This is a genomic window from Rhizobium sp. N324, from assembly GCF_001664485.1.
Classification (GTDB): Bacteria; Pseudomonadota; Alphaproteobacteria; order Rhizobiales; family Rhizobiaceae; genus Rhizobium.
Map to the genome: position 1 here is coordinate 3,279,642 of NZ_CP013630.1, position 445,359 is coordinate 3,725,000.

At 61.1% G+C, this 445,359-nt stretch carries 423 protein-coding genes, 2 tRNA genes, 2 rRNA genes and 3 pseudogenes (1 of these 430 cut by a window edge); 218 read left to right on the top strand and 212 right to left on the bottom strand.

Annotation, left to right across the window (positions count from 1 at the left end):
- The 5 genes from AMK05_RS15765 to AMK05_RS15785 all read right to left on the bottom strand — a co-directional run.
- A protein-coding gene (locus tag AMK05_RS15765) for a hypothetical protein (protein WP_064839923.1) crosses the window boundary here: on the bottom strand, positions 1-684 show its 5' portion. The gene continues 177 nt to the left of window position 1, outside the view; only the first 684 of its 861 coding nucleotides appear in the window; its start codon is at positions 682-684; the stop codon falls past the left edge of the window.
- A gap of 35 nt (positions 685-719) precedes the next feature.
- On the bottom strand, positions 720-1,625 hold the full coding sequence (locus AMK05_RS15770; protein ID WP_082935676.1) for a glycosyltransferase family 8 protein: 906 nt from the start codon (positions 1,623-1,625) through the stop codon (positions 720-722).
- A 185-nt stretch (positions 1,626-1,810) separates the two neighbouring features.
- Positions 1,811-2,197, bottom strand: coding sequence for a type II toxin-antitoxin system VapC family toxin (locus AMK05_RS15775; protein ID WP_064839927.1), 387 nt, complete (start codon positions 2,195-2,197; stop codon positions 1,811-1,813).
- A gap of 2 nt (positions 2,198-2,199) precedes the next feature.
- The gene (locus AMK05_RS15780; protein WP_064839929.1) at positions 2,200-2,460 is read right to left on the bottom strand and encodes a type II toxin-antitoxin system Phd/YefM family antitoxin; all 261 of its coding nucleotides are present in this window, start codon (positions 2,458-2,460) and stop codon (positions 2,200-2,202) included.
- A gap of 100 nt (positions 2,461-2,560) precedes the next feature.
- Positions 2,561-3,763: a pyridoxal phosphate-dependent aminotransferase gene (locus tag AMK05_RS15785; protein ID WP_064839931.1), complete on the bottom strand. Its 1,203-nt coding sequence runs from the start codon at positions 3,761-3,763 to the stop codon at positions 2,561-2,563.
- A gap of 239 nt (positions 3,764-4,002) precedes the next feature.
- Here AMK05_RS15785 and AMK05_RS35275 point away from each other — a divergent pair, with 239 nt between their 5' ends.
- The 4 genes from AMK05_RS35275 (at position 4,003) to AMK05_RS15800 (ending at position 8,646) form a co-directional block, all read left to right on the top strand.
- Positions 4,003-4,155, top strand: coding sequence for a hypothetical protein (locus AMK05_RS35275; protein WP_171899794.1), 153 nt, complete (start codon positions 4,003-4,005; stop codon positions 4,153-4,155).
- A 141-nt stretch (positions 4,156-4,296) separates the two neighbouring features.
- On the top strand, positions 4,297-6,681 hold the full coding sequence (locus AMK05_RS15790; RefSeq protein WP_064839933.1) for a marine proteobacterial sortase target protein: 2,385 nt from the start codon (positions 4,297-4,299) through the stop codon (positions 6,679-6,681).
- On the top strand, positions 6,671-7,444 hold the full coding sequence (locus AMK05_RS15795; protein ID WP_064839936.1) for a class GN sortase: 774 nt from the start codon (positions 6,671-6,673) through the stop codon (positions 7,442-7,444). Before AMK05_RS15790 ends, AMK05_RS15795 begins: the two co-directional genes overlap by 11 nt.
- Before the next feature lie 59 nt (positions 7,445-7,503).
- Positions 7,504-8,646 carry a PQQ-dependent sugar dehydrogenase gene (locus AMK05_RS15800; RefSeq protein WP_064839938.1) on the top strand — a complete coding sequence of 381 codons (1,143 nt, stop codon included), beginning with the start codon at positions 7,504-7,506 and terminating at the stop codon, positions 8,644-8,646.
- A gap of 4 nt (positions 8,647-8,650) precedes the next feature.
- Here the strand turns inward: AMK05_RS15800 and AMK05_RS15805 are convergent, their stop codons facing one another.
- Positions 8,651-9,106, bottom strand: a complete 456-nt coding sequence (locus AMK05_RS15805; protein WP_064839941.1) for a hypothetical protein — start codon at positions 9,104-9,106, stop codon at positions 8,651-8,653.
- A gap of 99 nt (positions 9,107-9,205) precedes the next feature.
- On the opposite strand from AMK05_RS15805, the gene AMK05_RS15810 reads away from it, so the two are divergent.
- From AMK05_RS15810 to AMK05_RS15820, 3 genes are all read left to right on the top strand, one after another.
- Positions 9,206-10,096, top strand: a complete 891-nt coding sequence (locus tag AMK05_RS15810) for a DMT family transporter (RefSeq protein ID WP_064839943.1) — start codon at positions 9,206-9,208, stop codon at positions 10,094-10,096.
- A gap of 488 nt (positions 10,097-10,584) precedes the next feature.
- Entirely contained in the window at positions 10,585-10,800 is a 216-nt protein-coding gene (locus tag AMK05_RS15815; RefSeq protein ID WP_003561293.1) for a cold-shock protein, read from the top strand.
- Positions 10,801-10,943: 143 nt separating this feature from the next.
- Positions 10,944-11,411, top strand: coding sequence for a BA14K family protein (locus tag AMK05_RS15820; RefSeq protein WP_171899795.1), 468 nt, complete (start codon positions 10,944-10,946; stop codon positions 11,409-11,411).
- A 64-nt stretch (positions 11,412-11,475) separates the two neighbouring features.
- Here AMK05_RS15820 and AMK05_RS15825 read toward each other — a convergent pair whose 3' ends face one another.
- Positions 11,476-12,348 carry an oxidoreductase gene (locus AMK05_RS15825; protein ID WP_064839946.1) on the bottom strand — a complete coding sequence of 291 codons (873 nt, stop codon included), beginning with the start codon at positions 12,346-12,348 and terminating at the stop codon, positions 11,476-11,478.
- 35 nt (positions 12,349-12,383) lie between these two features.
- On the opposite strand from AMK05_RS15825, the gene AMK05_RS15830 reads away from it, so the two are divergent.
- Positions 12,384-12,845: a winged helix-turn-helix transcriptional regulator gene (locus tag AMK05_RS15830; protein ID WP_064839948.1), complete on the top strand. Its 462-nt coding sequence runs from the start codon at positions 12,384-12,386 to the stop codon at positions 12,843-12,845.
- Here AMK05_RS15830 and AMK05_RS15835 read toward each other — a convergent pair.
- The 5 genes from AMK05_RS15835 to AMK05_RS15855 all read right to left on the bottom strand — a co-directional run bounded on the left by AMK05_RS15835 (position 12,842) and on the right by AMK05_RS15855 (position 17,190).
- The gene (locus tag AMK05_RS15835) at positions 12,842-14,218 is read right to left on the bottom strand and encodes an ATP-binding protein (RefSeq protein ID WP_064839951.1); all 1,377 of its coding nucleotides are present in this window, start codon (positions 14,216-14,218) and stop codon (positions 12,842-12,844) included. The genes AMK05_RS15830 and AMK05_RS15835 overlap by 4 nt on opposite strands.
- A 134-nt stretch (positions 14,219-14,352) precedes the next feature.
- Positions 14,353-15,054 (bottom strand): response regulator, encoded by a 702-nt coding sequence (locus AMK05_RS15840; RefSeq protein WP_010068070.1) that lies wholly within the window; start codon positions 15,052-15,054, stop codon positions 14,353-14,355.
- The gene (locus AMK05_RS15845; RefSeq protein ID WP_064839953.1) at positions 15,055-15,546 is read right to left on the bottom strand and encodes a MarR family winged helix-turn-helix transcriptional regulator; all 492 of its coding nucleotides are present in this window, start codon (positions 15,544-15,546) and stop codon (positions 15,055-15,057) included.
- Between the two features lie 569 nt (positions 15,547-16,115).
- Entirely contained in the window at positions 16,116-16,385 is a 270-nt protein-coding gene (locus AMK05_RS15850) for a hypothetical protein (RefSeq protein ID WP_003593093.1), read from the bottom strand.
- A gap of 187 nt (positions 16,386-16,572) precedes the next feature.
- Positions 16,573-17,190, bottom strand: coding sequence for a DUF1236 domain-containing protein (locus tag AMK05_RS15855; RefSeq protein WP_064839955.1), 618 nt, complete (start codon positions 17,188-17,190; stop codon positions 16,573-16,575).
- A gap of 287 nt (positions 17,191-17,477) precedes the next feature.
- Here AMK05_RS15855 and AMK05_RS15860 point away from each other — a divergent pair, with 287 nt between their 5' ends.
- The gene (locus tag AMK05_RS15860; protein WP_064839957.1) at positions 17,478-18,167 is read left to right on the top strand and encodes an MBL fold metallo-hydrolase; all 690 of its coding nucleotides are present in this window, start codon (positions 17,478-17,480) and stop codon (positions 18,165-18,167) included.
- 17 nt (positions 18,168-18,184) lie between these two features.
- On the opposite strand, the gene AMK05_RS15865 is transcribed toward AMK05_RS15860, so the two are convergent.
- From AMK05_RS15865 to AMK05_RS15880, 4 genes are all read right to left on the bottom strand, one after another.
- Complete coding sequence (locus AMK05_RS15865) at positions 18,185-18,526, bottom strand: tRNA-binding protein (protein WP_064839959.1); 342 nt, start codon at positions 18,524-18,526, stop codon at positions 18,185-18,187.
- 10 nt (positions 18,527-18,536) lie between these two features.
- On the bottom strand, positions 18,537-19,364 hold the full coding sequence (proC, locus tag AMK05_RS15870) for a pyrroline-5-carboxylate reductase (RefSeq protein ID WP_064839961.1): 828 nt from the start codon (positions 19,362-19,364) through the stop codon (positions 18,537-18,539).
- Between the two features lies 1 nt (position 19,365).
- Positions 19,366-19,866, bottom strand: coding sequence for a YbjN domain-containing protein (locus AMK05_RS15875; RefSeq protein WP_064839963.1), 501 nt, complete (start codon positions 19,864-19,866; stop codon positions 19,366-19,368).
- A gap of 476 nt (positions 19,867-20,342) precedes the next feature.
- A complete protein-coding gene (locus AMK05_RS15880; RefSeq protein WP_003581142.1) occupies positions 20,343-20,603 on the bottom strand; it encodes an accessory factor UbiK family protein in 261 nt (86 codons plus the stop codon).
- A gap of 203 nt (positions 20,604-20,806) precedes the next feature.
- On the opposite strand from AMK05_RS15880, the gene lgt reads away from it, so the two are divergent.
- The 6 genes from lgt (at position 20,807) to AMK05_RS15910 (ending at position 26,785) form a co-directional block, all read left to right on the top strand.
- Positions 20,807-21,655: a prolipoprotein diacylglyceryl transferase gene (lgt, locus tag AMK05_RS15885; RefSeq protein WP_064839965.1), complete on the top strand. Its 849-nt coding sequence runs from the start codon at positions 20,807-20,809 to the stop codon at positions 21,653-21,655.
- 19 nt (positions 21,656-21,674) lie between these two features.
- Positions 21,675-22,775, top strand: coding sequence for a class I SAM-dependent methyltransferase (locus AMK05_RS15890; protein ID WP_064839968.1), 1,101 nt, complete (start codon positions 21,675-21,677; stop codon positions 22,773-22,775).
- Between the two features lie 111 nt (positions 22,776-22,886).
- Positions 22,887-23,681: a peptidoglycan editing factor PgeF gene (gene pgeF, locus AMK05_RS15895; protein WP_064839970.1), complete on the top strand. Its 795-nt coding sequence runs from the start codon at positions 22,887-22,889 to the stop codon at positions 23,679-23,681.
- Positions 23,682-23,686: 5 nt separating this feature from the next.
- Entirely contained in the window at positions 23,687-24,838 is a 1,152-nt protein-coding gene (locus AMK05_RS15900) for a M24 family metallopeptidase (RefSeq protein ID WP_064839973.1), read from the top strand.
- 90 nt (positions 24,839-24,928) lie between these two features.
- Complete coding sequence (locus AMK05_RS15905) at positions 24,929-25,747, top strand: hypothetical protein (RefSeq protein ID WP_064839975.1); 819 nt, start codon at positions 24,929-24,931, stop codon at positions 25,745-25,747.
- Positions 25,748-25,852: 105 nt separating this feature from the next.
- Positions 25,853-26,785: a ribose-phosphate pyrophosphokinase gene (locus AMK05_RS15910; RefSeq protein ID WP_049736196.1), complete on the top strand. Its 933-nt coding sequence runs from the start codon at positions 25,853-25,855 to the stop codon at positions 26,783-26,785.
- Between the two features lie 187 nt (positions 26,786-26,972).
- On the opposite strand, the gene AMK05_RS15915 is transcribed toward AMK05_RS15910, so the two are convergent.
- Positions 26,973-28,520: a hypothetical protein gene (locus AMK05_RS15915; protein WP_064839977.1), complete on the bottom strand. Its 1,548-nt coding sequence runs from the start codon at positions 28,518-28,520 to the stop codon at positions 26,973-26,975.
- Between the two features lie 342 nt (positions 28,521-28,862).
- On the opposite strand from AMK05_RS15915, the gene AMK05_RS15920 reads away from it, so the two are divergent.
- The 5 genes from AMK05_RS15920 (at position 28,863) to AMK05_RS15940 (ending at position 34,013) form a co-directional block, all read left to right on the top strand.
- Positions 28,863-29,468, top strand: coding sequence for a 50S ribosomal protein L25/general stress protein Ctc (locus AMK05_RS15920; RefSeq protein WP_064839979.1), 606 nt, complete (start codon positions 28,863-28,865; stop codon positions 29,466-29,468).
- Between the two features lie 187 nt (positions 29,469-29,655).
- Entirely contained in the window at positions 29,656-32,007 is a 2,352-nt protein-coding gene (locus AMK05_RS15925) for an EAL domain-containing protein (RefSeq protein ID WP_064839982.1), read from the top strand.
- A gap of 13 nt (positions 32,008-32,020) precedes the next feature.
- A complete protein-coding gene (locus tag AMK05_RS15930) occupies positions 32,021-32,734 on the top strand; it encodes a substrate-binding periplasmic protein (RefSeq protein ID WP_064841402.1) in 714 nt (237 codons plus the stop codon).
- Between the two features lie 89 nt (positions 32,735-32,823).
- Positions 32,824-33,555 (top strand): aminoacyl-tRNA hydrolase, encoded by a 732-nt coding sequence (gene pth / locus AMK05_RS15935; protein ID WP_064839984.1) that lies wholly within the window; start codon positions 32,824-32,826, stop codon positions 33,553-33,555.
- Positions 33,552-34,013 (top strand): GNAT family N-acetyltransferase, encoded by a 462-nt coding sequence (locus tag AMK05_RS15940; protein WP_064839985.1) that lies wholly within the window; start codon positions 33,552-33,554, stop codon positions 34,011-34,013. Before pth ends, AMK05_RS15940 begins: the two co-directional genes overlap by 4 nt.
- Before the next feature lie 7 nt (positions 34,014-34,020).
- Here AMK05_RS15940 and clpS read toward each other — a convergent pair whose 3' ends face one another.
- Positions 34,021-34,332 carry an ATP-dependent Clp protease adapter ClpS gene (gene clpS, locus AMK05_RS15945; protein WP_064841403.1) on the bottom strand — a complete coding sequence of 104 codons (312 nt, stop codon included), beginning with the start codon at positions 34,330-34,332 and terminating at the stop codon, positions 34,021-34,023.
- A 331-nt stretch (positions 34,333-34,663) separates the two neighbouring features.
- Here clpS and ychF point away from each other — a divergent pair, with 331 nt between their 5' ends.
- Positions 34,664-35,767: a redox-regulated ATPase YchF gene (gene ychF, locus AMK05_RS15950; protein ID WP_064839987.1), complete on the top strand. Its 1,104-nt coding sequence runs from the start codon at positions 34,664-34,666 to the stop codon at positions 35,765-35,767.
- Positions 35,768-35,785: 18 nt separating this feature from the next.
- Here the strand turns inward: ychF and AMK05_RS15955 are convergent, their stop codons facing one another.
- The gene (locus AMK05_RS15955) at positions 35,786-36,865 is read right to left on the bottom strand and encodes a hypothetical protein (RefSeq protein ID WP_064839989.1); all 1,080 of its coding nucleotides are present in this window, start codon (positions 36,863-36,865) and stop codon (positions 35,786-35,788) included.
- A gap of 194 nt (positions 36,866-37,059) precedes the next feature.
- Between AMK05_RS15955 and AMK05_RS15960 the strand changes: the two genes are divergently transcribed.
- Together AMK05_RS15960 and AMK05_RS15965 are read left to right on the top strand one after the other, a co-directional pair.
- Positions 37,060-37,548: a MaoC family dehydratase gene (locus tag AMK05_RS15960; protein ID WP_064839992.1), complete on the top strand. Its 489-nt coding sequence runs from the start codon at positions 37,060-37,062 to the stop codon at positions 37,546-37,548.
- Positions 37,545-38,012 (top strand): MaoC family dehydratase, encoded by a 468-nt coding sequence (locus AMK05_RS15965; protein ID WP_064839994.1) that lies wholly within the window; start codon positions 37,545-37,547, stop codon positions 38,010-38,012. Before AMK05_RS15960 ends, AMK05_RS15965 begins: the two co-directional genes overlap by 4 nt.
- Before the next feature lie 21 nt (positions 38,013-38,033).
- Here AMK05_RS15965 and AMK05_RS15970 read toward each other — a convergent pair whose 3' ends face one another.
- The 4 genes from AMK05_RS15970 to petA all read right to left on the bottom strand — a co-directional run bounded on the left by AMK05_RS15970 (position 38,034) and on the right by petA (position 41,475).
- Complete coding sequence (locus AMK05_RS15970; RefSeq protein WP_049736186.1) at positions 38,034-38,579, bottom strand: adenine phosphoribosyltransferase; 546 nt, start codon at positions 38,577-38,579, stop codon at positions 38,034-38,036.
- A 112-nt stretch (positions 38,580-38,691) separates the two neighbouring features.
- A complete protein-coding gene (locus AMK05_RS15975) occupies positions 38,692-39,576 on the bottom strand; it encodes a cytochrome c1 (protein ID WP_064839996.1) in 885 nt (294 codons plus the stop codon).
- Between the two features lie 25 nt (positions 39,577-39,601).
- Positions 39,602-40,882: a cytochrome b gene (locus AMK05_RS15980; protein ID WP_064839998.1), complete on the bottom strand. Its 1,281-nt coding sequence runs from the start codon at positions 40,880-40,882 to the stop codon at positions 39,602-39,604.
- Positions 40,883-40,896: 14 nt separating this feature from the next.
- Positions 40,897-41,475: a ubiquinol-cytochrome c reductase iron-sulfur subunit gene (petA, locus tag AMK05_RS15985; protein ID WP_082935677.1), complete on the bottom strand. Its 579-nt coding sequence runs from the start codon at positions 41,473-41,475 to the stop codon at positions 40,897-40,899.
- 285 nt (positions 41,476-41,760) lie between these two features.
- On the opposite strand from petA, the gene AMK05_RS15990 reads away from it, so the two are divergent.
- Complete coding sequence (locus AMK05_RS15990; RefSeq protein WP_064840003.1) at positions 41,761-42,693, top strand: endonuclease/exonuclease/phosphatase family protein; 933 nt, start codon at positions 41,761-41,763, stop codon at positions 42,691-42,693.
- On the opposite strand, the gene AMK05_RS15995 is transcribed toward AMK05_RS15990, so the two are convergent.
- On the bottom strand, positions 42,649-44,562 hold the full coding sequence (locus AMK05_RS15995) for an ABC transporter ATP-binding protein (protein WP_064840006.1): 1,914 nt from the start codon (positions 44,560-44,562) through the stop codon (positions 42,649-42,651). The two genes, AMK05_RS15990 and AMK05_RS15995, sit on opposite strands and share 45 nt — an antisense overlap.
- Before the next feature lie 162 nt (positions 44,563-44,724).
- Between AMK05_RS15995 and AMK05_RS16000 the strand changes: the two genes are divergently transcribed.
- Positions 44,725-44,955, top strand: coding sequence for a hypothetical protein (locus tag AMK05_RS16000; RefSeq protein WP_064840008.1), 231 nt, complete (start codon positions 44,725-44,727; stop codon positions 44,953-44,955).
- Between the two features lie 108 nt (positions 44,956-45,063).
- Here the strand turns inward: AMK05_RS16000 and AMK05_RS16005 are convergent, their stop codons facing one another.
- Complete coding sequence (locus AMK05_RS16005; protein WP_064840010.1) at positions 45,064-46,920, bottom strand: ABC transporter ATP-binding protein; 1,857 nt, start codon at positions 46,918-46,920, stop codon at positions 45,064-45,066.
- Positions 46,921-47,303: 383 nt separating this feature from the next.
- Here AMK05_RS16005 and AMK05_RS16010 point away from each other — a divergent pair, with 383 nt between their 5' ends.
- Both AMK05_RS16010 and AMK05_RS16015 read left to right on the top strand, forming a co-directional pair.
- On the top strand, positions 47,304-47,765 hold the full coding sequence (locus AMK05_RS16010) for a tRNA (cytidine(34)-2'-O)-methyltransferase (RefSeq protein ID WP_064840012.1): 462 nt from the start codon (positions 47,304-47,306) through the stop codon (positions 47,763-47,765).
- A 213-nt stretch (positions 47,766-47,978) separates the two neighbouring features.
- Positions 47,979-49,625 carry a Na/Pi cotransporter family protein gene (locus tag AMK05_RS16015; protein ID WP_064840013.1) on the top strand — a complete coding sequence of 549 codons (1,647 nt, stop codon included), beginning with the start codon at positions 47,979-47,981 and terminating at the stop codon, positions 49,623-49,625.
- A gap of 3 nt (positions 49,626-49,628) precedes the next feature.
- On the opposite strand, the gene AMK05_RS16020 is transcribed toward AMK05_RS16015, so the two are convergent.
- Positions 49,629-49,889 carry a hypothetical protein gene (locus tag AMK05_RS16020; protein ID WP_003565536.1) on the bottom strand — a complete coding sequence of 87 codons (261 nt, stop codon included), beginning with the start codon at positions 49,887-49,889 and terminating at the stop codon, positions 49,629-49,631.
- A 180-nt stretch (positions 49,890-50,069) separates the two neighbouring features.
- Here AMK05_RS16020 and hemF point away from each other — a divergent pair, with 180 nt between their 5' ends.
- The 3 genes from hemF (at position 50,070) to AMK05_RS16035 (ending at position 51,655) form a co-directional block, all read left to right on the top strand.
- A complete protein-coding gene (gene hemF, locus AMK05_RS16025; protein WP_064840015.1) occupies positions 50,070-50,981 on the top strand; it encodes an oxygen-dependent coproporphyrinogen oxidase in 912 nt (303 codons plus the stop codon).
- 103 nt (positions 50,982-51,084) lie between these two features.
- A complete protein-coding gene (locus AMK05_RS16030) occupies positions 51,085-51,354 on the top strand; it encodes a hypothetical protein (RefSeq protein ID WP_064840017.1) in 270 nt (89 codons plus the stop codon).
- 115 nt (positions 51,355-51,469) lie between these two features.
- Positions 51,470-51,655: a DUF1059 domain-containing protein gene (locus AMK05_RS16035; protein ID WP_003565542.1), complete on the top strand. Its 186-nt coding sequence runs from the start codon at positions 51,470-51,472 to the stop codon at positions 51,653-51,655.
- Here the strand turns inward: AMK05_RS16035 and AMK05_RS16040 are convergent, their stop codons facing one another.
- Genes AMK05_RS16040 through AMK05_RS16050 form a run of 3 tightly spaced genes read right to left on the bottom strand, consistent with a single transcriptional unit; the run spans position 51,656 to position 54,176 of the window.
- Positions 51,656-52,909: a CCA tRNA nucleotidyltransferase gene (locus AMK05_RS16040; protein WP_064840019.1), complete on the bottom strand. Its 1,254-nt coding sequence runs from the start codon at positions 52,907-52,909 to the stop codon at positions 51,656-51,658. It abuts the gene before it with no gap.
- A complete protein-coding gene (locus AMK05_RS16045; protein ID WP_064840021.1) occupies positions 52,906-53,556 on the bottom strand; it encodes a CoA pyrophosphatase in 651 nt (216 codons plus the stop codon). The genes AMK05_RS16040 and AMK05_RS16045 overlap by 4 nt, the downstream gene beginning before the upstream one ends.
- Positions 53,553-54,176, bottom strand: coding sequence for a DUF1285 domain-containing protein (locus tag AMK05_RS16050; RefSeq protein WP_064840023.1), 624 nt, complete (start codon positions 54,174-54,176; stop codon positions 53,553-53,555). Before AMK05_RS16050 ends, AMK05_RS16045 begins: the two co-directional genes overlap by 4 nt.
- 158 nt (positions 54,177-54,334) lie before the next feature.
- On the opposite strand from AMK05_RS16050, the gene AMK05_RS16055 reads away from it, so the two are divergent.
- The 5 genes from AMK05_RS16055 to AMK05_RS16075 are packed head-to-tail and all read left to right on the top strand — an operon-like array spanning position 54,335 to position 61,581.
- Positions 54,335-55,345: an AAA family ATPase gene (locus tag AMK05_RS16055; protein ID WP_003593035.1), complete on the top strand. Its 1,011-nt coding sequence runs from the start codon at positions 54,335-54,337 to the stop codon at positions 55,343-55,345.
- Positions 55,346-55,358: 13 nt separating this feature from the next.
- Complete coding sequence (locus tag AMK05_RS16060) at positions 55,359-56,279, top strand: DUF58 domain-containing protein (RefSeq protein ID WP_064840025.1); 921 nt, start codon at positions 55,359-55,361, stop codon at positions 56,277-56,279.
- Positions 56,276-59,089: a DUF4159 domain-containing protein gene (locus AMK05_RS16065; protein WP_064840027.1), complete on the top strand. Its 2,814-nt coding sequence runs from the start codon at positions 56,276-56,278 to the stop codon at positions 59,087-59,089. The genes AMK05_RS16060 and AMK05_RS16065 overlap by 4 nt, the downstream gene beginning before the upstream one ends.
- Position 59,090: 1 nt before the next feature.
- Positions 59,091-61,160, top strand: a complete 2,070-nt coding sequence (locus AMK05_RS16070) for a hypothetical protein (RefSeq protein ID WP_064840029.1) — start codon at positions 59,091-59,093, stop codon at positions 61,158-61,160.
- 4 nt (positions 61,161-61,164) lie between these two features.
- Positions 61,165-61,581, top strand: a complete 417-nt coding sequence (locus tag AMK05_RS16075; RefSeq protein ID WP_064840032.1) for a GNAT family N-acetyltransferase — start codon at positions 61,165-61,167, stop codon at positions 61,579-61,581.
- Here AMK05_RS16075 and AMK05_RS16080 read toward each other — a convergent pair whose 3' ends face one another.
- Positions 61,582-62,145, bottom strand: coding sequence for a GNAT family N-acetyltransferase (locus tag AMK05_RS16080; protein ID WP_082935720.1), 564 nt, complete (start codon positions 62,143-62,145; stop codon positions 61,582-61,584). It lies immediately after the preceding gene.
- A 227-nt stretch (positions 62,146-62,372) separates the two neighbouring features.
- On the opposite strand from AMK05_RS16080, the gene AMK05_RS16085 reads away from it, so the two are divergent.
- On the top strand, positions 62,373-63,359 hold the full coding sequence (locus AMK05_RS16085; RefSeq protein ID WP_064841405.1) for a glutathione S-transferase family protein: 987 nt from the start codon (positions 62,373-62,375) through the stop codon (positions 63,357-63,359).
- Positions 63,360-63,476: 117 nt separating this feature from the next.
- On the opposite strand, the gene AMK05_RS16090 is transcribed toward AMK05_RS16085, so the two are convergent.
- Complete coding sequence (locus AMK05_RS16090; RefSeq protein ID WP_064840034.1) at positions 63,477-63,956, bottom strand: NUDIX domain-containing protein; 480 nt, start codon at positions 63,954-63,956, stop codon at positions 63,477-63,479.
- A 70-nt stretch (positions 63,957-64,026) separates the two neighbouring features.
- Here AMK05_RS16090 and AMK05_RS16095 point away from each other — a divergent pair, with 70 nt between their 5' ends.
- The 4 genes from AMK05_RS16095 (at position 64,027) to AMK05_RS16110 (ending at position 67,200) form a co-directional block, all read left to right on the top strand.
- Positions 64,027-64,935 (top strand): metallophosphoesterase family protein, encoded by a 909-nt coding sequence (locus AMK05_RS16095; protein ID WP_064840036.1) that lies wholly within the window; start codon positions 64,027-64,029, stop codon positions 64,933-64,935.
- Between the two features lie 160 nt (positions 64,936-65,095).
- On the top strand, positions 65,096-65,656 hold the full coding sequence (locus tag AMK05_RS16100) for a tetratricopeptide repeat protein (RefSeq protein WP_064840038.1): 561 nt from the start codon (positions 65,096-65,098) through the stop codon (positions 65,654-65,656).
- 190 nt (positions 65,657-65,846) lie between these two features.
- The gene (locus AMK05_RS16105) at positions 65,847-66,356 is read left to right on the top strand and encodes an RNA polymerase sigma factor (RefSeq protein WP_064840040.1); all 510 of its coding nucleotides are present in this window, start codon (positions 65,847-65,849) and stop codon (positions 66,354-66,356) included.
- Position 66,357: 1 nt separating this feature from the next.
- Positions 66,358-67,200: an anti-sigma factor family protein gene (locus AMK05_RS16110; protein WP_064840042.1), complete on the top strand. Its 843-nt coding sequence runs from the start codon at positions 66,358-66,360 to the stop codon at positions 67,198-67,200.
- 453 nt (positions 67,201-67,653) lie between these two features.
- Here AMK05_RS16110 and leuA read toward each other — a convergent pair whose 3' ends face one another.
- From leuA to AMK05_RS16130, 4 genes are all read right to left on the bottom strand, one after another.
- Positions 67,654-69,387, bottom strand: coding sequence for a 2-isopropylmalate synthase (gene leuA, locus AMK05_RS16115; protein WP_064840044.1), 1,734 nt, complete (start codon positions 69,385-69,387; stop codon positions 67,654-67,656).
- A 155-nt stretch (positions 69,388-69,542) separates the two neighbouring features.
- Positions 69,543-69,668, bottom strand: coding sequence for a hypothetical protein (locus AMK05_RS35985; RefSeq protein WP_257784951.1), 126 nt, complete (start codon positions 69,666-69,668; stop codon positions 69,543-69,545).
- A gap of 79 nt (positions 69,669-69,747) precedes the next feature.
- Positions 69,748-70,947, bottom strand: a complete 1,200-nt coding sequence (locus tag AMK05_RS16125; protein ID WP_064840048.1) for a benzoate/H(+) symporter BenE family transporter — start codon at positions 70,945-70,947, stop codon at positions 69,748-69,750.
- Between the two features lie 187 nt (positions 70,948-71,134).
- Entirely contained in the window at positions 71,135-71,719 is a 585-nt protein-coding gene (locus tag AMK05_RS16130; RefSeq protein WP_049736158.1) for an ATP-dependent Clp protease proteolytic subunit, read from the bottom strand.
- A 281-nt stretch (positions 71,720-72,000) separates the two neighbouring features.
- Between AMK05_RS16130 and AMK05_RS16135 the strand changes: the two genes are divergently transcribed.
- On the top strand, positions 72,001-72,768 hold the full coding sequence (locus AMK05_RS16135) for a DUF2076 domain-containing protein (RefSeq protein WP_064840050.1): 768 nt from the start codon (positions 72,001-72,003) through the stop codon (positions 72,766-72,768).
- 135 nt (positions 72,769-72,903) lie between these two features.
- On the opposite strand, the gene queF is transcribed toward AMK05_RS16135, so the two are convergent.
- The 6 genes from queF to AMK05_RS16165 form a co-directional block, all read right to left on the bottom strand.
- Positions 72,904-73,368 carry a preQ(1) synthase gene (gene queF, locus AMK05_RS16140; RefSeq protein WP_064840052.1) on the bottom strand — a complete coding sequence of 155 codons (465 nt, stop codon included), beginning with the start codon at positions 73,366-73,368 and terminating at the stop codon, positions 72,904-72,906.
- Complete coding sequence (emfA, locus tag AMK05_RS16145) at positions 73,368-74,282, bottom strand: CDF family cation efflux transporter EmfA (RefSeq protein ID WP_064840054.1); 915 nt, start codon at positions 74,280-74,282, stop codon at positions 73,368-73,370. The genes queF and emfA overlap by 1 nt, the downstream gene beginning before the upstream one ends.
- Before the next feature lie 174 nt (positions 74,283-74,456).
- The gene (locus AMK05_RS16150; protein WP_064840056.1) at positions 74,457-75,128 is read right to left on the bottom strand and encodes a DUF2161 domain-containing phosphodiesterase; all 672 of its coding nucleotides are present in this window, start codon (positions 75,126-75,128) and stop codon (positions 74,457-74,459) included.
- 14 nt (positions 75,129-75,142) lie between these two features.
- The gene (locus AMK05_RS16155; RefSeq protein ID WP_037078786.1) at positions 75,143-75,379 is read right to left on the bottom strand and encodes a hypothetical protein; all 237 of its coding nucleotides are present in this window, start codon (positions 75,377-75,379) and stop codon (positions 75,143-75,145) included.
- Between the two features lie 118 nt (positions 75,380-75,497).
- Positions 75,498-77,687 (bottom strand): anthranilate synthase, encoded by a 2,190-nt coding sequence (locus AMK05_RS16160; protein WP_064840059.1) that lies wholly within the window; start codon positions 77,685-77,687, stop codon positions 75,498-75,500.
- 269 nt (positions 77,688-77,956) lie between these two features.
- Complete coding sequence (locus AMK05_RS16165) at positions 77,957-80,209, bottom strand: TonB-dependent hemoglobin/transferrin/lactoferrin family receptor (RefSeq protein ID WP_064840061.1); 2,253 nt, start codon at positions 80,207-80,209, stop codon at positions 77,957-77,959.
- Positions 80,210-80,462: 253 nt separating this feature from the next.
- Between AMK05_RS16165 and AMK05_RS16170 the strand changes: the two genes are divergently transcribed.
- Positions 80,463-81,455, top strand: coding sequence for an extensin-like domain-containing protein (locus tag AMK05_RS16170; protein WP_064841406.1), 993 nt, complete (start codon positions 80,463-80,465; stop codon positions 81,453-81,455).
- 85 nt (positions 81,456-81,540) lie between these two features.
- Positions 81,541-81,768: a hypothetical protein gene (locus AMK05_RS16175; protein WP_064840064.1), complete on the top strand. Its 228-nt coding sequence runs from the start codon at positions 81,541-81,543 to the stop codon at positions 81,766-81,768.
- Here AMK05_RS16175 and AMK05_RS16180 read toward each other — a convergent pair.
- A complete protein-coding gene (locus tag AMK05_RS16180; protein WP_064840066.1) occupies positions 81,747-83,426 on the bottom strand; it encodes a formate--tetrahydrofolate ligase in 1,680 nt (559 codons plus the stop codon). The two genes, AMK05_RS16175 and AMK05_RS16180, sit on opposite strands and share 22 nt — an antisense overlap.
- 160 nt (positions 83,427-83,586) lie before the next feature.
- Here AMK05_RS16180 and AMK05_RS16185 point away from each other — a divergent pair, with 160 nt between their 5' ends.
- A complete protein-coding gene (locus AMK05_RS16185) occupies positions 83,587-84,117 on the top strand; it encodes a TIGR00645 family protein (RefSeq protein ID WP_082935678.1) in 531 nt (176 codons plus the stop codon).
- A 62-nt stretch (positions 84,118-84,179) separates the two neighbouring features.
- On the opposite strand, the gene AMK05_RS16190 is transcribed toward AMK05_RS16185, so the two are convergent.
- The gene (locus tag AMK05_RS16190; protein WP_064840068.1) at positions 84,180-85,826 is read right to left on the bottom strand and encodes a hypothetical protein; all 1,647 of its coding nucleotides are present in this window, start codon (positions 85,824-85,826) and stop codon (positions 84,180-84,182) included.
- Between AMK05_RS16190 and AMK05_RS35280 the strand changes: the two genes are divergently transcribed.
- From AMK05_RS35280 to AMK05_RS16200, 3 genes are all read left to right on the top strand, one after another.
- On the top strand, positions 85,801-86,064 hold the full coding sequence (locus tag AMK05_RS35280; RefSeq protein WP_171899726.1) for a hypothetical protein: 264 nt from the start codon (positions 85,801-85,803) through the stop codon (positions 86,062-86,064). The two genes, AMK05_RS16190 and AMK05_RS35280, sit on opposite strands and share 26 nt — an antisense overlap.
- Before the next feature lie 88 nt (positions 86,065-86,152).
- The gene (locus AMK05_RS16195; protein WP_064840070.1) at positions 86,153-86,878 is read left to right on the top strand and encodes a helix-turn-helix transcriptional regulator; all 726 of its coding nucleotides are present in this window, start codon (positions 86,153-86,155) and stop codon (positions 86,876-86,878) included.
- Between the two features lie 61 nt (positions 86,879-86,939).
- Entirely contained in the window at positions 86,940-87,401 is a 462-nt protein-coding gene (locus AMK05_RS16200; protein ID WP_064840072.1) for a hypothetical protein, read from the top strand.
- Positions 87,402-87,513: 112 nt separating this feature from the next.
- On the opposite strand, the gene AMK05_RS16205 is transcribed toward AMK05_RS16200, so the two are convergent.
- The 3 genes from AMK05_RS16205 to AMK05_RS16215 form a co-directional block, all read right to left on the bottom strand.
- Positions 87,514-88,644, bottom strand: a complete 1,131-nt coding sequence (locus tag AMK05_RS16205) for a DUF2333 family protein (protein ID WP_064840075.1) — start codon at positions 88,642-88,644, stop codon at positions 87,514-87,516.
- Positions 88,645-88,880: 236 nt separating this feature from the next.
- Complete coding sequence (locus tag AMK05_RS16210) at positions 88,881-89,954, bottom strand: hypothetical protein (protein WP_064840078.1); 1,074 nt, start codon at positions 89,952-89,954, stop codon at positions 88,881-88,883.
- Between the two features lie 133 nt (positions 89,955-90,087).
- Entirely contained in the window at positions 90,088-90,690 is a 603-nt protein-coding gene (locus AMK05_RS16215; RefSeq protein WP_064840080.1) for a thymidine kinase, read from the bottom strand.
- A gap of 235 nt (positions 90,691-90,925) precedes the next feature.
- Between AMK05_RS16215 and AMK05_RS16220 the strand changes: the two genes are divergently transcribed.
- The 6 genes from AMK05_RS16220 to AMK05_RS16245 all read left to right on the top strand — a co-directional run bounded on the left by AMK05_RS16220 (position 90,926) and on the right by AMK05_RS16245 (position 96,699).
- Positions 90,926-91,882 carry a choline ABC transporter substrate-binding protein gene (locus AMK05_RS16220; RefSeq protein WP_064840083.1) on the top strand — a complete coding sequence of 319 codons (957 nt, stop codon included), beginning with the start codon at positions 90,926-90,928 and terminating at the stop codon, positions 91,880-91,882.
- A 74-nt stretch (positions 91,883-91,956) separates the two neighbouring features.
- On the top strand, positions 91,957-92,802 hold the full coding sequence (gene choW / locus AMK05_RS16225; RefSeq protein WP_064840085.1) for a choline ABC transporter permease subunit: 846 nt from the start codon (positions 91,957-91,959) through the stop codon (positions 92,800-92,802).
- Positions 92,799-93,851: a choline ABC transporter ATP-binding protein gene (choV, locus tag AMK05_RS16230; protein ID WP_064840088.1), complete on the top strand. Its 1,053-nt coding sequence runs from the start codon at positions 92,799-92,801 to the stop codon at positions 93,849-93,851. Before choW ends, choV begins: the two co-directional genes overlap by 4 nt.
- 31 nt (positions 93,852-93,882) lie before the next feature.
- Positions 93,883-94,632 carry a HugZ family pyridoxamine 5'-phosphate oxidase gene (locus AMK05_RS16235; protein WP_064840090.1) on the top strand — a complete coding sequence of 250 codons (750 nt, stop codon included), beginning with the start codon at positions 93,883-93,885 and terminating at the stop codon, positions 94,630-94,632.
- A gap of 116 nt (positions 94,633-94,748) precedes the next feature.
- A complete protein-coding gene (locus tag AMK05_RS16240) occupies positions 94,749-95,066 on the top strand; it encodes an ArsR/SmtB family transcription factor (RefSeq protein WP_049736138.1) in 318 nt (105 codons plus the stop codon).
- A 307-nt stretch (positions 95,067-95,373) separates the two neighbouring features.
- A complete protein-coding gene (locus AMK05_RS16245; protein WP_064840093.1) occupies positions 95,374-96,699 on the top strand; it encodes an aspartate aminotransferase family protein in 1,326 nt (441 codons plus the stop codon).
- A gap of 73 nt (positions 96,700-96,772) precedes the next feature.
- On the opposite strand, the gene AMK05_RS16250 is transcribed toward AMK05_RS16245, so the two are convergent.
- Together AMK05_RS16250 and AMK05_RS34630 are read right to left on the bottom strand one after the other, a co-directional pair.
- A complete protein-coding gene (locus AMK05_RS16250) occupies positions 96,773-97,687 on the bottom strand; it encodes an HD-GYP domain-containing protein (protein WP_064840096.1) in 915 nt (304 codons plus the stop codon).
- A gap of 26 nt (positions 97,688-97,713) precedes the next feature.
- Entirely contained in the window at positions 97,714-98,001 is a 288-nt protein-coding gene (locus AMK05_RS34630) for a hypothetical protein (protein ID WP_143535847.1), read from the bottom strand.
- Positions 98,002-98,151: 150 nt separating this feature from the next.
- Here AMK05_RS34630 and AMK05_RS16255 point away from each other — a divergent pair, with 150 nt between their 5' ends.
- Together AMK05_RS16255 and ade are read left to right on the top strand one after the other, a co-directional pair.
- A complete protein-coding gene (locus AMK05_RS16255) occupies positions 98,152-99,255 on the top strand; it encodes a branched-chain amino acid ABC transporter substrate-binding protein (protein ID WP_064840098.1) in 1,104 nt (367 codons plus the stop codon).
- Between the two features lie 495 nt (positions 99,256-99,750).
- Positions 99,751-101,457: an adenine deaminase gene (ade, locus tag AMK05_RS16260; RefSeq protein ID WP_064840100.1), complete on the top strand. Its 1,707-nt coding sequence runs from the start codon at positions 99,751-99,753 to the stop codon at positions 101,455-101,457.
- Between the two features lie 37 nt (positions 101,458-101,494).
- Here the strand turns inward: ade and AMK05_RS16265 are convergent, their stop codons facing one another.
- From AMK05_RS16265 to bglA, 3 genes are all read right to left on the bottom strand, one after another.
- Positions 101,495-101,749, bottom strand: a complete 255-nt coding sequence (locus AMK05_RS16265; RefSeq protein WP_171899796.1) for an addiction module antidote protein — start codon at positions 101,747-101,749, stop codon at positions 101,495-101,497.
- Positions 101,638-102,084: a type II toxin-antitoxin system RelE/ParE family toxin gene (locus tag AMK05_RS33415; protein WP_190237327.1), complete on the bottom strand. Its 447-nt coding sequence runs from the start codon at positions 102,082-102,084 to the stop codon at positions 101,638-101,640. The genes AMK05_RS16265 and AMK05_RS33415 overlap by 112 nt, the downstream gene beginning before the upstream one ends.
- Positions 102,085-102,148: 64 nt before the next feature.
- The gene (bglA, locus tag AMK05_RS16270) at positions 102,149-103,795 is read right to left on the bottom strand and encodes a beta-galactosidase BglA (protein ID WP_064840105.1); all 1,647 of its coding nucleotides are present in this window, start codon (positions 103,793-103,795) and stop codon (positions 102,149-102,151) included.
- A gap of 284 nt (positions 103,796-104,079) precedes the next feature.
- Here bglA and AMK05_RS16275 point away from each other — a divergent pair, with 284 nt between their 5' ends.
- The 7 genes from AMK05_RS16275 to AMK05_RS16305 all read left to right on the top strand — a co-directional run bounded on the left by AMK05_RS16275 (position 104,080) and on the right by AMK05_RS16305 (position 111,071).
- The gene (locus AMK05_RS16275) at positions 104,080-105,660 is read left to right on the top strand and encodes a peptide ABC transporter substrate-binding protein (RefSeq protein ID WP_064840107.1); all 1,581 of its coding nucleotides are present in this window, start codon (positions 104,080-104,082) and stop codon (positions 105,658-105,660) included.
- Positions 105,661-105,708: 48 nt separating this feature from the next.
- Positions 105,709-106,632: an ABC transporter permease subunit gene (locus AMK05_RS16280; protein WP_064840109.1), complete on the top strand. Its 924-nt coding sequence runs from the start codon at positions 105,709-105,711 to the stop codon at positions 106,630-106,632.
- Positions 106,629-107,546, top strand: coding sequence for an ABC transporter permease (locus tag AMK05_RS16285; protein WP_064840112.1), 918 nt, complete (start codon positions 106,629-106,631; stop codon positions 107,544-107,546). Before AMK05_RS16280 ends, AMK05_RS16285 begins: the two co-directional genes overlap by 4 nt.
- 1 nt (position 107,547) lies before the next feature.
- Positions 107,548-108,555 (top strand): ABC transporter ATP-binding protein, encoded by a 1,008-nt coding sequence (locus tag AMK05_RS16290; protein WP_064840114.1) that lies wholly within the window; start codon positions 107,548-107,550, stop codon positions 108,553-108,555.
- The gene (locus AMK05_RS16295; RefSeq protein WP_064840117.1) at positions 108,548-109,534 is read left to right on the top strand and encodes an ABC transporter ATP-binding protein; all 987 of its coding nucleotides are present in this window, start codon (positions 108,548-108,550) and stop codon (positions 109,532-109,534) included. The genes AMK05_RS16290 and AMK05_RS16295 overlap by 8 nt, the downstream gene beginning before the upstream one ends.
- Positions 109,535-109,668: 134 nt before the next feature.
- Positions 109,669-110,010, top strand: a complete 342-nt coding sequence (locus AMK05_RS16300) for a hypothetical protein (protein ID WP_003592964.1) — start codon at positions 109,669-109,671, stop codon at positions 110,008-110,010.
- 140 nt (positions 110,011-110,150) lie between these two features.
- Positions 110,151-111,071 (top strand): sugar kinase, encoded by a 921-nt coding sequence (locus AMK05_RS16305; RefSeq protein WP_064840119.1) that lies wholly within the window; start codon positions 110,151-110,153, stop codon positions 111,069-111,071.
- A gap of 83 nt (positions 111,072-111,154) precedes the next feature.
- Here the strand turns inward: AMK05_RS16305 and gstI are convergent, their stop codons facing one another.
- Positions 111,155-111,346 carry a glutamine synthetase translation inhibitor GstI gene (gene gstI, locus AMK05_RS16310; RefSeq protein ID WP_064840121.1) on the bottom strand — a complete coding sequence of 64 codons (192 nt, stop codon included), beginning with the start codon at positions 111,344-111,346 and terminating at the stop codon, positions 111,155-111,157.
- 429 nt (positions 111,347-111,775) lie between these two features.
- Between gstI and AMK05_RS16315 the strand changes: the two genes are divergently transcribed.
- A complete protein-coding gene (locus AMK05_RS16315; RefSeq protein ID WP_064840123.1) occupies positions 111,776-112,816 on the top strand; it encodes a glutamine synthetase beta-grasp domain-containing protein in 1,041 nt (346 codons plus the stop codon).
- A 238-nt stretch (positions 112,817-113,054) separates the two neighbouring features.
- A complete protein-coding gene (locus tag AMK05_RS16320; protein WP_064840126.1) occupies positions 113,055-114,236 on the top strand; it encodes a glycosyltransferase family 4 protein in 1,182 nt (393 codons plus the stop codon).
- A 93-nt stretch (positions 114,237-114,329) separates the two neighbouring features.
- Here AMK05_RS16320 and AMK05_RS16325 read toward each other — a convergent pair whose 3' ends face one another.
- The gene (locus tag AMK05_RS16325; RefSeq protein WP_064840129.1) at positions 114,330-115,343 is read right to left on the bottom strand and encodes an alpha/beta hydrolase; all 1,014 of its coding nucleotides are present in this window, start codon (positions 115,341-115,343) and stop codon (positions 114,330-114,332) included.
- Between the two features lie 159 nt (positions 115,344-115,502).
- Between AMK05_RS16325 and AMK05_RS16330 the strand changes: the two genes are divergently transcribed.
- Positions 115,503-115,940 carry a MarR family winged helix-turn-helix transcriptional regulator gene (locus tag AMK05_RS16330; protein ID WP_064840131.1) on the top strand — a complete coding sequence of 146 codons (438 nt, stop codon included), beginning with the start codon at positions 115,503-115,505 and terminating at the stop codon, positions 115,938-115,940.
- 230 nt (positions 115,941-116,170) lie between these two features.
- On the opposite strand, the gene der is transcribed toward AMK05_RS16330, so the two are convergent.
- From der to AMK05_RS16345, 3 genes are all read right to left on the bottom strand, one after another.
- Positions 116,171-117,592: a ribosome biogenesis GTPase Der gene (der, locus tag AMK05_RS16335; protein WP_064840133.1), complete on the bottom strand. Its 1,422-nt coding sequence runs from the start codon at positions 117,590-117,592 to the stop codon at positions 116,171-116,173.
- A gap of 16 nt (positions 117,593-117,608) precedes the next feature.
- Positions 117,609-118,292, bottom strand: coding sequence for a tetratricopeptide repeat protein (locus AMK05_RS16340; protein ID WP_064840135.1), 684 nt, complete (start codon positions 118,290-118,292; stop codon positions 117,609-117,611).
- A gap of 214 nt (positions 118,293-118,506) precedes the next feature.
- Positions 118,507-119,085 carry an NnrU family protein gene (locus tag AMK05_RS16345; RefSeq protein WP_064840138.1) on the bottom strand — a complete coding sequence of 193 codons (579 nt, stop codon included), beginning with the start codon at positions 119,083-119,085 and terminating at the stop codon, positions 118,507-118,509.
- 122 nt (positions 119,086-119,207) lie between these two features.
- Between AMK05_RS16345 and AMK05_RS16350 the strand changes: the two genes are divergently transcribed.
- Positions 119,208-120,197, top strand: a complete 990-nt coding sequence (locus tag AMK05_RS16350) for a hypothetical protein (protein ID WP_064840140.1) — start codon at positions 119,208-119,210, stop codon at positions 120,195-120,197.
- A 64-nt stretch (positions 120,198-120,261) separates the two neighbouring features.
- Here AMK05_RS16350 and sbmA read toward each other — a convergent pair whose 3' ends face one another.
- From sbmA to glpK, 8 genes are all read right to left on the bottom strand, one after another.
- Positions 120,262-121,527, bottom strand: coding sequence for a peptide antibiotic transporter SbmA (gene sbmA, locus AMK05_RS16355; RefSeq protein ID WP_064840142.1), 1,266 nt, complete (start codon positions 121,525-121,527; stop codon positions 120,262-120,264).
- 119 nt (positions 121,528-121,646) lie between these two features.
- Entirely contained in the window at positions 121,647-122,861 is a 1,215-nt protein-coding gene (locus AMK05_RS16360; RefSeq protein ID WP_171899831.1) for a YbfB/YjiJ family MFS transporter, read from the bottom strand.
- A 238-nt stretch (positions 122,862-123,099) separates the two neighbouring features.
- Positions 123,100-123,858 carry a type I methionyl aminopeptidase gene (gene map, locus AMK05_RS16365; protein WP_064840145.1) on the bottom strand — a complete coding sequence of 253 codons (759 nt, stop codon included), beginning with the start codon at positions 123,856-123,858 and terminating at the stop codon, positions 123,100-123,102.
- 43 nt (positions 123,859-123,901) lie between these two features.
- Entirely contained in the window at positions 123,902-124,963 is a 1,062-nt protein-coding gene (locus AMK05_RS16370; RefSeq protein ID WP_064841409.1) for an LLM class flavin-dependent oxidoreductase, read from the bottom strand.
- A 269-nt stretch (positions 124,964-125,232) separates the two neighbouring features.
- Positions 125,233-125,700: an SRPBCC family protein gene (locus AMK05_RS16375; protein ID WP_064840148.1), complete on the bottom strand. Its 468-nt coding sequence runs from the start codon at positions 125,698-125,700 to the stop codon at positions 125,233-125,235.
- 89 nt (positions 125,701-125,789) lie between these two features.
- On the bottom strand, positions 125,790-127,049 hold the full coding sequence (locus AMK05_RS16380) for an RNA polymerase sigma factor (protein ID WP_064840151.1): 1,260 nt from the start codon (positions 127,047-127,049) through the stop codon (positions 125,790-125,792).
- Positions 127,046-127,420, bottom strand: a complete 375-nt coding sequence (locus tag AMK05_RS16385; protein WP_064840153.1) for a YciI family protein — start codon at positions 127,418-127,420, stop codon at positions 127,046-127,048. Before AMK05_RS16385 ends, AMK05_RS16380 begins: the two co-directional genes overlap by 4 nt.
- 109 nt (positions 127,421-127,529) lie before the next feature.
- A complete protein-coding gene (gene glpK / locus AMK05_RS16390; RefSeq protein ID WP_064841410.1) occupies positions 127,530-129,023 on the bottom strand; it encodes a glycerol kinase GlpK in 1,494 nt (497 codons plus the stop codon).
- A 154-nt stretch (positions 129,024-129,177) separates the two neighbouring features.
- Between glpK and AMK05_RS16395 the strand changes: the two genes are divergently transcribed.
- From AMK05_RS16395 to xdhC, 5 genes and pseudogenes are all read left to right on the top strand, one after another.
- Complete coding sequence (locus AMK05_RS16395) at positions 129,178-129,954, top strand: 3-hydroxybutyrate dehydrogenase (RefSeq protein WP_064840156.1); 777 nt, start codon at positions 129,178-129,180, stop codon at positions 129,952-129,954.
- 28 nt (positions 129,955-129,982) lie between these two features.
- Positions 129,983-131,449: a xanthine dehydrogenase small subunit gene (gene xdhA / locus AMK05_RS16400; protein WP_064840159.1), complete on the top strand. Its 1,467-nt coding sequence runs from the start codon at positions 129,983-129,985 to the stop codon at positions 131,447-131,449.
- A 214-nt stretch (positions 131,450-131,663) separates the two neighbouring features.
- Positions 131,664-134,003 (top strand): xanthine dehydrogenase molybdopterin binding subunit, encoded by a 2,340-nt coding sequence (xdhB, locus tag AMK05_RS16405; RefSeq protein WP_064840161.1) that lies wholly within the window; start codon positions 131,664-131,666, stop codon positions 134,001-134,003.
- 24 nt (positions 134,004-134,027) lie between these two features.
- Positions 134,028-134,447: pseudogene (locus tag AMK05_RS16410) on the top strand (endonuclease domain-containing protein); the annotation flags it as partial.
- Between the two features lie 247 nt (positions 134,448-134,694).
- On the top strand, positions 134,695-135,510 hold the full coding sequence (gene xdhC, locus AMK05_RS16420; RefSeq protein ID WP_064840168.1) for a xanthine dehydrogenase accessory protein XdhC: 816 nt from the start codon (positions 134,695-134,697) through the stop codon (positions 135,508-135,510).
- Here the strand turns inward: xdhC and AMK05_RS16425 are convergent.
- On the bottom strand, positions 135,486-135,689 hold the full coding sequence (locus AMK05_RS16425; RefSeq protein WP_064840171.1) for a hypothetical protein: 204 nt from the start codon (positions 135,687-135,689) through the stop codon (positions 135,486-135,488). The genes xdhC and AMK05_RS16425 overlap by 25 nt on opposite strands.
- 101 nt (positions 135,690-135,790) lie before the next feature.
- On the opposite strand from AMK05_RS16425, the gene gcvA reads away from it, so the two are divergent.
- Complete coding sequence (gene gcvA / locus AMK05_RS16430) at positions 135,791-136,687, top strand: transcriptional regulator GcvA (RefSeq protein ID WP_064840173.1); 897 nt, start codon at positions 135,791-135,793, stop codon at positions 136,685-136,687.
- A gap of 48 nt (positions 136,688-136,735) precedes the next feature.
- On the opposite strand, the gene AMK05_RS16435 is transcribed toward gcvA, so the two are convergent.
- Both AMK05_RS16435 and AMK05_RS16440 read right to left on the bottom strand, forming a co-directional pair.
- Entirely contained in the window at positions 136,736-137,068 is a 333-nt protein-coding gene (locus tag AMK05_RS16435; protein ID WP_003565666.1) for a hypothetical protein, read from the bottom strand.
- Between the two features lie 163 nt (positions 137,069-137,231).
- Entirely contained in the window at positions 137,232-137,918 is a 687-nt protein-coding gene (locus tag AMK05_RS16440) for a Type 1 glutamine amidotransferase-like domain-containing protein (RefSeq protein ID WP_064840176.1), read from the bottom strand.
- A gap of 115 nt (positions 137,919-138,033) precedes the next feature.
- Between AMK05_RS16440 and puuD the strand changes: the two genes are divergently transcribed.
- From puuD to AMK05_RS16460, 3 genes are all read left to right on the top strand, one after another.
- On the top strand, positions 138,034-139,272 hold the full coding sequence (gene puuD / locus AMK05_RS16445) for a urate hydroxylase PuuD (RefSeq protein WP_064840178.1): 1,239 nt from the start codon (positions 138,034-138,036) through the stop codon (positions 139,270-139,272).
- Complete coding sequence (gene guaD / locus AMK05_RS16450) at positions 139,269-140,579, top strand: guanine deaminase (RefSeq protein WP_064840181.1); 1,311 nt, start codon at positions 139,269-139,271, stop codon at positions 140,577-140,579. The genes puuD and guaD overlap by 4 nt, the downstream gene beginning before the upstream one ends.
- A 427-nt stretch (positions 140,580-141,006) precedes the next feature.
- Entirely contained in the window at positions 141,007-142,149 is a 1,143-nt protein-coding gene (locus tag AMK05_RS16460; RefSeq protein WP_064840183.1) for an alpha-hydroxy acid oxidase, read from the top strand.
- A 71-nt stretch (positions 142,150-142,220) separates the two neighbouring features.
- On the opposite strand, the gene AMK05_RS16465 is transcribed toward AMK05_RS16460, so the two are convergent.
- From AMK05_RS16465 to AMK05_RS16475, 3 genes are read right to left on the bottom strand one after another with little or no spacing between them, the layout of a single operon-like run.
- Positions 142,221-142,661, bottom strand: a complete 441-nt coding sequence (locus AMK05_RS16465) for a hypothetical protein (RefSeq protein ID WP_064840186.1) — start codon at positions 142,659-142,661, stop codon at positions 142,221-142,223.
- The gene (locus AMK05_RS16470) at positions 142,658-143,986 is read right to left on the bottom strand and encodes a phosphatase PAP2/dual specificity phosphatase family protein (RefSeq protein ID WP_064840189.1); all 1,329 of its coding nucleotides are present in this window, start codon (positions 143,984-143,986) and stop codon (positions 142,658-142,660) included. The genes AMK05_RS16465 and AMK05_RS16470 overlap by 4 nt, the downstream gene beginning before the upstream one ends.
- A 9-nt stretch (positions 143,987-143,995) precedes the next feature.
- The gene (locus AMK05_RS16475) at positions 143,996-145,780 is read right to left on the bottom strand and encodes a bifunctional alpha/beta hydrolase/class I SAM-dependent methyltransferase (RefSeq protein ID WP_064840191.1); all 1,785 of its coding nucleotides are present in this window, start codon (positions 145,778-145,780) and stop codon (positions 143,996-143,998) included.
- A gap of 202 nt (positions 145,781-145,982) precedes the next feature.
- On the opposite strand from AMK05_RS16475, the gene AMK05_RS16480 reads away from it, so the two are divergent.
- The 4 genes from AMK05_RS16480 to AMK05_RS16495 all read left to right on the top strand — a co-directional run bounded on the left by AMK05_RS16480 (position 145,983) and on the right by AMK05_RS16495 (position 150,307).
- Positions 145,983-146,594 carry a CDP-alcohol phosphatidyltransferase family protein gene (locus tag AMK05_RS16480; RefSeq protein ID WP_064840194.1) on the top strand — a complete coding sequence of 204 codons (612 nt, stop codon included), beginning with the start codon at positions 145,983-145,985 and terminating at the stop codon, positions 146,592-146,594.
- A 130-nt stretch (positions 146,595-146,724) separates the two neighbouring features.
- Entirely contained in the window at positions 146,725-147,882 is a 1,158-nt protein-coding gene (locus AMK05_RS16485; protein WP_064840197.1) for a PspA/IM30 family protein, read from the top strand.
- 5 nt (positions 147,883-147,887) lie between these two features.
- The gene (locus tag AMK05_RS16490) at positions 147,888-148,535 is read left to right on the top strand and encodes an OB-fold-containig protein (RefSeq protein WP_064840199.1); all 648 of its coding nucleotides are present in this window, start codon (positions 147,888-147,890) and stop codon (positions 148,533-148,535) included.
- On the top strand, positions 148,532-150,307 hold the full coding sequence (locus tag AMK05_RS16495) for a flotillin family protein (protein ID WP_064840201.1): 1,776 nt from the start codon (positions 148,532-148,534) through the stop codon (positions 150,305-150,307). Before AMK05_RS16490 ends, AMK05_RS16495 begins: the two co-directional genes overlap by 4 nt.
- 22 nt (positions 150,308-150,329) lie before the next feature.
- On the opposite strand, the gene AMK05_RS16500 is transcribed toward AMK05_RS16495, so the two are convergent.
- The 8 genes from AMK05_RS16500 to AMK05_RS16535 all read right to left on the bottom strand — a co-directional run bounded on the left by AMK05_RS16500 (position 150,330) and on the right by AMK05_RS16535 (position 155,827).
- Positions 150,330-151,070: a metallophosphoesterase family protein gene (locus AMK05_RS16500; protein ID WP_064840204.1), complete on the bottom strand. Its 741-nt coding sequence runs from the start codon at positions 151,068-151,070 to the stop codon at positions 150,330-150,332.
- A 2-nt stretch (positions 151,071-151,072) separates the two neighbouring features.
- The gene (gene uraH / locus AMK05_RS16505) at positions 151,073-151,429 is read right to left on the bottom strand and encodes a hydroxyisourate hydrolase (RefSeq protein ID WP_064840206.1); all 357 of its coding nucleotides are present in this window, start codon (positions 151,427-151,429) and stop codon (positions 151,073-151,075) included.
- Positions 151,426-151,926: an ureidoglycolate lyase gene (locus AMK05_RS16510; protein WP_064841411.1), complete on the bottom strand. Its 501-nt coding sequence runs from the start codon at positions 151,924-151,926 to the stop codon at positions 151,426-151,428. Before AMK05_RS16510 ends, uraH begins: the two co-directional genes overlap by 4 nt.
- 4 nt (positions 151,927-151,930) lie before the next feature.
- Positions 151,931-152,293: a HepT-like ribonuclease domain-containing protein gene (locus tag AMK05_RS16515; RefSeq protein ID WP_064840207.1), complete on the bottom strand. Its 363-nt coding sequence runs from the start codon at positions 152,291-152,293 to the stop codon at positions 151,931-151,933.
- Positions 152,290-152,790 carry a 2-oxo-4-hydroxy-4-carboxy-5-ureidoimidazoline decarboxylase gene (gene uraD, locus AMK05_RS16520; RefSeq protein ID WP_064840210.1) on the bottom strand — a complete coding sequence of 167 codons (501 nt, stop codon included), beginning with the start codon at positions 152,788-152,790 and terminating at the stop codon, positions 152,290-152,292. The genes AMK05_RS16515 and uraD overlap by 4 nt, the downstream gene beginning before the upstream one ends.
- A complete protein-coding gene (gene puuE / locus AMK05_RS16525; RefSeq protein WP_064840212.1) occupies positions 152,790-153,713 on the bottom strand; it encodes an allantoinase PuuE in 924 nt (307 codons plus the stop codon). The genes uraD and puuE overlap by 1 nt, the downstream gene beginning before the upstream one ends.
- A gap of 113 nt (positions 153,714-153,826) precedes the next feature.
- Positions 153,827-154,534, bottom strand: coding sequence for a DUF1045 domain-containing protein (locus tag AMK05_RS16530; protein ID WP_064840215.1), 708 nt, complete (start codon positions 154,532-154,534; stop codon positions 153,827-153,829).
- Positions 154,535-154,648: 114 nt separating this feature from the next.
- The gene (locus tag AMK05_RS16535) at positions 154,649-155,827 is read right to left on the bottom strand and encodes an NAD(P)/FAD-dependent oxidoreductase (protein ID WP_064840217.1); all 1,179 of its coding nucleotides are present in this window, start codon (positions 155,825-155,827) and stop codon (positions 154,649-154,651) included.
- Between AMK05_RS16535 and mnmD the strand changes: the two genes are divergently transcribed.
- The 3 genes from mnmD to argS all read left to right on the top strand — a co-directional run bounded on the left by mnmD (position 155,826) and on the right by argS (position 158,749).
- Positions 155,826-156,554 (top strand): tRNA (5-methylaminomethyl-2-thiouridine)(34)-methyltransferase MnmD, encoded by a 729-nt coding sequence (mnmD, locus tag AMK05_RS16540; protein ID WP_064840220.1) that lies wholly within the window; start codon positions 155,826-155,828, stop codon positions 156,552-156,554. The genes AMK05_RS16535 and mnmD overlap by 2 nt on opposite strands.
- 65 nt (positions 156,555-156,619) lie before the next feature.
- Positions 156,620-156,820, top strand: a complete 201-nt coding sequence (locus AMK05_RS16545; RefSeq protein ID WP_442966237.1) for a type II toxin-antitoxin system ParD family antitoxin — start codon at positions 156,620-156,622, stop codon at positions 156,818-156,820.
- Between the two features lie 225 nt (positions 156,821-157,045).
- Entirely contained in the window at positions 157,046-158,749 is a 1,704-nt protein-coding gene (gene argS / locus AMK05_RS16550) for an arginine--tRNA ligase (RefSeq protein WP_064840223.1), read from the top strand.
- Positions 158,750-158,869: 120 nt separating this feature from the next.
- Here argS and AMK05_RS16555 read toward each other — a convergent pair whose 3' ends face one another.
- Positions 158,870-162,265 (bottom strand): response regulator, encoded by a 3,396-nt coding sequence (locus tag AMK05_RS16555; RefSeq protein ID WP_064840225.1) that lies wholly within the window; start codon positions 162,263-162,265, stop codon positions 158,870-158,872.
- A 333-nt stretch (positions 162,266-162,598) separates the two neighbouring features.
- Between AMK05_RS16555 and AMK05_RS16560 the strand changes: the two genes are divergently transcribed.
- The 3 genes from AMK05_RS16560 (at position 162,599) to AMK05_RS16570 (ending at position 166,023) form a co-directional block, all read left to right on the top strand.
- Positions 162,599-162,898 carry a hypothetical protein gene (locus AMK05_RS16560; RefSeq protein ID WP_064840228.1) on the top strand — a complete coding sequence of 100 codons (300 nt, stop codon included), beginning with the start codon at positions 162,599-162,601 and terminating at the stop codon, positions 162,896-162,898.
- A 73-nt stretch (positions 162,899-162,971) separates the two neighbouring features.
- The gene (locus AMK05_RS16565; RefSeq protein ID WP_064840230.1) at positions 162,972-164,087 is read left to right on the top strand and encodes a DNA alkylation repair protein; all 1,116 of its coding nucleotides are present in this window, start codon (positions 162,972-162,974) and stop codon (positions 164,085-164,087) included.
- 244 nt (positions 164,088-164,331) lie between these two features.
- Complete coding sequence (locus AMK05_RS16570) at positions 164,332-166,023, top strand: DEAD/DEAH box helicase (protein WP_064840232.1); 1,692 nt, start codon at positions 164,332-164,334, stop codon at positions 166,021-166,023.
- A 74-nt stretch (positions 166,024-166,097) separates the two neighbouring features.
- Here AMK05_RS16570 and AMK05_RS16575 read toward each other — a convergent pair whose 3' ends face one another.
- Positions 166,098-166,997 (bottom strand): DMT family transporter, encoded by a 900-nt coding sequence (locus tag AMK05_RS16575; protein WP_064840235.1) that lies wholly within the window; start codon positions 166,995-166,997, stop codon positions 166,098-166,100.
- A 531-nt stretch (positions 166,998-167,528) separates the two neighbouring features.
- Between AMK05_RS16575 and AMK05_RS16580 the strand changes: the two genes are divergently transcribed.
- From AMK05_RS16580 to AMK05_RS16590, 3 genes are read left to right on the top strand one after another with little or no spacing between them, the layout of a single operon-like run.
- The gene (locus tag AMK05_RS16580; protein ID WP_049736073.1) at positions 167,529-168,938 is read left to right on the top strand and encodes a circularly permuted type 2 ATP-grasp protein; all 1,410 of its coding nucleotides are present in this window, start codon (positions 167,529-167,531) and stop codon (positions 168,936-168,938) included.
- The gene (locus AMK05_RS16585) at positions 168,938-169,879 is read left to right on the top strand and encodes an alpha-E domain-containing protein (protein WP_064840237.1); all 942 of its coding nucleotides are present in this window, start codon (positions 168,938-168,940) and stop codon (positions 169,877-169,879) included. Before AMK05_RS16580 ends, AMK05_RS16585 begins: the two co-directional genes overlap by 1 nt.
- A gap of 12 nt (positions 169,880-169,891) precedes the next feature.
- Positions 169,892-170,716 carry a transglutaminase family protein gene (locus AMK05_RS16590; protein WP_064840239.1) on the top strand — a complete coding sequence of 275 codons (825 nt, stop codon included), beginning with the start codon at positions 169,892-169,894 and terminating at the stop codon, positions 170,714-170,716.
- Between the two features lie 139 nt (positions 170,717-170,855).
- On the opposite strand, the pseudogene AMK05_RS35590 reads toward AMK05_RS16590, so the two are convergent.
- Positions 170,856-171,078, bottom strand: a pseudogene (locus AMK05_RS35590) (LLM class flavin-dependent oxidoreductase); the annotation flags it as partial.
- Positions 171,012-171,950 (bottom strand): LysR family transcriptional regulator, encoded by a 939-nt coding sequence (locus tag AMK05_RS16595; RefSeq protein ID WP_064840242.1) that lies wholly within the window; start codon positions 171,948-171,950, stop codon positions 171,012-171,014. The pseudogene AMK05_RS35590 and the gene AMK05_RS16595, both read right to left, overlap by 67 nt.
- 180 nt (positions 171,951-172,130) lie before the next feature.
- Here AMK05_RS16595 and AMK05_RS16600 point away from each other — a divergent pair, with 180 nt between their 5' ends.
- Complete coding sequence (locus tag AMK05_RS16600) at positions 172,131-173,033, top strand: MBL fold metallo-hydrolase (RefSeq protein ID WP_064840244.1); 903 nt, start codon at positions 172,131-172,133, stop codon at positions 173,031-173,033.
- Positions 173,034-173,296: 263 nt separating this feature from the next.
- Here AMK05_RS16600 and AMK05_RS16605 read toward each other — a convergent pair whose 3' ends face one another.
- Positions 173,297-174,118: an alpha/beta fold hydrolase gene (locus AMK05_RS16605; protein ID WP_064841413.1), complete on the bottom strand. Its 822-nt coding sequence runs from the start codon at positions 174,116-174,118 to the stop codon at positions 173,297-173,299.
- Between the two features lie 11 nt (positions 174,119-174,129).
- Positions 174,130-175,068, bottom strand: coding sequence for a choline ABC transporter substrate-binding protein (gene choX / locus AMK05_RS16610; RefSeq protein WP_257784952.1), 939 nt, complete (start codon positions 175,066-175,068; stop codon positions 174,130-174,132).
- A 110-nt stretch (positions 175,069-175,178) separates the two neighbouring features.
- On the opposite strand from choX, the gene betI reads away from it, so the two are divergent.
- On the top strand, positions 175,179-175,757 hold the full coding sequence (gene betI, locus AMK05_RS16615; RefSeq protein ID WP_064840246.1) for a choline-binding transcriptional repressor BetI: 579 nt from the start codon (positions 175,179-175,181) through the stop codon (positions 175,755-175,757).
- Between the two features lie 315 nt (positions 175,758-176,072).
- On the opposite strand, the gene AMK05_RS16620 is transcribed toward betI, so the two are convergent.
- On the bottom strand, positions 176,073-176,942 hold the full coding sequence (locus AMK05_RS16620) for a helix-turn-helix transcriptional regulator (protein ID WP_064840248.1): 870 nt from the start codon (positions 176,940-176,942) through the stop codon (positions 176,073-176,075).
- Between the two features lie 167 nt (positions 176,943-177,109).
- Here AMK05_RS16620 and AMK05_RS16625 point away from each other — a divergent pair, with 167 nt between their 5' ends.
- Positions 177,110-178,012: a DMT family transporter gene (locus tag AMK05_RS16625; protein WP_064840250.1), complete on the top strand. Its 903-nt coding sequence runs from the start codon at positions 177,110-177,112 to the stop codon at positions 178,010-178,012.
- A gap of 22 nt (positions 178,013-178,034) precedes the next feature.
- On the opposite strand, the gene AMK05_RS16630 is transcribed toward AMK05_RS16625, so the two are convergent.
- On the bottom strand, positions 178,035-178,259 hold the full coding sequence (locus AMK05_RS16630) for a hypothetical protein (RefSeq protein WP_064840253.1): 225 nt from the start codon (positions 178,257-178,259) through the stop codon (positions 178,035-178,037).
- A gap of 144 nt (positions 178,260-178,403) precedes the next feature.
- On the opposite strand from AMK05_RS16630, the gene AMK05_RS16635 reads away from it, so the two are divergent.
- The 7 genes from AMK05_RS16635 (at position 178,404) to AMK05_RS16660 (ending at position 183,282) form a co-directional block, all read left to right on the top strand.
- Positions 178,404-178,736 carry a hypothetical protein gene (locus tag AMK05_RS16635; RefSeq protein WP_082935679.1) on the top strand — a complete coding sequence of 111 codons (333 nt, stop codon included), beginning with the start codon at positions 178,404-178,406 and terminating at the stop codon, positions 178,734-178,736.
- Complete coding sequence (locus AMK05_RS16640; RefSeq protein WP_064840255.1) at positions 178,726-179,109, top strand: hypothetical protein; 384 nt, start codon at positions 178,726-178,728, stop codon at positions 179,107-179,109. The genes AMK05_RS16635 and AMK05_RS16640 overlap by 11 nt, the downstream gene beginning before the upstream one ends.
- A gap of 8 nt (positions 179,110-179,117) precedes the next feature.
- Positions 179,118-179,285 (top strand): hypothetical protein, encoded by a 168-nt coding sequence (locus AMK05_RS34640; RefSeq protein WP_171899727.1) that lies wholly within the window; start codon positions 179,118-179,120, stop codon positions 179,283-179,285.
- A gap of 12 nt (positions 179,286-179,297) precedes the next feature.
- Positions 179,298-180,695: an APC family permease gene (locus AMK05_RS16645; protein WP_064840258.1), complete on the top strand. Its 1,398-nt coding sequence runs from the start codon at positions 179,298-179,300 to the stop codon at positions 180,693-180,695.
- A 114-nt stretch (positions 180,696-180,809) separates the two neighbouring features.
- Positions 180,810-181,421: a hypothetical protein gene (locus AMK05_RS16650; protein ID WP_143535314.1), complete on the top strand. Its 612-nt coding sequence runs from the start codon at positions 180,810-180,812 to the stop codon at positions 181,419-181,421.
- A gap of 10 nt (positions 181,422-181,431) precedes the next feature.
- Entirely contained in the window at positions 181,432-181,680 is a 249-nt protein-coding gene (locus AMK05_RS16655; protein ID WP_064840260.1) for a hypothetical protein, read from the top strand.
- Positions 181,681-181,944: 264 nt separating this feature from the next.
- Positions 181,945-183,282 (top strand): TadE/TadG family type IV pilus assembly protein, encoded by a 1,338-nt coding sequence (locus AMK05_RS16660; RefSeq protein ID WP_064840262.1) that lies wholly within the window; start codon positions 181,945-181,947, stop codon positions 183,280-183,282.
- A 219-nt stretch (positions 183,283-183,501) separates the two neighbouring features.
- Here the strand turns inward: AMK05_RS16660 and araD are convergent, their stop codons facing one another.
- The 6 genes from araD to chvE form a co-directional block, all read right to left on the bottom strand.
- Entirely contained in the window at positions 183,502-185,241 is a 1,740-nt protein-coding gene (araD, locus tag AMK05_RS16665) for an L-arabinonate dehydratase (RefSeq protein WP_064840265.1), read from the bottom strand.
- A gap of 62 nt (positions 185,242-185,303) precedes the next feature.
- The gene (locus AMK05_RS16670) at positions 185,304-186,737 is read right to left on the bottom strand and encodes an aldehyde dehydrogenase family protein (RefSeq protein WP_064840267.1); all 1,434 of its coding nucleotides are present in this window, start codon (positions 186,735-186,737) and stop codon (positions 185,304-185,306) included.
- A 35-nt stretch (positions 186,738-186,772) separates the two neighbouring features.
- Entirely contained in the window at positions 186,773-187,768 is a 996-nt protein-coding gene (araD1, locus tag AMK05_RS16675; RefSeq protein WP_064840269.1) for an AraD1 family protein, read from the bottom strand.
- A gap of 115 nt (positions 187,769-187,883) precedes the next feature.
- On the bottom strand, positions 187,884-189,095 hold the full coding sequence (mmsB, locus tag AMK05_RS16680) for a multiple monosaccharide ABC transporter permease (RefSeq protein ID WP_064840272.1): 1,212 nt from the start codon (positions 189,093-189,095) through the stop codon (positions 187,884-187,886).
- The gene (mmsA, locus tag AMK05_RS16685; protein ID WP_064840274.1) at positions 189,092-190,630 is read right to left on the bottom strand and encodes a multiple monosaccharide ABC transporter ATP-binding protein; all 1,539 of its coding nucleotides are present in this window, start codon (positions 190,628-190,630) and stop codon (positions 189,092-189,094) included. The genes mmsB and mmsA overlap by 4 nt, the downstream gene beginning before the upstream one ends.
- A 99-nt stretch (positions 190,631-190,729) precedes the next feature.
- A complete protein-coding gene (gene chvE, locus AMK05_RS16690; RefSeq protein WP_064840276.1) occupies positions 190,730-191,794 on the bottom strand; it encodes a multiple monosaccharide ABC transporter substrate-binding protein in 1,065 nt (354 codons plus the stop codon).
- Between the two features lie 272 nt (positions 191,795-192,066).
- On the opposite strand from chvE, the gene AMK05_RS16695 reads away from it, so the two are divergent.
- A complete protein-coding gene (locus AMK05_RS16695; protein ID WP_064841417.1) occupies positions 192,067-193,074 on the top strand; it encodes a LysR family transcriptional regulator in 1,008 nt (335 codons plus the stop codon).
- Positions 193,075-193,228: 154 nt separating this feature from the next.
- Positions 193,229-193,699 (top strand): hypothetical protein, encoded by a 471-nt coding sequence (locus AMK05_RS16700; protein WP_064840278.1) that lies wholly within the window; start codon positions 193,229-193,231, stop codon positions 193,697-193,699.
- Positions 193,700-193,705: 6 nt separating this feature from the next.
- Here the strand turns inward: AMK05_RS16700 and AMK05_RS16705 are convergent, their stop codons facing one another.
- Positions 193,706-193,996: a hypothetical protein gene (locus AMK05_RS16705; protein ID WP_064840280.1), complete on the bottom strand. Its 291-nt coding sequence runs from the start codon at positions 193,994-193,996 to the stop codon at positions 193,706-193,708.
- 197 nt (positions 193,997-194,193) lie between these two features.
- Between AMK05_RS16705 and iolG the strand changes: the two genes are divergently transcribed.
- Positions 194,194-195,186: an inositol 2-dehydrogenase gene (iolG, locus tag AMK05_RS16710; protein WP_064840282.1), complete on the top strand. Its 993-nt coding sequence runs from the start codon at positions 194,194-194,196 to the stop codon at positions 195,184-195,186.
- An 809-nt stretch (positions 195,187-195,995) separates the two neighbouring features.
- Here iolG and AMK05_RS16715 read toward each other — a convergent pair.
- Positions 195,996-197,216, bottom strand: a complete 1,221-nt coding sequence (locus tag AMK05_RS16715; RefSeq protein ID WP_064840285.1) for an ROK family transcriptional regulator — start codon at positions 197,214-197,216, stop codon at positions 195,996-195,998.
- 284 nt (positions 197,217-197,500) lie between these two features.
- On the opposite strand from AMK05_RS16715, the gene xylF reads away from it, so the two are divergent.
- The 11 genes and pseudogenes from xylF to AMK05_RS16770 all read left to right on the top strand — a co-directional run bounded on the left by xylF (position 197,501) and on the right by AMK05_RS16770 (position 208,751).
- Positions 197,501-198,541, top strand: a complete 1,041-nt coding sequence (xylF, locus tag AMK05_RS16720) for a D-xylose ABC transporter substrate-binding protein (RefSeq protein ID WP_064840287.1) — start codon at positions 197,501-197,503, stop codon at positions 198,539-198,541.
- A gap of 258 nt (positions 198,542-198,799) precedes the next feature.
- Positions 198,800-200,113, top strand: coding sequence for a sugar ABC transporter permease (locus AMK05_RS16725; RefSeq protein ID WP_064840289.1), 1,314 nt, complete (start codon positions 198,800-198,802; stop codon positions 200,111-200,113).
- Between the two features lie 14 nt (positions 200,114-200,127).
- Positions 200,128-200,910, top strand: coding sequence for an ATP-binding cassette domain-containing protein (locus AMK05_RS16730; protein WP_007630865.1), 783 nt, complete (start codon positions 200,128-200,130; stop codon positions 200,908-200,910).
- A gap of 206 nt (positions 200,911-201,116) precedes the next feature.
- Positions 201,117-201,193, top strand: a tRNA-Arg gene (locus AMK05_RS16735).
- A gap of 327 nt (positions 201,194-201,520) precedes the next feature.
- Positions 201,521-201,847: pseudogene (locus AMK05_RS16740) on the top strand (cyclic nucleotide-binding domain-containing protein); the annotation flags it as partial.
- A 345-nt stretch (positions 201,848-202,192) separates the two neighbouring features.
- The gene (locus AMK05_RS16745; RefSeq protein ID WP_064840292.1) at positions 202,193-203,101 is read left to right on the top strand and encodes a LysR family transcriptional regulator; all 909 of its coding nucleotides are present in this window, start codon (positions 202,193-202,195) and stop codon (positions 203,099-203,101) included.
- A gap of 167 nt (positions 203,102-203,268) precedes the next feature.
- Positions 203,269-204,072, top strand: a complete 804-nt coding sequence (locus AMK05_RS16750; protein ID WP_064840294.1) for an NADPH-dependent F420 reductase — start codon at positions 203,269-203,271, stop codon at positions 204,070-204,072.
- Positions 204,073-204,138: 66 nt separating this feature from the next.
- Positions 204,139-205,032, top strand: coding sequence for a LysR family transcriptional regulator (locus tag AMK05_RS16755; RefSeq protein ID WP_049733787.1), 894 nt, complete (start codon positions 204,139-204,141; stop codon positions 205,030-205,032).
- A gap of 96 nt (positions 205,033-205,128) precedes the next feature.
- A complete protein-coding gene (locus AMK05_RS16760; protein WP_225881125.1) occupies positions 205,129-205,884 on the top strand; it encodes an NADPH-dependent F420 reductase in 756 nt (251 codons plus the stop codon).
- 40 nt (positions 205,885-205,924) lie between these two features.
- Positions 205,925-206,689 (top strand): SDR family NAD(P)-dependent oxidoreductase, encoded by a 765-nt coding sequence (locus AMK05_RS16765; protein WP_064840297.1) that lies wholly within the window; start codon positions 205,925-205,927, stop codon positions 206,687-206,689.
- A gap of 526 nt (positions 206,690-207,215) precedes the next feature.
- The gene (locus AMK05_RS16770; RefSeq protein ID WP_237352118.1) at positions 207,216-208,751 is read left to right on the top strand and encodes a tetratricopeptide repeat protein; all 1,536 of its coding nucleotides are present in this window, start codon (positions 207,216-207,218) and stop codon (positions 208,749-208,751) included.
- On the opposite strand, the gene AMK05_RS16775 is transcribed toward AMK05_RS16770, so the two are convergent.
- Positions 208,717-209,906, bottom strand: a protein-coding gene (locus AMK05_RS16775) for an IS3 family transposase (RefSeq protein WP_094447701.1) whose coding sequence is annotated in 2 segments (ribosomal slippage) — positions 208,717-209,654 and positions 209,654-209,906 — 1,191 coding nt in all. Because the reading frame shifts where the segments join, the coding sequence is not laid out codon by codon here. The genes AMK05_RS16770 and AMK05_RS16775 overlap by 35 nt on opposite strands.
- Positions 209,907-210,065: 159 nt before the next feature.
- Between AMK05_RS16775 and AMK05_RS16785 the strand changes: the two genes are divergently transcribed.
- Both AMK05_RS16785 and AMK05_RS16790 read left to right on the top strand, forming a co-directional pair.
- Positions 210,066-210,317 carry a hypothetical protein gene (locus AMK05_RS16785; RefSeq protein WP_064840299.1) on the top strand — a complete coding sequence of 84 codons (252 nt, stop codon included), beginning with the start codon at positions 210,066-210,068 and terminating at the stop codon, positions 210,315-210,317.
- Between the two features lie 300 nt (positions 210,318-210,617).
- Positions 210,618-212,018 carry a DUF882 domain-containing protein gene (locus AMK05_RS16790; RefSeq protein WP_064840302.1) on the top strand — a complete coding sequence of 467 codons (1,401 nt, stop codon included), beginning with the start codon at positions 210,618-210,620 and terminating at the stop codon, positions 212,016-212,018.
- A gap of 37 nt (positions 212,019-212,055) precedes the next feature.
- Here AMK05_RS16790 and AMK05_RS16795 read toward each other — a convergent pair whose 3' ends face one another.
- Positions 212,056-212,583, bottom strand: a complete 528-nt coding sequence (locus AMK05_RS16795) for a YegJ family protein (protein WP_064840304.1) — start codon at positions 212,581-212,583, stop codon at positions 212,056-212,058.
- A 121-nt stretch (positions 212,584-212,704) separates the two neighbouring features.
- Between AMK05_RS16795 and AMK05_RS16800 the strand changes: the two genes are divergently transcribed.
- The 3 genes from AMK05_RS16800 to AMK05_RS16810 are packed head-to-tail and all read left to right on the top strand — an operon-like array spanning position 212,705 to position 213,635.
- Positions 212,705-213,013 carry a hypothetical protein gene (locus AMK05_RS16800; protein WP_064840306.1) on the top strand — a complete coding sequence of 103 codons (309 nt, stop codon included), beginning with the start codon at positions 212,705-212,707 and terminating at the stop codon, positions 213,011-213,013.
- A gap of 6 nt (positions 213,014-213,019) precedes the next feature.
- Positions 213,020-213,286, top strand: a complete 267-nt coding sequence (locus tag AMK05_RS16805) for a hypothetical protein (protein WP_064840308.1) — start codon at positions 213,020-213,022, stop codon at positions 213,284-213,286.
- A gap of 25 nt (positions 213,287-213,311) precedes the next feature.
- Positions 213,312-213,635, top strand: coding sequence for a hypothetical protein (locus AMK05_RS16810; protein ID WP_064840309.1), 324 nt, complete (start codon positions 213,312-213,314; stop codon positions 213,633-213,635).
- Between the two features lie 43 nt (positions 213,636-213,678).
- Here AMK05_RS16810 and AMK05_RS16815 read toward each other — a convergent pair whose 3' ends face one another.
- Positions 213,679-214,677, bottom strand: coding sequence for an ABC transporter permease (locus AMK05_RS16815; RefSeq protein WP_049733778.1), 999 nt, complete (start codon positions 214,675-214,677; stop codon positions 213,679-213,681).
- A gap of 80 nt (positions 214,678-214,757) precedes the next feature.
- Positions 214,758-215,678, bottom strand: a complete 921-nt coding sequence (locus AMK05_RS16820; protein ID WP_064840310.1) for an ATP-binding cassette domain-containing protein — start codon at positions 215,676-215,678, stop codon at positions 214,758-214,760.
- Between the two features lie 79 nt (positions 215,679-215,757).
- Between AMK05_RS16820 and AMK05_RS16825 the strand changes: the two genes are divergently transcribed.
- Together AMK05_RS16825 and AMK05_RS16830 are read left to right on the top strand one after the other, a co-directional pair.
- On the top strand, positions 215,758-216,738 hold the full coding sequence (locus AMK05_RS16825) for an NAD-dependent epimerase/dehydratase family protein (RefSeq protein WP_064840311.1): 981 nt from the start codon (positions 215,758-215,760) through the stop codon (positions 216,736-216,738).
- 48 nt (positions 216,739-216,786) lie between these two features.
- A complete protein-coding gene (locus AMK05_RS16830) occupies positions 216,787-217,776 on the top strand; it encodes a substrate-binding domain-containing protein (protein WP_064840312.1) in 990 nt (329 codons plus the stop codon).
- 56 nt (positions 217,777-217,832) lie between these two features.
- Here the strand turns inward: AMK05_RS16830 and AMK05_RS16835 are convergent, their stop codons facing one another.
- A complete protein-coding gene (locus tag AMK05_RS16835) occupies positions 217,833-218,714 on the bottom strand; it encodes a LysR family transcriptional regulator (protein WP_064840313.1) in 882 nt (293 codons plus the stop codon).
- 97 nt (positions 218,715-218,811) lie between these two features.
- Positions 218,812-219,027 (bottom strand): hypothetical protein, encoded by a 216-nt coding sequence (locus tag AMK05_RS35595; protein WP_237352120.1) that lies wholly within the window; start codon positions 219,025-219,027, stop codon positions 218,812-218,814.
- Between AMK05_RS35595 and ampC the strand changes: the two genes are divergently transcribed.
- On the top strand, positions 218,939-220,057 hold the full coding sequence (gene ampC, locus AMK05_RS16840) for a class C beta-lactamase (RefSeq protein WP_281066425.1): 1,119 nt from the start codon (positions 218,939-218,941) through the stop codon (positions 220,055-220,057). The genes AMK05_RS35595 and ampC overlap by 89 nt on opposite strands.
- Positions 220,058-220,322: 265 nt before the next feature.
- Positions 220,323-221,279: an NAD-dependent epimerase/dehydratase family protein gene (locus AMK05_RS16845; RefSeq protein WP_064840315.1), complete on the top strand. Its 957-nt coding sequence runs from the start codon at positions 220,323-220,325 to the stop codon at positions 221,277-221,279.
- Between the two features lie 136 nt (positions 221,280-221,415).
- Here the strand turns inward: AMK05_RS16845 and AMK05_RS16850 are convergent, their stop codons facing one another.
- From AMK05_RS16850 to AMK05_RS16865, 4 genes are read right to left on the bottom strand one after another with little or no spacing between them, the layout of a single operon-like run.
- Positions 221,416-222,777, bottom strand: coding sequence for a glycosyltransferase family 2 protein (locus tag AMK05_RS16850; protein ID WP_064840316.1), 1,362 nt, complete (start codon positions 222,775-222,777; stop codon positions 221,416-221,418).
- A complete protein-coding gene (locus AMK05_RS16855) occupies positions 222,770-223,954 on the bottom strand; it encodes a glycosyltransferase family 2 protein (protein WP_064840317.1) in 1,185 nt (394 codons plus the stop codon). The genes AMK05_RS16850 and AMK05_RS16855 overlap by 8 nt, the downstream gene beginning before the upstream one ends.
- On the bottom strand, positions 223,954-225,255 hold the full coding sequence (locus AMK05_RS16860) for an ABC transporter ATP-binding protein (RefSeq protein ID WP_064840318.1): 1,302 nt from the start codon (positions 225,253-225,255) through the stop codon (positions 223,954-223,956). The genes AMK05_RS16855 and AMK05_RS16860 overlap by 1 nt, the downstream gene beginning before the upstream one ends.
- On the bottom strand, positions 225,252-226,100 hold the full coding sequence (locus AMK05_RS16865) for an ABC transporter permease (protein WP_064840320.1): 849 nt from the start codon (positions 226,098-226,100) through the stop codon (positions 225,252-225,254). Before AMK05_RS16865 ends, AMK05_RS16860 begins: the two co-directional genes overlap by 4 nt.
- A 115-nt stretch (positions 226,101-226,215) precedes the next feature.
- Here AMK05_RS16865 and AMK05_RS16870 point away from each other — a divergent pair, with 115 nt between their 5' ends.
- On the top strand, positions 226,216-229,257 hold the full coding sequence (locus AMK05_RS16870; protein WP_064840322.1) for a trifunctional glycosyltransferase/class I SAM-dependent methyltransferase/polysaccharide deacetylase: 3,042 nt from the start codon (positions 226,216-226,218) through the stop codon (positions 229,255-229,257).
- On the opposite strand, the gene AMK05_RS16875 is transcribed toward AMK05_RS16870, so the two are convergent.
- Positions 229,246-230,295 (bottom strand): glycosyltransferase family 2 protein, encoded by a 1,050-nt coding sequence (locus AMK05_RS16875; protein WP_064841418.1) that lies wholly within the window; start codon positions 230,293-230,295, stop codon positions 229,246-229,248. The two genes, AMK05_RS16870 and AMK05_RS16875, sit on opposite strands and share 12 nt — an antisense overlap.
- A gap of 1,681 nt (positions 230,296-231,976) precedes the next feature.
- On the opposite strand from AMK05_RS16875, the gene AMK05_RS16880 reads away from it, so the two are divergent.
- Positions 231,977-232,183, top strand: coding sequence for a hypothetical protein (locus AMK05_RS16880; RefSeq protein WP_064840324.1), 207 nt, complete (start codon positions 231,977-231,979; stop codon positions 232,181-232,183).
- 591 nt (positions 232,184-232,774) lie between these two features.
- On the opposite strand, the gene AMK05_RS16885 is transcribed toward AMK05_RS16880, so the two are convergent.
- The 5 genes from AMK05_RS16885 to AMK05_RS16905 all read right to left on the bottom strand — a co-directional run bounded on the left by AMK05_RS16885 (position 232,775) and on the right by AMK05_RS16905 (position 236,491).
- Complete coding sequence (locus AMK05_RS16885) at positions 232,775-233,023, bottom strand: hypothetical protein (RefSeq protein WP_064840326.1); 249 nt, start codon at positions 233,021-233,023, stop codon at positions 232,775-232,777.
- Positions 233,024-233,125: 102 nt separating this feature from the next.
- The gene (locus tag AMK05_RS16890) at positions 233,126-233,833 is read right to left on the bottom strand and encodes a TfuA-like protein (protein WP_064840329.1); all 708 of its coding nucleotides are present in this window, start codon (positions 233,831-233,833) and stop codon (positions 233,126-233,128) included.
- Complete coding sequence (locus AMK05_RS16895) at positions 233,830-235,053, bottom strand: YcaO-like family protein (protein ID WP_190237346.1); 1,224 nt, start codon at positions 235,051-235,053, stop codon at positions 233,830-233,832. The genes AMK05_RS16890 and AMK05_RS16895 overlap by 4 nt, the downstream gene beginning before the upstream one ends.
- 152 nt (positions 235,054-235,205) lie before the next feature.
- A complete protein-coding gene (locus tag AMK05_RS16900) occupies positions 235,206-235,631 on the bottom strand; it encodes a helix-turn-helix domain-containing protein (RefSeq protein ID WP_064840332.1) in 426 nt (141 codons plus the stop codon).
- A gap of 227 nt (positions 235,632-235,858) precedes the next feature.
- Positions 235,859-236,491, bottom strand: a complete 633-nt coding sequence (locus tag AMK05_RS16905) for a class I SAM-dependent methyltransferase (RefSeq protein ID WP_064840333.1) — start codon at positions 236,489-236,491, stop codon at positions 235,859-235,861.
- A gap of 504 nt (positions 236,492-236,995) precedes the next feature.
- On the opposite strand from AMK05_RS16905, the gene AMK05_RS16910 reads away from it, so the two are divergent.
- Positions 236,996-237,889 carry a DUF6030 family protein gene (locus tag AMK05_RS16910; RefSeq protein ID WP_064840334.1) on the top strand — a complete coding sequence of 298 codons (894 nt, stop codon included), beginning with the start codon at positions 236,996-236,998 and terminating at the stop codon, positions 237,887-237,889.
- A 90-nt stretch (positions 237,890-237,979) separates the two neighbouring features.
- Here AMK05_RS16910 and AMK05_RS16915 read toward each other — a convergent pair whose 3' ends face one another.
- Positions 237,980-238,291: a hypothetical protein gene (locus AMK05_RS16915; RefSeq protein WP_237352125.1), complete on the bottom strand. Its 312-nt coding sequence runs from the start codon at positions 238,289-238,291 to the stop codon at positions 237,980-237,982.
- A gap of 201 nt (positions 238,292-238,492) precedes the next feature.
- Between AMK05_RS16915 and AMK05_RS16920 the strand changes: the two genes are divergently transcribed.
- The 12 genes from AMK05_RS16920 (at position 238,493) to AMK05_RS16975 (ending at position 249,765) form a co-directional block, all read left to right on the top strand.
- Positions 238,493-239,566: an endo-1,4-beta-xylanase gene (locus tag AMK05_RS16920; RefSeq protein WP_064840335.1), complete on the top strand. Its 1,074-nt coding sequence runs from the start codon at positions 238,493-238,495 to the stop codon at positions 239,564-239,566.
- A gap of 31 nt (positions 239,567-239,597) precedes the next feature.
- On the top strand, positions 239,598-240,749 hold the full coding sequence (locus tag AMK05_RS16925) for a glycosyltransferase (RefSeq protein WP_064840336.1): 1,152 nt from the start codon (positions 239,598-239,600) through the stop codon (positions 240,747-240,749).
- A complete protein-coding gene (locus tag AMK05_RS16930; RefSeq protein WP_064840337.1) occupies positions 240,749-241,255 on the top strand; it encodes an acyltransferase in 507 nt (168 codons plus the stop codon). Before AMK05_RS16925 ends, AMK05_RS16930 begins: the two co-directional genes overlap by 1 nt.
- On the top strand, positions 241,252-242,154 hold the full coding sequence (gene pssM, locus AMK05_RS16935) for an exopolysaccharide glucosyl ketal-pyruvate-transferase (protein ID WP_064840338.1): 903 nt from the start codon (positions 241,252-241,254) through the stop codon (positions 242,152-242,154). Before AMK05_RS16930 ends, pssM begins: the two co-directional genes overlap by 4 nt.
- 151 nt (positions 242,155-242,305) lie before the next feature.
- Positions 242,306-243,808, top strand: coding sequence for a lipopolysaccharide biosynthesis protein (locus tag AMK05_RS16940; RefSeq protein WP_064840339.1), 1,503 nt, complete (start codon positions 242,306-242,308; stop codon positions 243,806-243,808).
- Between the two features lie 31 nt (positions 243,809-243,839).
- The gene (locus AMK05_RS16945; protein WP_064840340.1) at positions 243,840-244,871 is read left to right on the top strand and encodes a polysaccharide pyruvyl transferase family protein; all 1,032 of its coding nucleotides are present in this window, start codon (positions 243,840-243,842) and stop codon (positions 244,869-244,871) included.
- Between the two features lie 11 nt (positions 244,872-244,882).
- Positions 244,883-245,704 (top strand): hypothetical protein, encoded by an 822-nt coding sequence (locus AMK05_RS16950; RefSeq protein WP_064840341.1) that lies wholly within the window; start codon positions 244,883-244,885, stop codon positions 245,702-245,704.
- A gap of 84 nt (positions 245,705-245,788) precedes the next feature.
- Entirely contained in the window at positions 245,789-246,733 is a 945-nt protein-coding gene (locus AMK05_RS16955) for a glycosyltransferase (protein ID WP_064840342.1), read from the top strand.
- 24 nt (positions 246,734-246,757) lie between these two features.
- Positions 246,758-247,642: a glycosyltransferase family 2 protein gene (locus tag AMK05_RS16960; protein ID WP_064840343.1), complete on the top strand. Its 885-nt coding sequence runs from the start codon at positions 246,758-246,760 to the stop codon at positions 247,640-247,642.
- Positions 247,639-248,622 carry a glycosyltransferase family 2 protein gene (locus tag AMK05_RS16965; protein WP_064840344.1) on the top strand — a complete coding sequence of 328 codons (984 nt, stop codon included), beginning with the start codon at positions 247,639-247,641 and terminating at the stop codon, positions 248,620-248,622. The genes AMK05_RS16960 and AMK05_RS16965 overlap by 4 nt, the downstream gene beginning before the upstream one ends.
- 211 nt (positions 248,623-248,833) lie before the next feature.
- Positions 248,834-249,292 (top strand): glucuronosyltransferase, encoded by a 459-nt coding sequence (locus tag AMK05_RS16970; RefSeq protein ID WP_064840345.1) that lies wholly within the window; start codon positions 248,834-248,836, stop codon positions 249,290-249,292.
- Entirely contained in the window at positions 249,289-249,765 is a 477-nt protein-coding gene (locus AMK05_RS16975; protein ID WP_064840346.1) for a glycosyltransferase, read from the top strand. The genes AMK05_RS16970 and AMK05_RS16975 overlap by 4 nt, the downstream gene beginning before the upstream one ends.
- A 37-nt stretch (positions 249,766-249,802) precedes the next feature.
- Here AMK05_RS16975 and AMK05_RS16980 read toward each other — a convergent pair whose 3' ends face one another.
- The 4 genes from AMK05_RS16980 to AMK05_RS16995 all read right to left on the bottom strand — a co-directional run bounded on the left by AMK05_RS16980 (position 249,803) and on the right by AMK05_RS16995 (position 255,862).
- The gene (locus AMK05_RS16980) at positions 249,803-250,498 is read right to left on the bottom strand and encodes an SGNH/GDSL hydrolase family protein (protein ID WP_064840347.1); all 696 of its coding nucleotides are present in this window, start codon (positions 250,496-250,498) and stop codon (positions 249,803-249,805) included.
- Positions 250,499-250,652: 154 nt separating this feature from the next.
- Positions 250,653-251,960 carry an HlyD family type I secretion periplasmic adaptor subunit gene (locus AMK05_RS16985; protein ID WP_064840348.1) on the bottom strand — a complete coding sequence of 436 codons (1,308 nt, stop codon included), beginning with the start codon at positions 251,958-251,960 and terminating at the stop codon, positions 250,653-250,655.
- A gap of 15 nt (positions 251,961-251,975) precedes the next feature.
- On the bottom strand, positions 251,976-253,745 hold the full coding sequence (locus AMK05_RS16990; RefSeq protein WP_064840349.1) for a type I secretion system permease/ATPase: 1,770 nt from the start codon (positions 253,743-253,745) through the stop codon (positions 251,976-251,978).
- A 491-nt stretch (positions 253,746-254,236) separates the two neighbouring features.
- On the bottom strand, positions 254,237-255,862 hold the full coding sequence (locus AMK05_RS16995) for a right-handed parallel beta-helix repeat-containing protein (RefSeq protein ID WP_064840350.1): 1,626 nt from the start codon (positions 255,860-255,862) through the stop codon (positions 254,237-254,239).
- Between the two features lie 687 nt (positions 255,863-256,549).
- Here AMK05_RS16995 and AMK05_RS17000 point away from each other — a divergent pair.
- Positions 256,550-257,260: an Ig-like domain-containing protein gene (locus AMK05_RS17000; RefSeq protein ID WP_064840351.1), complete on the top strand. Its 711-nt coding sequence runs from the start codon at positions 256,550-256,552 to the stop codon at positions 257,258-257,260.
- 117 nt (positions 257,261-257,377) lie between these two features.
- Here AMK05_RS17000 and AMK05_RS17005 read toward each other — a convergent pair whose 3' ends face one another.
- The 5 genes from AMK05_RS17005 to AMK05_RS17025 all read right to left on the bottom strand — a co-directional run bounded on the left by AMK05_RS17005 (position 257,378) and on the right by AMK05_RS17025 (position 264,113).
- Positions 257,378-258,082 carry a hypothetical protein gene (locus AMK05_RS17005; protein ID WP_064840352.1) on the bottom strand — a complete coding sequence of 235 codons (705 nt, stop codon included), beginning with the start codon at positions 258,080-258,082 and terminating at the stop codon, positions 257,378-257,380.
- Positions 258,082-260,358 carry a polysaccharide biosynthesis tyrosine autokinase gene (locus tag AMK05_RS17010; RefSeq protein WP_064840353.1) on the bottom strand — a complete coding sequence of 759 codons (2,277 nt, stop codon included), beginning with the start codon at positions 260,356-260,358 and terminating at the stop codon, positions 258,082-258,084. Before AMK05_RS17010 ends, AMK05_RS17005 begins: the two co-directional genes overlap by 1 nt.
- A gap of 51 nt (positions 260,359-260,409) precedes the next feature.
- Positions 260,410-261,114: a hypothetical protein gene (locus AMK05_RS17015; RefSeq protein ID WP_064841419.1), complete on the bottom strand. Its 705-nt coding sequence runs from the start codon at positions 261,112-261,114 to the stop codon at positions 260,410-260,412.
- 76 nt (positions 261,115-261,190) lie between these two features.
- Positions 261,191-262,402 carry a polysaccharide biosynthesis/export family protein gene (locus AMK05_RS17020; protein ID WP_064840354.1) on the bottom strand — a complete coding sequence of 404 codons (1,212 nt, stop codon included), beginning with the start codon at positions 262,400-262,402 and terminating at the stop codon, positions 261,191-261,193.
- A gap of 286 nt (positions 262,403-262,688) precedes the next feature.
- Positions 262,689-264,113, bottom strand: a complete 1,425-nt coding sequence (locus AMK05_RS17025) for an O-antigen ligase family protein (RefSeq protein ID WP_064840355.1) — start codon at positions 264,111-264,113, stop codon at positions 262,689-262,691.
- A 304-nt stretch (positions 264,114-264,417) separates the two neighbouring features.
- On the opposite strand from AMK05_RS17025, the gene AMK05_RS17030 reads away from it, so the two are divergent.
- Both AMK05_RS17030 and AMK05_RS17035 read left to right on the top strand, forming a co-directional pair.
- The gene (locus AMK05_RS17030; RefSeq protein ID WP_064840356.1) at positions 264,418-265,017 is read left to right on the top strand and encodes a transglutaminase-like cysteine peptidase; all 600 of its coding nucleotides are present in this window, start codon (positions 264,418-264,420) and stop codon (positions 265,015-265,017) included.
- A gap of 267 nt (positions 265,018-265,284) precedes the next feature.
- A complete protein-coding gene (locus tag AMK05_RS17035; RefSeq protein ID WP_064840357.1) occupies positions 265,285-266,613 on the top strand; it encodes a UDP-glucose dehydrogenase family protein in 1,329 nt (442 codons plus the stop codon).
- A gap of 89 nt (positions 266,614-266,702) precedes the next feature.
- Here the strand turns inward: AMK05_RS17035 and AMK05_RS17040 are convergent, their stop codons facing one another.
- Positions 266,703-267,497, bottom strand: a complete 795-nt coding sequence (locus AMK05_RS17040) for a metallophosphoesterase (protein ID WP_064840358.1) — start codon at positions 267,495-267,497, stop codon at positions 266,703-266,705.
- Between the two features lie 598 nt (positions 267,498-268,095).
- On the opposite strand from AMK05_RS17040, the gene AMK05_RS17045 reads away from it, so the two are divergent.
- On the top strand, positions 268,096-268,347 hold the full coding sequence (locus AMK05_RS17045) for a KTSC domain-containing protein (protein ID WP_049733739.1): 252 nt from the start codon (positions 268,096-268,098) through the stop codon (positions 268,345-268,347).
- Positions 268,348-268,427: 80 nt separating this feature from the next.
- On the opposite strand, the gene AMK05_RS17050 is transcribed toward AMK05_RS17045, so the two are convergent.
- From AMK05_RS17050 to ung, 3 genes are all read right to left on the bottom strand, one after another.
- Positions 268,428-269,033, bottom strand: coding sequence for an alpha/beta hydrolase (locus tag AMK05_RS17050; RefSeq protein ID WP_064840359.1), 606 nt, complete (start codon positions 269,031-269,033; stop codon positions 268,428-268,430).
- Positions 269,034-269,044: 11 nt separating this feature from the next.
- The gene (locus AMK05_RS17055) at positions 269,045-269,977 is read right to left on the bottom strand and encodes a VOC family protein (RefSeq protein ID WP_064840360.1); all 933 of its coding nucleotides are present in this window, start codon (positions 269,975-269,977) and stop codon (positions 269,045-269,047) included.
- Positions 269,978-270,107: 130 nt separating this feature from the next.
- The gene (gene ung / locus AMK05_RS17060) at positions 270,108-270,815 is read right to left on the bottom strand and encodes a uracil-DNA glycosylase (protein ID WP_064840361.1); all 708 of its coding nucleotides are present in this window, start codon (positions 270,813-270,815) and stop codon (positions 270,108-270,110) included.
- Between the two features lie 235 nt (positions 270,816-271,050).
- Between ung and AMK05_RS17065 the strand changes: the two genes are divergently transcribed.
- The 3 genes from AMK05_RS17065 to AMK05_RS17075 all read left to right on the top strand — a co-directional run bounded on the left by AMK05_RS17065 (position 271,051) and on the right by AMK05_RS17075 (position 274,375).
- Positions 271,051-272,475, top strand: coding sequence for a phosphomannomutase (locus tag AMK05_RS17065; RefSeq protein ID WP_064840362.1), 1,425 nt, complete (start codon positions 271,051-271,053; stop codon positions 272,473-272,475).
- A 37-nt stretch (positions 272,476-272,512) separates the two neighbouring features.
- The gene (locus AMK05_RS17070) at positions 272,513-273,940 is read left to right on the top strand and encodes a mannose-1-phosphate guanylyltransferase/mannose-6-phosphate isomerase (protein WP_064840363.1); all 1,428 of its coding nucleotides are present in this window, start codon (positions 272,513-272,515) and stop codon (positions 273,938-273,940) included.
- Between the two features lie 129 nt (positions 273,941-274,069).
- A complete protein-coding gene (locus tag AMK05_RS17075; RefSeq protein ID WP_064841420.1) occupies positions 274,070-274,375 on the top strand; it encodes a hypothetical protein in 306 nt (101 codons plus the stop codon).
- Positions 274,376-274,389: 14 nt separating this feature from the next.
- Here AMK05_RS17075 and AMK05_RS17080 read toward each other — a convergent pair whose 3' ends face one another.
- On the bottom strand, positions 274,390-275,346 hold the full coding sequence (locus tag AMK05_RS17080; RefSeq protein WP_064840364.1) for an endonuclease/exonuclease/phosphatase family protein: 957 nt from the start codon (positions 275,344-275,346) through the stop codon (positions 274,390-274,392).
- A 281-nt stretch (positions 275,347-275,627) separates the two neighbouring features.
- Here AMK05_RS17080 and AMK05_RS17085 point away from each other — a divergent pair, with 281 nt between their 5' ends.
- Positions 275,628-276,644: an NAD-dependent epimerase gene (locus AMK05_RS17085; protein ID WP_064840365.1), complete on the top strand. Its 1,017-nt coding sequence runs from the start codon at positions 275,628-275,630 to the stop codon at positions 276,642-276,644.
- A 44-nt stretch (positions 276,645-276,688) separates the two neighbouring features.
- Here AMK05_RS17085 and AMK05_RS17090 read toward each other — a convergent pair whose 3' ends face one another.
- Positions 276,689-277,003 carry a hypothetical protein gene (locus AMK05_RS17090; RefSeq protein WP_064840366.1) on the bottom strand — a complete coding sequence of 105 codons (315 nt, stop codon included), beginning with the start codon at positions 277,001-277,003 and terminating at the stop codon, positions 276,689-276,691.
- Positions 277,004-277,251: 248 nt separating this feature from the next.
- On the bottom strand, positions 277,252-277,521 hold the full coding sequence (locus tag AMK05_RS17095; protein ID WP_064840367.1) for a hypothetical protein: 270 nt from the start codon (positions 277,519-277,521) through the stop codon (positions 277,252-277,254).
- A 71-nt stretch (positions 277,522-277,592) separates the two neighbouring features.
- Between AMK05_RS17095 and AMK05_RS17100 the strand changes: the two genes are divergently transcribed.
- From AMK05_RS17100 to AMK05_RS17125, 6 genes are all read left to right on the top strand, one after another.
- Positions 277,593-278,297 carry a CerR family C-terminal domain-containing protein gene (locus tag AMK05_RS17100; RefSeq protein WP_064840368.1) on the top strand — a complete coding sequence of 235 codons (705 nt, stop codon included), beginning with the start codon at positions 277,593-277,595 and terminating at the stop codon, positions 278,295-278,297.
- A complete protein-coding gene (gene hlyD / locus AMK05_RS17105) occupies positions 278,294-279,304 on the top strand; it encodes a secretion protein HlyD (RefSeq protein ID WP_064840369.1) in 1,011 nt (336 codons plus the stop codon). The genes AMK05_RS17100 and hlyD overlap by 4 nt, the downstream gene beginning before the upstream one ends.
- Entirely contained in the window at positions 279,301-281,058 is a 1,758-nt protein-coding gene (locus AMK05_RS17110; protein WP_064840370.1) for an ATP-binding cassette domain-containing protein, read from the top strand. The genes hlyD and AMK05_RS17110 overlap by 4 nt, the downstream gene beginning before the upstream one ends.
- On the top strand, positions 281,055-282,182 hold the full coding sequence (locus tag AMK05_RS17115; protein WP_064840371.1) for an ABC transporter permease: 1,128 nt from the start codon (positions 281,055-281,057) through the stop codon (positions 282,180-282,182). Before AMK05_RS17110 ends, AMK05_RS17115 begins: the two co-directional genes overlap by 4 nt.
- 1 nt (position 282,183) lies before the next feature.
- Complete coding sequence (locus AMK05_RS17120) at positions 282,184-283,293, top strand: ABC transporter permease (protein ID WP_064840372.1); 1,110 nt, start codon at positions 282,184-282,186, stop codon at positions 283,291-283,293.
- Positions 283,294-283,425: 132 nt separating this feature from the next.
- Positions 283,426-283,821, top strand: a complete 396-nt coding sequence (locus AMK05_RS17125; RefSeq protein ID WP_064840373.1) for a DUF1236 domain-containing protein — start codon at positions 283,426-283,428, stop codon at positions 283,819-283,821.
- 117 nt (positions 283,822-283,938) lie between these two features.
- Here AMK05_RS17125 and AMK05_RS17130 read toward each other — a convergent pair whose 3' ends face one another.
- The 5 genes from AMK05_RS17130 to AMK05_RS17150 form a co-directional block, all read right to left on the bottom strand.
- On the bottom strand, positions 283,939-284,376 hold the full coding sequence (locus AMK05_RS17130) for an EamA family transporter (RefSeq protein WP_064840374.1): 438 nt from the start codon (positions 284,374-284,376) through the stop codon (positions 283,939-283,941).
- A 29-nt stretch (positions 284,377-284,405) separates the two neighbouring features.
- Positions 284,406-285,449 carry a Gfo/Idh/MocA family protein gene (locus AMK05_RS17135; protein ID WP_064840375.1) on the bottom strand — a complete coding sequence of 348 codons (1,044 nt, stop codon included), beginning with the start codon at positions 285,447-285,449 and terminating at the stop codon, positions 284,406-284,408.
- 9 nt (positions 285,450-285,458) lie between these two features.
- Positions 285,459-286,244 carry a ThuA domain-containing protein gene (locus AMK05_RS17140; RefSeq protein ID WP_064840376.1) on the bottom strand — a complete coding sequence of 262 codons (786 nt, stop codon included), beginning with the start codon at positions 286,242-286,244 and terminating at the stop codon, positions 285,459-285,461.
- 192 nt (positions 286,245-286,436) lie between these two features.
- Positions 286,437-286,778 (bottom strand): DMT family transporter, encoded by a 342-nt coding sequence (locus AMK05_RS17145; protein ID WP_049731616.1) that lies wholly within the window; start codon positions 286,776-286,778, stop codon positions 286,437-286,439.
- Positions 286,779-286,795: 17 nt separating this feature from the next.
- Complete coding sequence (locus AMK05_RS17150) at positions 286,796-287,359, bottom strand: TetR/AcrR family transcriptional regulator (RefSeq protein WP_064840377.1); 564 nt, start codon at positions 287,357-287,359, stop codon at positions 286,796-286,798.
- A 161-nt stretch (positions 287,360-287,520) separates the two neighbouring features.
- Here AMK05_RS17150 and AMK05_RS17155 point away from each other — a divergent pair, with 161 nt between their 5' ends.
- On the top strand, positions 287,521-287,925 hold the full coding sequence (locus AMK05_RS17155) for a group II truncated hemoglobin (protein WP_064841421.1): 405 nt from the start codon (positions 287,521-287,523) through the stop codon (positions 287,923-287,925).
- 2 nt (positions 287,926-287,927) lie between these two features.
- Positions 287,928-288,299, top strand: coding sequence for a DUF423 domain-containing protein (locus AMK05_RS17160; protein WP_049731618.1), 372 nt, complete (start codon positions 287,928-287,930; stop codon positions 288,297-288,299).
- Here AMK05_RS17160 and AMK05_RS17165 read toward each other — a convergent pair.
- From AMK05_RS17165 to AMK05_RS17190, 6 genes are all read right to left on the bottom strand, one after another.
- A complete protein-coding gene (locus tag AMK05_RS17165) occupies positions 288,296-288,667 on the bottom strand; it encodes a bleomycin resistance protein (RefSeq protein WP_064840378.1) in 372 nt (123 codons plus the stop codon). The two genes, AMK05_RS17160 and AMK05_RS17165, sit on opposite strands and share 4 nt — an antisense overlap.
- Positions 288,664-288,978, bottom strand: a complete 315-nt coding sequence (locus AMK05_RS17170; RefSeq protein ID WP_064840379.1) for an antibiotic biosynthesis monooxygenase family protein — start codon at positions 288,976-288,978, stop codon at positions 288,664-288,666. Before AMK05_RS17170 ends, AMK05_RS17165 begins: the two co-directional genes overlap by 4 nt.
- Before the next feature lie 9 nt (positions 288,979-288,987).
- Positions 288,988-289,260, bottom strand: coding sequence for a hypothetical protein (locus AMK05_RS17175; protein ID WP_064840380.1), 273 nt, complete (start codon positions 289,258-289,260; stop codon positions 288,988-288,990).
- A complete protein-coding gene (locus tag AMK05_RS17180) occupies positions 289,257-289,664 on the bottom strand; it encodes a DUF2325 domain-containing protein (protein ID WP_049731622.1) in 408 nt (135 codons plus the stop codon). Before AMK05_RS17180 ends, AMK05_RS17175 begins: the two co-directional genes overlap by 4 nt.
- Positions 289,665-289,772: 108 nt before the next feature.
- Complete coding sequence (locus AMK05_RS17185) at positions 289,773-291,077, bottom strand: energy transducer TonB family protein (RefSeq protein ID WP_064840381.1); 1,305 nt, start codon at positions 291,075-291,077, stop codon at positions 289,773-289,775.
- 57 nt (positions 291,078-291,134) lie between these two features.
- A complete protein-coding gene (locus AMK05_RS17190) occupies positions 291,135-291,560 on the bottom strand; it encodes a hypothetical protein (RefSeq protein ID WP_064840382.1) in 426 nt (141 codons plus the stop codon).
- Positions 291,561-291,737: 177 nt separating this feature from the next.
- On the opposite strand from AMK05_RS17190, the gene hemP reads away from it, so the two are divergent.
- From hemP to AMK05_RS17225, 7 genes are all read left to right on the top strand, one after another.
- Positions 291,738-291,920 carry a hemin uptake protein HemP gene (gene hemP / locus AMK05_RS17195; RefSeq protein WP_049731625.1) on the top strand — a complete coding sequence of 61 codons (183 nt, stop codon included), beginning with the start codon at positions 291,738-291,740 and terminating at the stop codon, positions 291,918-291,920.
- 19 nt (positions 291,921-291,939) lie between these two features.
- The gene (locus AMK05_RS17200) at positions 291,940-292,989 is read left to right on the top strand and encodes a hemin-degrading factor (RefSeq protein ID WP_064840383.1); all 1,050 of its coding nucleotides are present in this window, start codon (positions 291,940-291,942) and stop codon (positions 292,987-292,989) included.
- A gap of 11 nt (positions 292,990-293,000) precedes the next feature.
- On the top strand, positions 293,001-293,930 hold the full coding sequence (locus AMK05_RS17205; protein WP_064840384.1) for a heme/hemin ABC transporter substrate-binding protein: 930 nt from the start codon (positions 293,001-293,003) through the stop codon (positions 293,928-293,930).
- Positions 293,931-293,932: 2 nt separating this feature from the next.
- Entirely contained in the window at positions 293,933-295,045 is a 1,113-nt protein-coding gene (locus AMK05_RS17210; RefSeq protein ID WP_064840385.1) for a FecCD family ABC transporter permease, read from the top strand.
- A gap of 20 nt (positions 295,046-295,065) precedes the next feature.
- Entirely contained in the window at positions 295,066-295,860 is a 795-nt protein-coding gene (locus AMK05_RS17215) for a heme ABC transporter ATP-binding protein (RefSeq protein ID WP_064840386.1), read from the top strand.
- 149 nt (positions 295,861-296,009) lie between these two features.
- Positions 296,010-296,354 (top strand): DUF883 family protein, encoded by a 345-nt coding sequence (locus AMK05_RS17220; RefSeq protein WP_049731630.1) that lies wholly within the window; start codon positions 296,010-296,012, stop codon positions 296,352-296,354.
- Positions 296,355-296,363: 9 nt separating this feature from the next.
- Complete coding sequence (locus tag AMK05_RS17225) at positions 296,364-296,762, top strand: hypothetical protein (RefSeq protein WP_064840387.1); 399 nt, start codon at positions 296,364-296,366, stop codon at positions 296,760-296,762.
- A gap of 295 nt (positions 296,763-297,057) precedes the next feature.
- On the opposite strand, the gene AMK05_RS17230 is transcribed toward AMK05_RS17225, so the two are convergent.
- Both AMK05_RS17230 and AMK05_RS17235 read right to left on the bottom strand, forming a co-directional pair.
- A complete protein-coding gene (locus tag AMK05_RS17230; RefSeq protein ID WP_049731632.1) occupies positions 297,058-297,615 on the bottom strand; it encodes an RNA polymerase sigma factor in 558 nt (185 codons plus the stop codon).
- A 10-nt stretch (positions 297,616-297,625) separates the two neighbouring features.
- On the bottom strand, positions 297,626-297,832 hold the full coding sequence (locus AMK05_RS17235; RefSeq protein WP_007630755.1) for a NepR family anti-sigma factor: 207 nt from the start codon (positions 297,830-297,832) through the stop codon (positions 297,626-297,628).
- A 254-nt stretch (positions 297,833-298,086) separates the two neighbouring features.
- Here AMK05_RS17235 and AMK05_RS17240 point away from each other — a divergent pair, with 254 nt between their 5' ends.
- The 5 genes from AMK05_RS17240 to AMK05_RS33435 all read left to right on the top strand — a co-directional run bounded on the left by AMK05_RS17240 (position 298,087) and on the right by AMK05_RS33435 (position 303,505).
- A complete protein-coding gene (locus AMK05_RS17240) occupies positions 298,087-298,881 on the top strand; it encodes a response regulator (protein ID WP_049731633.1) in 795 nt (264 codons plus the stop codon).
- 248 nt (positions 298,882-299,129) lie between these two features.
- Positions 299,130-300,083, top strand: a complete 954-nt coding sequence (locus tag AMK05_RS17245) for a sensor histidine kinase (RefSeq protein ID WP_064841422.1) — start codon at positions 299,130-299,132, stop codon at positions 300,081-300,083.
- Between the two features lie 410 nt (positions 300,084-300,493).
- Positions 300,494-301,855, top strand: a complete 1,362-nt coding sequence (locus tag AMK05_RS17250; RefSeq protein WP_064840388.1) for an NAD(P)-dependent oxidoreductase — start codon at positions 300,494-300,496, stop codon at positions 301,853-301,855.
- A 15-nt stretch (positions 301,856-301,870) separates the two neighbouring features.
- Positions 301,871-303,184, top strand: coding sequence for an NAD-dependent dihydropyrimidine dehydrogenase subunit PreA (gene preA, locus AMK05_RS17255; protein WP_049731635.1), 1,314 nt, complete (start codon positions 301,871-301,873; stop codon positions 303,182-303,184).
- A 54-nt stretch (positions 303,185-303,238) separates the two neighbouring features.
- A complete protein-coding gene (locus AMK05_RS33435) occupies positions 303,239-303,505 on the top strand; it encodes an SEC-C metal-binding domain-containing protein (RefSeq protein ID WP_237352132.1) in 267 nt (88 codons plus the stop codon).
- Positions 303,506-303,607: 102 nt separating this feature from the next.
- Here the strand turns inward: AMK05_RS33435 and prfH are convergent, their stop codons facing one another.
- The 3 genes from prfH to ftrA all read right to left on the bottom strand — a co-directional run bounded on the left by prfH (position 303,608) and on the right by ftrA (position 306,633).
- Positions 303,608-304,222: a peptide chain release factor H gene (prfH, locus tag AMK05_RS17260; protein ID WP_049731636.1), complete on the bottom strand. Its 615-nt coding sequence runs from the start codon at positions 304,220-304,222 to the stop codon at positions 303,608-303,610.
- Complete coding sequence (locus AMK05_RS17265) at positions 304,209-305,432, bottom strand: RNA ligase RtcB family protein (RefSeq protein ID WP_064840389.1); 1,224 nt, start codon at positions 305,430-305,432, stop codon at positions 304,209-304,211. Before AMK05_RS17265 ends, prfH begins: the two co-directional genes overlap by 14 nt.
- 199 nt (positions 305,433-305,631) lie before the next feature.
- Positions 305,632-306,633 (bottom strand): transcriptional regulator FtrA, encoded by a 1,002-nt coding sequence (ftrA, locus tag AMK05_RS17270; protein WP_064840390.1) that lies wholly within the window; start codon positions 306,631-306,633, stop codon positions 305,632-305,634.
- A 70-nt stretch (positions 306,634-306,703) separates the two neighbouring features.
- Here ftrA and AMK05_RS17275 point away from each other — a divergent pair, with 70 nt between their 5' ends.
- Positions 306,704-307,114, top strand: coding sequence for a rhodanese-like domain-containing protein (locus tag AMK05_RS17275; protein ID WP_049731638.1), 411 nt, complete (start codon positions 306,704-306,706; stop codon positions 307,112-307,114).
- A 39-nt stretch (positions 307,115-307,153) separates the two neighbouring features.
- Here the strand turns inward: AMK05_RS17275 and AMK05_RS17280 are convergent, their stop codons facing one another.
- On the bottom strand, positions 307,154-308,176 hold the full coding sequence (locus AMK05_RS17280) for a zinc-dependent alcohol dehydrogenase family protein (RefSeq protein WP_049731639.1): 1,023 nt from the start codon (positions 308,174-308,176) through the stop codon (positions 307,154-307,156).
- A gap of 103 nt (positions 308,177-308,279) precedes the next feature.
- Here AMK05_RS17280 and AMK05_RS17285 point away from each other — a divergent pair, with 103 nt between their 5' ends.
- From AMK05_RS17285 to AMK05_RS17295, 3 genes are all read left to right on the top strand, one after another.
- Positions 308,280-309,179, top strand: coding sequence for a LysR family transcriptional regulator (locus AMK05_RS17285; RefSeq protein ID WP_064840391.1), 900 nt, complete (start codon positions 308,280-308,282; stop codon positions 309,177-309,179).
- 184 nt (positions 309,180-309,363) lie between these two features.
- Entirely contained in the window at positions 309,364-309,900 is a 537-nt protein-coding gene (locus AMK05_RS17290) for a biliverdin-producing heme oxygenase (RefSeq protein WP_064840392.1), read from the top strand.
- A complete protein-coding gene (locus tag AMK05_RS17295) occupies positions 309,897-312,464 on the top strand; it encodes an HWE histidine kinase domain-containing protein (protein WP_064840393.1) in 2,568 nt (855 codons plus the stop codon). The genes AMK05_RS17290 and AMK05_RS17295 overlap by 4 nt, the downstream gene beginning before the upstream one ends.
- A gap of 3 nt (positions 312,465-312,467) precedes the next feature.
- Here the strand turns inward: AMK05_RS17295 and AMK05_RS17300 are convergent, their stop codons facing one another.
- Complete coding sequence (locus AMK05_RS17300) at positions 312,468-313,145, bottom strand: TetR family transcriptional regulator C-terminal domain-containing protein (RefSeq protein ID WP_064840394.1); 678 nt, start codon at positions 313,143-313,145, stop codon at positions 312,468-312,470.
- A 273-nt stretch (positions 313,146-313,418) separates the two neighbouring features.
- On the opposite strand from AMK05_RS17300, the gene AMK05_RS17305 reads away from it, so the two are divergent.
- The 3 genes from AMK05_RS17305 to hydA are packed head-to-tail and all read left to right on the top strand — an operon-like array spanning position 313,419 to position 316,712.
- Positions 313,419-314,672, top strand: coding sequence for a Zn-dependent hydrolase (locus tag AMK05_RS17305; RefSeq protein ID WP_064840395.1), 1,254 nt, complete (start codon positions 313,419-313,421; stop codon positions 314,670-314,672).
- Entirely contained in the window at positions 314,672-315,241 is a 570-nt protein-coding gene (locus AMK05_RS17310; RefSeq protein WP_064840396.1) for an endonuclease domain-containing protein, read from the top strand. Before AMK05_RS17305 ends, AMK05_RS17310 begins: the two co-directional genes overlap by 1 nt.
- Before the next feature lie 16 nt (positions 315,242-315,257).
- The gene (gene hydA / locus AMK05_RS17315; protein ID WP_064822587.1) at positions 315,258-316,712 is read left to right on the top strand and encodes a dihydropyrimidinase; all 1,455 of its coding nucleotides are present in this window, start codon (positions 315,258-315,260) and stop codon (positions 316,710-316,712) included.
- Between the two features lie 57 nt (positions 316,713-316,769).
- Here the strand turns inward: hydA and AMK05_RS17320 are convergent, their stop codons facing one another.
- The gene (locus tag AMK05_RS17320) at positions 316,770-317,183 is read right to left on the bottom strand and encodes a cupin domain-containing protein (protein ID WP_064822588.1); all 414 of its coding nucleotides are present in this window, start codon (positions 317,181-317,183) and stop codon (positions 316,770-316,772) included.
- 94 nt (positions 317,184-317,277) lie between these two features.
- On the opposite strand from AMK05_RS17320, the gene AMK05_RS17325 reads away from it, so the two are divergent.
- The 7 genes from AMK05_RS17325 (at position 317,278) to AMK05_RS17355 (ending at position 326,625) form a co-directional block, all read left to right on the top strand.
- Complete coding sequence (locus tag AMK05_RS17325) at positions 317,278-318,063, top strand: ABC transporter ATP-binding protein (protein WP_064840397.1); 786 nt, start codon at positions 317,278-317,280, stop codon at positions 318,061-318,063.
- A 172-nt stretch (positions 318,064-318,235) separates the two neighbouring features.
- Positions 318,236-318,616, top strand: a complete 381-nt coding sequence (locus tag AMK05_RS17330) for an endonuclease domain-containing protein (RefSeq protein ID WP_064840398.1) — start codon at positions 318,236-318,238, stop codon at positions 318,614-318,616.
- Entirely contained in the window at positions 318,613-319,542 is a 930-nt protein-coding gene (locus AMK05_RS17335) for an ABC transporter permease (protein ID WP_064840399.1), read from the top strand. The genes AMK05_RS17330 and AMK05_RS17335 overlap by 4 nt, the downstream gene beginning before the upstream one ends.
- Complete coding sequence (locus AMK05_RS17340) at positions 319,539-320,666, top strand: ABC transporter permease (protein ID WP_064840400.1); 1,128 nt, start codon at positions 319,539-319,541, stop codon at positions 320,664-320,666. Before AMK05_RS17335 ends, AMK05_RS17340 begins: the two co-directional genes overlap by 4 nt.
- Positions 320,667-320,725: 59 nt before the next feature.
- Complete coding sequence (locus AMK05_RS17345; protein WP_049731650.1) at positions 320,726-321,697, top strand: ABC transporter substrate-binding protein; 972 nt, start codon at positions 320,726-320,728, stop codon at positions 321,695-321,697.
- Positions 321,698-322,098: 401 nt separating this feature from the next.
- A complete protein-coding gene (locus tag AMK05_RS17350) occupies positions 322,099-323,289 on the top strand; it encodes an efflux RND transporter periplasmic adaptor subunit (protein WP_064840401.1) in 1,191 nt (396 codons plus the stop codon).
- A gap of 12 nt (positions 323,290-323,301) precedes the next feature.
- A complete protein-coding gene (locus AMK05_RS17355; protein WP_064840402.1) occupies positions 323,302-326,625 on the top strand; it encodes an efflux RND transporter permease subunit in 3,324 nt (1,107 codons plus the stop codon).
- Between the two features lie 105 nt (positions 326,626-326,730).
- On the opposite strand, the gene ureG is transcribed toward AMK05_RS17355, so the two are convergent.
- From ureG to AMK05_RS17450, 19 genes are all read right to left on the bottom strand, one after another.
- Positions 326,731-327,342 carry an urease accessory protein UreG gene (gene ureG / locus AMK05_RS17360; RefSeq protein WP_003542294.1) on the bottom strand — a complete coding sequence of 204 codons (612 nt, stop codon included), beginning with the start codon at positions 327,340-327,342 and terminating at the stop codon, positions 326,731-326,733.
- A gap of 89 nt (positions 327,343-327,431) precedes the next feature.
- On the bottom strand, positions 327,432-328,103 hold the full coding sequence (locus tag AMK05_RS17365; protein WP_064840403.1) for an urease accessory protein UreF: 672 nt from the start codon (positions 328,101-328,103) through the stop codon (positions 327,432-327,434).
- A 6-nt stretch (positions 328,104-328,109) separates the two neighbouring features.
- Positions 328,110-328,721: an urease accessory protein UreE gene (gene ureE, locus AMK05_RS17370; protein WP_064840404.1), complete on the bottom strand. Its 612-nt coding sequence runs from the start codon at positions 328,719-328,721 to the stop codon at positions 328,110-328,112.
- A gap of 84 nt (positions 328,722-328,805) precedes the next feature.
- Positions 328,806-329,669 (bottom strand): GGDEF domain-containing protein, encoded by an 864-nt coding sequence (locus AMK05_RS17375; RefSeq protein WP_064840405.1) that lies wholly within the window; start codon positions 329,667-329,669, stop codon positions 328,806-328,808.
- A gap of 329 nt (positions 329,670-329,998) precedes the next feature.
- Positions 329,999-330,670: a TIGR02117 family protein gene (locus AMK05_RS17380; protein ID WP_064840406.1), complete on the bottom strand. Its 672-nt coding sequence runs from the start codon at positions 330,668-330,670 to the stop codon at positions 329,999-330,001.
- A 33-nt stretch (positions 330,671-330,703) separates the two neighbouring features.
- Complete coding sequence (gene ureC, locus AMK05_RS17385) at positions 330,704-332,416, bottom strand: urease subunit alpha (protein ID WP_064840407.1); 1,713 nt, start codon at positions 332,414-332,416, stop codon at positions 330,704-330,706.
- A 101-nt stretch (positions 332,417-332,517) separates the two neighbouring features.
- Positions 332,518-333,171, bottom strand: a complete 654-nt coding sequence (locus AMK05_RS17390) for a hypothetical protein (protein WP_064840408.1) — start codon at positions 333,169-333,171, stop codon at positions 332,518-332,520.
- Between the two features lies 1 nt (position 333,172).
- The gene (locus AMK05_RS17395) at positions 333,173-333,580 is read right to left on the bottom strand and encodes a lysozyme inhibitor LprI family protein (protein WP_064840409.1); all 408 of its coding nucleotides are present in this window, start codon (positions 333,578-333,580) and stop codon (positions 333,173-333,175) included.
- A gap of 12 nt (positions 333,581-333,592) precedes the next feature.
- A complete protein-coding gene (locus tag AMK05_RS17400; protein WP_003542314.1) occupies positions 333,593-333,898 on the bottom strand; it encodes an urease subunit beta in 306 nt (101 codons plus the stop codon).
- Positions 333,899-333,907: 9 nt separating this feature from the next.
- Positions 333,908-334,159, bottom strand: a complete 252-nt coding sequence (locus AMK05_RS17405) for a DUF1272 domain-containing protein (RefSeq protein ID WP_064840410.1) — start codon at positions 334,157-334,159, stop codon at positions 333,908-333,910.
- A gap of 10 nt (positions 334,160-334,169) precedes the next feature.
- A complete protein-coding gene (locus AMK05_RS17410) occupies positions 334,170-334,472 on the bottom strand; it encodes an urease subunit gamma (protein ID WP_064695492.1) in 303 nt (100 codons plus the stop codon).
- Positions 334,473-334,492: 20 nt separating this feature from the next.
- Positions 334,493-335,314, bottom strand: a complete 822-nt coding sequence (locus AMK05_RS17415) for an urease accessory protein UreD (RefSeq protein WP_064840411.1) — start codon at positions 335,312-335,314, stop codon at positions 334,493-334,495.
- A gap of 151 nt (positions 335,315-335,465) precedes the next feature.
- Positions 335,466-336,161, bottom strand: a complete 696-nt coding sequence (gene urtE / locus AMK05_RS17420; RefSeq protein ID WP_064841423.1) for an urea ABC transporter ATP-binding subunit UrtE — start codon at positions 336,159-336,161, stop codon at positions 335,466-335,468.
- 18 nt (positions 336,162-336,179) lie between these two features.
- Entirely contained in the window at positions 336,180-336,698 is a 519-nt protein-coding gene (locus AMK05_RS17425; protein WP_064841424.1) for a hypothetical protein, read from the bottom strand.
- A 76-nt stretch (positions 336,699-336,774) separates the two neighbouring features.
- Entirely contained in the window at positions 336,775-337,530 is a 756-nt protein-coding gene (urtD, locus tag AMK05_RS17430; protein ID WP_064841425.1) for an urea ABC transporter ATP-binding protein UrtD, read from the bottom strand.
- A gap of 5 nt (positions 337,531-337,535) precedes the next feature.
- Positions 337,536-338,699, bottom strand: coding sequence for an urea ABC transporter permease subunit UrtC (gene urtC, locus AMK05_RS17435; protein WP_064840412.1), 1,164 nt, complete (start codon positions 338,697-338,699; stop codon positions 337,536-337,538).
- Positions 338,696-340,348 carry an urea ABC transporter permease subunit UrtB gene (gene urtB / locus AMK05_RS17440; RefSeq protein WP_064840413.1) on the bottom strand — a complete coding sequence of 551 codons (1,653 nt, stop codon included), beginning with the start codon at positions 340,346-340,348 and terminating at the stop codon, positions 338,696-338,698. Before urtB ends, urtC begins: the two co-directional genes overlap by 4 nt.
- A 115-nt stretch (positions 340,349-340,463) precedes the next feature.
- The gene (urtA, locus tag AMK05_RS17445; RefSeq protein ID WP_064840414.1) at positions 340,464-341,756 is read right to left on the bottom strand and encodes an urea ABC transporter substrate-binding protein; all 1,293 of its coding nucleotides are present in this window, start codon (positions 341,754-341,756) and stop codon (positions 340,464-340,466) included.
- A gap of 188 nt (positions 341,757-341,944) precedes the next feature.
- The gene (locus AMK05_RS17450; RefSeq protein WP_064840415.1) at positions 341,945-343,849 is read right to left on the bottom strand and encodes an acid phosphatase; all 1,905 of its coding nucleotides are present in this window, start codon (positions 343,847-343,849) and stop codon (positions 341,945-341,947) included.
- A 177-nt stretch (positions 343,850-344,026) separates the two neighbouring features.
- Between AMK05_RS17450 and AMK05_RS17455 the strand changes: the two genes are divergently transcribed.
- Positions 344,027-347,413 (top strand): hybrid sensor histidine kinase/response regulator, encoded by a 3,387-nt coding sequence (locus AMK05_RS17455; protein ID WP_064840416.1) that lies wholly within the window; start codon positions 344,027-344,029, stop codon positions 347,411-347,413.
- The gene (locus AMK05_RS17460; RefSeq protein WP_064840417.1) at positions 347,406-348,323 is read left to right on the top strand and encodes a response regulator transcription factor; all 918 of its coding nucleotides are present in this window, start codon (positions 347,406-347,408) and stop codon (positions 348,321-348,323) included. The genes AMK05_RS17455 and AMK05_RS17460 overlap by 8 nt, the downstream gene beginning before the upstream one ends.
- Positions 348,324-348,454: 131 nt before the next feature.
- On the opposite strand, the gene AMK05_RS17465 is transcribed toward AMK05_RS17460, so the two are convergent.
- The 6 genes from AMK05_RS17465 to AMK05_RS17490 form a co-directional block, all read right to left on the bottom strand.
- Complete coding sequence (locus AMK05_RS17465) at positions 348,455-349,576, bottom strand: branched-chain amino acid ABC transporter substrate-binding protein (protein WP_064840418.1); 1,122 nt, start codon at positions 349,574-349,576, stop codon at positions 348,455-348,457.
- Positions 349,577-349,696: 120 nt separating this feature from the next.
- Positions 349,697-350,050: a DUF6867 family protein gene (locus AMK05_RS17470; protein ID WP_064840419.1), complete on the bottom strand. Its 354-nt coding sequence runs from the start codon at positions 350,048-350,050 to the stop codon at positions 349,697-349,699.
- 19 nt (positions 350,051-350,069) lie between these two features.
- Positions 350,070-350,813, bottom strand: a complete 744-nt coding sequence (locus AMK05_RS17475) for an ABC transporter ATP-binding protein (protein WP_171899801.1) — start codon at positions 350,811-350,813, stop codon at positions 350,070-350,072.
- A complete protein-coding gene (locus AMK05_RS17480; RefSeq protein ID WP_064840420.1) occupies positions 350,813-351,688 on the bottom strand; it encodes an ABC transporter ATP-binding protein in 876 nt (291 codons plus the stop codon). Before AMK05_RS17480 ends, AMK05_RS17475 begins: the two co-directional genes overlap by 1 nt.
- A complete protein-coding gene (livM, locus tag AMK05_RS17485) occupies positions 351,688-353,079 on the bottom strand; it encodes a high-affinity branched-chain amino acid ABC transporter permease LivM (protein ID WP_064840421.1) in 1,392 nt (463 codons plus the stop codon). Before livM ends, AMK05_RS17480 begins: the two co-directional genes overlap by 1 nt.
- A 4-nt stretch (positions 353,080-353,083) precedes the next feature.
- The gene (locus AMK05_RS17490; RefSeq protein ID WP_064840422.1) at positions 353,084-353,986 is read right to left on the bottom strand and encodes a branched-chain amino acid ABC transporter permease; all 903 of its coding nucleotides are present in this window, start codon (positions 353,984-353,986) and stop codon (positions 353,084-353,086) included.
- A gap of 537 nt (positions 353,987-354,523) precedes the next feature.
- On the opposite strand from AMK05_RS17490, the gene cysQ reads away from it, so the two are divergent.
- From cysQ to sciP, 5 genes are all read left to right on the top strand, one after another.
- The gene (cysQ, locus tag AMK05_RS17495) at positions 354,524-355,321 is read left to right on the top strand and encodes a 3'(2'),5'-bisphosphate nucleotidase CysQ (RefSeq protein ID WP_064840423.1); all 798 of its coding nucleotides are present in this window, start codon (positions 354,524-354,526) and stop codon (positions 355,319-355,321) included.
- A gap of 530 nt (positions 355,322-355,851) precedes the next feature.
- Positions 355,852-356,577, top strand: coding sequence for a sugar transferase (locus AMK05_RS17500; protein WP_064840424.1), 726 nt, complete (start codon positions 355,852-355,854; stop codon positions 356,575-356,577).
- Between the two features lie 20 nt (positions 356,578-356,597).
- Positions 356,598-356,999, top strand: a complete 402-nt coding sequence (locus AMK05_RS34650) for a hypothetical protein (RefSeq protein ID WP_145924768.1) — start codon at positions 356,598-356,600, stop codon at positions 356,997-356,999.
- A gap of 43 nt (positions 357,000-357,042) precedes the next feature.
- A complete protein-coding gene (locus tag AMK05_RS17505; RefSeq protein WP_064840425.1) occupies positions 357,043-357,522 on the top strand; it encodes a hypothetical protein in 480 nt (159 codons plus the stop codon).
- 93 nt (positions 357,523-357,615) lie between these two features.
- On the top strand, positions 357,616-357,891 hold the full coding sequence (gene sciP, locus AMK05_RS17510) for a CtrA inhibitor SciP (RefSeq protein WP_007533628.1): 276 nt from the start codon (positions 357,616-357,618) through the stop codon (positions 357,889-357,891).
- Between the two features lie 20 nt (positions 357,892-357,911).
- Here the strand turns inward: sciP and AMK05_RS17515 are convergent, their stop codons facing one another.
- Complete coding sequence (locus tag AMK05_RS17515) at positions 357,912-358,379, bottom strand: paraquat-inducible protein A (RefSeq protein ID WP_064840426.1); 468 nt, start codon at positions 358,377-358,379, stop codon at positions 357,912-357,914.
- A gap of 140 nt (positions 358,380-358,519) precedes the next feature.
- Between AMK05_RS17515 and AMK05_RS17520 the strand changes: the two genes are divergently transcribed.
- Positions 358,520-358,798, top strand: coding sequence for a GNAT family N-acetyltransferase (locus AMK05_RS17520; RefSeq protein WP_064840427.1), 279 nt, complete (start codon positions 358,520-358,522; stop codon positions 358,796-358,798).
- 142 nt (positions 358,799-358,940) lie between these two features.
- Here AMK05_RS17520 and AMK05_RS17525 read toward each other — a convergent pair whose 3' ends face one another.
- Positions 358,941-359,291 (bottom strand): hypothetical protein, encoded by a 351-nt coding sequence (locus AMK05_RS17525; RefSeq protein ID WP_003566024.1) that lies wholly within the window; start codon positions 359,289-359,291, stop codon positions 358,941-358,943.
- Between the two features lie 435 nt (positions 359,292-359,726).
- On the opposite strand from AMK05_RS17525, the gene ctrA reads away from it, so the two are divergent.
- Positions 359,727-360,428 (top strand): response regulator transcription factor CtrA, encoded by a 702-nt coding sequence (ctrA, locus tag AMK05_RS17530; RefSeq protein ID WP_003542362.1) that lies wholly within the window; start codon positions 359,727-359,729, stop codon positions 360,426-360,428.
- A gap of 201 nt (positions 360,429-360,629) precedes the next feature.
- On the opposite strand, the gene AMK05_RS17535 is transcribed toward ctrA, so the two are convergent.
- Complete coding sequence (locus AMK05_RS17535; RefSeq protein WP_003566026.1) at positions 360,630-360,992, bottom strand: response regulator; 363 nt, start codon at positions 360,990-360,992, stop codon at positions 360,630-360,632.
- 120 nt (positions 360,993-361,112) lie between these two features.
- On the bottom strand, positions 361,113-361,760 hold the full coding sequence (chpT, locus tag AMK05_RS17540) for a histidine phosphotransferase ChpT (RefSeq protein WP_064841427.1): 648 nt from the start codon (positions 361,758-361,760) through the stop codon (positions 361,113-361,115).
- 194 nt (positions 361,761-361,954) lie between these two features.
- On the opposite strand from chpT, the gene AMK05_RS17545 reads away from it, so the two are divergent.
- Positions 361,955-362,542, top strand: a complete 588-nt coding sequence (locus AMK05_RS17545; protein ID WP_064840428.1) for a DUF1134 domain-containing protein — start codon at positions 361,955-361,957, stop codon at positions 362,540-362,542.
- A gap of 117 nt (positions 362,543-362,659) precedes the next feature.
- The gene (locus tag AMK05_RS17550; protein ID WP_064840429.1) at positions 362,660-363,820 is read left to right on the top strand and encodes a hypothetical protein; all 1,161 of its coding nucleotides are present in this window, start codon (positions 362,660-362,662) and stop codon (positions 363,818-363,820) included.
- 75 nt (positions 363,821-363,895) lie between these two features.
- Here the strand turns inward: AMK05_RS17550 and AMK05_RS17555 are convergent, their stop codons facing one another.
- Positions 363,896-364,720 (bottom strand): TrmH family RNA methyltransferase, encoded by an 825-nt coding sequence (locus AMK05_RS17555; RefSeq protein ID WP_064840430.1) that lies wholly within the window; start codon positions 364,718-364,720, stop codon positions 363,896-363,898.
- Positions 364,721-364,727: 7 nt separating this feature from the next.
- On the bottom strand, positions 364,728-365,114 hold the full coding sequence (locus AMK05_RS17560) for a hypothetical protein (protein WP_064840431.1): 387 nt from the start codon (positions 365,112-365,114) through the stop codon (positions 364,728-364,730).
- Between the two features lie 43 nt (positions 365,115-365,157).
- Between AMK05_RS17560 and AMK05_RS17565 the strand changes: the two genes are divergently transcribed.
- The gene (locus AMK05_RS17565; RefSeq protein WP_064840432.1) at positions 365,158-366,183 is read left to right on the top strand and encodes an RluA family pseudouridine synthase; all 1,026 of its coding nucleotides are present in this window, start codon (positions 365,158-365,160) and stop codon (positions 366,181-366,183) included.
- A 181-nt stretch (positions 366,184-366,364) separates the two neighbouring features.
- Positions 366,365-367,273, top strand: a complete 909-nt coding sequence (gene rpoH, locus AMK05_RS17570) for an RNA polymerase sigma factor RpoH (protein WP_049731684.1) — start codon at positions 366,365-366,367, stop codon at positions 367,271-367,273.
- A 412-nt stretch (positions 367,274-367,685) separates the two neighbouring features.
- Here the strand turns inward: rpoH and AMK05_RS17575 are convergent, their stop codons facing one another.
- Entirely contained in the window at positions 367,686-370,193 is a 2,508-nt protein-coding gene (locus AMK05_RS17575; RefSeq protein ID WP_064840433.1) for a hypothetical protein, read from the bottom strand.
- Between the two features lie 60 nt (positions 370,194-370,253).
- The gene (locus AMK05_RS17580) at positions 370,254-371,552 is read right to left on the bottom strand and encodes an adenylosuccinate synthase (RefSeq protein ID WP_003566044.1); all 1,299 of its coding nucleotides are present in this window, start codon (positions 371,550-371,552) and stop codon (positions 370,254-370,256) included.
- A 191-nt stretch (positions 371,553-371,743) separates the two neighbouring features.
- On the opposite strand from AMK05_RS17580, the gene AMK05_RS17585 reads away from it, so the two are divergent.
- A complete protein-coding gene (locus tag AMK05_RS17585; RefSeq protein ID WP_064840434.1) occupies positions 371,744-372,661 on the top strand; it encodes a DMT family transporter in 918 nt (305 codons plus the stop codon).
- 9 nt (positions 372,662-372,670) lie between these two features.
- Here AMK05_RS17585 and AMK05_RS17590 read toward each other — a convergent pair whose 3' ends face one another.
- From AMK05_RS17590 to AMK05_RS17620, 7 genes are all read right to left on the bottom strand, one after another.
- Positions 372,671-373,519, bottom strand: coding sequence for a GNAT family N-acetyltransferase (locus tag AMK05_RS17590; protein WP_064840435.1), 849 nt, complete (start codon positions 373,517-373,519; stop codon positions 372,671-372,673).
- Between the two features lie 267 nt (positions 373,520-373,786).
- Positions 373,787-375,613 (bottom strand): putative bifunctional diguanylate cyclase/phosphodiesterase, encoded by a 1,827-nt coding sequence (locus AMK05_RS17595; RefSeq protein ID WP_064840436.1) that lies wholly within the window; start codon positions 375,611-375,613, stop codon positions 373,787-373,789.
- 132 nt (positions 375,614-375,745) lie between these two features.
- Positions 375,746-377,530, bottom strand: coding sequence for an IlvD/Edd family dehydratase (locus AMK05_RS17600; RefSeq protein WP_064840437.1), 1,785 nt, complete (start codon positions 377,528-377,530; stop codon positions 375,746-375,748).
- On the bottom strand, positions 377,527-378,438 hold the full coding sequence (locus AMK05_RS17605; protein ID WP_064840438.1) for an NAD(P)-dependent oxidoreductase: 912 nt from the start codon (positions 378,436-378,438) through the stop codon (positions 377,527-377,529). Before AMK05_RS17605 ends, AMK05_RS17600 begins: the two co-directional genes overlap by 4 nt.
- Before the next feature lie 144 nt (positions 378,439-378,582).
- Positions 378,583-381,783: an efflux RND transporter permease subunit gene (locus AMK05_RS17610; protein WP_049731691.1), complete on the bottom strand. Its 3,201-nt coding sequence runs from the start codon at positions 381,781-381,783 to the stop codon at positions 378,583-378,585.
- Between the two features lie 142 nt (positions 381,784-381,925).
- On the bottom strand, positions 381,926-383,116 hold the full coding sequence (locus tag AMK05_RS17615) for an efflux RND transporter periplasmic adaptor subunit (protein ID WP_049731692.1): 1,191 nt from the start codon (positions 383,114-383,116) through the stop codon (positions 381,926-381,928).
- Positions 383,117-383,162: 46 nt separating this feature from the next.
- Positions 383,163-383,978 carry an alpha/beta hydrolase fold domain-containing protein gene (locus tag AMK05_RS17620; RefSeq protein ID WP_064840439.1) on the bottom strand — a complete coding sequence of 272 codons (816 nt, stop codon included), beginning with the start codon at positions 383,976-383,978 and terminating at the stop codon, positions 383,163-383,165.
- A 163-nt stretch (positions 383,979-384,141) separates the two neighbouring features.
- Here AMK05_RS17620 and AMK05_RS17625 point away from each other — a divergent pair, with 163 nt between their 5' ends.
- Entirely contained in the window at positions 384,142-385,053 is a 912-nt protein-coding gene (locus AMK05_RS17625) for a LysR family transcriptional regulator (RefSeq protein WP_049731694.1), read from the top strand.
- Positions 385,054-385,284: 231 nt separating this feature from the next.
- On the opposite strand, the gene AMK05_RS17630 is transcribed toward AMK05_RS17625, so the two are convergent.
- Complete coding sequence (locus AMK05_RS17630) at positions 385,285-386,028, bottom strand: SDR family oxidoreductase (protein WP_064840440.1); 744 nt, start codon at positions 386,026-386,028, stop codon at positions 385,285-385,287.
- A gap of 106 nt (positions 386,029-386,134) precedes the next feature.
- Between AMK05_RS17630 and AMK05_RS17635 the strand changes: the two genes are divergently transcribed.
- Genes AMK05_RS17635 through AMK05_RS17645 form a run of 3 tightly spaced genes read left to right on the top strand, consistent with a single transcriptional unit; the run spans position 386,135 to position 388,052 of the window.
- Positions 386,135-387,043 (top strand): LysR family transcriptional regulator, encoded by a 909-nt coding sequence (locus AMK05_RS17635; protein ID WP_049731696.1) that lies wholly within the window; start codon positions 386,135-386,137, stop codon positions 387,041-387,043.
- 23 nt (positions 387,044-387,066) lie between these two features.
- Positions 387,067-387,381 carry a hypothetical protein gene (locus AMK05_RS17640; protein WP_049731697.1) on the top strand — a complete coding sequence of 105 codons (315 nt, stop codon included), beginning with the start codon at positions 387,067-387,069 and terminating at the stop codon, positions 387,379-387,381.
- A 53-nt stretch (positions 387,382-387,434) separates the two neighbouring features.
- Entirely contained in the window at positions 387,435-388,052 is a 618-nt protein-coding gene (locus tag AMK05_RS17645) for a DNA-3-methyladenine glycosylase (RefSeq protein WP_049731698.1), read from the top strand.
- Positions 388,053-388,110: 58 nt separating this feature from the next.
- Here AMK05_RS17645 and AMK05_RS17650 read toward each other — a convergent pair whose 3' ends face one another.
- From AMK05_RS17650 to AMK05_RS17660, 3 genes are read right to left on the bottom strand one after another with little or no spacing between them, the layout of a single operon-like run.
- Entirely contained in the window at positions 388,111-389,652 is a 1,542-nt protein-coding gene (locus tag AMK05_RS17650) for a DHA2 family efflux MFS transporter permease subunit (RefSeq protein WP_064840441.1), read from the bottom strand.
- A complete protein-coding gene (locus AMK05_RS17655) occupies positions 389,645-390,868 on the bottom strand; it encodes an HlyD family secretion protein (protein ID WP_064840442.1) in 1,224 nt (407 codons plus the stop codon). The genes AMK05_RS17650 and AMK05_RS17655 overlap by 8 nt, the downstream gene beginning before the upstream one ends.
- Positions 390,861-391,325 (bottom strand): MarR family winged helix-turn-helix transcriptional regulator, encoded by a 465-nt coding sequence (locus AMK05_RS17660; protein WP_049731701.1) that lies wholly within the window; start codon positions 391,323-391,325, stop codon positions 390,861-390,863. The genes AMK05_RS17655 and AMK05_RS17660 overlap by 8 nt, the downstream gene beginning before the upstream one ends.
- A gap of 246 nt (positions 391,326-391,571) precedes the next feature.
- Here AMK05_RS17660 and AMK05_RS17665 point away from each other — a divergent pair, with 246 nt between their 5' ends.
- The 3 genes from AMK05_RS17665 to AMK05_RS17675 all read left to right on the top strand — a co-directional run bounded on the left by AMK05_RS17665 (position 391,572) and on the right by AMK05_RS17675 (position 397,736).
- Positions 391,572-393,116, top strand: coding sequence for a cation:proton antiporter (locus tag AMK05_RS17665; protein WP_064840443.1), 1,545 nt, complete (start codon positions 391,572-391,574; stop codon positions 393,114-393,116).
- Between the two features lie 259 nt (positions 393,117-393,375).
- Complete coding sequence (locus tag AMK05_RS17670; protein ID WP_064840444.1) at positions 393,376-394,554, top strand: efflux RND transporter periplasmic adaptor subunit; 1,179 nt, start codon at positions 393,376-393,378, stop codon at positions 394,552-394,554.
- Positions 394,551-397,736, top strand: coding sequence for an efflux RND transporter permease subunit (locus AMK05_RS17675; RefSeq protein ID WP_064840445.1), 3,186 nt, complete (start codon positions 394,551-394,553; stop codon positions 397,734-397,736). Before AMK05_RS17670 ends, AMK05_RS17675 begins: the two co-directional genes overlap by 4 nt.
- A 30-nt stretch (positions 397,737-397,766) precedes the next feature.
- Here AMK05_RS17675 and AMK05_RS17680 read toward each other — a convergent pair whose 3' ends face one another.
- Positions 397,767-398,543 carry a metallophosphoesterase family protein gene (locus AMK05_RS17680; RefSeq protein WP_171899803.1) on the bottom strand — a complete coding sequence of 259 codons (777 nt, stop codon included), beginning with the start codon at positions 398,541-398,543 and terminating at the stop codon, positions 397,767-397,769.
- Between the two features lie 386 nt (positions 398,544-398,929).
- Here AMK05_RS17680 and AMK05_RS17685 point away from each other — a divergent pair, with 386 nt between their 5' ends.
- On the top strand, positions 398,930-400,081 hold the full coding sequence (locus tag AMK05_RS17685) for a monooxygenase (RefSeq protein WP_064840446.1): 1,152 nt from the start codon (positions 398,930-398,932) through the stop codon (positions 400,079-400,081).
- 1 nt (position 400,082) lies between these two features.
- On the opposite strand, the gene AMK05_RS17690 is transcribed toward AMK05_RS17685, so the two are convergent.
- Positions 400,083-400,547 (bottom strand): RrF2 family transcriptional regulator, encoded by a 465-nt coding sequence (locus tag AMK05_RS17690; RefSeq protein WP_064841429.1) that lies wholly within the window; start codon positions 400,545-400,547, stop codon positions 400,083-400,085.
- A gap of 175 nt (positions 400,548-400,722) precedes the next feature.
- Positions 400,723-401,511, bottom strand: coding sequence for an SDR family NAD(P)-dependent oxidoreductase (locus tag AMK05_RS17695; protein ID WP_064840447.1), 789 nt, complete (start codon positions 401,509-401,511; stop codon positions 400,723-400,725).
- A 143-nt stretch (positions 401,512-401,654) separates the two neighbouring features.
- Between AMK05_RS17695 and AMK05_RS17700 the strand changes: the two genes are divergently transcribed.
- On the top strand, positions 401,655-402,425 hold the full coding sequence (locus AMK05_RS17700) for a TIM barrel protein (RefSeq protein WP_064840448.1): 771 nt from the start codon (positions 401,655-401,657) through the stop codon (positions 402,423-402,425).
- Here the strand turns inward: AMK05_RS17700 and AMK05_RS17705 are convergent.
- The gene (locus AMK05_RS17705; protein ID WP_064840449.1) at positions 402,422-402,958 is read right to left on the bottom strand and encodes a hypothetical protein; all 537 of its coding nucleotides are present in this window, start codon (positions 402,956-402,958) and stop codon (positions 402,422-402,424) included. The genes AMK05_RS17700 and AMK05_RS17705 overlap by 4 nt on opposite strands.
- A 110-nt stretch (positions 402,959-403,068) precedes the next feature.
- On the opposite strand from AMK05_RS17705, the gene AMK05_RS17710 reads away from it, so the two are divergent.
- Positions 403,069-403,542, top strand: coding sequence for a cupin domain-containing protein (locus tag AMK05_RS17710; protein ID WP_064840450.1), 474 nt, complete (start codon positions 403,069-403,071; stop codon positions 403,540-403,542).
- Positions 403,543-403,554: 12 nt separating this feature from the next.
- Here the strand turns inward: AMK05_RS17710 and AMK05_RS17715 are convergent, their stop codons facing one another.
- The 5 genes from AMK05_RS17715 to AMK05_RS17735 form a co-directional block, all read right to left on the bottom strand.
- Positions 403,555-404,664, bottom strand: coding sequence for a sn-glycerol-3-phosphate import ATP-binding protein UgpC (locus AMK05_RS17715; protein ID WP_064840451.1), 1,110 nt, complete (start codon positions 404,662-404,664; stop codon positions 403,555-403,557).
- 12 nt (positions 404,665-404,676) lie between these two features.
- Positions 404,677-405,591 (bottom strand): ABC transporter permease subunit, encoded by a 915-nt coding sequence (locus AMK05_RS17720; protein ID WP_064840452.1) that lies wholly within the window; start codon positions 405,589-405,591, stop codon positions 404,677-404,679.
- Positions 405,592-405,601: 10 nt separating this feature from the next.
- Entirely contained in the window at positions 405,602-406,486 is an 885-nt protein-coding gene (locus AMK05_RS17725) for a carbohydrate ABC transporter permease (protein WP_012485023.1), read from the bottom strand.
- A 128-nt stretch (positions 406,487-406,614) separates the two neighbouring features.
- Complete coding sequence (locus AMK05_RS17730; RefSeq protein ID WP_064840453.1) at positions 406,615-407,970, bottom strand: extracellular solute-binding protein; 1,356 nt, start codon at positions 407,968-407,970, stop codon at positions 406,615-406,617.
- 363 nt (positions 407,971-408,333) lie between these two features.
- On the bottom strand, positions 408,334-409,539 hold the full coding sequence (locus tag AMK05_RS17735) for an ROK family transcriptional regulator (protein ID WP_064840454.1): 1,206 nt from the start codon (positions 409,537-409,539) through the stop codon (positions 408,334-408,336).
- 196 nt (positions 409,540-409,735) lie between these two features.
- On the opposite strand from AMK05_RS17735, the gene AMK05_RS17740 reads away from it, so the two are divergent.
- The 6 genes from AMK05_RS17740 (at position 409,736) to AMK05_RS17765 (ending at position 415,780) form a co-directional block, all read left to right on the top strand.
- Entirely contained in the window at positions 409,736-410,974 is a 1,239-nt protein-coding gene (locus AMK05_RS17740; RefSeq protein WP_064840455.1) for an extracellular solute-binding protein, read from the top strand.
- A gap of 72 nt (positions 410,975-411,046) precedes the next feature.
- Complete coding sequence (locus tag AMK05_RS17745; protein ID WP_064840456.1) at positions 411,047-411,931, top strand: carbohydrate ABC transporter permease; 885 nt, start codon at positions 411,047-411,049, stop codon at positions 411,929-411,931.
- The gene (locus AMK05_RS17750; protein WP_064840457.1) at positions 411,931-412,776 is read left to right on the top strand and encodes a carbohydrate ABC transporter permease; all 846 of its coding nucleotides are present in this window, start codon (positions 411,931-411,933) and stop codon (positions 412,774-412,776) included. The genes AMK05_RS17745 and AMK05_RS17750 overlap by 1 nt, the downstream gene beginning before the upstream one ends.
- On the top strand, positions 412,773-413,795 hold the full coding sequence (locus AMK05_RS17755; protein ID WP_171899832.1) for an SIS domain-containing protein: 1,023 nt from the start codon (positions 412,773-412,775) through the stop codon (positions 413,793-413,795). The genes AMK05_RS17750 and AMK05_RS17755 overlap by 4 nt, the downstream gene beginning before the upstream one ends.
- Positions 413,796-414,704 (top strand): PfkB family carbohydrate kinase, encoded by a 909-nt coding sequence (locus AMK05_RS17760; RefSeq protein WP_064840459.1) that lies wholly within the window; start codon positions 413,796-413,798, stop codon positions 414,702-414,704. It begins immediately after the preceding gene.
- Positions 414,701-415,780: an ABC transporter ATP-binding protein gene (locus tag AMK05_RS17765; protein WP_064840460.1), complete on the top strand. Its 1,080-nt coding sequence runs from the start codon at positions 414,701-414,703 to the stop codon at positions 415,778-415,780. The genes AMK05_RS17760 and AMK05_RS17765 overlap by 4 nt, the downstream gene beginning before the upstream one ends.
- Positions 415,781-415,808: 28 nt before the next feature.
- On the opposite strand, the gene AMK05_RS17770 is transcribed toward AMK05_RS17765, so the two are convergent.
- The 5 genes from AMK05_RS17770 to AMK05_RS17790 form a co-directional block, all read right to left on the bottom strand.
- On the bottom strand, positions 415,809-416,636 hold the full coding sequence (locus tag AMK05_RS17770) for a glycoside hydrolase family 16 protein (RefSeq protein WP_064840461.1): 828 nt from the start codon (positions 416,634-416,636) through the stop codon (positions 415,809-415,811).
- A 50-nt stretch (positions 416,637-416,686) separates the two neighbouring features.
- On the bottom strand, positions 416,687-418,168 hold the full coding sequence (locus AMK05_RS17775) for a lipopolysaccharide biosynthesis protein (RefSeq protein ID WP_064840462.1): 1,482 nt from the start codon (positions 418,166-418,168) through the stop codon (positions 416,687-416,689).
- Positions 418,169-418,251: 83 nt separating this feature from the next.
- Positions 418,252-419,496, bottom strand: a complete 1,245-nt coding sequence (locus tag AMK05_RS17780; RefSeq protein ID WP_064840463.1) for a glycosyltransferase family 4 protein — start codon at positions 419,494-419,496, stop codon at positions 418,252-418,254.
- The gene (locus tag AMK05_RS17785; RefSeq protein ID WP_064840464.1) at positions 419,493-420,842 is read right to left on the bottom strand and encodes a glycosyltransferase family 4 protein; all 1,350 of its coding nucleotides are present in this window, start codon (positions 420,840-420,842) and stop codon (positions 419,493-419,495) included. Before AMK05_RS17785 ends, AMK05_RS17780 begins: the two co-directional genes overlap by 4 nt.
- Complete coding sequence (locus AMK05_RS17790) at positions 420,842-421,579, bottom strand: Crp/Fnr family transcriptional regulator (protein ID WP_064840465.1); 738 nt, start codon at positions 421,577-421,579, stop codon at positions 420,842-420,844. The genes AMK05_RS17785 and AMK05_RS17790 overlap by 1 nt, the downstream gene beginning before the upstream one ends.
- Positions 421,580-422,050: 471 nt before the next feature.
- Here AMK05_RS17790 and AMK05_RS17795 point away from each other — a divergent pair, with 471 nt between their 5' ends.
- The 5 genes from AMK05_RS17795 to AMK05_RS17815 all read left to right on the top strand — a co-directional run bounded on the left by AMK05_RS17795 (position 422,051) and on the right by AMK05_RS17815 (position 428,558).
- Positions 422,051-422,752 (top strand): sugar transferase, encoded by a 702-nt coding sequence (locus AMK05_RS17795; RefSeq protein ID WP_064840466.1) that lies wholly within the window; start codon positions 422,051-422,053, stop codon positions 422,750-422,752.
- Positions 422,753-422,966: 214 nt separating this feature from the next.
- Positions 422,967-424,640, top strand: coding sequence for a GumC family protein (locus AMK05_RS17800; RefSeq protein ID WP_237352220.1), 1,674 nt, complete (start codon positions 422,967-422,969; stop codon positions 424,638-424,640).
- Positions 424,637-425,599 carry a glycosyltransferase family 2 protein gene (locus AMK05_RS17805; RefSeq protein ID WP_064840468.1) on the top strand — a complete coding sequence of 321 codons (963 nt, stop codon included), beginning with the start codon at positions 424,637-424,639 and terminating at the stop codon, positions 425,597-425,599. The genes AMK05_RS17800 and AMK05_RS17805 overlap by 4 nt, the downstream gene beginning before the upstream one ends.
- 4 nt (positions 425,600-425,603) lie before the next feature.
- Positions 425,604-426,983 carry a polysaccharide biosynthesis/export family protein gene (locus AMK05_RS17810; protein ID WP_064840469.1) on the top strand — a complete coding sequence of 460 codons (1,380 nt, stop codon included), beginning with the start codon at positions 425,604-425,606 and terminating at the stop codon, positions 426,981-426,983.
- Positions 426,984-427,091: 108 nt separating this feature from the next.
- Entirely contained in the window at positions 427,092-428,558 is a 1,467-nt protein-coding gene (locus tag AMK05_RS17815) for a hypothetical protein (protein ID WP_064840470.1), read from the top strand.
- Positions 428,559-428,608: 50 nt separating this feature from the next.
- Here AMK05_RS17815 and AMK05_RS17820 read toward each other — a convergent pair whose 3' ends face one another.
- Complete coding sequence (locus tag AMK05_RS17820; RefSeq protein WP_064840471.1) at positions 428,609-428,905, bottom strand: hypothetical protein; 297 nt, start codon at positions 428,903-428,905, stop codon at positions 428,609-428,611.
- Positions 428,906-429,201: 296 nt separating this feature from the next.
- Here AMK05_RS17820 and AMK05_RS17825 point away from each other — a divergent pair, with 296 nt between their 5' ends.
- Both AMK05_RS17825 and AMK05_RS17830 read left to right on the top strand, forming a co-directional pair.
- Complete coding sequence (locus AMK05_RS17825; RefSeq protein WP_064840472.1) at positions 429,202-430,113, top strand: glycosyltransferase family 8 protein; 912 nt, start codon at positions 429,202-429,204, stop codon at positions 430,111-430,113.
- A 100-nt stretch (positions 430,114-430,213) separates the two neighbouring features.
- Positions 430,214-431,236, top strand: a complete 1,023-nt coding sequence (locus AMK05_RS17830; RefSeq protein ID WP_064840473.1) for a glycosyltransferase family 2 protein — start codon at positions 430,214-430,216, stop codon at positions 431,234-431,236.
- 75 nt (positions 431,237-431,311) lie between these two features.
- Here AMK05_RS17830 and AMK05_RS17835 read toward each other — a convergent pair whose 3' ends face one another.
- On the bottom strand, positions 431,312-432,064 hold the full coding sequence (locus AMK05_RS17835; protein WP_064840474.1) for a Crp/Fnr family transcriptional regulator: 753 nt from the start codon (positions 432,062-432,064) through the stop codon (positions 431,312-431,314).
- Positions 432,065-432,516: 452 nt separating this feature from the next.
- On the opposite strand from AMK05_RS17835, the gene AMK05_RS17840 reads away from it, so the two are divergent.
- Positions 432,517-433,167: a sugar transferase gene (locus AMK05_RS17840; protein ID WP_064840475.1), complete on the top strand. Its 651-nt coding sequence runs from the start codon at positions 432,517-432,519 to the stop codon at positions 433,165-433,167.
- 59 nt (positions 433,168-433,226) lie between these two features.
- On the opposite strand, the gene AMK05_RS17845 is transcribed toward AMK05_RS17840, so the two are convergent.
- Both AMK05_RS17845 and AMK05_RS17850 read right to left on the bottom strand, forming a co-directional pair.
- Positions 433,227-433,526, bottom strand: a complete 300-nt coding sequence (locus AMK05_RS17845) for a hypothetical protein (protein WP_064840476.1) — start codon at positions 433,524-433,526, stop codon at positions 433,227-433,229.
- Between the two features lie 503 nt (positions 433,527-434,029).
- The gene (locus AMK05_RS17850; RefSeq protein ID WP_171899833.1) at positions 434,030-435,250 is read right to left on the bottom strand and encodes an acyltransferase family protein; all 1,221 of its coding nucleotides are present in this window, start codon (positions 435,248-435,250) and stop codon (positions 434,030-434,032) included.
- Positions 435,251-435,393: 143 nt separating this feature from the next.
- On the opposite strand from AMK05_RS17850, the gene AMK05_RS17855 reads away from it, so the two are divergent.
- On the top strand, positions 435,394-437,712 hold the full coding sequence (locus tag AMK05_RS17855) for a membrane-bound PQQ-dependent dehydrogenase, glucose/quinate/shikimate family (RefSeq protein WP_064840477.1): 2,319 nt from the start codon (positions 435,394-435,396) through the stop codon (positions 437,710-437,712).
- Between the two features lie 58 nt (positions 437,713-437,770).
- Positions 437,771-439,567: an adenylate/guanylate cyclase domain-containing protein gene (locus AMK05_RS17860; protein ID WP_064840478.1), complete on the top strand. Its 1,797-nt coding sequence runs from the start codon at positions 437,771-437,773 to the stop codon at positions 439,565-439,567.
- 187 nt (positions 439,568-439,754) lie between these two features.
- Here AMK05_RS17860 and AMK05_RS17865 read toward each other — a convergent pair whose 3' ends face one another.
- The 4 genes from AMK05_RS17865 to AMK05_RS17880 form a co-directional block, all read right to left on the bottom strand.
- Positions 439,755-440,777 carry a DUF808 domain-containing protein gene (locus AMK05_RS17865; RefSeq protein ID WP_064840479.1) on the bottom strand — a complete coding sequence of 341 codons (1,023 nt, stop codon included), beginning with the start codon at positions 440,775-440,777 and terminating at the stop codon, positions 439,755-439,757.
- Positions 440,778-441,487: 710 nt separating this feature from the next.
- Positions 441,488-441,564 (bottom strand) — tRNA-Met (locus AMK05_RS17870).
- A 199-nt stretch (positions 441,565-441,763) separates the two neighbouring features.
- Positions 441,764-441,878: ribosomal RNA gene (rrf, locus tag AMK05_RS17875) — 5S ribosomal RNA — on the bottom strand.
- Between the two features lie 109 nt (positions 441,879-441,987).
- Positions 441,988-444,869, bottom strand: a 23S ribosomal RNA gene (locus AMK05_RS17880).
- Positions 444,870-445,359: the final 490 nt, after the last annotated feature.

Here is a 445,359-nt window from a genome sequence, read left to right on the forward strand (position 1 = left end):
CGGCACCTGCGGAAAGCGTTTGGCGAGCGCCGCATAAGGGCTGGCATCGACGCCCCCCATCATCGAGATCGTGCCCATCCTGGCAAAGAGACGCAGGAAAATCTGCTCGAACGTCCAATCGTGCACGTCGAAGACCTTCCACTTCTCACTTCTCTTTGCCGAAAAGCCGGCAAGCAGGATCTTGCCCGGCAGGTGCAGGTCGGCGAGCCAGAGCGCCATCGCAAAGCCACTCGTAGCGATCTTGCCTGTCGGATAGAGATCGGCGAGCATCTGCGTCAGATCGAGGTGGCGGGCGCCGGTGGCGTTGAAGCGGCTCTCCTCGCTGAAGTTCTCCTCGGGGGAAACGCGGATGTTGACGACACCCAGAAAATCATCACCGGCGAAGAACCGCAGGACGTCAGCCACCTCGCGCCGGTGGACGATATTGGCGCCCATCACGCCGCTGCGGGCGACCAGCACTGCATGACCGGCGAAGGGTTCGTCGAGCACCTTGTAGACATTGTTGAAGAAGACGTAGAGCGCCGTCTCCGGCAGCTCGCTTCTGAGCCGCTCGAAATCGACCGCCTCGCTGTTTGCCACCAGCACGATGTGCGAATAGCGCGAGAGCACCGCCGTCCATCCGTCTGGCGTCAGGAAATTGAAGCCGCTATCGGCGGCGGCTAAATCACTGGGGATCGGTTCCATATCGGCTCACATGCACCTTCCAAGGACACGCCTTGCTAGCTGTTGCTGAAATAGGCGCGCATCCGGGCAAGCCGCGCCAGCCCGCCGATCTGCTTTCCCAAATGCGAGAGAAAGCCCGCCACCCGGCCCATCATAGTCGGCTGCCTGCAGAAGGAGGCCCAGGGCGTGTTGTACAGATCCTCGGCATAGTGCCTGGCCATCCGCCGGTGCACCCAGGGCACGGTCGCCTGCCACGGTTTCTTCCGACCGGTAAAGTGAAAGATGGCTGGCCGATCGACAAAAGGCAAAAGCCCCGTTTGCGTATTCCAGCGCGGATCGAGCACCAGCCAGTCGCCGTCGAACGTCACGTTCAGCGCATCCTGGTCGTTGTTCTCGAAAAGATGCGACCGCTCCTCAAAGATTTCCCGGGTTCTGGCGAAAAGCCCCTTCTCCCGGCAGACCGACCAGTCGAATAGCAATACGCCGGCATTGAAATAGCGTCCGCCCTCGCCCATGCCGATCTTCCGCTGCCGTGCTCCGGCTTTCTCTGGAAAGGCCAAGACATAATCGTCGACCGCGGCAAGCGCCTTGCCCTGGAGATCCCTCGTGAAGAGTTCGTCGACGGACGCCACCGCGAGCACGTCGGCATCGAGGTAAAGCAGGCGTTCGACATTCTCGGGGATCTGCAGATCCATATAGAGCCGCGCCAGTGTCGCACCCGACCAGCGGCCCCGCGCCTGCATTGCCGTCTCCGGCGTCACATAAGGCAGCACCTTGATCGTCATGTCGTGCAGACGCGCGAAACTTTCGACCTCGGCGATCTCGTTCGGCTTGAGGTCGATACCGAGAAGCAGGAACTCCAGGCCGACGTCCACCAAATTACGCTTGACGGAAAGCAGAGTGCAGCAGGCAGCCGGCAGCATATTAACGTCAGAACAGACGATGACGGCGCTACTCTGCAAAATCGGCCTCCCGAAGCGGCAACTTGAACTTGATGCCGGATATCTAGTTGGTTTGAAGGCTGCCCGCAACCTGAGATCACCCGCGCCACCGACGCTCCCTGTCACGATTTGAGTCGGAATTCAACGACTTGCGAGTCGAAGCGGAATCAATGCCGCAAGATCTTGAATCGGGACGTAAGCCTGATTCAGAGTCGCAGCGCCAGCGGATGATCGACGAGCAATCTATCGACCGTCGCAAGCTGCAAGCTCTCGACCTTGCACTGCGCCAGCAGCAGGCGGTCAAAGGGATCGCGCGTCTTCGGCTCGGGTTCGGCGGCGGTGATGACGTGCGGGATGTCGATCCGCAACAGTATCAATCCTATTTCTTCGAGCGACCGCGCGATGTCTTCAAGCGGCATACCAGGATCCAGCTTTCCCAGACGAGCCTTGATCGCCGTTTCCCAGAGACTTGCGACGCTGACGAATCCCTCGGTCCTGCTATCACCAAGCAGCGCCGCGATCTCCGGGAACCTCTGTCCCACGTCCTTGCGCAGGATCGCGAGAACGATATGAGTATCGAGGAGAAGCCTCATTGCTACGGCAAAGGCTTCAGGAGAAAATCCTCGGGCAGCGGATCATCAAAATCATCGGCGATGAACGGTACAGGATTGGTGATGCCCCGCGCACGAAGATAAGCCTGACCGGCTTCCAGGTCCAAGCCGCCGCGCTTTTGATGCGGCACGAGATCGAACACAGGCCGGCCGTTGCGCGTCACGACGATGGTCTCGCCTTCCTCGACCTCGCGGGCAAGCTCGGTCAGGCGGTTCTTCGCATCGCGGATCGAAACGGTCTTCATGAACTCAAATGTAGCTACATGCAGCCACATCGTCAACGTCGCCACAAGTAAAAGGCCCGCCGTCGCCGGCAGGCCTTCGATCGAGACTGTCGCAGTCCGCTTACTTGCAGGCGGCGCAGAAGCGCTGGATGCGGCGGCAGGCTTCTTCGAGAAGGTCTTCCGAGGTCGCATAAGAGATGCGGAAGTTCGGGCCGAGGCCGAAAGCCGAGCCATGAACGACGGCAACGCCTTCCGATTCCAGGAGCTCGGAAACGAAATCCTCGTCCGTCTCGATAACCTTGCCTGAGGGTGCGGTTTTGCCAATCAAGCCCTTGCAGGAGGGATAGACGTAAAAGGCGCCTTCCGGCACCGGGCAGACGATGCCCTTGGCCTGGTTCAGCATGGAAACGACGAGATCGCGGCGGCCTTCGAAGATCTTCTTGTTCGCCGGAATGAAGTCCTGCGTGCCGTTCAGCGCCTCAACGGCCGCCCATTGGGCGATCGACGTCGCACCCGAGGTCTGCTGACCCTGTATCATGTCCATCGCTTTGATGAGCTGGATCGGGCCGGCCGCATAACCGATACGCCAGCCGGTCATCGCATAGGCCTTGGAAACGCCATTCATCGTCAATGTACGATCGTAGAGCTTCGGCTCGACTTCGACAGGCGTGACGAACTTGAAGTCGCCATAGGTCAGGTGCTCGTACATGTCGTCGGTCAGCACCCAGACATGCGGATGCTTCATCAGCACGTCCGTCAGCGCCTTGAGCTCGGCATGCGTATAGGCAGCACCCGTCGGGTTGGACGGCGAGTTGAAGATGAACCACTTGGTCTTCGGCGTGATCGCCTTTTCGAGATCGGCGGCCTGCAGCTTGAAATTATGCTCCTGGGTCGCCGAAACGAAAACCGGCGTGCCGCCGCACAGCGCCACCATTTCGGGATAGGACACCCAGTAGGGCGCCGGAACGACGACTTCGTCGCCGGGGTTCAGCGTCGCCATGAAGGCGTTAAACAGGATTTGCTTGCCACCGGTGCCGACGATCGTCTGCTCCCAGGTATATTCCAGGCCGTTTTCACGCTTGAACTTGGCGGCGATCGCCTTGCGCAGTTCGGGAATGCCGGAAACCGGCGTGTACTTCGTCTCGCCGCGGTTGATCGCGTCGATGGCGGCCGTCTTGATATTCTCGGGCGTATCGAAATCCGGTTCACCTGCACCGAGGCCGATGACGTCACGTCCTTTTGCTTTCAGCTCGCGCGCTTTCTGAGAGACGGCGATGGTGGCTGAAGGCTTCACACGGGAAAGAGCATCGGCAAGGAAGGCCATGATATCGGTCCTATTGGTTGAAACGGGCAGAAAGCCGAGACCGGAGTTCTGCGGTTAGCTCTATGTCCAATGTATGACGGCATTTCAAGCGCAAAGGCGTGATGGGGGCAATGATTCTTATTGATCGTTTCGCCGCACCGGCGAGCCGACCCCCTGTGCTCTTCGGCATGGCTTGCGGCGCCCAGCCATAATCAATCTGGATGAATTGTTTTTTAAGGTATTGCTGATGAACGGCAACCATGACAAAGCCGCCTCGCCGCCGACCGCGAGATCCCGTTCAGCCCGATCTTCCTCTCGATCCGATGCCGGCGCGTATCGTGCCGGCCGCCCCGGAAGCATCCGGCATGTTCGCGGCTGCTGCCATCGCGATTTTCGGCGCCTATGTCTTTTAAAATCAGACAGATCGTCGGATTTCGTCATCGCCACGAATAAGCCGCAACAAATGCCGCACGCCGCCGCAATTCGGTCGCGAGCGCGCCGAGATCGAAGCCGCATCATTGCGTTATCCAAAATTGGTTATTGAGGGTACGCCAATGTTTCTGGAAGATGAGTTCGCCATCGGGCGCATGCGCATGCGCCGGATTTCCATTTCATTTCTTGTCGCCGCCACCGCCTTTGTCGCCTGTGTCATGGCAATACTGGGGCTTGCCTCCGCCGCCCGCGCCGAGACACAGCAGGCATCCGGCCAACTCGTGGCCTTCGTCCGGCCGAACGACGTCAACAGCGGCTCGCTGCTCTTCCCGTCGAAGGAGCCGGGCTTTTATGTCGAAGCGCCGCGGCTGAAGACCGACGTCGCAATCGATGTGTCCGGCCCGATCGCACGGGTGAAGGTGACACAGCGTTTCCAGAACCCGAGCCAGGGCTGGGTCGAGGGCACCTATGTGTTCCCGCTGCCGGAGAATTCCGCCGTCGACGCGCTGAAGATGCAGATCGGCGAACGCTTCATCGAAGGCCAGATTAAGCCGCGCCAGGAAGCCCGCGAGATCTACGAGCAGGCCAAGGCCGAGGGCAAGAAGACGGCGCTTCTCGAACAGCAGCGGCCGAACATCTTCACCAACCAGGTCGCCAATATCGGCCCCGGGGAAGAGATCGTCGTTCAGATCGAATATCAGCAGACGGTCCACCAGTCGGGCGGCGCGTTCTCACTGCGCTTCCCGATGGTCGTCGCCCCGCGCTACAATCCGGCCCCGATCGTCCAGACCGTCGAGTTCAACAACGGCGCCGGTTTCGCCACGCCGCGCGATCCGGTGGAAAACCGCGAGAAGATCGAAGCCCCCGCGCTCGATCCGCGCGAAAATGCGAAGATCCATCCAGTTTCGCTGACCGTCGACCTCAAGGCCGGCTTCCCGCTCGGCGACGTCAAATCGTCCTTCCACGAGGTCGATATCCGCCAGGACGGCGATCAGGCGAAAACGATCAGCCTGAAGGGAGACGCCGTTCCCGCCGACAAGGATTTCGAGCTCACCTGGAAAGCTGCCCCCGGCAAGCTGCCAAGTGCCGGCCTCTTCCGCGAGGTGAAGGATGGCAAGACCTATCTGCTCGCCTTCGTCACTCCGCCCACGGCGCCGGATGCGGCAGCCGCGCCGGCAAAACGCGAAGTGGTCTTCGTCATCGACAATTCCGGTTCCATGTCCGGCCCGTCGATCGAGCAGGCAAGGCAGAGCCTGGCGCTTGCCATCTCCAGGCTGAACCCCGACGACCGCTTCAACGTCATTCGTTTCGACGACACGATGACCGACTATTTCAACGGCCTCGTCGCCGCCACCCCGGATAACCGTGAAAAGGCGATCGCCTATGTCAGGGGCCTGACCGCAGACGGCGGCACGGAAATGCTGCCCGCGCTCGAGGATGCGCTGCGCAATCAGGGACCGGTCGCAACCGGAGCACTGCGGCAGGTCGTGTTTCTGACCGACGGTGCGATCGGCAACGAGCAGCAGCTCTTCCAGGAAATCACCGCAAACCGCGGCGACGCCCGCGTCTTCACCGTCGGCATCGGCTCGGCGCCGAACACTTATTTCATGACCAAGGCCGCCGAAATCGGCCGTGGGACCTTCACGCAGATCGGCTCGGCCGATCAGGTGGCAAGCCGAATGGGCGAGCTTTTCGCCAAGCTGCAGAACCCCGCCATGACCGATATATCAGCGCATTTCGAAGGCATCGCCGCCGAGGACATCACGCCGAACCCGATGCCGGACCTTTACAGCGGTGAACCCGTCGTTCTCACCGCGGAGTTGCCTGGGAATAAGCCCGCCGGCAAGCTTGAGATCGTCGGCAAGACCGGCGATCAGCCCTGGCGCGTCGAAATGGATATCGCCAACGCCGCCGGTGGCGGCGGCATCTCCAAGCTGTGGGCGCGACGTAAGATCGACGACTTCGAAGCCCGCGCCTATGAGCGTCAGGATCCGGCTGCGCTCGACAAGGATATCGAGACGGTGGCGCTCACCCATCACCTCGTCTCCCGCCTCACCAGCCTGGTCGCCGTCGACGTCACCCCGTCGCGGCCGGCCGGCGAGCCGCTCGGCTCGGCGAAACTGCCGCTCAACCTGCCAGAAGGTTGGGACTTCGATAAAGTCTTCGGCGAAGACGCTACGCCTCCGGCCGGCGGAGAACGTTATGGCGCGGCTACGCCCGCAGGAAACGCCGGACCGCAGCAGGCCGCGGCCGGAACGCGGGATCTCGCCGCATCGCCCGAGATCGCAAACCTGATGGCCGCAGCCCCGACCGCTAAGGCCGCGACGATGATCGCGCAGAAGAGTTCGACCGTGAACCTGCCGCAGACGGCAACGCGCGCCGACGAGCAGATCATCCGCGGGCTTACCATGCTGCTCCTGGCGCTGACGGCGGCAAGCGGGCTCGCCGTCTGGCGTCGGCGCATCAAACGCATGATCGCACTCGGAGCCAAGCCAAATGGTCTCTAGGCTCCTCGCTAGCCAGAACGAGGAAGCGGCCGAATTCGAGCCGCTTCCGACCTATCTGGAACTCGCCATGGCCGCTGCCACGGCCCACGACAGGCCGAAGGCGCGCCAGAGGAAGGGTTTCTTCTTCTGGCGTCTTTCCTCGATAGAAAAAGCCATAGCGGTCGCCATTGCCGGCCTTGCGCTTTACGGCTTGGCGTTGATCGGCGACGGCTTCCTGCTGAAGGCGAAGGCGGAGCTCTCCCAGATCCTGCTGAAACGCGCCTTCGCCGCGGAACTCAAGGGCCAGGAGACAAAACCCTGGCCTTGGGCTGATTTCACCACGGAGGCCAAGGTGCGTGCGCCGCGCCTCGGCAAGGAGGCGATCGTGCTGTCCGGCGCTTCCGGCGAAGCTCTCGCCTTTGGACCTGCCTGGCTCGCCAACACGCCGCAGCCAGGCGATGAAGGCACCGCTGTTATCGCCGCTCATCGCGACACCCACTTTCGCTGGCTGCAATATATAAAGCCCGGCGATACCATCGAGGTCACCCGTCGTGACGGCAAGGTCCTGACCTTCAAGGCCGGCGAAGGCCGCATCGCCCCCTGGGATGCCAGCGGCATCGATCCCGCCTCCAACGGCCGCCATCTGGTGCTGACCACCTGCTGGCCTTTCGATGCGACCGAACGCGGGCCGTTGCGCTATATCCTCGAAGCCGAACTGGTCGATGGACAAGCGACAGGTTCCGTTCAACCGGCAAACACAAAGCCGTTATATCGGACCGAATGAGGGTTGAAGCTCTCCCCTGCCCGCTCCACGTTCCAGCGTGACAGACGATGGGAAGCAAGATGACCAGAATATCCGCCTTTCAAATCGCCGCAGCGCTGCTTCTGATCGGCGCCCTATCAGCCGAGGCGGCCGACACCGTCAATACGCAGGATCTGGCGGTCCGTGTCGACAAGCTCGCCGACGGTCTCGACCATCCCTGGGCGGTCGAGGTGCTGCCCGACGGCGCCTACCTCGTCACCGAGCGGCCGGGCCGGATGCGCATCATCCGCGAGGGCAAGGTCTCCGACCCGATCGCCGGCGTGCCCAAAGTCAGCGCCCGTGGCCAGGGTGGCTTGATGGACGTGGCACTCTCTCCGGATTTTGCGACATCGAGAAAACTCTATTTCACCGCCGCCATCGCTAATGGACAGGGCTCCGGCACCGAAGCCTTCAGCGCCACGCTTTCCACCGACGAGACGAGACTGGACGCCGTCTCGCCTGTTTTCACCATGCAGCGCTTTACCTCAGGCAATATCCAGTACGGCTCGCGCATTGCCATTGCCCGTGACGGTTCGCTGTTCATCAGCGTCGGCGACCGCGGCGACCGCGACCGCTCGCAGGACTGGCGGGACGATGCCGGCTCGATCATCCACATCAATGCCGACGGCAGCATCCCGGCCGACAATCCCTTCAAGGACGGCGGCAAGGCGCTGCCGGAAATCTGGTCGAAAGGTCATCGCAATCCACAGGGCATCACCTTCGATAGCAAGGACGGCAAACTCTATACCGTCGAACATGGCGCGCGCGGCGGCGACGAGATCAATCAGCCCGAAGCGGGCAAAAATTATGGCTGGCCGATCATCACCTACGGCCGCGATTATTCGGGTGCCGAGATCGGCGAGGGCACCGCGAAGGAAGGGCTGGAACAGCCACTGCATTACTGGGATCCATCGATCGCTCCCGGCGCGCTCACCATCTATCGCGGCGCCATGTTTCCGGAATGGGACGGCAATTTCCTCGTCGCGGCGCTGAAGTTCCAACTGCTCTCGCGCATGCAGCACAACGAGAGCGGCGCCTTCGTCGCCGAAGAGCGCCTGTTCGAGGGCGAATACGGCCGCATTCGCGATGTCATCGTCGCGCCCGACGGGGCGCTGCTGATGGTGACGGACGAAGATAACGGCGCGCTGCTCAGGGTTTCGCGCGCTGAGGCCAATAACGGCTGAAAGATCACAACGCCCCACGCAGCTCCTTGCGGATGACGAATTTCAGCCCGGACCAAATCTCGTCGACGGCGCAGACCTTGACGTCGACAAGACCGGTCGGAAGGAGGGTCTCCCGCAGAACGTCCTCGGTGACATCGGTCGGCACCCGCGAAATCTTTTTCGGCCAGGAGATCCAGAGCATGCCGTCCGGCTTGAGAATACCGAAGAGCTTAACCGCGACAGCCTCCAGCGCCGCTCGTTCGGTCACAAACAGATGCACATAGTCGAACGCCCGTCGAGGCGTCTCCGGAAGCGCAAGCGTGACCGAGGCAAAACTATCGAAGCCATGGATGTCGCCCATCGTTTCGGGAACGCCGAGAAGAGCAGCCGCCTGCCCGCGCCCAAGGCCGAGCTTGCTCGCCAGCGGCCTGCCTGAATATCCTGCCGTATCGCCGGCCAGCTGGCTTTCTTCGTGTCGCATCCTGTCATCTCCGCCGACAGGCATGAAGTCTTCACCCTTGCCTTGAGGAAACGCAACTGCTAACCGCTGAGGCACATCCCCTTCCCCATCGAGGACGACATGACGCGCGCTCAGGCGAACCTCCTGCTATTGCTCGCAGCCGCCATCTGGGGCGGAGGCTTCGTTGCCCAGTCGACGGCGATGAAGGCGGTCGGCCCCTTCTGGTTCATCGCCCTGCGTTTTGCCGTCGCCACGCTGGCTGTGTTGCCTTTCGTCGTGTTTGAAGCGCGCAAAGCCAAGGCGAAGACAAGCGCTCGCCATGCGAAACTCTATATCCTCACCGGCCTTGCCCTGTTCAGCGGCGCAGTCACGCAGCAGGTCGGGCTGCAGACGACGACTGTGACGAATTCCAGCTTCATCACCGGCCTCTATGTCGTCTTCGTGCCGCTGATTGCCGTGTTCTTCCTGCGCCGCGCCCCGCATTGGATCATCTGGCCGGGCGCGCTGATGGCCGTCGCCGGCATCTATCTCCTGTCAGGTGGCCATCTCTCGGCGCTCACGTCAGGCGATCTCCTGACCGTCGCCTGCGCCGTCTTCTGGGCAATCCAGATCACCCTTGCCGGCACGACCGTTTCTGCGACAGGAAGGCCGCTGGCGCTCTCGGCCACGCAATTCGCCGTCACCGCCGTCTGTGCGTTCGCGATTGCCGCAGCCTTTGAACCGATCACCCTGTCGGCGATATGGGCGGCAGGACCCGAGATCCTCTATGTCGGCATCTTCTCCTCCGGCCTCGCCTTCGTGCTGCAGGTGATCGCCCAGCGCTACACGACACCTTCGCAGGCCGCGATCTTCCTTTCCTCCGAAGCGCTTTTCGGCGCCGCGCTCGCAGCCCTGCTGCTCGACGAGACGATGCCGGCGACCGGTTATGCAGGTTGCGCGCTCATGTTTATCGCTATGCTTGTAGTCGAACTCGTACCCGGATTCGCGCGGCGACGTGTGCCAGCCGCCTGAACACGCGTCCAAATATGGGTGAGTGGCGTCTTTTAAAAAAATTTGTCGGAACCGAGAAGACGCGTTTACGTTGCACTTTTGGGAAAATCTGCTCGAAATTTATATTGCAGACGATATAAAACGTTAATCATTCCCTATCGGCGACGGAAATTTTGCGTTTTTGCGCAAATTGGATATCCGGGCGGGTGTGCTGCGGCCAACACGGCAAAAAACTTTTACTTGCCAAAATTCGTTTAACGCAGCACTCTCAGCGCGTTCGGGCATTTTGCGAGCATGGGAAGTCCTTAAGTATTTGCGCGCCGGGAACGCCAATTATCCCGGTCAGCCGGTTCCGATAATGGCGGGCGAAAGTCCTGCCTGGAGCAGGCCGAGGTAGAGGGGACCTTTTTCTCACATTTCAAGAATTGCCTGCCAACACCTCCCGCAAGGGAGGCAATGCTATGATGCTGCCCGTGTGGATGGCGGGCAGAGAGAAAAGGACCTGACGCATGGCAGAGACTGGCACTGTAAAATTCTTCAATACCGACAAAGGCTTCGGCTTCATCAAGCCGGACCGGGGCGGCGCCGATATCTTCGTTCACATTTCTGCCGTTCAAGCCTCCGGGCTGGCCGGCCTGACGGAAAATCAGAAGGTAAGCTTCGACACGGAGCCGGATCGCCGCGGCAAGGGCCCCAAGGCCGTCAATCTGCAGATTGCGGGCTGAACCCTTAACAAGGCTGTCGAATTTCGAGTTGAAGCCCGGCAGCAATGCCGGGTTTTGTCGTTCAGCCTTCGTTCAGCTACCAATCGATAGTACTGTCATCATCGAGAAAGGAACCGGCGTTCGGTTCCCGGGATTAGGACTTTATGCTGATGAACAGGCTCGCCAAGACTCTTCTGCTGACGGCAACGGCTGCCGCACTCACGCTTTCCGCCATCGGCGAGGCATCGGCCCGCGACCGTCATTGGCGCCATCACAACGGCAATGATGCACTCGTGGGCGGCGCCGTCGGTCTCGCGACCGGCCTGATCGTCGGCTCGGCCATCGCTAATGCCAATAATGGTCCCGCCTACGAAGAGCGCCGCTACATCGACCCGGCCTACGAGCCGGATTATTACGAGCCTGCCCCGGTCTATCGCGCCCCGCGCCGAGTCTATGTCGAGCAGCCGCAATATGTCGAGCAGCCGCGATACTATGCGCCGGCCCGCGCCGCCGTGGAGCCCTGGTCGCCGCAATGGGAGCGTTACTGCGCTTACCGCTACCGCTCCTTCGATCCGCGCAGCGGCACCTATATCGGCAATGACGGCCGCAGCCACTTCTGCACCGCCGGCTGATCGCTCAGCAATCCCAGATACCAAGCGCCGCTCCTCAGCGGCGCTTTTTGTTTTTTGGAGACCTTCACCCGGCCTTCTTTTCCCAGGGCATGGGTCCCACCTCGGCATCGGGCTCGAAATCAGTCGAGACGCTGACTGCGCGCCATTCCCGATCCGCTTCGATACGCGCGGCATCGGCTTTCTCGACATTGCTGACCGCATCGCTGCCAAGCAGCAGCCGGAACGGCGGCTGATCGAGACCAGCGATATGGACGATGACCGCGGCCGCCTTGGCGGGATCGCCGGGCTGGCGGCCGTTATACTCACGCTGGAAGCGCACGGTGGCGCCGACCGTCTCCGCATAATCCTGCCGCCCTTCGGTAAGCACCGTCGAGGCGCCGGCGAAATCGGTTCTGAATCCGCCGGGCTCGATCACCGTCACCTTGATGCCGAATGGCGCGACCTCTTTCGACAGCACCTCGGAAAAGCCCTCGACAGCAAACTTCGCCGCCGAATAGGCGCCGCGCCCGGCGGGCCCGATGCGGCCGCCAACGGATGAGAACTGGATGATGTGCCCGCCCCCTTGCCCGCGCATCAGGGTGATGACCGCCTTGGTCATGATGATCATGCCGAACAGGTTGGCCTCGATCTGTGCCCGGAAATCGGCAAGACTCGTATCTTCGATCGAGGAAACATTGCCGTAGCCGGCATTGTTGACGAGCACGTCGATGCGCCCGAACCTCTTCACGCCAGCCTCGACCGCCGCCGCTGCCGCCGTCTCGTCAGTGACATCAAGGGCGACCGTCAGCACCTGGCCGCCATACCGCTCGGAGAGATCGGCAAGGTGGGCGGAATCGCGCGCCGTCGCCACCAGATTGTCGCCGGAGGCCAAAACCGCCTCCGCCAGCGCCCGGCCAAGACCGCGCGAACTTCCTGTAATCAACCAGACCCTGGACATCGGAAACCCTTCCTTCTTTGGTTCCCGGCTGATGTATGGTCTATTGTATCCGATCGAAAGAAGGTACCCAGACGATCTATACACACCTTGAGGTAACTGACTTGACCAGCGACATATTCGATTTCTGCTGCTCCATGACGGACGAACAGGATGCGCGGGCCCGCGAACTGATCGAGCGGGCGGCGGCGAAATGGCCGCTGCGCATCCTGCACGTGCTCTCCGATGCCGGCGCACCCTTGCGCTTCTCGCGTCTCATGGAAAGGGTCGAGGGCATCAGCCAGAAAGTGCTGACGCAGACGCTACGCACCCTCGAAAGAGACGGCCTCATTATTCGCACGCTCTATCCGCAAGTGCCGCCGCGCGTCGAATATGAATTGACCCCGCTCGGACGCGACCTCCTCATGCAGGTTGCCGCCCTCTGGCGTTGGATCGTCGAACGGCTTGGTGATTTCGATGCGCGCAAGGCCGTAAAACTGACGGCAGCCACCGATGTCTAAGCCGGAATGCGGATCGTCGCCCTCAGCCCCCCGAGCGGGCTGTCGCCGAGGGTGACATTGCCGCCGTGGCTGCGGGCGATGTCGCGGGCGATCGCAAGGCCGAGGCCGGTGCCCGAGGCATCGAGGTTACGGGCCGCATCCAGCCGGAAAAACGGCTTGAACACATCCTCGCGATTCTTTTCCGGAATGCCCGGCCCGTCGTCGTCGAAGATGACGGTCAACCATTTGGCACTGTGCTTGGCCTCTATGTCGAGCCTGCCCGCATAACGCCGCGCATTCGAGGCAAGGTTGGTGACGAGACGCATGAAAGCGTTCGGCCTGACGGATATGTCGTCATCGCCTTCGATCGAATAGCTGAATGTCTTGCCGTGCAGAGCGAAATCGGATTCCAGCTTTGCGAAGACCTCGCTGAGTTTCAGCTCGCCGACATCCTCTTCGACCTCGCCGCGTGCGAAGGCCGTATAGGCCTCCAGCATGGCCTGCATATCGTCGACGTCGTCGTTCAGCCCATGCAGATCGGGATTGTCGCCGGCGAGCGCCAGTTGCAGCTTGAAGCGGGTGAGGATGGTGCGCAGATCATGGCTGACACCTGAGAGCATTGCGGTGCGCTGCTCGATCTGCCGCTCGATCCGCTCGCGCATCAGGATGAAGGCAAGGCCGGCGCGCCGGACCTCGTCGGCGCCGCGCGGATAGAAATTATCGGGCTTCTGCCCCTTGCCGAAGCTTTCGGCCGCGCGCGCCAAGGTCAGGATCGGACGGATCTGGCCGCGCAGGAAGAGGATCGAGATACCGATCAGCACCAGCGAGGTGCCGACCATCCAGACGATGAAGATATGCGTGTTCGAGGCATAGGTCTGGCTGCGTTTGGTCAGCACCCTGAGGATCTTGTTGTCGAGCTTGATGCGGATCTCGACGAGATTCGAATTGCCGACCGTGTCGATCCAGAAAGGTCTGTGGATCTCGTCGGTGATCTCGTCGCTGAGGATGCCGTCGAGGATCGAGAAGAACGGCTTGACGCGCGGCGGCGGCAGGTCGCCGTCCGGCTCGATGGAGATCTGCAGGCTGAGCTGGTCGCGGGCGATGCGGACGATCTCGCTATAGTCCGAATTCTGCGGGTAGGTCTCGATGATCTCGATGATCGCGGCGATGTCGCGGGTGACGGCGAGCGACAGCCGCTCCGTCACCATCTGCCAGTGGCGCTCCATGAAGACGGCGGCGACGACCGATTGCAGCAGCACCATCGGAATGATGATGATCAGCAGCGATCGCGCGTAAAGCCCGGTCGGCAGCCGCCGGCGCAGCCAGCGGACGATCCAGCGCCAACCCGGCGCAGAACTGCGGTCTTCCCGCCGCAAGCTGTCGATCGTCACCATCAGCGCCGGTCCTGGCCTCTATCCTTATATCTAAAGCGCGTCGCGATCTTTCAGATTCGCTCCTTGCGCTTTAGGTCTTTGTTTTTCCGCATGCCGTTTCCGCAAAACCACTGCACGCTTTTGCGCGACATGCTTTAGTCGATACTCAGCCTGTATCCGATGCCGCGCACGGTTTGCAGCCAGACAGGATTGGCCGGATCGTCCTCGATCTTGCGCCGCAGCCGGTTGATCTGCACGTCGATCGTCCGCTCGCCCACTTCGGTGTCGTTGCCGATCAGTTCGTGACGGGGAATCGTGTCGCCGGCGCGCCGTGCAAAAAGCAGCATGATCTCCTGCTCGCGGTCCGTGAGCCGGATCACTTCGCTGGCCTTCTTCAGTTCCTTGCGGGTCAGCGAGAAGGTGTAGGGGCCGAACATCACCTGTTCGATCTTCGGTCCCTCGCCACCGGCATTGCGACGCAGGATGTTGTTGATGCGCAGCACCAGTTCGCGTGGGTCGAAGGGCTTGGAAAGATAGTCGTCGGCGCCGGCCTCGAGGCCTTCGATGCGGTTGCCCGATTCCGCCAGCGCCGTCAGCATGATGATCGGCACGTTCTTGATGGCGCGAAGGCCGCGGGTGACCTCGATGCCGGATTCGCCGGGCATCATCACATCCATGATGATCAGGTCGAAATCGAGGCCCGCGAGCTTGCGTTGCGCCTCAGCGCCGTCGGCGGCGACGGTGACGCGGAATCCGTTCTCGGCGAGATAGCGATTGAGCAGCGCGCGGATGCGCGAGTCGTCGTCGACCACCAGCAGATGCGCCGCATCGTCGGAAATACCTGTCTTGACCGCCATTCAAACCGCCTTCTGTCTGTCCCGCATGCCTCTAAGGAAAGCTTTTACGCCCTCCCGCACCTCCGCAGAAGCCCCTTCGAATGCCCGCTCAATGCGGCGCGATTGCGGCTCGGCAAGGGCAAGCGCCAGCTCTCGTCCCGATTTCGTAGGATAAAGCTTGCGCTGCCGCCGGTCCTCTGGCCCTGCAACCTGGCGAATATAGCCTGAATCGATCAACTGTTTCAGCACTCTTGCAAGGCTCTGCTTGGTGATCTTCAGCGTATCGAGAAGATCGGCCACCGTCATGCCGGGGTTGCGGTTGACGAAATGCACGACGCGGTGATGCGCCCGCCCGAAGCCGCTCGTTTCGAGGATGGCGTCAGGATCGGAAACGAAGTCGCGATAGGCGAAGAAGAACAGCTCGATGATCTCGAAATCGATGATGTCGGTATCTTCCATCGGCGTGGCCAGCGGCTCTGGCTTGGCTGTTTTCGGGCCGGTCTGTCGTGACACGCGGCATTTCCTTTCTCTTCCCGCTCCCGCGGGAAATTTTCACCAAGATATGCCAGCTTTATTGACATAAATTTGCGTCACTGTGAGTGTTCCAGCCTCTGCGGGAGCCCCGTTATTTCCTCAGTATTTCCCTGACCAAGGCCTGTCCGGCACTCCGAAGCAATACGCCATTACCCCTTGCATCTGTGGATAAAACGTAATGGGGACAACAATCAACAGGCATGGAGTTTGAAGCGCCGGCTTTAAGGGCGAGCCCGCCTATGGCGGCGGGCTGTTCAAGCTCACCTGATATCACCAAACGGTTTCGCCAAGCGTCGCGGCATCGAGGTCTTACAGCACGCAATCCTGCCGGAAGCACTCCCTGGTTTCAGCGAGTGCTTCCTCACCGGCTCGGTTGCTGAGGTGACGCCGGTTTCCGAAACGCTGATGAACGGCGACACGAAGGAAGTGTATCCAGCCGCAGTCGCTGCCGGATAAAATGTTTCGCGCGGTCGACCCAGTGATTCAAAGCGTTGCGGCGCCGCACGGCTGAAAGGACGCGCGGCGCCAGGCTGAACGCCCGCGGTCATTTACCGATGCGCCCGTGCCATGACCAACCCGGCAAGCGTCGAAAGAATGCCGCCGCCGATCAGGCCGCCGATGCCGTCGGCGATCAGGCCGGTCATTGCCGCCTCCCCACCGACCATGCCGAGCAGCATGCCGCCGGCGACACCGCCGATCGCGCCGGCGATCGTGCGGGCGACGACATTGATTGCATGCTGCTTCAAGGCGGCGCTCGCGGCATTGCCGCCGATGGCACCGGCAATCAATTGTATGACGAGCGGAAGTAGCGCTTCCATGACTTTCCTCCTCTGGCGATCTCCCCGATCGCCGCTATATGCCGAACCGTCGTCATATTAGTATTTTATCATATTCGGAAGGAAAGCGTTAAGAAAAAATCAACCCATGCGGGAGGCATGGGAGGAAGAGGACGGGTTGGAAGTGAGGCGGTCAGCCGACCGCCTCACTGTAACTTTGCCGCTTACATCACTGATAAACGTAGACGATCCGGCGGGTACCGGGATCAACCAGCACCGGCCGGTCGTTGATCCTTGTATAGCGGTATTCGTAATCCGGGATCGACTGGAAGGTAACATCGGCCGGCACCTCCGCGCCCACGACGACATCGCCGCCGAGCTGCACCGTCTGGCCGGGATTGGTGTCGATATAGGTGCGGACCGTCTCCGGCGGGGTGATGGTCTCGACCGCCCCGACCGGGCCGATCAACTCGTCGCCCGGCGCCGGCTGCGGGTCAACCGGGACGACGCTGGCCGTCGATTCGTAGGTCACGACGGGAACGCCGATCTCGGCGCGGTTCTGTTCGACGATGACCGGTGTGCCGCCGCGGTCGACCTGCAGATAATCGGCATAGACCCAACCACGCATGCCGTTGACATCGACGCGGCACCAGCGGCTGCCTTCGATGCAGCCGTCGAGCACCGCGGTCGAGCCGCGGGTGGCAAGACCGACCGCCGGATATTGCGGGCCCGGGCCGGCACGGACGTTGAGATCGTTGACGGTCGTCGCCATCATCTCCGCCTGCGCCAGACCGCCGCTCGCCAGGAGCACGGCTCCGGCCACTAGAATGTTTCTCTTCAAGGTCATCTGAGCGTCTCCTTGGTTTCGATGGCCGGACAACGCACGGCGTTCCACGATGTTCCCATACGTTCCGCAGCGCGAAAGACCGCTTGCGGGATACTATTCACAAGCCATTGGAAAAATTAAATAAAATAAGAATTTTTTGGCCGCTGACGACAATATCGCCAGGCATGAATTCTTGTTGCAGCCCCTCTTTTTGCCGTGAGGCCGGCAGCAGTCACAGAAGATTCCGGCTGTCCTTGACGCGGTTTCGGACTATACCCTGAGCATCCGAGACACCAAGCGAGGCACTTATGGGCATGCTCCAGGCCGGCATCATTCCGGTGACACCGTTCCAGCAGAACTGCACGATCTTTTTCGATCCCGAGACCAAGGAAGGCGTCGTCGTCGATCCCGGCGGCGATGTGCCGCTCATCCTGCAGGCGATCGCGCAAAACGGCTTGCTCATCAAGGAAATCTGGCTGACGCACGGCCATCTCGACCATGCCGGCGGCGCCAGCGAACTGAAGGAAGCCATCGGCATCGACGTGGTCGGCCCGCATCAGGACGACCTGCCGCTGCTGCAGCGGATCGAGACTCAGGCCGAAAAATACGGCATATCGGGATTGCGCAACGTCGTGCCCGACCGCTGGCTGAAGGATGGCGACAAGATCTCTTTCGGCGCCCACGAATTCGAGGTCTATCATGCGCCCGGCCATGCCCCCGGCCACGTCATCTATTTCAACCGTGCGCAGAATTTTGCCCATCTCGGCGACGTGCTGTTCAACGGCTCGATCGGCCGCACCGACCTGCCGGGCGGCAATCATCAGCAGCTTCTCGATTCGATCCGCGACAAGGTGCTGCCGCTCGGAGACGAGGTCGGCTTCATTTGCGGCCACGGCCCCGGCAGCCGCATCGGCGATGAGCGGCGCAGCAATCCATTTTTGCAGGAAATCAGAGCCCCTGGAGCAGCCGGCGCGGGCGCATCAGGCGAAACGCGATAGAATAAAGCAAGCCGCGTTCACATCATCTTGCGGCCGTTCGGCACCCGCTGTCCGACGGCCGCAAGCACGATCGCGCCGTTCTCGTCCTCGAATCCCAGCGTCAGCACTTCCGAGCGGAACGGCCCGATCTGGCGCGGCGGGAAATTGACGACACCAAGCACCTGCCGGCCAACCAGGCTTTCGGGCGTGTAATGCACGGTGATCTGCGCCGAGGATTTTCTGATGCCGATCTCGGGACCGAAATCGATGACCAGCTTGATCGCCGGCTTGCGCGCTTCCGGAAAGAGACTGGCTTCGATGATCGTGCCGACGCGAATGTCGACACGCTCGAAATCAGCGAAGCTAATCTCCTCGGCCATATCGTCTCCGTCAGCCGGCCAGCTCTTCGGCCCGCTTGCGCGCCGCCGCCAGTGCCGCGTCGAACAGAGGCTGCATGCCATCTTCGGCCATCAGCACGGCGAGTGCCGCCGCCGTCGTTCCGCCGGGAGAGGTCACGTTCTGCCGCAACCGCGAAGCGTCGTCGGGGGACTGGTGCAAAAGTTCACCAGCCCCCGCGACTGTTTCCCGCGCAAGACGCATGGCGAGGTCCGCCTGCAGGCCGAGTTTACGGCCTGCCTCCGCCATACATTCGACGAGATAGAACACATAGGCAGGACCGCTGCCCGAAAGCGCCGTCACCGCATCGATATCGGCCTCCGCAGGCACCCATTCCACCGGACCCGAGACGCTGAGAAGGGAATGGACACGTTCGCGCTGCTGTTTGCTGACCGCTGAATTGGCAAAGGCGCCGGTGACGCCGCGCCCGACCATTGCCGGCGTATTCGGCATGGCCCGCACCATGGCGGCTTTGCCCAGATGCTTCTCGAGGAAACCGAGCGTCTTGCCGGCGGCCACCGAGACGATGACGGTTTCCGGCCCGACGGCACTATTCACCGCCGGCAGCACCGCCTCCATCACCTGCGGCTTGACCGCGAGAAACAGCACGCTGGCCTTCAGATCCGCAGGAGCGGCAACCATATGTGTCGCGCCGGCCTCACTGATCGTCGCCAGCATCGCCGGCGACGGGCCGGGATCGACGACAATGACGGCCGAGCCCGGAACACCGCTTTTCAGCCAGCCGGAGAGCATCGCCCCGCCCATATTTCCGGCGCCGATCAGGACGACCGGATTTGTCGAGGAGAACGTGTTTGCAGGCATCTTATGCCTCGCCGACTGTTTCGAACAACACGGCTTCCATCGCCTTCGTCGCTTCCATGCCGGACCAGACGACGAACTGGAATGCCTGGAAATAGGCTTCGCAGGTATCGAGCGCGCTCGAAAGCAGCACCTCCACCTGGCGGTTGGTGGGGTCCGCGCCGCCAGCCAGCAGCAGCGACTGGCGGAAGATGACGACATCTTCCTGGCGCCAGAGGTCGAAATGCCCCATCAGCACCTGCCCGTTGATCGCCGAGAGCAGCTTAACCACCTCGTTGACCCTGATGTCGGGAACTTTGATATCGAAGGCGCAGCCAAGGTGCAGCGCCTCGAATTCCTCCATCCAGGAGAAGGAGACGTGATAGTCCGTCCAGCGGCCCTCGACCGTCATCGCGATCTCGTCCTCGCCGGAGCGTTCGAACGACCAGTCGTTGTTGGAGGCAACGTACTCGATCATATCGACCGGGTTCGACTGACGCTCGACTTCCAATTCCATCAGGTTCATGCAGCACCTTCTTGACCGGAACGAATGCGACCTAACTTGGTGTACGAACACAAGAAAAGACACACGCAAATACCGGAACCACCACTCGGATGATCGTTGAACCGCTGCCAGACTTAACGCAGATAACCTGCCCGGAGCTTACCAAGTCGCTTCGAATCATCATTTAAAATCAGTGTATAATGCCCCTTGCCACCTGCCAGCCCCCTGAGGGGAAATTAGGCCGCGCCACTGTGGAAAGGCTCTTCGAAATTCAATTCAGAAGGGAGAATAAGCGACTCTGCGAATTGGCTTTTTTGGCAGTGTCCACAGGTGGAAAACTCACCTGAATTTTTTGTGACGGATGCGGCGTGTGGCATGAAGGCAACGCCGCATCTGCGTCATATCGGGACGTTAAAGCATGCCGCGCAAAGTGCTCAGCGGTTTGCGGTTGTGGAGACAAACGGCCAGGGAGGGAATCTGAAAGATCGCGACGCGCTTCAGTGCCCCTCGCCGGCAAGCCTCGCCTCAAGCGCCGCGATGCGGGCGGCAAGCGCCTCGTTTTCGTCGCGCGCCTTGATCGCCATCTCGCGCACGGCCTCGAACTCCTCGCGCTTGACGATATCCATGCTGTTCAGCCAACGCTCGGCCTGGGCGTTGAAGGCGGTCTCGATCTCCTTGCGGACGCCCTGGGCAGCACCTGCCGCATCGGTCATCAGCTTGGCGAATTCGTCCATGATGCGGTTCGTTCCGGTCGTCATGGCGTTTTTCTCCCTTCGCATGAGGTGAACTTCAGCCCTTTGGGGCCTCAAGGATTGAGGTAGGGCTTCGCCACCCGCGATGCAAGCGCTTTGCATTGGATCGGCTTGCCGGAACGGGCCGCGAAAGCGCCATCACGAATAATGGACTTGACCGTCCGGGATCGCAGCGGCATGTTCCGCGCAACCAAACAGGTGGGAAAACCTTGCCGACAGCAGCCAATCTCCTTGCCATCATGCCTTTCCCGGACATCGATCCGATCGCCTTTTCGATCGGCCCGCTGGCGATTCATTGGTACGGTCTCGCTTATGTCGCCGGCATCCTGCTCGGCTGGGCCTATGCGCGCCGTCTCGCCGCCAATGACAGTCTCTGGCCAGGCAACGTCTCGCCGATGTCTAAGACGCAGCTCGACGATTTCATCGTCTGGGCCGCCCTCGGCGTCGTCCTCGGCGGCCGTCTCGGCTATATTTTCTTCTATGATCTTCCCGCCGTCATGCGCAGTCCCATCCGTGCGCTCGAGATCTGGAACGGCGGCATGTCCTTCCATGGCGGCCTGACGGGTACGACGATCGCCATGATCGTCTTTGCCCGCCGCAACGGCATCCCGATCTGGAGCCTGTTCGATATCGTCGCCACCGTCGTTCCCTTCGGGCTGTTCTTCGGCCGCATCGCCAATTTCATCAATGGCGAACTCTGGGGCCGGCTGACCGACGTACCCTGGGCCGTGGTTTTCCCGACCGGCGGTCCCTTCGCCCGCCACCCGAGCCAGCTTTACGAAGCCGGCCTCGAAGGCATCGTTCTCCTCCTGGTGCTGGCCGCCCTGGTTTACGGCATGCGGGCGCTGAAGAGCCCCGGCTTCATCACCGGCGTCTTCGTCTGCGGTTATGCGCTGTCGCGCATCTTCGTCGAATTCTTCCGCGAGCCTGACGCCCAGCTCGGTTACCTCCTCGGCACGAACTGGCTGACCATGGGCATGGTGCTCTCCTCCCCGATGATCCTGCTCGGCCTCTGGGCGATGCTCAGGGCCCGCCGCCAGGCTGCGCTGCAGCTCTGAAAACGGCAGGACGCGCGACATGACCACCGCTCTAGGCGAAAAGATCAAGGCGATCATCCAGGCCAACGGCCCGATCAGCGTCACCGATTATTTCTCGCTCTGCCTGGCTGATCCCGAACACGGCTACTACCGCACCCGCGAGCCCTTCGGCCGGTCCGGTGATTTCGTGACCGCGCCCGAAGTCAGCCAGATCTTCGGCGAGATGATCGGCGTCTTCATCGTCCATGCCTGGCAGCGTCACGGCACGCCGGCGGGCGTGCGCCTCGTCGAGATTGGCCCCGGCCGCGGCACGATGATGGCGGACATGCTGCGCGTCATTTCCCGCATCGCCCCGCCCCTCATGGAGGCGATGACCGTGCATCTCGTCGAAACCAGCGAGCGCCTGCGCGACGTCCAGAGCCAGACGCTCGAAGCCTACGGCGAGAAGATCACCTGGCACGGCGGCTTCGATGAAGTCCCGCCAGGCTTCACGCTGATCGCCGCCAACGAATTGTTCGACGCCATTCCGATCCGCCAGTTCGTCCGCATGCCGACGGGTTTCCGCGAGCGCATGATCGGCATTGATGCCGAGGGCGAGCTGACCTTCGCCGCCGGCGTCGCCGGCCTCGATCCGGCGCTTCTGCCCGAACCAGTGCAGAACCTGCCGCTCGGCACGCTCTTCGAAATCTCGCCTGCCCGCCAGGCGGTGATGATGGCGATCTGCGAGCGGCTGCGCGCCTTCGGCGGCACGGCGCTCGCGATCGATTACGGTCATCTCGTCACCGGCTTCGGCGATACGCTGCAGGCCGTGCGCATGCATGAATTCGACCCGCCGCTCGCCCATCCCGGTGAAGCCGATCTGACGAGCCATGTCGACTTCCAGCAGCTCGCCGAAACCGCGCTTGCGGCCGGCGTCCATCTGAACGGCGCTCTGCATCAAGGTGATTTTCTGACCGGGCTCGGCATCCTCGAACGTGCCGCCGCCCTCGGCCAGGATCGCGAGCCGCAAACGCAGCAGGTTATCCAAGCGGCAGTCGAACGGCTCGCCGGCGCCGGTGAGGGCCGGATGGGTGAACTCTTCAAGGCGATGGCCGTCTCTCATCCGGCAGTCGACCTCATGCCCTTTCGCCCGGTGGATTGACAGGGCGCACGCGGCTAGTTCAACATCCGCGCGACCAAGAACTTGAAGCGCGCCGCCAGTGCGATGCGCTTGGGATAATAACAAACCTCTTAAAAAACCCCGGAATCACAGATGCAGGACGCGGCCTCTCCCGCACCGATCGAAAGTGCGCTGCTGAACGAAGCGGCGGGCGGCACTATCCGCCACGGTTATTTCACCCGCGCCGGCGGCGTTTCCGAAGGGCTGTATCATGGCCTCAATGTCGGCCTCAGCTCCAACGACGAACGCGACAAGGTCCTGGAAAACCGCCGCCGCGTCGCCGCCTGGTTCGACCTGCCGGTCGAGCGGCTGGCGACCGTGCATCAGGTGCATTCCCCCGATGTCGTGACGATCGATGCCGATTACGACGGCGCCCGCCCCGACGCGGATGCGATGGTAACGCGCACCCCCGGCATCGTGCTTGGCGTGCTTGGCGCCGATTGCGGCCCCATCCTGTTTGCCGACCCGGACAATCGCGTCGTCGGCGCCGCCCATGCCGGCTGGAAGGGCGCGCTGACGGGCGTGCTTGAAAACACCATCGCCGCCATGGAGAGGCTGGGGGCGGACCGCGCACGCATTATCGCCTGCCTCGGCCCGTCGATCAGCCAGACAAGCTATGAGGTCGGCCCGGAATTCGTCGAGCGCTTCCTCGCCGAGAACCCGGATTACCGACGTTTCTTCGCGCCTTCGGCAAAGCCCGGCCACGCCATGTTCGATCTGCCGGCATTGACCGTCGACCGACTGACGAAAGCCGGCGTGCGGGCGGAAAGCCTTGGCCTCTGCACCTATCCGGACAGCGAGCGCTTCTTTTCCTACCGCAGGACGACACATCGCAAGGAGCCGGATTACGGCCGCCAGATTTCCGCGATCTCAATCAGGGAGACTTGAGCAGAATGGCACTGCACTTCGAAAAGGCCGAATTCGCAAGCCGGCTTGCGCGCCTCACCGAGAAGATGAAGGAAGAAAAGCTCGACGCCCTGCTGCTCTTCGCCCAGGAAAGCATGTACTGGCTGACCGGCTACGACACCTTCGGCTACTGCTTCTTCCAGACGCTGATCGTCAAGAGCGACGGCACCATGGCGCTGATCACCCGCTCGGCCGATCTTCGCCAGGCCAGGCACACCTCGATCCTCGAGGACATCCACATCTGGGTCGACCGGGTCAATGCCGATCCGACGCTCGACCTGAAGAACCTGCTGGTCGAGATGGACCTGCTCGGCGCCCGCATCGGAGTGGAATATGACACGCACGGCATGACCGGCCGTATTTCCCGGCTGCTCGACGCGCAGCTGACCACGTTCGGCCAGATCGTCGACGCATCCTATCTCGTCAGCCGGCTGCGCCTCGTCAAAAGCCCGACTGAGGTCGCCTATGTCGAGCGCGCCGCTGTTCTCGCCGACGACGCGCTCGACGCCGCGATCCGGCTCACGAAGCCCGGCGCCGACGAGGCCGATATCCTCGCCGCCATGCAGGGCGCGATCTTTTCCGGCGGCGGCGATTATCCCGCCAACGAGTTTATCATCGGCTCCGGCGCCGATGCTCTGCTTTGCCGCTACAAGGCCGGCCGCCGCAAACTCGACGCCAGCGACCAGCTGACGCTCGAATGGGCCGGCACTTACGCGCATTACCATGCCGCCATGATGCGCACGATCGTCATCGGCGAGCCGATGCAACGCCACCGCGAGCTCTATAATGCCTGCCGCGAAACCATCGAGGCGATCGAGACCGTGCTGAAGCCGGGCCACAGCTTCGGCGACGTCTTCGACATGCATGCCAGGATCATGGACGAGCGCGGCCTCGCCCGCCACCGGCTGAACGCCTGTGGTTATTCGCTCGGCGCCCGCTTCTCGCCCTCCTGGATGGAGCATCAGATGTTCCATGCCGGCAATCCGCAGCCGATCGAGCCGAACATGTCGCTTTTCGTGCACATGATCATCGCCGATTCAGACACAGGCACGGCGATGACGCTCGGCCAGACCTATCTGACGACGGCGGATGCGCCGCGCGCGTTGTCCCGCCACCCTCTCGATTTCATCGGTCTTTGACCGATGAGAATCCGGAATTGACAGACGCCCGCCCCCGCCCCCATAAATTCGGACGGGGCTGATGCGAATGTGGGAAGGACGGATCAAGGGATGACGCGAGCTGCGATTGTGCCCACGCTCCTGGTCGTCACGGCTCTACTGACCGCCTGCAATACCACCGATGCGCTGACGCCGCAGGTCGATATCGGCGATTCCTCCGCACGCGCGTCGTCGAGCCCGGTGACGCAGAGCGAGGCCGAGCGTCTCGCGGGCACCCGCCAGCCCAGTTTCGCCGGCGACCAGCAGCCGCGCGGATACCATCCAGCCTATGATCAGTCGCAGCAGGCCTATCGGCCCGGCACGGGCGCGCCGCCGACGACAATGCAGGAGCAGGCAGACGCCCTGTCGAGGAGCAGTCCCTCGCCGGCCGCCTCCGCCCCGATCGAAGGGCAATCACTGCCGCCGCCGGCTTCCGGCGGTGGGCTTCCCGCGCAGTCGGCTCAGCCGATCGAGACGCAACAGCCGCAACAGACCGCCGCCCTGCCCGCATCCTCCTCTGCCCGCGGCAACACCGTGCGCTTCCTGCCGATCATCGGCGCGCCGGTTCAGGCGGTGACCCCGCTCTCGCGCCAGCTCGGCGCCGAGGCACGTGCCCACGGCCTTTCCATCCGGAGCTCGACCGATGCGAGCAGCGATTACATTCTCAAAGGTTATCTCTCCGCCTTCAGCGACGACGGCAAGGTCACCGTGGTCTATGTCTGGGACATTCTCGACAGTAGCGGCGGTCGCCTGCACCGCATCCAGGGGCAGGAAAGCGTGCCGACGGCCGCGGCCGATCCCTGGGCTGGCGTTCCCGCCTCGGTGATGCAGCAGATCGGCTCGAAAACCATCGCGGAATTCTCCTCCTGGCGGCAGACGCGGGGCGGTTAGTCACAAACTTTTCGCAAATATGAAAGCCTGTGGCGCCTTTGCCCTTGCATTCACGGGGAAGCTGGCTAAAAAGCGCGGCTATCAGCGCATAACGGGCGGACCAAAATGAAGGTTTTCGCAGGCAATTCGAACCGGCAACTCGCCGAAGCGATCTGCACCTATCTCAACGTTCCCTTGGGGAGAGCCAGTGTTCGAAGGTTTGCCGATCAGGAAATCTTCGTGGAAATCCAGGAAAATGTGCGCGGCGAGGATGTTTTCCTCGTGCAGCCCACCGCCTTCCCTGCCAACGACCACCTGATGGAACTGCTGATCATGATCGACGCGATGCGTCGTTCCTCAGCCCGCCGCATCACCGCGGTGCTTCCCTATTTCGGCTATGCGCGCCAGGACCGGCGCGCCTCAGGCCGCACACCGATCTCCGCCAAGCTGGTCGCGAACCTCATCACCGAAGCCGGCGCCGACCGGGTGATGACGCTCGATCTCCATGCCGGGCAGATCCAGGGCTTCTTCGATATACCCACGGACAATCTCTTCGCCCTGCCTGTGCTGACCCGCGACATCAAGAGCCATTACGACCTCAGCAACGTCGTGGTCGTTTCGCCTGATGTCGGCGGCGTGGTTCGCGCCCGCGCCCTTGCCAAGCGGCTGGACTGTCTTCTGGCCATCGTCGACAAGCGTCGCGATCGGCCGGGTGAATCCGAAGTGATGAACATCATCGGCGATATCGCCGGCAAGGACTGCCTGCTGATCGACGACATCGTCGATTCCGGCGGCACGCTCTGCAACGCGGCCGACGCGATGCTCGCCAAGGGCGCAGCCAGCGTCACCGCCTATATCACCCACGGCGTCCTCTCCGGCGGCGCGGTCACCCGCGTCACCTCCTCGAAGCTGCGCGAACTCGTCATCACGGATTCGATCCAGCCGACGACGGCCGTGCTCTCGGCGCACAATATCCGCATCGTGACGACGGCGCCGCTGATCGGCGAAGCCATCAGCCGAACAGCCCAGGAAGAGTCCGTCTCCAGCCTCTTCGATTGAAAGAGCCGGCATTCGACCGGCTCTTTCAATTTCTGCATGGACCTGGCTATCACCGGGCATGCTCATCGAGCAGTGTGAATTAACCAGAATAAACCGCCGATCCAATCATTCCGCGAAGCTTGTCATGTAAGGCGCAAAAAGCCGGCACAAGGCCGGCTTCTTTTGTTTCTTATCTGATTGATAACGCTCAAGGCTGCTGCGGCGGCGCAGGTGCCGCATCCTGGCCCTGGTCCGGTTCCTGCTCCTGGTCTGTCTCAAGCCCCGGATCTTGATCCGGAGCGTCCGGCCCCTTGACCACCTGTCCGTTAACGGCAACCGCGCCGTCGCGGCTGATGCTGATGTCCCAGCGCGAGCGTCCGTCCGCATCGGTCTTGGCGAAGCCCTTCACCATCATGATGCCGAAGGAGACCTGGTTGAGATCGGGATCGGTCTTGGCAAGCTCCTGAACCGCGGCGATCGTCTTGTCGAGATCGCGGGCAAGGATCGTCGCCTCCATCGAATAGTCCTTCTCGGTGTCGACCCGTCCTTCGATCTTGCCCGTCACGTCGATGTCGTAGACCTCAGACTTGGCACTGATCTTGGGAAACTCGACGGCGAGGCGACCGTCACGGAAGAGCTTTTTCGCCATCTCGTCGCCGCTCTGCTCCGGCTCCTTAGTAGCGTTGAAATCCATCGTCATCAAAGCCTCGCCGAAGGTGGCGAAATCCAGATTCGGCATGGCGAGTTGCATCTCGAAGCTGGTCGGCAGGAACGGCGAATAGTTTGCGGGCATCAGCGGGCTGTCGAAGCTGATGTCCTGCGCATTCATGCCGAAGCCGAAACGCATGGCGTCGCTCGGCCCGTCCACAGCCAGGTTGTAACCAAACGCCTTGACGCCACCATTGCCCATCTGGCTGCTGACGGTCAGATTATTGAGCCCGATCGTCTCGCTGAACGAGGCAAGAAGCGGGAAGGCCTCTTTGAGCATTCCCTTGATCTTGTCGCTGTTTTCGGGGCTCAACTCCTTCTCGTCGAGATGATCGAGGACGAAAAGCACGATCTCGCGGATCTGCTTGGCCGGCAGGCCGTTCACCTTGGCGTCGAAATCGATCGAGTCGGCGCGGATTTCAATGGGCGGCATTTGCAGGCCGGAAACCTGCTCGACGAAGGTCGACATCGAGCCGCTGCCCGCAAAATCGATACGCCCGTTGCCGCCGGCGCTGTCGGTCGAACTCAGCTTCTGGTCCATCCCGGCGATGCTGGCATGGACTTCCTCGGTGTCGGACTTGCTGCTGACTTTGATGTCCTTGGCGGTGAAGGTACCCGAGCGAAGATAGCTGATCGCCGGGTCGAACAGACCAGTGTAACCAAGCGAAGCGATGGAATAAGCGAAATCCGTCGGCTTCTCGTCGGGGCCTTTGAAATGGCCCGAGACGTTGAGCTTGTTGTCACCCTCGATATTCCAGAGCCCGCTGTCGAGGGGCGTGGCGAACGTCGAGAACGGTGTCAGCCCGTTGATCGCGAATTTCGCCGGATCGACCTTGGCAAGCAGCTTCGCCAGATCGTAGATGATCTCGTAGCGCGTACCGGCCGGATTGACGCTGATGAAGCCGCTCTTTGCCATGTCCTCGGGCAGCAGCTTCGTCAGAGTGTCCTTGACCGCATTGGCGCCGTCCTGGTTGATCTCGACGCTTTGGGCCGTGGTGGCAAGGCAAAGTGCCAGCAAGCTCGTTGCCGTGACAAGTTTAAGACGCATAGTCCGATTTCTCCTCAGCCGCTTTTTTGATTGCGGCATCCAAAGAGGGGAAGCGCGCCGATGTCAACCTCACCTACATCGGCACCGCTGATTTTGCCGCTTTACGGGAATGCGGATTTCGCAGCAGGCGCAAACATCGCGTCCGCGGACGAGGCATTCGGCTCGCCGAAACAGCCTGAATCCGCAACTTGCGTTTCCGATCGACTTATAGTATAGGCCACCGGTCCGCGTAGACACCCTTGGAGGCAACGCGGATGAGGTTGGGTTATACCCGCCTCCGGTTCGACGGAACAGGCTTTTGACCGCCGACGAACTCTCCAAATAACCTCGAAAGGAATAGCCATGAGCCAGGAAACTTACGAGCTCAAGGCCGAGGCGCGCGAACGGGTTGGTAAGGGGTCCGCCCGTGAACTTCGCCGCAACGGTTTGATACCCGCTGTCATCTATGGTGACAAGCAGGCCCCCATTTCCATCGCTCTCAACACCAATGAGGTGACGAAGCGCATTCATGCAGGTGGTTTCATGACCACCGTGGCGACGATCGAAGTCGACGGCAAGAAGTACAAGGTTCTGCCGAAGGACTACCAGCTCGATCCGGTCCGCGACTTCACGATGCATGTCGATTTCCTGCGCGTCTCCGGCAACACCCAGGTGACCGTCGAAATCCCGGTTCACTTCATCAACGAAGAGAAGTCCCAGGGCCTCAAGGTGGGCGGCGTTCTGAACATCGTCCGCCATGAAGTCGAAGTTCACTGCCCGGCCGATGCGATCCCGGAATTCTTCAACGTTGACCTCAGCGGCAAGAAGATCGGCGACAGCATCCATATTTCGGAAGTCACACTTCCGAAGGGCGTCACGACGGTCATCGACCGCGACTTCACCATCGCGACCATCATCGCTCCGGCTGCCGGCATCGAGAGTGCTGCGGAAGGCGAAGCCGAAGCCTGATCGCTTCGACCAATTTGTAAAGCATACGGCCCGCTTCCCCCAAGTGGAGGCGGGCTTTTCATTGCCCGGCAAGCCCCTGTTTCAGCAACATTTAACGTATTCGTGAAAGCATGCTTCGTCAGCTGCGAAGAAGCCCGCCTTAGCGCGCGACAGCAGATAGGGTCGGCCTGGGGGAGAAGACGGAACCATGAACAATTCCGTTGAGAACAGATTTTTTGGAATTGTTTGCGGAGCGCTGCTCGTTTTTGTCGCCCCCCTCTTTGTTCTCTTCCTTTTTCTCTCCTCGGAACGGGCCGACAAAGAAATACGCGATCATATTTCCGTTCTTCTTGTCGCCAATGCCCAGGCGCTGGCAAAGCCGCTCTGGGATCTCGATGAGGAGAGCGTCACCCAGATCAGCGCGACGGTCGTTTCCCAGGGCGCCATCGTCAAGGTGGAAGTGCGTGACCAGTCGGGCCAGCTCGACATCAGTCAGTCCACCATCCCGCGCTCCTTTGACGGCAAGCTCGTGCAGGTGTCGCGCGCCATCATCTACAACACCGTCGATGGCCCGAAGAACCTTGGCAGCATCAGCGTCTATTATCCCGCACTCGGTCTGTTTTCCGGTCTCAAGCAGGAAGAGGTCGTCTTCATCTCGATCTTCCTCTTCGCGGTCCTGGCCGTTTTCGGCACGGCGCTGATCGGCAACCGCTTCTTCGTCATCCAGCCGCTGATGCGGCTGACGGCCGCGATCGAGGCCACCCGTCAGCTCGGCTCCCGCCATCATGTCGACTGGCAGTCGAACGATGAGATGGGACGGCTTGCCCGCAGCTTCAACGAGATGCAGACCAAGCTTGAAAGCGAGGAAAAGGAGCTGAAGTTCGCGCACCGCCGCGCCACCGACATCTATAATCTGACGCCCGCCATGCTCTTCTCTCTCGACGAGGAAGACCGCATCACTGCCGTCAGCGATTACTGGCTGCTTGCCACCGGTTATAACCGCGCCGCCGTCATCGGCCGCAACTTCGCCGATCTCGTCACCTCGGCCACCCGCGACAAGTTCGTCAAGCGCCGCCAGGCCGAAAGCGGCATGACCGTTACCGTCAAATTCGTCTGCCTCGACGGCCGCATCATGGACGTTCTCATCATGGAATCGGAAGCGGAAGCCGGCGTTCACGACCGCCTCTCGCTCTCGGTCATGACCGATGTAACCGAACTCAAGGCCTCCGAGGACCGCAACCACCGCCAGGCGATTACCGATCATTTGACCGGGCTGCTCAACCGCCAGGGCTTCGAAGCCGTGCTCGACAGCAAGATCGCCGCTGCCGACGCCGCCGGCCAGGAACTCGCCTGCCTCTTCGTCGATCTCGATCGCTTCAAGTGGATCAATGACAACATGGGTCATGCCGCCGGCGACATGGCGCTGATCGAACTCGTCGAGCGCCTGAAGACCTATCTCGCTCCCTCCGACGATGCGGCCCGTCTCGGCGGTGACGAATTTGCCATCCTGCTGCCGGCCAAGGATGCCGAAAAACGCGCCAGGATAATGTGCGAGCAGATCGCCTCGATCTTCGAAACGCCGTTCGCCCCCGACATGCATCTGAGCGCCTCCGTCGGCATCGCCATCTATCCGCACCATGCCGCAACCGCGGCCGAACTGCTGCAGAAATCCGACCTGGCGATGTACGCCAAGAAACGCGACGGCAAGAATGGCGCCCAGCTCTTCGACAACGCCATGCTCGACCGCGCCCGCAGCCGCGCCGAGATCGAAGCCAATATCGAAGCCGCTCTCGTCGACAACTGGTTCGAGGCCTTCCTGCAGCCGATCGTCAATCTGAACGGTCGCGGGATCGCCGGTTTCGAAGCGCTGATGCGCCTCAACCATCCGCAGAAGGGCTTGATGCCGCCGGCCGAGATCATCAGCGTCGCCGAAGAGACGGCAAAGATCGTCCGCGTCGGCAATGTCATCATGGAAAAGGCGATCGCCAACCTCGCGAAGATTTCCCGCATATCAGGCATGCAGGATACCTATCTCGCCATCAACTTCTCGCCGCTGCAGTTCGAGCCTGCGCTGCCCGCCCGGCTTGCCGCCATCGTCGGCCGCCACGGCATCCGCCCGGAGCGCATCGTCGTCGAGATCACCGAAGCCGTGCTGATGCACGACAACCCGCAGATCCGCATGATCGTCACCGAGCTTCGCCGTTTCGGTTGCCGTATCGCGCTCGACGATTTCGGCACCGGCTATTCGTCGTTGAGCTACCTCAACCGCTTCCCTGTCGACATCATTAAGATCGACCAGTCCTTCACCCGCGCGATCAACGACGGCGACGACGACGTGCGCCAGAAGAGCCGCATGCTGATCGAAGGCATTACCACGCTCTCTCACAAGATGAACTGCACCGTCATTGCCGAGGGCATCGAGACCGAAGATGAATGCCGCACGCTCCACCAGATGGGGCTGGATTACGGCCAGGGCTACCTCTTCCACCGTCCGCAGCACGCCGCCGTGCTGATCGAGGAACTGATGGTCTCGCAATCGGCCGTCGCGCGCGCCTCATAAAGGAGATGAAATGATGAAAAAGCTCCTGCTTCTCGCATGCCTGGCGCTGCCCTGCGCCGCCCATGCGCAAACGGTAACCTTCACCACCGAGGATTATGCCCCCTTCAACTATCGCGACGGCAAAGAGATCAAGGGCGCAACCGTCGAGCAGGTCGAAAAAGTGATGGCGGCGATCGGCGTCGACTACACGATCGAGATCATGCCCTGGGCGCGCGCCTTCGGCCTTGCTCGCACGGTGCCGATGACCTGCGTCTTCGCGACCGCCCACAATGGCGCACGCGACCCGTTGTTCAAATGGGTCGAGCCGCTGCTCATCGATCGCAACATCCTGATCACCCGCAAAGGCTCCGGCGTCACCGCCGGCAACCTCGACGAGGCGAAGAAATATACGATCGGCACGCAGCGCGAGGATTATACCGAGACGATCCTGAAGGAGAAGGGCTTCACCAAGCTCGATATCGCCAGCGACTTCAACGCGACGCTGCGCAAGCTGCTCGGCGGCCGCATCGACATGATGCCGATTTCCGAACTTTATTTCGACAAGCTGAAGGCCGACCAGCCGGTGGAAATGGTGACCGTGCTCTCCGCTCAGCCGATGAGCATCGCCTGCGAGAAGAGCTTTCCCGACGATCTGCTTGCCAGGATGCAGACGGCCCTCGATAAACTGATCGCCGATGGCGTCCAGAAGCAGATCTTCCTGAAATACGGCATGAACCTTTCGGAATGACGCTGCCGGCGGGCTTGCCCTTTCCGCTTGACTTTGCTCTCGTTTCCGGGTGGTGAACGTGGAAAAAGCTTAAGCGAGGACGACAGGCCATGCTGATCATCGCGGGTCTCGGCAATCCCGGCAGCAAATACGCCGGCAACCGCCACAATATCGGCTTCATGGCCGTCGACGCCATTCATCGGCGCCACAGCTTCTCCCCCTGGTCGAAGAAATTCAGGTCCGAGATCGCCGAGGGCGACCTCGGCGGCGAGAAGGTGCTGCTGATCAAGCCGCAGACCTTCATGAACCTCTCCGGCGAGGCTGTCGGCGAGGCGATGCGCTTTTACAAGCTCCAGCCCGCCGATCTTGTCGCGATCTACGACGAGCTCGACCTTCCCCCGGGCAAGGCGCGGCTGAAGACCGGCGGCGGCCATGGCGGCCACAACGGCATCCGGTCGCTGGACGCCCATTGCGGCAAGGAATACCGGCGGCTGCGTCTCGGCATCGGCCATCCCGGCGTCAAGGAAATGGTGCAGAACCATGTACTTGGCGATTTTGCCAAGGCCGACAGGGCCTGGCTTGAGCCGCTTCTCGACACGCTTGCCGATAATACCGACATGCTGGTGCGAAACGAGGATTCGCAACTGATGAACAAGATCGCGCTGGCGCTCGGCGGCAAGGCCGAGGAGGAGAAGCCGCGAAAGGACAGCAAGACTGCCGAAAAGAAGCCGGCCGGCCAGTCCCATATCCATCAGGCCCGCAATCACAATCAGCCGAAGGTGCTGGCGACCGGCCCCATGGCCGAGATGCTGAAGAAGATGTTCGGCAACAAGGGGGAGTGAGGCCGGTGCCGAACCTGGATTTCGCCATCCGTCCCGCTGCCGCCGGCGATCTCCCGGGACTGACCATCCTCTATCGGCATTTGAACCCTAACGATCCGGCTCTCGACAAGGCCGTGGCCGAAGAGCGCTTCTCGGCCATCCTCGCCCAGCCCGGCATGACTGTTTTCATCGGCTTTGCCGACGATCTCGCCGCCGCCACCGTCACGCTGATCGTCGTGCCGAACATGACGCGGAACGGCGCTTCGTATGCGCTCATCGAAAACGTCGTCACCCATTCCGATCACCGTCAGCGCGGTTATGCCGGCGCCGTCATCGGCCATGCGGTCACCGAGGCCTGGAAAGCCGGCTGCTACAAGGTGATGCTGCTGACCGGCTCGACGAACCCGGCGACGCATCGCTTTTACGAGAATTGCGGCTTCGTGCGGGATAAGACCGGCTATCAGATCCGCCGGCCTTGAAGACGCGCTATTCCTCCGGCTCCGTCGTGAACATCAGCGGAAAGCCCATCTCCTTGGCAAGGTCGACGCCCTCCTTGGCTTTGGTCTCGGCGATATCCCTGGCGCAGACCACCACCACGCAGGAGCCGAGCTTATGCGCCGTCATCATCACCCGGTAGCCGGTTTCCTCGCTCATGCGGAAGACGGACTTGAGGATCACGATGACGAATTCGCGCGGGGTATAATCGTCATTGACGAGGATGACCTTATAGAGCTTCGGCTTGTCCAGCTTCGGCTTCACCTTGGTCTTCGGTTTCAGGGCAACGTCATTGTCACTCATCGGAAAATCCACCCGTTGATGACATGGGGTGAGCAATCTTCAAAACAGCCAATCAGTCGATGACGAATTTTCAGTAGTCAGCCGTGGCGGCTCCAAGCGTCAAACGAGCAGAACCGCTCGCCGGCTGCGACATCGATGCGGTCAATTGCATCTGAGCGAGGGCACATTCCGGTGAAATCCGCAATGCGTCGAAATCTCCGTCGCTTTTAACAATAGGTCAGCACGGATTGGTCGGCAAGTGAACGACGCTAAAACCTCTCTAAGACTTGACCATATTGCTCCTTTATCCCATAGGCACCAGCAAGGAATTCAAGAACAGCAGGTTTTAGCCATGGGCTTCAAATGCGGCATCGTCGGTCTGCCGAACGTCGGCAAATCGACCCTCTTCAACGCGCTCACCAAAACGGCGGCCGCACAGGCGGCGAATTATCCCTTCTGCACCATCGAGCCGAACACCGGCGAAGTCGCCGTGCCCGATCCGCGCATGCGCAAGCTTGCCGACATCGCCAAGTCGAAGGAACTGATCCCGACCCGCATCTCCTTCGTCGACATCGCCGGCCTGGTGCGCGGCGCCTCGAAGGGTGAAGGCCTCGGCAACCAGTTCCTCGCCAATATCCGCGAAGTCGACGCCATCGTGCATGTGCTGCGCTGCTTCGAAGACAGCGACATCACCCATGTCGAAGGCCGCATCAACCCGGTCGCCGATGCCGAGACCATCGAAACCGAGCTTATGCTCGCCGACCTCGAAAGCCTGGAGCGCCGCACCGAGCAGACGCGAAAGCGCGCCACCAGCAAGGACAAGGAATCGGTGGCAATGCTGCCGATCATGGAAGCCTCGCTGAAGCTGCTCAACGAAGGCAAGCCGGTGCGCACGCTGCTGTCGACGCTCGATGCCGAGGAAATCGCAATCCTCAAGGGCCTCAACCTTTTGACTTCGCATCCGGTGCTCTACGTCTGCAACGTCGCCGAGGCCGAGGCCTCCACAGGCAATGAATTCACCGAGGCCGTCGCCGCCATGGCTCGGGAACAGGGTGCCGAAACCGTCGTTATCTCGGCGGCGATCGAGGCCGAAGTCGCCCAGCTTCCCGAGGATGAGGCCAAGGAATTCCTCTCCGCCCTCGACCTCGACGAGGCTGGCCTCGACCGGCTGATCCGCGCTGGTTACAAGCTTCTCCACCTCATCACCTATTTCACCGTCGGTCCGAAGGAAACGCGCGCCTGGACGATCGAGCGCGGCACCAAGGCGCCGCAGGCCGCCGGCGTCATCCATTCGGATTTCGAGCGCGGTTTCATCCGCGCCAACACCATCGCCTATGACGATTACATCAAATACAGCGGCGAAGTCGGCGCCAAAGATGCCGGCAAGGCGCGCGACGAAGGCAAGGAATATGTCGTCCAGGACGGCGACGTCATCCACTTCCGTTTCAATACCTGACCGAGCTAGGCTGGCGCCTCAACCCGGCGGCAGCCTGTTTGCGATGACCGGCGGCAGTGCGCGCAGCACCAGCCGCCGAAGCGGCATCCAGCCAGTGCCGATGATCAATACGATCGCGCCGACGACAATCAGCGTCGTGAAGATGTAGGTATCGACCGTGGCGCTTCCCTGTCGGAAGACGCTGAAGATCGCCACACCGAGCGACAGCAGACCCGACGTCACGAAGGCGCGCCGGTCGATGATGAGACCGATCAGCATCAGCGCCGTCACCGTCGCGACGACCGCAGGTGTCTGCGACGACATGTTCGCGACGTCGAGGATACGGACGTCTGCCCCTAGAGACAGCAGGGAAACGGTGCTGTAGAGCAGCGCCGGCGCCGCCCCGAGATGCAGCCAGAAGGCAATATCCGAACGCGTCGTCCGCCGCAGCCGGTCGCCGAGATCGAAATAGAGCGCCATCGCAAACAGTCCGAGCGCGCAGATCAGGGAAACCAGTGCCAGCACGGCGGGATGATCGAGGAAAAACGCCGGATTGCCGCTTGCCCATTGCACCAGCCGCAAAAGCAGGGTGAGGACGAAAGCAAGCGCCGACATGATAGAGAGCGCCAGCGACAGCGGCACGCGGTAGCGGACGTAGTAGACGCCGAGAAGGATCGGGAAGCCGGCGACGAACTGCGTCGCCTCCGCTCCGAAGGATTGGGAGGTCGGCGTCCACGGCGGGAAGAAATGGGACATCAGCAGTCCTGTCCAGCAGAACAGCGCGATCGTCAGGCTGACGGCCGGCAAAGCGAGACGCTGGCGGTACACCAGTATTTCCGAAAGCACGATGATGGCAGGCAGCACAGCATAAAGTGCGGCAAGCCCCCAGAGGCCGCAAAGCGCCACGATGACTCCGATGGTGATCAGCACGTCGTGGAACCCGCGCACGAAGCGCGGCGTCTCCGTGTCCGACCAGGCCCGCCCCTCGGCGCTCGTTGCCGGCTCTTCGACGACAGCGACGCCGCGCTCGCTCAAGAACGGCAAGAGCCGCCCTCCCGCCTCCGGCGAAATCAGCCCTTGGCGCGCCGCCTCGTCGAGTATCGACCTCAGTTCCGTCATGCCGGTTTCTCTTCCCGGAATCATTGAGCCCGCGCGGATGCTATTGTAAGCAATAGAGCATGGTGCCGAAAAGTGTGAGTGGTTTTCGGGCGACATCATGCTCTAACTCTTTAATGTAGAACAGGATTCAGATTTTAGGCTGATCCGGCCTGAGATCATCCTGTTCCAGGCGCTGCATATGGCGGGAGAAGCGAATGGCGGCAGAAAAGCTTTCCTTTGAGGATTTCGAGCCCGGCCGCCGCTTCGCCCTCGGCCCGAAGCTGGTGCTCGCCGAGGAGATCATCGAGTTTGCAGCGGAATTCGACCCGCAGCCCATGCATCTCGACGAGGCCGCCGGCCGCGCCAGCATTCTCGGCGGTCTCGCCGCCTCCGGCTGGCATACCTCTTCGATGTTGATGCGCATGATGGCCGACAGCTACATCCTGAATGCGCTCTGCGAGGGTGCGCCGGGTATCGACCTGATGGAATGGCGAAAACCGGTGCTTTCCGGCGATACATTGCAGGGTCACTCGACCGTGCTTGAAGCTCGGCCGATGCGCTCGCGCCCCGGCATCGGAATCGTCAAATTCCGTCACGAGGTGGAAAACCAGCGCGGTGAGCTCGTCTGCCTGTCGGAAAATTCGGTCATGATCCGCATGCGCCCTGCCCCGGGCATCACCGTGACCCCGGAGATGACAGCATGAGAATGTCTGAACTTTACACCGTCGGCGAAAAGGCCGAGATCGGCAGCTACGCCTTCACCGAGGAAAACATCATCCGCTTCGCCAGACGCTACGATCCGCAGCGTTTTCACGTCGACAAGGACGCCGCCAAGGACACCCTCTTCGGCGGTCTTTGCGCGTCGGGCTGGCACACCACCGCCGCCTGGATGCGGACCTTCCTCGCCTTCTGGAAAAACCAGAACATCACCCTCGCCCAAAGGGGCCTGAAGGCGCCGAATCTTGGCCCTTCGCCGGGCTTCCAGAAACTGCAATGGCTGCGGCCGATCTTCCCGGGCGACGTCGTGACCTATTCCGTCGCCCTGCTTTCCAGCCGGCCGCTCGCGTCGCGGCCGGGCTGGCACCTCAACACCATCCTCTGCGAGGGCGTCAACCAGAACGGCGAACCCGTCATGCGCTTTGAAAGCGGCGTCTTGGAATTCGATTGACGTCGCAAGAGGAATGCATGGTCAGTGGCCGGAGAATTCGACCAGTGTATGCACGACGACGCCGAGCTCTTCCAGCTTCTTGCGGCCGCCAAGGTCCGGCAGATCGATAACGAAGCAGGCGCCGACCACCTCGGCGCCGATCTGGCGCAACAGCTTGGTAGCGCCCACCGCAGTGCCGCCGGTGGCGATCAGGTCGTCGACCAGGATCACCTTCTCGCCAGGCTGCACCGCGTCGCGATGCATCTCCATCTCGTCGACGCCGTATTCCAGGCTGTAGGCGATGCGCACGGTATCATGCGGCAGCTTGCCCTTTTTGCGGATCGGTACGAAGCCGGAGGAAAGCTGGTGCGCTACCGCGCCGCCGAGGATGAAGCCGCGCGCCTCCATGCCGGCGATCTTGTCGATCTTCGTGCCGGCATAGGGCTGCACGAGTTCGTCGACCGCCCGGCGGAAAGCGCGGGGATTGCCCAGCAGCGTGGTGATGTCGCGAAAAATGATGCCCGGCTTGGGATAGTCGGGAATGGAGCGGATGCTGGCGGCGAGCTCCGAAGTCATATTCTTGTCCATGGAAAGTCCATATCTGCGAGCGCTTTAAATCGGCCGCACCCTATCAATTGCCAGGGGCGGAACCAACAAAAAAGGCGGCCGAGGCCGCCTTTTGAATTTTGATCGGGAGCGCTCAATGCTCCTTGTTGGCGTAGACCGAGCGCTTCGTCAGGTAGATCAGCAGCGTGAAGATCGCCAGGAAGACCATCACCATGAAACCGGTGCGCTTGCGCTCCTCGAGATGCGGCTCGGCGGCCCACATCAGGAAGGAGGAAACGTCCTTGGAATACTGGTCGACGGTCTGCGGCGCGCCGTCGTCATAGGTCACCTGGCCGTCGGAGAGCGGCTTCGGCATGGCGAGGACGGCGGCAGCGTGGAAATACGGGTTGTAATGTCCACCCTGCGGCACCTGGAAACCGGCCGGCGGCTCTTCATAGCCGGTCAGCAGCGCATGAATATAGTCGGGGCCGCTTTCCTGATACTGCGTGAAGATGTCGACGACGAACCGCGGAAAGCCGCGCTCGACTTCACGGGCTTTGGCGATCAGCGAAAAGTCAGGCGGAGCCGCGCCGTTGTTGGAAGCGGCAGCCGCCTCCGCATTGGCGAAAGGTGCCGGGAAGTGGTCCGAAGGAACTGCCTTGCGGGTAAACATCTCGCCGGCGGCATTCGGGCCGTCCTGGACCTCGTAGTTCGCGGCGAAAGCCTTCACCTGCGCCTCGGAATAACCGAGTTCGTCGAGCATGCGGAAAGGCACGAGGTTCATCGAATGGCAGGCGGAACAGACTTCGGTGTAGACCTTGAGGCCGCGCTGAAGCTGGGCCTTGTCGTAGTGGCCGAACGGACCGGCAAAACTCCACTCTTCCTCCTTGGGCTCCTTCAGCGGATAGTGCGGCGTCGCACTTTCCTCGTGATGGGCGGGCGCTGCGCCGTTGGCGGGCGTGGCTTCCTCGGCGAAGGCGGCGCTGCCGAGAAGAGCAGCGACTGCGAGCGGAAGAATGCTTGCAACAAGCGTTTTCATATTTCTGTTTCCTTCCGTCGCGCGCTTAGGCATTGGCCGCCGCACTGGCTGCGGCTGTCTTGTTGCGCTTTTCGAGCACCGCCTCGGTGATCGAGTTCGGGATGCGCCGCGGTGTCTCGACTAGGCCGAGAACTGGCATCGCCACCAGGAAGAAAGCGAAATAGAGGAGCGTGCAGATCTGCGAAATCGTGGTGAACAGGCCTTCGGCCGGCTGCGAGCCGAGCCAGCCGAGGATGATCGCATTGACCACGAACAGCCAGAAGGCCAGCTTGTACCAAGGACGGTAGACGGCCGAGCGGACCTTGGAGGTATCGAGCCAGGGCAGGAAGAACAGCACGATGATCGCGCCGAACATCACGAGGACGCCGCCAAGCTTGGAGTCGATCGGGCCAACGTTGAAGGTGATCGAACGCAGCATCGCGTAGAACGGCAGGAAGTACCATTCCGGAACAATGTGGGCCGGCGTCTTCAGCGGGTCTGCCGGAATGTAGTTGTCGGCATGGCCGAGGAAGTTCGGCAGGTAGAATACGAAGTAGGCGTAGACCAGCAGGAAGACGGAGACGCCGAGCGCATCCTTCATCGTTGCATAAGGCGTGAAGCGCACCGTGTCCGTCTTGGTCTTGACCTCGATGCCGGTCGGGTTCGTCTGGCCGGTGACATGCAGCGCCCAGATGTGCAGCACGACGACGCCGGCGATCATGAAGGGCAGCAGGTAGTGCAGCGAGAAGAAGCGGTTCAGCGTCGGCTGATCGACGGCGAAGCCGCCGAGCAGGAACTGCTGGATCCATTCGCCGACCAGCGGGAAGGCCGAGAAGAAGCCGGTGATGACGGTCGCGCCCCAGAAGGACATCTGGCCCCAGGGCAGAACATAGCCCATGAAACCGGTCGCCATCATCAGGAGGTAGATGACGACGCCGAGGATCCAGAGGATTTCGCGCGGCGCCTTGTACGAACCGTAATAGAGGCCGCGGGCAATGTGGAGGTATACGGCGACGAAGAAGAACGAGGCGCCGTTGGCATGCATATAGCGCAGCAGCCAGCCGTGGTTGACGTCGCGCATGATCTTTTCAACGGAGTTGAAGGCCAGCGATGTGTCGGCGGCATAATGCATGGCGAGCGTAACGCCCGTCAGGATCTGTACGATCAGCATGACGGCGAGCATCGCGCCGAACGTGTAGGCATAGTTCAGGTTCCTGGGAACCGGATATGCAATGAAGCTGTCATAGACCATGCGCGGCAAAGGCAGGCGCGCATCGACCCATTTCTCAAGGCCGGTTGACGGCTCGTAGCTGGAATGGCCACTCATTAATCAGTCTCCCCTCAACCGATCTTGATCTTGGTATCGGATATAAATGAAAAGGTCGGGATCGCCAGGTTCTGCGGCGCAGGACCCTTACGGATGCGGCCGGCCGTATCGTAGACCGAGCCATGGCAGGGACAGAACCAACCATTATATTCGCCGGCCTGGCCGAGCGGCACGCAGCCGAGATGGGTGCAGGTGCCGATCATGACGATCCAGTTTTCCTTGTCCTTGCCGCCTGAACGGTCGACACCGGTTGCCTGAGCCTCGGGCGGCAGGTTGGCATTGCGGGCGACCGGATCCTTGAGATCGGCCAGCGGAACATCGGCGGCGGCCTTCACTTCTTCGGGCGTGCGGTTGCGAATGAAGATCGGCTTGCCGCGCCACTTCACCGTCAGCGACATGCCGGGCTCGAGGCTCGCGACATCGACTTCGATGGAGGCCAGTGCCAGCGTCGACGCATCCGGTCGCATCTGGTCGACGAACGGCCAGGCAACCGCGACGGCGCCGACAGCGCCCGCCATACCAGTGGTGAGATAAAGGAAATCACGGCGAGTAGGCTCTGTCGAAGCCTCGCTTGTCGTTACGTGTTCGCTCACGGCCTAACCATCCTCTGCGCAATTATTGCGGAATTCCGCCCTGCCCCCTCTGCCGGCGAATCGATCTGGACACAATTCGGCCATAGATTCCCCGGCAATCCGGCGCGTTCTAAGCTTGATCGCAAATTATGTCCAGCCTTGGCAAGGGGATGAGGGCACAATGTCGCGGGAATTTCCGATGAATTTTTTAGGGCAAACACGAGCTTGCTCTTATGTTGCATTGCAACAAAAATGCCGCCGTGATAGGCGCAGTCGCAGCCATGCCAGCGAGCCGGACCGGAACGGATGAGAGACACGATTTTTTGCGTATTCAGCGTTCTCACGACCCTCGTCCTCGCCATTGTCTCGCTGCGGTATGTCACCGATTTCTATCTGCTTTCCTTCTTTTACAGCTTCCAGGTCCATCTGGCGGCGGCCGCGGCAGCCGCCTCCGTCGCCGCCCTTCTCGTCAAGCGCCACTGGTACGCGGTGGTGACGCTCTGCGTATCCGTGGTTCTTGCCGCCCACGGCGTCGTGATGATGCGCGAATTCGTCGAGCCGGCGGTCGAAGAGAGCCGCCCTGCCCTTTTCAAGCTGATGTCCTTCAATATCGAGAATGACAATTTCGCCAACGGCGCCGATATAGCCGACATGGTGATCGCCTCGGGCGCCGACGTCGTCAGTATCCTGGAGGCCGAGCCGCTGCTGTCGCAACTGCCGCGGCTCTTGAAGACCTACCCCTACTACATCGGCTGCGGCGCCGGCATGCAGGAATGCGATACGCTGGTGCTGTCGAAGCGCCCTCTCATCGAACCCCGCATCCGCAATCTCGGGCTGCTCTGGCGCAACCGCCTGACGATCTCGGCGATCGATTTCGACGGGCAGAAGGTCAATTTCCTCGCCGCGCACCTGACCAAGCCCTATTACGACGAATTCCACGGCCTGGAAATCGAGGATCTCGCCGAGATTATTCCGTCCCTGCCTGGGCCGCTCGTCCTTGCCGGTGATTTCAACACGTCGATTTTGGCGCCCGACGTGCAGTATCTCATGCGCAGCCAAGGCTTGGGCACGGTTTCGCTGGAGCCGGCGACATGGCCGATCGCGGCAGGCGCCTTCGGCATCCCGATCGATCACATCTTCAGCCGGGCGCCCCTGCGGCTGAAATCGGTACGCCGCATCGAGAACAGCTTCGGTTCAAATCATTTTGGCCTCATGGCGGAATTCGCCATCGACCCTTGAGCCCGCATCCTCGTCCGTCGCCAGGAAGCCGCCGGACTGGCGCGCCCAGAGCTCGGCATAGAGCCCGCCGCGGCGAAGCAGCTGCTCATGGCTGCCCTCCTCGATGATGTGGCCGAGATCGACGACGATCAGCCGGTCGAGTGCCGCGATCGTCGACAGCCGATGGGCGATCGCAAGCACCGTCTTGCCTTCCATGATCCGATGGAGATTGGACTGGATCGCTTCCTCTACCTCCGAATCGAGCGCCGACGTCGCTTCGTCGAGAACGAGGATCGGGGCGTCCTTCAGCATCACTCGGGCAATGGCAATGCGCTGCCGCTGGCCGCCCGACAGTTTGACACCGCGTTCGCCGACATGCGCATCGAAGCCTCTGCGCCCCTGCTGATCCTGCAGACGCTCGATGAAGTCGATGGCTTCGGCACGCCGGGCCGCCTCGACCAACCGCTCCTCGCCGGCATCTGGCCGTCCGAACAGGATATTGTCGCGCACCGAACGATGCAGCAGCGAGGTGTCCTGGCTGACAACGCCGATCTGCATTCTGAGCGATTCCTGCGTCACGGCTGCAATATCCTGGCCATCGATGAGAATGCGGCCGTCCTGAATGTCGTAGAGGCGCAGCAGCAGGTTCATCAGCGTCGATTTGCCCGCGCCCGAACGGCCGACGATCCCGACCTTTTCGCCGGGATGGATTGTCAGGGAGAAATTCTCTACGACCGGCAGGTGACCCTTGCCGTAGCGGAAGGAAACATTGTCGAAACGAATGCCGGGCTGCCGGATCACTAGGCTCTTCGCATCCGGCCGATCGACGAGCCCCAGCGGTTGAGAGATCAGCTCGGCGGCGTTCTGGATGGTGCCGAGATTGCGCATGATGCCGTTGAACTGCGTCATCAGCCGCCCGAGCAGAAAATTCAGCCTGAGCACCAGCGCCAGCGAGAAGGCCACGGCTCCGGAGCTCACCATGCCGCGCAGCCAGAGATCGACGCTCAGCCCCGCCATCGTCACGATCATCAGGCCGGAGAGAAGCGCCATCGAAGCCCTGACGCCGGTGATGAACCGCGTGAAGCGCAGCACCGTATCCTGAAAGATATCGAAGCCCTGCCGCATGTAGCGGTCGCTTTCCTCGTCGCGGGCAAACAGCTTCAGCGTCTGCATGTTGCTGTAGGAATCGACCATTCGGCCGTTCAGCATCGATCCGGCCTCCGCCGTTTCGCGGGAATGATGGCGGATCCTCGGAACGAAGTGGCGGGCAAGCAGGCCGAAGGCGCCAAGCCAGAACAGCACGACGGCGGCAAGGGAAAAGTCCAGCCGGGCGACGAGCACGAGCGTCGTCACCGCATAAATGCCGACGAACCAGACGCTTTCCATCAGCGAGGTGACGAGATCCCCGGTGGCCTGCCCGGCCGACCAGACCTTGGTAACGATGCGTCCGGAGAAATCGCTCTGGAAGAACGATAAAGACTGCCGGGAGACATGGAGATAGGATTGCCAACGTGCTAGATTATAGAAACCCGGCGTGATCACCTGCTGATCGACGAGCGCGATCAGGAAGGCGACGACGAAACGCACGAGCCCGATGAGCGCGAGCATGCCGAACAGCTCGCCGCCATGGGCTGCCAGAAGACCGCTCCAACCGGCGCCGGGCGTGATACTGCCTAGGATATCGACCAGTCGACCGACGAACCAGAAAAGCGCCGCCTCGATTGCCGCCGATGTCCCGCCGAGAATAAGCATGGCGATGAACGGCATCCTCGCCTGGCCGATATAGAACCAGACAAACCCGAGCGTCGAGCCCGGCGGCTGAAGATTGGCGCGCGGACGGAACGGATCGATCCAGGTTTCGAACAGGCGAAGGATGGGGCGCAGGAACATGGAAGCGATATAGGCGGATTGGAAGGAGCGGCAAAGGGAATGAAAAGCGGACTCAACCTTATATTTTGGTAATGATCGATAACATCGGCGGCATCGCCATTGATTCCGCCCGAACCCGTGACAATCTGACGATACGATCGCGCTTCACCGGAGAGAAGGTCCATGGAAACGAAAATGCTCGTTGCGCATATTCCGCTTCCGCTCGCGGAAAGGCTCGATGCCCTGGCTCTCGACCTGGAATTGCCGCGCGACGAAGTCGTCACCGAGGCCGTTACCGCCTGGCTCGACCAGGAGGAGCACCGCCGCATCGCCGCGCTGCGCACGCTGGCCGCTGCCAACACCATCATCCTCGTCGAACATGACCGCGTCATCGACTGGGCTGACAGTCTGTGAATAAATAGGCGCGGCCTGCCAGCAGTCCTCAGCACCGCTGGCAGGCACAATGTAAAGCCAGGATAGGAATTAAAGGCCCTCCCCGCCTCCCGCCGGGAGGGCCTTTTATCATTCCGCCGCCTCTTCCGCTTCCTCGGCGTGATCGGAGAGGAAACCGCCGGACTGGCGGTTCCAGAGGTCGGCGTAGATGCCGCCGCTCTCGATCAGTTCGCCGTGCGAGCCGGCCTCGATGATCCGGCCCTTGTCGAGCACGATCAGCCGGTCCATCTCCGTCAGCGTCGACAGCCGGTGGGCGATCGCGATCACCGTCTTGCCCTCCATCAGGGCGAAGAGGTTTTCCTGGATCGCCGCCTCGACTTCCGAATCGAGCGCCGAGGTCGCCTCGTCGAGCACCAGGATCGGCGCGTCCTTCAGGAAGACGCGGGCGATCGCGATGCGCTGCCGCTGGCCGCCGGACAGTTTGACGCCGCGTTCGCCGACCTGCGCGTCGAGCCCCTGGCGGCCCTGCATGTCGACGAGCCCTTCGACGAACTCCCAGGCATTCGCACGCTTGGCAGCCTCGATGATCTCGGCATCCGAGGCGTCGGGACGGCCATAGGCGATGTTGTCGCGGATCGAGCGATGCAGCAGCGAGGTGTCCTGCGTCACCACGCCGATCAGCGAACGCAGGCTTTCCTGCGAGACGCCGGCGATGTCCTGCCCGTCGATGGTGATGCGGCCGCCCTCCAGATCGTAGAAGCGCAGCAGCAGGTTCATCAGCGTCGTCTTGCCGGCGCCGGAGCGCCCGACGAGACCGACCTTCTCGCCGGCCTTGATGTCGAGCGACAGGTTGTCGATCACACCCTTGCTCTTGCCGTAATGGAAGCGGATGCGGTCGTAGTGGATGGCGCCCTTCTTCGCCGTCATCGGAGGGGCGTCCGGCTTGTCGACGATGTCGTGCTGTTTGCTCATCATCTCCATGCCGTCATAGACCGTGCCGATATTCTCGAACAGCGCCGAGACTTCCCACATGATCCATTGCGACATGCCGTTGACGCGCATGGCGAGACCGATGGCGATGGCGATCGCGCCGACCGAGATCGCCCCGTTCAGCCAGAACCAGATCGACATGCCCGAGACGATGAAGAGCGCGATGCAGTTGTTCAGGTAGACGCTGATGTGGAAGAGCGTCACCTTGCGCATCTGCTTGTGCACGGTCTGCAGGAACTCGTCCATGCCTTCCCTGGCATAAACCTCCTCGCGGCCGGCATGCGAAAACAGCTTGACGGTGGCGATATTCGTATAGCTGTCGACCACGCGCCCCGTCATCATCGAGCGCGCATCCGCCTGGGCCGCCGCGATCTTGCGAAGCCGCGGCACGAAATAGCTGACGATGCCGATATAGACGGCGAGCCAGACGAGGATCGGTATCATCAGCCGCCAATCGGCAGCCGCGATGACGATGATCATCGTCAGGAAGTAGGTCACGACGTAGACGAAGACATCGAGGATCTTCATCACCGTCTCGCGCACCGCCAGCGAGGTCTGCATCACCTTGGTCGCTACACGCCCGGCAAACTCGTTGGCGAAGAACGTCATGCTGTGGCGCAGCAGGAAGCGATGCATCTGCCAGCGCGCGCTCATCGGATAATTGCCGAGCAGCATCTGGTGCATGATGAGGGAATCGAGGCCGGCCGTCAGCGGCAGGCCGATCAGCACCAGCGCCGCCATCCAGAACAGCTTGTGGCCTTCCGTCTCAAGGAAGGTGGCACGATCGGCATTGGTCAGCCAGTCGACGATATCGCCGAGGAACTGGAAGAGCGCCACTTCGCCGACGGCGATCAGCGCCGTCAGCACGGCCATCAGGCCGAGCCAGGGCGCGGCCGGTTTGCTGTAGTGCCAGCAAAAGGCAAACAGACCCTTCGGCGGAGCGACGGGCTCCTCGCTCGGAAAGGGATTGAGTCGCTGTTCGAACCAGCCAAACATGAAATTGCTCCGAAACGTCAGCGTTTCGGCTCCCGGCTTCGCGCCATCCCGGCGCTATGCATGCACATATGGGAACCGAACGTTCAAGGGGCGAGGCTGAAGCAGCCGCACAATGGATCAAAAGGAAGTCAGGGAAGAAATGCGCCCTAGCGGCGGCGTGTCGCCCTAATCGGCATCACGGCGGGAAAGCGCATATCGAGCAAAATATTCATGACGGCCCTCCCTGCTGGCGATTGAAGATGTGCATGGATAACGCGAAAATCGCGAAATTTCCAGCCCTATAATGGCGTAATTTGAACGTTTCCGAGCCAAAACGCGCCCTGTTGCAGCGACATGGCCGTTGCTTTAGGTCTCAACCATCCCAACGAAATAAGCGGCGTGTGATGACGGACCTCAGATTGGCACTCTATCAGCCGGATATAGCAGGCAATACCGGTACGATCCTGCGTCTTGCCGCCTGCCTGGGCTTCGCCGTCGATCTGATCGAACCGGCCGGCTTCGACGTTTCAGATCGCAACCTGAAACGCTCAGGCATGGATTATATCGCCGCGGCTGCACTGACCCGCCACGTCAATTGGGACCGCTTCGAGGCGTGGCGCGCCACGACCGGCCGCCGCCTGATCCTCGCCTCGACCAAGGCGGCAGACCGTTACACCGATTTTGCCTTCCGCCCCGACGACATCCTGCTTTTCGGCCGCGAAAGCGCCGGCGTGCCGGATCAGGTGCATGAGAAGGCGGATGCCCGCATCCTGATCCCGATGGTCGAGGGCCAGCGTTCGATCAACGTCGCCGTCTCGGCCGCGATGATCGTCGGCGAAGCGATGCGCCAGACAGCCTGGGCTTGACCGTCTGAGGTTGGCCTGCACCGGCGTCGGCGAAATGGCCGATCAGCTCCGAACCCTGTCGGAAAATGACATTGTCAATCTGACAAATCAGTCTATATTTATTAGCCGAGCAAACAAAAATACTGCGACAGCCTCCACAATTTCAACAGTTTGGAAGGCTATATCAAGACCGGCGCCTCTGCACACAGATGAAAGAAGAATAAAAACAAGAAAATGGATTCCACAATCATCATGATCAACCTGTTCGGCGCCGTGGCCTTGCTGCTGTTCGGCCTCGCGCAGGTGAAGGACGGCGTGTCCAGGGCCTTCGGCGCACGGCTGAGAACAGGGCTGGCCACCGGCACGCGCGGCGGTTTCCGTTCCTTTCTGTCGGGATTGGTGGCGACCATCGCGCTGCAGAGTTCGACGGCAACCGCCCTGATGACCGCATCCTTCGTCGAACGTGACCTGATCAAGCCGCGCATGGCGCAGATCGTCCTGCTCGGCGCCAATGTCGGCACCGCGATCACCGCCTGGATCGTCGCCACCGGCATCGAATGGCTCTCTCCCTTGCTGATCCTGGCCGGCATCGTGCTTTACCGTGGCCGCTCCAGCGCCCGCCAGGGCGGCGGCGCGGCGCTGATCGGCATCGGTCTGATGCTGCTGTCGCTGCATCTGCTCAGCCTCGCGACGGAACCGATGCGCGCCTCGCCGGCGCTCGCCGCCTTTATCGGCCTGCTGGACGGCGCGCTGCCCGTGGCGCTGCTCTTTTCGGCAGCCCTTGCCTTCCTCTCCTCGTCGAGCCTGGCAGTCGTGGTGCTTATCCTGTCGCTCGCCTCGGCGGGCCTGGTCTCGGCTGAACTCGTCATCGTGCTCGTGCTCGGCGCCAATCTCGGCGGCGCCATCCCGCCTGTCATCGCGACGTTGTCCGGCCCGGTTTCGGCGCGGCGCGTCACGCTCGGCAATCTCGCAGTGCGCGCGCTCGGCTGCTTCATTGCCCTGCCGCTGGCGGGCTATGGCGCCGAACTCATCCAGATGCTGCCCTTCGGCCCGGCCAAGCTGCCGGTCGACGCGCATCTCGCCTTCAATCTTCTGCTGGCAGCGCTTGCCTGGCCATTCTCCCGATCGCTAGCCACCCTGATGGCCCGGCTGGTGCCGGATCAGGCCGAGCCTGACAACGCGCCGAAATATCTCGACGCGCAGGAGCTTTCGACACCCGTCATCGCGCTCACCAGCGCCACCCGCGAAGTGCTCGGCGTCGGCGACCTCATCGAGCGCATGCTGGTCCGGGTCTCGGAAGCCTTCGAGCAGAATGATGCCGGCAAACTTGCCGAAATCCCGGCTCTCGAAGAGCGCGTCGACCGGTTGCAGCAGGCGGTGAAGGTCTATCTCTCGAAGCTCGGCCGTGAGGGTCTCAGCGACGAAAATGCCCGCCGCTCGATCGTCGTCATCGATTACGCGATCAATCTCGAACATATGGGCGACATCATCGAGAAAGGCTTGCGGGAAGAGGTGGCGAAGAAGATCTCGCTCGGCCTGAGATTTTCCGACGACGGCCATCAGGAACTGCGCAAGCTGTTCGATCTGACGATCGACAATCTGCGTGTCGCCCAGACGATCTTCGTCACCCGCGATTTCAATCTCGCGCGGCAGATGATGGAGGTAAAGGTCGAGGTGCGCCGGATGGAGAAGCAGTCGGCCGAGCGCCATCTGGAACGCCTGCGCGACGGCCGCGCCGACAGCCTGCAGACGAGTTCGCTGCATCTCGACATGCTGCGCGACCTGAAGCGCATCAACGCCCACATCGTCTCGGTGGCGCATCCGATCATGGATGAGAGCGGCCTGCTGATCGAAAGCCGCGTGCGACCCGCGGCGGAGTGACCGTCAATCGGCCGAAGGCAGGCGCCGCATCGTGAATTCGATCTGATCGCCGTCGAGCTGGCGCCAGCTTTCCACCTCTGTCCAGTAGGCCGCCTTCGGATATTCGTCGAACCATTCGCGCGCTTTGGCGCGTGCGTCGAGGAGGCCGAGGCAATATGTCTCACGCACGAAATGGTCTTTCCGGCGGGAGGACGTTTCCGCCCGATGTCTTGCTATCCTGCGCTTCAGGCCGTCGAAGGACGGAGGTCCTGGAACTTTTTTCATCAAACCTACCTCTTCGGAAAAGGTAGTATCGAAATACTTGATTTGCGAGTCGAATATTGGAAACGCCGGGCAGCCATGCCCTTGGCTTGGCGAGATGCAGCGCCACCTGCTAGACGTGGCCGGCAACGAGGAATGAGCGAGTCGCACCCCTTAACGGATGCCGCCCGCTGGAGGCGTGACATGGAAAGACCGGAACTGCCGATCGGCTTGCCTGAGGATATCGAAGAGAAGAAGGCCACCGCCCGCGCCTGGTTCGAAGGGCTGCGCGATACGATCTGCGCCTCCTTCGAAGCCCTCGAAGACGCGTTGGAAGGCCCGCTGTCCGATCAGGAGCCCGGCCGCTTCACCGCCAAGGACTGGTCGCGCGAAAACGGCGCCGGCGGTGGTGGCCGCATGTCGATGATGGAAGGCCGGGTCTTCGAGAAGGTCGGCGTCCACACCTCCACCGTTTATGGCGAATTCTCCCCGGACTTTCGCGCCCAGATACCCGGCGCCAAGGACGATCCGCGTTTCTGGGCCTCCGGCATTTCGCTGATCGCCCATCCCGTGAACCCCAACGTCCCCGCCGTGCATATGAACACCCGCATGGTGGTTACCACCAGCCGCTGGTTCGGCGGTGGCGCCGACCTGACGCCGGTGCTGTCGCGCCGCCGCACCCAGGAGGACGAGGACAGCCAGCTGTTCCACAAGGCGATGGAGATCGCCTGCCGCAATCATGCCGTCGCCGATTACGATGCCTACAAAGCCTGGTGCGACGAATATTTCTTCCTGAAGCACCGCGACGAGGCCCGCGGCATCGGCGGCATCTTCTATGACTGGCTGCATTCGAGCGAGGAGGCCGGCGGTTGGGACGCCGATTTCGCCTTCACCCGCGATGTCGGCCGGGCCTTTGCCATGATCTATCCGAAGATTGTCCGCTCCAACTTCAATAAGCTGTGGACAGAGGCCGACCGTGACGAACAATTGATCCGCCGGGGCCGCTACGTCGAATTCAATCTGCTGTATGATCGTGGCACGATCTTCGGCCTGAAGACCGGCGGCAATGTTGAATCCATTCTTTCGTCCTTGCCTCCCGTCGTCCGCTGGCCATGAGACTGTGATAACTCGTCGATAAATTCGAGTTGATAGACCTTCACGAAAATTAAGCGCGTCCTAACTTTATATGTATGTGCGTAACAATCGGAGGAGGATTGTCATGACGATACAAAGTGGTTCGCCTGCGTCCACGGATGTCCAGGAAACATCCCGTACGATCGACACATCCGAGTTTCTGACGCGCATCGCCGAGAAACTGCGGGCCAAGAGCGGCTCGGATCTGCCGCTGTCCTGCTTCATCGAGCAGGTTAAGCTGCAGCTGGCCGGCGGAAAGTCGCCGGAACAACTGCAGAACGAAGCAGCGGCCGCCAACAGCAACATGCCCGGCCAACTTTCGGATACCTACAAAGCCTGGGCGATGCCCGACTGACACGGCCTTTACTGGCCGGCATCTCGATGCCGGCCGGAACCTTCCCTTCCCCCCGCACATTCATAAATCGCGTCAAATCGCGATCGTCCTTGTGTTTCGAACAGAGGAGAAGACCATGCGACTTTTCGAATGCGGCACTCTCGTTCCGGGCTGCGCCTGGCATACACGGGCGGATAGCGACGCCGAGGTGGTCCGCCGCGCCGTCGAGCACCTCAAAAACGCTCACGGCGAAACCACGATCCGCGAGAACATGGTGGATAATATCAAGGCTCGCATCCGCGACGAGGTCAACGCAGCCTGATTATTGCACCCGTTCCTGCAGCCGGGCGAGCAGTGCCGCCCGGTCGGAAATGAAGTTTTCCTCCACCCACTGGTTTTCCAGGCCGGCAAGCAACTCGCCGACGCGCGGGCCGGAGGCTATCCCCGCAGACATCACATCGCCGCCGTTTAGCGGAAATTGCGGCTTCTTCCAGTTCGCGGCCTGATCCAGAAGCTTTGTAAGCCGCGCCGACCGCGCCATTTCGTCGAAATCCGCTTCAGCCTTGCCACGCGCCACGCCGAGCGCCAGCTTCAGCCGCGTCGTGATGCCCTCGGCCCCATTGCGGTAAAGCAGCCGTTCGAAGGCGGCTGACGACATGTCGTCATTGACAGGTGCCGCCATCGCCCAGGCCTTGAGAGTGGCCGCTTCTGCATTCGCAAGCTTCAGCCGGGCTGCCAGCGCCTCCAGCCGCGCCGCATCGGGCGGCACGATCGCCGCCAGCCGCAGCAGCGGATCGGGCCTCCAGCCGAGCGCCTTTTCGGTTGAAATCAGCGAAGGGATCGCATCGATCCCCCATTTTTCCGATTCCGGCAGGATTTCCGTCAGCACCGCAACCTGCCGCATCCAGAGCAACGCCCGGCCGGGATCGCCAGCGCTCAAGAGCTTCCGCAGTTCCGACCAGACACGTTCCGCCGACAGCGCCTTCAGCTTCGAGCGCGCCGCCGAACAGGCCTTCAGCCCCTCGGCATCCGGGCGCCCGGAGCCGTAATAGGCAAAGAAGCGGAAGAAGCGCAGGATGCGCAGATGATCTTCGGCGATGCGCTTTGCCGCGTCACCGATGAAGCGGATGTTGCGCTTCTCGATATCGGCAAGCCCGCCGACCAGATCCACCACCTCGCCCTTGGCATCGGCATAAAGCGCGTTGATCGTCAGATCCCGCCGTTCGGCATCGGCCTTCCAATCGGTGCTGAAGGCGACCTTGGCGTGGCGCCCGTCGGTCTCGACGTCGGTGCGAAGCGTCGTCACCTCGAAGGGCTTGCCGTCGATGACGAGCGTCACCGTGCCGTGCTGCAGGCCTGTCGGTACCGTCTTGATGCCGGCGGCGGCCGCCCGTTCCATGACGATCTCCGGCGTCAGCGTCGCGGCGATGTCGATATCGCTGACCGGCAGACCCATCAGGCTGTTGCGCACCGCGCCGCCGACCACCCGCCCTTCCCCGCCATCGGTATTGAGAAGCGCAAGAATCCGGCCGAGTGCCGGGTCGCGGAACCATGCTTGGTCGGCAAGACCGGTCATGCATAAAGCCTTTCGTAAAGCGTGCGGACGATGCCGGCGGTGATGCCCCAGATCATTCTGGTTTCATAGGGCACACGGTAGAAATGCCGGTCGATGCCGTCGATGACACGCCTGTCGCGGGCATGGTTGGCAGGGTTCATCAGGAAGGACAGCGGCACCTCGAACACGTCAGCCACCTCGGCTGGGTTCGGGGTGAGCGCAAAGCCCGGCGAAACGACGCCGAGTACCGGCGTGATCCGGAAGCCGGTCGAGGCAAGATAATTCGGCAGCCGCCCAACGGTCTCGACGAAGGAACCGGCAAGGCCGATCTCTTCTTCCGTCTCGCGGATCGCCGCCATCTCAGGTGAGATATCGGATGGATCGATCGAGCCGCCGGGAAAGGCGATCTGCCCGGAATGCTTGCGCAGCGTCGCCGTGCGCTTGGTGAAGATCACATGCGCCTCCTCGCCGCCGTCGACGACGGGCACGAGCACGGCGGCGTCGCGCAACTTGAAGGTCTCGACCTCGGCGACGATATCGGGATTGAGGATGTGGTCGCCGTGATCGCGCCAGGCATGGTCGACCGGCCCGCCATTCTGGTTGAGCGCGCGGCGGCGGAATTCGGCGGCTGAGAACAGCGGATAACGGTGGGCGATCGCATCATTCATCGGCAAAGAGCATCCAGTTCGTCGGCCGGCATCACCGGGAAGACCTCGCCGGCGGAGCGGATCGCAAACATCCCCCGCCCCTCCACGTCGAGGATCTCGCCGAGCGCGACCAGTTCATACATCACTGCACGCGACACCAGCGCCTCCAGCCGCCCGCGCACATGCAGATAGGGTTTCAGTTCGGCATTGCCGTCCGCAATCGCAAAGCGCAGCCGATGCTCTCGTCCCGCCTCCACGACATCGCCGACATTGGTCCGAAATGTCAGCGTCTGTTTACCCTGCCCCGCCGCCACACTCATCTCCACGGCAATGAACGGCGCGTCGGCGACCCTGATGCCGACCTTTTCCACAGGAGTTACAAGATAGGTTTTCTCGTCGTCGTCCTTGCGCAAAACCGTCGAAAACAGCCGCACCAGCGCCGGCCGGCCGATCGGCGTGCCCATATAGAACCAGGTGCCGTCGGCCTTGATCTCCATATCGATATCGCCGCAGAAAGGCGGATTCCACCGCTCGACCGGCGGTAAACCGCGTTTTTTTCCGCCGCTTTCGTCGGACGCGCGCGAAATCATGGCGGCAAGTCCCGCCGCATCCGCCTGTCCGCTGATTTCCTCGGCTGCCATTCTTCCGTCCCGGTTTGTCCTTAACGAAGTGAAGTCACGAGATAGTCATTCGCAACGAACTTGTCAGCCCGTCGCATCTCCATAACTCTATCGAGTATGAGGCAGATGTATAAGTCCGCCGATTCGCTGCCGAATGATTTCAGCCGTTGGAGATGCCCGTGGGTATGATGAAGACCGAAGCCAGCCTCGATGAAAAGGCGATCGTCGCCGCTGCCGAAAAGGCGCTCTCCGATATCGCCGCCATCCGCGGAGAAGTCTCGAAGGTGATCTTCGGTCAGGAAAGCGTCGTCGAGAACACCATTCTCGCCGTGCTGTCAGGTGGTCATGCTCTGCTCGTCGGCGTCCCCGGCCTTGCCAAGACCAGACTGGTGACGACGCTCGGCGAAGTGCTCGGCCTCGCCGCCAACCGCATCCAGTTCACGCCGGACCTGATGCCCTCGGATATTCTCGGCTCCGAGGTGATGGACCAGGACGACAGTGGACGCCGCTCTTTCCGTTTCGTCAAGGGCCCTGTCTTCGCTCAGCTGCTGATGGCCGACGAGATCAACCGTGCCTCGCCACGGACCCAGTCGGCGCTTCTGCAGGCCATGCAGGAATATCACATCACCATCGCCGGCCAGCGCTATGACCTGCCGGCGCCCTTCCATGTGCTCGCCACCCAGAACCCGCTCGAGCAGGAAGGCACCTATCCCCTGCCCGAAGCTCAGCTCGACCGCTTCCTGCTGCAGGTCGACGTCAACTATCCCGAGCTCGCTGCCGAACGCCAGATTCTGCTCGAAACGACCGGCTTGGGGGAAACCCGGCCGGCAGCCGTCATCGACGCACAGCGGCTGATCGAAATCCAGACCCTGGTGCGTCAGATGCCGGTGAGCGATACGGTAGTCGACGCCATCCTGGCGCTGGTGCGCTCCGCCCGCCCCGGGCAAGGCAATGCCTCGACCGACAAGAACGTCGCCTGGGGCCCCGGTCCCCGCGCCGGCCAGGCGATGATGCTCTGCGCGCGTGCGCGGGCGCTCTACGAAGGCCGTCTGGCGCCGTCGCTCGACGATATCTTCGCGCTTGCCGAACCCATTCTCCAGCACCGCATGGCGCTGACATTCGCCGCCCGCGCCGAAGGCATGTCGGTGCGCGACGTCATCGCCGGACTGGTCAAGCAGGCAAAGGGATAAGGAAGCCGGACGCGTGGCATCTATCGGACAGATCGTCAATCCGACGTCAGGCAGCGATGCCCTTTCCCGCGCCAGGCAGCGGGCCGCCCTGGTGCCCGACTGCCTGGTGGAAGCCAAGCGCATCGCCAACACGGTGATCGCCGGCTGGCATGGCCGCCGCAAACGCGGCATCGGCGAGAATTTCTGGCAGTTCCGTCCCTATGCCGAGGGCGAAAGCCTGTCGCGCATCGATTGGCGCCGCTCCGCCCGCGACGACCATACCTATGTGCGCGAGCGCGAATGGGAGGCGGCCCACACGATCTGGCTCTGGTGCGACATGTCGCCCTCGATGATGTACAAGTCGAGCTATGGCAGCGTCTCCAAGGAAAGCCGCGCGCTGGTCGTCATGCTGGCGCTGGCCGAAATCCTCGCCCGTTCCGGCGAGCGCATCGGCTGCCCGGGCATCATGGAGCCCGCCTCGAGCCGCAATGCCGCCGAGCGCCTTGCGGCCGCGCTCATGCACACGCCGCTGACCGGCGGCCTGCCGGAAACGGGAATGATCCGCGGCTGGAGCGACCTCGTCCTCATCGGCGATTTCCTCGATGACGCGCCGGCGATCATGGAACGCCTCGGCCCGCTCGCCCGCCGCGGCCTGCGCGGCCACGTGGTCGAAATATCGGATCCCGCCGAGGAAATATTCCCCTATAGCGGCCGCACCGAATTCACCGATCCGGAGAGCGGCGCCAGGCTTATCGCCGGCCGCGCCGAACACATCCGCGAGGCCTATCGCAACGCCTACCTCGCCCGCAGGGAAAGCCTCGGCCAATCGCTGCGTCACCTCGGCTGGACCTTTGCGACGCACCGCACCGATCATCTCGCCTCGGAGGCGCTGGTCGCGGTGCACATGTACCTGTCCGGCATGCCGGCCAAGGCAACGCATGGAGGGCAGCTGTGAACGCTCTCCCCTTCGCTTTCGCCTATCCTGCCATCCTCGGCGCCCTTGTCGCCTTGCCGGTCATCTGGTGGCTGCTCAGGCTGACGCCGCCACGCCCGAAGACCGAGGTCTTCCCGCCGCTGAAGATTCTCGCCTCCGTCTTGAAGCGCGAGGAGACCCCGGCTCAGAGCCCGTGGTGGCTGACGCTGCTACGCATGCTGCTCGCCGCCACCGTCATTCTTGCGATCGCCGATCCAGTCTTCAATCCGCGCACCAGTTCGCTCGCCTCAGGCGGCCCGCTCGTCCTCTTCGTCGACAACAGCTGGGCGGCAGCGCCCGACTGGGAGCGCCGCATCCAGACGGCCGACGCGTTGATAGACGACGCCGAATCCGCCGGCACGCCGGTGTCGATCGCCTTCACCGCCGATCCGACCAACGACGCCGTTCCAGGTACCGCCGCTGCCGCCCGCGACAAGCTGCGCGCCGCCGAGCCGCGGCCGCTGGTGCCGGACCGCGAGCGCGCCTTCCAGGCGCTGCGCGCCGCGCTGGACGGCACCAAGCCCGGCACCCTCGCCTTTCTGACCGACGGCGCCGCCGCCAAACCGGACGACGCGACGGTGCAAAGGCTGGCGGAACTCCAGCCCGCCGATCTCCGCCTGATCGAGGGTGATGCCGCCCGCACGGTCGCCATCACCGCGGCCAACAATGCGGCTGACGCCATGACCGTCAAGGTCACTCGGCTCAACAGTTCGCGTGCCGCATCCGTGGCGCTGAACGCCGTCGATACCCAGGGCCGCTCGATCGCCAACGGCAGGGTGGATTTCCGCCCCGGCCAGAGCGTTGCCACGAGTTCGATCACCGCGCCCTTCGAGATGCGCAACGATTTCGCTCGCGTCAGTGTCGATAACGGCGCAACGGCCGGCGCCGTCCATCTTCTCGACGACGCATTCAAGCGCCGCCGAGTCGTCCTGCTGTCGGGTGAAGGCGGGGATGAGTTTCAGCCGCTGCTCTCGCCGCTCTATTATATCCAGCGGGCGCTGCAGCCCTATGCGGATCTGATCCAGCCCAGCGATTCCGATCTTTCGGTCGCCATACCGAAACTTCTCGCCAGCAATCCCTCCATCATCATCATGGCCGATATCGGCCGTCTGCCTGAGGACACCTACGGACCGCTGACACGCTGGATATCGAATGGCGGCATGCTGTTGCGTTTCGCCGGCCCGCGCATGGCCGCAGCCCCTGCGGACGATCCGCTGATCCCGGTTATCCTGCGCCAGGGAGAACGGGCGCTGGGCGGCACATTGTCCTGGAGCGAGCCGCAGTCGCTGGCTGAATTTCCAAGTTTCGGGCCTTTCGCCGGCATAGCGCGTCCCGCTGATGTCGTCATCAAACGGCAGGTGCTGGCCGAACCGACGCCTGATCTGGCCGAACGCACCTGGGCGAGCCTGGCTGACGGCACGCCGCTCGTGACCATGAAGCAGCTCGCATCCGGGCAGATCGTCCTGTTCCACGTCACGGCGGAAGCGACCTGGTCCGACCTGCCGATCTCGGGCACTTTCGTCGACATGCTGCGTCACCTCCTGCAGATATCGCGTTCCGGCGGCGTGACATCGGAGGCGCGCGGCAATGCACGTGTCTCCGAAACCCTGCCGCCATTCCGCATGCTGACGGCCAAAGGCACGCTCGTCTCCGAGACGGGGTCGGCGCGGCCCCTCATTCCACAGGCCGGAGCCGAACCGACGGCGAATTTCGACAACCCACCCGGGCTCTACGGTTCGGAAGACGGTTTCACCTCCCTGAACGTACTGCCTGAGGACGCCGAACTGACGCCGCTTGCCACAGCGGGAACCAATGCCGTGCGCGAAGGCTTGATCGGCGGCGAAAGCTGGTCGGCAAAGCCCGCGCTTTTTCTCGCGGCCTTTCTCCTGCTGCTGGCCGATAGCCTGGTCGTCCTTTTCATGAACGGCGCGTTCTCGCGATTGCGCCCGGCTGCCCGCGATGCGGCGATAGTCGCCATTGCTCTCGGTGCCGGCTTTTTCATGCAACCCGGCACGCTTCACGCCAACGACTCCCAGCCCGGCGACGACCTCATCCTGCAGAGGCTCGACAACACGCACCTCGCCTATGTCGTCACCGGGGAAAGGGAAGTGGACGACATATCCGAGCGCGGCCTCGAGGGCCTCACCCAGTTCCTGACATTTCGCACCACGCTGGAGCCGTCGCCGCCCGTCGGCATCGACCTCACCAAGGACGAACTCGCCTTTTATCCGATCATCTACTGGCCGGTTTCGGCAACGGCGCCGATGCCGTCGACGGCGGCGATCAGCCGGATCGACGCCTATATGCGCAATGGCGGCACCGTGCTTTTCGATACGCGCGATCAGATCAGCGCATTGGACAATGGCGGCAATGTCAGCGCCAACGGCCAGAGGCTGCAGGAAATCCTCGCCAATCTCGACATTCCGCCGCTGGAGCCCGTGCCATCGGACCACGTGCTGACGAAATCCTTCTATCTCCTGTCGAGCTTTCCCGGCCGTTACACCGGCAGCCCGCTTTGGATCGAGGCTCGGCAGGGCGGCCGTGAAGCGACCGAAAAATCGGCTGCGACGGCCGACGGCGTTTCGCCGATCCTGATCACCGGCAATGATTTCGCCGGCGCCTGGGCAGTCGACGACAATGGCGTGCCGATGCTGCCGACCGTGCCGTCCGATGAAGCCCAGCGCGAATATGCCTATCGTGCCGGCGTCAACATCATGATGTACATGCTGACCGGCAACTACAAGACCGACCAGGTCCATGTTCCCGACCTTCTCGAACGGTTAGGACAGTGAGATGACCTTCGACTTTTCGCCTTTCCTACCTTGGCCGGTTCTGGCCGCACTGGCCGCCGTCAGCGTCCTCATCGCCGCCTTCGCGATCTGGCGCGGCATTCGCGGCGCCTGGATCAGAACGCTGGCGGCACTGGCCATGCTGGCCGCCCTTGCCAATCCCGTGCTGCTGCAGGAGGACCGGGATCAATTATCGACGATCGTCCCGGTTCTGGTCGACCGAAGCCAGAGCCAGCAGACGCCCGATCGCGTCAAGATGACCGACGATGCGCTGGCGGCCTTGAAGGGGCAACTCGCCCGCTTCCCCCAGATAGAGCCCCGCTTCGTCGATGTCGAAGGCGACCCCAATTCCGACGTACCGTCCACGCGTCTGTTCGAAGCGCTGTCGGCCAACATCGCCGACGTCCCGCCGGCCCGCATCGGCGGCGCCATCATGCTGACCGATGGTGAAGTCCATGATGTTCCGGCCGCCAATCAGGCACTCGGTTTCGATGCGCCCATCCATGGCCTCATCACCGGCAAGGCCAACGAATTCGATCGCCGCATCGAAGTCATCAAGGGGCCGCGTTTCGGCATCGTCAATGAGGAGCAGCAGGTCGTTCTGCGCGTCTTCGACGACGGCCCGAGCCCCGGCGGCACTGCCAATGTCACGGTGAAGCTGAACGGAGACGAGATCGCCACGCTGCAGGCGACGCCCGGTCAGGACACGCCCTTCTCCTTCAAGGTGCCGGCCGGCGGCAGCAATGTGCTCGAGTTCTCCGTCGCCGCACTTCCGGGCGAGGTCACCACCGCCAACAACCGCGCCGTTCACGTCATCGATGGCATCCGCCAGAATCTCCGCGTCCTGCTCGTGTCCGGCGAGCCGCATGCCGGCGAGCGCGCCTGGCGCAACCTGCTGAAATCCGACGCCTCGGTCGATCTTGTCCATTTCACCATTCTGCGGCCGCCGGAAAAGCAGGATGGCACACCGATCAACGAGCTGTCGCTGATCGCCTTCCCGACGCGCGAACTCTTCGTCGATAAGATCAAGGATTTCGACCTGATCATCTTCGACCGCTACCAGCACCGCGGTGTGCTGCCGCTGCTCTATTACGATTACATCGCCCAATATGTCGACAATGGCGGCGCGCTGCTGATCGCCGCCGGTCCCGAGCATGCCGGCCCCGATTCCATCGCATTGACCCCGCTCTCCTCGGTGCTGCCGGCAACACCCACCGGAGAGATGATCGAGAAGGCTTTCTACCCGCGCCTTTCCGAAGAAGGCCGCAAACATCCCGTCACCCGCGGCCTGGACGGCTCCGGCGAGGATCCGCCGCATTGGGGCCGCTGGTTCCGCAGCGTCGATGTCGACCGGCCGCAGGGCGAGACGATCATGCTCGGCGCCGACAACCACCCGCTGCTGGTGCTGAACCGCGCCGGCCAGGGCCGGGTCGCCATGCTGCTTTCCGATCAGGGCTGGCTCTGGGCGCGCGGCTTCGAAGGCGGCGGCCCGAACGTTTCGCTCTATCGCCGCATCGCCCATTGGCTGATGAAGGAACCGGCGCTCGAGGAAGAAGCGCTGACGGCGCGCGCCTCCGGCCGGACGCTTGAAGTCACGCGCCAGACGATCGGCGACAATCCCGGCAACGCCACCGCGCGTTATCCCTCGGGCAAGACCGAAACCCTGCCGCTCACCCAGACCGAACCCGGACTCTACAAGGCCGAGAAAAGGATGGACGAGATCGGTCTCTTCGAAATTCACAACGGCAAGCTGTCGACGCTCGTCCATATCGGCGCCGTCGACGCGCCGGAGTTCAAGGCGATGATCTCGACGACCGATGTGCTGACGCCGGTCGCCGACAGAAGCAAGGGTCTCGTCACCCGCGTTGCCAACGAAAGCGGCAGGATCACCGTGCCGCCGATCCTGCCGGTGCGCGGCCAGGTCCGCGTCGCCGACAACGATCGCATGATGATCCGCATGACCAGCGAGACCGTTTTGAAGGGCATCAACACGCTGCCGCTCTTTGCCGGTTTCGCCGGCGTCGGCATCCTGTTGCTTGCCTTCGGAACCATGTGGTGGCGCGAGGGGCGGTAATTTAATGGCGGAATTCGAGTTGACCGCCTCACCTTCGCCGGAGGAACTGGCGGCGATCACCGATGCGCTCTCGGCCTTCAACGCCGGTGATGTCGGCCCCGCCGACCGCCGGTCGCTCGCCGTCCTGATCCGCGACACCGACGGCAAGGTCACCGGCGGCCTGTCTGGTTTTACCGCCTGGGGCTGGCTCTTCACGCAAATGCTCTATATTCCCGACACGCTGCGCGGCACCGGTCTCGCCGGCAAGATCCTCGCAAAGGCGGAAGAAGAGGCGAGAGCCCGCGGCTGCCACGGCGCGTGGATCGACACCTTCAGCCCACAGGCTCTCAGCGCCTATCGGCGTCAGGGTTATGAGATCTTTGGGGAACTCGAGCATTTTCCGCAGGGCCGCACACGCAGCTTTCTCCGGAAAATTCTCTGATCATCCGTGCCAGGCGATGATGCCCTTCAGCCGTTCGTGCACGCCCTCGGCGATCGGAACGACGAGCACGCGGCCGGGATCGACCGGTCCGGGGAAGGAAAGCGCGTTGTAGGCGACTCTCTCGAATCCGAGCGGGCCGTAATAGGGCGGATCGCCGACGAGGATCACGGCTTCCGAACCCTGGCGTCTTGCCGCCTCCACGGCGATCCGCACCAGTTCCCGGCCGATGCCCTGGTTCTTGTGGGAGGGCCGGACGGCGAGCGGACCGAGAAGATGGCCTTTCACCGTGCCGGCCAGCACCGGGGTCATGCGCACGGAGGCGATCGTTTCGCCATTGTCGGTGCAGATGAAGGAGAGCGACAGATCGTGCGGTCCCTGCTCGCGGATGCGAGCCGCCGCCCGCGTGAAGCGGCCCGGACCGAAAGCTTCTTCGTTGATATGTTCGATGGCGGCGTCATGAGACGCGTCTTCGGTGAGGTAGACGAGATCGTGCTTGTACATGATGACAGAAACCGGATGGACAGATTGATGGGTCTCGAACACGCCTTGGGCGTTCGGGAGCATCAGCGTCGTCGCGGGTTTCTGGAAATGAACATCAGGCAGGGATCCTAAAATCGTGAAAAGGCCGATAGCAGGAAAAATTTCCGCCGTCCAACGCAAAATGCACACGACGGCACTCGAAACCATGCAGTGCCGGAACGGCGCGACACACTGTTCAACCTTTACCGCCTGCAAAGCCCCGCTATCTCAGCTAAGTTCGATCCCGACACGCAACCAAAGGAATGAAGATCATGGGAATGCTGGTGGACGGCGTCTGGCACGATGTCTGGTACGACACGAAGGAGAGCAAGGGCCAGTTCAAGCGTCAGCCCTCGCAGTTCCGCAACTGGGTGACATCGGACGGTCAGGCCGGCCCTTCCGGCAGCGGCGGCTTCAAGGCCGAGGCCGGGCGTTACCATCTCTATGTCTCGCTTGCCTGCCCATGGGCTCACCGCACGCTGATCTTCCGCAAGCTGAAGAAGCTGGAGGATCTGATCTCGGTCTCCGTTGTCGACCCGCTGATGCTCGACAACGGCTGGGAATTCAAGGTCGGTGATGGCGCCACCGGCGACCAGCTCTTCGGCGTCGCCACCCTCTGGCAGATTTACGCGAAGGCCGATCCGCATTATTCAGGTCGCGTCACCGTTCCCGTCCTTTGGGACAAGAAAACCGGCACGATCGTCAGCAACGAATCCGCCGAGATCATCCGCATGTTCAACAGCGCCTTCGACGAGCTGACCGGCGCGAAGGCCGATTTTTATCCCGACGATCTCCGCGCCGAAATCGATGCGCTGAACGCCACCGTCTACGACACCGTCAACAACGGCGTCTACAAGGCGGGCTTTGCCACCACCCAGGAAGCCTATGAGGAAAATGTCGGGAGGCTGTTCGAAACGCTCGACATGCTCGACGAACGCTTGGGCAAGGGCCGCTATCTCCTCGGCAACCGGCTGACCGAAGCCGATTGGCGCCTGTTTACGACGCTGGTGCGCTTCGACGCCGTCTATGTCGGCCATTTCAAGTGCAACATCCGCCGGATCGCCGACTACCGCAACCTGCCTGGATATTTGCGCGACCTCTACCAGACCGCGGGCGTTTCCGAAACGGTGAACCTGAAGCACATCAAGGAACACTACTATCGCAGCCACAAGACCATCAATCCGACAGGCATCGTTCCCGTCGGTCCGGCGCTCGATCTCGACAGTCCGCATGGACGTGCGAAGCTTGCCGCTGCCTAATGCATGTCGCCCGGAAGTATGCAGCGGTTCCGGGGCAACGACATGCATCAAAACAAAGGATTAAAGCGCGTCGCATGAATGAGATTTGACGCGACGCGCGTTGAAAACTGCGCAGCCTCACCAGCGGTGGTCGGGCTCCTGCTCGCCCCGAAGCTCCGCAAGGCGGCGATACGTCGCCTCGGTCGTGCCCTCGGGCAGGCTGTCGAGGGAGAAGAAGCCGCTGTCGGAGATTTCCCAATCGGGCGGGCGCGGCGCCGTCTGCTCGACACTCGCCCGGTAGAACACGACATGGTCCCGCCGTGTGATCGTGGTGTTGAAATAGACCTGAACCAGCTGTGGGTTACCGATGATCCTGAGGTTGCCCTCCTCGCGCAGTTCCTTGGCCAGTGCCTCTCCGACCGTCTCGTTGCGCTCCAACCCGCCGCCCGGCATATGCCAGCCACCGACATAACTGTGGCGCACCAGGAAAATCCGCCCCTCCGCATCGAAGCAGGCGGCCCTGACGCCCATCGTCATGCCGCGGGCGAAGGAAAAATAGACATGCAGAAGGCGCAGGGCCATCCTGATATGAAGAGGCCGCTTTTCTTTATCCACCATCGCTCCGTTTCAGCCCTTCATCGCGCCGGATGTGTTTGATTTGTCAATAAGCTGGTCTATGTCTCGTAACATGTTCAAGCTCGCGCATATTTCCGACGTCCACCTTGGGCCGTTGCCCCGTCTTTCCATCCAGGAGCTGTTTTCAAAACGCATAACGGGCTTTGTGAACTGGCATCGAAATCGACGCAAGCACCTTTTCGGCGGCACGCTGGATCTGTTGCTCGACGACATCCGCGCCCATCAGGCAGATCATCTCGCGGTCACCGGCGACCTCGTCAATCTGGCGAGCGGGATTGAGATCCGCGCCGCCGCCGCTTGGCTGCGCGCGCTCGGCGATCCCGCCGACACCTCGGTCGTTCCCGGCAATCACGATGCCTATGTGCCCGGCGCCTACGAAAAGTCGATGCGCGCCTGGTACGAATATGTCCGCGGCGATCTCGCCCCGCCGCAATGGCAGGAGGATCGCCATATTTTTCCTTATCTGCGCATCCGCGGCAAAGTCGCGATCGTCGGCTGCTCGACGGCAGTCGCCACCCCTCCCTTTGCCGCCTCCGGCTTTTTCGGCGCGCGCCAGGCGCGCGATACCGTCAACATGCTGCGAGCAGCCGGCGAAGCCGGCCTCTTCCGGGTCGTCATGATCCATCATCCGCCGATCCGCGGCGCCACGACCTTCTACAAGCGGATGATCGGCATTCGCCGCTTCGCCGCGGTGATTTCGACCGGCGGCGCCGAACTTGTGCTGCACGGGCACACGCATCTGAACACGCTGCACTGGCTGCGCGGCCAGGTGCAGCCGGTGCCGGTCGTCGGCATCGCCTCGGCCTCGCAGGGACCGGGCAGCATCAAGCCGCCCGCCGCCTACAACCTCTTCTCCATCGACGGCTCTCCCGGCGCCTGGGAACTCAGCGGCGAGCGCTTCAGCGTTAACCGATCCGGCGATGCGGTGATGGCGGAAAGTGTTGATATTTTCGCGCGTTAGCGCCGGCTCCGGACTCCTTTCTTCCAGCACTTGAAGCGACCTGAGAGAAGGTTGGGCCATCGTTGCAACAATTGCCATGGCGGCGGCTTACCCTCTTGGTATTTTTAGCGGTAAGCGTACAATCCGGCCAACAGCATCGCCTCAGAACGGAGCCCCGCCAATGACGTTTTCTTTCCGTCACCTGTCCAGACTTTCGCTCGCCGCCGGCTTTGCCTTCGGCATTGCCACGGCCGCTTTCGCGGTCGGCGACAGCAACGATAACACCAATCCGCCGCCGAAGACCGAAACGACCAAGACCTGCACCGGCGGCAAGGTCTGGGACAAGGCCAAGAAGGAATGCGTCAATCCGAAGAAGAGCAGCTTCAACGACGACGATCTTTACAAGTTCGCCCGCGAGTTTGCCTATGCCGGCCAGTATGACAATGCCATCACCGTGCTCAATCTCGCCCGCAACCAGAACGACCCGCGCATCCTGAACTACCTCGGCTACGCCAACCGCAAGGCCGGCCGCATGGAGCTCGGCATGTCCTACTACCGCAAGGCGCTGCAGGCGGATGAGAACTACATCCTCGCCCGCTCCTATATGGGCATGGCGCTTGTGGAGCAGGGAGATATCCAGGGCGCCCGCGTCCAGCTCGTGGAAATCCGCGATCGCGGCGGCGAAGGCACATGGGCCTATCGTGCTCTGCTGCAAAGCTTGAATGGCTACAAGACATATTGACGCAAGTTTTGTGGTCTACAATACGAAAATCCCTAGAGAAAAGGGGATGAAGACGGCCGGATGCTTGCGAAGTGCAGGAGACTTGTTTCATAAAGCAAATGCATCATCGTCGGCCTCGATAAAGCCGGTTTCGCGCCCGACGGCGAACCCTTCGTCCGCGAAACCATTGTGAATGCTTCTTGGATAAACAATGCGTCAACCCGCAACGACCATCGATCTCCGGCGTGATCTCGTCGGCCTTCTGCCCCGCCTTCGCCGCTTCGCGATCACGCTCGCGGGTGAGGCTGCTCTGGCCGATGAACTCGTCCAGGCCGTCTGTCAGCGCGCCATCGCCAAGGGTCATCAATGGAGCGGTGAAGGCCGGCTGGAAAGCTGGATTTACACGCTTGCCCGCCAGCAATGGACCGACGACAGCCGCAAGCGCAAGCCCAAGGCCTCCCTCCGCGGCAACGTCACCGATATTCGCGAAGCCGCCCGCGAACGCTCGACGGCAGCCGATCCCGACGCCATCCATCACATGATCGCCGATATGCCGGACGGTCTTTCCAGCGTGTTCCTGCTCGTCGACATCGAAGGCCACAGCTATCAGCAGGCAGCCGACATCATGGGCACGCCGGTGGCAAATGTCGTCTCGCAGCTCGCGACCGCAAGGCTGCATTTTGCCGGGCTCGCCGGCACTCACCCGATCCACAGGTACTGAATTGCTCGATCTTAGGAAATTGCCACTCGAAGCCCAGCTCACCGCCCTTCTCGATGGCGAGGTCTCGCCCGAACAGCGCCACGAACTGGAGCAGCGTCTGGCAACCGACGAGAATGCACGCCGGCTGCACGAGAAACTTCGCCACGGCGCCGATTTCGGCCGCCGCCGCCTCGACGACATCCTGAAGGAGCCGGTGCCGCTCGCCCTCGTCCGCTCAATCAAGAGCACGCAGCCGCCGAAGACGCCGATCGCCCAGCGCGCCACGCGCCCGCAGGTGAAGCTGGCGCCGAGCGGCCCGCAGGCGCTGGCCGCCGCTCTCATCCTCTTCGCCGTCGGCTGCGGTATCGGCTATTTCGTCGGCACCAGCCCGGATGCCGACGAAATCGCCACCACGACTACCGCGACGGCGCCGGCCAATACCAGCGACTGGCTGGGCGACGTCACCGCCTATCAGCGCCTGCTGATCCGCCAACCCCGTCATCTCGTCGAAGTGCCCGCCTCGCAGGCCGAGGAAATCTCCAGCTGGCTCACGACCGCGATCGGCGTGCCCTTCCGCGTGCCCGATCTCAGCGCCGAATCCTGGACCTTCCAGGGCGCGCGCGTCATCCTCGGCGACAGCCGCCCTGTCGGCCAGCTCGTCTATTCCAATGCCGACGGCGACGTCATCTCCATCTGCTTCCGCAAGGACGCGCAGCCGCCGGAGACCGACGACTTCAAGGAAACCATCAAGGACGAGATCGGCCTGGTGACATGGCACAATGCCGGCACCTCCTATGTGCTTGCCGGCCCCTCCGCCGAAGCGGCGCTCGGCCAGCTCGCCATGAAGATCGCCACGGCGATTTGATGCCGGCTGTCGTCTTTGGAGCATGATTACCGCCAGCGCAGTTGAAGCGGCGCCGTTGCAAAATCGACCATCAGCATCAGCCTCGCCCGTCTTTCAGGCTCCTCCGAGGTCGAATTATTGGTGAGACGATAACGCTGCTACCCTCTTCCCCAGCGGGGGTCCGAAGGACGGGTTGAGACCCGTGGCTCAACCCCGGTCGGTTGCTCGAAGGGTCGGATGAGGGGGCCACACGGCACAACATTCATTGTTGCCCTTCGCTTGCGCTCAGCGCATTCGCTCCTGTCGTCGCTCCCCTCATCTGCCTGCCGGCATCTTCTCCCCGCTGGGGAGAAGCGGACTCGTGGCGACGTTTCGCCCCTCTGACATTTCGGTTGTTGGAATGAGCCGACAGGATTGCTAACTACATCCTCAGGCCGCGCCCTACCGTTACGATCGCGGCCTGCCTTTGCCCGGTCAGGCCTTGCCGGCCTTCACGTCGAGCACGCGGTTTGCCGCCGAGACGATCGCTTCCAGCGATGCCGCGACGATGTTGGTATTGATGCCGGCGCCGAAGAGTTTGCCGCCGGGATAGGAGGTTTCGACATAGGAGATCGCCGCCGCGTTCGAGCCGTGCTGCAGCGAATGCTCGGAATAATCCTCGACCGACATCTCGATGCCGAGATAATGCGACAGCGCGTTGATGAAGCCGTCGATCGGGCCGTTGCCGCGCCCTTCGATGCGCTTGATCTCGCCATTGTCGGTGATCTCGGCCGCCACGATCCGCTGGCCCTTGTGCTCGGTATCGGGATAGGTGTGATGGTCGACAAACTTGAGGCGTCCATCGGGCTGCGTCACGTAGCGCTCGATGAAACGGTCGTAAATCCGCTTCGAAGGAAGCTCCTTGCCCTCGACGTCGGTAATGCGCTGGATATCCTCGCGGAATTCCACTTGCAGGTTGCGCGGCAGGTTCAGCCCGTAATCCTGCTGCAGGATATAGGCGATGCCGCCCTTGCCGGACTGCGAGTTGATGCGGATGATCGCCTCGTAGGAACGGCCGACGTCACGCGGATCGATCGGCAGGTACGGCACTTCCCAGACGGGATGGTTGGCGACCTGCGCCGCCTTCATACCTTTGTTGATCGCATCCTGATGCGAACCAGAGAAGGCCGTATAGACCAGCTCGCCGACGTAAGGATGGCGCTCGCCGATCGCCATCTGGTTGGAATATTCGAACACTTCCTTGATGCGCTCGATATTGGAGCAGTCGATCTCGGGATCGACGCCTTGCGTGAACATGTTCAGCGCCATCGTCACCATGTCGACATTGCCGGTGCGCTCGCCATTGCCGAAGAGCGTGCCTTCGACACGGTCGGCGCCTGCCAGCAATGCCAGTTCGGCAGCGGCGATGCCGGTGCCGCGGTCGTTATGTGGATGCAAGGAGATGATCAGGTTCTCGCGATTGTCGAGATTGCGGCACATCCACTCGATCTGGTCGGCATAGACGTTCGGCGTCGCCATCTCGACGGTGGACGGCAGGTTGATGATCAGCTTGTTACCGGGCGTCGGCTTGACCACCTCGATGACGCCATTGCAGATTTCCAGCGCCACTTCGAGTTCGGTACCGGTAAAGCTCTCGGGGGAATATTCGAAACGGTAGCCGCCGCCTGCCTTGTCGGCCATATCGGTGATCATCTTGGCGGCATCGACGGCGATCTGCTTGATGCCCTGCACATCCTTGGCGAAGACGACGCGGCGCTGCAGCTCGCTGGTCGAGTTGTAGAAATGCACGATCGGCCGGTTTGCGCCTTCCAGTGCTTCGAAGGTACGGGTGATCAGTTCCGGGCGGCATTGCACCAGCACCTGCAGGGAGACGTCGGCGGGCACGTTACCCTCCTCCACGCACCAGCGGGCGAAGTCGAAATCGGTCTGCGAAGCGGAGGGGAAACCGATCTCGATTTCCTTGAAGCCCATCTCCAGCAGCAGTTGGAACATGCGCGCCTTGCGGTCGTGGCCCATCGGGTCGACCAGTGCCTGGTTGCCGTCGCGCAGGTCGACCGAGCACCAGACCGGCGCCTTGGTGATGGTTTTCGTCGGCCAGGTGCGGTCGGGAATGTTCACCTGCGGATAGGCCCGGTATTTCACCGTAGCGTCAGGCATGCCTTTGGTGGAGGCCGTTTTTCTCTCGGAGAATTGCGTCGTTGCGTTCATCGTATCGTCTCCTCGTCCCGGCATTTGCTCCGCTCTTAGCCGATCATGTCAGGCTTGGCGATAAACAAATGCGGACCTTGTCGGTCGTTAGGTCAATTTTGAAAGTGAGTCGCGAGGAGCGATGGCCGTGCGGGCTTTCGGCCGCCGGGCGCTCCTCAAAGGACCCGGCAACCGCGCGTAAGGCCGAGGAGAAGAAGCGAGGTCAGGGCGCGCGTATTGTCACGCAGGGCGATGCGGCCGCGTGCAATCGTGTCGGAAATCTTGGCGCCAGTGGTCTTCATGGCCGCGCTTATAGCCTTGGGCGGCGAAACTGGCAAGCCCTTGCCCAGGCTTTTGGCCGCCGACCGCAACGACAGTCCGCTACCGCAGCTGGCGTCGGTCTTTCCAAACGCTCACCAGCCGCGACAGCGCCAACATCAGCCCGCCGGCGATCAGGCCCCAGAAAGCGCCGGAAATGCCGCCGAAGGAAACGCCGGAGGCGGTGACGAGGAAGGTGATCGCGGCCGCCTCACGCGAATCCGGCGCCTGGAAGGCCGACATTGCCGAGGAGGAGAAAGCCCCGACCAGCGCCAGCCCGGCCACCGCCTGGATCAGGATCGGTGGCGCAAGCGCGACGAAAGCCGTCACCGCGCCGGCGAGCAGCCCGAGGATGACATAACCGATGCCGGCGATCAGCGCTGCCCAATAGCGCCTCTTCGGATCGGTGTGGGCATCCTGCCCGGCGCACATCGCCGCGGTGATTGCCGCCAAATTGACCGCATGGCCGCCGAACGGGGCCGACAGCAGCGAGAAAAAGCCGGTGACGGCAAAGAGTGGACCTGGCTTCGGATCGTAATGATTGACCTTCAGCACCGCGATGCCCGGAATGTTCTGCGAAGCCATGGTCACGATGAACAGCGGCAATGCGATCGAGACGAGGCCGGCAAGATTGAATACCGGCCGGACGATTTCCGCGGTCGGCACCAGCGATTGTTCGAGCGAGGCGAAGGCGCCAGCGGGAATATCGACACCGAAGGCGAGCACCAGCACGAAGGCTGCGAGCGCCGCCGGCACCGCCCAGAGGCGCTTGAAGGCGCCGACGACAATCCAGGCGATGACGATCGGCAGGCCGAGGAGCGGATTGAAGCCGATCGCCTTTACCGGCGCGAAGCAGAGGCCGATCAGCACGCCTGACAGCATCGCATTGGCAAGCGGTGCGGGAATGGCAGCGACCGCCCGGCCGAGCGGCTTGAACAGCCCCGCGACGATAATCAGCGCGGCACAGATCAGGAAGGCCCCGACCGCCGCATTGAAGCCGCCTTCGATCGGCCCGGTGCTGGCCAGCAGTGCAGCACCCGGCGTCGACCAGGCGATGCTGATCGGCAATCGCGTGATGGCGCAGAGCACGATCGCGCAGACGCCCATGGAGATCGATAATGCCATCAGCCCAGACGCCGCCTGTGCATCCGTAGCACCGACCGCCTCAAGCCCGTGCAGCACGACGGCAAACGAGCTGGCGGAACCGACGAAGGCGGTCAGCAGCCCCATGAACAGGGCCTGGACGGAAAAATCTTTGAGCATGGCGGGACTCGCGATCTGCGGGAATGGCGCATGGAGCATGACGGTTGCCGCAGGCGCAAGTCCGAATTCAGCCCTTTCCGTTCAGGGCCTGCATCTCAATGCCGGCCTCCCCTTGCCGGCCTAAACAAAACGCCCTCGCCTGATATCCACAGGCAAGGGCGCTCCGACGGTTTTTGGCCGAGAAAACTCAGATATCGGCCTGCGACGTCACGATCCGCGAGACGAGGCCATAGTCCTTCGCCTCTTCCGCCGACAGCCAGTAGTCGCGATCCGTATCCCTGGCGATCTTTTCGAGCGGCTGGCCGGTGGCCGCCGCCATGATCTTGTTCAGGCGCTCGTTCATCTTGATGATCTCGCGTGCCTGGATCTCGATGTCGGATGCCATGCCGCGCGTGCCGCCCGAGGGTTGGTGCAGCAGGAAGCGGGTGTTCGGCAGGCACAGGCGCTGCTCCTTCGGAGCGGCGACATAGATCAGCGCACCGGCGGAGGCGACCCAGCCCGTGCCAATCATCCAGACCTTCGGCTTGATGAACTTGATCATGTCATGGATGGAATCGCCGGATTCGACGTGGCCGCCGGGCGAATTCACATAGATGCGGATGTCCTCGTCGCTGGCCGCGGCAAGCGCCACGAGCTGCGAGCAGACCTTCTGCGCCAATTCCTGATTGATCGGTCCGTAGATGAAGATCGAACGCGACTTGAAAAGATTCGCCTCCGTTTCCTTGCCGAGCGGCAGTTCCTTCGTCTTGTCGTCCTGGTCTTCGTCGTTCATTCGAACCTCTTGGAGATGAATTCGGCTTCCCCGCACATAGTGCGACTCAATGCCTAAAACAATGCGGGAAAAACACAAGGCACCGAAGCGATGGAGATATCCTTAAGAAGCCGCGCGCCGTTCTGCAAGCCTTACTGAAATGTAACGGTGGAAGGCTTTGAAAAGCCTGAATCGGTTCCTACCTCAACCTCACGCAGCGATAGCTGCACCGAAAAATCATGGAGCGGGCTTTACGCGTCCGGTCGGACACGGCAGCGCTCCGGACCAACAGGAGGCAGGACATGTCACCCGAAGAACGCCAATTGCTGACCGCCCTCTTCGACCGCGTGCGCACCGCAGCGGCCCAGCCGCGCGACCGCGACGCCGAGGCCCTTATCGACCAGGCGACGCGCGAGCAACCCTCCGCCACATATTACCTCGCCCAGGCCGTCATCGTTCAGGAAAAGGGGCTGGAAGCCGCCGCCAACCATATCAAGGAACTCGAGGAGCATGTCCGCCAGCTGGAAGCCGGCGCGAGCGAACACCGGCAGGCCGAACAAGGCGGCGGCTTTTTGAGCTCGATCTTCGGCAACACCCAGACGCAGCAGCCCGCACCCGTCCCGTCCAATCCCGGTCCTTGGGGGCAGCAATCCCGCGCCTATGACGATTCCCGCGGTTACGACCGCGATGGCCGCCAGCCGCAGCAGCAGCCGACCGGCCCCTGGAGCCAGCAGGCCTATGCGCCATCGGCCGGCGGCAGCTTCCTGCGCGGCGCGCTCGGCACGGCAGCCGGCGTTGCCGGCGGCATGCTGCTTGCCAACTCGCTGAGCGGCATCTTCGGCAACCACATGTCCTCGCTCGGCTGGGGCTCGCCCTTCGGCGCCAGCCCCTTCGGCAACGCCAGCGCCCCCACCGAGGAAACCGTCATCAACAATTATTACGGCAACGACGACACCCGTCAGGCGTCCGACAACGCTGCCGATGACGACAATGCCAATGTACAGCAGGCCGATTACGACGACGGCGACGATTACAGTGATGACTCGTCCGGCGACGTTACGGATGTGTGAGGTTTGACCGACAAGGATGGGTGGCAATTGGTATTCGATTGCCGCACCGTATCCCGGCCCTTCGCTTGGGCTCAGGGCGTTCACCGCTGCAATCGATTCACTGGATCGATTGCTCGGGCTGCGCCCGACCGCGGCTCACCCACGTCCGCGATAGGTGGCAACGCCCTGTTCCGGCAGCCAGACGCCTTCCGGCGGCTTGCCCGTCTGCCAGAACACGTCGATCGGAATGCCGCCGCGCGGATACCAGTAGGCGCCGATCCTGAGCCACTTGGGATCGAGCAGTTCGACGATGCGCTTGGCGATGTAGATCGAGCAATCCTCATGGAAAGCGCCGTGATTGCGGAAGGAATGCAGGAAGAGCTTCAGCGATTTCGATTCCACCAGCCATTCGCCCGGAATGTAATCGATGACGATATGGGCAAAATCCGGCTGCCCGGTCATGGGGCAGAGCGAGGTGAATTCCGGCGCGGTGAAACGCACGACGTAGTCGGTGCCGGCATGGTTGGACGGCACCTTTTCAAGCACCGCCACCTCCGGCGATTGTGCGGTTTCGGTCTGCTGGCCCAGCATCGACAGGCTGGAGGTATCGGTATTCGGCATCATGCCTCCTTGACGACTTTGACGCGGATGCCATGGGCCTTTTCACCCTCCGGCTCCACGTGAATGGCAATTTTGGCGCCCTCATGCACCGCACTGATGGCATCCTCAAGGCGGTCGCATATATCATGCGCCTGCCGCACGGACATAGTGCCGGGCACCACCATATGAAAATCGATGAAAGTGACGGCGCCGGCCCGCCTGGTCTTCAGGTCGTGCACACCGATCGAACCAGCTGCATGGGTGGCAATCGCCTGCTTGATCGCCTCCTCCTCCAGCGGATAGACGGCCTGGTCCATCAGCCCGCCGATCGATTGCGAGATCACTTTCCAGCCCTGATAAAGGATGTTGACGGCAACGAGAATGGCAAGCACCGGGTCGAAGATCGCATAACCGGTCGCCAGCGCCAGCAGCAGGCCGACGAGCACGCCGGCGGAGGTCACCACATCGGACATGATATGCTGCCCGTCGGCGGCAAGCGCTGCCGAGCGGTGTTTGCGCCCGGTCCGGATCAGCAGCCGCGCCCAGACCGCATTGATGACACCGGCCGCGACATTGATCGCAAGGCCGAGCACGGGCGCATCGAGCATGCGCGGCTCGGCGAGGTAGCCGACGGCCTCGTTGACGATCAGAAGTGCGGCGACGACGATCAGCACGCCCTCGGTGACGGCGGACAGATATTCCGCCTTGTGATGGCCGAAAGGATGGTCGTGATCGGCCGGCTTCTGCGCATAGCGGATGACGAAAAAGGCGATGAAAGCGGCAACGACGTTGACCGTCGATTCGAGCCCGTCCGACAGCAGTGCTACCGACCCGGTGACCCACCAGGCCACCATCTTCAGGCCCATGACGCCGAGCGACAGCGGAATCCCCCATATCGCCAGCGTCCGAACCGTAAGGTCGCCGTTGTCACTCATATCGTACCCCTGCGGTTGCGAATGAATTGCAGCTCTTAAGCCATTGAAACGCAAAACCGCCCACGCGGCTATCGCGAAGGCGGTTCAGTTGAAGGTGATATGGGTGATGAAGGAGGATTTGTCAAAGGGAATGAAACCTCGTTCACAGACGGCGTCTTCTCGATCAAGACCGGTTCAAGGAGCCGGGTCGGAAAGGACAGGCTGCGGCCAGCGCAACAGCGCGGCCTGCCCTGCCGGCGTCAGGGCGTAGATGCCCTTTTCTATACGCTCGAACCATCCATAGACATTGTCGCGCAGGATCGCTCCGGCATTGGCCGCAAGCGCCTTCATGTCCCGCGGCCGCTTCAGGCCCTGCTCGAGTGCCGAGGCGCAGAGCAGCGCCTGCTGACGATAGGCGGTCATGATCGGGGCGCGCGAACCGCCACCGACGGCGGGATCGCCACGGCGGCGCTGGTGCTCGCTGACGAGGCGCGAGCGCCGCTTCGGGTTTGTCCGGGGCATCGGCGAGATCGAACTGACGATGATGCTGACCTCGCCGCCATCGGAGACGCCGAGCATGCCGATACCGAGCCGCCGGCAGAGGTCGCGGTAGCGCCTGTCGGCCTCTCGCCCGCGCCCCTTGGCCGAAACGCGCGCCGCGATCCAGACTTCATCGCTCATCGCCGCACGGTCGACCGCCTGGAGAACGAGTTCGAGGTTGAAGGAGAGCTTCAGTTCGCAGACCACCACGACCGGCGGGTCGCCATCGCTCAAGCCGACGAGATCGCATTTTCCGACCTCACCCTTCACGACATAACCGGCGGCCTCCAGGAAGGCTTTGACGGGCAGGTAAAGCGACGTCTCCATGGCAGACCGATGCCTCAGGCGGCGTTGAGATCGGCAATCTCGCCATATCGCGCCAGCAGTCGCGGCGAGGACATATCGCCGGTTTCCTCGTCGACGATCACGGCATAGGCCGCCACGCCGACGAAACGCTCAGCCATCGCCGAGGCGATCTTTTCCGCGCTGACGGAGTTCGATGCCTGGCGCATTTCGCCGGGCACGAGATTGCCGCGGTTCTTGCGGTAAGGGAGAACGATGAACTTTTCACTGGCCACGGCAACGGGTTCCGGTTGATCGTTCCTGAAATGTTCTGATTTGCTAGGGAAAGTCAACCGAACTTTTCGGCAGACGCCCGCCCTTCCCGCAACCGCAGGAAAGGCGAAGGAATTGCGCTCAGGCAGCCTTCGTCTTCGCCTTGCGCGCCAGATGCGCCACGACATTTTCGATCATCCGCATGCCGGCATCGCCGCCGAGCGTCATGATCGATTCCGGGTGGAACTGCACCGCGGCGATCGGCTCCTTGGCGTGTTCGATGCCCATGATCGTGCCGTCCTCGCTTTCCGCCGTGATGATGAACTCGCGCGGCAGCGTCGAGGGATCGGCGAAGATCGAGTGGTAGCGGCCAACCGTCACTTCCCTGGAAAGGCCGGAGAAGACGATGCCCGGCTCCAGCACCCGGATGCGCGAGGGCTTGCCGTGCATCGGCAGCGCCAGATGGCGCAATTCCCCGCCATAGGCTTCGGCGAGCGCCTGCAGGCCGAGGCAGACTCCGAAGATCGGCAGGTTGCGCGCCCGGGCCTTCTTGATCGTCGCCTTGCAGTCGAAATCCTTCGGCGTTCCGGGTCCTGGCGATAGCACGACCAGATCCGGGTCCAGCCGGTCGAAGATTTCCTCCGGCACCGGCGTGCGTACCGTCGAAACGGTCGCCCCCGTCTGGCGGAAATAATTGGCAAGCGTGTGGACGAAGCTGTCCTCATGGTCGACGAGCAGGATGTTGACGCCCTTGCCGACGCTTGCGACATCGCGCTGGGTCTTGCCGGAATTGCCGGTCTTGGCGTCGCGGATGGCGGAAAGCATGGCAGAGGCCTTCAGTTCTGTTTCGGCTTCTTCTTCTTCAGGGATAGAATCATTGAGCAGCGTCGCACCGGCGCGCACCTCGGCGATACCGTCCTTGATGCGCACGGTGCGCAGCGTCAGGCCGGTGTTCATGTCGCCGTTGAAGCCGACCATGCCGATCGCGCCACCATACCATGCGCGCGGGCTTTTTTCACGGCTCTCGATGAAGCGCATCGCCCAGAGCTTCGGGGCGCCGGTGACGGTGACGGCCCAGGCGTGGCTGAGGAACCCGTCGAAGGCATCCATGTCGTCGCGCAGCCTGCCCTCGATATGGTCGACCGTGTGGATGAGGCGCGAATACATTTCGATCTGCCGGCGGCCGATCACCTTGACCGAGCCGGGCTCGCAGACGCGGCTCTTGTCGTTGCGGTCGACATCGGAGCACATGGTCAGCTCGGATTCGTCCTTCTTCGAATTCAAGAGCTTCAGGATCTGCTCGCTGTCGGCGATCGGGTCGTCACCGCGCTTGATCGTCCCCGAGATCGGGCAGGTCTCGATCCGCCGGCCGGAAACGCGCACGAACATTTCGGGCGAGGCGCCGACCAGATATTCCTGCTGGCCGAGATTGATGAAGAAGGAATAGGGCGACGGATTGATCGCCTTCAGCCGCTTGGAAATGTCGGAAGGCTTGCTCTCGCAGCGCTCCATGAATTTCTGCCCGGGGACGACTTCGAAGAGGTCGCCCTTGCGGAAACTTTCCTTCGCCTTGACGACGAGCTCGGCATATTCGCCCGGCCGATGATCGCTCTTCGGGGGAATGGCATCCGTGTGCTTGAACGGCTCCGGCGCGATGTCTTGCGCCTTGCCTTCCGTCGTCACGCCGCCTTTTGCGAAATCGTAACGGTCGATCCAGGCCTTGGCGGCGTAGTTGTCGACGACGAGGATCTCGTCGGGCAGGTAGAGCACCATGTCGCGCTGGTCGGAGGGCCGGGTCAGCTTCAGCTCGATCGCGTCGAACTGGAAGGCGATGTCGTAGCCGAAGGCGCCGTAAAGCCCGAGGCTCGCATCCGCCTGCGAATAGAACAGATCGGTGACGGCGCGCAGCACGGTAAAGACCGTCGGCATCTTCGAGCGCTCTTCCTCGGTAAACACCCGGTCCGGTGCCTTGACCGAGAGGTCGAGACGGCGGGCGGAGGAAGCGCCAAGCACGAGGTCGGCCACCGTTTTCAGCCGCTCGGTCACGAAGCCGAGCAGCACTTCGCCGCGTTCGTTATAGGCTTCGATCCAGACATCGCGCCCGAAGGAAGAGATGCCGAGCGGCGGATCGACGACGGCGGTGTCCCAGCGTGTGTAACGGCCCGGATATTCGTAGTTCGACGAGAACACCGCACCGCGGCGCTCGTCGAGCTTGTCGATATAGGAAGAGACCGCATCGCTGTAGGGGATCGCCCGCCGCTGCCGCGTGACGGATATGCCGCCCTTGGTCTCGTAGATTTCCGCACCATCATCCCGCAGGATCGTTACCATTGTTCCACTCCGTTATCGGGGCCCGGACGACAGGCGGCGATAAATAAAAAAGCCGCCTCGAAGTTTCGGGCGGCTCACTCGTCGTCGTCTTTGGACACGATTGGTCGAGGCCGCCTTAGCGAGCCCACCACCAAACAGCAATGTTCAAGGACTTGATCATGGGAAAATTGTTAGCCTGAGATCAGCCGCCGCGCAAGAGGCGATTGCGCGAATGAAAGGGGCAGCCCGAAAGCCGCCCCTGCCCCCAACCTTGAACGCGTAATCCGCAATCAGAACGTCTTGGTGAGCGAGACCTTGAAGGTACGGCCCGGCTCGGAATACCACTCCCGAGGCTGCGATGCCGTCGCCGAGCTCAGGTTGACCTCGCGCACGGCGAGCGCGTTGTAGTGCTCCTGATCGAAGATGTTGTAGACACCCCCCTGGATGCGCAGGCCCTTCATCTGCTCCGGCGTCCACCATGCCGTCAGATCGACGACACCGTAGCCTGGCGCATCGAATGTGGTGTCGGCGGTGTTGGTGACGGGCGTATTGAGGTGGTCGGTCAGCATGCCGGCCGAAAGCGTCGAGGAAAGGTCGAAGCCGAAGGTCTCGTTGCTCCAGCCGCCACCGACGATCGCCTTGAACGGCGCCACCGATCGCAGCCGCTGGGTAGTTTCCTCGTTCCTGCCATAGGCATAGGCAAGCGAGGCATGCAGATTGATGCCGTTGTTGAAGGTCTTGACGGCGCTGGCTTCAATACCCGAGATCGTGGCTGCTGCCACGTTCGTGTAATTGAACTCCGTGAATCCGGTCGCGTCGACGCTCGTCACCGTCTGGATGAAGTTCTGGTAGCGGGTGTGGAAAAGCGCGACCCTTCCGGCAACATCACCCGTGTCAAAATTGGCGCCGACTTCGATGCCGCGGCCGATTTCCGGTTCCAGATCGGGATTGCCGAGCTGGGCGTAGCGACCCGTGGGGTTGTAGAAACGGCTGTAGAGCTCGTCCACGGTGGGCGCGCGGAAGCCGACGGACAACTGCATGTAGAGCTCTACATCAGGCGTCAGGTCGTATGTCGCAAGGATCTTCGGCGACAGGGCGGCTTCCGTCCGGTCGCGAAGACCACCGAAACGCGTAAGGCCGGTATTATTGGCAAAACCGCCGCCGGTCGAAGGATCGTAGTTGAACCAGTCGAAGCGGAAGCCGGGTGTCAGCGCGAAGCCGGTGTTGCCGATTTCGATCTTGTCTTCGACAACAAGACCGAGAGTCTGGCTGTCCACATTGGGAACTTCGGCCTGGTTGTTCAGCGACGGGCAAGTGGTCGACGTGGGGCAAAGAGCCCAGCTATATTGGCTCCAGCTGGAGACGCCGACGTCGAGGCCGACGCGAACAGAGTGGTTGAGACCGGAATATTCGAAATCCTTCGTCGCGGCGCCGCTGAAGCCCCAGGTTTCGTTTTCGACCTCGTTGTTACGGCCATAGGCAACATTGGCGGTCGTGCGGCCCCTGCTGCCGGCTTCCTTCTTCAAATCCAGCCAATAAAGCGTGGCGCGCGCACTGCTGAAGAACGTATCTGAAGACTGCGCTTCATAGTCATAATCGAGCGATACACGATCGCGGTCGCGCAGTTCGCGGCCGTCATAATTGTCGATCATGTAGGGGCGTCCGGTTCCCTGCAGCTCTCTCAGGTCGGTGTTGAGATCGCGGCGGAACCGTTCCGCCGTCAGGCCGATGCGATGGCCGCCTTCCAGGTCCTGGCGCAGCTTGAAGAGCAGGTTATTCTGATCGAAGTCAGCCGGATTCGCCTCGGTACGGAAACGACCATAGCTGTCGTTATCGCCCATATTGTCGCGTTCATGGCCTTTGCGGTAGCCGCCCTGGAACAGGATCGACGTGCCGCCGATTTTCTTGGCGGCGGCAGCCGAGCCGGAAAGGCTCCTGTCTTCGCTGTCATAGGTCGACTTGACGATCGCACCCCAGTCCCGGCCTTCAGGAATGAGATCCTCCGGCTCCAGCGTATTGAGAACGATGGCGCCGCCGAGCATGCCCGAACCGCCCTTGCTCGAATCTGCGCCGCGCACGATATCGAGCGAAGACAGCGAATCGAAATCGAATGTGTCGCCACCGCCATTGGCGTTGGCAGGCGCAAAAGCGCCCTGGCGCGAGCTGTTCGAAATATAAGGGATCGGAATTCCGTCGATGGTGGTCAGGATGCGAGCACCGGAAAGGCCGCGCAGGTTGAAGCCTGCGTCGCCGCGCGAATAGTTCACGCCCGCATCGACGCTACGGCCGATATCGTCGTAATTGGTGACCTGCTTCTCTTCCAATTGCTTCTGGGTGATCTCCGTCGCAAGCGGCGTATCGGCGACGCTGCCCGGCGCCACGCGTTTGCCCTTGACGACGATCTTCTGCAGAACGGTGCTGTCATCCGTTGTCGCTTGCGGCGTGGTTGCCGGAGCGCTCTGCGCGAAAGACTGCGAAACTGGAAGAACAACTGCGGCTGCCGTGCAGACCAATAGCACCGAGCGCCAATACCGGACGATCATAACCTACCCTCTCATGATGATTACCGGGCTGGCTGGTCGTGGCGCGTCGAACGCTCGAGGGGCTGGCTGGGCTTTTGCGGATGAAGACGATGCAAAATTCCGCCTTCTTTTCGCCGCATAAAAAACATGAGAAGTTTTGTCAACATAACTTGAAAGGTTATGTTGAATATTATGATCAAGTTTTAACGATCCTCCCTTGCGTTGCGCAATTGCAACGAAAACCGCCATAATGCGTTACCCCTACGCGATCGACATGACGGAAACGGATGCGTTGAGAAAACTTTCGATATTGGCGATCCTTCTGGCCGCAGCCACCTTTCTTGCCGGTGCCCGCCTGCCCCCGCACGGCCCCTTACCCCAACCTCGACCGAATACCAGCGATACGACCAGCCCCACCCCGCTGCCCGATAAGGCCGAACCGCCGGCACCGGATGATGTGCCAGCACCTCAGCCAAAGCCTGATGTGAAGGAGCCGGAGACACCGGCGCCCGACCAGCCGTCGGCGCCCCAAACCGAACCGGCAAAACCCGAACGGCCAAAGCCCGAACCAATAAAGCCCGCACCGGCAGAACCGATGCAGGGCCCGCCGCTGCCGCCGGGCAAAGGCCCACAGCCGCCGGCGGAAGACAACAAGCCGCCTGCCGAACAGACACTCGAAGAGCAGCACCTGACGATCGAACCCGAAAGCGATGCCGAGCACGCCGAATGCACCGCCGCGCTCAAAGCCTTGGGCGTTGTCTTCAAGGACGCGCCGCGCATCGACGACGGCAACGGCTGCGGCATCGACAAGCCGATCGTCGTTTCCGAAGCCCTGCCCGGCATCACGCTGAAGCCGGAGGCGACGATCCGCTGCCCGGCCGCACTCGCCCTTGCCCGCTGGATGAAAGAGAGTGTTATTCCGGCAGCCACCGCCGCCCTGCCGGAGCAGGGCCGCCTCACGACTGTCAACCAGGCAACGTCCTATATGTGCCGCCTGCGCAACGGCGCCGGAACCGGCAAGATCTCTGAACATGCCCGCGGCAATGCCATCGATATTGCAAGTTTCCATTTCGAGAAAGGCGAAGATGTCGCCGTCCGCTCCCGCCGCGAGGACCCGACGCTGACCGGCGCCTTCCAGCGCACCGTCAGCGCCGCCGGCTGCCTCTTTTTCACCACCGTCCTCGACCCGGAAAGTGACACCGCTCACGAAACCCATTTTCACCTCGACGTGATCGAGAGAAAGGGTGGCTATCGCTATTGCCACTGATCATTCAGCGGCTGCGATTCTCGCTTGAATCGTGCAGCGAAATAACCAGATAGAAGCTGCAAATGGGTGGAGGGATCAGCGGCAAATGAAGATCATAGCGAACGTCATCGCGGTTCTCCTGATCGTCGCTGTCGGCTTTATCTTTACCGGTGAATTGCATTGGGGCTTTGCCATCGGAATGCTGTTTCTCGGGGCGCTGCAAAGCCTTTTCATCTGGCTGTTCATCGATCCGGACTTTGAAAAGCGCCGCGAGCGCCGCCTGCTCGAGCGCTTTGGCAAACCGTCGCCGGATCAGAACAAGCCTTCGATGTAACCCTGGTCGTTCAGGAAAATCCGCTCCGCCGACGGCGATTTCGGCAGGCCGGGCATTGTCATGATCTCGCCGGTGATGGCGACGACGAAGCCAGCTCCCGCCGAAAGCCGCACCTCGCGCACGGTGACGATGTGGCCTTCCGGCGCACCGCGCAGGTTCGGATCGGTGGAGAAGGAATATTGCGTCTTCGCCATGCAGACCGGCAGCTTGCCATAGCCCTGCTCCTCCCATGTCTGCAACTGGTCGCGCACCGCCTTGTCGGCCGTCACCTCGCCGGCATGGTAGATCTTCGAGGCAACGATTTCGATCTTCTCGAACAGCGAAATGTCGTCGCCATAAAGCGGCTGGAATTTCGCCTGACCGGATTCGGCCAGTTCCACCACCTTGTGCGCCAGTTCCTCGATGCCGGCCGAACCCAGCGCCCAGTGGCGGCAGAGGATCGCCTCGGCACCGAGCCGGGAGACGAATTCCTTCACCGCCGCGATCTCGGCGTCGGTATCGGAGACGAAATGGTTGATCGCCACCACGACCGGCACCCCGAACCGGCGCACATTGGCGACGTGGCGGCCAAGATTGGCACAGCCCTTCTTCAGCGTCGCGACATCCTCCGTGCCGAGATCTTCCTTCTTCACACCGCCATTCATCTTCAGCGCCCGGACGGTTGCGACGATGACCGCTGCATCCGGCTTCAGCCCGGCCTTGCGGCACTTGATGTCGAAGAATTTCTCGGCGCCGAGATCGGCCCCGAAACCCGCTTCCGTCACCACATAGTCACCAAGCTTCAGCGCCGTCTTCGTCGCCGTCACCGAATTGCAGCCATGGGCGATGTTGGCGAAAGGACCGCCATGCACGAAGGCCGGGTTATTCTCCAGCGTCTGCACGAGATTCGGCTGCATCGCATCTTTCAGGAGCACTGCCATGGCGCCGTCGGCTTTCAGGTCGCGCGCATGCACCGGCGTCCTGTCGAAGCGATAGCCGACGATGATATCGCCGAGCCGCCGCTCCAGATCCTTGAGATCGGTGGCAAGGCAGAGGATCGCCATCACCTCGGAGGCGACGGTGATGTCGAACCCGCCCTGGCGCGGGAAACCGTTGGCAACGCCGCCGAGCGAGGACACCATGCTCCTGAGCGCCCGGTCGTTCATATCCATGACCCGCCGCCAGGTGATGCGGCGAATGTCGATATTCTCTTCGTTGCCCCAGTAGATGTGATTGTCGATCATCGCCGCCAAGAGATTGTGCGCCGAGGTGATCGCATGGAAATCGCCGGTGAAATGCAGGTTGATGTCTTCCATCGGCACGACCTGCGCATAACCGCCACCGGCCGCACCGCCCTTGACGCCGAAGCAGGGGCCGAGAGAAGCCTCGCGGATGCAGACGATGGCTTTCTTGCCGATCCGGTTCAGCCCGTCGCCGAGCCCGACGGTGGTTGTCGTCTTGCCCTCGCCCGCCGGCGTCGGATTGATCGCGGTGACGAGGATCAGCCTGCCGTCCCTCTTGCCCGTTTGCCCGGCAATGAACTCGGCACTGACCTTTGCCTTGTCGTGACCGTAGGGAACGAGATGCTCGACCGAGATGCCGAGCTTCGCCCCGATTTCGAAGATCGGCTTCTTGGCCGCAGCACGCGCGATTTCGATATCGGTTTTGATCGATGGCATGGATGTTCCCCGTCCCGGCCTTCCGCAGGCGCGGAGGCGTTTGCTCTCTCTTCATCGGGATAGCGAAATATCGACGAGGTGTGAATAGCGCTGCGCCTTGCGGTCGCCACGCCCGACGTTTAAGTGGCGATCAACGATCGCGGTTTCTGAAAGTGAAGATATGAAAGCACTGGAACTCATCATCGAGCGCATTATCCTGTCGAGCCGCTGGATCCTCGTCGCCTTCTATATCGGCCTGGTCGCAGCGCTCGCCGTCTATGCGGTTTCCTTCGGCTACAAGCTGCTGAAGATCGCCGCCGGCGTCTTCGCCCTCGACGAGGCGGAGATGATCCTTGCCATGCTCAGCCTGATCGATGCGGCCCTCGTCGCGAGCCTGATCGTCATGGTGATGATCTCGGGTTATGAAAATTTCGTCAGCCGCTTCGATGAAGCCAGTGAAGCCGACAACGAAGTCTCCTTCCTCGGCAAGCTCGATTCAGGCAGCCTGAAAATCAAGGTCGCCTCCTCGATCGTCGCCATCTCCTCCATCCACTTGCTGCAGGTCTTCCTCAACGCCGACAAATATGCGGACGGCAAGATCATGTGGCTGACCTTCATGCACCTCGCCTTCGTCGCCTCCGCCGTCATGCTCGGCTTCCTGGAAAAGCTGATGAGCGCGACGTCGAAGAATGACTTGAAGGATAAGAGTTAGAGAATGGAAGAGCGGCGCCTCGAAAGCGGGACCGCCGAATTGCTCTCCTCCGCATGCTGATATCAATTTAGCGAAGCGGCAGTAGGAGCGATCCCTGCCTTAGCTTTTTTCGGGCACCGGAGACTTTCCTTGGCGTCGGGTCCGCACAGGCGAGAACCGGGTTCGTCACCATAAGGGATGATACCATTGATGATGCCGAGCTCGAGCGCCTGAGAACGAGGTATGGTCTTTTGCTCGATCGATGCCGCACGTACCATCGTCTCGAATGTCCCGGCATTGACTCCCATCTCGTCGACATAGGCGAAGAATTTCGTCTCTTTAGCCGTCGTGGGTCTGACGAGGCCGATATCGGAATATCCGACAAGGCGTGGCGTTCCGCTCATCAAGACGAGAGTACAGGTCGAAAGGCAGTATGCACCGCCAGCGGAGACCTCGCCCTTGGTCGGCCCGCTTTTGGCCATGCTCGCCTTGCAACGCGGATCCAGCGTCGGACAGTTCGGCAACCGCGTTCTGCCAATCGAGGTCTCCAGGCCAGCAGCCCGGATCATACGCCCCATGGCGAAAGCCGCATCCATGTCCCCGCCATTGGACTGAAGGACGACCGGCAGCTTTCTTTCGCGAAGCATTTTCAAGATCGCCTTCAGCCGAGCCGGGGTCTCCGCCGTAATGTCTCCTTCCGCAGAAATCCACTGCGTGCACTCGTCCTGGCAATTGCCGTCATACATCAGCAGAAAATCCATTGGCCGACTTTCCGGCGGAGTCTGGCTGGCGACCGCTGCCGCGTCCTGCGCGGGCGCTTCGGCCGCCGGACGGCGGTGACAAACAGCCTCAGCCGCCGCATCCAACGCGCAAAGCGGCATGCCGGGCCATTCATTATACGCCAGCACGTCGGTTGCGAGACCCATTCGAAGGGCGTCTTCGGGCGGTACGACGTTGATTTTGTCAGGCGTGGCACTCATCATCACACCGATCAGATCGGCGCTGACGCCCATTTCTTTTAGATAGGCTGCGAGCGCAGCGGCTGCCTTCTTTCCCAACTTGGTCGAACTGCTTTGCCCCGCTGATTTGCGTCCAACCTCCTTGCGGGAGATTTCCGTCTTCTTGCCGTTCACGATCTTGTATTCGATGCGGTAGGAAACGCGCACCTTGCTATAGATGGTGGTGATCTGGTGGACGCCGATGAACGCCCATTGCGGCGCCGCACGCACGGTTCCGCCGGCGAACACCAGCGGACAAGCGGAAAAGCAGTATGCACCATAGGAATAGGTGTCACCAAGCGAGGCCCCGTCCTTTGCCACAGCAGCATCGCAACGCATGTCTTCCGCCGGGCAATCCTTCAACCGGGTGCCGCCGACCGCTGTTTCCAGTCCGGCCTTGCGGATCATTCGGCCCATTGCATAGGCCGCATCGACTTCGCCACCCTCCGAAAGCAGGACAATCGGCAATTTCCGGTCGCCGATCTTCTTCAGAATTTTGCGGAGCTGAGCCGGGGTATCGGAGGTTATCCGTCCCTCCGCCGATATCCATTCCGGACAGTCTTCCATGCACAGCAGACTGCGCACGAGGATGAAGCGCATCGGCGGCTGCCCCGCCTGCTTCTTCTGCCCGCCGGCCTGCGAGGTTGCCGCTCCGATCGGCAGGGTCAGGAATAATAAAGAAAGTAATAGGGGAAACAGGGATTTCATGAAAAAAGAAATCGCAGAGCGCACGATTAAATTGCCTCAATTATACATGGCACGACGCTTAGCAATTGCATTGATCGCCAGCAAGCCGGTTTTCGACACTTGTTGCGCCAGCTCTTTCCAAGATGATTCTCTCCCTGCATCACCGCGCGACACCCATGACTATGAGCATGAGGAAAATCGAAGATACCAAAACGCTATATCCGTAAGTCGATACTCAACTAAAGCGCGATCTCCCGTCAATAATTTTACACAATATGAGTAAATCGGCCGAGGTTAAGCCAATTGGGACTAGCATCCGGCCGCCTTTCCGTGTTTGATAGCGTTAACATTGGGACTGCCGGGGCGTATAAATGTCTTACATGACCACCTCTGAAAGACAGTCATTGCTTTCGGCAGAACTTGCCGCTGCCCGAACGCGCAGCCTGTTTGCCCAAGCGCTCGGCAGGGTCTCTGCCGCTTTCGGATTGTCGCATGCGACGCTGATGCACGCCCCATCCCCGGAAGACCTCCTGTTGAAACCCCTGCTGATCGAAAGTTCGCTTCCGGCCGCCTATATCAGGGAGTTCGACCGCGCCCACATGATGCGCGGCTGTCCTTTTGGCTTACGGCTGCGGGAATCCGCCGTCCCACCTGCCTGGCACCTCAACGACGCCGTCAATGGTCAGGCCTTCCCGGCCGAACTGCGTGCACTGATGCTGCGCCATGCCATCCCGGCGGGCGTTGCCATGCCGACCATTACCGCCAATGGCCAGCGCCTGGTCTTCTGGTTCTGCGGCGAGCGCGCCGCGCTCAGCCAGAGCGAGGTCAATGAACTGGCAATGATCATTCTGCATGCGCTCGATGCATACAATGCAGTCAAGCGGAATGAGGAATGCGCGCATAACGTGCTATCGACCAGAGAGCTGGAAGTTGTGCGCTGGACTGCCCAGGGCAAGACCTCGATCGAAATCGGACAGATCCTGGCGCTCTCGGACCATACGGTGAATGCCTATATGACGAATGCGATCAAAAAACTCGATTGCGTCAACCGCACCCAGCTGGTCGCCAAGGCCATTCGATTGAAGCTGATCAACTGAGTATCGGAAGAGAGTCAGGACGTCGTCCCGTGATCTGGGGGACCCGTGATCTGGGGGAAACGTGTCTCTTCGCTTCGAACAGCCCCTCATTGACAAGGTGGAGCAATCCCGAGCCCACATTGGCATCACCGATGCGGAAATCGTCCAGATGCTTGCGGCCTATCGCCTTTTCGGCTTCTGGCGGATCGACATCGAGACGGGACATTTCTTTGCAAGCGAGGATGTGCACACGATCTTCGACCTCCCCTACAGCGTCGGTCCCGTCAATCTGACCGAGTTGATGTCGCGCATCCACGAGGATGACCGCGGCCTGGTCGCCCAGACCTTCGAAGAAGCGAGCCTTCACGGCGTCGGCTTCCATTTCGTATACCGCGTCGACAACCGGCTTGGCGGCCACAAGCTGGTGCGCAGCGTCGGCCGCTTCCGGGACGGTGAAAGCGGCGGCGGCATCGTCGGCGTGACCTATGAGTTCGTCGAGAAACTGCGCATCGTCGGCTTCGAGGACGATACGAGACCCCGCTGACTCCACGGGGTCTAAGACATGTCGCGCACAAGTGTGCAGCGGTTCTGCGGCAACGACATGCGCAAAAAGGAGCTAAAGCGCGAGGAGCGAATCTGGATGATCGCGACGCGCTTTAGCGGTCGAGCACCGAGCGGATCTCCACAATATTCGAGCGCACCCTGAGAATATAGAAGCCCATGGTGGCGAGATGGCTCGGCATGATCCAGCCGTCCTCGCGTCCGTTCGAGATGATCGCCGGCTGGATGCGCAATGCCGCCTGAAACTGCCGCATCGTGCTGCCCCAGACCGCGCCGAGATTGCGCTCCTGCACCACCTGCGAGAAATCCGCCTGCGCGGCGGCAAGGATGGCGTAATAGGCGTAGAGCTGGCCGTAGGCGAACCAGAACCGGTCGTCGGCACGCGTATCGAACCAGCCGCGATTGTGATTTTCCGAGCGCTCGGCGAGCATGTCGGACGTGCCTCCGAGATCGTTGGCAATCCGGTCGATGAACTGCATGAGGTTGTCGGCGCGGCCGTCGAAAATCACATTGCACGCGGAAAGATCGGTGTTGAACTTGCGCAGGCTGCCGATCGCCGCGCGGTAATAAGAGGGCGTCGGCGTCTTCGGCCCGAAGGGATTGAGCCCGAAATACCAGCTATGTTCGTCGAACTGCAGGTTGCCGCGGGCACTTTGCAGATCGTTGTTGATACCAGAGGTGCCGCGCACGCGCCCCAGCGTATCGACTAGCTCCGCCGACGTCCGCCGGACCGCCTGGTTGATGCCGCGCTGGAACGACGCCTTGTTGTCGAGGAAGGGCGTGTGATCCCAGTCGATGCCGAAAAAGCCCATTTTATAGAGCAGCATGGAGGATATCCATGCGTTCTGGTTGACGTTGAAGTCGGTCAGGTCAGCCGTCACGTCGACGATCGCCGAACGCTGGCAGCTCTTGCCCGCCGTAGCGTTGCTTCCCTCGGCGACCGGTACTTCCTGGCCGGCGGCAACCTTGCGCTCGGAAAGCCGGTATTGGTCGACAAAGGCGGTGTTGAAATTCGACCAGACCTGCGTCTGCCAGAAGAAATAGCCGTAGAGCACGACGAAGAGCGCCACGAGCGCGATGACCGGCAGTCGGATCATCCAGCTCCGGCGCTGATACCAGCCATGCGCGGCAAGAAAGGGCCAGAAGGCCCAGGCGGAAAACAGGCGGGCCCAGCGACCGATCGTCCGGCCGATCAGCCTGAAAAAACCGGCTATCCGGTCAAGCATCGTCGTCTCCTGTCAGGCGAGGCGAACACTACAGCGCCGCGCGTCTTTTCAGACGCGCTAAGGGCGCTGTAACACTTTCAATTACTGCAGAATTCCTTAAATCGATTCCGATTTAAGGAATTCTGCAGTGGGACATTGAATACCCACATATGCGCTCGACGAGCAGAGCACAACACGAGCCCTTCGATTTTTCGGATCGAAGGCATCGCCGCGCATCGCGAACCAGGCCCCGCAGGTCAGGAACGCAAGAAAGACAAGCTGATACGGAAGGACCTGCGCGCCGTGTCGATCAGAGGCGCTCCCGATGTCTCCGGCGAAGCTTCGGCATAGGTCGGAAACCTGCTGGTAAAGTCCAGATCGGCGCGGCTCTTGCGCCGCTCCAGATCCTGGGCGACCAGCATGCCCTTGTCGAACAGCCCGATCGGCGCGGCAATATCGGGAAAGAGTTCCGGCTTGATGCGCATCTTCATCCCCGGCCTGTCGGTATCGACCTGCGCCTGGTAGATGATCAGCCGCTCCTCAACGTCGATCATCAATTTGCGCAGCAGCACATTGCAGGCGGCAATCCGCCCGTTCAGCGAATCGACAAAGCTCTGGAACAGACCGATGAAACGCTCGCGCCGCTGGCTGTCGTCGCGCATCTCGTGCTCTCCGGCGGAAATCTGCTCGGCTTCCGCCTTCAGCGCCCGCCGCTCCGCCTCCATCTGCTCCCAATGCGCCCTGTTGCCGTAGACGCCGATACGGCCCTGCGTCGTCAGCGCCTTGGCGTTGAGCTCCTTCATTTTGAGGCGGGCGATATCGATGGAATCGACCAGCCGGCGCCGTTGCTCGACGATGTCGACGAGACCGCGTTCGGCGGCCCTGTGCCGCTCGATGATCGCAGCGCGCTGGCCGCCGATCAGCCTGGCGAGCGCATCCGATTTCGACAGAAGGTCGAGCAGCCGCTCGATGACCGGGGCCTCGCGCACGCGCTCGGTATACATACGCCACATCCGCTGGCGCGACGTCCAGCCGGCCATCTTCTCGCGCAGCGTCAGCCCCCGGAAGCTGTCGAGATCGGCGGAAACCTCGGCCGTCAGCCGGTCGAGGGAAAAGACCAGCTCGGCCTGCAGGGCGTCGAGTGCTGCAGCATCGGCGATATGGGCCTGGAAACGGGCATTCTGCTCGAGGAAAACCTCGTCGGCCGACCGTGCGTCATCGCTGCTGAAGGCGCTGATCGCGGCCACGCAATAGGCTCCGTCTGCCGCAACCCTCTCGGCAAGGCTGCCGGCAGCTTCGTATTGGCTTTGGAATGGCGGAGGTTTGCGCACAGGCTCTCCAGGGAATCTCGTATTGCCCAAGCTAGAGCATGATGCCGAAAAGTGTGAAGCGGTTTTCCGCTCGGAATTGCGTAAAATGGAAAGCACGTCGCTTGCGCCTCTAAAAACAGGCGGCATCGCGGCTTCAGGCCGGCTCGGCGATCCAGGCCCCGTTCATCGCTTCGTCCCAATGCCTGCGGCACAGCGAGACATATTTCTCATTGCCGCCGACATCGATCTGCGCGCCTTCGTGCAGCACTTTGCCTTCCGCGTCGAGCCGCACCACCATCGTCGCCTTGCGCCCGCAATGGCAGATCGTCCGCACCTCACGCATTTCGTCGGCGATCGCCAGCAGTTCCTGCGAGGCCGGAAACAATTTGCCCTGGAAATCGGTTCGGAGGCCGTAGACCATCACCGGAATGCCGAGCCTGTCGACGACGCGGGCAAGCTCCCAGACATGGGCAGGCGTCATGAAATGCGCCTCGTCCACGAAGACACAGGCAATCGGCGCTCCTTCTCCACTCAGCGTCGCAATCAGCCGGAACAGGTCCTCGTGCGGTTCGAAGGGAATGGCGCTCGCCTCCAGCCCGATCCGCGAGCCGATGACCCCCCGGCCGGTGCGCTCGTCGAAGGCAGCGATCAGCTGCACCGTGCGCATGCCGCGCTCCTGGTAATTATAGGAGGCCTGCAGCAGCATCGTCGACTTGCCGGCGTTCATCGTCGAGTAGTTGAAATAGAGTTTTGCCATCCGATCTCTCCTTGATCGGTTATTGAAAGCTCAGAATGGCAAAGAAAAGCCCCCTATGGGCGATAACCACAGGAATTCCAGCCCGAAAACCGCCGAGCCGCCTCAAAATCAGGTGCCGCGCAAAATCCGCCGACGTCGCAATCGCATGGGTCGATACGACGCAAACGCACTGAGGTCGCTTGTCAAACTCGGCTATTGGTGGTTGGCTTGGGAACTTAAAGACTGGGAGTCTAAAATGAAAACAACAAGCACGTTCAAACTCGTTACCGCAACTGCCGTCGCCGCCCTCTCCGTTGCGACCACCGTCTTCGCCGCCGATCCCGACAGCTGCTCTACCGTCCACTTCTCGGATGTCGGCTGGACGGATATTACCGCCACCACCGCCACCGCAGCCGTCGTCCTGAAGAGCATCGGCTACCAGACCGACATCAAAGTTCTCTCGGTGCCGGTCACCTATACCTCGCTGAAGAACAAGGACATCGACATCTTCCTCGGCAACTGGATGCCGACGCAGGAAAAGGACGTCCGCCCCTATCTCGACGACAAGTCGGTCGAATCCTTCGGCCCCAACCTCGTCGGCGCCAAGTATACGCTCGCCACCAACGCAAAGGGCGCGGAACTCGGCATCAAGGACTTCAAGGACATCGCCGCCCACAAGGACGATCTCGACGGCAAGATCTACGGCATCGAGCCCGGCAATGACGGCAACCGCCTGGTCATGGACCTGATCGAAAAGAACACCTTCGGCATGAAGGACATGGAGGTCGTCGAATCCTCCGAACAGGGCATGCTCGCCCAGGTCGCCCGCGCCGAAAAGGCAGGTAAGCCCGTCGTCTTCCTCGGCTGGGAACCCCATCCAATGAACACCAACTTCAAGCTGACCTACCTCACAGGCGGCGACGACGTCTTCGGTCCTGATTTCGGCGGCGCCAAGGTCTATACCAATGTCCGCGCCGGTTATCTCGGCGAATGCCCGAATGTCGGCGCGATGCTGAAGAACCTGACGTTCTCCCTCGAAATGGAGAACCAGATCATGGGCAAGATCCTCGACGACGGCAAGGAGCCGGAAGCGGCGGCGACCGAATGGCTGAAGGCAAACCCTTCTGCGCTCGAGCCCTGGCTCGCAGGCGTCAAGACCCGCGACGGCAAGGGCGACGCGCTGGCGGCCGCCAAGACCGGCCTCGGCCTTTGATGATATGAACGGGGCGGCTCGCCGCCCCGTTTCATTTTTGTCCGATTGTTGATTTTTTTTGGATAGGCGCTCCCTTGAATTGGATCACCGAATTTAAAATTCCCATCGGCTTAGGGGCCAAAGCCTTCGTCGACTGGCTGACCTCGAACGGCGCATGGTTCTTCGACCAGCTCGCCTTCCTCCTGTCCAGCGCCATAGACGGCCTGCTTTTCGTGCTGCAGAAGCCTCACCCGCTGATCGTCATCGCTGCCATCACCGCCATCGCCTTCTGGCTGCGCCGGTCGATTGCGATCGCCCTCTTCACCTGTCTTGGGCTGCTGCTCATCGTGAACCAGGACTATTGGAAGGAGACGACGGAGACGCTCGCCCTCGTGCTGGCCGCCACCTTCGTCTGTATGGTGATCGGCATTCCGCTCGGCATCGCCGCCGCCCGCCGTCCCTGGGTCTATGCCGCAATGCGCCCGGTGCTCGATCTCATGCAGACCATCCCGACATTCGTCTATCTGATCCCGGCGCTCATCCTGTTCGGCCTCGGCATGGTGCCGGGCCTGATTGCCACCGTCATCTTCGCGATCCCCGCCCCCATCCGGCTGACGCGCCTCGGCATCATCTCGACGCCGCCGTCGCTGGTTGAAGCCGCCGTCGCCTTCGGCGCCCGGCCGATGCAGGTGCTGCGCAAGGTCGAACTTCCCTTCGCCGCGCCGCAGATCATGGCGGGCCTGACCCAGACCATCATGCTGTCGCTGTCGATGGTGGTTATTGCCGCCCTCGTCGGCGCTCCCGGGCTCGGCGTGCCGGTCGTGCGCGCGCTGAACACCGTCAATATCGCGAAAGGCTTCGACGCCGGTTTCTGCATCGTCATCCTGGCGATCATTCTCGACCGCATATTCCGCGCAGGGGACGAAGGAGACGGCGCATGACAGCGATAGATTTCAAGAATGTCAGCATCATCTTCGGCGATCGGCCGCAAGCCGCCCTTGCCATGGCCGACCAGGGCAAAACGCGTGACGAAATCGGTGCAGCCACCGGCCTGGTGCTCGGCGTCGCCAATGCCTCGCTGACGATCGAGGAAGGCGAGATCCTGGTGCTGATGGGTCTTTCCGGCTCAGGCAAGTCGACGCTGCTGCGCGCCGTCAACGGGCTCGCTCCCGTGGTGCGCGGCGATGTCGCGGTCTCCACAACGACCGGCTCCGTCAACCCCTATAAATGCAATGCCAAAGCCCTGCGGGAACTGCGCACCCACACCGTCTCCATGGTGTTCCAGCAGTTCGCCCTCCTGCCCTGGCGCACCGTCGCCGAGAATGTCGGCTTTGGCCTCGAGCTCGCCGGCATGCCGGAGGCGGAGCGCAAGGTCCGCATCGGCGAGCAGCTCGAACTCGTCAACCTGTCGAAATGGGCCGACCGCAAGGTCAACGAACTCTCAGGCGGCATGCAGCAGCGCGTCGGGCTTGCCCGCGCCTTTGCCACCGGCGCCCCGATCCTGCTGATGGACGAGCCGTTCTCGGCGCTCGACCCTTTGATCCGCACCCGCCTGCAGGACGAGCTTCTGGAGTTCCAGCGGCGGCTGAAGAAGACCATCCTCTTCGTCAGCCACGATCTCGACGAGGCCTTCCGCATCGGCAACCGCATCGCCATCATGGAGGGCGGCCGCATCATCCAGTGCGGAACGCCGCACGATATCGTCAAGAACCCCGCCGACCAGTATGTCGCCGATTTCGTGCAGCATCTCAACCCGATCACCATGCTGACGGCGGCCGACGTGATGCAGCCCGGACTCGGTCAGACAGCCGCCGGCATGAGCGTCAGCGCCACGGCCCGCGCCGAGACCCCGCTCGTCGATATCCTCGATGCCCTTGCCCGCCAGCCGGGCAGCATCGGCATCGTCGAGAACGGCACGATTGTCGGAACCATCTCGGCCCAGGATATCGTCGCAGGCCTGACCCGACATCGCCGCAAGCAGGACGCTTGATGTTTTCAGTCCGCTTTGCCACAAAGCGGATATGAAGGATCAGCCCTCGCCAATACGCGAAACCGACGACGACGCCCGCAAACTCGCCCGCGTGCTGCTGCGCTCCGCGCGGCATGCGGCGATTGCCGTTCTCGACCCCGAGACCGGCTTCCCCTTCGCCAGCCGCGTGCTCGTCGCGACCGATATTGACGGCACACCCGTCATTCTCGTTTCGAAACTCTCGGCCCATACCAAAGCGCTCGGCCATGACGCGCGCGCCTCGCTGCTGACCGGCGAGCCCGGCAAGGGCGATCCGCTCGCCCACCCTCGCCTGACGACCCAATGCCTGGCGGAGCCCGTCGAGCGCGGCGACGCCTTGCACGCGCGTCTGCGCACGCGTTTTCTCGCTCGCCACAGCAAGGCAAAGCTCTATATCGACTTTCCCGATTTCCTCTTCTTCCGCCTCAAGCCGGAGCGAGCCAACCTCAATGGCGGCTTCGGCCGTGCCTACCAGCTCGATGGGAGCGACCTCATCATCCAGTCGGCCGTGAATGAGGAGATTGCCGCCGGCGCGGCAGAAACAGTGCGAGATTTAGTAGCACGCCACCCCGATGTGGCAGAGACGCTCGCTGCCAGGCTAAAGGCGCCGGAACCGGCTTCCTGGCGCATTTGTGGTATCGATCCCTCAGGTTTTGATATGATTTCCGGCGATTTTCTGCTGCGATATGAATTCGAAACCCTCGCTGAGGAGGCCGATCACATTTGTTCAAACATATCTAAAATAGCATACTCGATACCTTAAATTTAGGTATATACAATCTTCGACCTCAGTTGCTAGTTTTTAGGCGTCGGTCGAAATCCGGCTGGCGGCCTGTGCCAACACGCATGATGTACGTTTCGCATTAGGAAGATAACAATATGGAAACCACTGATTTGGCCGATCACACCAATGTGGCCGCAGCTTTATTATCGGCCATGGCCAATCCCAAGAGATTGCTGATCCTGTGCAGCCTCGTGAAGGGCGAAGTGGCCGTCGGCGTGCTCGCAACGCAGGTCGGCCTCAGCCAGTCGGCACTGTCTCAGCACCTTTCGAAACTGCGCGCACAGAAGCTGGTGAAGACCCGCCGGGATGCACAGACCATTTACTATTCCAGCACCTCCGAGCCGGTGATGAAGATCCTGGCAACGCTCGAAGACATTTACCTCGTGCAGAACCGGAACAGATCCGCCGCTTGATGATAGCGCTGACATGAATGTCGGCCTATGCCGTGCCGCAAGGGGATGTTCCCGGAAGCGCGGTAACGATATTTCAGCACCTGAACCTTATGGCACGACCGGCAAAACCATGTGATTTGCCGGTCGTGCCCTTTTTGCTCTACCTGAATATCCCCGGGTCGAGCCGGTCAAAACTCAAGCCTTCCTGTCACGAACGGCTCCCGGGCTTTTTGCCGTTGACGCTTCAAGAAGCCCTGATAATTTGACCGGGCAGTCAAAATATGGGCGCAAAGCCCGGGAAAGGGCCGGCAGCGGCCAGGAGAACAGCATGTCCAATCGCCTCAACGCACCGAATGATCTTCGCGCCTTCTGGATGCCGTTTACGGCAAATCGCCAGTTCAAGAAGGAGCCGCGCATGTTTGTCGGCGCCAAGGACATGTATTATACGACCCATGACGGCCGCCAGGTGCTGGACGGCACGGCCGGCCTCTGGTGCGTCAATGCCGGCCACTGCCGCCCGAAGATCACCGAGGCGATCCGCGAACAGGCCGGCGAGCTCGATTACGCCCCGGCCTTCCAGCTCGGCCACCCCAAGGCCTTCGAACTGGCGAACCGTCTGGTCGACATTGCGCCGGAAGGCCTGAACCACGTTCTCTACACCAATTCCGGATCCGAATCCGTCGAGACGGCACTCAAAGTGGCGCTCGCCTATCACCGCGTGAAGGGCAATGGTTCACGCCTCCGCCTGATCGGCCGCGAGCGCGGCTATCATGGCGTCAATTTCGGCGGCATCTCCGTCGGCGGCATCGTCACCAACCGCAAGATGTTCGGCACGCTGCTGACTGGCGTCGATCACATGCCGCACACCCACCAGCCCGGCAAGAACAACTTCACCCGCGGCGAGCCCGAGCATGGCGGCGACATCGCCAGCGAACTCGAGCGCATCGTCACCCTGCACGACGCCTCGACGGTCGCCGCCGTCATCGTCGAACCGGTGGCCGGCTCCACCGGCGTGCTCATCCCGCCGAAGGGATACCTGCAGAAGCTGCGCGAGATCTGCACCAAGCACGGCATCCTGCTGATCTTCGACGAGGTCATCACTGGCTTCGGCCGCCTCGGCGCCCCCTTCGCCGCGCAATATTACGACGTCAAGCCCGACATGATCACTGCCGCCAAGGGACTGACCAATGGCGTCATTCCGATGGGCGCCGTCTTCGTCACCTCCGAGATCCATGATGCCTTCATGAACGGCCCCGAGCACATGATCGAATTCTTCCACGGCTACACCTATTCGGGCAATCCGATCGCCTCTGCCGCCGCCCTCGCCACGCTCGATACCTACAAGGAAGAAGGGCTGCTGACGCGCGCCGCCGAGCTTTCCGACTACTGGGCCGACGCGCTGCATTCGCTGAAGGACTGCCCCAATGTCATCGACATCAGGAATACCGGGCTGATCGGCGCGATCGAGCTCGATCCGATCGCCGGCGAACCGACCAAGCGCGCCTTCACCGCCTTCCTGAAAGCCTATGAAAGCGGCCTGCTGATCCGCACCACCGGTGATATCATCGCGCTTTCCCCGCCGCTGATCATCGAGAAGCACCATATCGACGAACTCTTCGGCAAGCTGCGCACCATCCTGCAGAACAACATCTGAGAAAGCTTCCCCATCATGGCCTGCGGCGGGTGCAAGCCCACGCAGGCCTTTTTGTTGCCACGAGAAATTGACCTCAGGTCACGGAAGCGACGGAAAGGCAGAGGGCGAATTTTTTCAGGAGCCGGCGGTCGAAGTGCCCTTCATTCCCGAACATCCATTTCAGTGCGTCGCTCGCGCTCCATGCCGCCTTATATGACCGCACCGAGGTAATCGCGTCATAGACATCGCAGATCGTGGCAATGCGCGCGTGGAGGCTCAACTCTCTGCCGGACAGCCTGCGCGGATAGCCCTTGCCGTCGATACGCTCATGGTGATTGAGGCAGACATCGAGAACGATCTCCGACATGCCCTCCTGCCGCGACAGGAATGCGTGCCCCTTCTCCGGGTGGCCACGGATCAGGCTGATCTCGTCCTTTTCCAGAGGCCCGGCCTTGTTGAGCACCTCAAGCGGAATTTCAAGCTTGCCGACATCGTGCAGCAACCCGGCGGTGCCGAGCATCTGCACCGTCGGCTCGTCGAGTGCGAGATGGCGGCTGAACAGGATCATCAGCGCGCTTACCGAAATGGAATGGAGGAAGGTCACTTCGTCTTTTGATTTCAACCGCGTGACGTTCAGGAAAACCGAGGGATTGTCCTCCATCGACTTGGAGACGGAAGAAATCACCGGCGCTACATGCGCGACGCTGATCGCATCGCCATTCCGCAGCCTCGCGAAAGCCTCTTCCAGCACCTGAACGGATTTCTGCACGGTCTCGCGCGCGGCCTGGATATCGATATCGATGTCACGGCTCGGCAGGCCGCCAGTATCGAGCCCTTTGCTGGTGTTGATCACCACGATGGCGGTGCCGCATGTGCGAATTTTTGCGGCATCGGCCTCGCGCCGCAGGGAGAATCTGCGCTTGGACAAAAGCGGATCCTGCCACAGGCCCTCGACGGCCTCTACAAACATTCCGATACGCACCTGGCTGGCGTCGATACGCTTGAGCATCCAGTCTCTATTCCCGATATGTCTATCTAATTATTTGTATGGGTCTCTTTTTCAATGCTGCGGTATTCTGGGTATCGCGGGATACTACTGCCATTGGCCAAACTAACGGTTAATGCGAAAGACAAAGACAACCATACGGAGGCGGTTTCCCCCGGGGCGGCGGCCTGCCCGTTGCGTCGTTCCTTATGAGAAATCACCGAAAAACGAAGAAAACGATCGCCTTCAAGCGACTTTCCGGCCGGATCGATCCGATTTTGCCTCCGTTTTGTTATGAACTTGCGCAATCCCGTCAAAATTCCTAGAAATCTCGCCATGAGCCTTCCCGAGTCAAATATGGCCGGCAGGCTCACTGATCGCGCCCTTGTCGATCGTCCTTGGCACGGCCCAAAGGGCCGTTGAATGATCGGAAAAACCGGCGCGGCACTTCATCGCGGGTCGAAGGACCCCACCCAAGGAGACAGACAATGACCCTCAAGACATTGACGGCGACACTCGTTGCGTCGCTTGCCTTTGCGCCGTTTGCTCATGCCGATATCACCATCGGCCTTATTGCGCCGCTGACCGGCCCCGTCGCCGCCTATGGCGATCAGGTGAAGAACGGCGCTCAGACCGCCGTCGACGAGATCAACAAGAAGGGCGGCATTCTCGGCGAGAAGGTGGTCCTCGAACTGGCAGACGATGCCGGCGAACCGAAGCAGGGCGTTTCCGCCGCCAACAAGGTCGTCGGCGACGGCATTCGCTTCGTCGTCGGGCCGGTGACCTCTGGTGTTGCCATTCCGGTTTCGGACGTGCTGGCTGAAAACGGCGTGCTGATGGTCACCCCGACCGCGACGGCGCCCGACCTCACCAAGCGCGGTCTCACCAACGTGCTGCGCACCTGCGGCCGCGACGACCAGCAGGCCGAGGTCGCCGCCAAATACGTGCTGAAGAATTTCAAGGACAAGCGCGTCGCCATCGTCAACGACAAGGGCGCCTACGGCAAAGGCCTCGCCGACGCTTTCAAGGCGACGCTGAACGCCGGCGGCATCACCGAAGTCGTCAATGACGCGGTCACTCCAGGCGACAAGGATTTCAGCGCGCTGACCACCCGCATCAAGTCCGAGAAGGTCGACGTGGTCTATTTTGGCGGCTATCACCCGGAAGGCGGCCTGCTCGCCCGCCAGCTGCATGATCTCGCTTCTAACGCAACGATCATCGGCGGCGACGGCCTCTCCAATACCGAATTCTGGGCGATCGGTACGGATGCGGCAGCAGGCACGCTGTTCACCAACGCGTCCGACGCCACCAAGAACCCGGATTCCAAGGCTGCCGCCGATGCGCTCGCGGCCAAGAACATCCCGGCCGAGGCCTTCACGCTCAACGCCTATGCCGCCGTCGAAGTGCTGAAAGCCGGCATCGAGAAGGCCGGCAGCGCCGAGGACGCGGAAGCCGTCGCGGCGGCGCTGAAAGACGGCAAGGAGATCCCGACCGCAATCGGCAAGGTCACCTACGGCGAGACCGGCGACCTGACCTCGCAGAGCTTCTCGCTCTACAAGTGGGAAGCCGGCAAGATCGTTTCCGCTGAGTGACTTGCAGCATTGACGAAAGCAGGATCGGGCGCCTCGCGGCGCCCGGTTGTATTTTGGAGGATGAAGTGCCGCTCAATCAGGCTGCCTCTTATCCTCCCGCAGATAGCTCTCCACTGTAGGATGTTTAGGAAGGACCATCGGCTGACGATAAGTCAACTAGGTATCGGGTTCGAGACACGCGCGTAGAAACGGGAGATCAGGACGCGCTTTAGATCTTCGTCCGAAGCGACACTTCCGGTCGACCTTTCAAGGATGACCTGACTCACTTTCCGGTGCTTGTCAGTCTTGAGTACCGCTGAGTTGTTCACACAGCCGCTCAACAACACCACAGCCGCACAGGCGCCGAAATAATTGCTTTCATATCATGACCTTGAGTTGGAAATTGACATCTGTATTCTCGCTTCACTAGCACTGCTGCCGGAAGGATCAAAGCAGCCGGGTATCTTCCAGCATTCAGTCGGTATCAATGGCAGAAATCAGTCGGAGAGGTAGACCATGACCACCAAGCTCGAACGTCTCATCGACCAGGGTGTGGGCCGTATCCCCGCCGACATCGTGCTGAAGGGCGGCCGTTTCTTCGATCTCGTCACCGGCGAGCTCGTCCAGTCGGACATCGCCATTGGCGGCGATCGCATCGTCGGCACTTCGGGCAATTACCGGGGTGAAACCGAAATCGACATATCGGGAAAAACAGTCGTTCCCGGCTTCATCGATACGCATCTGCACATCGAATCCTCGCTCGTCACGCCGCATGAATTCGACCGCTGCGTTCTGCCCTATGGCGTCACCACCGCGATCTGCGATCCGCACGAAATCGCCAATGTGCTGGGAGCCGCCGGCATCGAATTCTTTCTTCAATCCGCGCTCGAGACAATCATGGACATCCGCGTCCAGCTCTCCTCCTGCGTTCCGGCAACGCATCTCGAAACCTCCGGCGCCGATCTGCCGATCGAGCGCCTCCTGCCCTTCCGCCACCATCCGAAGGTCATCGGCCTTGCCGAGTTCATGAATTTCCCCGGCGTGATCCACAAGGATCCCGTCTGCATGGCCAAGCTCGACGCCTTCCAGGGCGGCCATATCGACGGTCACGCGCCGCTGCTTTCCGGCAACGACCTCAACGGCTACCTCGCAGCCGGCATCCGCACCGAGCACGAATGCACGAGCGCCACCGAGGCGCTGGAAAAGATCCGCAAGGGCATGCATATCCTGGTCCGCGAGGGCTCGGTGTCCAAGGATCTTGCCGCGCTGATGCCCATTATCACCGAGCGGCTATCACCTTATCTCGCACTCTGCACTGACGACCGCAATCCGCTCGATATCGCCGAACAGGGCCATCTCGATCACATGATCCGCACGGCGATCGCTAACGGCGTCGAGCCGCTGGCGATCTATCGCGCCGCCTCGATCTCGGCCGCCCGTGCCTTCGGCCTCCGGGACCGCGGCTTGGTGGCGCCGGGCTGGCGCGCCGATCTCGTGGTTCTCGACAGTCTGGAAAGCTGCCGCGCCGACATGGTCTTCTCCGCTGGCCGCAGCGTCACCGACGCGCTCTTTTCCACGCGCAAGCCGATCGCTCCGATCGGCCTTGACAGCGTCAAGGCCCGACCGGTCAACGCGGCCCATTTCGGCGTGCCGGCCAGGGAGGGCGATACATCGGTGATCGGCGTCATGCCCGGCAAGATCATCACCGAACATCGCCGCTACCGGCTGCCCGTGAAAGGCAACGAGACGGCGGTCGATCTTGCCAACGACATCATCAAGGTCGCCGTCATCGAGCGCCACGGCAAGAACGGCAACCACGCCAACGGATTCGTCCAGGGCTTCGGCCTGAAGAAGGGCGCGATCGCCTCCACCGTCGGCCATGACAGCCACAATATTTGCGTCGTCGGAGTCGACGAGGACGACATGGCGCGCGCCGCAAACCGCCTCGGCGAGATCAAGGGCGGCTTTGTCGTCGTCGAGGACGGCAAGGTCACCGGCGAAATCGCCCTGCCCATCGCTGGCCTGATGAGTCTCGAGCCCTACGAGACGGTCCGCGATACGCTGCACCATCTGCGCAAGGCCGCCTTCGCACTCGGCGCCACGCTGGAAGAACCCTTCCTCCAGTTGGCCTTCCTGCCACTGCCGGTCATCCCACACCTGAAGATATCCGACCGCGGCATGGTCGATGTGGACAAGTTCGCGCTGATTGGGCGATGCAACTGATTGGCCCACGAGATTTGGTGAGAGCGCTTATATGTACTCAAACCGCGTGATGCCTCGTCGTCAGTTCTAGCCCGATCGCCTTCATCACGGCCAGTGTCGTTTCAAGGGTAGGATTTCCGTTCTCGCTCAGCGCCTTATAGAGATGCTCGCGCGCAAGACCGGTTTCCCTGGCGATTTTGCTCATGCCCTTGGCGCGCGCAACGACGCCAAGAGCCGACGCGATGAATTTCGCGTCACCGGTCTGCAGCGCTTCGGTAATAAAAGTTTTGATGGCTTCGTCGGAGTCGAGCAACTCAGCCGGATCGAAGTCGAAGATCTGTTCAGCCATGATCGTCGCTCCATTCCATTGGCAATTCTCTTTGCCGTTCTTATATCCGCTTCCTGCGTGCTCTTGTCGCCTTCGCAGAGAAGGACAATGATGGTCTCTCCCCGCTTGCGGTAATAGATCCGATAGCCCGGCCCGTAGTGAATGCACAGTTCACTCACCCCTTCGCCAACCGGTGCTGCATCACCGGCATGCCCGATCGCAAGACGCTGGAGGCGCAGGGCGATCATTGCCTTCGCCTTTCCATCCTTCAATCTTTTGTGCCACTTCTGGAAAGTGCCCGTCTGCTTCAGAACGAACATATCAATTGTAATTTAAAAAATACATACTGTCAAAATTATTACCTCCGCAGCGATAGCGAGACCGTCAAACCCGTGCACAGAATCCATCCAGCGCCGCAAGTTTCACCGAGCCCGCGCCAGCCACTGCCTTAAACCCCGGCATGGCGAGCGGTTCCGCGAGCACCATGCCCTCCGGCAGGCGGAATTCCGCCGGCTTGCGAGCGAGGTTGAAAACGAAGAGCAGCTTTTCTCCGCCCTTCTCGCGGGTGAAGGCGAGCAGGTCCTCGTTGGTGCCAATGAAGGTCATGTCGCCTTCGATCAACGCCGGGTGGTTTTTTCGGAAGGCGAGCGTCCTGCGATAGTGATTGAGCACAGAGCCGTCGCCTGCCTCCTGCGTATCGACGGAAAGGGCCGCCTGCTCATAAGGCACCGGCAGCCAGCTCTTTTCGGCAGAGGTGAAGCCCGCATGCGCCTTCCCGGCTTCCCAGGGCATCGGCGTGCGGCATCCGTCGCGGCCCTTGAAGGCCGGCCAGAAGCGGATGCCGTAGGGATCGCGCAGATCCTCGAAGGCGAGCTCAGCCTCCGGCAGGCCAAGCTCCTCGCCCTGATAAAGGCAGATCGAGCCGCGCAGCGCAGCAAGCACGGAGATCGCCAGCTTGGCGATGGCGGGCCGCTCCTCCGCCGTCAGCGCGAACCGGCTGACATGGCGCATGACGTCGTGATTGGAAAAAGCCCAGCAGACCCAGCCGTCGGTCACCGACTTCTGAAAAGCCTCGACGCAGCCGCGAATATGCTCGGCGCTGAACTCCGGCCCCAGCAGATCGAATGTGTAGCACATGTGCAGCTTGTCGCCGCCGCTCGTATAGGCCGCCACCGTCTTCAGCGAACGCGCCCCGTCACCGACTTCCCCAACGGTCGTGCGATCCTCATACTGGTCGAGCAGCACCCGGAAGCGCTTGAGGAAATCGACATTCTCAGGCTGCGTCTTGTCATAGAGGTGGTTCTGCATGCCGTAGGGATTGCTGTCGGGCGCATCGAGGCCTGCGTCATCCTCATCGGGCTCGTGCGGCGGATTGCTTCTGAGCTGCTTGTCGCAGAAATAATAGTTGACCGTATCCAGCCGAAAGCCGTCGACGCCGCGATCGAGCCAGAATTTCACCGTCTCCAGCACCGCGTCCTGCACTTGCCTGCTGTGGAAATTGAGATCCGGCTGAGAGGTGAGAAAATTGTGCTGGTAATATTGCCTGCGCACGCCGTCCCACTCCCAGCCCGGCCCGCCGAAGATCGACAGCCAGTTGTTCGGCGCCGTGCCATCCGGCTTCGGGTCGGCCCAGACATACCAGTCAGCCTTGGGATTGGTCCGGCTCGACCGGCTCTCGATAAACCAGGGATGCCGGTCCGATGTATGAGAGATCACCTGGTCGATGACGACCTTGATGCCGAGCCGGTGCGCCTCGGCCATCATCTCGTCGAAATCGGCCAGTGTCCCGAAGATCGGGTCGACATCGCAATAATCGGAAACGTCATAGCCCATGTCGGCCATCGGCGATTTGAAGAAGGGCGAAAGCCAGATTGCGTCGACCCCGAGACTGGCGATATGCGGCAGCCGGCGGGTGATCCCCTTGAGGTCGCCGAGCCCGTCGCTGTTGGTGTCCTGAAACGAGCGCGGATAGACCTGATAGATCACCGCGCCGCGCCACCAGTCCGCATTCCCGCCTGCCTGCAATGCCATCGGCTCCATCTCCTGCCTTGTTAGCGCCCGCCACACTAAAGCGGACGAAACAAAAGACAACATGTGAGGCCGTTATGGATGTGCTGGAAATGTCGCAATGTGTCGTCGCGATCCAACAAGGGGGAGACGTATATAGGCTTGTCCACAACCCGTTTCCAGCCTCCGGATTTGGGGTTGCAACGCGATTCCTTTGCGATAAGGTGCGCACTGACCTGCACGTAAGAGGTCAAATGTCGGGAACAGATGTCTAATAAAGGCGCAAAGCCTAGAAAGGTGGACCCACGATGAACCAGTTCACGAAAAAATTTCTCGCCTCCGCAATGCTTGGCACATTGCTGGCGTTTTCGGCGCATGCGGCCACGCTCAACATTCACAATGGTGGCGACCCGCAATCGCTCGATCCGCAGAAGCTTTCCGGCGACTGGGAGAACCGTATCGCCGGCGACATTTTCGAAGGTCTCGTCACTGAAGACGCCAAGGACAATCCGGTCCCCGGCCAAGCAGAAAGCTGGACGATTTCCCCTGATGGCAAGATCTATACCTTCAAGCTTCGCGACGGCATCAAGTGGTCCGATGGCCAGTCGGTAACGGCAGGAGACTTCGTCTTCGCCTTCCAGCGCCTCGTCGACCCGAAGAACGCCGCCGATTATGCCTATCTGCAGTTCACCATCAAGAATGCCGAAAAGATCAACAAGGGCGAAATCACCGATCTCAACCAGCTCGGCGTCAAGGCGATCGACGACAAGACGCTTGAAATCACCCTTGAGAACCCGACCCCTTATTTCCTAAATGCGCTGATGCATTACACCGCCTATCCGCTGCCCAAGCACGTCGTCGAGGCGAAAGGCCAGGATTGGGTCAAGATCGGCAACATCGTCACCAACGGCCCTTACAAGCCGGTCGAATGGGTTCCGGGCTCGCATGTCACGACAGTTAAGAACGACCAGTGGTACGGCGCCAAAGACCTGAAGATCGACGGCGCCAAGTTCTTCGTGCTTGAGGATCAGGAAGCGGCACTGAAACGTTACCGTGCTGGCGAATTCGACATCCTCACCGATTTCCCCACCGACCAGTACGAGTGGATGAAGAAGAACCTGCCGGGCCAGGCGCATGTGGCCCCCTTCTCCGGCCTCTATTATTACGTCATCAATTCGAGCAAGCCGCCCTTCGCCGACAAGCGCGTGCGCCAGGCCCTTTCCATGGCGATCAACCGCGAAGTCATCGGGCCGCAAATTCTCGGCACCGGCGAACTGCCGGCCTATTCGTGGGTCCCGCCGGGCACGGCAAACTACGGCGAACCGGCCTACGTTTCCTGGAAGGATCTTCCCTATAAGGACAAGGTCGAAGAAGCCAAGAAGCTGCTGAAGGAGGCCGGTTTCGGTCCGGATCATCCGCTGACCGCCGAACTCAAATACAACACCAACGACAACCATAAGCGCATCGCCGTGGCGATCGCCTCGATGTGGAAGCCGCTCGGCGTCAATGTCGAACTCGTCAACGCCGAGACCAAAGTCCATTATGACCAGTTGCAGCGCGGCGAAGTGCAGATCGGCCGCGCCGGCTGGCTCGCCGACTACAACGATCCGGACAATTTCCTGAACCTGCTGGTCACAGGCGTCCAGATGAATTACGGCCGCTGGTCCAATCCTGAGTACGACAAACTGATCAAGGACGGCAACGCCGAGACGGATCTGAAGAAGCGCGCCGAAATCTTCAAGAAGGCCGAGCAGTTGGCGCTTGATGATTCTGCCGCCCTGCCGATCTACTACTATGTCTCGAAAAACGTCGTTTCGCCGAAGATCGAAGGCTTCGTCGACAACATTCAGGACATCCACCGCACCCGCTGGCTGTCGATGAAAGAGTAAGGGAAAACGGTCCTTCCCGCCGCGCGCGGGAAGGACCGGCCCACGATCATGATCAAATATGCCCTCCGTCGCCTGCTATCGACGATCCCCGTTCTGTGGATCGCCGTCACAGCCTGTTTTTTCGTTTTGCGCCTTGCCCCCGGCGGCCCGTTCGATGGCGAAAGGCCATTGCCGCCGGTGATCCTGAAAAACCTCGCGGTTCATTACAATCTCGATAAGCCGCTGATCCAGCAGTACCTGATCTATGTCGGTGACCTGCTTCGGGGCGATCTCGGCCCCTCCTTCGCCAGCGAGGATTTTTCCGTCGCCCAGCAGATCATGATCGGTCTGCCCTATACCTTCACGATTGGTACCGCCGCCTTCCTGATCGCCATCATCGTCGGCATCGCCGTCGGCTGTCTTGGCGCGCTCTACCAGAACAAGACGCCGGACTATATTCTCGGCGCCCTCATCCTGGTGGGGGTGGTGTTGCCGAACTTCCTGATCGCGCCGATCCTGCAATTGATCTTCGGAATTCAGCTCGGCTGGTTTCCGGTCGGCGGCTGGGGTGACGGCTCGATCAAACATCTGATCCTGCCGATCGTCGTTCTGGCCCTGCCGCATGCCGGCCGCATCTCGCGCATCACCCGCGGCTCGATGATCGAGGTGATGAACCAGAACTTCATCCGCACCGCCAAAGCCAAGGGCATCGGTCCGCGGCTGACGGTGATGCGCCATGCGCTGAAGCCCGCGCTCATGCCTGTGGTCTCCTATCTCGGGCCGGCGGCAAGCTACCTTCTCACCGGTTCGCTCGTTGTCGAAAGCATCTTCGGATTGCCCGGCATCGGCCGCTACTTCGTCAACGCAGCGCTGAACCGCGATTACGGCATGGTTCTCGGTACGGTCATCTTCTACATGGTGCTGATCGTGTTCCTGAACCTTCTGGTCGACATCGCCTATGCCTGGCTGGACCCGAAAGTGAGAAACCGATGATCCTCAACCCCGCAAAACGCGAACTGCTCGCCGAGGAGCTTCTGCAGGCGGAGGGCCTGGCCCCCGAAGGCCGTTCGCTCACCAGGGATGCGCTCCGCCGCCTCGGGCGCAACAAGGCGGCCGTTCTGTCGATCGCCGTCCTGGCGCTGTTGATCCTCGCCGCCTTCCTCGGCCCCTGGTTCATTCCCTTCAACTACGAGGATCCGGACTGGGCCGCCTTCCGCATTCCGCCGTCGATCGAGACCGGCCATTATTTCGGCACCGACCCGAACGGACGCGACCTGCTTGCCCGCGTGCTCTACGGCACCCGCGTCTCGCTGGCCGTGGCGCTGACGGCAACCGTCGTCTCGGTCGTCATCGGCGTACTCTACGGCGCCATATCGGGCTATATCGGCGGCAGGCTGGACGCGATCATGATGCGCTTCGTCGATATCATGTACGCGCTTCCCTATATCCTCTTCGTCATCCTGCTGATGGTGATCTTCGGCCGCAACGTCTACCTGCTCTTTGCCGCGATCGGCGCGCTGGAATGGCTGACCATGGCCCGCATCGTGCGGGGCCAGACCCTGTCGATCAAGCATCGCGAATTCATCGAGGCGGCCCGTGCCTCCGGGCAGCGGCCGTTCAAGATCATCGTCAAGCACATCATTCCGAACCTCGTCGGCCCGGTGGTCATCTTCGCGGCGCTGACGGTGCCCGAGATCATCGCCACCGAAAGCTTCCTGTCCTACCTCGGCTTCGGCGTCCAGGAACCGCTGACCTCGCTCGGCACGCTGATCGCCGAGGGAACCGACGCCATGGAAAGCATGCCCTGGCTGCTGATCTTCCCGGCAAGTTTCCTCGTGGCCCTGCTGCTCAGCCTGCTCTTCATCGGCGACGGCCTGCGCGACGCGTTCGACCCGAAGGATCGCTAGAATGGCCCATGAAACGCAAAAAGACATTCTGCTCGAACTCAAGGACTATTCGATTACCTTCAAAACGCCTGACGGCGAGGTGAAGGCGGTCTCGAATATGAACCTCACCGTCCGGCGCGGCGAGCGCGTCGCCATCGTCGGCGAGTCCGGTTCGGGCAAGAGCCAGACCTTCCTCGGCATCATGGGCCTGCTCGCCAAGAACGGCAGGACGGCGGGACAGGCGCTGCTCGAAGGCAGGGATGTGCTGTCGTTGAAACCGCGCGAGCTCGACCAGATCCGTGGCAAGGACATGGCCATGGTCTTCCAGGATCCGATGACCGCCTTGAATCCATCGCTCAGGATTTCGCGGCAGCTGACGGAACAACTCGAGGTTCACCGCGGCCTGACGGCACGCGCCGCATCCGAGGCGGCCCTCGACATGCTGAAACGCGTCGGCATCCCGGACCCGACGCGGCGCTTCCACCTCTATCCGCATGAGCTTTCCGGCGGCATGCGTCAGCGCATCGTCATTGCCATGGCGCTGCTCACCAAGCCGAAGCTGCTGATTGCCGACGAGCCCACCACGGCGCTCGACGTCACCATTCAGGCGCAGATCCTCGATCTCTTCAACGACCTGACGGCGGAGATGAACACGGCGCTGATCATGATCACCCACGATCTCGGCGTCGTCGCCGGCCTCGCCGACCGCGTCGCCGTCATGTATGCCGGCCGCATCGTCGAGGAGGCGCCGGTCGACGAGCTGTTCGACAATCCCGCCCATCCCTATACGGCGGCGCTGCATGCCTCGATCCCGCGCCCGGATCAGGATGTCGACGAGCTGGTCGTTATCCCCGGGCGCCCGCCGAACCTGCAGCACCTGCCGAAGGGCTGCAATTTCTCGCCGCGCTGTTCACAGGTCCAGGACGATTGCATCGACCGTCCGCCGCCGCTCGAAACCCTGGCGCCGCGCCACTGCGCCGCCTGCTACCACCCGTTCCCGCGCCGTGAGGAGTTGCTGAACCATGGCTGACCGATCGCTGCTGAGGGTCGAGAACCTGACGACCCAGTTCGAATTGCCGGCGAAAGGCTTGTTCAAGCCGCCGATTTTCCTCACCGCCGTCAACAATGTCAGCTTCGATCTCGCCGAAGGCCGCACCCTCGGCGTCGTCGGCGAATCCGGCTGCGGCAAGTCCACGCTCGGCCGCTCCATCCTGCGGCTGTTGAAATCGCAGAAGGGCCGCATCCTCTGGCAGGGCCGCAATCTTCTCGACCTCTCGGAGGAGGAAATGCGCGCCGCCCGCCGCGACATGCAGATCATCTTCCAGGATCCGATCGCCTCGCTCGACCCGCGCATGACGGTCGGCGATATCATCGCCGAACCGCTCACCGTTTTCGAGCCAAAGCTTTCAAAGGCCGAACGCACCGAACGCGTCCGCGAAATCATGACTGCCGTCGGCCTGGTGCCGGAGATGATCAACCGCTATCCGCACGAATTTTCCGGTGGCCAGGCGCAACGCATCGGCATCGCCCGCGCTGTCATCACCAAACCGAAGCTGATCATCTGCGACGAGCCGGTTTCGGCCCTCGACGTCTCAATCCAGGGCCAGGTGATCACGCTTCTGCGCAAGCTGCGCAAGGAGTTTGGCCTGACGCTGATTTTCATCAGCCACGACCTCTCCGTCGTGCGGCTGATTTCCGACGATGTGCTGGTGCTCTATCTCGGCCGGGTGGTGGAGGCGGGCAACTGTGCCACCGTCTTCGATCATCCGGCCCATCCCTATACACAGGCACTCTTTTCCGCAGCACCGATCCCGGATCCGAAGCTCGCGCGCCAGCGTACCCGCATCCGCCTGCAGGGCGATCCGCCCTCGCCGCTCAACCCGCCGAAAGGTTGTGTCTTCTCGCCGCGCTGCTGGAAGGCGACCGATATCTGTCGCACCGAAATGCCGCCGACCGAGGGGGTCCGTCCCGGTCAGAAGGCAGCTTGCTATCATATGGACAGGCCATGAGCGACTACGCAATCTCAGGATGAAGCGCTTGGAAAAGCGGACTTATTTTGGGTTCTAAAGTCCCCGATAAGAAAGATTTATCTGAGCGCATGCTAACTCTTTCCCGCCCAATCACGGGTTAGGGGAACGCATATATGAAATCGAGACTATCGGGATTGATCGCAGTTGCATCTGCGATCATCGCTGCCTCCGCCATTTCGGCACAGGCCGAAGATCTGAAGTTCAAGCTCACCAACGGCACCGACTCCGTCCTGACGCGCTTCTACAGCTCGCCGACGGGTGTCGCCAACTGGGAGGAAGACGTCTTCGGCGAAGACGTTCTCGATCCGGGCGAAAGCATCGACATCACTATCGCCGATGGCCGCACCGTCTGCAAATACGATATGCGCTTCGAGTTCGAGGAAGGTTCGAACCTCGCGACCACCGAAGACACGCAGGATCTTTGCCAGATGGGCAGCTACACGATCCACGAATAAGAGCCTTTACCGGCGCCCGTCTTCGCCTCGCGACGAAGGCGGGCTTTTACCTCCTGCGATATCGGCATCCATGATATCAACGCTTGTCACTCCGCCTAGCTCCGCGTATCAGCGATAAAGAGCAACGCCGGGAGGACAAGGTGAGCAGACGGTTTCTATCGATCGGTGAATGCATGGTGGAGCTCTCGCAGGCAGGCGACGGCCTGCTGCGCAAAGGTTTCGCCGGCGATACGTTCAACACCGCCTGGTATGCCCGTGCCTGCCTCGGCCCCGACTGGTCGGTCGATTATTTTACCGCGCTTGGCGACGATGCGATGTCGGATGAGATGGTCGCCTTCATCGACAAGGCAGGCATCGGCACGAGCCTCATCCGCCGCATCAGGGGCAAGACGCCCGGCCTCTATATGATCAATCTGAAGAACGGCGAGCGCTCCTTCAGCTATTGGCGCGACAGTTCGGCTGCCCGCGGACTGGCCGCCGACCCCGACCGCCTGCGTGAGGCGGTTGAGAGTGCTGACCTCGTCTATTTCTCCGGCATCACCCTTGCCATCCTGCCGCAGGAGGATGCCACGACCCTGCTCGCCGAAATCCGCCGCGCCAAGGCCGCCGGCAAGCTGGTGGTGTTCGACCCGAACATCCGCCCCCGCCTCTGGTCGAGTTATGACATCATGCACGCAACGATCAGCGAGGGCGCCCGCTCCTCGGTGATCGTCATGCCGAGCTTCGATGATGAGGCCGCCCATTTCGGCGACGATTCCATCGAGGCGACGATCAACCGCTATCACGCGCTGGGCGCCGTCCATATCGTCGTCAAGAATGGCGCGGACGGAGTCAGGCTGAATTTCGCCGGAGAGGAGAGCTTCGTTCCGGCCGAGAAGGTCGCCCAAGTGGTCGATACCACCAGTGCCGGCGACAGCTTCAACGGCGCCTTCCTTGCAAACTATCTGGAAACAACGGATGCAACCGCCGCCGCCCGCTTCGCCGCAGGCGTCGCAGCCCGCGTCGTCAGTGAACACGGCGCATTGGTGGCAAAGGAAAAACTGGGGTTGAACGGCGGCTGAGCCCGAACATGACAACCCGGGACGAATGCGATACGCAAGCGCTCGCCGCCTTGTCGGCATTCTGACCCGCTAAAGGGGAAAACTCAGGACTTCGTCGGCCGGTCGGTCTCGCGAGCCGCCTCGTCATGGTACCAGCAGCTGTCGAGCGCCGCGTCGCAAATATCGGCTGCCTCGCGCTCCATCGTCCGAAAGCGTTCGAACCGGCTGGCGGCCCGCGTCGGCTTGACGGGAAACTGGTAGACCGTTGCGGATTCACGATGGAAACCGGTGGGCATGAGATCGCCTCCATTCAGTTCGGCGCATCGACATTTAACGCCGCGACCATAGCACGATGCACATAGTTTATGCAAATTGCACAAATTATATGCATCTCAATATTATGATTGATCGATATGCTGTCTGCGCTGAGAGCGTCCGCCTATTTGTTCAACACTTCATCACGCCAGGCTAACGCCGAAATTTTCATCCGGTTCCAAGCGGAAAACTCAATGTCCTGCTGATGATACGGCCCTCCGCCGTCACAACGGGGTGATTTCAGCACAAGAAAAATGCGTGGCGACCGGCTGATTTGCGATTTTTCTTGTCCCGACACCCGAACTGGCACGCTACATGCTTCAAGAGGTGCATCCCCTGGCGGTTGGATGCGCTTGCGCGCCGAGATCGTCTCCGGATTTGCTCACCTTCGTAGCATTGAGAGAGTCACGATGACAAAATATAAGCTCGAGTATATTTGGCTCGATGGGTACACTCCGGTACCGAACCTGCGTGGCAAGACGCAGATCAAGGAATTCGACGTATTCCCGACGCTGGAACAGCTTCCGCTCTGGGGCTTCGACGGTTCGTCGACCATGCAGGCCGAAGGCCGCAGCTCCGATTGCGTGCTGAAGCCCGTCGCCATTTATCCCGACCCGGCCCGCACCAACGGCGCGCTCGTCATGTGCGAAGTCATGATGCCCGATGGCGTCACGCCGCACTCGAGCAACGCTCGCGCGACCATCCTCGACGACGAAGATGCCTGGTTCGGCTTCGAACAGGAATATTTCTTCTATCAGAACGGCCGCCCGCTCGGCTTCCCTGAGCAGGGCTACCCGGCTCCGCAGGGGCCCTACTACACCGGCGTCGGCTATTCGAACGTCGGCGACGTCGCCCGCGAAATCGTCGAAGAACATCTCGACCTCTGCCTCGCTGCCGGCATCAACCACGAAGGCATCAATGCCGAAGTGGCCAAGGGCCAGTGGGAATTCCAGATTTTCGGCAAGGGCTCCAAGAAGGCCGCCGACCAGATCTGGATGGCACGCTACCTGCTGCAGCGCCTGACCGAAAAATACGGCATCGACATCGAGTATCACTGCAAGCCGCTCGGCGACACCGACTGGAACGGTTCGGGCATGCATTGCAACTTCTCGACCAAGTTCATGCGCGAAGTCGGCGGCAAGGCCTATTTCGAAGCGCTGATGGCGCAGTTCGAAAAGAACCTGATGGACCACATCGACGTCTACGGTCCTGACAACGACAAGCGCCTGACCGGCAAGCACGAAACGGCTCCGTGGAACAAGTTCTCCTACGGCGTTGCCGACCGTGGCGCCTCGATCCGCGTCCCGCATTCCTTCGTCAAGAACGACTACAAGGGCTATCTGGAAGATCGCCGCCCGAACTCGCAGGGCTGCCCCTATCAGATCGCTTCCCAGGTTCTGAAGACGATTTCGGAAGTTCCGACTGCAAGCTCGGCTTCTGCTGCCGCTTAACCTCCCAAACGGCGCCGGTCCACGATCGGCGCCGTCCTTCTTACCGCATGAAACCGCGATCGGCCGCTGACATATTCGCGGGGATCGGGCCGCTGAAAGGCCTGCAAACGCGGGCATGCGGCTGTAATATTTCCATCATGGTCATGCCTCAAAATAGGCAGGCGGGAATCGCCGTTCCGGAACCTCGCTTTGGGATTGAGCGTTGGCACACCGATGCAACGCGGATGGAAATCGTGACATGCTGCAACGTCCGGCATACACTCATCACAGCGAGAGCTGGGCCAATGCTACAGCCGCCGGCAACCTGCCGGAACGGCTGGTGATCGTCACCGACGCCTGGCATCCGCAGGTCAACGGCGTCGTTCGCTCGATCGAGAACACCAATCGCGAGCTGGCGAAGATGGGCGTGGCTGTTTCGATGGTGACGCCGGAGCGCTTCAACAGCATCCCCTGCCCGACCTATCCCGAGATCCGCCTGTCGATTGCCAATTACCGCCGCATCGCCCGTGAGATCGAAAAACACAATCCTTCCTATGTGCATATCGCCACCGAAGGGCCGCTGGGGCTGACCGCCCGCCGATGGTGCCTACGCAAGGGCATGCCCTTCTCCACCAGCTATCACACGCGCTTTCCCGAATATGTGTCGGCTCGCCTGCCGATTCCGCAAAGCTGGCTTTATGCCTTCGTACGCTGGTTCCACAATGGGGGCGCCGGCTGCATGGTCGCGACACCGAGCCTTGCGCGCGAGCTTGCGGCCCGCGGCATCAAGAACCTGATGCCTTGGACCCGGGGCATCGACGCCACGCAATTCCATCCGATGCCACTCGAACAGGAGCCATTCGGCCTTCCGCGCCCGATCTTCATGACAGTCGGCCGCGTGGCGTTGGAAAAGAATCTGCCGGCCTTTCTCGATCTCGACCTGCCCGGTTCGAAGGTCGTCGTCGGCGACGGCCCGGCACGCGCCGAGCTGGAGCAGCGCTATCCCGATGCGCACTTTACCGGTGTGAAGTTCGGCGAGGATCTGGCGAAAATCTATGCCCAGGCCGACGCCTTCGTCTTTCCCTCGCTCACCGACACGTTCGGCAACACCATCCTTGAAGCGCTGGCATCGGGTGTCCCGGTCGCCGCCTATCCGGTCACCGGCCCGCTCGATATCATCGGCGAAGACATCGAGGTCGGCGCGCTCGACCAGAACCTGCAAGCCGCCTGCCTTGCCGCCCTCTCCGCCTCGCGCACCAAGGCACGCGAGCTTGCCATGCAGTATTCCTGGGAAGCGGCGACGCTGCAGTTCATCAACAATATCCGCGCCGCCAACGGCGTCATCACGCCGAAATGGAAAAGGGCCTGGCAATTTGCCAAGTCGCTGCCCAGAAGCAGAAAGCCCGGCGAAACCGCCGGGCCCGTTCCCTCCGCAGACTAAAGCAATTCCAGCAAAAGTGTGACGCGGTTTTGCCAGGCAAAGCGCAAAGCGCTTTTGCCCGAAATTGCGTGAACACAAAGAGCTGTATCGCCCTTACTTGTGCAAAGCGTTGCGAAGCGTGTCGTTCGCAACCGCAATCGCGCTGCGCGCAGCAGGCGTTTCGGCGATGGCGTTCAAGAGTACGAAGTCGTGGATCGTGCCGTTGTAACGCATCGACGTGACGCGAACGCCGGCCTGACTGAGCTTGCGGGCATAGGCTTCGCCCTCATCGCGCAGCACGTCGTTCTCGTCGACGATGACGAGCGCCGGCGGCAAGCCGTTCAATTGCTCCAGCGTGGCCTGCAGCGGCGAAGCCGTCGGCTCCTTGCGCTTGGCCTCGTCGGGCAGGTAGGCGTCCCAGAACCACTTCATCGCTTCCTTGGTCAGCCACGGACCATTGGCGAACTGGTTATAGGAACCATTGTCGAAATTGGCGTCGGTGACCGGGTAGAACAGTACCTGCTGGTCGATCGCGGGACCGCCGCGCTCTTTGGCAAGCAGCGTCACCACCGCCGCCATGTTGCCGCCGACGCTATCGCCCGCAACCGCCAGCCTGCTGGCGTCGACGTTGAACTCCTTGGCGTGCTCGGCGACATATTTGGTCGCCGCATAGGCCTGCTCGATGGCCACGGGATAACGGGCTTCCGGCGAACGTTCGTAATCGACGAAGACGACGGCGGCATTGGCGCCGTTGGCGATTTCGCGCACCAGCCGGTCATGCGTATCGGCATCGCCCAGCACCCAGCCGCCGCCATGGAAGTAGAGAATAACCGGCAGCGTGCCCTTGGCATGTTCCGGGCGAACGATGCGCAGCTTGATGCTGCCGGTCGGCCCTGATTTGATGACCTTATCTTCTTCCTTTGCGGCAAACTTCTTGACGTCGCCCTTCTGCGCGCCGGCCAGAACATTCCGGGCATCGGCCGGCGACAACGTGTAGATCGGCTTGCCGCCGGCAAGGCTGTCGATGAATGTCTGCGTTGTCGGCTCGAGTACCGGGTCGGCAAACGCGCCGACGGCGGAGGCTGCCAGGAGTGCTGCGGCGGAAACGGCGGTCTGGATGGTCGACATTGTCTTGTCCTCTCGGTTTGGTGTTCGTCGTGAACACGACAGTTATATCGCGCACGATTATTTATTGCGCAATTTAAATTTCGGCATGCCTGCCATGCAAAAAAAACGCTTGCGATTATTTATCGCACGATATAAATTCACTCAATTCTGGAGATGACCATGCAGGATCAGCTGAAGCTCGATAATTTCATCTGTTTTGCCGTCTATACGGCAAGCCATGCCCTGAACCGGGTTTACAAGCCGCTTCTCGACGCACTCGGTCTTACCTATCCGCAATATCTGGCGATGGTCGCGTTGTGGGAACAGGACGGCCAAACGGTCGGCGGTCTCGGCGAAAAGCTCTTCCTGGAATCGAGCACGCTGACCCCTCTGCTCAAACGCTTGGAAAGCGCCGGCTATATCAGGCGCGAACGCAGCAGCGAGGACGAACGCGTCGTCGTCATTCGGCTCAGCGACGAAGGCAAGCGATTAAAGGAAAAGGCGATCGGCATCCCCGGCTGCGTCGTGGAAGCGAGCGGTCGTGAGGCCGTGGATCTTACTCGGCTCCAAGCCGAGATCGTGGCGCTGCGCGAGGCGCTGGATAGAAGCGTGGCTTAGTTCAAGGCGATCGAGATAGGTCGTGCCTGAGGCACCCCCTTCTGCCCTGCCGGGCATCTCCCCCACAGGTGGGGAGATCGGCTGGGCGGACCCGCTCGCTCCACATCAATTGTTTGGGGAGATTCCATCCACGTGTCGATCTCCCCCTTGTGGGGGAGATGCCCGGCAGGGCAGAGGGGGGTACCCAAGTACGACGCAAACGGACATTCCTCAAGGCACCAACAGGCGCCCTAGGTCCGCCTCTTCTTGCCTTCGAACGGATTCTCAGCCGAACGGAAATGAATCCGGATCGGCACGCTCGGCATGTCGAAATCGGCGCGCAATCCGTTGATCAGATAGCGCGTATAGGATTCCGGCAGCGCGTCGGAACGGGTGCAGGAGATCATGAAGGCCGGCGGGCGGGCCTTGACCTGGGTCATGTATTTCAGCTTGATGCGCCGGCCGGACACGGCCGGTGGCGGATGCTGGACCTGCTGCGTCTCCAGCCAGCGGTTGAGCCTTGCCGTCGAGATGCGCTTGTTCCAGACCCTGTCCGTGTCGATGATCGACTGCATCAGCTTATCGAGCCCCCAGCCGGTCTGGCCCGAGATCGGCACGGCGCGGATGCCGCGTGCCTGCGGCAGCAGCCGGTCGGTCTTTTCGCGGAGATCGGCAAGCACTGCCTGCCGGTCTTCGATCATATCCCACTTGTTGAAGGCAAGCACGGCGGCACGGCCTTCGCGCAGCACCAGATCGACGATCTGCAGGTCCTGCTTCTCGAAGGGAATCGTCGCGTCGAAGACGATCACCACGGTCTCGGCAAAACGGATGGCGCGCAGCGCGTCGGCGACGGAGAGCTTTTCCAGCTTCTCGGTCACCCGCGCCTTGCGCCGCATGCCTGCGGTATCGAACATCTTGATGGTGCGGCCGCGCCAATCCCATTCGACCGAGATGGAATCGCGGGTGATGCCGGCCTCCGGCCCGGTCAAAAGCCGATCCTCTCCGAGGAAGCGGTTGATCAGCGTCGACTTGCCGGCATTCGGACGGCCGACGATCGCCACCCTGAGCGGCTTGGTGTCGTCATAGACGGGCTCTTCGTCCTCGTCCTCGCCTTCGCCTGCGACCTCGGAAATATCGACGTCGGTGACGGCGACATCCTCCTTGGCATAGGCCCGGTCCTTGCCGATCGCCTCGACGATCGCGTCGCGCAGATCGAGCATGCCCTCGCCGTGTTCGGCCGAAATCGGCGTCGGCTCGCCGAGACCCAGCGTATAGGCGTCGTAGAAACCGCTGTCGGAGCCGCGCGCCTCGGATTTATTGGCGACCAGCACCACAGGTTTGCCACGCCGGCGCAGCATTTCGGCAAGCGCAGTGTCGACGGGCGTCAGCCCGTTCTTGGCATCGACGACGAACAACGAAAGATCGGCCTCATCGATCGCCGCTTCCGTCTGCGCGCGCATCCGGCCCTGCAGGCTTTCCTCGTCGGCCTCTTCCAGGCCGGCCGTGTCGATGATCGTAAAGGTCAGGCCCATCAGCCGCGCATCGCCCGGCCGGCGGTCACGGGTCACTCCAGGCGTGTCGTCGACAAGCGCCAGCTTCTTTCCCACCAGGCGGTTGAAAAGTGTCGACTTGCCGACATTCGGACGACCGACGATCGCGACCGTGAAACTCATTCTTTTTCCTTAAAACTCAGCCCTGCGCGGCGGGCGCCTTGCCGGATGCGGTAATGAGATCAAGCATCATGTGGGCGCGATTGGCTACATTGCGCGGGCTGTCGGTATCGTCGGCGATCGACTGGAACCATTGCCGGGCCTGGGCCATGTTGCCGGCCTTGTAGGCGGCAAGGCCGAGCGCTTCGCGTGCCGAATGACGGAAAGCGTTGCCCGGCACGGCCATTTCCTCGATCGCCGCCGAAACCTGTTCGTAAGAGCCGTTTTCGATCAGCAGCCAGCCGGCGCGCATTTTGGCGGCATCGCGCACGGCGGCCGGAACACCATTGTCCTTGCCGATCTCGTTGAAGGCGGCAATCGCCGCGGCGGCATCGCCCTTCTGTGCCTGGACGGTCGCTGCCCGCATGCGCGCCAGCACCGGATAGGCGCCATGGCCTTCCTTCTCGAGTTTGTCCAGCGCGGCCAGCGCCTCGTCGTTCTTGTTTTCGTCGGCAAGCTTCATCGCCGCCAGGAACTGGTCGCCGGTGCCGGAGGAGCGGTTGTCGTCCCAATATTCGTAGAGAACCTTGCCGGCGGTGCCGACGACGATCAGGATGGCGACGACGATGATGTAGCGGCCGAACCGGCGCCAAGCGCCCTTCATCTGGTCGGACCGCAATTCCTCATTGACTTCACGGATGAAGCTGTCGTCGTTGAATGCCATTCTCGTCTCCGGCCGCGGAATACTATACGCACGTGCATGACATGCACATTGTCGGGCCTTCTACCCCATTTTGCCGCGGTTGTAAGGGGGATATGAAAGATTCGTTACATCCAATGCATGTCGCCGGAAAGTGTGCAGCGGTTCCCGGATAACGACATGCATAAAAACAAAGAGCTAAAGCGCGTCGCATGAATCAAGTTAACCGCGACGCGCTTTAGAGCGGCGGAACGCCGATCAGCCATTCGTGCAGCTTCCAGATGATCAGCGCCCAGGCGACGATGCCGATGATAACGGCATAGAGGTCGTATTTGGCCGAGACGAACGGGCGGAGCGTGATCTCGCCTGCTCGCTGGCGTCTTTTCAGCGAGATGCGCAGGATGACGCCCCAGGCGAGAAAGGCGGCAAAAAGCAGCACCGATGACGTCTCGCCATTGGCGAGTAGATGCGCCAGCGCCCAGATCTTCACCGACAATACCATCGGATGTTTCGTCTTGGTGGCGATGTGTCCGGCCGGCAGTAGCGAGGCGACAAGACAGATCATCGCGATCAGCATCAGCGTGATCGCGATATGCGCCGTCCAGACCGGCGGATTGTAGAGCATCCCGGTCACTTCGCGCGCCTGCCCGAAACCGTAGATCAACAGGATCAGCGTTGCCAGGCTGGCGATCGAATAGGCTGCCCGCCAGCCCTTCTCGCCGAGGCTTGCGATCATCGAACGGCGGAAGCCGGGGGCGACCACCCGCACGAGATGCACCCCGAGGAAAAGTATGATGCCGACGATAAGCAAAGTCATGGCGGGTCCCTTCCGTGCCGTTTGTCATGACTTACCGGCTGGCGGGAAAAAATACCAGTTGAGACCGCAGCTTCGCCGCAATTCTATTGGAGGGAAACCGCGAACAAATTGTCGCGGTGCCCATGTCTCGTTTTCTGCTCTCCACCTGCCTGGCTGCCTCGTTCCTCCTCCCCGTCGTGGCAGAGGCCGCCGACCGGCCGAAGCAGCTGGTCATCATCTCGTTCGATGGCGCCCACGACAATGCGCTCTGGCTGAAGAGCCGCGAGATGGCCGCGAAGAACGGCGCCCATTTCACCTATTTCCTCTCCTGCACCTTTCTGATGAACGAGGCGGCGAAGAAGGCCTACCAGGCGCCGCACCAGAAGCGCGGAAAATCCAATGTCGGCTTCGCCCAGAGCGACGACGAGATCCGCGAGCGCCTCGGCAATATCTGGCATGCCCATCTTGAAGGCCACGACATATCGAGCCATGCCTGCGGCCATTTCGACGGCCGCGAATGGAGCGAGGCCGACTGGTCGGCCGAATACGCCGCCTTTCACGCGACCCTGAAAAACGCCTGGAACAGCGTCGGCCTCGAGGAGCCGGCCGGCTGGCAGGACCTTGTCGATCACGGCATCAACGGTTTTCGCGCGCCCTATCTCTCGGCGACGGCAGGCGCCGACATGATCGCAGCCGAAAAGAAGGCAGGCTTCAGCTATGATGCGAGCCTCGTCACCAAAGGCCCGGCCATGCCTGTCGAGGAGGACGGCATCATCCGCTTCGGCCTGCCGCTGATCCCCGAAGGCCCGAGCGAAAAACCGATCATCGGCATGGACTACAATCTCTTCGTACGCCACTCCAAGGGCGAGGAGGATACGGCAGATTCCGCCGAATTCGAGAACCGCGCCTATTCAGCCTTCAAAGAGGCTTTCGACAAGCAATATGCCGGCAGTCGAATTCCCCTCCAGCTCGGCTTCCACTTCGTCGAGATGAACGGCGGCGCCTACTGGCGCGCCCTCGACCGGCTGGTCGGCGACGTCTGCCACCGACAGGACGTCGCCTGTGTCAGCTATTCCGAAGCGATCCCGATGATCGAGGCGCGGGGACGATTGCAGCAGACGTCAGGGCTGTAAGACCCGATACTGTCAAAGGTGCTGACAAAAAGGACCACCGTTCTGGTGGCCCTTTTCATTCCTATCAGCCGTCCGCGTGAATCACGCCAGCATCACGGTCAAGATAGCGCTGGTCGATGTCGGGCAGCGGTTCATCGTCGATCGCAGCTTCGAAAGTCCTGAGACGTTTGTAGATCGACAACAGCTCAATGATCGTTGTCCAAGAGCTGACGAGATACTGGAAAGATCCGCGAACCTGGTCGAAAACATTCGTAATCTGCGTCATCAATCCCAACGTCAACTTACCAGCGACAATCGAGGGGATCAGAACGATAAAGCTGAATATATTATCAGCTTGAGAATAAAATAGGCGCGCGACGTTGAAATACGTGTAGTGGAAATAGATACGAAAATAGTTCCGCCTGACGTTAGCGAAGAGCTCCGCTACAGTCAGCGGCGCCGCGCGATCTGCATAGTCTTCGCCATAGACCAGTTCCTTGCGGTAGCGCGCTTCAACGCGCTGGTTGAGGAATTGCAGCCCCGGCAGCTTGACGCCGACTATCGCCAGAAAAACTGTTCCGAACAGCGACCAAAAGATTGCGGCCCAGACAAGCGCATGCGGCACGGCGCCGACTATCGGCAATTCGGTAATATTGGCACCCAACCGAAAAAGCACCGGCAAAAATGCAATCAGCGTCATAATCGAATCGACAAAGCTGACGCCCAGACTCTCAATCGTTGATGCAAAGCGCATCGTGTCGTCCTGCACGCGCTGAGACGCACCTTCCACATGCCGCAGCTTGGGCCAATGCGCAATATAGTAGTCGTTCATAGCCGTACGCCAACGAAACACCCAATGGCTTACGAAGAACAGGGTAAAAACGCGAACCGCGACCGCGACGAACGCGATACCCGCGAACACCAACAGCTCCGCATAAAATCGGGAGGCTGGAACAGAACCGACCGTCTGTAGCGCCTGCTGAACCAAGTTGTAGAAGGGACCATACCAAGCGTTTACCGCCACACTGACTTGTACGCCAAAGTAAGTGGTGAAAATGATCAGCGAAGCACCGAGAACTGACCAATACTGCCAAGGATGCGGGCTGTACCAGAACCAGAAGGCGGTGAACAAACCAACGACAATCACATAATAGATATAGAACCACAGGAAAGGTGCCGTCCAAAAGACGGATACACCGACCGGTGCCTCTTGCCCTTCGGGCAGAGGCGGCAGCCCAATCACTGCGCCAGCCTGCTCGCCACCAAAGTACCAGAGAAGGACTGCGGCGAGACACCAGACCGCTGTCGATATGAAGAAAGCTTTTGGCTTCGGGAAAAATGATAGGAACACTGAGGCACTTTCCTGAACGGGAATTTCGAGAGCATTTACAGATACTGATTGCCCGGAAACTAAGGCAGTTCGAAGAAAGCAGCAATGGGTTCAGCCGATTGTTACGCAGATGTAATCGGTTAAGCGATTTTCTTGATCACCGGCATCACAAGCCCCGCGCAGGCGATGAGTGCCGCCGCGGCGATCACCGTCGGAACGGTGAAACTGCCCGAGCGCTCGGCGATCCAGCCGGCAACGACAGGCCCGACGATCTGGCCGAGGCCGAAGGCGGCGGTCATCATCGCCAGGATCCGCCGCGGGCTGTCCGGCGAAAGCTTGCGGCCGATCTGCAGCCCGTAAGCTGTGATCGCCAGAAACGTCGCGCCGAACAGCGCCCCGCCGATCAGCGGTGCGGCAGAGTGCGGCAGCATCACGGTCGCGAGCACGCCGGCCGCCTCGACCAGAAGTGCGGCGACATAGACGCCGCCAAGCCCGAGCGGCTTGACCAGCGGCTTCCAGGCAAACAGCGCCACCGCCGCCGTCAGCCCGGCAATGAACCAGCAGAGGAATTCGACCAGCGGGCCTGTTGCAGAAAGACGCGCGATGGTGACGAGGAAGGTCGCGGTGATGACATAGCCGAAGCCGAACAGGCCGTAAGACAGCGTCATCAGCACCATCGGCCGGCTCCAGGTGAGGGCCGGCTCCGTGCCCGCGCGCGCCGATTGCGCCGGGGCCGCCGGCAAGAGCAGGAAGACGATGACGAGGCTTGCCGCGCAATAGAGCGCTCCGCCGATCCAATCGGCCCGCCAGCCCCCCGGCCCGTTGTGAAAACCGAGCCCGATCAGAAACACCATGACCGAGGACAGCGCAATGCCTGCCCCCGGCCCGCCGAAATGCGCCGCCTGTACATGGTCATTGCCGGCGGCAGCCCCGTGGCTGAGTACGATCGACGAGGTGAAGACCATCGCGAAGGCGCTGGCGAGGCCGGCGAGGAACCGGATGACGGCAAAGACCGCGACGGAATCTGTCGCGGCCATGGCGGCGAGCAGGATGGCGGTCGCCAGCAGTGCCGAGAGCGCCACCAGCCGCTCCCGCCCCGCCGCCCAGCCATAGGCCGCAAGCACGGCGCCGACGAGATAACCGACGAAATTCGCCGAAGCGATAAAACCGGCATCCGCCGCCGAAAGCGGCACACCGCTCATCATGCCGGGCAGGATCGGCGTGTAAGAGAAGCGCCCGAAGCCCATGGCCGCCGCCATGGCGACGGCGCCGGCAGCGGCAGTGGATACGAGGTTCGGCGGGGAATGACGGGCGCGCTCGAGCATGCAGCGCTTATCGCGCCGCAGCATCTGCATCACAATCAAGTAATTCTGATCGACCGATCAATTCCGCGAAACTAGGCGCAGGAGGATGGCGCAGCCTCCAAGAGAGCCGCATCCCGAGGTGCCCCGCCGGGGCCTCGAAGGACGGGGCGGGTGCGCTGATGCTGGATGACGCAAGAAGCAACGAGGCTGCGCCCTACGGGCTGCGCGCCTCAGCGTGAGGGGTCTTGGAGAATGCCGCACGGAGAAAGGAAAGCTCCGCAAGTCGCCCTTACGCCCGGCCATCCGGCAATGTCAGGATCACCGGCCCGTTGCGTGTCGCGACCACCGTATGTTCATATTGCACGGTCGGCGCCTTCGGATCGGCATAAAGCGTCCATGCATCGTCGCCGCCTTCGGCCCAGGTCGCGCCGAGCGAGAGGAAAGGCTCGACGGTAAAGACGAGCCCATCCGTCATAACGCGTTTTTCCGAAGGGTCCGGCCAGGTCGAGAGTTCGGCCGGCTCCTCGTGCAGCGAGCGGCCGACGCCGTGGCTCGCCAGATTGGCGACCAGCGTATAGCGGTTCTTCTGCGCGAAGGCGCCGACGGCGGTGCCGATCTTGGCAAGCGGCTCGCCGGATTTCACCTGATTGAGCCCGACCCAGAGCGCCCGCTTGCCGTCACGGCAAAGCCGCTCGATCTTCGGCTTGACCGGCGGCATCGCGAAGGAAGCGCCGGTATCGGCGAAGAAACCGTCTTTCTCGGCCGAGACGTCGATATTGATGAGATCGCCGGCGCGGATGACGCGTGGCCCGGGAATCCCATGGGCGATTTCCTCGTTGACGCTGATGCAGGTCGCACCCGGAAACTGGTAGCAGAACTCCGGCGCCGAGCGCGCGCCGGCCTCCTCCAGCACCTTGCGGCCGATGCCGTCGAGCTCCAGCGTCGTCATGCCCGGCTCCATCGCCGCCGCCATCACCTGGATGGCATTGGCGCAGATCCGGCCGATCTCCTTGAGTTTCGCCAGTTCGTCGTCGTTTGCGATAACCATTCGTCTGTTCCGGCCCCGCGCAGAGCGGCCACGGCCGCCTTGGTTAAGCGGTGGCTTTCGCCCCTCCGTCCGTTTCAGTCAATGCCTTTCTGACGATCGGCGCCACTTTCGTCCCGTAGAGCTCGATGCCGCGCATGATCTGATCATGCGGCATCAGGCCGATCGCCATTTGCAGCAGGAAGCGGTCGTTCCGGAAAAGCGCATGATGGGCGATGATCTTTTCGGCGACCCCCTCGGGATCGCCGAGGAAGAGCGCCCCGTTCGGTCCGCGTGCCATGTCGAACTGCGCCCGGCTCGTCGGCCCCCAGCCACGCTCGCGGCCGATGCGGTTCATCACTTCGGCCTGCGGCCCATAAAACTGCTCGGCGGCGGCCGCCGTCGTATCGGCGATGAAGCCGTGGACGTTGATGCTAGTCTTCAGCTTCGCCTGATCCTGTCCTGCCCGGCGCGCCGCCTCCCGGTAGAGATCGAAGAGCGGCGCGAACCGGCGCGGCTCGCCGCCGATGATCGCCAGCGCCACCGGCAGGCCGAGCGCACCGGCGCGCGCGACCGACTGCGGCGTGCCGCCAACGGCCACCCACAACGGCAGCTGATCCTGCAGCGGCCTGGGATAGACGCCGCGCCCACGGATCGGCGCCCGCAGTTCGCCCTCCCAGTCGACAGTCTCGCTATCACGCAGCGCCAACAGCAGATCGAGCTTCTCTTCGAACAGCTGGTCGTAATCCTCGAGATTGTAGCCGAACAGCGGGAAGGACTCGATGAAGGAGCCACGCCCCGCCATGATTTCGGCCCGGCCGTTCGAAATCAGGTCGAGCGTCGAAAACTGCTGGAAGACACGCACCGGATCATCGGAAGAAAGTACGGTGACGGCGCTGGTCAGCCGGATATTCCTCGTCTTGACCGCGGCCGCCGCCAGCGCCACGGCAGGCGCCGATGCGGCATAATCCGGCCGATGATGTTCGCCGAGCCCGAAGACATCGAGGCCCACCTGATCGGCCAGCTCGATCTCCTCGATCAGATGCTTCAGCCGTTCGGCCCCTTCCGCCCCCTTGCTGCGGTAGGGATTGGGATTGACATCGGCAAACGTATAAAGACCCAGTTCCATCGTCGGCATCCCATTGAATTCAACCTGGAGATAAGGACCGGCGGCAGGGAACGCAAATACAAACTCTGGAACGGAATGTTCGAGAATTTCGATAGGGGCGTGATGTCTTTGCCCTTCCGGCGGCAGGCACAGAGGGGCAGATCCAACCACCAATTCGAATCTGAAATCAAAGACTTCGAAGCGCCGGCGGAATCATTTTCCAAGTCGCCTCAAATCGCACTTGAAGCATCGGGACGGCACAGCCTTGCCACGCCGCCCCGCTCAGCCGCTCACATCGTCGCCAACAACTCCGCCAGCTGGTCTGCGGCCTTGCCCCACCCCTCGTGGAAGCCCATCTTCTCGTGCGCTTCCTTGTCCTCGGCCCGCCAGTGCAGCGCCTTGGCGGTATATTTCGTGCGGCCATTGCCGAGATCTTCGAGCAGGATGACGCCGGTGAAGAACGGTTTTTCGGCAGGCACCCAGGCGCTCGTATAGGCATCGGTGAAGACGATCTTCTCGTTCTCGACGATCTCGAGATAGACGCCGCGGTTCGGATACTGGTTGCCCTCGGGATCCTGCATGACGATGAGGCTGGAGCCGCCGGGGCGCACGTCGAGCGTCGCTTCCGCAACACCCCAGGGGCGCGGCACGAACCACTGCTTCAACAGATCGGGATCGGTCCATGCCTTGTAGATCATCTCGCGCGGCGCGTCGAATTCGCGAACGAGGGTGAGTTCATGTTGCGTGCTGGCGGTCATTTCGAGATGTCTCCATTGAGGTGAAACCTGTTTCTCATCAGGTTGTTGCAAGGACGTGTCGAACTTCGCCGTTCCGACAGCGCGCCGAATTATTTAGCGACCGGCTGCGTCGCCTCTTCCTGCATCTTGTCGATCTCCCGGCGGATATGGGCAGCTTCCGCCGCCGAATGGGCAAGCGCGATGGCACGGTCGAAGGCTTCGCGCGCCTGGCCGGTCAAGCCGAGCTGCTTCAGCAGCCCGCCCCGCAGGCCGTGATAGTAGAAATAGCCGCCGAGCTTTTCGCCGAGCGGATCGATCAGATCGAGCGCCTGCTGCGGCCCGTGCAGTTTGGAAACAACGACCGCGCGATTGAGTGTCACCACAGGCGAAGGCTGCACACGTTCCAGCGCGCGATAGAGCAGATCGATTTCCACCCAGTCGGTGTCTTCGGCGCGTTTTGCCCGGGAATGGATGGCGGCGATCGCCGCTTGCAGCTGATAGGGGCCTGGCTGGCGATGTCGCAGCGCTTTGTCGAGCAGCGCCAAAGCCTCGTTGATGAAGGGCTGGTTCCAGAGCGAGCGGTCCTGATCTTCGAGCAGCACGATCTCGTCTTCAGCGCTGAACCGCGCCGGCCGGCGCGAGATCTGCAGAAGCATCAGCGCAAGCAGCCCCATCAGCTCCGGTTCGGACGGAAAGAGATGCAGCATCAGCCGTGCCAGCCGGACTGCCTCGTCGCTAAAGGCAGCCGCCTCATGCTTCGGGTCGGCCTGGCTGTAGCCCTCGTTGAAGACCAGATAGATCATCGTGCTGACGATCGTAAGACGCTCGGCCCTCTCCTCGGGGCTCGGCGTTTCGAACGGCACGCCCGCCTTGGCGACGCGCGCCTTGGCACGGGTGATACGCTGTTCCATGGCGCTTTCCGACACCAGGAAGGCGCGGGCGATCTGCGGCACCGAAAGGCCGGAAACGATGCGCAGCGCCAATGCGATCTGCTGGGTCGCCGGCAGATCGGGATGACAGCAGATGAAGAGAAGCCGCAGGATATCGTCGCGATAGTGGGAATCGTCCAGCCGCTCGGCAATATCGCCTTCGGCATCCTCGGTATCGGAGATGACGTCCTCGTCCGGCAGGGCCTGAAGCTTGGACCGCTTGCGCACCGCGTCGATCCCGCTGTTTCGGCCGACGAAGATCAGCCAGGCCGTCGGATCGCGCGGCGGCCCCTTCTCCGGCCATGTGCGGATCGCCCTCAGGCATGCCTCCTGAAACGCCTCTTCCGCAGTATCGAGATTGCGGAAATAGCGCAGCAGCGCACCGAGCGCCTTCGGGCGGGCCGAGGCAAGGGCAAGGTCGATCCAGGCAATGTCTGTCATGATGAAGCATCTCCCGGCCTGAAGACGTAGAACGGCCGAATTTCGTAAGAGGTGGAACCCGGATTGACGGAGGAAAGCTGTTTCGAGAAGGCGACCGCCTCGTCGAGCGTTTCGAAGTCGACCACGTAGAAGCCGAGAAGCGCCTCTTTCGTTTCCGCAAAAGGCCCGTCGATGACCAAAGGCTCGTCCTTGCCCTTGCGCACGGTGGTCGCAGCCGTCGTCGGCATCAGCCGGCCGACGGGGCCGAGCTTGCCGGATGCGGCAAGCGGCTCCTGTACGGCATAGAGCTTCTCCATGACGGCAGCTTCTTCTTCCTTGGTCCAGGCGAACACGGTTTCCTCATGGGCGTAACAAAGGATTGCATAAAGCATCGGGTCACTCCTCTTCCGAATGACGAAGGAGTAGCCGCTAACCCGACAGGCCGCATCAAATAATTATCGTGGTCCGCTGCGTGCGAAGGAGCGACCGGTTGGTTGAAGGCTAGCCCTCGCTCAGCGTCCGCCTGACCGCGCTCTTCCAGCCCTTGAGCTTTGCCGCCCTGACCTTCTCGTCCATATCCGGCTCGAAACGCCGGTCCCGTTTCCACGTCGCCGAGAAACCCTCCCTGTCCGGCCAGACCCCTGCCCGGCTGCCGGCAAGCCAGGCAGCGCCCAGCGCCGTCGTCTCGAGAATCACCGGCCGGTCGACCGGAGCGTCGAGCAGGTCGGCCAGGCGCTGCATCGTCCAGTCGGAAGCGACCATGCCGCCGTCGACGCGCAGCACCGTGTCGTCACCGCCGTTCTTCCAGTCCTTCTGCATGGCGTCGAGCAGGTCGCGGGTCTGGTAGCAGACGGCTTCGAGCGCCGCCCTCGAAAGCTCCGCCGGGCCGCTGTTGCGTGTCAGCCCGAAGATCGCGCCGCGCGCCTTGGCATCCCAATACGGTGCGCCGAGCCCGGTAAAGGCGGGCACGAGATAGACCTCCTGCGTCGGATCGGCCTTTTCGGCAAGTGCATTGGTCTCGGCGGCGCTGCCGATGATCCCGAGCCCGTCCCGCAGCCATTGCACTGCCGCACCGGCGATGAAGATCGAACCCTCCAACGCATAGGTCGTCTCGCCGTTCAGGCGATAGGCAATGGTGGTCAGCAGCCGGTTTTTCGAACGCACCATATCGGCGCCGGTGTTGAGCAGCGCGAAACAGCCGGTGCCGTAGGTCGATTTCAGCATGCCCGGCGCAAAACAGGCCTGGCCGATGGTCGCCGCCTGCTGGTCGCCGGCAACCCCGAGGATCGGAATCGCGGCCCCGAAGATGCTGGCGTCGACCGTGCCGAAATCGGCGGCACAATCCTTGACTTCAGGCAGCATGGCGGCAGGCACGCGCAGAATATCGAGCAGATCCTCGTCCCAGGCGTTCTCGGCGATGTTGTACATCAACGTGCGCGAGGCGTTGGTGGCATCGGTGACGAAGCTGTTGCCGCCGGTCAGCCGCCAGATCAGGAAGGTATCGATCGTGCCGAAGCAGAGATCGCCCCTGGCAGCGCGCGCCCTGGCGCCCTTGACGTTGGCGAGCATCCAGGAAAGCTTCGTCCCGGAAAAATACGGGTCGAGGATCAGGCCGGTCTTCTTGGTGAACAGCCGCTCCAGATCCTGCCGTTTCAGATTGTCGCAATAGCTTGCCGTGCGTCGGTCCTGCCAGACGATGGCATTCTGGATCGGCCGGCCGGTCTCGCGCTCCCAGACGACCACCGTCTCGCGCTGGTTGGTAATGCCGAGCGCTGCCACATCCTTGGCCGTGATCCCGGCATCGCGCAGCGCCATGTTGACAGTGGAGACGACCGAGTCCCAGATTTCCTCGGGATCGTGCTCGACCCAGCCGGAGCGCGGATAGATCTGGGTGAATTCCTTCTGGCCCTTGCCGGCGACATGCATATCGACGTCGAAGACGATCGCCCGCGTCGACGTCGTCCCCTGATCAATCGCCAGAACATATCCACCCATGAAATCCTCCTCAAGCATATGATTATCGTGACAAATCAATAGGACACGGATGCGGGTGAGAAAAGCGAATAAAGCGGAATTGCCAGCCTGCCGGCTTTGGGCATAACCTCGCCACCAACGTTGCAACGCAGCATCGGCCTGTCAGGAGAAAAATATGAGCAGATCAGTCGTCGTCACCGGCTCCACCAGCGGCATCGGCCTTGCGATCGCCACCGCCTTTGCCGAAACCGGCGACAACGTCGTCATCAACGGTTTCGGAAATGCCGATGAAATCAAGGCGATCGTCGAACGGCTTGAATCAGTATCCAAGGCACGGGCGATCTATCATCCGGCCGACATGACCAAGCCCGCCGAGATCGCCGACCTGATCGAAACGGCGGCAAACACCTTCGGCACCGTCGATGTCCTGGTCAACAATGCCGGCATCCAGCATGTCGAAAAGATCGAGGATTTCCCGATCGAGAAATGGGATCAGATCATCGCCATCAATCTGTCGAGTTCCTTTCACACCATGCGCGCCGCCATCCCGCTGATGAAGGCGAAGAAGCATGGCCGCATCATCAACATCGCCTCGGCGCACGGGCTGGTCGCCTCCCCCTTCAAATCCGCCTATGTCGCGGCAAAACATGGTATATTAGGCCTGACGAAAACGGCGGCTCTGGAGCTTGCCGAATTCGGCGTAACGGTGAATGCCATCTGCCCCGGCTATGTGCTGACGCCGCTGGTCGAGAAGCAGATACCCGATACCGCCAAGGCCCGCGGCATGACCGAGGAGCAGGTGAAGAGCGAGGTCATCCTCAAGGCGCAGCCAACGCGTGAATTCGTCAAGGCCGAGGAGATCGGCGCGCTGTCGCTTTACCTTGCCAGCGACGCCGCCCGGCAGGTGACGGGAACGCATATCTCGATTGACGGTGGCTGGACGGCGGCTTAACCATTTGGAAAAAACAACCGGGAATATCATGAACGACAGCATCCGCTTCATCCTGAATGGCGAGGACATCGCGCTCGCCGATGTCGGCCCGACCGAGACGTTGCTCGATTTTCTGCGGTTGAAGCGGCGGCTGACGGGCACCAAGGAAGGATGCGCGGAAGGCGATTGCGGCGCCTGCACCGTGCTGGTCGGCAGGCTCGCCGATGGCAAGCTCGCCTACGAATCCGTCAATGCCTGCATCCGTTTCATGGGCTCGCTGCATGCGACCCATGTGGTGACGGTCGAGCACTTGGCCGGCCGGGACGGCGCGCTGCATCCGGTGCAGCAGGCATTGGTCGATTGTCATGGCTCGCAATGCGGCTTCTGCACCCCGGGCTTCGTCATGTCGCTCTATGGCCTGTGGCTGACGAAGGAAAATCCCAGCCGCCGCGAGATCGAAAAGGCGCTGCAAGGCAATCTCTGTCGCTGCACCGGCTATGAGCCGATCGTCAAGGCCGCCGAGCAGGTGAGCCTGATGCGGCCGAGCGCGCTCTTCGACCCGCTGCAGCGGACACGCTCGGAAATCGTCGCTCGGCTCTGGGCAATGCAGACAAGCAGCACGATCAGAATTGCCAAGGACGAGGACCGGCTGATCATTCCGGCTTCACTTCAAGCGCTGACCGAAGTCCTCTCGCAGGAGCCCGACGCGATCATCGTCGCCGGTTCGACCGATGTCGGTCTCTGGGTGACGAAGCAGATGCGGCGGCTGAGCCCCGTCGTCTTCATCAATCACTTGAGTGAACTGCAGTCGGTCACCGAAAGCGAGGACGGCGTCACCATCGGCGCCGGCGTCAGCTATAGCGGCGCCTTCGCGGCGATCTCGAAAAAGATCCCGGCGCTCGGGCGATTGATCGATCGCATCGGCGGCGAGCAGGTGCGCAACATGGGCACGATCGGCGGCAATATCGCCAACGGCTCGCCGATCGGCGACAGCCCGCCGCCGCTGATCGCGCTCGGCGCGACGCTGACGCTACGCTCCCTGGAAGGCCAGCGCAAACTGCCGCTCGAAGATTTCTTCATCGCCTACGGCAAGCAGGATCGGAAGCCCGGCGAATTCGTCGAGAGCGTCTTCGTGCCCTATCCCAAGCCAGCCAGCCGCTTTGCCGCCTACAAGGTCACCAAACGGCGCGACGAAGACATCACCGCCGTGCTCGGCGCCTTCCTGCTGACGCTCGACGACGCCGAGATAGTCACCGACATCCGCATCGCCTTCGGCGGCATGGCGGCAACGCCGAAACGCGCCCGCGCCGTGGAGGCCGAACTGATCGGCAAGCCATGGACGGAAACGACGATCGACGCCGCCCGCCCCGCCTTCGACGCCGACTACCAGCCGCTGACCGACTGGCGCGCCACAGCGGAATACCGGCAGCTGACGGCGAAGAACCTGCTGACGCGTTTCTATCTGGAGACTGTTGGCGCGCCGGCGGAGTTGAAGCGGTTCGAGGAGGTGGCGTGATGGAGAAGTCAACCGTTGTCGCCAGCCGCCCCCCTCATCCGCCTGCCGGCACCTTCTCCCCGCTGGGGAGAAGAGACAAGGGGCGACGTCTCGACTCCCTCTTCTCCCCAGCGGGGAGAAGGTGCCCGATAGGGCGGATGAGGGGGGCGAGCGGCACTGAGCCGCGAGCGCCCGGAGCACCTGCGACGGGCAATTTTCCGGCAGAGAGACGCTAATGGACAAGTCCACCTTCGAAAACCCCAAGGTCGTCATCTCCGGCCCCATGCATGGTTCGCTGCGTCATGATTCAGCGCATAAACATGTCACCGGAAGCGCCGATTATATCGACGATATTCCCGCGCCCGCCGGCCTGCTGCACGGTGCGCTCGGCCTCTCCGACCGGGCACATGCCGAAATCATCAGCATCGATCTATCCGCGGTCGCCGCCTATCCCGGCGTCGTCTGGGTCTTTACCGGCAAGGACGTGCCCGGCGTCAACGACACCAGTTCCAACGGCAGCCATGACGAGCCGCTGCTCGCCGAAACCTTGGTTCAGTTCCACGGCCAGCCGATCTTTGCCGTCGTCGCCGAAACGCGCGACGCGGCGAGGCGGGCCGCCCGACTGGCGAAGATCGACTATCGCGACCTGCCGCACTGGCACGATATCGACGGCGCGCTCGCCAATGGCGGCCCCTTGGTGATCGCCCCGATGACGCTCCAGCGCGGCGAGCCGGAAACGGAAATGCCGAATGCTCCAATGCGGCTGAAGGGGCAGATGCGCATCGGCGGGCAGGAGCATTTCTATCTCGAAGGCCATATCGCTGTCGCCATTCCCGGCGAGGACGACGAGGTCACCGTCTGGTCGTCGACGCAGCATCCGAGCGAGATCCAGCACATTGTCGGCCACGTGCTCGATATTCCGTCGAACGCCGTGACCGTCAACGTGCGCCGCATGGGCGGCGGCTTCGGCGGCAAGGAAACGCAGGGCAACCAGTTCGCAGCCCTTGCGGCGATCGCCGCCACGAAACTCGGCCGTGCGATCAAATTCCGCCCGGACCGCGACGAGGACATGAGCGCCACCGGCAAGCGCCACGATTTCCTTGTCGATTACGAAGTGGGTTTCGATGCCGAAGGCCGCATCCACGCGGTCGACGCCACCTACGCGGCGCGCTGCGGCTTCTCCTCGGATCTGTCGGGACCGGTGACGGATCGCGCCCTCTTCCATGCCGATTCCAGTTATTTCTATCCGCATGTGCATCTCCAGTCGAAGCCGCTGAAAACCCACACCGTCTCCAACACCGCCTTCCGCGGTTTCGGCGGGCCGCAGGGCATGCTCGGCGCCGAGCGCGTCATCGAGGAAATCGCTTACGCCCTCGGCAAGGACCCGCTCGATATCCGCAAGCTGAATTTCTACGGCCAGCCGGGCTCCGGGCGCACGCTGACGCCCTACCATCAGGAGGTCGAGGACAATATCATCGCCCGCATCGTCGATGAGCTGGAGGAAACCGCCGAATATCGGGCGCGGCGCAATGCCGTCATCGCCTTCAATCGCGACAGCCGCTATATCAGAAAAGGCATCGCGCTGACCCCGGTCAAGTTCGGCATCTCCTTCACCATGACTGCCTTCAACCAAGCCGGCGCCCTCGTCCATATCTATCAGGACGGCTCGATCCATCTGAACCATGGCGGCACCGAAATGGGCCAGGGCCTTTATACCAAGGTGGCGCAGGTGCTGGCCGACAGCTTCCAGGTCGATATCTCTAGGGTAAAGATCACCGCTACGACGACCGCCAAAGTGCCGAATACTTCGGCCACCGCCGCCTCCTCCGGCTCGGATCTGAACGGCATGGCCGCTTATGACGCCGCCCGCCAGATCAAGGAACGCCTGGTCGCCTTTGCCGCCGAGAAATGGGATGTCGGGCCCGCCGACGTCGTCTTCCTGCCGAACCGCGTGCGCGTCGGCGAGATCGAAATCCCCTTCGCCGATTTCATCAAGCAGGCCTATTTCGCCCGCGTCCAGCTGTCGGCCGCCGGCTTCTACAAGACGCCGAAGATCCACTGGGACCGCAAGGCCGGCCGTGGTACGCCCTTTTACTATTTCGCCTATGGCGCCGCCTGCACCGAGGTCTCGATCGACACGCTGACCGGCGAATATCTAATCGACCGCACCGATATCCTCCACGATGTCGGCCGCTCGCTGAACCCGGCAATCGACATCGGCCAGGTCGAGGGCGCTTTCGTACAGGGCATGGGCTGGCTGACGACGGAAGAACTCTGGTGGGATGACAAGGGACGGCTGCGCACCCATGCGCCCTCGACCTACAAGATCCCGCTCGCCTCCGACCGCCCGAAGATCTTCAACGTCCGCCTTGCCGAATGGTCGGAGAGCGCAGAGGCCACCATCGGCCGCTCCAAGGCCGTCGGCGAACCGCCCTTCATGCTGGCGATCTCGGTGCTGGAAGCCTTGTCGATGGCCGTCGCCAGCGTGGCGGACTACAAGGTCTGCCCAAGGCTCGACGCGCCGGCGACGCCGGAGCGGGTGCTGATGGCAGTGGAGCGGATGAAGCGGGTTTAGGCGATCCCTCGGATGTCTGATCTCGAAGACATTAGAAAGAGACGGCCCGGCAAGACTGCACAGGCCCGCAAACTGCGACAAACAGAAACCGAGGAAGAATATCGACTTTGGAGTAACCTGCGAAATCGGCATTTGAACGGATACAAATTTGCACGACAGGTTCCCCTGGGGGTCTATATCGTCGATTTTCTATGCCGGGAAGAACGGCTGATTGTCGAGATCGACGGATTTCATCACGCAGACAATCTGTCTGACATGACTCGGACCTTGTGGCTAAACCGGGCTGGATATTCAATCCTCCGATTTTGGAATCATGAAATAACCCAGGAGCGAAGAGCAGTCCTTGAGACGATCCTTGCCGCACTTGAAAGGCAAATATTCCAGCGCGATGATATTCTTCGCTTCTATACTGCGATCGTTCGTACGGAGAATTTGAGAACGTAATGCGCTTGAACCAAGCCCCCTCATCCGACCCTTCGGGCCACCTTCTCCCCGCTGGGGAGAAGAGGGAGCAAGACGTTTGCGCATCGCTCAAGCAAATCGCTGAACCTGTGGGAACCACATGTAAAAACGTAGATGGGATCAACGAGAGCTCGGCATTCTCCCTCTTCTCCACAGCGGGGAGAAGGTGGCCCGAAGGGTCGGATGAGGGGGTCTTCGCGACATACTCCATAGGTCACGGGGCTATCCCATGACCGACCTCCCCACCTTCCTCACCGCCAACCCCGACAGCATCCTCGTCGACATCACCGGCGCGCAAGGCTCCACCCCCCGCGAGGCCGGGGCCTACATGCTCGTCTCGAGGACCGCGCTGTGGGGCACGATCGGCGGCGGGCAATTTGAATTCATGGCAATCGCGAATGCACGGGAGATGCTCGCAGGGACCGGCGGAACCGCCGCCATGGACATCCCGCTCGGCCCCGAAATCGGCCAGTGCTGCGGCGGGCGCACACAGTTGCGGTTTCGCCGGCTGACGCAGGTGGTAAAAGACGAACTCGAAGCCAGGATTGCCGGCGAGATCGAGCGTCTGCCGGAGGTCTATCTTTTCGGTGCCGGCCATGTCGGCCGGGCGCTGGCCGCAGCCCTTGCGCCGCTGCCGCTGTCGGTCACGATCGTCGAAACGCGACAGGAAGAACTCGCCAATCTGCCGGCGGAGACCAAAACCCGGCTCGTGCCGATGCCGGAGGCGCTGGTGAAGGATATTGCGGACGGTGGCGCGGTCGTCATCCTGACGCACGACCACGCGCTGGATTTCCTCATCGCCCGCGAGGCGCTTGATAGGAGCGACCTTGCCTACACCGGCATGATCGGCTCGGCGACCAAGCGCGCCACCTTGGCAAGCTGGCTTTCCCGCGAAGGCGGTGGAGAACGCGGTTGGATGGAGCGGCTGACGCTGCCGATCGGCGGTTCCTCGGTCAAGGACAAGCGCCCCGAAGTGATCGCCGCCATGACCGCCGCCGAGATCCTGACGGCACTTTCAGCCTACCGCATGCGCTCGTCCTCGTAAAAAGGCTCGCGCCCGTCGAGGAAACCGAGATCGCGCTTGACGCGGTCCGGTGCAGCGGAAAGATCGAGCCGAGGCAGACGGCAGAAAAGGTCGGCGCTGCCCGCCAGCCAGCCGGCAAGGCCCCGGAAAGCACCGATTCTATGTTGCGGCCTGTTCTCTTCGATAGTCGAGCAATCCATGACATCACCTCGGTACATTGATGGGATGAGTTGCAGTTTGCCGCCAAAAATGCTGCAATTCCAATCGAACGACCGTCTGCCTGCATCAAGAGAACTTATCCATGAAACTGTCGAAGCAATTCCCGCTGAATGCGCTGCGCGTCTTCGAAGCCGCTGCCCGGCTCGGCAGTTTCACCAAGGCGGGCGACGAACTCGGCATGACGCAGACGGCCGTCAGCTACCAGATCAAGCTGCTGGAGGAGAATGTCGGCGAGCCGCTCTTCCTGCGCCGTCCCCGCCAAATCGCGCTGACGCAAACCGGCGAACGGCTGGCGCCGAAGGTGACCGAAGCCTTTGCCATGCTGCACGATGCAATGGCGACGGCGCGCGACAGTGTCGAAGGCACGCTCGCCATCAGCTCGACTCATACTTTCGCCTCGAAATGGCTAGCGCCGCGCCTCGGCTCTTTCCATTTGAAGCACCCGGCGATCGCGGTGCGCTTTCAGGCGACCTCCGACATTATCGATTTTGCCCGCGAGCAGATCGATGTCGGCATCCGCTGGGGTGACGGCAATTGGCCGGGGCTAAGCCTGCACCGGCTGATGGGCCTGGAATTCACCCCGATGCTGAGCCCGAAGCTGGCGGAATCGGCAGGCGGCATCAAGGAGCCGCGCGATCTCCTGAAGTTCGATCTCTTCGACGCCGGCGATATCTGGTGGAAACAGTGGTTCGAGGCAGCCGGCGTCACCGAGACGGATCTCGACCGCCGCCCGCGCAACCAGCTCGGCTCCCAGGCGGTGGAAGCCGATGCGGCGATCGCGGGACATGGCGTCGCCATTCTCAACCCGGCCTTCTATGCCGCCGAGATCGCACTCGGCCGGCTCTACCAGCCCTTCGAGCTGACCCGCAGCGACGGCAAGGCCTACTGGCTCGTCTATCCCGAAAACCGCCGCAACGTGCCGAAGATCAAGGCCTTCCGCAACTGGATCCTCGCAGAGATGCAGGCAGCCGGGAATTAGATGATCGGGCGTCGGACGGTCTGACCCGGTCCGATCTTTCGTTCGGCCTCAGTATCCCATCTCCGGCGCATAGAAACAGCGCGGCGTATCCTCGTTCGGGAACAGACAGAGATGATAGTCGTTGTCGCCCGATTGCATCGCCTTCGTCATTGGCAGCAGGAAGACATGCGCATGCGTGACCAGCCGATGGTCGCCCGGCAAGAGCGTCACACGATATCCGCCCGGCGTCACCGCCACGCTTTTCGAAGGGATCATCTGGCAGTCGCCATTGTGACTGTCGCCGTTGCAACAATAGGGATCATAACTCCACCCCGAGGGTGCGTCGTGAGCCGTCGCCAACGACGCGTACGCAATCATCACACACGTCAGAATGCTGCGCATGGGCATCTTCTCCGTCGATGAATGCGCCGCCGATGATCTAAAGGTTCTTATTTTATGCCGGCGGCCTGCAAAGTAACTGTAATCCACTTGCCATAGTTCAAGGCGTGCCGAATTAGCACATCATGTATAAGCCAGAGATAATGCACAGTCATCTCGGCAGCTTTTAGGCACGAGACAGCAGATCTGCGATGCGACCGCGCTCGGCGACTTCGGCAAAACCGCCGGAAATCATCAGTGGGGCGCCGAAGATCTCGACAAGTCCATCGCCGAGGATGACACCTTCGCCGTCCCGGCACGCAAGAATAGGATTTGCCGTCGTCTCGCTGTAGCGCAGCAGCGCGGGGAGATAGCCAAGATCGTCGTTCAGATGCGGGAAGAATTCGAAAGGCACCAGATCGAGAGCCGCGCCATCCCGCACCGCATCCGGCGAGCCGCCGGAAAAGAGTGCGTCAACGGCGATCGTCGGCGTCATCAAGATCGCCCCGGCGCTGGTTCCGACGAGAATGCCGTCGTCACGCGCCCATGCGCGCAGCCTCTCCAGCATACCGCTTTGGCGCAGCCGCCTCAGAAAATCGCCGGTGTGGCCGCCTGTGAGATGGATGGCGTTACAGGCAAACAGCCGGCCGATCTCCTCGTCGCTGGAAAGCGCGTCGAGATCGACGAAGAGATCGAGAGAAAGCCCGTATCTGAGATAATACTGTCGTTTCTCATCGAAGAACTCCCGCTGCGGCTCCGGGGCGGAGGCGATATAGCCGATGCTGCTCCCGCGCGACAGAATGAGCGCCGCAAGCCGCCGGTCCATCGGCGCGTTTTCGGCGATGAGCTGATCGCTGTAGAGCGCGGTGATCATGCCATTGCTCCTTTTGCCACACCGGCCGCTATGCGGACGCCATCTTTCAATCTCCTCTTCCCTCCCCGCCAAAATTTCCGCAATGTCACGAGTCGGAGGAAGATAGGGGAACTCGATGTATGAATATGCCATTGCATGGGAATGGCTCGCTTTCGCGGCGCGCTGGTTCCATGTCGTCACCGCGATCGCCTGGATCGGATCGTCCTTCTATTTCATCGCGCTCGATCTCGGACTGGTGAAACGCCCGCATCTGCCGCCCGGCGCCTATGGCGAGGAATGGCAGGTCCATGGCGGCGGTTTCTATCATATCCAGAAATATCTGGTGGCGCCCGCGCAAATGCCGGAGCACCTGACCTGGTTCAAATATGAGAGTTATTTCACCTGGATTTCCGGCTTCCTGATGCTGTGCATCGTCTATTATGGCGGCGCCGACCTCTTCCTCATCGACCGCCACGTGCTCGATATTTCGAAGCCGGTGGCGATCCTGATCTCGCTGGCATCACTCGCCGGCGGCTGGATCATCTACGACCTGCTCTGCAAATCCCCGCTCGGCAAAAATACCTGGGGCCTGATGGCGGTCCTCTATGTCGTGCTGGTCCTCATGGCCTGGGGCTATACGCAGCTTTTCAGCGGCCGCGCCGCTTTCCTGCATCTCGGCGCCTTCACCGCGACGATCATGTCGGCCAACGTTTTCATGATCATCATCCCGAACCAGAAGATCGTCGTCGCCGATCTCATCGCCGGCCGCACGCCCGATCCGAAATACGGGCAGATCGCCAAGCAGCGTTCGCTGCACAACAACTACCTGACCCTGCCCGTCATCTTTTTCATGCTGTCGAACCACTATCCGCTCTCCTTCGGAACGCAGTTCAACTGGGTGATCGCCGCTTTGGTCTTTCTGATGGGCGTCACCATCCGCCACTGGTTCAACACCACCCATGCTCGGAAAGGCCGGCCGACCTGGACCTGGATCGTCACCCTCGTCCTTTTCATCCTGATCATGTGGCTTTCGACGGTGCCGAAACTGCTGACCGGCGATAAGGATACGGCGGCGGCGGCGCCCGCCTTCCAGCAATTTGCCGGCGATCCGCATTTTCCCGCCGTCAAGCAACTGGTCGCGACGCGCTGTTCGATGTGCCACGCCGCCGAGCCCGTCTATGAGGGCATCGTGCGGCCGCCGAAGGGGGTGATGTTCGAAAACGACGCGGAAATTGCCGCCCATGCCCGCGAGATCTATATACAAGCGGGCCGCAGCCATGCCATGCCGCCCGGCAATATCACCGATATCACGCCGGACGAACGCAAGCTGCTCGTCGCCTGGTTCGAAAGCGCAGTCGAAGGCAAGAAACAATGACGACGACACTCCTGCGCGGCCGCCTGCTGTCCTTTCATCGGGCGCCGCTCAGTCTAGCCGACAGCCAGAGCTATCTCTACGAAGAAGATGGCGGCCTGCTGATCGAAGACGGGTTGATCGCAGCAGCCGGCCCCTATGCCGACGTCAAGGCGAAGGCCGCCGAAGGCACGATCGAGATCGATCACCGGCCGCATCTGATCCTGCCCGGGCTCATCGACATGCATCTGCATTTTCCGCAGATGCAGGTGATCGCCTCCTATGCCGCCAATCTGCTCGAATGGCTGAACACCTATACCTTTCCCGAGGAATGCCGTTTCGTCGAAAGCGCGCATGCTGAGAGGATCGCCACGCATTTCTACGACGAGCTGATCCGCCACGGCACGACCACGGCTGTCGCCTATTGCTCCGTGCACAAGACCTCCGCCGACGCCTTCTTCGCTGAGGCGATGAAGCGCAATATGCGCATGGTCGGCGGCAAGGTGATGATGGACCGCAACGCCCCGCAGGGCCTGCTCGACACGCCCGAGATGGGTTATGACGAGACCCGCCAGGTGATCGCGGACTGGCACGGCAAGGGCCGCAATCACGTCGCCATCACCCCGCGCTTCGCCATCACCTCGACCCCGGCGCAGATGGAAGCGACGGCAGCGCTCGCTCGCGAATTTCCCGACCTGCACATCCAGACGCATCTGTCGGAAAATCACGACGAGATCAAATTCACCTGCGAGCTCTATCCCGACGCGATCGACTATACCGACATCTACGCGCGCTACGGCCTGCTCGGGCCGAAAAGCCTGTTCGGCCACGCCATTCACCTGTCCGAGCGTGAAGCCGATGTGATGAGCGAGACGGGCGCCGTCGCCGTCCACTGCCCGACCTCGAACCTCTTCCTCGGCTCCGGCCTGTTCCCGTTGAAGGCGCTGGCGCGGCGCGAAAAGCCGGTGCGCATCGGGGTGGCGACCGATATCGGCGGCGGCTCCAGCTATTCGATGCTGAAGACGATGGACGAGGCCTACAAGATCCAGCAATTGCTCGGCGAACGGCTGAACCCGCTGGAAAGCTATTACCTGATGACGCGCGGCAATGCCGAGGCGCTGTCACTGGCAGATCGGATCGGCACGCTGGACCCCGGCACCGAAGCCGACCTCATCGTCCTCGACGCGGCGGCGACCCCGGCCATGGCGCTGAAACTGGAAGCGGTGAAGACCTTGCCCGAAGAACTCTTCCTCTTGCAGACGATGGGCGACGACCGGGCGGTCGCCGAAACCTATGTGGCGGGCGTCGCTTTGAAAACGGGGCTTCGATGATGCCACTGAAGCCCATCCGCAATGACGATGACTACGAAGACGCGCTCTTGCTGTTGAAGCAGCCCGAAGCCGACAAACTCGACATTCTGGCGACGCTGATCGACGCCTATGAAGCAGGTCGATACCCATCGATCTGCCGGATCCGATCGATGCGATCCTCTTCCGGATGGAACAGCAGGGACTGGCACGGAAGGACCTGGAACCTCTCCTCGGCAGCCGCGGGCAGGTGGCCGAAATTCTCAACAGAAAGCGTGCACTTTCACTCGATATGATCCGGCGATAGCACGAACATCTCGACATTCCGTTGGATATTCTCATTCAACCGATCCGCGGACGAAAAGCCGCCTGACGCGGCCGATTTCCCGTAACACTCCCGCGAAATCCATGTTACGCCGGATCGCCGAATTCAGATGTGAAGGTTTAATTCATGGCCACTCCGCTCACTATCGCCGATCTGAAACAGCGCGCGCAGCGCCGTGTGCCGAAAATGTTTTTCGACTATGCGGATTCGGGCGCCTGGACGGAATCCACATATCAGGCGAACGAGAGCGATTTCAGCCGGATCAAGCTGCGCCAGCGGGTGATGGTGGACATGAGCGACCGCACGCTGGAAACGACGATGATCGGCCAGAAAGTGTCGATGCCGGTGGCCTTGGCGCCGACCGGCCTGACCGGCATGCAGCATGCCGATGGCGAGATGCTGGCGGCGCGCGCGGCGGAAGAATTCGGCGTTCCCTTCACGCTGTCGACGATGAGCATCTGCTCGATCGAGGATGTCGCATCGGTGACGACGCGCCCCTTCTGGTTCCAGCTCTACGTCATGCGGGACAAGGATTTCGTCCTTGGCCTGATCAACCGTGCCAAGGCCGCCAAATGTTCGGCACTGGTGCTGACGGCTGATCTGCAGATCCTTGGCCAGCGCCACAAGGATCTGCGCAACGGCCTGTCGGCGCCGCCGCGATTCACGCCAAAACATGTCTGGCAGATGGCGAGTAGGCCGTTCTGGTGCCTGGATATGCTGAAGACCAAGCGCCGCACCTTCGGCAACATTATCGGCCACGCGAAAAATGTCACCAACATCACATCGCTTGCCGCATGGACGCACGAGCAGTTCGATCCGCGGCTCTCCTGGGCCGACGTCGCCTGGATCAAGGAGCAATGGGGCGGCCCGCTGATCATCAAGGGCGTGCTCGACCCGGAGGATGCGAAGGCTGCCGCCGATACCGGCGCCGATGCGATCGTCGTCTCCAATCATGGCGGCCGCCAGCTGGACGGCGCCCCGTCCTCGATCAGCATGCTGCCCGCGATCGTCGATGCCGTCGGCGACCGCATCGAGGTCCATCTCGACGGCGGCATCCGCTCCGGCCAGGACGTGCTGAAAGCCGTGGCCCTCGGCGCCAAAGGCACCTATATCGGCCGTCCCTTCCTCTACGGCCTCGGTGCCATGGGCAAGGAAGGCGTCACGCTGGCGCTCGGCATCATCCGCAAGGAGATGGACATCACCATGGCGCTCTGCGGCAAACGCGATATCAACGACGTGAACGCGTCGATCATATCGCCGCAAGGCTGAAGCAGAGAGATCGGCGTCAGCTGAACGCGCCGATGGCGGGCAATCCATGCCGGACGGGAACGGCGTGCTATTCAGGCTGGCGGCTGGCCGGCGCTCGCATTGAGCTGAAGGATCGCGAAAATCACGAGACAGACGGCGAGCGCAAAACGCTGGTGCCAGACGATGCGGCGCGATCCGGCAATCCGCCTCTCGAGGCCAGGCGGTGCCCTGTCAGGCTTGCGCAGTTGCATGCGGAACAACAGGTCGTCGACGGCAGCAAGACCGGCCGTCTCGGTCTCGTAGCTCGACGCGAGGCGAAACAACAGCGCATCGAAAAGCAGATGGATCGCCAGCGCAAGAACAACCACGCAGAAAATAAGCATCAAGAGCCAGCCGAGCGGCGAAGCGAAGCCTCGATATCCCGCGGTGATCGGGCCGACGATCAGTGGCAGCAACGCCGTCAGCCCGCAGAAGATTGCATTGCGGCCGAGACTGCGCGCAACCGCCGAGGCTGTGGCATTCCACTGCGTCATTGCAAGCCCTCCATTGCGGCATGGATACTTCTAGCCGGCAGATGAACGCGCCGCCCCACCCGTTCGAGTAACCGCAGTGCCTCGGCTGGATTTTCGCAACGCCGGCTGATGAGCAGCCAACGCAGGATGACGCAGGCGCTCCGCTGGAAACCGAGCGCGCAGCAGACGAGGACCGGTCCCTGCTGGCGCGCAGCCTCAACGTGGTTCGCCGCAGCGAACGTCTGGATCTTGTCGAGGGCTGCAAGATCAAGAGTGGGAAAGCTGCACCAGCGCGCGAGTGTTCCGCCGGGGCGTTGAAGTTCGCCGGTCATGTCGATCACCGTGGCAAAACGGTCGGCCTCGTGGCGACGCGGAAAACGACCGAAATGGACGCCGTCAGCGATCACCACCGATGCCGGCATTGTGCGTGTCCAGAGCCAAACGTTGATGAGAGCGCCGAGCCGGTAGGGCGCCAGTAGCCAGCGGCTGGCAAGCGTGGCCCGGCCATCGGCGCGTTTCTGGAATATCTGCGGGCCGGCGCCGAAATATCCGACTGCGACGATCGCCAGCGCAACAGCCGGCCAGAGCAACAGAAGTGCCGCGGCCGTTAGAGAGGTACCGAGCGCTGAAAGGACGAGACATACGACGGCACCGCACAGATAATAGACGCCGAGACGGCGCGACTTTGGATCGCCGCTCATCGCAAACTTCGCGAGAGGCGAACCGGCATCGCGCGGAAAAAGCCAGGCGGCGAACAGACCGAGCAGCATGCCGGTCGGTATGTCCATGACGTGATGCTGCCACGTCGTCAGCACGGAGGCTCCGATCAGAAAACACCAGAAGTGCCAGAGAAGCCGTGCCCTGCGCGGCAACCGGCCGCGGAGGTGGTCCCAGATCACCACCAGGAGCGCGACATGCAGCGACGGCGCCTGATTGAACGGTTTATCGAAACTACCGAGGACGGCGAACATGAAGCCGGGCAGGCCGCTCGTTGCCGGCCGCACGAAGGTCGCTTCGAGCGGAAACGCGACAAAGCAGGCGACGGCCACTATCTGGATCGTCAGATAACGTCGCGCGAGCCTATCCACATCGCGCGGCGTCGTGTTGATGAACAGGCAGAGTGCATAGAACAGATTGATCGACCAATATGGTATGATCGTCCATCCGAGGAACGGAATGGCGCTTTCCCATGCGAAGGCGACGTTCGGCACATGCGCGCGTTGCGATGCCAGCCAATTGGCGCCGCCATAACTGAGATAGAAGAACGGCGCCAGGAACATGAGCCAGAGCGCCGCCCGCTTGGGAACCGGTGCTGCCCGGGAAAAAGTGGAACGTGCCTTCTCCACGTTTTATCCTCAGACTCTCTCGGCCAGCGAGACGGTGAAAATGCCCCATTGATCGATGCGCTGTTCGATCTTGCGGAAACCGGCTGCGGCGACCAGTTGGTCCATTTCCTCTTGCGTCCGCCGCCGCATCACCCACGCCTCGCCGCCGCGGTGGGAAGTCAGCGCGCGGGCGATCATCTCCAGTTGGGGATGCCATGGCTGGTTGGTGTAGACAAGCAGACCACCCGGCCGCATCGCGCGGGCAATCCCGTCGAGCGAAGCGGCGATCATCGCATTGTCGGAAAACAGCTCGTAAAGGCCGGAGACGATCGCCAGATCCGGAGCCGGCGTGATGGCTGCCAGCCCCTCACCGTCGAAAGCATCCTGCTGGCGGAAATTGACGAAATCACCCAGTCCACGCGCGGCAATGCTGGCACGGCCGGCGTCGACATTGATGGGGGAATAATCCTGCAATCGCGCACTATCGGGACGCACGGCAGCCGTCTCGATCGCATCAAGGACATAACGGCCATGCCCGGCCGCTATGTCGAGCATATGGGTGCTGCGGCCGGCTGCTTTCAGGCGCTGCAGCGCGCGATCGATCAGTTCCTGCAAATGCAGTTTGCGCTGCCGGATGCCGCGCCAGCCGATCGCCTCGAGGAACACCTTGTCGATCGCACGCCCGCCGGGACCGAGCCCGCGGGGCTCGTTTTCGTAGACGTAGTCGAGTGTCGAGCCGGAATCAAAACCGGTCTTGATCCCCGTCCTTATGCCTTCGGAGACGAGGGCGCCAAGCTTGATGTTGAGGCGGCTGAGCGCCCAGTAGATGCCGCGTGGAGATGTGGCGTCCAGTGGGCTCGCGAGCCGGTCGGCCTCGTCCTTGGTATAGCCCTGAATATGGGCGGTGCGAAGATCGGCAGGCGCCCGGGGCTCGGCGAAACGCGCATCGATGAAACGGCGGACCTCGGCGAGCGCCATCGCGCGGTCCTTTTCGCCAAGTGTGTCATGATAGAAGCCGGCAAGCACGTGCCGTTCCTTGATCCGGCTGCCGAGGTTTTCGTAAAACCGGTGCTGCGGCGCGTGTCGCACCACCCAGTCGCTGCCGGAGATCAGCAGCTGGGTCGGGACGGTGATGGCGCGGGCGTCGCCGACGACGCGGGCTGCCGCCTCATAGAGCTGCAACAAAATGTTGGAGGCAATCGGCCGGGTGATCAATGGATCGGTTTCATAAGAGGCGATGCGCTCGGGATCATGCGTCAGAAACTTCGCCTTGACATAGGAATTGACGAAGAATGTCCCCTTGAGCTTTTCCCAAAGCGCAATGCCTTCCCTGGCAAAAGGCACGTAGAGCTTGACGCTGAAGGCCGGCGAGGCCAGCACGAGCGCTCGGATCGGCGGTGCATAGTCGTGCACCCAGGTGCTGGCCAGTACCGCGCCGACGCTCTGTGCAATGACGGCGATGTCTTCGACTGGAGTACCGCTTGTCTCGCTGACATGGCGGACAAAGCAGTCGAGATCGTGCGCCGAGGCCGCAAAGGATGGCGAATAGCCGCGCTCTCCAGGCGAACGCCCGTGGCCGCGTGCGTCCCAGGCGTAGAAAGCAAAATCATCGAGGCCGAGCTCGGTGGCGAGATGGGCGACGCGGCCGCTGTGCTCGTGGCCGCGATGGAGAAGAATGATTGCGCCCTTCGGCGAAGCACCGATCACAGGCCACGTCCGATAAAACAGTCGAGTGCCGTCATGCGATGCGAATTCGGATTCATGCATAGGTCTGGTCGTCGAGGACGGTTGCTCGCTATCGGCAGTCTGCAGCACGGTCGTCTCCAATTCTGATCGGTGGATAGGTTGCATCCATTGGCGGCAACAGTGAGTTGCTTTCATTGCAAAAGTCTAGCTGCAAATGATAAGTCCTTTGGGTGAGCCGATATGAAGTGCGGGCTTTCCCACAGCTAGGACGATCCGCACTGCCCGAGCCGGGATAGACTGTTCAAATGCCGTAAAATTCCACTGAGGTCGCATGTCTATTTATCAATTGAAGTCCCGGTTTCAGAATATTCTTCGCCCTCTGGTGCGCTCGCTTGCGGCACGAGGCGTCACCGCCAATCAGGTGACGTCAGTTGCCGCCGCCGTCTCGGTTGTCTTGGGCCTTTTTTTGAGCGTCGTCCCGCTTCCGCATTGGTTCCTGCTCGTGCCTGTATGGTTTCTGCTGCGCATGGGCCTCAATGCCATTGACGGCATGCTCGCGCGCGAACATGGGCAGAAGAGCATTTTAGGCGCCTATCTGAACGAGATCGGTGATGTCGTGTCGGATGTCGCCCTGTATTTGCCGTTTGCGCTCATCGATCCGAACGGTGTGGCGCCGGCAATATCAGTCATATTCCTCTCGGCACTGACGGAATTTACCGGTGTTCTGGGTCAAACGGTCGGGGCGAGCCGGCGTTACGACGGGCCGATGGGCAAGAGCGACCGTGCGGTGGTTTTCGGGGCGCTCGGCATCTTTGTCGCGGTCGGTGGGACGTTTGCGGCCTGGACGTTGTGGCTCTGGGCGGTGGTGGCTTTCCTTCTGATATGGACCATCATCAACCGTATCAGCGCCGGCATTCGTGAGGCGCAGACGACCGCCCGATAGGAACGGATCGGCCTGCCGTCTGTGCTTCCATCGGCAATGCGATCCACAATCGACGCTGCCCTCTTTGCTCCTAACGGCACATTAAGCTTAGGTTGTATTTTTAGCGCGACCCCTTGAAAGCACAAAAGCGGTGCTTTATGTTTTATCCATGGCAAACCCAGGCAGAACACCGCATCCGTCCCTGCTGCGCTACACGCTGGCACCCGATGCCAATGCCCGGCAAGCGCTGGATGACACCATTGCCGCCTATATCAGGATGATCGAAATCCTGACCGACCTCGTCCCTGATGGAGCAGGCGCCAACCTCGTCGTACTGCATGACATTGCCTATGAAACCGTCCGCGAGCAGACGGGCTTGCCGGCAAGGCTGGTGACACTCGGCCTTCGCGATTTTGCCGCCAATCGCGGCGCCACTGCCGATCCGCCGCATCTGCCGCTCGACGACAAGCTCTTCGCCATAAAGGGCCCCTCGGACCTGACCATCGCCACGGTACACGGCCGCGTTGCCGTGCCCTTCGATGTCGCGGGTTATTCCAAGGGATGGGAGAGTAATTTTCCGGCCTATCTCGTTGCAGGCGCCGACCGCTACGAGATCCACATCGGCGTCACGCCGAATTCCGCTCGGATGGAGGAAAACATGACGAACGAAGGCATTCTCTCACGCATGGGCCGCCTGATCGCCGGCATCGCCAATGCGGCGATCGACAAGGCGGAAGGCGTCAACAAGATCGCCGTCATCGAACAGGCGATCCGCGAAATCGATGCGGCGGCGGATGATGCCCGCACCGATCTTGGCAAGGCGCGCGCGGAGGAGTTCCGCATCCAGAGCCGCAGGGACGAAATCGTCGAAGACATGAACGCGCTCGACGCAAAGATCCGCCTTGCCGTCTCCTCCGGGCGGGATGACCTGGCAAAGGCCGGCGTCGCCCGCCAGATCGACCTCGAATCCCAGATCGCGGCGCTCGACAAGGCGCTGGCCGATGCCAGGGAACAGGTGGATGAAGGCCAAAAAGCCCTGCAGGCCGTGCTCGCCACACGCCGCGAGGCGGATGCGCGTCTTGCCGATTTCAAGCGCAGCATCGCCCAGCATCCCGAACAGGCGGCAACCGGCCATGGCCAGCCCTCGCCCGGCGCAGGTGCGGCTCGCGCGGCCGCAGCGGTCTCGCGGCTGACCGGCGTTCCATCAGCCGAGCATGCCAATAGTTCCGAGTTGGACGAGCTCGACCGGTTGCACCGCGAACGGGCGATCGAGGCACGCCTTGCACGCTTCAAGACGGATAACCGGTAACGCCGATGGCACTTTTCTTCGCGCCCGAATGTGCTCCCTTTGCCATCGCCGCCGCCGTGCTTGCCGGCCTGACGGCGATCGAGATGCTGGCCACCGTCATGGGTTTTTCGATAACGGAGCTTCTCGGAAAACCGGATTTCCATGGCCATGACGGCATTGCCGGCTACCTCTCCTGGCTTAATCTCGGCGGCGTTCCCTTGCTCATTCTGCTGATGATGACGCTCGGCTTCTTCGCCATTTCAGGTTTTGCCATCCAGGCTGTCGCCAACACCTTCTGGGCGCCGCTGCCCTCCGTCATCGCCGCCATTCCGGCCCTGTTGATCACCGTCCCCATGGTCAGGGCATCGAGCAGGACCGTGGCGCGGATCGTGCCGCACGACGAGACCTATGCGGTCGATCTCGACACCTTCGTCGGCCGGACTGCGGAAGTGTCCATCGGCCCGCTCGATCAGGGACTGCCGGGACGCGTGCGCGTCAAGGACCAGCATGGAAACTGGCATGTGCTGAGAGCCCGGGCCGCCAAGGATCAGCAGCCTCTCGGCATCGGCACGCAGGTTCTCTTGGTCGATCGCAACGCAGATGTATTTATCGCCATTCCCGCCCTGGTGGACCCCACCGGATCGGACAATCAATCTTTCAGGGAGCCGTCATGATGTATGACATTATTCTACCGGCCGCTATCGCGATCGTTCTGATCTTCGGCATCGGTTTTGTCCTCGCCTCTCTCTACACGCGCTCCAGCCGCGACGAGGCCTATGTCCGCACCGGTCTTGGCGGCCAGAAGGTCGTGCTCGACGGCGGCTCCGTGGTTCTGCCGATCTTTCACTCGATCGCCCGGGTCAACCTAAAGACGCTGCGCCTCGAAGTCCGCCGCGGCGAAGGCGATGCGCTGATCACCAAGGACCGCATGCGCGTCGATATCGGCGCCGAGTTCTATGTGCGCGTCAAACCCGACGCCTCCTCGATCGCGCTGGCCGCCCAGACGCTCGGCAGCCGCACCAACGATGCCGAGGCGCTTCGTATCCTGATCGAAGCAAAATTCGTCGACGGCCTTCGCTCGGTGGCCGCGACTATGAATCTCGACGCGCTGCAGGAACAGCGCATGGACTTCGTCAAGGCCGTGCAGGAAGCCGTCGGCGCCGATCTTCAGTCGAACGGCCTCGAGCTCGAATCCGTGTCGCTGACGCGCCTCGACCAGACCGATATCAAACACTTCAACGCCAACAACTTCTTCGATGCGCAAGGTCTTGCGGCATTGACCCGCATCACCGAGGGCCGCAAGAAGGAGCGAAACGAGATCGTTCGCGACACCGAAGTCGCTATCGCCCAGAAGGATCTCGAGGCCCGCCAGCAATCGCTGACCATCGAGCGGACCAAGCGGGAGGCCGAACTCAGCCAGGAACGCGACATCGCCAACAAATCCGCGGCGACGCGCGCTGAAACTGCCCAACAGGAGCAGGCGGCAAAACGCGCCGAGGAAGAAGCCCGCATCGCCTCCGAACAGGCGGTCGCCGAACGCGAGGCAGCCGCCAAGCAGGCCCGCGAAAGCGCCAACATCGATTCCGCCCGCGCCGTGCAGCAGCGCGACACCGAAGCCAAGCGCGACCTGCAGATCGTCGCGCAGGAAAGCGCGATCGCCGTTGCCAACAAAAGCCGTGAAGAATCCGAGGCGAAGGCGGCTGCGGAAGCGGCCCGGGCGCTGGCGATTGCGGCAGAGGAAAAAGTCGGCACCGCCAAGGCGATCGAGATTGCCGAACGCGAAAGGCAGATTGCCGTGATCGATGCGCGCAAGAAAGCCGAGACGGAAGCAACCGCCGTCACCGTCGGCGCCGAAGCCGAAAAACAGGCCGCAAGCGACCAGGCCGAAGCCATCAAGACGCTGGCGACCGCCGAAGCGGATGCGGCGATCATCAAGGCCAAGGGTATTCTCGAAACCGGCAAGGCCGCAGCCGAGAGTGAAGCCTTGCTCAACGACGCGCGTAACAAACTGAGCGCTGCCATCATCGAGTTCGAGATCACCCGCGAACGTATCCGCATCATTCCCGAGGCGCTCGCCGAGGCGGTCAAGCCGATCGAAAAGATCTCTGATATCAGGATTTTCGACACCGGCGGCATGCTTGGCCGCGGAAACGGCGCGACCGGCGGAAACGGCATCGGGCTTGGCGAAGGACTGGCCGGCCAGCTTCTGTCCTATCAGGCCAACAAACCGATCCTCGACAGGTTGATGAAGGAAGCCGGCTTCGACGGCGACGATGCTATCTCGTCGCTCCTTGGAAATCTCAATGGCGCAACACCAGCCGCAGCTCCGGCAAAGCCGGCACTACCGCCCACGGCGCCGGTAAGGCCGGCAACATCGGCTGCTCCGGCAACACCGGCCGCAGCCCCGGCAAAGACGATCGCCCCCTCGCCGCCAAAGAAGGACTGATCGCAGCGCAGGCGGGTCTGGGCTATCTCACCCAACCCGCCGCCAATGCACTCGCCCAGTCGGCACGGCCCCTTTCGGCGGCCAGTGCCGACATCGCCATATGGTCGTAGGCGACGGTTCGGAACTGCCATATCCATCCGGCCGCCGTCTTTTCCAGAATAGCGTAACTCGCCAGCGGGTGGCCGGCTTCGACCTTATGGTCATAAGGCAGCACGTCGTCATAGGCGGGGCAGCCGACGCTGCCGGGATTGACGATCAGCCGGCCGTCGGAGAGCCGGACGGCGCGGGGAAGATGGCTGTGGCCGCAGAGGATCAGTGGCAGGTCGATACCCTCAGCCAGCGCCTCGATCGCTTCGATCGGCTTCAGGAAAACGAATCCTTCGGGCGAAACCGATTCCAGCCAATAGAGATTGTCGTTCTTTGGGGTCGCATGGCAGAGATAAGCCTCGCCGCGATAGACGGTGTCGAACGGCAGGCTGCGGATCCAGTCGAGATGGGCCGGCGTCAGCTGCCGATAGGCCGAGGCATCCGAAACATGCATCGCCGCCGGATCCTGCTCGATCAGGTAGCGGTCATGATTGCCGCAAACCGAGGTCAGGCCGAGCGGCATCAGCAGCTCCGCCGTCCGGCCGGCCTCCAGCGGACCACTGAAGAAATCGCCGAGATTGACGATTTCCTCGATACCTTCAGCGCGAATATCCGCAAGCACCGCCTCAAGCGCCAGATGGTTGCCATGAATGTCGGCGATCGCGGCAAAACGCATTTTTAGCTGCCCCTGTAGGTAGAATAACCGTAGGGCGAGATCAGCAGCGGCACATGGTAGTGCGCCGTGACATCGGCAATGCCGAAGCGGATCGGCACGAGATCGAGGAAGGCCGGGTGCGGCAACGGCGTGCCGCAGGCCCTCAGATAATCGCCGGCGTGGAAGACCAATTCATAGGTGCCGGCCCGGAAATTTTCGCCGGATAGAATCGGGCCGCCGTCGACCCGGCCGTCGGCATTGGTCTCGACCGTCTTCACATGCCTGCGGATCTCGCCATCGAGCTGGAAAAGATCGATCCTGAGCCGCTCGGCCGGTTTGCCCAAGGCGGTATCGAGAACATGTGTGGTCAGTCCGGTCATGGGGCTGGCTCTCTGATGACGAAGGGGGTTTCGAAGAAGAATTCCTCCAGATTGTTGCCTGGCCCGTCGCGATCGACGACCAGGAAATCGGAGACTTGGCCAAGCGCCATCAGCGGATGATGCCAGACATTGCGGCGGTAGTTCACGCCTTGGTCCCCGCGCGCCAGAAACACCTGCGGCCGGCCCGGGCGTCCGCTCTCGTCCTCGGCGACGACGACCAGAAAAGGACGGCCGGAAACCGGTGAGAAGCTCTGGCTGCCGAAAGGATGGCGCTCCATCATGTCGATATCATAGGGGAAACTGCGCGGCTGGCCGCGAAACAGATTGATGATGACGCGCGCGCCCTCGCCCGCCGCCTCCGCCGCGGCCAGCGCATGAAAACGTTCCGTCGTGCCGCCATTGATCAGCCGCATCGAGGCCGGATCGGCTTCGATGACCTCACCGAAGGGAGCGAAGGCGGCGCTGGTGAGCGGGCGAATGTCGAGAAATTCGGGCATGGCCTCACTCACCTTGGGCATGCCAGTTACGGACGGCATCGATCTCGCGAAGAAGCTCCGGCAGCGTCCGATACGTCGCCTCCCAGATATCCGAGGGATCGAGATCGAAGACGTCGTCGAGGATGCGATTGCCCGTGCCGCAGATCTTCGTCCACGGCAGGCCGGGATGCTCGGTGGCAAATTCCGGATGCGTCACCAGCAGGCGGGATGCCGCGGCACCGATGGTGAAGTGGCAGAAGGCGACAGCCTTGAAAGTGAGCTGGTCCTCGACGAAAGCTGCCTCATCCATTCCGCCGATGAAGGACAGCGCTTCGGATGCCGCCTTTTGCATGTCGTTGAGATAGTCGATGGCACGCCTCTCCTTCATTCCGCCTCCGGCAGCATCGAGGTCAGACGCAGCAGCGCGATCTTTTCGACCTGCGCAGTCGCGGTCGAAAATTCCTCGTCCCGGCCGTTGCCGATCCGTGTTTCGAAAGCTTCCACAATATCCTCCTTGCCGAGCCCTTTGACGGCGATGATGAAGGGAAAGCCATATTTTTCGACATAGGCCGAATTGAGTTCGGTGAAGCGGGCGTGTTCGGCAGGGCTCAGGCGGTCGAGACCGGCGCCGGACTGCTCCTTGCGGCTGTCCTCGGTAAGTTCGCCGGATATGGCAAGACGCCCGGCAAGATCGGGGTGGGCTCGAAGCACGCCGAGACGTTCCTGCGGGCTTGCCGCGCGGAAGACGGCCGCGAGCGCGGCATGCACGCCTGATGCCGTCAGCGGCTCGGTCAGGCCGCCGGCGTCATAGGCGCGCTCGGCGATGAAAGGCGAATGTTCGAAGACGCCGCCGAAGCGGGAAACGAAATCCTCGCGCGACAGCATCAGATCGCGTCCGGCTGATGGTGCTTGTGCCAATGCTCGGCAATCTCGATGCGGCGCGGAATCCAGACCTTGTCATGCTTCAGCACATATTCGATGAAGCGCTTCAGCGCCGCCGCCCGGCCGGGGCGCCCGACGAGACGGCAATGCAGGCCGACCGACATCATCTTGGGGCTGCCCGCCTTGCCTTCCTCATAGAGCGTATCGAAGGCATCCTTGAGATAGGTGAAGAACTGATCGCCGGTGTTGAAGCCCTGCGGCGTGGCAAAACGCATGTCGTTGGTTTCGAGCGTGTAGGGAATGATCAGGAAAGGTTTCCCGTCGACGCCCTTCACCCAGAAAGGCAGGTCGTCGGCATAGGAATCGGAGGAATAGAGGAAGCCGCCCTCCTCCTGCACCAGCCGCAGCGTATTGTCGGAGGGCTTGCCCTGGTACATGCCGTAAGGCCGCTCGCCGGTCAGTTCGGTGTGCAGGCGCACGGCTTCGAGGATGTGCTTGCGCTCCAAATCTTCCGGAAAATCCTTATATTCCAGCCAGCGGTAACCGTGGCTGGCGATTTCCCAGCCGGCCTCCTTCATCGCCGCGACCGCTTCCGGGTTGCGCGCCATGGCCAGCGTCACGCCGTAGACGGTCGCCTGCACCTTGAGATCGGTGAACATCCGCCAGAGCCGCCAGAAACCGGCGCGCGACCCGTATTCATAGATCGATTCCATGTTGAGATTGCGCTGCCCCGGCCAGGCGGCCGCGCCGACGATCTCGGACAGCAGATTTTCCGACGCCGCATCGCCGTCGAGGATCGAGCTTTCGCCGCCCTCCTCATAATTGATGACGAACTGCACGGCGACATGTGCCTCTTCAGGCCATTTCGGATCGGGCGTCTGACGCCCGTAGCCGACCAGATTGCGCGGATAAGTCTCGGATACCATCAAATCACCTTCTGAAAAGACGGAGAACGGTAGCATCCGCAGCCGGAATGTCGAGACGGAAACTGCGCAGCGGAATTTTATCGTTCCTGCGCAATAGCTTAGCTTATCGCATGTCAGGCGGTCTTGCGGGCGCTGACCTTGCCCATCGGATGCAGCGAATGAACCCGAAAAGGACCGCCGGTGCCCTCCTCGAACATCAGCGCCACGTTCGAAACCAGGACCGGTTCGCCGAGCACAGCCTCGAAAACCGTCCGCAGCGCCGGCTCGATGCGCGGCATGTCGAGCGCGTTGACCGGGCCCGTCACCGGCATATGGAAGCGGAACTCCTCCATCACGTAAGGATTGCCCCAGCGATGCAGATTGGAAAACTGCGCCGCCGACAGTCCGTCCGGATCGCTGCGTTCGATGTCGGCTTCGCTCAGCGGCGCGCGGAAACGATCGAATTCCTGCACGATCGCCGAAGCGAGGTACTGGATCTGCTCGCAGGGAACGCTCGGCAGCAGGCTGTAGAAATTGCCGAGCCGGGCGACTTCGAGACGCGGAATCTGGAAGGGAAGGACAGTGCCGGAAAAGCGCATGAGATCGCGCAGGAGTTGCGATTCGGACAGGTCCGGACACAGATGGAACGGCGCCTTCAAAACGCCGTGAAAACCGTAGCGCCGCGGCACGGCCGTATGGAAGGCGATCTCGTGAATGCCGAGGCCGCGCACGGCCGGAGGCTCCAGCATATCACCGGAGAACACGTTTCGGCCGAGCCAATGGGCGGCCATGAGCGATAGCGGGTCGCTTGCCGGGGGCGTGAAGCAAATGGCATAGCGCACGCGATTTCCTCCATCAGGAAAAGGAGCGCCGACGATCTCAGGCGCTGTCGATGCGCAAGCAGATAGGTGATTTGCATGACAGAATAACGAAACGAGGCGGCGCAGAATTCACGTTTAACGTGAAGCCGCCGCGATATGGCTTGATATCGTGAAGCTTTCCGGCAGCAAAAATCCGCAGTCTGTATCGCCTGCGATACATATTGCCGCCTCCGCCAGCCGGTGGGCCAGGCCGAAGCTGACCTTGAAGCCCCCGGTCAGAGCGATCAGGCGCGGGTGATCGGGATGGCGGCCGATCATCGGATCGCGGTCGATCGCCTTCGGGCGAAGCCCGGCCCAGCGTTCGACGACGGCAGCGTCGCGCAGCGCCGGCACGATCCCCCGCGCCGCGGCGATCAGCGCGTCGAGCTGGCCATCGGTCGAAGCGGGATCGTCGAAACGGTTCTCGCTGGTACTGCCGATCGCCGCATGGCCGCCCTCATGCGCCACGACATAGAGCCCGTCGAGAAAGATCGTCGGCAGCGCCGGGTCGAGATCGGCTTTCAACAGCGCCGCCTGCCCCTTGACCGGCTGGCCGAGCGGCTGTTTCAACCCCGGCGTCAGGCCCTGCAGCAACGGAAAGGATTGATGGCCGGCGGCCAGGATGCAGTGGTCGAAAGCAACGCTGTCGCCGCCTATCTCGGCCGTGCCGCGATCCGGATCAAGGCCGGCAACCGCTGCATGCTCCCGAATGCGTACATGTTTGGCCTGCCGCAGCAAGGTGACAAGTGCCGCGATCAGCGAACGGGGCGCGACGCGGGCGGCGAGCGTGTCATGCACGAAGCCGCTCTCGCCGGCCGACGCCTCGATCCAGCCGCCGACCGGCGGGCCGTCGAGCACATGCCAGTGGAACCGGCGCGCGCCGGCCTGCCAATGGCGTTCGGCGTCCTCGCAGTGGCGGCGCGCGATTTTCTCGAGATGCGGCTTCGGCAACGGAATCAACCGTCCCGAACGACGATAACCGGCCGAAAGCCCGGTTGCCGCTTCGAGCGTGTCGATCTCGTCTTCGAGCGAGACCAGCGCATCGAATTGGAACTGCTTCTTCTCAGACCACCGATCCGGCATATGCGGCATCAGCGCGCCGAGCAGGCCGCCGCTTGCGCCTCCGCCCAATTGGCCGGCGTCGGCAATGATCGTATCGATGCCGCGGCGCTCGGCATGGACAGCTGCCCAGAGACCCATGATTCCGCCGCCGACGATCAGCAATTCGCAGGATGATTGACCTGAGACCGGCCGAGGATTATCGGCTTTTTCCATGACAGACGTGAACCCCGATCAGATTGGCGCGGGCGCGCCGCAGCCGCTCGAATGGCGCGACGGCGATATGCCTTATTCCACCGCCTTTGGCGATCATTTTTATTGCCAGACCGACGGCCGGCTGGAATGCGGCCATGTCTTCCTCGCCGGCAACGGCCTACCGGAGCGCTGGAACGGCCGGCAGGAATTCGTGATCGGCGAGCTCGGCTTCGGAACCGGCCTGAACTTCGCCGAGACCTGGCGGCAATGGAAGCAGCATCGCGCTGCCGGCCAGCATCTGCATTTCATCTCCTTCGAACTCCACCCGATGCGCGTCGACGAGATCGGCCGGGCGCTCTCGCACTGGCCGGAGATCGATGCCGAACGCGAGGCGCTGACGGCGGCCTGGCCGCAAACGCCTGCCAATACCGTCTCCCTCGACCTCGACGATCAGACGAGGCTCAGCGTCGTCTGCGGCGCAGCGCTCGACGGCGTAACAGCGGCAAAGCCCGGCTTCGACGCCTGGTATCTCGATGGCTTCGCTCCGTCGCGCAATGGCAACATGTGGTCTGAAGAACTGATGCGGCGCGTCCACGAAAAAACCACGAGCGGCGGCACCTTCGCCACCTATGCCGCGGCCGGCTTCGTGCGCCGCAACCTCATCGCGGCAGGTTTCGCCGTCGAACGCCGCCAGGGCTTCGCCGGCAAACGCGAAATGCTCTGCGGCATCAAGGCGCCCGGCAAATAAGCATTCCGGATTCGATCGCCAATATTGCCAACAGTTACCGCTTTGCCGATGATCTCCGAAAAGGAATGGATATGGCAAACAACGCGAACTCTGGCCCGCAACTCCAAAACCACATGGACGAACGTGTGAAATCGGAACGGGCAAAACGACTGATGACACTCGATCTGGCAATCGGCCGGGGGATCGCCGACGCGGAAGCGGGCCGCCTCAAGCCTATCGGCGATGTCGCAGCGCGCCTGACGGCCAGATACGACGACCGTTCGTGATCGTCCTGTCCCGCAAAGACCCGCAACTAGGTAGCATTGCTGGTTTCCGCCTATAACTAATCTTATCGCGAAGATTGCATTCGGCGTCGGGACCGTCTATCGACGGGTGGAACTCAAAAGGCCCGACATACCGACATGGAGAATATCGTTCCAAAGACTGTCCGACGACGCTGAAGCTCTCAAGCTTCCGCGAACCTTTAGTCATGCAGTCAAAGGGAATGATCCATGTCCGTGAAATCGGCAGCGCTCGCCGCGCTCGCATCCGCATATAAACTGAACGGCCTTGAAGCCGCTCCTTCCGTCGTCCGGTCAACGAAGCCGGAATTCGGTGACCTCCAGTGCAACGATATGATGCCGCTCGCCAAGGCAGGCGGGAAGAACGCGCGCGAGTTGGCCGCCTCCGTCGCCACAGCGGCGCACCATGACGTCTTCGAAGACGTGTCCGTCGCAGGTCCTGGCTTCCTGAATTTCCGGTTGTCGAACGAGACCATTGCCGCGGAGGCGACAGCTATGCTGGGAGATCCCACGCTAAGCGTCGGGAAAGAGTCCCCCGTCCGCACCGTCATCGACTTCGGCGGCCCCAACGTCGCGAAAGCCCTGCATGTCGGCCACCTCCGGTCATTCGTCATCGGTGAGAGTCTCCGGCGCATCTTGGCCGAGATCGGACACGACGTGATCTCGGACATTCACCTCGGCGACTGGGGTCTGCAGATGGGCAAGCTCTTGCACGGCGCTGCTATCGCCTCCGGCTGGCGGCACGGAGATCCCATGCCTTTCATCAAAGACTTCTCTTTCGACGAAATGTCGGTCGAGGAGCTCGGGATACTCTACAAGTCCGGCAATGCGGCGAGCGAGGACGATACCGCGCTTGCGGTTGCCCGGTCACTTACGAACCTGCTCCAGGACGGCCACCCCATCCTCACGGCCGCATGGAAGCGGATGCGGGAGATCTCCCTCGAGGCAGTGTCAGCCACCGCCGGACAGCTGGGGGCGCATTTCGACTTATTTTTCGGCGAAAGCGACGCCCACTCCGAGGTCGCCCCTATGCTTGACGACCTCGTGTCACGCGGGCTTGCCCGGGAGAGCGACGGAGCGCTGATCATCGACGTCTCCGGCGAGGGACTACCTGACAACGTCCCGCCGCTTTTACTGCGGAAGAGCGATGGTGCCGCGCTATACAGTACCACGGATCTGGCGACGTTGCGGCGGCGGGTGCGGGACATCGGTGCGCAACGGATCATCTACTGCACCGACGATCGCCAAGCGCTCCACATCGGGAGCGTTTTCTCGGCTGCGCGCTCGGCAGGATATGCCCACGGTGTTGAGCTGCGGCATGCAACTTTCGGCACCGTCCGGGGATGGAATGGGAAGCCGTTTAAGACCCGGGACGGCTCCACGGCGTCGCTCAGCGACATGATCGAGCTGGCGCTTGCGAAGGCCGCCGAGAAAGTGAAGGACAAGGATTCGGCGACTGCGGTTGGCCTCGGTGCACTGAAGTTCGCCGACCTCTCCACCCCAAGGAAGACCGGATACGTCTTCGATATCGACAAGATGACCTCTTTCGAGGGACGAACGGGACCGTATCTGCAGTACGCCTACGCGAGAATCTGTTCGATCCTTAACAAGGCAGCCTCGGCAGGCATCGTTCCGGGCGTCACGGTCTCTGTCAGCCATCCGTCAGAACGGGCGGTGCTGGTCGAATGCCTATGGTATCCGCATTCGCTGTCCGAAGCCGCCCGGCAGCTTGAACCGTTCGAGATCGCCGAACGGGCATATCAAGTGGCGGACACCTTCAATCGCTTCTACGCGGACTGCGCAGTGCTGAATGGAGAAGATCCACCCGGACGTCTCGCCACCTGCAAGCTGGTAGCGCAAGTGATCGGCAAGTGTCTTGAGCTTCTCGGAATGGAAACAGTGCGAAGGATGTGACCCTTTCCTTTTGCACCGATGTTTCTTATCAGGTGGAGGCATCCGACGCAGCGGTCGAATGGTTTACATCCACGAGAAATCGGATCTCAAAGCCGGTGGCAGCTTCCAATTGCGCAAAGATCAATAGCTGCTACGCCCCGGCTGCTGCTCGTCCTTGCCGAGCCATTGCCGGATCTTCTCTTCCAGCAGTTCCGGGCTGATCGGCTTCGACATATAGTCGTCCATACCGGCATCGAGGCAGAGCTCGCGATCGCTTTCGAGTGCATGGGCGGTGACGCCGATGATCGGCACGCGGTGGCCCTGCCCCTTTTCCCGTTCGCGGATCGTCTGGGTCGCCTGATGGCCGTTCATGACCGGCATCGACACGTCCATCATGATGATCCGCGGCGTGTGCCGCTCCCAGGCGGCGACCGCTTCCTCGCCATTTTCGACGACGAGGAAGGAAAGGCCGGTTCCCTGCAGGATCTGCGTGAAGACGATCTGGTTGACTTCGTTGTCCTCGGCGACGAGCACATCGACGAATTCGGCAGCCCGCTGCGGCGGCACCGGCGCAGGCGCCGGGACAGGCGCGGCCGCCTCCGCCTGCAGCCGGGCGATCTCGGCCTCTGAAGCCTGCTTGACGCGGCTGGCGCGCACCACTTCGACGACGGTGTTGCGCAGCACGTTGGCGCGCGCCGGCTTCATCAGATGCGCGTGGCCGTTCAGCGCCGCGAATTCCTTTTCCGTGCCCGAAATATCCATCGACGTCAGGAAGATGATCGGCAGATCGGCGAAGCGGCGATCGGCGCGCAGCCGGCGCGCGACATCGGCGCCGTTCATATCGGGCATGTGATAGTCGAGCACGACGGCATCGACGGTGACGCCGAGTTCGGCCGCCGCTTCCAGGATCGCAAGGCCGGTGCCGCCGCCTTCGGCGGCGACGCCGTCGAAGCCCCAGAGCGACAGCTGCTCGGTCAGGATGCGCCGGTTGACGTCATTGTCGTCGACGACGAGGATGCGCGCGCCCTGCACGTTGATCGGCAGCGGCTTCGGCTCGAGACGGGCGGCCGCCACCGCAAACGGCAGGTTGACGGTGAAGACCGAGCCCTTGCCCCATTCGCTCTCGACATTGAGATAGCCGCCGAAGAGGTCGACGAGGCCGGCGGTGATCGCAAGCCCGAGACCCGTACCCTCATGCCGCCGGGTCGAAGAGGCGTCGACCTGCGAGAACTTGTCGAACACCGACTCGAGCTTTTCGGCCGGGATGCCGATCCCGGTATCCTCGATGCGGATGCTCGCCATGATCTCGCCGCCGCCGGCCGCCTGGAAGCCGACATCGACGAAGACATGGCCGCGCTCGGTGAATTTGACGGCGTTGCCGACGAGATTGGTGACGATCTGGCGGAAACGCCCGGCGTCGCCGATCACGGCAGCCGGCAGATCGGGGGCCGCCCGCACCAGCAATTCGATGTTCTTCTCGGCGGCATGCGAGGAGAGGAGCGTGGCCACATCCTCCACCGCTTCGGTGATGTCGAAGGCGGCTCTGCGCAGCTTCATCTGCCCGGCGTCGATCTTCGAGAAGTCGAGGATGTCGTTGATGATCGTCAGCAGCGCATTGCCTGACTTGACGATGATGTCGACGAACGTCTTCTGGCGTGTGTCGAGATTGCTCTTGGCGAGCAGCTCCGCCATCCCCAGCACGCCGTTCATCGGCGTGCGGATCTCGTGGCTCATATTGGCGAGGAATTCGGATTTGGCGCGGTCGGCGGCTTCGGCGCGCGATAGAAGCTGGCGCAACTCCTCCTCGCGGCTCTTCAGATCGGTGACATCGGTGAACAGCGCCACCCAATGCTGCCCCTCGCTGACCGTCGCGTCCATGTTCACCCAGCGCTCGCCGCCGACATGGAAAACGGTGGAGATCGGCTGCCTGGCGGCGATATTGGCGCGCCACTCCTGCAGGATCTCGTCCGCCGCATCGTGAAAATCGCCGCGCGCCGCGCAGAATTCGAACATGCCGAGCCAGCCTTGCCCGGCCGCGATGTAAGAAGCCGGAATCTGCAGGATATCGGCCATCGCCTCGTTGGACATCTTGATGATGCCGTCCTGAACGATGGCAAGCCCCTGTGACATCGCATGCGTGGCATCGCGCATCATTTCACCGACCCGCTCCAGCGCGGCGCGGGTCTCGTGAATTTCCTTCTCCCGCTCGCGCACCGCCGAAATATCGGCGTAGGTCAGCAGAATGCGGTCGTTGGAGATGCGCCGGCTGTCGAAGATGACGGATTTTCCGCCCGCCCAGCCGAGTTCGATCGGCTCCGGCTCGTCGGTTTCGAACAGGTGTTTGCGGAAGGCGTAGATCTCTTCCGGCGTCTGCGTGCCGTCGTAACGGCCGAGTTCCTCATTGCGGCGAATGACGTCGATGAAAGGGCGGCCGTCGAAGCGGTCGTCGAGCGGCAGCTCCCAGATGCTGTAGAATTCGTCGTTGACGGAAAGAATCCGGTGGTCGTTATCGAGGATCAGCACGCCGATCGGCAGCAAGCGCAGGATGCTCTCGATATCCCGATGCAGCACTTCTTCCTGCTTCTTCGCCTCGATCAGTGCCTTCTCGCGCTCCTTGAGCGGCGAAATGTCGGAAAAGGAGCCGACGACATAGGTCCGCCCATCCGCGGTGATCACGCGATTGACGCGCGAAATGACGGGATAGACGTGGTCGCCTGTGCTCGGCATCTCGCTCTCGAGCTCCACCGAAATGCCGTCCCGGAGCGCCAGCAGGTTTTCCTGGTAGATCGGCTCGGCACCTTCCGGCCCGAACATCTCGTGTTCGGTCATTCCCAGATATTCGGAGCGGGCGCGGCCGCTGAAGGTCTCGTAATATTTGTTGGCATAGATCAGGCGATGCTGGTCATCGCGTACGAAGACGGCAACCGGCAGATCTTCGAGCACGGTGCGCAGGGCGTCGAGTTCGTTGACGCTGTCGCCCCAGGCCGAATCCCCGGCGGGCGAAGGATGCCCGCCTTTGCGGTGGGCGGCGTTGACAACCAGCGGGCGGCCGTCCGCGGCGAAGATGCCGATCGGATGATCGAGCTTTTCCAGCGCCTCGCGCACCCAGGCAAGATCGGCGGCAGGCCCGAAATCGTTTACAGTCTGAGAGCTGCCGCCAATTTCCCTCTTGCCGACGGCGCGGCGCTCGCGGGCTTCGAAGATGCCGAGCACGTAGATGCGCTCCGGTGACGGCGAGAAGCTTTCGATCTGAATGCGCTCATGCTGAAGGTTCGCCGCGTCGAAGCAGATGGCGTTCTCCTCGCTGCCGAACACCAGCGCGCGGCGCTCCTTGTCCTCGCGATCCTCCTCCTCGGGGCGGTCGAAGAGTTCGCGGCTGCGCCTGCCGATGAAATCGGAAATCTCGCGGCCCAGGAAGTCCGCATAGGCCTCGTTGACGGCGACATAGCGCAACTCGCTGTTCTTGACATAGGCCGGGGTGTCCAGATCGGCGATCCGGCGGCAAGCCAATTCCAGTATGTCCCCGGCTGATTTCAAGAAATTGTCGCTCCCGCAATGAATGAAATATCAACGACAAAGATTATAACGCCAAGGCTTTTAACAAGGTTTTAACCATAAATTTCAGCAGGCCATTTTTACAGGCCGGCCCGACGAGTTGAACGTGCCTCCCATTGGCGGCACGAGACGGACAGACCGCCGTCGCCAACGTCAGTCCCACGAACTGAATCACTCGTCCTGCCATGCCGCGATCCGTTGAAATCATGACAAAAATTTAATGCTGAGGACGCTTGGACGGCCATCGCGCCGCCGTGATCCGGGCGGAGTCTGAACACGGCTTTATGGAAGCCAGTTTAGATCAAGGAAAATAGCATGTCCGTTTTTCATAAGACCATGGCGACGGGCCTGATTGCGCTGACCTTTGCCGGCGCCTCGCTCGCCACTGCCACCACCGCCGATGCCCGTCCACGCGATGCCTTCTGGGGCGGCCTCGCCGCCGGCGTCGTCGGCGGCGCACTGCTGTCCGAGGCCGCCCGCCCGGCCTATCCCGCCTACCCTTATTATCGCCCTTATCCGGTCTACCGGACCTATTATCGGCCATCTTACTGCCACCTCGAATGGCGGCACGACGATTGGGGCAACCCCTACCGCGTCAAAGTCTGCCCGGAATAGTTGAAAGCGCCATCCGGCGCCGCTTGACCTCCCAGCGGCGCCGGTCCAATCCTCCCATAGAGGGAGGATCAGCATGCCGGAACCGCTCAAGAATCTGCTGCATCAGGCGCTGGTCGCCGACATGGCCGATCGTATCGCCGCCCATGCGCCCGCCTTCGACAGGGATCGTTTCGCAGCGCTGGCAACCCGCGGTCTTGATGCCCTGGAGCTGATGGAACGCGCGGCGCTGATCCGGGACGCGCTGTTTGCCACGCTTCCCGAAGATTTCCCGCAAGCCGCGGCCATCCTGAAGGCGAGCCTGCCTGCCTCAGGCAGGCTTGGTCTATCAGGGTGGATGCTGCTGCCGGTCAACCAGTTCATCGCCGCCCGCGGCCCCGATCATTTCGAGCTCGGCCTCGATCTGCTGAAGGCGCTGACGCCGCATTTCACCGCCGAATACGGCATCCGCCGCTTTATTCATCGTGAGCAGCAACGGGCGCTCGCTATCATTTCCGGCTGGCTCGGTGATCCCGACCGGCATGTGCGCCGGCTGGCGAGCGAGGGAACGCGGCCGCGCCTGCCCTGGGCCATGCGCCTGCCGCAACTTGTGAAAGACCCGGCGCCGATCCTGCCGATCCTGTCAGCACTGATCGATGATCCCGAGGACTATGTCCGCCGATCCGTCGCCAACAGCCTGAATGACATCGCCAAGGATCATCCGGATCTGGTCGCCACCTTTATCTCCGGCCATATCGAAGGTGCTTCTGAAGACCGCCGCCGGCTGTTGAAACATGCCTCGCGGACGCTTCTCAAGAAAGGCCACGCGCAGGCGCTCGCTAATTTCGGTTTTGGCGCGGCCGCATCGCTTGCATGCGAACTGCGGCTTCAGCATGCGGAGGTCATGTTCGGCGAAGGGCTGGATTTCGAAATCCGCGTCACGAATGCCGGCGAGACCGCGCAATCGCTGATGATCGACTACGCCATCCACCATATGAAGAGCGATGGCTCGCTCTCGCCCAAGGTGTTCAAGTGCAGGATGATCATGCTCGCGCCCGGGCAGAGCCAGTCGATCGAGCGCCGTCACCCCATGCGGCCGATCACCACCCGGCGTTACTATCCCGGCCAACACCGCATCGTCATCCTCGTCAACGGCGCGGAAATCGCATCGCAAAGCTTCCTTCTCACCATGCCTTCGGCTGACCTTGGTTGAGGCTTTTTGTGCACTGCACTTGACTTTGTGAGCGAACTGGGCCACATGCAGCTCAGCTTTCACCCTTCCGGCCGCCGCGTGAGCGTGCCCCTGCTCAAAAATACGGACGCAGGAAGAAGGGACAAAAGCGCATTTCGATAGAGGCCGCACTCCCATCCGCGGCCAGAAGCGCTGGAAAGCTTTTTCCAACTCACAAGTTCCCACTTCACGCGGGGTTCTTGACGCCAGAATGAAACCGGATCGCATGGTGCGTTCCGGCCATAGTCGTTGTGGCGCCCCGAAAGGTTATGCCTTGACTAATTTTGAATCGCTTGGTGTCTCCAAGCCGATCGTCGCCACCTTGTTCCAGCTCGGCATCGAAACGCCGACGCCGATCCAGGAACAGGCCATCCCTCTCCTGCTCGAAGGCCGCGACCTGATCGGCCTCGCCCAGACCGGCACCGGCAAGACCGCTGCCTTCGGCCTGCCGCTCATTGAAAAGCTGCTCGCCGACGAGCGTCGCCCCGACAACCGCACGACGCGGACGCTGATCCTGGCGCCGACCCGCGAGCTGGTGAACCAGATCGCCGACAACCTGAAGAAGTTCATCCGCAAGTCGCATCTGCGCGTCAACGTCGTCGTCGGCGGTGTCTCGATCAACAAGCAGCAGTTGCAGCTCGAGAAGGGCACCGATGTGCTGGTCGCCACCCCCGGCCGCCTGCTCGATCTCGTCAATCGCCGCGCCATCACCCTGACCACCGTGCGCTATCTCGTGCTCGATGAGGCCGACCAGATGCTCGATCTCGGCTTCGTGCACGATCTACGCAAGATCGCCAAGTTGGTGCCGAAGAAGCGCCAGACCATGCTGTTTTCGGCGACCATGCCGAAGATGATTGCCGATCTCGCCGGCGAATACCTCGTCGATCCGGTCAAGGTCGAAGTCACGCCGCCCGGCAAGGCTGCCGACAAGGTCGAGCAGTATGTCCATTTCGTCGCCGGCAAGAACGACAAGACCGAACTGCTGCGCAAGTCGCTGACCGAAAACCCCGATGGCCGCGCCATCGTCTTCCTGCGCACCAAGCACGGTGCGGAGAAGCTGATGAAGCATCTCGACAATATCGGCTACTCCGTCGCCTCGATCCACGGCAACAAGAGCCAGGGCCAGCGCGAGCGGGCGCTGAAGGCCTTCCGTGACGGCAGCATCAAGACGCTGATCGCCACCGACGTTGCCGCCCGCGGCATCGACATCCCGGCCGTCAGCCACGTCTATAACTACGACCTGCCCGAAGTGCCCGACGCCTATGTCCATCGCATCGGCCGCACGGCGCGCGCCGGCCGCGACGGCATCGCAATCGCCTTCTGCGCCCCCGACGAGGCCAAGCTGCTGCGCGACATCGAGCGCCTGATGGGCATCGACATCTCAGTCGCAAGCGGCGAAGCGCCGGCCAATATCAGCAATGCCGGCCCCCGCCGCGGCAACGGCAATGGCAACAACCGCAACCGCGGTGGCGGCCAGGGCCAGGGTCGCGAAGCTCAGGGTCGCGGTGAAGGCCGTGGCGATCAGAACCGCTCGGAGCATCGCGGCAGCCGTCAGGAGCGCCGTCCGCGTCCCGAGCGCACAAGCCGCAACGAGGATTTCCGCGGCCAGCGCCGCGGTGAAGCCACCCCCAATCTCGGCCCCGACAACGATCTGGTCTCGACCTCCGACTTCCGCCCCTCGGCAAAGCCGCAGCGTCCTGCCCATGGCGGCCCCAATAGCCATCATGCCAATGGCGAGCCGAGCGGTCATCACCGCGGCAACGGCCGCCACGCCCATGGCCGCCCGGCCCGCAAGCATGGCGAAGACCGCGGCCCGCAGCAGGCCCAGGGCGGCGAACCCCGCCGCGAGGGCAATGGCGGCAACCGCCGCGGTGGCTCCGGCTCCCGCAATGGCGGCCAGCGCCGCGAACGCGCCTGAGCGTTGATTGAACCAAAGGAAAAAGGCCGGATTGAACCGGCCTTTTTTCGTTCAAGCATGTCGCAGCCCTCGGCCTAGGCTCTGGCCGGCACCTGCGGAACGACCCTGCGGTTTGTCAGATAGACACCGACGACCACGATCACTGTGCCCAGAATCAACGGCACGGTCAGCGGTTCTCCAAAAGCGATGAAGGCTTCGAAAGCGACGGCTGGCGGCATCAGATAGATCAGCGAGGCCGCGCGGGAGACCTGACCGCGGCGGATTAGATAAAGCAGCAGCCCGACGCCGCCCATCGAAAGACCGAAGACCGACCAGACGAGCGCGGCAAAGGCCTGCGTTGTGCCATCGAAATGCTGATGCTCGAAGATCAGCGACAGCGGCAGGGTGAGCAGCAGCGCCCCGACATATTGCAGCGTCGCGATCGACCTGAGATCGCCGGATTGCAGGTGTTTCTTCTGATAGAGCGTGCCGTAGGTGACCGAGCCCATGGCGATGAGGTTGATCGCCAGCGGCAGGGCGGCATGCGTGAGATCCGATGTCGCCGGATCGAGCAGTTTCGGCGAAATGGCGATGGCAATGCCGATGAAGCCGAAAAAAAGGCCGAGCTTCTGTGTCTGCTGCAACCGCTCGCCGACCAGAAAGGGAGCGGCCATCGCCGTCAACAACGGCTGCAGCGCCGCGATGATGCCCGATATGCCGGCCGGCACGCCATTGGCGATCGCCCACCACAGGCCGGCGAGATAAAAACCGTGCAGGAAGAACCCGGAATAGACCGCCCGCAGCGTCGTCGCCCGGCTTTTCGGCCATTGCGCCCCGGTCACCAGGCAAAAGCCCAGAAACGCCAGGGCCGATAGCGCATAACGTATCGAAAGAAAGGTGAAGGGCTCGGAATGCACCGCCGCATATTTCGCCACCACCCAGCCCGTGGACCAGAGCAGAACGAAAACGGCGGGGGCAAAGCGGTCGAGGGACATGAGGCTGCTCGGCAGAAAAGGGTTCGCCCGTGCTGATAGCTGCACCGGGCAGTCACAGTCAAAGGCGAAGCGTTGATGCTTATTTGAAATTTCGCTGATGATAACCCCACTCTCCGTCATCCTCGGCCTTGAGCCGAGGATCCATGCCACGACTCCGGAGGATGCCGTATGGATGCTCGGCTCAAGGCCGAGCATGACGGAGAGTGGGAGGGCACAAAGAGCTATTCACGGCACAGAGCCGGCCCTGGAATTACCATCCACCAACTGAACCAAACAGTGCCGGCACCTCGGTCGAACTGACTTGATGAGGGGACAAGCGGGAAGGCTGTGCCCCCACAAACCTGCAGAACGAAAAACCATCACCTGCTCATATTTTACGCAGTCTCTGGCGGACGACCATCCGCCACGCCGCTTCCAACCCCCAATTCCCCCAGTTTCCCGCAACGCAAAATCTTTTCCTCGAACTGCGCATGGTTCTTGCATTGCAATTTGCGTTGTATTCAAATGAACAAAAAAGGGGAGCACGCACCTTTGGCATTTGATGAAATGATTACCGGGGATGAAAGTCCTCGCCCGCCTTATGAAAAATATTTTGAGTGGTACAACAGCCAAGACCGGTCGCATCTGATTGCCAAGTCCCGCGATGCGGAAAACATCTTCCGGAAGACCGGCATCACCTTCGCGGTCTACGGCCATGCCGATAGCTCCGAAAAGCTGATCCCCTTCGACATCATTCCGCGCATCATTTCCGCCCGCGAATGGCGCAAGCTTGCTCAGGGCATCGAGCAGCGGGTGATCGCGCTCAACGCCTTCTTGGACGATATCTACCACAAGCAGGAGATCATCCGCGCCGGCCGTGTCCCGCGCGAGCTGATCGAAAACAATGTCGCCTTTCTGTCCGAGATGATCGGCTTCCGCCCGCCCGGCGGCGTCTACACCCATATCGTCGGCACCGATATCGTGCGCACCGGCGAGGACCAGTTCTACGTGCTGGAGGACAACGCCCGCACGCCGTCCGGCGTCAGCTACATGCTGGAAAACCGGGAAACCATGATGCAGATGTTCCCGGAACTCTTCCATGAGAACAAGGTGCAGCGCGTCGAGGACTATCCCTATCTGCTGCGCCAGAGCCTTGCGTCGCTCGCCCCTCCCGGCTGCACCGGCAAGCCGCGCGTCGCGGTGCTGACCCCCGGCATCTACAATTCGGCCTATTACGAACATTCCTTCCTCGCCGACATGATGGGCGTCGAACTGGTCGAAGGCTCGGATCTGCGCGTCATCGACGGCAAGGTAAAGATGCGGACGACCCGCGGTTACGAGGCGATCGACGTGCTCTACCGCCGCGTCGACGACGACTTCCTCGATCCGCTGACCTTCCGTGCCGATTCGGCGCTCGGCATTCCGGGCATCATGGATGTCTACCGCTCCGGCAACATCACCATCGCCAATGCGCCGGGCACCGGCATTTGCGACGACAAGGCGATCTATTCCTATATGCCGGAAATCGTCGAATTCTACACCGGCAGCAAGGCGCTGCTCGAAAACGTACCGACCTGGCGCTGTTCGGAAGCATCAAGCCTGAAATACGTGCTGGAGCATCTGGAAGAGCTGGTCGTCAAGGAAGTGCACGGCTCCGGCGGCTACGGCATGCTTGTGGGACCGACGGCCTCGAAGAAGGAGCGCGCCGATTTCGCCGAGAAGCTGAAGGCCAAGCCGAACAATTATATCGCCCAGCCGACGCTGTCGCTCTCCACCGTGCCGATCCTCGTCAACAAAGGCATTGCGCCGCGCCATGTCGACCTGCGCCCCTATGTGCTCGTGTCCGACAAGGTTCAGATCATTCCGGGCGGGCTCACCCGCGTGGCGCTGAAGCAGGGCTCGCTGGTGGTCAATTCCAGCCAGGGCGGCGGCACCAAAGACACCTGGGTATTGGAGGACTGATGCTCGGAAGAACTGCAAACGGCCTCTACTGGATGTTCCGTTACATCGAGCGCGCCGAAAATATCGCCCGCCTGGTCGATGCCGGGCTGCGCATGTCGCTGACCCGCAGCAGCGCTGGCGACGACAACTGGGATGGCGTGCTGCAAAGTGCCGGCGTGCGTGAGGCTTATGACGAGGGCCACACGAAGCTGACGAATGCCGATGCGATCGACTATCTGCTGCGCGATCGCGCCAACCCGTCGAGCGTCATGTCCTGCATCGAGTCCGGCCGCAACAATGCCCGCATGGTGCGCACGGCGCTGACGCGGGAGACCTGGGAAGCGACCAACGAATGCTGGATCGAGCTGAAAGCGCTGCTCGAAAAGCGCGTGAAGGCCGCCGACCTGCCTGAGGTGATCGACGTCATCAAGCGCCGCGCCGGCCTCATCCGCGGCGCCTTCCACGGCTCGACGCTGCGCAACGAACTCTATAATTTCGCCCGCATCGGCACCTTCATCGAGCGGGCCGACAATACCAGCCGCATTCTCGACGTGAAATATTACGTGCTGCTGCCCTCGGTCTCGGCGGTCGGCTCCTCGCTCGACAATGTCCAGTGGGAATCGATCCTCCGCTCAGTCTCGGCGCACCGCGCCTATAGCTGGGCCTATGACGGCGAATACCGGGCGATGAACATTGCCGACTTCCTGACGCTGAATGTGCAGATGCCGCGTTCGCTGGCCTATTGCTACGAGAAGATCGTCAGCAATCTCGGCTATCTCGCCCAGGATTACGAGGCGCGCCTACCTGCCCACGATACCGCCGATGCGATCCGCACCACGCTGCAGACCAGAGCGATCCGCGACATCATGGATCAGGGCCTGCACGAATTCCTGGAGGATTTCGTCTCGCGCAACAACCAGCTCGGCGCGGAGATTTCCGACGGCTACCGGTTCTACGTTTAAGCGGATCAGAACATGAGACTGAAAATCAGCCACCTCACCGAATACCGCTACGACGAACCGGCGCAGTTCTCGCTGCAGCGGCTCAGGCTGACGCCGCCGACATCCGCTGCCCAGAAGGTGCTCGGCTGGTCGCTGAATGTCGAGGGCGCCACGCCCGAGGTGGAATATGACGATCAATACGGCAATCACGTCAATCTGGTGTCGCTGGAGGGCGCGCAGCACCTGACGCGCATCCTCGCCGAAGGCGAGGTCGAGACCGCGGATAATAACGGCGTCACCGGCCCGCATACCGGCTTCTGCCCGCTTTGGCTCTTCCTGCGCGAAACACCGCTGACCAAGGGCGGCAAGCTGGTCAAGGAGCTGATCAAAGGTGTGGCTGGCGACAACGATCTTGCCCGCATGCATGCGCTGATGGAAGCAATCCACCAGACGGTCGATTATAAGCCCGGCACCAGCAACACCGCGACGACGGCCGAACAGGCGCTGGAAAAGAAGAGCGGCGTCTGCCAGGACCATGCCCACATCTTCATTGCCGCCGCCCGTGCCTTGCAAGTGCCGGCCCGTTATGTCTCGGGCTATCTGATGATGGCGGAAAAGGTCGAGCAGGCGGCGACCCACGCCTGGGCCGAAGCCCATATTCCCGGCCTCGGCTGGGTCGGCTTCGATCCCGCCAACGAGATCTGCCCCGATGCGCGTTATGTCCGCGTCGCCTCCGGCCTCTGCTACCGCGACGCCGCGCCGATTTCGGGCATGCGCATCGGCACGCCGGGAGAAACGCTGTCGGTGACCGTCAAGGTCGAGGACGGCGGCCAGATGCAAAGCCAGAGCCAGAACTGAACGGCATCAGCCGCTCGAAAAAGAAAATGCTCTGCCCTCCGCGGCATGCGCGCCCCGGAGTTCGATCTTTTCTCACAAAAGCGTCAGTCCTGCTTTTCCGCTCGCCGTATTAGCGGCGCAACGGCCGTGCCGGAAGAACTTTTCGGGCGGCTTCGTCGGTATCGGCAACGAAGCCCATCGCGTGCACACCGACTCGTTCCTTCCCGGGAGGATGGCCGGCGCTCACCCATGCCCGCCGATAGAGGTCGACAAGAGGCCCGAAGCGTTCGAAAATGGCCGCCAATGATGGCCACCATCAGCGGCAGGCCGAGCGTGCCGGCGCGGACGAAGGATTCCGGCGTTCCGCCGACCCCGAGCCAGATGTCATCATCGCGACAAATGCAGAGACCTTCGGAGGCCGGAAGCGGGCAGCAGGATAAACCACATGGATCCCGCCAGCCGGCAGGCTCCAGTCCGGCAAGAGTTTGATCAATCGACCGGCCTCGACATGCTCGCCGGCCAGGAAGTCCGGCAACACCGAAACACCGCCTCCCGCCAACGTCGCCGTCAGAACCGCTGGCGTCGAATTGCTCATGATGCTCTGCTGCATTCGCACTGTCCGGGGTTCGAAATCGTCGCGGGTGAACCGCCAAACCAGTGGCTCCTTGAGGGACAAGTTGGCAATGAACGGGAGAGCTAGGACATCTTCCGGTCTACTCAGCGCAAGAGAGGCGGAGAGGCTGGGAGCCGCGACGAGAAACTGCCGGAACCTGCCGACGCGCCTCGTTTGATGGCTGGAATCGTCAAGCCAGCCGACACGGATGGATAGATCGATCTGGTCCGCCACCAGATCCAGGCGTGCGTCGGATAAAAGCAGTTCGACCTTGCAGGCAGGGTATTTGCGGACGAAGGCTGCGGCAAGTGGCGCGATCGTACTGGCACCATAATCGTTGGATGCTGCAATACGGAGTATACCGGTCGGCATAGCATTGGCTCGCGTGACTTCATCCACGGCATCTTCGGCCTCGCGGAAGATCATGACGCATCGAGCATAAAGCAGCCGTCCCGATTCCGTCGGCTCGACGCGCCGTGTCGTTCGAAAAAGCAGGCTCGTCTTCAGTTCATTCTCTAGCCGGGCCACCTGCTGGCTGACGACCGTCTTAGTAATGCCGAGCCGCTTTGCCGCCTTGGTGAACGAACCGGCATCGACGACAGCTGTGAAATAGGCAAACCGATTGAGATTGACGGGCTCCATATCAATGGCCTCATTGTAAGCTTTAAGCACACATTCTGTAGCATATCACGGTATTTTTCGTCCATTCAAAGCAGGGTATTCCCTGACAACATCAGGCGACTTCATCCACCGGACCACTTCACCAATAGCCGTTACCTAAGCAACCGGTGAAGGCATCCTCGACAGCCATCGGAGACAACAATGTATTCAAGGAGAGATGTCATGAAAACAACGCTTGCAACCGGCCTTGTCGCCGCTTTCGCCCCAGCCGGCCTTGGCAACGCTGCCGGATCGAAATTGACCTGGAACCACTTCCCCGCTGGGCAAGACGGTTTCTTCCGCGCTCCGGTACTGCTTTCCGGTCCGAATGAAGCGCTGCTTCTCGATGGGGGCTTCAGCTATCGCGATGGTCGTGCGCTGGCCGACGCCATTAAGGCAACCGGCAAGAAGTTAATCGCGATCTACGTCAGCCAGTCAGACCCGGATTACTATTTCAGCCTCAAGCCCGTCGTTGAAGCTTTCCCGGGCACGAAGGTGCTGGCGGCCTCCGACACGATTGTCGCCATCAAGGGCAATGTTGAGAAGAAACTCGCCGCCTGGGGACCGCAGCTGAAGGAGAATGGCCCGCAGACGCTTGGCGATATCGTGATGCCGGAGGCTTTCGACGGGCAACGCCTTACGGTCGACGGCGAGACGGTGGAAATCGTAGCGGCAGACGCCGGGCTGCCCAATCGCCGCTACCTGTTCGTTCCCTCGCTCAACGCGGTCTTCGGCGGCGTCATGATCTTCTCAGGCGTGCATGTCTGGACTGCCGATACACAGGCAAAGGAGCAGCGCGCCGCTTGGGTGGCAACCCTCGACAAGATCAGCGCCCGCATGCCCTCGATAGTCGTCGCTGGTCATATGGATCCCGGCGCGGCCACTGATGCTTCCGGCGTCGAGCACACCAAGACCTATTTGCTTGCTTTCGAGGAAGAACTTGCCAAAGCTGCCGATGCTACCGCGCTCAAGGCCGCCATGGAAGCCCGCTTCCCCGGCCTCGGCATGGGTATCGCTCTCGATATCGGTTCCAAGGTCGCCAAAGGCGAGATGAAGTGGGGCTGAGATGAGCATCGCTCCCGAAGTCGGACGGAGGACCTATGAAAGGTCCTCCGAGAAAAATAAGCGCAACATGTTGGCAACCCCCGCGAATTGACGGTGGCCTATGCTGCAGCCGGCAGCCGGTGGGGTGACACACCCGGCGGCTTCCGCGGATGACCATCGTCTAAAGCTTGTCGAAGAGCCGACATGCGCATGCGAGTGGCGCCGCCGGCGGACGGAAGCAATCAGCATACGCCATGCCGAGCGGGATAATCAGTGCTGACGCTTTACAAGCACGAGTGATCGCGAAAGAAATCGCGGAGAATGATCGAGACCTTTTCAGAATCCTCCCAGTGCGGATTATGCCCAAAACCCTCCATGAGGACCGATTGTGCTTTGGGGAGTGCGTCTTCAAGCGCCAGCCGGTGAGTTGCATCGAAGAGCGCATCCTCGCTACCACCGATGCAGAGTGCGGGGGCTGTGACCTGCACCCCGGTCTCCGTCAGGTCAAGTGTGGAAAAGCAGGCAAGAATGCCATGCCAGATCTCTGCGGGGATAGCGGCTGCCTCGCGGCTAACGGCGGCGAGGAAACAAGGATCGACCGTATGCGGACAGCTGTGCCAGAGCTCGAAGAATGGATCGCCGGGATCGATCGGATCACAAAGCTCGAGAATTCCGTTCGTAACCGGGTCGTGCCGCGGAAAGGCCGGGCGCACCGAGCCGGAAATCGTGATGAGCGCGGTGACGACGTCGGGCAGGCGGGCAGTAAGGGCGATACTGATCATGGCCCCCATCGAATGGCCGATAACTGCGAAGCGCTCCATCGAGAGTGCCGTCACCAGCGCAACGATGTCGTCGGTGAAATGCGGGACGGTCAAGCCCCTCCCGACCCCCGATCCTCCATGGCCCGGCAAATCCGGGATGATAAGACGGTAGCCAGCGAGCCACGGCTCCAATGGCGAAAAGCTCCGACTGGAGTCCGAATAGCCGTGTAGCAACAGAAGCGTTGGACCGGGGCCACCGGTATCGATGTATACAAGCGAGCGGCCATCGACCAAGCGTAACGTGCGCTTGCGGGTCGTCCATCCATCCTGATCTAGGATGCTCATCAAAACAGTGGTCACGGCGCAAGCTTCGCCTTCACGGCCTCAAGCCCCGGCTTGCCGTCGAGGGTCGTTACGCCGTTTAGCCATGCATTGAGACGTTGCGGTTCGCTGGCGATGGCTTTCCGGCCAGCCTCTTCCGGAGCCAAACCGTCCGTCATCAGATAACCCATGCCCTTGTTTTCGAAATCGATATCGAAGGTCAGGTTTTTCAGCAGCTTTGCGACGTTAGGGCATTCCTGAAGATAGCCCTTGCGCACCTGTGTCGAAACCGTCGCTGCGCCGAAATCCGGTCCGTAGAATTTGTCGCCGCCGGTCAAATACTTGATATCAAACGCGGTGTTCATCGGGTGTGGCGCCCAGCCCTGGAAGACGATGAATGCTTTGCTCTTTATACGGCGCTGCACTTCGGCCAGCATACCCTGTTCGCTGGATTCCACGACGTTCCAGCCGGCAAGACCGAGTGCTGGATCCTTGACTGCGTCGAGCATCAACTGGTTCGAGCCAGGCTCGATGCCGTAGAGCTTCTTGTCGAACTGATCGGGGAACTTCTGCAGGTCGGCGAAATCCTTGACACCGGCGTCCCAGACGTAGGTCGGGACAACGAAGGTGTATTTCGCCCCCTTCAGGTTGGTCACGACGTTCTCAACGGAACCGTCCTCCTTGTAGGGCTTGTAGTAATTCACCATGGCGGGATCCCAATAGCCAAGAAAGACGTCGAGATCCTTGTTCTTCAAGCTCAGATAGATGACGTCGATGCCGAGCAGCGAGCTTCGCGGCTCGTATCCCAGCGCCTTCAAAAGTGTGACGCCAATGCCGGTGGTGAAGGCAAGATCATTCCAACCGGGCTCGGCCATGCGGATCACCTTGCAGCTTTCCGGATCGCCAGCGAAAGCCGGCACGGTCACGGCACCTAAAAGTATGGAAAGCGCGCCTATTTTCAGATGCTGATTCACAATATTTCCCCTCTGTTTTGTCCATTCGGTTATAAAATTGTCCCGCCGGTCAACAATTGATCTTTGCGGAAGAATTGTCAATAGTGGAGACAAGACAAACGGGTACGAGTATGAAACTGACCAAAATCAGCGCCATCCGGCGCAAGGAGTTACGACAGGCTGCCTTCGCGGTGCTGCAACAGGAAGGCATGGCGGGTGCAACCCTGGAAAAGGTGGCCGCCTATGCCGGCGCTTCCAAAGGTATCGTGCTGCATTATTTCCGCAGCAAGCAGGAGCTGTTCGAGCATGCGATGCGCGAGGCGAACCTTTCGCTTAGTGTAGCGGTGCGCACCCGGCTGAAGCAGGCGACGACGCCTCGCGAGCGACTGGAGGCGATCATAGAGGTCAACTTCGAAGAGCGTTTCTTTCAGCCCTCTATCTGCCACGCGTGGCTTTCGCTTTGCGCCGAAGTGCCACGCGAGCCGCAGCTCGCCCGCATCCAGAAAGTGATCCATGCCCGCATGCGTTCCAACCTGATGTCGGCGCTGGTGCATCTGCTACCACGTGCCGAATGCGAGACCGTGGCGCTGACGATCACAGCGTTGATCGACGGGCTTTGGCTGCGGGCCGGCCTGCAATCGGAAGGCCTGACGCGAGAAGTAGCCATCAACCAGACGCGCGAATACTTAAAATACCGAATCCCGGACTGAGGATCGGCGAAGCAGTACAATTTGATGTAGCGCCTGGGTCTTTTATCAATGTGCGCGGCGAGACATCTCAGCGACAATCTGATGCTTCTCCTCGTCGCTCCAATCAGGACGGCGACCCGCATCAGTGAAAACCTCAGACCGCTGCACCGCCTCGTCGGCCTTGGTGCTATGCGTAAACCCTGTAATCGTCATATGTCGAAGCCCTGTTCGGGCACAACATCAACGATCAACTGCCGATCTGCTCTAGAAAGAGCGGTCGGACCTTTGCGCAGCCATTCTTCAAGGTCTCGCTCATTGCGTCCCCGGAGTTCGGCCTCACTGCAGGCTTCGCCACTCTCCCGGCGGCACACCGGTGGCAGCTTTAAAAGCTTTGGAAAAATGGCTCTGTGAACCGAAGCCGCAGGCGGAGGCAACGGCTGCAAGGCCGTTTTCCCGGTCGCGAAGAAGGCTGGCTGCCTGCTCGATCCGTCGCGCCGCCACATAGCGATGCGGCGGCATTCCGAAGCTGACGCGAAACATCTTTGCAAAATGAAAGGTGCTCAAGCCGGCTTCCCGTGCCAGCCGATCGAGCGTCAGCGCCTGGTCGAGGTTGGCGTCGATGTAATCAGCAGTACGGCGACGCACGGAGGGCGAAAGCCCTCCGCGCACGGTCTCTTGCCGCGCCTGCCGATTGTGCGATTTCAAGATACGATGAATGAGGAGCTTACAAACCGCATCCAGGGCGACACGGTCGCTCTTTTCCTGCCAGTTCAGAGGCAAAACCCCTCCCCGGACGATCATCGCCATTGCCGGGTCATCACAAAACGTCAGATCCATCAGATCGATATGTCTCGGGTCAATGTCAAACGATGTCAGCGCTTCGTAAGCGAGGAGCTCGGGATCAACGTAAAGATGAAACATCCTCAACGGCCCGCCGATATGCCATTGGCTTTTGTGTTCGGCCGGCAATAGGCAAAGCTTGCCTGGCGCTCCGCCCGATAGCCGCTTGTCCTCGCGGATGACCCTTTCGCCGCCATCAAGATAGATGCTCAGCGTGTGATGGTCGGGACGCTCATAGAAGGCCTGTCCTGCGCGGTTGGTCCACTCCGCAAGCGACAGCCCCCGGTCGACCGAACCGGAGCGCTGAAGGCAGGCGCCGGATCTTGAGAGGGCTTCTTTAACTGTCAGACGGTGTTGCTGTTCCATGATCTATCGAGGCCTCGTCTGAAGAGCTTGAATGGGACGGCGCAGCTGATCAATATGGTCAAAGGCAAAAAACCCAAGAATATACAATGCCTCCACGGTTCCCGGCATAGACCTGGCTGTTCGGCCCGGTATCGATCCTCCCATTGTCGTTGACGGAGTGAAAGACCATGACCGGCCTCTGCTATGCTTTAACCGTCCTGATCTGGGGCACCACCTGGATCGCCATCAAGAACCAGCTTGGCGTCGTTCCGATTGAAGCGTCGATCGCCTACCGCTTTGCCCTCGCCGGCGTGATATTATTTGTAGGCCTGAAGATCGCGAAGAGGCTTCAGCCCATCCCCTTGCCTCACCATCCCTACGTTTTCCTCCAGGCGATCTGTCTCTTTTCCTGTAATTTTCTTTGCTTCTATATCGCTGAAACCTTGGTCCCGAGCGGCATTGTTTCGGTGATCTTCTCAGCTGCGACAATCTTCAATCTTGCCAATGGCATGGTCGCATTTGGCCAGAGGCCGGCGGCGCGCATTCTGGTCGGCGCGGCCTTCGGTGTTGCCGGCATTGTCTGCCTTTTTTGGAACGAGGCTGCCGCCGCCGCGTTCGACCGCGACGTTGTGATCGGTGTGATGCTTGCCCTCCTCGGGACATGGTTCTTTTCGGTTGGCAACCTCGTGTCTGTGCGCAACAGGAAGCACGGACTATCTGTGACCTCGGTAAACGCATACGGCATGCTCTACGGTGCCGGAATCGTCTCGGCATTCGCCGCCGTTCGGGGTGTCGAATTTACCTTCGATCCTTCAGCGTCCTATGTCGCCTCTCTCCTTTATCTCGCGATTTTCGGCTCGGTGATTGGTTTTACCACCTACCTCACCGTCGTTAACCGACTGGGAGCAGAGAAAGCCGCTTATATGACGGTCCTTTTTCCCATCGTTGCCCTGACGATTTCGATGTTTTTCGAAGGTTATCAGCTCGGTCCATTGGCAGCGCTCGGGCTCTGCGCCGTGCTGGTTGGAAACGTGCTGGTTTTTTCACCAGTGCCTCGTCTGGCCGTTTTTATCAGGCGCTTTCGACCCTGATGTCAGAGCGAATTCCGGAGGATTAGCCTTTCGGTCGCGCCGTTTCCCTTTGGGGCGTGGCGACGTCGTCGATCAGTTCGACCATCCGGTCGATCTTGCGGAAGCGTTCGACGCTGAGCTCGCCCAGCCGCAGCGCCGAGGGAGAAAGGCCGGCATAGGCGGAATAGATTCTGGATTCCAGTGACCTTGTCGGCTGGGAGTCGCTGCGAGTGTTACGGCAAAAGCGGCATTTGGCAGGGCTCGACATTGGCGACGGCCCCCTGCCTCTGACCTTTCTCGGCATGCGACAAAATCGCGCAATACCCGCTTGACTTCCGCGAAGGCAAGGGCTCATATTCCTCCTGCGAAACTAAATTGCCTGAAAGGCAAAATTCGTTCGAGGAGGGAATGGATGGTATCGCATAGCGAAGGTGCCGAGATGCACCTCGCGCGGCGCATCGACCAGATGCATGCGCGCGACCGGGCAGGCCTTATCATATTCGTGGTCGTGCTCTGGTGCACGATGCTTTTTGCACTTTTGAACGTGTGGCCGTTCATTCCCGTGCCGGCCATTCGCATCATTCTGACCGTCTTCTGCGGGCTGGTGCTGCTCTTCAACACGGCGGCGATCGTCGCCATGCTGCGGCACTATGTCGAGGACAAGGAATTCATTTACGGCCTCGACCTCAAGCATCTCGACGAGATGCGGGCCCGCCGGCGCGGAGGCGAACGTCATGGCCTATAAGCCCCCGGAACAAAGCCTCGGCGCGCAGATCTTCGACGTGCTCACACTTCTGGCGCTGACCGTCGGCGCCCTTTACATCCCGCTCTATCTCGGCCTGGCGGGGGCGGCCAAGACGCCGGCCCCGATCGCAAACCCGACCTGGGAAGCACTCGGCCAGAACCCCGGCGAACAGGCCCAATGGGCCGCGCTTGGATATAGCGATCCGGCCGCCGTCAACGACATGATTACCGCCCGCTTCGACTATTCATTCAGCTGGTCGGCCCTCGTTGTCATGGCAGTCCTCGTCATCGGCTACTTCATTCTCGTCGTCAGGCTCTCCGACAGAGAGTACCGCGACGTGATCGAAGAGCGTTTCGGCCCGAAAGAGAAATAGGCGACGATATGGATATCTGGAACATCCTGGAATACGCCGCATGGGCGCTCTCGGCACTCTTCGCCGTCTTGATGCTTTACGATATGGGGCGCATCGACACCACCTATGACAACGCTCTGCTGACCTCATCCCGCGAAGGCGAGATCGAGGCCGCCGCCGAGCGGCACGTGATCTGAGGGGCCACGGCAATGTCGAACAGCAATGTGAAAGCCGGGCAGCCGGAAAGACTGCAGCTTCTGCGCGTTCTTGGCCCCGCCCATATCTGGGCGCTTGGCGTCGGCATCGTTCTCGTCGGCGAATACATGGGCTGGAATTTCTCGGTGGGCAAGGGCGGCATGATCGCCGGCCTCGTCGCCTGCTGGGTTGCCGGCCTGCTCTACACCTGCGTCGCCATGATCGATTCCGAGGTAACCTCGACGGTTGCGGCCGCCGGTGGCCAATATGCGCAGGCCAAACACATTGTCGGCCCGCTGATGGCCTTCAATGTGGGCCTGTTTCTGGTTATGGCCTACACGATGCTGGAGGCCGGCAACGCGATCACGATCGGCTTCCTGCTCGATACCGTCGCTGGATTGCAGGGCCACAGCGGCCTCAATCAGCAGCCCTTTATCGTGCTCTCGATCATGTTCCTTGCCTGGCTGAATTACCGGGGCGTGCTGGCCACGCTGACCTTCAACCTGGTCATCACGGCAATTGCATTTATTGCCATCATCGCGCTGTTTCTCGTCGTGCAACTCGGCGGCTCGGCCGTCCAGCTCGACTTTTCCGCCGTGACCACAGACCCGATGCCCTATGGCTGGGTCGGCATCATCGCGGCGCTGCATTTCGGCCTCTGGTTTTATCTTGGCATCGAGGGCACATGCCAGGCGGCCGAAGAAGTGCGCTCGCCGGCCCGTTCGCTGCCTTACGGCACAATGGCGGGGATCATGACGCTGCTGATCGCCGCGACCATGACCTGGTACGTATGTTCCGGCCTCATTCCCTGGGAATATCTCGGCCAGGCGGGCACACCGCTTTTCGACGCCGCCCGGGTGACCGGGAATACGGGCCTCATGGTTCTGCTCTTCGTCGGCACGCTGTTTTCGACGCTGGCTTCGGCCAATGGCTGCATCAACGATGCGTCTCGCGCATGGTTTTCCATGGGCCGCGACCGCTATCTGCCGATCTGGTTCGGCGCGGTCCATCCCGTTTACCGCACGCCTTATCGCTCCATCGTCTTTCTCGTGCCGATCGCATTGATCTTTGCGCTGGGCGCGCCGCTCGACCAGGTCGTGACCTTCTCGATCTTGTCCGGCCTGCTTGGTTATACCTTCATGACCTTCAACATGGTGATGTTCCGCAACAAGTGGCCGCTGGGAAGCATCAAGCGCGGATACGTCCATCCGTTCCATCCGCTGCCGACCATCGTGCTGCTCCTGCTCTGCGGCGCCGCCTACTTCGCGGTGTTCCTCGGCTACGGAACGCAGCTCATCGCCATGACCGGCTTTTATATCGTGGCGTCGCTGTGGTTCCACTTCCGCCGCTACCGCTATGTCCGGCGCGGCGACCAGTTTACCATGCCGTGGCCGAGGCCAGAGGGCTACTGACCATGCCTGTCCTTCCTGCTGTGAGGTGACGCGATCGTTTCCCTTGGCCTATTGATCCTGTCGCTGGCCGCCTGCCTTTTGCTCGCGATGCTCGCGCTCGGAGAGCATCGCAAGATGATGACGCAGCGCCATAGGCTGCTGGATGAAGCGGCGGCTGTCCTGACGTCCCCCCGCTTCGGGCTTTCCGCCGATCAGCATCCGGTCGTCAGCGGCAGCCTGGCGGACGGCACGGCGGTCACGCTCGATGTTTTCACCGATACGATGGTGACGCGCCGGCTGCCGCAGCTCTGGCTGCGGGTCACGTTGCAGGACGGCATTGCCCAGCCGTGGCCCTCGGTCGGCATCCTCGCGCGGCCGACGGGTTCGGAATATTATTCGGCGGTTCACGGCCTGAACGAGTGGTTGACCCCGCCGGCCACTGAGGTTCCGGTGCTGATGCGCGGCACTGCTGGTGCAATAGACCGCCAATGGCATTCCCTGCGGCACGGTCTTGCCGGCCTGGTTGCCGATCCCAGCGTCAAGGAGGCGGTCGTTACGCCGCGAATGGTTCGCGTGGTGGTCCAAGCCGCAGAAGGCGAGCGATCGGCCCATCTTCTGCTGAGGCAAGCGCGCTTTTCGGTCGACACCCTGCCCCGGCCGACGATACGTCAAACGCTGGATATGGCACTGGAACTCCGTTCGCTTGCCGCCAGAGCTGCGCAACGCGCAGCCGTCGATGCCATTTAAGGAGCGTGCGATGGAAAAAGGGCCCAATCCATATCTTGTCCTCGCACTCGCGATCGTATTGCCAGGCGCGGGTCACGTAGCGATAGGAGAGCCGCGCCGCGGCCTGACCTTCGTCCTCTTTGTCATGCTCTTTTCCATCCTCACCTTCATGACGACGACATCCGATCAATCCTTCATCGGCCGGCACGCAGGCGGGCTTTTCATCTGGGCGCTGTCCATTCCGGATGCCTACCGCCGGGCGAGGCTGGCGCGCCTTTAGAGCATGTCGCGCAAACTGTGCCGCGGTTTTAGGTCCGCACACTCTTCAAGACCAGTTTCGACTGCACCGCTTCGCTAGCGGGGCGTGATGACCGGGCGGATTTCCGGGCCCCGAGTTCGCGCGAAATCCGGGATTTCGGCGATTTAATTAGAACACAACCATACGTGTTTTCCTTTGGTTTATGCTCCACTGTTAGTGATCGCCTCGTAGATATGCGGTTGTGGCGGCTACGCTCACACTGCTACCGGGAAGGGCGGCCCTTATATGTTGCATCGTTTTATTGTTGACCGGTCCGGCAATTTTGGAATTATGACGGCGCTGCTGGCCATTCCGCTGCTGGGTGCGGCGGGAACGGCCATTGATTTTGGCAGCGCCCTGTCGCTTCGCACAGAATTGTACGCCGCTGCGGATGCGGCAGCCGTGGGATCCATAACGAAAACCTCGGATGCGGCAAAGCAGGCAGCCACGCTGTCAGGCGACGGGTCGCTGACGCTCGGCAAATCCGAAGCCCAGAAGATCTTCTTTTCACAAATGTCCAAAAAACAGGGCGATGTTCCCGTTGCCGTCGACATCAGCGTTCAAAAACAGGGCGGCACGCTCAGCTCGACTGTATCCTTCAGCGCGCAGATGCCGACGACATTCATGCAGGTGTTGGGATTTCATCAAATCCCCGTTTCCGGAACGGCAACAGCGCAGTATGAGACCCCGTCTTACATGGATTTCTTCATGCTGCTGGATAACACCCCATCAATGGGTGTTGCCGCCACCACCGATGATATAACCGCCATGAAAAAAGCGACGGTGAACGGCCACGATGGCGGCAAAGATAAAAACTGCGCCTTCGCATGCCACATCGTTTCTGAGAAAGGCGTTGAGGATAAGAAGAGCTACTACAATGTCGCGCGCGACAATGGCGTGACCATCCGCATCGACGTGGTGGCCGCTGCCATCAAAGCCCTGATGGCCAAGGCGAAGGACACACAGTCCATGCCGAGCCAATTCCGGGTCGCCGCATACACCTTCGGCAAGACTGCCCAGGACGCTAAAAACGCGAAGCTCTTCAAGGTTTCCGATCTGGATTATGATCTGAGCGCTGTGGCAGCCGCCACCAACATGATCGGTCTTATGAGCATTCCCTATCAGAACTACTACAGCGACCAGCAAACCAGTTTTGACGAAGCGCTGAAAGGGATTGAAGGCGAAATCAAGGGCAACATCGGCATGGGCACCAGCAATGCCGATCGTCAGAAGATCGTGTTTTTTGTCGCTGACGGTGTTGGCGATAGCTATAAGCCGGCCGGATGCACCAGCCCGAAAGGCGCAAACGGCGGACGATGCATCGAACCCATCGACACGGCTTATTGCAAGAAGCTCAAAGATCGCGGCATCAAGGTCGCCGTCCTCTATACGACCTATTTGCCCCTGCCCGACAACAGCTTTTACAACGACTGGGTCAAGCCCTTTGAGAGCAAGATCGCCACGAAAATGGAAGAGTGCGCCACCCCCGGCTTTTACTTCGCAGTCAGTCCAACGGACGGCATTGAAGAGGCCATGGAGGCCCTGTTCCTGAAGATTGTCAGCGCGCCTCGGATAACCAGCTAAAGCATGTCGCGCAAAAGTGTGCCGCGGTTTTCCCAGGCAAAGCACGAAGCGCTTTTGCCGCAGCGAATGCCTGAAAACAAAGAGCTAAAGCGCGGCGCATGAATCAAGTTTGATGCGACGCGCTTTAGAGCACGATGCGGTTCTCGGGCGCATCATGCTCTAACTCTCTTATACAGAACGATTCAGATTTTAGGCCGATCCGGCCTAGAACATTCTGTTTTAGTGGCTGTCCTTGCCAACCGCGTTGCCGCGACATCCTTTGAGGAAGTCGAGGTCGGCGCCGGTGTCGGCCCCTTCGACATGCTGCTGATGCAGGAAGGCATAACCCGACGTCGGCAGATCATGGTTCGGTTGCCATTCGGCCAGCCGGCGCGCCAATTCCTCGTCGGAAATGTCGAGATGCAGACGACGGTTCGGCACATCGAGCTCGATCATGTCGCCATTCTTCACGACCGCCAGCGGTCCGCCGACCGCGGCTTCCGGAGAGGTGTGCAGCACGACGGTGCCGTAGGCCGTTCCCGACATGCGGGCATCGGAAATGCGCACCATATCGAGGATGCCCTTCTTCAGCACCTTGGGTGGCAACCCCATGTTGCCGACCTCGGCCATCCCCGGATAACCCTTCGGTCCACAGTTCTTCATGACCATGATGCAGGTCTCGTCGATATCGAGATTGTCGTCGTTGATCTTGGCCTTGTAGTCGTCGATGTCCTCGAACACCACAGCCCTGCCCCGGTGCACCAGAAGATGCGGCGAGGCGGCCGAAGGCTTCAGCACCGCGCCCTTCGGCGCCAGATTGCCGCGGAGCACAACGATGCCGCCCGAAGACGTCAGCGCCTTTTCGGCGGGCAGGATGACGTCCTCGTTCCAGTTGACGACGTCCTTGACCTCGTCCCAAACCGTTTCGCCGGAGACCGTCAACGCATCCCTGTGCAGAAGACCCGCCTCGCCGAGGCGCTTCAGCACCACCGGCAGGCCGCCGGCATAGAAGAACTCTTCCATCAGGTACTTGCCCGACGGCATCAGGTTGACGATGGTCGGGACGTCGCGGCCGCAGCGGTCCCAATCCTCGAGCGACAGATCGATGCCGACGCGGCCGGCGATGGCAAGCAGATGGATGACGGCATTGGTCGATCCGCCGATCGCCGCATTGGTGCGGATAGCGTTCTCGAAGGCCTGTTTCGTCATGATCTCGGACGGCTTCAGATCGTCCTTGACCATCTGCACGATGCGGCGGCCGGTCAGCTGCGCCATCACCTTGCGGCGGGAATCGACGCCCGGGATCGCGGCATTGCCGGACAGTGCCATGCCGAGCGCTTCGGCCATCGAGGCCATGGTCGAGGCCGTGCCCATGGTGTTGCAGGTGCCCGACGAACGGCTCATCGAGGCCTCAGCCTCGAGGAACTCGGCCTGCGTCATCTCGCCGGCCTTCACCATTTCGGAGAACTTCCACAGATGCGTGCCGGACCCGACACGCTCGCCGCGGAAATAGCCGTTCAGCATCGGCCCGCCGGTGACGACGATCGACGGCAGGTCGCAGGAGGCAGCCCCCATCAGCAGCGACGGCGTGGTCTTGTCGCAACCGACGAGCAGCACGCAGCCGTCCATCGGCTGGCCGCGGATCGCTTCCTCAACCGCGAGCGCGGCGAGGTTGCGATACATCATCGCGGTCGGGCGGAAGGTGTTTTCGGAGGCCGAGAATACCGGCACCTCGAGCGGGAAGCCGCCGGCTTCCCAGACGCCCGCCTTGACCTTCTCGGCGAGCTCTCTGAGATGACCGTTGCACGGGGTCATATCCGACCAGGTGTTGAGGATGCCGATCACCGGCCTTCCGTCGAACAGGTCGTGGGGATATCCCTGGTTCTTAAGCCAGCCGCGGTGATAGATCACGTCGCGGCTCGTGCCGCCGTACCATTCCTGCGATCTCAGCCTGCGCGGCCATTCTGCTTTTTTCTTCATAGTCTCTGTCCTTCAGGATACCCCCTGATCGCCTCGTACGATCAGGGTTATCGCCCTTCGTCTCAAGCCAGCGTGTAGGCGGTCTTGACGGTTGTGTAGAATTCGGCGGCGTACTTGCCCTGCTCGCGCGGGCCGTAGGACGAGCCCTTGCGGCCGCCGAACGGCACGTGGAAATCGACGCCGGCGGTCGGCAGGTTGACCATGACCATGCCGGCTTCCGAATTGCGCTTGAAGTGCGTCGCATGTTTCAGGCTGGTCGTGGCGATACCGGCCGAAAGCCCGAACGGCGTGTCGTTGGCGATGGCAAGCGCCTCGTCGTAGTCCTTCGCCCGGATCACCGAGACCACAGGTCCGAAGATCTCTTCGCGCGAAATGCGCATCTGGTTGGTCGCTTCGGTGAACAGCGTCGGCTGCAGGTAGAAGCCGGGCGTGTCGCGGGAAATCACCTCGCCGCCGAAGGCGAGTTTGGCGCCTTCCTTTTTGCCGATCTCGATATAGTCCGTATCAGTCTTCAACTGCCGCTCGTCGACGACGGGGCCGATATGAGTGCCGGCCTTCAGCGCATTGTCGACGACCAGCGTCTTCAGCTTGTCGGTCAGAGCTGCGACGAACTTGTCGTGAATGCCTTCGGTGACGATCAGTCGCGAGGAAGCGGTGCAGCGCTGACCGGTGGAGAAAAAGCCGGAATTGGCGGCTGCTTCCACTGCAACGTTGAGGTCGGCATCGTCGAGCACGACCATCGGGTTTTTGCCGCCCATCTCCAGCTGGAACTTGCGGTTATGCTCGATCGAGGCGGCGGCGACGCGGCGGCCGGTACCGGTCGAACCGGTAAAGGTGATGCCGTGAACGTCGGGGCTTTCGAGCATGGCCTGGCCGACGACCGAGCCCTTGCCCATGACCAGGTTCAACACGCCCTTCGGCAGCCCGGCGCGGTTGAGGATGTCGACGATCGCCCAGGAGCAGGCGGGCACCAGCTCGGCCGGCTTGAAGACGATGGTGTTGCCGTAGCAGAGCGCCGGCGCGATCTTCCAGGCCGGGATGGCGATCGGGAAGTTCCACGGCGTGATGATGCCGATGACGCCGAGACCCTCGCGGGTTATTTCGACACCGATGTTCGGGCGCACCGACGGGATGACCTCGCCGGCCAGCCGCAAGGCTTCGCCTGCGAAGAATTCGAAGATCTGCGAAGCGCGGATGACTTCGCCGGTCGCCTCAGGCAGGGTCTTGCCTTCCTCGCGGGCAAGCAGCGCGCCGAGTTCGTCCTTGCGCGCCATGATCTCGTCGCCGGCCTTCTTCAGGATGACGTGGCGTTCCCAGATGCCGGAGCGCGACCAGGCGGGAAAGGCAGCCTTGGCGGCGGCGATGGCGTTCTTGGTGTCTTCGGCGCTGCCGTCGGCATAGAGGCCGACGACTTCGTTGGTATCGGACGGATTGATGTTCTTCGTCGCGTTGGTGCCGACCCATTCGCCGGCGATCAGGTTTTGATAAATGGTCATGGGCTGAACAAGCCTCCTTTACCGCTTATTGAAAATCAGAGCTGCTTGACGGCGATCTCTTCTTCGGCGGCCACCTTCAGCGGATTGCGCAGCGGCAGGCCGAATTCGGCGACTTCGATTTCGAAGACATCGCCTTCTTCCGCCTTGATGCCGTCGGCAAAAGACAGGGTCGCCGTGCCGAACATATGGACATGGACATCGCCGGGTGCACGGAAGAGGCCGTATTTGAAATGGTGATATTCGAGATTGGCGAAGGTGTGCGACATGTTGGCTTCACCCGACAGGAAGGGCTTTTCGAAGATCACCTTGTCGCCGCGCTTGATGCGCGAGGTGCCGCGGATGTCGTCGGGGGCGGCGCCGATGCGGATTTCCGGACCATAGGCGGCGGGGCGCAGTTTCGAGTGGGCCAGATAGAGATAGTTGATCCGCTCGGTGACGTGGTCCGAAAACTCGTTCGACAGCGCAAAGCCGATGCGGAACGGCGAGCCGTCGCTGGCGATGACGTAAATGCCAGCCATTTCAGGCTCTTCGCCGCCATCGAGCGCGAAGGAGGGCGAGACCAGCGGGGCGCCGGGGGCAGCCGTGCCATGGCCGTTGCCCTTGTAGAACCATTCGGGCTGCACGCCCTTTTCGCCAGCCTTCGGCTTGCCGTTCTCCAGGCCCATCTTGAACATCTTCATCGAGTCGGTCAGCGTTTCCTCGGCCGCCTCGCTGGTCTTCTTGTGCATGGAATCGCGGGTGGCGGCGGAGCCGAGATGCGTGAGACCGGTGCCGGTCAGATGCAGGTGGGCGGCGTCCGGATGGGTGATCGGCGGCAGGAAGCGGCCGTCCGCATAGGCTTTTTCGAGATCGACGGCAGCGCCGTAACCATGCGCCTCGATGACTGAGGCCAGCGACTTGCCGCCGTCGGCGGCTTCCATCGCCAGCGCATAGACGCTGGCGGCATTGTTGACCGACCTAGCCGCGCCGCCCTGCTCGCGCACGGCGACGACGATCTCTCCGTTGGCACCCTTGATCTGGGAAATAAGCACGACTTCGATCCTTCTCGTTCCGGCGAAGACCAGGAAAAGCTCCGCCTGTCCGGCTCCATCAGGAGCCGGAATTGATCACTCATATGACTGCGAATGCGAGGCTGCGCTTGAGCGCTCAGCCCTTGTTCTTGTTGTAGACGTCGAAGAACACGGCGGCGAGAAGCACCGCACCCTTGACCATCTGCTGCGAGTCGGTGCCGAGACCGTGGATCGACATGCCGTTGTTCATGATGCCCATGATCAAGGCGCCGATGACCGCACCCGTCACCTTGCCGACGCCGCCCTGGGCCGACGCGCCGCCGATGAAGCAGGCCGCGATGACGTCGAGCTCGAGGCCGAAGCCGCCCTTGGCCGTCGCCGAGTTGAGGCGCAGCGCCACGATCAGGCCGGCGAGACCGGCGAGCAGACCCATATTGGCGAAGGTCAGGAAGGTCAGCCGCTCGGTGTTGATACCGGAAAGCTTGGTCGCCTTCTCATTGCCGCCCATGGCGTAGATGCGGCGGCCGATCGTCGTGCGACGGGTGATGAAGGCGTAGGCGGCGACCAGGGCGAGCATGACGACCAGCACGTTCGGGAAGCCGCGATAGATCGACAGCTGGTAGCCGAGCGCCAGAATGGCGACGGCAACAACGATGTTCTGGACGAGGAAGAAGCCCATCGGCTCGACGTCATTGCCATGCCGCTCGTTCGACAGCCGCTTGCGCCACGCCATATAGAAGAGGGTAACGGCACCGACGACGGTCAGGATCATCGAGGTCGAGTTGAGGCCGCCCGTATCGAGCAGGTTCGGCAGGAAGCCGATGCTGATCAGCTGGAACTCCGGCGGGAACGGACCGATGCTGGTGCCCGTGCCCGACGCCGTCATCACGAACAGCGTCAGGCCGCGGAAGACCAGCATGCCGGCCAGCGTGACGATGAAGGACGGGATCTTGTGATAGGCGACGAAATAGCCCTGCAGACCGCCGACCAGCGCGCCGAGAGCCAGACAGACGACACCCGCCAGCACGTAATTCATGTGCCATTGCACCGTCATCACGCCGGCGATGGCGCCGATGAAACCGACGACGGAGCCGACCGAAAGATCGATATGGCCGGCGACGATGACCAGCAGCATGCCGAGCGCCATGATGACGATGAACGAGTTCTGCAGGATGATGTTGGTCAGGTTGAGCGGCCTGAAGAGAACGCCGCCGGTCGAAATCTGGAAGAACACCATGATCGCGATCAGCGCGATGAACATGCCGTATTCCCGGATGTTGCCGCGAACGTAGTCTCCGATCGAGACGACGCGCCCTTGCTCAGCGATGGGTTGATTGATCGGCGTCATTGTTTCTTCTCTCCTGAGCGCATGATGGCGCGCATGATGGTTTCCTGGCTCGCTTCTCCCTTCGGCAGTTCCGCAACGATACGCCCTTCATTCATGACGTAGATGCGGTCGCAGGTGCCCAGAAGTTCCGGCATTTCCGACGAGATCATCAGAACGGCTTTGCCGTCAGCCGCGAGCTGATTGATGATAGTATAGATTTCGTATTTTGCACCCACGTCGATGCCGCGCGTCGGCTCGTCGAGGATCAAAACATCGGGATTGGAGAACAGCCACTTCGACAGCACCACCTTCTGCTGGTTGCCGCCGGAAAGATTGACCGTTTCCTGGAAGATGCTGGAAGAGCGGATGCGCAGCTTCGAGCGATAATCGGTCGCAACCCGGGATTCCTTGACGCTGTCGATGACCGATGCGTTCGACACCGCCTTCAGATTGACCAGCGTCGTATTGTGCAGGATCGTGTCGTTGAGCACGAGGCCGAGTTGCTTGCGGTCTTCGGTGACATAGGCGAGACCGGAGTCGATCGCCCGGCGCACAGTGCTGACATCGACCGGCTTGCCGTGCATCAGCACTTCGCCGGACACCTTGTGGCCGTAGGATTTGCCGAACAGGCTCATGGCGAACTCGGTACGCCCCGCCCCCATCAGGCCGGCGATGCCGACGACCTCGCCCTTGCGGACGGTGACGTTGATATTGTGCAGGACCTGGCGGTCGCGGTGATGCTGGTGATAGGCGTTCCAGTTCTTCACTTCGAGAATGGTTTCGCCGATCGGCACCGAACGCGGCGGATAGCGGTCTTCGAGATCGCGACCGACCATGTTGCGGATGATGATGTCTTCGCTGATCTCGTCCGCGTGACAGTCGAGCGTCTTGACCGTCATGCCGTCGCGCAGCACGGTGATCTGGTCGGCGACCTTGCGGATTTCGTTCAGCTTGTGGGAAATGATGATCGAGGTGATGCCCTGCTTGCGGAATTCCATCAGCAGCGTCAGCAGCGCGTCGGAATCGCTTTCATTGAGCGAGGCGGTGGGCTCGTCGAGGATGAGCAGCTTGACGCTCTTCGACAGCGCCTTGGCGATCTCGACCAGTTGCTGCTTGCCGACGCCGATGTCGGTCACCAGCGTGTTCGGAGATTCCGACAGGCCGACCTTCTTGAGCAGCTGCTTGGTGCGGTTGAACGTCTCGTCCCAGCTGATGACGCCGCTCTTGGCATTTTCGTTGCCGAGGAAGATGTTCTCGCCGATCGACAGCAACGGCACGAGCGCCAGTTCCTGGTGGATGATGACGATGCCGATTTCTTCGGAATCCTTCAGGACCTTGAAGTTGCGCGTCTCGCCTTCATAGACGATGTCGCCGTCATAACTTCCGGTGGGGTAGACGCCCGATAGGACTTTCATCAGGGTCGATTTGCCGGCTCCGTTTTCGCCGACCAATGCGTGAATTTCACCCTTGCGAACCTTGAGGTTCACGTTCTCCAGCGCTTTGACGCCCGGGAACGTCTTGGTGATGCTCCGCATTTCGAGGATGGTGTTGTCCATAGTCAAAGTTCCAGCGCCTTGGGCCGCCAAGCGGCTTGGCGATCATAAAATCGAAGACCGGAACCCGCAAGCGCGGGTTCCGGCCTCCTGCTTAACGTCTTACTTCAGCTTGTCTTCAGAGTAGTAACCGCTGTCGACGAGGATCTGCTTGTAGTTGGTCTTGTCGACGGCAACCGGCTTCAGCAGGTAGGACGGAACGACCTTGACGCCGTTGTCGTAGGTCTTGGTGTCGTTGACCTCAGGCTCCTTGCCGGACATGACGGCATCGACCATGGCAACCGTGACCTTGGCGAGTTCGCGGGTGTCCTTGAAGATCGTCGAGTGCTGTTCGCCAGCGATGATCGACTTGACCGACGGGATTTCAGCGTCCTGGCCGGTGACGATCGGCAGCGGCTGAGCAGCCGTACCGTAACCAACGCCCTTCAGCGAGGAGATGATACCGATCGACAGACCGTCGTAAGGCGACAGAACGGCGTCGACCTTGGCGTCGGTGTAGTTAGCCGAGAGCAGGTTGTCCATGCGGGCCTGGGCCGTTGCCGGATCCCAACGCAGGGTGCCGACCTTGTCCATGCCGGTCTGGCCGGACTTCACGACGAGCTTGCCCGAGTCGATGTAGGGCTGCAGGACGGACATGGCGCCATCATAGAAGAAGAAGGCGTTGTTGTCGTCAGGCGAACCGCCGAACAGTTCGATGTTGAACGGGCCCTTGCCATCCTTGAGGCCGAGGCCGTCAACGATGGAGCCGGCCTGCAGAACGCCGACCTGGAAGTTGTCGAAGGTCGCGTAGTAATCGACATTGCCCGAATCGCGGATCAGACGGTCATAAGCGATGACCTTGATGCCGGCATCGTGCGCCTTCTGCAGAACGTCGGAAAGCGTCGTGCCGTCGATCGAAGCGATGACCAGAACCTTGGCACCCTTGGTGACCATGTTTTCGATCTGCGAAAGCTGGTTCGGAATATCGTCGTCGCCATACTGCAGGTCCGTGGCGTAACCGGCAGCTTCGAGCTGCTTGACGATGTTGTTGCCGTCGTCGATCCAGCGAGCCGAAGCCTTGGTCGGCATGGCAATGCCGACGGTGCCCTTGTCGGCAGCAATTGCCGGTGCAACGAACGAAGCGACGCCGAAGGCAGCCGCAGCCATCAATGAGATAATGGACTTCATTTCTCTCTCCCTTGTTAATAGTGCAGCGGACGAAAAATCGCCCGCCCCCGAAACTGTGGCAGGTTCCGTATTGGATAGTTACTTCAGATGGTGAGAAACGAAGTAGGTCTCCTCCACGATCTCACACGTGTTGAGTGCCAACCAGCACACGGCGGCAAACTGGTATGGATTCCTATAACTGTCAAATAGAATAACTGGTAAAGTGCATAACAATTTTGGTATATCGTTAAAAAGTATTACTTTTGATGGAGCGCAGCGAGGAGGCTGCAACCATGACGATTGTTTCAGAGCCCATTTCCATGGACCATGTCGATATCCACAGCGATAGTTTCGGCAATGACAGCCTTTTAAGGGCAGGACTTAAGCTGAATCACCTGCGGATGATCGTCGCAATCGAAGATAGCGGACAGATTTCCGCAGCTGCGGAAGTCCTGAACATTTCCCAGCCCGCCGCGTCGCGCATGCTGTCCGAAATGGAATCGATCACCAAGACTCAGCTCTATGAGCGCGTCGCCCGCGGCGTGGTGCTGACGACCTTCGGCGCGGCGCTTGCGAGGCGGGCGCGCAAGATCCTGCTGGAGCTGCGCGAGGCAAGCCGCGAGATCGGCGAACTGAAGAGCGGCAAGGGCGGTTCGGTCTTCATCGGCGCGGTGACGGCGCCAGCCATGAGCCTCGTCGTGCCGGCGATCAACAGGGTGCGCAAGGCTTATCCCGGCATCGAGATCAACATCCAGGTGGAGACCAGCAACGTGCTCGCCCGCGAGCTGCTGGCCGCCCGCCACGACTTCATCATCAGCCGCATTCCCGACGATCTCAACCCGCGCCTGTTCGAGGTGACGGAGATCGGCATCGAGCGCGCCTGCCTGATCGTGCGCAACCGCCATCCGCTGCTGAAAAAGAAAAAGACCAGCAGTCTTGCCGATATCAGGGATTACGACTGGGTGTTCCAGCCGCCGGGCACGCTGCTGCGCCGGACGATCGAGGATATTTTCCTGTCGCGCGGCGTGGCGCTGCCGGAGAATATCGTCAACACATCGTCGCTGCTTTTGACCTGCGCCATCGTCTGCGGAACCGATGCGATTGCACCGGTTGCCACCGACGTCGCCCAGTTCCTCTCCAGCCAGAGCGCCAGGGCCTCCGACGTGCGCATGCTGCCGATCGATTTCGACATCAACGTCAAACCCTACAGCCTGATCACCGCCAGGGAACGGGCGCTGCCGCCGAGCGCCAGGCTGCTCTACGACATCATTCTGGAGGAAAGCCAGAAGCAGGCGGGCTGACGAGATCCGCAAGCCCGGCGCCATCTTGCCCATCTTTAATGCGCGCCGGAGCAATTCCAGCACAAGGCGTAGCGGTTTTTGCGTCCGGAAATTGCGTGAAAAAATTTGAGCACGTCGGTCAATCGACGAAGACGAATGGTCTTGAGGATGCGGGATGCTGTTCGGACAGTCGGTATTTCAATCAGTGCTGGAGCGGCTGAAGGAAGAGGACGAGACGGCTGAAGAGGCCGAAGCGCCCGCCGCCCATCGTGTCGCCGGCCTCGGCACCGGCTTTGCCTTCGATGTCATGGAGGGAGTCTCGGTCGCCTCGCAGCGGATCGGCGAAGCCTATTTCGACAATCTGGATCTCGACGCCGCCGCCGGATCTGCAGAGAAACCGGCGCCTTTGCCGGACCCGGAGCCCGCCATGCCGGACCATCTCACCCGCACGGCGCCGCAGGAGGTTGCGGCCGAACTGGCGATCTCGGCCGCCGATACGCCGCTGACGCTCAACGAGAAGCGCCGCGCCTTCGCCCGCGCCAATCATCCCGACGGCGTCGCCCTGCCCTTCCGCGACAATGCGACGAAACGGATGATGCTGGCCAATCTGTTGATCGACGAGGCGCTGCGGCGATTGGGCCGCTGACCGATTTCAGTCTGCCTGCCCGTCTTTGGCGGGCTTTTCCGCGGATATCTCCGCGGGCTCTTCCTCTTCCTCGTCATCGGCGTCAGGCTCGGCCGCCGGTGCGGCGACCTCAGGCTGCGGATTGAAGGTCCAGAACAGCATATAGAAGGAATAGGCGCCGGCCGCGGCCGAGAGCACCGCCCAGAAGGGATCGCCGCCGACGATCTCGAACGCCGCCCAGCCGAAGCAGACGGCAACGATGGCGACACGCACCCAAAGGCGCCGGTATGCCGGATGGTTCGGATCAATCAGTTGCATCTCAGCCCCGCGGTCGCATATGTCACCATGCCCATGGCTTGTGTCGCACCGGCCATGGCATTTGTCGCGCTTGTCTTTAGTTTGAATCTTGCAAATGTGAAAGAGCCGCGGGCTTGACGCGGCGCAGAGAAGATGGAATGAAAATTCCAGATTTATGGCAATTCGGTTTATTTGTTCCGAATTCAAGGGAGGTTGCTATGACAGTGAGATTTGGTCTTCTCGGCGCCGGCCGCATCGGCAAGGTTCATGCGAAAGCCGTCAGCGGCGACGCCAATGCGACGCTGGTCGCGGTCGCCGACGCCTTTCCGCAGGCGGCCGACGCCATCGCCTCGGCCTATGGCTGCGAGGTCCGCACCATCGAGGCGATCGAGGCATCCAAGGATATCGACGCGGTCGTCATCTGCACGCCGACCGACACCCATGCCGACCTGATCGAGCGCTTCGCCCGCGCCGGCAAGGCGATCTTCTGCGAAAAGCCGATCGATCTCGACGTCGCCCGCGTCAAGGCCTGCATCAAGGTGGTGGAAGAAACCGGCGCCAAGCTGATGGTCGGCTTCAACCGCCGCTTCGACCCGCATTTCATGGCGGTGCGCAAGGTCATCGACGACGGCAAGATCGGCGATGTCGAAATGGTGACGATCACCTCGCGCGATCCCGGCGCCCCGCCGGTCGATTACATCAAGCGCTCGGGCGGCATCTTCCGCGACATGACGATCCACGACTTCGACATGGCTCGCTTCCTGCTCGGCGAAGAGCCGGTCTCGGTGCTGGCGACCGCTGCCGTGCTGGTCGACAAGGCGATCGGCGAAGCCGGCGACTATGACAGCGTCTCGGTGATCCTGCAGACCAAGTCCGGCAGGCAGGCCGTCATCTCCAACTCCCGCCGCGCCACCTATGGCTACGACCAGCGCATCGAAGTGCATGGCGCCAAGGGCATGGCGGCGGCCGAAAACCAGCGCCCGGTCTCGATCGAAGTGGCAAACGGCGACGGTTACACCCGCCCGCCGCTGCATGATTTCTTCATGACCCGCTACACCGAAGCCTACGCCAACGAAATCGCCGCCTTCATCGCCGCGATCGAAAAGGGCACGAAGATCTCGCCGTCGGGCGCCGATGGCCTGGCGGCGCTGGCGCTCGCCGATGCGGCGGTGCAGTCGGTCAAGGAAGGCAAGTTGATTAAGGTTGGCTGACGGCTGTCGTTCGGTTGGCAGATAGGTTTGGGATGGCCGGGTGTTTGCCCGGCCATTTTGCTTTTGAGGGCGGGCTGCGGAGCCGGCTAGACCAGCCCCTCATCCGCCTGCCGGCACCTTCTCCCCGTAAACGGGGCGAAGGAGGTATGCCGCCACCTCTCCGTTCCTCAAAAGCGTCTCGTGGGGCACGTCCCCTCTCCCCGTAAAACGGGGAGAGGGCTAGAGTGAGGGGCAAGCGTCTGGCGCGAAGTGGGCGGCTGTGCGGCGGTTCGGAGCGTTTGCGAGCCCCCTCCCCAACCCCTCCCCACAGGTGGGAGGGGCTAACCTGCCGCACTGTTTGCGATAACTCACCGAAACAATTTGTGGGACGGTCTCAGCCAGTGAGACCTCCCCTTTTCCGTCGCCGTCGGAGCAACGGGTTAAGCCCCGCGCCCTTGTGGGGAGGGGTTGGGGAGGGGTTTTGGCACCTACTCCCCGCCCTCCTGTGCTCGTCACAGGAATGAAGGAGCAAGAGGAGGTGCGACCTGCCCATTGTTGCTGAAGGATGTGGTGTGGATGGGCGGCTCAAGGCTGAGAGCCGCAGCGTACTGGGGCGGCTTGGACTGAAGCGGTTCGGAGGGTTTGGAAGACCCCACCCCAACCCCTCCCCACAGGTGGGAGGAGCTAACCTGCCGCGGCGCTTGCGATAACTTTGACCGAACAATTTATGGGACGGTCTCAGCCAGTGAGGCCTCTCCGGTTGGTCGCCGTCGGGGCAACGGGTTAAGCCCCGCCCCCTTGTGGGGAGGGGTTGGGGAGGGGCTTTGGCGCTACTCTCCGCCCTGCACCCCCGAAATCACGATATCCTGGTCGATCACCGACAGTGCCCGGTTGAGATGCCCCTCGAAGACGAGGATGGGTTCGTCGGCGACGACGCGGATTTCCGGCATGCCTTCCATGCGGACGATATGGGACTGTCCCAGCCCTTCTTCGATACCCTGGCGCAACAGGTCGTAATAGCGGGTGCCGGGGCCGGTGATGGCGATGGGCATGCGCTCGGTGAGGCTGAGCATGCGCGACAGGCCGTTGCCGAGGGCGAGGCCCGCCTGGCGGAAGGCGATGGTGGAGGTGCGGTGGCCCTGGCGGGCTTTGGCGGCGATTTTGTCGAGTTCGGTGACGGGGACGAATTTTGCCGGGATCGTATCGAGGGGCACTTCGAAGGCGCTGCGCAGGATGGCGTAGAAGCCGGCATAGGCCTCGATGCAGCCGCGGGTGCCGCAGCGACAGAGGCCGCCACCCGCCATATGCAGCATGTGGCCGAAATTCGGCGCCGAGATCTCCTGTGTCTGGCCGCCGCGCCTGACGATGCCGAGGCCGATGCTGTGGCCGAGCGAGAGTGCGGCGAGCGAGCGGAAATCGGCGCCCTTGACGATCTCCTCCCGGGCGCCGAGGGCGGCGGCGACCAGCAGGGTTTCGTTGTCGAGGATGACCTTGGCCTGCCAATCCGGCCGGAGCGCCGATTCGAAATCGATCTGATCGCTGCCGAAGATCGGCGACCACAGAAGGACCGGCTCGGTTGAGTTGACCAGCCCCTTGCTGCTGATCGAGATCAGCAGCACTTTTTCCTGGGAAATCCTGGAGCGCTCGAGAATGCGCGACAGCCCGGCGCGCACGCCTGCGACGAAACGGGCGGCCCCTGCGGGATCATGCGAGCGCTCCTCGCTGAAACGGTCGATCAGTTTGCCGGCATAATCCACAAGCGAATATTGCACCGCATCGGACGAGATGATGACGACGATGAGATAGCCGCAATCGCGGCGCTGGCGCAGCAGCACGCGCGGCCGGCCGCGGCCGCTGGCCGCCTGCTGCTCGGATTTTTCGATGATATGGGCGCGTTCCAGATCGGCGGTGATCGCCGAGATGGTGGCCGAGGAAAGGCCGGTGAAATCGGATATTTCGGTATGGGCAAGCGCGCCGTGACGGCGCAGCACGGACAGCACGAGCACGCTGTTTCTCTGCCGGACCAGCTCCGTGCTCGACTTGGTCAGCATGAATGCCGCCCTCTCCCCTATTCAATCGTTAGAGCATGTTGTTCGCCCGAAAACCGCTCAGACTTTTCGGCATCATGCTTCTCTCCGCCCTCGCTTCCACTGCATCGCCAACCGCCGTTCCGCAAGGAAAAATAAGCTGACGGCCCAGTGTTGACAGCCGAAAAAATCTCTGACATCAAATTTCTCGACTGTCGAGAAAATAATCCGAATTTCCCTCGACAGCTTTTCGCGGTGGCCGGAGGAAGCATGGGCTGGGCCGGTCGCAACTCACTCGGGAGGATAGTATGAAGTCTATTTTGAAATTGATGGCAGGCGCGGCCATTCTCGTTTCCGTGCATACGGCGGCCATGGCTGCCGATCTCGTCGTCGGCGTTTCCTGGTCGAATTTCCAGGAAGAGCGCTGGAAGACCGACGAAGCCGCGATCAAGAAGGCTCTCGAAGCCAAGGGCGCCAAGTATATTTCCGCTGACGCGCAGTCTTCGGCCGCCAAGCAGCTGACCGACGTCGAATCGCTGATTTCGCAGGGCGCCAACGCGCTGATCATTCTCGCCCAGGATTCCGACGCCATCGGCCCGGCGATCGAAAAGGCCGCTGCCGAAGGCATCCCGGTCGTCGGCTACGACCGCCTGATCGAAAATCCGGCTGCCTTCTACATCACCTTCGACAACAAGGAAGTCGGCCGCCTGCAGGCCGAAGGCGTCTTCAAGGCGAAGCCCGAAGGCAACTACGTCTTCATCAAGGGCTCATCCTCAGACCCGAATGCAGACTTCCTGTTCTCCGGCCAGCAGGAAGTGCTGAAGGCCGCGATCGACGCCGGCAAGATCAAGAACGTCGGCGAAGCCTATACGGACGGCTGGCTGCCTGAGAATGCGCAGCGCAACATGGAGCAGTTCCTGACCGCCAACAACAACAAGGTTGACGCTGTCGTTGCTTCGAACGACGGCACGGCCGGCGGCGCGATCGCAGCGCTCGACGCCCAGGGCCTTGCCGGCTCCGTTCCGGTTTCCGGCCAGGACGGCGACAAGGCGGCGCTGAACCGCATCGCGCTCGGCACGCAGACGGTTTCCGTCTGGAAGGACAGCCGCGAACTCGGCACCCGCGCGGCCGAAATCGCTCTCGACCTCGCCGGCGGCAAGGACATGAGCAAGATCGACGGCGCCCAGGCTTTCAAGGGCGGCCCGAAGGGCGTGGAAATGCAGTCGGTCTTCCTGAAGCCGCAGGCGATCACCAAGGAAAACCTGAACGTCGTCATCGACGCCGGCTGGATTTCCAAGGCTGAGGCCTGCCAGGGCGTCAAGGCCGACACCGTCGCTGCCTGCAAGTAAGCACGCTTCGGACTGAACTGCCGGCGCCGCAGCGGAGAGACCGTTGCGGCGCCGGATGCGGATGCGAACTCCAAGGATGCAGTTCCTCCGCCCCGCCGCACCATCGCGGACCTGCATTCCCTGCCGGAAGGGTGTCGCGACGCCACGCCACGGTTTCCGGAAGCATCGCGATGGTCAGTTGAAGAACAGACGATGACGCCGCCAAGTTTCGGGCACGCCGGCGCACCCGTCCAAACATAATGGGGGAACGGCAAACCCATGGCCGAAATGGTAAAATCAACAGCATCAAGCGGACCGCGAACGGCGGAAGCCAATCCGGTGACCCGCTTCTTCCGCGCCACCGAGATCGACACGCGCCTGCTCGGCATGATCGGCGCGCTCATCATCATCTGGATCGGTTTCCACATCATCACCGGCGGCCTGTTCCTGACCCCGCGCAACCTCTGGAACCTCTCGGTCCAGACGACCGATATCGCGATCATGACCACGGGCATGGTGCTGATCATCGTCACCCGCAACATCGATCTTTCCGTGGGATCCGTGCTCGGCCTCTGCGGCATGATCATGGGCGTGACCCAGGCAAAAATCCTGCCCGAATATATCGGCTTCGACAGCCCATTCACCTGGGCGATCACCCTCATCATCGGCATTGCCGCCGGCTGCCTGATCGGCGCCTTCCAGGGCATCATCATCGCCTTCCTGAACGTTCCCTCCTTCATCGTCACCCTCGGCGGCCTGCTGGTCTGGCGCGGCGCGACCTGGCTTGTGACCAGCGGCCAGACGGTTGCCCCCATGGACCAGACTTTCCGCATCATGGGCGGCGGCGCGGAGGGCTCGATCGGCGCCACCTGGAGCTGGATCGTCGGCATCGCCGCCTGCCTGTTCGTCGTCGCCAGCATTGTCGGCTCGCGCCGGCAGCGGCGCCGCTTCGGCTTCCCGCGCCGGCCGATCTGGGCGGAATATTTCCTCGCTATCTTGAGCTGCGTGCTGATCCTCGGCGCGGTGTCGATCGCCAACAGCTATTACTGGCCGATCAACATCGCCAAGAAATATGCCGAGACCAACAATATCCCCTGGCCCGAAACCGGCCTGGATATTCCCTACGGCATCGCCGTACCGGTGCTGATCGCGATCGTCGTCGGCATCATCATGACCTTCATCGCCACCCGTCTGCGCTTCGGCCGCTATGTCTTCGCGATCGGCGGCAACCCCGAGGCGGCCGAACTCGCCGGCATCAAGACCCGCTGGGTGACGGTGCGCATCTTCGCGCTGATGGGCATCCTGGCGGCAATCGCGGCGGCGATTTCCACCGCCCGCCTCAACGCCGCGACCAACTCGCAGGGCACGCTCGACGAGCTTTACACCATCGCCGCCGCCGTGATCGGCGGGACCTCGCTGGCGGGCGGCACCGGCACGATCGCCGGCGCCATGCTCGGCGCGCTGGTCATGCAATCGCTGCAATCCGGCATGGTCCTCGCGCATGTCGACACACCGCTGCAAAGCGTCGTCGTCGGCACCGTTCTCGTCGTGGCGGTCTGGCTCGACACCGTCTATCGCGCCCGTGCCAAGTGAGAGGAGCCCTAGACATGGCTGATCAACGCACTCCCCTTGTGGAACTGAAAAACATCTCGATCTCCTTCGGCGGCATCCACGCCGTGGACAATGCCTCCGTCGATCTCTACCCCGGCGAAGTGGTCGCCCTTCTCGGCCACAACGGTGCCGGCAAATCGACGCTGATCAAGATCCTCTCCGGCGCCTATAAGCGCGATAGCGGCGATATCCTGATCAACGGCGAGCCGGCCGACATCCGCAACCCGCGCGACGCCAAGAAATACGGCATCGAGACGATCTACCAGACGCTGGCCGTCGCCGACAATGTCGACGCCGCCGCCAACCTCTATCTCGGCCGCGAGCTGAAGACCCGCTGGGGCACGCTCGACGACGTGGCGATGGAGGCCTCGGCCCGCGAAGTGATGGGGCGGCTCAACCCCAACTTCAAGCGCTTCAAGGAGCCGGTGAAAGCGCTTTCGGGCGGCCAGCGGCAATCGGTGGCGATCGCCCGCGCCATCCTCTTCAACGCCCGCATCCTGATCATGGACGAGCCGACGGCGGCACTCGGCCCCCAGGAGACGGCGCAGGTGGGCGAACTGATCAAGCAGCTGAAGAAGGAAGGCATCGGCATCTTCCTCATCAGCCACGACATCCACGACGTCTTCGACCTCGCCGACCGCGTCTCGGTGATGAAGAACGGCCAACTAGTGGGCCACGCCCGCACCGAGGATGTGACCAAGGATGAAGTGCTCGGCATGATCATCCTCGGCAAGGTGCCGCCCAAGGCCATTCCCGGCCCCGGCGCCATGCAGATCTGAGCCCCGCCAAGACGCCCTGCCCCCGACAACCCGCTCCGCCGCCCGCAAGGCCGGCGGAGTTTTTTGTGCGCAGCGCGGGAGCTGACGAATAAAAACACCCTGCAAACCGCAAGCATCGGTATTTCTGAGAAATTCGCGATTGAAGCCGGCCGCAAGCTAGGCTAAGAACCACCCATCGGACAGGCGATTCAAACCGCCTCAGGCATGCACCCGTAGCTCAGCTGGATAGAGTGTTGGATTCCGATTCCAAAGGTCACAGGTTCGAATCCTGTCGGGTGCGCCACCGACCCCAATGCAGTGAAGCTCAAAACATCTAAGCTTCCAAGACCTTAGCAACAGCTCGTTACTTCACGGCTATTGCACAAGGGTTGGACACATACGATGGCAGGATTGAGGTTGCATGCAGCGAAGACCATCAGACATCTACGAGTTCCGCTGACGGCTGCCCAAGTGCTCGCCAGTAAGCCTGCTCCGAGCCACCTTTCCGGCGTGCTCTCCGAGTTCATGCGGACGCATGACCAGAGGGGCCAAACGGCGGGACTTAGACAAGGCATGGCGCGTGGATGGTCTCTTCGAGCGGCTATCAATCTACTCACCGGAGCCACCGCTTCCCGCGTTGCGACCGCGCATTGTCCCCGCAGGTGCCGTGATCTGCCGCAAGGGCGATATTGGCAATCAGATGTTCTTCATTGTCGAGGGGCGGGTCACCGTGGCGACACCTGACCATCCAGTGGAACTCGGTGCCGGAAACTTCTTTGGCGAGATGGCGCTCGTCAGTGGCGATCCTCGCTCAGCGACCGTCAGCGCAGCAACCGAGGTATCGCTGCTGTCGCTGTACGCCGTGGATTTCCAGATATTGTCGAGCAGTAGTCCGGAGATCGCGGAGACCATCCGCAAGACGGCGCTGGAGCGGCGGGGCGGGCCGCCGAAGGAATAATCAAAGCCTGATGGCTGCGGCATTGCCGCGGCCGGTGGAGGTGGCGCTTTGACCGGCTCATTGCGCAGAATAGCTGCGCTGGCCGCGGTCGTCGTGCTGTCGAGTAGCTTCGGTGGTAGCTGTCGGCCCGCCGGTCTGAAATGCGTGTTGGGGTCGCCTGTTCCGGGTTGTAGTTGGTTGCGCAGTGGCGTTGGCGCCCGGCCGATCCACGTCGGTCACCAGGCCGTCGGATCCGGTTGAATATCGCCTCTACAAGCTCATGCCAGTTAGTGGCGCTCGGGTTGCCATAACATCTCCGGCATGGCAGTGAGAAACAAAGAACAACAATTACACACTGTGTTGCTCATGACGACAACGATTAATTTCGCAGAGATGCAGGCATTCATCGCCGTTGTGACCGAGGGATCCTTTACGGCCGCAGCGGGACGCCTCGACACGGACAAGGCACGAGTCAGCCGGACTGTTCGGCGCATGGAAGAAAAGCTCGGAGCTCGTCTCCTGAACAGATCGACGCGGCATGTCAGCGTGACCGACGTCGGCCGGGATTATTTCGAAAGGGCTTCTTCGATACTGGCCGCCGCGCAAGCCGCCGAGGCTGCTGTGGCCCAGCAAGCGCAGGAACCGCAAGGACGGTTGAAAGTGACCGCTGGTGTAGAATTCGGGACTACCCAGGTCGACGCCTGGATCGCCGATTTTCTTCAGCGCTGGTCGAAGGTGTCGGTGGAAACCGAATACACGAACCGGATCATCGATCTCGTGCACGAGAGCTTCGACGTCGCCATCCGCATCGGAACTCTGCAGGATTCAGGCCTTTCAGCGCGGAAGCTGGGCGAGCTGTCCTATGGCCTGTATGCTTCATCGGAGTATCTGCGACATCGGCCGGACGTCCACGGCGTGGAAGACCTCGCCGATCACGATCTGATAATGCACGTTCCTCGTGGGCGCCCTTCCTGGAGCCTGGTGAATGGCGATCAAATCGAAAAGATCACCCGGACGCCACGCTGCGTGGTCAACAATACGATCACGGCGCGAAACCTCGCACTGTCGGGTTTGGGGATCGTCCAGCTTCCGCGGTATCTTGCGGATCCGCATGTGGCAAAGGGCGCATTGACGGTGGTCCTGCCGGGCTGGGCACGCAGCACAGTCCCCGTTAATGCCGTCTTCGCCTCGACTAGATATATGGATCCCAAGGTGCGGGGCTTCATCGATCTCTGCCGCGAGGGGTTTAGAGCCGATATATCCCTCACAAATTGAGATCGCGTTGATTGTCGCCGTCGGGGACAACAGTCAGTTGCTCCATCTCGCACTGTTATCTCTTTGAACAAATCCGCATCTCCAGTCGTGCCGCGGAACGGAAGACGTTCCCGCAGGTACCACGACATGTTGGCGGGCTTCCCGTCGTTCAGAGAGAGAAATCGCAAATGACGCAGATAATTGGAATCATCGGCTCCGGCCTGGTAGGCAAGGCAGTCGCTCGCTTGGCTGTCGCCGCTGGCTACCACGTCGTGATCAGCAATTCCCGCGGGCCGGAAACACTCGTCGGACTCGTACAAGAGCTGGGCCCACTAGCCCGCGCCGGCACTGTCGAGGAAGCCATCGAGAGCGCGGATATTGTCTCGATCGCGATCCCGTTGGCGACATTCGAGGCCCTGCCGACGGAGAACCTCGCGGGAAAGATCGTGCTCGACCAGACCAACTACTATCCCGGCCTGGGAGAGTTTCGCAGAGCCGATCTGGATAACGGCGAGCTGACATCCAGCGAACTCGTACAGCGGCACCTTCGGGACGCCAAGGTGGTCAAGGGCATCCACAATCTCGGATGGATCCACATGGAAGGCAACGCTCGTCCAAAGGGCGATTCGCGCCGGACCACTCTCCCCATCGCAGGAGACGATGTATCCGCGAAGGATGCCGTCACTCGCTTCATTGAAAACATCGGCTACGACGTCGTCGATGCGGGGTCCCTCGCCGATAGCTGGCGGATCGAACCCAATACGTCGATCTACTTCACGCCCTACACGCCGGAAATTCCTGAGGGCCTGACGGAAGAAGAGGCGAAGAAGGTCTACAAACAGCCAGGCGAACCACTGTCGCCATCTGAGGCGCGGAAGCTCATCGAAACTGCCGAACGTCCCTCGCCGATCGGCGGGACGCTCGAATCCATGCCGCCGGTACATGTCGCGTTGTTCCTTGAACTCGCGAGCGGAGATACGATCAAGAAGTAAGGATTAGGGCGCCTGTTTTCGGGCGCCCTTCACATTCCCGAGGTGATGTCTTTCGGAGATCCCCGCATGACGGCGACAATCGGCTTCTCGGAGATGAAAGTCTTCGTCACTGTCGTGGCGAACGAATCCTTCACCGCTGCGGCGCAACGGCTTGAGACAGACAAGGCGCGGGTGAGCCGGATCGTCCAACGAATGGAGGAGAAACTCGGCGCGCGGTTGCTCAACCGTTCGACGAGGCGCCTCAGCGTAACCGAGGTCGGCAGGGACTATTTCGAGCGCGCGTCATCGATCCTTGCGGCTGCCGAAGCGGCCGAGGCCGCCGTGGCCAACCAGCATCAGGAACCGCAGGGCCGCCTGAAGATCACGGCAACTCCCGAATTCGGAACCACTCGCGTCGACCGCTGGATCGCCGCCTACTTGAAGCAATGGTCGAAGGTCACTGTTGAGACGGTCTACTCGATCCGGTTCGTCGACATCATTCACGAGGGCATTGACGTCGCCATCCGTCTTGGCACCCTGCCGGACTCGGATCTTTCCGCGCGCAAGCTTGGGGAGATCACCTACGGCCTATACGCAAGCCCGGAATATCTTCAGCGGTCCGCCCCGGTGTGGGACGTCGGTGATCTGAACGAGCACGACCTCATCATGAAATCGTCGAAGGGCCGTCCGAGCTGGACCCTCGTCAACGGCGAGACGACCGAACACATATTCCGCGCGCCCCGGTGCGCGCTCGACAACATCGTCGCGGCCAGGAACTTGGCTCTATCCGGGCTCGGCATCGCGCACCTCCCTCGCTTCATGGCAGATCACGACGCTGACCAAGGCACGCTGGTTCGCCTGCTCCCCAACTGGGCAGGCGCGCCCATGCCCGTCCATGCGGTCTTCGCGTCAACGCGATACATGGATCCGAAAGTAAGAAGCTTCGTCGACCTGTGCCGGGAAGCGTTCGGCCACGACTGAACGCCGCCTGCTCGAGTGCGCCCGCCCCGATTGTTGCTTGTCGAAGCAACAGATTGAGTTGCTCCCGGCGTCTAATCCGCTTCGATGGGCATCCTTATGTCTCAAGCCGACGCACGCACCCCAGCGTCAACGCTTGAAGTCAAAGGAACTCAGATGAAAATCGGAATATTGAATGCAGGCAACGTCGGCGGACGCCTTGCGCGTGCTTGGGCAGCCGCAGGCCACGACCTCATGATTGCGAAGGACGGCGAGGATCGGAAACTCGCCCCGCTTTTGGCCGAGTTGGGCAGCAGGGCGCGCCTTGGCACCATCCGGGAGGCCGCCGAATTCGGCGAGGTCATCCTGTTCTCGGTCTACTGGCCGCGAGTCGAGGCAATCGTGGCAGAAGTTGGCGACGCCCTCGATGGCAAGGTCGTCATCGAAACGATGAACCCGCTCGGCGTCACCTCGGACTTCGTGCACTTCCATGACGTTGAATTCATGCGCGACAGTTCGACTTCCGAGAACCTGCAGCAGCGTTTGCCGAAGGCACGGATCGTTAAGGGCTTTAACCTTCTCGCCGCCCCGGTCCTCGAAGCGGCCGCATGGTCGAAGGCGCCTGTCGGACCGGCCGTCTTCTATGCATGCGACGATTCTGCGGCCGGACAGGTAACCCGTACCCTAATCACCGACGCAGGGTTCAGGCCCGTCAATGCAGGGCCTCTCAAAGCCGCCCGCCAGATCGAACAGGTCGCCGTACTCTTGCATAAGATCGCAGACAACGAATTCAACGGCGATGCCGATCTCATCCGGTTGGCCATGACGGTCATCGAAGCGGCGCCCGGCCCCATCGCGCGCGAACGCGTCGCCTGACGAAAGCCCCCAGCTCATTTCGAAAACGAAGGAACATCACATGCAGACACTCAAGGGAAAGACCGCGCTCGTGACCGGAGGATCGCGAGGCATCGGCCGGGCGATCGCCGAATGTCTTGCAAGCCAAGGCGCGACCGTCGCCCTCACGTACAAAGCCAGCAAGTCAGGTGCCGAGGAGGCGGTCAAGACGATCGTGAAAGCCGGTGGCAGCGCGTTCGCACTTCATGCAGATCTGGCCGATGCGGAAGCAATCCCGTCCCTGTTCGAGCACCTTGATCGCGAACTCGCAGAACGAAGCGGCGGCACCGCTCTCGATATCCTGGTCAACAACGCTGGCAATTCCGGATGGGGCGGGCTCTCAGACGCCACGCCGCAAAGCTGGGATGCCATGGTCGCCGTCCATGCGCGTGCGCCGTTCTTTGTCGTGCAGGCGGCGTTGAAGCGGCTTGTCGACGGCGGTCGCATTATCAACGTGTCCTCTGCCGCGGGCGCTCGCCCTATGGCGGTGGTCCCCATCTATTCGATGGTCAAGGCCGCCATCAACAACTTCACGCATGCGCTCGCAGCGGAACTCGGACCGCGCCGGATCACGGTGAACGCGGTCGCGCCCGGCTGGATTCGCACGGACATGAATGCGGTCGTCCGTGAGAACGCGGAGATGGTGAAAGCGATCGAGGCGGATACGGCTCTGAGCAGCTTTGGCGAAACCTCCGATGTCTCCGCCGTCGTCGCGTTTCTGGCCTCCGACGCAGGTCGGTGGGTTACCGCCCAGGTGATCGAAGCCAGCGGTGGCTACAAGCTATAACCAACTTCGCTGAAATCAGTACACGGCCCCAACAGGGGCGGCGGCGGATTTGCCGCTGCCCTCGCTCTAGGTTGCCAGACAAACCGAGGTCGCTCGACTCGTCATGGGGAGCGCCCTCCCCCTCTTTCGGTCAAGTTGCTCTGCCTCGATTCTCGAATTCAACCGATCGGCGGAAGATCTTCGCCAGTCACATCAGCCAGAAGAGACCTAGTGCTACAACACGATGAAGATCTGAAGATATACTCGCTCCTGATCCCTGGAGTGACGACAACGACAACGAGGGCCACTTCAGTTCGACCATCTGGGCAGAAACGAGGACGAAGCCGAGGCGTTTGTTCGGCAGCAGATGGCGGAGGGAATGGGCGACGATGACGATGACAGGGAGTCTCGATGAGTTGGCTCGCGCATTTTTCTTCATGGCTCAAAAAGCCCCTAAAATTGCATCAATATCTGCAAAATCTCCTTAGAATTGTGTTTGTAAGCTGCGCGGGATCTTCGCAATCAGTTTTGCCAGGGACTGACTACCGTGACCCGTCGTTCAATCATACTGTCCGCGATGCTCGCACTCGTGATCGGCCTCACCGTTGCGATCAGATTTCAGCCCAAATCCATGGTTGGAGTGGAGAGCGCCTTTGCTTCCTGGAATCTGCGCCGGAGCGTTTCGCTCGCCTTCGATCCACAAAATAAGAGGGGCCGCCCATATGAAAGCGCAAAAATCGTTCGAACCGCAATCCTAAGTTCGGATTTTGGAACTGCGCAAAGAGTGACGGAAAATATACTCAAGTTGGGGCACTTGCCGAGCCCGAACACAGATCCTGTCACCAAGTTCCTCGATGCTCTTGTTGATCCGACTGATCCGAGCTTCGGGAGGCAACTGAACGCGTGGGTCGAGAAGAGCCCCGACAGCATGCCCGCTCATTTGGTTCGCGCAAAGTTCTACCACGACGTGGGCTGGCTCCGGCGCGGCCATGGATACGTCAATACTGTTAGCGAAGACGAGATGCAGGCCTTCATGGATGCGATGCGAAATGGCGAGGCGGATGTCATTCGAGCGCTTCAGCTTGATGGTAGTGAACCTTTTCTTCAGTCGCTCCGTCTGGAGATCCTCCGTGGCTACGGCTATTCGGACGAGATGGGCCTGGCTCTTCAAGATAGTGTTTCCAAGTTTCCAGCGTTCTTTCCTCCCTATGATCTCGTGCTCTCGACCCTGCAGCCGAAATGGGGAGGGAACATCGACACCATGTTCCGCTTCGTCGACCATTTTCGGTCTACGGATCCCGACGGCATGGCGACCATGCTTTTGGATGTCGACGTTTATCGCTACCTCTTAAGCACGGCGTCGACGCAATGCCGGGATAATAGTGAGAACAGCGACTATCAGCGGCTTTCTGACTGTGTTCGTGAGTTCATGAAGGCCAATGCAACTGTCGAGCGCGAGAGCAGGCTCATCGAAGCGTTAGCCGCCATAGGAAACAAGAACGACTATATCGCCACGAAGGCCGTACAGAAGCTCATTTCCTCTATGATCGACACAGCAGGGTCCGAAATCTATGTCGGGCCGACATTAGAGGCTGCAGCCAATGCATATGATAGCGATACCCGTCTTATCGAAGACGGCAAATCCCGGAATCACTACATGATCGATAGCCTGGTTGCAGAAACCTGGCTTCGGCAAGGCAATCTCGACAATGCGCTTACGAAGTACCAGGAGGCGTTGCGCGACCTTCCACTCACCAAATTCCCCTCGACCTCGGAGCAAGACGCCGCAACGGCTGAGATCAAGGCGCAACTTGCGAAGGTCTACGCCAAACAGAGGCGCTACGCCGACTCCGCCGATGTGGCGCGCGAGGCGGTTGCTCTCGGGGGTAGTGCCGAGGCCCAACTTTGGGTGTGCTACGACAATTACTGGCTGAAAAAATATGATGCTGCAGTCAATGAATGCGCGGATATTGTCGATGATCAGGAAAATGGACTGAGCGCTCGATATTGGCGTGGAGCCGCTTATCGGGTGACCTGCCACCGAACTTTCATCCGGCAGCGATTAGAGCCCCGGCGGTTTTGAATACGCCAAGTGGCGCGGTGTGAGCAACCGGCGGAAACGCGAAGCTTTCATCTCGCGCAGCGTTGGAGCCGGTTGCGGCAATGGTATCGGCATAGCTTGCCGGGGTCTGGTATCCGAGCGATGAGTGCGGCCGGAAGTGGTTGTAATCGTCGGCCCATTCAGCAATGGCGCTTCGGGCATGGTCGAGGCCGAAGAACAGGCTTTCGTTGAGCAGCTCGTCGCGCATGCGCCCGTTGAAACTCTCGACATAGCCATTCTGCATCGGCTTTCCCGGCGCGATGTAGTGCCACTCGACCTTATGATCTTTTGACCAGGCAAGGATAGCATTCGAAGTGAGTTCCGTGCCGTTGTCGGAGACGATCATCCCCGGTTTGCCGCGCCGTTCGATCAGCGTCGTCAGTTCGCGAGCGACGCGACGACCGGAGATCGAGGTGTCCGGGATCGCCGCCAGGCATTCGCGCGTCACGTCATCGACGATGTTGAGCACGCGAAACCTCCTTCCGCAAGCGAACTGGTCGTGAACGAAATCCAGCGACCAGCGGGCATTGGCCTTCGCTTCGACCAGGATCGGTGCACGCGTGCCGACAGCACGCCGCCGGGCTTTGCGCTTGCGAACGGAAAGCCCTTCCTCGCGATAAAGCCGGTAGATGCGATTGACGCCGGACGGCTCTCCTTCCCGTCGAAGCAGGACGAACAGTCGCCGATAGCCGAAACGCCGACGCTCGTTTGCAAGGTCACGCAGCTTTGCCCGCAGCGCCACCTCCGGCGGTCGGCAGGACCGATAACGCACCGTCTTGCGGTCGGCGGATATGATCTGGCAGGCCCGCCGCTCCGAAAGACCCATCATGGCCTTCAGATGCGTGACGGCTTCACGCTTGGCGGCAGGCCCTACCATTTTTTTGCAAGAAGCTCGCGGAGCGCGGCCGCATCCAGCATCTGTTCGGCCAGCAGCTTTTTCAGCCTGGCGTTCTCGTCCTCAAGCGCCTTCAGCCGCTTGGCCTCGGACACTTCCATACCACCGTATTTGGCTTTCCAGTTGTAAAACGTCGCTTCCGAAATCCCGTGCTTACGGCAGAGGTCGGCCGCCTTCGCACCAGCCTCCTGCTCCTTCAGCACCGCAATTATCTGCTCTTCGGTAAATCTCTGCTTCTTCATTCGTCCGTCCTTTGATGGGCCGGACTCTAATCAATTCTGGAGGAAATTCGCAGTGGCAGGTCACGGGAACTACAGGACGACGACAACGCGATCAAGGAGCTAAGCGTCGTCGCGGAATCGAAGAGTAACTGGCGAGTATCGGCCGCAATTGACCTGTCGATGCTCTATTTCGGTCAAAACGACAATAACGCAGCCCTCAACGTGCTGAATAAGTACGACTACCTGTATGATCTCAAGGCGGCTGGGAAAGATGACGTCGCCGTAGCATTCAACAACAGGTGCTATGCCTATATGGAGCTGGGGGATTATAAAAAGGCCTTGGACGACTGCACCAACTCCCTCGCCAACGGAAACATCCCCGATGCATATAAGAAACAGCAGGAGCTGTTGAAACTGATTGCGTCCCGCTGATGCAGCAGTCGACGCGCGTCCAATGGCAATCGGCCAAAGCTTCTTGGAAAGGGGCCCGTTACCGTCCGACCTTCGATCTCCAGATTGGATCGATAGGCTTGTACCTGCAAGAATCTGAACTGGTGGGCGCGACGTCCGACTCGCGGCACAGGCCGCGATAGCGCCTCGAACAGCCCGCATCCTCAACTCACCGAGCTTCCACATCCCCTCGTTAGCAATTTATTGACCATAACCTGGCTTTACTGAGCCCGATGGAGTCGGAATTCCCGCCCGTCGTCGCGTGTTCGGTGTGAGACGGGTTTGTTCGTGTTGAAGTATTCACTGCAAGATTTGTCAGGCGGAATTGCCACGCTTCTGTCGCGTGCGGAGCGATTCGCAGCGCAGACCATTCTGCCGGCTCTGTTGGCGCTGCCGGCACTTGTCGGTTCCGCATCATTTGCCTCAGCTGAGGATCGTGCCCTGAAGCTGTTCTTTACCCATACGGGCGAGAAGGCGACGATTACTTACAAGCGCGACGGAAAGTTCGATGCCAAGGGCCTTGCCCAGATCAACCGGTTTCTGCGCGACTGGCGAAGGAACGAGCCGACCCGGATGGATCCCCGGTTGCTCGACCTGGTCTGGGAAGTGTACAAGCGCAGCGGCGGCAAGGATTACATCCACATCGTGTCCGCCTATCGCTCTCCCACCACCAACAACATGCTCCGCAACCGCTCGCGCAGCACCGGTGTCGCCAAGAAGAGCCAGCACATGCTTGGCAAGGCGATGGATTTCTACGTTCCCGGCGTGAAGCTTGCAACGCTGCGGGCGCTTGCCATGCAGATGCAGGTCGGCGGTGTCGGATATTATCCGACCTCCGGATCGCCCTTCGTGCATCTCGACGTCGGCAATGTCAGGGCCTGGCCGCGCATGTCGCGGCAGGAACTCGCGCGCATATTCCCGAATGGGCAGACGATGCACCTCCCGGCCGATGGCCGGCCGCTGCCGGGATACAATCAGGCGGTTGCGAATTACAAGAAACGCGGCGGCCCCGCCTCGATCCAGATCGCCAGCACCGCTGGTGAAGACGAAGAGGTGGTGGTGTCGACCAGGTCGAGCCGCGGCACCACGGACGGCAACCTCGTGACGGCGCTTCTGCCGACGCCGAAAAGCCGGGCCTTGAATGCGCTCGCGCTGCAGACCGGCGCGGCCGAGCGGGATGACAAAGGCGCCGTTCCGGATGTTTCATCTTTGCAGATTCCGATACCGGCGATGCGGCCGGTCGCCCTTGCGCACGACGCCGATGTGGACGACGAACTGGAGACGGCGTCGATCGGCCCGATTTCAGCACTTCCGGAGAGACCGGCGTCGGCATTGCCTGTTCACGCCCGCTTCCATCCCCGCGTTGCTGCACCGGAGGCCTCCAGGCAGGACGCTGGTATGATCGCCGCCCTGCCGATGACCGCTTCCTGGGAAGAAGCAGATTTCCTCGGATCGACCTCCGACGCGGCGCTGATGAAATGGGCGCTGCATTCTCCAGGCGAACCGATGGGGTTGAGCGCGCCGCGTATCTCCCCCCGCGCGGTTCATCGTGAAGCGAATTTGGCGACATCGGGTGAGGATGTCATTCCGGTCGCCGCCAGGGGGCCGGTCGCCGCCAGCGGCCCGGTCGCCGCCAGAGGCCCGTTCGATGCCAGCCGGTTTACATCGGCTCCAGAGGGCTGACCGCGGTCATCATGGAAGCATGCGAGCGACCTTGCGGTCAGTCGCAGACGATGCCGTAGATTTCGCGATATTGGTCCAACTGTTCTTTCGGGCCGGCCAGCAGCAGCGGGCAAGCGGTGTAGTTTCCCTTCACTTTCCCTTTCTCGGTATACATCCAGTCGAAGATATCCGACTTCTCGAACTCGACGCGATCATCGGGCTTGATGTTGTGGATGTACTCAGGCGTATCGCTGAGAAGAGCGGTGAAATGGTCACCCGATGCCTTGATCTGGTAGACCCACATGAATTCCACATTCGGCGCCATCTGGTCGGTGGTCAGCGCCACGCCCTTCGCCTTGTCCGTGAAACCGAGCTTGATGCTGTAATTTTCGGTTCCCGGCGGTGGATTTCGCAGTTTGTCGAGGAAGCCGTCCAACTCCCTTATGGATTTCTCATGGGCTTTGGCCATGGCCGGATCGCCGGGCGCGATCAACTGGACGTTGTCGGTGGCCAGAGCACGTTCGCTGGGAATGACCAGAACGAATAGGCCAAGCATCGAGAAGACCGAAATGACGTTGCGCAACATTCGATGGGTCCAAGATTGTTGTGACTATGTGACGCAACATAGCTATCTGCGGTTGATCTTCAATATCGGCTTGATGCACCGGCGGCGCCGCTGCTAGCCTTCCGATGTTGGGGAGAATGGGATGGTTACTGACGAGTGGGTTGAACTGTGTGTCATGTTTTGCGCGGCAGGCGGCTTTTGCGCCTACAGCTGGTATTGGTGCATCCGGTCGATCATCTTCTACCGCAAAAACGGCTATGATTTCAGCCAGGATTTCGGCCCTAAAATATCCTGGTCCGGTGGTGGGGGCGATGATCGCCTGTTGGCGACGCCGAAATCGAAGTTCCTGATCGCCATGCCTTTTTCCGTGGTGGCAACCTCTTTCATGTTGCTCTTCACGGTTTTGGCTCTGGCGGGGATTATCAAACTTTGTCTCGATTGCCGTCCATAGCGCGGCGTGCTCGCCAAGAGGCAAGGCACATCCCTTGCCGATTTCGCCGAAAGCGTATTGCGTTCCTATGCCGATAAAGCGGAACGCGCGATCCGCGAGCATACCGAGGATGAAAGCCGCTGGCAGCGTTATCTTGAAACCTGGGTTTCGCGGCCTTGGGCCGGATGCCGGAGCCGCGTTAGCACCGTGTTAGCGCGCGTGATCTACTGTCATGACGCCAAGGGTCTGGTTATCCATTACAACCGGGGCAAGCAGAGTGGCGACGAGCCCTGAAACGTCGACGGCTGACGGAGGTCACATGAAACTGGTTCCAGGCGGCTTGATATTGTCGTGTGCCATACTGCTGTCCGGCGAGCCGGGATTCGCCGCCTCCGGCGGATGGCAGTCGGATGGCCAAGGCACGAGATACTGGCACGTCACTCCCCCGCCCGGGCAATGCAACATCAGCCAGGCAAAAAACCGGGCGCTGCGGGCTGGCATCTATCGTAGCGAGATCATACAGCAGGATGACAATGTCATCGTGCTCAGAGGTCTGGATCAATCGGGCGACCGGCGCGAGATCGGCTTCGCCAACATCAGGGGATGCCCCGAGTTGGATGGCTATGAGGATCAGCGCCCCTGAGGGCATGGCCGGAGTTTGTTCAACGAACGCTGCGACCGGATAGCTACTCGCTCTGCCGCAAATTGCGGATCCGATCGAACAGCACCGCCAGCACGATCGCCCCGCCGATAAACGTGCCCTGCCAGAAGGCATTGATGCCGAGCAGGCCGAGGCTGTTGCGGATCACCTCGATCAGCGCCGCGCCGACCAGGGCGCCGAAAGCGGTGCCGACACCGCCGGCGAGGTTGGCGCCGCCGATGACGGCGGCGGCGATGACCTGGAGTTCCATGCCGGCGCCGATATTGGTGGTGACGGCGCCGAGCCAGCCGGTCTGGACGATGCCGGCAATGCCGGCCGACAGCGCCGAGATCATGTAGACGGCGACCTTGATGCTGCGCACCGGAACGCCGGTCAGCGTCGCCGCATGTTCATTGCCGCCGATCGCGAAGACATAGCGGCCGAAGCGCGTCCAGCGCAGCACGAAGCCGGTGAGCAGCGCCAGGATGACCATGTAGAGCACCGGGTTGGCGATGCCGAAAAACCAGGCGCCGCCGCCGAGCGCCAGCAGCTTGTCGTGGTCGGGGCCGAACTGGAAGACGACGGTGTTGTTCGAGGCGACCATCGCCAGGCTGCGCGCAATCGACAGCATGCCGAGCGTCACCACGAAGGGCGGAAAATTGAGATAGGCGATCAGCACGCCGTTGAAGGCGCCGATCACCAGCGCCGTGACGATCGCGGCCGTGATGCCGACCTCGATGGAGTAGCCGGCATTCATGGTGACCGCCAGCACCATGCTGCAGAGGCAGAGCACCGATCCCACAGACAGGTCGATGCCGCCGGTGATGATGACGAGCGTCATGCCGAGCGCGATGATGGCGACGAAGGTGACGTTGCGGGTGATGTTGTAGAGGTTCTTCGCCGTCGCAAAGGAATCGGTGGCGAAGGACAGGAAGAGGCAGGCGAGAAGCACGGCGATCAGCACCCAGAAGGTCTGGCCGCCGACAAACTCCGCAAGCCGGCTGCGCTGCTTCTGGGCAATCGTCTGGTCCAGTGTTACTGCCATTTCGACCTCTCACTCCAGATAGGGCATTTTTCCCTAAGGGCATTTCTTACGGCAGGGATTTCTCCCCTAAGCGGCGGCGCTCACACCTGTTCGATGGCGCCTGTGATCAGACCCGTCACTTCCTCAGGTGAACTCGCGGCAATCGCCTTGTCGGCGACCTTCCGGCCGCGGCGCATGACGATCACCCGGTCGGCGACGGTGAAAACATCGGGCATGCGATGGCTGATCAGCACGACCGCGATGCCGCGGTCGCGCAGTTCGCGGATCAGGTTGAGGACTTCGGCCACCTGGCGGACCGAGATGGCCGCCGTCGGCTCGTCCATCAGTACGATCTTGGCCTCCGACAGCATGGTGCGCCCGATCGCCACCGCCTGCCGCTGGCCGCCCGACATCTGCTTGACGAGGTCGCGCGGGCGGGTTTCCGATTTCAGCTCCTTGAAGATCTCGCCGGCGCGCCGGTACATTGTCTTGTAATCGAGAACCTTCAGGGGGCCGATGCCGCGCCTGAGCTCGCGGCCGAGGAAGACATTGGCGGCCGCCGTCAGATTGTTGCACAGCGCCAGATCCTGATGGACGATCTCGATGCCGTGCTGGCGCGCCTCGACCGGCCGGTGCATGATGATCTCCTTGCCCTCGAGCCGCATCGTGCCTTCGCTGGGGCGGAAGTTGCCGGCGATCATCTTGACCAGCGTGCTTTTGCCGGCGCCGTTATCGCCCATCAGGCCGACGACCTGGCCGGCTTCGAGCGTAAACGACACGTCGTTGACCGCCTGGATGGCGCCGAAATGTTTCGAGATATTGGTGAGTTCGAGAACCGCGACCAGCCGACTACCCTCCCCGGAACCTGCAGGCCTGCCTTCTCCGCCGGCTGCCGATACCCGGCCGCCAGTCAGACGCCTGCAATCTCGCTCGGCCGATCTCCTCCCGGAAAAGCGATTAGGTTCATTAATGCAAAAGCGCCAGGAATCGTCAATCAAATGTCCGCTAAATCGGCCCCTCACCCCAAAAATCTATTTTGTACGACAAATACAGATTGACGCCGGAAACGCGCGCATATTAGCTGTTGCTGGGGAGAGAAGTATGCTGATCCTTGTCACCGGGGCTACGGGCAAGGTCGGGCGGCGCTTCATTACTGGGCTGCTTGACGAGCCGCGATTTTCCAAAGCACGCATTCGCGCGCTTTGCCACAATCGTGTGCTCGAGGAAACCGACCGCCTCGGTGTCGTCAAGGGCTCGATCGCCGACAGCGATGTCGTGGCCGCGGCGATGGAAGGCGTCACCCATGTCGTGCACCTCGCCACCTGCAAGGAAATCCCTGAAGATGTGATGGATATCACCGTCAAGGGCCTGTTCTGGCTGCTCGAGGCGTTTCGCGCCAGCCCCACGGCCAAGCAGTTCATCCTGATCGGCGGCGATGCCGGCATCGGCCATTTCTTCTATCGCCATGACGGGCCGGTGACCGAAAAGACGCCGCATCGCGCCTATCCCGGCTGCTATGCGCTCTCCAAGGTGCTGGAAGAGGTGATGCTCGAGCAGTTCGCCATTCAGTACGGCATCAACACCTGCTGCCTCAGGGCGCCCTGGATCATGGAGAAGGACGATTTCAAATTCACGCTGTCCTTCGGCGACGATGTCTTCGGCGGGCCGGACTGGAAGACGCTGGTGCCGGCTGATGATGCCGAGCGTTACGTCGGGGATGGCACGGTGCCGCTGCTGCGCGATGCCGACGGCCGGCCGCTGAAGCGCAATTTCGTGCATGTCGACGACCTCGTTTCGGCGATCCTGGCGGCAATCGACAATCCGCGCGCCAAGGGCGAGCTTTTCAACATCTCGATGGATCGGCCTGTCGATTATGGCGAGGTCGCCGCCTATCTCGCCCGCACGCGCGGGCTCGGCTCGGTCGACATCGCAAGCCAGTTTCACTCGAACTGGATGGACAACAGCAAGGCCAGATATCTCTTGGACTGGAAGCCGGTCTACGATCTGGAAAAGCTGATCAATTCGGCTTGGGACTACCAGCGTTCGAGGGAGGAGCCTCGGGTCGTCTGGTATCCAGGTTGATCACGCGGCGGGTGCAGAAGCGCCCGTCTTTTTCAATGGGAGGAAGCTATGAGGAAGGCATTATTGCTTACAGCTGCAGTCCTGGCACTGACGGCCGGACAGGCGCTCGCCGCCAAGAAGCAGCTGGTCATCGTCGTCAAAGGCCTCGACAACCCGTTCTTCGAGGCGATCAACCAGGGTTGCCAGAAGTGGAACAAGGAAAACGCATCCGCCGAATATGAATGCTTCTACACCGGCCCGGCATCGACCTCCGATGAGGCCGGCGAGGCGCAGATCGTCCAGGACATGCTGGGGAAAGCCGATACCGCCGCCATCGCCATCTCGCCGTCGAACGCCAAGCTGATCGCCCAGACGCTGAAGACCGCCAATCCGAGCGTTCCAGTGATGACGCTCGATGCCGATCTTGCGGCGGATGATGCTGCCTTGCGCAAGACCTATCTCGGCACCGACAACTATCTGATGGGCGCCAAGATCGGCGAATATATCAAGAAGGCCAAGCCGAAGGGCGGCAAGATCTGCACCATCGAAGGCAATCCTGGCGCCGACAACATCCTGCGCCGCGCCCAGGGCATGCGCGATACGCTGAGCGGCCAGAAGGGGCTGGCGGCGCTGAAAGGCGAAGGCGGCTGGACGGAGGTTGCCGGTTGCCCGGTGTTCACCAATGACGACGGCGCCAAGGGCGTGCAGGCGATGACCGATATCCTCGCCGCCAATACCGACCTCGATGCCTTCGGCATCATGGGCGGCTGGCCGCTGTTCGGCGCCCCGCAGCCCTATCGCGACCTGTTCAAACCGATGGCCGACAAGATCGCCAAGAACGAATTCGTCATCGGCGCCGCCGACACGATCGGCGACGAAGTGGCGATCGCCAAGGAAGGCCTCGTCACCGCGCTGGTCGGCCAGCGGCCGTTCGAAATGGGCTATAAGGCGCCAACCGTGATGATGGACCTGATTGCCGGGAAGGCGGTCGAGGATCCGGTGTTCACCGGGCTGGATGAATGCACCAAGGATACGGTGGATACCTGCATTCAGAAGTGACCTTGGTATTCGAAAAATGATGCGGCTCGGAGCGCCCACGCAAGTGGGCGCTCCGATTATCGTGCCGGGATTAACTGAGCACCAATCCAATCCGAAAATGCCTGCATCGCCGCGGTCACCGGCCGCGATTGCACGCGCGTCAGCCAGTAGCTGCCGAGCGAAATGGCGGTGGCGAAGGGCTGCACGATCGCGCCCGAGGCGAGATGCCGTGTGAACATCGACGGCGGCGCCAGCGCGACGCCGAGCCCCTGGAGGGCGGCCTCCATCATGCCGACGGAGGAATCGAAGACGATGCCGGCATTGACCTGCGCTGTGGGGGAAACGCCGGCGGCCTGAAACCAGGTGCTCCATTCATCCGTCCGGTAGCTGCGCAGCAGCGTGGCCCCGGCAAGATCTTCAGGCGACTGCAGATGCTCCGCCAGTTTGGGGATGCAGAGTGGTGAAAGCGGTGCTTCGAACAGGCGCTGCGCCTCGGTGCCGTGCCACGAGCCGCTGCCGAAGCGGATGGCGAAATCCAGCCCTTCGGCGGCCGGATCGACGCGGTTGTTGTTGGTGGACATGCGAAGATCGATAAAGGGATGCCGGCGCTGGAAATCCGCAAGCCGCGGCAACAGCCAGCCGACCGCGAATGTTCCGACCACGCCGAGGAACAGCAATTCGCGCACCTGACCGGCTTCGATCCTGTCCAGCGTCGTCGCCATCTGGTCGAAGGAAGCCGTCACCGTCGGCAGCAGCGCTTCACCTTCGGCAGTGATCTTCAAGCCGCGGGGAAGACGCTGGAACAGCGCTACGCCCAATCGCGTCTCCAGGCCTTTGACCTGCTGGCTGACCGCCGCCTGGGTGACGCAGAGCTCGATCGCCGCACGGGTGAAGCTCAGATGCCGGGCCGAGGCTTCGAAGGCGCGCAGGCCGTTCAAGGGGAGGAATTGCCGAACCATCTGAACCCCTTGTTTTGAGGCATGTCGTTCTTCCGGAACCGCCGCACACGTCCCGATGACAGGCATTAGATTTTCTTGTGGCTGCTGCGAGATATCATCATTTGTGATTGCAAAACAGCGCCGGTAAACCTTCTTCCCATGCGCTTCGCGCCGGTTTGGCTGCCCTGTTGATTTGGAGGATGACGGTTATGAACAGCGTTGGGATAAAAATTTTATCGGCCGTTTTGCTCTCGGCCTGCGCTGCCACAAGCGGTTTTGCCGCCGACGAGACCCGGTTGAAGGCGATCACCGATGCCGCCATCCAGCCGATCATGGAGAAATACGCCATTCCCGGCATGGCCGTCGCCATCACCGCCGATGGCCGGGACCACATCTTCAACTATGGTGTCGTGTCGAAGGACACCGGCAAGCCGGTGGCGCCGACCACGCTGTTCGAACTCGGATCGATCAGCAAGACCTTCACCGTGACGCTGGCATCCTATGCGCAAACGAGCGGACAGCTCGCGCTGGCGGACAAGGTCGGCCAATATCTGCCGGGGATGGCGGGAAAGCCGTTCGGCGATGTCGCCCTGATGCATCTCGCCACCCACACGGCAGGCGGATTTCCATTGCAGCTTCCCGACGAGGTCAAGACCGAAAAACAGCTGCTCGGCTATTTCGAAGCCTGGCAGCCCTCCTCTGCGGCGGGGACGCACAGAAGTTACGCCAATCCCAGCATCGGCATGCTCGGCTATATCGTCGCGAAAGCCATGCATGGGGATTTTGCGGATCTGATCGAGGGCAGGTTGTTTGCCGCTCTCGGATTGAAGAACACCTATATCGATGTGCCGAAAGCGCGCCAGGCCGACTATGCCCAAGGGTATAAGCGCAGCGGCGAGCCGGCCCGCATGACGCCGGCCATGCTTTCGGCCGAAGCCTATGGCGTCAAATCCACCGCAGGCGATATGATCCGCTTCGTCGGCGCCAATATGGGCCTGGTCAAGCTCGATGAAAAACTGCAGCAGGCTATCACCGACACCCATATCGGCTATTTCAAAGCAGGGGCGATGACCCAGGATCTCATCTGGGAGCAATATGCCTATCCCGCCGCGTTGAACGACGTGCTGGAGGGCAATTCGCCGGCGATGCTGAAGACCATGCCGGTTTCGCAACTGCAACCGCCGATGCAGCCGCGCGACGATGTGTGGATCAACAAGACCGGCTCGACCAACGGCTTCGGCGCCTATGTCGCCTTCATCCCCAGAGAGCGGCTGGGCATCGTCATCCTCGCCAATAAGAATTATCCCAACGAGGATCGCGTCGCCGCGGCCTATCAAATCTTGACGGCGCTTTCGGCCGACTGAGCCGGTGCATCGCGCTTGCGAAAATCGAGTCAGACCTTAGCCCGATGCGTTCGCCGGCGCGCGCGTGATACAAAACCGTGGCGAACGGCGGGCGGGCTCGAGCGCGGCTGCTCCGACGCCGAATCCAGCGGCACCACCATAAGTAAAACAGATCAATAATTAAGATTAATAGGCGAGTATTTTCTAGAACACTTCTAATGAATTGCCACGCCTTAAAGGTGATGCTAATAAACACCACCTTCTCAACGTCACAAGGCGCAATGCAATGAAAAGCGTATTGATTTCTGGTGGGGCTGGATTTATCGGGTCGCATTTGTGCGACCGTCTTTTACTTAGAACCGACGTCCAAAAACTGGTCGTTGTTGACAACCTTTGGACCGGACTTTTCGACAATATCGCCCATATCAGGGATCCTCGTTTCCACTTCGTGAAATCGGACGTCGAGACGCTGCAGACGTCGGACAAGTTTGATGAAATCTACCATCTGGCGTCCCCGGCATCGCCGCCATGGTATATGAAGGAACCGAAGCGGACGATTTCCGCCAATCTTCTCGGGGCATTCCGGCTGCTGGAGCTTTTGAAGAAGGGCGGGCGTTTCGGCTTTACCTCGACCTCCGAAGTTTATGGCGACCCTCTGGTGTCGCCGCAGCCGGAATCCTACAAGGGCCAGGTGGATTGCACTGGACCGCGCTCGTCCTACGACGAGAGCAAGCGCTGCACGGAATCGCTGCTGTTCGAAACGCAGCGCACCCAGGGGCTCGACCTCAAGGTCGTGCGTCCCTTCAACATTTACGGTCCGCGCACCCGGCCCGACGACGGCCGCGCCGTCTCCAACTTCATCACCCAGGCGCTGGCGGGGCGGCCGATCACCGTGTTCGGCGACGGCAAGCAATCGCGCAGCTGGGGCTATGTCGACGACGTCGTGGATGGTTTCGCCCGCTATTTCTGGATCAACGAAACCGACTATAAGGGACCGCTGAACGTTGGCAACGATCGCGAGATTTCGGTTCTCGAAGTCGCCCAATATGTGTCCAAACTGGTCGGCGGCGTGCCGATCGTCTTCGAGCCGTCGCCACCGCAGGATCCCACCAACCGGCGGCCCGACCTGACCAATGCGAACTACGTCATGCCGGAATGGTCGTGCAAGATCAGCTACGAGCAGGGCGTCGCCATGACGCTCGACTGGTTCCGGTCGAAAATAAACCTCGGCGCGGCGGAATAATCATCCCAGCATTGGGGTTTCGTGCCTGGGATGGCGCGGCGCATGCGCACGGTGCGATTTGAGAGAACAGCGCATCTGCTTGGCCGGCAGGGCGTCTGAACCTGGCGGCCGGCTGCAGCAGTGTCGGCCGCTACGATTAACGCGTATTGTCATAAAGCTTTGAACGCAGTTTCGCCTCCGTCCACTGGAGGTGCTGTTCGATCATATGCACGTGGAAACTGGGGTTATTGAGCGTGTTCAAGGTGAAGTCGGACAAAGGCGGGGGGACGTCGATCGGCTGCCCCTGCCATTCGGCAAGCGCCACCGGAAGATATCTATGGATTGCCTGGCGGCTCAGCCACGGACGGAAATGCCGTGCGTCCCACGGTTCGGCGCCGATCCGGTGACCCATGTCGCCGACGTGCACCATCCCATTCACGATACGAGCAGCGAGCGGCCGGCGTTCCGCCAGCATGGCTTCGGCTGCCTCAAGGCCTTGGGCCAAATCGATCTCGAGCACGTCGATTTCGTCAGTAGAAGCCGTCGGATCCGTCGGAAGCCGCCAATCCTCACCCAACACTTCCGCGGCGCCGCGAAGATAATGATATCCGCTGCACTGCCGCTCTACTTTGTCATAGAGCCTGCGCAGGCCAGCCTTTTCCAACATTTGGAGGATGCGGGGGCCAGCCCTGACGAGGGGGGCAAGGACAGAACCGGCGTGGGTAGCGACGGTCCTTTGCAGACGCCTCTTCCGCCCCTTTCGTCCGGCGAACCGATGGATCGCCAGCAGCCGCTGTATGTCGGGGTGTTTACGCGCCATCAAGGCATCGGAGCGTCCCTCTTGATGCCGGCGCACCATCTTTCCGGTGAGTGTCGTCGTTTGATGTTCGAGATGATAGCCCAATGCGTCAGGAGCAAAACGAATTGGAACTCCTTTTTTGATCAGACGCAGACCAAATTCGAAGTCTTCTCGTGCACGGGCGAATTGAGGATCGAGCCCGCCCATTGCGCGAAATAGCTCTGCATCCAGCGAAAGGTTTCCTGTCAGCACATCGGTAAAGGCGAACTGATGTCCAGGGCGGGACACGCGCTCGAAGTGCCTCGTCCACCATGCGCGCGCGGTGAGGCGGAAGCGATCCTTTGCAATGTGCGGAAGTGGCGGGTAGGGCCCCATCACGACGCCCCCAGGGTGGCACTGATGTTCCGCGGCGTGCGCCCGAACGAAGTTTTCCCCGGGCACAATGTCGTCATCAAGGAAGATCAATAAACGGCCGCTCGCGACCTGCGACCCCGCATTGCGGGCAAGTGCCGGACCGACGCCCGGCAACGTCAGGGTACGAAGCGGAAAGCGGGTAGGTAGCGACGAGAGCATTGTCGACGTGTCGTCCTCACACCCGTCAGCCACGACAAGGACTTCGAACGGTGGGGTTCCATCTCGCTGAGCGTCGAGCTTGCTTAAAAGCGATCTCAGCATGGCAGCACGATTATGCGTTGGTATGATAACGCTGATGTCAACCACGCTTATGCCCTGCCTCCCCTGCCCGCGCCCGCGCTCTGAGATAACGAACCGGGCCGCTGACGGCACCTCTGACCTGCGTTAAGGCGTCGTTGTAAGGCAGGCTGAATTGGTGTGTCGGTCGAGGTTGAAACAATCGCCGAATAAGCCTGGTGTAGGAACGAACCATGCGCGGGAGCGCCCGCGGGTTTCGCTCGAACAGGAGGGCCTTCGTCAAGATGGCGAACGATGCAACCTCGTAGCCATACATCTGCTGCTGCAGTTCCTCGCTTGAGCGGCGATGGCGGTGCCAGTTCAGAGCCTCGGGATCGTAGATGATCCGATATCCCGCTTCGAGCACACGCCGGAACATGTCTGTGTCGCCACCGGCCAGACTGAGCGTTCCAGCGTCGAGAGCCTCGTCGAACCACCCGACCGCGTCAACGATCGTTCGGCGCAATGCCATGTTGACACCGGCACCCGCATGCCACCCGGTGAAGGGGTCCAGGTTATGGGCATCATAGACCTGGCGCCTGAAACCGCGGCAAAAACCGCCAAAATGCTGAAAGGCGATCTGCGAGTCCGTTTCCAATTCTGCCGCCATGGTCAGGCCGGTTACCGCCAGCACCAGGGGGTCCTCGAAATTGCGCAGCAAGGTTCTAAGCCAGAGCGGGTCGGGAACCGCGTCGTCGTCGATGAAGGCAACGATATCTGTTTCTGCGTTGCGAAGGGCAGTATTGCGCGCGACGTCAAGACCGGGACGCGGTTCGCGCAGATATCTCACAGTGTCGAAGCGCCCGACCAAATCTCGCGTGGCCTCGTTCGATGGGGCATTGTCGACGACCAGAATATCGGCCTTATCGGGCATGGCCAAAAGCCCGGTGAGGCAGCGCTCCAGATCTTCGGTACGATCGCGCGTGCAGATCACCACGGAAGCTTTCGGCAGTTGACTTGGGGACGGCGACGGGTCAGGGAGGGCCAGCCGATGCCTCAGCCAAGCCTCGAACACCGACGAACTGGCCGCAGACAGAATCCGGTCCTTAATCGGCGTCTTACCGCCATCGGTGTCGAAGGCGATCACAGCCTGGCCGCACGGACGACCGGCGACCCGGATCAGCACAAGGGCACCGTGATAGTCATCGGTCGGTTCAAAATCTGGCGGAAGGTCAAGAATGTCGATATCTCGAACCGCAAGGCGCATCAGGAGTTCCGATCCAAGCTGTGCTGACCCGATGCGCCGTGGTCCGGCGAGGTCGCGGTGGGGCGCGACTGCACCTGCTGCCACTGTGTCGGAGGGTTAAGCATACCCTTTCTTGGGCCGGGGCCGGTCACGGCGAGAGGATAGACTTCGGCATGATAATCATAAACCTGCTGCCAGTCGGCCGAAAAAAGGCCTACCGTAACGCGATAGTCGCCCGGCGCCAGGTCGACACGATTGAGTGTTGTTTCGATGCGCACCGTGTCCGTGTCTACGACGGGGGCGAATTCGGCCAACTTGCTGTCGGTCTCGAAGCAGCACGTATCGTCCGCCGCGTAGATGCCGATGACGATAACCGCGTTGCGATCTCGGGTGGCGCCAACATAGGTCAGTGAAATCGACAGCCGGTCGCCCGCAACGATGGTGCTTGTCGGCGTGCTTTGCTCGTTCAGCAACATGACGGCTGTGATCTGGAGTTCGCCATTGCCGAACCGGCTGACCTGCGGCACAAGTTCGACGGGCAGTTTCGTCACGGCGAACGGTTCGTGCTGGACGCTGGCGACCTTCGCCTCGACAGCCGAGGTATAAAGCGGGAGCATTTCGTCGATGGGTCCGTAGCCCACGACGCGTCCGCCTCTCAGGAACAGCACGTGATCGCAGATTTCCCTTACCTGCGAGACGTCGTGCGACACGAAGAAGATAGTGGCGCCGCCGTTCAGTATCTCCTTCACTCTTGCAATGCACTTCTGCTGGAAGGCTTGGTCGCCGACGGCGAGGGCCTCATCGATAAGCAAGATATCCGGGCGCACATGGACCGCCACGGCGAACGCCAGGCGCATGCGCATTCCGGTGCTATAGCTGCGAACCGGGTTCTCAACGGCCGCCTCCAGCTCGGCGAAGGCGACAATCTCGTCGAACCGCTCGGCGACCTCGGTCCGCCGCATTCCCGCGATGACCCCCAGCAGGAAGATGTTCTCGCGCCCCGTCAAATCGTCGGTCAGGCCCGCCCCGATGTCGAGCAAGGCGCCAATGCGACCCATCACCTTGATCTGCCCTTCGTCGGGGCGACCAACGCCGCCGATCAGACGCAGCAAAGTGGACTTCCCGGCCCCGTTTAGCCCGACCACGCCGACAGCTTGCCCTGGCGCAACCGCAAAGCTGATGTGGCGCAGGCCCCAAAAGCTTTGCGACTGGACCACGGACCGTCCGGATAAAAGATAACCCTTCAAGGTGGTGGAGCGTGCCCCCCCTTGCGCACGGTAGCGCTTGCCGACGTCGTGGACGGTGATGGCGCCTTGTCTCATAGTTCGTCCACCAGGCGGGCGCTGCCACGCTCGACCAGCCAAATGCCGGCAAAGAGCATCGGCAAAGAAATCAGCGCAGTTTTCCAATAGATATCAACGGGAGGCCACGCGTGTTCGACGAAAATGGCGCGGTAGCCCTCGAGAATCCAGGCCATCGGGTTCCAGGTGTGAATTAACGCCATCGGCTCACTCGCCTTAAGTGGGCTGTAGAACACGGGGGTCAGGTAGAAACCCAGCATCAAAACGACGCCTACCAAATGTTGAGTATCCCGGAAGTGGACATGCGCAATCGCAACAAGATAGGACAGCCCCATCATGAACAGCGCCTGCGCAAGGAAGACGAGTGGAAGTGCGACGACGCTCAAAGTCGGGGCCCCGGTCTCGACAAACGAGATGATGAAGAGGAGTGGCAGAGCGAGCAGAAGGTGCACGGCCTGTGTAATGACTGCGACAACAGGAAGTATCCCGATCGGAAAGCCGGGCCGGCGCACCAGTTCGCTGCTGCCGGTTATCGAAGTCGTCGCTGCGGGTACGGCAGTGCTGAGCCAACCCCAGGCCAAGACGCCGGAAAAGACGAAAGTGGTGTAATGGGGAATATCCAGGGGCAGGACGTGACGAAAGAGCAGCGAAAAAACCAGCAGCTGGCTCAATGGCCGCATCAAGGACCAGCCGAGTCCAATCGCGGACCGTTGATATCTCATCTTCAGATCGCGTGCCAGAAGCTCCAACAGCAAATCGTTCCATTGCAGACAGATGTGGATCAAGGGCTTCCACTGATCACGGCGCCGGTATCGGTCCCGTCGCTTGGCGCGATCAAGCGCATCATCCTTGAGATGTTCAGGCATTTCGGCTCACTTTTGCCAACGGTTAAATACACCTTGTCTCAAAGTAGTAAAGATCATCATACTCGCGAACTGACACGCTACACTAGCGGGATCGTTATCGTAGGAAGCAACAATTATGCCGATGGTTTCCATCATTACACCGGCGCATGAAGCGGAAACAACGATTTCTTCAACTTTGGAGAGCCTGATAGCGCAAAGTCATGCCGACTGGGAATGCTTCATCATTGATGATGGTTCAACCGATCGGACCGCTGAAATTGCGGACCGTTTCGCGGCTGGGGATACCCGCTTCCGTGTGCTGCGGCAGGAGCAGAGCGGCGTTTCGGCTGCTCGCAATGCGGGACTGGCACAGGCGAAAGGCGAATGGGTTGTCTTTCTCGACGCTGACGACGCGCTGGCACCCTTCCATCTCGAAACCATGCTGGCTCACACACGAACTTTGCCGCAAGCCGACATTCTGCATTGCGGTTGGCGCCGTCTGAAAAATGGTGCCCCCTGGTGGCAGTCTCACCCCGCAGTAAAAATGGACAATCCGTTTGCCGAAACAGCGCGCTATTGCCCCTTCGCGATCCACGCCGCCCTGCTTCGCCGGTCCCGGCTTGCAGAAATCGGCGGCTTTGATCCAGAGATGGCAATGTGCGAGGACTGGGACCTGTGGCAGCGCCTCGCTCGAGCTGGCGCCGAATTTGCGCCGGTTGAAGGCCTGATGGCTGACGTTAGCGTGGAGCCCGGTTCGCTGTCGTCAAACAGGCTTAAGCATCTCGATTTTGGCCTCAAGGTGATCCGGCGCGGCCACCATTCCGATCCGCGCATCGCCGATCCGGTGCCGGCGCTCGCCCAGGGAATAACAAAAGCTGCGTTGGGAATGGCGTGCTGGTATCTCGCGATCTGGCTTGTCGGCGCCTCAATAGGTCAGGGCGACAATCCTGGCGAATTGCTTGAGCGGGTCGCAGAGCCTATCCCACCTGACGCCGACGCCTACACGCTCTGCGCGATCATGATTGACGGGATTGTGGTCGGCGCCTTCCCCGACGAGCCGATTTGGCCCGGACTTTGGTCGAAGATCCAGGACAAGCTTCCGGACCTAGAGGCTTGGCTTAATCGGCATGGTCCCCAAGAAGCTTTTGGCTCCCTGTTGGTTCGTGCACTGGAGCGAAAGGTCACTGACCAGCTGCCGACCAACGTGCCCGCCACGATCGGAACAACAAGGATACAGCCAATTGATTTGGATCGACCTGTCGTCGACCTTATCTTGCCCGGCATTGAGCGGTTGCGCTGTTGCATCTGGCGAGGTTCGACGCTGCTGGGGCAACTGGAGTTTGTTGTCTTCGGAGCAATCGAAGCCGATGCCATACGACATCGACTTAGGATGATGTTCGGCCTGGAGTTCGACGATCTGACGGACCCAACGCCGGTGGCAGAGGACGGCTTCGTCAATCTTCCTGTTCAGGATGACGAGCACGCCGCGGCGGCCAGCATGGCAGAGCCCAGCCGGGGGGTAGCTCAACGAGTACTGAAGCTCATGACGAAAATATCATATCGGACCGGAGTTAAAAACGTAACGGGTTGGTGGAGCAAGAAAGAGCCGACACCAACACCTGTCGACTCGATATCGGGCATGGCGCATGCCGGGCGCGCCGAATTCGATCGAATCGTTGAAGAGGAAAGTCAGCGGGCAGCTGCAGCCTCGGCGCAGATGTCCAAGGAGACGCCGTCGAAAAAAACCGGCCCGGCGGGCGATGAGGTGCCGAGATACGATACGGAGGCGTATTGGGAGGAGCTGTTTTCCCAGGTCGATCCTTGGGACTACCGAAACAACTATGAGACTGTGAAATATCTTCAAACACTCTCGTTGTTGGACGATCGGCGCTTTTCAAACGGCCTTGAGCTGGCCTGCGCGGAAGGAACCTTTACACGGATGTTGGCCTCCCGCGTCGACAACCTGCTGGCGACCGACATTTCGGCGTCGGCAGTCGCTCGGGCGGCTTCGCTTCAGGACCATGATTCCGCGGTAGCCTATCGGCAGTTGGATCTTTTGCGCGACGAGCTGGAAGGGCCTTACGATCTCATCGTCTGCAGCGAAGTTCTGTACTATTTCGAAAACAGAGCAAAACTCCGGCAGATAGTCGATAAGATTGCGGGCAGTCTTCGCCCTGGTGGTTGGTTCGTGACGGCCCACGCCAACCTCCTGATTGATAGGCCGCATGAAACAGGATTCGGGTGGCCGCATGAATTCGGCGCGGTCGGTATAGGCGAGATGTTTGACCAGCACCCGGATTTAACTCTCTCGGTCGAAGCCAAAAGTCCGCTCTATAGAATCCAAAGGTTCGAGAAGGTGGAGCACGGGGGCGGCCTTGAGCCGACACGCGTGGAAGTCAACACGGCGCAGCCTTTGCCTCTTCAGGTCGCCAGCCAGGTACGCTGGAGAGGGGGGCAAGTTGTGGAAGCGGCCGCCGACTGGAACGATGTCCCGATCTTGATGTATCATCAGGTTTCGGACGATGGTGCTGAACAGCTTGCTCGATACCGCCAGTCCCCGGAGGCTTTCGAAACCCAACTGGCTTTCCTGCGCGACTCCGGATGGCGCGGGATGACTTTGGACCGGCTGCTCGCTTGTTTCGATGAAGGTGCCAAACCGCCCGAAAAGACGTTGGTCCTGACCTTCGACGACGCTACACGCGATTTCATGACGCATGCCCTCCCACTGCTACATCGATACGGCTTCCCATCCTCACTCTTCGTGCCAACCGGCAGGGTCGGCGGCTCTGCAATATGGGATTCGGCCTATGGATCGCCAGCTCCACTGCTAACTTGGGAGGAACTTGCGGCAGTCGCGGACAGCGACGTGACGCTGGGCGCCCACGGTGTCCGGCACGTGCGTTTATCTGCCCTTGCACCGGAGAGCCTATTGCGAGAGCTTGCTGGCTCCAAAGCTATGCTTGAAAAATGCCTGGGCCGAGAAGTGCTGGCGGTCGCATATCCTTACGGCGACTTCGACCCGGCCATCCGGGACATAGCCGAACAATGTGGTTACCGGATCGGGTTAAGCTGCGTCGGCGGCACGGTGCGGGCGGATGCCGATAAGCTCGCATTGAAAAGACAGGAGGTTTTTCGCGGGATCACCCAGTCAGAGTTCGCAAATCTGCTATTTGGCTGAGACAAGAATGGGGGGTTCCACCGTCCAACCCGCATCGTACTTTGTTCCTAGGGCGAAGCGATGATTGGGATTTGGAGAGAAATCAGGTTCCTGCTTCAGCCATGATCGGGCCTTTTTTTTGAGGCTCCTCATTGCCTTTGATCTCGCGTCGACCACAAGCATCTGGGCGGCAATTGGCTTGTCATGTCGCGACATGGTAGCCACCAGTCCGATGAGGGCGCGGTATTGGCCTTGTTCAACTGCCCTCTGGGCGAGCCACCGGCCACAGCGGCGTAGGCCGGCCCGGATTGCAAGACCCTTTTCCGGGCGTCTCTTTAGCATTTCCTCCGCGACCAGGATCCAGGACCGAAGCATTCGCGTCAGATTGGCTGACATGTTGTCGGGGGTTTGGCGATAGCCGACAAGATGATCCGGCACCACGACAAAATGCGAGAGTTCAGCGGCCAGGCAGTAGAAGAGATAATCTTCACATCCCTGCGCCTCGCGCTGTTGGAGTGAGGAGTCAAATCCTCCCGTCGCGTCGAGGACATTCCGCCGGACGAGTGGCGAGCTTCCATTTCCAATGAAATTTTCGGCAAGTACTTCGTCCAGCACATCTCCCTCGACCGAAATCTCATTGCTCCGGTAAATAACGTAATTCTTGTGGTCGATCATCGCATACCAAGTGTAGACCAGCCCAACTTGTGGGCCGCCTGTCTCCAATGCCATCAATTGTCGCTCAATTTTATCAGGTGACCAAAGGTCATCAGCATCGAGGAATGCCACTAGGTCGGCAGGGGTAGAGCGCCAACCCGCATTTCGAGCAGCTGCGACGCCTGAATTTTTTTGCTTCAATACTCGCACGCGTGGATCAATTTTAACGATTTCTTGCGCAATAGCCAGGGTATCGTCCTTGGAACCATCGTCCACCACGATGATATCGAGCGCGCGATGTGTTTGATTGCGAACGCTGCTGATTGTTTCAGCCAGAGTTCCTTCCGCGTTGTAGGCCGGAATTACAACAGCAACAGTTACTTCACTTCCTGCCGATTTCTTCAAGCTCTCAACTCCGAAGTCCACACGATCGCAAAGAGGTTACACCAGGATGGACGTTTGAGTTTCTATAAATGGAGTAATGGCTATTCGACAAAGATATTTCTAGCCAGCATATGTTCATAGTCGAGAAATTGCGGTGCAAAAGCGACGCGTGCCGCCAGAAAGACAGTTACCATCTGCCTGTGAGAAAGCTGTTATGTATCCATCCCCCTTTGCGCTTTCAGCACCGTGGCGGGAAGGAGATTATTGCTCGTCATTGCTCGCCTCCTACACCGCGACCATCAGAAGGTTTGGCGACAACGGTACTCCGTTCCGCATCGCTCATGCCTCGCATCGGCGGTCGACCGAACGGTATGCTCAGTTGCTTGATCGGCATTCTCGCCGGCTGAGGCCGCCCGAAATGCGGTCCACAGCACTGTCGTCATCATCAAGCTGATACAGGGTTGAAGATCCGGTGTTCGTGGCTTACCGCGCGCAGCAAAGACACGGTCGCCGCCCAGTCCTAAAAATGATGGTGCTTGAAAATGCTCGTCGGAGTGAGCTTCACTCGGAGGCCCTTGAGGGACACTACGCTGCACAACCAGCGCTAAGGTAATATTTTAAATAAAGTATAACAACCCAATAATAATCTTGGACAGAATCGAATTCAATTGCAATAATACCGACGCACTGTGCAAGCATTTCCTACCGGAGGACCCGTCATCCACCCCGACGGGTCCTCTGCTTTTCTTCCCGAAGGCTGGCCGAAAATACGATTGCTGTTGCTTCAACGTTAAAAATATTGCTTCGACCATGCTATCGCCGGGCAGAAATCCGCATGATGAGACAAGCTCACATTTTTCGGCTGAAGACAGAACGTCCGCCGCCCGCCCGAGCGGGATCAAAAGCTATATTTCAACTTCAGCCCACGTATACCTCAATGTAATTTTATCAAACGGCGATGTCATACGATCGATACCGGAGCATTTTAAACGATAATAAAACCGCGGACCCCGGAAATAATAATACCCTTTTTGATTAGAGTTTAAGTCAGCTGTTAACTGATACTTAAATACAACCCCTGTCTGAAAGTTACGATTTTACCTTTTGATAAAAATTTTCTTGATCACTCGGACTATCGGTTACAGGTTATTCTGTCTTTAATTCACCAACCTCGGTTTCCAGTGTTTTCAGAAGGGCAAAAAGTCAGCTGAAGCCGCTTCCCACCTCGGGCTTCAGCCGCCGATACCTTGCCCGGCTCGGGAGAAGTAGATCGCTCGGCTGTCACAAAGATGCCCGCGCGCCGAAGCGTTGCCGGTGTCACTAAGGACCGTCCGGTGACGGCAGCGGAGATGCACGATAGGGCAACGTATTGCTGAATCAGATGGTTAGACAGAAAATACAGCTCAGGTCCGTCGGCAGCACCAGTCCGTCCATTTCACCCCCCCGAGGCATGGGTTCCGGTATATCCGACAAGGATACCCGCGCCAGGCCGCGGCGTCAGCCACGTTCGCGATCCTTTCAATACGAAGGACAGGCCCTCTTCGAGCCCATCCCGTTCAACACGCCAAAGACGTCTTATGGCATGTCACACCTGTGTCGAAATGGTCGCACATCGACAGGGAATTAACCCTTCATAAAGCATTTGCTTGCTCAACTTATAATTTGTGTCATGGTCACTGTAAGTAGTGAAGGAGCCGACCTGATGGGTGATATAGCGTCGCATATTCCGGAATTTGGTTACGATGAACGCGTGATGATCTGCCGGAAGCAGATCGAGAAGGCGGTTTATCAATTCATTGCAAATACGAAGGTCGAGGGGTGCGATCCGGCGGAAGTCGCAATGGCCATCGCAGACATTGCCGACGATTATATCTTACTGCTGGCCCAGAAGCGCAATTTGACCCACTGAGATTGGGATGGGCCGTCGATCGGCCGATCGCGCAGAAGCCATGTGAACGCCGCTTCCCCTTCTGGAAGCAACGTCAGCGATATCCATTACCCTTCGTTTGAAACCATCAGCGGATCGTTTCCGGCAGACCCTGAATAATGCGCCGACCATCCGCCGCCCGCAACGAGCCGGGCGTCTCCAAGCCGCAATTGAGATGGATTTGCGAAGGCTCGGATATCGGTTTTCACCCCGTTATCTCCCCGCGATGGGATCGAATGGTCCCGCGAGTGCCACGTCGTAACAGCCCATGCATTGCGCCGAGCGCCGAGTCCCTTGTTTTTTGCATGTCGCCCGGAACGCTGCACACTTCCGGGCGGCATGCATCAGAGTGGTCCAACTTTTCACGGAAGCATAGAACCGCTCTAGTCTTTTGTTTTTACACAACTCACGGCAAAAGCGCTTCGCGCTTTGCCTGGGAAAACCGCTTCATGCTTTCTCTGGCATTGCTCTAATCTAATGCGCATCGCATGAAACTCATACGACGCGCATTGGTTCTTTGTTTTTATGCATGTCGCGGTCCCGGAACCGCCGCCCGCTTCCGGGCTAGATGTTTTAGTGACGGCTCGCGCTCACTTGCGGAACCGGCGAGCCCAATTCGGCCAGTTCACTGGTCAAACCGTCCCCAACCTCTTGCTTCACGGCCTCGAGCGCCAGATCCAGGCAATTCGTCGCGAACTGCAATTTGACATCCTGAGCGACCTGTCGCGCGTAGGCGATCATCCGCGCCAGCGCGATGAGTTCGTTCAGACCGTCTTCCGCCCTCTGGTCTGCATCTACCTTGGCAATCGATGTCACGCCCATGACCATTTCTCCAACGAATTGAAGGCATGATACGCGCGATGAGGTCGTCGAGCCCGTGAAAAAAGCGTGACACAACCCTTGGTGAAAACTGCCGTCTTCAATTTACAATGCAGAGCGCGTATGGAACGCGGTTGCGTGCAGTTTCCAGGGCAAATCGACGTTCGAACGGATATCGCGGGCGTCCTGTACGGCTTTCAGCAATTCCAAGGCATCAAGGCGTTTTTGATCGACGGAATTCGAAAGAAGTGCCGCCTGCAGCTGCAGACGGGCCGGCTCGGCAATCCCGGCGCATTGCTCAACGATCGCCCGCCACGTCCGCCTTTTGAAAAAGATCGCGTTTGCTGCATCTTCGAGCTCCTGACGCAACCCACCTGCCAGCAGCCCCCGATCCTCCATCGCATCGAGCGTGGCGCTGACATTGACGAGCGGTATCGTCAGCGGCTTGCTGCCCAGCGCGCTCGGCGCGTGCATGAGTGCGACGGCGGCATCGTCGACCAGCCGGCCGGTGCGATAGTCCTCAAAAATGCGGCCGAGCCCGATCATCCCGAACGGATGACATTCCGCAGCCCGCAAGGCGCCCATGCTTGCGGCCCCGAAAACGGCCACGCCAAGCGAGAGGGCATGGAGAATTTCCTTGTGCCAGACCGGTGCGGCATATTCGAAGCCCCCGTCGATCAGGCCGACGACGTTGGCGCCCTGCTCCACCTGAGCCAGGACATCGCCCTGCATGGCAGGAGGCAGGACGTGTATCGCCTCGCCGGCAAGCGATGCCGCCTCGGGAAGACTGGGACCTGCGAAAATAATCTTCAAAATCCCATCGCCTTGGCCAGAGCCCTCGTTCCAAATCGCCGGGCGCGCTCCCCCTCCGGATTTTCGAGCTCGGGAATAACCACCTTGACGACGCTGAAGGGAAGGGTGTCGTCGCTAAGGTCAACCCGGATGACCGAAGCGACCCCTCTGTTGCGCAGAACGTCAAGCACATGCTGCAGGAGTTGCGTCAGATCCTGTGGCCGAAATCCTGCCGCGCCGTCATCGCGCAGCGCGGCAGGCGGTGCGGCAACCGCGTCAAAGGCCCGCCGCATCAGCGGCGGGAGGGATCTCGAGAAGGTTGCAGGAGAAATATCGTCCCTGGCGCCGCTGATATAGGTCAGCCGGGATTGCACGGCTTCCGTCACCGCCCGAATGGCCGCGCGCACGGGGGACGGATGCGCTCCGCTGCCGCCGGTCACCTCGACGAGGCGAATGTCCCGGTAAGAACCAGGATGCCTGGAGCCCGCAATCAGCTCTCCAGGCCCCAGCATGGCGGTGAAACAGGGGATTGCGATGTCACTGGTGATATCGAACAGCCTGAGTGCCAATCCCGATGCTTCGATTTTGTCGATCAGCCCGTTGAGGGCGTGGTCCTCAAAGCCGCGAGGATCGACGCAGCCGGCATAGCGATCGGCTTCTCCGCCCACCTGCCACAGCACATGAGCGTCGCGCTCGATACGCTCCAGCACGCCATGCAAGACTGCCTCCTCGGCACTGTTTCCCGAAGCCAGGCCATCCGACGACATCCAGTATCGCGCGTCACGCGTCCGGTCGAGCACCACCGCTTCGAAGGGAATATGGATCTCTTCGCCGCTGAGGATATTGACGCCGGCAACCCATTCGGTCTCGTCATCCGGCCCGAGATCGGGTTTATGGACGGCGGTCAGGCAGCTCAATCTGTCGACCTGGCAGCCCATTGCCTGCAGGCGGGCGGAGGAACCGTGGACGCGCTTGATGAAGGGTTCGCCGGCAACGGCTCGTTCGAGCGCCTCCATGACGGTGGATACCTTTGCGTCCAGATCGGTCAGGCCCTTTCCCTGAGCAATCACGATCGACCGTGAATTCGGGGCATAGGCGCACCAGACGGGGATTCCGATGTCGTCCAATCCGGTATGTCGCGCAACCCTGGTAATGCCGAACCTGGCCAAGAAAGGTTCGACCCGGATAAGAGTCTCCGCCGGCGGTACGATCCTGTCGGAATAGTGGACCCGGCGCGTCAGAATGATGCCTCAGCCGTCGACGCTGAATTCACAGTTCGGGCAGAGATACGGGCCATTATCAACAGCCTCTTGCTCGGAAAGCTGGCCGGGCCGCCATTCGCCTCGATCAACCGCAGATCGCCGAATCTCTGCAGGTGGAACACGCTTCGTCCTCAGCCGTTGATAACCGGATCCTGCAACTCGCCGTCGATATCAGACAGCCCCGCAACTGCCAGGCTTTTGGCCAATGCCACCAGTTTTTGCCTGATATTCGGATCCTCGATGGCGATGAACGCCTTGTTGAGCGCCAGCCCCTCCTTCGAGGACAAAAACTTGTTCAATTCGCTCGTCTCGCCTTCGATCGGTCCGGAACCGCCGTTCTCGAAAAAGAAGCCGATGGGCACACGAAGAATCTCGGATATGCGCTGAAGACGGCTGGCGCCTATTCGGTTGGTTCCTTTTTCGTATTTCTGGATCTGCTGGAAGGTAATGCCCAGAAGTTCGGCCAGACCGTGCTGGGTCATCCCGAGCGTCTTTCTCCGGACCCTGACGCGGTTGCCAACATAGACGTCGATCGAATTCGGGGATTTAGCCTTCATGTGAATAAGTCTCCCACTTTATCAGCATGCCCAGCCGTATAATGGAGAGTTTAAGCAAGAATGCAACTAAAAGTAAATATTTCGTAAGGTTTTTTTTCCGCGTTGCGCATAGCAAAAACAACCTATGGATTATTGCAGCGGATACCCTAGGCATGGCGGCGCATCACACTCGCGCGCAATTGCGCAGGGCAATGCTGTTCGAATTGGCCGATGCCCCGACAACGTCTCTAAAGAGGCTTTTGAGCAACGGCGATCATCGACTTGGCAAAAATGGGAATTCTTCCGACATATTCAAAGCGGACCTTGTCGAAGCCGGCATCCAGCAACAGCGTGCTCAGGGTACTTGTCGACCAGAACTTGATATGCCCATGATCCTTCAGCGCCATGAAATGATCGTCCATTTTCCCCATCGCCGCGAGCGCAAGGTTCTTCAGATAACCGTGATAGGGGGTGGACATCACGGCGACGCCACCCGGCTTGACGAGATCGTATAGCGTCGAGGTGAAGGCCCTCGGATCGTAGACATGCTCGACCACCTCCAGGCTGATAACGGCATTGAACGTGCCGTATTCCCGGGAAAGATCGTCATAGGCCGAGCCGACATGCAAGGGCAGCTCGGGATAATTGATATTGGCCTTGGCAATACCATCGCTGGAGGGGTCAACGCCAACGACATAATAACCCCTCTCCGCAAGGGCAGCGGCTGCCCCGCCGGTACCACATCCCAAATCAAAGACGTCGTTTTTCGCAGAACCGCCGAAATGGTTCTCCAGCACGTCGAGCACGGCGGGCAAGATGTAGGAGTGCGCGGTTGTCGGCTTGGCGTGAACATAGGTGGTTGCGTCTAACTCGACGGACATGTCCCTCCCCCCGGCGATTGCGCGGCAAACCCTATCGCAGAATACGTCGAAAATTTGATCAAACCCACCAGATCATGGGGATAACAAAATATATAATCTGAAGTTTTATAATTAAAAACAAAACCCCGGCGCGAAAGTACAGAAACGCTGAAACATGATCAATAATAATAGGACGCTCTATCAGTAACTGCCTGGAACATACCGAATAATTCATCGACATCACAATAAAAAACAGAGCAATATCTCAAATTACGAAACCCAGCCGCGACTGTTCGCCGAACGAATAATGACATCACCCGCGGTCTGCCGCAGCGATATTCCACACCTGCATGAACGGTTCCCGATGGAATCGTGCTGCGCCCTTGCCGAAAGCTGCCGCGCCCATCCGGTGGGGCACAAGGCGCCCAATTGCCGACACGAAGCCAAAGATATTTAACGGATAAATGTATACTGCTGGATTTAGACAGCCCGATCGAAATCCTTCTCGCACCGGAGAAGACAAGCTTGCCCGATAATTCATCGTCCGCAAATGCGAAACAGCCATTGGGAAAACCGAAGATTCCCGTGGTCTTCTGGTTGCTGCTGACGATCTCCCTCTCGCTGGTCATGGGGACGGTACTTCTTTCCAACCATATGAAACACTTGAAGACGGTCGGCCATTATTTTGGCTTCGATCTCTTCCCCCCTGACGTCAGGCCGCCTCCCCCCAAAGCCCTTCCCCGACCGACACCGCCAGCCACCTTCAAGCTGCCCTTGCATATCATCGAACCGCCGGTGGCACAGACTGCGTCGACTTTTCTGCGCACATGGCGAATATCCGGGCCTGCAATGTGTGCGGCGCTGCGCGATGCCGGCATCGAAACCAGCGATTGGGCGGCGGCGAGCTTTGACGCCGGTACGTTCGAATGCTTTTTCGAACATGGCGGCAAGCGGGAAAAGGATCAGCTTCCGACCTCCATCTTCGTCATCGTTCGCGGCGACGCCACCGGCGCGATCAACAATATGCGGGTGAAAATCATCAATCCCGAGACGGATCAACACGGCCAGCTCGATCCCGGCATTCTGCGAATTTTCGAAACCATGTTGCGGCAACCGCAATGGCTCGATTTCCACGAGACGCTGAACGCAATCAAGGATCTGAGGGACGTCAAGGAAGACGGCTTCGGAGCCAGTATCAACTTCGCCCATGAGGTGCTCAATCCCGGGCGCTATAACTTCACGCTGTCGCTGGATGCGAGTTCGGGACCACAGAAAAGAACCACACGCTATTTTTCCGACAGAACATGGCTTCCATCACCGGACCCGACAGCCGAGGCCGGCATGGCACCGGCACCGGCACCGGCACCGGCACCGGCACCGGCACCGGCACCGGCAGAAAATACGCGATATCCGCAGTAGAGCAATTGCAACAAAAGTGCGCGGCGGAATTGCGTGAAAATTAGGCGCTCGAGCGTGCCTGTGATTTGGACACAAAAGATTATGCGACGTCTAACGCCGCTGTTCGGTGTTGTCACCGCCCGCCAGGCGCCAGACACGCTCGACATTGAGGTCCTGCGTGACTTTCGCAAGGTCTTCGTTCAGCGCGGCAATGGCGAGCTCTGATCGCCGCAACCGCCGCGACTTTCTGACGAGCGCTGCGAACAGGATGAGAATGACGCCGACGATGCCGAAAAAAAGGGCTGCGAACTGCCGGCCGTCGAGAAGAGACAAATCGTTTCGGACAGTCGCCATAAAAAAAACGGCATTTTGAAATGCCATATGAAAACAGCTCAACAGATAGCTAAACCAATCTTCCATCACGAGCGTCCTCCAGAACGGCTTATATCTTGGAGCAAGCTGGAAAGTCTAGCAGATGCCGACAATATCCGCTGATACAAAGTATATTTGAGGTTGTGTTACTCTACTGAATTGAACGCAAACCCCGCGATGGATCGTTTGGCGGCCAACCCGGCCCATTAAATTCCGCCGCGGACATGAAAAAAGCCAACAGCGAGAGATAAAATGAATAGACGACGTTTCCTCGCCTCGATTCCGCTTGCTCTGTTGTATGCCAGTGCAGGCCCCGTCCTGGCACAGGTGCCGCCGGCGAAAGGGTTGCGCGCCCTTGCCGATAGCAAGTCGTTGCGATTCGGATCGGCAATCGACCTGCAGAACATCGATGATCCTATCGCTTCCGGGATCTACATCGGCAACGTCAATTCGATAACGCCGCGAAACGAGCTGAAATGGAATGCGACGGAAAAGAGACCGGGTGTTTTCAGCTTCAAGAGCGCCGACCTTATGGTTGCATTTGCACGCAAAAACAACATGAGGGTTTATGGCCATACGCTGATCTGGTATCGCGTCCCGGAATGGGTGTCTGCGATCACCGACGCCAAGACGATTCAGGCGGCGATGAACCGTCATATAAAACAGGTTGTCACTCGCTATAAGAACTCGATTGACGCTTGGGATGTGGTGAACGAGCCGTTGGAATATGATGCGCCGGATCTGCGGGATTGTGTTTTCCGACGCCTTCTAGGCGACGACTACATCCGCATGAGCTTCGATATGGCACATCAGGCCAATCCCGGCGCGACGCTGGTGCTCAACGAAACGCATCTGGAGAAAAAATCGGATGTTTTCGAACAGAAGCGCGCGCGCATCCTGAAAATCGTCGAGGATCTCGTCGCCCGCAAAACGCCGATCAACGCGGTGGGGCTGCAGGCGCACTTCCGCCCCGGCCTCGACCGCATCGACCCGGAAGGCATGGGCCGTTTCTGCGCGGCGCTGAAGGACATGGGTGTCGGTGTTTTCATCACCGAACTCGACGCCTCCTGTCACTTCCTGGGCCGCGACAAAAGCTTCACGCCGGCGTCATACGCCGACATTTTCAGTGACGTGATCACCGTGGCTGCCGAACGTGGCGACTTGAAAGGCGTGACGGTATGGGGCATGTCGGAAAAATACGGCGAGCCCGACGAGAAGGCCACCGGTCCCGACGCGGCGTGTACGAAGCGCGTTAATCTTTACGACGAAAACAATGCGCCGCGAAGTGCGGTTGATGGCATCCGGCGAGCAATAGAGGCGATGTGATGCGCAAGACAACGGAGACGTCGACAGATTCATGAGAAAAGCCGTTATTTACGTGGAAAAGTTTTTGCCTGCCAGCCAGGCATTTGTTCTCAACCAGGCGGTGGCATTTCGTTCCTTCGAAGCTGAAATTCTTGCCGGTTCGCGAATTTCTTCCGCCCATACCAGAAAATCCACGGTTCCGGTTCATGACATCCGTCGGTCTCCCGTGGCGCGGGCCGGTGAACTGCTTCTGAAAATCCCCCAGATCGGCCTTCCCTTTCTCTTTCCGGCGATCGGCGGTGCCGATCTTGTTCACGCCCATTTCGGCAAGAACGGTTATGTCATCGGGCCCTTGGCACGCGCCGCCGGCAAGCCGCTGGTCACCACATTCCACGGCTTCGACGCCACCTATGGCGGCGATCCGAAAAAGCCTGGCGGCTTCAATCAGGTGCGCTTCTTCGCCAAGGGCCGCCGGGAGATGGCCGGCTGGAACAGCTGGAACATCGCCGTTTCCGATTTCATCCGCGACCGGCTGCTGGCGCTCGGATTTCGCGCCGACCGCGTCTATCGCCACCATATCGGCATCGATCTCGATCTCTTCAAAATGGAGCCGCGCCCTCGAAAAAAGGGCCTGGTGGTTTCCATTGCCCGTTTCGTCGACTATAAGGGCCACCGCTTCATGATCGACGCGCTGTCGCGCGTGGCGGCGACCGGCACGCCGGTCGAATTCGTCATGGTGGGTCAGGGACCGCTGAAAGAGGAAATCGAGGCGCTGGCGCGTCGTTCCTTGCCAAGCGTCACGATCCATGAAAATCTGTCGCAGACTGAGATAAGGGATCTGCTCGCCAGTGCGGAACTTTATCTTCATGGCAGCGTGACCCTCGACAATGGTCACGCCGAAGCATTCGGCCTCGCCAATCTGGAGGCCGAAGCCGTCGGTACTCCGGTCGTCGCATTCCGTTCGGGAGGCGTGGGCGAAGCGATCGAAGAGGGGAAAACTGGTTATCTCGTGGAGGAGCGGGATGTCGCGGGAATGGCCGAAGCAGTCGGAAGGCTGCTCAACGACCAGGCCCTGTGGACAACCTTCAGCGCGCGGGCACCGCTTCTGGTGGCCGAGCGTTTCGACTTACGTCGTCAGACGGGGATGCTCGAGGACTATTACAGTTCCGTGCTAGACGAATTTTCCAGCCGGGGTCGGACTTGATGGTGCAGACAGGAAAGAAGCCGAAGTGGGGACTGAACGTATTTCGGCCGCTGCGGAACGGAATCGTGAAGGCCAAATGGCTTTACTATACAAAATTCTGGGGAATGGACATCGACCCGACGGCGAGCTTTTCCCTAAGCGTCCGGTTCGACAAGACCAATCCGAAAGGCCTTCATATCGGCGCGGAAACCTATGTCGCCTTTGAGGCGGCGATCCTGACGCATGATCTGACGCGCGGGCTCTACCTTCACACGCGAATCGGCAAACGCTGCTTCATCGGCGCCCGCAGCATCATTCTGCCCGGCGTTGAAATCGGCGACGAATGCGTCATCGGCTCCGGCTCGGTGGTGACCAGGAGCGTTCCGCCGCGCTCGCTCGTGGCGGGCAATCCGGCAAAGATCATCCGCAGCGACATCAAGATCATTTCGCGTTACGGACGCATGGCACGCGAAGACGAAACGGTCTCGCAGATCGTCACGCACTTGCCGACTGGAGAAGCACGATGAAGATGTTTGCCTACCGCGGGAAACACGAGAATTTTGGCGACGAACTCAACCATTGGCTCTGGGAGCGTCTGCTGCCCGGCTTCTTCGACGATGATGAAGGCCAGCTCTTTCTCGGCATCGGTTCGATCCTCTACGACAATTTCGATCCGAACATGCAGAAGATCGTCTTCGGTTCAGGTTACGGCGGTTACACCAACCCGCCGAAAGTCGACGGCAACTGGACATTCTATTTCGTCCGCGGAAAGAAGACCGCCGAGGTCCTCGGCATCGATCCGAGCTACGCGATCGGCGATTCGGGCATTCTGACGCGCAGCTGTTGGGATGCCAAAAGCATCGAGAAGCGTTATCCCGTCTCCTTCATGCCGCATTATGAAAGCGCCATGTACGGCAGTTGGGATAAGGTCTGCGATCTCGCCGGCATCCACTATATCGATCCGCGCTGGTCGGTGGAAAAGGTTCTGACCGAAATCAGCGCGTCGCATAAGGTCGTCTCCGAGGCGATGCATGGCTGCATCATATCGGATGCGCTACGCGTTCCGTGGCGGGCAATCCGGCCGATCGCGCCGGGCAATCGCGCCAAGTGGTATGATTGGGCGAGTGCGCTCGATCTGGAGATCGATTTCGATCCGATCGGCCCGTCGAACCTCGTCGAGGTCGGCGCCTCGCTGGTGCGGAAAAATACCACCCTGTTGAAGAACATCACGTTCCGTCATCGCCGCATCCGGCAGCTGACCGGAAATTATGTCTTCGGATCGACGGTCAAGACATTGCAGCGGGTGGCGCAGAAGCCCGGCCAGCTCAGCACAGATGATTCTATCGTAAGAGCACACGAGAGAATGCTGGTCGAACTGAACCGGCTGAAGCAAGATTTTTCCAAGAAAACGGCAAGCGTCCTTTAAGGTCGCAAACCGGTTTCGTGACGAGGCAATAAGGCATGATGCTTTCCAACTCCATCGATACCCTCTGCGCCCGCGAGGGCCAGAAGCACCTTGGATTGGCATGCGGCCCGCTCAAGTGGTCGATGTCCTCCAGCTCGGGAGCGGTTCGCCCATGAGCAGTGTGACCGACCGACTGATTCAGGGCAGCATGTGGCTGAGTCTGTCCCGCGCCATCGTCAACGGGCTTTCGGCGCTCAGCACCTTTGTTCTGGCCTGGTATCTGGTACCGGCTGATTTTGGTCTCGTCGCCATTGCAACGACGATCCAGGTCATCTTGAGTTCGGTCACCGAGCTTTCGCTCAATCAGGCCCTCATCCGACATGAATCTCCGAGCGAAACTCACTTCAGCGCGGTCTGGACATTGAGCGTGACGAGAAGCGCCATCTTGGCGATTCTGTTTGCCGCCGCGTCCTATCCGATCGCCGAGTTTTACAATGAACCTCGTTTGACGAGCGTGATGCTTGCCCTGAGTTTCAGCCTGCTGCTGAGTGGTCTCGCCAATCCGCGCCGCGTCATGCTCCAGCGCGATCTGATTTTCTGGCAGGAATTCGTCCTGAACGTCTCGCAAAAGCTGGTCGGCTTCATCGTGACGGTGGCAATTGCCGCGATTTACCAGAGCTATTGGGCGCTCGTGATCGGCACGCTTGCCTATCAGGTAACCAATATCATCGTGTCTTACACCGTCTTGCCGTTCTGGCCGCGCATAACATTCCGCCATGCCCGGGAATTGTTTTCCTTCTCGGTGTGGCTGACGGCCGGACAGATCGTCAATACGCTGAACTGGCGGATCGAGTATCTGCTGATCGGCAAGATGCTCGGCGCCACACAGCTTGGTCACTACACCGTCGGCAACACTCTTTCGACGCTGCCGACGCGCGAGGCGACGGCGCCGTTGAACCAGACGATTTATCCGGGCTTTTCCAAGGTCCGCAACGATCCGGTCCGGCTGGTTGCCGCCTATCAGCGCGCGCAGGCGCTGCTGGCGGCAGTGGCGCTGCCGGCGGGAATCGGCATGGCTGTCGTGGCGGATCCGATGATGCGGCTTGCCTTGGGAGAGAAATGGGCGCCTGCGATCTTCATCGTCCAGGCGCTTGCATCGGTCTTCGCCCTGCAGACGCTCGGCTCGCTCGTCCAGCCGCTCGGCATGGCCAAGGGCCATACCAAGATGCTGTTCATCCGCGACACGCAGATGCTGGTGGTTCGCATTCCCATCATTATCGCCGGCCTGATGATGGCCGGGCTTCCCGGCGTGGTTTATGCGCGCGTGCTGACGGGCCTGATTTCCACCGTGGTCAACATGCTTCTCGTCAAGCGCCTGATCAATCTGCCGTTCTTCCAGCAGCTCGCGGCAAATTTCCGCGCGCTTGCGAGCGTCGCCCTGATGGCCGCCGGCGTCTGGGGATTGTCGCATGTCCTGAACACCCCCACCGACAAGCTGGCGCTGGCCTTGCACCTCGCCATCCTCGTCGTCACCGGCGGTATTCTCTATATCGGTTCCAGCTTTGTCCTTTGGCTCGCAATGAAGAAGCCAAATGGCCCGGAAACCGAAGTTCAGCGTATCGCCGTCAAGTTCCTGTCAAAAGCCAAGCGTATTGCCGTTCCCAAGTCGGCTTAAAGCTAAAACGAACCTTAAAAAGTGAGGCAGAATGACCAGCCTATCCAGATCTGAGCTGATCTCAAAACTCAACGGCATAATCCATGATTGCCTGAAGGACTATGTCTCGCGCGACGAGCCGCTCGCCATTCTCGACTTCCCCGACATCCGCAATTGTGGCGACTCGGCAATCTGGCTGGGTGAGATGGCCTATCTCAAGAATCGCTTCGGCAAGCGCCCGGACTATGTTTCCAGGCTCTACGACTTCTCCGTGGAGGAACTGAAACGGCGCGTTCCCACGGGCCCGATCTTCATTCACGGCGGCGGCAATTTCGGCGATATCTGGGTTGCTCATCAGGATTTCCGCGAGATGATCATGGAGCGCTTCCCCGATCGGCAGATCGTCCAGTTCCCACAGTCGATCCACTACAGCTCGCCTGAGCGCATCGAACAGTCCAAACGGGCAATCGGGCGCCACAAAAATTTCGTGCTGCTCGTGCGCGACGAAGAATCGAAGGAATTTTCCGAGAAACATTTCGACTGCACGGTGCGGCTGTGCCCCGATATGGCTTTCGCCATCGGCGCGCTTCCGGAAAGGGCGACGCAAATTCCCGTCCTCGCCATGCTGCGGGAGGATGCGGAACGGGTTGGCGGCACCGATCGCAACCTCCCTTCCGACATTCCTGTGGAAGACTGGATCACCGAGTCGAAACGGAAGGTGAATATCGCCAAAAAGCTTGGCGTAGCTTCGGCCTATCTGGCATTGAAGCCCAGCGAAGTCGCATTGCGCAGGCTGGACGCGGCTGCGCATAACCGCTTCGAACGTGGCATCAGCCAGATTTCACGTGCCCGCGCCATCGTGACCGACCGCCTGCACGTCCATATCTGCTCGCTGCTGCTCGGCCGTCCGCATGCCGTGCTGGACAACAGCTATGGAAAGATCCGCCGCTTCATGAATGCGTTCTCCGGCGGGACGGAACTTTCATACAAGGCAACCTCGCTCGACGACGGGATCGAGTGGGCGCGTCACCAGGCAGCCAAAGGGCGTGTCGATAACAAGGAAGCTGTGAGCTTGCGGGCTTAAGGGGTTATTCGATGCCACTCGTTACCTTCATCATACCGGTCCGACATCAGGACAATGCCCGCGACTGGAGCAAGCTGAAGGCGAATCTCAGCCAGACCGTGGCCTCGATTTCCAACCAGACCAATGGAGATTGGCGCGGCATCATCGTGGCGAACGAAGGCGCCGACCTGCCTGATCTGCCGGAAAAATTTTCCGCCGTGCGCGTCACTTTTCCGCCGAACGACCTGCATGAACTCGGAAAGGGCAGCAAGGAAGACTTCCTCGACGCCTTCCGGGCAGACAAGGGTCGGCGCGTCCTGAGCGGCATGTTGACCGCCGCCGATAGCCGCTTCTTCATGATTGTCGACGACGATGACTTCGTCAGTTCGCGGATCGTGCAGCACGCATCCGAAAATCGCGACGCGAATGGGTGGACGATCGACCACGGCTATATCTGGGACGATGGCGGCAATTTCCTGTTCGGCCACGATGATTTCAGCCATCTCTGCGGCACCTCGTTGATCATTCGTGCCGATCTCTACGAACTCCCCGGTCGATTCGAGGATGCTTCGCTCGACTGGATCAAGTCGATGCTGGGCAGCCACGTCCGCATCGCGAACATCCTGTCCCAACGTGGAGCGCCGCTGACGAAACTTCCCTTTCGCGGGGCGGTCTATCGGGTTGCCCATGGCGGATCGCACAGTCAGGCGCCAAGCCTGCTGCGGCAATATTTCCTGAACCGCGGCGTGCTTACCAAACCGCGGCGGTGGTTGCGCAACCTTCGCAAGCTGAGGATACTCGGCCAAGGTCACAGGCGCGAGTTTTTCGGCAAGACGCGGTCGAACCCCGCATAAGGCGCCGATCCCGTTCAAATATCGCACAGGCAGTCAAAATATGAGGCTTTTCTCTTTCGACTCCACCAATAGGGTTGGTCACTGATGTCGGATCTTTTCGTCAGCGTACTCTTTTCATCCTATAATGGCGCCAGCCGCCGGCTGCGCCATACTTTGGATTCCTTGGTGCGCCAGGAGCTTCCCCATGATCGATGGGAACTGGTTGCTGTCGACAATAACAGCAATGACGACACGTTCGATCTTTTGACGTCATATAGCGACAAGCTCCCCATCACGATCCTGCAGCAGCGCAAGCCGGGAAAGTCCGGGGCGCTGAATATGGCTCTGGATCGGGTGAAGGGCGATCTCGTCGTCTTTACCGATGACGATATACGCGCCGAAGCGAACTGGCTGAAAGCCATCGTCGACTGCGCCATCGCCCATCCAGCTTACGGCGTCTTCGGAGGCAGAATCGTCCCCGATTGGGAAAAGGAGCCAAAGGACCGCTTCATCGAGTGGATTCCGATGGGATCCACCTTTGCGATCGTCGATGAAACGCAAAGCGGGCCGTGTGACCCGACAAAAGTCTGGGGCCCCAATACCATCATTCGCCGGGAACTGCTGGGAGCCAGCGTGCGCTACCGGGAAGATATCGGTCCTCTTCCGGGCAAGATATTTGCCATGGGGGAAGATGCGGAGATCATCATCCGTCTGGCAGCAAACGGCGCCAAATCCTATCGATGCGCCGAAGCCGTGGTTCATCACTGGATTCCTGCATCAAGCGTCACCGAGGATTGGGTGCAGAAACGAGGCGAGCGTCTAGGCTATGGCATGCCGGCGCTCTTTCCCGACGAGGTGCCAGGAGGAGTGAGGTTAAGCGGAGTTCCGCTTCCGACCTGGATCGAAAGCGCGCAATGGGCATTCCGGGCTGCCACGCTTTATCTCCTGCCGCAGTCCAAGAAGCGCTTCTGGGCTATCTGGAAATATTACTACATGCGTGGATATCGTGCCGGAATTCGCCGATACGCGCCTCAGACGCTGGCGCGGTGATCGATTGATCCAGGAGACGGCAATTTGAAACTCTCGGTGCTGATCAACAATTTCAATTATGGACAGTTCCTGCGCCCATGCATCGACAGCGTTCTGTCGCAGGCCTATCCCGACTTCGAAGTGATCGTCGTCGACGATGGCTCGACCGATGATTCCAGGGAGATCCTTGCCTCCTATGGCGAGCGGATTCGACCGGTATTGAAGGAAAACGGCGGCCAGGCCTCGAGCTTCAATGCGGGTTTTGCGGCCGCAAGCGGCGACATCCTCTTTCTCCTCGATGCCGACGACGCGTTTCTGCACGGCAAACTCGCGCGGATTGCCGAGATCTACGATCGTAACGAGATCGACTGGTGTTTTGACCGCATCACGACCGATGAAAGCGACCAGCCTGCCGCAGAATTGCAGGTGACGTTGTTCGACAAGCGTGACACGCTGCGTAAAGGCGGCTTTCCATCGCTCCCGGTTCCCACTTCCGGCCTGAGCTTCCGCCGCAGCCTGCTGTCTCAGATATTGCCGATGTCGGTCGCAACGGATGTCGTTCTCAGCGACAACTACATCAAGTTCGCCGCCGCCTTTCTTGGCCGTGGCGCCATTGTCGAAACACCGCTGACCTTTCAGCGCATTCATGCGTCGAACCGCTACACCGGCACAAGCAGGGCCAAGACACTGCGCCCGCGGATCATGATCGCGACAGGACTGGAATTGGCGCGCCGATATGATGGGCTGCAGGCGCTCGGCAAGAGCCTGGTGGCCGGCGGCATTGCCGAGACGACATCGCTGCTGAAGCTCAGGAGCGAAGCGCGCAACACGGTGACCGGTGGTCCGTTCGGCGATGCTGCCGCAACCGAGGTGGCCCTGATGGCCGCACGCAAGCGTTTGGGAAATATGCTGCGGAGAGGACAGTCATGAACCAGCAGGAAACTTTCCCGCATTCATCCGTCGGCACCGATCAGGCAGGCGCTGCGCCGTTGAAGATCGCCGTCGGCGTGCTGACCTATCGGCGGCTGGACGGGATCGCCAAGCTGCTTGACGTCATGACGCGCCAGATCAGGCACCCGGCCCGCCCCTATCATCTCACCATGGTGATCGTGGATAATGATGCGGCCGGCAGCGCAAAGGCAACGGTGGAGAGCTTTGGCCAGACAGGCGCCTACGACCTGATCTACGTCGTCGAGCAAAACCAGGGCATCCCCTTTGCGCGCAACCGCGCGCTGGATTCGGCGCCTCCCGGCACCGACCTGTTCTGCTTTCTCGACGATGACGAATGGCCGGTCGACGGCTGGCTGGACGCCATGCTGGAAACCCGCGAGAAAAACCGCGCCGATTGCGTCTACGGGCCCGTCCAGCCGGTCTATCCCGAAAACCCGCCGGAATATTTCATCAGGGCCAGGGTATTCGAGCGCAAGAAGAACATCGACGGCCAGCGCATCGGTTATGCGGCTTCGAACAACGTCATGTTCGACTATCCGCTGATCCGTGCATGGAATCTTCGTTTTGAGGAGAAGATGCGCTTCACCGGCGGAACGGACTATCTTTTCTTCAATCAGGCCATCCGCCGCGGCATGAAGATTTTCTGGGCCGACAAGGCACTTGTCCATGACATCGTTCCGGCGAACCGGATGACCTGGAAATGGGTGTTGCAAAGACAATACCGGCTCGGCAATACCTTCGCAGTCAGCGAGGTTCTGCATGGCAACCTCAAGCGCCGGGTCTACCGCGCAGCCTATGGCGCCACCAGGGTCGTGCTCGGATTGGTCATGCTACCGGCGATCCTGATTTCACCTTACTGGGGCATGCGGGCGCTTACCCATGTTCTGCGCGGCGCCGGCATGGTTAACGGGATCCTCGGACATGCCTATCAGGAATACAAGCCCAATGCCGCCCACTGATATTATTTGCGGAAGCGCTCTTGGAGACGTTCTGGCCGTTACTATGTTCCAACCAAAATCATCATGTCTAACGGCTGCCGATGAACTTCAAGGCTTCAACTAACCGAGCCGAGAATGATACACTTCTACTGAATTATCGTGACACAACTGCTGGTTCGAACAGAACGGTTTTTCGCTCTTGCCGTCGGTCAAATATAGGAGATGCCTGTCTATGGCTGAGAAAAAAATAAAGGTTCTCGCTGCCTCGTCGGGAGGCGGCCACTGGGAGCAGCTGATGGCCATGCGCGGCGCGTTCGAGGGCTGCGACATCATTTTTGCAACGACCATCCCCGGCCTGCTGGCCAAATATGACATTCGCGACGGGCTGGTCCTTCCCGATTGCAGCCGCGACTCGATTACCATGTCGATCCGATGCTTTTTCAGCGCCTTCTCCATCGTTCTCAGACACAGGCCCGACGTCATCATCTCAACCGGCGCCGCGCCCGGACTTTTTTGCCTGCTGGCCGGTAAATTGACGGGCAAGCGGACGATCTGGATCGACAGCGTCGCCAATGTCGAAAAGCTGTCCCTATCGGGAAAATTGGCCGGCCGTATCGCCTCGCTCTGGCTCACGCAATGGCAACATCTGTCGCGGCCGGACGGCCCCCATTATGCAGGAGCTGTCCTTTGATCCTTGTCACCGTCGGAACGCAGCTGCCGTTTGATCGCCTCGTCAAGGCCGTCGACACCTTCGCAAAGGACCTGAGCAAGCCGGTTCTGGCGCAGATCGGCAAGGGCACCTACACGCCGCAGAACATGAAATGGATCAAGAACATCGAACCGGCGGACTTCGACAGAGTCTTTCGCGATGCGACTGTCATCGTCTCTCATGCGGGGATCGGCACGGTGCTGACGGCAAAGCGTTTCGGGAAACCGATCATTCTCGTGCCGCGCCAGGCAGCCCTCGGCGAGCACCGAAACGATCATCAGCTTGCGACGGTCAGCCAGCTCGTCGGCCGGCCGGGCATCTATGTCGCCAATACCGATGACGAACTCAAGGATTACCTCCTCCAGGACCTGGACAGCCCATCCCATGAAGACGCCTCCGAGGTCGGCCGGGCGTCGCTGGTCAATTATCTGAAAGGTTATCTCGCGGCAGGCTGAAGCGTCCCGCGGACGCCATCGGCAAAGCAGAGATCTGTCATTCTTTGCAAATGCCGCCGGCAATATGTTTGACAAGTTCCGGCACGATGATCTTGGCGGCAATCTCAGGCAAAGGATGGGCGCCATCCGGAATGGCCGCGGCCAGAGCCGCCGGCGTCAGGCGCTGCCAGTTCGGTCGGTGATCGACAAACTCCAGACCGCGTTTCTGTGCCTCCGCCTGATGGCCCGAGATGTAGCTGCCGACAAAGGGGCGGATCAGGCCACGCAGTCCCGAAAACGGATTCATCGCCATGACGATGATCCGCGCCTGTGGCAGACGCTGCCGAAGCTGGTCGAGGATGTCGCCGATATCCTTCCGGCTTTGCGCAAGCGACACGAACCGCTGCAATGCTGCATCGTTGGCGTAAAACTCGACCAGAACGATATCTGGCTGCTCGGCAACGACACGATCAAGCTGGGTAAGAGCCCATAGCGACGTCTCGCCACTTTTTGCAACGCTTTCGATTTTCACCGGCCGCTGCAGGCAGGCGGCAAGCCCTGTCTCAAGAGCAGGCTGCCACCCACCTCGGGCCGTCAAAGATGTTCCGAACGCTACTATTTTCAACGGCGGCGCATTCCCGGCATGACCGCTTTGAGGGAGCGACAGCATCACCAAACACGCCAAAAGCAGAAGCCATCCATAGGCCGATCGTCTCTCAATCGGCGCTGCTCGCCGAAGCCGCAAACTTATCATGGAGAAATCATATCTCGACGGAACCGATAGGTCACGCGTCAGGACTCGGCCTCGAAGGGCATGCCTGCCCTTCTTAACCCAAGCTGCAGCAGGCTTGAGACAATTTCATGAAGATGCCGTCTCATGCCGATGGTGACGCGGCACAGCCGCGCCATCACTCCTCACGGAAGACGTGCTGCATCTGATCGGTCAGCGGCTTCGTGAGATAGGAGATAACCGTCCTGTCGGCGATCTTGATAAAGACTTCAGCCGGCATGCCGGGATAGAGCTTTATCGACTTCAGCTTGGCGATGCTTTCAGCCTCCGGCTTGACGCGAACGGGATAGTAGCTGATGCCCGTCCGCTCATCCTTGACGATATCAGGCGCAATCGAAGTGATCTCGCCGCGCACATCGGGCGTCGTGCGCTGATCGAAAGCGCTGAAACGCACATCGACGGACTGGCTGACGTGAAGCTGGTCGATATCGCGCGTGGCGACTCTCGCCTCAACTGTCAGATCTTCATTTTCCGGAACGACGAGCATCAAAGTCTCACCCGGATTGACGACGCCATTGACCGTGTGAATGGAAAGCTCGTGCACGCGCCCGCTGAGCGGCGCGGTAATGTCGAGACGGCGGAGTTGATCGAGCGCAGTTCCGCGGCGCTCTTCATTCTCGGCGATCTTCGCCTCAACGTCGGTCAGTTCCTTGGCGATCTCCGAACGGCGATCCTCGTCCAGCTGGATCGACTGGCGATCGATCTCGATCGCCTTGCCTTCGGCCTCCGCCTTTGCAGCGATTTCCTGGCCGCTGTTGCCCTGAAGGTCGGCGCGGGCGCGCTTGAGCGAATTCAAACGCTGCAACGTCACCAGCCCCTTCTTGTAGAGCGTATCGACACCCTCGAGTTCCTGTTCGATCAGGCCTAGGGAATCATGGGTCGCGTCGATCTGAACGACCAACCCCTTGATCTGCTCGGCCAGCTGATCCTTGCGCGACGCCAGCTGGCTTTTCATCCCGATCAGCGCCGATCTGCGGCTGTCGAACAGCTTCGTCTCGCCGTCGAGCAGATCCCGCGCCGCGGTGCTGGACGTCAGGTCGCTGATGTTTTCCTGGACATCGAATGTCTCGGCGTCGATCCGTTCGGCCTTCAGGCGGGCACGGCGCGCATAAAGCTGAGCGAGCGTACTCTCGACAATCGAGAGCTGTGCCTTTGTCGTCGTGCCATCAAGCCGTATCAGGACTTGTCCAGCCGTCACATGGTCATTTTCGGAGACCAGCAGTTTCGACACGATACCACCGGTCAGGTGCTGGATCTTCTTGACATCGCCGTTGACGACGACAACGCCTTCGCCGATGACAGCGCTCGAAAGCTCCGTGGTTGCCGCCCAACCGCCGATGCCGCAAACGAGAGCTATCGCCAAGGCACCGACAAGGGCGACATGGCGATTGAGGGAGCGTTTCGATTCACTGATGACCTTACTCACAATCTTACCTCCGGCCTATTCAGCCGCATTTATGCCGTCGACAACGACTTTGAGCTGAGCCACGCGCTCGGCAATGGGCGTACGCGGCGCCGCGTCCGGCCGGCTGACCCGTGCCAGAACTTCCTCCTTCGGACCGAATGCGATCATCCGTCCGTCCTGCATCATCAGCACGAAGTCGCAGACCGCCAGAACCCCGGACCGATGCGCGATGACGACGACGATGCCGCCGCGTGCACGCACGCTCATGATCGCGGCACTCAGCGCCCGCTCGCCCTCTTCGTCGAGATTGGAATTCGGCTCGTCGAGCACGACGAGGAAGGGCTCGCCGTAGAGCGCTCTTGCAAGCGCGATACGCTGTCTCTGGCCGGCCGAAAGCGCGGCCCCCCCTTCCCCGATTTCGGTTTCGTAACCGTTCGGCAGGCGAAGAATGAGATCATGAACACGCGCAGCCCGCGCCGCGGCAACCACCGCCTCGGGCGACATGTCCTTGGCGAAACGGCAGATATTCTGGGCGACGGTTCCTGAGAACAATTCCACGTCCTGCGGGAGATAGCCGATATGCCGGCCAAGCGCGTCGCCATCCCACTGGTCGAGTGCCGCGCCATCGAGGCGAATGGATCCCCGGGCGGTCGGCCAGATGCCCATCATCGCCCGCGCCAAGGACGACTTGCCCGAGGCGCTGTAACCGATGACCCCGAGGGCGCTACCCGCTCTCAGCCCGAAGCTGACATCGGAAATGACCAGGCGTTGACCCGCCGGCGGCCCGCTTGCCAGCCCCTCGACCGTAACCTGCTTGGAAGGCGGCGCCAGCGCGAGCGGAGCGGGAATTTCCGGAATGGTCTTCAACAGGTTCGCAAGCCGTGCCCAGCTTTGCTGAGCGGAAACGAAACCGCGCCAATTTCCGATTGCTGCTTCCACAGGCGCCAGAGCGCGAGACGTCAGGATCGAGCCCGCGATGATAATGCCTGAGGAGGCCTGTCCTTGGATGACCAGGATCGCGCCGGTCGCCAGCGTTCCCGACTGCAGGGCAATACGGAATATCTTCGACAGGGTGGCATATCCGTTCCCAACATCCGAGGCCTGCCGAGTGATGAGCCGGTATTCGCCGTTCTTGCGGTCCCAGATTTCAGCCATGGTGCCTGCCATGCCCATTGCGTGAATGACCTCGGAGTTGCGGATCGAGGTCTGCGCAAAGGCATTGCGCATATTGGCGGCTTCGGATTGCTGTTTTGATAGCGTCCGCGTCCCCTGGTTGGTCAGGAACGTCAGGATGGCGAGAACCAGCGATCCACCGATCGCGATATAGCCGATCGCCGGATGAAACAGGAAGCAGATTACGATATAGAAGGGAAGCCAGGGCAGATCGAACATCGCCGTCGGCCCCATGCCGGACAGGAAGGTTCTTATCTGGTCGAAGTCGCGCAACGGCTGAAGCCCGTCGCCGCCGATTTTGACCTTCAGCGGCGCCTTGATGAGCGCCCGGAATACGCGTCCATTCACCATCTCGTCGAGAGCACCGGCAACGCGCACCAGCATTCTGCTGCGGAGAACTTCAAAGGCGCCCTGAAAGGCGTAAAGAGCGAGCGCAAGAATCGCCAACGCAGCCAGCGTCGGTATGCTTTTGCTGGGGATGACTCGGTCATACACCTCAAGCATGAAAAACGAGCTGGTAAGATAGAGAATATTGATAAGCGCGCTTGCTATGCCAATGAAGATGAGCCCCCCCTTGCACTTTCGCAAGGCTTTGGACGGCTCACTGGCATCAGTCGCTGAACTCTGAAACACGAATTAAATCCTCTCCTACCGCATCGCATACAGGTAAATAAGCCTGCGTACATCGCAGCTACGGGTCTATCAAGCCCGAACAATGACACAGCTGCTTGGGAACATCGAGATCCGGTGCCGAACCCCGCTGACAAGACCAAAGCCTATTACATGAATCCCACTGAAAAATGACCGAAAATTCCTATTTATAGCGAGCGATTTCAGGGGCTCTAGCTTAACGCTACGCTAACTATACCGGCCTAAGCAAGTGAAAACCACGAACCGCCCAATAACGGCTCAAAGCGATGAACATGACACGCGCACAGACGCGAGATTTACTGGGGCATTAACTATAAATTCAGTCTATAGTTTGTTCTGATTATGACCGGGCGGACATATTTGTCATCCGCCATCTCCACTTTCCACAGCCTGCAGCATTCATCAACATTGGAAGTCAGGCAACGTCAGCCTGAAAAGCCCTCCGACTGACGCTGTCTCAGCATTGGCTTGCCTCACACCAACAGGTGCGAGGCGTGGCTGGAGTGAAATGCATCGACATTGATGTAGATACCCAGCGAGTCCGTGTCGATGTGCGAAGCGCCGTCGGAAATTTTGTATTGGAAGGATTCGCTGACGTTCCCGCTGAGGCCGGCGAGTTTCGCCGCGTCCACGGTGTAGGTGTAATCGCCATCACTCTCGATATGGATGACCCCATATTTCCCGGTGACCGTCAGCCCGTACTTATCCACGGCGCTGTCGCCAAAGCGGCGGAGCAGCACATGTCCGTTGGCAGCACTGTCATTGTCGAGAAGGTTTCCATGATATGCGCTGCCGGTATCGGCCGAAATCTTCAAGTTGTCACGGACAGCGACAATTTTCGGCGCCGCGACTGTGGGCACGGTCGCGACCGGGGTTTCGGTCGTAGGCGCCGGGGAGGCTATCTGCGGCTGCGCCGGGACTTCCGCGGGATGTTCGATGACCGGTACGGCAGGCGTCTGCTCGTGGCTCGGTGACGTATCGCCACTCGTGCTGCCGGCGGCGCTGTCGAGTTCGGCCTGCGCTTGCTCGAAGGTCTTGTTGTCGCCGACAAAGAACGTGTTTTGCGCAGCGATTATCGCCGGCATCGTCAGGGTCGATACATCGCTGTCGATAATATTGTCATAGAAAGAACCCGATGCAGGCCGGTCGACCTTAAGCGCCGAAGACGATAGGTCGTCAAAGACATTGTCATGAACATCGATATTCTCGCGAACATAAAGCGGATTGCCGGCGGCGCTGACCAGAACCCCATACACCCCGTCATGAATATAATTTCCGCTAATGTCGTAGTTCTTCGCGTCGCCCTGATCGCCCAGGCCGATGCCGTAGGACCAGCTGTAGCCGCCATATCCCGAAATGTTGTTGTCGTGGATGGCGATATTGGTGCCCGCCTGTGCGCTCAACCCGAAACCGCCGCCGACGAGCGTGTTGCCCTCGACCAGCGCATCCTGAGCGCGGATCAGCACGAGGACGCCCTTGGCGCTATTGGTTTGCGTTTGCTCCAGATGATTGTCCTTGACGAGAATGTTGCGGCTGTCGTTGAGCTGAATGGCGTCCGCCGCGCTGCCCTGGCTGTTGGTGACGGTGTTGTTGATCAGGGTGACGCCGTTGACCTTGTCCATCCAGATCCCGTCGGAATGGACACCGGTCAGCCTGCTGTTTTCGATGGTAATGTTCTGGCTGCTTTGGAAGCTGACAGATCCGGGCTTTCCGGCGAGGCCGGTATTCGTCACCTCGACATTGCGCACGACCCAGTTGGAGACATTCCCTGCATATATCGCGTTCGCTCCAGTATCGGCGATCTTGATATTCTCGATAACGATATTCGAAGCCTTGGAACCATGGATGCCGTCATTGCTGCTGTGAATGACCGGCGCGTCACCGAGACCGTAGCTGCCAATGGTGATCGGAGCCGTGACGCTTCCGGAGTATTTCAAGTCGAATTGTTCATTAAACACGCTGCCGGCGGCGAGCAGCACACTGTCGCCGGGGTTCAGCCTCAAGGATTCGACCGCTGACAAGGTCGCGAAAGCCGAGCTCTCCGTAGTTCCGTTATTGTGGTCGGACCCTGTCGCTGAATTCACGTAGTAGACGGTCATGCTTTGATCTCCCCCAGCTAATGGAAATCTTCTAAGCGCGCCTCTCTCTCCGTCAGCTAAAATGAAACACTAAAATTCTTTCTATCTGTCGATATTCTTGATCGCCGGGCGTACTTTCTTCGTCCTCGGGTATTTTTCATGGCGTTAAAGTTGCAACGCACAACAACAATGTATTTTTACTAGAATGCCGGTTCGATGGCAGTCCATTTTTCGTAACCGGCGGATTGTCGTGACCATGTCGTTACAACTGTGAAGTTTGTCCCTCGGCGTATCCGACAATGGAAATGACAATGACGAACCTAATAGGATATGAGATAGGCTATCGAGATAACACGCCAAATTGACCAAAAGACATTGCTAGCCCAATGTGATTATTTGACAATTTCATCTGAGTGGAAGTGACTTCCCTGTATTCCTATTGATTGCTTCCGAATAAAACTTCTTACATTATGAAGAAATATGCTCAATCGTATGACACGCTGCGTATTCACTTATTATTAAAGTGACAATCTTTCGGCGCCCCCTCCAATTACCACGATTGTATGTGTGCCATTATTGCACACGCGGCACTCTAATGTTCATCTTACGTTAATCTCAGCCTTGACTCTCTGTCTTAATATATCCTTAATCGCACCCGTCGCTAAGGTTAAAATTGGCCAGCGAAGATCAATTCAAGGAGAGACAACAATGGCTATTCACGCAACCGACGATACTGCCACATTTCTGGAAACCGACGTCATCTCGGGAAATCTGCTGAGCAACGATTCATCTGACAACGGTCACCTATTCCTTCGCGCATTCGATCAGCAGAGCGTCGGCGCCAAGCAAGGCAACAGCCAGATTACTGAAATCCAAGGCGACTACGGCACCTTTTTCGTCAAGCCGGACGGCAGCTACACCTATGTTCTGAGCGATGCTGCCAAGGTGAACTTCACCAATGGTGAATTGCTCCAGGAAAAGGTCTCGTACAAGATCTCCGACGGCAGCGGTCATACCGATGTCGGCCTGTTCACCCTGAATATTCAGGGCGTAACCCAGGTCAAGCCGATCGCCGTCGACGACCACTACAGCTTCAATGAAGGCAGCCCCATTGCCGGCAATGCGCTCGACAACGACATCCCCGGCGATAATGGACATCTCTTCCTCCGTCAGTTCGCCGGCACGAACGTGAACGGCAACCCGAGCGCAACGACCGACGTCGCCGGGACCTACGGCACCTTCCATGTCAAGGCCGATGGCTCATTCACTTATGATCTGGCGGCAGATATCGCTCCCGGCGATCACGTCACGGAAACCATCCAGTATTACAAGATTTCCGACGGCCAAGGTCATACCGATGCCGGCGTTCTGACGCTCAATATCACGGGCACGGATTTCGTCTCGGGCGCCAGCGTCTGATCGTCCAGCAGCCGATCAATCCACAACGCCCGCCGCCCCAAGCAGCGGGCGTTGTCGCCTATCGCGCTTGCATCCGACCGTCTTGAGTCTGGACCGTCCTCGGAAATCTGCCGACGGTTACTTGCCGCAACGCTGCCGAAACCGCGCTGTCACGCCGTCCCCGGCGCCTGCCCAGCTTCGATCGAAGATGGGGCGGAGTTGCGGGCTGATCTCTTTTATGGTGGCGTTGACCCTGCAACGGTCACCGAGTTTCAGCATCGTCGTGAGATCGCTATCGAGCGCAATCTTTGCCGCCGAAAGCGTTGCATTGGTGAAATCGTTCCAGAAATAAAACCGAGTCAAAATCATCGACTCGTCGTGAGGCGCAAGAGCGACAGCACGCTTCATCATTCCCGCAATCGAAAGCGGCTCTTCCGCGATGATCGACTGAACAGCGGCCAGACGAAGCCAAAAATTGCTGTTTGTCGGCATGCAGGAGAGTGCATATTGCAGATAATTGCGGGCGCTCGATGCGGCAGCAACCCAGGCATCGTAGTTGACACTGACATTCTGTCGATCGAGTTGCGCCAGTACCAGCGTCACACCGGCGGCGACGATATCGGATCGGCAATAATGTCCGTCAACCACGTCGGCACTGCGCGACGCATATCTGGCCACCACATCATCGGCGACGGTCTCGCCGCGCTCGATCCTCTCGGCGACGATCGAGATGCTGGCCGTTCTGATCGAAGCATAGAGCTCTCGCCCGGCCAGCACCACAAAGACGACGGTGACGATAACGAAAGCGATCCTGGTGACCGAAACGACCCGGCGTTCGAACATCAGCTTTCGGTATAGTATCGCGAATAACGCTTATAATAATATTCGCTGGAGCCGAATGTCCGGTAAAGCTTCATCTGCGACGGATCGACCTTGGTCAATATAGCGCCGACGCATTTCGCATAGAGTTCCGGCTCTGACAACAGCGTCGACTGCACGACCTTGCGCGAGGTCTTTCCCCACTCGATGACGAAAACCACCGCATCGAGCTTAGAGTTGATGGCGCGCGCATCCACGACCGGCGCCAGGGGCGGCAGGTCGACGATAATGTAATCGAAGCTTTGACGCGCCACTTCAAGAAGCTGATCCATGCCACGCGATGCAAGCAACTCCGACGAATGCGGGACACGATACCGCGCAACCGTCGGCAGAAATGCCAGCTTGGTTTTGGGATCGAGAAGGATCAGATCCTTGAGCGGGCGGCCATCGACGATCGCCTCGAGCAAGCCGGCCTCGGCATGGCGGCCGATTGCCCGGGTCGCGCCGGGATTGCGCATGTCGCCGTCGATAAGCAGGCAGCGAGCGCCCTGCATTGCCAGAAGCTTGGCAAAATTGATGGAGGTCGTCGACTTGCCCTCGCCGGGCAAGCTCGACACTACGCCGATGACCTTGCAGCGCTGATCGGCTGCGCTGAGGTCGATCGCAATCTTGGCGCTTCGAAGCGTCTCGGCAAACGCCGAGAGCGGGTGCTCCTCGACATAGGTCGTGGTCTTGCTGCCCCTGGCGATGCTTCGCGGATTGCTGGGATCGACGAGCGTCGGATCATCGACGTTATCGTCAACCAGCGGCATGACGCCGAGCGATTCGACATCGAGCACTTCCTTGACGTCGTCGCCAGTGCGGAAGAACCGATCCCGGAATTCTCGGAAAGCGCCTATGCCGCTTCCGACCGCACATCCGAGGAACATCGCAAAGGCGACGACAAGAGCTCTCTTCGGAGCACTCGGCTTCGTCGGGGTCTCCGCCATCGTGATGATGCGCGCAGCGGTAATCGGGAAGCTCTGCTGCTGAATGGCTTCCTGGTAGCGTGTCAGGAAGCTCTGATAGAGATTCTTGTAGGTATCGCGCGTGCGCTCGAGCTCGCGAACCTGGACCTGTGTTTCGCCGGCCGTCGCGGCAACGCCGGTCGCCTTCGTGACACTGTCACGCAAAGAATTTTCCCGCGACTGTGCAACCTGCAGCTCGCTTTGATAGCTCTCGGCGATGCGGTTCAACTCATCGAACATGAGTCTCTTATATTCTTCCATCTCCGCACGAAGCCGAACCGCCTGGACGTGATCGGGACCAAGCCGCGCCTCGATTTCGGTCTCGAGCTTGGAGGCCTCAAGATACTTCTTGCGCAGGTCGTTGGAAATGGAGCTGTCGAGCACGTCGGTGACGATCGCATCGGTCTGCTTGGCGTCGATGATCGATTTGACGCGCGCATATTTTGCCTCGGCCTTCGCCGTCTCGGCCTGGGCGTTGATCAACTGCGTGTTGATCTCCGAAAGCTGCTGCTCGCTGATCAGCGTACCGGATCCGGCCTCGACAAGCCCATGCTCGCTGCGGAATTTCTGAACCGCAAGGTCGGTATCCAGCGCCTGCTGCCGTAGCTCTTCGATACGCTCCTGCAGCCATTCACCGGCCCGGCGTGTCGCCTCGTATTTCGAATTGAGTTTGTCGACCAGATAGACGTCGGCAATGGCCGCGGCGATCTGACGCGCCATATCGGGCGACTGCGAGGTATAACTGACATCGAGAACGTAGGATTTGCCGACACGTTCAACATCGATATTGCCGGCCACAGTTTCCGCGGCGTACCGCCGCAGCATTTCCGGATCGGGCGCGACTGCCGCGTCGTCGGCAAACCATGATTTGAAATTCACCAGCGACTTCAGCGTCGCGACTGAAAACAGCGAACTCCGCTGGGCGTTGAACACCGGATCGTTGACCAGTTTCAACTTATCGACGACGGCATAGGCGATCGTGTCGGACTTCAACAGCTCGACCTGGCTGAGGACGGTTCCTTCGTCATCGTCCATCTGGCCGAAAGCCGCCAACTGGTTGATCACCTGGTTATCGCTGCGGTCGATCAGCACGCTTGTGTCGGCGGTGTAGACCGGCACCGACGTCAGGACATATACAACGCCGAGAATGGCGAAGGCGAACGCGCACGCCGCAACCATCCGCCACTGTCGGCGGGCAATCGCGATGAGCTTATCGAAATCGATGAAGTCAGCTTCGTTTCCCGTATCGCGGGAGGGATCGATACGCGGCGTAAGTTTATCTGGCGATAGCAATTTCGATCTCCAACTAAGGCGTCAAGCGCTAAGATCTACGGGCAATTCCAGCTATTGTATGACGGGTGTGCTCGGACTGGTCGATCCCGTCGTGTCAGAGGACGACTGTCCTCCCCCATTGACGGTGAGGAATGTCCTTGTCGTCGTCGAGGACGAACTATCTCCGTCGCCGGCGTTCGAAACCAGCGAACCGGCAGTCGTCGCAGCGCCGTCAAAGGGCGTACCGTCGTCCGATCCAGGACCTGTCTGCCCGATCGACCCCGTATTGCCGATGCCGGATGCGGCAGTCGCACCTGCCCCCGGGCCGAGCGCTGCAGTTCCGCCTTCGGCTAGGACCTTTGCAAAGGCTGCGAGCAGCGGCGCAAGGTTGGGATCGGCGCTCGCCGCGTCGGCGACGGCCTTTTCGATCGCCAGCTTGAATTGCGGATCCGATACCTGGCAGCTGTTTGCGGCACGTCCAAGACCCGAGCCGATCGCCGCCATCTGCGCGGCATTGGCCTTCTTGGCCTGCTCGATCACCGGCGACAGCGCGTCATTGCTGGTCCCGACCAGAGCACGAACACGCGACGACAAGATCAATGGATCGGACATGTCGAGCAGAACGGCGGGGTTGGCCGTAAATCCGCTCACATCGACCGAAGTGAGATTTGCCGGACCCAGGCAAGCCGCCGCAAAAGCGCTTGAATTCATGCCGGCAAACATCGCAACGGCAATTCCGCTATATGCAAGCTTACGATAAACAGCTGACCTTGCCATAACATAGTCCTTCATCAAATCCGCTATATAGACCGTCGGCATCGATCACTCGCGATCGATGCCGGCCCGCCCTAAATCAATTTCCGAGATCCTGGACCGCATTGCGAGTATCATTCGCATCGTCGGTCACGCCGGCAACAGTGGACGATACCGAGTTTACGATGTCAAGGAACTTGACCAATTCAACAGAGTCCGAATTGGAAATATAGATAATATCCTTGTCTTCCATCTTGAATTGCTGAACGGCAAACAAGGTTGCCGGATCGCGAAGGTTCGCGCGAACGATCACCGGAACCGTCTCACCCGTAAATCTCGTCGTGTCGACATTCATCGACTGAACCGTTTTCTTCGGGACCAGGCGATAGAGCAGGACCTGCGCCGGATCGGCGCGGTCATCGCGCAGGCCGCCCGCCTTGGCGATTGCTTCTCCGAGGGTCAGGTTAGACTCTTCGAAATCGAAGCGGCCGCTGACGCCTGCGGCGCCGAGCGTGAGATAGGTGCGGCGCTCATGATCGATCGAGACCGTATCATTCGGCGCGACATAGATATTCTCCGCCGGATTCTTCAACAGCGTATTATAGGCGACGGTTGCCGTCTTGCCGCGACGCTGCAGCGTCACATTCGTTTCGATATTGTTGGTCGTCAAACCGCCGGCGGCGGAAATGACATCGAGAACACGCTCACCGGCCGGGCTGATCGTGACGCGCTGAGGATTGTTGACGTCACCGAGCACGGCCACCTGACTTGAGCGGCTGTTCGTGGTCGTAATAACCACCTGCGGCTCGATCGCGCGGCTCGCCAGCCGATCTTCGACGTCCTGCTCCACGGTCTCCTTCAGGCGACCGGCGGCCGGAACGCGACCAGCATAGGGAATCGTAATCGTTCCGTTTCGATCGATGGTCTGCTCCGGCAGATTGATGTAATTGCCGGGTCGGCTGCCGGCGTCCGAGGGAATGAACAGCCCACCGGACTGAGCTTCGAAGATTGCAACCTGAACGACGTCGCCATAACCAAGCGGAATTTCAGGCGCCCCGCCGCGACCACCACCAAATCCTTTGAAGGACGTCGGCTGGATAGAGGTAAAATAGGGCAGAACGTTCTTGCTGAGATCGATCAGGGCGTAGTCGATGCCGACGCGACGCTCCTTCGTTGTCACTTTCACTGCCGCATCTCGATCAACATCTTTGTGATCGGGACCGGATCTTGGCAATGAGGTGCAGCTTGCCAATATAGTGGTTAGCGCTACAACAATGGCGACGCGTGTACTAACGATACGAGAACAACCCATAGAATAACCTGTGTTGACGCCCTTGAAGCTACTGCCCCGCAATCTGACAAAATACAAGACAATCCCCGATCAATAACACTGAAAGCCGATTAACATTCCCCTAACTGTGGCAGGCCGGCAACGCCGGGCTCCTTAGGAAGCGAAAACGACCCAGTCCAACTTTCCTGGCGCCGCAACAGCCCGAAGGCTAGACCCGCTATAAAATTTCTTGCGTTTCAGAGTCAACAGTTCGCACCTGCACAATCGCTATTTTCCAAAAACCTTCATAGATCCATGCGTCTAATTTTTAACGGGTGAGCGGCCGCTCATATGCCACATCAGCCCCTGCTTTGCTGCGCCCCAGACTTATCGCGACAACCGCACTGAGGAAGGCCGAATAAAACACGGCGAAACCGGGTATTTGCAACGAGAAATCGACTGCCGCGTGAAGGGCGACCAGAACCGTCGCGGCCAGGCCAAGCAGAACATAATGCCTGAGACGCCGCCTTTGGGCGAGCCCGTGCCAGAACACCCTGGCAAGCACGAAAAAGGCCAGGATCACGGCAATCGGAAACAATATCCCAAGACCCAGAAATCCTTCGAGATAGAAATTATGCGCCCGGTCGAAGATCCCGAAAATCCCGCAGGCAGGATCGCGATAGGCAGGAAATATTGTCCGGAAGGTTCCGAGACCGCTCCCCGTCAACCAGTGATCCGAAATGGCACGCCATATGCCCGGCAGGATGCAGAACCGATCATCATCCTCGAGCCGCCGCTCTTGCGCGCGCAAAATCGCCTGACCTGCAAACACCGTCAGCAGCACCACGACGAAAACGATCGCCGAGAGAAGCTTCGCCGCCGAACGCCATCTCCGTGCTGGTTTCGGATAACGCTGCGAGCCGCTCCAATTCATCACCAGCCACGGAAAATAAATGAGAGCGGCAATAAAGGTCGCGAATATGCCGGCACGCGAGCGGGTCAGCATCAGCGCGGCGAAGCACGCGCACAAGAGCAGGATGTACATCCACGACTTCAATAGAAGAGTATTTCGGCCGGGTTCGCCGGGCGGATGGTTCGAATAGGAACGGGCGATGTCTCTGACCAGGGTCAGCATCAGCAGCGTCCCAAGCCCGAGGAAGGTCGCCGCGGTATTGCGGTTGACGAAGACTGCGGTCAGGCTGTCGAGGTAGGCGCGCTTCTCCACGACGATCAGGATGTTGGGAAACAATGAAAACTGCAGCAGGCCGAACACAGCGATGATTCCTGCCGAAAGCCCGAGCAGGGCCAGCACTTTCTTCGCGCGCTGATCGGTATCGCATAGGAGAAGCCCAGTCAGGAACGTCACGAAAGGCAGCGCCACAGTGAGGATCGACGCCAGCGTGTCGGCCGGTTCGACCGAGATCGCCGCGTACTCGACACCTGCGAGATCACGCGCAGCACTCCAGGCCGGGTTTGCCAACCAGTTGGAAGGCAGTTCGATGGTCTGGATGAACGTCCAGCCTGTCACCACGACAAGCATCAACAGAGCGACACTGAAAATCCGTCTGCTTTGTCTCGGCTCTCCGAACAGCAATGCCGAAATGGCGCCGAGGGTAAACATTCCGATCGCGGCAAAGGCGAAGGGAAAGGGCGTGACGCTCCCGAACGGAATGAGCGTCAGTATAACGAGGCCGATAAAGGCGAGGAGAAGAGCCTCTCGCAAAACCTGCCTGTTGATGAGGTTGGATAACATTCGATCTCTTCGCCAGCGAGCGGCACCGGCAGAATTACAACCCGAGCGGTTAATATGCACGTACTAACATAAGTTGCATATCAAGGCCTTGCGTGTTAAAGTGCAACAGAATTTCACATCGTTTAAAATTGTCGCGAAAGACTTAAGCCAATCGAGACAAGCCCCGGATATGCTCCGTCAAGCAGCAGGAACGGGACAGTCGTTCTGCGGCCAATACTTGGCAGATCACTAAATCGCCATGCCATTGACTGAGAAAAAAGGCAAGCCTGATCTCAATCGGTTGCCCTGAACGGGGATTTAACAGATGAAGAAAACATTCGTTACACTTCTGGCGCTGGCCTTTACAGCAGGGAACGCCTGCTCGGCATTTGCCGCCGGTCCCGCAGGTTTCGCCCGTGGCCTGAACGGTAGTTCGGCGGTCAGCTATATCTCTGAAAAAGGCAAGATCATTCCGCCCTTCGCGCAGGTATTGTTCTGCGCCCAGAACCCGGCGGAATGCCGCGACAACAACGGTCTCTCGGTCGTTGCGCTCACCGATGAGCAAATGCTGCAACTGAAAAACGTGAACGGCACCGTCAATCGTACGATGATCGGCCGGAACGATTCCCGCAACGAATTGAACGGCGACGTCTGGAAAGTGAATGTCCGCAGCGGCGACTGCGAGGATTTCGCGCTCACCAAGCGCAGCCGGCTGATCGCTATGGGCTGGTCCTCACGCGCTTTGCGGATTGCGACCGCCTTTACGCCCTCCGGTGAAGGGCATGCCGTCCTGGTGGTCAGGACTGACAAGGGCGACCTCGTGCTCGACAACAGGCAAAGCAGCATCAAGAACTGGCGGGATACCGATCTGCGCTGGGACAAGATTCAATCGGGAACGGACCCTTATGTCTGGTACCGGCTGTAACAGTGGGCGCAGCAAAATAAACTGAACGCACCCTGTCGAGATCGAAGTCGAGCCGCTCTGACGAACGGCTCGACTTGTCATATTGCCCACACAAACCTATGTTTTTGCTGTCGACACGGCCGCCGGCAGAGAGTTGCGGCGCACCAGGTTCGATTTCGGGTGTGGGTATCAAGCGATCTTCGTTATTGTCTTTTCGCCCAGATTAAGTATGACGGACGCCATGCTGCGACGCAGCATGATGTCCTACTCTAATGATTTGAGGGAATTATGCGCATCACGATGATTGGATCAGGCTATGTCGGCCTCGTTTCAGGCGTTTGCTTTGCGGATTTCGGCCACGACGTCATCTGCGTAGACAAGGATCTGAGTAAGATCGAAGCCCTTCGCGAAGGCCGCATTCCGATCTACGAGCCGGGTCTGGAACAATTGGTCGCGGAAAATACCAGCACGGGCCGGCTGTCGTTTTCGACGGATGTCGGCGAAAGCGTCCGTAGCGCCGACGTCGTCTTCATCGCGGTCGGCACGCCATCCCGGCGCGGCGACGGCCACGCGGATCTCTCCTATGTCTACGCCGCCGCGCGCGAGATTGCCACCTATGTGGAAGGCTTCACCGTGATCGTCACCAAGTCGACGGTGCCGGTCGGCACCGGCGACGAAGTCGAGCGCATCATGCGCGAAACCAATCCTGCGGCGGATGTCGCCGTCGTTTCCAATCCGGAATTTTTGCGCGAAGGCGCGGCGATCGAAGATTTCAAGCGTCCCGACCGTATCGTCGTCGGGCTGAATGACGACCGGGCACGCGAAGCCATGACCGAGGTCTACCGCCCGCTTTACCTCAACCAGGCACCCCTGGTCTTCACCACCCGCCGCACCTCGGAATTGATCAAATATGCTGCCAATGCATTCCTCGCGATGAAGATCACCTTCATCAACGAGATCGCCGATCTCTGCGAACGGGTTGATGCAAACGTCCAGGACGTTTCGCGCGGCATCGGTCTCGATGGCCGTATCGGCGCCAAGTTCCTGCATGCCGGCCCAGGTTACGGCGGTTCGTGCTTCCCCAAGGATACGCTTGCCCTTGCCAAGACGGCGCAGGATTACGACGCGCCGGTGCGGCTTATCGAGACGACGATCTCGATCAACGACAACCGTAAGCGAGCCATGGGACGTAAAGTCATCTCGGCCGTCGGCGGAGACATTCGCGGCAAGAAGATCGCGATTCTGGGTCTGACCTTCAAGCCGAACACCGACGACATGCGCGACAGCCCGGCGATTGCCGTCATCCAGACCCTGCAGGACGCCGGCGCCCTGGTGGTCGGCTACGATCCCGAGGGCATGGAGAACGCCCGCAAGGTTATCGAGAACATCGATTATGCGAGCGGTCCTTATGAAGCGGCCGCTGGTGCGGATGCGCTTGTCATCGTCACCGAATGGAACCAGTTCCGCGCGCTCGATTTCAATCGCCTGAAGCAGTCGATGCGCGCCCCGGTCCTGGTCGACCTGCGCAATATTTACCGCAGCGACGAGGTCCGCAAACACGGCTTTGCCTATACGGGCATCGGCACCAATCTCTATCACGAATCGGCAGACGCCTGACAGGTTCTGGTAAACCGGTAATCGTCTCGACGCCGCGGAACAAAATTCCGCGGCGTTTGGTTTTTGGCGCACCGAAAGATCGCGACGCCTCAGGCGAGAAGCCTGACCCGCGTTCCCTTTATCGTCAGAACGGTCAGTCGGCCGGTCGCCGAAACTGCGGTGTCGATGCCGATCCGTTGCGGGCCGAATGTCGGGGTTCGCGCCGGGGTATGCCCATGGATCACGAGGACCGGAAGCTGCGGCCCTTCATCCAGGAAGGGTTGGCGGATCCACATCAGATCGCTGTCCTTCTGCTTCTTGAGGTCGATGCCCGGTTTGATTCCGGCATGGACAAAGACCACCCTACCCATCCGCAGCATGATCGGCAGAGATTCCAGGAATTGAATATGCCGCTCGGGGATCATGTTGCGAATGACGCGGGCAATCATGTCGCTTCCAGCCGCAGACTGCAGCAGATGCTCGATATCGATACCGTATGAGCGCAACGTCTCCGTCCCGGCAAAGCCGAGCCATTCAAGAATGTGCGCCGGTTTGCGGTAGAGCTTCGCCAGTTCCGCGTCATGATTGCCGCAGAGAGCGAAACGCTGAAATCCCGGCGGCGGGCTCTTGCTGAGGAATTCCAGCACCGCACTCGAGTCAGGCCCGCGGTCGACATAATCGCCGAGCATGACGATCAGCTTCGGCCCCGGAATGCGCGCGGCATCCTCCTCGATGCGGCGATGCGCCTCGACGAGTTCGTTGTAACATCCGTGAATATCGCTCATTGCATAGACCGCAGCGAATTCGCCTTCGGCAAAGGTCAGCCGGGCGCGTCCTTTGCGGCTACCAGCCAGTATCGGTATCTGTTGTCGCCACGGCCCGAGATAGTTAAACATGTAACCCATTTATGAGATCCGACAGCATGTGAGGCAATCGGAAAAGCTCCGTTTCCTGCCCATCCCTGCATAGGCATGAGCCGCAGTGTTCAAAAAGAAGTTGGCCTGATCACGGCCTTGTCGAAATTGTAACCCACCCGGCGTGAAGAACTGTGCGGACGTCGCGGTGAACCGACAGCCCCTTTCCCAGCGTCGCCGATAGCTGCCGGCACGGTCCCCTCCCAAGCGACATCGAATCACCTGATCCTCGCCTTCACGTGCAGGGAGCTTTACATGCAACGTTCCCGCGACCGTGAAATTACGTTGCGAGAAACGGCAATTTGTATTCGGTCATTTCGCAAGCGCATCACGGTTAATATTGCGCTGTATTTTGGTAGATGAGGGTTAATTCGGCGTTAAACCATGTTATTCGTTCGCTCCGCGGCTGTGTCAGTCGCCAGTTCTCCGAGCTGGAGAATTTGCGGCAATCGAGTTTCCACAGGCGACACCTCCCAAAAAGCTGCATAAATCAACTATAGCGAGAGCCAAGAGAAAAAAATGAACGCTTAAGCTTATCATGCTTGACGCTACTGCGGCGGCGCATGATGATGGCGTATTGCGAGCGTGAATGACATTCCTCACCGGAAATCTCAGATCCAAAACTGCGGGGTGCAAAGTGGAAACTGCGGTTGATTCGAAACTTATCGAGGCGATCACCTACGACGAAGACAGCCGGCATCTACGGGTCTATCTGACAAACGGTCAAAGGCGGGAATATGAAGGTGTCCCCAAGGGCGTCGTCGTCGGCTTGACGATGGCGGAATCCCCGGGAAATTTTTATATGACGGCAATCAGAGGCAAATATCCTCCCCGCCCCTAGCGATCCATCATTTCAGCCGAGATGCGGGACCGGCATTCACCGTCCCGCATCTCGGCGCCACCGACCGGCGGCCTCTTCCATCAATAGCCACTGAAGAAATCGCGAACTGCATCGATCTCGAGCGGCGCAATCTCATGGCCACCCGGATGCCAGACCGTCCTGACATCAGCGCCGCGATTTTTCAGATGCTCCGACAGCGCCTCGGTCACCGAGACGGGGGCGATCGGATCCCGCTGGCCGGCCGTCACCAGCACCTTTCTCCCCGCCAGAGTTGCCTGGGCTTCAGGCTGAAACGGAATGAGCGGGTGCATCAGAACAGCGGCATCGAAGATCCCCTTCTCGATCAGCACATTGGCAAGAATGTTTGCGCCATTCGAAAAACCGAGGCCAAGAACCTGGGAAGCCTGATGCTTGCCAGCCAAAGCCGTGACATAGGCGGCCATCTTCTCCGTTGCCCGGGAAAGATCGGCCATGTCGTAGACCCCCTCCCCGGTGCGCCGGAAGAACCGCGCCGCGCCATGTTCAAAAACGTCGCCGCGCGGCGACAAAATCGTCGCTTCGGGCAGCAGGCGCCGGCCGAAATCGAAAAACTGGTTTTCGTCGCCGCCGGTGCCGTGCAGTACCAGCAGGATGGGTTTGTCGGGTGCACCGGCATGCAGCCGGTGCACATATCCAGTGTCGGTCATATCGCCTCTCCTTACGCCTCGAGCGGCTGCAGGTGTTGCTCGAGCAGCGCGCGAAGATGGGCGTGCTGCTGCGGCAGCTTCAGGGCTTCGCCGAGATGGGCCGTATCCTCGTCGCGGTTAAAGCCCGGCTCATTGGTCGCGACTTCGAACAGCACGCCGCCCGGCGTGCGGAAATAGATTGCCCAGAAATAATCGCGGTCGATCACCGGTGTCACCTGATAGCCGGTGTCCATCAGCGCCTTGCGCACTTCGAGCTGCTTCTCGCGGTTTTCCACGGCGAAGGCGACGTGGTGGACGGAGCCGGCGCCGGGAAGCGCGCGGGCAATGTTCGGCATGGTCTCCAGATCGATGAGATGCGCGCCGTTGCCGTCAGGCTTGATCAGCCGCTTGACGCCATCCCGTTCCTCGGCGACCTCGTAGCCCATGAATGTCAGGAGTTCGGCGGTGGCGCCTTCATCCCGCAGGCGCATGGCAACGGAATGGAAGCCGCGAATGGCGTGGTCCTCGCTGATGCCGCCATGGGTCCAGGCCTGGCGGGCATCGTCCTTGACCTCGACGAGCGCAAAGCCGTCGCCGTCGGGACCGGAAAAATTCAGGCGCTTCTCGCCAAAACTTTCCTCGTCCTTCAGCCCGCCGATATTCAACGTGCTGAAACGATCGCTCCAGAAGCCGAGCGAACCCTGCGGAACGGAAAACACCGTCGTGCCGACCTCGCCGGTGCCGGGACGGCCCTGCGCCATCTTCGGAAACGGGAAATAGGTCATGACCGTGCCGGGCGCACCGGTCTCGTCACCATAATAAAGGTGATAGACGTCAGGCGCGTCGAAATTGACGGTCTTCTTGACGCGGCGCAGGCCAAGCGCATTGGTGAAGAACTGATTGTTGGTCCGGGCGTCCTCCGCCATCGACGTGACGTGGTGCAAACCCTTGATCTGATCAAGCATGTGAAACCCCTTTCTTGCCCGCAATTCGCGGGCTTTCGATGAGGCTAAGATGCGCGCTGAACCTCCATGGGAACAGACCCCCAGATCAAAACGCATTGTCTTCTTTTAGTGAACGAAGATGCGTTGACGTTCACAAGTCGATGTCTTGGGGATCGGCCGGCAATTGCCAGTCGATCGGCGCGCGCCCGCGTGACTGCAGGAAATTATTCGCCTTCGAAAAATGTCCGCAGCCGAAAAATCCGTTATGGGCCGAAAGCGGCGAAGGATGCGGCGCCTTGAGCACGAGATGCCGCGTCGTATCGACAAAAGTCGCCTTGCGCTGGGCATAGGAGCCCCAGAGCATGAAGACGACGGATTCGCACTCGTCGTTGACTTTGCGGATAACCGCGTCGGTGAAGCGCTCCCATCCCTTGCCCTGGTGCGCAGCCGCCTGTCCTTCCTCGACGGTCAGCACGCTGTTCAGCAACAGCACGCCCTGTCTTGCCCAATGTTCGAGAAAACCGTGGCGCGCCGGCGCTAGGCCGAGGTCCGTCTGCATCTCCTTATAGATATTGACGAGGGAGGGCGGGATGCGAACGCCCGGCCGCACGCTGAAGCACAACCCGTGTGCCTGCCCCAGCCCGTGATAGGGGTCCTGGCCAAGAATGACGACCTTGACGCTGGAGATCGGCGTCAGGTCGAGGGCGCGGAAATACTCGCTGCCCCGGGGGAAAATCCGCTTGCCGACCTGCTTCTGCGTGACCAGAAAGGATTTTAGCTGCTGCATATAGGGGCTCGAGAACTCCGTCGCCAAGGCGGCTTTCCAGCTCTCTTCGAGATTGATTGACGTATCGCTCATCGAGCAAACCCTTCGCATATGACGAAACAACGGACACACGGTTCTAACAAAATCGATCTACGCTGTAATGGCTGCCGGCTCTGCAATGCGTCTACGCCTTTGGGATAGACGAGAGAGGATTGCGAGAGGCTTCCGAGACACGGTCGTCCGTGTTTAACTATATGACGGCTTCGGTATTTACGCCGGCAGGCGGCCTGAGTAGAACCGTGATGATAAACCGGGGACATGTCTTCAGATGAAATTCGGCACGAGCGGCCTTCGCGGACTTTCAGTGGATCTCAAGGGACGCGCCTCTGCGCTTTATGCAACCGCGTTCGGAAAATATCTGCTGCAGACCGGCAAGGCTGAGGTCGGAGATGCCATTCTGATCGGCCGCGATTTTCGCGATTCGAGCCCCGATATCTCGGGAAATTGCGCCGGCGCACTCGCCGCGCTCGGTTTCCGGGTATTGGACTGCGGCAACGTCCCGACGCCAGCTCTTGCCCTTTATGGCCTCGACAGCAACGCTGCATGCCTGATGGTGACGGGCTCGCATATTCCGGCAGACCGCAACGGCATCAAGTTCTATCGCCCGGACGGCGAGATCGACAAATCGGACGAGGCCGAGATCACCGCATTTGCGGCCGAGATCGACCGAACAGGCGAGCCCGTTACAGAGGCGCCGGCCCAGACCGAAGATCATCAGGCGATCTGCCGGCAGCTCTTTTTCCAACGCAATGCCGCCCTGCTGCCGCAAGGCGCGCTATCCGGCATGAAGATCGGCGTCTACCAGCACAGCACCGTCGCCCGCGACCTGCTGGTTGACGTTCTCGCCCATTACGGCGCCGAGATCACCGCTCTCGGCCGTTCGGAGAGTTTCATTCCCGTCGACACCGAAGCCGTTTCCGACGAGACGGTCGCGCTGATGAAGCGCTGGGTGTCCGAGCACAAGTTCGATGCGATTGTCTCGACCGATGGCGACGGCGACCGCCCGCTGGTCGCAGACGAAACCGGCACGCCGCTGCGCGGCGACCTTCTCGGCCTTGTCGCAGCCAATTTTCTCCGTGCCGGCACGGTCGTGACACCTGTTACTTCAAATTCCGGCATCGAGGCCGCGGGCTCTTTCGCCGTCAGGCGCACCCGCGTCGGCTCGCCCTTCGTCATATCAGGCATGGAAGAGGCCGTGGCAGCCGGCAAGGATCACGTCATGGGCTTTGAGGCCAATGGCGGGCTGCTGACCGCAACCCTTTTCGATATTAACGGCGGATCCGTGCGCGCCTTGCCGACGCGCGATTGTTTTCTCCCCATTCTTGCGATCCTGTCGCTCGCCGCCGCTCGCCGGCAGCCGCTTTCGGCCGTTGCCGCCTCCTATCATCTGCCCTTCGCCGGCGCCGATCGCCTGGAGAATTTCCCGGTGGAGACGAGTGCTGCGCTGATGGCGCATCTGCGCAGCTCCGATGAAAATCTTGGCGCCTTCCTGCAGCCGATCGGCGAGGTGGCGGCGAAATCCGATATCGACGGCCTGCGTGTGACGCTGAAAGACGGCAGGATCATTCATTTCCGCCCCTCCGGCAATGCGCCGGAAATGCGCTGCTACGTCGAAGCAGGGAGTGAAGCCGCAGCCCTGGATCTGCTGAAGACGGGGCTCGCCCGAATAACGGACTGGGCAGACGCCCGCTAAACATGCCACGAACAAGCTTTTTTCAAGGAACCCGCCTATGACGCAGAAAATCGTTCCCGTGATCATGGCCGGCGGCAAAGGCACGCGGCTCTGGCCGCTTTCCCGTGCCACCGCCCCGAAACAGTTCATCCAGTTCGTCGGCAACAAGACGCTGTTTCAGGATACGCTCGAACGTGTTTCCAACCCGGAGCTCTATGAAGCGCCGATCGTCGTCACCAATGAGGAATTTCGCTTCCTCGTTGCCGAGCAGGCCCGCGCGCTGGCTGTCCCGCTCGCCGCCGTGCTGCTCGAACCGGTCGCCCGCAACACCGCCGCAGCGGTGGCCGCCGCCGCCACCCATGCTGCCGAGCTTTTCGGCAAGGATACCATCATCCAGATGCTCGCCTCCGATCACGAGATCCTCGCCGACGCGAGCTATTTCGATTGCATCCGCATCGCCCGAAATGCCGCAGCCGATGGCAAGCTCGTCACTTTCGGCATCAGCCCGACCGAGCCTGCCACCGGTTACGGCTATATCGAAATCGGCGATGCGCTCGAAAACGGCGCCCATAAGGTCAGCCGTTTTGTGGAAAAACCGGCATTGGAAAAGGCCGAGAAAATGCTCGCCGACGGCGGCTTCTACTGGAACTCCGGCATCTTCATGTTCCCGGTGGCGGAGCTCATCGCCGAACTGCAGGAATATGCGCCGGATGTGCTGAAGGCGGCGAGCAAGGCCGTTTCCAAGGCAAGCCGCGACCTCGACTTTACCCGCCTCGACGCCGATCATTTCGCCAAGAGCCCCGATATCTCCATCGACTACGCGATCATGGAAAAGACTTCCAAGGCCGCCGTGGTCCCCTCGCCGTTCAAATGGTCTGATATGGGAAGCTGGGATGCTGTCTGGAAATCAGGCGCCCGCGACGACAACGGCAATGTCGCCGCTGCAAACACCACCGTCGTCAATACCCGCAACTCGCTGGTAATGACCCACGGCGTGCATCTTGCCGTCCAGGGCATGGAGGATGTCGCCGTTATCGCCAGCGAGGACGCCGTCTATGTCGGACCGCTCAAAGACAGCCAGAATGTCGGGCAATTGGTCAAGATGCTGGCCTCTTCGTCGGCGACGGCGAAATTCACCGAAACCCACCCGACATCCTATCGGCCCTGGGGCGGCTATACCTCGATCTTCAACGGCGATCGTTTCCAGGTGAAGCGCATCTTCGTGACCCCGGGCAAGAAGCTTTCGCTGCAGAAACACCACCATCGCTCCGAACACTGGGTCGTCGTCAAGGGAACGGCCGAGGTGACGGTCGGCGAGACCGTGCGAATGCTGCGCGAGAACGAAAGCGTCTATATCCCGCTCGGCGAAGTCCACCGTCTCGCCAATCCCGGCAAGATCGTCCTCGAGCTCATCGAGGTGCAGACGGGCTCCTATCTCGGCGAGGACGACATCATCCGCATCGTCGATGAATTCGGAAGAACGTAACGTCGCCGCCGGACTGGCCGGTCCCGAACAATGGGCCGCCTTTTCCGGCGCGACCGCCATCGCTGTTGAACTCGCTATCGGAAATCTCGTAGAATGGATGTACCGAAAGTCATGACCGGAGATTCCTTGATGCGTATCTTGCCCGCCCTCGCCGGACTTCTTGCGATCATGGCACCGGGAATGGCGTTGGCCGAACCCGGAAAGATGCGGACCGCAAGCGAGGCTGAAATCCGCGAGCATCTGCCGGGCACGTCGGAGCTGAAAGAAAGCAGCAACGGTTACGAATATCGCCAGGGCAACAGGAATGGCTACAAAATAACCAATGGCCAGGTGTGCGTCCGGTTTCCCAACAAGTCGACCGACTGCGTCAGCGTGAAGACCGACGGCGAGAAATTTCAGATGATCGACAAGAAAGGCGGCAGGACGAAATTTTGACTTTGCCCGGCAGCCTATTCTGCCGGTGCAGGTTCACCGTCCCTGTCGAGAACGAATTCGGCGATCAGACCGGAATGGTTAGAGCCAAGATTGTCATCGAGACGTCTCAGCGATGTCAGATGAAGCGGCGGGCGCACAAATATATGGTCGATGGCGATCCCCAATGAGCCGGCAGCAATCGGCCATGTCGCCGGTTCGGGCGCGATCATCTTCAGTCCCTGTTTGCGCAGGAAAGCCTGGATGCTCGGGGCGATCGACGAAGAGTTGAAATCACCTGACAGCACCAGAGGGCCCTCGATCGAACCAAGCGCTTTGGCGAGATCTTCCAATTCAGCCATCTGGAAATCGTCGAAATATGGCTTGGTCAGATGCGCCGAAACCAGATTGATGGTTTCGCCGCCGAAGTCGACGCTCGATATAACCAGCCTGTCTTTTCGCAGGCTGCCCATGCTTGCGACCTGCCGGTTGACGAACGGCCGTTTGGACAGCACCAGCGTATCGCAGGCATCCTTCCCGGTGTCGCAACCGATATGATAGGGATAGGCCTTGAACAATTGCTGCAGATGGAAGGTCAGCGGCTTGGCTTCGAGCAAATTGACGACATCGGCATTCGACGCGATCACCATGTCGGTGATGGCGGTCGAGTTTTTCCAGTTGTCGATCGCAATGTTGAACGACATCAGACGAAAAAGCGGCGGCCTGTCCGTGTTTGCGTCATCCTCGGAAAACTCGCGTAGCATGACGACGCCGTGAGCGACGAGAACAAGCGAGACAAACAGAAGAACGAAGCCGTAAGTGTGTCGCCTGACAGCCAGAATGATCAGGCTGGCGGCAACAAAGAGGACGCCGAAGTGGACCTGGAAGCTGTAGAGAAAGGACAGCAGCCAGAAGTTCGTGACATAGCGTAAGGACACGATCGCGATGGCAACGGTCAGAAACGCGCAGAGAATCCAATAAATTATCTCTCTCATCGATCCTGACCTGCTTGCAGACGACACGCCGGCCATAACATGCAGGCCGACATGTTGCAACGCAGCATGACAGCCGATGGCCGCGGCCGGCCTTCGGACGATATCGACGGCCCGCCGTCATCCGGCCGGACAAGGGACTGATAAACCGACGACCGCAACCATGGCGGCCGCGGCCTTCTCTTTCAAAGATCTATCGACTCGGCCTCTTCTTATCTTGTAAGTGGGGGCACGCGATACGGAATCGGCTTTTGCCGTCGGCAGTGAGCCGAAAGAAGGTGGGAATGCGCTACTTCATTACCGGGACTGCCGGCTTTATCGGTTTTCATCTGGCCAGGCGCCTGCTGCAGGAAGGGCACGAAGTCACCGGCTTTGACGGCCTCACTCCCTATTACAACGTCAAGCTCAAGGAGATGCGCCATGCAGCACTCTCCCAATTCCCAGCCTTCAAACCGGTCATCGCTATGCTCGAGGATCGTGAGGCGCTGGAGACAGCGGTTGTCGCGGCGAAGCCCGACATCCTGATCCACCTCGCCGCCCAGGCCGGCGTGCGTTACAGCCTGGAAAATCCCGAGGCCTATCTTCGATCGAATGTCGAAGGCTCGTGGAACATCATGGAAATTGCGCGGCGCGTCGAAATCCGTCATCTGATGCTGGCCTCGACGTCATCGATCTACGGCGCCAATGCGACCGTTCCCTTTCACGAGACCGATCGCGCCGACGAGCCGCTGACCATCTATGCCGCGACGAAGAAATCGATGGAGCTGATGGCGCATAGTTATGCTCATCTGCACAAGATCCCGACCACGGCCTTTCGCTTCTTCACCGTTTATGGCCCGTGGGGCCGGCCCGACATGGCGCTGTTCAAATTCACCAAGAACATGCTCGAAGACCAGCCGATCGAAATCTACGGCGAAGGTAATATGAGCCGTGACTTCACCTATATCGACGATCTCGTTGAGGGGATCGTCAGGCTGTCGGCAATCGCCCCTGGCGAGGACAACCGTCTGGGCAATGCGGCCATCGAAACGCTTTCGCGCCAGGCGCCCTTTCGGGTCGTCAATATTGGCGGCGGCCAGCCGGTCAGCCTGATGGATTTCGTCGAAACGGTGGAAAAGGCGCTCGGCCGTCCTGCCATCCGCAAGATGCTGGCGATGCAGAAGGGTGACGTGCCGCGCACCTTCGCGGCCCCCGATCTGCTCGTGGCGCTGACCGGTTACAAGCCGGATACGACTTTGGATGTCGGCGTCAAAGCCTTTGTCGACTGGTATCTCGATGTCCGCGGCGAGCTCGGCGCCTAGCTTACCTCGATTGCCGACACGAATTGCTTCCTGCGACCGGAATATCAGCGCAGAAACGTCACCGTCTGCACCGCGTCAGCCGCCTTCGAAAACACATACTCGACGACAACGGTCAGCTTCTGCGAATAGGCCTTGAGCTGATAGTCCTCGCCCTCAATTTGAGCAGGGCTGCGCAGGACGAAGGGAACGCCGGGGCGCACGAAACCGGCGCGTGTCGTCAACGGAGTTTCGGGCGAGTGGCCGATGGCGGAGGTGTACATCAGGTCGCGGCCAAGGCTGGCGGGACCGATGGCAAGCGCCGGCCCGGTGGCGCCGGCGATGGTCAAAGTCAAAGCGATGGCGGCAAGAATTTTGTGCATGTCGAAGTCCCCATTTGCGGATCGGCGGGCTTTGCTTCGCCCGCCTCCAAACGATCGACGCGTCTGTCCACGCTTCGGTCGCTTTCATGAGACCACTCTACACATCAGTATTTGCAGGGCTTTTAAGCCGATCGGTCAAATTTTAGGGAATTCGGCTTTCTCTCCCGCTCGTCGCGGGACACACGGGAAAACGCTTCCCCGCTCCGAGCTCGCCAAGGCGAGATCGGCGCGATGCTGACGACCGCAATCTAAAGAACGCGATCCAGCTTCTTGTTGATATGCAGGTTCGGCATCAATCCCGCACTTTGCGCGGCATGATAGGATTCACGCGCCGCATCGAACGAGATCGACCACATGATGGCGCTCAACAGCAGCGCAATAATATAAATTTGGATACGCATCGCATCGGCAATAGGCAAAGAGCAAGGCCGTTTTGTGTCGAAAAATGAGCGCAAAAATAGAAAAAATCGGCGGATTTTTTTGGCCGGCGTGATTGCGAGCCTGGTGAAAAGCTCCACAGTTCGGGCCGCTTCTCTGCAAAATATATCAATCGATTGACTTATTTTGCGATCAGCGTTATAAAACTCTCATGAACCAGGAAAGCGACACCCAAACTCCGCCAGCATCCGCCCGGGCCGAGGCCGCGCGGCAGAAGATGTTGGCCGCCGCCCTCGACGTCTTCGGCCGCTACGGCTTTGACGGCGCGTCGACACGCCAGCTGACCGAAGCCGCCGGCGTCAACCTGCAGGCGATCCCCTATTATTTCGGCAGCAAGGAAGGTCTTTACATCGCCACGGCCGAATATCTGATGGCCCGCATCGATACGCATGTCGGCGACATGCGGGCGCGTATCGGCACGCATCTCATGGCGATCGACACTGCCGGCGAAACGCTCGACGACAGCGAAGCTCGTCTCTTCCTCACGGAAATTCTCCAGACCATGGTGACGCTTTTCGTCGGCAAGGAATCCGAATCCTGGGCGCGCTTCCTGATCCGCGAGCAGATGGAGCCGACCGAAGCCTTCGCAAGGGTTTATCAGGGCATCATGCGGCCGATGATCGAGATGGGCCGGCGGTTGATCGGCGCCATCTTGCGTGAAGATCCCGCCTCCGAACATGTGCGCCTGCGCACCTTCAACCTTATGGGCAGCATCCTCGTCTTTCGCGTCACCCACGCAGCCGTGCTTGCCCAGATGGAATGGGAGGCCGTCGGCCCGGAACAGGTGGAAATCTTACGCGGCCTTGCCGCCGAACTGGTCGATGTGCTCGGCCCGCCAAAGGGAGGTGCGGCATGAAACGCCTCGTCCCCGTCGCCCTGCTTCTTCTCGTAGCGGTAGGCGCCGCCTGGTGGTACGGCTTGCCCGAAAAGCTCGGCTGGCTGCCCGAGGCCCGCCGCGAATTCGTCCTTTACGGCAATGTCGATATCCGCCAGGTGTCGCTCGGCTTCCGCGTCAGCGGCCGCCTCTCCGAACTCCGCGTCGACGAAGGCGACGTGGTCAAAAGCGGAACGGTGCTGGCGAAGCTCGACGCCGCACCCTATGAATTCGCCGTTCGCTCCGGCGAGGCCAACGCCGCCGCCCTTCGGGCAACCCTCGACAAGCTGAAGGCAGGCCCTCGCCCGACTGAGATCGCCCAGGCGCGCGCCGCCTATGACGAAAGCCTCGCCGATCTCGAAAATGCCAACCTCGCTTATGACCGCGCCCGCCAGCTGCGTCCACAGGGCACGATTTCCGAAGCGACGCTCGATCAGGCGACCGCCGCAAAGGCGATGGCCGCCGCCCGTTCGCAGTCCGCCAACGAGGCGCTGAAGCTGCTGCAGGAAGGTTCGCGCATCGAGGATATCGCCGCCGCCGATGCGCAGGTAAAGGCAGCGGAGGCAACACTCGCCGCGGCCCGCACCTCACTCACGGACACCGAACTGCGCGCGCCGAACGACGGCGTCATTCTCTCGCGGGTGCGGGAGAACGGCGCGATCGTCTCACCGGCCGATACCGTCTTCGTGCTGTCGCTGACCGAGCCCGTCTGGGTGCGCAGCTATGTCGCCGAGCCCGATCTCGGCCGCATCCACCCCGGCATGCAGGTTTCCGTCGCCTCCGATACGGCGCCCGACAGGCCGTATGAAGGCACGATCGGCTTCATCTCGCCGGTCGCCGAATTCACCCCGAAATCGGTGGAGACGCCGGAGCTCCGGACCGATCTCGTCTATCGCCTGAGGATCGTCATCGACAAGCCCGGCCCGGATCTACGCCAGGGCATGCCAGTCACGGTGCGGCTTTCCCAGCCGGCGGCAGACGGACGATGACCGCCGCCAAGACCGCCCCCCGGACAGATTGGGACGACAAGCCGCTCGTCTGGATCGACGGCGTCACCAAGCGCTTCGGCGATGCGCCTCCCGCCCTCGACGCCGTCTCCGGCGTCATCGGCGGCGGTGCGATCACCGGCCTCGTCGGCCCTGACGGCGCCGGCAAGACGACGCTGATCCGCCTGATGACAGGCCTGATGCTGCCCGACACGGGGACGGTGGAGGTTCTCGGCTTCGATACCAGGAAAAATGCCGCCGGCATCCAGGCGGCGATCGGCTACATGCCGCAGCGCTTCGGCCTCTATGAGGACCTCTCGGTGCAGGAAAACCTCGATCTCTATGCCGATCTGCGCGGCTTGCCGAAAAGCGAGCGCACCAGCACCTTCGACGAACTGCTGACCTTCATTGACCTCAAACGCTTCACCAGCCGGCTTGCCGGAAAACTCTCCGGCGGCATGAAGCAGAAGCTCGGCCTTGCCTGCGCACTTCTCAAAAAACCACGCTTGCTGCTGCTCGACGAGCCCGGCGTCGGTGTCGATCCGATCTCGCGCCGCGACCTCTGGAAAATGGTAGAGAACCTGACGAAGGAAGGCATCGGCGTGCTCTGGTCGACCGCCTATCTCGACGAGGCGGAAGCCTGCGACCACGTGCTGCTGCTGAACCAGGGAAAACTGCTCTTCTCGGGAAAACCCGCTGAGCTGACCCAGCGCGTCAACGACCGGGTCTTCAGGGTGTCCGATGTCAGCGGGCGCCGCCGGCAGGTGCTTGCCGAGCTCCTGCAGGCCGATGGCGTCATCGACGGCGTGATCCAGGGCGAAGCGATCCGTCTGGTGGCGGCCGAGGACAAAAAACCCGATATCGGCAAGCCCGGCGACGGCGCGACACTTGCCCCCGCCCCGCCCCGCTTCGAGGATGCCTTTGTCGACATGCTGGGCGGCGGCCCCGGCGGCCGCTCCAGGCTTGCCGAAGCGCAAGAGCCGCTGAAGGCCGAGGGCGACCGGCCGGTGATCGAGGCCAAGGGCCTGACCAAGCGCTTCGGCGATTTCACCGCCGCCGAGGATATCAGCTTCGATATTCGCCGCGGCGAGATCTTCGGCCTGCTCGGCCCGAACGGCGCCGGTAAATCCACCACCTTCAAGATGCTCTGCGGCCTATTGAAGCCGACCGGCGGCAAAGGCCGCGTCGCCGGTTTCGATCTTCGCCGCGATGCCGGAAAGGCCCGCAACCAGCTCGGCTACATGGCGCAGAAATTCTCACTCTATGGCGATCTCACCGTCATGCAGAACCTCGAATTCTTCGCCGGCGTCTATGGCCTTCGCGGGCACCGCAAGCGCGAGCGCATCGCGCTGATGGCCGGCATTTTCGATTTCGGCCGCCACGCCCGCGAGCCCGCCAAGGACCTGCCGCTCGGCCTCAAGCAGCGCCTGGCGCTTGCCTGCGCCGTCATGCATGAGCCGCGCGCCCTCTTCCTGGACGAGCCGACATCGGGCGTCGATCCGATCACAAGGCGCGAGTTCTGGACGCATATCAACGGACTTGTGGAAAAAGGCGTCACCGTGCTCGTCACCACCCATTTCATGGACGAGGCGGAATATTGCGACCGCATCTCGCTGATCTATCGCGGCCGCTCGATCGCGCTTGGCTCGCCCGATGAGTTAAAGGCAAGAGTGGCGACGAAAGAGCAGCCGGATCCGACGATGGAGGACGCCTTCATCGCCCTGGTGCAGCAATCGGAAGCGGAGGACGCCGCATGAGCGCCTCTTCCGGCCGGCTTCGGCGTCTTTTTGCCCTTGTGCGCAAGGAGAGCTTCCAGGCGATCCGCGATCCGAGCAGCATTCTGATTGCTTTCGTGCTGCCGCTGATCCTGCTCTTTCTCTTCGGCTACGGCGTTTCGCTCGATACCACCCGCACCCGCATCGGCCTCGTGACCGAGGAACTGACGCCGCTGACCCAGGACCTGTCGGCCAGCTTCCAGGCCTCACGCTATTTCGATGTCGCAATGGGCCGCGACCGGCGCCTGTTCGAGGAAGAACTCGTGCTCGGCAAGGTGCGCGGCATCGTCGTCATCCCGGCCGATTTCACCACGCGCTACACGGCAGACAACCGTCCCGCCATTCAGGTGATCGTCGACGGCTCCGACCCGAACACCGCCAATTTCGTCCAGAACTACGCCCAGGGCGCCATCGCCAACTGGGAGCAGCAGCGCCAGGCCGACGTGGCCTCCCGCACTCCCGCCATCGCGGTCGAGCAGCGCTTCTGGTTCAATCCGGAACTCACCAGCCGCAATTTTCTCGTGCCCGGCTCGATCGCCATCGTCATGACGCTGGTCGGCACGCTTCTGACCTCGCTTGTCGTCGCCCGCGAATGGGAGCGCGGTACTATGGAGGCGATGATGGCGACGCCGGTGACGGCGGTCGAACTGCTCACCGGCAAGATCCTGCCCTATTTCCTGCTCGGCCTCACTTCGATGACGCTCTGCGTGCTGCTTGCGGTCTTTCTTTTCGGCGTGCCGTTCCGTGGCTCGGTCGCCGCCCTTTACGCCCTGTCGGCCGCCTTCCTGGTCCCGGCGCTCGGCCAGGGCCTGTTGATCTCGACGGCAACGAAGAACCAGTTCCTCGCCTCGCAGCTGGCGCTGATATCAGCCTTCCTGCCAGCCTTCCTGCTGTCGGGCTTCCTCTTCGAGATCAATTCCATGCCTGCCGTCATCCAATGGATCACCTTTATCGTGCCGGCGCGTTACCTGATCCCCAGCCTGCAGACGGTCTTCCTCGCCGGCGACATCTGGCCGATGTTCGCAAAGGCAATCTCCGTCATGCTGACGATCGGCGCCGTCATGTTCGTGCTTGCAGCGCGCAGCACGCGAAAGAGGATCGGCTGAGATGTGGATCAGGCTTTACGCCCTTATCGTCAAGGAACTGCTCGCCGTGCTGCGCGACCCCAAGGGCCGCGCCATCCTGATCGGCCCGCCGATCGTCCAGCTTCTCGTCTTCTCCTATGCTGCGACGCTGGAAGTCCGCAATGTCGACGTCATGATCCTCAACCGCGACAGCGGTCACTGGGGCCAGGAGCTGATCGAGCGTATCGACGGTTCGCCGACCTTCCGCCGGATCGAGATGGCGGGAAGCCAGACGGATATCAGGATGGCGATCGATAACCAGACGGCCATCGCGGCGATCGAGATCGGCCCGGATTTCTCGCGCAATATCGAGGCGGGAACGCCTGTTGATCTGCAGGTGGTGCTCGACGGCCGCCGCTCCAACGCCTCGCAGATCGTTGCCGGCTATCTCTCGCAGATCGGCGGCGCCCTTGCCGCCGAAACACCGGCCGGCAGACGCGCCGGCGCCGGCATCGTCTCATCGGTGCCGCGCAACTGGTTCAACCCGAACCTCACCTACCAATGGTTCATGGTGCCGAACCTGATCGCCAGCATCGCGCTTTTGATCGGCCTGATCGTCACGGCTCTGTCGATCGCCCGCGAACGCGAGCTCGGCACCTTCCACCAACTGATGGTCTCGCCGCTGCGTCTGCACGAAATCCTGATCGGCAAGCTGATCCCGCCGATGATGATCGGCCTCTTCCACATCACCGTCTATATCCTGGCCGCCGTCTTCCTGTTCGAGGTGCCGCTGCGCGGCTCGCTGTTCCTGCTCTACGGCAGCGCGATCTTCTATCTCGGCTCGGTCGCCGGGCTCGGTCTCTTCATCTCGGCGCTGTCGATGACGCAGCAGCAGGCGATCCTCGGCGCCTTCCTGTTCATGGTCCCGGCCATGCTGCTCTCGGGTTTTGCGACGCCGATCGAGAACATGCCGGCATGGCTGCAGCCGGTGACCCTGATCAACCCGCTGCGCTATTTCCTGGTGATCGTCAAAGGCGTTTTCCTCAAGGATATCCCCTTGAGTGAGGTGGTGAACCAGACGATCCCGCTGGCGCTGATCGCCGCCGCCACGCTGAGCGCCGCTGCCTGGCTCTTCCGCCGGCGGCTGGAATAATCCCATCGCGGCGGATGATCTGGGCCGCCTCACAGAATGTGAACCGGCCTTCCAAAGCGTGACTCTCTCCTGCCGGAACCTCGGATTGGCGTGGTCGTTACCCAAACGCAACCCCAGCAAAGGAGAAGCAAAATGTACAAGATTCTACTTGTCTCCAGCGCGCTTGCGCTGTCGTCACTTGCAACCAATGCCCTGGCTGATGGCGCCGTGACCGGTGCAGCCGGCGGCGCCATCACCGGCGCAATCGTCGGTGGCCCCGTGGGCGCTGCCATTGGCGGCGTGGCCGGCGGTGTCGCCGGTGCCGTTGTCGATCCGCCGCCGCGCGAGGTCGTCACCTACGTCCAGCAGCAGCCGGCCCCGACCGCCTCGGTGGTCGTCCAGGAACCGATCGTCGTCGGCAAGCCGCTTCCGGCCGATATCGTCGTCACACCGGTGCCCGACAATCCGAAATACGCGTATACGGTCATCAACAACCAACATGTGATCGTCGAACCCCGCACCCACCGCGTGGTGCAGGTCATCGAATAAGTCAAAGAACATTCAGATCGCCGGTGCCGCCTGCTGCGGCTCGGCAACCTCCAGCCCCGCTTCGGCGGGGTCTTTTTCGGGTGTTTGCGAAAACGCAATTGTGCTCGACGCCCGGGTTCATGCCCTGTAAGCGACGAGCACGGCACCTCCCGCAATCATGACGACGCCGAGCCAGTTCGGAAGCGTCAGACGCTCGCCGAGGAACAGCACCGCAAAGGCGGCCACGAAGACGACGGATAGCTTGTCGATCGGGGCGACGCGGGCAGCATCCCCAAGCTTCAGAGCACGGAAATAGCAAATCCACGAGGCGCCGGTGGCAAGGCCGGAGAGCACCAGGAAGAGCCAGCTCCTGCTCGACACCGAAGACGGCGCCTGCCAGCTGCCCGATATGGAGACCATCATCGCCGCCGCCAGCAGGATGACGATGGTGCGAATGAAGGTCGCGAAGTCGGAATTGACGTTCTCGACGCCGACTTTGGCGAAAATCGCCGTGAGCGCTGCAAAGCCGGCGGAAAGAAGCGCCCAAAGCGGCCAGCTTGTCAGAAGGCTTTTCATGCGGCGTTGCACCTCTATGCTAAAGCAGATCAGACCTTCAGCTCGCGCCGCTCGCGCTCGGTCACCATGGCGAGGTCGAGCACCTTCTGCAGGTTGGCGGCGTGGCGGAAGTTGGGGTCGGGCTGGATGCCGCTTGCCACGGCCTCGGCAAAACGCTCGTAATTGGTCGCCACCGGTTCAACCTCGATCTGCGTCCAGGTGGCGGTTTCGACACCTTCGCCGAGGCAGCCATGCAGCTCGGAACCGCTGGGACGATGGATGACCTCAAGGCTGCCCCTCTCGCCATAGATGCGCAGCTTCAACTCGTTCAGATGCCCTGTCGCCCAGCGGCTGGCATGGATGACGCCGAGCGCGCCATTGGCGAAATCGACGGACATGGTGAAACTGTCATTGGCATCGAGCATATATTCGCCGATCTGGCCGCCCGGCGCCTTGTTGAAGGTCTTCAGCCGCGCGAAGACATGGTCGATGTCGGTCGCCGCGCCATAGGCGGCAAAATCGAGGATATGGATGCCGACGTCGCCGAGTACGCCGTTCGAGCCGTGGCCGGTGGAAAGCCGCCACAGCCAAGTCGATTCCGTGCGCCAATCGCCCCAGGCACGCGACACCAGCCAACTCTGCAGATAGGAGGCTTCCACATGCCGGATTGTGCCGAGCTCGCCTGCGAGTACCATCTCGCGAGCCCGCTGCAACGGTGCGATATTGCGGTAGGTCAGGTTCACCATGTTGATGACGCCGGCCTTTTCGGCCGCCTCCGTCATCTCCAACGCCTTTGCATAATTCTCCGCCAGCGGCTTTTCGCAGAACACATGTTTGCCCGCGGCGATCAGCGCCATGGTCGTCGGGTGATGAATGCGGTCGGGCGTGACGTTCGTCGCCGCATCGAATTCACCCCAGGCGATCGCCTCCTCCAGCGAAAGAAACCGCTTTTCGATGTTGAACTTGTCGGCGAAGGCCGAAAGCCGCTCGGGATCCGTGTCGACGGCGCCGACCACCGTCACGCCGTCGATGAGGGAGAAGCGGGCAAGCTGGTTTTTCGCCATCACTCCGGTGCCAAGAACGAGTAGTCGCATGAATGCTCCTCAGCGGTAACCGGCTTCGCCGGCCTGGTGCAGTTTCGGGCCGCGTTCGACGATCGGCTCCAGCGCCTTTTCTACCGGCACATTTGGAGCGTCGGTGATAGCAGTCAACGCGCCTTGCGGGTTATAGGCCCACTTGACGCCGTTGATCAGCACCTTCTGGACATTGGCGTCGTGATAGGTCGGATAGGTCTCGTGGCCAGGGCGGAAATAGAAGATGTTGCCGGCGCCGCGCCGCCAGGTCAGACCCGAGCGGAACACTTCGCCGCCCTGGAACCAGGAGATGAACACCGTTTCCAGCGGCTCCGGCACCGAAAACTGCTCGCCGTACATTTCCTCGTTTTCGAGCTCGAAATGTTCGCCGATGCCTGCGGCGATCGGGTGGCGCGGATTGATCGTCCACAGGCGCTCGCGCTCACCGGCCTCGCGCCATTTCAGTGCGCAGGGCGTGCCCATCAGCCGCTTGAAGATTTTCGAGAAATGGCCGGAATGCAGCACCAGCAGGCCCATGCCTTCCCAGACGCGCCTGGCGACGCGCTCGACGACGACGTCGGAGACCGCGCCATGATCCTTGTGACCCCACCAGGTCAGCACATCGGTTTCGGCAAGGCGTGCCTCGCTCAGCCCATGCTCCGGCTCCTGCAGCGTCGCGGTCGTCGCCGAGATGGCTGGATCGGCGTTCAGCGCATTGGCGATCGTCGTATGCATGCCTTCGGGATAAATGCCGCGGACGATATCATTGGTGGTCTCGTGGATATTCTCTCCCCAGACGACGGTGCGAATGGCCATGATGTGCTCCTGTAGAAACTGGAAGTATCGATAGGCGGGAAAGCAGAGATTCAAAGCGCTTTGGAAAACGGCGCCGACTGCGCCTCGTCTCCTCCACGTCTCAGCAACACATAGACCTTTGTCAGGAATTTGACAAAGGGGAAAATTCAACCGCGGAAGATCGAAAATCCGGCTGGAAATATCACAGCAATATCAATGAGAAATTGATTTCGAGAAGAGATTGACGACGACAACGCCTGAAATGATCAGCCCGAGCCCGACGATGGCCGGCAGATCGAGACGCTGCTTGAAGAAGACCAGACCGACCGAGGAAATCAGCACGATTCCCAAAGCGCTCCAAATTGCATAGGCGATGCCGACAGGAATGCTTTTCAGCGTCAGCGACAGGCAATAGAAGGCGGCCGCATAACAGGCGACGACGAGCACAGTCGGCCCGATACGGGTGAACTGCTGCGACAGCTGCAGCGCGGTCGTGCCGATGACCTCGAGCACGATGGCGGCAAACAACAGCCCGTAGACGGCAGCCTGGCTCATGGCGAAATTCCTTCGGATTATTTCCCGGTCAGTTCGACAAGGCGATCAATGAGGTCCCGCCTCAGAACGCCGTCGATATCATGGCTTTCCAGCGTATCTGCAAACCACAGCCCGTCGGCGGCGAAACGCACGAGCTGCGCGTCGAGGGAGGAATCGGTGCCGACATATTCTTCCGCCCGCGCCTGCACCCATTGGCGCCAGCGAAGGCGCAGCCGGGGTTCGGCAAGAAGCGCGATCGTCACCTGCGTCCAGCTCCTGGAATCGTCGGGACGATCCTTGAGACCGGATACGGCCCTCACATAGGCGCGGGTAAAACGGCCCTGCGGCAGCGGATCGCCACGCATCAGTTCCTCTATATCGGCGTCGAACTTTTCGAGCAGGCTCTCGAACAGGGCATCAAGCAGCGCATTCTTCGTCGGGAAGTGATGCAGCAGCCCGCCCTTGCTGACGCTGGAGGCGGCGGACACCGCATCGAGCGTGACCGCGGCCATACCTTCGCTGGCAGCAAGACGCGCCGCGACATCCAGCAACTGCTGGCGCACGAGGACAGGCTGTTTCTTGCGATGATGGGCGTTCGACATGTGATTAAAAGATACCGTCCGGACGGTTTTGTCAAGAAGAATCGGTTGGAACCCTTGCGGCGCAGGCATTATGCGCAAAATGCCGCGGCAGCTTGATGACGGTTGCGATCATTTTATCTCCGGTGCATGAAAGGCTGGGGAATGACATCTGGGATGGTTTCGTGAGCGAGAAGGTCACCACTCTATATGAAGCGATCGGCGGCGATCCTGTCGTGCGGGCGCTGACGCTCCGTTTCTACGAGTTGATGGACAGGCTGCCGGAGGCAAGCCACGTGCGCGCCGTGCATCCGCCGAGCCTTCACGGCAGCGAAGAGAAATTTTACGAATATATGACCGGTTATCTCGGCGGCCCGCCGCTCTATACCGACAAACGCGGCCATCCGCGCCTGCGCAGCCGCCATTTCGTCGCCGAGATCGGCCCGGTCGAGCGCGACGAGTGGCTGCTCTGTTTCCGCCGCGCCCTGGACGAGACGATCGCGAGCCAGGCGCTGCGCGATCTCATCTGGGCGCCGGTGGAGCGGCTCGCCTATCACATGCAGAACAAGGCCGCTGAAGACAAGGAATAACCATGAGCTTGAACGCGCGCCTGGAACCGGCGCTTTATCTCTTTGCCGGCCTGTTCGGCGTCGCCGGCGTGGCGCTCGCCGCCCTTGCCGCCCATGGCGGCGGGCAAGCCAATCTTGCCGCATCCGCATCGACCATGTGCCTTGCGCACGCTCCTGCCCTGCTGGCACTGGCTCTCGGCACAACGAGGCTCAAAACCGCCTGGCTGGCCGGTTTCCTCATGATTTTGGGAACGCTGCTCTTTGCCGGTGACCTAGTCACCCTGCGCTTCACCGGCGCCGGCCTCTTCCCCTATGCCGCCCCGACCGGCGGCTGGGCGATGATGCTCGGCTGGTTGGCCGTTGCGGCGGGTGCTGTCTTCCGCGTCAGAGCTTAGCCGCGCTGCTGCGGTACGCGACCGAAGCGCAAGAGGTTGCCGTGTGGATCGTGGATATAGAATTCCTCCATGTTCCACGGCCGCACTTCCATCTCGGTCAGGCGTTCGATGCCCTTTTCGCGATATTCCGCATGAAGGACGCCGATACCGCCGCCCCTGAGATAGACTGAGGTCTTCTCGCAGAGCCCGGCATCTTCGGTGCGCCAGAAATGCAGTTCCATGTCGTCACGCCGCAGGATGAGATAATCCTCCGCCTGATAGACGACATTGGCAAAGCCGAGCCTGTCTCGATAGAAGGCAAGCGTCGCATCGATATCGAGCGACGGAAGAACCGGCAGGACCTCGATGCGATCAGGCCCCTGGTTCATATGCCGTCGACCACGTTGAAGCCTTCGAAGACCGGCGGCCCCTTATACATCGCCTTGCGGTCGCCGGCATTGCGATGCGCAGCGCGAAAATTCTCGGACTTTGTCCAGTCCTGGAAATCCGCTTCGCTCTTCCAGACCGTGTGCGAGGAATAGAGCGTGTAGCCCTCCTCTTCGTCGAGCTTGCCGCGCAGCAGGCGGAATTCGACGAAACCGGGCACCTCGGCCAGGCTGGAATCCCGATTGCGCCAGACCGTCTCGAAATCACCTTCGTTCCCGGTTGCGACCTTGAAGCGGTTCATTGCGATATACATGCGATCTCCTTACGCCTTCCTCTTGCCGGCCCTTGCCGCATACGAGGGAAAAGCGAGAATATTATTGCCGTTTGCCGCCGCCGCGCCAAGCGGCCTCGTCGTCGCTTCTCCGGGCATGCGCGCTTCCCAGGTCGGGAACAGCGCCACATTCTGGTAGATCTCCTGGCGTTCGGCATGCTGGCGGAAAACTTCGTAGAGCTCGGGCACGAGGCCCTCGCCCCTCTGTGCGGCAAGCTTGTGCAGGCCGATCATGGTGAAACCGTCGGGACGCTGATCGTTCATCGGGTATTGTCTCGCTCGTTCATCGTATTCAGCGCGCGCTCCAGGCTGGACTTGCTGCCGTTGCGAAGCGGGATGAAGGCCTTGCCGAACTTTTTGCAGCCGGTCTTCACGCGCAGGCAGGCATCGTGGCTGATACAGTCGATCGGGCAGAAGACGCAGTCGACCGAAGGCAGCACGGTGTCGATGCGGGACACCGCTTCGCGCAAGCCGCCGTCGTGATGGATGAGTTCGGCACCGAAATTGCTGGCGATCTGGCGAAGATGCGCCACCTGGCAGTCACGGCCGCCGACATAAAGGAAACTGCGGCCATCCAGTTTGGATCGTCCGGCGGATGCCTGAGCAACACCCTCGCCCGCGACGTCGCGGACCTCCCGGTTCGATCCCTTCTTGCCCTTGCGAGCCATATACCACCCGTTCACTCGTTGATCGTCACACGATTCCTGCGTGTGCGGGTGGACCTTATTAAACCTGAATTTTAGAGTAAAGTATAAAGTTGATTATTTTTATCATATTTATCGCGAGGTCACCTGAACCTCCTGGGTGAAGCTCCAACTGGCCTTACCCCACTCGGGCGGCAACGGCGGAAACGGCGCAGCGCGGCGTACGCCATCGAGAGCAACCTTGTCCAAATCCGGAATACCTGAGCTACCGGCAACGGAAACTGACGACAGCCTGCCCGTTCCATCAATCGTCAATCTGAGACGCACGGAAATTGCTCCGCCCATCCTCTTGTATTCGTCAGGCACCCGAATTGCGCGGCGGATACGCTTCTGCACCTTGCCAGGATAGTTGGCTACAGCCGCGCTTCCAATACCATCGCCTCTACCTGATGCCGTCGACATGCCGTTGAACTCTGGCGCGTCCTGACCGGTCGTTACGCCCCTCGTCGTATCGCGGCGATCCGCGCCATTTTTTCCACCCGTAGGCTCAACCTTCTTCCGAGGCTGCTCTTTTTTGTCCGGTTTCGGCTTTTCAACCTTTGATGTCGGTTTCGGCTCTGGCTTCTCTTCGGGTTTCGGCGACGCTTCGGCGGTCTCGACGGGCTTCACTTCCTCTGGCTGAACTTCCATCGGCTGCACCGGAGCCGTCACCGCCTGTTGTGGGACGAGGGTCGGCACCACATCAGGCGCGGGCTGCTCCGGCACTACGGTTGCCATGGGCTGAGCGACGAAAGTTTCGGCGGGATTCTGAGAAACGAGAATCTCTGGCTCCGCAGCCACAGCTGTCTCGGGCGAAACACGGGTCACCTCTTGGGGCTGGGTCTCTGTCGGCCGAAGTTCGTCAGTTACAGTCGTCGATTGAAACGTATCCGGCTTAACTTCCTCTGCGGCAATTTCATCCGGCTTCAATTCCAGTTCCGGGTCACCCGCCGACGTCTGGTCAATATCGGAATCGCCAAATACGATGACACTGACAGCCTCACCAGCGTCTTCAATCACTTCGTTCGGCGGTTGCGGCATGAACAGAGCAAGAGCGACTACCAGACTTGTGTGGAAAAGCAGCGAACCGAGGCAGGTCAAAGCCACCCGCCGCCGCACCGGCTTCTGCTCATCTTCCTGCTTCTCGACCGCCGCATCCATCGGCGGCGCCGAAGCGGGAGCAGCCGGTTCGGCTTGAGGATGGTCGGGAAAGGAGGATATCTGCGCAAAGCGCGTGTAGTGGATCACCGTTTCGCCGGCCGGCTGCCGCGGCGCGTTGCGCAGTTCCGGAAGCTCGTGGCCGGGATGCATACCGGGCGTGTTGTCGTTCAGGCTGTTATCGGCGTCCGCCTCCCCGATGAGCACCTGTCTCGATCTGGTTTTCGCTGAAATCGCCATTGTCTACGCCTCGGACAGCCTGAAACATGTCCGCCGGGGATCATCCCCGGCGTTATCTTAGCCCTCGAAGGGAACCGAAATCTGCGAGCGGGTGACGAGGCCCTTCATGCATTCGCCCGCCGCCGGCCCGTCGCAGACGGGCGTGTCGTTGATGAGGATGCGCGTCACGCTCTCGCATTTGACATTGGGCATATCGAACTGGCGCACCCGCTTCTTGCCCTGCGGCAGATCGCGGAAATCGAGCACGGTGATGCGGTCGACGGCATTCTTGTCGTTGAAGAAGGCAAGTTCGAAGGAGACCTTGTTGATGGCGGCCGGCAGCTGGTTCAGCGCCACGAAGGCCATCATGCAGCCCTTCTGCGAGGGCGCCAGCGCATTGAGTTCGACATCGAGGGAGGCTGCCGGTGCCGCCTCCTGCGCCTGACAAACGCTTGAAAACGTCATCGCCATGCCGGCCGCAACAGCCGCAAACCTACCTGTCATAAAACCTTCTCCGTCATCGTTGCGAGCAGCCCGCAGGCAGCTCGTATCAGCAATTTCGAAAACTTGACTATAATAGTCTCCTATTGCGTCTTTAAAAAACTATGAGTAAGAAAGTCAAGATAAATGTCACCACAACCGGGAGCCCAGAACCCCGGCCTCACGGAATTGCCAACCGAAATGATGGTTGAAAAGCCAGATAACTTTAAGCACGTGCCGCTGCCGAGCGAGCCCGCGGCGCAGCACCGGATCGTCGAAAGCGCGGATCTTTTCCGCGGCGCGAACGAGATCATGATCAGACACGACGGCGTGATCTATCGCCTGAAGATCACCCGCCAGGGCAAGCTCATTCTCAATAAGTAGGGCCAATAGTAGGTAACACATGACCGAACAGACAAGACCGGCGCCAGCCGAAATCCGTGCGTTTCGCGCCGAAAACCCGAAGCTGCGCGAGCGCGATATCGCCGCCCAGCTGAAGATTTCCGAGGCCGCCCTCGTCGCCGCCGAAACCGGCATCAGCGTCACCCGCATCGATGGCAGCGCGCTGAAATTTCTCGAACGCGTGGCGAGCCTCGGCGAAGTGATGGCGCTGTCGCGCAACGAAAGTGCCGTGCACGAAAAGATCGGCATCTTCGAAAACATCAAAAGCGGTGTGCAGGCCGCCATCGTTCTCGGTGAGAATATCGATCTGCGCATCTTCCCAAGCCGCTGGGAACATGGCTTCGCCGTATCCAAGACGGATGGCGACCAGGTGCGCCTCAGCCTTCAATATTTCGACAAGGCGGGTACCGCCGTGCACAAGGTGCACCTGCGCCCGAATTCGAATGTCGAGGCCTATCATGCGATGGTTGCCGCGTTGAAGCTGGAAGACCAGTCGCAGGATTTCGTCGAGGCCGCGACCTCAAATATCGTCGATGAAACCGCCGACGTCAGCCGCGACGAATTGCGCGACAACTGGAGCAGGCTCACCGATACCCACGAGTTCTTCGGCATGCTCAAGCGCCTGAAGATCGGCCGCCAGGCGGCCGTGCGCAGCGTCGGCGACGACTATGCCTGGAAGCTCGACAACAGCGCGACGGCGGAGATGATGCATGCCTCGGTGAAATCCGGCCCGCCGATCATGTGCTTCGTCGCCAATGACGGCATCGTCCAGATCCATTCCGGCCCGATCTTCAACGTCCAGGCCATGAGCCCATGGATCAATATCATGGACCCGACCTTCCATCTGCATCTGCGCCAGGATCACATCGCCGAGACCTGGGCCGTGCGCAAGCCGACCAAGGACGGCCACGTTACCTCGCTGGAGGCTTACAATGCCAAGGGCGAGATGATCATCCAGTTCTTCGGCAAGCGGAAGGAAGGTTCCGACGAACGCGCCGAGTGGCGCGAGATCATGGAAAATCTACCGCGGGCAGCAAGTGTCGCCGCATAAGGATCATAGCGATGACGATGCGTAACAATCTGCGAAGGATTCGCCCCTGGCAGCTGGCCCTGACGGCGGCCGTCATGGCGCTGCCGCTGATCCCGTCGGTACCGGCGGTCAAAGGCTTCGCCTTCGTCCGCGCCGCCCATGCCGAGGACAAGAAGCTCGACACGTCGCGCCTGGTTTCGGTCGGCGGCGATATCACCGAGATCGTCTATGCGCTCGGCGAGGAAAGCCGGCTGATCGCCCGCGACACGACGAGCATCTACCCGGAGGCGGCGCTGAAGCTGCCCAACGTCGGCTACATGCGGGCGCTCTCGCCGGAAGGTATCCTTGCCATGAACCCCACGGCGATCATCGCCGTCGAGGGTTCGGGCCCGAAGGAGGCGCTGGCCGTCCTGAAGAATGCCAGCGTGCCCTTCGAGACTGTGCCGAGCCCCTTTACCCGCGACGGCATCATCGCCAAGATCGACCGTGTGGGCACGCTGCTCAGTGTATCCGACAAGGCGAAGGCGCTTGAACAAAAGGTGGCGTCCGATCTCGACGCGGCGATCACCGAGGCCGAAAAGCGTCCGGAGGCCGAGCGCAAGCGCGTTCTCTTCATCCTCAGCGCCCAGAACGGCCGGATCATGGCATCGGGCACCGGCACGGCGGCCGACGGTATCGTCAAGCTCGCCGGCGCCATCAACGCCGTCGGCGCATTCCCGGGTTACAAGCCGCTAACGGACGAGGCGATCATCGAAGCCAAGCCCGACATCATCCTGATGATGAACCGCGGCGACGGCGCCGGCACCAAGAACGAGGACCTGCTGGCCCAGCCCGCGATCGCGCTGACACCGGCTGGCGAGAAGAAGGCGATCATCCGCATGGACGGCATCTACCTGCTCGGCTTCGGCCCGCGCACAGCAGCCGCCGCGCGTGAACTCAACGCGGCGATCTACGGGGGCTGATCATGGCCCTGCCGCAAGCCATGATGGAACGAAGGCGACCATTCCCGATGGCGGAGATCCGCGTAAACCGGCAGGCGGGCGACAGAACGCGGCTCGCCTTGCTGGTCATCGCGCTGCTCGTCATCGGCTCCGTGTTCTCGATGCTGTTTTCGGTGACGACGGGCGCCTCGGATGCCTCGATCCTCGACGTTATCGGCAACATGGCCGGTTCCGAGGCGGCACTCAGCACGCGCGACCGGATCATCATCTTCGACATCCGCCTGCCGAGAGCGATCCTCGGCTTCCTGATCGGCGCCTCGCTGGCCGTTTCCGGCACGGTGATGCAGGGCCTGTTCCGCAATCCGCTGGCCGATCCCGGCCTTGTCGGCGTCTCCTCCGGTGCAAGCCTCGGTGCCGTCACCATGATCGTGCTCGGCGGCAGCCTTGCAGCGCCGCTTCAGGCACTTCTCGGCATCTATGCCCTGCCGGCGGCCGCCTTTGGCGGCGGTCTCGTCACGACGCTGCTGCTCTACAGGATCGCCACCCGCCACGGCCAGACCTCGGTGGCAACGATGCTGCTGGCCGGCATCGCTCTCAGCGCGCTTGCCCTGGCGATGACGGGTCTGCTGATCTACATGGCCAACGACCAGCAGCTGCGCGACCTGACATTCTGGAGCATGGGCTCGCTGGCCGGCGCCACATGGACGAAGATCGCCGCCGCCAGCCCGATCATTCTCCTGTCCTTCACCGCCCTGCCCTTCATGGCGCGCGGCCTCAATGCCATCACGCTCGGCGAGGCCGCCGCCTTTCATATGGGCGTGCCGGTGCAGCGGCTGAAGAATGTCGCGATAACAGGCGTCGCCGCGGCGACCGGCGCATCCGTCGCCGCCAGCGGCGGCATTGGTTTCGTCGGCATCGTCGTGCCGCATATCCTGCGCATGGCGATCGGTCCGGACCATCGTTTCCTGCTGCCGGCCGCAGCCCTTCTCGGCGGCTCTCTGCTGATCTTCGCCGATGTCCTGGCGCGCACCCTGGTCGCCCCGGCCGAGCTGCCGATCGGCATCATCACCGCGGCGGTCGGCGGGCCATTCTTCCTGTGGATTCTGCTGAGGCAGCGTTCGCGCCTTGCCCTGTGAGTGCTGTCGTGAGTGACAAGATGATCGAAGTTTCCGGCCTCTCCGTGCGCCTTTCCGGCAAATCGATCATCAACGACGTCGCCTTCACGGCAAAGGCCGGCGAGCTGACGGCGATTGCCGGGCCGAACGGCTCCGGCAAGACGACGACGATGAAAGCCATCTCCGGCGAGCTTGCCTATGGTGGCTCGGTGCGCATCGGCGGCGACGAGGTGAAAGAGCTGAAGCCCTGGCGGCTTGCCGCCCTTCGCGGCGTGCTGCCGCAGGCAAGCACCATCTCCTTCCCCTTCACCGTGCGCGAGATCGTCCGCATGGGCCTGACATCGGGCATCAACCTCAATCCCGACAAGGCCGAGCAGACGGCGGCGGCAGCACTTGCATCGGTCGACCTGACCGGCTTCGAAGGCCGTTTCTATCAGGAACTCTCCGGCGGCGAGCAGCAGCGCGTTCAGCTTGCCCGCGTGCTCTGCCAGATCGCCGAGCCCGTCGTCGACGGCAAACCCTGCTGGCTGCTGCTCGACGAGCCGGTCTCGAGCCTCGACATCAGCCACCAGCTGACGATCATGACGCTTGCCCGCAATTTCTGCGAACGCGGCGGCGGCGTCATCGCCGTCATGCATGATCTCAACCTGACGGCGCTCTTTGCCGACCGCATCGTGCTGATGAAATCCGGCCGCCTCGCCGCCGCCGGCAGCATCGGTGACGTGTTGACGGATGAAACGATGCTGTCGGTTTTCGGCTGCGCACTGCGGATCAACCAGGTGCCGGCCGACGGCACGCCCTTCGTGCTCGCCCACAGCGCCATTTCCGAGCGCTAACCGCCGCATGCGGCGGAACTTTTGAGCGCCCGGCACGTTTTCGGCAGTGATCTGGGTCAATGCCGGGCGATATCTCTTATGCAACGGACGGTGGTGACCCCAGTGCGAAATAGGCGGGCTTGCGCGCGCCCCAGCCAATGGAGACAGCCATGAGCTATTCTATCTTCCAGTCCGGCCGCAGCCGCCGCAACGGCACCTTCCACAATCTGGAATCCGGCATCGAGGAGCAGATCGAGGCGCTGCGCGACGACCTCGCGGAACTGACGCGCCTCGTCGGCAAGAGTTCGCGTCACCAAAGCGAGAAAATCCGCAGCCAGGCCGGCGCCGGTTACGAAGAACTGCTCGGCCGCAGCGAGGATCTGCTGCGCGAATTGCAGCGGGGCTATGAACTCGGCGCCACCGAAATGCGCGAAACCGTGCGCAAACATCCGCTGGCAACCATCGGCGCAGCTGCCGTTTTCGGCCTGGCCATTGCCTTCCTCGCCCGCCGCTGAGGAAGCGCAATGCTGTCGATCCTCAGCCTGCTGACGGGCGCAAGCGTGCACCGGACCGTTGCACGCGCCAAGCGCAATAGCATCTTCATCGCGCTTGCCGCACTTTTTCTTCTCACCGCCTACGCGCTGGCCGTCACCGCCGGCGCCATCTGGCTCGCCGGCATCTACGGCGCCCTTGGCGCCGTTCTTTTCCTCGCCGCTTGCGCGCTGCTGCTCGCCATCATCGCACTGGTGGTAATGGTCGTCATCAACGCCCGGGAGAAGCGCCGCGCCCGCGAACGCCGCGCGGCGCTGGAATCTCTGGCGACAGTGGGGATTGGCCTGATCCGCTCTCAACCGCTGCTGACCGCGGGCGTGCTGGCGGCCATCGTCGCGGCCAATCTGGTGGGGTCGAAGCGGGAGGATTGATCCTCTTGCATCCGACCGCCCCTCCGAATCCGACGAGGTGGAGCCCCTACCTTTCTTCCCTCATTCCTGTGCTCGTCACAGGAATCCAGTGCGCCCAAGTCCTTGGGCGCGAAAGACTTTTTTCGTGATTCATTCACGGCGCGGACGCGCCGTGGCTGGATTCCTGTGACAAGCACAGGAATGAGGGAGGAGAGAGTAGCGCCCGCAATACATACGCAACACCCCTCTTGCTTACCGACAGCCCAAAAAGCCGGCGCCCCAACAGGCAGCCGGCTTGCTCGCAATCATAACTTTCTCAAAACGCAAACGCCTTCGACGTCAGCGGTGCCGAGGTGGCGTCGGGGCCGAAATCGGCTTCGCCTGATATCTGCAGCAGCTCCTGCAGTCGCTGGCGGGCGCGGTTGACGCGGCTCTTGATGGTGCCGACGGCGCAGCCGCAGATTTCGGCCGCTTCCTCGTAGGAGAAACCCGAGGCGCCGACGAGGATGATCGCCTCGCGCTGATCCGGCGGCAGTTGGTCGAGCGCCTTCTTGAAGTCCTGCAGATCGAGCGCGCCGTATTGCGAGGGGTGCATCGCCATCGATTCCGTGAACAGCCCGTCGCTGTCCTGGATCTCGCGGCCGCTCTTGCGCATCTGGCTATAAAGTTCGTTGCGCAGGATCGTGAAGAGCCAGGCCTTCATATTGGTGCCCATCTCGAAATGATCCTGTTTGGCCCAGGCCTTCATAATGGTATCCTGGACGAGATCGTCGGCACGATCATGCCGTCCGATGAGCGAAATTGCGAAAGCGCGGAGACTTGGGAGGGCCGCCAGCAATTCCCGCTTGAAGCTGGGTTGCGTTTTTTCTTCCATGCGGACGATCCTATTCGGCCATCTTGGCAGAAGCCATCATTTCGGCATGGTCGAGCTTTTCGAGAAGGTCGAGAAAACGATCCGGAATCGCCTCCTCCTGCGCGGAGGCATAGAGCGACCGCAGCCTGACGCCGATCTGATTGTTCGGGTCCAGGATGTCGCTTGCCCGCAGCTCCAGCTTGCGCTGATCGGCTGCTTCTTTCTTGCGTGTCGTCATCAATTCGTCTTCTCGCCGGTTGTCTGTTGGGGCGCGCATGGGGCTGATCACGATTTCAACCATCGACACCGACCCTTCGATTGTCGATGTTGCTGGCATTTTTTGCTGCATGGGTCAAAACGCTACGCCCTTTCTTCGTCGGCTTGAATAATGCGGCGCGACAAAAAAAGTTCCAGCCGTTCCGGAACTTTTTTATCAAGGCGACGTTAACCGGTCATTGGAGCCAATGACCGGCCTGCATACGGGAGCCCTTAATGACACTTTCCACTCGAATTGCGCCGCACCTTCCTTATCTGCGCCGCTATTCCCGCGCCCTGACCGGCACTCAGACTTCGGGCGACGCTTACGTCGCCGCCGTTCTCGAAGCTATAATCGCCGATCTCACTATTTTCCCGGATACGGCGAATGACCGGGTGGCACTCTACAAACTGTTTACGCAATTGTTTGGTTCCACCGCCATCCAGATTCCGGAGCCGACCTCGCCCTATGCCTGGGAACAGCGCGCCACCTTGAACCTTTCGAAGGTTTCGCCGGGCGCCCGCCAGGCCTTCCTGCTCGCCTCCGTGGAGAATTTCCGCGTCGCCGAGATCGGCGAAATCCTGGAACTCGACGAACAGGATGTCATGCGTCTGCTCGACATGGCCTCGCAGGAGATTTCCCGCCAGGTTGCGACCGATATCATGATCATCGAGGACGAGCCGCTGATCGCCATGGATATCGAGCAAATGGTCGAAAGCCTCGGCCATCGGGTCACCGGCATCGCCCGCACCCATGCCGAGGCCGTCGCGCTCTACAACAAGACCAAGCCGAGCATGGTGCTGGCCGACATTCAGCTGGCCGACGGCAGCTCCGGCATCGACGCCGTCAACGACATCCTCAAGACGTCGAGCGTGCCGGTGATCTTCATTACCGCTTTCCCGGAAAGGCTTCTGACCGGCGAGCGCCCCGAACCGACTTTCCTTGTCACCAAACCCTTCAACCCAGACATGGTCAAGGCATTGATCAGCCAAGCTCTTTTCTTCAACGAATCGACCAAAGTGGCCGCCTGAGACGCAATTTTCCGGCCTTCGGAACCAAATCGCCAAAGCAGGCGTTCCGGTGCTACCGGGACGCTCCGCTGGCCTTAACGGTTTTTGCAGCGCTTTGTTCTAGAGTTGACGGGCGGCGTCTCTGAGGGCGCTCCGTCAGCGACGTTCAAGATGTCACAAGGCAAGATGTCACAAGGAAAGGCGGCCGAGTGAATACGACGGAACCATTATCCGGCACGCCTTTCACCTTCGAGGGCAAAGCCGCAATGATGGAGCGCGCGCTCGGCAGCGCCGGGATTTCAATCCTCTGCCAGGATGCCCGGCTGTCAATCTTCTATGCCGAAAATCTGCCGCCGCATTTCGCAGCGCTCTTCACGCTGGGCGGCGGCGATGCCGCCCTGTTCGGCGACGCGCACGGCCGGTATCTGACGGCGCTGAAACACAAGGTGCTGGAAACCGGAATCCCCGACAATGCCGAGGTCGAGATCGACGTCGACGGCGAAATGCGCACCTATGAGCTGAAGATCCAGCGCACCGGCAAACGCGGCACCCATGGACTTCTGTCGGTCATGGCGGAGGTCACCGAAAGCCGGCATCGTGAGAAAGTGCTGAAATCGCTGCTGCGTGAACTCTCGCACCGCTCGAAGAACCTTCTTGCCATCATCCAGGGCATCGCCACGCAGACGGCGCGCAACACACTCTCCCTCGAGAGCTTCCTCCTCAAGTTCCGCGGCCGGCTGCAATCGCTTTCCAACTCGCAGGATCTGATCACGGATTCGAGCTGGCGCGGCGCCTATCTGTTCGAACTGGCCGAAAAGCAATTCGCGCCCTATTGGCCGGAAACGGCCGGCTCGATGCCGATCTACGGCATCAACGCCCATCTGACGCCGAATGCCGCCGTGCATCTCGGGCTCGCCCTGCACGAACTCATCGTCAACTCCGCCTCCTTCGGCGCGATATCCGGTGGCGCCGCCTCGATCACCTTGAATTGCCGCGACGCCATGATCGGCGACAGAAAGGCGATCGAAGTAACTTGGGCGGAGGTGCTGCAGAACCAGTCGGAAGTCCACGAATTCAGCGACAACAGCTTCGGCCGCACCGTGCTCGAGCGTGTCGTACCCTCGTCGGTCAACGGCAAGGCGGAGCTGAACCTCGTTCCCGGCCGCATCGAATATCGTCTGACCATTCCAGAAACCGAATTCGAGATTTTCAAGCGGGTGTGAAAGTCTGGGAAACACTACAGCCGAAAGGAAAAACAGCCGGTGCGAGGGCGGCGCACCGGCTGTCTTCACTCACCGGGAGGGGACCGTGAGTACGTCCGGATAGTGGGTTGGGGGCGCGCATGTTGGGTCGATGCGATCACCATCCGGATATCGCAATAACGACGACCTCAGACATTGGTTCCCTCCGCGGACAAAAAAATCGACTTTTTTGAATCTTTTTTCGGATGCTCGTCTCCGGCCATACGCCCGATCATTTCAGCAACGGGCGCCTCCGAAAATTAAACTGATAAAACAGTTACTTATTGGACGGCGCCCAAAACAAAACCGCCAAAATTTTACCGTTTGATAAATTTTTAAACCTGAGTTACGCTTTCCCTCACAGGCCGTTTACCAATAATGAGGGAACTTCAATGGAACGACTGGAAACCGGGATTCATGCCGGCCGGCTTTCGCCCGCCGAGTATGAGGCTAATTTTTCCGATCTTCATCCGCGCCTCGACAATCATGAGGCGCTGGTCGCCGCCGACCGCTGTTATTTCTGTTACGACGCGCCGTGCATGACGGCCTGTCCCACCTCGATCGACATTCCGCTGTTCATCCGCCAGATTTCGACCGGCAATCCGATCGGCTCGGCCAAGACCATCTTCGATCAGAACATCCTCGGCGGCATGTGCGCCCGGGTCTGTCCCACCGAAGAGCTCTGCGAACAGGCCTGTGTGCGCAACACCGCCGAAGAGCGCCCGGTCGAGATCGGCCGCCTGCAGCGCTATGCGACCGATGCCGCCATGCAGGCCGGCAGGCAGTTCTATGCCAGGGCTGAAACATCAGGAAAGACGATCGCCATCGTCGGCGCAGGCCCGGCCGGCCTTGCCGCCGCCCATCGTCTGGCCGTGAAGGGCCATTCCGTCACCATTTATGACGGCAGGGAAAAATCCGGCGGCCTCAACGAATACGGCATCGCCACCTATAAGGCGGTCGACGATTTCGCTCAGAAGGAAGTCGACTACATCATGTCGATCGGCGGCATCGACGTTCGCCACGGCGCTCTTCTCGGCCGCGATTTTTCGCTTGCCGATCTGCAGGCGCAATATGACGCCGTCTTCCTCGGCATCGGTCTTGCCGGCGTCAATGCTCTGCGCATCGACGGCGAAAACCTCGCCGGCGTCGACGACGCCGTCGATTTCATCGCCGCACTCCGCCAGGCCGAGGACAAGAGCGACATCGCCATCGGCCGCCGTGTCGTCGTTCTTGGCGGCGGCATGACGGCGATCGACGCCGCCGTCCAGGCCAAGCTGCTCGGCGCCGAGGAGGTGACGATCTGTTATCGCCGCGGCAAGGAGCAGATGAACGCCTCGGAATACGAGCAGGATCTGGCAAGCTCCAAGGGCGTCATCATCCGCCACTGGCTGGCGCCGAAATCGATCCTCGCTCAGGACGGCAAGGTCGCCGCCATCGAAGTTGAGTACACCAAGCTTGTCGACGGCCGCCTTATCGGCACCGGCGAGACCGGCGTCATCGCCGCCGACCAGATCTTCAAGGCGATCGGCCAGAGCTTTGATGCCTCCGGCCTCGGTTCCCTGCGCATGGAATCCGGCCGTATCGCCGTCGATGTCGAAGGCCACACCTCGCTCGATGGCGTCTGGGCCGGCGGCGACTGCGTCTTCGGCGGCGACGATCTCACGGTTTCCGCCGTCGCCCATGGCCGCGACGCAGCTGAATCCATCCATCGCACCCTGTCCGCAGCCGCCGCTCCGGCTGTCGCGGTCGCTTGAAGGGGAGAATGAACAATGGCTGATCTCCGCAATAATTTCGTCGGCATCAAGTCGCCCAACCCGTTCTGGCTGGCCTCCGCGCCGCCGACCGACAAGGCCTACAACGTCGAGCGCGCCTTCAAGGCCGGCTGGGGCGGTGTGGTCTGGAAGACGCTGGGCGAGGAAGGCCCACCCGTCGTCAACGTCAACGGCCCGCGCTACGGCGCGATCTGGGGCGCCGACCGCCGCCTGCTTGGCCTGAACAATATCGAGCTCATCACCGACCGCGACCTCTACACCAATCTCAGGGAAATGAAGCAGGTCAAGATGAACTGGCCGGATCGGGCGCTGATCGCCTCGATCATGGTGCCTTGCGAGGAACAGGCGTGGAAGTCGATCCTGCCGCTCGTCGAAGAGACCGGCGCCGATGGCGTCGAACTCAATTTCGGCTGTCCGCACGGCATGTCGGAGCGCGGCATGGGCTCTGCCGTCGGCCAGGTGCCGGAATATATCGAAATGGTCGTGCGCTGGTGCAAGCAGTACACCCGCATGCCCGTCATCACCAAGCTGACGCCGAATATCACCGATGTCCGCCGTCCGGCCCGCGCCGCCAAGGCCGGCGGTACCGATGCCGTCTCGCTGATCAACACGATCAACTCGATCGTCTCCGTCGATCTCGACAACTTCGCCCCCAACCCGACGGTCGGCGGCAAGGGCAGCCATGGCGGTTATTGCGGCCCGGCGGTCAAGCCCATCGCGCTGAACATGGTGGCCGAAATTGCCCGTGATCCCGAAACCTACGGCCTGCCGATCTCCGGCATCGGCGGCATCACCACCTGGCGGGACGCTGCCGAATTCCTCGTTCTCGGCGCCGGCAACGTCCAGGTCTGCACCGCGGCGATGACGTACGGCTTCAAGATCGTGCAGGAGATGATTTCAGGCCTCTCCGACTGGATGGACGAAAAGGGCCACAAGACCCTCGACGACATTACCGGCCGCGCTGTGCCCAACGTCACCGACTGGCAGTATCTGAACCTCAACTACATCGCCAAGGCGAAGATCGACCAGGATGCCTGCATCAAATGCGGCCGCTGCCACATCGCCTGCGAGGACACCTCGCACCAGGCGATCACCAACGTCGTCAATGGCCTGCGCCATTTCGAGGTGATCGACGAGGAATGCGTCGGCTGCAATCTTTGCGTCAGTGTCTGCCCGGTCGAGAACTGCATCACGATGGAGCAGCTTCCGGCCGGCACTCTCGACAAGCGCACCGGCAAGGTGGTCGACCCGAACTACGCCAACTGGACGACGCACCCGAACAACCCGATGGCCCGCCAGGCCGCGGAGTGATCGGCCTGCAACGCCGCGGAGAAATTTAATCCGCGGCGTTGCACCGAGCCCGCAATGGATCTAGGGGGATCATGCTGCACCATCGCAGCGTGCAACCGAAGAGGAGGCAGCCATGGCTCGCAAACACCTCACCGACTTCAGCTTTTGAGGTCACGTCGAAACGGCGTAAATCCTTCCCATCCGAAGCCCGGGTCAAAAAGCGGTTCGCAGATCGTTCATGGCGATGTCGAACTGATCGAGAAACTCGGCCGCAACGATCCCTGTCCCTGCGGCTCCAGGAGACGGTTTCAAGAATTGCTGCCTGCGATCCGGCCGCTATGACGGCATCGAACGGGATTACTATTTTTAGAGACCGTGACTGAAGGTGGCGGCGCCCTTTACAGAAGGGCGCCGTTTATTATGTGGTCAGAGCGACACAGCGGATCACAGCTTGAACGCCTTGACCTCGTTGCCGCGCTCGATGGTCCGGTTGGCGATGAAGCGTCCGGATTTGGCCGCCTCCTGCTTTTCAGCCTCGATTTGATGCAACATCGCTTCGAGACGCCGAAGCGCCAAGGCCTTGTTGCGGTGCTGAGAGCGTTCGTCACGCGCCGTCACCACCAGGCCGGTTGGCCGATGCAACACACGCACGGCACTATCGGTGGTGTTCTGGTGCTGCCCGCCCGGTCCGCCGGCTCTCAGCGTCTCGAAACGCAGGTCGGCCGGATCGATCGTCACCTCGCCACCCTCCGGCCCGGGTTCGATACGCTGAACCGCGACGTACCAGTTCTGCCGTTTGTGACCGGGACGCACCGGGCTCTTGAAGGTGAACCTGATCGTGCCGCAATAGCCGTTGGCAATCCGTTCCGCCTCGAGACCATCGAGGCTGACGATCGCCGACTTCGCACCGTGCCGATCCGGAACAGGACCGAGGCTGGCTTCGAAGGCACAGCCAAGCCCGAGAGCCTCGCGCTCAAGGATGCCGAGAAGTGCGGAGAGCGCCATCCGGCACTCCACCGGACCGTTGCCCGACGTCACGAGAAGATCAATAGCGCTCATGGCCGCGCCCTCCTTCCCTGCGATATTCAGGCTTTCGCCGGCGCTGTTCGACCTCCGCCTCATCAACCGCCTTCTTGAAGGTGACGAGCGGCCGCAGGCTGGCAAGCCCGACGATCAGCCCCGCCTTTTCGAGATCGCTCACCACCTGTCCGGCATCCTTGTAGGCCGACGCCGCTTCTTCGACGACGAGGGCACGATCGTCGCAGATCGCGATACCGCCCCAGGGATTGCGCAGCAACTGTTCGCGTTCGGACCGGTTGCGGCCGACCCGTCCGTGCATGGTGGCGCGATCATATTTGCGGCCGGCCCCATGAGAAATGCCGCCGAGCGAACGGCCGATGTCGGCACTCGCGACAACGACATGGCTGAGGCTGGCCCGAGATCCCGCAATCGGCGCGAGTTCGCCGGGTGCGACGGCCGCAGCGCCCTTATAATGCACAAACCCGCGATCTGAGCGGCGAACGAGATTGTGCGGTATGTCGGCGATGAGACGCAGGTCGGCACGAAGTGCTAGAGCCGCCCGCACTGCGATCAGTCGCCGGTTCAGCGATGCCCAGGCAACGCAGCGGTCATGGCTCGCAAGCCAGGCAGCACCCGCCTCCGAACCGGGATCCAGACCGGCGGCAAGTCCCGAATGAGCAGCCAATGTCTCTGAGAAAACCGCGACGCCAAGGGCGCGTGAGCCGGAATGAACAAGTAGATAAAGGCCCTGATCGTCCAGACCGGCAGCGCGCCCGCCCTCGGCAAGATCTTCCACCGCCTGCAGCTCGCAGAAATGGTTGCCGCCGCCGATAGTGCCCAAGGCATCGGGCGCCAGATCGGCGGCCAGACCTATCTCGGCGAGCCACTCGCGCCCCTCTCCGATGGGCTGCGTGTCAAGCCGGCGAAGCCGCTCCGCCGCCTTGTCGATCTTCAGCTTGCGCAGCGGCAGATCGAGGCCGAACAGCGACATGCCGCAGCCGATATCGTTGCCGATCAGCAGCGGGTGCAGCCGAGACGACAGCAGGGCGACGCCGGTCGCACCATATTTGCCGGGATGCAGATCCGGAAAGGCGGCGATTTCCGAAACACCCGGCAGGCGCGACATCTCGTCGAGCTGGTCCAAGGCAGCGCCTTCGATCCAGGCAGAGCCGGAAAAGAAACGATTGATGACCGCCGGACCTGACGCCGACGTCGTCGGGGAGCTTGCGCTCCCGATAGAATTGCCCATGATAATGAACTCTGGATATGAGTGGTCTTTCATCACCGGAAACGGCGATGTTCAACCGGCATCATCAGCCCGTTGGCCGACTTAAGCCGAAACCCTCTCGGGGCGTGCGGAGATAGTCGTCATCGTGGCGCTCCCTTTCCAGAACAATAGAGAGCGCCCGTTTAGGCGAAGTGAGACATAAATGCAAGCGTGAGGTGGCTCAATCGCCGAACGACCGCCTATAGGCACTCGGGCTCGTCCCGAGCCGCCTGCGAAAATGATGCCGCATCGTCGCCAGCGTGCCGAAGCCGCTGGCGACGGCGATGTCGTCGAGCGAAACGGCAAGTTCTTTCTCCAGCAGATCGCGGGCATGGCGCAGCCGCTCCTTCAGCAGCCATTCGCCGACACTGAGACCCGTCGTCGCTTCGAAGCGACGCTGGAAGGTGCGCATGCTCATGCCCGCTCTTCCAGCAAGCAGGCTGATCGGCTGCTGCTCGGAAAGGCTTGCCCGCATCCATTCGATCAGCGGCCCCAGGCGGATGCCCTCGCGCGCCTCGGGGACCGGCGCGTGGATGAACTGCGCCTGTCCGCCTTCGCGGTGCGGCGGCACGACGAGGCGGCGGGCGACGCTGTTTGCCGCCTCCGCGCCGAAATCGCCGCGCACCACATGCAGGCAGAGATCGATGCCGGCGGCACTGCCCGCCGCCGTCAGCAGGCTGCCCTCGTCGATGTAGAGAACGTCGGCATCGAGCGCAATGTCGGGATAACGTGCGGCGATCGAAGCGACGTAACGCCAATGTGTCGTCGCCCTGCGGTTGGCAAGCAGTCCCGATCCGGCCAGAACCGCAACGCCCGAACAGAGCGACATGATGCGCGCGCCGCGCTGATGCGCTGCCTTGAGCGCTGCGGCGAGCGGCGCCGGCACCGGCGCCTCGATCGCCCGCCAGCCGGGCACGACGATCAGATCCGCCTCGTCGAGCACCTCCAGCCCATTGTCGACCGCGACCGTCAGCCCTCCGGCGGCGCGAAGCGGACCCGGCTCGATGCCGCAGACAGAGAAGCGATACCAGCTCTCACCCATCTCCGGGCGCGGCAGGCCGAAGACCTCGTAGGTGATGCCGAATTCGAAGGTGCAGAGCCCGTCATAGGCAAGGGCTACGACCAACGGTCCTTTCGTCTGCTGCGGTGATGCGTTTGGCATGATCTTTACGCTGTCGGTCATAATGGCCAATTTCGCAGAGCTTTAACATCGGCGATACCGGGCGGCAACTCCAACGAAGAAGGAAAGATCGATGCCAAGCCCCGTCACCGAAATCCCGGCCGCCGCGCCCGATATCGCCGCCGCCCATTATGCCGCCAAGCTCGCCTTCGAAACCGATTGCTCCGATGTCCACGCTGCCTTTGCCGGCGCCAAGGTCGATTTCGTCCTCCTCGACGTGCGCTCGCCGGCGCTGTTTGCCCAGTCCCACTTGCCGGGTGCGATCAACCTTCCACACGGCAAGATGACCGCGCACCGCATGTCGGAATGGGCGAAGGACACCCTCTTCGTCGTATATTGCGCCGGTCCCCACTGCAACGGCGCCGACAAGGCCGCTTTCCGCCTGGCCAAGCTCGGCCTCAAGGCCAAGCTGATGATCGGCGGCATGACCGGCTGGGCCGACGAGGGATTCGCCTTCGAAAGCGAAGCCATTGCCGCCGAATAGGAGAACGCTCCCCTCGACGGTGCGAGGGGAGCGCATGTCTCAGAACTCGATGACGACCTTGCCGAACGGGCCGCGATAGAGATGATCGAGCGCCTGCGGCAGTTCCTCGAAAGAATAACGTCTGTCGATCACTGGCTTCAGCTCCGTCTGGTCGACGGCGCGCACCAAATCCTCCAGCGCCCGGCGATGACCGACGGTAATTCCCTGCACGACAGGCGCTTTCAGAAGCAACGGCGCCACGGGCGCCGAGACTTCAAAGCCCTCAAACACGCCGATCACCGAAATCCGGCCGTTGACCGCCACAGCCTCCAGCGCCCGGCCGAGATGCGGCCCGCCGACGATTTCCAGCACGTGGTCGGCGCCATAATCGCCAGTCAGTTGATGGAGCTGCTCGACCCAGTCGCGCTCCTTGCGGTTGATCAGATGATCGGCCCCGAGCGCCGATGCACGTTCGAGCTTCTCGCTGCTGCCTGATGTGATGAAGACTTCGGCGCCATGCGCCTTGGCAATCTGCAGGCCGAAAAGCGCAACCCCGCCGGTTCCCTGCACCAGCACCTTGTCGCCGGCCTTGAGCTTCCCGCATTCGATGAGCGCAAACCACGCCGTTAACCCGGCGCAGGGCAGCGTGCTGGCTTCAGCCGCATCGAGCGTATCAGGCGCAAGCGCGAACCATTCCTCGGAAAGCACCGTGTGCTCGGAAAGTACACCTGAATAGAAGCCACCGCGCGTCTGATAATGTGGATTGCGGGCAGTTCCAGGCCCGCGTCCGTCGATCCAGTCCGGGGAAAAGGTGGAGATCACCCGATCGCCGGGTTTGAAGCGCGTGACATCAGGCCCGACGGCATCGACCACACCTGCCATGTCCGAGGCCGGGACGAAGGGGAACTGCAATGGCAGGCCCATGCCGCTATCAAGCACCAGCCTGTCGCGGAAATTGAGGGAGACGGCCTGCGTCCGCACCCGGATCATCGTGCCTGACACATCAGGAATTCTGCCTTCGCCGATCGTCAGATTGGCCTCCGGGCCGATGGCATCGGTCTGCCATTGTCTTGTCGTCTGCATCTTTCTGCTCCTTCTCGATGGGCGGAGCGGTAGATATATCGTTGAATATTCCTCTCTAGTTGCGATATTAAGTCGTCGGAATGGTGCCATCAAGGAAACAAAGATGGAGCAGTTGAAGGGAATTTCGATCTTTGTCGAGACGGTCGAGGCCGGTGGTTTCTCGGCCGCGGCCGAGCGGCTCCATCTCACTCGCTCGGCGGTCAGCAAGACGATTGCAAGGCTCGAAGAGCGGCTCGGCGTCCGGCTCTTCAACCGCACGACCCGTGCCCAAAGCCTGACCGACGAAGGCCGGTTCTTCTACGAGCGTTGCCTGAGAGCCGTCGAGGAAATCCGCATCGGCGAGGCCCAGCTTGAATCGGGCAAGCGCGAAGTCCGTGGCAGGCTGCGTGTATCAATGCCAGCGCTTTTCGGGCGCCATTGTGCCGCTCCGATCCTGACCCGGCTGCTCGACGACCATCCGGATCTCGAACTCGACCTCTCCTTCAACGATCGCGTCGTCGATCTTCTGGAGGACGGCTTTGACCTTGCCGTGCGCAACGGTCCGCTGAAGGACAATTCCGACCTGATGACGCGGGCAATCGCTCGACAGCCTATGACCGTCTGCGCTTCGCCCGCCTATCTGGAAAAATACGGGGTGCCACAAACGCTGGACGATATCGCCCATCATCAGGGCATCGTCTATCGCCGCGGCGACAACGACAAAGCCTGGACTTTTCCGGCAACGGCAGGTCCCGCACGCGAAGTTCTGCCGAAATCGCGGCTGCGGCTTGACGATCTCGCCTCGATAGCCGACGCGGCAGTAAAGGGCCGCGGGCTCGCCTGGCTCACCTGCTGGCTGGTGCGCGACAGGGTCCTGTCGGGCGAACTCGTGCGGGTTCTGACCGATAGACCGCCAAGCGTCTTCGAAGCCTACGCCGTCTGGCCGAGATCGCCCGTGATGTTGCCAAAGGTGCGCCTTGCCATCGATATGTTGGCAACAGATCTGCCGCGCCTGATGGGTTGAAGTTGCCCCCTGATAATTTCGTCCTCCAAAAATCCGATGAAGGCGAACAACCAGCTGCGAAAACAGGGGAAGCCCATGTTTTTCTATGGGTTTGCCTGGAAATACCAGGATGCTGCAATATATCGCTAACTTGCCATCCCGCATGAACGGCATCGAATGCCATTTTACTTAGAACACGGTCCGCATGTCACTTCGCAGCGTGCTCCGCGCACAAACAGCAGATTGCCACGGCGAGGTCGACGAGCTTTTCAGCACCTTCGATCTCTCCAATAGACAGCAGTATAGAACCTTCCTGCGCGCCCATGCCCGGGTCGTGCCGGCGGCCGAAGACGCCCTCGAGGATGCGGGAATTGCCCACCTGCTGCCCGACTGGCCGGAACGGCGGCGCACGCAGCTGCTGTTGGCCGATATCGGGGAACTCGGCGATCCATTGCCCCAGCCCCTTCCGCCACCGGCATTGCGGAACGACGCAGCGCTCTGGGGCGCGCTCTACGTGCTCGAAGGCTCCAAGCTCGGCGGCGCCCTGCTTGCCAAATCCGTGCCCGATCACCTACCCGGCAGCTATCTCAGGCCACAGGGTCCAAAGGGCGCCATCAGGATCTTCATGGAGCGTCTCGATGCCAGCGGCATAGACGATCCCGCGGCCGCCGTTTCCGCAGCCCGCGATGTTTTCGGCCTCTTCCTCAAAGCCGGGCAACTCGAACTGGAAGCCGTCCCATGAGCGGCACGATTGAACCCGTCGACCTGACCAACTGCGACCGGGAGCCGATCCATCAACTCGGCGCGGTTCAGCCCTTCGGCTTTCTGCTGGCGATATCCTCGGACTGGATTGTCACGCGTGCCTCGGCAAATCTGGCAGAGTTCCTCGGCATTGCACAGCCCGACGCGCTCGGCCGGCCTGTCACCTCGCTGATCACGCCCGAGGCACTTCACACCATCCGCAACAAGCTGACCACGCTGCGCGGGTCGGATGTCGTCGAGCGCATTTTCGGCATTGCTCTGACCTCGGATCAGAGCAAGTTCGATCTTGCCGTGCATATGAATGACAATGGGGTCATCGTCGAAGGCGAGCGCTGCCAGGAAGACAGGCGCAACGCCCCCTCCCTCTCCATGCGCAGCATGATGTCCCGTCTCGACCACACGGAAACGATGGAGGCTTTCTTTCGCGACGGGGCAAGGCAGGCGCGCGCCCTGACCGGCTTCGATCGGGTCATGGTCTATCGCTTCGACGAAAGCGGTTCCGGCGAAGTGGTGGCGGAAGCCGCTCGGGCCGGCATCGGCTCGTTTCTCGGGCTGCACTATCCGGCATCCGACATCCCTGTACAGGCACGGGCGCTCTATCTGCGCAACCTGTTCCGCATCATTGCCGATGTCGACGCCGTCCCGGTTCCGATCCTGCCTGAACGCGATGAGTACGGACAGCCGCTCGATCTCTCCATGTCGGTTTTACGTTCGGTCTCGCCGATCCATATCGAATATTTGAAAAACATGGGCGTCGGCGCGTCGCTCTCCATATCGATCGTCGTCGACGGCAAGCTTTGGGGCCTGTTTGCCTGCCACCATTACGGCCCGCGCCTGCCTTCGGCTGAAAGCCGCTCCACCGCCGAGCTGTTCGGCCAGATGTTTGCCTCGCGCCTTGAAAGCCGCGAACGGCGGCTGGCGCTCGACTACGAGACCAAGGCGCGCCGCATCGCCGACCGGCTTCTTACCTCCGTCGCCGACAATGCCAGCCTGCTCGACGATCCGGCTTGGCTGATCGAGGCGCTCGCCGACGCCATTCCTGCCGACGGCATCGGCGTCTGGATCAACGGCCGGCTGGCGCTTGCCGGCATCGGGCCGGATGAGAGAAGCTTTGCAGCCCTCGTCCGCCATCTCAACCGCAATGCCGCCGGCCGCATCTATGCCGTCGACAGGTTGGCTGAGACCTATCCCGATCTCGAACTCGACGATGCGGTGGCCGGCATGCTCGCCATCCCGATCTCGCGCTCGCCGCGCGATTATGTCGTGCTTTTCCGTCAGGAGCTGGTGCGCACGGTCCGCTGGGGCGGAGATCCGCACAAGCCGGTTGAATACGGCCCCAACGGTCCGCGGCTGACGCCGCGCAAGAGTTTCGAGGCCTGGTCCGAACTGGTGCGCGGCCGCTCCCTGCCCTTCACCGAGGCCGAGCGGCGTGTCGCCGAAACGATCCGCGTCACGCTGATCGAGGTGGTCTTGCGTCTCACCGACGAGGCCAGCATGGCGCGGCAGACGGCAAACGAGCGCCAGGAACTGCTGATCGCCGAGCTGAACCATCGCGTCCGCAACATTCTGAGCCTCATCACCGGCATCATTCGGCAATCGCAGACGACGTCAGTCAGCGTCGGCGACTACATCCGCCAGATCGAGGGCCGCGTCCAGTCGCTCGCCCGCGCTCATGACCAGATCACACGCGATCACTGGGCGCCGGCCTCGCTGCGGCAATTGCTGGCGGCCGAAACTGCCGCCTATCTCGGCAAGAACGCCCCACGTATTCAGATGATCGGCGAGGACGTGCTGCTGGAACCGCAGGCCTTCTCCACCGCCGCCCTGGTTTTCCATGAGCTGATGACCAACAGCGCCAAATATGGCAGCCTTTCCGGCACCGACGGTACGGTCGAGCTCGGCTGGCATCGCGACGACCAAGGCCATCTGCACATTGGCTGGCGCGAAAAGAACGGTCCGTCCGTCAGCGAACCCACCCGCCAAGGCTTCGGTTCGACGATCATCCGGCGCTCGATTCCCTATGACCTCGGCGGCCAAGCGAATGTCCGTTTCGTCAAGGGCGGTCTCGAAGCGGATTTCCGTATTCCGGCGCGGTATGTCGTCGGCCCGACGAGCGAACGGTCAAATTCAGCGCCGGTCGGAGCGGCCGAACGCCGGGCGGTTGCTGGTGATCATCAGCCGCTCTCCGGGCTGAAGGTGCTGCTGGTGGAAAACAACCTGATCATCGCCATGGATGGGGAGGACATCCTGCGCCGGATGGGCGCCGACGTCGCAACGGCGCCAAGTGTCACCGAGGCGATGCAGATCCTGGCCGGCCATTCCTTCGATCTGGCGCTTCTCGACGTCAATCTCGGCGATGAGACGAGTTTCGGGATTGCCGACCGACTGGCGGCCGAAGGCGTGCCCTTCGTTTTTGCCACAGGCTATGGCGAAGGCATCGCTCAGGCGAACAGCCATTCGGACGCGCCCGTGCTGCAGAAACCCTATACGATGGAAGGCGTGACGGACACACTCGCCCGTCTGCCGCTTGTTAGAAAGCGATAAACGTCAGCTCTCGGAGCGATCCGGCCGCAGCCCGCCAATAAAGAGCTGCTCCAGAAACCGCGCCGCATCCTCGAAGCGGCCCTCGCCGGAATGCTCCTGTCCGAGCACGGCACGCACCTGCACGTCGAAATCCGCATAATGCTGCGTCGTCGACCAGATGGAGAAGATCAGGTGATAGGGATCGCATTTGATGATCTTGCCTGATTTCGCCCAGGCGCGGATGACCTCCGCCTTCTCGTCGACCAGTTCCTTCAGCGGCCCCTTGAGCTCGTCCTCGATATGCGGTGCGCCCTGCAGCACCTCATTGGCGAAAAGCCGGCTCTCGCGCGGAAAATCGCGCGCCATCTCCAGCTTGCGTCTGATGTAGCTGCGGATTTCCTCCTCCGGATTGCCCTCGGCGTCGAAGGCGCGCAGCGGCTCCAGCCAGGTGTAGAGCACCCGGTCGATCAGCGCCCGGTGCATAGCTTCCTTCGTCCGGAAATAATAAAGCAGGTTGGGTTTCGACATGCCGGCCACTTCGGCGATCTGGTCGATGGTCGAGCCGCGGAAGCCGCTTGCCGAAAACACGTCAAGCGCCGCCTCGAGAATCTGCTCTTCCTTCTCCTCCTGGATTCGCGTCCGCCTCAGGGTCTTCGCTGCTCTCGGTATGGTCACAGGCTGTCGTTTCCCCTTGAAATTCAACTTCTTCGCTCAAGTTTTGGTGAGAAGACATCCCTGCCGCTTTCCTAAGCAACTGCCCGTATTTTTATCGGCAATTTTCGTGATTTTCGTCTTGAGCCCGGCGGTGGAAGTTGTAATGTTTACCAATCGGTCAAATTATCCGCCAGATGAAAAACAAAGGCAACTGGCGATTTTCCGGCGCTCGACAAAACCAATAAGAGGCGCTGGAATAGACCACGGGAACAGGCGGGCATGCCCTTTGCATGACTGCCGCAAACAGGTGAGGGCATAAAAATGGTGGCAGCACCAGGCGAGAACATGCGCGTCAATGGCGACCGTCTCTGGGACAGTCTCATGGATATGGCGAAGATCGGCCCCGGCATCGCGGGCGGCAACAATCGCCAGACGCTGACGGATTCGGATGCCGAGGGCCGCAGCCTTTTCAAGACATGGTGCGACGAGGCGGGCCTGACCATGGGCGTCGACCAGATGGGCACGATGTTCGCCACCCGGCCCGGCACCGATCCGGAAGCCCTGCCCGTCTATGTCGGCTCGCATCTCGACACCCAGCCGACCGGCGGCAAATATGACGGCGTTCTCGGCGTGCTCTCAGCCCTCGAAGTCGTGCGCACCATGAACGACCTCGGCATCAGAACCAAACATCCTATTGTCGTCACCAACTGGACGAACGAGGAGGGCGCGCGTTTTGCCCCGGCCATGCTGGCCTCGGGTGTCTTTGCCGGCGTCCACAGCCTTGACTTTGCCTATAATCGCCGGGATCCCGAGGGCAATCTGTTCGGCGACGAACTGAAGCGCATCGGCTGGGTCGGCGACGAAGAGGTCGGCGCCCGCAAGATGCATGCCTATTTCGAATATCACATCGAACAGGGCCCGATCCTCGAGGCCGAAGACAAGCAGATCGGCGTCGTCACCCACTGTCAGGGCCTGTGGTGGCTCGAATTCACCCTGACCGGCAAGGAAGCCCATACCGGCTCGACGCCGATGAACATGCGCGTCAATGCCGGTCTTGCGATGTCGCGCATCTTGGAAATGGTTCAGGGTGTGGCGATGGGCGAGCAGCCGGGTGCCGTCGGCGGCGTCGGCCAGGTCTTCTTCTCGCCGAATTCCCGCAACGTGCTGCCGGGCAAGGTGGTTTTCACCGTCGACATCCGCTCGCCCGACAAGGCCAAGCTCGACCGCATGCGGGCAAAGATCGAGGCGGAAGCGCCCAAGATCTGCGATACGCTGGGCGTCGGCTGTTCGATCGAGGCGATCGGCCATTTCGCGCCGGTTACCTTCGACGAAAAGCTCGTCACCGCGGTCCGCTCCGCCGCCGAACGGCTCGGCTACAGCCACATGAACCTCATTTCCGGCGCCGGCCACGACGCCTGCTGGGCCGCCAAGGTTGCGCCTGCGACGATGGTCATGTGCCCCTGCGTCGGCGGCCTCTCGCACAATGAAGCCGAAGAGATTTCCAAGGAGTGGGCGACGGCGGGCGCCGACGTGCTGTTCCATGCGGTGGTCGAGACGGCGGAGATCGTGGTGTGATGTCTAACGTCGCGCCCGGAGCCCCCTCATCCGACCCTTCGGGCAACCTTCTCCCCGCTGGGGAGAAGGGAGTGGCTAACGTTGCCGCTTCCCCCTTCTCCCCTCGGGGAGAAGGTCCCCGAAGGGCGGATGAGGGGGCTCCGGGCGCGACGAAAATTATCAGACAGGATATTCGTAAACATCGCCCAGCGAAAACCGGGCAAGCCCGCCAGCTTCGCCGCAACGAAACCGAAGAGGAATACCACCTCTGGAGCGACCTGCGCGCCCGCCGCCTGAACGGCGACAAATTTGCAAGGCAGGTTCCGCTCGGCCCGTTTATCGTCGACTTCCTCTGTCGCGAAGAGCGACTGATTGTTGAGGTCGATGGTTTCCAGCATGCCGAGAGCGTCACCGATCAACGCCGAACCAAATGGCTCAATGCCAACGGCTATTCGGTCTTGCGCTTCTGGAATCAGGAAATTTCACGCGAACGACGCTCGGTTCTTGAAACGATCCTGGCTGCATTGCTGGGCCGCCTCGAATTCAGCTCCGAATTGCCGAGCTTTTATTCGCCTGCCGAACAACGATAAAGAATAGGGAACGATCATGACCACAGTCATCAAGAACGGCACCATCGTCACCGCCGACCTCACCTACAAGGCTGACGTCAAGATCGACGGCGGCAAGATCGTCGAGATCGGCCCTGACCTCTCGGGCGACGAGACGCTCGACGCCTCCGGCTGTTATGTCATGCCGGGTGGCATCGACCCGCACACCCATCTCGAAATGCCCTTCATGGGCACCTATTCCTCCGACGATTTCGAGAGCGGCACGCGTGCGGCCCTTTCCGGCGGCACCACCATGGTGGTCGATTTCGCCCTTCCCGCCCCGGGCCAGTCGCTGCTGGAAGCGTTGACCATGTGGGACAACAAATCCACCCGCGCCAATTGCGACTATTCCTTCCATATGGCGGTCACCTGGTGGAGCGAGCAGGTCTTCAAGGAGATGGAGACCATCGTTCGCGACAAGGGCATCAACACCTTCAAGCACTTCATGGCCTACAAGGGCGCGCTGATGGTCGACGACGACGAGATGTTCGCCTCTTTCCAGCGCTGCGCCGAACTCGGCGCCCTGCCGCTGGTGCACGCCGAAAACGGCGACGTCGTCGCCTCGATGTCAGCAAAGCTGCTGGCCGAGGGCAATAACGGCCCGGAAGCACATGCCTATTCCCGCCCGGCCGAAGTCGAGGGCGAGGCCACCAACCGCGCCATCATGATCGCCGACATGGCCGGCTGCCCGGTCTATATCGTCCATACCTCCTGCGAGCAGGCGCACGAAGCGATCCGCCGCGCCCGCGCCAAGGGCATGCGCGTCTACGGCGAGCCACTGATCCAGCATCTGACGCTCGACGAGAGCGAATATTCCAATCCCGACTGGGATCACGCCGCCCGCCGGGTGATGTCGCCGCCCTTCCGCAACAAGCAGCATCAGGACAGCCTCTGGGCCGGGCTTGCCTCCGGCTCGCTGCAGGTAGTCGCCACCGACCATTGCGCCTTCACCACGGCGCAGAAGCGTTTCGGCGTCGGCGACTTCACCAAGATCCCCAACGGCACCGGCGGCCTGGAAGACCGCATGCCGATGCTCTGGACGCGCGGTGTCAACACCGGCCGGCTGACGATGAACGAATTCGTCGCCGTCACCTCGACCAACATCGCCAAGATCCTCAACATCTATCCGAAAAAGGGCGCGATCCTCGTCGGCGCCGATGCCGATATCGTCGTCTGGGACCCGAAACGCTCCAAGACCATCTCGTCGAAGAGCCAGCAGTCGGCGATCGACTACAACGTCTTCGAAGGCAAGGAAGTGACCGGCCTGCCGCGCTACACCCTGACGCGCGGCGTTGTCGCGATCGAGGAAAGCACTATCAAGACCCAGGAAGGCCACGGCGAGTTCGTCCGGCGCGAGCCGGTGACGGCCGTCAGCAAGGCGCTATCCACCTGGAAGGAGATCACTTCTCCGCGCAAGGTGGAGCGCAGCGGCATCCCGGCAACGGGCGTGTAATATGGTGCGTCACCATACGGCCATCAATCGGGGACCGATGCCTCCATGCCAATGACCTCACGCCGGCACCAGCACATCCAGCTCCGGCAGCAGCACGACGCTCTCCTGCTCGTTCGGGTCGGTGCGGGCGATAACAGCCGTGCACGGCGTGCTGCTGAGATTTGCCGGCAGATGCGGCACGCCGGCCGGGATATAGAAAAGTTCGCCGGCATGGACGACGACATGATGCTCGAGCCGGTCTCCGTACCAGGTATGGGCCTCGCCGGAGAGCATGTAGATCGCCGTCTCGTGCGCCTCGTGCAGATGCGCCTTGGCGCGCACGCCGGGCGGGATCGTCAGCAGATGCATGCAGATGCCCTTGGCGCCGACCGTCTCGGCCGCTATCCCTTCGAAATAGCTGAGCCCCTGCTTGCCGTCATAGGCATGGTTGGGGCGAACGATGTGGCAGGTGGGTTTTGATGTCGCGTCCATTCTCTTCCTCCATGAAATGCGCCGCCGGCAGGGCCTGCGGCGATGGTAACACGCAATCCGCCTCCCCGCGGCGAAAACAAGAACGGTCGCATTGATGCAAGCACCCTCCGTCGTATCCGCCAAGGATCTCTGTCTCACCTACCAGGCGAATGACGGCCCGGTGAATGCGCTGAGCGATGTCAATCTCGATGTCCGCAAGGGCGACTTCGTCTCTTTCATCGGCCCGTCGGGCTGCGGCAAGACGACTTTCCTGCGCGTCATCGCCGATCTCGAAAAGAGCACCTCGGGCGAAATCTCGATCAACGGCATGACGCCGGAGGAAGCCCGCAAGGCCCGTGCCTACGGCTATGTGTTTCAGGCTCCGGCGCTCCTGCCCTGGCGGATCATCGAAGACAATATCGCCCTGCCGCTGGAGATTATGGGTTATCGTGGCGCTGATCGCGCGCGGCGGATCGCCGAAGCGCTCGATCTGGTCGGCCTCTCCGGCTTCGAAAAGAAATTCCCCTGGCAGCTTTCCGGCGGCATGCAGCAGCGCGCCTCGATCGCCCGCGCACTCGCCTTCGACGCCGACCTGCTGCTGATGGACGAACCCTTTGGCGCGCTCGACGAAATCGTCCGCGACCATCTGAACGAAGAGCTGCTGAAACTCTGGGCCCGCACCAACAAGACCATCTGCTTCGTCACCCATTCCATCCCCGAGGCGGTCTATCTCTCGACCAAGATCGTGGTGATGTCGCCGCGCCCGGGCCGCGTCACCGACGTGATCGACTCGCCCCTGCCGGCCGAACGCCCGCTCGACATCCGCGACACCCCCGAATTCCTGGAGATCGCCCATCGCGTCCGCGAAGGGCTGAGGACGGGGCATAGCCATGAGGTTTAGGCGCGAGTTGTTGGAAAAGACCCCTCCCCAACCCCTCCCCACAAGGGGGAGGGGCTTTAGCGCCGAACCCGTCGCCGATCTTGACACTCTTTCACGACGGTCGTTGGAGAACTCGGCGAGTGCCGCAGGTTTGCCCCTCCCCCTTGTGGGGAGGGGTTGGGGAGGGGTTTAAATGCCACATTCAAACATCACCCCCAAAACCCGCGACACAGCAAAGCGCCTTCGCCGTGAATTGACGAAAGCCGAAGCTGCGATGTGGGATATGCTTCGCGATCTCAGGCCCTATGGCGCCAGATTCAGGCGCGAGACGCCGATCGGCCCCTATATTGCTGATTTTGCCTGGCTCTCGGCGCGGCTCATCATCGAAGTCGACGGTGACAGCCACGAAACGACTGCCGGCCGCCGGCATGATCTTGTCCGGGATGCGTTCCTGCGCAATGAAGGCTTCAACGTGCTTCGCTTCGACAACGCCCAAGTCTTGGACGGCCCCGACTACGTGTTTCTGACTATCGAAAAGCACGCAGCTCCGTTTTTGAAGGAGCGCGCAGCGTGAAACCCGACACCTTTAAAAACAAGATCATCCCCGTCACCACCATCCTGCTCGTCCTCATCGCCATCTGGTATGTCGCAGCCGTGCTGATGAACGCGCCCTTCCAGCGCGATATGGACAGCCGCGCCGGCGCCACGCCGACGACGCTCGAATTCATCGGCAAGACGCTGGCGCAGCCGAAGCCGATCCTGCCGGCGCCGCATCAGGTGGCGCAGAATGTCTATGAGAACACTGTCCTGCGCAGCCTTTCGAGCAACCGCAGCCTTGTCTATCACAGCTGGGTGACGCTCTCCTCCACCCTGCTCGGCTTCGGCTTCGGCATGCTGCTCGGCATTCTTCTTGCGGTGCTGATCGTGCACAACCGCGCCATGGACCGTTCGCTCATGCCCTGGCTGGTGGCGAGCCAGACCATCCCGATCCTCGCCATCGCGCCGATGATCGTCATCATCTCCTACAATGTGCTGACCGGCGATAATGCGATTGCCCATCTCTTGAACCTCGATTCCGACGCTTCCCGCCTTGTCTCCAAGGCGCTGATCTCCACCTACCTCTCCTTCTTTCCCGTTGCAGTCGGCATGGTGAAGGGCTTGCGGTCACCGGAGATCATGCATCTCGACCTGATGCGCACCTATTATGCCAGCCCGATGCAGACCTTCTGGAAGCTGCGGGTTCCAGCCTCGATCCCCTTCCTCTTCACCTCGATGAAGGTGGCGATCGCCGCCAGCCTCGTCGGCGCCATCGTCGGCGAACTGCCGACCGGCGCTGTCGCCGGCATCGGCTCCAAGCTGCTTGCCGGCTCCTATTACAGTCAGACGATCGATATCTGGGCGGCCCTGGTCGCCGGATCGCTGCTGGCCGGCATCCTGGTCGCGATCGTCGGGCTTGCCGCGAAAATCGTCGACCGCGCCATGGGCGGGAGGCCGGCATGAGACATCTGACCTTCTCCTGGCAGGGCGTAACCGCCCTCCTCCTCTGCCTCGCAGCGCTGATGACCCTGCCGCTTCTGGCCGACGGCGCAGCGCGGCCCTTCAGCGACGGCACGGCAAGCCTCGTCTTCATCATCGTCATCGCCGCCGCGCTGCTGTCCTTTGCGCCGCAACCGCCGGCCTACCGTGCGACCGTGCTGTTCATCGGCGCCCACGGCGCCGCCTGGATGCTGCTTTCCGCGCTCTCCGGCAACGAGGGCACGGCAACGCGGGCTTTCTTCCTGCTGCTCTTTTCCTGCTGGCTGCTGGCTTGGCGATGCGTCACGGAGCTGTCGAAACTGCAGCCCGTCACTGCTTTCGGCAAATCGGCGCTCCAGCTGCTGATCCCGGCCATCTTCGGCGCCTGGATCCTCATCCTCTGGGAGGCGGCAACGCGCGGCGCCGGCATTCCCTTCATCATCCTGCCGCCACCAAGCGCCATCGGCACCCGTATCATGGCCTCGCTGCCGATCCTCGGCGACGACGTCAGACAGACGATCTTCAAGGCGGTATTGATCGGTTATATTATCGGCTGCCTCAGCGGCTTCATCGTCGCCGTGCTGGCCGATCGCGTCGCCTTCCTGCGGCGCGGCCTGCTGCCGATCGGCAACATGGTCTCAGCCCTGCCGATTATCGGCATCGCTCCCGTCATGGTCATGTGGTTTGGCTTCGACTGGCCGTCGAAGGCCGCTGTCGTCATCATCATGACCTTCTTTCCGATGCTGGTGAACACCGTCGCCGGCCTTGCCGCCTCCGGCAGCATGGAACGCGACCTGATGCGCACCTATGCATCGAGCGACTGGCAGACGCTGCTGAAGCTCAAGCTTCCCGCTGCCATGCCCTTCATTTTCAACGCGCTGAAGATCAACTCGACGCTGGCGCTGATTGGTGCCATCGTTGCCGAATTCTTCGGAACGCCGATCGTCGGCATGGGCTTCCGCATCTCCACCGAGATCGGCCGCATGAATGTCGACATGGTCTGGGCGGAAATCGCCGTCGCGGCGCTGGCCGGCTCGATCTTTTATGGCGTCATCGCCCTGACCGAACGGGCGGTGACATTCTGGCATCCGTCTATCCGTGGTGGCTAGGCGCGCGCGGGCTTCGCAAACGGGGTCCGGGCATAACTTCAGAGGGTAAGGATAAGAAAATGAAAAAGTTGATGGTTGCAATGATGGCGAGCGCCATGACGCTGGCCGCCGCGCACGCGATGGCCGCCGACAAGGTGGTTCTGCAGTTGAAATGGGTCACGCAGGGCCAGTTCGGCGGCTATTACGTTGCCAAGGACAAGGGCTTCTATAAGGAAGAGGGCCTCGACGTCGACATCAAGCCGGGCGGCCCCGACATCGCCCCCGAACAGGTGATCGCCGGCGGCGGCGCCGATGTCATCGTCGACTGGATGGGCGGCGCGCTCGTTGCCCGCGAAAAGGGCGTTCCCCTCGTCAACATCGCCCAGCCCTACCAGAAGTCCGGCCTGGAAATGATCTGCCGCAAGGACGGCCCGGTGAAGACCGAAGCCGACTTCAAGGGCCACACGCTCGGCGTCTGGTTCTTCGGCAACGAATATCCCTTCTTCGCCTGGATGAACAAACTCGGCCTCTCCACCGAAGGCGGCGCGAACGGCGTCACCGTGCTGAAACAGAGCTTCGACGTGCAGCCGCTCGTGCAGAAACAGGCCGACTGCATCTCCGTCATGACCTATAATGAATACTGGCAGGCGATCGATGCCGGCTTCAAGCCGGAGGAACTGACGGTCTTCAACTATACCGAGATGGGCAACGACCTCCTGGAAGACGGCCTGTATGCGATGGAAGACAAGCTGAAGGATCCGGCCTTCAAGGAGAAGATGGTCAAGTTCGTCCGGGCCTCGATGAAGGGCTGGAAATATGCGACCGAGAACCCTGATGAGGCCGCCGAGATCGTCATGGACAATGGCGGCCAGGACGAGAACCACCAGAAGCGCATGATGGGCGAAGTCGCCAAGCTGGTGGGCGACGGTTCCGGCAAGCTGGACGAAGCGCTCTATGCCCGTACGGCAAAGGCACTGCTCGACCAGAAGATCATCAGCAAGGAGCCCTCGGGCGCCTGGACGCACGACATCACCGACGCCGCGTCCAAGTAATCGCGGCACCATTTCGAGGCGAACGCGCGGGGAGAGATTTCCGCGCGTTTCGTATTTTTACGGCCTGCATGAAAAAATGCCTTTGCCACTGTCGCATTTGTCCGGCGTCAAACGTCATTGGGGTAGAAGCAGGATCAATCATCGTCATGTTCGCATAACCCTTCCGTGATTGATTCAGGTTCTGATGGTAATTATTATCGGCTCATGGGGAATTGTTTTCTGCCGGGCTTGCATATCGAGCAAATCGATACCAATTAGAAGCCGATTTGCCGGCGAGGGATGAAGGCGGCAAATGATGTGTGGATACCCTTGAGAATGCAGGAAAGGCAGTGGCCTGGTCGCGAGCTGAAGGACAGACGCGCGAGTTCGGCTAAGCTTGTTACAAGATTGGACGAAGACGCATGGCACGCAAGCCGATTGGAACTTTAGGCGCATCCACCCTTTTTGCAGCTGTTCTGGCTGCATCCACCGCATTTTCACAGGAAAAGCCGGTCGAAAAACCGCAGCAGAACCTGCCCGCGATCGTCGTCACCACGGCTGCGAACCGCACCCTCGTCGACCGTGTCATCGGCACGGGGACGGTCAAGCCGGTCGAGGAAGTCTATATCCAACCACAGGTCGAAGGCCTCTCGATCCGCGCCTTGAAAGCCGACGTCGGCGACAAGGTTCAAGCGGAAAGCACGCTGGCAACCCTCAACGATGATGCGCTGGTGCTGACGAAGAGCCAGATGATGGCGACGAAAGCCAAGGGCGAGGCTAGCCTTGCCCAGTTGCGCGCCCAGCTCATTGAGGCGCAGGCCAATGCCGAACAGGCAAGGCAGCAGCAAGCCCGTTCCCAGGAAATGGGCAAGAAGGGCACGGTTTCAACCGCCCAGGTCGAACAGGCTGATGCAACCGCCGCCGCCGCCAATGCGCGTGTCGTCTCCGCCGAACAAGCGATCGAGGTCGCCGAAGCCGATCTCAAGGTCTTCGACAGCCAGATCGCCGATGCGGATCTGAAGCTCGCCCGCACGGATGTGAAGACGCCGGTGGCGGGCACGATCTCGGCAAAGAACGCCAAGGTCGGCGCGATTGCCGCCGGCGCCGGCGATCCGCTGTTCACCCTCATCCGCGACGGCGATATCGAGCTTGTCGCCGAGGTCGCCGAAAGCGATATCGTCAGGATCATGGCCGGCCAGAAGGCGAGCATTTCCCTTTCGGGCAGCCGCGAGAAGCTTTCCGGCGCCGTGCGCCTGGTGTCTCCGACCGTCGATCCGGCCACCCGCCTCGGTCTCGTTCATATCTCGATCGACGATGACAGCAAGGCGCGTTCCGGCATGTATGGCAGCTCCGAGATCATCGTCCGCGAGACCGAAGGCGTCTCGCTTCCCCTGACGGCGGTGCTGACCGGCAATGAAGGCTCGTCGGCCCGCAAGGTCGAGGACGGCGTGGTAAAATTCGCCAAGATCGAGACCGGCATCCAGGACGGCCCCTATGTCGAGATCGTCAGTGGTTTGAAGAGCGGCGACGAGGTCGTGGCCAAGGCGGGCGCCTATGTCCGCGATGGCGACCACATCACGCCGGTGCGTGAACAGCCCTCGGCTTCCAACTAAAGAGACCATCCGATGAATTTTTCAGCCTGGTCCATTCGAAATCCGATCGCGCCGCTGCTGGCTTTCTGCCTGCTGATATTCATCGGCATGCAGTCCTTCAACAAGCTGCCGATCACCCGCTTCCCGAATATCGACGTGCCGCTCGTGTCGATCAGCGTGACGCAGAGCGGCGCTTCGCCAGCCGAACTCGAAATGCAGGTGACGAAGGAGATCGAAGATGCGATCGCCTCCATCACCGGCATCGACGAAATCCAGTCGACGGTGACCGACGGCAGCTCGCAGACCAATGTCATGTTCCGCATGGAAGTGCCGACGGAACAGGCGGTGCAGGACGTCAAGGATGCGATCGACCGCATCCGCAGCGATCTGCCGGCAACGGCCGAAGCGCCGATCGTCACCAAAGTCGATGTCGAAGGCCAGGCGATCCAGACCTTCGCCGTGTCCTCGCCCGATATGTCGCTGGAAGAACTATCCTGGTTCGTCGACGATACGGTCAAGCGTGCCCTGCAGGGCCAGGCCGGCATCGGCCGCGTCGATCGTTACGGCGGCGCCGAGCGCGAAGTGCGCATCGAACTCATCCCCGGCAAGCTCGATGCCCACGGCATCACCGCCGCCAGCGTCAACCAGCAGCTGCGCGGCACCAACGTCGATCTCGGCTCCGGCCGCGGCCAGGTGGCCGGCAGCGAACAGGCAATCCGCGTTCTCGGCGACGCCCGCAATGTCGCCGAACTTGCCGATACGACCATTGCGCTGCCGAACGGCCGTTTCGTCAAGCTGTCCGATCTCGGCGTCATCAAGGACACCTACGAGGAGCCGAAATCCTTCTCGCGCTTCAACGATACGCCTGTTGTCACCTTCGGCGTCTTCCGCTCGAAGGGCGCCAGCGAAGTCAGCGTCGCCGAAACCGTGGCCCAGAGCCTCGACAAGGTGAGGGGCGAAAACCCGAATGTGAAGATCGAACTGATCGACGATTCGGTTTATTTCACCTACGGCAACTACGAAGCCGCCATCCATACGCTGCTCGAAGGCGCGCTGCTCGCCGTCATCGTCGTCCTCCTCTTCCTCAGAAACTGGCGCGCGACCCTGATCTCGGCGATCGCCCTGCCGCTATCGGCGATCCCGACCTTCTGGGTCATGGACATGATGGGCTTCTCGCTGAACCTCGTCAGCTTTCTTGCCTTGACGCTGGCGACCGGCATCCTCGTCGACGATGCGATCGTCGAAATCGAGAACATCGCCCGCCACATCAAGATGGGCAAGACGCCCTATCGCGCGGCGATCGAGGCAGCGGATGAAATCGGCCTTGCCGTCATCGCCACCACCTTTACCATCATCGCGGTCTTCGTGCCGGTTTCCTTCATGCCGGGCATTCCGGGCCAGTACTTCATCCAGTTCGGCCTGACCGTCGCCTTTTCCGTCTTCTTCTCGCTGATGGTGGCGCGCCTCATCACCCCGATGATGGCCGCCTACCTCATGCGCGCCGAAGACGGCGTCGACGATCATCACGACAATGACGGTCTGCTGATGAAGGGCTATACGCGCCTTGTCACCGGCACGACCCGCAAGTGGTATTGGCGTTATACGACCCTGATCGTAGCCCTCATCTTCACGGTGGGTTCGGTCATCTCGCTGTTCATGTTCGTGCCCGGCAGCTTCCTGCCGACGGAAGATGCTTCGCGCATCGTTCTCTCCGTCGAACTGCCGCCCAATGCACGGCTTGATGACACCGAAAAGACGACCGATGCGATCTATGACAGGGTCAAGGACATCAACGGCGTCGAAAGCGTCTTCGTCCTCGGCGGCGCATCGCCGAAGGGCGAACTCGAACTGCGCCGCGCTACCATCACGCTGGCACTCCACAAGCTCGACCAGTCGCTGATCAAGAAGATGGTCAACGACGTCTTCGGCGCCATCCCGGTCATCGGACCGATGCTGCCGAAGGTGGAAGTCCATGGCCGTGAGCGTCCGCAGTGGGATATCGAAAAGGAAGTCTTCGCCAAGCTGCGCGACATTCCCGACGTCCATATTTTGAAGCTCAACGACCGCGGCGAACGCGACCTCGCCTTCAACTTCCTCTCCAAGAACGAGAAGGACCTGAACGACGCCGTCGGCATTCTGGAATCCAAGCTCCGCGCCGATCCGCTGCTTGCCAATGTCAGCGCCGATGGCGCCCTGCCCCGTCCAGAACTGCAGGTCTATCCACGAAAGGATGAGGCCGCCCGCCTCGGCATTACGCCGCAGCAGATCTCCGAGACGATCCGTGTCGCCACCATCGGCGATGTCGATGCGGCCCTTGCCAAGATCTCGCTCGACGATCGCCAGATCCCGATCCGGGTGCAGGCGGCAGTCGACATGCGCCGCGATCTCTCGGCCATCCGCGCATTGAAGATCCAGACCGCCAGCGGCGGCACTGTTCCGCTCGCAAGCGTCGCCAATATCGACTACTCGGAAGGCGTAAGCTCGATCAAGCGCAACAACCGTTACCGCGTCGTGGCGATCGGCTCCGACCTGCCGCAGGGTGTAGCCCTCGACACGGCGTCGGCCCGCTTCCGCGAGATCGTCAAATCAGCCAATATCCCGGCCTCCGTGCACCTTGCCGAAAGCGGCGACACCAAGGTACAGACCGAGATGCAGCAGAGCTTCGTCAACGCCATGCTGATGGGCCTGCTGCTGGTGCTGACGGTGCTGATCCTGCTCTTCAAGGACGTGATCCAGCCCTTCACCATCCTGTTCTCGCTGCCGCTTGCCATCGGCGGCGTCGCGGCGGCTTTGATCATCACCAGCAATCCGCTGTCCATGCCCGTCATGATCGGCATTCTGATGCTGATGGGTGTCGTCACCAAGAACGCTATCCTGCTCGTCGATTTCGCGATTGAGATGCGCCATCAGGGCATGGCCCGCGTCGAGGCCATGGTCGAAGCCGGCCGCAAGCGTGCTCGGCCGATCATCATGACTTCGATCGCCATGTCGGCGGGCATGCTGCCTTCCGCGCTCGGCGTCGGCGAAGGCGGCTCGTTCCGCGCGCCGATGGCGATCGCGGTGATCGGCGGCATCATCGTCTCGACCGTGCTGTCGCTGGTCGTCGTGCCCTCTTTCTTCCTGATCATGGACGATCTGTCCCGCCTGCTCGGCTGGATGTTCGGACGCCTGGTCGGCCGGAAGGACGAAGAGGAACTGCCACTGTCGCGCGAGGATCTCACCCGTGTTACGCGCGAGAACCGCGGCGACATCGACTCGCTGGAGGAGCGGCTGACCGCGATCGAAAAGCCGGAAAGCAAGCGCAAGGGCGCCAACGACACCAACGTGCTCCGCCTGCCCCCCTTCGCAGCGGAATAGGCAGGATTTACAAAATCGAACGGGCCGGGAGTGATCTCCCGGCCCGTTTCTTTTTGTCGTTCTGCCGCCGCCGGCGATTTCGGCTGACTGCGGCAGGTATGATCCTCAGAGCCCACCCTGCTCCCTGAGGAAGCTGACGATCGAGCTGACGCCGTCGCCGCGCTTCATGTCGGAGAAGACAAAGGGGCGGCTCGCGCGCATGCGTGTGGCATCCCGGTCCATCACCTCGAGATCGGCGCCGACATAGGGCGCCAGATCCTTCTTGTTGATGACGAGAAGATCCGACCGGGTGATGCCCGGCCCGCCCTTGCGCGGGATTTCTTCGCCCTGGCAGACGGAAATGACATAGATGGTGATATCGGCAAGATCGGGCGAGAAGGTCGCCGCCAGATTGTCGCCGCCGGATTCGATGAAGACCACGTCGAGATCCGGGATCCGCTGGTTGAGACCGGCAATCGCCTGAAGATTGATCGTCGCATCCTCGCGAATGGCGGTGTGCGGGCAGCCGCCGGTCTCGACGCCGACGATGCGGTCCGAAGTCAATGCCTGCATACGCACCAGCGCCTCGGCATCCTCGGTCGTGTAGATGTCGTTGGTGACGACGGCGACGGAATAGTCGTCGCGCATCGCCTTACAAAGCTTTTCGGTCAGCGCCGTCTTGCCCGAGCCGACCGGCCCGCCGATGCCGACGCGCAGGGGTCCGTTTCTTGATTTCATATGCCTTACTCCAATCGAACCCGATGATAGCCGTGGCCGCTGTGCACGCCACCGTCAAATGACGCAGATGCTCGGATAATTTTGCGCCATCACGAGCGGAACAGCCGCGTAGCCTGTGTCTCATGGCGCAGGCCGGCTATATCGGCCTGCACCGTCGCCGAACCTAGATCGTCGAGCGTCGAGGCCGCCGCCCGCCGGGCGACCTCGGTGATCTGCTCTTCGAGACCGGCAAGCACGGCGACACCGTCCCGCTGACCCGTGACGCCAAGGCGGATGCCGGAAGAGACTGCCTGCGAGGCATAGGCATGCAGGAAGGCGGCGAGCGCCTTCTTAGGCCCTATGCTGTGCGCGCCGGTCACCGCCCCGACGGCGACGGGATAGGCCGCCTTGGCAGGCAGCCTTTCGAACACGCCATCCGGCCAGGCGCGGGCCGCCGCCAGGAAGGCCTCACCGAGCAGCATGGTTTCCTGATGGCGCTCGCGCGATCCGGCAAGTGCGGCGGCAAGGGTGGCGATCTCGGCAAGGCGGGCGGGCTCTTCCTGGCACCTGTGGCTTTCGGCCAGCAGCACCGCATCGTTCCAGACCGAACCATGGCCGATCAGCGTCCCGATCCAGGCCGCGAGCGAGGCGGCATCAGTGACCAGCCCGTCGGCCACCGCCCGCTCCAGCCCGCCCGAATAGGCAAAGCTGCCGATCGGAAAGGCCGGCGAGAGCCATGCCGTCAGGCGCAGCAACGCTTGCAGCTCGTAATCCCTGGTCATCGAGCCTCAATCGTGCTTGTGGCCGTGATGCCCGTGGTGGTGATCATGGTCATGGTCATGGTCATGATTACACCCCGGCCCATGCACATGGTCGTGGCCGTGATCATGTTTGTGCTCATGCCCATGGTCATGCGTGGCATGACCGTGGTCATGAGCCGCATGACCGTGATCGTGCGAATGCCCGCCGTGGGAATGATAGGCACCGCGCGCCGGCTGGAAGGGTTCGTCGATGTCGAGGACGGTGGCGCCGAGCCCCTGCAGCATGCTGCGGATGACGTGGTCGCGCAGGATGACGATCCGGTCTTCCTCGATCTGGGCCGCGAGATGGCGGTTGCCGAGATGCCAGGCAAGCTCGACCAGATGCGTGCGGTCGCGGCCGCGAATTTCGAAGAGTTTCTCATCGGCCGCGAGGATCTCGATCAGTTCGCCGTCGTCGCGCACCAGCAGATCGCCATTGGCGAAAAGCACCGGGTCCTTGAGATCGAGCATGACCATTTCGCCATTTTCCAGATGCAGCAGCTTGCGGCGCAGATGGCGCAGATCGTGCGGCAGCTTGACCTGGGCAATCGGATGGGAGGACGGGGTTCCGGCGGGAAGATAGGAGGTAACGCGCTGCATGATATGTCCGTTTTGCTGAGGCGACCATGCAAAATAGCCTTTCCCGATGCAAGCACCAATGGCCTTTGTGCCCGCGTCGGGCTTTTATATTCCGTAAGCCTGCATCACGTTGTCGCTCTCGGCTCCCCCGCCTTTGGCATCGAGGCCATTATCGGCGAGCCCGTGCCAGGCATGATGCAGGCCTTCCCGCTCGTGTACGACGCGATTGCGTCCGAGCGCCTTGGCGAGATAGAGCGCCCGGTCTGCCGAAGCATAGACCGCCTGCTTGCTGCTCCCGGCGGCGAGATCGGCAACACCGCCGGAAACGGTGATGCGGATATCGTGCCCTTCGGCCGCGATGGCGCCGCTCGCGATCCGGGCTCGCACCCTTTCGATGCGCTCCATCCGCGCCTCCAGCGGCTCGCCGGAGACGATGACGCCAAACTCCTCTCCACCCAGCCTTGCGACGACGGACATTTCATCGAAGGCGGATGTAAGCATGGCCGAGACCGCGGTGATAACGGCATCGCCGCAGCCATGGCCGAAGCGATCGTTGATCGCCTTGAACCGGTCGACATCGAAAATCACAAGCGAGGCGTTGCCCTCGCTATTCTCCAACGCTTCCGTGAAGGCGCGGCGGTTCAACAGGCCCGAAAGCGTGTCCGTGCGGCTGAGCTTTTCGAACTCGGCCCGCGACAGCGTCAACTCATGCAGGGCAAAGCCGGCTGCCAGCGACAGCATGCCGGAAACCGTGCCGCCGACGAGCCAGGAAAAAATGGCGCCAAAGCCGATCGCGTGCGAGAGCGTCACCGGCAGCAGTCCGAAAAAACCGAGCGGCGGGATGGTCAGCGCCATGATGACGCCGGAGAGAATGATCGTGAGAAAGCTCATCTTCAACGCAAAGAGATAGACATTCCCGCGATATTGAAAATTGCCGAAATCGGCCTGCAGCGACATCCAGTTTCTCATGAGAATCGACCTTCCTGCCCGGCGTTTCAAGGCATTGATAGGAGCCCAATTGCTGCGGGTGTCTTAATCCACTCGTTAAAATTCGAACGGTTTTGGACCTTTCAGTGGACAGATTTTTTCTAGCAGGAGATGCAGCCCACCGATCCCTGAATCGGACAATGCGGAGAGCCACTTAAGGCATTGGTTTAAAACAGCTTTATCGAGATACAGCACTGGGCTGTTTCAGAATGGTGTAACTGGGGAAAATATCGCTTTTCCACCGATTTTTACAACCGAATGGAGAGTGCCCATCACGATTCAGTTTATGAACGGAGCGACCGGCGATTGGTTCAATTGTAGACACTCGCAGACAATCGCAATGATTGTGGAAGCGGGTTCCATAAGCCGGTCCGCAGCCCCGCCGAGCGGAGCGCCGCAGCCGTCCAGGTGTTGCAGCCGAAGAGGGCGTTGAAATATCCCTTGGCCTCGAAGAACCGGTCGATCTCGCCGTAACCGGCATCAGGGATCGGCGCCACAAGGCCGGCGTCACGAATGAAGCTGTCCGAGATAAAAATGCGCAGGCGCGCCAGTTGATCGTCGCTGACATCGAATGCCGCAACGCTCGGCTGCGGCTCGGTGATATCCCGGGCAAGGTCGACGTGCAGCACCGAACGGTCGATCGTCAGCGCCCGCAGCACCGGCAGCGGCTTCAGCTCCGACCAGCTCGGGGTTTCCAGATAGAAGGCACGGCCGCCCCAGCCGACAATGAGCCATTCCGCATCTGGATGGCCGAGCGGAAAACCGGTCTCGGCGAGAAAGGAAAAGGCAGCCCGCGTCTCCTCGTCCAGTGGAATGGCGATATCGGTATGGATCGGTCCGGACAGCAGGAGAATCCGATGCGTCACCGCCGCAGACGACGCCTTGACCGGGGCAATCAGCGGCCGGGGAACCAGCGTCCCGCAGGCCGCCAGAAACACCAGCAGGAATACGGTCCGCAACAGCCAGCGGATGCCTGTTTTCATCGGAGACATCCGTCGCACAGAGGGCCCTTTGGCCTAAAACAGGAAATAGCGCTGCGCCATCGGCAGCACCGTCGCCGGCTCGCATGTCAGCAACTCGCCGTTCGCCCTGACCTCGTAGGTCTCCGGATCGACTTCGATTTCCGGTGTCAGGTCGTTGTGGATCATCGACGCCTTGGAGATGCCGCCGCGGGTATTCTTCACCGCCACCAATTGCTTGGCGACCCCGAGCCGGCCCTTCAGGCCGGCATCGAGCGAGGCCTGGCTGACGAAGGTGACGGAGGAATTGGTGAGGCTTCGGCCGTAGGAGGCAAACATCGGCCGGTAATGCACCGGCTGCGGCGTCGGGATCGAGGCGTTCGGATCCCCCATCGGCGCGGCGGCGATCGAGCCGCCCAGCAGCACCATGTCGGGCTTCACGCCGAAGAAGGCCGGATTCCACAGCACAAGGTCGGCGCGCTTGCCGACTTCGACAGAGCCGATCTCGTGGCTGAGCCCATGGGCGATCGCCGGGTTGATCGTATATTTGGCGATATAGCGGCGGACGCGGAAATTGTCGTTGTCACCCTTTTCCTCCTTCAGCCGGCCGCGCTGGCGCTTCATCTTGTCGGCCGTCTGCCAGGTGCGGATCGCCACCTCGCCGACGCGGCCCATGGCCTGGCTGTCGGACGAGATGATCGAGAAGGCGCCGATATCGTGCAATATGTCTTCGGCGGCGATCGTCTCCTTGCGGATGCGGCTTTCGGCGAAGGCGATATCCTCAGGGATCGACGGCGACAGGTGATGGCAGACCATCAGCATGTCGAGATGCTCGGCAATGGTATTGACCGTATAGGGTCGCGTCGGATTGGTGGACGACGGAATGACGTTCGGCTGGCCGCAAATCTTGATGATGTCGGGCGCGTGACCGCCGCCCGCCCCTTCCGTGTGAAAGGCATGGATGGTGCGGCCCTTGATGGCGCCGATCGTATCCTCGACGAAGCCGCTTTCATTCAGCGTATCGGTGTGGATCATCACCTGCACGTCATATTCGTCGGCGACCGACAGGCAGCAGTCGATGGCGCCTGGAGTCGTGCCCCAGTCCTCGTGCAGCTTCAGCGAAGTGGCGCCGGCCAACACCATCTCGGTCAGCGCCCCCGGCAGCGAGGCATTGCCCTTGCCGGCAAAGGCGAGGTTCATCGGGAAGGCGTCGGCCGCTTCGATCATGCGCGCGAGATGCCAGGGCCCCGGCGTGCAGGTCGTGGCGAGCGTGCCGTGCGCCGGCCCGGTGCCGCCGCCGAGCATGCAGGTCATGCCCGACATCAGCGCTTCCTCGATCTGCTGCGGCGCGATGAAGTGGATATGGCTGTCCATGCCGCCGGCAGTGACGATCTTGCCTTCGGCGGCGATCGCCTCCGTGCCCGGCCCGACGATGATATTCACACCGGGCTGCATATCGGGATTGCCCGCCTTGCCGATCGCGACGATGCGGCCGTCCTTAAGGCCAATATCGGCCTTGTAGATGCCGGAGTGATCGACGATCACCGCATTGGTGATGACGGTGTCGACAGCGCCGTCCGCCCGCGTCACCTGGCTCTGGCCCATGCCGTCCCGGATCACCTTGCCGCCGCCGAACTTCACCTCCTCGCCATAGGTGGTGAAATCCTTCTCGATCTCGATGAAGAGCTCCGTGTCGGCAAGGCGCACTTTGTCGCCGGTGGTCGGTCCGAACATGCCGGCATAGGCAGCGCGCGAGATCTTGTAGGGCATCCATCAGGCTCCGTAGGAGGAAGAGACTAGAGCATGATGCCGAAAAGTGTGAGCGGTTTTCGGACGACATCATGCTCTAACTCTTTATTTTAGAACAGGATTCAGATTTTAGGCCAACCGGGCCTAAAATCATCCTGTTCTAGCGTTTTTCCGCCGAGCCGCTTGAGGCGGCCCAGGGCAATATAACTATCGACAAGCTGCCGTTCGGCCGCAAACGGGTGCCACTCCCAGCCGACGTGACCGAAGCCGGCCAACATCACTTCGGCATCGGGAAATTTGCTCAGCACTTCGGCAATGACGATCATGCCGCTGCTCGGCACGACATAGAGCACCGGCGCAAAGACCGAGAGCGACGCATCGACCGCCTCGTGGATCGATTTGTCGATGACCACATGCGTCTTGGCGGTCTCCGTGCAGAAGGCGCCAAATGCCTCCGTATAGTCGTCGCAGAAATCGTCGAGATCGGGGTGCGAGACGGCAAGCGGCGCCCGCATGGCGGCAAATTTGGCCGGGTCGCGCACGCTCCAGATTTCGCGGACCGAAACGACGCCGGGATGGGTCCGCCACTCGCGCGAGCCAAGCATCGCCTTTGCCGGCCGGCCGGTATTGCAGACCGCGACGGCATCCGTCCGGCTGCCGCCGGTCCCAAAGGAACGGCAATCGTTGAAGCGGATGACGAAATCGGCGGCATCGATCACGCCTGCTTCCGCCTCTGCGACCTCGCCATTGCCGACGATTACGATTTTCCTGATCACTTTAGTTGCTCATCGTGTCTTCGAGCTCTTTCAGCTCTTTCGTGCGTTTGTCGGTGATGTTGGCGAGGCACCCGGCGACCAGCATCGGCTCCATCGTGCCGCCGCGGGCCTGGAAACCGAAGGCGTCGCACTCGGCGTCCCGATAATCGATCCAGGCGCGCTGCGCCTTGACCAGCGCCTGCTCCGCACCCTTCATGTCGCCGTCGAGATCCTTGTCGACCGCCGCCAAGGCGGCGCGGGTCTTCTTATATTGCACATTCAAAGCCTTGTCGGCGGTCTCGTGGCGCGCCGCCTCGCAAGAGGTCATATCCGATTGCGTCTGGGGATTTTGGCAATCGATAGCCTCAGCGGAAGCGCTATCAGCCATCAGCAGCATCGCCGCCCCGATGAGGCAGATATTCAAACGCATGCATCCCTCCCGTTAGAGCTTGCCCATCACCAGCTGACGGAAGCCATAGACCTCGCGCTTGCCGGAAAGCGGGATCAGCGTCACCGAGCGCGTCTGTCCCGGCTCGAAGCGCACCGCCGTTCCCGCCGGAATATCCAGTCGTTTGCCATGCGCCGCCGCCCGATCGAAGGACAGCCCGGCATTGGTCTCGGCGAAATGATAGTGGCTGCCGACCTGCACCGGCCGGTCGCCGGTATTGGAAACCTCCAGCGTCACCGTCGGCGCGCCGGCATTCAGTTCGATGTCGCCGCTTGCGGCAATGATCTCACCCGGAATCATCTTATCTCCTTAAGCCGCCCTGGGCGCGCAGCCCTCGGCCTTCAGCACACGCTTCGTCGACGCCGGATGTTTGGCAAGCATCGCCGCCGGCCGGATGGGTCTGGCAACAAGATTGCCGCCGCAATTCGGGCAGACGCCCTTGAGCACGCCATCGACGCAATCGGCGCAGAAGGTGCATTCATAGGTGCAGATCCGTGCCGCCGCGCTCTCCGGCGGCAAATCCTTGTCGCAGCATTCGCAATTCGGCCTGAGCTCAAGCATATCGGTCTCCTTACCGGATCGGTTCGTGCACGGTGACGAGCTTGGTTCCATCCGGGAACGTCGCCTCCACCTGCACGTCGTGGATCATCTCGGCAACGCCTTCCATCACCTGGTCGCGGCCGATGACATGGGCGCCGGCCTCCATCAGCTCGGCGACCGGACGGCCGTCGCGGGCGCCTTCGACGACGAAGTCGCTGATCAGCGCGATCGCCTCGGGATAGTTGAGCTTGACGCCGCGCTCCAGCCGCCGCCGCGCCACCATCGCCGCCATCGATATCAGCAGCTTGTCTTTTTCTCTCGGAGTGAGGTTCATTATCTACCTGCTTATTGAACTCATAGATTCCAGACTTTCGGCACAGGCGCACCATTGCGCAAGGCGGAAATGACCGGGATCAGGATTTTTCTGAGCGAGAAGCCGTCGGCTGCCGCGAGGCGGACGACGAGCTTGCCGTCCCAGGCGCTCGCACCGCCCATCGCGCCCTCGACGAGCGGCCGCACCTTGCCGAGATAGGCTTCCGACAGCAGCCCGGCATAAAGCAGCGTCGCAAAAGCCACCTGCCCGCCGAGCACCGCCTGACGTGCTGCGAGCGCCGCCACCCCTTCGGAAAGCCTCAGCTCTTCGGCATGGATCAGTTGGCCCGAGCGGCGGATGCGCCAGCGGTCGCGGAAAAGCCCGGTCTCAACCGTCTCGCCCATCGCCTTGCGGCCGAGCAGTATGGCTTCGACGGCCAGGAATTCGGCGCTCTCGTCAAGATCGACATCCAGCCGGCGAAAAAGCGCGGCTCGATCGAAGAGGATCGTTTCCTGCGGCAACCAGTCGACGCGGGCTTGCCCTCCGACCTTGATGCTGGTCGTCACCTCGGCGGTGCCGGCCGATGCCTTGTAGATCTTCTCGCAGGCCTGGGTGGTGACGTCGATCTTGGTGCCGGCGCCGGCCGCGATGCTCCAGTCCATTCGATCGCCGCCGGTCAGCCCGCCTGCCGTGTTGATGATGACGGCTTCCATCGAGGCATCGAACGTATCGGGCAGACGGATCTTCGCCGCTCCCTCCTGATAGAGCTCACGCAGACGCGTGCGGCCATCGAGCAGCTTTGCCGCCAGATGCCCGCGTCCTTCCGCTCTTTGCGGTCTCGTGCCTGCCGCGGCAATCACCATATCGTGCCTTTCGGTCGCGCCACCGGTTTTCCATTCAATCGTGCGGGTAACGAAAGCAAGCAATTCCCATGCCGTCCGAGGATAGCCGCAGGGGGAGCAGGCAGATTTGAAAAACGCTCCGCCGTCTGCCGAAAATTACGGCATTTGCCGGTCATACGGTCAGATGACGGCGGGCCTCGGGCGTATCCAGCGTCTCGGCAAGGCCTTCATGGACGATTTCGCCGCGATCCATGATGTAGACGTAATCGGCAAGCTCCCGGCAGAAATCGAGATATTGTTCGACGAGCAGGATCGCCATGCCGGTGGAATCGCGGAGATAACGGATCGCCCGGCCGATATCCTTGATGATCGATGGCTGAATGCCTTCGGTCGGCTCGTCGAGCACGAGAATCCTCGGCCGCGTCACCATGGCGCGGCCGATCGCCAGCTGTTGCTGCTGGCCGCCGGAAAGATCGCCGCCGCGGCGCGACAGCATCGACTTCAGCACCGGGAAGAGGCTGAAGATATCGTCGGGTATGTTGCGGTCGCGGCGGCCGAGCGGAGCAAAGCCGGTTTCGAGATTTTCCTTGACCGTCAGCAGCGGGAAAATTTCCCGCCCCTGTGGCACATAACCGATGCCCTGCTTGGCGCGGGCAAACGGCGGCAGGCCGTTCAGCCTTGTGTCGTTGAACGTGACGGTGCCGGCCGACAGCGGATGCTGGCCGGTCACGGCGCGCAGGAGCGAACTCTTGCCGACGCCGTTGCGCCCCAGCACGCAGGTGATCTTGCCCATCTCCGCCCTGATGGAGATGCCGCGCAGCGCCTGCGCCGCGCCATAATGCAGATTTGCGTTTTCGACTGTCAGCATCCGTTCACCCATTCCCCATCAGTTCATCAGCGTACGCCTCAGCATCTGCAGGGCGTGCTCCTGTTCTTTCGTTCTCTCGCCGCCGGCGACGGCCACGTCCTCGGCAATGCCGATCAATTGCTGACGCTCCTGCATGTCGAGCGCCTTCATCCAGAGATCCCGGAACCGGCGGATCGGATCTTCGGGACTGGTGACGTTTTTGGACGCCCAATCGGCAAAAACCAGCACCTCTTCCATATCGCCCGGCCGGATGATGCCTTTCATACGGTTGCGGACGACATCCTTCGCGGCGTCGAAATGGATCGGCTTTTCCTTGGCAAGGCAGAAGAAGAAGGCCACTGCCGCAATCGCCGGATCGGCGATTGCGGCCAGCGGCGCTGCCTCCGCCTGCTTGCGCAACTTTCCGCGCCTATAGACGCCCCGCATCCTCTCGACGGAATCGATGATCTCGCTTCCGGCCTCACGCACCATTTTAAAACGCCAATACCAGATGACCGCGCCGCTGATAGCCGCGACCAGAATACCGAGAAAAGCCATGATGAAACCCCACAATAAAACCCGCCCGTTTTAAAGCGTGTTCTATTGTCAGGTTCAAGCCTGTAAGTTGCATGGATCACCGCCCCAGATAGTTCTCGATCACCTTCGGATCGGAACTGACGAAATCGATCGATCCCTCAGCCAGCACCGAGCCTTCTGCAAGGCATGTCACCTTGACGCCGAGGTCGCGGATGAAGCCCATGTCGTGCTCGACGACGACCACGGAGCGGGTCCTGGCGATGTCCTTGAGCAGGATCGCGGTTTCCGCGGTTTCCGCATCGGTCATCCCGGCCACCGGTTCGTCGACCAGCAGCAGCTTCGGCTCCTGCGCCAGCAGCATGCCGATTTCCAGCCATTGTTTCTGCCCATGCGACAGGTTGGCGGCAAATTCGTCACGGCGGTGCGTCAGCCGCACCGTATCGAGGATCTCATCGATGCGTGCCTTGTCCTCACCTGACAGCCGATAGAACAGCGTCGAGAACACGCCGCGACGGCGGTTCAGCGCCAGTTCCAGATTGTCCCACACCGTATGGCTTTCGAAGACCGTCGGCTTCTGGAATTTGCGGCCGATCCCGAGCTGGGCGATATCGGCCTCGTCCTTCTTGGTGAGATCGACAGTGCCGTTGAAGAACACTTCGCCCTCATCGGGCCTGGTCTTGCCGGTGATGATATCCATCATCGTCGTCTTGCCGGCGCCGTTCGGGCCGATAATGGCGCGAAGCTCCCCGGGTTCGATGACGATCGACAGCGAATTCAATGCCTTGAAGCCATCGAAGGAAACCGAAACGCCGTTGAGATAAAGCACGCTGTTGGGTTTGACGTCGGGAATCACTGTGCTCACTCCGCTGCCTGGATTTTCGGCTCGATGCCGTCTTCCTGCGCCGCCGGCGGCATCACAGGGGAAGCGGTTTTCCGTTTGCCGAGATAGGGGGCGATCGTGCCGACCACGCCCTTCGGCAGAAATAGCGTGACGGCGACGAAGAGACCGCCGAGCGCAAACAGCCAGAACTCCGGGAAGAGACCGGTGAAGATCGTCTTGCCGCCATTGACGAGGATCGCGCCGATGATCGGCCCGATCAGCGTCGCCCGCCCGCCGACCGCCGTCCAGATGACGACTTCGATCGAGTTGGCAGGAGCGAATTCGCCGGGGTTGATGATGCCGACCTGCGGAACGTAGAGCGCACCCGCAATGCCCGCCATCATCGCCGAGACGACGAAGGTGAAGAGCTTGAAATGTTCGACGCGGTAACCGAGGAAGCGCGTGCGGCTTTCCGCATCGCGCACGCCGACCAGCACCTTGCCGAATTTCGAACGAACGATCCCCGAGGCCAGCAGCAGCGACAGCGCCAGCATGACCGCGGTTGCGGCAAATAGGGCTGCACGCGTGCCGTCAGCCTGAACGTTGAAGCCGATAATGTCCTTGAAATCGGTCAGGCCGTTATTGCCGCCGAAGCCCATATCGTTACGGAAGAAGGCGAGCAGCAGCGCGTAGGTCATCGCCTGGGTGATGATCGAGAGATAGACGCCGTTGACGCGTGAGCGGAAGGCGAACCAGCCGAAGACAAAGGCGAGTAGGCCGGGCACGACGAGCACCATTAGCGCCGCAAACCAGAAGTGGTTGAAGCCGTACCAGAACCAGGGCAGATCCTTCCAGTTCAGGAACACCATGAAATCGGGCAGGATTGGGTCGCCGTAGCTGCCGCGGGTGCCGATCTGGCGCATCAGATACATGCCCATCGCATACCCGCCCAGCGCAAAGAAGGCGCCGTGGCCGAGCGAGAGAATGCCGCAGAAGCCCCAGACGAGATCGAGCGCCAGCGCCAGCAGCGCATAGGTCAGATACTTGCCGAACAGTGACATGACATAGGTCGGCACGTGCAGCGGATTGGTCGGCCCGGTCATCAGGTTCAGCACCGGTACGAGAACGGCGACCAGAAGCAGCAGGGCGATGGCAATGACGATCTTGCGATCTACTGATCGGAGAAGGAAGGCCGTTATCATGCTTCCACTGCCCTTCCTTTGAGCGCGAAGAGCCCGCGCGGACGCTTCTGGATGAAGAGAATGATGAGGACCAGCACCAGGATCTTGCCGAGCACGGCGCCGGCGAAGGGCTCGAGGAACTTGTTGACGACGCCGAGCGAGAGCGCGCCGACCAGCGTGCCCCAGAGGTTGCCGACACCGCCGAAGACGACGACCATGAAGCTGTCGATGATGTAGGATTGACCGAGATTCGGCGAAACATTGTCGATCTGGCTGAGCGCCACGCCGGCAATACCGGCAATGCCCGAACCGAGCGCGAAGGTGAAGGCGTCGACCCAGCCGGTGCGGATGCCCATCGACGATGCCATGCGGCGGTTCTGCGTGACGGCGCGCATCTGCAGGCCGAAGGCTGAGCGCTTGAGCAGCAGGAGCAGCGTCACGAACACAACCATCGAAAAGACGATGATCCATAGCCGGTTCCAGGTGATGGAGAGCCCGCCGAGATCGAAGACGCCGGACATCCAGGTCGGATTGCGGACCTCGCGGTTGGTCGGCCCGAAGATGCTGCGCACGGCCTGCTGCAGGACCAGCGACACGCCCCAGGTGGCGAGCAGCGTTTCGAGCGGCCGGCCGTAGAGATAGCGGATGACGGCGCGCTCGATGACGAGGCCGACAAAGCCGGTGAAGACGAAGGCGGCCGGCACCGCAAAGGCCAGCGAATAATCGGCAAGCGCGGGATAGGACGAGGTAATCGTTTCCTGCACCACATAGGTCGTATAGGCGCCGATCATCACCATTTCGCCATGCGCCATGTTGATGACGCCCATGACGCCGAAGGTGATAGCAAGGCCGATCGCCGCCAGCAGCAGCACCGAGCCGAGCGACAATCCGTACCAGACGTTCTGGACGATATCCCACAGCGCCAGGCTGCGATTGATGGTGCTGATACCTGCCTGGATCGCCGGCTTCAGGTCATCAGGCGCGGTTTCGAGTGTGGTCGTCAGAATGGTCAGCGCATCACGATTGCCGCGAGCCGCAATCGTATCGATCGCAGCCTTCTTGTCTTCGACGCTCGCATCCGTCTTCAGCAGCAGCACGGCGCGCGCCGCTTCCATCGTATTTTTGATCTCGGCGTCCTTTTCAGCCGCAAGCGCCGCGTTCAGCAGGTCGAGATTGGCGGGATCGGCATCCTTCAGCAGGCCTTGTGCCGCGGCAAGCCGCGCCGAACGATCCGGGCTCATCAGCGTCAGCTGGCTGGTGGCGGCGCTGATGACGCCGCGAAGTGAATTGTTGATCTTGACCTTGCTCATCATGTCAGGATCGACATCGGCGGCCGCTTCACCGCTGATCGGATCGGAATAGGTCGGTTCGTCATCGGTGCCGCCCTGGAGGAGCACCGGGCCGCCATCGGAATTGACGTAGAGAAGGCCGTCGCTCAACTGCTGCAGGATCTGGCTGACATGCGGATCCTTGGAGGCGACCAGCGCCTTGATGGCCGCCTCGCGTTCCGGGAAGTCGCCGACGCCGAGCGCATCGATGAGCAGGTGGATATCGCCCTCTGCCCGAACTTCGCTCGATATTGCCGAGCCCGGAAATGCGAGGCCGGAAAATGTCAGGCCCGAGAACGTCAGGCAAAGCGTGAGAAGGAAAATCTTGATGGCGCGATACATCGGCTTTCTCGCCCTGGATAGTGTTGGCGTCGCGGCGTAATCGCTGGGACGGAGCTTCCGCCCGGGATCGAACCCGGACGGAAGTCTTCAAGCAATCATCTGATCGGCGTCGTACTCAGGAACCCTTGCCGCCGCACTTGCCAGTGGCAACGTTGAAGTTGCCGCAGGACATCGGCTTACGCCAATCGGAGATCAGGTCCTTGGAATCAGGCAGGTAATCGGACCATTCGTCGCCGACGACGGCGGGCGTCTGCTGGACGATTTCGAACTGGCCGTTGGCCTGGATTTCACCGATCAGCACGGGCTTGGTGATGTGGTGGTTCGGCATGACGGTCGCATAGCCGCCGGAGAGATTTGGAACGCTGACGCCGATGATGGAGTCGAGAACCTTGTCGGTATCGGTCGTGCCGGCGGCCTGGACGGCCTTAACCCATGCGTTGAAGCCGATATATGCAGCTTCCATCGGGTCGTTCGTCACGCGCTTGTCGTTCTTGGTGTAAGCATGCCAGTCCTTGATGAACTTCTTGTTGGCCGGGCTTTCCACGGACTCGAAATAGTTCCAGGCAGCGAGATGGCCGACGAGCGGCTTGGTGTCGAGACCGGCAAGTTCTTCTTCACCGACCGAGAAGGCGACGACGGGAATGTCGGTTGCCTTGATGCCCTTGTTGCCCAGTTCCTTGTAGAACGGAACGTTGGCGTCGCCGTTGATCGTCGAGACGACGGCGGTCTTCTTGCCGGCCGAACCAAATTCCTTGATCTTGGCAACTTCGGTCTGCCAGTCGGAGAAGCCGAACGGCGTGTAGTTGGTCATGATGTCTTCTTTCGGAATACCCTTCGAAATCAGGTATGCCTCGAGAATCTTGTTGGTCGTGCGCGGATAGACGTAGTCGGTCCCTTCGAGCACGAAGCGCTTGACGCCTTCCTTTTCCATCAGGTAGTCGACCGCCGGAATGGCCTGCTGGTTCGGCGCAGCCCCGGTGTAGAAGATGTTGCGCGAGGATTCTTCGCCCTCATACTGCACGGGGTAGAAGAGCAGCGAATTCAGCTCTTCGAAAACCGGCAGAACGGACTTGCGCGACGAGGACGTCCAGCAGCCGAAGACCGCAGCAACCTTGTCCTTCTGGATCAGCTCGCGGGCCTTTTCCGCAAACAGCGGCCAGTCGGAGGCCGGATCGACGACGACGGCCTCGAGCTTCTTGCCGAGAAGGCCGCCCTTCTTGTTCTGCTCGTCGATGAGCATCAGCATGGCGTCTTTCAGCGTGGTTTCGGAAATCGCCATCGTGCCGGAAAGCGAATGCAATACGCCGACTTTGATCGTGTCGTCGGCGGCAACCGCGCCCTGGAAGGCGGCCGATGCCGCCATGACGGCACCGAGCGCAGCGCCGGTGATCGTGGATCTGAGATTCATCTGGTTGAGCCCCTCTTCTTGTTCCGCAACAGGCCGGAAACGGAATTTAACTGTTGCCGAGGGGACTATCGGGTGCTGCATCGCAAAAACACATACGCAAAATGACGTAGGCGCAGGGGGCAAACGGACATACGGAAAGCAACGGGCATCCCCACCGTTGGGAATGCCCTCTTGGTTCGAGAAGAAAATTATCCGTCGATCGTCAGGGTGACCGATGTCGGGCCGTAAGAGAGGCTCGCCTTGTGGCCGGAGATGGTGAGCTTACCGAAGGTGCCAGAAAGGCTGCCTGCCTTCAGGATCTCGATCTTCGTTCCGGCCGCCGGGACAAAACCATCGGCAAGCGTCACGTCGAGATCGCCGGCCAACGCTGCTTTGCCCTCGACCGCCAGCGTGCCGGCACCGTTTGCACCGAGCGCCAGTTTCGCCGTCGCATTGGCGGATTGCTGGTAGTCGCCGCCGACCGTCAGAGGCTTGTCAGCCGCCACGACGAGCGAACCGCCATCGACCGTCAGTCCGCCGGAGCCGAAAGCCGACGACGATCCGGCCACCAGAGCGCCCTCTTCAAGTACGGTGCCGCCGGCATAGCTGTTGGCGCCTGATAGTCCGAGGATGCCGCTGCCGCGTTTCACAAACTTGCCCTTGCCGCCGATGTCGTTGCGCCAGCTGTCGATCGCATGGAAGCCGCCCTTTGCCGCGTCCATCGTGACGCTCACGTCCTGATCGAAGGCGCCGTAACCGTCGGCGGCGGCAAACAGGTTGAGGCGGCCATAACCTTCCGCGTCGTCGATGAGCGGATAGCCGGAGGCGATCTCCGTCGTCTTCAGCACCTCGCGGCGCTGCTCGCCGTCGAGATAGGGCAGACGCGTTTCGAGCAGCGCTTCAGCGCCCTGCGGCACGCGGGCCGGCTGATCGGTCGGATGGATCGTCGGCAGGCCGTAGCTCAGGCGCTGCAGCACGTAAGCACGATTGGCGTCATGATCGGCGAAACGGTCCGCGGCGATCGGCGCCGCATGGGCGGCAACTTCGAGCGCGCCGGCATCGGCAACGCCGGATTTGGCAATGAGCCAGGACTGCGCCTGGGCATAAGCATCGTTCTTCAGCGCTGTATTGTCGGCCTTGTTCAGATTGTAGACGACCGTCGCGGTGCCGAGCATCCGGCCGCCCATCACATCTAGCGGAGAATGCATGCCGGCAAGGATGCGATCCTCGCCCAGCTCGCTGGCGCGCGTGATCATTTCCTGAAAGCGCTGCGGCACGAGATAGGCCATGGCGAGCGCATCCCGCCAGGCTTCCGCCGTATGCCCGCTTGGGAAGCCGCCATCCTCGACCGGCTTGCCGCTCTTGGCGGGCTCGAGCGTCGGGACGACCGAAACGTCCTGGCTCCAGCGATACGGACGGCCATATTTGAAATAGCGCTTGGCAGGCTCCGTCGAGCCGTCACCGCTTGCGGCGTTGATGAAGTCGATTGCCAGGCCCATGTCCGGATTGGCATCGGTCTTATTTTCCTTGTCCGGCTTGCTGCCGGCGCCCCGATTGTTACCCTTATCGTCATATTTGACCGTCGTCGCATCGGCGGCCACCTCGGTGATCGTGGTCGTCTGCTTGGAGCCGGCCTTCCAGGCAGCCGTCAGCGGGCCGAGGCCATCGACGATGCTGGCATTCTTGCCGCGCCGGTCGTCGAGATAGGCGGCGACCGCCTGCTCGGCCGTCCGCGCCCGCGTCGCCTTGACCACATAGGCGATGTTCGCATCATGGACGAGCTTGTTGACGACCTGACCGTCGGTCTTGCTGGCGGGAATGCCGTCCCAATCCGTCTTGGCGACGGCCGGACAATTGTCCTTGGCCGGGGCTTCCACGCCCGCATCGACGAAGGGCGTGCGCGGGGTCCAGATTTCGAGAAAGCCGGAGAGCAGATGAACGGCGGCATTGGTGTCCACCGTCGAGAAGCAGGCGTCACCGCGCTTGTTGGTGTTTCCGGTCTCGGCATAGGGCGCTTTCGCCGCTGTGGCCTGCTCGGCGCCCGCCAGCGACGGCACGATCGAAACGAGGCAGACGAGGGCGGTGCTCAGGCGGAAAAGGCGTGAAACAGACATGGGTGATACCTGAAATGGTTGAAGGAACGGCGGGAGAGTTAGACGGCCCGTGTGACAGACCGGCTTCAAAAATATGGCGGTTCCGTGAATCTGCCAGTGCTCCGCCCTTGCCTTTCTCATCCATCCCGCCAAAACTGTTTCGAGACGATAGGCCAACCGGAATGCCGGAAGGAAGACATGGCAGCGCGCCAACGCATCATTCCGGTGAGACGCGAATATAATCGCTGGGTCGCCAACCAGACGCTGGAAGATTATGCGCTGCGCTTTACCGCAAAGAGCGCCCGCCATTTCTCCTCGCAGCGCATCGCCCAGACAGCGATCGGCGCCATCTCCTTCCTGGCGCTCGAGGCGATCGGCGGCGCCATCACCCTCTCCTACGGCACCACCAATGCCTTTTATGCTATTATCGTCGCTTCGATCGCTATGCTGGCGATCGGCCTGCCGATCAGCCGCTACGCCATCCGCCACGGCGTCGACATCGATCTTCTGACCCGCGGCGCCGGCTTCGGCTATATCGGCTCGACCATCACCTCGCTGATCTATGCGAGCTTCACCTTCATGCTGTTTGCGATCGAGGCCTCGATCATGTCCGGGGCGCTGGAGCTTACCCTCGGTATTCCGCTCTGGATCGGCTACATCCTCAGCGCCGTCATGGTGATCCCGCTGGTGACGCACGGCGTGCGGCTGATCAGCAAATTCCAGCTGATGACCCAACCCTTCTGGATCGTGCTGAACATCCTGCCCTTCATTTTCATCGCCTTCATGGATTGGGAAAAGTTCGATCTCTGGCGCGCCTTTGCCGGCATTCGCCATGCCTCGGGCCCGCCCGGCACCATCGCCGAATTCGATCTGGTGCAGTTCGGCGCCGCCTCCGCCGTTATCCTGGCGCTGATGTCGCAGATCGGCGAGCAGGCAGACTTCCTGCGCTTCCTGCCGCCCGACCCGCAGCGCAAATGGCGCCATCGCCTCGCCGTCTTTCTCGCCGGGCCCGGCTGGGTCATTATCGGCGCGCCGAAACTGCTGGCCGGTTCCTTCCTCGTCGTGCTGACCCTCGCCTCGGGCGTGCCACTCGATCGGGCCGCCGATCCGGCGCAGATGTATCTGACCGCTTTCGGCTATATGGTGCCCTGGCAGAATGCCGCACTACTGTTGATGGCCGCCTTCGTCGTCGTCTCGCAGCTGAAGATCAACGTGATGAATGCCTATGCCGGCTCACTCGCCTGGTCGAACTTTTTCTCGCGGCTGACCCACAGCCATCCCGGCCGCGTGATCTGGCTGGTCTTCAACGTCGCGATCGCCCTGCTTTTGATGGAACTCGGCATCTACCGGCTGCTGGAGGAGACGCTCGGCATCTTCTCGATCATCGCCATGGCCTGGCTCTGCACGATCTCCGCCGATCTCTTCATCAACAAGCCGCTTGGCCTCGCTCCGCCCGGCATCGAGTTCAAACGCGCCCATCTCTACGACATCAATCCGGTCGGCCTCGGCGCCATGACGCTGTCGGCGACGGTATCGCTGATTGCCCATTTCGGCGCCTTTGGCGCAACCGCCGCCTCGCTGGCGCCCTATATCACCCTCGTCATCGCGCTGATCGCCTCGCCGGCACTTGCCTGGGCGACGAAGGGCAAGTTCTACCTCGCCCGCAAGCCGCGCCACAGCTGGAAGAACCTGACGAGCATCACCTGCTCCATCTGCGAGCATCCCTTCGAGCCGGAGGATATGGCCTGGTGCCCGGCCTATGCCGCACCGATCTGCTCGCTCTGCTGCTCGCTCGACAGCCGCTGCCACGACATGTGCAAGCCGGCCGCCCGTTTCAACGCGCAGGTCGGCACCGTCGCCAAGGTGCTGTTGCCGGAAACCGTTCTGGGCAAGCTGACGACGCGCCTCGGCCGCTACGGCATCGCCGTCGCGTTGGCCTTAACCGCGATCGGCGCGATCCTGGCGATGATCGCCCATCAGGTCGCCGCCGCCTCACCCGAAACGGCCGAGGTCGTCAACCGCACCATCCTCATCGTCTTCTTCGTCTTCTCGGTGATTTCAGGCGTCGTCTGCTGGTTCTATGTGCTCGCTCATGACAGCCGCGTCGTCGCCGAGGAGGAATCCTCGCGCCAGAACACTCTGCTGCTCAAGGAGATCGCCGCCCACAAGAAGACCGACACCGCCTTGCAGAATGCCAAGGAAACGGCCGAGGCAGCCAACCGCGCCAAAAGCCGCTACGTCGTCGGCCTCAGCCACGAGTTGCGCACGCCATTGAATGCCGTGCTCGGCTACGCCCAGATCCTCGAGCGCGACGACACCATCCCGGCGCCGCGCCAATCCTCGATCAAGGTCATCCGCCGCAGCGCCGAGCACCTCTCCGGGCTGATCGACGGCCTACTCGATATTTCCAAGATCGAGGCCGGCCGCCTGCAGGTCTATTCCAATGAGATCAACATCCAGGATTTCCTCGACCAGATCGTCGACATGTTCCGCCCGCAGGCGCAGGCGAAGGGCGTTGCTTTCCTGCACCAGCGCGCGCCGGCCTTGCCGCAATTCGTCCGCACCGACGAAAAGCGGCTACGCCAGATCCTCGTCAACCTGCTCTCCAATGCCATCAAGTTCACCGACGAGGGCAGCGTCACCTTCGATGTCGCCTATCGCAGCCAGGTTGCGACCTTCACCGTCACCGATACCGGCCGCGGCATCGCTGAAAAGGATCTGACGCGTATCTACGAACCCTTCCAGCGCGGCGAGGCCGAAAGCGTGCGGCCAATGCCGGGCCTCGGCCTCGGCCTCACCATCACCCGGCTTCTGACCAACACGCTTGGCGGCGAGATTGCGGTTTCGAGCGTCAAGGACGAGGGATCGACCTTCCGCGTCCGCCTCATGCTGTCCGCCGTCATGCGCGCCGTGGCCGCAGCGCCGCAGGAAAAGCGCATCGTCGGATACGACGGCCCGCGCCGCACGGTGGTCGTCGTCGACGATAACGAAGACCATCGCGAGATGATGCGCGAAATCCTGGCGCCTCTCGATTTCATCGTTCTGACGGCAGCAGGCGGCGGCGAATGCCTGACGCTGATCGAGGGCATCATGCCGGATCTTTTCCTTGTCGATATCCTGATGCCCGGCATGAGCGGCTGGCAGCTGGTCTCGCGCCTGCGCGAGGCCGGCCAGACGGCGCCGATGCTGATGCTTTCGGCCAATATCGGCGATGCCGCCGTTCTGGGCGACAGCGACGACAGCCACAATGATGCGATCGGCAAGCCGGTCGACATCCGCCAGCTGCGCGACAAGCTGGCTTTGCATCTTGGCCTGAAATGGGTCTATGCCGACGCCGCGCCGGCTACTCCAGTGAAGACCGAAGCGCCGACGCTGAGCCCGGGTGCTGCCCATGTGCAGGAATTGCTGCGGCTCGGCGAGATCGGTTATATCAGAGGCATCGAAGCCAAGCTTTCGGACCTTGCCAAGGTGGAGGCAAATCAGCCATTCACCGATGAACTTCGCGCCTATGTCGCCGCCTTCGATCTCGCCGGCTTCATGACCTTCCTGCACGACTTCGACGAAAAGGTGGAATCCATTGGCTGAGCCGGCCCTCCCCCGCGACATCGTTCTGCTCGTCGACGACTCGCCCGAAGCGCTGGGCTTCCTGACCGACGCGCTCGAACAATCCGGCTTCTCCGTGCTGATCGCCACATCGGGCACTGCGGCCCTTGGCATCGTCGAGCGCATCACGCCCGATCTGATCCTGCTCGACGCCGTCATGCCCGCCATGGATGGTTTCGAGACCTGCCGCAGGCTGAAGGCGAATGCGGCGGTGGCGCAGGTGCCTGTCATCTTCATGACCGGCCTGACCGAAACCGAGCATGTCGTGCACGCGCTGGAATCCGGCGGAGTGGACTATCTCGCCAAGCCAATTAATATCGACGAATTGCGCGCCCGCATCCGTGTGCACCTGCGCAACGCCCGCTCGGCGCAGAGCGCCCGGGTCGCACTCGACGCCGCCGGCCGCCATCTGCTGGCAGTGAAAGGCGATGGCGCCATCCACTGGTCGACGCCGCAGGCGACGCGACTGGTCAATGCCGCCATGGGCAGCGATGACGGCATGGAAATCGTCGTCCGCCATATCGCGACCTGGATGCGCGACCGCGCAGCCGCCGTGCGCGACGGCATCATTTCGATCGCCCATGCTGGCCAGGCGGCACTGCAGCTCGCCTTTCTCGGCGCGATCGGCCCCGACGAATATCTCTTCCGTCTCACGGCCGCCAATCAGCGCAGCGACGACGAGATGCTGCGCCAGCGCTTTTCGCTGACCCAGCGCGAATCCGAGGTGCTGCTCTGGATCGCCAAGGGCAAGGCCAACCGCGACATCGGCGAAATACTCGGACTGTCGGCGCGCACCGTGAACAAGCACCTCGAACAGATCTACGTGAAGCTCGGCGTCGAGAACCGGGCCTCGGCCGCCGTGAAGGCGACGCATGTGCTGCACGAGATGTAGGTAATATCGGGCGGAAACCGTCGGCAGCAGATTGGCGGCGCCGCGGCGGACGGAATTTAAAACGTCCGCGAAGCAAAGAAGCCCGGTCGGAACCGGGCTTCAATCTCATCTGTCAAATGGGGAAGCTAAGCTTAGGAGCCCTGTGGAACGTAGGTGTACTTGCCGTCCGCGCCCTTCTTCCATTCGTACATGATGTAGCCAGGAATCTTCGGGTCGCCCTTTTCGTCGAACGAAATGTCGCCGAGAACCGTCGGGAACGGACCCTTTTCCTTCATGGCCGTGGCAACGGCTTCAGGATCCACCGAACCGGCAGCCTTGGCAGCACCGGCAATCGCCTGCATCGCAGCGTAGGAATAGAGCGTGTAGGCTTCCGGGTTGAAACCGGCGGCCTTGAACTTTTCGACGAGTTCCTTGTTGGCCGGGTTCAGCGTCGGGTCAGGACCGAAGGTGTTGAGCGTACCGGCAACGGCGTCGCCAGCGATCGAGGCCAGTTCGTTCGAAACGATACCGTCGCCCGAAACCAGCGTTGCCTTCAGGCCCTGGTCGGCCGCCTGGCGGATGATGAGACCGGCTTCGGTGTGCAGACCGCCCCAATAGATGATCGAGACGCCGGCTTCCTTCATCTTCGCGATGAGAGCCGAGAAGTCCTTGTCGCCGACGTTGATGCCTTCGTACATGACTTCCGTCAGACCGGCGGCATTCATCGCCTTCTTGGTTTCGTCGGCAAGACCCTGACCGTAGGGGGTCTTGTCGTGAACGACGGCGATCTTGGCGTCCTTGAAGTGATCGGCAAGATACTTGCCGGCGATGGCGCCCTGCTGGTCGTCACGGCCGCAGGTACGGAACGTGTTCCAGAGACCCCGTTCCGTGAACTTCGGGTTCGTAGCAGCCGGGGTGATTTCGAGAATGCCGTTTTCGGCATAAACTTCCGAAGCCGGGATCGAAACGCCCGAGTTGAAGTGGCCGATGACGAACTTGACGCCGTCGGCAACGAATTTGTTGGCAACCGAGATGCCTTGCTTCGGGTCGGAGACGTCGTCGCCGAGCTCGAGCTTGATCTGCTCGCCGTTGATGCCGCCAGCAGCGTTGATGTCGGCGGCCGCCTGCTCGGCGCCCTTCTGGAGCTGAGCGCCGAACGCGGCGTTCGGGCCAGTCAGCGGACCAGCGACAGCGATGAGAACGTCGGCCCATGCGTTGCCGCTGAAGGCGACCATCGCCGTCAGAGCCACTGCCGACAGAAGAGACTTCTTCATATTGTTACTCCCAATTTTTGGGCGGGTTCCGGTCCAAGGCCCAGCGCACTACCCACCATTGACTGCGCCAGGAAAGCTGTTCCACTCTGAAGGCAATTCATGCCTAGTTTCAACGGACTGTCAATGTTTGTCCTTCCACGAAAACGCGGAAGTTTTTTCGTACAGCCAGTAATAGTTGTTGACCATCTGATTGGTGCGGCGAAAGCGGAAGCCGGCGGTCGAGAAGACCAGCAGCGTCACGAAATCGATGCTGTAGTAGAGCGCGCTGAGCATCGGCCCATTGAACAGGGCGTGATGCAGGAACTGCATGGCCCAGGCGAGCAGGAAGGTGTAAACGACGGCTAGCGGATAGTTGTTCCAGCCTTCCGCCACGGCCTTGCCGGCGCGCCAGGCCGTCCAGAAGCCGATCAGCACGACGATCGCGCGGATGACAAGTCGAACACCGACATCGCTTTCGAAGAAAAGTCCCTGCATATCAAACTCTCCCTTCGAGCTAGTGTCTTCCGCCTTCGAGATAGGCGGCGCGGACTTCAGGATTGGCGAGCAGTTCCTTGCCGGAGCCGCTCATCGTCACCTTGCCGTTCACCATCACGTAAGCGCGGTGCGAAAGCCTCAGCGCAGCGAATGCGTTCTGCTCGACGAGGAACACGGTGAGACCTTCCTGTTCGTTGAGCTTGCGGATCGCCTCGAAGATGCCCTTGACGATCAGCGGCGCAAGGCCGAGCGAGGGTTCGTCGAGCAACAGCAGCTTCGGTCGCGCCATCAGCGCGCGGCCGATCGACAGCATCTGTTGTTCGCCACCCGAAAGCGTGCCGCCGCGCTGGGCGTGGCGTTCCTTCAGGCGCGGGAAGAGCGCGAAGATCTTCTCGACGTCCTCGGCGAAATATTTGAGATTGTCGAGGCCGGCGCCCATCTGGAGGTTTTCCAGAACCGTCATGCGCGGGAATATTCGGCGTCCCTCGGGCGACTGCGCGATGCGCAAGCGAGCGATTTCGTGGGTCGGCATGCGCGTGATGTCGCGGCCCTCGAAGATGACCGAGCCGGTCCGGGCCTGCGGGCTGCCGCAGATCGTCATCATCAGCGTCGACTTGCCGGCGCCGTTGGCGCCAATCAGGCTGACGATCTCGCCCTTGCTGACATGGACGTCGATGCCGGCCAGCGCACGGATATTGCCATAATAGGTTTCGACGCCATTCACCTGAAGGAGCGGTTGACCCGTCATTACTTCATCGCCCATCAGTTTGCGCCTCCTTCGAGCTGCTCGACGGTTGCGATCACCTCTTCCACTTCTTCATCCTCGACACCGAGATAGGCCGCGATGACCTTCGGATCGTTTTTGACGTGATCCGGCGTGCCATCGGAAATTTTCTGGCCGTATTCGAGCACGACGACGTGGTCGGAGATTTCCATGACCACCGACATGTCATGTTCGATGAGCAGGATAGATGTTCCGGTTTCGGCACGGATGCTCTGCAGCAGCGCATTGAGAGTTGCCGATTCCCGCGGGTTCAGGCCGGCGGCCGGTTCGTCCAGGCAAAGCAGCTCGGGACCGGTGCACATGGCGCGGGCGATCTCGAGACGCCGCTGGGCGCCGTAGGGCAGGTCGCCGGCCGGATCGTCGGCGCGGTCGATCAGATCGGCCTTCTCGAGCCAATGGCGGGCAAGCTCGATCGATGCGGCCGCCTCCCGTTTGTAGGGACCGATACCGATAAGGCCGAGGATCGTATAACCCGACGCCTTCATCAGCTTGTTGTGCTGGGCGACGAGCAGGTTTTCGAGAACCGTCAGGCCGGAGAACAGCCGGATATTCTGGAAGGTGCGCGCCACCTTGGCTTCCTTGGTGATGCGGAAATCCGGCAGACGCTCCAGCATATACTGCTTGCCGCTCTTCTGGTTGAGCGTGATCATCCCCATCGTCGGCTTGTAGAAGCCGGTGATGCAGTTGAAGACGGTGGTCTTGCCGGCGCCGTTCGGCCCGATCAGCGCGGTGATGTCGCCGCGCTTGGCTTCGAAAGAGAAGTCGTTGATGGCCATCAGGCCGCCGAACTTCATCGACAGGTGCTCGACCTTGAGCAGCGTATCGCTGGACATCGTGTTGGTAACGGGGCTCATCAACCGTGGCCCTCCTTGGTAAAGCTTCCGGATATTGCCTTGCTTTCTTTAAGAAAGGCGGTCGGCTGACGTGAGCCCACGAAACCGCGCGGCTTGAACAGCATGACGACGACCATGGCGAGGCCGAAGAGCAGCATACGGTAGAGTTCCGGCGTGAAATCGGGCCCGAAGACCGCTTTCAGGAAATCCATTTCGCGCAACGCTTCGGTACCGCCGACCATGACGATCGCAGCGATCGCAATGCCGGTCAGCGAGCCCATGCCACCGAGAACGACGATGGCAAGAACCACTGCCGATTCCAGGAAGATGAAGGATTCCGGCGAAACAAAGCCCTGGCGCGCCGCGAAGAACGAGCCTGCGAAGCCGCCGAACATGGCGCCCGTCGCAAAAGCGGTAAGCTTGGTCGTCACCGTGTTGATCCCCAGCGAACGGCAGGCGATCTCGTCTTCGCGCAGCGCTTCCCAGGCTCGCCCGATCGGCATGCGGCGCAGCCGGATGGTGACGTAGGCCGTCAGCATGCAGAGCATCAGGATGAGATAGAAGAGGAAGATCTTGTAATAGGCTGAAGACATCGGCAGATGGAAGAGCTTGGCAAAGCCGCCGGCCGTCGCATCGAAGGGGATGCCGAAGAGCGTCGCCTTCGGAATGCTCGAGATACCGAACGTCCCCTTGGTGACATCTGTCCAGTTGATGAGGACGAGACGGATGATTTCACCGAAGGCAAGCGTCACGATGGCGAGGTAGTCGCCGCGCAGGCGCAGCACCGGGAAGCCGAGGATGACGCCCCAGAGTGCGGCGAAGATGCCGGAAAGCGGCAGCAGCACCCAGAAGGACAGGCCGAAATAGCTCGAAAGCAGCGCGTAGGAATAGGCGCCGACCGCGTAGAAGGCGACATAACCGAGATCGAGCAGGCCGGCGAGGCCGACGACGATGTTCAGCCCCCAGGCGAGCATCACGTAGATCAGGATCTGGATGCCAAAATTGTCGACCCATTTCAGTGAGCCCTGAGCACCGACAAGCGCCACGATCACTATAGGATAGAGCAGCAGTGCAATCAGCGCAATTTTCAGGAAATGCCGATGGAAGAAGCTCTTGTCCGTCGAAATATCGAGATCGCCCTGGCGCGCCTTGTTGAGCTTGCGGCGGTCGATATTCGGCTTGACGAAAACGACCATCACAAAGCGGCCGATCGCGGCGACCGCGACGAAAATCGCAAGCAGCCCCCAGCGTTGGACGATGATCAGCTCGTTGTTGATGTTCTGGTCGGTCTTGAGGCCGACATAGAGAACGAACATGCCGAACGAAAGGACAGCGGCGAAAAGGGCTTCGGTAAGGCCTTTGCGGACAAGTCCGGCATCGGGCTTGCCTGCAGAATGTTCAATGTTTGCCATGACGTTATACCTTCTCGACTTCCGGCCGTCCGAGGATACCCGTCGGCTTGAAGATCAGCACGAAAGCGAGGATGGCGAAGGTCGCGACATCCTTGTACGCGATGGTGAAATAGGCCGACCACAGCGATTCGATCAGGCCGATCATCAATCCGCCGAGAACGGCGCCCGGCAATGAGCCGATGCCGCCGAGAACGGCTGCGGTAAAGGCCTTCACGCCCGGCGTGAAGCCGTCGGCGAACGAAGCGACGCCATAATACATCAGATACATCGTGCCGGCGACGGCAGCCAGCGCCGCACCCATGACGAAGGTGATGGAAATCGTCTGATCGACATTGACGCCGAGCAGCGCCGCCATCTTGCGGTCCTGCTCCGTGGCGCGCTGGGCGCGGCCAAGTGCGGTATGATTGACGATGTACCAGAAGATCGTCAACAGCACCGCCGTGATCACGATGATGATGATCTGCTTCAGCGACACCGAGATGTTGCCGAACTGATAGACCGTGCTCACCATCGGCGGGATCGGCTTGTTGCGCGGACCCTGCGTTACCTGGATGAAGTTGGACAGCGTGATCGACATGCCGATCGCCGTGATCAGCGGCGCCAGGCGGAAGGAACCGCGCAGCGGACGATATGCGACGCGCTCGATCGTCCAATTCCACAAACTCGTCATCAGCATCGCAACGACAAGCATCGCCAGCAGCAGAATTGCCACCGGGAGACCTGCGAAGATGGATGTGAGAACGAGAAAGACGATAAGAGCGGCGAAACCGCCGAGCATGAAGATATCGCCATGGGCGAAATTGATCATGCCGATAATGCCGTAAACCATCGTATAGCCAATAGCCACAAGGCCATAGATGGATCCGAGCGTCAGCCCATTGAAGAGCTGCTGGACGAAATACTCCATATGTCGTTTTCCCCTGGATGCGAACCGAACAGGCTGCATCTCTTTTTGGTTCTTCGGTTCCCCGTTTCAGAGAACCTCATAGGCCGAATGCATACCGGTTTCGGTGGAAATGTGAAGACAAAAAGGATTTACTCCGACAAATTCTTGTCAGAACAGGCCTATGTGGCGCATTTTGAACCAAAATCCACAGAAAATCGGCAAAGAACCGCCTGTTTTTAGTCAGAAACTGCCACCGAGTTAACGGTTCGGAGATGTCGTCGGCGATTTCCCTATGTCGCTTGTGGCGCAAGCTATTCCATAGGATTGGAAGATGGCGCAAATTCAGACCCCAAGCCTGCGATTTTTGCGAATAGCATTTCACGAGCACATGCCCCGTCTTCGTCTGACAACTCTGAAAACTTATGGTAGCTTCGTGGAACTGCATTAGGGGCTGCAGAGCGCGATGGAAAACACCATATCGAGTGTGTGGTGACAGGGATGGTTTGCGGACGAGCAACAGTGGGGTGCTCGGCCCGCGTGGCGAACGGCAAAAGGACAATGCTGAGGACATTTGAACGGGCGGCGCTCGAAGCCGGCAAGGCCATTATCACGGTCCTGCGCCAAGGTTTCCCGGTCGCCATGAAAGCGGATGCAAGTCCGGTCACGGTCGCGGACGAGGAGGCCGAACGCATCATCCTCGCTCATCTCGCCGGAGATTATCCCGAAATACCCGTCGTGGCCGAAGAATCGGTCGCCGCCGGAAAAGTGCCCGACATCGCCGGCCGCGGCTTCTTCCTGGTCGATCCTCTCGACGGCACGCGAGAATTCGTCGATGGACGGCAGGAATTCACCGTCAACATCGCATATATAGAGAACGGCGCCCCGGTGGCCGGCATCGTCTACGCCCCCGCACTCGGGCTTGCCTTCTCGGGCGAACGCGGCCGCGCCGAAAGGCTCGTCGTCACCGATGACTTCACCGTCGGTGCGCGCAGTGCGATCACCGTGCGCGAACAGCCGGACGACAGGCTGGCACTCGCCAGCCTTCGTCACAACAGCCCGGAGACCGGAAGCTTCCTCGCCCACCACGCCATCTCCAAATGCACCAATATCGGCTCCTCGCTGAAATTCTGTCTGCTGGCCGAAGGCAAGGCCGACGTCTATCCGCGCTTCACCCGCACGATGGAATGGGACACGGCGGCCGGCGATGCGGTGCTGCGCGCCGCCGGCGGTTCGACGGTGACGCTCGACGGAGCGCCGCTGACCTACGGCAAGACGGGCGCCGCAGCCGATTTTGACTTCGCCAACCCGAACTTCATCTCCTGGGGCGGCACGAGACGCGTCCTCGAACCGGCGTAACCACCCGCACCAATCCCTGAACTTACAGCTATGCGCGACTAGGTCCGGGCAGGCAGCCCGAGAGTGATTCGCAAACGGCCGGCCCGATTGGCTGATTCTCCGCCTGAAACCCGTTTTTCACTTTTCCGGTGCCGCTTCCCGCCTTGATTTTGTCATATTCTGACACAGTTTGGGAACGACCGCGCATCCCGGCAAAAAAAATTTCGCGGCGCGATTGGTTAAAAATACGCCTCGACGACCGACAGTCGCGTGCCGAAACAACACGCCGAACGACCCCCGAAAGCCCTCGCCAAAGGCCTAGAAACCTTGACGAAATTCCAATTATTAACGAAATATCATGAGCTTGCCTCAACTTAACGCAGATGCGAAAGATTTATTGCGATGCGATATTTCTCTGGACACCATTACACAATTGTCGCATTTTTCCGTTTTAGTAGGGTTACCAAGACCTGAGTGCAGCCCTGGTGACAGGGTAAAACCATTGATCGCCTATTGCCGCCGCGCCCCTCGAAGACAACAGAGTACGATCCTTGAGCATCACGGAACTAAACAACAGCATTTCGACTGAGTCCTTCCGGCCGAGCCGCCGCCAGCAGCCGAGCCTGAAGATCCAGACCCCTGTGATCCATAGCGATGCGCCGCAGGCGCCGTGGATGGATCTTGTCCTGAAGCGGGCGTTCGACATCGTTTCGTCGTTGAGCGCCCTCCTCGTCCTTGCCCCTTTCCTTCTGTTCGTCGCCTTGCTGATCAAGCTCGACAGCCCGGGACCGGTGCTCTTCAAGCAGACCCGCTGGGGCAAGAACTGCAAGGCCATCAAGGTCTATAAGTTCCGCTCGATGCGCACCGATCTCTGCGATGTCTCCGGTGTTGCCCAGACGGTGAAGAACGATCCGCGCATCACTCGGGTCGGCGCCATCCTGCGCCGCACGAACGTCGACGAGCTGCCGCAGCTGCTGAACGTACTGATGGGTCACATGTCGGTCGTCGGCCCCCGCTGCCATGCGATCGGCATGCGCGCCGGCGGCATGCTCTACGAAGAGCTCGTCCCGGAATACCATCAGCGCCACGCCATGCGCCCCGGCATGACGGGTCTTGCTCAGATGCGCGGCCTGCGCGGCCCGACCGATCGTCCGGCCAAGGCGCGTGCCCGCATCGTCAGCGATCTCTATTACGTCGCCAACTTCTCGATCGTGATGGATATCCGCATCATCGCCGGTACCGTCGTGTCGGAACTGACCCGCGGAAAAGGCTTCTAAGATTTGTGAGAAGGGACCGGATGCCTCAGGGCAACCGGTACCCGAGTGCTCTGCCGGCCGCCTCCTGCGGCTCAGCGCATCGAGCCAGCGCATCGCGCGCTTTGGACAATTCCCAACCCATATGCGACGAGACCGAGAATAATCGCGATCTCATTACCGCCTTGCGCGCCGCATGCGATTTCACGCCGTGCGCCATCGCCTGCGTCCCTGCGGGCACAAACACCCGTCGGAGAAGACGAAGGTGTATTGTTTCAGATCAGCGTCGTGGGAGCGCGCTGACGAAAAATTCTTCAGCGCATGCACCTGAAAAGCCGGGTAAAGCGGCGGTTTATTTTGCCGCTGCCGCCCGCAAAGATGCCTCACTGAAGACCCGCCCGATCGTCCGCTTCCTCACGGTCATCAATCGGCTGGAACAACATTAAATCGGCGGCCCCGGAAAAGCCGAGGCTTTCCGGCAAGCTGCCGATGAACCGCCTTCAAGGGAAGCCGGGAGCAAATAAAATCGAAGCCGGCAAACTTTGCGCTCTCGCCGGGCCGTTCCTTGCCGCCTTCGACGCGATCCCGGAGCGATGGGGCCGCGAAGGCAAAAAATCCAGTATCATCAATGCAATCGCCGCGCGCATGTTCGGATTTTTTCATCCTCATGCGACGTATAGTCCGCTTCCTGAGGACCTCGCTGCCGGCAGCGAGAGGCTCCATGCCGAAGCATCGGCAGACGTGGCTTTTGCCCCACATCCCAGGGACACCAAGCATCAAAAGCACGAGCCGGCTCTGATCCAGCGGGAAGAACGGAGATGTCTGGCGCTCATCTCTATGCCAAGCACCACAAAGCTCATCCTGGGAAATCAGCCATATATACTCCGCGAGGAGCCTCATTGCAGAGGGCCGCAAGTTGACGGGGTATCAGATGGCCGTCTCAGAGCGCCGGTCCCGTGGGGCATCTAAATTTGTTATCAAAGTCTTACGATGAGCTTAGGCAATTTTTAAATGTGGCAGGCTAGAGTGGCGTCCGTGGTCTTGCGTTGTGTAGAGAGTCCAATGACCGAAATGATACGTCCCCGAGTGAAATATGTCATCGGCCCCGATGGCAGCCCCCTGACGATCGCGGATCTTCCGCCGCCCAATACGCGGCGTTGGGTGATCCGGCGGAAGGCAGAGGTTGTCGCGGCTGTCCGCGGTGGCCTGTTGAGCTTGGAAGAGGCCTGCGAGCGTTACACGCTCACGGTCGAAGAGTTCCTCTCCTGGCAATCGTCGATCAACAGCCACGGTCTCGCCGGCCTGCGCACGACGCGCATCCAGCAATATCGTCACTGATCGCACGCCATAATCGAGATTTATTTCGGGCCGGACGCATCTCCCGTAAGGGAATGAAGAAGGCCCGAAATCATTGACGAGGCCGCGTAGCACCAGAGACCCGGCTGCGTGAAGGCATCCGCCAGCCCCGTTGTCTTCGCCGCCGCAATGACGATCGCGACCAGCAGCACGTCCATCATTGACCACTTGGACAGATGCGGCACGACGCGACGATAAAATAGGCTGCCGGCCCCGCCGCCGGCACCCGCCGCTTCCGCGGAGATCCCAACCATCTTCAGAAACGGAAGCACGATCGAGACCAATGCGACGATCGCCGCCAGCAGCCCATCCCCGCCCTGCCAGAGCGAGACGACGATTTCGATGAGCGACGGGGTCTGATCGAAGAAATACAGCGTCTCGAATCGCACCAGCGGCAGGATGAGGCCGAGCGCCAGCAGGAATGGCGCGGCAACGAGCAGAACGGGGCGGATCATCGAAAGCGCGCTCATAGACCCGAACCTCGCGCCGACCCGACAGTTTTCATGAACACTCCGTCTCCTCCAGCAATGGCCTCGCCGGCTTGGCACGATCGCGTCGCCGTGTCACCGTCGACTGCGACAATATCTCCATCTGGCTACGAGGAAAGACAATGGACATTCGAAACGAGGAAGGCCCCTCCGGCGGCCGTTATGCGGCCGCGGTCGAAGGACACGAAGCCGAGATGACTTATTCGCGCACATCGTCGACACTCGTCATCATCGACCACACGGCCGTTCCCGATGCGCTGCGCGGCAAGGGCGTCGGCCAGGCATTGGCGCTCTATGCAGTGGAAGCGGCCCGCGCCGGCGGCTGGAAAATCATCCCGCTGTGCCCCTTCTTCAAGGCGCAGGCACAGCGCCATCCGGAATGGCGGGATGTGGTGAATTGATTCCGGCCTGATGCGGCGGCTCTAGGCAGACGGCACGCCAGACGGCGAAAACACCAAAAGCCATGTATGACGGACAGCGCGCCCGTCATACATGGCTTCTCAGTGGCGATCCCAGGGCGCCGCAGCCGGCGCCCGCCGTTGTTTACGCCCTTGCTCGGGCGCTGGTGTCCCGTTCTTCCAGCGCCGTCGCCCTTGCATATTCCGCCTGCATTTCCTCGAGCGCCATTTCCAGCGACTCTTCCTGCATCTTCAGTTCCTTGATCGAAACCTGCAGGTTGTCGGCCCGCTGACGCGCGGCCTTGGCGAAGGTCGGATACGCAAAGTGATTCGGATCTGAGATACCGGACTTCTTTTCCTCGACGACGATCTGGCTCTCCAGATCCTTCGTCATCCGTTCGAATTCGGACATCATCATCTGCAATTGCTGCAATTGACGTCGTTTTTCGTTCACCTGGAACTCTTTCAGGCGAACGAGACTCTCTCGCGACTTCATACGCATTACTCCCGTGATGCGAGACCCCGGCTCAACTTGAAACCGCCCTGCGCGCCGCTTTGACACGGTTTGCTAAAAAATTTCCTGCGATATTAACAAATACCTACCGCTGGTAACCTTTCGTTTACGGGCATCGTTAATGATAGGCCCGATGATTTAAGGGTCGGTAAATGCCGAGGCATGAAATTCGAACCTTTTCATTGGCGAGTCGGATGAATCACTTAGCGCTTTTTCCTAATGTAGGAGATGAGAAGTGCCATTTGAGATTCCTATTGGAAAACAGAGAAATGGAAAAAATATTTAATAAATTCGATACTCCTTGCCAGAGTGAATTAGAATTTGTTAACCATTTCGTGGCAGCTTCCAAATCACGTAGCGTGTTCGGTATCGTGTAGGGGGCCAGACCACCTTTCGGCGGCGGTAAAGGGGATAATTATGCGGGTACTTCTCATCGAGGATGATAGCGCTACGGCGCAGAGCATCGAGTTGATGCTGAAATCAGAAAGTTTTAATGTTTATACCACCGATCTCGGTGAAGAAGGCGTCGATCTGGGCAAGCTGTATGATTATGATATCATCCTTCTCGATCTGAACCTGCCCGACATGTCCGGATATGAAGTGCTTCGCACGCTCCGGCTGTCCAAGGTCAAGACACCGATTCTCATTCTGTCGGGCATGGCCGGCATCGAAGACAAGGTTCGTGGCCTCGGCTTCGGCGCCGACGACTACATGACCAAGCCCTTCCACAAGGACGAGCTCGTCGCCCGCATCCACGCCATCGTCCGCCGCTCCAAGGGCCACGCCCAGTCGGTCATCATGACCGGCGAACTGATCGTCAACCTCGATGCCAAGACTGTCGAAGTCGGCGGCCAGCGGGTCCACCTGACGGGCAAGGAATACCAGATGCTGGAGCTGCTTTCGCTCCGCAAGGGCACCACGCTCACCAAGGAAATGTTCCTGAACCACCTTTACGGCGGCATGGACGAGCCGGAACTGAAGATCATCGACGTCTTCATCTGCAAGCTCCGCAAGAAGCTTGCCAACGCTGCCGGCGGCGCCAACTACATTGAAACCGTCTGGGGCCGCGGCTACGTTCTGCGCGAGCCGGATGGTGCCGAATACGCCGAAACCGCCTGATTTTCCGATCCCCCTTATCGGATAACGAAGATCCCGCCCTTCCGGCGGGATTTTTCGTTTCTGCCTGCCAATGAAAAGCCGCCCGATAACGAGGGTCTGAGGCTGGATCAGCACTATAACGTCTCGATCAGGGAAACGGAGTGTCGGCGGCCGAACGTGCTTGCACGTTCGGCATCACGCTGCAGAGGAAGAGACTTGCCGTCAGGCGGCGATCGCGCGGTTTCCAAAGACGGCGGTCAGAATCTTGCGGTCGAACGGCTTCAGCAGGAAGTCGGTGGCGCCGGCCCGTTTGCCCGCCATCAGCTTCTTCAGATCTGCCTCGACGACGCAGTAATAGATCTTGACTTCCTTGCCACCGTCCATGGCGCGGATGGCGGCGATGAGGTCGAGGGCGCCTTCCATGCCGGAATCGACGATCAGATATTCCGGCAGCTCCGTCTGGCAGCGCTGTAGCGCCTCGCCGGCGTTGGAGGCCTCGCTGACGAGAAAATCGAGTTCGGAGAGAATGCGCTTGCCGACCTTGCGGACGATATCCGAATTATCGGTGATCATGAACCTTTGCATGGGCGCTCCTTTGCCCCTCGCATTCGTCGCAGCGAGAGGCCTCTTACAACCCTGGAGAATAGGTCCATCAGGCTAAGGAATCGTTACCGGACGGGCACGGACACCCGTCCCCGTGCGAAATCAGGCCGCTGCGGCCACCGCCGTGAACACCAGTTCTTCGGCGCTGGCGCTGTGATCAAGCGTCATTCCGCACTCCTGCGCCAGAAGGACGGTGTAATAGGGCTGGATCGAATGCGCGTCGATCGCTTCCTCGATTGCGCCGGTCGATATCTCGACGAATTTCGGCGGCAGGCGCATCAGCTTGCCTTTGGCCGTCAGCTTGAACCTGGCATCGAACTCGGGATTCTCAAGCGTTACCTCGAGCACGCCGCCGCGCGGAATTGCCGAATAGGCAACGAGGAAGAGGTTGAGCAGCAACTTGACGCGATTCTTGGCGACGATAGCGCGCGGCCCGTTCCAGATCACTTCGGTCTTCTTCTCGGCGATGGCGAAATCCTTGGCTGCGCGCTCGGCCTCGCCGGTGTCGATCGAGGCGCCGACAGAACCCGAAGCCCCAAAGGCGAGGCGTGCGAATTTCAGGCGAACCGAAGCATTGAGCGCGCTGGTGCGGATCAGATCCATCGCATCGGCGTCGGCACCACCCTCATCCAGGAGTTCCAGGCCGTTATTGATCGCACCGACCGGTGAGATGACATCGTGGCAAACGCGGCTGCAAAGAAGCGCGGCCAGATCCGGGCCGGCCAGGGTGAGATTAAGGTTCTTGGACATCATCGTCTCCTGAGGGGCGGCAAGTTCATCGCGCCCGCGAATATGCTTCATCAAAATTGCGCGAAGTTTGCGATCGTACTCGGTGCCATAATGACACCATATTTGGTAAACCGATTGTTAAGATCATCGGCGCAAAATGCACCAATCGCCGCGAGCGGTTGCCCGCTCCAGCCAAACGACGAACGGATGACACCATGCGCCCTCGATTTCCGCACCGATTGATCGGCTTCTGCAGGTTGCTTTCGGCCCTCGTCTTTTCCTCGCTGATGGTCGCCGGACCTGTCTCCGCCCAGGACAACGGCCAGTACACGATGCAGGAAATCGTCGATGCCGGCCACTCCTTCTTCGGCTCCGCCAGCGGCGGACTTGCCAAAGTCGTCGAGAGTGCCTTCCAGAAATACGGCCTCCCGAACGGCTACATCCTCGGACAGGAAGGCGGCGGCGCCTTCATCGCCGGCCTGACCTACGGCGAAGGCCAGCTGAACACCAAGAACGCCGGCGAACATAATCTCTATTGGCAGGGCCCTTCGCTCGGCCTCGACTATGGCGGCCAGGGCTCACGCGTGATGATGCTGGTCTACGACCTGCCCTCCGTCAACGGCATCTATGCCCGCTTCGGCGGCGTCAGCGGCTCGGCCTATGTGATCGCCGGCTTCGGTATGACGCTGCTCAAGAACAATGACGTGCTGGTCGTGCCGATCCGCACCGGCGTCGGCGCCCGACTGGGTGTCAATGTCGGCTATCTCAAGATTACCCAGGCGCCGACCTGGAACCCTTTCTGAGGCCGCAAAGCCGCTGGAAAGAGCCGCCGTCCGCATCGGCGGCCTTGCCCATATGCGTCATGCGTGCTTAATCATCGCGGCTGACCTCTTATCAACCTTCTTATCGATGGCCGCGCCGTGATCGAATATGCTCTCTTGTTCGGATTGGGCTTCCTGACCGCGGCCTTCCTCGTCTTTCTGGTCTCGCCCGCCGTTCACCGCCGTATCGTCTGGTATACCGAGAACCGCCTGAAGGCGACCATGCCGCTGAGCCCGCAGGAGGTTCGCGCCCAGAAGGATATGGTGCGCGCCCTCTATGCCGCCGAGAATGCCCGGACCACCCAGGACCTGCTGCGGGAGCGCGAAAAATCCCTGTCGCTCCAGCTTCGCCACGACGCGCTGGCCGTCGATGCCGGCAGACTTGCCGCCGAGATCGGCGAATTGCAGGCTCAGATCGGCGAAATGCATGTCGAGGCCGCCGAGCAGCGCTCGCATCTGCGCAAGGACGAGAATTATATCAGCCAGTTGAAGACCAATCTGCATATTGCCGAGCAATCCGCCGCCAACAAAGAGAGCGAACTGGCGACGATGCGGACGCGGCTGAGCAAGCTCGGTGAACAGACCGACGGGCTGCGGATCGATCTGGCCGCACGCGAAACCGAGGCGGAGAGCCTGAAATTCCGCGCCAACGCGCTGCGCGACGAACGAGACACGTTGCGCCAGGACGTCAACCTGCTGCAGAAGCGCGCCAAGGATGCCGAACAGAAACTGACGCAGCAGCAGCACATGGTCATCCGCCTGGAGGACAAGGCCGCCCGCGACAGCGCTTCCGCCGCCGAAAAGGAAACCCTGGTCGCTCGCCGCCAGCAGGAGATTGCCAAGTTGAAGGAGCAGTTGAAGGCCGCCAATGCCGAGATCCGCAAGGTTAACCGCGTGCTCCGCGACGCAGGCCTTGCCGGGACAGTCGCGGACTTGTCGGCGGAACCGTCGGCCGAAGACACGACGACATCCACGCTCGACCCCGCCATTGTCATGTCTGGGATCGGCGAGGATGTCCGCCAGCGCAGCGCCGCCCTTGCCGAGCGCCTCCAGAAGGCAAAGGCGGCAACCGGCCGCGATGACGCGATCCGCGAGGAGATCGCCTCGATCGCCGCCAACATGGTGGCGCTGACCGCACTCAACGAGGGTCCCTCCTCGCCGATCCGCACGCTTCTCGATGGTGTGGAAAAGAACCAGAACGATCGCGTGAGCCTTGCCGACAGAGCAGCAGCGATTATCGCCGATCCGCCGCGTGTCTGAAAAGACACGGCGCTCCGTCATTGACGTGTGCCATTTAGCGCATGTCGCCGGGAAGTGTGCGGCAGTTCCCGGACCCTAGATCCGCCCCATCGCCGACGCCATGGAAAACAGCCCGATCCCCGTTGCCGTCGCGGCATTGAGACTGTCGAGTTCCTCCGACTGCGGGATGCGCGCACTCTGAAAGCGCGCCAGCAGCTCCTCCGGCAATCCCTCCCCTTCCGTGCCGACGACAAGCGCCATACGTGGCGAGGCCGGAATGGCGCGGATATCGGTCGTGCCGTGCGGCGAAAGCGTCCAGATGGCAAAGCCGCGTTCGGCCAGCGAAAGCAGGACATCCAGTGCCTTGCCGCCACGCCGGTGCGGAACGCTCAGCACCGAACCGACCGAGACACGCAGCGCCTTGCGATAGAGCGGGTCACAGCAGGTTTCGTCGAAGAGCACCGCATCCGCCCGGAAGGCGGCCGCATTGCGGAACATCGAGCCGGCATTGTCATGATTGGAAATGCCGCAGCCGACGAGCACCAGCGCCCGTTCCGGCAGCGCGTCGAGAAGGGCAGCCTCCGCGCGATCCTCCCGCCGGCCGAGCGCCAGAACGCCGCGATGCATGTGAAAGCCGACGACACCATCCAGCACACCGGCCTCGGCGACATAGACCGGCACATCGGCCGGCAACCGCTCGAGGATCGCCAGCACGCCGTCGACGCGATTGCGCAGCAGCAGGATCTTCTCGGCAAAGAAGCCGCGGCCTGCCGCATGCGCCTCGGCGAGCATGCGCAGCACGACGGTGCCTTCGGCGATGAAGCGGTTTTCCCGGCCCGTCAGATCGCGCTCGCGGATACTACGGAATTCGGCGATGCGCGGATCGTCGGCGCTGTCGATGGCGATCGGGACGGCGGCCATGCCGGCCTCAATTGCCCGAGACGCTGATATCGGCGACGGTCCGGCCGGTGCTGAGGTCGAAGACCAGCGCCTTGCTCTTGCCTTCGGCCGTTTCGCCGTAAAACAGGATCTGCCCTGCCGAAAACGAGGTGGACTGCACCTTGAAGCCGAGCGGCAGGGAAACCGTCCCCCCAAGCGGCGCATCCGAGGGCACGCCGGTGGCGGAAACACTCGCCGCCGTCTGCTTCGGTTCGCTGCGCATCGTCTTATAGACAACCGCGCCGAAGACCGCCATAAGGCTCACGAACATGATGGCGCCGGAAACGATCTGCAGGCGGACCATCTTGCGCCGGACACTTTCCATCGCCGGATCAAGGGGCTTCTCTTCATGGTCGTCTGGCTCGATTGCTGTCATCTGTGCGTCCCGTTCTTAAAAAATACGTCGGAGAAGAAGCGTCTTGAGCGACCCCTTTAAACAAGCAGCCGGCAATAGAAAAGTCCTGACCGCCGATGAAACTGCCGAAGGCCGGCTCGACGCCTGGCTGACGGCGCAGGTCGGCGAGGAATTTTCGCGCAGCCGCATCAAGGCGCTGATCAAGGACGGCCAGGTTTTTCTACGCGGCGAACCCGTCACCGATCCGCAGCGCAAGGTGCGCAACGGCGACAGTTTCGAGATCACCCTGCCCGAGCCGGAAGACCCGACGCCGCTGGGCGAGGACATCCCGCTCGATATCCTCCATGAGGACGAAGACCTCATCGTCATCTCCAAGCCTTGCGGTCTCGTCGTCCATCCCGGATCCGGTAATTGGACAGGAACGCTGGTCAACGCGCTGATCCATCATTGCGGCGATACGCTCTCCGGCATCGGCGGCGTGCGCCGCCCCGGCATCGTCCATCGTCTCGACAAGGACACCACAGGCGTCATGGTCGTCGCCAAGAACGACATTGCCCACCGCCACCTCTCGCTCCAATTTGCCGATCATGGCCGCACCATGCCGCTGGAGCGGGCCTATCAGGCGGTTGTCTGGGGGCGGCCGCGGTCGCTGACCGGCACGGTCGACGCGCCGCTCGGCCGCGCCACCGGCGATCGCACGCGTCGCGCCGTCAAGCGGCCCGACAGCCATGACGCCGACGAGGCGATCACCCATTACGAGGTGATCGAGCGCTTCCAGGAGAACCCCGACGCAACCGCACTTGCCTCGCTGGTCGAGTGCCACCTCGAAACCGGCCGCACCCATCAGATCCGTGTGCATATGGCCCATATCGGCCATCCGCTGCTCGGCGACACGGTCTACGGCGCCGGCTTCAAGACCAAGGCCAATCGCCTGCCCGAAGAAATCCGCAAGGTCGTCAACGGTTTCAACCGCCAGGCGCTGCACGCCTTCATGCTGCAGTTCGAGCATCCCCGCACGGGCGAAATCATGCATTTCGAGGTGCCGCTACCCGAAGATATGGTGGAACTGGTCGAGGCGTTGCGGGGGTAGAGGCGCCGTCTCCGCCCCTCTCACAGCTGCGTGAGCAGCACCTTGAACCGCCGTTTCGCCACACTTATCTGTATATTGACTTAGTGCGGGCTCGCAGTAGAGCCGCACGTCCCGGTTTGCCATTTTTAACGCGAGGACGCGTTGCCAACGGGAACCGGAATTCACTTTAGGAGGGTGCACTATGGCCCGAAATACCTTGCCGTCCATTACCGCCGGCGAAGCCGGTCTCAATCGTTACCTCGACGAAATCCGCAAGTTTCCGATGCTCGAGCCGCAACAAGAATACATGCTTGCCAAGCGTTATGCCGAGCATGGCGATCGCGACGCCGCCCATAAGCTCGTCACCAGCCATCTTCGCCTCGTTGCAAAGATCGCCATGGGGTATCGCGGCTACGGCCTGCCCATCGGCGAAGTCGTCTCCGAGGGCAATGTCGGCCTGATGCAGGCTGTCAAGAAGTTCGATGCCGAGCGCGGCTTCCGCCTTGCCACCTATGCCATGTGGTGGATCAAGGCCTCGATCCAGGAATATATCCTGCGCTCTTGGTCGCTGGTGAAAATGGGCACGACCGCCAATCAGAAGCGCCTGTTCTTCAACCTGCGCCGACTGAAAGGCCGCATCCAGGCGATCGATGACGGCGACCTGAAGCCGGAGCACGTCTCCGAAATCGCCACCAAGCTGAACGTTTCGGAGGAGGAGGTCATTTCGATGAACCGCCGCCTCTCCGGCGACGCCTCGCTGAACGCGCCGATCAAGGCGGCCGAAGGCGACAGCGGCCAATGGCAGGATTGGCTGGTGGACGACCATGACAGCCAGGAAGACGTGCTGATCGAGCAGGACGAGCTCGACACCCGTCGGCGCATGCTGGCGAAAGCGATGAGCGTGCTGAACGAGCGCGAGCGCCGTATCTTCGAGGCTCGCCGCCTCGCCGAGGATCCGGTGACCTTGGAAGACCTGTCGACGGAATTCGACATCAGCCGCGAACGCGTCCGCCAGATCGAGGTCCGCGCTTTCGAAAAAGTGCAGGACGCTGTCCGCAAGGAAGCCCAGGAACGCGCGAAGGCCGTCCGCGTCGTCGAAGCCACGGCCTGATAGGACTGAACTTTAAGAATTTGAACGCCATCTCCCTACAAGGGAGGTGGCGTTTTTGTGTCTAAGTGGATGCATAGGGAGGAAGCGAGACGTTGCCACGATTCCCCTTCTCCCCGGCGGGGGTGCGAAGGACGGGTCGAGACGCGTGGCTCGACCCCGGCGGATGCCGGCAGGCAGATGAGGGGGTGAGCAGCAACGCCGCGAATGCGCTGAGCGCAAGCGAAGGGCAATATGAACGGCGTGCCGTGCGGCCCCCTCATCCGACCCCCGCGGGGAGAAGAGGGAGCCAAGCCGCTTGCCCGGAGGAATCGGATGCCGCCGCATATTTTTCTCCCAACCGGCAAAGGGTGGCGGCAGGTAGAGGAGCACAAGCAAAGGGCAATGAAATACCCCTCACCGCCCGCGAAACACCTCACTGGCTCGTCGACACATCCCCGAGCGCGGTCCATTCCTTGATCGCGGCATTGAAGGCATCCGTTCCCGTATTGCCCTTTTCCATCGTCAGCAGCGCGCGACGGCCGTTGCGGTAGGTGACGGGGATATCGATCCAGCTGCGGGTCGACATCAGGTCGAGATTGGCCTTGCGCGCATCGGGATAGTCGTTGAGCGCGATCATGTGGAAATCGTCGGTGATCTTGGCCGGAACCGCGATCAGCGCGTCGCCGCGGTCCTGCTCGGTGCGCTTCATCGAAATGCGCTGGACGCTGTCGATGCTGCCGCCTTCGAAATTCGGCGGCAGCGAGAAGACGATCTCGACGAGATGGCTTGCCGGCAGCGACGGATCGGAATTGCGCTTGAAGGTAACGAGTGCCGAGAGATTGCGCTCCGGCACGGTGATGTTGCCCTGCACCGTCGCCTCCTGCCGGCCACCCTGACCGGCCTCGTGCTGCACGCTCCAGACGACCGATCCCTCGATCGCCGTCGGCGAGCTTTGGCCGATACGCTCTTCATAGAGGAACATCTTCTGCGACGAGCCGACGGGGGCGGTCTGCTGAGGCGAAGCCACCGGGCCGTTCGGCGTCGGCGTTTCGGTCGGGGCAACATCGCCCTGCGCGGTCGCAGGCGGCGTATCCGCTGCCGCGACATTCTGTTCGGCGACCGATTTTCCTTCCGCAGTCAGCGTTCCCGGCGCCGTCGCCGGGCCGCTGTCGACCTCGGTCCCATCCGTCAGCAGCCGCTGGGTGAATTTCGAATTGGCCGCGGCGCCGTCATTGTTCATGGACGCGACCTGCGGGTTCGGGTTCGGCTGCGCCGGTGCCGCGGGCGTATTCTGTGCTCCCGGCGTGGTCGGCTGGGCCGGGGTCGCCGCGTCCGGCTCGGCGGGCGTCACGGGACCGGCAGGCGGCGTCGCCGCCTCGTTCCTGGTCGCCTGCGACGGTGCCGAACTGACGAGACCGTCGACCATCGCCACCAGCGCTTCTCTATTCATCCAGCCGGCATAGGCGCCGCCACCGATCAAGATGAGCGCGAAGATGAGTGTGATCACGGTGCCGATGCCGAAGCGGCGGCGCTTCGGCTCCATCCGGAAATTCTTGCCGTGCAGCTTGGAAGCGACCATCTGATCGATATCCATCGCCGGATTGGCGTCATCGTCGTCAGCCGCGACCGAGCCGCGGCGGTCGTAGCCGCGCAGCGCCTTCGCCTCGCGCCAGTCCTCGCTCGGCGCGCCGCCGGCAGCCGCCGGCTTGCCGTTATGCACTTCCGCGAAAATATCGACATCGTCGAAATGCGAGGCGACCGGCGTCTTCTTGTTGTTGCCGGCCTCGATCGGCGGCAGATCGTCGAAGACCGCGGTCTCCCAGGAGAAGCTTTCCTTGGCCGTCGGCATGACGGCCGCGGGTGCCGCTTTTTCGAGGCTCGAGATAACCTCCTCGAAGGCCCGCGCCGAAGTATCCGGAGTGGTCGGCGCCGCCTGCGAATACTGCCGGAGCTCCTCTTCGGCCCATTCGGTCTCCGCATCCTTCGGCGCCGGAGCCGGCGTTTCGGCGGCGGGTTCGGCCCAGACGGGATCGAAATGGGCCGCCGCATCAGCCTGCAGCGGCTCCTCGCGGCTGTGCTCGACGAATTCCTGCGGACGATCGAAATTTGCGACCGGCTCCACCAGCCGGTTGGAAGCATGCTCTATGCCACGGGCGACGGGCTGCAGCGGCGCGACAGGTTCGTAAACCTCCTCGGCCTCCGGTTCCTCGCTTTCCACCACCGGCGGCTCGGCCGCGGTCTCTTCCGCGGGATGCTGGTCAGCATGATATTCGTCGGCTTCGTCGTTGCGATGCCCGGCAGGCTGCTGCCAGCGCTCATTATCTGCAGGCCAAGCCTCGGCAGCGATGTCGCCTCGCGCGCCGGAATGCCATTCCTCGGCCGGCCCTTCCTCTTCATGCGAGGGATGCCAGTATGTTTCGGCAGGAGCCGGTGTCTCTGCCGGCGCGGGAGCGGTGACTTCGGCCGCAACGGACGTGGGGAGGCTGGGTGCTTCCTCGGAGAGAGGCTCCTCGTCCGCGGGCTCTTCCCGGGGCTCGTGCGGCGCGACAGCTTCTACGTGATCCGGCTCGCCGGCGGCCTCAACCGCCTGCGGCTCCGCAGAGGCTTCGTCAACCGGCTCTTCGACGACCGTCTCCGTTGCAGGCGCCGGTTCGCCTTCCTCGTGAACCCGTTGTTCTTCGGCGAATTCCGGCGCGGCGACTTCGGCAACCGGCTCATCGAGCGGCAGCGCCTCGGAGTGTTCACCTTCCACTTCGCGGATGGCGGCTTCGAGCTTCTCGAGCTGGCGTTGCAGCATGGTTTCCGGCGGACGCGGCTTCATGTTCTCGAGCTGCCGCTGCACCGCGCCGCGAGCACGTTCGTAGACTTTCACCCGCATCTCGGGGGTATTTTCAGCCAGGCCGTCAACGGCTCGCCGAATAACTGCAATAAAATCCGCCATCAGTACTTTCTCAAGAAGTCCGGTACCCGACCGAACTATCCTCTACAGTGACCCGCGAGCTTAATCCTCAAACGGATCGGTCACAAGTATCGTGTCATCCCGCTCCGGGCTGGTGGAAAGGAGCGCGACAGGCGCCCCGATCAGTTCCTCGACCTGGCGAACATATTTGATTGCCTGCGCCGGCAGGTCAGCCCAACTGCGCGCGCCGACGGTCGATTCCTTCCAGCCTTCCAGCGTGATATAGACCGGTTCGACTCTAGCTTGCGCTCCCTGGCTTGCGGGAAGATGATCAATCTGTTCGCCGTCGAGCATATAGCCGACGCAGATCTTCAATTCCTCGAGGCCGTCGAGCACGTCGAGCTTGGTGAGCGCGATGCCCGTGATGCCGTTGGTGGCGATCGACTGGCGCACGAGAGCGGCATCGAACCAGCCGCAGCGCCGCTTGCGCCCCGTCACCACGCCGAATTCATGGCCTTTTTCGCCAAGGAACTCGCCGATCGCGTCCTTCAGCTCGGTCGGGAACGGGCCTTCGCCGACGCGTGTCGTATAGGCCTTGGTGATGCCGAGAATATAACCGAGCGAGCCCGGCCCCATGCCGGAACCGGCCGCGGCCTGACCGGCCACGGTGTTCGACGATGTCACGAAAGGATAGGTGCCGTGGTCGATGTCGAGCAGGCTGCCCTGCGCGCCTTCGAAAAGGATGCGGGAGCCCTTGCGGCGCTCCTTGTCGAGGAAGAGCCAGACGGTGTCACGGAACGGCAGCACCCGATCGGCGATCGAGGTCAGTTCGTCCATGATCGTCTGGTGGCTGACTTCGGCGACACCGAGGCCGCGGCGAAGCGCATTGTGATGCGTCAGAATACGGTCGACCTTGCCGGCAAGGCTGTCGAGATCGGCAAGATCCATCACCCGGATGGCGCGGCGGCCGACCTTGTCTTCATAGGCCGGACCAATGCCGCGGCGTGTCGTGCCGATCTTGGTGCCGCTGTTCGACGCCGCATCCTCGCGCATCGCGTCGAGTTCGCGGTGCAGCGACAGAATGAGCGTCGCATTGTCGGCGATACGCAGATTCTCAGGCGTCACCGTCACGCCCTGGGCCTCCAGCCGGCCGATCTCGGCGATCAGCGCATGCGGATCGACGACGACGCCGTTGCCGATCACCGCCATTTTGCCCGGGCGCACGACGCCGGACGGCAGCAGCGACAGCTTGTAGCTCGTACCGTCGATGACGAGCGTATGGCCGGCATTATGTCCGCCCTGATAGCGCACAACGATATCCGCGCGCTCCGAAAGCCAGTCGACAATCTTGCCCTTGCCTTCGTCACCCCATTGCGAACCGACCACGACTACGTTCGTCATCCAACTCTTCCTGTTACCGGCGGAAAACCGCGCACCTGCTCAAACCCGCGCATCTATAAAGCTTTGTTTTTGGGAAAGCGACCCTGTTGTCACAGGTGATTGGGCTTTTTACGTGACAAATCAGCAGTCGGCAGGCTATTGCCCGTCACAAAACGCCGTTCGGCGGTCGCGGAAAGACGGGAAAAGCGCTCTTGCAAGCCACGGCCTACATCTGCCTCGTTATCGCCACCCTCTGCTGGGGCGGCAACTCCGTCGCCGGCAAGCTCGCAGTCGGCCATATCAGCCCGATGATGCTGACCTTCCTGCGCTGGTTCATCGCCGTGGCGCTGATCGCGCTGATCTCGGTGCCGCAGCTCAAAAGAGACTGGCCGGTGGCCCGGAAGAACCTGCCGCTGCTCTTCTTCTATGGCGTCATCGGCTACACGCTTTTCAACGCCATGCTTTATTCGGCCGTGCAATATACGACGGCGATCAATGTCGCCATCGAGCAGGCCGGCATACCGATGCTGATCTTCCTGTTGAATTTCATGTTCTTCCGCACCGGCATTTCGCTGGCGCAATGTCTGGGCTTCGGCTTGACGCTGATCGGCGTCGCGCTGACCGCCGCTCACGGCGACCTGACAACACTGCTGCAATTGAGCCTGAACCGCGGCGACGGGCTGATGCTGATCGCCATTGCCGCCTATTCGGTCTATACGATCTTCCTGCGCTGGAAGCCGCCCGTCGACTGGCGCACGCTGATGGCCTTCCCCGCACTCGGCGCCATGCTGACCTCGGTGCCGTTGCTGCTTTGGGAGGCTGGCCGCGGTGCGGCGCAATGGCCGGATCAGGCCGGCTGGGTCATCACTTTCTACACGGCGACCTTCCCGTCGCTGCTGGCGCAGATCCTCTATATCAAGGGTGTCGAGGCGATCGGCGCCAACCGGGCCGGCCTGTTCATCAATCTCGTGCCGGTGTTTGGAACCCTGCTCTCCGTCGCCCTGATCGGCGAGCAGCTGCAGTTCTTCCACATGATCGCACTGGCACTGACCTTGGGCGGTATCGCCATCGCCGAAAAAGGCCGGCCGAAAGCTTCGGCTCCGACCGTTCCGGCCTCACCTGCGGATTAACGCATTGTGCTAACCAAGCTCCAGGGTCGTGACGCCGAAGACGTGCTTCAGCGGAGTGGCCGGCGCCGGCCCGCGATACATGCGTGTTGTCTCGAACACCGGTTGAAGCCCGAGGCCTTCGGCAAGTGCCACCGCCTCATGGTTCTCCGCGGGCACATCGATGAAGAGGCCAGCCCCTTTCGCCTCGGGGATCAATTCGGCAAGCAGTGCTGCGGCGCTGTCGGCATCATTGGCAAAGAGCGGCCCGATCTTGTAACCCTCGTAGCAGCGGCGGATCGTGCCGTAACCGCGGATCTTGCCGCTCTTGCGCACCACCGCCGAGCGGCGGCCCTTGCGAGCGGTGCACCAGGCGGCAAGGAAGCCATCCCGCGGCTGCGGAAAGATCGCTGAATCAAAACGCTGCAGGCCTTCGAGGCGCGAATCCATGACCGGGTGCGCGGCAAGCGCCGAGACCGGCAGGGTGGTGGCGACGCCGCCGTAGCGAATGGTGGAATAGGCGGGTTCGAAGCCAGCCTTGCGGTAGTTGTCCTGCTGTGCGGCGACGCCGTCGAGGCCGATCGTGCGGTGCCCCGCGCTTGATATGCCCGTCTCCCAGATCGCCTTGCCGTAACCCTTGCCGCGGAAATCGGGATGGACGATGTAGAGGCCCAGGAAGGCGAAACTCTCGCCGTATTTGACGACGGAGATCGATCCGACGGGGACTTCACCGATAGCGCCGACGAAAAATCCCGAGGGATCGGCCTCGAGGAATGCAAGCGAATCGTCGAGACCGGGGTTCCAGCCCTCCTGACGCGCCCATTCGAGCACGAGTTCCAGTTCGCCGGGCCGCATCGAACGAACGGCAAATTCCGAATTCATGCGACTTTCCCAGATTGAATGTCCCGCAAGTCCATCCCGGCAACCGCAAAGCAATTGTCAGGTCCCCGGCTCCCCGATTGCAGCTGCGAATGATGGAAAGCCGCGCTCATGATCTTGACCACGCGTACAATCGTTTTTCGGTGCAATGCAGAAAGCTTGATTTCCGCATTAGCATGAAACAATGCCGATGCAACCTCAAGAAAATTACTTGAGCGCCAATTATCTCTCCGCGACCGCGAAAGCCTGCCGGCGGTCCCGACCGACAGATCACCGGGCCGTTCCGCCCATCGCCGTCTTATGCTTTTCGATCCCGCTCGCCATGGGTGAGAAAAGACGAGCCGTCTCGGCCGCCGGTGCGGGGTAACCAAACGCGTAACCCTGCAGGCCATCGCAGCCGAGCTGCGCCAGCACGACGGCATGCGCCTCGGTCTCGATGCCCTCGGCGATCACTTCGACATCGAGCGCCTTGGCAATTTCCACGATCGAACCCACCACGTGCCGCTGCTCGGCTGAAGTGACGACATCGGCGATGAGCTGCCGGTCGATCTTCAGCCGCTTCGGCCGCAGCTTGACGAGACCGATGAGCGAGGCATGGCCGGATCCGAAATCATCGATCTCGATGTCGATACCCATCTGTTTGATATCGCCGATGTGATCGAGCAGTTTTTCGTCGCTGTCGTCGAGGAAGATCGTCTCGACCAGTTCGAAGACGATCACACCGGGCGGAATGTCGAGTTTCCTCAGCTTGCCGAGCAACGCCGGATCGGCAAGGCGTGATGCCGAGATGTTGACGGCGATGCGCGGAACCGCAAGGCCCTGCAACAGCCAGAACAACCGGTCTTCGAGAACATTTTTGAGGATCGCCGCATCGATCTCGGCCGCAAGCCCGTTCTCGTCGGCGATCTTCAGGAAGACCCCCGGCGCGAGCACGCCCTTCTCCGGATGTTTCCAGCGCGCCAGGGCCTCGAAGCCGATGACTTCCCGCGTCCGGGGGTCGAGCTGCACCTGATAATAGGGAACGATCTCGCCGCGCTCCAGCCCGAGCTTCAGCTCCTCGGCAAGGCGACGCTTGGCGCGCAGATCCTCCTGCAGTTGCCGCGTGAAGAATTCGACGCGGTTGCGCCCGAGTTTCTTGGCCTGGTAGAGCGCCAGGTCGGATTCGGCAAACAGATTGCGCGCCCGCCGATCGCCGCTCCAGGAAACGCCGATCGAGGCGCCGGATTGCAGCATCTCCTGGCCGAAGCGGATCTTCTTGCGCAGCCGGCGCTGGAGGTCGTCGGTAATCAGCTTCAACTCGGTGAGATCGCTGAAATTGACGAGCACGATAACGAATTCGTCGCCGCCGACACGGGCAACCATACCATTAGCGGGAATGGCGGCAGTAATGCGAAGAGCCGCGGCCCTGAGCACAGCGTCGCCTGCCGCATGACCGTGGCTGTCGTTGATCTGCTTGAACTGGTCGAGGTCGAGATGCAGCACGGCAAGCGTTGTGATGCTCCTGTCGGCCGGCAGCTCGGCGAGCCGCTTGTCGAGCAGGCGTCGGTTCGGCAGGCCGGTGAGATAATCGTGATCGGCGACATGCTCGATGCGGGCGTTGCTTTCCTCGAGCGCCAGCGCTCTCGCCTCGGCCACCATCTTCTGGCCGGCGAGTTCGGCGTTGAGCAGAACGTCGGCGGTGACATCCCATTCGGCGCCGATGAAGGAGGGCAGGCCCTCGGCATCCACGTAGAAATGTGCGCGTGAGCGCAGATGGCGGATTTCGCCGCTCGGCAGCACGATCCGGAATTGCGAATTATAGGCGCCCCGGGTGGCGATCGCCAGGTCGAAGTCGCGTTCGGCCTGTTCGCGATCGTCGGGATGAATCGCATTGGACCATAACCATGCGGGCACCTCCCGGCATGTCTCGCCGGTCTCGTAGAGGCGGTGCATCTGCGCATCCCATAAGATCCCGTCCCTGGCGATGCTGTGCTCCCAGACACCGATCCGGGATGCATCGAGAGCGAGTTCGAGCCGGCGCAGCAGATCCTGAAACTCTTGTTCGGATCGGGTGGGTCTATTTTCTGGCAACGCGGTCTCAGCCTTAGAAGCTTCCATAACTGCAATATGGTCTCAAGCCGGCATTAATGAAGCCTTGTCCCGATGCTCGAACTAGTCACTAGGTGAACCGTCCGTTACGATTTTCCCCTTTTGGATCAAAGAACTTGCAGCCCACGGCGCCCTGAAGGATCAGTGGTTGTGCCGCGGCGGATTTTTGGCGATCCGGCGGAATTCCGCCGCCCCCTCCAGAACCGCGCCGTCCGACAATTGCGTCACCGAGCGGCGATAGATCTGCTGCCATGGCGTCGCATCCGCCGGCACCGGCGGAATACCGTCGCCCTTGCGCCGTTCGATCTCGGCCTCGTCGACCAGCATGTCGCAACGCCCGTGGTTGAAGTCGATGCGGATGATGTCGCCGGTGCGAAGCCAGGCGAGACCGCCGCCGGCAGCGCTTTCGGGCGAGGCGTTGAGGATCGAGGGGCTGTCCGCCGTGCCCGATTGGCGGCCATCGCCGATCGTCGGCAGGCTGCTGATGCCGCGTTTCAGCAAGTGATCCGGCGGCTGCATGTTGACAACCTCAGCCGAACCCGGCCAGCCGAGCGGCCCGGCGCCGCGGATGACGAGGATGGTATTTTCGTCGATGCCGAGGTCAGGATCGTTGATGCGCCGGTGATAGTCTTCGGACCCGTCGAAAACCACCGCCCTGCCCTCGAAGACGCCTTCGCGGCCCGGCTCCTGAAGGTAGCGCCGACGAAAACCCTCCGAGACGACGCTCATCTTCATGATCGCGAAATCGAAGAGATTGCCCTTCAGAACGAGGAAGCCGGCCCGCTCCTTCAGCGGCTCGCCGAATGGCCGGATAACCTCGCGGTCCCGGGCTTCCCTGCCCTGCAGGTTCTCGGCCATCGTCCCGCCCGTCACCGTACGACAGCCGCCATCGAGCTTTCCGGCCTGCAGCAATTCCCACATGATCGCCGGCGTGCCGCCGGCGCGATGAAAACGCTCGCCGAGATAGGTCCCCGCCGGCTGGACATTGGCCAGCAGCGGGATATCGAAGCCGTGCACCTGCCAGTCGTCGGGATGAAGCTCGACGCCGGCGTGCTTGGCCATCGCGGCCAGATGCGGCTGTGCGTTGGTGGAACCGCCGATCGCCGAATTGGTGCGGATGGCGTTGAGGAAAGCCTCGCGGGTCAGAATATCCGACGGCTTCAGGTCCTCGAAGACGATCTCGACAGCGCGCCGCCCGGTACGGTAGGCCATCTGGCCCCGTTCGCGGTAGGCGGCCGGAATGGCGCCGCAACCGGTCAGCGACAGGCCGAGTGCCTCGGCAAGGGCGTTCATCGTCGAAGCCGTGCCCATCGTATTGCAATGGCCGACGGATGGAGCCGAATCGAGCGCAGCCTGCAGGAATTCTTCCCGATCGATCTCGCCTGCTGCATATTTTCGCCGCATCCGCCAGATCACCGTGCCGGAGCCCGCCAGTTCCCCCTCATGCCAGCCGTCGAGCATCGGCCCGCCGGAGAGCACGATCGCCGGAATATCGACCGTCGACGCCGCCATGATCGCCGAAGGCGTGGTCTTGTCGCAGCCGGTCGTCAGCACGACGCCGTCGAGCGGATAGCCGTAGAGGATTTCAACGAGGCCGAGATAGGCAAGATTGCGGTCGAGTGCCGCCGTCGGGCGTTTGCAGTTCTCGAAGATCGGATGCGTGGGAAATTCGATCGGAATACCGCCGGCATCGCGAATGCCGTCGCGTACGCGCTTGGCAAGCTCGATATGCACCCTGTTGCAAGGTGTGAGATCGCTGCCGCTCTGGGCAATCCCGATGATCGGCTTGCCGGAACGCAGCTCTTCCGGCGTGATGCCGTAATTCATGAAACGCTCGAGATAGAGCGCTGCCATGTCGATATGGTCGGGATTGTCGAACCAATCCTGCGAACGCAGGCGCCGCTTCGGAGAATGGCTGTCGGTCACCTCTTGCCTCCCGGCAGGTCGTTCTTCTCTTCGAGATGCAGGAGCAGGCCGCTATGATCTTTCTCACCATTGCCGTTTGCGACGAATTCGCTGAATTCGGCATGGACCGCAGCAGTCAGGGGCAGCGTCAGCGACAGCGCGGCGGCGGTCTCCATGGCCGCGTTCAGGTCCTTCAGCTGATTGCTGGACGAACCGCCTGGAGTAAACTGCCGCTCGACCATGCGTTTGCCGTGGAGTTCAAGGATACGGCTCTCGGCGAAGCCGCCGCGAATGGCGTCGCGAAAGGCGGCGGGCGAGCCGCCTCCGGCGGCAATCAGCATCATCGCTTCGGCAACGGCGCCGATCGTCACTGCGACAATCTGCTGGTTGGCAAGCTTGGCAAGCTGACCCGATCCGCTTGGGCCGACGCGGGTGACACGCCCCATCGGCGCAAAGACGTCCTGAAGCTTTTCGATCACATCCTTCTCGCCGCCCGCCATGATCGCCAGCGTACCGGCCTCCGCTCCGACGACGCCGCCGGAAACCGGCGCATCGACATGAGCGATGCCGCGCTCAGCAAGCCGCGCCGCATGATCACGGGCAAAATGTGGGGCGATTGAACTCATGTCGATAACGATAGCGCCGGACGCCACCGCATCGGCCGCGCCGCGGTCGAACAAAACGTTTCCGACGGCTTCGGCGTTGGTCAGCATGGTGATGACGACATCAGCCCCCGAAACGGCATCCCCGGGCGTTTCCGCAAGGACCGCACCGTCCGCTGCCAGCGCCTTAGCCTTGCCGGGATCGCGATTCCAGACGGTGACGGCAAAGCCCGCTCCGAGCAGCCGGCGAGCCATAGGCGCGCCCATCAGCCCGGTACCGAGAAAGGCGATCCGCCTGCCACCATGACCTCTGCTCGAACCTGTCATTCAGTCCTCCCAACTGTTGTTCGTCTTTGATAACCCCCTCACCCATCGTTGCAACCGTTTTGATGCCGCATCGGCCCGAAAACGATACGGGCGAGAACCGAAGTTCCCGCCCGATTTACTCGACAAAGGAAGGTTGAATTCCGTTTATTCCGCCGCGAGCCGGATGACCTCAGCCTCTTCTTCCTTGTGTTCGTCCGGCTTGTGCTGGACGAGCGGGCGGTTGCCCGCCAGCCGCCGCAGCAGCACGTAGAAGACAGGCGTCATGAAGATGCCGAAGAAGGTCACGCCGATCATGCCCGAGAAGACCGCGACACCCATGGCCGCGCGCATCTCCGCGCCGGCGCCGGTGGAGACGACGAGCGGCACGACACCCATGATGAAGGCCAGCGAGGTCATCAGGATCGGGCGAAGACGGAGACGGCTGGCTTCCACCGCGGCCTCCCGTGGCGTCCGGCCTTCGAACTCCAGTTCGCGGGCGAATTCGACGATAAGGATCGCGTTCTTCGCCGATAGTCCGACCAGCACCACCAGACCGATCTGGGTGAAGATGTTGTTGTCTCCACCGGTGAGCCAGACGCCTGTCAGCGCGGCCAACACACCCATCGGCACGATCATGATGATCGCAAGCGGCAGCGTCAGGCTTTCATACTGGGCGGCAAGCACCAGGAAGACGAGCAGCAGCGCCAGCGGGAAAACGACGACGCTCGAATTGCCGGCAAGGATCTGCTGATAGGTCAGATCCGTCCATTCGAAGTCGATGCCTGCCGGCAGGGTCTCATGCAGGATCTTCTCGATAGCCGCCTGCGCCTGGCCGGACGAAAAGCCCGGCGCCGGACCGCCGTTGATATCGGCGGCGAGGAAGCCGTTGTAGCGGTTCGCGCGCTCCGGACCGGTGCTCGGCTGCACCTTCAGCAGGGCCGAAAGCGGGATCATCTCACCCGATGCGGAACGGACCTTCAACTGGCCGATATCTTCCGGCTGGGCGCGGAATTTCGCATCGGCCTGCACCCGGACGCTGTAGGTGCGGCCGAAGGCGTTGAAGTCGTTCACATAGAGCGAACCGAGATAGATCTGCAGCGTCTGGAAGACGTCGGTGACGGAAACCCCGAGCTGCTCGGCCTTGGCGCGGTCGAGATCGGCATAGAGCTGCGGCACGTTGATCTGGAAGCTGGAGAACAGCCCGGCAAGCTCAGGCGTCTGATAGGCCTTGGCAAGCACGGCCTTGGTCGCTTCGTCGAGCGCCTGGTTACCGAGGCCGGCACGATCCTCGATCTGCAGCTTGAAACCGCCCGTCGTGCCGAGACCGTTGACCGGCGGCGGCGGGAACATGGCGATGAAGGCATCCTGGATGGCGCCGAATTTCTGGTTCAGCGCCATGGCGATGGCACCACCCGAAAGATCCGGTGTCTTGCGCTCCTCGAAATCCTTCAGCGTCACGAAGACGATGCCGGCATTCGAGGAGTTGGTGAAGCCGTTGATCGAAAGGCCCGGGAAGGCGATCGCATTGGCAACGCCCGGCTGCGCCAGCGCGATATCGGTCATGCGCTTGATTACGTCTTCCGTGCGGTCAAGGCTTGCGGCATCCGGCAGCTGGGCAAAACCGATCAGATACTGCTTGTCCTGCGACGGCACGAAGCCGCCGGGGACCGTGCTGAACAGACTGTAGGTCGCACCGACCAGCGCCAGGTAGACCACCATGACTATGCTCTTGCGCGACAGCAATCCGCCCACACCCTTGCCGTAGGCATTCGAGCCGGCGCCAAAGACCCGGTTGAAGCCGCGGAAGAACCAGCCGAAGATGGCATCCATGAATCGTGTCAGCCAGTCCTTCGGCGCGTGATGCCCCTTCAAGAGAAGGGCTGCTAGCGCCGGAGAGAGGGTGAGCGAGTTGAATGCCGAGATGACGGTCGAGATCGCGATCGTCAGCGCGAACTGGCGATAGAACTGACCGGACAGGCCGGAGATGAAGGCGAGCGGCACGAAGACCGCGACGAGGACCAGCGCGATCGCGATGATCGGACCGGAGACTTCCTTCATCGCCTTGTAGGTGGCGGCCCGCGGCGACAGCCCCTGTTCGATATTGCGCTCGACGTTTTCGACCACCACGATCGCGTCGTCGACGACGATACCGATCGCCAGCACCAGCCCGAACAGGCTGAGCGCGTTGATCGAGAAGCCGAAGACATACATGACCGCGAAGGTGCCGATGATCGATACCGGAACCGCGATCAGCGGAATGATCGAGGCGCGCCATGTCTGCAGGAACAGGATGACGACGAGAACAACAAGCGCGATGGCTTCGAGCAGCGTGTCGATGACCTTCTCGATCGAGGCGCGCACGAATTTCGTCGTATCGTAGACGATCTCGTATTTAACCCCCTCCGGCATGGCGAGCTGCAGCTGATCCATGGTGGCGTGCACATTATCGGCGATTTCGATCGCATTCGAACCGGGCGCCTGAAGCACGGCAACGGCGACGGCCGGCTTGCCGTCGAGCAGCGAGCGCAACGTATAGTCTGCGGCGCCGAGCTCGATGCGGGCAACGTCGCGAAGGCGGGTGATCTCGCCACTGGCGCCCGTCTTGACGATGATATTGCCGAACTCCTCGGGTGTGCGCAGGCGGCCCTGGGCATTGACGTTGAGCTGCAGGTCCACACCCGGCTGGCTCGGCGATGCACCGATGATGCCGGCCGCGGCCTGGACGTTCTGGGAGCTGATGGCGTTGCTGATATCGCTGGCGGCGAGATCATGCTCGGCAGCCTTCTGGGGATCGATCCAGACACGCATCGAATAATCGCCGGCGCCAAAGACCTGCACCTGACCGACGCCTGCGATGCGGGCAAGCCGATCCTTGATATTCAGCGTCGCATAGTTGCGGAGATAGGTAATGTCGTGATTGTCGCCATCGGAGACAAGGTTGACGACCATGATGAAGTTGGGCGAACTCTTGACCGTCGTGATCCCCAGCGAGCGGACTTCCGCCGGCAGCCGTGGTTCGGCCTGCGAAACGCGGTTCTGCACCAGCTGCTGCGCCTTGTCGGGGTCGGTGCCGAGTTTGAAGGTGACGGTCACGTTGAGCACGCCGTCCGACGTCGCCTGGCTGGACATGTATAGCATGCCCTCGACACCGTTGATCTGCTCTTCGAGCGGTGTGGCCACCGTTTCGGCGATGACCGACGGGTTGGCGCCGGGATAGGTGGCGCGCACGACGATCGACGGCGGCACGACCTCGGGATATTCGGAAATCGGCAGCGCGCGCAGGCCGATCAAGCCGGCAACCACGATGAGGACTGAGAGAACGCCGGCAAAGACCGGGCGGTCGACAAAGAATCTGGAGATGTTCATTTCAAAGCCCTCTCCGGGGTGAACATGGATGCAACGTCCCTCTCCGGCGGTTTGGGAGCCGCCGGCGGGTCATATCAATTCGGGTATTGGCATTCCCCTGGGGCGAAGGCATCGCCTTCGCCCGGGAGGGAAAGGCGAAGTCTTACTGCGCGGTCGCGACCTTCTCTTCCATCTGCGGTACGACGACGGCACCCGGACGGATGCGCTGCAGACCGTTGACGACGATCTTTTCGCCGGCGTCCAGACCGCTTTCGACCACACGCTGACCGTCGGACAGCGTGCCGAGCTGGATCTGCCGATAGGCGACCTTGTTTTCGGCATCGACGACGAAGACGAACTTCTTGTCCTGGTCTGTGCCGACGGCGCGGTCGCTGATGACGATCTTGTTCTCGGCCTTCGGCTGGCCCATGCGCACCCGTACGAACTGGCCGGGGATGAGACGACCACCCGGATTGTCGAAGACAGCGCGCACGCCGATGGTGCCGCTGGAGGCATCGACCTCGTTGTCGATCAACTGCAGCTTGCCCTTGATCGGCGTGCCGCTGTCGGCAAGCGTACCGACCTCGACCGGGATCTGCTCGACCGGCGGCAGGGCGCTGTCGGTCTGCGGAAGCTCGGCAAGCGCGCGCGTCACCATCTCTTCGCTGGCGTTGAAGCTCGCATAGATCGGATCGACCGAAACGAGCGTCGTCAGTTCAGGCGAAGCCGAGCCGGCCGCAACCAGGTTGCCGGCGGTCACCTCGATCTTGCCGATGCGGCCGGAAACCGGCGCACGCACCTGGGTGTAATCGAGATCGAGCTGGGCCGACTGCAGTGCGGCCTGCGCCGAACGCAGCCCTGCCTGCGCCTCGGCCAGCGCGCTCTGGCGCTGATCGAGATCGCTCTGGGAGATGGTGCGGTTGTCGGAAAGCCTGCGGCCGCGATCGAGCTCGGTCTGCGCCAGGCTGACCTTGGCTTCGGCCGAAGCGACCTGGCCCTGCGCCTGCGCCACGCTCGCCTGGTAGGGAGCCGGGTCGATGGTGAAGAGCAGGTCGCCCTGCTTGACCAGCGCCCCTTCGCGGAAGGCCACCGACAGGATGGCGCCGGCGACGCGGGAGCGAACCTGCACACGGTCGACAGCTTCGAGCCGGCCGGAGAAACTCTCCCAGGCTGTCACGTCACGCGCCGCGACGACGGCAACCGTCACCGGCACGGCAGGCGGCTGCGCCGGGGCGGACGCGGCCGTGGCGGTCGTGCTCATCGGCAGTTCGAAAAATAATGCGGCGCCTGAAACCGACGCAATAAGGCCCATGCCGGCGCCCACAAGGGCCCAGCGCTTACTTCTGGACGTCATCAGTACTCTCCTTGCGGCCCCAAGCCGCCGAAATATCAGATCATCTTCAATGCAATTGCGGTTGGACGCTTACATCCCGAAGGAAGCTTCCGAAATGGCGGCTGACATGCTCCTGCCAGTCGGGCACTCCTGCGGATTTCCCACCATAAATCGAGGGCCAGCCCGTCCCGGCGGGAAGAACATGCTGGCGCACACCGACGCCGGCCTTTTTCAGGCGGGCACCGTAACCGAGTGTTTCGTCGTGCAGAGGATCGTCCTCGGCGGTGAAGATCAGCGCCGGCGCGACGCCGGAAAGACGCGAACAGAGACAAGGCGCCGCATAAGGGTGGCAGCCGCCGCCGCTTAAGTAATGGCTCCAGCCCTCCGTCCAGCGCTGACGCATGCCGATCGCTTCGGCCTTGCGGATCGAGGACGTGCCCATGAAAGGATCGAGCAGCGGCGAAATCAAGACCTGGCCATCGAGGGCATCCGGCATCTGATCGCGGGCCTTCAGAGCCACGCCGGCGGCGACATTGCCGCCCGCCTCTTCGCCGGCGACGAAGAGCAGCAACTTGCGGTCGCCGAGACCGGCAGCGCGCTTGTTGGCGAGATATGTGAAAACGGAGAAGGAAACTTCCAGCGCCTGCGGAAACAGGTTGCCGGACAGGGTGCTGTAATCGACGGCGGCGACGATGGCGCCTGATTTGGCGAGGCTCATCGCCACCGGCCTGTCGACATTCGTCTCGCTGTCAAGAAACGCGCCGCCATGCAGGTAAAGCACGATCGGCGGACCCTTGCCGTAATCGGCGCCCTGGTAGATGCGTGCGGAAACGGGGCCGACGGCCACCTTATCCAGCATCATATCTTTCCATTCCACCGTCATGCTTCGGTCTCTTTTGCGTCAGCGACAAGCAGACAACGCCTGCCGCTTGCATTTTGCACAAAAAAGATATTGTTATTCCATCCAGGGAATAAGAAGCGATATCGCGATTACACTGTTCCATATCTCGAATAATGGTGCAACGCAAACTGCGGACTTCAAACCGATGGATCAGCTCTCGGCAATGCGCGTCTTCATCCGCGTGGTGGAGACGGGCAATTTCACCCGCGCCGCCGACATGCTCGCCATGCCCAAGGCGACGGTAACCAATCTCATCCAGGGCCTTGAGGCGCATCTGCGCACCAAGCTTTTGAATCGTACGACGCGCCGGGTTATGGTGACCACGGACGGCGCTCTCTATTACGAGCGGGCCGCCCAGATCATTTCTGAATTGGAGGAACTCGACGGCAGCCTCTCCAATTCGCAGAGCCTGCCGAGCGGGCGGCTGCGCGTCGAAATGGCCGGCGCTTTCGCCGACTGGATCGTCGTTCCCGCGCTCTGCGATTTTTATCAGCGGTATCCCGATATCCGCATCGACCTCGGTGTCGGCGACCGCACGGTCGATTACCTTGCGGAAAATGTCGACTGCGCGTTGCGGGGCGGCACCCCGGCCGATCAGTCGCTAATCGCGCGACGTGTTTCCGAAGTCGAGATGATCACCTGTGCTTCGCCTGGTTATATCGAGAAATTCGGCATGCCCGAGCGGCCGGAGGATCTGGAGGCCGATCATTATTCCGTCAACTATTTCCGCGCCCAAAACAACCGAACGCTGCCCTTCGAATTTCGACGGCACAACGAGGTGATCGAGACCAATCCGCGTTACATCGCCTCGGTCAACGATAGCCGCACCTATCTGACGGCTGCACTGACCGGTCTCGGCATCGCGCAGGTGCCGATCTTCATGGCGCGCGAGCCAATTGCAAAGGGTGACCTCGTCCGCGTGCTCCCGGACTGGCGCCGCGATCCGCTGCCGCTCTACGTCGTCTACCCTCCGAACCGCCACCTCAGCAACAAGGTCCGTGTCTTTGTCGACTGGCTGGTAAAGCTTCTGGTGGAGGCGAGACTGAACGACTTCTGAGCGCCAAAAGAATACGGCCCGGAAGGCGGGGAAACCTTCAACGGACCGCAATGTGCAACTTTGAACATCAAGCCTGTCGCACCGCAGGAAGGGCGCGGCAGGCTGTGGAGGTTCGGAAAAGAGCGGCAGGGAATTCCACTCTTTCGCGATAAAATAGATATACGCACTCCCCGCAGGATTGTAAGGGAAAATTCCGCAAGCCCGTTCACATAATTGCGAGCACGGAGCCCGTTAGATCATGCCGCCATTAGCGCGCAGCGTCTGACCATTGATCCAGCCGCCGTCCGGGCCGGCGAGGAAGGCCACCGCGGCGGCGATGTCTTCAGCTGTGCCCAGGCGCTCCAGCGGGTTCATCTTCGCCATGCGGGCAACGAGTTCCTCCGATTTGCCGTTGAGGAAAAGATCGGTGGCGACAGGACCGGGCGCGATGGCGTTGACGGTGATGTTGCGGCCGCGCATCTCCTTGGCCATGATCGCCGTCAACATTTCCACGGCAGCCTTGGTGGCGGCATAGACGCCGTAGGTTTCAAGCTTCAGCCCGACAACGGAGGTCGAGAGGTTGATGACCCGGCCGCCGTCGCGCAGACGCTTGGCCGCTTCCCTCATTGTATTGAAGGTGCCCTTGAGATTGACGGCGATCTGGCGGTCGAAATTGGCATCGTCAGTCTCGGCGATCGAGGAGAGCATCATGATGCCGGCATTGTTGACGAGCACGTCGATACCGCCGAAGGCGGTTTCACCGGCATCGAACATGCGGCGGACGGCTTGCGCATCGCTGACATCGGCTTTCTCGGTCAGCGCCTTGCCGCCGGCCTGCTCGATCTCCCGGGCGAGTTCCTCTGCCGGAGCCGCATTGCCGGAGTAATTGATGACAACGGTGAAACCGTCCTTGGCGAGGCGTTTGGCGACCGCCGCGCCGATGCCGCGGGAAGCGCCGGTGACCAGTGCGACCTTGCCGTTTTCGTTGGAAGCCATTGTCTTTCTCCTTCATCGCGTTTCGATGAGGAAAAGATGCTCCTTTTCCTATCACGGATAATCAGGCATTATTCGACATCACTATCCGGGAACAACGAACAAATAGATGGACAAATTCGATGCCATGCGGGTGTTTTGCCGCGTCGTGGAGCGTCGCAGCTTCACCCTTGCCGCCGAAGACACCGGCCTGCCGCGCTCGACCGTCACCGATGCGGTGAAGCAGCTCGAGGCGCGTCTCGGCGTGCGCCTGCTCCAGCGCACGACACGCCATGTCAGCCCGACGCTGGACGGCGAGGCCTATTACCAGCGCTGCCTGTCGATCCTCGCCGACATCGAGGATGCCGAAGGGGCTTTTGCCGGCGCTAGGCCGAAGGGCCTGCTGCGCGTCGATGTGCACGGCACGCTCGCGCGCCACTTCGTGCTGCCGAGCCTGCCGTCCTTTCTCGACACTTACCCCGAGATCGAATTCTACATGAGCGAGGGCGACCGGCTGGTCGATCTGGTTCGCGAAGGTATCGACTGCGTGCTGCGCGCCGGCACGCCCGGCGATAGCGACATGATCATCAGGCGTGTCGCCATGCTCGACGAAATCACCCTCGCCTCGCCTGATTACATCGCCGCCCATGGCCTGCCGCAGCATCCCGACCGGCTAACCGGCCACCGCATGGTCGGCTTCCGCTCCAGCGCCACCGGCAGCCAGTTGCCGCTCGAATTCACCGTCGACGGCGCCGTGCACGAAATCACCGTTCCCGCCACCATCACCGTCAACGCCGCCGAAAGTTATGTTTCGGCGGCGAGGATGGGCCTCGGCCTGATCCAGATCCCGCGTTATCACGCCGAAAAAGATATTGCCGAGGGAACGCTGATCCATGTGCTCAAGGATTTTCCGCCGACCCCGACACCGGTCTCCCTGCTCTACCCCCGCAACCGCCAGCTTTCGCCGCGCGTACGCGTTTTCATCGACTGGCTGGTGAAGGTCTTCGCTCGACAAAACGCGGAAAACGCGCTTTGCTAATATGAGCGTTTGGGGGAGCGGCCATGGCACTCAACGATATCACCGTCTACCAGACGGAAGACGGCTTCGTTGTCGAATTCGGCGGCGAAGGCGAAGACAGCATTGCCGTGACGCTGCGAAGCACGCCTGAACTGAACTCGGATAACGCCGTCTCGCGGGCCAAAACCCTGCTTGCGGCGGCCATCGAACCTGTCCATGGCGACGGCGCGCGCGGCAAGGATCCCGCTTTGCTCGAAGAAGAGCTGGAGGAAGGTCTGGAGGATTCCTTCCCGGCGAGCGACCCGGTCTCGGTCACATCATCCTCGATCCCGATGCGCGATCCGAATGCCGGCCGCTGAGGCGGGTGGGCCCAACGCATGAAGCGGTTTCGGGATGACGGCGAGTACGCCGGATGTTATCTGCATCGGCCATGACCGAGAGTGGAATGATATCGGGCGCGATCGGCGCCGGCGCGCTCACCGGCGAAAGCCTCAGGGCGTTTTTCGAGCGCGACGCGATCGCCGTTGCCCGTGATCTGCTCGGCTGCCATCTCACGGTCGATGGCGCCGGCGGCCGGATCACCGAGACGGAAGCCTATTTTCCCGATGATGAGGCCTCGCACAGCTTCCGCGGCCCGACCAAGCGCAACGGCGCCATGTATGGCCGGCCCGGCAATGTCTACATCTACCGCATTTACGGCATGTATTGGTGCCTGAACTTCGTCTGCCATCCGGGCTCGGCCGTGCTCATCCGCGCCCTTGAGCCGGAAACGGGAATCCCTCTAATGATGGAGCAGCGCGGCACCGACAGGCTGACCGCGCTCTGCAGCGGCCCCGGCAAACTCTGCCAGGCGCTCGGCATCGATATTGAGATCAACGACAGGCTGCTCGACCGCCAACCCTATGCGCTGACGCCCTCCGCTGCGGTGCCTGTCGTCTCGGGAAAACGTATCGGCATCACCAAAAATGCCGAGGCACCATGGCGCTTCGGCATTCAGGGGTCGCGTTATCTCAGCAAGCCGTTCCGTTAAGCAATTCCAGCAAAACTGTGCAGCGGTTTGCGTCCCAAATTGCGTGAAAGTCTAGAGCCTATTCCATGACGGCGCTATGATCGACGGCGGGCGCCGCCTTCGGCTTGCGCAGCAAGAGCACCAGCGGAATGACCGCGAGTGACATCAGCATCAGGAGCTTGAAATCGTCCATATAGGCGATGATCGTCGATTGCAGGGTGATGATTTCGTTGAGCGAGGCGCGCCCGGCCGCCGTCACCGGGCTGAGCCCCTGCGCCGCCACCGCGTTGAAGGCATGATTGAACGGCGTCACATAGGATGCGATCGACTCATGATTGCTCTGCGTGTTCTCGACGATCAGCGCCGAGACGATCGAGATGCCCACCGCCGAGCCGATGTTGCGCGACAGGTTGTAGAGACCGGTGCCGTCGCCACGCATATGGGCGGGCAGCGTGGAAAACGCGATCGTCGTCAGCGGCACGAACAGGAAGCCGAGGCCGGCGCCCTGGATGAAGCCGACCGAGACGATCGTCCATTGCGAGACGTCGGGTGTCCAGCCGGTCATGTCGTACATCGCCCATGCGGTCAGCCCGAGGCCCAGCGCCAGCAACGCGCGCGTATCGACTTTGCCGACCAGCCGCCCGACGATGAACATGCACAGCATGGTGCCGAGCCCGCGCGGCCCCATGACGATGCCGGCGGTGATGACGGGATAGCCCATCAGCGTCTGCAGATAGGGCGTCATCAGCGCCAGTGAGGCGAGATAGGTGATGCCGATCACGAAGATGAAGATCATGCTGATCGAAAAATTCTGGTCGAGGAACAGCTTCGGATTGACGAAGGATTTCTCCGCCGTCAGCGTATGCACCAGAAGCAGATAGAAGGCGGCGGCGCAGATGATCGCTTCGAGCATGATCTCGCCGGAGGAGAACCAGTCGAGCTGCTCGCCCCGATCGAGGAAGAGCTGCAGCGAGGCGATGAACAGGCTCATCATCCCGAAGCCGAACCAGTCCAGCTTGGCGAGCGCATCCCGCCTCGTTTCCGAAACGAAGACGACGATGCCGGCAAAGGCAAGCGCGCCGATCGGCACGTTGATGTAGAACACCCAGCGCCAGCTGATATTGTCGGTCAGCCAGCCGCCGATGACCGGTCCGAGCACCGGTCCGACCATGACCGAGACGCCGAAAAGGGCCATGGCCGAGCCGCGTTCCTCCACAGTATAGATGTCGAGGAGAATGCCCTGGGAAAGCGGCACCAATGATGCGCCGAACAGGCCCTGCAGCAGACGGAAGGCGACGATCTGGTTCAGCGATTGCGCCAGGCCGCAAAGAACCGAGGCAGCCACGAAGCCGGCGATGGCCACGAGCAGCACGCGCTTCCGGCCGAACTTGGTGGCAAGGAATCCGGACGGCGGCGTCATGATCGCCGCCGCGACGATATAGGAGGTCAAGACCCAGTTGATCTGGTCGGCGGAAGCCGACACGCTGCCCTGAATATAGGGCAGCGCCACATTGGCGATCGTCGTGTCCAGCGCCTGCATGATGACGGCGAGAATGACGCAGGCCGTGATCGCGCCGCGATTGGCAACCGGGGTCGCCGGGGAAGCGGAAACGTTACTCATGATCCCCGCCCTGGGTCCGGCCCAGAAGCTTGTTGACGAAATCGGGCAGGCCGCGGGCATGGCCGGTCTCGACATCGACGACCGTGCTCATGCCGACGCGAAGCGGCGGCTTGCCCTCGGTGTCTTCGATGCTGACGCGCATCGGAATGCGCTGGACGACCTTTACCCAGTTGCCGGTGGTGTTCTGCGCCGGCAGCAGCGAGAAGCTGGAGCCGGAGGCCGGGCTGATGCTCTCGACCTTGCCCTTCCACATCACACCGGGATAGGTGTCGACATAGATCTCGGCTGTCTGGCCGGGTTTGACATAGGTGAGCTCGGTTTCCTTCGGGCTGGCGGCGATCCACAGGTGATCGGTGGCAACGAGCGAGAATGCTTGCTGCGAGGCCTGCAGGTAGGAGCCGACCTGCAGCGCGTTGACATTGGTGACGATGCCGTCGAACGGCGCCTTGACGACGCTGTGATCGAGTTCGCGCTGGGCATTGTCGACATTCGACTTGGCCTGCAGGTAGAGCGGATTTTCCTCGATCGGCTGGTCGGCAGAACCACCGAGCTGGGCAAGAGTGGTTGCGGCTTCGGCCTTGGCGACAGTCACCTTCTGCCGGGCGGCTTCGAGATTGTGCTTGGCCTCGTCATAAGCCGATTGTGTGGCGCTGCCGTTGTTGACGAGATTCTGCTGCCGGTCGAACTGATCCTGGTAATAAGGCAGATCGGCTTGCGCCTGGGTGATCTCGGCCAGCGACTGCTGATAGCTGGCCTTGAGGTTCATGATCTGGTTGCGCTGCACGCCGAGCTGCGCCTTGGCGCCATCGAGCGCGATCTTGAAGGAATCGGCTCTCAGGCTGAAGAGCACCTGCCCAGCTTTAACAGCCTCGTTCTCACGCACGTCGATCTGCTCGACGATACCCGAGACATCGGTGGTGAGCCCGACCATATCGGCCTGGAGGTAGGCATTGTCGGTCGACATCACCTGGCCGCCATTGACGTAATAATAACCGCCAACGACGAGGGCCACCGGCAGCAGGGCGAACAGGATCGGCCGCGTGAGACTGCGCCGGCGGCGGACCTTGTTGCCGCCAGGCGCAGCCACGGCGACAGCCGGCGCTGAATTGGATGAAGGCGCTTCGGCTACCGTTTCCTGCTGTTTGGCTTGATTTTCTTCGAAAGGTGTCTTGGCATTGGCGTCGGCAACGACGCGGAGGGGGGATTGATCAGCCATCGTTCGTCTCATTCTCGTCGACCGGGCTCCGGCATGCCTGAACCAGGTTCGTCTTCATTACGGATAGGATGTGGAAAAGCTGCTCGCGCTGCTCGGGCGTAATGCTTTGCAACGCTTCTGCGCGGGTGGTGTCGCCAAGCTCGCGCATTTCGGCGAGCAGCGGATGCGCCTCGTCGCGCATGTAGAGCAGCCAGATCCGCCGGTCGGTCGGGTGCTGGCGCCGCTCGATCAGCCCGCGTTCGGCGAGCTTGTCGAGAATGCGCACCAGGGTGATCGGTTCGACCTCGAGGATTTCGGCAAGGCCGCTCTGATGGATGCCTTCGTTGTTCGAGAGGTAGGCCAGCGTCTGCCACTGCGACCGGGTCAGCCCAAGGCACTTCGCGCGCTGCTCGAACCGCTTGCGCAGCAGCCGTGCGACGTCGTGGAGAAGGAAGCCGAGTGTGGGCGTGGCGCTCATGAAAACCTGCGATCGTTAATTTATAAGCATACTTATAATATCGGTAGATATATTGAGCTTGTGCAATGCACAAGGGCATGGACGGCAGAATCGCCACCTCGACGAAAATGCCGCAGGCCGGTCGAGCCCGTCCGCGCTTCCCTCCTGCGGTCCTTTCGAGGCATGAGACAGTAGCCATGGCGCAGCGCCGCCCTAATTTTCCGCGGTAGGAACAGCCTCCGTCGGAGGCACGCATTGGGGAGCGCGATGGCATTCTTCGAAAGCATGCTGACGCTGCTGCTGGTAGCAATCGTCTTCCTGCAATTCTCCAGGAAATTCCGCATCCCTTATCCCACCATGCTGGCGATCGCCGGCATCATCGTCGCGGCCGTGCCCTGGGCGCCCGAGGTTGCGATCGATCCCGAACTGGCACTGGCGCTGCTGATCGCACCGCTGCTTTTCGATGCCGCCTATGATCTGCCGCCGCGAACATTGCGACGCAACTGGCTGCCGCTCTTTTCGCTCGCCGCCATCGCCGTGATCGTGACGGCCGCAGCCGTTGCCGCCGTTGGCGTGACGATGGCCGGCCTGCCGCTTGCCGCGGCCATCGCACTCGGCGCTATCGTCGCGCCGCCGGATGCGGCGGCGGCGACCGCCATGCTCGACCGCTTCGACCTGCCGCGTCAGACCTATGTGATCCTGAAGGGCGAAAGCCTTCTCAACGATGCCGTGGCGCTCCTGATCTTCAGCGCCGCGGTGGCCGCCGCCGCCAGCCCCGCCCTCTTCACCGGCGCCCTGGCGGAACTGGCGCTGGCGGTGCCGGGCGGCCTCATTCTCGGTTATCTCCTCGGCCGTCTCTACATGATTGTCGGGTTGAAGCTCGCCGGCACGCTCGGCGGCACCCTGCTCGAATTCGTCGCCACCTTCGGCACCTGGATCATCGCCGAGCGGCTGCACCTTTCGGCGATCCTCGCCATCGTCGTCTATGCGATGGTGATCGCCCGCTACATGCCCGAGCGCCAGACGGCCCGCCACCGCATTCATTCCTATTCGGTCTGGGAAGCAGCGGTCTTCCTGCTCAACGTGCTGGCCTTCCTGCTGATGGGCTTGCAGGTCCGTCAGATCGTCCTCGATCTCGATCCCGGCCGGCTGAATTTCGCGATCATCCTGGCCGCCGCGGTCTTCGTCACCGTCATCCTCGTGCGTCTGGCCTGGGTGCTCTTCTACAACCGCGCGATCACCTTCCTCGCCAAGCGCGGTTACACCAGACAAACCGTTCCCACCTTTGCGACCAGCCTGCTGGCCGGCTGGTGCGGCATGCGCGGCCTCGTCACGCTGGCGACCGCGCTCGCCCTGCCGATCGATTTCCCCGATCGCGACATTATCCTGCTCAGCGCGCTCGCCGTCGTTCTCGGCACGCTGATCGTCCAGGGCCTGACGCTCGGACCGCTGATCCGCTTCCTGAAATTCGAGCCGGACACCTCTTTGGATCGCGACCTCACCAGAGCCCGGGTCGCGTTGATCGATGCGGCACTGGCCGAACTTGCAGGCGGCGAGGACAAAGCCACCCGCATCCTGCGGGACGTCTACACCTCCGAGCGCGAGATCGCCGCCGATGGCAAACACCCGCGCGAGGTCAGCAGGCTCGACAAGCAGCGCCGCAGCGTCATTGCCGCCAAACGCCGCAAACTGGCAGCGATGCGCCGTGCCGACGAAATCGACGACGATGTCTTTCACACGCTGGAACAGGAGCTCGATTGGGCCGAACTCGCCGTCCTGCCGCCCGGCCGCGACGAGATCGTCGAGAGCTGACGCCATCCCTGACGTTTGATGGATTTTGCAACCGCAGCCAATTGGCGTTTGCTATTTTTCGCCGCTGCCGTTTATATCCGGTTCCATAGCGTTACGATTTTTCCGATGTGCATTGCGTGCCGGCCTTCCTTTCCAAGATTGGACGCCGGAGGAAATCGCGGGGGCCGAGGCCTTCGTTCACAGCAGCAAGATACGAATAGCATCACTTCATCTTAGCTTCGGCGGCAGTCGATCGGCTGTCGAGATTGGAGGGACCGGTATGACTTACGCACTTCGACAGATGTTGGTGCTTGGCTGCATCGCCACGTTCATGCCGCTGGCTGCGATGGCGCAAGGCGCTCCGTCCGCCCCTCCTCCCGTCACCGTCGCAAAGCCGGTGGTGCGCGATGTCATCGACAATGACGAGTTCATCGGCCGCTTCCAGCCGGTCGACGAAGTCTCCATCCGCTCGCGCGTCGGCGGCTATCTGCAGGAAGTCCATTTCGAGGATGGCGCTCTGGTGAAGCAGGGCGACCTACTCTTCGTCATCGACCAGCGGCCGTTCATAACAGCGCTCAACCAGGCAAAGGCGGCGCTCGAAGCCTCGCAATCCGCGCTCGTCTTTGCCGACGCGCAGTACAAACGCGCCCAGTCACTCGCATCGAGCGGCAGCCAGTCGGCACAGACACTGGACGATCGCCGCCGCGAATTCGATTCCGCCGAGGCCAATGTCCGCGGCGCCCAGGCCGCAGCCGATCGCGCTGCTCTCGACATGGAATATACCGAGATCAAGGCGCCGCTCAGCGGCCGCATCGACCGCCGCCTGATCTCGACCGGCAATCTCGTGCAGGCCGACCAGACGGTGCTCACCACCATCGTTTCGCTCGATCCGATCGATTTCTATTTCGACGTCGACGAACGTCGCCTGCTAAATTTTGCCGATACCGCGCGCAAGCAGGGCAAGGATCTTCAATTGGGTGGCGGCGGCGTCGACGTGTCCGTTGCGATCTCGGATCCGACGGCCAAACCCTTCACGGGAAAACTCGATTTCGCCGAAAACCGGGTCGACAACGAAAGCGGCACCATCCGCATCCGTGCACGCCTGCCAAATCCCGATCTTATCCTTCAGCCGGGCCTCTTCGGCCGCGTCCAGGTCGCAGCCTCCAATACCTATAAGGCCATTCTCGTCCCGGACGAGGCAATCGGCTCGGATCAGAACGAGCGCGTCGTCTATGTGGTTGACCCGCAAGGAAAGGTTTCGACCAAGCCCGTGCGACCCGGCCCGCGGCTCTACGGCTATCGGGTGATCCGCGAAGGCCTCGACGGCACCGAGACGATCATCGTCAACGGCCTGATGCGCGCCAGGCCGGGTTCGACGATCACGCCGCAGATGAGCGAACTGCCGCAGGAGCGGCAGGACACCCCGCCTGAAGCCGCCAATGCGGAGAGCGGACAATGAGATTCGCGCACTTCTTCGTCGACCGGCCGATCTTTGCGGCCGTCATCTCGATTCTCTTTCTCGTCGTCGGCGGCATCGCCTACACGCAACTGCCGGTCTCCCAATATCCGGAGATCGCGCCACCGACCATCGTCGTGCGCACCTCCTATCCCGGCGCCGACCCGCAGACGATCGCCGATACCGTTTCGACTCCGCTCGAACAGCAGATCAACGGCGTCGAAGACATGCTTTACATGTCGTCCTATTCCAGCGCCGACGGCGCCATGTCGCTGACGATCACCTTCAAGCTCGGCACCGATCTCGACAAGGTGCAGGTGCTTGTTCAGAACCGCGTTTCGATCGCGCTGCCGCGACTTCCGGAAGAGGTCCAGCGGCTCGGCGTCACCACCGACAAGAGTTCGCCCGACCTGATGATGGTGGTGCATCTCCTGTCGCCCTCGCATCGCTATGACCAGCTTTACGTTTCGAATTATGCCCGCAACCGCATCCGCGACGTTCTCGTCCGCCTCGACGGCGTCGGCGACGTGCAGATCTTCGGCGAACGCCAGTATTCGATGCGCATCTGGCTCGATCCGGAAAAGCTCTCGGCCTACGGCATGACCTCCGACGACGTCGTCTCCGCCCTGCGGGACCAGAACGTCCAGGTCTCCGGCGGCAAGATCGGCGCGCCGCCGGTGACCGGCAAGAACGCCTTCGAATATACGGTGCGAACGGATGGACGTTTCTCCGACGTGCGCGAATTCCGCTACGTCATCGTCAAATCGACGGGCGCCGGCCGGCTCGTGCAGTTGCAGGATGTCGCCCGCATCGAACTCGGCGCCCAGGACTACGTCACCAACAGCTATCTCAACAACGATCCGGCGGTCGCCCTTGGCGTTTTCGCCCGGCCGGGAACCAACGCACTGGACACGGCCCATCAGGTCCAGACCCTGATGAAGGAAGTCTCCCAGAATTTCCCGGAGGGCCTGGAATATCGCATCGTCTACGACACCACGGAATTCATCGCGGATTCGATCAGCGAGGTCTATAGAACCATCGCCGAGGCGGCCATCCTGGTGGCGATCGTCGTTCTGGTCTTCCTGCAATCCTGGCGAACCGCGATCATACCGATCGTCGCCATTCCGGTCTCGCTGATCGGCACCTTCGCCATTCTGCTGGCCTTCGGCTTTTCGCTCAACATGCTCACCCTGTTCGGGCTTGTGCTCGCCATCGGCATCGTCGTCGACGACGCGATCGTCGTGGTGGAAAACGTCGAGCGCAATCTGGCGCGCGGGATGACGCCGAAGCAGGCGTCCCATGTGACGATGGACGAAGTCGGAACCGCCGTTGTCGCCATCTCGCTGGTGCTGATCGCCGTGTTCGTGCCGACAGCTTTCATCCCCGGCATATCGGGCCAGTTCTACAGGCAGTTCGCCGTGACGATCTCCGTCACCACTGCGATATCGGCCTTGAATTCGCTGACCCTGTCGCCCGCCCTTGCAGGCATATTGCTGAAGACCCACGACCATGAAACCAGGCGCGCGAATATCGCCACACGGTTTGGAAGAGGTCTCGCCAGCGGTTTCAATCGCGGCTTCGACAGGATGAGCTCCGGCTATTCATGGACTGTGCGGCATCTGGTCAGCAGTTGGGTCGGATTGACAGCGGCGATGGTTGCCTTCGTCTGCCTGCTCGGAGCAACCTGGTACATGAGCACGCGCGTTCCCGCGGGCTTCATCCCGACCATGGACCAGGGTTACGCGATCGTCGTCATCCAGCTTCCCGATGGCGCCTCGCTCGCGCGCACCGACGCCGTCGTCAAACAGGTGGGCGATATCGCCCGCACCGTGCCCGGGGTCGGCAATGCCGTGCAATTTGCTGGCTTCAGCGGCGCAACCTTCACCAATGCCTCGAATGCGGGCGTCGTCTTCGTGCCGTTCAAATCCTTTGCCGAACGCGAGGAAGGCGGTGAGAACGCCAACAAGATCATCGGCGAGCTTTACGGCAAGCTGCAGAGCATCCAGGAAGCCTTCATCATCGCCATCCCGCCGCCATCCGTGCGTGGCGTCGGCAATTCCGGCGGCTTCAAGATGCAGATTTCCGATCTTGAAAACGCCGACATGACGCGTGTGCTCGGCCTCGCCCGCCAGATGATGGGTGCGGCGGCCACGACGGAAGGGCTGACCGGGGTCTTTACGACATTCTCGGATGCAAGCCCGCAATATTTCCTGTCGATCGACCGTGACAAGGCGCGCTTCCTGAATGTGCCGATCCCCAACATCTTCAACGCGCTTTCCATCAATCTCGGCGTCGCCTACGTCAACGACTTCAATGCGTTCGGCCGTGTCTACCAGGTCCGCGCGCAGGCCGACCGGCAGTATCGCATGGACAGAGAAGACATCCTCGCTTTGAAAGTTCGATCGGCGACCGGCGCCCTGGTTCCGCTTGGAACATTGATGGATATCCAGGATGCCAGCGGCCCGGCGCTTGTCCAACGCTACAACATGTATGTCTCGGTGCCGCTTCAAGGCAATCCGACGCCAGGCACATCGACAGGCGATGCCATCGCGAAGATGGAAGCGCTGGCGGCAAAGATCCTGCCGCAAGGAACCACATTCGAATGGACCGAACTCGCCTACCAGGAGACCCACACCGGCAACACCGCCGTCTACATCTTCGCCCTGTCCGTCGTCTTCGTCTTCCTGGCGCTGGCGGCACAATATGAAAGCTGGGTTCTGCCGCTGGCGATCATTCTCATCGTGCCGCTTGCGGTGCTCGCCGCGCTGATCGGGGTCTCGCTGCGGGGAATGGACAACAATGTGCTGACGCAGATCGGCCTGATCGTGCTGATCGGCCTTGCGGCCAAGAACGCCATTCTGATCGTCGAATTTGCCAGGCAGGCGGAAGACGAGGGCAAGTCGCCGGTGGAAGCAGCCATCGAGGCCAGCCATCTTCGCCTGCGCCCGATCCTGATGACGGCATTCGCCTTCATCTTCGGCGTTCTGCCGCTTGCCATCGCCACCGGCCCCGGCGCCGAGATGCGGCAGTCGCTCGGCACCGCCGTCTTTTCGGGCATGCTTGGCGTGACGATCTTCGGTCTGTTCCTGACGCCGGTCTTCTACGTCGTGCTGCGCGGCTGGCGCCGCGGCCGGCCGGCGGAAAAACCGGTCGAGACCGTCCCGGTGGAAAGCGAGACGGTCTGATCCGCTTCGACAGGCGGCCGATAAGGCGCGTCAGGTGGAAAACAGATGCACCTTACCCTGCCACAGCCGGGCGACGGTCAGCTTGCCGCTGCGATAGGCGCGCGTATCGAGATTGAGCCGCCTCAAGCGTATGTCGGGCTCGTCGTTCGGCGTATGACCGTGAACGACGAGCTTCGGCAACGGAACCCGGCTTTCGAGAAACCGCTGGCGGATCATGACCAGATCCTCGTCGGTCTGCTCGCCGAGCGGCAGCTTCGGATTGATGCCGGCATGCACGAAAATCACGCTTGGCGTCTCCAGCATGACAGGCATCGCCCGCATGAAATCGATATGCGTGCGCGGCAGCGACTGGCGGAGGAAGGAATCGAGCTTCGCGCCGGAGGGAAAGACGAGCGGCAAATGCTCGGGATCCAGCCCATAGGATTTCAGCGACTCCGCCGAACCCATCCGCATCCACTCGTCATAGGAAATCCAGCCATCGATATAGTCGAGCATGGCGATTTCGTGATTGCCGGCGAGACAGATGCGATCGAAATCTTCCGGCGGCGGCTCCATCAGATGCGCGATGACCTGAGCCGATTCCGGCCCGCGGTCGATATAGTCGCCAAGCGTGACGATCAGCTTACGCCCCGGCAGCCGCGCGGCATCGCGTCGGATCGCCTCCTCGGCTTTCGCGAGCAGATCATAGCGCCCATGGATGTCGCCGATCGCATAGGTCGGGATCGCGGCAATATCCAGCGTCAGACGCGGTCTCGACTGGCGTGCCATTTTCGAAACCTCGCCGTTGCGAGCAAGAGTACCGCTCATCATGTTTCTCGATCAAGAAAGCCCACTTGACGGTAAGTAGAGTGGAGCACAAGGCAATCAAGCTGGTAAGAAAATTCAAAGCGCTCGGGTTTTGTAGAAAAACCGGCCTTATCATTCGCGGGCCGATCCCTCACTCCTGTATTCCGAAAGCATGTCGCGCAAAAGTGTGGAGCGGTTTTCCCAGGCAAAGCGCGAAGCGCTTTTGCGGCAACGACATGCGCAAAACAAAGAGCTAAAGCGCAAGCGGCGTATCTGAAAGATCGCGACGTGCTTTAGCATCGGCCCGACAATCGGGGCGATTTTCGGAAGGCACGAGCCGCGGAGGCCTGTTGCAGCATTGTTTACGCGTCTGAAAGGACTCATGGCGCTGTCGGAAAGAGTGACCGATGGGAACGGTATCGCAGTTTCAGGATAAGGCGAGGCCTCCTGCGCATCGCATCGAAAGTGAAGAAGAGGCGATATCAACCGCCCGCAGCCTCGCCGCCGCCTTCCGGCATCAGGCGAGCGAACGCGATATCAACCGCGTGCTGCCCTTTGCCGAACTCGACACGCTGTCGGTTTCGGGATTGACGGCGATCACCGTTCCGCCCGACTATCGAGGGCTCGACGTGTCGAACGCACTGCTGGCCGAAATCGTCGCAATCATTGCCGAGGGCGACGCCTCGATCGGCGAGACGCTGGAAAACCATTTCTGCGTGCTGGAAACGCTGCGCACCCAGGCGACTGAGGATCTGCAGGCATCGCTGTTTGCCCGTGTGCTGCTCGGCGACCGCTTTGCCGGCGCCACCTTCGCCGAGGGCGCCGAGCTTACGCCCGAAGGCCCGGGCTACCGCTTGCGTGGGCGAACGCGGCAAGCGCCGGGCATTCTCTTTGCCGACTGGATCGCGGCTGCCGCCACCGCTCCACCCAACCGCCTTTTGACGCTCTACCTCGCATGCAACGACGAAGACCTGCAGGTGGTCGACGATTGGGACGGCTTCGGACAGCGCACCAATGGCGCGGCAACGGCGATCGGCGGCTCGCTTCACGTCAATGCCGATGCGATTGCGCCTGCCCCCTCCTCCGACACTTCGACCGGCACCTCGCTCGGCCTGCTGCTCAAGGCAGCCGTCAGCCTGGGTATCGCCCGGGCCGCATGGAGCGACGTGATAACGGCCGTCGGCGATCGCGGCACGACGCTCCTTGCCCGGATCGGCGAATGTGCCATCCGCATCGAAGCGACGGCGGCGGCCTTGGAACGGGCCGGCCGCAAACTCGACATTGCCCAGGTCAATCCGGTAGAGGCGGCGATGGCGGATGCACATTTCTCCGTCTCGGCCGCCGCAATCCTTGCCGGGGAAACGGCACTCGACACCGCAAACGCGCTGTTCGAACTGGCAGGGGAAACATCCGCCGGCATCGGGCTCAATCTCGATCGGCATTGGCGCAATGCCCGCATTCATGCGCTGTCGCTGCCGCGCCAGAAGCTGATGCATGCCGCGGGCGAATACGGGGCAACTCCAGGAAAAGTGCGCAGCGGTTTTCCGTCCGGCGCCTAATTCAGCTGGCGGCGGAGATCGGCACGTCTTCCTTGGCGTCGTCGATGCGGCCACCGGCGGCAACGAATTGTTCGAGGCTCATATTGTCGAGAATGGCGGCGATCGCGTCACGAACATCGGTCATCGAGCGCCGCACCTGACAGGTTTCCGGATCGGCGCAGTCGTCGCAGGCCTCGTAAGCCGTGCGGCTGGCACAGCGGATCGGTGCCAAGGGTCCGTCGAGCGTGCGGATGACATGGCCGATGCGGATTTCGGCGGCCGGCCGCGACAGCGAATACCCGCCGCCCGGCCCCTTCTTCGAGCGCAGGATGCCGACATTGCGCAGTTCCAGCAGGATCGTATCGAGAAACTTCTTCGGGATATTGTTGCGGGCAGCGATGTCATTGATGAAGGCGGTCTCACCCGGCGCCAGACGCGCCAGATCCACCAGCGCCTTCAGCCCATATTTTCCCTTTTTCGTCAGCATCGTCGTTGCCCTGTAGAAAACGCAGTATTTATCCTGCCAATAGCAGGCAAATAGCGTCAAAAGCATGAACATACAACAAAATAGCTATTATTTATAGCTTATATCGGCAACATCCACAGACCCATTGTCGATCTCGAAAAGGATCGGTCCGCCGCACGCCTTGCCCGGCCGCCCATCAGATCGTCTTCAGCATACCGCCATCGACAAAATAGGTGGAGCCGACGCAATAACTCGCGCGCTTCGAACTCAGGAAGACGAAGACGTTGGCCAGCTCTTCCGGCGTCCCGAACCGCTTGGAGGCGGCGTGCTCGTTGGCGACGCTCTGCAGGTAGCCCTCCCAGTCCCCGCCGGTTTCGGCGGTCAACTGCTTGGCGGTCTTGATCCAGTCGGGCGTCAGGATCAGGCCGGCATTGACGCAGTTGACGCGGATATTGTCCTTGATGAGTTCGGTCGAAAGCGTCTTCGAAAACATCATCAGCGCCGATTTGCTGACATTGTAGATCGGCTCGTACCAGAGCGGCTGGACGGCGCAGATCGAGGCATTGTGCAGGATCACGCCGCCGCCGCGTTCCTTCATCTGCGGGGCGATGCCGCGCGCCAGCCGCACGGCGGCCATCACATGCAGGTCCCAATAGCTCTGCCACTTCTCGTCGGGCGCCTCCATCACCGTCTCGTTCGAGCCGGTGCCGGCATTGTTGATGAGGATATCGGCGCCGCCTTTTTCGGCCGCCGCCGCAATGATCGCCTCGGTTCCGGCAACCGTCGCCACATCCGCGGCAATAGCGGCGGCGCTGACGCCGTACGTCTCGGCGATCCGGGCGGCTTCCGCCTCGAGCCGTTCGCCGCCGCGGGCCGCGAGCACAAGATTGGAACCCTCGGCCGCCAGCCCCTCGGCGATCGCCAAGCCAATGCCGACAGAGGCGCCTGTTATGACGGCGGTCTTTCCCCTCAGTCCCAGATCCATATTTTCCTCCGCGTAAGCGGCCGGCGGTGCCGGCCTGATGTGGCGAGTGTTCCGTCAATGCAATCGGGCGTCAAGCACCCAAACGCCTCTTGCGGCCGGCGCCGATCTGTCACAGCCTGTGTCCACATATGCGAGGAGTTTTCATGCGACGTTATTCAGGCTGCATAGAATGGCTGTTTGCCGAAGACGGCGACAGTTTTCCCGATCGCATCCGCCGCGCCCATGCGGGCGGCCTGACGGCGGTCGAATTCTGGCGCTGGACCGACAAGGATCTGGACGCGATCGAGGCAGCGCTTGATGAAACCGGTCTTGCTGTCACCAGCCTCGTCGCCGAGCCGATGATCGCGCTGACCGACGCCGGCAACCGGCAAGCCTGGCTGAACGGCTTGGCCCAATCCGTCGCCGCGGCAAAGCGTCTCGGCGCGCCGGTGCTGATTGCTCAGGCCGGCGACGATCTTCCGGGCGTGAGCCGCAAGGAGCAGCGTCGGGCACTCACTGAAACGCTGAAAGCAGGCGCCGATATTCTTGCAGGCAGTGGTGTGCGCCTCGGCGTCGAGCCGCTGAACATCCGCATCGACCATGTCGGCTATTTCCTCGATTCGACCCGCGAAGGTCTCGACATCATCGATGACGTCGCCCGCCCCGAGATCGGCATCGTCTACGACATCTACCATTCCGCCGTGATGGACGAGCGCACGGAAGAGGTGCTGGACGGCCGTCTCGACCGTATTTTCCACGTCCATGTCGCCGATCACCCCGGCCGCAACGAACCGGGCTCCGGCGGCATCGACCTGGCCCACCGCCTCGGCTGGATCTTCGCCAACGGCTATGACGGCGCCGTCGGCCTGGAATACCGGCCGACCAGACCCGGCGCCGACGCGGTCAAGGCCGCGATCGCCTCGCTGGAGGGCTAGGTCGGGTTTGCGCCTTCGGCAAAGGCCTCAAGCTCGGGGTCGAAATCGACCTCGACGACATTGTTGAAGACCGCGGTGGCCAGCATGATGCCGGCAAAGGCGACGAGATCGATCAGCACCTTGGTTTGGTAGCGTGCTTTCAGCTTTGCCCAGAGTTCGGTGGGCACGGCATTGGAATCGGCAACGATCGCCTTGCCGAAGGCGTCGAGCAGCGCTTCCTCCTCGGAAAGTTCCAGCGCGTCGGGATCGAAGCCGTTATTGATCAGCGCCCGGCGAAAGAAAGTGATGGCGATCTTCGATTTCGCCGCCTTCGAAATCACATGCGAAAAAATCCAGATCGCCCGGTCGCTGATGACTGGGTTGAGCTCAGCCCGCAGGGTGAACCATTCAGCGTAGATGCGATGGGCGGCGGGCGAATGTAACAGCGTCCGCTTCATATTGGTCATGCGCCCGCGCAGCCTGACTTCCTCGTCATGCGCCGCACGAACCTCTTCGGAAGCGGTGTCGTAGTCGATCTGCGGCAGATGGCTCATCGGGGTCGCTTTCCTTTCGCTACGGCGGCTATCGGGCGCCTAGCGGCAAATCCGCTTGGCCGCTGCGCCGCGCCCGCCTAGACTGGCCAAATCCGAGATGGAGGCAAGGCATGAGCGACGACCACGAGCATCACCCCATCGACTGGCGGGAACATGGCGTCAAGGTCATTCCCGGCAATTCGCTCGATCCGAACACCGCGCAGACGCCGGGGATGAACCGTGCGACGGCCATCAACAATGCCCGCGCCGGCGCCGAGAAGATCTGGGCTGGCACGGTGACGATCCACGCCAATGCCAAGACCGGCGCCCATCATCATGGGGATCTCGAAAGCATCATCTACGTGGTCAAGGGAAAGGCCCGCATGCGCTGGGGCGAGCACCTGGAATATACCGCCGAGGCCGGCCCCGGCGACTTCATCTATGTCCCGCCTTATGTGCCGCATCAAGAGATCAACGCCAGCCGCGACCAGACGCTGGAATGCGTGCTCGTCCGCTCAGGCCAGGAACCCGTCGTCGTCAATCTCGACATCGAGCCGGTGGAAAAGCCGGAAGACGTGCCCTGGATCGACCCGATCCATCGCTGACGCCAACGTCCGTCAGGCGTGAACCGCGTCCGCACCGCTCAGGGCCGGCTTCTCGATGACCCGGCCGGTATCGGCGGCATAAAGATGGATCGCATCGTGGTCGATCGCGATGCCGATCGGGTCGCCCGACTTCACGGTCACGGCCTCGGTCAGTGCCACGGCAAAGGGCAGCCCGTCGAAATCGGCGTGGACGACGCGGCTCGCGCCGAGCTCCTCGATGAAGTCGGCCGTCGCCACCAGAGCGCCGGGCGCATCCGGGGCCACCAGCCGGGCGGCCTCGGCGCGCATGCCGAGCACGACGCGTTTGCCCTTCAGCGATGCGGCGCGCTCGCGCGGCAGCGCGATCTTGCGGCTCTGGTCGTAGACGAAGACGCCCTCGTCGTTGATCGTGCCTTCGAGCAGGTTCATCGCCGGCGTGCCGACGAAGCCGGCGACGAAACGCGAGACCGGATGATGATAGACCTCCTCCGGAGTGCCGACCTGCTCGACCCTGCCGCCGTTCATCACCACCAGCCGGTCGGCCAGCGTCATCGCCTCGGTCTGGTCATGCGTGACGAAGATCGAGGTGGCGCCAAGGCGGCGGTGCAAGCGGCGGATTTCGGCGCGCATGGCGATGCGCAGCTTGGCGTCGAGGTTCGACAGCGGCTCGTCGAAGAGGAACACCTTCGGTTCGCGGATCATCGCGCGCCCCATGGCGACGCGCTGGCGCTGGCCGCCGGAAAGGGCGGCGGGCCTGCGGTCGAGGAAGGGTTCGAGGCTGAGCGCCTTGGCAACCTCGGCGACGCGGCGGCTGCGCTCGGCCTTCGCCACACCCGCCACCTTCAAGGCATAACCGATATTCTCGGCGACCGTCATGTGCGGATAGAGCGCATAGTTCTGGAACACCATGGCGCAGCCGCGCTCGCGCGGCTCCAGCTGGTTGACGACGCGTCCGTCGATGGCGATGTCGCCGCCGCTGATTTCCTCGAGGCCGGCGATCATGCGCAGCAGCGTGGATTTGCCGCAGCCGGACGGACCGAGGATGACGATAAATTCGCCGGTCTGGATCTCCAGGTCGACGCCGTGAACGACGGGTTGCTTGCCGTAGCTCTTCTTCACATCACGGATTGAGATCGGTGCCACAGGACTGCTCCTTCACTTCTCGGTAGAGATAAGGCCACGCACGAACCAGCGCTGCATCAGGATGACGAGCACCAGCGGCGGCGACATGATGATAAGTGTACCTGCCATGGCGACGTTCCAGTCGGGCAGGCCGAATTCGGACGGGATGAGGGTCTTGAGCTGCGTCACCGCAATGCCGAAATTCGGATCGGTGGTGATCAGCAACGGCCAGAGATACTGGTTCCAGGCCCAGACGAACATGATGGTGAACAGCGCGATCATGTTTGGCCGCGACAGCGGCACCAGAATGTCCCAGAAAAACCGGACCGGACCCGATCCGTCCATCTTCGAGGCCTCGGCAAGCTCGTCGGGAACGGTCAGGTAAAACTGGCGGTAAAGGAAGGTGCCGGTCGCGGTGGCGACGAGCGGCGCCACCAGGCCGGTATAGGAATTCAAAAGGCCCCATTCGAGCTTGATCTGGATGCCGGACACCCAGGCGACCAGCGCGGTGATTCCGGTGATATCGAGGATCGTCTGAAAAGGCTGCAGCGCGTTGGCGGCAATCGAATAGGTCGGCACGATGCGCACTTCCAGCGGCAGCATCAGCGTGATGAAGATGATCCAGAAGATCAGGTGCCGGCCGCGGAAGCGGAAGTAGACGATCGAGAAGGCGGCCATGGCCGAAAGGATGACCTTGCCGGCACCGACCGCAGTCGCGAAGATGATGCTGTGGATCAGCTTGTTGCCGAGATCGGCGCGGGTCCAGGCAGCCTGCGCATTTTCCCAGAAATGCGAACCCGGGGTCAGCGGCAGCGGCACGCGATTGACCGTCTCCAGATCGAGCGTCGATGCGATGATGACGATGACGAAAGGCAGAAGCGCGATCACCATACCGAGCGCGAGAATGGTATAGCAGATGAAGTTGAATATCGGCGTGCGTTCGATCATGTCCGCGACCTCACTTGTAGTGCACGCGCCGCTCGATGAAGCGGAACTGGAAAATGGTGAGCAGAACGACGAGCGCCATCAGGATGATCGACTGGGCGGCAGCGCCCGAATAATCGAGCCCCCTGAAACCGTCGAAATAGATCTTGTAGACCATGAGTTCGGTCGCGCGCGCCGGTCCGCCCTGGGTCATGACGTCGACGATGCCGAAGGAATCCTGGAAGCTTTCGGTGATGTTGATGACGAGCAGGAAAAACAATGTCGGCGTCAGCAGCGGCAGCTGGAGATCCCACATGCGGCGCAGCGGCCCCGAACCGTCCATGGCCGCCGCCTCGATCAGCGAACGCGGAATCCCCTGAAGCGCTGAAAGGAAGAAGATGAAATTATAGCCGATATATTTCCAGGAAAAGGCAATGATGACGGCGATCATCGCGTCCTTGCCGTCGAGCGCCGGGTTCCAGAGGCCGGGCCAGACATGGTTGATGACCGACAGGAGGCCGGCCTCCGGCGCCAGGATGAAGCGGAAGGCGAGACCGAGAGCCGGCGCGGCAATCGCGTAAGGCCAGATGAAGACCGACCGGTAGATTTTGTGGCCGCGCAGTTCACGATCCGTCAACAGCGCCAGGATGAGCGCCATCCCCATGGCGATCGCCGTCGAGCTGAAGCCGAAGATCATGCTGCGGGTGATCGACTCCCAATAGATCGGATCGCTGAGCAGCTGCTTGAAATTGTCGAAACCGACCCATGCATTGCCGCCGCCCCATGGCTGCTCGAGCGTGAACGCCCAATAGAGCGCCTGCGCACTCGGCCAATAGAAGAAGACGAAGATCAGCAGCAGCATCGGAAAGGCGAAGAGCAGTCCGATCGTCGTCGAGGAGAAAGTGACGCGCTTTTCCATGAGTGGTCGTTTTCGCCGTGATTTGGTTTCGCGCGGGCAGCAGCCATGCATCCGCGACCGATAAAAAGAACTTGCGAAGACGCACCCGGCACGCGCAAAGCGGGCCGGGTGCGGCTGATATCAGTCGATCAAGGGAGCTGAACGTTCTTGTAGGTCTGCTGGAAGCGGCGCAGCAACTGGTTGCCGCGTTCGGCAGCACCGTCGAGCGAAGCCTGGACGTCGGCATTGTTGACGAAGATAGCCTGCAGGCCGTTGGCGAGCTCGGTGCGGACCTGCAGCAGGCCGCCGAGGCGGATGCCGTGCGGCGCAGTGTCGTCGGCAGGCGATGCGGTCAGGCTCTGAATGGCGAGTTCGCGGCCGGCATATGGTGCCTTATCGTAGAAGCCCTGCTTCTTCAGGTACTCGAAGCCGGAATTACGAACCGGGATATAGCCGGTCACGGTCGACCAGGTGAGGGCTTCTTCCGGCTTGGCGATGAAGTTGAAGAAGGCAGCGGCAGCCTTGTATTCGGCGTCGGTATGACCCTTCAGAACCCAGAGCGAAGCGCCGCCGACATAGGAGCTGTGGCGGGTTGCATTGCCGTAGGTCGGCAGCATCGCAACGTCCCAGTTCATGCCCTGCTTGGCGGTGCGGCCGATATTGCCGTGGTCGCCGACCGAGGTCAGGATGACCTGGCAATCGCCGGCGGCGAAGGCTTCGACGAAGGTCTGGCCGACGGCCTTGTTCTTGATGAAGGCAAGCTTGTTGTCGTACCAGGACTTGAGGTCCTTGATGTAGCTGACGAGCAGCGGGTTCTTGTTGTAGGTCAGCTCGGCGTCGAGGCCTTCAAAGCCGTTCTTCTTCGTCGCGATCGCTTCGCCGTTCACGGCTTCGAACTGCTCGACGTACTGCCAGACTTCGTTGCTGGAGATGTCGAAGGCGAGCGGGCAGGCATAACCGGCATCCTTCAGAGCCTTGAAATCTTCGCCGGCTTCCTGCCAGGTGGCCGGAGCATGGTCCTTGCCGATCTTGGCGAAGGCGTCCTTGTTCCAGTAGAGCAGCGCGGTCGAGGAGTTGAAGGGGAAGGAATACATCTCGCCCTTCGACGTCGCATAATAGTTTGCGATGCCGGAGAAATAATCCTTCCAGTCGACGGTGTAGCCCATGTCGGTCATCAGCTGGTTGGCCGGGTAGTAGGCGCCGGAAAGCATGATGTCGAGCGTGCCGGCGTCGGAGACCTGAGCGATGGTCGGCTGCTTGCCGGCGCGGAAGGCTGCGATCGTGTTCTGCAGGGAGGCGTCGTAGCTGCCCTGGCTGGTGCAGACGACTTCGTAATCGGCCTGCGACTGGTTGAACCGATCGCACTGTTCCTGGACGCGCTTTGCGATGTCGCCGGAGTTGCCGAACCAGAAGTCAATCTTGGTCTTATCGGCGGCGGCAGCGGGACCGGCAAGAAACGCTGTAGCGAGAAGGGCGCCAACGGCGCCGAGAAGCTTGGATTGCATGAGAACCTCGAACGTAAAAGGGACGCGCACTTTCGGCGCACGCCCTATTAGCTGGTCCATATTGCCGCGGCCAATGAATATTACATGACATGAAACGATCGAAATCGTGCCGTCACAAAACCTTCATTCGGATGTTATTTGCCGCAGCCGAGGCTATATTTAGAGAAGCCCCGCCAGCCTCCCCAGCGCACTGCCGAACAATTATATTTGTATGCGAATAATCAGGATTTTCAAGGGTTTTCAATATTTGCCTATATTGCGATGCAGCATCGCTATTGGCGAATACTCGCGCATGAAAACTTGCAAATTCGGCTATCTCTAAGCCATTGCACTCATGTGCAACGCCTGGTTTCAGCGCTGAAATTAGAGGAAATCCTTTAAAATTGCGGCAAACCGGGGATCGAATGCACGGCTGATCGGTCCGGCGGCAGCGCCGATTGCCACCGACCAGGGATCGGCCATGCCGGGCTGCAGGCGCGGCAGCATTCGGCCGGGTCGTTCAGCGATTGAGGGCCGCAACGGGCCGATGGCCGCTATCAACCTGTTCACCAGCGCTTCCGGCGCACTGCCGCAGAGGATCACGGTCTGCGGATCGAAGACCGTTTCGATGAGATGGATGCTCCAGCGCAGGTCTGCCGCCGCCGCCTCGACCCAGGTTTCGATGCTTTGATCGCCCCTTGATGCAAGATAGTTGATGCGTGCAGGCAGGCCGGGATCGGCGGGATCGGCCGAGAGATGCTGATAGAGCGATGCGAGCGAAGCGCGATGTTCGAGCGGCGTCGATTTGCCGTCGGCAAACAGCAGCGCCATGCCGATCTCGCCGGCATTGCCGTTAGCGCCACAGTAGAGCTCGCCGTTCAGGATAAGGCCGGCGCCGATGCCGTAGCCGACGAAGAGGCAGACGGCATGGTCGAGACCATGGGCGGCTCCGACCATGCGCTCGGCGGTCGCCGCCGCCGCCGCATCGTTCTGCAGGCCGACATCGAGCCCGGTGCCGGCCGTCAGCGTGTCCAGCAGCGGAAACTTCTGCCAGGCCTCCATCATCCACGGATCGTCGCCGCTGCCTGCCACCCCGAAGGGTCCCGGCATGGCGGCACCGAGGCCGACCAGCCGCTTTTCAGACTGCTGGACGATGCCGGCCAGCCTGGAACGCACATCGGCGACAAGATCGAGGATGACCTCTGTTCCCGTCGACGGGCCTCCTGGCGGGAGGCCGGCTTCTGCGCGCACGAGAACGCTGCCGATGAGATCGACGGCAACCGCCCGCGTCACATGCCGGTCGATCTGCAGGCCGATCGCGAAGGCGCCTTCGGGCACCAGCCGATAGGGCGTCGAGGGCTGCCCCCTGCCCTTGCGCACCGGCTCCTGCGAACGGACGAGCCCATCGCGCTCGAGTTCCTCGATGATATTGGACACCGTCTGCTTGGTGAGCCACGTCGCCCGCGCCAGATCGGCCCGTGAAAGCTGACCATTGATCCTCAAGGCGTCGATCATCACGCGCCGGTTATGCGCGCTGGTGCCTTCGTGGTTGGTGCCGCTCTTGGCCCGGATCGGCCTGACGTCATTCATGTGCAATTGCCTCTTGACTCCAGTAGAATGTTCAAGAAGTAATAAGTCAAGACAATTGACTTAATAAGGGACCGGAGAGTTCCAGGGAACGCAGGATGCCGACAGCGGCTCCGACGACGCTCCGAGACGATTTCTCGATACCGATGGCGGAGGGCCGCCCTCGGCAATGCGTAAATGTCAAAAACTGGAGGCTGCAATGCTGAAATCCCTTACCAAGACGCTTCTGGGTGCGGCCTTGATCGGCGCATCGCTTGCACCGCATGCTTTCGCCGAGACGACGCTGAACGCGCTTTTCATGGCGCAGGCCGCTTACAGCGAGGCCGATGTGCGCGCCATGACCGACGCCTTCGCCAAGGCGAACCCCGACATCAAGGTCAATCTCGAATTCGTTCCCTATGAGGGCCTGCACGATAAGACGGTGCTGGCGCAGGGTTCCGGCGGCGGTTACGACGTCGTGCTCTTCGACGTCATCTGGCCGGCCGAATACGCCACCAACAAGGTGCTGGTCGACGTCTCCTCCCGTATCACCGAGGAGATGAAGAAGGGCGTGCTGCCGGGCGCCTGGACCACCGTGCAGTATGACGGCAAATATTACGGCATGCCCTGGATCCTCGACACCAAATACCTGTTCTACAACAAGGAAATCCTCGAAAAGGCCGGCATCAAGGCGCCGCCGAAGACCTGGGACGAGCTGACCGAGCAGGCGAAGGCGATCAAGGACAAGGGCTTGCTCGCCACCCCGATCGCCTGGAGCTGGTCGCAGGCCGAAGCCGCGATCTGCGACTACACCACGCTCGTCAGCGCCTATGGCGGCGATTTCCTCAAGGACGGCAAGCCGGCCTTCCAGACCGGTGGCGGCCTCGATGCGCTGAAATACATGGTCTCCAGCTATTCCTCCGGCCTGACCAATCCCAACTCCAAGGAGTTCCTGGAAGAGGACGTCCGCAAGGTCTTCGAAAACGGCGATGCCGCCTTCGCGCTGAACTGGACCTACATGTACAACATGGCCAACGACCCGAAGGACAGCAAGGTCGCGGGCAAGGTTGGTGTCGTGCCGGCGCCGGGTGTCGCCGGTAAAAGCCAGGCGTCTGCCGTCAACGGCTCGATGGGCCTCGGCATCACCTCTGCCAGCCAGCATCCCGACGAGGCCTGGAAATACATCACCTTCATGACCTCGCAGGCCACACAAAATGCCTATGCCAAGCTCAGCCTGCCGATCTGGGCCTCCTCCTACGAGGATCCTGGTGTCACCAAAGGCCAGGAAGAACTGATCTCCGCCGCCAAGGTCGGCCTTGCCGCCATGTATCCGCGCCCGACGACGCCGAAATATCAGGAGCTTTCGACTGCGCTGCAGCAGGCGATCCAGGAATCGCTGCTCGGCCAGTCCACGCCGGAGGACGCGCTGAAGTCGGCCGCCGACAATAGCGGTCTCTGAGCAGCCCCCAAAACCCCGGGCGGCGCCGCGCCGCCCGGTCTCCAAAACGATGAATGAAGAAGGGTCACCTCGATGTCCGGCACATGGCTGACAACGCGCGCGTGGCTTTTGATGCTGCCGCTTCTCGTGGTCATGATCTCGGTCATCGGCTGGCCTCTGATCGATACCGTCGGCCTTTCCTTCACCGATGCCAAGCTCGTCGGCACTGAAGGCAGCTTCGTCGGCCTCGACAATTACGCCAGGATGCTCTCCGGCTCGAATTTCCAGCGCACGCTGATCACCACCGCATGGTTTGCGATCGTCTCGGTCGCCGCCGAAATGGTGATCGGCGTACTGGCCGCCCTGCTGCTGAACCAGCAATTCCGCGGCCGCACGACGTTGCGCGCCCTGATGATCCTGCCCTGGGCGCTGCCGACTGTCGTCAACGCCACGCTGTGGCGGCTGATCTACAATCCGGAATATGGCGCGCTCAACGCTGCGCTGACGCAGCTTGGTCTGCTCGATGCCTATCGCTCCTGGCTCGGCGAGCCGGGCACGGCGCTGGCCGCTCTCATCGTCGCCGACTGCTGGAAGAACTTCCCGCTGGTGGCGCTGATCGCGCTGGCCGCGCTCCAGGCCGTGCCGCGCGACATCACCGCCGCCTCGCTGGTCGACGGCGCCGGCCCCTTCGCCCGCTTCCGCTTCGTCATCCTGCCCTATCTCGCCGGCCCGCTGATGGTGGCGCTGGTGCTGCGCACGATCGAGGCCTTCAAGGTGTTCGACATCATCTGGGTCATGACCCGCGGCGGTCCGGCCAACAGCACCCGCACGCTGTCGATCCTCGTCTATCAGGAGGCCTTCTCCTTTCAGCGGGCGGGCTCAGGCGCATCGCTGGCCCTGATCGTCACGCTGCTGGTGACGCTGCTTGCCGCCGGCTATGCCGCCCTGGTGCGCAAGACCGCCGGGAGTGCGGCCTGATGGAACGCCAAAATCCGCTCTTCTCAGCCTTCATCTACATCTGCGCGCTGCTGCTTGCCGCCGTCATCCTGGCACCGATCCTGTGGCTGTTCATCATGAGCATCTCGCCGGCCGCCGATCTTGCGGCAAAGCCGCTGCGCTGGTGGCCGCAGACAGCGGATTTCTCGCGATACCAGGTGCTGCTGTCGACGCTGGAAAACAGCGCCGGCGCGGCCTTCACCTCATCGCTCCGCAACAGCATCGAGGTGGCCGGCATGGCGACGATCGCCGCCATCGTGCTCGCCATCCCAGCCGGCTGGGCGGTGTCGCGCACACCTTCGGTGGGGTGGTCGCTGTCGATGGTGATCGCCACCTATATGCTGCCGCCGGTGGCGCTCGCCGTGCCGCTCTATATGGGTCTTTCCTATCTCGGCATGCTGAACAACGTCTTCGGCCTTGCCTTGGTCTATCTGACAATCCTGGCGCCGTTCACCACCTGGCTGATGAAATCCGGCTTCGATTCCATTCCGCGCGAGATCGAATCCGCCGCGATGATCGACGGCGCCGGCCTGTTCCAGACGCTCCGGATCATCACGCTGCCGCTCGCTGCCCCCGTGGTCGCGACCTCGAGCCTGTTTGCCTTCCTGCTCGCCTGGGATGAATTCTTCTATGCGCTGCTCTTCACCTCGGACCAGCGCGCCAAGACGCTGACCGTCGCCATTGCCGATCTCGCCGGCGGCCGCGTTTCCGATTATGGACTGATCGCCACGGCAGGCGTGCTCGCCGCCCTGCCCCCGGTGCTGATCGGTCTCGTCATGCAACGCGCCCTGATTTCAGGGCTCACCAGCGGCGGCGTCAAGGGATAATTATGACAACAGAAAGAATCCGGCCGGCCGGACTTGCCGCGATCGATCGCGAAATGGCGCGCCAGCATGCCGATGCGCTAACCTCCTATGAAGCCGCCGCACCGACGGCGGCAAGAGCCGCCGCCTCGCTGAAGAAGACTGGCCGGCTGCTCCTGCTCGGCATGGGCGGCTCGCATGCGGTCAACCGCGCCGTCGAACCGCTCTACCGGGCCCTCGGCATCGATGCCGTCGCCTTGCCGCTGTCCGAACAGCTCGGCCAGCCGCTGCCGATCACCGACAGGACGATCTTCGTTACCTCGCAATCCGGCGAGAGCGCCGAGGTCCTGCGCTGGTTCGAAGAGACCGGCGGCACGGCAGAAACCTTCGGCCTGACACTGGAAGCCAGCTCCTTCCTCGCCAGAACCGCCCCGTCGCTGGTCGGCAGCGGCGGCACCGAGCTTGCCTTCGCCGCCACCCGCAGCCTAACGGTGACCTTCGCCCTGCATCTGGCAATCCTTTCCGCCCTCGGCGAAGATCCCGCGGCGGCCCTTGCCGTCATCAAAGCACCCGAAGACCGTGACATCGCCGCGGCGCTGGCCGCGCTCGAAACCGTCACGACTGTCGTCACCTCGGGCCGCCGCTTGCAAGGCGTCGCCGAAGCGCTGGCGCTCGGGCTGACGGAGCTTTCGCGCCGCCCCTGCTTTTCGCTCGAAGGCGGCCAGTTGCGCCATGGCCCGATGGAAATGCTGGGGCCGGAGATCGGCGTCGTGCTGTTTCGCGGCCTCGACGAAACGGCAGGCCTCGTCACCGCAATGGCTGTGTCCGCCGTCGAGACCGGCGCGCCTGTCATCCTGTTCGACGCATCGAGCGAAGCCCCCGTCACCGGGACGGTGACGATCCGCTTTGCCCCGGCAACAGGCCTTGCCGCGATCTTCGCCATGCTGCCGGTCGCCCAGCGGCTGATGATCGCCTTTGCCGAAACCCGCGTGGACAATGCCGGAACACCTGTCCGTTCTACCAAAATTACCCGGAGTGAATGAATGCGGCCGCTTGCAGTCATCGGCAACGTCAATGTCGACCTCATCCTTGGACCAGCCGCGCCGTGGCCGAAGGCCGGGACGGAAATCATCGTCGATCATGACGAGCTCAGGGTCGGCGGAGCAGCCGGCAACAGCGCGCTCGCCTGGCAGGCGCTCGGCGTCGAATTCGAGATCGCCGCCAATATCGGCAGCGACCAATTCGGCCGTTGGCTTGCCGAAGCCTTCGGCCATCGTGCCGAGAAGTGGCCGGTCCGCCCTGAGAAGACTACGCTCTCCGTCGGCATTACCCATCCGGATGGCGAGCGCACCTTCTTCACGACGACGGGCCACCTGCCGCGCTTCAGCCTCGCCGACGTCTTCGCCGTCGTCGACGGCGCAAAGCTCCGGGGCGGTTATGCGCTTCTCTGCGGCGCCTTTCTCACCGACGATCTGACCAGAGAATATGGCGCCGTCTTCGACTGGGCCGAGCGCCATGACATCGCCGTCGCGCTCGACACCGGCTGGCCGCTCGACGGCTGGACGGAAGAGAATTGCGCGGCGACAAGAGCCTGGCTTTCCCGGAGCCGCATCGCGCTCTTGAACGAGGTCGAGACGACGACGCTTGCCGGCATCGCCGATGCGATTGAGGCGGCCCGCGAAATCCGGTCGCACATGCCGGAAGGCGCGATCGTCGTCGTCAAGCGCGGCCCGGACGGCGCGATCGCGATCGGGCCGGACGGCCTGCTGGTGTCGGCGGAGGCGCCCCTCGTCACGGTGGTCGACACGATCGGCGCCGGCGATGTCTTCAACGCCGCCTTCCTCGCCGCGCTGGCAAAGGACGAGCCTTTGGTCTCCTGCCTGAAGGCGGGGACCGAGGTCGCCTCGCGCGCCATTTCCACCCTGCCCCGTAACTACGGTGATCCATCATGAGCGCGCTCGACATCCAGAACATCCGCAAGACCTACGGCGAAGTCGAGACGCTGAAAGGCATCGACATCTCGCTGGAAAGCGGCGAGTTCCTCGTGCTGCTCGGCTCGTCGGGCTGCGGCAAGTCCACGCTCCTGAACATCATTGCCGGTCTTGCAGAGGCGACGAGCGGCGACGTCAGGATCGGCAGGCGCTCGGTGCTCGGCGTGCACCCGAAGGACCGCGACATCGCCATGGTCTTTCAATCCTATGCGCTCTACCCCAATCTGACGGTGCATCGGAACATCGGTTTCGGCCTGGAAATGCGCAAGGTACCGGCGCCCGAGCGCGACAGAGCGGTACGCGATGCCGCAAAACTCCTGCAGATCGAAAACCTCCTCGAGCGCAAGCCGAGCCAGCTTTCCGGCGGCCAGCGCCAGCGCGTCGCGATCGGCCGCGCGCTGGTGCGCAAGCCGGAGGTTTTCCTGTTCGACGAGCCACTTTCCAATCTCGACGCCAAGCTGCGCATGGAAATGCGCACCGAAATCAAGCGGCTTCACCAGATGCTGAAGACCACCGTCGTCTATGTGACCCATGACCAGATCGAGGCGATGACGCTGGCAAGCCGCATCGCCGTCATGCGCGACGGCCGCATCGAGCAGCTCGGCACGCCTGAGGAAATCTACAACCATCCGGCAACGCTCTATGTCGCCACCTTCGTCGGCGCGCCGCCGATGAACCTGCTGAAAGCGACGGTGCGTAACGGTCGCTTGGCGCTTTCAGGCTCCGATGCCGGCCTGCCTCTGCCCGCCCGTTTCCGCGATGCGGCCGGCGATGGCCGCGATCTCGTCCTCGGCCTCCGCCCCGAGGCGCTTCGCACCGCCGGCACCGGCCTGTCGATCGAGGCAACCGCGGAGGTCGCCGAACTGACCGGCCCGGAACTCGTCATCACAGCCGTTGCCGCAAATCAGCGGCTGATGGCCTGCCTGCCGCCGCGCACGCCGATCCGCGACAACGAAAAACTGACCCTCTTCTTCGACGAGGAGGCAATGCATCTTTTCGATCCGGAAACCGGCCTCAGCTGCCTCCCTGCGCAATAGGCCGGCCAGGGCGCCATGCACTTCTCGTTCAATTGGCGGCGTCGGCAGGCTTTCGCTTGTAGACATGGATATAGTCGACGAGCAGAATGGAAGGGTTCGGCGTTTCATCGATCGGCCATCCCGAGCCGAGCGCCAGATTGACCAGCGGATAGAACGGCATGTGGAACTCCTCCGGGGTGTCGAAGCTCCAGAGGTACTGGCGATCCAGATAGAATGTCGTCTTGTCGGCTTGGATATCGACGCCGTAGGTATGATACTCGCTGTTTAAAATTCCGTCCTCAACCGTTTTCCAATAGCCGCCGGTCGAGTTCTGGCCGCCCTGGCTCTGACGCCAGATATGAAAACCCATGCTGAATTCGTAGGGCGCCCGTCCGTAATATTCCAGCACGTCGATCTCGGCGGTGTATTTCGACCGGTCGAGCCCGATCAGCCAGAAGGCCGGCCAGACGCCCTTGCCCGGCGGCAGCTTCATGCGTGCTTCGAAATAGCCGAACTGCTGCGAGAAACCTTCGCCCTTCGGGTTCACCGACGACAGCAAGCCCGAGCGCCAGGTCCCGTCGGCCTCCTTGCGCGCTTCGATCTTCAAAATTCCCTGATCGGTGGTAAACGGAAAGCCGGGAGCAGGATCGGTGAAACGGGCATCTCCGAAATCGCCGTTCCAAGGCGTATGGGCGATCCAGCGGGAGCTTTTCTCTCCCCAGGCAGAAACGTCGAGGCTGTCGAAACTCTCCTCGAACGTCAGCTGATACGCATTGATGTTGAGCGGTTCCTGGGCGACGCTCGGCTGGCCGGGCAACGCACCCAGACCAAGAACGACAAGCAGACCCAAACCCTTAGAAAATATCCCGTAACGCATTCTGCTCTCCGAAAAACGCCAAACCAATCACTCGACTGCACTTGTCTCGATCATGAGGTGAGCACCCCGTTTCGTCGCGGCATCAGCCTTTGAACGACTATGGTCTCGATGCCATCGGGCCTTCCCACGATCTGCCACAGCAGCAAGGCGAAAGCCCAGAAAATTGCCGCTGCCGCCCCGCCGCAAAGCGCGACGCTGACGATAAGATTGAGACCGACAGGCATGGCGACGAGCATCGGCTCCAGCCAGAGCAGGAAAGCGATCATCGGCAGGCTTGCGGCCAGCGGCCGGCAAAAGGAATTCAATTGCGCGGCAAAAGTTGCGCCGATCAGCCGCCGCGTGATGACGAGCGACGCGCCATAGGCGACGAGGACTGCCACGATCCGCGCGCCGAGCGCCCCGGCCACCTGAAAATAGGCGATGCCCAGAATGGTGACCGGCACCCTGACGGCGAACTCGACGAACATCCTGAGAGCGACATAACGGGTATGGTTCATGACCATGGCCAATGGCGGCATCATGTTCGTGGGAAGACCGAGCAGGCTGACAAGGCACAGCCATTGCAGGATCGGCGCGGACGATGCCCATTTCTCGCCGACGAGGATCCGCACGGTCGGCTCGGCGAGAAGGGCAAGCGCGATGAGAACGGGGGCCGCGACGAAGGTGATCGCAGTCGTCGCCTTCAGATAGGCGGCAACCAGGTTGCGGCGGTCTTCGACCGTGGAGAAGGCCGCCATCAGCGGACGCAGCAACGGCCCGACGAAGGTCTGATACGGAATGCCCGCGATATTGTCGGCGACGCTGAAGGCGCCGAACGTCGACAGGCCGGTAAAACGCGGCAGAAGCAGCCGGTCCAGTTGCCAATTGATCGAATTCAGCACCTGCGACACGGTATTCCAGCTGATCATGTCCTGAAAATGCTTCCATTCGGAAAGGCTGAAGGTCGGCCGCATCGGCGCAAAGACATAGGAAGTGATCATCGCCGCTGTCGGGCCGGCCACCGCTCCGATCGCCAGCCCCCAGTAGCTGCCTGTCGCCACAGCTACACCCACCCCGAACAGCAATGTCGATCCCTTGGCGATGAGATCGAGCACGAACTCGCGTTTGAAATCGAACCGCTGCATGAAAAGAACCATGCGCGGACTGACCATGCTGCGCATGGCAGGCGCGATCGACAGAACGGCGACAAGGGCGAAAAGCCGGGAATCGTCATAGATCAGCGCCATCGGCCAGGAGATGGTCATCATCAGCAGGCTGATGGCGAGCCCCCTCAGCAGGCTGAGGGTGAAGGCCGTGGCGAACATCTCGTCCGAAGGCGCCGCTTGACGCATCAGCGCCTGCGTCAACGGCAGATCCAGGATCGCTTCGACGATGACCAGGACCGACGTCGCAATGGCGACCAGGCCGAAATCCGCAGGGCTCAACAGCCTTGCCAGGACAAGAAGGCTGACGAAATCGAGCATGCGCGCGAGGAATTTTCCACTGATGGTCCAAATGCTCGCCGTTGCCGTCCTCTGGGATACGCTTGCCATGATCTGTTAATCTATTCCTCGTCGAGGGGTTTGAGACGATTTCAGGCGGTGCGCTGCAAAGCGGGCTGTTCCGTTCCTTCGCCTCAACCCGGCCGTCTTCCGAAGAGGCCAGTAGATCCGTCTCCATGGCTGGACAGCTGTTGCTCGATGAGGCCGGACAGACGATCGCGGAATACGGTGGCGGAGAATTTCAGCGAGTGCGCGCGGATTGCATGCGGATCGATATCGTCCTCGACCTCTTCGAATGCCGCCATCGTTTCCAAAAGAGCTTCCGTCGTCTGCTCGGCGAAGCGAAAGCCCACCTGCGGCGCGGACACGGTTTCCCGGGCGCCGCCGGCGTCGAAGGCCAAAACCGGCCGTCCTGACGCCATCGCTTCCACCGGCAGGATGCCGAAATCCTCCGTTCCCGGAAACAACAGCGCCCGGCATCGCGACAGGTGGTCGCGCAGCACCTTGAAGGGCTGATGGCCGAGAAACTCAACGGTCGGTCCGGCGATCGACTTCAGATAAGGGAGTTGTTCGCCCTCGCCGATCACCACCAGTTTCCGGCCGGCCTCGGTGCAGGCGCGCACCGCAATATCCGGCCGCTTGTAGGTGGTCAGCTGTCCTGCATAGAGGTAGAATTCGCCTTTCCCTTTGCCCACGGCAAAATCGTCGACCGCAACGGGCGGATGGATCACGACGGAGTCCCGGTCGTAGAAGCGGCGAATGCGGCTTGCGACATAATCGGAGTTGGCGACGAACACATCGACGCGCGAAGACGTCGTCACGTCCCAGGCGCGCAGCATGGGCGCGGTAATCGACATCAAGGCGCGTCCCACCCAGGGCAAGCCATGGCGATAGACATGGAACTGATCCCAGATGTAGCGCATCGGCGAATGGCAGTAGCAGACATGGAGAGCGTCGGCGCGGGTGATGATGCCTTTGGCAGGCCCGGATTCGCTCGACAGCACCAGGTCGTAATCCTGCAGATCGAACTGCTCGAGCGCAAACGGCATCAGCGGCAGCATCTTGGTATAGTGCCGCTGGGCGCCGGGGATTTTCTGCAGGAAGGACGTGCGGATGTTGCGCGTCTTCAGAAAATCGCTGATGCGGTCCCGGTTGCAGACGAGGGTGAAGATGTCGGCCTGCGGAAACATGCGGCACAGCTCTTCCAGAACCTTCTCGCCGCCGCGCATCGAAACGAGCCAGTAATGCACGATCGCGACCCGAAGTTTCCCGGTCTCTTTCGTGCTTCCCGCCTCCGCAGCGCGTCTTTTCGCCATAACGGGCGCATCGGTCAGAAATGCCCTCGCGTCGGGAAGAGAGGTCGTTGCTTTAAGGGTCAACTGAATACTCCTTGTATCACCGCACCGTCTGCGGGCTCAAAAACCGCATTCGTCGAAATCAGGCTGTGGTATTCGGCAAGCAGCGCGTCGCGCCATTCCTCATGTGTCGAGGCGAGATCCGGCGACAGCCGGAAAGCCCGCTCGCTCATGGCGCGAACCTCTTGTCTCGGCATTTGACTGAACCGCGTCAAACTTTCGGCGAAGGCGCTTTCATCTGCCGTATCGCAGGCAACCGCCATGCCGGCTCTTTCCATTTCTTCGGCGAGAAAGGCGCTGCGCGACATGATGACCGGCAGACCGCTCCTGGCCGCCTCGATCGCGACGAGACCGAACGGCTCGGGATAGCGCGAGGGCATCAGCAGCGCACGCGCCTTGCGGATGGTCGGGCCGATCTCTTCATGCGACTGCCAGCCGACGGCCCTGACATGATCTCCTGACGCTGCGACCCGCGGCATTAGCGGCCCGTCCCCGATCACGCAGAGCCTGACGCCGGCTTTGCGCGTGGCGGCGACGGCATCCTCGACACCTTTCTCCTCGTCCAGCCGCCCGATGAACACGAACTCGTCGTTGGCCTCAGCCTCGATGCGTTTGATGGAGAGGGGAGCGACGGGATTGCGGATCGTCGTCAGCCGATCGGGCCGATAACCGGCACCGACGAGAAAGCTCGCCATCTTTTCGTGCAGCAGGATGATCCGGCCGAAATCGGCCTGTCCCTTCAAGAGCCGGAGGATATTCGAGCCACGGGCGACCCGCCACAATTTGTGCGCATAACTTCTCTTGTCGCACGCCGTCGCAATGCAGCCTCCGCCAAGCGGGCGTCGCCGGCAGATTTCCTGCGCCTGATAGTCGAAGAAGGCACCGTTGGGGCAGGCCGTAAAGAAATCATGTGCGTGAACCATGCATCGTCCGGCGACCGGCGCCAGCGCTCTGAAAATCGCGGGAGACAGGATCTGGTGCCAGCCATGCACATGGTAGACGGTGTTGGCGGTATCCTTTTCGGCAATCCAGTTCGCCACCATGCGGACGGCGGCGCCGTTGTGAATACCCGTGACGAACGCCTTCGTACGCTCGGCGCTGAGCAGGTCGCGGCTGTTCAGCCCGACCATCGAGACCCCGAGTGCGGCAAGCTCCGCATTGGCGGCGTCATCCCCGCAAATATAGGTCACGGGGATGCCGAGCCCGCGGAAAAGCTTGGCGGACATCACCGCCAGGCCTGTCGCGCCGCCTCTGGCCACCGAATAGTCGTCGATGACGACCACGCGGTCGATCTTTGCAGCGCGGGGGCCGGAAAAACGGCGGCCGGCGCCAGCGGTGGATCGGATGCCCTCGGAAAGCGGCGGGTGCATTACTTCACCGAAACCGCGCCGTTGGCACAGGCCTCCAGCGCCTTGCGGTTGAGAATGCGGATCTTGCCCTGGCCACCGTCGATGATCTTGCCTTCCCGCAGGCGCCGCAGGCATTGATTGACCTTCTCGCGCGACGCCGGCAGCGTCGCGGCCAGGTCATTTTGCGAGATGATCAGTTCGTCCCCGCTGTTTGCCGCGTCTTTTCCGTAAACAGCCGAAAGCCGCAGCAGCGTGCTGGCCAGCCTCGACTGCAGGCTTGACGCCGCATTCGCAATGATCCGGAGCTCGAGCTCCGAAATACGCGCCAGCGCCCTGGAAAAGACCTTTTCGCGGAAGGCGGGATCGCTGGCATACATATCGCGCAGCAGGCGACCCTCGAAGAAATGCAGTTCGCAGTTGGAACCGGCTCGATATTCGAGGCTCAGTGTCTGCCTGCGCAGCACCTCGAGCTCGCCGATCAGGCCTGATTTCGGAATGATCTCGACAATGAATTCCCTGCCATCGGGCAGCATCGTGCTGGCACTGACCACCCCTGAATGCACGCGCGCGAACATGTCGATCAGGACGCCTGCCCCGGCAATGACCTCGCCGCGCCGGAAACGTCGGACGCTCGACCGGCAGGAAAGAAATTCATCGTCGAGCACTATGCGGCCGCCGAGATGAATGCCGCCGCCGGCCGATATCGCCGCCCTGCCGATGCCCGTCCGGCGATCTGATGCGTGTGTCACCCCGTCCATGCGCATAACTCCAATACTCGAATAACGATAAGGATGCTGCACTGCATCATCTAAAATAGCTTAGCACGCAAGTCAAACGACATCACAAATATACAGAATAAATATTGAAACTTCAGTTGGTAAGAGTCACAAATACATCACATATCGCAATTAAAACCTAGATATGCTCAAATAATTCTCATATCTCCATAAATATGTGCTTATAAAAAAGTCTTTCTAATCAAAATTAGCAATTAACCAAATTGTGATATCACAAAATATAAATTTGCCTTCGTGGATTAATCACCATTTTGTAGATTACATTCTTATTTAGAATGAAAATAAAATACCGAATGACACAATCGGAATTATGTTCTGCCTGTTTAGTAGCATGAAGAATTTATTAAGGATTATGACCTTGGTAACAGACAACCAGAGTGCGGCGCAGCAAAGTTTGAACGGTTCTTAATCGGAAAGTTTTGGAGACCCCCGATGGCATGGGAAGCACATAGTTTCGAGGCATGGTCGCGTGTCGGACGGCCTGCGGAAGGCGGCGACATCCATGCGTCCCAGCCGCGTGCAGCAGCCCGATCATCCAAGCGCGCGCTCGACCTTCTGATGGCGGTCACCGCCCTGATCCTGCTTTCCCCGCTTCTGCTCTTCGTCGCAATGATCGTGAAGTGCTCCGATCGCGGCCCGGTCTTCTATTCCCATACGCGCATCGGCTTCGGCGGAGCGCCGTTCGGATGTCTCAAATTTCGCACGATGAAGACCGATGCGAGCGCTCAGCTTGCCGAATTGCTGCAGAACAGCCCGGCTGCGCGCAGCGAATGGGAAGCGACGCACAAGCTGAAAGATGATCCGAGGATCACGGCTGTCGGCGACATCCTCAGGCGGTCGAGCCTCGACGAGCTCCCCCAGCTGTTCAATGTCCTGCGTGGTGAAATGAGCCTAGTCGGCCCCCGGCCGGTCACCGCCGAGGAATTGCCGCGTTACGGCGAGCATATCTGGGCCTACATGGCCGTCCGTCCTGGACTGACCGGTCACTGGCAGACCAGCGGGCGCAACGATGTCAGCTACGAGCACCGGGTTTCGCTCGACGTTCACTACCTCAACAACTGGTCGCTCGGCCGGGACTTGATCATCATCGCCAAAACCATCCCCGCTCTGTTTTCGCAGCGTGGCTCGTACTGAGCATTAAAATGGGAGAGCTGCCGATCGTGCCCGAAGCCGAAGATAGCCTGCTCCCCTCGTCCCTTCCAAGCTGCCAGTAGCTCGTTAATCCGCAATCCCGTCATTTTTGGACTAGGACGACATGACCTCAAGCACGATTTTCAGCGGTGTTTCCCCGATATCCCTGCCCGCCGCCGCAGCCGCTGGCGGGAACTCGCCGCTGACCCTGCGGGACATGCTGTTTTTTCTCAGAATGCGCTGGCTATGGATCGTGGCCACGACCTTTGCCTTTCTTGCAATCGCCGGCAGCTATCTTCTCACCGCCGAGCCGACTTACGTTGCCAGCACACAACTTGTGATCTTCCCCCAGGTGAACAGCTCCGAAGCTCAAAGAGCCTTCGCGGAAGACGCATTCATAGAAGGGCAGCTGGAGATTGCCCGATCGAGCGATGTCATCGGCGGGACGGTAAGAGCGCTTGATCTTGATAGCGATCCCGACTTTGTCGATTGGAAGCCTTCGCTGCTCGACAGGGCGAAGGACTGGCTTCTGGGAATTTCTGCTCAAGTGGATACGGGGCAGGACGCGGCAGGCATGCGAACGAGTGAAACGCCGCCCAGACCCCGCACGGAGGAGGAACGGCTCCATGACCTGGCAATCGCCACGCTGCAGAGCATGATGGACATCCGCCGGATCGGGAGTTCGACGATCATCGAGATATCAGCTGCAGCGTCGACTCCTCAGAAAGCCGTCGCCATCGCCGATACGCTCGCCAGGCAATATATCCAGAAGAATATCGCGATGAAGGCCGATGCTTCCCGACAATACAGCGACTGGCTGGAAAAATTCATCAGGGAGCAGCAGCGCGGGCTGGCCGATGCCTCTAGCGCCTTGAACACATTCAACAGCAATCCGCGCGACCAGTTCAAGCTTGCGGAGCTGCAGAGCGCGACGGATGCCCGCCGCACCCTTTATGAAAGCACGCTGACCCAGCTTACCGAAGCCAAACAGCGCATAACCTACCCCGTCTCCGACGCCACGATCGTCTCGCGGGCCACGCTGCCTCTTTCGAAGGCGAGGCCGCGCAGCACTCTCATCATCATCTTTGCCGGGGCGGTTGGCCTCGGCGTCGGCCTGGCGCTCGCCATGATAAGGCACGCCAGCGACCGCCGGATCGTCCGTCCTCAGCAGATCACGGATGCCGGCGGAGTGTCCATCGTCACCTTGCTGGCAAGATCGAATCAGGATCGGAACGGGCATACTGCCCGCTTCCTCGCTGCCGGCACGGGCAGCGGTGAGACCACCGCCTATCCTGCCCTTCCCGGCATGGCGGAATTGAGCGCAACCATCGTCGGCCTTCGGCGCAAACGCCGCGTCGCCATCGGGATAGTCGCCGTCGATCCCGGCAGCGGGGCATCGACCATTGCATGCGAACTGGCGGTGCTGTCGTCCATGTCAGGCGCGCACACGCTGCTGATCGATGCGGCTGCGCAGAAATCCTCGCTCAGCAAATCGATCGCGCCCCATACGTCCACAGGTCTCGTCGATGTTCTCGACAATGGCGAACTGATCCAGACGGCGGCGCTGCCCCTCACCCCGACCCTGAAATTCCTTCCGCTCGGCAAGGTGGAAGCAGTGACGCCGGCCGTTCGCCTCAGTTCCCGCCGCACGCAGTTGAGCTTCGCCGACCTGAAAAAGGAGTTCGACGCCATATTCGTCGATATTTCCGCATTCTCGACTTCCCCTGACGCCAATGCGATCGCGCCGGAGCTGGATGGCGTCCTCGTGGTCACCTCGCATGGGCACACCTCGATCGACGATACCGTGCGCGTCATCGACACCATGCGCAATGTCGGCGCCGAGATCGTCGGCGCGATCATCAACCATGCACCGAAGAGAATAGAGTCATGATCTCACCTTCGGCTGGAACAACAAGACAGGACCGTCCATTGCGGATCGCCTTGGGGATCGCCTCGGCGGGGCGCCCTTCGATACTGCGGGAGACGATCGACTATCTCACAGGCCTGCCGCACCAGGCGGAACGGCTCATCGTCTGCGTGCCTGTTATTGAGGATGCCGCCGGGCTCGCCGGCCGCCGCAATGTGGAAGTCTTCGTCGGCAGCCGCGGCCTGACCGCCCAGCGCAACAGGATTATCCGGGCCGCAGCGGCTGATACGGACGTTCTGATCTTCCTGGATGACGACTTCATTCCCGCCGCGACCTTCCTGCCGCGGATGGCAGCCGTCTTTGCAGCAAGGCCGGAGGTAGCAATCGCCACCGGGGAGGTGCTGGCCGACGGCGTCCTCGACGGGGGCCTCAGCATGCAGCAGGCCCTGGAGGTTCTCGATACGGCAGGCGAAACCGCCGAGCATGTGGCGGATATTTACAACGCCTATGGATGCAATATGGCGGTTCGCCTTGCGCCCGTTATCGCGCACGCCCTGGCCTTCGACGAGCAGCTGCCGCTTTACGGCTGGCTCGAGGATGTCGATTTCAGCAGGTCCATCGCCCGCCACGGCCGGTCCGTGCACGTCGAAGGCGCCCGCGGCGTGCATCTCGGCGTCAGATCCGGACGCCAGCCCGGCCGAAGGCTCGGCTATTCACAGGTCGCCAATCCGGTCTACCTGATCCGCAAAGGCACGATGTCGAAAGGTCGTGCAATTGCGCAGATCGGCCGCAACATCCTGGCAAATATGTCGGGCACCTTGTTGAAGGACCGCCTGATCGACCGGTGGGGCCGTTTGAACGGCAATTTGCTGGCGCTATCCGACCTTCTTGTCGGCCGTGCCTCTCCGTCCCGCATTCTCGAATTCGGCACTCCGTCGCCGCGCGAGATGCCTTCCCCGTCGATCGCAACGAAACGGAGATAGACCAATGCAGCCTACATCCTTGTTCGATCGCCTCGTCTCCGCGGCACTCGCCTTGCTGGCATTCTGCTGCCTGACCGGCTGGAGCGTCGCCCAGGCGCAAACATTCACTCTCGTGCCGGAAGACAAGGTCAGGCTGCGCGTCGTCGAATGGCGGTCGTCGGATTCCCGCTATGCCAGCTGGGAGGCTCTCGACGGCGTCTATACCATTGATGATGCCGGCAATCTGTCGATCCCGATCGCCGGCCACCTGCAGGCGAATGGAAAGACGACCGAGCAGCTTGCCGATGGCATTGCCGCCGCGCTGGCCGAAAAGTCCGCACTTCCGGGCAAGCCGTATATCGCCCTGGAGATTGCCGAGCATGCACCGATTTTCGTCACCGGCACCGTGCAGACGCCCGGCCGCTATCCTTTCGAGCCCAACATGACGGTGATGAAGGCTGTCAGCATCGCCGGCGGCTTCCTGCGGGAACGCGAAGACAATACCTATTTCGAGCGCGACCGGATCCAGGCCGCCGGCGCCTATCGAACGGCCGTTCTCAACCGGCGCGACCTGCTGATGCGGCAGGCGCGGCTGCGTGCCGAGATCGCCGGCGAGCAGAGTTTCGAAATCCCCGCCGAACTCCTGGGAACACCCGACGTGGACAAGCTGAAGGCCCAGGAACTGAACCTGATGCGGCTGCGGCGCGTCGACATCGCCAGCCAGATCGAAGCGGCGAACGACCTCACGCGCCTCTATGGCCAGCAGGCCGAGTCGCTGGAGGCCAAGATCAGTTCGCAAAAACGGCAGATTGAACTTGCCCAGAAAGAACTGGACAATGTCAACAGCCTGGTGAGCAAAGGCCTGGTCAGCAATTCGCGCCAGGTCTCGGTCGACCGCTGGGTTGCGGATGCGCAAGGCACCCTGATCGATCTCGAAGTCGCCCTGACCACGGCCCGCCAGGGCCTCAGCGAGGCCGACCGTTCCAAGATCAACATCGTCAACCGGCAGAACAGCGAAAACCAGGACCTGCTGAACCAGGTCAATCTCGCGATCGGCAGGGCGGCGATCGACATCCAGGTGGCCCAGCTTCTGGGCGAACAGGCCGGCTACGATGCCCAACTCGCCCAGATCAACACGGACGCGCCGGGTCTCGGCAGGACGCAGAAGAATTACAGGATCGTGCGCCGCAACGACGACGGGACCTCCCGCAGCATCGTGGCGGACGAGCAAACCGCATTGCTGCCGCACGATCTCGTCGAGGTCGGTTTGGACACGAACCTTCAGACGCCAGCTTCGCCGCCGCAGGCCGCACCGCAGAAACAGAGCTCGACGGTCCCGTCCTCCGATGTGGCCGGGGACAATCGCCCGGCTCCCGGCTGGGTCTCCCAGGCGGGATCGAATTAGGAGACGATTGTGATCATCAAGGCCTTGCCCATCCCACCGGAAGGTGGATGCCGCTCTTCGGCAAACGCGATGCTTCCGCTGCTCGCCCTCCGGCTTGGGATCTGAAGCATGTCGATAGAACCGATCGGTTTCATGGTTTTGCTGCTTGGCGTGCTCAGCATGCTCAACGGCGCGCGCTTTGCCATCACCGTCCTTTGCCTTTCGACGCTGCTGGGAGCCGCGGCGGCTCTGCAACTGCCGGCGCTCGGCGGCAGCAGCATCCAGCCGAGCCATCTTCTGGTGCTCTTTCTCGTCATGACGGCCCTGCTGCGCCCGGTTCAGACGCAGGCGATGCTCGCCAGCATCGCCTATCCGGGGCCTGGCTTCTGGTTTGCCTGCTACATCCTGTTCTCCGTGGTGTCGTCCTTCTTCCTGCCCCGTATCTTTGCCGGCGCGACCCTCGTTTACTCCTCCGCCAGAGATCCCTCAGCGATGATGTCGACGGTAGCGGCTCCATTGGCCCCGGGTTCGTCCAATCTCAGCCAGTCAGTCTACCTGCTCGGCGACCTCGCCTGCTTCGCCGTCGTCGCCGGCCTTGCCCGGCTCGGCTATGGCCGCTTCATCGCCCAGCAGCTGATCGTGGCATCGATGGCGTGTTTTGCCTTCGCGCTGATCGACCTCGCGACGTTCCAGATCGGTCAGGCCCATGTGCTCGATCTCATCAGAAATGCGAATTATACGATGCATACGGCCGAGACCATCCACGGCTTCAAGCGCATCGTCGGCCCCTTTCCCGAAGCGAGCATGTACGGCGCCGTCGCACTGGCTTATTTCGCCTTCACGCTCATGCTTTGGCTGGAGCGAGTCCAAGGCCGTATGGCTGGGTTGGCAACGCTTCTGATCGGCCCCACCATCGTGCTCTGCACCTCGACAACCGCCTATGTCGCGGGCGCCTTTATTGTCTGCATGTTCGTGCTGTTCTGCCTGAAACGCCTGATCGGCGGTCCCGCCACGACCCCGCACGTGGCTTTCCTTGCGATCACGCTGTTCTTCATTCCCTGCGCCATCACCGCGCTCAGCCTTGTCCCCGATGCATGGAATTCCATCGCCGGCCTCCTGACCACCACCGTATCGGACAAGCTCCAATCGCAGTCCGGCGAAGAGCGCACCGCCTGGAATACACTGGCATTGATCGCATTCGTCGACACCGCCACTTTCGGCGCCGGCCTGGGCACGGTTCGAGCCTCCAGTTTCATCGCCGCATTGCTTTCCAATGTCGGATTGACCGGCACCGCCCTGTTCGCCGTCTTCGTCTGCAGCCTGGCGAGGGCAGCCGGCCGGTATAAATTTGGCGACCGCGAGACCCATGCGATCGGAATCGCCGCCGTGATGGCATCCATTGCACAGATCGGCTCCGCGGCGATATCAGGCAGCGGCACGGATCTTGGCTTGCTGTTCAGCACCTCGGCTGGGCTGGCCGCGGGCTGCCTGGCCGGACCTTATGTACCGCGGTATCGGGCAGTCTCATCGCCTGCGAACCAGCGCCTGGAGGCATCGGCATCTCGTATGAGAGCGCCGATGTTTTCAACACGATGACGCCCGCTCCGGACTTTCGTCATGGATGGCAGCCTGGCGCAGTCTCAATGTCAGCCTTGCTGGCGCTCGCTGGCGGCAGAGACATTGTCTACAGAATGGCTCTCCCGCAGTCTGGCATTGCGCCGCAGCAGCCCGGACAGGAAGACGCTCGTCAGATAGCCGATCTCCATCAGCACGAGGATAGCGATAGCGGATCCGATCGCCGCAACCGCGGAGGACCCGTCCACGAAAACCACGCCGCCGAAGCCGATGGCCACAAGGAATGCAAAGACTGCGAAAGCCCAGGCGCGAATGCAAACACCGGCAGCTATCGAAATCACGGCGGCGATCAGCGCGGTGATCAGCATACAAACACCTCTTCTGTCTGCGCCCCGGCCCCCATTGTCCTGCCAGGGAAGAAGATATCGAAACGGAGCCTCATCGCAGGCAGGGCATTCTTCATGGTGAATATCTCAACAATGAAACACACGAAAACCGCCGGCAGCCGGACGCCGACAAGTCAACGGCCGAGACTGCATCTCGGCAATATATACCGGACTGGGCCTTCAAACGACAGGCCCTTCGGCTCAATCAACAACAGTTCCCTCGACTTGGAAGGCGACAGCGATTCATGCCTGCTGCGAACGATCGGAAGGGTGAGGACATGAACAATCAGTGCGTCGTCTACGTCACGGATGTCGAATATTCATTTCCGACTATTCTCTCGGCGCTACAGGCTCGGAAATTCGCAAGCCCCGCGACCGATGTCTGTGTCCTGATGTCGGAACATCTCGATAATTTCGAAGAGCTGAAAGCCCTGCTCGCAGCGAGCGGGGTCGACTTGATCGATGCGACCGAAGCGCTGCAGGATTCGCTCGGCAAGCTCGACGGATCACATTTCCAGGGACGCATCAGCGTCAGCACCATGGCCAAGCTCGTCCTTTGCGAGATCCTGCCTGCCAACTATACCCAGATCATCTACCTTGATGGGGACACGCAGATCGTCAGCGATCTCGGCAGGCTCGAAAATGCCGTTGTGCCCGAGGGCAAGTTTTTCGCGGCGCGTGACTACACGGCGATCCACGACTTCCTCGACACCGGAAAGAGCAGCCACTATTTCAACGCGGGGGTCTTGAAATTCCACCGCAACGGCTGGATCGGACAGGAGGCGCTTGAGCTTTTTGCTAGAAATCCCGAGGCCTGCGAGGGAAAGCATGATCAGGGCGCATTAAACTATGTCTGCGGTTCATCACTCATCCTCGTATCGAACCGCTGGAACTTCCCCAAACAGTTCCTTCATCTCGTCAACATGTCCTCCCTGTCGATCGTCCATTATATGGCGCATCCGAAGCCGTGGCATGGCACCTTCTTTCCCTGGACCGATAGGGAAAGCCAGGTCTATGTCGATCTGCGCAAAGCACATCCGATTTACCACTCGCTGTATCGCGGAATAAGCTTCGATCGTAAGCTCCTCTATAAGTATCGGTCGATGCGGGCGCGCATCGAACACGCAATCGAGAAGGATGGATCCGGTCCGCGGGTCCAGAGCCTGCTGGTTGGCGATTACGCCGTGTGACGCGTGGTGCGCCTGGGGTGAGTATCGGCGTGACTGATCTCGGCATGGCAGTCGACCTTTTATTTGCAGGCGGAAGCGCAACGAATGTTCAGGACAGACTATGAGTTATAAGGCTTCCGCCGCCAGCATCTCGCACTACACAAAAGCCCGCCTGCGCCGCTCGCTCAAGGCCCGGCAGGTTCGCTACGACCTGCTGCGCAGCGGGCTCAAGCAGGCGCGTCATGTCGTCATCTGCGTCATCCGCGACGAGGGCCACCGGCTGGCATTCTTCCTGCAGTATTATCGCGATCTCGGCTTCGAGCACTTCATCTGCATCGACAACGGCTCCACCGATGGCACGGCCGAATTGCTGTCCGGCTTCGACGATGTCTCCCTTCTCTCTGCCCACGGATCCTACAAGGCGGCGAGATTCGGGAATGATTGGATCAACGAAGTCATCAACCGGCACTGCCAGGAGAAATGGGTTCTCTATGTCGACGCCGACGAGTTCCTGGTCTATCCGCATTGCGACACACGGCCGATCGACCAACTGACCGCCTATATCGGTTCCACCGGCGGTCGTTCGCTGCGCTCGGTGATGATCGACATGTACAGCCCGCATCCCGTTCTCGAAAACATATGCGAACCCGGCCGCAATCCGCTCGAGGTCTGCAATCTCTTCGACCGATCCGGCTACGTCGCGCATTTCGACGAACGCAACGGGACGATATGGATCAAGGGTGGCGTTCGCGGGCGGGTCTATTTCCACGACCGGCTCTGGGACGGCCCGGCGCTCAACAAGATACCTCTGGTCTATATCGAGGGTGAACGTCTTTTTCTCAAATCATCGCATCAGGTCTGGCCGCTCTCGCTGAATTTGGGCGATATGCGCGGGGCGCTCGGCGTATCCGGCGCGCTTCTGCATTTCAAGTTCCTGTCGAGCTTCGTGCACAAGGTTGCCGATGCGGCGCACCGGTCCCAACATACGGAAGAATATGCCGTATATTCCTCGAGCAGGGATTTGGATGACTTCGTCTACGACGATACCGGCACCTACAGAAGCTGGAAGGATCTCTCCGATCACGGGCTCATCCAGGGCGAGGGCTGGAAATACTGGAGGAATGCGTCCGAAACCGACGTCTAAAGCGCGTCGCACAAACCCGCTGGCGGCGGGTTTTGTTGAGGCTTTCGCTGCCGCATTCTTTCGTCGAGGCGGCCCTTAAGCAAGAGCCTCCACACCATCGGCATAAGCTTCCAGCGCCTTCCGATTGAGAATGCGGATTTTGCCCTGCGTGCCGTCCACCACTTTGCTCTCGCGCAAACGCCGCAGGCACTGATTGACCTTTTCGCGCGACGCCGGCAGCGTCGCCGCCAGGTCATGTTGGGAGATGAGCAGCTCATCGCCGCTGTGTTGCGCATCCACTTTGTACAAGGCGGAAAGGCGCAGCAGCGTCCGGGCCAATCTCTGCCTTAGGCTCGATCCGGCGTTGGAAATGATCCGCAGCTCGAGTTCGGAGACACGCGCCAGCGCCTTCGACAGGATCTTCACCTGAAATTGCGGATCGTTTGCACACAGGTCCCGCAGCAACCGACCATCGAAGTAATGCAGCTCGCAGTCCGATGAGGCCCGATATTCCAGGCTGAGGGACTGCTTGCGCAGCACCTCCAATTCGCCGATCAAGCCGCCTTTCGGAATGATTTCCACGATGAACTCTCGTCCATCTGCAAGCGGCGTGCTTGCGCTCACCATTCCGCGCTGGACGCGGGCGAACATGTCGATGGCGTCACCGGCGCCGGCAATGACCTCGCCGCGGCGAAACTTCCGAACACTCGAACGGCAAAACGGGAACTCGTGATCCAAATCCCCCCGGCCGCCGTATAGAATACCTACCGTCCCGCAAGTAACCGCTTCGCCTATTCGCGCCGCGCTTCCTCCAGTCTTGTTATCTCTGATGCTAACCGCCCCGTCCATACGCGCAACTCCACGCAGGCTAATTCATTTATTATCGCCAGCGACATTCGTAATCCGTTAAATTAGAAAGTCAAATAGTAATAACATAAAAATCATTTTCTAAATTATACATAAATTATGACGACTGCTCATATTTATATATAACGAAATCCATATTGAATTCTAAAAGATACAGGCAGTTAAAGCCACAATTGGATTTTTATACGATTTGTGACAATTGTCTAATTGCAGAATAAACACCCAGGAAAGAAGATTATCCTGGAAAGCCCATATTAATATTTGTAACATTTCGTTTGCGTGCTACAATATGCGAACAACATCTTAGAAAAATGAAATAAAAACTACAGATAATAAATAATTTATTCACCATTATGACCTTGGTCACAGACATCAGACTTATATTAAAACAAGCTTTGGCTGTTGTTTCTGGGATTCGCCCAACGGAGACGCGGATGACGGGAAAAAATCGGGGCATCAACCCAACTGAACCTCGGCGGGATTGCACCCGGGCGCAAAAACAAGGGCGTCCCTTCTATTCGTCAAAATTCCATAAGATCAGCAGAATTCTGAAGCGTGCACTGGACATCATCATTGCGGCGTCTCTCCTATTCCTTCTGTTGCCGCTCTTTCTATCGGTCGCCTTCATTATAATGCTCAGCGATCGGGGTGCCATTTTCACTGCCGATCGGCGGATCGGCTATGGAGGAAAGGAGTTCGGTTGCCTGAAGTTTCGGACGACGGGAGCCGACGCAACGGCCAACCCGCCTGTGACTGTCGTCGGCGACATCGTGACGCGGTCGAACCTTGAGAAGCTTCCGCAATTGATCAACGTGCTGCTTGGGCAAATGAGCCTCGTCGGGCCCTGCGCCATTCCCAAAGAAGAGCTGCCACGTTACGGCGAATATGCCTATGCCTACATCGCGGTCCGTCCTGGCCTCACCGGCCATTGGCAGATCAGCGAAGGCGTCAATTATCAGAACAGAGTTTCACTCGACGTCGAGTATCTGTGTAAATGGACGCTCGCCTTGGATTTCGTGATCATGGCAAAGGCGCTGGCAGCCTTGCTTTCCCGGCATGCCTTATTGCCCAAAATGGACGCATAGGGTCGTTTCGGTTTTCTCGATACGCGCAGCGGCCGCATCCTGCCCTGTCCGCCCCGGCCTTATCCGTGGGGACGCTTGCCGGTCACATGAGAGCGCTCCGTGATCGAGTTCTTTCTCCGGCGCCTTTGGATATGCCCCCACAACGAATAGGCAAATAGACCTGCCAGATAGCTTACTTCCATCAGGACGAGCGCTTCGAGGCAGTAGACGATCGCTTCCGAAAAGGAAGAGCCTTTCAGCAGGATCATCGCACCCCAGGCAAGGATGAGCAGAAATGTAAAAATTGCAAAGGCCGAGGCGCGTATGGTCGCTCCGGCGGCGATCGAGACGGCAACCACGATAAGAGCACTCTTCAGCATAAGTCTGCCCCTCTCTCCACGCCTCCTTCAAGCCGCCGTCTGCCCTCAATGACATGACAAAACCCAAAGTCGAAACGAAGTCCGATCAAAGTATTTTATCGATTATTGTTAAAATATTGCTAAGACCCGCCCAGTAAGCCGACAGACCCAAGCGCAGAATATTCGGCTATTCATCCGGTATGGTCGTTCTATCGTCCAAAACCAAGAGATGCTTGAAGCACGTCGGAAGATCTAGTGCGTCTCATCAGGAGGTGTGCAGCGTATAGCGCCTATGCACGCGCGATGATCCAATAGCGCTTGCCGGCCAAGCACGAGATGGCGACGACATCCGTGATGTGCGGCAAGGCTGCTCCACGCCCAGCCTTCGCGACAGACAGGTGTTCCTCTTCGGCAGTCGCCTCGGTTCAACGACACAAGGCTCGCCGGTGATCGGCGAGCCTTGCTGGTGTCCGTGGCGATTGGGCACGATGGAATTGCCGGCATCGAGGCCGGTGTCGATGAGCCTATTTCGAGACTGCGGCGGCCAATTGCCGTTTTGCACCACGCTGGAGGCTGAGGTTTTCAAGCCAGGTGACCTGTTTCCTCAATTTCAACGCCGGCTTTTCGATGAATCTCCACGAGAAGGCGGCAAAGCAGGTGGCAACGATGCTGCAGACAATACCATTCAACCACCAGTTATGCGCCAAAGGCCCGAGCGCCACGAACGCCTGTTGAATGGGATAGCCATAGAGGAAGACGCCGTAGGAATAGTCAGCACCATTGAGAATGCCGAGCTTGCGGGGCGAGGTCAGGCCGAGAAAGACCGTCACATATCCCATTGCCGGAATGGCAATGAAATCCCCAAGGGAAGAAAACCAGTAGGCCCATAATATGATTGCCACCGAGGCAAGGAAAATTCTTACATCCCACAGAACCTTGTCCTTGTAGAGATAGAAGGTCACCCCCACCAGAAACGCACAGATGAGCAGATTGCCTGACGCGGTCGTCGGCATCGCTGCCCAATCGCTCTCATGTTTCCAATACCTTGCGATACCGAAGCTGATGATCAAAGCCGGCGTTGCGACGAGGGCGATCACCCGCCGCCTGACCACGCCGAGCAGAAACAGGGCGGCAATCGCGGCATAGCACTCGAGCTCGAAGGGCACTGTCCAGAGTTGCCCGTTCACCATCGCGGCGTCGGGATTATCCAGGAATACGCCGGGCAGATTGAAGTGGATGTGGCCCGTGACGTTCAGCAGATAGGTAAAGAACTGAGGATCGGTGAAATAGTCACGCAGGTCATACTCTGTATAGATCGCTCCGAGTATAAAGGCAGCCAGCAATACCTCCACCGCAAGAGCGGGGTAGATCCGGATAAATCGGTTACCGAGAAAGGAGATCAATGTCTTCGACCGTTCAAGACTGCCGGCCACCAGGAATCCGCTCAGGACGAAGAACATGGGCAGTACTGATTTGATGACGGGACGGAAGGGGGACTCCCAAAGAAACAGGTCATCGCCGTACGTGACGCGGGCCGTATGTATCCAGAGCACGGAGAAGGCTAACAGCAATCGCATGTAATCGAATCCTGTCGGTCGCCCTTTTGCTAGATCAAGCTTTTCGCCGAGAAACATCTGTGGCCCTTTCAGAAGTATTGGCTCGATTTGGAACTGCAAACTGTTGCCGCGAAGCGGCGGCGGCATCATTGCCGGGTCGGGGCCACGTGTCAGTGACCAGAGGTACATCAGGAAGAAATTGAACGAGAGAGCGCCCCTCTCCCGAAGACGAGACCGCTGACCATCAACCCAATGGCCCTGCGCTTCCCGAGGCGCCATGCGACGGTCGGCGTTGGACCAGGCGATCGGGCGGCGGATTGGATGAGGAAACCATGAAATTTCTGGCCACCCTGTTTTTTGTTGTGCTCGCCTTTATCGGATTGGGGCTGATGGGAGGCGGCGCCTTGCTGCTCAGCCTCGGCGGCTCGCCCTATTACGCGATCATCGGACTTGCCTATCTGGCTGCCGCGCGTCTGCTGTGGCGCCGGCAGACATCGGGCGCCCTCATCGTCGTGCTTGTCGCCGTTTTGACCCTTCCCTGGGCGCTATGGGAGTCGGGTTTCAATTTCTGGGCGCTTTTTGCGCGTTTGATGTCGCCCATCGCGCTGGCGGGCTTTGCACTCCTCTTTGCGCCGTCGCTTTCGCCGACTGCCAACCGCAGACTCTTCTATGGCGGCACCTTGCTTGCGGCCATCCTGTTCACTGTCGGTTTCGGCCTTGCTTTCACGCCGCATAACCTGATTCGCCCCGCCGCCGGCATCCCCGCCTACAAAACTGCCAAGGGCGACAACTCGCCCTCCGACTGGACATCCTATGGCCGCAGCACGGCCGGAGATCGCTACTCCCCGTTCGATCAGATCAACCGCGGCAATGTCGCCAAGCTCGATCTTGCCTGGACATATCGCACCGGGAAAAGCGATGGCGCCGACCAGAACACGCCTCTGCAGATCGGCGACACCGTCTACACCTGCACGCCGACAAATGTCATCGCAGCGCTGGATGCCGATACGGGCAAACCCCGCTGGACCTTCGATCCCAAGGCGACAGCGCCTTACTGGCAACGCTGCCGCGGCCTCGGCTACTACAAGATGCCGCAGGAGGCCCGATCCGCCGACGGTCTTTGCAATGAGCGTCTGGTGCAGACGACGATCGATGCCCGTCTCCTGGAGATCGACAGCAAGACCGGCGCACCCTGCAAGGGCTTCGGAGACAATGGCACCGTGCAGCTTTCCCAGGGCATGGGTGAAGTAAAGTCAGGTTATTATTTCCAGACATCGGCGCCGCTGATTGCCCGCAATCTGATCGTCATCGGAGGCTGGGTCATAGACAATCAGGAGGTTGGCGAACCCTCGGGCGTCATCCGCGCCTTCAATGTCGTCACCGGTGAACTCGAATGGGCATGGGATCTCGGCAATCCCGAGACTACCAAACTCCCGCCGGAGGGGCAGACCTATACACGGGCCACGCCCAACATGTGGACGACGGCCGCATTCGACGACAAGCTCGGCCTCATCTATGCACCGCTCGGCAATACCACGCCGGATTATTACGGCGTCAATCGCCCGGCCTTCGCCGATCAATATAATGCCACCTTGGTAGCGCTCGACGTCACGACGGGACGGGAAAAATGGAAGTTCCAGACCGTGCATCACGATATCTGGGACTATGACCTGCCGGCTCAACCGGTTCTGATCGACCTTCCCGACGGCAACGGCGCCAGGGTCCCTGCTCTCCTGCAGACCACCAAACGCGGCCAGCTTTTCCTGCTCAACCGTCAGACCGGTGCACCGCTTGCCGAGGTTCAGGAGAAGCCGGTGCCGCAGCAAGGCGGCGCGCCGGAAGAGAAATTGTCTCCGACGCAGCCCTACTCCGTCGGCATGCCGACAATCGGTGCAGAACGGGTGACGGAGCAGACCGCCTGGGGCCTGACGATGTTCGATCAGCTGGCATGCCGCATCGCCTTTCGAAAGATGCGCTACGACGGCGATTTCACCCCGATCGGCCCGCAATATGCGATTCAGCAGCCGGGGAACCTCGGCGGCCTCAACTGGGGGAGCGTGTCGGTCGATCTGCCCAACAACAGGGTCTTCCTGAACGATATCCGCGTGCCCAGCCTCTTCGCCCTCATTCCACGCGGGGAATATGTCGATTTCGCCCTCACCACCACCGCCCACGGCCCCTCCGCCCCGCAGCGCGGCACACCATACGGCATGGCCACCGAAATGTGGACCTCGAGGCTCCGCGTTCCCTGCACGCAGCCGCCCTTCGGCACCGTCACGGCCGTGGATCTGAATACACGCAAGATCGCATGGCAGGTCCCGGCCGGAACCGCCGAACAACTCGGGCCGTTTAAAATCAAAAGCAACCTGCCGATGCCGATGGGCCTGCCGAGTTATGCCGGCTCGTCGGCGACTGCCGGCGGTATCGTCTTCTTCGCCGGCTTCCAGGACTATTATATCCGCGCTTACGATGCTGAGAACGGCAATGAGCTCTGGAAATATCCTCTGCCGGTCGGCTCGAGCGCCACGCCGATGACCTACGTCTCGCCGAAAACCGGCAAGCAATATGTCGTGATCTCGGTTGGCGGAGCGCCATATTCGAAGGACGCCGGCGATTATGTGCTCGCCTTTTCTCTGAAAGACGAAGAATAGCGCCGCTGCCGCTCACACTGTGTTATTTTGGGTCCGACAAGGAACCTGGGCTACGAGCGTGACGCGAAAACTGGCGGCAATCCTGGTCGCGGATGTGGTCGGCTACAGCCGTCTCGCCGGTGCGGACGAGGACCGCATCCTGGCGCGGCTGCGAACATTGCGCAGCGATCTGGTCGATCCGACCATCGCCGTGCACAATGGCCGCGTCGTCAAGCGCACCGGCGATGGAAGCCTCATCGAGTTTCGCAGTGTCGTCGACGCCGTGCGCTGTGCAATCGAGGTGCAGACTGCCATGGTCGAGCGCAATATCGGCGTGCCTCCCGAGCATCGCATCGAGTTCCGGGTCGGGATCCATCTGGGCGATGTGGTCGAGGAGAGCGACGGCGACTTGATGGGCGACGGCGTCAACATCGCCGCCCGCTTGGAGGGAGTTGCCAGGCCCGGCGCCATTTGTCTCTCCGAAGATGCCTACCGCCAGGTGAGAGCGCGGCTTGATCTCGCCGTGACCGATCTCGGCCAAATCCAACTCAAGAATATCGCCGAGCCGATGCGGGTCTATTTGCTGCAGGTGTGGCCCGCTTCGCAGCCGGTCCCGGCACGGCCGCCGGGAGCGCCGCCCGCAACGAGATCGCCTTCGGCTGCGGCCGTTGCCGACAAACCCTCCATCGCCGTGCTGGCCTTCAACAACATGAGCGGCGACGCCGAACAGGAATATTTCTCCGACGGTATCAGCGAAGACATCATCACCGACCTCTCGAAGCTGTCTGAATTGCACGTGATCGCCCGCAACTCATCCTTCGTCTACAAGAATGTCACAGCCTCGGTGCCTGAGATGGCCAGGGCGCTCGGCGTCCGCTATGTTCTGGAGGGCAGCGTGCGCAAGGCCGGCAACCGCGTGCGTGTCACGGCTCAACTGATCGACGCGAGCAATGGCGGACACATCTGGGCCAGCCGCTTCGACCGCGATCTCACCGACATTTTTGCGGTTCAGGATGAACTGACCCAGGAGATCGTGGCGGCGCTCAAACTGAACCTCACGCATGGCGACCATGATCGTTTGGCCCAAGGGCGCGCCGTCGATGTCAGCGCTTACGAATTGTTGTTGCGCGGGCGCGAGCAGGCGTCGACCCATAGCCGAAGCGGAAACAGAGCCGCCCGCGGCCTGGCGGCGGAGGCTGTCGCCATCGATCCGGACTATGCGGCGGCCCGGGCTCTGATCTCCTTCACGCATGTCCTCGACTACGTCAACGCCTGGAGCGAGGATCCGGAGGGTTCGCTGCGGACCGGGCTGGATCTGGCGCAGCAGACAGTGGATATGGCCGAAGAACAGCCCAATAGCCACTTCGCCCTGGGCATGGCCTGCATGTGGAGCCGCGAACTGGACCGGGCGCGGGCGGAAGTGCTGCGCGGCCTCGCCCTGTCGCCCAACTCCGCCGAACTGCTGATACTGATGGCCCATATCCAGATCTTCTCAGGCGATCCTGCAGGCGCCTTGGAAACGCTCGATGCATCGATGCGGCTTGACCCGCATCATCCGGAAATTCTTTTGCAATTTCTCGCCGATGCGCACTTTTCTCTCGGTGAATATGAGCAGGCGATCACCGCGATCGAGCAACGGCTCGAACAAAACGCGCAATCGGAAACCGCCTATGCGCTGCTCGCCTCATGCTACGGCCATCTCGGCCGGCCGGAGGATGCCCGGCAGGCGTGGGAGAAGGCGCTCCGGATCAATCCGGATTTCTCCATCGAACGCCGCCGCCGCGTCCTCCCTTTCCGAAACCCAGAGGACTTTAACCGCCGCGTCGAAGGGCTGCGCAAGGCGGGACTGATCGTCGCGGATGTCGGTCAGCGCTGACAGAAACTGCGGCTCGGACAGATGAGCGGGCAGATCATCTCCCGGGCAGTCCAGGCCCGAAATTTCTCGGATCACGCCTCCCACAGGATCATAGCGCCGGCAAGCGCAATTTATCCGCGCAAGGCCCGCTGTCACGCTGAATTGCCGTCGAGCCCATCGATCATCGCAGTCTATCGATGGCCGGGTTTCATTTTTTCCCGTCCGCCAGTGCCTCTTTCCGCCGGCGACGCGGCAGGAGTGATTTGAGGTACCGCCACATCGGCGAGATGACGTAGCCTGCGACCGGAATCGTGATCAAGCCGGCGACAATACCGACGATGCCCGCTCCGGTGGCCTCGACGATCCATCGCAGCACGGACGCCAGAACGGGAATGGCATGGGAGACAGCCTCCCCGGCATCATGGATGAGATGCGCGAGGCCGCCCACTCCATAGGCTTCGAGGCCGTGCACGATGATGCCGCCGCCGACCCAGATCATCGCCGCCGTTCCGATAATACCGAGCGCTTTCAGAAAATAAGGCATGCCTGTGACCAGCCCGCGTCCGACCACGCGCAGGAATGCCCCCATCGGGGACGCCGTCTGCACCCGCGCCATCATCAGGCCCAGATCATCGGCCTTCACGATCAGCGCCACGCCGCCATAGACCAAGGCCGTTATGCCCAGCCCCACGACGGCTAGGATGAAGGCCTGCGTGAATAGGCTGCCGGACGGCACCGCGGCGAGCGTAATCGCCATGATTTCAGCCGACAGAATGAAATCGGTCTTGATCGCACCGGCGACCTTCTCGTCTTCGAGGGATTGCGCATCAAGGCTTGTCGTCTCCAGTGCCGATTCATGGGCATGAGCCGCATGCGGCAGCACCTGTGCGTAGATTTTTTCCACGCCCTCGTAGCAGAGAAAAAGTCCGCCGATCATAAGCAACGGTGTGATCGCCTGTGGTGCGACAAGGCTCAGGATAAGCGCTGCAGGAAGCAGGATCAGAAGCTTGTTCTTCAGCGAACCGATTGCGATCTTGCCGATGATCGGCACTTCGCGTGCTGCCGAAAATCCGGTGACGTAGCGGGGTGTGACTGCCGCATCATCGATGACGACGCCTGCCGCTTTCGCGCCCGCCTTGGCTGCTTGGCCGGCAATATCGTCAAGCGAGGCTGCAGCCACCTTGGCCAATGCGGCGATATCGTCAAGAAGGGCGATCAAGCCAACACTCATTCAAGCCTCCGTTGGGAAGATAGATTTAGATAGCGAAAATGGAAAAACCGCCATCCAACGACCTCGAGGCGAGACGTGGCATCCCCGCCGGGAAGATGCCACGCGCAGATCGCAACGGCAATGCCGCCGTTATTCACCCGGCATCGGGCTCGGCCCGCCTCCCTGGCGGAGAGCAAGCCTGCCGCTCCCATTTCAGCGAAACCCGTGACAGCCCCAAATTTGCACTCCGCGTCAATGCGGCGGATCAGGATCCGCCCCTTCGCCAGAACCGGGAACGTCAGCTTCCGCAGCTCAATGCGGCAGGCGAGAACGCGATCTCTGCCTCAGAAACGCAAAAGCCCGCCGAGAGGCGGGTTTTTGCGTATTGGCAGTCGAGAATTTGGTTGCGGGTTCAGGCTTTGCTGTTTTTCTGTCCCGCTTCGTCGGCTTCGCCTCGTTGCGGGCCCCTGACGAGGCGTTAACTCCTCGACCCGTTACCAAACAAAAAGCCCGCGCTGAGGCGGGCTATTTGTTTGGTTGCGGGGGCAGGATTTGAACCGTTCGGATCTTAAAACAGTCCACTGGACTGTTTTATCGGGCTTTGCCCGACCGACCGCTCACCCTTCAGGTTATGGTGAGCTTTGCGAACGAGGAGCTACCATCGCCAGGGAAAGCGAAGCTTTTCCGCCAGCGATAACTGGTCTGGGTAGCTTGGATAAGACAAGGGAATTTGGTTGCGGGGGCAGGATTTGAACCTGCGGCCTTCAGGTTATGAGCCTGACGAGCTACCGGGCTGCTCCACCCCGCGCCATGATGAGCTGTCTGGGCATGCCCGGACTTTTTGTTTGCCGGTCCTCGAAGGCTTTGCCTTCTGCGGTTCGGCGGGGGCTGCTCCACCCCGCGGTATATATTAACACGAAAGGCCGCTTTGTGAGCGGCCCTTTGATCGGCTTTGGGCCGTTGGTCTGTGATGAGAAGATTTTATATCATGAAGTTGCGTTTTGCAGACCTGGCAGCGACCTACTCTCCCGCGTCTTAAGACGAAGTACCATGGGCGCAGGGGCGTTTCACGGCCGTGTTCGGAAAGGGAACGGGTGCAGCCACCCCGCCATAACCACCAGGTCGGCAAAGCGCAACTTATGTTTGAGAAGCTGGTGATGTTTTCACATCGTTTATTTGAACACGTCTTCAAGCATCATCGAACTTTGTTCGATGAGCACAGTCAATGAGAACGATCAAGCCGATCGAGCTATTAGTACCGGTAAGCTTCATGCGTTGCCGCACTTCCACACCCGGCCTATCAACGTGGTCGTCTTCCACGGCTCTGATAGGGAATACTCGTTTTCAGGTGGGTTTCCCGCTTAGATGCCTTCAGCGGTTATCCCGTCCATATATAGCTACCCTGCTATGCCCTTGGCAGGACAACAGGTCCACCAGAGATATGTCCATCCCGGTCCTCTCGTACTAGGGACAGATCCTGTCAATATTCCTACACCCACGGCAGATAGGGACCGAACTGTCTCACGACGTTCTGAACCCAGCTCACGTACCGCTTTAATTGGCGAACAGCCAAACCCTTGGGACCTGCTCCAGCCCCAGGATGCGATGAGCCGACATCGAGGTGCCAAACAACCCCGTCGATATGGACTCTTGGGGGTCATCAGCCTGTTATCCCCGGCGTACCTTTTATCCGTTGAGCGATGGCCCTTCCACGCGGGACCACCGGATCACTATGACCGACTTTCGTCTCTGCTCGACTTGTCAGTCTCGCAGTCAGGCGGGCTTATGCCATTGCACTCGACGACCGATTTCCGACCGGTCTGAGCCCACCATCGCGCGCCTCCGTTACTCTTTCGGAGGCGACCGCCCCAGTCAAACTACCCACCATACACTGTCCCGGACCCGGATGACGGGCCGCGGTTAGACATCCATGACGATAAGGGTGGTATTTCAAGGATGGCTCCACGGAAACTGGCGTCCCCGCTTCAAAGCCTACCACCTATCCTACACATGCCGACACGAATGCCAGTGTAAAGCTATAGTAAAGGTGCACGGGGTCTTTCCGTCTGACCGCAGGAACCCCGCATCTTCACGGGGAATTCAATTTCACTGAGTCTATGTTGGAGACAGCGGGGAAGTCGTTACGCCATTCGTGCAGGTCGGAACTTACCCGACAAGGAATTTCGCTACCTTAGGACCGTTATAGTTACGGCCGCCGTTTACTGGGGCTTCGATTCAAAGCTTGCACCTCTCCTCTTAACCTTCCAGCACCGGGCAGGCGTCAGACCCTATACGTCGTCTTGCGACTTCGCAGAGCCCTGTGTTTTTGATAAACAGTCGCTACCCCCTGGTCTGTGCCACCCCACAAGAGTTGCCTCATATGGGGTCACGCTTCTTCCGAAGTTACGCGTGCAATTTGCCGAGTTCCTTCAACATAGTTCTCTCAAGCGCCTTGGTATACTCTACCTGACCACCTGTGTCGGTTTCGGGTACGGTCTATACGGTGGAGCTATTTCCTGGAACCGCTCCGCTGCCCTGATAATCCAATAAACCAGAACAACTTGTGCAATCCGTCACTACCACCAGGCCCACGAATATTAACGTGGTTCCCATCGACTACGCATTTCTGCCTCGCCTTAGGGGCCGGCTAACCCTGCTCAGATTAACTTTAAGCAGGAACCCTTGGTCTTTCGGCGAGAGGGTCTCTCACCCTCTTTATCGTTACTCATGTCAACATTCGCACTTCCGATACCTCCAGGAGCCCTCACAGGTCTCCCTTCATCAGCTTACGGAACGCTCCGCTACCACGTGTATTGCTACACATCCTCAGCTTCGGTGCATGGCTTCAGCCCCGTTACATTTTCGGCGCAAAGACCCTTATTTAGACCAGTGAGCTGTTACGCTTTCTTTAAATGATGGCTGCTTCTAAGCCAACATCCTGGTTGTTTTGGGATCCTCACATCCTTTCCCACTTAGCCATGACTTGGGGACCTTAGCTGGAGGTTAGGGTTGTTGCCCTTTTCACGACGGACGTTAGCACCCGCCGTGTGTCTGCCGAGTAGTACTCCCCGGTATTCGGAGTTTGGTTAGGATCAGTAAGACGGTGAGTCCCCATAGCCCATCCAGTGCTCTACCCCCGGGGGTATTCGCTCGACGCTCTACCTAAATAGATTTCGCGGAGAACCAGCTATTTCCGAGTTTGATTGGCCTTTCACCCCTAGCCACAAGTCATCCCAATCTATTGCAACAGATGCGGGTTCGGTCCTCCAGTTGGTGTTACCCAACCTTCAACCTGCTCATGGCTAGATCACTCGGTTTCGGGTCTAATGCAACAAACTATATCGCCCTATTCAGACTCGCTTTCGCTTCGCCTACACCTACCGGCTTAAGCTTGCTTGTTACACTAAGTCGTTGACCCATTATACAAAAGGTACGCCGTCACCCTTGCGGGCTCCGACTGTTTGTAGGCATCCGGTTTCAGGTTCTATTTCACTCCCCTTGTCGGGGTGCTTTTCACCTTTCCCTCACGGTACTTGTTCGCTATCGGTCATGCACGAGTACTTAGGCTTGGAGAGTGGTCTCCCCATGTTCAGACAGGATTTCTCGTGTCCCGCCCTACTCTAGGACAATCATGATATCTACGCGTACGGGGCTGTCACCCACTACGGCCGCACTTTCCAGAGCGTTCCACTTTAATCACAATTGCCACTGGCCTGGTCCGCGTTCGCTCGCCACTACTTGCGGAGTCTCGGTTGATGTCCTTTCCTGCAGGTACTTAGATGTTTCAGTTCCCTGCGTTCGCTTCTTACACCCTATGTATTCAGGTGTAGATACCTTATCACAATGCTTGGAAACCGAGCGCGTCAGAGACGCGTCAGGCAATAGCCATTAGGCAGCAGCCAATAGTTTTCACTACTGCCTATTGCCTTCTTCCTACTGCCTCGCGTGCCTTCGGCACGCTCGATTTCCCAAGCATTTAAGGTGGGTTGCCCCATTCGGAGATCCATGGATCAAAGCTCATTCGCAGCTCCCCACGGCTTTTCGCAGCGTATCACGTCCTTCATCGCCTGTGCATGCCAAGGCATCCACCAAATGCCCTTACGACACTTAATCGTTCTCATTGCCAATGCTCATCATCTCGTTGTCCGTTTCGAAGAAACGACAACAGACCGGGTTACCTTTTACAACCCAGTCAATCCAACAATGCCATTAACGTGTTCGACAGGTCTGCTTTATTGGAGCTACGCCGAGCAGCCCACTTGCAGCCTGTCTTAAGACCAGCTTCTCGAGATTGGATCCGATACCGCGCGGTCAGGCAACGGCAATCAAGTCGTCCGTCAGATGCCCATCCCTAAAGATGACCAAACAACACGCGATAAACCGCTACGCGGTTTACGCTGACGACCCAGAGCGACAAGCTTCCTTCCTACCTCCAGTCCTTCCCCTATCTCCGGCCGGCTAGGCCATCCATAGGATCAGCAGAACTGGGCTCGGACGCCATGGGCCAAAACCCACAACACCTGGAAGCCTCCAGATCAATCTTCTCTTCACAATGTATGCAGAACAGGCATCAGGCCTTAGCCGATGCAAACTTTTATTTCTT

What these genes read in the sequence shown, in the direction of transcription:
- AMK05_RS15775 (WP_064839927.1), bottom strand. Translation starts at nt 2,197, where the DNA reads ATGAGGCTTCTCCTCGATACTCATATCGTTCTCGCGATCCTGCGCAAG.
- AMK05_RS15780 (WP_064839929.1), bottom strand. Translation starts at nt 2,460, where the DNA reads ATGAAGACCGTTTCGATCCGCGATGCGAAGAACCGCCTGACCGAGCTT.
- AMK05_RS15785 (WP_064839931.1), bottom strand. Translation starts at nt 3,763, where the DNA reads ATGGCCTTCCTTGCCGATGCTCTTTCCCGTGTGAAGCCTTCAGCCACC.
- AMK05_RS35275 (WP_171899794.1), top strand. Translation starts at nt 4,003, where the DNA reads ATGACAAAGCCGCCTCGCCGCCGACCGCGAGATCCCGTTCAGCCCGAT.
- AMK05_RS15790 (WP_064839933.1), top strand. Translation starts at nt 4,297, where the DNA reads ATGTTTCTGGAAGATGAGTTCGCCATCGGGCGCATGCGCATGCGCCGG.
- AMK05_RS15795 (WP_064839936.1), top strand. Translation starts at nt 6,671, where the DNA reads ATGGTCTCTAGGCTCCTCGCTAGCCAGAACGAGGAAGCGGCCGAATTC.
- AMK05_RS15800 (WP_064839938.1), top strand. Translation starts at nt 7,504, where the DNA reads ATGACCAGAATATCCGCCTTTCAAATCGCCGCAGCGCTGCTTCTGATC.
- AMK05_RS15805 (WP_064839941.1), bottom strand. Translation starts at nt 9,106, where the DNA reads ATGCGACACGAAGAAAGCCAGCTGGCCGGCGATACGGCAGGATATTCA.
- AMK05_RS15810 (WP_064839943.1), top strand. Translation starts at nt 9,206, where the DNA reads ATGACGCGCGCTCAGGCGAACCTCCTGCTATTGCTCGCAGCCGCCATC.
- AMK05_RS15815 (WP_003561293.1), top strand. Translation starts at nt 10,585, where the DNA reads ATGGCAGAGACTGGCACTGTAAAATTCTTCAATACCGACAAAGGCTTC.
- AMK05_RS15820 (WP_171899795.1), top strand. Translation starts at nt 10,944, where the DNA reads ATGCTGATGAACAGGCTCGCCAAGACTCTTCTGCTGACGGCAACGGCT.
- AMK05_RS15825 (WP_064839946.1), bottom strand. Translation starts at nt 12,348, where the DNA reads ATGTCCAGGGTCTGGTTGATTACAGGAAGTTCGCGCGGTCTTGGCCGG.
- AMK05_RS15830 (WP_064839948.1), top strand. Translation starts at nt 12,384, where the DNA reads ATGGTCTATTGTATCCGATCGAAAGAAGGTACCCAGACGATCTATACA.
- AMK05_RS15835 (WP_064839951.1), bottom strand. Translation starts at nt 14,218, where the DNA reads ATGGTGACGATCGACAGCTTGCGGCGGGAAGACCGCAGTTCTGCGCCG.
- AMK05_RS15840 (WP_010068070.1), bottom strand. Translation starts at nt 15,054, where the DNA reads ATGGCGGTCAAGACAGGTATTTCCGACGATGCGGCGCATCTGCTGGTG.
- AMK05_RS15850 (WP_003593093.1), bottom strand. Translation starts at nt 16,385, where the DNA reads ATGGAAGCGCTACTTCCGCTCGTCATACAATTGATTGCCGGTGCCATC.
- AMK05_RS15855 (WP_064839955.1), bottom strand. Translation starts at nt 17,190, where the DNA reads ATGACCTTGAAGAGAAACATTCTAGTGGCCGGAGCCGTGCTCCTGGCG.
- AMK05_RS15860 (WP_064839957.1), top strand. Translation starts at nt 17,478, where the DNA reads ATGGGCATGCTCCAGGCCGGCATCATTCCGGTGACACCGTTCCAGCAG.
- AMK05_RS15865 (WP_064839959.1), bottom strand. Translation starts at nt 18,526, where the DNA reads ATGGCCGAGGAGATTAGCTTCGCTGATTTCGAGCGTGTCGACATTCGC.
- proC (WP_064839961.1), bottom strand. Translation starts at nt 19,364, where the DNA reads ATGCCTGCAAACACGTTCTCCTCGACAAATCCGGTCGTCCTGATCGGC.
- AMK05_RS15875 (WP_064839963.1), bottom strand. Translation starts at nt 19,866, where the DNA reads ATGAACCTGATGGAATTGGAAGTCGAGCGTCAGTCGAACCCGGTCGAT.
- AMK05_RS15880 (WP_003581142.1), bottom strand. Translation starts at nt 20,603, where the DNA reads ATGACGACCGGAACGAACCGCATCATGGACGAATTCGCCAAGCTGATG.
- AMK05_RS15890 (WP_064839968.1), top strand. Translation starts at nt 21,675, where the DNA reads ATGACCACCGCTCTAGGCGAAAAGATCAAGGCGATCATCCAGGCCAAC.
- pgeF (WP_064839970.1), top strand. Translation starts at nt 22,887, where the DNA reads ATGCAGGACGCGGCCTCTCCCGCACCGATCGAAAGTGCGCTGCTGAAC.
- AMK05_RS15900 (WP_064839973.1), top strand. Translation starts at nt 23,687, where the DNA reads ATGGCACTGCACTTCGAAAAGGCCGAATTCGCAAGCCGGCTTGCGCGC.
- AMK05_RS15905 (WP_064839975.1), top strand. Translation starts at nt 24,929, where the DNA reads ATGACGCGAGCTGCGATTGTGCCCACGCTCCTGGTCGTCACGGCTCTA.
- AMK05_RS15910 (WP_049736196.1), top strand. Translation starts at nt 25,853, where the DNA reads ATGAAGGTTTTCGCAGGCAATTCGAACCGGCAACTCGCCGAAGCGATC.
- AMK05_RS15915 (WP_064839977.1), bottom strand. Translation starts at nt 28,520, where the DNA reads ATGCGTCTTAAACTTGTCACGGCAACGAGCTTGCTGGCACTTTGCCTT.
- AMK05_RS15920 (WP_064839979.1), top strand. Translation starts at nt 28,863, where the DNA reads ATGAGCCAGGAAACTTACGAGCTCAAGGCCGAGGCGCGCGAACGGGTT.
- AMK05_RS15925 (WP_064839982.1), top strand. Translation starts at nt 29,656, where the DNA reads ATGAACAATTCCGTTGAGAACAGATTTTTTGGAATTGTTTGCGGAGCG.
- AMK05_RS15930 (WP_064841402.1), top strand. Translation starts at nt 32,021, where the DNA reads ATGAAAAAGCTCCTGCTTCTCGCATGCCTGGCGCTGCCCTGCGCCGCC.
- pth (WP_064839984.1), top strand. Translation starts at nt 32,824, where the DNA reads ATGCTGATCATCGCGGGTCTCGGCAATCCCGGCAGCAAATACGCCGGC.
- clpS (WP_064841403.1), bottom strand. Translation starts at nt 34,332, where the DNA reads ATGAGTGACAATGACGTTGCCCTGAAACCGAAGACCAAGGTGAAGCCG.
- ychF (WP_064839987.1), top strand. Translation starts at nt 34,664, where the DNA reads ATGGGCTTCAAATGCGGCATCGTCGGTCTGCCGAACGTCGGCAAATCG.
- AMK05_RS15955 (WP_064839989.1), bottom strand. Translation starts at nt 36,865, where the DNA reads ATGACGGAACTGAGGTCGATACTCGACGAGGCGGCGCGCCAAGGGCTG.
- AMK05_RS15960 (WP_064839992.1), top strand. Translation starts at nt 37,060, where the DNA reads ATGGCGGCAGAAAAGCTTTCCTTTGAGGATTTCGAGCCCGGCCGCCGC.
- AMK05_RS15965 (WP_064839994.1), top strand. Translation starts at nt 37,545, where the DNA reads ATGAGAATGTCTGAACTTTACACCGTCGGCGAAAAGGCCGAGATCGGC.
- AMK05_RS15970 (WP_049736186.1), bottom strand. Translation starts at nt 38,579, where the DNA reads ATGGACAAGAATATGACTTCGGAGCTCGCCGCCAGCATCCGCTCCATT.
- AMK05_RS15975 (WP_064839996.1), bottom strand. Translation starts at nt 39,576, where the DNA reads ATGAAAACGCTTGTTGCAAGCATTCTTCCGCTCGCAGTCGCTGCTCTT.
- AMK05_RS15980 (WP_064839998.1), bottom strand. Translation starts at nt 40,882, where the DNA reads ATGAGTGGCCATTCCAGCTACGAGCCGTCAACCGGCCTTGAGAAATGG.
- AMK05_RS15990 (WP_064840003.1), top strand. Translation starts at nt 41,761, where the DNA reads ATGAGAGACACGATTTTTTGCGTATTCAGCGTTCTCACGACCCTCGTC.
- AMK05_RS15995 (WP_064840006.1), bottom strand. Translation starts at nt 44,562, where the DNA reads ATGTTCCTGCGCCCCATCCTTCGCCTGTTCGAAACCTGGATCGATCCG.
- AMK05_RS16000 (WP_064840008.1), top strand. Translation starts at nt 44,725, where the DNA reads ATGGAAACGAAAATGCTCGTTGCGCATATTCCGCTTCCGCTCGCGGAA.
- AMK05_RS16005 (WP_064840010.1), bottom strand. Translation starts at nt 46,920, where the DNA reads ATGTTTGGCTGGTTCGAACAGCGACTCAATCCCTTTCCGAGCGAGGAG.
- AMK05_RS16010 (WP_064840012.1), top strand. Translation starts at nt 47,304, where the DNA reads ATGACGGACCTCAGATTGGCACTCTATCAGCCGGATATAGCAGGCAAT.
- AMK05_RS16015 (WP_064840013.1), top strand. Translation starts at nt 47,979, where the DNA reads ATGGATTCCACAATCATCATGATCAACCTGTTCGGCGCCGTGGCCTTG.
- AMK05_RS16020 (WP_003565536.1), bottom strand. Translation starts at nt 49,889, where the DNA reads ATGAAAAAAGTTCCAGGACCTCCGTCCTTCGACGGCCTGAAGCGCAGG.
- hemF (WP_064840015.1), top strand. Translation starts at nt 50,070, where the DNA reads ATGGAAAGACCGGAACTGCCGATCGGCTTGCCTGAGGATATCGAAGAG.
- AMK05_RS16030 (WP_064840017.1), top strand. Translation starts at nt 51,085, where the DNA reads ATGACGATACAAAGTGGTTCGCCTGCGTCCACGGATGTCCAGGAAACA.
- AMK05_RS16035 (WP_003565542.1), top strand. Translation starts at nt 51,470, where the DNA reads ATGCGACTTTTCGAATGCGGCACTCTCGTTCCGGGCTGCGCCTGGCAT.
- AMK05_RS16040 (WP_064840019.1), bottom strand. Translation starts at nt 52,909, where the DNA reads ATGACCGGTCTTGCCGACCAAGCATGGTTCCGCGACCCGGCACTCGGC.
- AMK05_RS16045 (WP_064840021.1), bottom strand. Translation starts at nt 53,556, where the DNA reads ATGAATGATGCGATCGCCCACCGTTATCCGCTGTTCTCAGCCGCCGAA.
- AMK05_RS16050 (WP_064840023.1), bottom strand. Translation starts at nt 54,176, where the DNA reads ATGGCAGCCGAGGAAATCAGCGGACAGGCGGATGCGGCGGGACTTGCC.
- AMK05_RS16070 (WP_064840029.1), top strand. Translation starts at nt 59,091, where the DNA reads ATGACCTTCGACTTTTCGCCTTTCCTACCTTGGCCGGTTCTGGCCGCA.
- AMK05_RS16075 (WP_064840032.1), top strand. Translation starts at nt 61,165, where the DNA reads ATGGCGGAATTCGAGTTGACCGCCTCACCTTCGCCGGAGGAACTGGCG.
- AMK05_RS16080 (WP_082935720.1), bottom strand. Translation starts at nt 62,145, where the DNA reads ATGCTCCCGAACGCCCAAGGCGTGTTCGAGACCCATCAATCTGTCCAT.
- AMK05_RS16085 (WP_064841405.1), top strand. Translation starts at nt 62,373, where the DNA reads ATGGGAATGCTGGTGGACGGCGTCTGGCACGATGTCTGGTACGACACG.
- AMK05_RS16090 (WP_064840034.1), bottom strand. Translation starts at nt 63,956, where the DNA reads ATGGTGGATAAAGAAAAGCGGCCTCTTCATATCAGGATGGCCCTGCGC.
- AMK05_RS16095 (WP_064840036.1), top strand. Translation starts at nt 64,027, where the DNA reads ATGTTCAAGCTCGCGCATATTTCCGACGTCCACCTTGGGCCGTTGCCC.
- AMK05_RS16100 (WP_064840038.1), top strand. Translation starts at nt 65,096, where the DNA reads ATGACGTTTTCTTTCCGTCACCTGTCCAGACTTTCGCTCGCCGCCGGC.
- AMK05_RS16105 (WP_064840040.1), top strand. Translation starts at nt 65,847, where the DNA reads ATGCGTCAACCCGCAACGACCATCGATCTCCGGCGTGATCTCGTCGGC.
- leuA (WP_064840044.1), bottom strand. Translation starts at nt 69,387, where the DNA reads ATGAACGCAACGACGCAATTCTCCGAGAGAAAAACGGCCTCCACCAAA.
- AMK05_RS35985 (WP_257784951.1), bottom strand. Translation starts at nt 69,668, where the DNA reads ATGAAGACCACTGGCGCCAAGATTTCCGACACGATTGCACGCGGCCGC.
- AMK05_RS16125 (WP_064840048.1), bottom strand. Translation starts at nt 70,947, where the DNA reads ATGCTCAAAGATTTTTCCGTCCAGGCCCTGTTCATGGGGCTGCTGACC.
- AMK05_RS16130 (WP_049736158.1), bottom strand. Translation starts at nt 71,719, where the DNA reads ATGAACGACGAAGACCAGGACGACAAGACGAAGGAACTGCCGCTCGGC.
- AMK05_RS16135 (WP_064840050.1), top strand. Translation starts at nt 72,001, where the DNA reads ATGTCACCCGAAGAACGCCAATTGCTGACCGCCCTCTTCGACCGCGTG.
- queF (WP_064840052.1), bottom strand. Translation starts at nt 73,368, where the DNA reads ATGCCGAATACCGATACCTCCAGCCTGTCGATGCTGGGCCAGCAGACC.
- emfA (WP_064840054.1), bottom strand. Translation starts at nt 74,282, where the DNA reads ATGAGTGACAACGGCGACCTTACGGTTCGGACGCTGGCGATATGGGGG.
- AMK05_RS16150 (WP_064840056.1), bottom strand. Translation starts at nt 75,128, where the DNA reads ATGGAGACGTCGCTTTACCTGCCCGTCAAAGCCTTCCTGGAGGCCGCC.
- AMK05_RS16160 (WP_064840059.1), bottom strand. Translation starts at nt 77,687, where the DNA reads ATGGTAACGATCCTGCGGGATGATGGTGCGGAAATCTACGAGACCAAG.
- AMK05_RS16165 (WP_064840061.1), bottom strand. Translation starts at nt 80,209, where the DNA reads ATGATCGTCCGGTATTGGCGCTCGGTGCTATTGGTCTGCACGGCAGCC.
- AMK05_RS16170 (WP_064841406.1), top strand. Translation starts at nt 80,463, where the DNA reads ATGACGGAAACGGATGCGTTGAGAAAACTTTCGATATTGGCGATCCTT.
- AMK05_RS16175 (WP_064840064.1), top strand. Translation starts at nt 81,541, where the DNA reads ATGAAGATCATAGCGAACGTCATCGCGGTTCTCCTGATCGTCGCTGTC.
- AMK05_RS16180 (WP_064840066.1), bottom strand. Translation starts at nt 83,426, where the DNA reads ATGCCATCGATCAAAACCGATATCGAAATCGCGCGTGCTGCGGCCAAG.
- AMK05_RS16185 (WP_082935678.1), top strand. Translation starts at nt 83,587, where the DNA reads ATGAAAGCACTGGAACTCATCATCGAGCGCATTATCCTGTCGAGCCGC.
- AMK05_RS35280 (WP_171899726.1), top strand. Translation starts at nt 85,801, where the DNA reads ATGAAAAAAGAAATCGCAGAGCGCACGATTAAATTGCCTCAATTATAC.
- AMK05_RS16195 (WP_064840070.1), top strand. Translation starts at nt 86,153, where the DNA reads ATGTCTTACATGACCACCTCTGAAAGACAGTCATTGCTTTCGGCAGAA.
- AMK05_RS16205 (WP_064840075.1), bottom strand. Translation starts at nt 88,644, where the DNA reads ATGCTTGACCGGATAGCCGGTTTTTTCAGGCTGATCGGCCGGACGATC.
- AMK05_RS16215 (WP_064840080.1), bottom strand. Translation starts at nt 90,690, where the DNA reads ATGGCAAAACTCTATTTCAACTACTCGACGATGAACGCCGGCAAGTCG.
- AMK05_RS16220 (WP_064840083.1), top strand. Translation starts at nt 90,926, where the DNA reads ATGAAAACAACAAGCACGTTCAAACTCGTTACCGCAACTGCCGTCGCC.
- choV (WP_064840088.1), top strand. Translation starts at nt 92,799, where the DNA reads ATGACAGCGATAGATTTCAAGAATGTCAGCATCATCTTCGGCGATCGG.
- AMK05_RS16235 (WP_064840090.1), top strand. Translation starts at nt 93,883, where the DNA reads ATGAAGGATCAGCCCTCGCCAATACGCGAAACCGACGACGACGCCCGC.
- AMK05_RS16240 (WP_049736138.1), top strand. Translation starts at nt 94,749, where the DNA reads ATGGAAACCACTGATTTGGCCGATCACACCAATGTGGCCGCAGCTTTA.
- AMK05_RS16245 (WP_064840093.1), top strand. Translation starts at nt 95,374, where the DNA reads ATGTCCAATCGCCTCAACGCACCGAATGATCTTCGCGCCTTCTGGATG.
- AMK05_RS16250 (WP_064840096.1), bottom strand. Translation starts at nt 97,687, where the DNA reads ATGCTCAAGCGTATCGACGCCAGCCAGGTGCGTATCGGAATGTTTGTA.
- AMK05_RS34630 (WP_143535847.1), bottom strand. Translation starts at nt 98,001, where the DNA reads ATGGCGAGATTTCTAGGAATTTTGACGGGATTGCGCAAGTTCATAACA.
- AMK05_RS16255 (WP_064840098.1), top strand. Translation starts at nt 98,152, where the DNA reads ATGACCCTCAAGACATTGACGGCGACACTCGTTGCGTCGCTTGCCTTT.
- ade (WP_064840100.1), top strand. Translation starts at nt 99,751, where the DNA reads ATGACCACCAAGCTCGAACGTCTCATCGACCAGGGTGTGGGCCGTATC.
- AMK05_RS33415 (WP_190237327.1), bottom strand. Translation starts at nt 102,084, where the DNA reads ATGTTCGTTCTGAAGCAGACGGGCACTTTCCAGAAGTGGCACAAAAGA.
- bglA (WP_064840105.1), bottom strand. Translation starts at nt 103,795, where the DNA reads ATGGCATTGCAGGCAGGCGGGAATGCGGACTGGTGGCGCGGCGCGGTG.
- AMK05_RS16275 (WP_064840107.1), top strand. Translation starts at nt 104,080, where the DNA reads ATGAACCAGTTCACGAAAAAATTTCTCGCCTCCGCAATGCTTGGCACA.
- AMK05_RS16280 (WP_064840109.1), top strand. Translation starts at nt 105,709, where the DNA reads ATGATCAAATATGCCCTCCGTCGCCTGCTATCGACGATCCCCGTTCTG.
- AMK05_RS16285 (WP_064840112.1), top strand. Translation starts at nt 106,629, where the DNA reads ATGATCCTCAACCCCGCAAAACGCGAACTGCTCGCCGAGGAGCTTCTG.
- AMK05_RS16290 (WP_064840114.1), top strand. Translation starts at nt 107,548, where the DNA reads ATGGCCCATGAAACGCAAAAAGACATTCTGCTCGAACTCAAGGACTAT.
- AMK05_RS16295 (WP_064840117.1), top strand. Translation starts at nt 108,548, where the DNA reads ATGGCTGACCGATCGCTGCTGAGGGTCGAGAACCTGACGACCCAGTTC.
- AMK05_RS16300 (WP_003592964.1), top strand. Translation starts at nt 109,669, where the DNA reads ATGAAATCGAGACTATCGGGATTGATCGCAGTTGCATCTGCGATCATC.
- gstI (WP_064840121.1), bottom strand. Translation starts at nt 111,346, where the DNA reads ATGCCCACCGGTTTCCATCGTGAATCCGCAACGGTCTACCAGTTTCCC.
- AMK05_RS16315 (WP_064840123.1), top strand. Translation starts at nt 111,776, where the DNA reads ATGACAAAATATAAGCTCGAGTATATTTGGCTCGATGGGTACACTCCG.
- AMK05_RS16320 (WP_064840126.1), top strand. Translation starts at nt 113,055, where the DNA reads ATGCTGCAACGTCCGGCATACACTCATCACAGCGAGAGCTGGGCCAAT.
- AMK05_RS16325 (WP_064840129.1), bottom strand. Translation starts at nt 115,343, where the DNA reads ATGTCGACCATCCAGACCGCCGTTTCCGCCGCAGCACTCCTGGCAGCC.
- AMK05_RS16330 (WP_064840131.1), top strand. Translation starts at nt 115,503, where the DNA reads ATGCAGGATCAGCTGAAGCTCGATAATTTCATCTGTTTTGCCGTCTAT.
- der (WP_064840133.1), bottom strand. Translation starts at nt 117,592, where the DNA reads ATGAGTTTCACGGTCGCGATCGTCGGTCGTCCGAATGTCGGCAAGTCG.
- AMK05_RS16340 (WP_064840135.1), bottom strand. Translation starts at nt 118,292, where the DNA reads ATGGCATTCAACGACGACAGCTTCATCCGTGAAGTCAATGAGGAATTG.
- AMK05_RS16345 (WP_064840138.1), bottom strand. Translation starts at nt 119,085, where the DNA reads ATGACTTTGCTTATCGTCGGCATCATACTTTTCCTCGGGGTGCATCTC.
- AMK05_RS16350 (WP_064840140.1), top strand. Translation starts at nt 119,208, where the DNA reads ATGTCTCGTTTTCTGCTCTCCACCTGCCTGGCTGCCTCGTTCCTCCTC.
- AMK05_RS16360 (WP_171899831.1), bottom strand. Translation starts at nt 122,861, where the DNA reads ATGCAGATGCTGCGGCGCGATAAGCGCTGCATGCTCGAGCGCGCCCGT.
- map (WP_064840145.1), bottom strand. Translation starts at nt 123,858, where the DNA reads ATGGTTATCGCAAACGACGACGAACTGGCGAAACTCAAGGAGATCGGC.
- AMK05_RS16370 (WP_064841409.1), bottom strand. Translation starts at nt 124,963, where the DNA reads ATGGAACTGGGTCTTTATACGTTTGCCGATGTCAATCCCAATCCCTAC.
- AMK05_RS16375 (WP_064840148.1), bottom strand. Translation starts at nt 125,700, where the DNA reads ATGACCGCCAGCACGCAACATGAACTCACCCTCGTTCGCGAATTCGAC.
- AMK05_RS16380 (WP_064840151.1), bottom strand. Translation starts at nt 127,049, where the DNA reads ATGACAGACATTGCCTGGATCGACCTTGCCCTTGCCTCGGCCCGCCCG.
- AMK05_RS16385 (WP_064840153.1), bottom strand. Translation starts at nt 127,420, where the DNA reads ATGCTTTATGCAATCCTTTGTTACGCCCATGAGGAAACCGTGTTCGCC.
- glpK (WP_064841410.1), bottom strand. Translation starts at nt 129,023, where the DNA reads ATGGGTGGATATGTTCTGGCGATTGATCAGGGGACGACGTCGACGCGG.
- AMK05_RS16395 (WP_064840156.1), top strand. Translation starts at nt 129,178, where the DNA reads ATGAGCAGATCAGTCGTCGTCACCGGCTCCACCAGCGGCATCGGCCTT.
- xdhA (WP_064840159.1), top strand. Translation starts at nt 129,983, where the DNA reads ATGAACGACAGCATCCGCTTCATCCTGAATGGCGAGGACATCGCGCTC.
- xdhB (WP_064840161.1), top strand. Translation starts at nt 131,664, where the DNA reads ATGGACAAGTCCACCTTCGAAAACCCCAAGGTCGTCATCTCCGGCCCC.
- xdhC (WP_064840168.1), top strand. Translation starts at nt 134,695, where the DNA reads ATGACCGACCTCCCCACCTTCCTCACCGCCAACCCCGACAGCATCCTC.
- AMK05_RS16425 (WP_064840171.1), bottom strand. Translation starts at nt 135,689, where the DNA reads ATGGATTGCTCGACTATCGAAGAGAACAGGCCGCAACATAGAATCGGT.
- gcvA (WP_064840173.1), top strand. Translation starts at nt 135,791, where the DNA reads ATGAAACTGTCGAAGCAATTCCCGCTGAATGCGCTGCGCGTCTTCGAA.
- AMK05_RS16435 (WP_003565666.1), bottom strand. Translation starts at nt 137,068, where the DNA reads ATGCGCAGCATTCTGACGTGTGTGATGATTGCGTACGCGTCGTTGGCG.
- AMK05_RS16440 (WP_064840176.1), bottom strand. Translation starts at nt 137,918, where the DNA reads ATGATCACCGCGCTCTACAGCGATCAGCTCATCGCCGAAAACGCGCCG.
- puuD (WP_064840178.1), top strand. Translation starts at nt 138,034, where the DNA reads ATGTATGAATATGCCATTGCATGGGAATGGCTCGCTTTCGCGGCGCGC.
- guaD (WP_064840181.1), top strand. Translation starts at nt 139,269, where the DNA reads ATGACGACGACACTCCTGCGCGGCCGCCTGCTGTCCTTTCATCGGGCG.
- AMK05_RS16460 (WP_064840183.1), top strand. Translation starts at nt 141,007, where the DNA reads ATGGCCACTCCGCTCACTATCGCCGATCTGAAACAGCGCGCGCAGCGC.
- AMK05_RS16465 (WP_064840186.1), bottom strand. Translation starts at nt 142,661, where the DNA reads ATGACGCAGTGGAATGCCACAGCCTCGGCGGTTGCGCGCAGTCTCGGC.
- AMK05_RS16480 (WP_064840194.1), top strand. Translation starts at nt 145,983, where the DNA reads ATGTCTATTTATCAATTGAAGTCCCGGTTTCAGAATATTCTTCGCCCT.
- AMK05_RS16490 (WP_064840199.1), top strand. Translation starts at nt 147,888, where the DNA reads ATGGCACTTTTCTTCGCGCCCGAATGTGCTCCCTTTGCCATCGCCGCC.
- AMK05_RS16495 (WP_064840201.1), top strand. Translation starts at nt 148,532, where the DNA reads ATGATGTATGACATTATTCTACCGGCCGCTATCGCGATCGTTCTGATC.
- AMK05_RS16500 (WP_064840204.1), bottom strand. Translation starts at nt 151,070, where the DNA reads ATGCGTTTTGCCGCGATCGCCGACATTCATGGCAACCATCTGGCGCTT.
- uraH (WP_064840206.1), bottom strand. Translation starts at nt 151,429, where the DNA reads ATGACCGGACTGACCACACATGTTCTCGATACCGCCTTGGGCAAACCG.
- AMK05_RS16510 (WP_064841411.1), bottom strand. Translation starts at nt 151,926, where the DNA reads ATGCCCGAATTTCTCGACATTCGCCCGCTCACCAGCGCCGCCTTCGCT.
- AMK05_RS16515 (WP_064840207.1), bottom strand. Translation starts at nt 152,293, where the DNA reads ATGAAGGAGAGGCGTGCCATCGACTATCTCAACGACATGCAAAAGGCG.
- uraD (WP_064840210.1), bottom strand. Translation starts at nt 152,790, where the DNA reads ATGCTGTCGCGCGAGGATTTCGTTTCCCGCTTCGGCGGCGTCTTCGAA.
- puuE (WP_064840212.1), bottom strand. Translation starts at nt 153,713, where the DNA reads ATGGTATCCGAGACTTATCCGCGCAATCTGGTCGGCTACGGGCGTCAG.
- mnmD (WP_064840220.1), top strand. Translation starts at nt 155,826, where the DNA reads ATGACAGACGTGAACCCCGATCAGATTGGCGCGGGCGCGCCGCAGCCG.
- AMK05_RS16535 (WP_064840217.1), bottom strand. Translation starts at nt 155,827, where the DNA reads ATGGAAAAAGCCGATAATCCTCGGCCGGTCTCAGGTCAATCATCCTGC.
- AMK05_RS16545 (WP_442966237.1), top strand. Translation starts at nt 156,620, where the DNA reads ATGGATATGGCAAACAACGCGAACTCTGGCCCGCAACTCCAAAACCAC.
- argS (WP_064840223.1), top strand. Translation starts at nt 157,046, where the DNA reads ATGTCCGTGAAATCGGCAGCGCTCGCCGCGCTCGCATCCGCATATAAA.
- AMK05_RS16560 (WP_064840228.1), top strand. Translation starts at nt 162,599, where the DNA reads ATGTCCGTTTTTCATAAGACCATGGCGACGGGCCTGATTGCGCTGACC.
- AMK05_RS16565 (WP_064840230.1), top strand. Translation starts at nt 162,972, where the DNA reads ATGCCGGAACCGCTCAAGAATCTGCTGCATCAGGCGCTGGTCGCCGAC.
- AMK05_RS16570 (WP_064840232.1), top strand. Translation starts at nt 164,332, where the DNA reads ATGGTGCGTTCCGGCCATAGTCGTTGTGGCGCCCCGAAAGGTTATGCC.
- AMK05_RS16575 (WP_064840235.1), bottom strand. Translation starts at nt 166,997, where the DNA reads ATGTCCCTCGACCGCTTTGCCCCCGCCGTTTTCGTTCTGCTCTGGTCC.
- AMK05_RS16585 (WP_064840237.1), top strand. Translation starts at nt 168,938, where the DNA reads ATGCTCGGAAGAACTGCAAACGGCCTCTACTGGATGTTCCGTTACATC.
- AMK05_RS16590 (WP_064840239.1), top strand. Translation starts at nt 169,892, where the DNA reads ATGAGACTGAAAATCAGCCACCTCACCGAATACCGCTACGACGAACCG.
- AMK05_RS16595 (WP_064840242.1), bottom strand. Translation starts at nt 171,950, where the DNA reads ATGGAGCCCGTCAATCTCAATCGGTTTGCCTATTTCACAGCTGTCGTC.
- AMK05_RS16600 (WP_064840244.1), top strand. Translation starts at nt 172,131, where the DNA reads ATGTATTCAAGGAGAGATGTCATGAAAACAACGCTTGCAACCGGCCTT.
- AMK05_RS16605 (WP_064841413.1), bottom strand. Translation starts at nt 174,118, where the DNA reads ATGAGCATCCTAGATCAGGATGGATGGACGACCCGCAAGCGCACGTTA.
- betI (WP_064840246.1), top strand. Translation starts at nt 175,179, where the DNA reads ATGAAACTGACCAAAATCAGCGCCATCCGGCGCAAGGAGTTACGACAG.
- AMK05_RS16620 (WP_064840248.1), bottom strand. Translation starts at nt 176,942, where the DNA reads ATGGAACAGCAACACCGTCTGACAGTTAAAGAAGCCCTCTCAAGATCC.
- AMK05_RS16625 (WP_064840250.1), top strand. Translation starts at nt 177,110, where the DNA reads ATGACCGGCCTCTGCTATGCTTTAACCGTCCTGATCTGGGGCACCACC.
- AMK05_RS16630 (WP_064840253.1), bottom strand. Translation starts at nt 178,259, where the DNA reads ATGTCGAGCCCTGCCAAATGCCGCTTTTGCCGTAACACTCGCAGCGAC.
- AMK05_RS16635 (WP_082935679.1), top strand. Translation starts at nt 178,404, where the DNA reads ATGGTATCGCATAGCGAAGGTGCCGAGATGCACCTCGCGCGGCGCATC.
- AMK05_RS16640 (WP_064840255.1), top strand. Translation starts at nt 178,726, where the DNA reads ATGGCCTATAAGCCCCCGGAACAAAGCCTCGGCGCGCAGATCTTCGAC.
- AMK05_RS34640 (WP_171899727.1), top strand. Translation starts at nt 179,118, where the DNA reads ATGGATATCTGGAACATCCTGGAATACGCCGCATGGGCGCTCTCGGCA.
- AMK05_RS16645 (WP_064840258.1), top strand. Translation starts at nt 179,298, where the DNA reads ATGTCGAACAGCAATGTGAAAGCCGGGCAGCCGGAAAGACTGCAGCTT.
- AMK05_RS16650 (WP_143535314.1), top strand. Translation starts at nt 180,810, where the DNA reads ATGATGACGCAGCGCCATAGGCTGCTGGATGAAGCGGCGGCTGTCCTG.
- AMK05_RS16655 (WP_064840260.1), top strand. Translation starts at nt 181,432, where the DNA reads ATGGAAAAAGGGCCCAATCCATATCTTGTCCTCGCACTCGCGATCGTA.
- AMK05_RS16660 (WP_064840262.1), top strand. Translation starts at nt 181,945, where the DNA reads ATGTTGCATCGTTTTATTGTTGACCGGTCCGGCAATTTTGGAATTATG.
- araD (WP_064840265.1), bottom strand. Translation starts at nt 185,241, where the DNA reads ATGAAGAAAAAAGCAGAATGGCCGCGCAGGCTGAGATCGCAGGAATGG.
- AMK05_RS16670 (WP_064840267.1), bottom strand. Translation starts at nt 186,737, where the DNA reads ATGACCATTTATCAAAACCTGATCGCCGGCGAATGGGTCGGCACCAAC.
- mmsB (WP_064840272.1), bottom strand. Translation starts at nt 189,095, where the DNA reads ATGACGCCGATCAATCAACCCATCGCTGAGCAAGGGCGCGTCGTCTCG.
- mmsA (WP_064840274.1), bottom strand. Translation starts at nt 190,630, where the DNA reads ATGGACAACACCATCCTCGAAATGCGGAGCATCACCAAGACGTTCCCG.
- chvE (WP_064840276.1), bottom strand. Translation starts at nt 191,794, where the DNA reads ATGAAGTCCATTATCTCATTGATGGCTGCGGCTGCCTTCGGCGTCGCT.
- AMK05_RS16695 (WP_064841417.1), top strand. Translation starts at nt 192,067, where the DNA reads ATGACGATTGTTTCAGAGCCCATTTCCATGGACCATGTCGATATCCAC.
- AMK05_RS16700 (WP_064840278.1), top strand. Translation starts at nt 193,229, where the DNA reads ATGCTGTTCGGACAGTCGGTATTTCAATCAGTGCTGGAGCGGCTGAAG.
- AMK05_RS16705 (WP_064840280.1), bottom strand. Translation starts at nt 193,996, where the DNA reads ATGCAACTGATTGATCCGAACCATCCGGCATACCGGCGCCTTTGGGTG.
- iolG (WP_064840282.1), top strand. Translation starts at nt 194,194, where the DNA reads ATGACAGTGAGATTTGGTCTTCTCGGCGCCGGCCGCATCGGCAAGGTT.
- AMK05_RS16715 (WP_064840285.1), bottom strand. Translation starts at nt 197,216, where the DNA reads ATGCTGACCAAGTCGAGCACGGAGCTGGTCCGGCAGAGAAACAGCGTG.
- xylF (WP_064840287.1), top strand. Translation starts at nt 197,501, where the DNA reads ATGAAGTCTATTTTGAAATTGATGGCAGGCGCGGCCATTCTCGTTTCC.
- AMK05_RS16725 (WP_064840289.1), top strand. Translation starts at nt 198,800, where the DNA reads ATGGCCGAAATGGTAAAATCAACAGCATCAAGCGGACCGCGAACGGCG.
- AMK05_RS16730 (WP_007630865.1), top strand. Translation starts at nt 200,128, where the DNA reads ATGGCTGATCAACGCACTCCCCTTGTGGAACTGAAAAACATCTCGATC.
- AMK05_RS16745 (WP_064840292.1), top strand. Translation starts at nt 202,193, where the DNA reads ATGACGACAACGATTAATTTCGCAGAGATGCAGGCATTCATCGCCGTT.
- AMK05_RS16750 (WP_064840294.1), top strand. Translation starts at nt 203,269, where the DNA reads ATGACGCAGATAATTGGAATCATCGGCTCCGGCCTGGTAGGCAAGGCA.
- AMK05_RS16755 (WP_049733787.1), top strand. Translation starts at nt 204,139, where the DNA reads ATGACGGCGACAATCGGCTTCTCGGAGATGAAAGTCTTCGTCACTGTC.
- AMK05_RS16760 (WP_225881125.1), top strand. Translation starts at nt 205,129, where the DNA reads ATGTCTCAAGCCGACGCACGCACCCCAGCGTCAACGCTTGAAGTCAAA.
- AMK05_RS16765 (WP_064840297.1), top strand. Translation starts at nt 205,925, where the DNA reads ATGCAGACACTCAAGGGAAAGACCGCGCTCGTGACCGGAGGATCGCGA.
- AMK05_RS16785 (WP_064840299.1), top strand. Translation starts at nt 210,066, where the DNA reads ATGCTCTATTTCGGTCAAAACGACAATAACGCAGCCCTCAACGTGCTG.
- AMK05_RS16795 (WP_064840304.1), bottom strand. Translation starts at nt 212,583, where the DNA reads ATGTTGCGCAACGTCATTTCGGTCTTCTCGATGCTTGGCCTATTCGTT.
- AMK05_RS16800 (WP_064840306.1), top strand. Translation starts at nt 212,705, where the DNA reads ATGGTTACTGACGAGTGGGTTGAACTGTGTGTCATGTTTTGCGCGGCA.
- AMK05_RS16810 (WP_064840309.1), top strand. Translation starts at nt 213,312, where the DNA reads ATGAAACTGGTTCCAGGCGGCTTGATATTGTCGTGTGCCATACTGCTG.
- AMK05_RS16815 (WP_049733778.1), bottom strand. Translation starts at nt 214,677, where the DNA reads ATGGCAGTAACACTGGACCAGACGATTGCCCAGAAGCAGCGCAGCCGG.
- AMK05_RS16825 (WP_064840311.1), top strand. Translation starts at nt 215,758, where the DNA reads ATGCTGATCCTTGTCACCGGGGCTACGGGCAAGGTCGGGCGGCGCTTC.
- AMK05_RS16830 (WP_064840312.1), top strand. Translation starts at nt 216,787, where the DNA reads ATGAGGAAGGCATTATTGCTTACAGCTGCAGTCCTGGCACTGACGGCC.
- AMK05_RS16835 (WP_064840313.1), bottom strand. Translation starts at nt 218,714, where the DNA reads ATGGTTCGGCAATTCCTCCCCTTGAACGGCCTGCGCGCCTTCGAAGCC.
- AMK05_RS35595 (WP_237352120.1), bottom strand. Translation starts at nt 219,027, where the DNA reads ATGATCGGCTGGATGGCGGCATCGGTGATCGCCTTCAACCGGGTCTCG.
- AMK05_RS16845 (WP_064840315.1), top strand. Translation starts at nt 220,323, where the DNA reads ATGAAAAGCGTATTGATTTCTGGTGGGGCTGGATTTATCGGGTCGCAT.
- AMK05_RS16855 (WP_064840317.1), bottom strand. Translation starts at nt 223,954, where the DNA reads ATGCGCCTTGCGGTTCGAGATATCGACATTCTTGACCTTCCGCCAGAT.
- AMK05_RS16860 (WP_064840318.1), bottom strand. Translation starts at nt 225,255, where the DNA reads ATGAGACAAGGCGCCATCACCGTCCACGACGTCGGCAAGCGCTACCGT.
- AMK05_RS16865 (WP_064840320.1), bottom strand. Translation starts at nt 226,100, where the DNA reads ATGCCTGAACATCTCAAGGATGATGCGCTTGATCGCGCCAAGCGACGG.
- AMK05_RS16870 (WP_064840322.1), top strand. Translation starts at nt 226,216, where the DNA reads ATGCCGATGGTTTCCATCATTACACCGGCGCATGAAGCGGAAACAACG.
- AMK05_RS16880 (WP_064840324.1), top strand. Translation starts at nt 231,977, where the DNA reads ATGGGTGATATAGCGTCGCATATTCCGGAATTTGGTTACGATGAACGC.
- AMK05_RS16885 (WP_064840326.1), bottom strand. Translation starts at nt 233,023, where the DNA reads ATGGGCGTGACATCGATTGCCAAGGTAGATGCAGACCAGAGGGCGGAA.
- AMK05_RS16900 (WP_064840332.1), bottom strand. Translation starts at nt 235,631, where the DNA reads ATGAAGGCTAAATCCCCGAATTCGATCGACGTCTATGTTGGCAACCGC.
- AMK05_RS16905 (WP_064840333.1), bottom strand. Translation starts at nt 236,491, where the DNA reads ATGTCCGTCGAGTTAGACGCAACCACCTATGTTCACGCCAAGCCGACA.
- AMK05_RS16920 (WP_064840335.1), top strand. Translation starts at nt 238,493, where the DNA reads ATGAATAGACGACGTTTCCTCGCCTCGATTCCGCTTGCTCTGTTGTAT.
- AMK05_RS16925 (WP_064840336.1), top strand. Translation starts at nt 239,598, where the DNA reads ATGAGAAAAGCCGTTATTTACGTGGAAAAGTTTTTGCCTGCCAGCCAG.
- AMK05_RS16930 (WP_064840337.1), top strand. Translation starts at nt 240,749, where the DNA reads ATGGTGCAGACAGGAAAGAAGCCGAAGTGGGGACTGAACGTATTTCGG.
- pssM (WP_064840338.1), top strand. Translation starts at nt 241,252, where the DNA reads ATGAAGATGTTTGCCTACCGCGGGAAACACGAGAATTTTGGCGACGAA.
- AMK05_RS16940 (WP_064840339.1), top strand. Translation starts at nt 242,306, where the DNA reads ATGAGCAGTGTGACCGACCGACTGATTCAGGGCAGCATGTGGCTGAGT.
- AMK05_RS16945 (WP_064840340.1), top strand. Translation starts at nt 243,840, where the DNA reads ATGACCAGCCTATCCAGATCTGAGCTGATCTCAAAACTCAACGGCATA.
- AMK05_RS16950 (WP_064840341.1), top strand. Translation starts at nt 244,883, where the DNA reads ATGCCACTCGTTACCTTCATCATACCGGTCCGACATCAGGACAATGCC.
- AMK05_RS16955 (WP_064840342.1), top strand. Translation starts at nt 245,789, where the DNA reads ATGTCGGATCTTTTCGTCAGCGTACTCTTTTCATCCTATAATGGCGCC.
- AMK05_RS16965 (WP_064840344.1), top strand. Translation starts at nt 247,639, where the DNA reads ATGAACCAGCAGGAAACTTTCCCGCATTCATCCGTCGGCACCGATCAG.
- AMK05_RS16970 (WP_064840345.1), top strand. Translation starts at nt 248,834, where the DNA reads ATGGCTGAGAAAAAAATAAAGGTTCTCGCTGCCTCGTCGGGAGGCGGC.
- AMK05_RS16980 (WP_064840347.1), bottom strand. Translation starts at nt 250,498, where the DNA reads ATGATAAGTTTGCGGCTTCGGCGAGCAGCGCCGATTGAGAGACGATCG.
- AMK05_RS16995 (WP_064840350.1), bottom strand. Translation starts at nt 255,862, where the DNA reads ATGACCGTCTACTACGTGAATTCAGCGACAGGGTCCGACCACAATAAC.
- AMK05_RS17000 (WP_064840351.1), top strand. Translation starts at nt 256,550, where the DNA reads ATGGCTATTCACGCAACCGACGATACTGCCACATTTCTGGAAACCGAC.
- AMK05_RS17005 (WP_064840352.1), bottom strand. Translation starts at nt 258,082, where the DNA reads ATGTTCGAACGCCGGGTCGTTTCGGTCACCAGGATCGCTTTCGTTATC.
- AMK05_RS17015 (WP_064841419.1), bottom strand. Translation starts at nt 261,114, where the DNA reads ATGGCAAGGTCAGCTGTTTATCGTAAGCTTGCATATAGCGGAATTGCC.
- AMK05_RS17020 (WP_064840354.1), bottom strand. Translation starts at nt 262,402, where the DNA reads ATGGGTTGTTCTCGTATCGTTAGTACACGCGTCGCCATTGTTGTAGCG.
- AMK05_RS17025 (WP_064840355.1), bottom strand. Translation starts at nt 264,113, where the DNA reads ATGTTATCCAACCTCATCAACAGGCAGGTTTTGCGAGAGGCTCTTCTC.
- AMK05_RS17030 (WP_064840356.1), top strand. Translation starts at nt 264,418, where the DNA reads ATGAAGAAAACATTCGTTACACTTCTGGCGCTGGCCTTTACAGCAGGG.
- AMK05_RS17035 (WP_064840357.1), top strand. Translation starts at nt 265,285, where the DNA reads ATGCGCATCACGATGATTGGATCAGGCTATGTCGGCCTCGTTTCAGGC.
- AMK05_RS17040 (WP_064840358.1), bottom strand. Translation starts at nt 267,497, where the DNA reads ATGGGTTACATGTTTAACTATCTCGGGCCGTGGCGACAACAGATACCG.
- AMK05_RS17045 (WP_049733739.1), top strand. Translation starts at nt 268,096, where the DNA reads ATGACATTCCTCACCGGAAATCTCAGATCCAAAACTGCGGGGTGCAAA.
- AMK05_RS17050 (WP_064840359.1), bottom strand. Translation starts at nt 269,033, where the DNA reads ATGACCGACACTGGATATGTGCACCGGCTGCATGCCGGTGCACCCGAC.
- AMK05_RS17055 (WP_064840360.1), bottom strand. Translation starts at nt 269,977, where the DNA reads ATGCTTGATCAGATCAAGGGTTTGCACCACGTCACGTCGATGGCGGAG.
- ung (WP_064840361.1), bottom strand. Translation starts at nt 270,815, where the DNA reads ATGAGCGATACGTCAATCAATCTCGAAGAGAGCTGGAAAGCCGCCTTG.
- AMK05_RS17065 (WP_064840362.1), top strand. Translation starts at nt 271,051, where the DNA reads ATGAAATTCGGCACGAGCGGCCTTCGCGGACTTTCAGTGGATCTCAAG.
- AMK05_RS17070 (WP_064840363.1), top strand. Translation starts at nt 272,513, where the DNA reads ATGACGCAGAAAATCGTTCCCGTGATCATGGCCGGCGGCAAAGGCACG.
- AMK05_RS17075 (WP_064841420.1), top strand. Translation starts at nt 274,070, where the DNA reads ATGCGTATCTTGCCCGCCCTCGCCGGACTTCTTGCGATCATGGCACCG.
- AMK05_RS17080 (WP_064840364.1), bottom strand. Translation starts at nt 275,346, where the DNA reads ATGAGAGAGATAATTTATTGGATTCTCTGCGCGTTTCTGACCGTTGCC.
- AMK05_RS17085 (WP_064840365.1), top strand. Translation starts at nt 275,628, where the DNA reads ATGCGCTACTTCATTACCGGGACTGCCGGCTTTATCGGTTTTCATCTG.
- AMK05_RS17090 (WP_064840366.1), bottom strand. Translation starts at nt 277,003, where the DNA reads ATGCACAAAATTCTTGCCGCCATCGCTTTGACTTTGACCATCGCCGGC.
- AMK05_RS17100 (WP_064840368.1), top strand. Translation starts at nt 277,593, where the DNA reads ATGAACCAGGAAAGCGACACCCAAACTCCGCCAGCATCCGCCCGGGCC.
- hlyD (WP_064840369.1), top strand. Translation starts at nt 278,294, where the DNA reads ATGAAACGCCTCGTCCCCGTCGCCCTGCTTCTTCTCGTAGCGGTAGGC.
- AMK05_RS17110 (WP_064840370.1), top strand. Translation starts at nt 279,301, where the DNA reads ATGACCGCCGCCAAGACCGCCCCCCGGACAGATTGGGACGACAAGCCG.
- AMK05_RS17115 (WP_064840371.1), top strand. Translation starts at nt 281,055, where the DNA reads ATGAGCGCCTCTTCCGGCCGGCTTCGGCGTCTTTTTGCCCTTGTGCGC.
- AMK05_RS17120 (WP_064840372.1), top strand. Translation starts at nt 282,184, where the DNA reads ATGTGGATCAGGCTTTACGCCCTTATCGTCAAGGAACTGCTCGCCGTG.
- AMK05_RS17125 (WP_064840373.1), top strand. Translation starts at nt 283,426, where the DNA reads ATGTACAAGATTCTACTTGTCTCCAGCGCGCTTGCGCTGTCGTCACTT.
- AMK05_RS17130 (WP_064840374.1), bottom strand. Translation starts at nt 284,376, where the DNA reads ATGAAAAGCCTTCTGACAAGCTGGCCGCTTTGGGCGCTTCTTTCCGCC.
- AMK05_RS17135 (WP_064840375.1), bottom strand. Translation starts at nt 285,449, where the DNA reads ATGCGACTACTCGTTCTTGGCACCGGAGTGATGGCGAAAAACCAGCTT.
- AMK05_RS17140 (WP_064840376.1), bottom strand. Translation starts at nt 286,244, where the DNA reads ATGGCCATTCGCACCGTCGTCTGGGGAGAGAATATCCACGAGACCACC.
- AMK05_RS17145 (WP_049731616.1), bottom strand. Translation starts at nt 286,778, where the DNA reads ATGAGCCAGGCTGCCGTCTACGGGCTGTTGTTTGCCGCCATCGTGCTC.
- AMK05_RS17150 (WP_064840377.1), bottom strand. Translation starts at nt 287,359, where the DNA reads ATGTCGAACGCCCATCATCGCAAGAAACAGCCTGTCCTCGTGCGCCAG.
- AMK05_RS17160 (WP_049731618.1), top strand. Translation starts at nt 287,928, where the DNA reads ATGAGCTTGAACGCGCGCCTGGAACCGGCGCTTTATCTCTTTGCCGGC.
- AMK05_RS17165 (WP_064840378.1), bottom strand. Translation starts at nt 288,667, where the DNA reads ATGAACCAGGGGCCTGATCGCATCGAGGTCCTGCCGGTTCTTCCGTCG.
- AMK05_RS17170 (WP_064840379.1), bottom strand. Translation starts at nt 288,978, where the DNA reads ATGTATATCGCAATGAACCGCTTCAAGGTCGCAACCGGGAACGAAGGT.
- AMK05_RS17175 (WP_064840380.1), bottom strand. Translation starts at nt 289,260, where the DNA reads ATGAACGATCAGCGTCCCGACGGTTTCACCATGATCGGCCTGCACAAG.
- AMK05_RS17180 (WP_049731622.1), bottom strand. Translation starts at nt 289,664, where the DNA reads ATGGCTCGCAAGGGCAAGAAGGGATCGAACCGGGAGGTCCGCGACGTC.
- AMK05_RS17185 (WP_064840381.1), bottom strand. Translation starts at nt 291,077, where the DNA reads ATGGCGATTTCAGCGAAAACCAGATCGAGACAGGTGCTCATCGGGGAG.
- AMK05_RS17190 (WP_064840382.1), bottom strand. Translation starts at nt 291,560, where the DNA reads ATGACAGGTAGGTTTGCGGCTGTTGCGGCCGGCATGGCGATGACGTTT.
- hemP (WP_049731625.1), top strand. Translation starts at nt 291,738, where the DNA reads ATGATGGTTGAAAAGCCAGATAACTTTAAGCACGTGCCGCTGCCGAGC.
- AMK05_RS17200 (WP_064840383.1), top strand. Translation starts at nt 291,940, where the DNA reads ATGACCGAACAGACAAGACCGGCGCCAGCCGAAATCCGTGCGTTTCGC.
- AMK05_RS17205 (WP_064840384.1), top strand. Translation starts at nt 293,001, where the DNA reads ATGACGATGCGTAACAATCTGCGAAGGATTCGCCCCTGGCAGCTGGCC.
- AMK05_RS17210 (WP_064840385.1), top strand. Translation starts at nt 293,933, where the DNA reads ATGGCCCTGCCGCAAGCCATGATGGAACGAAGGCGACCATTCCCGATG.
- AMK05_RS17215 (WP_064840386.1), top strand. Translation starts at nt 295,066, where the DNA reads ATGATCGAAGTTTCCGGCCTCTCCGTGCGCCTTTCCGGCAAATCGATC.
- AMK05_RS17220 (WP_049731630.1), top strand. Translation starts at nt 296,010, where the DNA reads ATGAGCTATTCTATCTTCCAGTCCGGCCGCAGCCGCCGCAACGGCACC.
- AMK05_RS17225 (WP_064840387.1), top strand. Translation starts at nt 296,364, where the DNA reads ATGCTGTCGATCCTCAGCCTGCTGACGGGCGCAAGCGTGCACCGGACC.
- AMK05_RS17230 (WP_049731632.1), bottom strand. Translation starts at nt 297,615, where the DNA reads ATGGAAGAAAAAACGCAACCCAGCTTCAAGCGGGAATTGCTGGCGGCC.
- AMK05_RS17235 (WP_007630755.1), bottom strand. Translation starts at nt 297,832, where the DNA reads ATGACGACACGCAAGAAAGAAGCAGCCGATCAGCGCAAGCTGGAGCTG.
- AMK05_RS17240 (WP_049731633.1), top strand. Translation starts at nt 298,087, where the DNA reads ATGACACTTTCCACTCGAATTGCGCCGCACCTTCCTTATCTGCGCCGC.
- AMK05_RS17245 (WP_064841422.1), top strand. Translation starts at nt 299,130, where the DNA reads ATGGAGCGCGCGCTCGGCAGCGCCGGGATTTCAATCCTCTGCCAGGAT.
- AMK05_RS17250 (WP_064840388.1), top strand. Translation starts at nt 300,494, where the DNA reads ATGGAACGACTGGAAACCGGGATTCATGCCGGCCGGCTTTCGCCCGCC.
- preA (WP_049731635.1), top strand. Translation starts at nt 301,871, where the DNA reads ATGGCTGATCTCCGCAATAATTTCGTCGGCATCAAGTCGCCCAACCCG.
- AMK05_RS33435 (WP_237352132.1), top strand. Translation starts at nt 303,239, where the DNA reads ATGGATCTAGGGGGATCATGCTGCACCATCGCAGCGTGCAACCGAAGA.
- prfH (WP_049731636.1), bottom strand. Translation starts at nt 304,222, where the DNA reads ATGAGCGCTATTGATCTTCTCGTGACGTCGGGCAACGGTCCGGTGGAG.
- AMK05_RS17265 (WP_064840389.1), bottom strand. Translation starts at nt 305,432, where the DNA reads ATGGGCAATTCTATCGGGAGCGCAAGCTCCCCGACGACGTCGGCGTCA.
- ftrA (WP_064840390.1), bottom strand. Translation starts at nt 306,633, where the DNA reads ATGACCGACAGCGTAAAGATCATGCCAAACGCATCACCGCAGCAGACG.
- AMK05_RS17275 (WP_049731638.1), top strand. Translation starts at nt 306,704, where the DNA reads ATGCCAAGCCCCGTCACCGAAATCCCGGCCGCCGCGCCCGATATCGCC.
- AMK05_RS17280 (WP_049731639.1), bottom strand. Translation starts at nt 308,176, where the DNA reads ATGCAGACGACAAGACAATGGCAGACCGATGCCATCGGCCCGGAGGCC.
- AMK05_RS17285 (WP_064840391.1), top strand. Translation starts at nt 308,280, where the DNA reads ATGGAGCAGTTGAAGGGAATTTCGATCTTTGTCGAGACGGTCGAGGCC.
- AMK05_RS17290 (WP_064840392.1), top strand. Translation starts at nt 309,364, where the DNA reads ATGTCACTTCGCAGCGTGCTCCGCGCACAAACAGCAGATTGCCACGGC.
- AMK05_RS17295 (WP_064840393.1), top strand. Translation starts at nt 309,897, where the DNA reads ATGAGCGGCACGATTGAACCCGTCGACCTGACCAACTGCGACCGGGAG.
- AMK05_RS17305 (WP_064840395.1), top strand. Translation starts at nt 313,419, where the DNA reads ATGGTGGCAGCACCAGGCGAGAACATGCGCGTCAATGGCGACCGTCTC.
- AMK05_RS17310 (WP_064840396.1), top strand. Translation starts at nt 314,672, where the DNA reads ATGTCTAACGTCGCGCCCGGAGCCCCCTCATCCGACCCTTCGGGCAAC.
- hydA (WP_064822587.1), top strand. Translation starts at nt 315,258, where the DNA reads ATGACCACAGTCATCAAGAACGGCACCATCGTCACCGCCGACCTCACC.
- AMK05_RS17320 (WP_064822588.1), bottom strand. Translation starts at nt 317,183, where the DNA reads ATGGACGCGACATCAAAACCCACCTGCCACATCGTTCGCCCCAACCAT.
- AMK05_RS17325 (WP_064840397.1), top strand. Translation starts at nt 317,278, where the DNA reads ATGCAAGCACCCTCCGTCGTATCCGCCAAGGATCTCTGTCTCACCTAC.
- AMK05_RS17330 (WP_064840398.1), top strand. Translation starts at nt 318,236, where the DNA reads ATGCCACATTCAAACATCACCCCCAAAACCCGCGACACAGCAAAGCGC.
- AMK05_RS17340 (WP_064840400.1), top strand. Translation starts at nt 319,539, where the DNA reads ATGAGACATCTGACCTTCTCCTGGCAGGGCGTAACCGCCCTCCTCCTC.
- AMK05_RS17345 (WP_049731650.1), top strand. Translation starts at nt 320,726, where the DNA reads ATGAAAAAGTTGATGGTTGCAATGATGGCGAGCGCCATGACGCTGGCC.
- AMK05_RS17350 (WP_064840401.1), top strand. Translation starts at nt 322,099, where the DNA reads ATGGCACGCAAGCCGATTGGAACTTTAGGCGCATCCACCCTTTTTGCA.
- AMK05_RS17355 (WP_064840402.1), top strand. Translation starts at nt 323,302, where the DNA reads ATGAATTTTTCAGCCTGGTCCATTCGAAATCCGATCGCGCCGCTGCTG.
- ureG (WP_003542294.1), bottom strand. Translation starts at nt 327,342, where the DNA reads ATGAAATCAAGAAACGGACCCCTGCGCGTCGGCATCGGCGGGCCGGTC.
- AMK05_RS17365 (WP_064840403.1), bottom strand. Translation starts at nt 328,103, where the DNA reads ATGACCAGGGATTACGAGCTGCAAGCGTTGCTGCGCCTGACGGCATGG.
- ureE (WP_064840404.1), bottom strand. Translation starts at nt 328,721, where the DNA reads ATGCAGCGCGTTACCTCCTATCTTCCCGCCGGAACCCCGTCCTCCCAT.
- AMK05_RS17375 (WP_064840405.1), bottom strand. Translation starts at nt 329,669, where the DNA reads ATGAGAAACTGGATGTCGCTGCAGGCCGATTTCGGCAATTTTCAATAT.
- AMK05_RS17380 (WP_064840406.1), bottom strand. Translation starts at nt 330,670, where the DNA reads ATGAAAACAGGCATCCGCTGGCTGTTGCGGACCGTATTCCTGCTGGTG.
- ureC (WP_064840407.1), bottom strand. Translation starts at nt 332,416, where the DNA reads ATGCCCTACAAGATCTCGCGCGCTGCCTATGCCGGCATGTTCGGACCG.
- AMK05_RS17395 (WP_064840409.1), bottom strand. Translation starts at nt 333,580, where the DNA reads ATGCGTTTGAATATCTGCCTCATCGGGGCGGCGATGCTGCTGATGGCT.
- AMK05_RS17400 (WP_003542314.1), bottom strand. Translation starts at nt 333,898, where the DNA reads ATGATTCCGGGTGAGATCATTGCCGCAAGCGGCGACATCGAACTGAAT.
- AMK05_RS17405 (WP_064840410.1), bottom strand. Translation starts at nt 334,159, where the DNA reads ATGCTTGAGCTCAGGCCGAATTGCGAATGCTGCGACAAGGATTTGCCG.
- AMK05_RS17410 (WP_064695492.1), bottom strand. Translation starts at nt 334,472, where the DNA reads ATGAACCTCACTCCGAGAGAAAAAGACAAGCTGCTGATATCGATGGCG.
- AMK05_RS17415 (WP_064840411.1), bottom strand. Translation starts at nt 335,314, where the DNA reads ATGGTGATTGCCGCGGCAGGCACGAGACCGCAAAGAGCGGAAGGACGC.
- urtE (WP_064841423.1), bottom strand. Translation starts at nt 336,161, where the DNA reads ATGCTGACAGTCGAAAACGCAAATCTGCATTATGGCGCGGCGCAGGCG.
- AMK05_RS17425 (WP_064841424.1), bottom strand. Translation starts at nt 336,698, where the DNA reads ATGGCTTTTCTCGGTATTCTGGTCGCGGCTATCAGCGGCGCGGTCATC.
- urtC (WP_064840412.1), bottom strand. Translation starts at nt 338,699, where the DNA reads ATGATAACGGCCTTCCTTCTCCGATCAGTAGATCGCAAGATCGTCATT.
- urtB (WP_064840413.1), bottom strand. Translation starts at nt 340,348, where the DNA reads ATGTATCGCGCCATCAAGATTTTCCTTCTCACGCTTTGCCTGACGTTC.
- urtA (WP_064840414.1), bottom strand. Translation starts at nt 341,756, where the DNA reads ATGAATCTCAGATCCACGATCACCGGCGCTGCGCTCGGTGCCGTCATG.
- AMK05_RS17450 (WP_064840415.1), bottom strand. Translation starts at nt 343,849, where the DNA reads ATGTCTGTTTCACGCCTTTTCCGCCTGAGCACCGCCCTCGTCTGCCTC.
- AMK05_RS17455 (WP_064840416.1), top strand. Translation starts at nt 344,027, where the DNA reads ATGGCAGCGCGCCAACGCATCATTCCGGTGAGACGCGAATATAATCGC.
- AMK05_RS17465 (WP_064840418.1), bottom strand. Translation starts at nt 349,576, where the DNA reads ATGAAGAAGTCTCTTCTGTCGGCAGTGGCTCTGACGGCGATGGTCGCC.
- AMK05_RS17470 (WP_064840419.1), bottom strand. Translation starts at nt 350,050, where the DNA reads ATGCAGGGACTTTTCTTCGAAAGCGATGTCGGTGTTCGACTTGTCATC.
- AMK05_RS17475 (WP_171899801.1), bottom strand. Translation starts at nt 350,813, where the DNA reads ATGGGCGATGAAGTAATGACGGGTCAACCGCTCCTTCAGGTGAATGGC.
- AMK05_RS17480 (WP_064840420.1), bottom strand. Translation starts at nt 351,688, where the DNA reads ATGAGCCCCGTTACCAACACGATGTCCAGCGATACGCTGCTCAAGGTC.
- livM (WP_064840421.1), bottom strand. Translation starts at nt 353,079, where the DNA reads ATGGCAAACATTGAACATTCTGCAGGCAAGCCCGATGCCGGACTTGTC.
- AMK05_RS17490 (WP_064840422.1), bottom strand. Translation starts at nt 353,986, where the DNA reads ATGGAGTATTTCGTCCAGCAGCTCTTCAATGGGCTGACGCTCGGATCC.
- cysQ (WP_064840423.1), top strand. Translation starts at nt 354,524, where the DNA reads ATGCTGAGGACATTTGAACGGGCGGCGCTCGAAGCCGGCAAGGCCATT.
- AMK05_RS34650 (WP_145924768.1), top strand. Translation starts at nt 356,598, where the DNA reads ATGCCTCAGGGCAACCGGTACCCGAGTGCTCTGCCGGCCGCCTCCTGC.
- AMK05_RS17505 (WP_064840425.1), top strand. Translation starts at nt 357,043, where the DNA reads ATGAACCGCCTTCAAGGGAAGCCGGGAGCAAATAAAATCGAAGCCGGC.
- sciP (WP_007533628.1), top strand. Translation starts at nt 357,616, where the DNA reads ATGACCGAAATGATACGTCCCCGAGTGAAATATGTCATCGGCCCCGAT.
- AMK05_RS17515 (WP_064840426.1), bottom strand. Translation starts at nt 358,379, where the DNA reads ATGAGCGCGCTTTCGATGATCCGCCCCGTTCTGCTCGTTGCCGCGCCA.
- AMK05_RS17520 (WP_064840427.1), top strand. Translation starts at nt 358,520, where the DNA reads ATGGACATTCGAAACGAGGAAGGCCCCTCCGGCGGCCGTTATGCGGCC.
- AMK05_RS17525 (WP_003566024.1), bottom strand. Translation starts at nt 359,291, where the DNA reads ATGAAGTCGCGAGAGAGTCTCGTTCGCCTGAAAGAGTTCCAGGTGAAC.
- ctrA (WP_003542362.1), top strand. Translation starts at nt 359,727, where the DNA reads ATGCGGGTACTTCTCATCGAGGATGATAGCGCTACGGCGCAGAGCATC.
- AMK05_RS17535 (WP_003566026.1), bottom strand. Translation starts at nt 360,992, where the DNA reads ATGCAAAGGTTCATGATCACCGATAATTCGGATATCGTCCGCAAGGTC.
- chpT (WP_064841427.1), bottom strand. Translation starts at nt 361,760, where the DNA reads ATGTCCAAGAACCTTAATCTCACCCTGGCCGGCCCGGATCTGGCCGCG.
- AMK05_RS17545 (WP_064840428.1), top strand. Translation starts at nt 361,955, where the DNA reads ATGCGCCCTCGATTTCCGCACCGATTGATCGGCTTCTGCAGGTTGCTT.
- AMK05_RS17555 (WP_064840430.1), bottom strand. Translation starts at nt 364,720, where the DNA reads ATGGCCGCCGTCCCGATCGCCATCGACAGCGCCGACGATCCGCGCATC.
- AMK05_RS17560 (WP_064840431.1), bottom strand. Translation starts at nt 365,114, where the DNA reads ATGACAGCAATCGAGCCAGACGACCATGAAGAGAAGCCCCTTGATCCG.
- rpoH (WP_049731684.1), top strand. Translation starts at nt 366,365, where the DNA reads ATGGCCCGAAATACCTTGCCGTCCATTACCGCCGGCGAAGCCGGTCTC.
- AMK05_RS17575 (WP_064840433.1), bottom strand. Translation starts at nt 370,193, where the DNA reads ATGGCGGATTTTATTGCAGTTATTCGGCGAGCCGTTGACGGCCTGGCT.
- AMK05_RS17580 (WP_003566044.1), bottom strand. Translation starts at nt 371,552, where the DNA reads ATGACGAACGTAGTCGTGGTCGGTTCGCAATGGGGTGACGAAGGCAAG.
- AMK05_RS17590 (WP_064840435.1), bottom strand. Translation starts at nt 373,519, where the DNA reads ATGAATTCGGAATTTGCCGTTCGTTCGATGCGGCCCGGCGAACTGGAA.
- AMK05_RS17595 (WP_064840436.1), bottom strand. Translation starts at nt 375,613, where the DNA reads ATGGAAGCTTCTAAGGCTGAGACCGCGTTGCCAGAAAATAGACCCACC.
- AMK05_RS17605 (WP_064840438.1), bottom strand. Translation starts at nt 378,438, where the DNA reads ATGACAGGTTCGAGCAGAGGTCATGGTGGCAGGCGGATCGCCTTTCTC.
- AMK05_RS17610 (WP_049731691.1), bottom strand. Translation starts at nt 381,783, where the DNA reads ATGAACATCTCCAGATTCTTTGTCGACCGCCCGGTCTTTGCCGGCGTT.
- AMK05_RS17615 (WP_049731692.1), bottom strand. Translation starts at nt 383,116, where the DNA reads ATGACGTCCAGAAGTAAGCGCTGGGCCCTTGTGGGCGCCGGCATGGGC.
- AMK05_RS17620 (WP_064840439.1), bottom strand. Translation starts at nt 383,978, where the DNA reads ATGACGGTGGAATGGAAAGATATGATGCTGGATAAGGTGGCCGTCGGC.
- AMK05_RS17625 (WP_049731694.1), top strand. Translation starts at nt 384,142, where the DNA reads ATGGATCAGCTCTCGGCAATGCGCGTCTTCATCCGCGTGGTGGAGACG.
- AMK05_RS17630 (WP_064840440.1), bottom strand. Translation starts at nt 386,028, where the DNA reads ATGGCTTCCAACGAAAACGGCAAGGTCGCACTGGTCACCGGCGCTTCC.
- AMK05_RS17635 (WP_049731696.1), top strand. Translation starts at nt 386,135, where the DNA reads ATGGACAAATTCGATGCCATGCGGGTGTTTTGCCGCGTCGTGGAGCGT.
- AMK05_RS17640 (WP_049731697.1), top strand. Translation starts at nt 387,067, where the DNA reads ATGGCACTCAACGATATCACCGTCTACCAGACGGAAGACGGCTTCGTT.
- AMK05_RS17645 (WP_049731698.1), top strand. Translation starts at nt 387,435, where the DNA reads ATGTTATCTGCATCGGCCATGACCGAGAGTGGAATGATATCGGGCGCG.
- AMK05_RS17650 (WP_064840441.1), bottom strand. Translation starts at nt 389,652, where the DNA reads ATGAGTAACGTTTCCGCTTCCCCGGCGACCCCGGTTGCCAATCGCGGC.
- AMK05_RS17655 (WP_064840442.1), bottom strand. Translation starts at nt 390,868, where the DNA reads ATGGCTGATCAATCCCCCCTCCGCGTCGTTGCCGACGCCAATGCCAAG.
- AMK05_RS17660 (WP_049731701.1), bottom strand. Translation starts at nt 391,325, where the DNA reads ATGAGCGCCACGCCCACACTCGGCTTCCTTCTCCACGACGTCGCACGG.
- AMK05_RS17665 (WP_064840443.1), top strand. Translation starts at nt 391,572, where the DNA reads ATGGCATTCTTCGAAAGCATGCTGACGCTGCTGCTGGTAGCAATCGTC.
- AMK05_RS17670 (WP_064840444.1), top strand. Translation starts at nt 393,376, where the DNA reads ATGACTTACGCACTTCGACAGATGTTGGTGCTTGGCTGCATCGCCACG.
- AMK05_RS17675 (WP_064840445.1), top strand. Translation starts at nt 394,551, where the DNA reads ATGAGATTCGCGCACTTCTTCGTCGACCGGCCGATCTTTGCGGCCGTC.
- AMK05_RS17680 (WP_171899803.1), bottom strand. Translation starts at nt 398,543, where the DNA reads ATGAGCGGTACTCTTGCTCGCAACGGCGAGGTTTCGAAAATGGCACGC.
- AMK05_RS17685 (WP_064840446.1), top strand. Translation starts at nt 398,930, where the DNA reads ATGGGAACGGTATCGCAGTTTCAGGATAAGGCGAGGCCTCCTGCGCAT.
- AMK05_RS17690 (WP_064841429.1), bottom strand. Translation starts at nt 400,547, where the DNA reads ATGCTGACGAAAAAGGGAAAATATGGGCTGAAGGCGCTGGTGGATCTG.
- AMK05_RS17695 (WP_064840447.1), bottom strand. Translation starts at nt 401,511, where the DNA reads ATGGATCTGGGACTGAGGGGAAAGACCGCCGTCATAACAGGCGCCTCT.
- AMK05_RS17700 (WP_064840448.1), top strand. Translation starts at nt 401,655, where the DNA reads ATGCGACGTTATTCAGGCTGCATAGAATGGCTGTTTGCCGAAGACGGC.
- AMK05_RS17705 (WP_064840449.1), bottom strand. Translation starts at nt 402,958, where the DNA reads ATGAGCCATCTGCCGCAGATCGACTACGACACCGCTTCCGAAGAGGTT.
- AMK05_RS17710 (WP_064840450.1), top strand. Translation starts at nt 403,069, where the DNA reads ATGAGCGACGACCACGAGCATCACCCCATCGACTGGCGGGAACATGGC.
- AMK05_RS17720 (WP_064840452.1), bottom strand. Translation starts at nt 405,591, where the DNA reads ATGATCGAACGCACGCCGATATTCAACTTCATCTGCTATACCATTCTC.
- AMK05_RS17725 (WP_012485023.1), bottom strand. Translation starts at nt 406,486, where the DNA reads ATGGAAAAGCGCGTCACTTTCTCCTCGACGACGATCGGACTGCTCTTC.
- AMK05_RS17730 (WP_064840453.1), bottom strand. Translation starts at nt 407,970, where the DNA reads ATGCAATCCAAGCTTCTCGGCGCCGTTGGCGCCCTTCTCGCTACAGCG.
- AMK05_RS17735 (WP_064840454.1), bottom strand. Translation starts at nt 409,539, where the DNA reads ATGAATGACGTCAGGCCGATCCGGGCCAAGAGCGGCACCAACCACGAA.
- AMK05_RS17740 (WP_064840455.1), top strand. Translation starts at nt 409,736, where the DNA reads ATGCTGAAATCCCTTACCAAGACGCTTCTGGGTGCGGCCTTGATCGGC.
- AMK05_RS17745 (WP_064840456.1), top strand. Translation starts at nt 411,047, where the DNA reads ATGTCCGGCACATGGCTGACAACGCGCGCGTGGCTTTTGATGCTGCCG.
- AMK05_RS17750 (WP_064840457.1), top strand. Translation starts at nt 411,931, where the DNA reads ATGGAACGCCAAAATCCGCTCTTCTCAGCCTTCATCTACATCTGCGCG.
- AMK05_RS17760 (WP_064840459.1), top strand. Translation starts at nt 413,796, where the DNA reads ATGCGGCCGCTTGCAGTCATCGGCAACGTCAATGTCGACCTCATCCTT.
- AMK05_RS17765 (WP_064840460.1), top strand. Translation starts at nt 414,701, where the DNA reads ATGAGCGCGCTCGACATCCAGAACATCCGCAAGACCTACGGCGAAGTC.
- AMK05_RS17770 (WP_064840461.1), bottom strand. Translation starts at nt 416,636, where the DNA reads ATGCGTTACGGGATATTTTCTAAGGGTTTGGGTCTGCTTGTCGTTCTT.
- AMK05_RS17775 (WP_064840462.1), bottom strand. Translation starts at nt 418,168, where the DNA reads ATGGCAAGCGTATCCCAGAGGACGGCAACGGCGAGCATTTGGACCATC.
- AMK05_RS17785 (WP_064840464.1), bottom strand. Translation starts at nt 420,842, where the DNA reads ATGCACCCGCCGCTTTCCGAGGGCATCCGATCCACCGCTGGCGCCGGC.
- AMK05_RS17790 (WP_064840465.1), bottom strand. Translation starts at nt 421,579, where the DNA reads ATGGACGGGGTGACACACGCATCAGATCGCCGGACGGGCATCGGCAGG.
- AMK05_RS17795 (WP_064840466.1), top strand. Translation starts at nt 422,051, where the DNA reads ATGGCATGGGAAGCACATAGTTTCGAGGCATGGTCGCGTGTCGGACGG.
- AMK05_RS17800 (WP_237352220.1), top strand. Translation starts at nt 422,967, where the DNA reads ATGCTGTTTTTTCTCAGAATGCGCTGGCTATGGATCGTGGCCACGACC.
- AMK05_RS17805 (WP_064840468.1), top strand. Translation starts at nt 424,637, where the DNA reads ATGATCTCACCTTCGGCTGGAACAACAAGACAGGACCGTCCATTGCGG.
- AMK05_RS17810 (WP_064840469.1), top strand. Translation starts at nt 425,604, where the DNA reads ATGCAGCCTACATCCTTGTTCGATCGCCTCGTCTCCGCGGCACTCGCC.
- AMK05_RS17815 (WP_064840470.1), top strand. Translation starts at nt 427,092, where the DNA reads ATGTCGATAGAACCGATCGGTTTCATGGTTTTGCTGCTTGGCGTGCTC.
- AMK05_RS17820 (WP_064840471.1), bottom strand. Translation starts at nt 428,905, where the DNA reads ATGCTGATCACCGCGCTGATCGCCGCCGTGATTTCGATAGCTGCCGGT.
- AMK05_RS17825 (WP_064840472.1), top strand. Translation starts at nt 429,202, where the DNA reads ATGAACAATCAGTGCGTCGTCTACGTCACGGATGTCGAATATTCATTT.
- AMK05_RS17830 (WP_064840473.1), top strand. Translation starts at nt 430,214, where the DNA reads ATGAGTTATAAGGCTTCCGCCGCCAGCATCTCGCACTACACAAAAGCC.
- AMK05_RS17835 (WP_064840474.1), bottom strand. Translation starts at nt 432,064, where the DNA reads ATGGACGGGGCGGTTAGCATCAGAGATAACAAGACTGGAGGAAGCGCG.
- AMK05_RS17840 (WP_064840475.1), top strand. Translation starts at nt 432,517, where the DNA reads ATGACGGGAAAAAATCGGGGCATCAACCCAACTGAACCTCGGCGGGAT.
- AMK05_RS17845 (WP_064840476.1), bottom strand. Translation starts at nt 433,526, where the DNA reads ATGCTGAAGAGTGCTCTTATCGTGGTTGCCGTCTCGATCGCCGCCGGA.
- AMK05_RS17850 (WP_171899833.1), bottom strand. Translation starts at nt 435,250, where the DNA reads ATGTACCTCTGGTCACTGACACGTGGCCCCGACCCGGCAATGATGCCG.
- AMK05_RS17855 (WP_064840477.1), top strand. Translation starts at nt 435,394, where the DNA reads ATGAAATTTCTGGCCACCCTGTTTTTTGTTGTGCTCGCCTTTATCGGA.
- AMK05_RS17865 (WP_064840479.1), bottom strand. Translation starts at nt 440,777, where the DNA reads ATGAGTGTTGGCTTGATCGCCCTTCTTGACGATATCGCCGCATTGGCC.